Below are 448,143 nucleotides of genomic sequence, written 5' to 3' on the forward strand. Positions count from 1 at the left end.
ATGTCGAGGCCGGCGGCGCGACGCGGTTCAAGGTGCCGAAGAAGAACTTCCAGCCGGAAACCGGGAAGCTGCTGTGCTGGAACAATCGCCGGCTCGATTTGACTGGCGACAAGGTCGGCAACGTCAACACCATGCATCACGGCATGAAGGTGCGCAAAGGCGTGAAATATGTGATAACCAAGTGGTATCGCGAAAAGCCGTGGGGATGGTGATGACCGATTTTGCCGAGTTCGAAACCCAGCTGAAAGCCCGCCTTGCCGACCTGCTCGAACGGGCCAATGTGATCGAGGACGATCTGCGCCACCCGCTCGACGCCGATTCGAACGAACAGGCGCAGGATCTGGCCGATGATGAAGCGCTCATGGGGGTCGATGCCGTGCTGCGTGACGAGATCCAGCAGATCCGCTTCGCCCTCGCCCGCATCACCAACGGCACCTATGGCACCTGCGCCAATTGCGGTGAGCCCATTGGCGAAGCGCGGCTGAAAGCGCGGCCGATCGCGACACGTTGCATCAACTGCGCGTGACTCCACGCATCGTCGCGGTTTGTCGTTCCGGCAAGCACCGCTTTTCGAAGCAGCCGTGTAGCGACATCCACGTGATTGCGGGCCTTGGCGTCGAGGGAGATGCCCACGCCGGGGCGCACGTGCAGCATCTGTCCCGCGTACGCGCCGATCCAACACAGCCAAACTTGCGACAGGTTCACCTGATCCACCAGGAATTGTTCGCGGAACTGGCCACGAAGGGGTTTGATCTGCGCCCTGGCGATCTCGGCGAGAACATCACCACACTCGGCATCGACCTGCTCGGACTATCGCGCGATAGCATGCTGCATCTCGGTGGCGAGGTTGTCCTGCGTGTCACGGGACTGCGCAACCCTTGCGCTCAGATCGATGCCTTTGCGCCGGGGCTGCTCCGTGAAGTAGCGTTCAAGACCTCCCAAGGCATCATCCGGAAAGCTGGCATCATGGCAATTGTCGAGCGGGGTGGTCTGTTGAAGCCCGGCGACCTCATAACCGTTGAACAACCGGCTGGTCCGCACATCGCGCTTGAACGCGTGTGAAACGAAAAAGGCGGCCCCGTCGGACCGCCCTTCCCTCGCAGCTTTCGCTGCAAACTGGTGAAGCGCTTACTTCTTCAGGCTGAGCCCGCCGAAACGCTTGTTGAACTGGGCCACGCGGCCGCCTTCCTGGATCTGCTGCTTGCCGCCGGTCCATGCCGGGTGGCTGGTCGGATCGATTTCAAGCGCAAGCGTGTCGCCTTCCTTGCCCCAGGTCGAACGGGTCTGGAATTCGGTGCCATCGGTCATCTTGACCGTGATGGTGTGATAGTCGGGGTGCCCTTCGGCCTTCATGATCTTGGTCCTTCGTAGCTTGTGCCCGGTACCGACCGGGCGCGCTGTGTTCGGAAAGGCGCGCCCTTAGCGGCCTCTCCAATGAATTGCAACAACGGTCAGCGACTAGCTGACCGCAAGGCCGGAAGCGAAGTCGAAGACGCAGCTGTCCAAAGGACACCTGCAAGGCCACCCGCAGCGATTGGGCCGACAGGCCCCTTGAGCGAGGATTTCGCGCGCCGGATGGCGTGCGGAAAAACAAATTACGCAGGCGGGTCGGCGATCATGGCGGTGAATTCCGCCTCGCTTGTCGTCACCCCTTCGACGCTTGCCGTGCCCCTGAACTTGTACACCCGGCTGCGCTTCTGCGTGAACTCGACTTCGAGATCGAGCAGGCAACCAGGCGTCACCGGCTTGCGGAACTTGGCGTTCTCGATGCCCATGAAGAATACCAGCTTGCCGGTGCCGGCCAGCTCGAGCGTTTCGATGCCGAGGATTGCCGCAGCCTGTGCCATAGCCTCGATCTGCAGCACGCCGGGCATGATCGGCGCGCCGGGGAAATGGCCCTGGAAGAACTCCTCGTTCATGGTCACGGCTTTCACCGCATGGATGCGCTCGCCCTTGGTCATCGACTTGACCCGGTCGACCAGGAGCAGCGGATAGCGGTGCGGCAATGCCTTCAGCACCCGCTGGATGTCGTAAGCGCCGGAATCGCTCATGTCCGCTGCCCCTGTCGCCTTATCGCTTAGCGGCCGCTCGGCTGCTCGGCCGGTTGGGCCGGTTGGGCCGGCTGACCCTGCGCCTGTGCAGCGCGGGCAGCCTGCTGTGCAGCAGCGATGATCATCTGCTGGATCGTCTGGTGAATTTCCACCACGTCGCGGCGCGGCTGGTAGTTCGACGGCGGCGTGGTCGTCACGGCCGGCACCAGCGTGTTGAGCGCGGTGAGGATGTCGCCCGTCACATCGACCCCTTCCGAGGCATACTGGAACGCCTCGGGCGTCAGCATGATCTGGATGTTCTTGGCCTGGATGACCTGCGACTGCGCGGCGCCATAACGTTCCAGCAGCTGTTCGAGCACATAGTACTGGGCGAGGACGATCGGCAGCGAAAGCTGGTCGATCTGGTTTTCCTTGGCTTCGTACTGCTGCCACAGAGCCGGTTGGGCGTCAGCCTCGGCCTGCGTAACATTGCGGTCGCCATTGGTGTCGAGCCCCTGCGACAGGGTGTTGAGTTCACCGCGCAGCGTGCTGATCTGCTGGATCTGCGTCGCGAAAGCGGTATTGATCGCACTGTAGGCGCTGATACGCGCCTGCGACTGCAGCAGCACGGCCTCTGGGGCACTGGTGGCAATCCCGGCGACCTGCGCCTGCGCCGGCACTGCCATGGCGCCAGCGGTGGCGACGGCAAGGGCAACTGCGGCGAGCGAGTTCTTGAGTACGGATTTCATTAGAATTGCGTTCCTACATTGAAGCTGAAGAGTTTGGTGTCATCGCCCGGCTGCTTCCTGAGGGCGTAGGCGAAGTCGATCCGGAACGGACCGAACGGCGAATTCCAGTCGACCCCGATCCCGACCGAAATACGCGGCGCAGGACTATCGCCCAGAAAAACTTCCTGGAAAGGCGCGATATTGCTGACCAGCGGATCGTTGTTGGCGCTGGCGAGGCAAGCTGGCGGATTGGGGTTGATCGGGTTCGTGACGGTTGTGATCGAGCCTGGTGCGGTGCCCGGCGTACACACCGGCGTACCGCCGCCTGGCGGGGTCACCAGCGTGGCGTTGTTGATCTGGGTATAGAGTGCCTGCCCATCGGCATTGCGGATCGGGATATCGATGCCGTCGGGGAACGGGCTGCTGTTGAGCAATGGCGTGGTGACATTGAACAGCGCGCCTACATCCATAAAGATTGACGGACGCAAACCAAGGTCGGCCGCCCCGCTGCCCAAAGGAATCTGCAATTCCGCCCGGGCAAGGTAGTAGGCATTTCCACCCAGCGCATCGTCCGAGATACGTTGACGGTCGGTCACCGCAATGAACTTGGTCGGATCGGTGCTGTCGGGATCATCGATCAGCGGCTGGCGCAGCACGCGCGGGCCAATGCCGCGAATGTCGAACCCGCGGATCTGCGGCTCACCGAGGAAGAACCGGTCGTTGAGGCGAACATCGTCAACCCCTGCCCCGCCACGGTCGGACAGCCCCTTGATGTAGCCGCCTTCGGCCGAAAGCGAGAACACGAAATTGCCCAGAACCTGCCAGAACTTCTTGGCGCTGGCGCGGGCCTTGACGTATTTCACGTCGCCTCCCAGCCCGGCAAAGTCCACTCCGAAGGTCACTTGCTCGCCGCGGCTCGGACGATAACGGCTATTGAGCGTGTCGTAGATGAAGTTCGCACCCAGGATAGAGCTGGTGCGCTTGCCGATCACGTCGCACAGATAGCGGCCCGCGAGCAGCGGTTCGCAGGTCCGCACACCGTCGCCATCGAAGTCGGCAAAATAGGTGTTCTGGTCGAGCGAGATATCGTCGAAGTTCAGCGTATAGCTGCCCACCAGCGAGAGATACTCGCTGAGCGGCACGCCGACCCGGAGGGAGCCACCAGTCGTGGTCTGCTCGAAAGTGTTGTTGCGGCTCGACCCGATATAGTTGAAGCTGTTGAGGTCGCGGCGATAGATATCGGCCCCGAGCGAAATATTGCGGTCGAATACATAGGGCTCGACGAAACTGAGGTTGGCCGAACGCGAATAGCGCGACCATTGCACTCCGGCGCCAACCGTCTGGCCGCGACCGCGAAAGTTCTTCTGCTGGATCGACGCAGCCAGCAGGAAGCTCTCGATCGACGAAAAACCGGCCGACAGCTGCAGCTGCCCGGTTGGCTGTTCCTCGACATTCGCCTCGAGTATGATGCGGTCGGGATCGTTCGTTTCCTTCTGCTCGATCTCGAACTGTTCCTGGAAATAGCCCAGCGAATTGATGCGGTTGGTCGAACGCTTGACCGCAAGGCTGTTGAACGCGTCGCCTTCGGCAATACGCATTTCGCGGCGGATGACCTTGTCCTGCGTCAGCGTGTTGCCGTTGACGTCGACCCGCTCGACATAGACGCGCGGCGCTTCGCTCAACACCAGCGTCACGTCCATCGTGCGTTTGTCCTGGTTGCGGGTGAACTGGGGACGGACGTCGGCGAAGGCATAGCCGAAAGTACCGGCCAGCTCGGTCAGCTGTTCGGAAATGTCCTCGATCGTCTTGGCGTTGTACCAGGCGTCCTGCTCGATCTTGAGCTGCGAAGTCATGGTATCGCTGTCGAAGTCGCGCAGGTTGGACTGCACCTTCACGTCACCGAACTTGTAGCGCTCGCCCTCCTCGACGACGTAAGTGATGATGAAGTCCTGCTTGTCCGGGGTAAGCTCGGCCACGGCCGAGACAACGCGGAAATCGACATAACCTTCGGTGAGGTAGAATTCGCGCAGCTTCTGCTGGTCGAAGGCCAGCCGGTCCGGGTCATAGGAGGTATTGCCGCTGAGGAAGTTCTTCAGCCGCGCTTCCTTCGTGACCATCTCGCCCTTGAGCTTGCCGTCGGAGAACACATCGTTGCCGATGATGTTGATCTGGCGGACCTTGGACTTGGGGCCTTCGTTGATCTCGAACACCAGGTCGACGCGGTTCTGGCTCAGCTGCACGGTCTTGGGCTCGACCGTAGCGGCAAAGCGGCCCTGGCGCTTGTAGAGCTCGATAATGCGGGCGACGTCGGCGCGAACCTTGGAACGGGTGAATATCTGGCGCGGGGCGAGCTTGATCTCGGGCGCGATCTTGTCTTCCTTGAGGCGCTTGTTGCCTTCGAGGATGATGCGGTTGATAACCGGGTTTTCGGTTACCTCGATGATCACATTGCCATTGTCGTTGCGGATTGTCGCGTTGGCGAACAATTCGGTGGCGTAAAGATCCTTGAGCGCCTGGTCGGCGTCGATCTGGGTGTAGACCTGGCCAGGACGCAGGCGGATGTAGGTCAGGATGGTATCAGGCTCGAGCCGCTGGGCGCCCTGCACCGAAATGGTCTGGATGACTTCGCCGGGTGCCACTTGCGGTGCGGGCTGGGCCATGCTGGTTGCCGCCCCGCCGTCTTGCGCCATTGCCGAAACCGGCACACCGGCAAGAATGGTCCCTGAAAGAAGGGCGAAGGCCCACTGCGGCTTGCCGCGCGAGAGAGTGCGCGAAACAGGGGTAGAACCCATATCGGTGCCGTTCATTGCGGAAATTGTCCCGTCCAGTTTCTGTCCCGGCCCGGATCCTCACCTGCGAGATAACGCATCGGATGCCGGATCACTTGATCCGCCGCCCTGTGCCCGATGCGTCGCCCCCAATCAAGCAGGAGAGTGCCCATTGGACCCTCTGATGCCGCCCTGTCCCCCACTATCACCCGAACGGTGACAGCGAAACCAGGTCGTTGAAAGTGACGAACAGCATCAGCATGAGCACGAGAGCCATGCCGGTGCGATACGCCCATTCCATCCCACGTGCGCCAACCGGCTTCCTGCGGACAGCCTCTGCCGCGTAGAAAGCCAGGTGCCCGCCGTCGAGGCCCGGGATTGGCAGCAGGTTGATGAATGCCAAGTTAAGCGAAATCAGCGCGGCGAAATTGACGAAGGAGAGCCAGCCCAGACTGAGCTGTTCGCCGGAATACTTGGCAATCTTGATCGGCCCGCCGAGCTCCTTGACCGAGCGCTGGCCAGTCACGATCTGCTTGATCCCGGTGACCATCATAACGGTCATGCGGCCGGTTTCCTCGACCGCAAGCCCGACCGAGCTGAACAGGCCCTGCGGCACGAATTCGGTCTCGGCCTCCGCGGCCTGAATGCCGATCAGCCCGATGCGCGAAGGATTGCCGAAGCGGTCGGTCACTTCCATGCTCATGGTGCGGACGGAAAAATCGAGTGGCTTGCCATCGCGCTCGACCCGCACGCCCAGCACCTCATCGGGATAGGCCATGACGGCTTGCTGCACGTCCATCAGCTTGTCGACGCGCTTGCCTTCGATGGCCACGATCCGGTCGCCAAGCTCGATCCCTGCCTTCCGGGCGGGCGAACCTTCAGGGAATGCAGCAATGGTCAGCTGCTGTTCGGCATCCTTTGCCACGGGATAACCGATCGCCATGAAGAAGCCTGCGAAGATCGCCAGCGTCACGAGAATATTCGCCACCGGCCCGGCGGCAACGATCAGCGCCCGCTTGCCGAGCGAAGCGTGGTGGAAACTACCCTCGCGCTCCGCTTCGCCAGCGGCGGCGATCGCATCGCTGTCGGGCACGCTCGCAGGGTTCATGTCGCCCTTGAACTGGACATAGCCGCCCAGCGGCAGGACGGAGAGCCGCCAGCGGGTGCCGTGTCTGTCGGTAAAGCCCGCGATTTCCTTGCCGAAGCCGATGGAGAAGATATCGGCCTTCACCCCCGACCAGCGGCCGACCAGGTAGTGACCCAGCTCGTGCAGCGTGATCAGCGGCCCCAGCAGCAGCAGGAAGCCGAGGATATACATCCAGAAAGGCGGCGATTCGAACATCTCAGGCAGTCTCCAGCAGTGCGGCGGTGCGCACCCGCGTCTCGCTGTCTAGCGCAAGGACCTCGTCGAGCGAAGCCGGGGCAGAGGATACGGCGGTTTGATTGAGGATCTGTTCCACCGATAGGGCAATGCGGGTGAACGGTATCTGACCGGCAAGGAAGGCGGCAACGGCCACTTCATTGGCGGCATTGAGCATGGCCGGGGCCGCCCCGCCCGCCTGCGCCGCCTCGCGCGCCAGCCTTGTGGCAGGGAACCGCACTTCGTCCGGGGCAAAGAAGGTCAGTTCGCCCAAGGCCACAAGGTCGAGCGGCTTGCACGGCGTTTGCATCCGCCGCGGCCAGGCGAGACAAGAGGCAATCGGCACCTTCATGTCCGACGGGCCCAGCTGGGCCAGTGTCGAGCCATCGCGATATTCGACCATCGAATGGATCACGCTCTGCGGGTGGACCACGATCCTGATCCTGTCGAGCCCGACCGGGAACAGGTGCCACGCCTCGATCAGCTCCAGCCCCTTGTTGAACATGGTGGCGCTGTCGACGCTGATCTTGGCGCCCATCGACCAGTTGGGATGCGCCACCGCCTGCGCCGGGGACACATGGTGGAGTTCCTCCGCCGAAAGCGTGCGCAGTGGCCCGCCGCTGGCGGTCAGCGTGATCCAGCGCACATCCTCGATGGCATTGCCGGCAAGGCACTGGAAAATTGCGTTATGCTCGCTGTCGACCGGCAGCAGTGTCGCGCCATGCTTGGCGACCGCGGCAGTCATCACGTCGCCCGCCGAGACCAGCGCTTCCTTGTTGGCGAGGGCAATGGTGCCGCCCTGCTCGATGGCCGCCATCACCGGGCCGAGCCCGGCACAGCCGACAATGGCAGCGACAGTGATGTCGACAGGGCGCGAGGCGACTTCGCACAGCGCCGCCCTGCCCCCGGCTGCCTCGATCCCGCTGCCCGCAAGCGCCTCGCGCAAGTCCGGCAGGCAAGCCTCGTCGGCCACTACCGCCACCTTGGCGGAGAACTCGCGGGCGAGCGCCGCCAGCTCGGCCACGTTGCCATTGGCCGTCAGGGCCTCGACCTGCCACGCGGCGCGATCCTGCCGGATCAGGTCAAGCGTCGAGGTACCGACTGAGCCGGTAGCACCAAGGAGAGTGATCGAACGCATCGTCTCAGCCGCCGAAATAGCCGAACAGCACGCCGATGACGATGCTTACAGGCAGCAAGCCGTCGACCCGGTCGAACACGCCGCCGTGCCCTGGAATCAGCTTCGAGGAGTCCTTCACCCCCGCCTTGCGCTTGAGCCAGCTCTCGAAGAAGTCGCCGCATTGCGCGACAACCGCAAGGCCCGCGCCGAGGGAGGCGATGGTGAGGAACTCGACGCGGTTCTCCGACAGGATTTCGGACACCGTGCCGAAACCGCCGATGAAGTAGTAGACCGTGCCCAGGATGACGAGGAAAATTGCTGCGCCCGCCATGCCGCCCAGCAGCCCGGCCCATGTCTTGGACGGGCTGATCGCGGGTGCAATCTTCGGCCCACCGATGCTGCGGCCGGCGAAATAGGCAAAAACGTCAGTGAACACGACCGTCCCCACCGCTGCGCCGAAGAACAGCAAGGGCAATTGCAGCATCATCCAGACAGCCAGCCCGATATAGGCCGCACCGGCGATGATGCCCGCGATCCGGAACGAAGGGTTGGCGGTCGCCTTCATCGCCAGCAGGACGAATTCGGCGAAGCACAACGCGCCGACCACCAGCACCAGCCATTGCAGGTAGGGGTCGTTGTTCCAGATCGCCGCGCCAAGGATGGCGAGCATTAACACGGCGGACACCAACCGCACCGGCAGGTCGGACTTGGGCTTTGCCGTCACAACACTAGCGTCCGCCAAAGCGTCTCTCCCGATTGGCAAATTCTCCCAGTGCCTGCGCCAGGTGCGCGGGCGTGAAGTCGGGCCACAGCGTATCGACAAACATCATCTCGGCATAGGCCGCCTGCCACAGCAGGAAATTCGACAGCCTAACCTCGCCGCTGGTGCGGATCAGCAGGTCGAGCGGCGGCAATCCGGCGGAGAACAGGTTGGCCTCGATGCTTTCCTGCGTGATCTCGCCGCTGGCCGCCGCAGCTTTGGCAGCATGGACGATTTCCGCCTGCCCGCCATAGTTGAGCGCGACGGCCAGCGTGCGCGAGCCCTTGGCGGTCTGCTCCAGCGCGTCTTCCAGCATCGCGACGATATCGGGCGCCAGCGCGCGCCAGTCACCGAGGATATGCAGCTTTACATCGTTGGCGATGAATTCGGCTAGGTCGGATTTTATGAACTTGCGCATCAGGTCCATCAGGTCGTCGACCTCTTCCTCCGGCCGCTTCCAGTTTTCCGAGCTGAAGGCATAGAGCGTCAGGCACTCGACTGACGTATCCTTGAGGCCGCGCACCAGTTCGCGCACCGCTTCCACGCCCTTGCGATGCCCCATCGCGCGGGGCAGGTGCTTTCGCTTGGCCCAGCGGCCATTGCCATCCATTATGATGGCGACATGGCGGGCCTGTTGAGCGCCCTCGGTCACAATCTTCCCCCGAATATCACGACGCTCACTGCGTCATGATTTCCTTTTCCTTGGCCTCGGCGGCGCTGTCGGTTTCGGCGACATATTTGTCGGTCAGCTTCTGGACCTCGTCCTCGGCGCGCTTGCGCTCGTCCTCCGAGATTTCCTTCTTCTTCTCGTCTTCCTTGAGCGCTTCGTTGGCGTCGCGGCGGACGTTGCGGATCGCGACCTTGGCCTTCTCGGCATATTGTCCGGCGAGCTTGGCCAGTTCCTTGCGGCGTTCCTCGGTCAGGTCGGGCAGCGGCAGGCGGATGGTCTGGCCATCGATCATCGGGTTGAGGCCAAGATTGGCCTTGGCGATGCCCTTCTCCACCGCGGTCAGGTTCGACTTGTCCCACACCTGCACGCTCAGCATGCGCGGCTCGGGCGCGGAAACGGTCGCCACCTGGTTAAGCGGCATCATCGCGCCATAGACTTCGCACACCACCGGATCGAGCAGGCTGGTGTTGGCGCGTCCGGTGCGCAGGCCGCCAAGGTCGCTCTTGAGGGCTTCCACTGCGCCCTTCATGCGGCGTTCCACGTCCGCCTTGTCATACTTGGCCATTGTCAGTCTTCCTTCTTCACGCCCTTATTTCTTAACAATGGTCTGGGCGCCCTCGCCCGCCAGCACCCGCGCGAGATTGCCCTTTTCGCGGATCGAGAAGACCACGATCGGGATATCGTTGTCGCGGCAGAGCGCCACGGCAGAGGCGTCCATCACCTTGAGATTATCAGCCAGCACCTTGTCGTAACTGACTGTGTCATAACGTTTTGCATCGGGGTTCTTCTTGGGGTCGCTGTCATAGACCCCGTCGACGCTGGTCCCCTTGAGCAGCGCATCGCAACGCATTTCCGCCGCGCGGAGCGCCGCGCCGCTGTCGGTGGTGAAATAGGGCGCGCCAACCCCGGCGGCAAAAATCACCACGCGGCCCTTCTCGAGATGCCGCTCGGCGCGGCGGCGGATCACCGGTTCGCACACCTGGTCCATCTGCACCGCACTCTGCACCCGGGTCTGCACGCCCAGTTGTTCGAGCGCGTTCTGCATCGCCAGCGCGTTCATCACCGTCGCCAGCATCCCCATGTAGTCGGCCTGCGCCCGGTCCATGCCCTGGGCCGCGCCCGCCATGCCGCGGAAAATGTTGCCCCCGCCGATAACCAGGCAGATCTGCAAACCGCGATCCTTGGCCGCCTTCACTTCCTTGGCCAGTTCCATGACAAAGGAGGGATCGATGCCAAACTGCTGGTCCCCCATCAGGACTTCGCCCGAGAGTTTCAGGAGAATGCGTTTGGCGGAGGTGAGCGGCATGGGCGGCGAGAATCCGTGCTGATAAAGGGATGGCGGTTCCCTTAGCGAGCAAGCTACAACCGCGCAAAGGGAAAGGGGCTGCAGGTCCTGTGCAGGAACGGGGGAGGTTCGAGCGATGAAACGTAAGCTGCTGTTCGGGGTCTTGCTGCTGATCGTGGCTGCGGCCGGGCTAACGGTGCTGTTCCAGAAGCAGATTGGCGAGCGGCTGTTCGCGCAAGGTGCCGCCAGCCGGATCGACAATGCTGGCCTGGATCTTGGCGATGGCCTGCATTTGATCCTGTGCGGAACCGGTTCGCCCCTGCCCAACCCCGACCGCGCCGGGCCGTGCAATGTGGTGGTGGCCGACGACCAGGCCTTCGTCGTCGACATCGGCGAAGGCGGCGCGCGCAATCTCAACCTGATCGGCTTCGATATCGCCTCGCTCGACGGGCTGCTGCTGACCCATTTCCATTCCGACCATATCGACGGCATGGGACCGCTGGCGCTGTTCTACTGGACGCAAGGATCGGCCACGGCACCGCTGCCGCTCATCGGGCCGCAAGGGGTGGAGCGTGTTGCCGATGGGTTCAACGCCGCCTACGCGCTCGACCACGGTTACCGGGTGGCGCACCATGGTACCGACATCGTCCCCGAGACCGGCGGCGGGCTGCGCGCCATGCCCTTTGCAATTGGCGAGCAGCCGGTGGTGGTGCTGGAGCGCGGGGGCCTCAGGATCACCGCCTTCCGCGTCGATCACGATCCGGTGCGGCCAAGCGTCGGTTATCGCTTCGACTACAAGGGCAGATCGATCGTGATCAGCGGCGATGCCGCGCGCTCGCCAATGCTGGATCGGGCCGCCAAGGGCGCCGATATCCTCGTCCACGATGCACTCCAACCCGGGCTGGTCGGTGCCATGACCAGTGCGCTGGAAGCCGACGGTCAGGCCAACACCGCCAAGATCACCCGCGACATCCTCGATTACCATGCCTCACCCGAAGATGCGGCCAGAAGCGCACAGGTGGCCGGGGTCGGGCGGCTGGTGCTTTCGCACCTTGTCCCTCCGATCCCCAATGCGTTCTTCTATCCGGCCTTCATCGGCGATGCGGCGACATATTTCGAGGGCGAGATCACCGTGGGTGAGGACGGAATGGTGTTTTCGCTGATGCCAGACACATCTGCAATCAAGCTGGGGAAGCGATTGTGAACCTCACTCGCTGGCTGGGTCTGGCCGCGCTTCTCGCTGGCCTGGTGGGCGGCAAGGCGCTGTTCGATACATTAAGCGATCCCGTGGTAATGCAAACCTCGCTCGGCACACGCGCGCTGCCTGTCGGTGCGCAGCCCGTCACCATAGCACTGATCAGTGACATCCATGTTGCGGGCCCCGATATGCCGCCGTCACGACTGAAACGCATCGTCAGGCAGATCAACCGGTTGCAGCCCGATCTTGTGATGATTGCTGGCGACCTGATCAGCGAGAAGCGTCTCTCCACGCACGTTTACTCAGCCGAAGAGGTTGTCGAGCCGCTAGGCCGTTTGCGAGCTCCGCTGGGCACTGTTCTGGTGCCCGGAAATCACGACCACTGGTTCGACCTGCCTGCCCTCGAAGTCGAACTCATGCAGCGCAACATTCGCGTACTCCGCAACGACGCGCTGCAAATAGGCCCGCTAGCCGTCGGAGGGCTCGACGACGATTTCACCCGCCACGGCGATGTCCGCAAGACTCTGGCGGCGATGGACGGACTCAGGGGGCCGCGCGTGATGCTGAGCCACAGCCCCGATCCCTTTCCCGATATGCCGTCCGATGTCGTGCTGTTTCTCGCCGGACACACCCACTGCGGCCAGATCGCTTATCCGTGGGGCGGCGCGCCAGCCACCATGTCGGATTACGGAAATCGCTATGCCTGCGGCCGGATCGACGAGCGTGGCAAGGTGCTGGTCACCAGCGCTGGGCTCGGAACGAGCCTTGTCCCTGTACGGCTTTTCACCCGGCCGGAAATCTGGCTGATTACCTTGAAGCCTGGATTGCTGGCAGAAGGCGCAACAGCCCGCGAGTGAAGCCACGCGGCGCCACCGACATGTGATCTTCGCCATCGAGGACTTCGGAGTTCAGTTCGAGGCCGGGATAATTCCTGGCTTCGAGCATGCCGGCGAAGGTCGCGTTGTCGGCCACCATGTCGACTTCCTGCATGTAGCGCCGGTCGCCGACGCGTAGTGCCTCGAACTCGCCGACATACATGTAAACGTCGGCATTGATGTTCTGGCGCACACCCAGCAGTGCAGGAGCTGCCTTGATCAGGTGCTTCTTGTCGAACCAGAACGATGGGCTGCCAAGCAGATAGCCGCTGAACATCCCGGGTTGTGTGAGCAGGATCTGCGCCCCGAGCAGTCCGCCATAGGAATGGCCGACGTAGATCCGCCGGTCGGGCAGCGTGCGCCATTTGCCCTCGACGTAAGGCAAGACCGCATCGCGCAGGTAATCGCGATAGGCCAGGCCTTGGCCGTGGACAGCTCCGGCAGGAGCGTCGCTCGCCCCCCGCTCCGATGGCGTGTAGTCGCGGCGGCGGCTCGCCATGGTGTCTTCGCCGACAGCGTAGGACAGGCCGACCAGGATGAATTCCTCGACCTTCGGCCCCGCCCCGTTCATGCGGCGGCCGATGAGGCGCAGCATGGGAAAGCCGTAATCGGCATCGGTGACATAGACGACGGGATAACGCTTATCCGGGTTGGCGTCGTAGCTCGGCGGGAGACTCACGTAGATCTGGTATTCGATCCCGCGCTTGGCATCGTCGATCTGGTGAACTTCGCTGCCGAGCAATTCGTAAGGCGCGCCGCCAGCGCGCTGTGAAGGCGCTTCGTTCGTTCCAGAGATGGCTTTCATGCCGCCGCACGCCAGAAGGCTGGCGGCCAACAGGCCGGCCAAAGCGATTTTTCCCATTTTGCCCCGTCCAGTGATGTTCAACGTTCCGGGCCCGGTTAAAGGCAGGCGCGAAAACGACAACGGGGCGGGTGTGCTGCTACACCCGCCCCGTTCTGTTTTTCGGACGAACCGAGCGGCTTAGCCGGCGACAGCGGCCGCCACTTCCGCAGCAAAGTCGCTTTCTTCCTTCTCGATGCCTTCGCCGAGCTGGAAGCGGACGTAGTCCTTCAGCACGATGGCCGAACCGGCGTCCTTGGCGGCCTGGGCCACGACGTCGGCAATGGTAGTCTTGCCGTCGATCACGAAGATCTGGCTGAGGAGCGCGTTCTCCTTGGCGAACTTCTTGATCGCGCCGTCGACCATCTTTTCCTGCACGTCGGCGGGCTTGCCGCTTTCGGCAGCCTTCTCGGCCGCGATCTTGCGTTCGCGGGCGATCAGGTCGGCGTCGAGGCCGTCGGCGTCGAGCGCCAGCGGGAAGGCGGCGGCGATGTGCATCGCCAGCTGCTTGCCGAGGCCGGTGAGGACTTCGGGATTGGCTTCGCTTTCGAGCGCGACCAGCACGCCGATCTTGCCGAGGTTCGGCGCGGCAGCGTTGTGCATGTAAGGCACGACCACGCCCTGCGAGACCGAAACGGTCTTCATGCGGCGAACCTGCTGGTTCTCGCCGATGGTGGCGACGTTGTTGGTCAGCTTGTCCATCACAGTGCCGCCATCAGGATAGGCAGCGGCCTTGAGCGCCTCGATATCGTCGCCGCCCAGGCCCAGCGCGACTGCGGTGGTCTTGCGGACGAAATCCTGGAACTGCTCGTTCTTGGCGACGAAGTCGGTTTCCGAGTTCACTTCGACGGCGACGGCCTTGGTGCCTTCAACGGCGACGCCGACGAGGCCTTCCGCAGCGGTGCGGCTCGACTTCTTCTGGACGGCTGCGAGGCCCTTGGCGCGCAGGGCATCGATCGCGGCTTCGATGTCGCCATTGGTCTCTTCGAGAGCCTTCTTGGCGTCCATCATGCCCGCGCCCGAAAGCTCGCGCAGTTTCTTCACATCAGCGGCGGTGAAAGCCATGATACAATTCCTTCGTGATCCCCGGGGGGATTATCTGGGGGGGGTAAGCGCCCGGACCGAGCTTCGATCCGGGCCGCTAGAGCGGGTTTGTGTCGCTGCGGCGACGCTCAGGCGTCGACAGCTTCCTCAACCGGCGGGTTTTCCATGTCGCCGACGTCGGCACCGCGACCGCCGTGACGCTTCGCCGCCTGGGCGAAGGCGTCGCAATAGAGGCGCACGGCACGGGCTGCGTCATCATTGCCCGGAACCGGGAAGGCGATGCCGCTCGGATCGACATTGCTGTCGAGGATGCCGACCACGGGAATACCGAGCACATTGGCTTCCTTGATGGCGAGATCTTCCTTGTTGGCGTCGATCAAGATCATCACGTCGGGCACACCGCCCATGTCACGGATGCCGCCGAGCGAAAGGTTCAGCTTGTCACGCTCACGGGTGAGGTTGAGCACTTCCTTCTTGGTCAGGCCGCTGGTGTCGCCTGAAAGCTGCTCTTCCAGCGTCTTGAGGCGCTTGATCGAGCCCGAGATGGTCTTCCAGTTGGTGAGCATCCCGCCCAGCCAGCGGTGGTTGACGAAGTGCTGGCCCGAGGCGCGGGCGGCCTCGGCGATCGGCTCCTGCGCCTGGCGCTTGGTGCCGACGAACAGGACCTTGCCGCCAGCGGCAGCGGTCGAAGCGACGAAGTCGAGCGCACGCGCCATCAGCGGCACGGTCTGCGACAGGTCGATGATGTGGACACCGTTGCGCGCGCCGAAGATGTACGGCTTCATGCGCGGGTTCCAGCGGTGGGTCTGGTGGCCGAAGTGTGCGCCGGCCTCGATCAGTTGCTGCATCGTGACGGTAGGAGCCGCCATAGTCATATTCCTTTCCGGTTGTGCCTCTGGAAAGCTGGAACCGTGCGGGTCTCCCGCTGCGGCACCGGTATGTGTGCTTTCCATGTGGATTTCCGCTGCTGGAAAGTGCGGGATGCACTCGCCGAACTGCGGATGCGCGCGCCCTTAGAGGGCAATGAGGGAAAAATCCAGCACCAATTTGCCGCAGGAAAAACGCGATTCACCTTGTTCCGCGCTTGACAGAGCGGAACAAATCAGGAACAAGGGGATCATTCAGGACCCCGACAGCGTTTCGCTCGTTATCCCTGAGATATCCACAACCTGTCAACAGGCTTGTGGGCAGACCGGAAAGACTGACCATGCTGACTGTTTCGCTCGTGACGCTGTTTGTTCTCGCTGCCGCCGCATCCGTGCTGGTGCTGGCGGATTCTTGGCTCCGCGGGACCTCTGCCTATCGCTCGCTCACGCTCGAGCGCTCGCGCATCGCGGCGCAGGAATGCGCTGCGCGGGTGGTCACCTTTTCGGTGTGGACGGGGGAACACGCCCCCAATCGGGCGGCTATGCGTCCCGCTGCGACGCTTCACGTTGCCGCTTGACCCGGCCATAGCGCACTAGCGCCAGCGGCATGAGGGCAAGGTAACCGATACAGATTACGGCCAGCGTCCACCACGGTTCGACCAGCAGAGCCGCAAATGTGAGGCCTGCAACGAAGATAACTTCCAGCCTGATCGAGCGGCGCGGACGAAGCGAATTCCAGCTGAAGGTCGCCATGTTGGAGATCATCAGCATCGCGATGAGCGCCATCCACGGACCTACCAGCAGCGGCTCGCGGAACGCCTCTTCGCCCGTTGCCAGCCAGAGAAACACCGGCGTAAAGGCCAAACCTGCCCCGGCGGGTGCTGGCACCCCGGTCAGGAAACCGGCCGACTTGTGCGGCTGTTCATCGACGTCGATCTGCGCGTTGAATCGCGCCAAGCGCAAGGCGCATGCGATGGCATAGGCCAGCGCCGCGAACCATCCCAGCCGGGGTATCTCCTGCAGCGACCAGAGATAAAGCATGATCGCAGGCGCCATGCCGAACGAAAGCGAATCCGCCAGACTGTCAAGCTCCGCCCCGAAGCGGCTTTGTGCCTTGAGCAGCCGCGCGATGCGCCCGTCCATGCCGTCGAGCACGCCTGCAATAACGATGGCCATCACGGCCGAGGCCCATTCGCCGGCAATGGCAAAACGGATGCCGGTCAATCCCGCGCACAAAGCGGCGACGGTGATTGCATTGGGTAGAACAGCCCGTAGCGTCAGCCCTCTGCCCCGCCCGCGTACCGGCAGCTCGTCCTCGGCCGACTTGGGTCCGAGACGGTCGCCATCATTGCTCACTGGGCGCAACCCTCGAGCAATCGTTCCTCGCCTACGCGGGCAAGAATCGTCTCGCCGGCGATGACCTTCTGGCCCAGAATAACTTCCGGCCCGGTCCCGGCCGGAAGATAGACATCGACCCGGCTGCCGAACCGGATCAGCCCGATCCGCTGGCCCACGGCAACAATGTCACCCGCTTTGACGAACGGCACGATCCGGCGCGCGACCAGTCCGGCAATCTGGGTGAAGCCGATCCGGAGTCCGTCGGAGCGGGTAACGAGCAGGTGCTGCCGCTCGTTTTCTTCGCTTGCCTTGTCGAGATCGGCGTTGAGGAACTTGCCCGGCACATAAACCAGCCGGCTGACCTGCCCGGCAATCGGCGAGCGGTTGATGTGGACGTCGAACACGCTCATGAAAATCGAGATCCGGGTCAAAGGCTCTGTGCCGAGCCCGGGATTGCCTGCAGCATCCTCGCCCGCCAGTTCGGGCGGTGGCGGTACCACGCTGATCAGCGAGACCAGCCCGTCGGCAGGCGAAACAATCGCTCTCTCGTCCTGCGGCACGACCCGTTCGGGATCACGGAAGAAGGCGAGTACCCCCAGTGTAAGGAAGCCAAGCGGCCAGGCAATCGTCTCCCAGGCGAACAGCGCGGTGATGACCGCGACAATCGCTACGACGATGCCGAATTTGCGCCCTTCGGGGTGGATTGCGGGCCAGCTCCAGCCAGCCTCGCCGCGACCTTTGTTGTCGAGCAGATCTTTTGCCATGGACGTCACCTAGGGTGGTGGAATGTAACCAGCAACCCCTAGCCTGCCTTGCGCACAAACACCGTCCCCGCTGAATAGCCAGCGCCGAAGGAGCAGATCAGCCCGATGTCGCCGACCGCAAGGTCCTGCGAATGCTGGTGAAAAGCGATGATCGAGCCTGCGCTGGAGGTGTTGGCAAAAGTGTCCAGCACCGTGGGGCTTTCGTCCTCGTTTGCCTCGTGCCCCAGCACCCTTTGGGCGATCAGACGGTTCATCCCGGCATTGGCCTGGTGCAGCCAAAGCCGCCGCAGCGAACTCGGCTCGATCCCGAGTCGGCCCGATTCCTCGACGATCATCTGCGCCACCATCGGCACCACTTCCTTGAACACCTTGCGCCCTTCCTGGACGAACAGCTTGTCAGGCGTACCGATCGTTTCAGGTGCTGCGCGGTTGAGAAAGCCGAAGTTGTTTCGGATATTGTTGGAGAAGACCGTCTTCAGCTTGGTGCCGAGGATGTCCCAATGGTCCGCCGGGGCGATCGAGGCGTCTTCGACCAGCACCGCCGTGGCCACGTCGCCAAAGATAAAGTGGCTGTCACGGTCGCGCCAGTTGAGGTGCCCGGAGGTAATCTCGGGGCTGACCACCAGCACGCTCTTCGCATTGCCTGCCCGGATGTAGTCTGCAGCGGTTTGAATGCCGAAGGTGGCCGAGGAGCAAGCGACGTTCATATCGAAGCCGAAGCCGTCGATGCCGAGCGCCTGCTGGATCTCGATCGCCATGGCGGGATAGGCGCGCTGCATATTCGATGCGGCGCAGAGCACGGCGTCGACATCCTTGGCGTCGCGCCCGGCGCGCTCGAGCGCCTGTTGGCACGCCGCGACGCCGATCTCCGCCATGACAGACAGCTCGTCATTGCTCCGTTCGGGCAGACGCGGCTCCATGACATCGGGATCGATGATCGGCGCCTTGCTCATGACATAGCGCGACTTGATCCCGCTCGCCTTCTCGATGAATTCGACCGAGCTTTGGGTCAGGGGCTCAATCTCGCCGGCTTCAATCGCTTCGGCATGAGCGGCGTTGTGCTTGTCGACGAAGGCGTTGAACGCAGCGACCAGCTCTTCATTTGTGATCGATTCCGCCGGGGTAAAAAGGCCCGTGGCGGATATCACGGGTCGGCCTGTGGTTTCCATGCGGGCCTGACTAGTTGCGCGATTTGCCGCCGACAAGCGATTCTGTTGCATCAAACGAAACCGCCATTCACAGAGCGGTGCTGCAACCGGGAAGGATGATCGATGAAGCTCGGCGCTTGCTATTACCCTGAGCATTGGCCGGAGGAACGCTGGCCGACCGATGCCCGCATGATGCGCGAGGCGGGGCTGATCCGCGTCCGTATCGGCGAGTTCGCCTGGAGCAGGATCGAGCCGGAACCCGGCCGGTTCGACTGGGACTGGCTTGATCGTGCTATCGACGTGCTGGCGAATGCCGGGCTTGAAATCATCCTTGGCACCCCCACCGCCACACCGCCCAAGTGGCTGGTCGACCTTACGCCGGACATGGTGGCGCTCGACCGCAATGGTCGCCCGCGCGGCTTCGGCTCGCGGCGGCACTATTGCTTCAGCCACACAGGTTATCGTGAGGAAGCAAAGCGCATCACCCGGGCTGTGGCCGACCGCTATGGCCAGCATCCCGCAGTCGTCGGCTGGCAGACCGACAATGAGTATGGCTGCCACGATACCGTGCAGAGCTTTTCCCCGGCCGCGCGCGATGCCTTCCGGCAATGGCTGGCAGATCGCTATGACGCCATCGATACGCTCAACTGCGCATGGGGCAATGTCTTCTGGAGCATGGAGTACCGCTCCTTCGACGAGATCGAGCTGCCCAACCTGACCGTGACCGAGGCCAATCCCTCACACTGGCTGGCGTTCCGCCGCTTCTCCTCGGACCAGGTGATGGCTTTCAATGCCGCACAGGTGGAGATCCTGCGCGAGCTATCACCCGGGCGCGACATTACCCACAACGCCATGGGGTTCTACACCGGCTACGATCACTTTGCCCTCGGGGCGCAGCTCGATGTGCTCGGGTGGGACAGCTACCCGCTCGGTTTTCTGGAACAATTCCGTTTCAGCGAGGAGGACAAGGTCACCTACGCCCGCACCGGCCACCCGGATATCGCCGCGTTTCACCACGATCTTTACCGCGGCTGCGCGAAAGGCGGGCGCTGGAGCGTGCTCGAGCAGCAACCCGGCCCCGTCAACTGGGCGCGCAACAATCCGGCTCCGCTGCCCGGCATGGTTCATCTGTGGACCATGGAAGCGGCGGCGCATGGGGCCGAGATGCTGTGTTACTTCCGCTGGCGGCAGGCGCCGTTTGCGCAGGAGCAGATGCATGCGGGCCTGCTGCGACCCGATGCCGAGCCTGCCCCGGCCTTCGCCGAAGCACGCCGGTCGTTCGAGGCGCTCGCAGCGCTGGGCAATCATGGCAAGCCGGTGAAGCAGGTGGCCATAGTCTTCTCCTATGATGCCGAATGGATCACCCAGATCCAGCCGCAGGGGCAGGATCTCTCGGCCTTGTGGGCTGCGTTCGAATGCTACTCTGCCTTGCGCGAACGCGGTCTGAATGTGGACTTTGTTGCCCCTGCTGCACCGCTTGATGGTTACAAGCTGGTCGTCGTCCCTTGCTTGCCACATGCTCCTGACGCGATTGTCGCAGCGCTTGAGACGAGCAACGCACAAATCGTCATCGGCCCGCGTTCTGGCAGCAAGACAGCCGAACTGACCATCCCCGAAGGCCTCGCCCCGGGGCCCTTGCGCAAACTCGCCGGGGTCACGGTAAGCCGTAGCGAGAGTCTGCGTCCAGGTCTCGTCCATCGTGGTGATGGTTGGCAACTGACCCGCTGGCTCGACCATGTCGAAGGGTCTGCCGAGGCAGAGCTGGTGTGCGAGGATGGCACCGTAGCCTGTTGGAAGAACGGCAGAATGCGCACCCTCGCAGGCTGGCCCGAGGATTCACTGATCCGGAAGGTGATTGGACTTACCCTTGCCGACGCTGGCATTGACGCTCCGGCCCTTCCCATGGGCCTGCGCCGGGTCACCACGCAGGCCGGGTCATTCTGGTTCAACTACGGACCGCTAACAGTTGAAATCGAAGGAGCAGCTCTCGCCCGGGCGGAGTGGTGCTTCGTGCGAAACTGAGGGATGCGGTGGTGGACAGGGACGGATTCGAACCATCGTACGCTTGCGCGGGCAGATTTACAGTCTGCTGCCTTTAACCACTCGGCCACCTGTCCACATCGCATCATATTCGCGAGGAAATCGGGGCTCCGCGAGGGGCCCCGTTTGCCGAGAGGCGCCCCTTTGGCGAAGCGGCGCTTGCCTGTCAATGGGGCGACTGGCAGGGCGGCACAAAGAATCGCAAGGCAGGAAAGTTTGAATGGCAAAGGGTGAACGCAAGAAGGCCATACGCGGGCGCGCCGGGCGGATGCAGGGCGGACGCGGCAGCGGGCGGCATTCGCCCAACACCGTGCGCCTGTGGGGTCGCCACGCGGTGGAAGCCGCGCTGATGAACCCTGCCCGCTCGCACCGCAAGCTGTGGGCAACCCGCGAAGGGATCGAGTCGCTCGATGGCGAACTGCCAGCCGATTTCCCGGTCGAGTATGCCGATGTGGCCGACCTTGCCCGCCTCGTCGCACGCGACGCGCCGCACCAGGGGCTGGTCCTAGAATGCGAACCGCTCGATGATGTCCACCTCGAGGACGTAATCGATGACGGTCGCCCGGTGGTGATCCTCGACCAGGTGACGGACCCTCACAATGTCGGTGCCATCCTCCGCTCGGCCGCCGCATTCGATGCTGCTGCCATTGTCACGCAGGATCGCCATGCCCCGCCGGAATCCGGCGTCGTCGCTAAGTCAGCCTCTGGTGCGCTGGAACGCGTGCCATGGGTCCGCGTCGTCAACCTCGCCCGCACGCTGGAGGCGCTGGCCGAGCGCGGCTACTGGCGGATCGGCCTCACCGGCCATGCCGAGGCCACCTTGGCAGAAGCCCTTCCCGCAGGACGGGTCGCACTCGTGCTGGGTGCCGAGGGCGAGGGCATGCGTCACAACATCGAAGCGCATTGCGACGCCCTCGCCCGCCTGCCGATCAGTAACGCAATCGAAAGCCTCAACGTGTCCAATGCTGCCGCGATTGCACTTTACGCAGTCTCGACGCGCGATTAGCCTCACGCGGCATCAGGGGAGCACATGATGATTTCGAAGAAAATGAGCGCTGTCGCCATGCTTGGAGCGGCGGCGCTGATACTGACAGGGTGCATGCTCGCTCCTGGCAAGTTCACCTCCGAACTGGAACTGCAACGCGACGGGCGTTTCACCTATCGCTACGATGGCGAAATCTATCTCCTGGCCATGAGCCAGCTGGCAAAAGCAAGTCAGCGTTTTGGCGATGAGGAGAACGAGTTCATTGCCCAGCCCTGCTACGATGAGAGCTGGGAAGGCGAAGATAAGGTGGAACCGCCCGCCGATGAAGCTCCAGCTGCCGAACTTTTCGCCGTGCCGATGGCCGCCTATATCCCCGCCGAACCGGTCATCATTGCGCCCGATGTCGCTGAAGAAGCGGTCGAAGACTACGAGGATGGCTACACCTTCACCGAGCGCGAATGCACCGAGGAAGAGCTGGCCGAGCAGCGCGCCGACTATGACGAGCGGATGGAGCTCAGGAAGAAGCAGGCCGAGCAGCAGGCACAGATGATGAATCTGTTCTTCGGCGGTCTGGACCCGTCCGACCCTGAATCCGCCGACGAGCTGGTCAAGCGGCTGAAGCGCCAGCGCGGCTGGAAGAGCGTCGAGCACCTCGGCAATGGGAAGTTCCAGGTCAGCTTCGAACTGACTGGCACCATGGGCCACGACTTTGTCTTCCCGACCTTCGAACGCTTCCCGATGAACAACTTCCTGCTCACGGCTGCCGTGCGCGAACCGGGCACCATCCGGATCGACGCTCCCGGGTTCGCTGTCCAGGGCGCCGAAGGTCCGATGGGCGGCATGATGTCGGGTATGCTCGGCGTAATGCAGATCTTCGGGGACGAGAAGGACAAGGCCGGGCTGGAGGATCTGCCCGAGCTCGATGGCACCTTTGCCATCATTACCAATGGCCGCATCATGGCCAACAACACCGACGAGGGCCCGGCGGACGTCGATGGGATGCAGCGGCTCGAATGGACCATCAACCCGCGCACACGCACCGCGCCGATGGCCCTGATCGCCCTCGACTGATCCGGTCGGGCAACCACCTAGGAAAAACCCCGCCAACCGTGATGGTTGGCGGGGTTTTTGCTACCCGGCAAACTGCCCGGCAAGACGGTTGGTCTAGTTCACGGAATCCTTGAGCACCTTGCCAGCCTTGAACTTGGGCTGGTTGGAAGCCTTGATCGGCATCGGTTCGCCGGTGCGCGGGTTGCGGCCCATCGAAGCCTTCCGCTTGGCAACCGAGAAAGTGCCGAAACCGACCAGCCGCACTTCGTCACCGTTCGACAGGGCCTTGGTGATGGAATCAAACACGCCCTCTACGGCGCTCGAGGCATCGCTCTTGGAAAGGCCGCTGGCGTCAGCGACGGCGCTGATCAGGTCATTCTTGTTCATGGATGGAAACCCCCTCGGTCGAATTTCGTCACGGGCGTGAATCGCCTCGTTCAAGACTTTCTATTTCACAAGTTTTTGCGTGGGCTGTCTAGGGACTTCTCAGCCAAAATTACCCCGTTCGCCGCAAATCGGCGAACGGGGCTTGGTATCGCCACCGGGATCAGTGTGCCGTAGGGGAAGACGTGCCCCCGACTTCACTCGCCGCCGGCTGGCTGGCGAGATCGTCGGCTTCGCTCCATTCGATCGCTTCCGGCGGCTGCACCAGCGCCAGCTCCAGCACCTGGTCGACATGCGCAACAGGCACAATCTCCAACCCTTCCTTGATGTTGGCTGGAAGCTCGGCGAGGTCCTTCACATTCTCTTCCGGGATCAGCACGGTCTTGATCCCGCCGCGCAAGGCGGCAAGCAGCTTCTCCTTGAGGCCACCAATCGCCAACACGCGGCCGCGCAACGTGACTTCGCCGGTCATCGCCACATCGGGCCGCACCGCGATCCCCGTCAGCGTCGAGACGATCGAAGTGACCATGCCGATCCCCGCACTCGGCCCATCCTTGGGCACCGCACCTTCAGGCAGGTGAATGTGGACGTTCTTGCGCTGGAACAGGTTCGGCTTGATGCCATATGCAGGCGCGCGCGCCTTGACGAAGCTGAAGGCCGCCGCGACGCTTTCGTTCATCACCTGACCGAGCTTGCCGGTGGTTTTGATTTCGCCCTTGCCCGGCGTTGTCACGCTTTCGATGGTAAGCAGTTCGCCCCCGACCGAGGTCCAGGCGAGGCCTGTCACCGCGCCGACCTGCGCCTCAAGCTCGCTGACGCCATGCTTGAACTTTCGCACCCCGGCAAATTCGGCGAGGTTTTCGGGCGTGATGGTGACGCTCTCAACCTGCTTCTCCAGGATCTTGCGCAAGCTCTTGCGCGCCAGCCGGGCGATTTCGCGCTCCAGCGTGCGGACGCCTGCCTCACGGGTGTAGTAACGGATCAGGTCACGCAGACCGTCCTCGGTCAGCTCGAACTCGCCTTCCTTCAGCCCATGCGCCTTGACCTGCTTGTCGATCAGGTGACGCTGGGCGATCTCGACCTTTTCGTCCTCGGTGTAGCCTTCCAGCCGGATGATCTCCATCCGGTCGAGCAACGGCTGCGGCAGGTTGAGACTGTTGGCGGTGCAGACGAACATCACGTCCGACAGGTCGATGTCGAGCTCGAGATAGTGGTCCTGGAACTTGGCGTTCTGTTCCGGGTCGAGCACTTCGAGCAATGCCGATGCCGGATCGCCGCGGAAGTCCTGGCCGAGCTTGTCGATCTCGTCGAGCAGGAACAGCGGGTTGCTGGTCCCGGCCTTCTTGAGGTTGGTGACGATCTTGCCCGGCAGCGAGCCGATGTAGGTCCGCCGGTGTCCGCGAATCTCGGCCTCGTCACGCACGCCACCGAGCGACTGGCGGATGAACTCGCGCCCGGTCGCCTTGGCGATCGACTTGCCGAGCGAGGTCTTGCCCACGCCCGGAGGGCCGACGAGGCACAGGATCGGACCCTTGAGCTTGTTGGTCCGCGCCTGCACCGCGAGATACTCGACGATGCGGTCCTTGACCTTCTCCAGCGCATAGTGATCGGCGTCGAGCACTTCCTGCGCCCTGGCGATATCTTTCTTGAGGCGGCTCTTCTTGCCCCACGGCAGGCCGAGCAGCACGTCGAGATAGTTGCGGATCACGGTCGCCTCGGCGCTCATCGGCTGCATGCTGCGCAGCTTCTTGAGTTCGCTGGCGGCCTTGACCCGGGCTTCCTTGGAAAGCTTGGTCTTCTCGATCTTCTCGGCCAGTTCGGCGAGCTCGTCGCCGTCTTCACCGTCAGCACCACCCAGCTCGGACTGGATCGCCTTGAGCTGTTCGTTGAGGTAATATTCGCGCTGGGTCTTCTCCATCTGCCGCTTCACGCGGCCACGGATCTTCTTTTCGACCTGTAGCACCGACAGTTCGCCATCCATGTAGGACAAGACCATTTCCAGCCGCTTGCGAGGGTCTGTCTCGGCCAGCAGCGCCTGCTTTTCGGTCACCTTGACGCTGATCGCCGCGGCGATGGCATCGGCCAACTGGCCGGCATCGTCGATTTCCTGAAGATCGTCGGTCGCGCCTTCGCCCAGCCGCTTGTTGAGCTTGGCATAATCGGCAAACTGGTCGAGCACCGAGCGCATCAGGGCAGTGATCTCGTTGCCGGAAACGCTTTCCGGGGCCAGCGGCTCGACCTCGGCGATCACAAGCTCGCCTTCGGCACGCAATTTCTCCAGCCGTGCGCGGCGCGCACCCTCGACCAGCACGCGCACGGTACCGTCGGGCAATTTGAGCATCTGCAGGACCTGCGCAATCACGCCGACATCATGCAGGTCGGCGCGCTCCGGATCGTCCGTGCCGGGATCGAGCTGGGCCAGCAGGAAGATGTCCTTGTTGCCTTCCATGGCCGCTTCCAGCGCCGCAACCGATTTGTCGCGTCCGACGAACAGCGGCACCACCATGCCGGGGAACACGACAATGTCGCGCAGGGGAAGGAGAGGAAAAAGCTGGGTCATAATCTATCCGTTCTCGGCCAAAGCCGTCTTGGAACGAATATGGGGACCGGCTCACGCTCCCGCAATGGCCCCGCCGTGCAGAGCTGTGAACATGCAGGTCAAGGAATTACGCCACTGGGCGCAGCGTTCGGCCTCTCCGTCGCAATGTTCGGGCCAATGTCTTTTTTGTGCAATTGCGAGATGTAAATTGGTCACGGCAGGACATGGGCGCCGGCAATTTGGTGCCGCTGTCGATGGCGACTGCATGGAGTCAGGTCATGCTCGAAAGTTTGCGTTGCGGCCTTTCCGGCCACAAGGTCAACAGGCGCCGCGTCTGGAACGACGGCACCCATTTCCGCACCAATTGCGACCGCTGCGCGACCCCGCTGATCCGCGACCTTAAGGGCTGGCGCCCGGTCGAGGCATCGGACCACGCGGTGGAAGAAACGACCATCGCCTAGCCCATGCCGGGCAGGTTGAAGCCCGGCGGCAAGCCGATCCCGCTCTGGATTTTCTGCATTTCCTCGGCCGAAGCGCGGTCGGCCTTGCCTCGCGCATCGTTGAAGGCAGCAGCGACGAGGTCTTCCACCATCTGCTTCTCTTCCGGTTTCATCAGGCTTTCGTCGATAGTCACACCGAGGATGCGGCCCTTCGCGGTGCACCGGACTGTGACCAGCCCGCCACCGGCCACGCCTTCGACTTCAATTGCGTCGAGCCTGACCTGGGCATCGTTCATCTGGGTCTGGATCGTCTCGGCGGCCTTCTGGGCGGCGGCGATCATTTCTTCCATCGACTTCATGCGCTCTTGCTCCATTGCGGACGGGGGTTGCCCGCTTCGTCTTCATTGATGATTTCGGCACCGGGGAACGCGCCGCGCACCGCCTGCACCATGGGATGGCCTTCCAACCGCGCCTGCATTTCAGCGGCCTGCGCCTCGGCCCGCTCGACCAGGCTTGGCGCCGCATCGGGATCGTTGCGCTGTTCGAGCTGCCAGCGCCGCCCGGTCGCTGCAAGGAGGGCATCGCGCAGCTGCGGGACGATATCCTCGCGGAACTGCTGGTCGCGGGCATAGACCAGCCTGCCCGGCGCACATTCGATGACGCGCAACTGCAGCCGCATGATGCTGGCGACGAGGGCATGACCGGCACTCTCGACCTGCGCCACCAGCGCTCCGAATTCGAGATTGCCAGTGGCAATGGGCTCTTCAGCAGGCGGAGCGGCTGACGTTGCCGCCTGAGCCGCGCCGGGCGGATTGGCGGCCAGGCCTTCGAGCTTCTTCGCCAGCCTACCAGGATCAGGCAGCTCGGCCGCATGCAACAACCTCAGCAGCCCCATTTGCGCCGACACCAGCGGATCGGGCGCAGACTTCACCTCGTCATAGGCCTTGAGCAGCAATTGCCACAGGCGGTGCAACTGCCCGGCAGAAAGCCGCCCGGCCCAATCGGTCAGCGCATTGCGCTCTTCCTCGCTCACGGCACCCGGCAGGTCTGCACCCAGCTGGGCGAGCGTGATGCGGTGGACGATTTCCATCTGCGACCGCAACAATGCCAGCGGTTCGACCCCGAGCGAGTACTGGTCCGCGATCGCCGCCAGCAAGGCCTTGGCATCGCCATCGAGGATCGTACCGAGAAGTCGGCGCTGCGCCCCCTTGTCGGCGAGGCCGAGCATGTCGCGCACACGCTCGGCGGTAACCTTGCCCTCTGCATCGAGATCGGCGTGGGCAATGGCCTGGTCGAGGATGGACAGCCCGTCGCGGACAGAACCTTCGGCCGCGGATGCCACCATCGCCAGCGCCTCTGGTTCTGCCTCGACCCCTTCCTCGCTGCATACCCAGCCGAAGTGCTGCTGCAGCAACTCCGCCGGGATGCGCCGCAGGTCGAACCGCTGGGTGCGGCTGAGCACCGTCACCGGCAGCTTGTCGACTTCGGTGGTGGCGAAGAGGAACTTCACATGCGCCGGTGGCTCCTCAAGTGTCTTGAGCAAGGCATTGAAAGCATTGCGCGACAGCATGTGGACTTCGTCGATGATGTAAATCTTGTACCGCGCCGAAACGGCGGCATAGCGCACCGCTTCGATGATCTCGCGCACGTCGTCGACGCCGGTGTGGCTGGCGGCGTCCATCTCGATAACGTCGATATGCCGCCCCTCGGCAATCGCCGTGCACGGCTCGCACTGCCCGCACGGATCGATGGTCGGGCCGCCCAGCCCGTCCGGACCGATGCAGTTAAGCGCTTTGGCGATCAGCCGCGCGGTCGAAGTCTTGCCGACCCCGCGCACCCCCGTCATCAGGAAGGCATGGGCCAGCCGGTCCCGCGCAATCGCATTGGCGAGCGTGCGGACCATCGGCTCCTGCCCGATCAATTGGCTGAATGTCTGCGGACGATATTTGCGGGCGAGGACGCGGTAAGGCTGGTTGACGATGGATGCTGCCGATGGAGGCGGTGGAGCCGCTACCGGGGCCGGATCGCCGAACATGGAATTCTGCCCGGCAGCCTCAAGCTCGGCCGCGCTCGGGGCCAGGGCTTCCTCATCCTCTTCCCACGGCGGAGTGTCAGTGCTGTCCGGTGAATCACCCATGCAAGGCTAGGTAGGCGCTCAAGCGCGCAATGTCATGCCGATGGATGTGGGAAATTGAGGGTTGCGAAGAAGGATCGGGCTGCCACCGCCCAAAACATAGGAGCCGGCCGACCCGTCGCAATCCACCTGGGCTGCTTCCTTCCGGACCTGACCCGGTGAGCGAACGCAAACGTCCGACCGACTCCCGGCGCGCGATATGGCGACGACCGGGAGAAAAATCAATCAGCGAAAATTGTCGGCGTAAGCCTGGAACTTCATTGCTTTGGGCGGCGTCATATGGACGCGGGCGGGAATGCCGTATTTCCCGGCATAGGCCTTGGCCGCATCCTTGGTCGGGAAAGTCAGCACCACCTGCGCCTGCGTATCGCCGCTGCCGGTCCAGCCCATCAGCGGATCGGGCTTGCGCGCCTCGCTCTGCTCGAACTCGAGCACCCATTCATCGGTCCGGGCCTTGCCCGATTGCATCGCGCTCTTCGGGCGCTGGTAGATACGTGCAGCCATGGCGGTGCCCTAATTCACGAATCGCCGCGTGAAAAGGCGTTCTTGGTCTTGAGGCTGGGCTTTTCCGCCCATGGCTGGTCGGGCCAGCGGTGCTTGGGATAGCGGCCCTTGCCAGCCTTCTGCACATCACGCCAAGAACCGCGCCAGAAGCCGGGCAGGTCGCGGGTGGCCTGCATCGGCTTGCCGCCGGGATCGGTCAGCTTGAGGAGCAAGGGCGTGGTGCCGATCATCGGCTGCCGGTCGAGCCCGAACAGAGCCTGCACGCGAACCTCGACGCTCGGTGCATCGTCCCCGGCATAGTCGATGGTGTGGGTTGTCCCGGCAGGCGAGGTGAAATGGCGCGGGGCGACACTGTCGAGCCGCTGGCGCTCGTTCCAGTCGAGCTGGCCAAGGATCGCTTCGACCACCCTGCCCCGGTCGAGATCGAGCGAGCGCTTGCCCTCGAGCAAGGGGGCGAGCCAGAGTGCTGCGGTCTCCTTCAGACCATCGACTGACAGCCCGGGAATACCCGCGAAACGCCCGCGCGCCAGCAGGTCGGCAGGAACATGTTCCCCCAACCTCTCGACACATTTATCCACAAGCAAGTCCACAACTGCCTGCGGGTTGGGCGACGGGTCTGGCCCGCTGCTCAGGACGATTTGCCCGAGCCGCCGCTCGCGGCGGGCCTCGACGCGCTTTTCTGCGGTATTCCAGCGCAGTATCGTCGATTGCTCGATCTTGTCGGCGAGGCCTGTCTCGATTTCGACGGGCGACAATTCCGCAGCCGCGGTGATCCGTGCTCCTTTGGCCTGCCCCTGCGCGTCCGCAATCACCAGCCATTCGGCCCGCGCCAACGAAGATGCCGGGTCGAGCTTGTAACCCCTCCCCCCCGCGGAAAGCCAATCCTCGCCCGAGGCATCGCGCCGCTTCGCCACCATGTCGGGCATGGCGAGAGCGAGGTGGAGGGCCGGTTCGCCCTGCGGCAAGGCAAGAGTCCCAACCAACTGCTCGGCCTTGCGCGCCCAGCGCTCTGCAAGCTTGCGGCTGGCCTCGGCCCGCGGCGAGCGGTCGGCGTTCCACCGATTCAACCGCGCCAGCAGATCCTCGCTCCGGCCACCCAACCCGCGCTCCTGGACCAGCAGCGCCAGCCGCGCGACTGGTTCGGCCTGACCTGCCTCCGCCCCCGAAAGCACCGCAGCCGCGAGGCCGGGGTCGAGCGGGAGGGCGGCAATCTTCCGTCCAAGCTCGGTAATCCGGCCTTCGGCATCCACCGCCGCCATAGACTGCAAGCGCGCCTTCGCGGCTGCCAGCGAAGCCTCCCGCGGCGTATCGAGCCACGCCAGCGAGCGCGGGTCCTGCGTACCCCATTGCGCCAGCGCCAGCAGCAGCGGCGCGAGATCCGAGGTGACGATTTCCGGCGGATCGAACTCGGCCCTCCCCGCGTGGCCGCCTTCTTCCCACAAGCGATAGGCGACACCGGGTCCCTGCCGAGCCGCGCGGCCAGCGCGCTGGGTGGCGGAGGCCTGGCTGGCGCGGCGGGTGACAAGATGGGTGGTGCCTGCCGCCCGGTCATACTCGGCGCGGCGCGTCAGGCCGCTATCCACCACCACCGATACGCCGTCGAGCGTTAGCGAGGTCTCCGCAATCGCGGTCGCGAGCACGATGCGCCGCCGCCCTTCACAGTCGCGGCGGATTGCGAGGCGCTGACCCTGTGGCTCGACCTGCCCGTGAAGCGGCAGGATCGGCACCTGCGGCAAGCGTGCCTCCAGCCGCTCGCGCACGCGCTCGATCTCGCGCACGCCGGGGAGGAATGCGAGGATATCGCCCTTCTCGCCTCGCCATGCCGCCAACACCGCCTCGGCGACATGATCCTCGACCGGCACCGCAGGATTGCTGCCGAACCATTCGATCCGCAGCGGATAGCTCTTGCCCTCACTCTCGATGACCGGGGTGCCATCGCCCAGCAGCCGGGCGAAACGCGTCCCGTCGATGGTGGCAGACATCACCACCAGCCGCAGGTCTTCGCGCAGCACCTGCTGGCTCTCGATGGCGAGCGCCAAGCCCAGGTCACTGTCGAGATGCCGCTCATGCGCCTCGTCGAACAGCACGGCGGAGATCCCCGCCAACTCCGGGTCCTCGACGATACGATTGACGAAGATCGCCTCGGTCATGACGAGAACGCGGGTCCGCGCCGAGGCCTTGCTGTCGAGCCGTGTGAGATAACCCACGGTCTCGCCCGATTTCTCGCCCAGCATTTCCGCCATCCGCTCGGCAGCGGCACGGGCGGCAACACGGCGCGGGCTGAGCAGGATGATCTGCCCTTCGCACCACGCCTCTTCCAGCAGGGCCGGAGCCACCGCCGTGGTCTTGCCCGCACCGGGAGGCGCGATCAGGACAGCGCCGCACGCATCGCGCAGCGCTTCCCGCAATTCGGGCAGGACGGCCAAGACGGGCAGATCGGTCACGCCGCGTCCAATAGCGGTTTCACCCCATCGGGTAAGGGATTTCCTTGGTGACCTTGTGGATCGCCTTCATCGTATCGGGACCGAGCTCCAGATCGGCCGCTGCGAGGATCGGGGCAAGCTGGTCGAAGCTCGACACTCCGACGATGGTCGAAGCGACGAAATCGTGCTGTTTCGACCAGGCAACTGCCATGGTCACCGGATCGAGGCCGGCCTCCGCCGCGATGGCCATGAAGCGCTCGGTCGACGCCAGCGAGCGTTCGTTGACGAAGCGCTGCCCCATCGCCGCCTGGCGCCCTTCCATCCCGAGATAGCGGCTGAAACGCGCGCCCTCGGGTCGCGCGCCGCCCTGGTATTTGCCCGACAGCACCCCGCCCGCAATCGGCGAATAGGGGATCAGGCTGACCCCTTCCTTGCGGCAGACCTGCGCCAGCTCGTCCTCGAACCGGCGGTTGTTCATGCTGAAATTGTTCTGGATCGTCTGGTAGCGCGCGACGCCCAGCCGCTCCGACGCGGCGAGGGACTTCATCAGGCCCCAGCTGGTCTCGTTCGAGCAGCCGGAGATGCGGATCTTGCCCTCGCGCACCAGCTCGTCGAGCACTTCCATCGTCTCTTCATAGGGGGTGTCGTGGTCGGGCCAGTGGGTCTGGTAGAGGTCGATATAATCGGTCTGCAGCCGCGTGAGGCTTTCCTCGATCGCGGTGCGGATGTTGCGTCGGTCGAGCGCGGTCATGCCCGAACGCTTGGGGCTGCGGAACCAGACATGGCTGGGTCCGCTGACCTTGGTCGCAAGGATGATGGCATCGCGCGGCTTGGTCTTGAGCCAGCGTCCGACAATGTCTTCGGTCCGGCCAACCCATTTCGCGTCAGGCGGCACGGGATAGCCCTCCGCGGTGTCGTAGAAATCGATCCCGGCATCGAAGCAGGCGTCAAGGACGCGGAAGGCCTCGGCTTCGTCGGTCTGACTGCCGAAGGTCATAGTCCCCATGCAGATATCGGACACGACGATGGCCGACCGACCCAGACGCTTGTGCTGCACGTGCTTCTCCAGATTTGGGTTGTGTCAGTAGCCCCGCGCGACCGCGAACATGGCGGCTTCGGCCATGGCCTGACGCGCCTTGCCGTCCGGGAAGATCGATATCGCATCGATCGCCCGCTGCGCGAAATGGCGCGCACGGGCCCGCGTATCCTCGACCGCATTGTGCCGCCCGATCAGGGCGATGGCATGTGCCAGGTCCTGGTCCGACGAGCGATGCCCCATGATCGCAGCCTTCCAGAAGCTGCGCTCTTCCTCGCTGCCCCGCGCATAGGCGAGGATCACCGGCAGGGTCATCTTGCCTTCACGGAAGTCGTCGCCCTGGTCCTTGCCCATCTGCGCCGCATCGGAATCGTAGTCGATGGCGTCATCGACCAGTTGGAAGGCCACGCCGAGATTGCGGCCATAGTCGTCAAGCGCCCGCTCCTGCCGGTCGTCACATTCGGCAACCACAGCCGCGATCCGGCTGGCGGCAGCAAACAATGCCGCAGTCTTGGCCCCGATGATTTCGAGATAGCGATCCTCGCTGGTCTCGATCTTGCGCTGGGCACTGAGCTGCGCGACCTCGCCTTCGGCAATCACGGCGCTGGCGTTGGAGAGGATCTTCAGGACCTTGAGGCTGCCGTCCTCGGTCATCAGTTCGAACGCGCGGCTGAACAGGAAATCGCCCACCAGCACGGTTGCCGGATTGCCATAGATGATATTGGCCGCTGCCTTGCCCCGGCGCATTTCGGAGCCGTCGACAACATCATCATGCAACAGTGTCGCGGTGTGAATGAACTCGACCGCGGCGGCGAGCTTGTGATGCCGCGTGCCCTGATAGCCGACCAGCTCCGCGCCGGCGAGCGTCAGCATCGGCCGCAACCGCTTGCCGCCGCCAGAGATGAGGTGACCCGCCAGTGCCGGGATCAGCGGGATTTCGCTTTGCATGCGGTCGAGGATGACGCTGTTGACCGAGTTCATCCCCGATGCCGTCAATTGCAGCATCGGTTCGAGGGTTGGTGCAGGCTCTTCGTCCCGCCGCTTCAAAGGGATAATATCGGCGCTCATAGCAGCTATCCCTTGGCCCCCGCCCAACCGCTTGGCAAGACGGCATTTGGTGCTAGCCTTTGCGTTCTTTGCGAGCGGGACAGAAACTGACGTGACCGACAATTCGAATGAAGACCCGGTACTGGCGGGCTATCGCCGCTCGATCGACAATATCGACGCGGCGCTGATCCATATGCTGGCAGAACGGTTCCGTATTACCCAGGCCGTGGGGGCCTACAAGGCGACCGCAGCCCTGCCTCCGGCCGATCCCGACCGGGAGAAGCGCCAGGTTGCACGCCTTCGCAAACTTGCCGAAGAGGCGCATCTCGATCCCGAATTCTCGGAGAAGTTCCTGCGCTTCATCATTGACGAGGTGATCCGCCACCACGAGCGGGCGCGCAACGGAAGCTAGCGCCGAGCCGGGTGTCGATAAACCATTTTCCTACACCGGTCGCGGACTGTAAAGTTCGCGGTGGTTTGTTGAAATCGTTAGTCGCAAATTCCCGTACCCGTCCCATTGCACTGTTGGGTTTTGGTGTGGACTTTGAGTGAACTTTCGGGTTGCCTATTGCACCCCATAACGCGGCAGGATCAGGCGCACGAGCAATCCGCCAAGGTCTTCGCTTTCGTCGAGTTCGACTGTGCCGCCATAGATTTCCGCTACATCGCGCACGATGGCGAGCCCTAATCCCGTTCCGGGCTTGCCCGTATCGAGCCGCGCCCCGCGATCGAAGATGCGCTCGCGCTCCTTCTCGGGAATGCCCATCCCGTCATCCTCGATCCAGATGACGCATTGGGGCGCCTCCGGCTTGGTATCGATCGTTACGAACACACTTCCACCGCCATATTTGGCAGCGTTCTCGATCAGATTGCCGAGAATTTCGTCGAGGTCTTGCCGTTCGATACCCACGACGGCATCCTTGTTGCCGTCAAGGTCGAAGCGGGTATCGCCATATATCCGCGTGACCGCGCGCAGCACCGATTCCGCGCTTGGCCAGACCTCCGCCCGGGCGAGACCGGTCGAACGACGACCCACAGCCCGGGCCCGGGCCAGGTGGTGCTCGACATGGCGCTGCATCGTCTTGGTCTCGCGGAACACCAGTTCAGCCAGCTTGGGATCCTTGGCGGTCGCGGCATTGGTCAGCACCGTCAGCGGTGTCTTTAGCGCATGGGCAAGGTTGCCGGCATGGGTGCGGGCCTCTTCTGCCTGGCGCTCCGAATGTTCCAGCAAGGAGTTGAGTTCCTCGACCAGCGGCTGGACTTCCAGCGGAAGGGGATCGGTTACACGGTTCCTGCCAGTCGTCCGGATGCGCTGGATCGCCAGCCGGACCCGCCGCAGCGGACGCAGGCCATAGTAGCTCTGCAGCGCGGCCAGCATCAGCAGGCCCAGCGCCAGCACTACGAAGCTCCAGAACAGAATCGACTGGATGCGCCTGATCTGGGCGTCGAGCTCGCCGCGCGCCGATGCAACCGTGAAAGTCCAGCGGACATCGCTGCCGGGCAGGATCACGGTCCGCTCGACCACCCGCAGCGGTTCATCGGCGAACTGGTTGCTGTTGTAGAAATGCGGCTCGTCGTCGATATGGTCGCCCTGCACCGCCAGGCTGCGGTCCCACAGGCTCCGACTGGGGAACGACTCCCTCCCTTCGCCGCTGATCTGCCAATAGACGCCACTGTTCGGTTCAAGAAAGCGCTGGTCGCCCAACGGGCGATAAAGCTGCACGTCGCCCCAGTTGTCGATCTCTGCCGAGGAAAGCAGCGCGGTCTGCACATACTCCAGCTGTTCGTCGAAATTCCGCTCGACGAGGTTGGTCAGCGTCCGGTTTAGCGCGATGCCGCCACCCAGCAGCAGGACGAAGATCCACGCCGCCGAAATCAGCATCATGCGGCGCGAAAGGCTTCCCGTATGGGGTACCTGTTGCTCCTCGGCACCCGGCCGCGCAGGTTCCTCGGCCTGCGCCGAAGGACCTCCCGCCGGTCCTGCCTGATCAGGCGCGGGGGACGTCGGCGGGGTCGTCGAGGCTGTAACCGAGGCCACGGATCGTCGTTATCACATCGGCACCCAGCTTCTTGCGGATGCGCGTTACAAAGACCTCGATCGTGTTCGAATCGCGGTCGAAATCCTGATCGTAGATATGCTCGATCAGTTCGGTCCGGCTGACCACCTTGCCCTTGTGGTGCATGAGATAGCTCAGCAGCTTGTATTCCTGTGCCGTCAGCTTGACCGGCTCGCCGCCCAGCGAAACGCGGCCCGAACGGGTGTCCAGCCGGACATCGCCGGCGGTCAGCTCGCTGGAGGTATTGCCCGAGGCGCGACGGATGAGGGCGCGCAGGCGGGCGATCAGCTCTTCGGTCTGGAACGGCTTGGCAAGGTAGTCATCCGCACCAGCGTCGAGACCGGCGACCTTGTCGCTCCAGCTGTCGCGCGCGGTCAGGACCAGCACCGGGAAAGTCCGGCCTTCCTTGCGCCACATGCCCAAGACGGTCAGGCCATCGATCTCCGGCAGGCCGAGATCGAGAATTACCGCGTCATAGTCCTCGGTCGAGCCCATGAAATGGCCGTCTTCGCCATCGGTCGACAGATCGACCGCATAGCCATTCTGTTCCAGCGTGTTCTTGAGCTGCTGGCCGAGGGTCGGTTCGTCCTCGACAATCAGGATGCGCATGGTGTTCAGGTCCCCTGAAGTTCTTAGGCGAAGCGTATTGGCGGCAAAGGCGTTCCCGCGTCAACATGAACAGGAACGCTACACCCGGTTACCGCTAGCCCGTTCGGCGCAGGACCCTGCCGGTGCGGGCATCGACATCGACGAACATCACCCGCCCGTTCTTGATGAACTTGAGACGATAGGCCATCGCCGCCGAGTCATAGGCAGGGCCGAGATATTCGGCATCGCCCATGGTCGGCAGCACGCGCCGCTCGATCTCGCGCAGCGACAACACATTGCCGGCGCGCATCTCCTTGCGCGCCGCACCTTGCGGATTGTCTTGCGCCTGCGCTGCGGCAGGAACGGCAAGGCCGGTACTTGCCACGGCAATTGCGATAAGGACCTGCTTCATCATGCCACCATGCCTAACCCCGATGCATTGAACAACCGGTGAATATGAACGGCGCGCGGTGTTCAGGCGGTGCTGGCGCCTAGCGCACCATCTCGTAGGTCAGCTGGATGCTCACCCCGGTTTCGACCATACCCGGCTCGATCGGAGCAACATCGGCGGCCGCCTCGGCAACGGCCTTGTAGGCCGTCCCGCGATCCATCGGCGCGGCCTCGACCATGATGTTCTCGCTCACCTGTAGCAGGCGGACATCGGCATAGCCCGCCGCCCGGGCGTACTCCTTCGCCTGTGCGAGACCGCGGGCCATCGCGCGCTTGCGGGCTTCGGCCTTGGCCGCAGTATCGTCGGAGATCGAGAAGTTCGGCCCGTAGACATTGGTCGCTCCGGCCGAAACCAGTGCATCGAGCACTTCGCCGGTCCGCTTGATGTCGCGCAGATTGATGCTGATCTGGTTGCTGGCCTGGTAGCCGCGGAACACCGCCCGACCGCTTTGTCCGTCGTAGTCGTACTGCGGGTTGAGGCTGATCCGTGCGGTCTGGATGTCGCGCGGCTCGATGCCCAGTTTCTTCACCAGATCGACAACGCGCTGCATCTCGGCCGAGTTCTGGCGCAGCGCCTCCGAAGCTGTCGGCGCGGTGGTTTCTACCCCGGCCGAGATCGTCGCGACGTCGGGCTCGACCTTGACCTGCTCGTAGACGCCAAGCTCGATCACGGGATTTGTCGCAGCGATGTTGACCTGCGCCGCCTGCGCAGGGGCCAGCGGCAAGGTAGCGGCACCAAGGGCCAGAACTGCGGGAGCAAGAGTGCGAATGGTCATGACAATATCTCCTTTGCGTTGGCGCTTTCCGCTTGTCACGGTGAAGCGCGGATGAACTGCAGCATCGCGCTTCCACTTGCCATTCCAGCGGGCTAGGCCATGTGGATCTAAAAGGGGAGTTGGCATGCGTTTGTTCCGAACCGTTTTGATGGCGCTCGCTGCACTGTGGGCCGCGCCGCTGCTTGCGCAAGGAATGGAACGGGTGCCGGATCGCCCCGGCGGCGAAGGCGAAGGGCCGTACGCGACGCTGCTGATCAAGGGCGCGAACCTGATCGACGGTACGGGCGCGCCACCGGAGGGGCCGGTCGACATCCTCGTCCAGGGTAATACCATCGCCCGCATTGCCCGCGGCGGGAGCAATATGACGGCGGATCGGGTCATAGACGCCAGCGGAATGTGGGTGCTGCCCGGCTTCGTCGACGTACATGGCCACAATGGCGATCCGGACAAGGCCCCGCAGCCTTCCTACGGCTTCAAGCTGTGGCTGGCCCATGGGGTGACGACCGTCCGCGGTGTCGGCTTCGGCTGGGGCTCGAACGATCCCTCGATCGACCTCAAGCGCCGTAGCGAGGCCAACACCATCACCGCCCCGCGCCTGTTCGCTTATGCCGTTCCGGGCGATGTCTGGCCCAATGGCAATGTCACGACGCCCGAACAGGGCCGCGCCTGGGCGCGCTGGGCCAAGGCCAATGGCTACGACGGGATCAAGTTCTTCAACAGCGAGGACGCGGCCACGCTCGCAGCCATCCTCGACGAAGCGGAGAAGATCGGCCTCGGCAGCGTGGCTCACCTCGGCCAGCGCGGTTCGGGACAGATCAACGCGCGCAAGGCGATCGAACTGGGCCTCGACGGCGTGACCCACTTCTACGGCCATTTCGAAAGCCTGCTCGATGGCCGACAGGTCCCCGACTACCCGCCCGACTACAACTACCTCGACGAGCAATCGCGCTTCGCCACTGTCGCGCGGCTTGAGGCTCAGGCCGTGGAGCCGGGCAGCACGAAATGGAACGAATATGTCGATTTCCTGGTGAAAAGCGGCGTGACGCTGAATCCCACGTTCAACATCTACTCTGCCAGCCGCGACGTGATGCGGGCGCGTACGCTTGAGTGGCACGACAGGTACACGCTGCCTTCGCTGATGGCCTTCTACGAGCCCAGCCTGACCAACCACGGCAGCTACTATCACGACTGGTCGAGTGAGGACGAGGCGGCGTGGAAGCGGTTCTACGCCAAGTGGTTCGCCCTGATGCGCGACTTCAAGGACAAGGGCGGCGTCATCACCGCGGGGTCCGATCCCGGCTACATCTACCAGACCTGGGGCTTCGCCTACATCGCAGAGCTGGAAATGCTGCGCGAGGCGGGTCTCACACCGATGGAAGTGATCCAGGCCGCGACCCTCAACGGCGCGCGCGAGATCTATCGCTCCAAGGGCACCGAGCCGCCGTTCGGCAGCATTCGCGAAGGCAAGCTGGCCGACATGGTGATTGTGCCTGGCAATCCGCTGGAGAACCTCAAGGTGCTCTACGGCACCGGGCACAAGCGGCTCGACCGCGAGAGCAATACGATCGAAGTGGTCGGTGGGGTGCGCTGGACGATCAAGGACGGCATCGTCTACGACGCGCCCAAGCTGCTCGAGGATGTCGCCCGCATGGTCGAGGAGCAGAAAGCGGCAAAAGCTGAGCAGCCATAACACCCTCTCCCCTTGCGGAGAGAAGCCCCCTCCCCTAGCTGACGCCGCCTATGGCACAGCCACCGATCTTGAGCTGGGAGGGACTCGGCCTGCAACAGGGCGGGCGCTGGCTGCTGGGCGGGCCGGAGCGCGAGGATATCGACCTCCACATCGGGCCGCGGGACCGGCTGGCGCTGATCGGCCGCAACGGCGCGGGCAAGACCACGTTGTTCCGGCTGATCGACAACCGCATCGAGGCCGACCGCGGCCTGCGCAAAGTCAAGCCGGGCCTACGAATCGTGGTGCTGGAGCAGGACCCGCAAGTCACCGGCCATGCCACGCTGATGGACTGGGCGCTCGACGGCGAGAACGCTCCCGAGCGGCACGAAGTCGAAGCCATCGCCGGTCAGCTCGGGATCGACATGACCACCGCCGCCAAGGGTGCCAGCGGGGGCGAGCGCCGCCGCGCCGCCATCGCCCGGGCGCTGGCGCAGGACCCTGACCTGTTGCTGATGGACGAGCCGACCAACCATCTGGACCTCAGCGCCATCGAATGGCTCGAAGGCTGGCTCGATCGCTATAAGGGGGCATTCGTGGTCATCAGCCACGACCGCACCTTCCTCAAGCGGCTGACGCGGGCGACGCTGTGGCTCGACCGCGGCATTATCCGGCGCAAGGAGGTCGGCTTCGGCGGCTATGAGGCCTGGGAAGAGCAGGTCTATGCCGAGGAAGCCCGCGCGGCCGAAAAGATGGACGCCAAGCTGAAGCTGGAAGCCCACTGGCTCGAACGCGGCGTGACCGCCCGGCGCAAGCGCAACCAGGGGCGGCTCGAAGCGCTGTGGAAGATGCGGGCGCAGCGCGCGGCGATGATCGACACTTCGGGCACCGCCAAGCTCAAGCTGGAGGTCGAGCAGGACTTCAAGTCGAAGTCGGTCATCGTCGCCGAGGGCATCTCCAAGGCCTACGGCGACCGTACCGTGATCAAGCCGTTCAGCCTGCGTATCCAGCGGGGTGACCGGATCGGCATCGTCGGTTCCAACGGTGCGGGCAAGACCACGCTGCTCAAGATGCTGACTGGCGAACTCGCTCCCGATACCGGCAAGGTCGATATCGCCAGGACACTCAGCGGAGTGATGATCGACCAGCAGCGTAGCCTGATGGAGCCTGACCGCACCGTCCGCCAGGTGCTGGCCGAAGGCGGCGACTGGATCGATGTGCGCGGCATTCGCAAGCATGTGCAGGGCTATCTCAAAGAGTTCCTGTTCGATCCCAAGATCGTCGACACCAAGGTCGGGATCCTGTCGGGCGGCGAGCGCAGCCGCCTGCTGCTGGCGCGCGAATTTGCCCGCAAATCCAACCTGCTGGTGCTGGACGAGCCGACCAACGATCTTGACCTCGAAACGCTCGACCTGCTGCAGGAGGTGATCGCCGACTATGATGGCACGGTGTTGATCGTCAGCCACGACCGCGACTTCCTCGACCGGACAGTGACGCTGACGCTTGGCCTCGACGGCAGCGGCAAGGTCGACATAGTGGCGGGCGGCTACGAGGACTGGGAAGCCAAGCGCACCAAGCGCGTCGTCAAAAAGGACCCACCCCCAGCCCCTCCCGCAAGCGGGAGGGGAGCGAGACTTGCCGAGCTGCAAGGCGAGGCTAGTCGTAGCGGGGTGGGCAAGCCCAAACTCTCCTACAAAGACCAGCGCGACTACGAGATCCTGCCGGCGAGGATCGAGGAACTGGAAGCCGCCATCGCCAAAGGCGAAGCGATCCTGTCCGATCCCGATCTCTACACCGCCGATCCGCAGAAGTTCGCCAATATCTCCAAGGGCATAGAGAACGCCCGCGCCGAAAAGGAAGCGGCCGAGGAGCGTTGGCTCGAACTTGCCGAACTGGTCGAAGGGTGACCCTGCACGAGGAGATTGCCGCCTGTCGCACATGCGCCGCAGTGCTGACGCACGCACTGCGGCCGGTGGTACAGTTCTCGCCTTCCGCCAGCGTGCTGATCATCGGGCAGGCCCCCGGGTCGGCGGTCCACAACAGCGGCATCCCGTGGGACGATCCGAGCGGCGACCGGCTGCGCGAATGGACCGGCCTGACCAAGGTCGAGATGTACGATCCGGGCCGGGTGGCCTTGGTGCCGATGGGGTTCTGCTACCCCGGCAAGGGCAAGAGCGGCGATCTCCCGCCGCGCCCTGAATGCGCCCGCCAATGGCACGACCGGGTGCTCGCTGTGCTGCCGTCCGACCGGCTGACCCTGCTGGTCGGGAGCTATGCCCAGGCCCATTACCTGCCGAACCATCGCAAGCTGGGGCTGGCCGAGCGGGTCCGGCGCTTCGCGGAGTTCCTGCCGCACTGCTTCCCGCTTCCGCATCCCTCGTGGCGCAGCACCCTGTTCATGCGCGCGAACCCTTGGTTCGAGGAACAGGTCATCCCGGCCCTTCGCCGCGAAGTGCAGCGGCGGCTGGGTGCTTGAAGAACAGGGCATGTCACACGTGTCACACTGTCCTGAGGCAAGAACCGGGCCTCATCCGATCCGGTAGAATTCCGCCACCCGGTCGAGCGCGATCCGCAGTACCAGCTTGCCGGAGCGCGCGGGCCATTGCAGGCCTTTCTCCGCATCGGGCAGGCTCTCGCCCGCACAGACCACGCGCCAGAGGATTTCCGACAAGCCACGCCCCGCCTCGGCGATGGCGCCGTGGAAGCGGTCCTTGGCCGCAATCTGGCGTTCGGTGGGATTGAGGCCGGCATCCGCCCCGCCCTTGATCCGAACCGGGTCCCACCGCATCGTCACGCTGGGAGCCAGTTGGGCCCGCTCGTAGTCGGCGCGCAGTCGCTCGCCTGCGTCAAATAGCCGGTCATCCAGATGGCCGCGAGCATGCAGCCATGCGATAGGGCTCTCGGCGAGGTTGACCGTAACCGTGCGCCGCCTGCCTTTGGCGCCGCTACCCCGCAGCGGACCTTCTTCGGTCAGTTCGCGTTCGACGAGTTGGCGCTGCATGGCGGATCTCCTGTGCTGGATTGGGCCACAGGGCTTGCCAAGAAGCGGTTATTGTAGGAAAGTATTTTTACCAATTCGGTTACAGGACGCGTCCCATGATCAACCGCATCCGCGATATCCGCCGCGACAAGGGCATGACCCTTGCCGACCTGGCCGAGGCCTGCAATCCGCCGACGACCGCCCAGACCATCGGCCGGCTCGAAACGGGCATGCGCAACCTCTCGCTAAAGTGGATGGACCGAATTGCTGCCGCGCTGGGGGTCGATCCGGAAATGCTGGTCCGTTCCGAAGCCAATGAGCAGGCGCAGGTTGTCGCGACCCTCGGCGCGGACGGGCCTGAAGCCATCGCCAAGCCGCGCGACGCCCTGCTCCCGACAGAGCTCGGCGGCGCCATTGAAAGCGGGGGCCCTCTGCTGGTTCTCACGGTCGAGGCCGCAACCGGCCCCTACGTGCCCGGCGACCAACTCTGGCTGCGACAGATCGCGCCAGAAGATGCGGCCCGAGCCATCAACCGCGATGTGCTGGTGCCGCGCAAGGGTGGTCGCTTCGCCTTCGGCAGGCTGATCGACCGGCAGGGCAAGCTCGTCGGCCTGCTTCCGCCCGGCACCGGTCAGAAGCAGCAGGTGGTGGATGATCCGGCCTGGATCGGCGTTGCGGAAATGCTGGTGCGCAGCTTGTGAAACGCGTCCTCTGCATCTCCACCCTCTACCCCAACCCGGCCAAACCGCGTCTCGGGACCTTTGTCGCGCGTTCGCTCGAGGCGCTGGCGGCGATGGGGGATTGGGATGTCACCGTGATCAACCCCATTGGCGTGCCGCCCATTGTCTTCGGGCCTTACCGCGAAGCTGCCGCCTCGGCGGTGGATGGCGAGGAGCACGGGGTGCATGTCCATCGCCCGACATTTACGTTGATTCCGAAGGTCGGAGGACGGCTCAATCCCGGGGCGATTGTCCGCGCGGTTTTGCCGCTCGCGAGGCGGCTCCACGCTCACAAGCCCTTTGACGTGCTCGATGCGCAATTCTTCTATCCCGACGGCCCTGCGCTGGCGAAGATCGCCCGCGAGCTGGGCTTGCCGTTCTCGATCAAGGCACGCGGGGCGGATATCCATCATTGGGGACACCAGCCTTATGCCGGCAAAATGATGCGCGACGCGGCCGCGAAGGCCGCAGGCTTGCTGAGTGTCTGCGAGGCGCTGGCCGAGGACATGGTCGAGATCGGCCTGCCGCGGGAAAAGATCACCATTCACTACACCGGGCTGGACCGCGACAGGTTCCGTCCGCTGCAAAGCCCAAACCTGCGCCCGCGACTGGCGCAGGAACTTGGCATCCCGCTGCGCCATGATGACAAGCTGCTGGTGACGGTCGGCGCACTGATTCCGCGCAAGGGGCAGGAATTGGTCCTTCGCGCGCTCCCGCAGCTGCCCGACACGCGGCTGTTGCTGGTCGGCAAGGGCGAGGACGAGGCTCGGCTGGAGGCGCTGGCCGGCGAGTTGGGCATCGCAGAGCGGGTCCACTTTCTCGGCCTGCTCGATCACGACCTCTTGCCTCTCGTGTTGTCCGCCGCCGACGCGATGGTGCTGCCATCCGCCAGCGAAGGTCTTGCCAATGCCTGGGTCGAGGCTCTGGCTTGCGGCACGCCGCTGGTCATCACCGACGCCGGCGGCGCGCGCGAGGTGGTAACAGACCGCGCGGCAGGCCTGATTGTCGAGCGGACGGCGCAGGCAATCACGCACGGGATCGAGAGCCTGCTGAACGATTCCCCCGCGCGTGCAGAAACCGCCGCCATGGCCGAGCGATTCGACTGGAAACTCAACGGCGCGCGACTGGCAAGGTATTACGCCCGCATCGCGCAGCGTTGACTACCCCTCGCCGCGGGCAAGCTTTTCCTGCTTCTCGACTTCGTCCTCGCGGGGCACGAAGCTGTCGCTGGTCACGCCCAGCCAGATCAGGATCGGCGCGGCCATATAGACCGAGCTGTAGGTCCCCACGAACAGCCCCAGCGTGATCGCCGCCGTGAAGCCGAACAGGCTATCTGGCCCGAAGATCAGCAGCGGCACCAGTGCAATCAGCAAGGTAAGTGACGTCATCACCGTGCGCGCCAGCGTTTCGTTGACCGACAGGTCGAGCAATTCGGGCACCGGCATCTTGCGGTACTTCTTCAGGTTTTCGCGGATACGGTCATAAATGACGATGGTGTCGTTGAGCGAGTAGCCGATAATCGCCAGGATCGACGCCACGATGGTCAGGTTGAATTCGAGCTGGAACAGCGCCAGCATCCCCATCGTCAGCGACACGTCATGGACCAGCGCGAACATGGCGCCGACCCCGAATTGCCATTCGAACCGGACCCAGATGTAGATCGAGATTGCGATCATCGCGAACAGCAACGCCTGGAACGCGGTCTGCCGGAATTCGCCCGATACCTTGCCGGAAACCGAATCCACCCCGTCGATGCGCACATTGGGATGATCGGCCTTGAGCGCAGTGGTGATCGCGGTGGTCACCCGATCGGTATAGGCCTTGTCGCCCTCTGCCTCGGGCGGCAGCTTCACCCGGATCGAAACCTCGTTGGGCGCGCCAAAGCGCTGGATCACCGGATCGCCGATCTCCTCGATGCCTCCCACTGTCTCGCGCAGTCCAGCGACATTGGCCTGTGCTTCCCCGACGAAAGTGGCGCGGATTTCCTGACCCCCGGCGAAATCGACGCCGTAGTTGAGCCCCTTGGTCATGACCAGACCCCAGCTCGCCGCCACCAGGATCAGGCTGACGACATAGAACGGGATGCGCCACCGCAGGAAACGGATGTTGGTGTTGTCGGGGACGAGTTTGAGCAGTTTCATCGTCCGCTTCCTTACAAATTGATCTCGGTCGGCCGGGCGCGGCGCAACCAGTTGGCGACCCACAGCCTGGTCATGGTGACGCCGGTGAAGACGCTGGTGAACAGGCCGATGATCAGCACCACGGCGAAGCCGCGCACCGGTCCGGAGCCGAACAGGAACAGCAGCACGCCGGCAATGAAATTGGTTATATTGGCATCATAGATCGCGCGGCTCGCTTCCTTGTAGCCATTTTCGATCGCGGCGATCACCCGCCGCCCGCGTTTGCGTTCCTCGCGGATGCGTTCGTAGATCAGCACATTGGCGTCCACGGCGGCACCGATGGTGAGCACGAAACCAGCGATACCGGGAAGCGTCAGCGTGGTGTTCATGACCGCCATAATGCCCAGGATCATCAGCACGTTGAAGATCAGCGCGGCCGTGGCATAGATGCCGAAGCGGCCATAGGTAATGACCATCAGCACGATCACCAGCAGCGAGCCCACCGCCATCGCGATCATGCCCTTGCGGATCGAGTCCGCCCCCAGGTCCGGCCCCACGGTCCGCTCCTCGACAATGGTGAGGTCCACCGGCAGCGCCCCCGAACGGAGCGAGATCGCCAGCTGGTTGGCGCTTTCGGTGGTGAAGCTGCCGGAGATCTGTGCCTGTCCGCCCAGGATCGGCTCGCGGAAATAGGGTGTGGAGATGACCTGACCGTCAAGGATGATCGCGAACAGCTTGCCCACGTTCTGGGTCGAAAGCTGGGCGAAGCGCTGGCCGCCCTGGGCATCGAACTGGATGCTGACGACCGGCTCGTTGGTCTGCTGGTCGACCGTAGCCTGCGCCCCGATCAGATTGTCACCCTTGATCCCACCCAGGCGGCGGACCGCTACATTGGCTCCCTGGCCATCGGCAAATGGGTAGATTTGGCTGCCCGGCGGAGCGATGCCCTGCTCGACGTCGCTTGGCAGAGCGTTTTCGTCAACCAGTTTGAATTCGAGCTTTGCGGTCTTGCCGATCAGCTCCTTGAGAGCCTCGGGATCTTCCAGACCGGGAACCTGCACCACGATACGGGTGTCACCCTGGCGGATGATGGTCGGCTCGCGCGTTCCCAGCTCGTCGATACGCTTGCGCACGACCTCGGTGGCACTGTCCATGGCATCGGTGACCGCGGTATCGATGGCACCCGCCGAAGGGGTGATGACCATGCGATTGGTGTCGATGACGCTGAGGTCCCACTCGCGCGTCATGCCGGTGCCGTTGAGAATTGGGGTGATCGCTTCACGCGCGCGGTCGATGTCCGCTGGATTGTCGAGCAGGAAGCTTAGCCGCCCCCCGGCAGTCGATACGTCGCCGATACGGATGCGCGGCTCTGCCTGGCGCATCGCGTTGCGGACAGCCTCTTCCATGTTTTCCAGTCGCTGTGCCGCAACCTGGTTCGTTTCGGCTTCGAGCAGGATGTGGCTCCCGCCGGCAAGGTCGAGACCGAGATTGACGGTCGGATTCGGCAGGCTATCGGGCCAGCGGATCGATGTGCCGGACAGGATGGATGGCAGCGCCAGCGCGGACAAGACCAGCGTAAGGCCCCAAAGCCAAACCTGCTTCCAGCGGGGAAATTCGAGCATCTCGGGTTCGCCTTATCAGTCGTTTGCTGCGTCGCCGCCCGGCGGGATCACTTCGCCGATGGTCGCCTTGACCGCCTTGACCCGGACATTCTGGCCCAGTTCGAGATCGACGTAATGTTCGTCCACCTTGACGATCTTCCCGACAAGCCCGCCCGCAGTGACAACCCGGTCGCCCTTCTTGAGGCCGGCGACTTTTTCCTGATGCTCCTTCTGCCGTTTCATCTGCGGTCGGATGATGAGGAACCAGAAGATCAGTGCCATGCCGACGAACGGCAGGATCTGGATCCAGAACGGCGGTGCTGCAGCAGTGGCGGCGGCGGAAAGAAGATCGATCATCGGTGTTGAAACCCTGTCGGAAATTGCGAAGCCCTCGCAGGTTTGAAAACGGCAGGTGGTGTCTCACCCAGCCCTCGCCAAGCCTTCTGGCTCATGATGGCGCGCCGCCTAGCAAGTGTGGTGCATTTGGGCAACGCGAATACGCGAGAATTCAGGGCATGTGAGTGCTTGCCTATACAAACGCGCTTGCCTATAGGGCGCGCCTCCACTGATCGGGAAGTAGCGCAGCCTGGTAGCGCATCACACTGGGGGTGTGGGGGTCGCAGGTTCGAATCCTGTCTTCCCGACCAGTGGAATTCTCCCCCATTGCCGTAACCGCCCCTTCCCATAGCTTGCGATGCAGCTATCCTGCGCATTCTCCTTGCGGGCTGGAAGGTTGATCCGAATTTGAACCACTATCAGGCCTGCGGTTTCGCCATCAGCGCCGACCTGCCCCTGCCGATGATGGCGGTCGGGCAGGCCGAAGGCACACCCCTGGCAATGGTCGCCGGAACGGTGCCGGACAGAGGGGGCGAAGTGATTGGACCATTCACGCGGGCCGGCACCGACTGGATAGCCTATGCTGTTCCCGGCGTTGCACAGTTCCACGTCACGCCCGATACAATTCGTTGGCAGGCAAGCCCCGGCGTCGATGAAGCGAGCATCGCGACTTTCCTTCTGAATAGCGCCCTGCCCTGCGCTGCCATGCTCGCAGGGGTTTTGCCGGTTCGAGGGAGCTGCGTCGACCTGGGCGAAAGCGCGATCCTGCTTACCGGTGCCCCGGCCGCCGGCAAAAGTGCCGTCGCCGCAGAACTGGTCCGGCGAAAACATTCGCTGATGTCAGACGGTTTCGCTGGTGTCGAAAGCGATGGCACTGCCGTGGCCGGCGTGCCGAGCCTTACCCTTTCCCGGGATACGGCCGACGCACTGGCGATAGATCTGGCCGACCTTCAACCGACGCGCCCAGGTCTCGAACGCTATCATTGGCCGCAAGCCCTTCCCGCCCTCCGGAAACCCGTTGGCGGGGTCTACCAGCTCATCGTCCATACCAGCCCCGAGGTACGTTTCGCCGACATCCGCGGGGCCGATCGGCTGGCGATGCTGCGCGCCAACTCGTTCCGGCCGCTGGAGCACCAGCGTTTCGGGCTCAACCCCGCCATGCTGCAAATGGTGGCGGCTCTTTCGGCCAAGGCCCGCTTCCGCCGCGTCTGGCGTCCGGTCAAGGACCTGCCGATTGCAGTGCTCGCCGACCACATCCTTGCAGATCTCGATCTGGCGGAAGCGCCATGAGTTCGAAGATCCACTGGCTCGCGTCCTACCCAAAATCGGGCAACACCTGGCTGCGGCTTGTCCTTTCGCACCTGATGCGCGAGCCGGCGCAGGAGACCTCGCTCAATGATATCGCCGGCGGGACCATTGCGACCGACCGGATGTGGATCGATCGCGCTTTGGGCTTTCCCACCTCTGAACTTCTGCCTGACGAGATCCTCGATCTGCGGCCGGCCGTGTATCGGTGGACCGCCGACAAGGCCGAACGGGCCCAGTTCCACAAGATCCATGATGCCTGCTTGTCGGCTGGTGGTGGCGGCTGGCTCCCATCGGTCGAAGCCAGTGGCCCCGGCGTTTACCTCGTGCGCAATCCGCTAGACGTCGCTGTTTCCTTTGCCAGCCACCTGGGACGGACCATTGACAAGACCATAACGGCGATGGAACCTCCGGGCATGGAGATGGGGCGCAGTCCCCAAGGCGGGATCACCGTTCACCTTCCCCACGTCTTGCCGGGCTGGTCCGATCATGTCGTAAGCTGGATCGACAACCCGCACTTCGACATGCTGCTGGTCCGCTACGAGGACATGCTGGCACAACCAGCGGAATGGTTCGGCCGGATCGCCCGCCACCTGATGCTCGATGCCGCGGAATCCGATGTGGCACAGGCCATCGAGCAGACCAGGTTCGAGCGCTTGCAGGAGCAGGAGGCTCAGGAACCGTTCAAGGAGAAGCCGCTGGCGGCCGAACGGTTTTTCCGCAAGGGGATCGCCGGTGACTGGCAGCAAAGCCTCAGCCCGGCGCAGGTCGAACGAATTGTCGCGACCCATCGCCCGATGATGGAGCGGCTTGGCTATTGCGATGGCAATGGCAAGCCGCAGGTGATGTGATGGGCAACGCAGCGCCGCTCCTGTCTCGCAACCCGAAGCTCTCGCCGGTCGAAATGGATGGGCGGCTCGTGATGATGGACAGTGAACGGGGAGTGTACTTCGCGCTCGATGCTGTCGGCAGTGCCGTTTGGGAGATACTGGAAGAACCCTCGACATTGGAAACGGTCACCAGGCATGTGGCGCGTAGTTTCGATGCGCCCTGCCGCGAGGAATTACGTCGGGATCTGGAGGAATTCATCGCCGCCTTGATCGACCAAGGGCTGCTGTTGCAAGGGGGGACGGCATGAGCGCCCTTCTCCCAACGTTGCGCCGCAAGCTGGCGGGGTTGCGCGGTTATAGCGCATCAGAGATCACCATGGTCGCGCCATCACTCGTTCTGCTCGGATTGGCACGCCTGGCGATTCTGTTCCTGCCGTTCCGCTTTTACGCGCGGGTGCTTGGGACGGTAGCGAGTCAGGGGTTGCCGGCTCCGCCGCTTACCGCCGGACTCGACAACAGGGCCCGCTCCATCGGTCGCAGTGTTCGCGCGACGGCGCGGATAACGCCGTGGAAGTCTGTTTGCCTGCCGCAAGCCATGGTGGCGAGCCTATTGCTGCGAGTCGGGGGCGTCCCGCATGTCGTGCATTTCGGTCTCGCTCCCGGCGATGCCAAACCGGACGCTGCCCCGATGCAGGCCCACGCGTGGATCGTCGCCGGAAAGCGGATCGTCACCGGTGCGCCGGTGCTACCCGAATACCGGATCGTTTCCTCCTTCGCCTCGCCTCCGCCTGCCACATGATGTTCGGCGGGATAGTCGTACGCCAAGCCGGGCATGATCCGCGTGAGTGGATTGCGCCGGAGCGGCTGGAAGCGACGCTCGATCCCTATCGCGTCGCCGACCGGACCGGGCACTGGTGCAGCAACACCGCCTTGCTGGCACAGGCTGCCCGGTGGAACACGCCCGGGAGCTGCCACGCCCAGACACCGGAGCGCTGCGTCGAAACAGGACGGGTTTTGCTTGGCTGGATCCGGCTCGATAATCGCAGCGAACTTTGCCGCTCGCTGGGACTCGAAGAACGCGAAACATTGACAGATGGGCTACTGGTCCTCGCCGCGCACCGCCAATGGGGACGAGATGCAGCCCCGCAACTGCAGGGCGAATTTGGCTTCGCCATTCATGACCCCGCCAGCCAGTCCACCTGGTGCGTGCGCGACATCATGGGCACGCGGCCGTTCTTCTACTACGCCACGCCTCGCCTGTTTGCTTTTGCCAGCACGGCTGCGGTGTTTCCGGTTCTCAAATGCGAGGACATCGGTCCGTCCGACGGATGGATGGCCCGCTTCCTGCTCGGCTATTCGCATGATCACATCCGCACTGCCTTCGACGGTGTCTTGCGTCTGCCGCCAGCGCATGACCTGCTTGTCGAACGCGGCAGTCTGCCTGAACCGCGCCGATACTTCGCCTTCGAAGATCCGGAACCGGGTATCGGCGAGCCCGATCCGGACCGGGTCGAAGCCTATCGCGCGGCGCTCGACAGCGCGGTCGCAGGTGCACTGCGCAGCACCTATCCGATCGCCGCCGAATTGTCCGGCGGCCTCGACTCCTCCGCGATCGTCGCCAGCGCCCGCCTGCTACTGGCCGAAGAGGTGCCGCTGCATACAATCGGACTCGAGATGTACGAGGAGGACAAGGCAGCACAGGCAGCGGTCGTCGCCCACTGCGGCCTGAAGCACCATCGCGGGATAACGCCCGTGGCCAATGAATGGCACCGCGCTACGCAGGAGCGTGCCAATGCCGCGCTAGGCTTCCCGCTCGAACATCCCAACGCTGGATACCATTTCCAGATCTATGAGCATTGCCAGCAGCTCGGCGTGCGCACCCTCCTGTCAGGATTTGGCGGGGACGAGATCGTCACCTCGGGCGGGCGCGAAGTTTGTGACGAGCTGTTCGCAGCCGGTCGCCTGTCCGACTGGTGGCGGTCGCTGGCCGGTTCCCCGGCATCCCGGGCCAGGCGCGCCGTGCGCTTCCTGCGCCAAAAGGTCGTTCCTCTTCCCGCTCTCTTGCCGGCCCAGGCCGTGTTTCTTTCCCAGCTCAACGCGACCCCGCTGCGCGACGAGGTCATTGCGGAGCATGGGTTGGTCGACCTACAGCTGCAGCGGGGTAACATCTTCGTTGGCCAAACGCCGAACGAGACAATCCTGCGCCGGGCCTTCCGCGCCTACGTATCGGGTCGGTTCGAATCCTGTTCCGCCGTCGCCGCAACCTATGGCATCGAGTACCGTTGGCCTTTGGTGCAGCGGCAACTGGCCGAGGCGTTTCTGACCGTCCCTTCGATTGAAAGGCACCGGGTCGGAATCGGTCGCTATCTTCATCGACAGGCCAGCGTCGGTCGCTTGCCGGACAATATCGCCTGGCATGCCAAATCGATGGGAGCGGTGAGGCCGGAGGTACATCCGTCGGCAAAATGTCACATCTTGCAAAATATGAGCTTGCTGTCTCCAGCGCTCGCCTATATCCTCGATCCTGTAAAATATCTCAAACTGGGCGAATCTATTAGTCTGAGGTCGCAACCTGGGGCCCATTTTGGAAGAGTAGGCGCCTATAATTTGGGCCTGGTCCGCAGGATTGACTTGTTATCGGACTGGCTCATGTATTTGCGCCCATAGGCCTTGGGGGATTTATGACCGATAATACCAGCAAAGATGTACCACCGGACGGGGGCAAGCGGCCCTACAGCAAGCCAGTCCTCCAGCGCATGGACGCCAGCGAGACTGAAACGGGGACCGCTGTCTTCACACAAGAGGTGCTGGTCTACTACACCCCGCCATCCTGAACACATCGACGGTGCAATGGCGCCAACTGCCAAAATCGCAAGGGCCCGCAGCCGGATCGGCGCGGGCCCTTTCTTTTGGCTGAGGTGATTTAGCTACGGCTCGGATATATGCCGTAGAGCGCGATAATGTAGTTGACCCCGAGATAGGGGTTCACGGCATAGAACGACTGGTTGCCGCCGGCAGGTGTCATGTCCTGCGACAGGGTGACCGTATTGGCATGCATCAGTATGTCCTGACGCGTGTCGTCCACATCGTGGTAGATGTTGGTCCCTGGAGGCGTGAGCGCAAAGACATTATCCCCCGGCGCGTTCTCGTCCCCTAGCCGAGGTTCGGCATGGACGGACGCAAGGTGGCTATGGGGATGGCTGTGTGTCGGCAAGTTGATCGGGCCGACAGCCTCGTATTCCAGCCCACCCTGTTCCCCCAGCCTGACATTGCCGAGGCCTGGTCCCTGCCCGGCATGACGCGGCACGCGGCTGCGGAGATCTGGCAGGCCGAAGGTGGTCCTGCCATCGCCGCCGAATGTTGTCCCGAGAATCGAGAAAAGCGCCGAATTTTGCGAAATCGGCAACAGCTGGCCCTGACACAGGGCAAAGTTGCGTGGAGCAAAATCGCCAGCGAACATCTGGATTTCGCCGATGGTTGGTTCTGCGAAGGACATGGTCGCGCCTCCTTAGTTGCGGCTCGGGAACATGCCTTCAAGCGCGATGATGTAATTCACGCCAAGCCACGGATTAAGCACGGTGACGGGCTGGTTACCGCCCGCCACGGTCGAATCTTGCGAGAGGGTGACCGTGTTGGCATGCATCAGGATGTCTTGCCGCGTATCGTCAATATCATGATAGATATTGGTTCCTGCAGGAGCCAGGGCAAAGACGTTGTCTCCAGGCGCATTCTCGTTCCCCAGCCGCGGTTCCGCATGGACGGAGGCGGTATGCGTATGGGGGTGAGAATGGCTCGGCATGTTGGCCACCGTCAAAGTGACCTGTTCAATCCCGCCTGCTTGACCAAGCGCGACGGGGCTCAGGCCCGGACCGGTGCCAGTTCCGCGCGGGGTACGGCTCTGCAGGTCGGGAAGAGCAAAGGTGGTCCGCCCGTCGCCGCCATAGGTGGTGCCGAGGATGGAAAAGAGAGCGGTGTACTGGCTGATGGAAAGGAGCTGGCCATTGCAAAACGCCCAGCTACGCGGAGCGAAGTTGCCACCGAACATGGTGATTTCGCCAATTGTAGGATCACTGATCGACATATTTGCCCTCCCCGAGAATGCCGGAGAATTCCGGCCTGAGGTGACAATTATGAACAGTATGACGTGCCAGAAATAGGACATAAGCGCCACGCGGGAAAACAATTCCCGCATGGCGCTGCTGTTTCTTCGGTCAACTTACTGGGTTTGACCGCTGGCGCGGGGAGATCTCGCTACGCCATTCGCAGCCCGACCCGCCGACAGCGCGAAAATCGCCAGCAGCAGATAACAGACAGCCGGCACGATAAACGCAAACGCATAACTGGTGGCGTCGGAGACCGCCCCCACCAGCAAGGGCACGAAGGCCCCGCCGATGATGCCCGTGCACAGCAGCCCCGAAGTGGCTTCCTCGCTGGCGCTCGACCGTTCGAGTGTCAGAGTGAATATTACCGGGAACATGATCGAGTTGAACAGCCCGATCGCCAGGGCGACGTAACCCGAGGTGACGCCGCCGACCGCAAAGACATAAAGGCACATGGCGCAGGCAATGCCCGTAAATATGGCCAGCAATCGCGAAGCGTTGAAGAAATACAACAGGACCGTCCCCGCAATCCGGCCGACGAACGCCCCGCCCCAATAGAACGAGACAAGCGCAGCGGCATCCTGCAGCGGCATTCCCCATGTAGCATCGCTGTTGAGGAACAATGCCATCTGCGTGCCGATCGCGACTTCGGCGCCGACGTAGAGAAAAATCGCCGCCGCGCCGAGTACTGCCCAGCGCGAGCCGAAGGCGTCACGGATCAGTTCGGCCATCCCCTTGCCCGACCCGATCGGTGGCGCCGCCGCCGCCACTGTGCGCCGCGCCAGATAGAAGAATGCCAGCAAGGCGATGAGCAAGCCGCAAATCCAGAAGTATGCCCGGTCGATGCCTCCCAGCGCATTCGCCCGCACTTCGTCGGTCAAGGCAACGCCATCGGCAACTTCGACCCCTGCCAGGAACAGGCTGGCGCCCAATGCCGGACCGATGATCGTGCCGAAGCTGTTGAAGGTCTGCGACAATGTCAGGCGGAAGTGGCTCTTCTCAGGAGAGCCGAGTGCTGCCGCCAGCGGGTTGGCCGCAACCTGGAGAATGGTAATCCCGCTCGCGAGCACGAACAGGCCAAACAGAACGAGGTTGTAGTTGGCGATATTGGCCGCGCCCAGCATGATCAGGCAGGCGACGACCATCATCGTGAGCGCGGCCAGGATCGAGGGTACCGCCCTCCATTTGGCGATCAGTGCCGCTGCCGGGAAGCTCACCACACCATAGGCAATGAAGAAGGCGAAAGCGGAAAGCTGCGCCTGCGTGTCGCTGAGTACGAAAATGCCCTTAACCGCCGCCACCAGCGGGTCGATCAGCGAAGTGATGAAGCCCCAGGCGAAAAACAGCAGGGTAACCGCGAGAAACGCGGCCATGATCGTACCCTTGTTACCCGTGGGTGCCGCGCTTGCGTGAGGCGCGGTGTTCGGTGCCATTGCCATGAAATCCTCCCAGTTCCGCCTTTTCGGCGGCTATTGCCCAGGCCTAACGCAAAGCTGCGCTCGGTCCATGCGAATTCGAATGCACGAGCCCCTTACGACCGTGCGTCAGAACGAACACTCGGCCCCTTCAGGCAATGCCTGGCGCTCGATCCTGGCGACCTGCAGCACCAGCGGCGCATCGCTGCGAAGCGTGATGCTGTCGCCCAGCCCCGGCACACAGGCGCCGGTGATGATCATCTCGCGCCAGCCTTTGCCTGCGCTCAGTTCCAGCTGGCGGGTGATATCGATCTGCGTATCTCCGACCGTGACTGTCACCTTGCCCGATGGCGCGGTGGCGAGGTTGTAGAGAATGCGATAGTCGCCGCTCCCCCCGCCGCTCTGGGCCAGCGACAGCGAAGCACCAGGTCCGAAAGTGATCTCGCGCGCATCTTCCTGACGGTCCTTGTCGACCCCGCGGGCAACGATTCCGCCGCCTTCGCCGCGAAGGTTCGGCAGGTTCGCGGTTCCCGCACGCGCCACGATCCCGTCAGAGAGGCGACCCATATCATACCAGGCAGCAGCGGCGGGCTGGTCGAGGTATCCGCATGTTTCATCGAGCTCGGCTGTCGGCGTCGTGTCGCGGAGTGAACGCCCATATCCGCGATCGAACAACGCTCCTTCCGGACCGTTGACCGGCGCTCCGCCGCAATCGGCAGGCCAGCTGAACGAAAGGCGGCCGGTCGCCTCGACCTTGCCGAACAGGACGTCTGCCACACCGCCACCCTCGCTCCCGGGTAGCCAGCTGGCGACAAATGCGTCAGCCGCGTTGATCTCGCGGTTCATCCACATCGGACGGCCCGAGAGGAATACTGCCACAGTCGGAATGCCTTGGGCCTTGAACTTGCGTAGCAGTGCGAGCCCTTCTTCGTCGCTGAAGACCATCGTCTTGCGGTCTCCGGCGAACTCTGCATAGGGCTGTTCGCCAAAGACGACGACGGCGGCATCAACCGGGCTTGCCGGGACCGAGCCATCTTTCGACAGGACGGCTGTAGCATTGATCTCGCGCGCAGCCTCGGCAATGCCCTGGTAGATCGAAGTCGCCCCCGGGAAATAGTCGTTGGTCAATTCGCGACCGCCCTGCCAGGTCAGCGTCCACCCACCTGAAGCCTGGGCGATGCTGTCGGCAGCAACCCCCGCCACAAGGATCGTCGCGCCTTCCTTCTGCAATGGCAACACGCCGTCGTTCTTGAGAATGACCTGCGACTTGGCGACCGCTTCGCGCGCAATCGCGCGGTGCTCGGGCGAACCGAGCAGAGCCATATTGCCGGCATTGGGTCGCTCGGATGGCTTGACCGCATCCTCGTCGAGCAAGCCCGCACGCAGCTTGACACGCAGCACCCGTCCGACAGCCTCGTCGAGCCGCGCCAGCGGGATCGTGCCGTCCTTCACTTGCGCGACGAGGTTTTCCAGTAGCGGTTTCCACTCGTCCGGCACCATGTAGATATCGAGCCCGGCCAGCAACGCCTGCGGACAATCGGTCACCGTGCAGCCCCGGACCTGGCCGTGACCGTTCCAGTCGCCGACCACCAGCCCATCGAATCCCAATTCACCGCGCAGGTAGTCGGTCAGCATCGGCTTGTTGCCGTGCATTTTTTCGCCGTTGATCGAGTTGAAGCTGGCCATCACGGCCTGGACCCCGGCATCGACCGCCACCGGATACGGCACGGCATGGATTTTCTTGAGCTCTTCGATGTCCCCATTGACGTCGCCGGTATCGATACCCTGCTCGGTACCTCCATCGCCGAAGAAGTGCTTGGCCGTGGCGATAACCCGCCCGGCGCCCAGGAAATCCTTGCTGCCGGGCGTACCCTGCAGGCCTTCGACCAGCGCCTTGCCAAGCTTGGCGACCAATAGCGGATCTTCCGAGTAGCTCTCGTAGGTCCGGCCCCAGCGGTCATCCTGTGCGATGGCGACGGTAGGCGAGAAGTTCCAGTCGATCCCCGTGACTTCAATCTCGGTCGCGGTGGCCGCGCCGATCCGCCGGACCAGGTCGGCATCGCCTGTCGCCCCCAACCCGATGTTGTGCGGGAAGATGGTGGCGCGCACGACATTGGTGTGGCCATGGACCGCGTCGGTGCCCCACATGGTCGGGATCACCGGCTCACCGCCGGGCAGAGGCCGGACCGATGCCTCGTACATCTCATCGGCAAGTCGCAGCCATTCGCCTGCCTCGGCGAATTCGTCGCCATAAGGGCCGCCGTTGCCACCGTTGAGATAGCTGCCGAAGCGATACCGCTCCATATCCGCAGCGGTGAAACTATTGATCTGTGGCTGGATCAGCTGTCCGACCTTGCGCTCCACGCTCATGCGCGAAAGGATATCGGCAATCCGCTCGTCTTCCGTTTGCGGTACAGCAACTGCGGTTTCCACAGGCGGCGCACCGGCGCACCCGGCCAGCCCCGGTGCCAGCGCCAGCGACGCACATGCTGCAACAAGCCAATGACGGCGAACCATTCCACTCCCCTTTACATCCCTGTTGGGAACGTTCTCAACGTTAGCGGGGTGAAACCGGATTGCAAGCCGGAAATTACCCCGCCCTTGGAAAACGGGCGAGACTTACCAGGAGGATGGCCGCGATCAGAGCAAGCATCGCCAGCAGCCAGAAAAGGCCGCCAAAGCCGAACAACGGCACCATCTTGAGTGCGAGCCAAGGCATGATCAGCGACGGCACCGTATTGGTCAGGTTGAACAGGCCAAGGTCCCTGCCCCGGCGCCGTGCTCGCGGCAGCACCCGTAGCGTCTGCGCGGAATGGAGCGAGAGGAACACGGAGGCGGCGAGGCCGAACAGCACATAGCCTGCAATGGCAATCTCCAATCCCTGCGAGACTGCCATCACCACCAGGCCGACTGCCGTGAGAACCGCACAGCACGCCAGCGGCAGGATCGGCCGCGCCCGCCGGTCCGACCAGCGACCGACAACGATCGCCAGCGGGACCGCCAGGCCCAGCACCACCGCAAAGATCCGTGCGGTGTCGCTATCGCGAATGCTGTCGTCGATCCCGGTGAACCAGAACAGCAAATACGCGAACAATGCCGCTTCCGCGATCTGCACCAGCAGTCGAGCGAGCCACATCCGGACAACGGCCGAGCGCGACTTGAGCGCCACGGGGCGTTCCTCTTCGAAGCCCGGAGCCAAATCTGCCATCAGTTGTGGCATGGGTTCCGGCCTGCCGACCAGAACAGCGGGCAGAACCATCAAGGCGACCAGGAACGCTACGATCCACAGCCGCATTTCCGGCCCGGCAAGATCGGGAATTGTCACGAGCGCCCCGGACAATGCTCCGAGCGCCGGAGCGAGGGCCAACAAGCCGCCCAGCGTTCCCTTCTGGCTGTCAGGTACGCAATCGCCCGCCCACGCCGCGAGCGGTGCCAGCATCATGTTGAGTCCGATTTGCCACAGCACGATCATTGCGGCGAGCATCGGAAAGCTCTGCGCCAGCGGCATCGAGACAAGCAGCGCGCAAGACAGCAGCAATCCGGCTATGACCCAGCCTCGACGATGCCCGGTGAGGTCGCTCAGCCAACCGAACAGGATATTCGCGGTGCTCGCCGCCAAGGCTCCGCCAAGGGTTATGTAGGCGAGAGCGCCAACGTCGGCCTCGCCGCCGGACATGGCGGTGATCCGAACCGGCAACAGCACTGTCAGGAATGGAACGTAGGCGACCGCACCGCCCGCCGCAGCAAGCGCATAGAGCAACAGGAACCGCGTCGACTGGCGCTTGCTCGCGTCAGCCATGGTGCGGGTCAGTCATTGGCGTGCTGGCGCGGTGGTGCGGTCGAGCCCCGCTCGATCAGGGTGCCGCGAACCCGGACAGGCTCGTCCGGCCAATTGCCCTCGCGGGCCGCATCAATCAGCAGTTCGACGGCGCGCGAGGTGGTTTGTGCGATGGGCTGGTCCACTGCCGTCAGCGCTGGCTGGGTGAAATTGACGATCGGGGTGTTGTCGAAGCTGATCAGCGACAGGTCGGCCGGGACATTAATGCCCATGGCGCGCGCGGTGTCGAGGGTTGCCAGCGCCATCTGATCGCTGCTGGCGATGATCGCCGTCGGTCTTTCGGGCAGTTCGAGCAGCTTGCGGGCAGCGGCCAGGCCAGAGTCATACCCGAAGTCGCCCTTCTCCAACAAGCCGTCAACCTTGAAGCCGGCCCGGGTCATCGCTCGGGTCCAGCCATCGACACGCCATCCGCTGAGCGAATACTCCGACGGTCCGGCGATGAATCCGATCCGCTCATGGCCAAGCCCGATCAGATAATCCGTCGCCATTGCGGCGTTATGCTCGTCCCCCATGGTCATGGCGATGCCCGGTCCCCCGGCGACTGAACCGATCCGGGCGAAGGGGATAGCTTTCTCGGCAAGGAACCGGGTGATGTTCCGGTTTTCCGAGTGCGGCGGGGTCAGAATTACCCCGTCCGGCTGCAGCGAAGCAATCGTGCCGGCCAGTTCCCGCTCGACATGGTCCACATGGGTATCGACCAGTTCCACCATCATACGGTAGCCATATTTCCCGGCCGTCAGCATGCCGCCGAGGAGCATCTGGTTGACCCAGTCGCTGCCCTGCCGCGCTTCCCATTCGGCAATGGTACGCTCGCGATCATTAAGCGCGAGGATGAGATAGGAATGCGACCCGCTCATCCGCTGGGCAGCGATCGAGGGGACATAGCCCAGCTTGTCGATCGAGGCCTGCACCCGCTCCTTCATCTCGGGGCGAACGTTGGGACCGTCGTTGATGACACGGCTGACGGTCTGCAGGGACACCCCTGCATCTGCTGCCACGTGCTTGATCGTGACCGCCTGACGCCGTCTTGCCATGTTAATCATCCCTCCCGAGGATGCAGGACCTGCCGGTAGCGGTGTCGTCGGCGCATTGCCAGACCCGGACCCAGTCGACCAACATCCGCTTGGGGAAACCGCTCTCATCCACGCCGCCCAGGGCCCGTTCTTCCGGCAGCCCGCCGCCAATGGCTAGGTTGAGCAGCAGGTGGAAACGCTGGTCGAACGGCGCATCGGGATCGTCTGTGGAGGTTGTGTACCAGTCCTCCGCCCGCTTGGTGGCATAAACCTGCCCATCCACGCTCCAGGTGATAATGCCCTCGCCCCATTCGATGCCGAAGGTGTGATACCCGCCGTCGAGCACTGGGGGATAGGGAATTTCCGTGCTGGTCAGCGCATTATCGGGCCAACCGCCACCGAAATGGAGCGTGCCAAGGATGGTGTTCTCGCCGCCTTCCTCACAGCCCTTGTCCGCCGGGCATTCAACGCCGAGATTGACGGCCTCGAGGATGTCGATTTCGCCCGACCGGGCCCAGCCGCCATAGACATTGTCTTCAGGCAGCATCCAGATGGCGGGCCAGGTGCCCTGCCCTTGCGGCAAGGCCGCGCGGACTTCGATCTTGCCATACTTCCACGACGCTTTCCCTCGCGTCACCAGGCGCGCGCTGGAGAAAGGCTTCGTCGCCTTGGCATCGGGGTCTGCCTGCCCGGCAGCGATGCTTGGCGGAAACGCCGGCCCGGTGCTCTTCTCCTTGCGCGCGGTGATCACCAGCGCGCCGTCCTCGACCGAGGCGTTGCGCTCGCTGTCGGTATAGCACTGCCGCTCGTTGTTGCCGCCGCCCCAGCAGTTGATGTCGAAGTCCCACTTGCTGCGATCAATAGCATCGCCGTCGAACTCGTCCGACCAGACCAGCGTCCACCAAGAATCTTCGCTGGCCGGAGCCGGCCCACTAGCAGTCGCACAGCCCGCAAATGCGAAAGCCGCCGACCCTGCCAACATCGTCCTCAGTGCACTCGAGATCATTGCCCAATCCCCTTACAACGCCTTGCCCGCAAAGGAAAAGGCGGGTTCCTGCCGAAACAGGAACCCGCCCTCATCCCAATACCCTAACGCATCGATCAGAAGTCGAAGCGCGCCAGGAAGGTGAAGCGACGGTCGTTGCGGAAGGCCGAGCGGGTGATCCGCGTGCCGTCGAAATCGACCACCTGGGTCGTCCGGGTAACCGAGTCGAGCAGGTTGACCCCCTGGACGCCGAGCTTGATCTGGTCGGTCACCGCATAGAAGATCGACGCATCGAGCTGGCCCGAAGCTTCCTGCCAGATCGGCGAGAACGGGAAGATGTCGTCGCGCGGCGTGATCAGGAAGTCCGAGCGCCAGTTGTAGGCGGCACGGGCCGCGAACGGTCCCTTCTCGTAGAAGATTGTCGCGTTTATTGTGTGGTCGGAAATCCCCGCCAGCGGCTGGGCGGAAGCAAACGGACTGCGCTGGGCGCCGCCAACCTGCGTGTTGATGAAGTCGCCACCGTCGACATAGGTGTAGGTCAGCTGGGTCCCGAACCCGCTCAGCAGACCCGGCAGGAAGTCGAAGGTCTGCTGGTAAGCCAGTTCGACTCCCTTCAGCGTGCCGCCTTGCGAGTTGATCGGGCCGTTCACTTCGACCGGGATCGTCGTTCCGCCCGGGCTGGTGTATTCGACGACATCGGCACCGCCGCTGACGATACCCTTGATATCCTTGAGGAAGAACGAGGCGGTCAGCGAGCCGACATCGTCGAAGTACCACTCGGCCGACAGGTCGTAGTTCCACGATTCGACCGGGCGGACGTTGCGATTGCCGGTAAACAGCTGGAACAGCGGTCCGGTTTCAAGCGTGCCTTCCGCGCGCAGGTCGTTGGTATTGTCGCCGATGGCCCCGCCAGCAGTGAACAACTGCAGATCGGGCCGGGAAATGCCCTTTGACACCGCAGCGCGGAAAAGAAGGCCATTGCCGATGTCCAGTTTGACATTGAACGCCGGCAACCAGTGATCGAAGGTGATGTCGCGATCGTCGATCAGGAATTCGCCGGTGAACGCATTGGCGAACTCCTGCTGGCGAGCGGCCGACAGGCTGCAGTAGCCCGGCAGGGTCTGCCCCGGCGGGGTCTGGTTACATTGTCCCACGATTTCCACGACTTGTACGATGCCGTCGCCGTTACCGGCCGGGCCGTTGTCGAAGAAGAAGCCGTTGGGGAAACCGATCAGGCCCGCAGTACGCACCTTGGTCTGGACATAGCGCAAGCCGAAGTTGCCATCGATGTTCCAGCCATTGTCCAGATCCTTGCCGAAATCGACCCGGGCATAGGCGGCCTTGGTCGTTTCGCCGACCGTCGAGACTTCGGGCGGACAGAACGGATCGCAGGGGACGACGGTGCCGTCGATCTGAGTGAATGAACGGTCCTGCACCCCGAAGAACGGGTTCGGCGTCTGCGAGAAGGTATTGATTTCCCGTGCCTGGCGGGCCGATTCTCCCGAAAGGTATTCGCCAAGGAAGTCGTCACCACCGAAGAACCAGGCCGCGCCGTTCTCGATCGGCGTCGGCGCATTGCCGCGCTGGAAGCCGTCGCCGAAGGGGTTGCGGACCTGCGAATAGTTCGGGAAATCGTCGGTGTAGGCGCCGCCTGCGATGGCGAATTCCTGGCCGGGTAGGCCGGTGTAGAACCGGCCGGGCTGGAACGGGCAATTCGGACCCGATCCCCACGGAGCGCAGCCCGCCCGGCCCGCCCACGGAGCCGACAGGTTGCCCCAGGTGCTGAAATTGGTGTTGCGGTTGGTCCGCTCGCGATCGCTCCACCGAACCCCGAAGCGGGCCTTCTTGAAGAAGCCATCGTCGCTGATGTCGTATTCGCCATCGAAGCGGAGCGTGTCGAGGTCGCCTTCGTTCCGCTCGAGACTGTCGAGCAGGAACCAGTAATAGGTATAGAACCCGCTGGAGAAGTAGTCCGCCGGCGAACCGGCCGGGGCGAGGAATTCCACCAGGGGCGTATCGCCGCTGGCATCGATCGAGACATCGGCCCAGGTGTTCATCGCCCCGATGATCGAGTCCCGCGACAGTTCGGACTCGACGCGCTGCGCCTCGAAACTCAGCCGCAGCCGGTCGGTCACCGACCACTTGAGATCGAACGAGAAATCCTGCGTGATCGACGTGGTGTCGCGCTGGAAGCGCAGCGATTCCATCGGGATACCGCCACGGCCGAAGGGCGTCGCATAGGCGTCGCCGGGCCTCTGCGTCAGTATGCCCCGCTGGAATACGCCGTTATCGTCGAACTCCCACGTGCTGCCCGCGCGCGGGACCGGGAACAGGGCATCGTCGTTGACCTGTGCCAGGATCGCATACTCGTCGGTGTAAAAGGAGGTTTCGGACCGCAGCCATTCGAAGGTGACGACGAAGTCGCCGGTCGGATCCTCGTACTGGACCGTTCCCGACCATGCTTCGCGATCGCGCTCGAGTTCCGTGGTGCGGACACCGGCGCCCTTGGGAGAGATGACAGTTCCCGGCGGCGGGAAGTTCGATTCATCGAAGTTCGGCGTGCCGCCGATCCCGCCCGACCCGACCGGCAGGACGCGCAGACAGGGACCGTCGAGCGTCGCCGCACGGTAGCAAGGGTCGGTCAATTGCGATGCATCGGTGCGGCTGATCAGCTCCGAATTGGCATAGCCCAGCTGGACACCGAGCCGGCCGGCATCGTTTTCCCAGACATTGGAAGCCAGAACGGAGAATTCGGGCGACCATTCCTCTGCCATGTCGCCGAAGTTGTAACCGACCGTGCCGGCGATCTTGAAACCATTCGTGTCGAGCGGCTTGCGCGTGACGAGATTGACGATGCCGGAAATACCGCCCTCGACCATGTCGGCGGTGACGTTCTTGAACACCTCGACACGACCGAGAAGCTCAGGCGAAACGTCGTTGAAGCTCAGCACCGTGCCGCCATTGGCGGAGAAGATGTCGCGCCCGTTGAGTTCCGAACGGACGAACGGAAGACCGCGCACGATGACGCCGGTGCCTTCGACCGAGAAGCGATCCGGGTCGCTGGTTTTCTCGAACCGGCCGATGTTCACCCCGGGAACGCGCTGCAGCGCTTCGGCAACCGAACGGTCGGGCAGAGCGCCTATGTCTTCCGCGGTGATGACATCGACGAAGGTGTCGGCGTCACGCTTGATGCCCTGCGCACTCTCCAGAGAAGCGCGGAAGCCGGTCACCGTAATGATGTTCTCGGCCTCGGCAGCAGGCTCCTCGGCGTCCGGCTCCTCCTCCGCATCCTGCGCAAAGGCAGGCTGCGCCATCATCGCGCACAAGGCGATGCTGGATGCGGTACCGAGCGCCAGAACGCGGCGCGAGATGGAATTCGTATCAGTGGTGCGGCGTGACGACATAAAGCGTGACAAGGCCCATCCTCCCTAAGCATCCTTCCTGCGCCAGTGGCGGCACCAGGAACCCCACGGACCACATTCGTATGCGTTTCCGTAATTGTCGGCTAGCTGAAATTGAGAGCGTTCACAAGTCCGAAAATGAACGTTCACAATTCTCCTGTTGCATGCTAGCAACAATGGCGCATCCGGCAGGGCGGTGATGGTGGGCAAGCTGGCCTTTGGGCTCATGTTGCTTCCCTCCTCCACCGGCGATAGCCTGACATGACAAGGGACGGGACCGAAAGACATGGCAATCAGGCAGATCGTTATCGTGGGTGGCGGCACCGCAGGCTGGATGGCGGCGGCAGCGCTCTCGCGCCTTAAGACCAACAACCTGGTCGACATCACCCTTGTCGAGTCGGAAGCCATCGGCACTGTCGGCGTCGGCGAGGCGACCATCCCGCCCTTCGTCAATTTCAACGAGCTGCTGGAAGTGGACGAGAGCGAAATGTTGTCCGCCGTCCAGGGCAGCTTCAAACTGGGCATCCAGTTCGTCAACTGGGGCGAGATCGGCGACAGCTACATCCACCCGTTCGGCGCCTACGGCTACACCATGGGCGGCATATCTTTCCAGCACGTCTGGCACCGCCAGCGCCAACACGGCGACAAGCGACCACTCCAGGTCTTCAATGTCGAGACCATGGCCGCATATTTCGGGCGCTTCAGCCGGACGCAGGATTACACCAAGAATTTCGAGCGCGAGGACCTGCCCCCGGTCAACTACGCCTATCACATCAACGCTACCGCCTATGCCGCCTTCCTGCGCAAATATGCCGAGCAGCGCGGCGTCGTCCGGCAGGAAGGCAAGATCGTCGATGTGACGCTCGACGGCGAAAGCGGCGATGTCACATCGGTTCAGCTCGACAGCGGCAAGGAGATCGCGGGTGACCTGTTCGTCGATTGCTCCGGTTTCCGCGGCCTGCTGATCGAACAGGCGCTGCAGACCTGCTACACCGAATGGACCCACTGGCTGCCATGCGACCGCGCGGTTGCCCTGCCCTGCAATCGCGACGACGGCAGCCCGCCCCCGCCCTTCACCCGCGCCACCGCGCACAGTGCCGGGTGGCAATGGCAGGTCCCGTTGCAACACCGCAACGGCAACGGCCATGTCTATTGCAGCAGCTTCATGGAGGCCGACGAAGCGCACGATATCCTGGTGAACAACATCGCCGGCAAGCCCACGGCAGACCCGAACCACCTGCGGTTCGTGACCGGCCATCGCAACAAGTTCTGGAACCGCAATGTCGTCGCGGTCGGCCTCGCCGCAGGCTTCATGGAACCGCTGGAATCGACCTCGATCCACCTGATCAACACGGCGGTCGACAAGCTGATATCGATGCTCTCGCTGGACGGCATCACCGATGCCCAGCGCGACACTTTCAACCGCCTCACCGCGCGCGAATATGCCCGCATCCGCGACTTCCTGATCCTGCACTACAAGGCGACCGAGCGGACCGATTCCGAGTTCTGGAATTACTGCCGGACCATGTCGGTGCCGGATACGCTCACCCAAAAGATCGAGTTGTTCAAGGCGACCGGCCAGATCTTCCGCGAGGAGGACGAGCTGTTCACCGAGACCAGCTGGGCGGCGGTAATGATGGGCCAGCGTATTCCGATGATCGGGCACAACCCCGTCGCCGACACGATGGACCTCGTCAAAACCCGCAAGGAACTCGACGAGATGGAGCAGTCGATCCGCTACGTCGTCCAGAATATGCCCAGCCACGAACAGTTCCTGGCGCAATATTGCCCTGCCAGGGAAGCAGCTTGAAAGACACAAGTTCGCCCTTCCGGGCCGGGAAACCGGCCCCTTCCGGCGAAACAACAGACAGGTCGGGAAATGGCGGAGAGGGAGGGATTCGAACCCTCGATACGGTTGCCCGTATACCGCATTTCGAGTGCGGCGCATTCGACCACTCTGCCACCTCTCCGCGAAGCTGTGCGAGCGCGCCGTTCTGGCGCTGGTCGTTCAGGAAGCGGCGCTACTAGCGTTCGCCCCCGCCCTTGCCAAGCCCGAATTGCGCGAATTCGGGGGACCGGGTCTTTGGTCCCATTGTGCGGCGCAGCAGACGCCCTATATTTGCCCGATGGACCGCGCCCTCTTCTTCTCACCCCAGGCCGGCCGCGAGGTCGAAGCGCCCCGTCGCGTCAGCGCCCGCTTCGCGATCGGCGACGTGGTGCGCCACCGCATGTTCGATTTCCGCGGAGTCATTTTCGACATCGATCCGGTCTTCGCCAATAGCGAAGAATGGTACGAATCGATCCCTGAGCATATCCGGCCGCATCGTGACCAGCCCTATTATCACCTGTTCGCGGAGAACGAGGAATCATCCTACGTCGCCTATGTCAGCCAGCAGAACTTGCTGCTCGACGGCGATCGCGGCCCCGTCGACCATCCGCAGGTGACCGAGCTATTCGAGGATTTTGCGCGCGGTCGCTACCGAATGCGGCGCAAGCTGACGCACTGATAAGTCTTGGGGCTTCCGGTCAGTCCTTGATCTTCCAGCCGGACCTCAGCACGCGGTAAACCACCAGCGCCAAGAGCAGGTTGAACACGCCCAACCCGATCGCAGCGAAAGCGATCTGGCCGCTGCCCCCGGCAATATCGCTTTCCGCCAGGAAGCCATACCGGAACCCCGAAATCACGTAGAAGAAGGGGTTGAAGTGGCTGATCGTCTGGAAAACACCGTGCAGATTGTCGATCACGTAGAACGTGCCCGACAACAGGCTGAGCGGTGCGATCACGAAGTTGGTGATGGCCGCGTTATGGTCGAATTTCTCCGACCAGATCGAGGTCATCAAGCCCATCAGCGACAGCAGCACTGCGCCCATCAGCCCGAACCAGACGATCGCCCAGGGATGCGCTGCCGTCAGCGTGACGCCCGGCCACAGCAGCATCGCCAATGCCACTGTCAGGCCCACCAGCACGGCCCTGGTCACAGCCGCACCGACGATCCCCGCCATCAGTTCGCCTTCGGATAGCGGCGGCATCAACAGGTCGATGATCGTCCCCTGGATCTTGCCCGAAAGCAGCGAGAAGCTGGAATTGGCGAAAGCATTCTGCATCATGCCCATCACGATCAAACCGGGAGCCACAAAGGTGGCGAACGGCACACCCAGCACCATCCGCCCCTCCCGCCCCAGCGCGACAGTGAAGATCACAAGAAACAGCAAGGTCGTCACCGCCGGTGCCCAGATCGTCTGCGTCTGGACCTTCATGAAGCGGCGCACTTCCTTCAGGTAGAGGCTCCACAGGCCCAGCCAGTTGACGCCGGTGAAGATCGGCTCGCCGCGCGGGTGGAAGGAGACGGGATTTGCGCCAGTGTTTGCTTGATCGCTCATCCCTGCGCGGGTAGGCGCTCGGCTCGGCACTGGCAAGATCGCCCCGCGATCCCTATATGGCCGCTGAACACCCATTTCCGCACGAATTACGGACACCGAGCATCCTATGAGTTGGACCGAAGAACGCACCGCGACCCTCAAGAAGATGTGGGAAGGCGGTGCGACCGCGAGCCAGATCGCCGACGAGCTGGGCGGGGTCAGCCGCAACGCGGTCATCGGCAAGGCCCACCGCCTCGGCCTCAAGTCGCGGCCCTCGCCGGTCAAGGCCAACGAGAAGAAGCCTGCGCCCAAGCCCGCACCGAAGCCGGTGGCGAAGAAGCCTGTGGCCAAACCTGCCGCACCGGCACCGCGGCCGGTTGCTGCCAAGCCTGTGGCCCCGTCCGGTCCCGCTCCTGCCGCGTCCAGCGGTGCGAACGCGCCGATCCCTTCGCAACCGCTGCCCAATGCCGGCCAGAACGACTTGCCCAAGATCGTCTCGGTCGGCCCCGGCGGCTTCCTGCGCCAGGGTCCGGGCGACCAGCAGGCACCGATCCCGCCGGCCCCGCCGCGCCGCCTGGTGCCCGCCAAGCCGAGCCCGGAAATTGCCGACAAGACCAGCCTGCTCGACCTCAACGACAGGGTCTGCCGCTGGCCGATGGGCCATCCGGGCGAACCAGATTTCCACTTCTGCGGCGAGCAGGTGAACCCGGGTTTTCCCTATTGCGTCGAACATTGCGGGCGGGCCTACCAGGCCCAGCTGCCGCGCGGCGCACGCCGTCCCCCGCCTCCGCTACCCTTCGGCGGCCCGCGGGTGCGCTGATATCGACAAACGTGCGGCCCGGTTGCTCCCCAGCGACCGGGCCGTTCTCTTTGAGGAGAGGAATCCCCATGGCCCTGACACTCTACGATGCATTCGTCCCCAGCTGCCGCCAGATCCTTGGCGGAATGCATGGCGTGATCGCCAAAGCCGAGGCGCATTGCACCGAGCATGGCATCGACCCGGCCGAACTGGTCGAGGCCAAGCTGGCCGACACCATGTGGAACCTGCCGTGGCATGTCCGCAGCACCTGGGTGCATTCGGCCTATGTCATAAGCCTGCTGCCGACCGGCGAGTTTTCGCCCGATTTCACCGAGCTGCCGGGCGATTTCTCCGCCATGAAGACCAAGATCCAGCGCACGCTCGACGAGCTGGCGCAGGTGACGCCCGAACAGCTCGAAGAGGTGCAGGACAAGACCGTCGGCTTCGTCCTTGGCGGGCAGCGGCTGATGGAGTTCAGCGGCCAGAACTTCCTGCTCGGCTTCAGTCAGCCCAACTTCTATTTCCACGCCACCACCTTCTACGACATTCTGCGGATGAAGGGCGTCCCGCTGGGCAAGCGCGACTTTATGGGCAACCCGATGGCGCGCTAGCGCTTGAACTTGTCCGCCAGGAGGAACACGACATAGCCCTTGAAGTTCGGGTCGCTCGACAGGTCGGGCGGGGCCTCCCATGCCCCGCCTTCGACCAGAGCCACGCGGTAGGGCATCGGCAGGCGGCGAACTGCGGCGATATAGTCGGCATATTCAGGGATAGTCGTGCTGCCCTGGTAGGTCTGGATCACGATTTCATCGAGCGCGCCTGCCAGCGCGGCCAGGTCGGCCTTGCTGGCATTGGCAGGCCAGTCGAGCAGCCCGGTGGCCGATAGCTTGAGGCCGTCCGGCATGCGCTGGCGCAGCCGTGCGAGGAACGCCGCATAGCCGCGCAGTTCGCCGGTGCTGGAATCGAAATCGATCTGGATACCCGTCAGCCGCCCGTCGCGGTTCCACCGACCGGCCGCCGCGAGAAGCTGGCTGTAGGCTCCATCGCCCCAGTCGGTCCGTTCGGCCCGGACGACAAGCCAGAGCTCGCTTGCCCGACCTTGCGGGACCCCTTGGAACAACACTTCGCTGCGGTCGGGATCGGCCTTCCGCAGCTCGCCCCACAGAACATAAACCGCGTCAGCCCCTTGCATTTGCGGCACCGGTTCGACCCCGGGCCACAGAAAGAAGGCACGATAATCCGCCGCATCGACCGTGCCTGAAGGCGATGCTTGCTCCTGCGCTCCGCATCCCGCCAGCAGCAGGGCCAGCAACGCGGCGAGCCATCGCCTACCAATAATATCTGAGCTCCTTGGCCCATTTGGTGCCAGCATAGCGCGCCTTGAGCCGCTTGAACCAGGCAATGCGGGTTTCGATTTCCACCCCTTCACCGCCGCAGCTGTTGTTACCGCTGGGGGCGTAGCAGCGGATCGCCCGGTAATGGGCATAGGCTTGCTGATCCCGGGTTGCCGCGGGATCGGACATGATCGCCGTGTAATAGTCGTGCCGGGGCACCGCCTTGCCGGGATAGTGGTTTATGGTGCCGATCTCTCCCGTCAGATCCTGTTCCGGCCAGCGTGACATGAAGGCCAGGTCGTCGAAGCCATTGAGACGGAAGAAATCGCCCAGGCACAGCAGTGCCCCGGCATCCTCAGGCTTCGCCGCAAGGGTTCGGACGGTCTGTTCCAGCGCAGGGCAAGCGAATTCGTCCTTTGTCTGGCCCGTCGCAAAGACATTGGCAGGCGCTATCGGCTCGTCGAGCAGGCCCCACATGCCGTAGTAATCCTCCCCGGGCTGGTACTGCGCCGCGAGCGGCAGGTCGTCGAGGAAACCCTTGTACTCCTGATGCTGGAGCTGCCGCCACAGCACGGTGAAGGTGGCAAAGCTGTTTTCGCCGGCAGGCGCATCCTTGGCCCGTGCCTGTGCCTTGAGAATACCCGGCCCGGCCGACATGCCGAGCAGGATGCGGCGAATGCGCGCATCGCGTATCGGGGAACCGGCGGCAAAGGCCTTGGCGAGTTCGCCCTTCTGTTCGAGCACACGGGCCAGCGCGAGCTCGACCGCCGGACGCTGCCAGATGCCGTCCGCACCGCCGATCAGCTCGCGCCAGAAGCCTTCCTCGTTGCGATCGTCCAGCGCATGCAGCGCCAGCCCGCGCAAATACTGGCGGCTGAAAGTAAGCGGCGTGTAGCTTTCCTGCCGCGCATCGTCGGGCAGCAGATCGCGGACCCGATTGTAGTCCTTCTCGACATAGAAGGCGTGGCTGGCCTGGAGGAAGACCCATAATTCGGGCTGGTCGGCGAAGACCGATGCCTTTGCCTCCAGCTGCTCGCGCGTCAGCTGCGGCGAGTTATAGTCGAAACCTTCCGGGCGCATTCGCAGCAGCAGGTTGGCGGCGGTCAGCAACGCATCGCTGGTTGTGCCGGCCGGATCGCGCACCAGCAGCTTGTCGTCCACTTCCTCGATCAGTCGGCCGGTCTCTTCGGCGTCGGGATCGGCCTTGGCCAGAGCTGCGGCATAGGCCTCACCCAGCCGCGCATAATCGCGCTGGAGCCACAGTGACTTGCGGATCAGCCCGCGCGCCGAATTGGCATAAAGGCCGTCAGGGTAAGCGCCCAGATAGCCTCTGAATGCCACTTCCGCCTGCTTGGCCACCGCCTTGTTGGCCCGCTCGAGCTCGAACCAGCCCCACTCGTCCTCGGTCTGCTCCTGCGCTTCGTTGAGGAGCGTCCGGGCGGTCATGTATTTCGCCGTCTCGGTCAGCCAGTCGTCAAGCCTGGCGTTCTCCAACATGGCGTAATACTGCTTCGCCCGGCCCCATTCGCCGCCATAGAAGCTGGCCGAGGCCTCGAGATAGGCCATGAACCCCATCGGCGTATCGCCGATGCGGTTGACGCCGATATTGACGAAATAGCCGTTTTCGCTGGGCAGCTTGACCGAGCCGGGTCCGTCTTCGCACAACTCGCCAAACCGCTCGCGCGAAGTGACGAGCAATTCGCGATCGTCATCCTTTATCCCGGCAACCGACTTCAGCGCATCGAGAAAGCTGCGTTTGCCGCTGCCGACGGTCTGGCAGCGACCGTAACCGCCGTTCCAATCGTCCGCCGTATCTTCTTCCGGGGCTGGCGGCTGCGGGTACCAGGCTGCGGAAATCTCGTTCCAGCGCAGGAAGTTGCGGCCGTAATAGGCCCGCCAGCCGAGATCAGGATAGGCCTTGCCCGCGCCATTGTGGCCGGCGCGGTCCTGCAGCAGCAGGAACAGGTTGATGCGGGAGTCATTGCCCGGCGCAATCGGAATCGAACTGACGCAATCGAGGTCGGGGTTCTCGGGCTTCCATTGTGGCTGGCAATAGTCGCCACTCGCCATCGCCGGACCGGCACAGCCGGCACCCACCAGCAACGCAGCAGCAAACACAGATTTCCGCACTGGATTTCCCCCGTTCAAACGAATCCCGATGCGACCTTTTGCGCAGGTCTCACACAATCCGGATGAATTGCGCAAGAACGGGACCGAACAACCCGGTGAGCGAGATCAACGAGCCTTGATGGCGAACCAGATGGTGTGATGCGGACCCTTGTTGCCCGGCCTGGCGCGGACGGTCTGGACGTCGACATGGAAGCCCGCGTCCTTGAGCCGGCCGGTGAACTTGTGGTCGGGCGCGGCGGACCAAACCGCCAGCACGCCGCCCGGGTTCAGGGCATCGCGCGCCCGGCCCAAGCCGGTGCGGGTGTACAGCCGCTCGTTGCCCTCGCGCACGATCCCGTCGGGGCCGTTGTCGACATCGAGCAGGATCGCGTCATAACGGTCGGTGGTGCCGTCCACCGCATCGTCGATCAGCGCTGCCACATCCGCCAGCACGATCTCGCCGCGCGGATCCTCCAGGCAATCGCCGGTGAGAGCGGCAAGCGGGCCTTCAGCCCATTCAAGGATTTCGGGGACCACCTCGGCCACCACCACCTGTGCCCGCTCAGGCGCGGCGGCGAGCGCGGCGCGGTAGGTGAAGCCCATGCCATAGCCGCCGATCAGCACACGCGGAGCCTTGGCCGAAAGCCGCGCCAGCGTCAGCTGCGCGAGCTGCTCCTCGCTGAACTGCATCCGCGTGCCCATCAGCTCGTCACGGCCGAGCATGATGATGAAATCGCGCCCGTGGGAAACGAGCGTCAGCGTATCGCCACCGGGGATCTGTGCCGTGGCCAGGGTTTCGCGGGGAAGCATAGGTGTGTCCTAGATACGAAAAGGGCCGCCCTGTCGAGCGGCCCTTCCCTGTTTCTGCCGTCATCCCAGCGGAAGCTGGGATCGCTCACCACGAAGGCCGAGCTTGCGGCACGAGACCCCAGCTTGCGCTGGGGTAACGCGCTGCGTCAGTCCTTCAGGAAGTCAGGCACGTGGCCTTCACCACCGCCGTCACGGTCACGGCGCGGGCCGCGATCACGGTCGCCGCCACCACGCGGGCCACGGCCGCCGCGGCGGTCACCGCCACCGCCGTCACGACGCGGGCCACGGTCGCCGCCCCGATCACCTCTGGGTTCGCGCGGTTCGCGGGGCGGACGGGTGTCTTCCAGCTCTTCGCCGGTTTCCTGGTCGACGACGCGCATGGACAGGCGGACCTTGCCGCGCTGGTCGATTTCGAGAACCTTGACCTTCACGTCCTGGCCTTCGCTGACGACGTCGGTCGGCTTCTCGACGCGCTCGTTCTTCATTTCGCTGACGTGGACGAGACCGTCCTTGCCGCCCATGAAATTCACGAAGGCACCGAAGTCGACGATGTTGACGACCTTGCCGTTGTAGATCTTGCCGATTTCCGGCTCCTCGACGATGCCGAGGATCCAGGCCTTGGCGGCTTCGATCTGGTCGAGGTCGCTCGAGCTGATCTTGATCGTGCCTTCGTCGTCGATGTCGACCTTGGCGCCGGTTTCGGCGACGATCTCGCGGATCACCTTGCCGCCCGTGCCGATAACGTCACGGATCTTCGACTTGTCGATCTGGATCGTCTCGATGCGCGGGGCATGCTTGCTGACTTCGGTACGCGCGGTGCCGAGAGCCTTCTGCATTTCACCCAGGATATGCGTCCGGCCGGCCTTCGCCTGCTCGAGCGCCTTGGCCATGATTTCCTGCGTGATGCCGGCGACCTTGATGTCCATCTGCATGGTGGTGATGCCGGCTTCGGTGCCCGCAACCTTGAAGTCCATGTCGCCCAGGTGATCTTCGTCACCCAGGATGTCAGACAGGACCGCAAAGTCCTTGCCTTCGAGGATCAGGCCCATGGCGATGCCGGAAACCGGGCGTTCGATCGGAACGCCGGCATCCATCATCGACAGACAGCCACCGCACACCGTCGCCATCGAGCTGGAGCCGTTGGACTCGGTGATGTCGCTCAGGACGCGGATCGTGTAGGGGAAGTCCTCATGGCTCGGCAGCACATTGTGCAGCGCGCGCCAGGCCAGCTTGCCGTGGCCGGTGTCACGGCGCGACGGCGCGCCGAAGCGGCCCACTTCACCGACCGAATAGGGCGGGAAGTTGTAGTGCAGCATGAAGCGTTCGTAGCTAAGGCCTTCGAGACCATCGATCATCTGCTCGGCGTCCTTGGTGCCGAGGGTGGTCGAGCACAGCGCCTGCGTTTCGCCGCGGGTGAACAGCGACGAACCGTGGGCGCGCGGCAGCACGCCGACCATCGCTTCGATCGGGCGAACCTGGTCGAGCTTGCGGCCGTCGATGCGGGTGCCGTCCTTGAGGATCGCGCCGCGCACGATGTCGGCTTCGATCTTCTTGGTCAGCTTGATCGCGGTCATGCGCTGCTGGCCGTCGAACTCGTCCGAGGCGTAGTGCGCCTTGACCTTGTCGCGGGCGGCATTGAGCGCGTCCGAACGAGCCGACTTGTCGGTCAGCTTGTAGGCGGCGGCGATATCGTCACCGATCATCGCCTTGATGGCCGACTTCATGTCGTCATTGCCGTCCTGCGAAGCGACGTCCCACGGATCCTTGGCAGCCTGTTCGGCAAGATCGATGATCGCCTTGACGACCGGACGGATGCTGTCGTGGGCGAATGCCACCGCGCCGAGCATTTCCTGCTCGGTCAGTTCCTTGGCTTCCGATTCCACCATCATCACGGCGTCATGCGTTGCGGCGACGACGAGATCGAGGCGGCCATCGTCGGCCAGCGCAGTCGCCTGCTTCGGGTTGAGGATGTATTCGCCATCCTTGAAGCCGACGCGGCAGGCGCCGATCGGGCCCATGAAAGGCACGCCCGAAATGGTCAGCGCGGCCGATGCGGCGATCATCGCCAGCACATCGGGCTCGCACTCGCCATCATAGCTGAAGACCTGTGCGATGACGTTGATTTCGTTGTAGAAACCTTCGGGGAACAGCGGACGGACCGGACGGTCGATCAGGCGGCTGGTCAGCGTTTCCTTTTCGGTCGCGCCACGTTCACGCTTGAAGAAGCCACCCGGGATACGGCCGGCCGAGGAGAATTTTTCCTGGTAGTGGACGGTCAGCGGGAAGAAATCCTGACCTTCCTTGACGCTCTTGGCGGCCGTGACCGCGCAGAGCACAACAGTTTCGCCGTAAGTGGCGAGGACCGCGCCGTCAGCCTGACGGGCAATGCGGCCGGTTTCCAGAGTGAGGGTCTTTCCGCCCCACTCCAGCGATACGGTTTTCGTGTCGAACATTGATTTTCCTTTTCGAACCCGCGGGGCCACATTGCCGCGCGGGGCCTACAGTGCCGGGTAGTCCGTCCCGGTCCGGTGTGGGGCTATTCGCGCCCCGTGTTGCCGCCCCTGCACCGGATTGTGCGGGAGCCGGATAAACGAAGCGGCCCGAGTTGGGCCGCTCCGAGAAACTCTTACTTGCGAAGACCCAGCTTCGCGATCAGCGCGTTGTAGCGAGCCACATCCTTCTTCTTGAGATAGGCGAGCAGGCTACGACGCTTGTTGACCATCGCGAGGAGACCACGACGCGAGTGGTTGTCCTTGTGGTTGCTCTTGAAGTGCTCGGTCAGGTTGCGAATGCGCTCGGTCAGGATCGCGACCTGGACTTCCGGCGAACCGGTGTCGCCATTGGCCTGTGCGTTGTCCTTGATGATTTCCTGCTTACGCTCTGCAGTCACTGTCATAGTCTTTACTCCGCGACATCGGGAAGGTTGAAACCGCGCACGACTTTCATCGTGCCGCCGCTGAGATCCACAAGCGCGACCGGAACACTTTCCAGCTTCGCAAGATAGAGCCCGTCGGCCAAAATCCCATGGGATCGCGGCAGTTCCGATATGACCCGGCCCTGGCGGACCGCCTGCGCGCTATCGGGATCGAGTTGCAGAGCCGGGATGTCGTCCAGCCCCGCCTCGAGCGGCAGGAGGAGGTCTTGAAGTGGCGCGCCCTTACCGATTTCGTTCAGATTGTCCAGCGAAATCGCCTGTTCCTCACGGAACGGGCCGGCCTTGATGCGCCTGAGATAGGTAACGTGGCCCAAGGTTCCAAGGGCATGGGCAATATCGCGGGCGAGACTGCGGATGTAGGTCCCTTTGGAGACATGGGCGACCAGTGTGACACTGTCGGCCAGTTCGAGCGGAGCCGCTGGATCGAACGGATCCGGACGGCCGGTAGTGGTCTGGAAAGTGGAGCGCAAACCAGCGTCTTCTCGCTCACCTGCGAAGGCGAGGGAGTAGATCGTCACCGCGCGGGTCTTGAGTTCGACCTGTTCCCCGGCCCTCGCCAGGTCATAAGCCCGCTGGCCGTCGACCTTGAGCGCGGAATAGGCGGGCGGGACCTGCTCGATGTCGCCGGTGAAATGCTCCAGCACGGCAGCGATGGCAGCCATGGGTGGACGGTGATCCGACGTCGCCACCACTTGGCCTTCGGCATCGAGCGTGTCGGTCTCTTCTCCGAACTGGATCGTGAACGCGTAAATCTTGCTCGCATCGAGCATCCGCCCGGCGAGCTTGGTCGCCTCGCCCAGCGCGATGGGCAGGACCCCCTCCGCCTCGGGATCGAGCGTGCCCCCATGGCCGACCTTGACCTTTCCGTAGCCCGCCTCGCGCAGGTTACGCTTCACCGCCCCCACCGCCTGGGTCGAGCCCATGCCGCGCGGTTTGTCGAGGATCAGCCAGCCCGAAACAGGGGGAAGCGGGTGGGGTTTGGTGTCGGTCATGCCCCGTCAGGCTGGGGGCTACCGCTGCCGAATGCAAGCGTGGCGCGATTGCCGAACACCACGCGGTTGGTCAGCAGCGCCACCGCGACCGAAGTCACCAGCACGAACAGCATCACGTCGATGTAATGCACCCAAGGCAGGCCGATGGTCGCGTACCAGCTCACCCCGCCGAAATTCTTGGGCACATAGAGATAGAAGGTGTGGCAGGCATAGAGGCCGAAGCCCCACACCAGCCCCGCCACCGCCGCCCGGGCGTCCATGTTGCGGAACATCAGCGCGGCGATGAAGGCCGAAAGGATCGGCATGGAGAGCAGCCCGTTCAGTTCCTGCAGCAGGTTGATGATGCTCGTCGCACTGGCATAGAGCGGCACCAGCGCGACCGAGCCGACCATGGCGATCAGGCCGACAATGCGGTTGAGCCGGGTAACATCCACATCAGGATTGATGAAACGGCGGTGGAAATCGACCGACCACAAGGTGATCGTGGCGTTCATCACCGCCGCATAGGTCGTCAGCACCGCCGCCGCGATCATCGCCGCGAACATGCCGCTGGTCCAGCCCGGCAGCACCTCGCCCACCACCATGGCATAGGCCCGGTCGTCGACATCGCCGAACAGCTTGTAGGCGACGATGCCGGGAATGACCACAATCGGTGGCACGATCAGCAGGCGGATCACCGCCGCCGCGATCACGCCCTTCTGCGCTTCCTTCACGTCGGGCGCGGCAAGTGCCTTCTGGGTGATGTTCTGGTTGGTCGACCAGTAGAAGATCTGGATGAAGATCATGCCGGTGAAGAGGGTGTGGAAAGGGATCGGACTGTCGGTCGCCCCGATCATCGTCAGTCGCTCTGCCGGCACACCGCTGGTAATGTCCCAGCCGACCGCCTGCATGGCGAGAAAGACAACGACCAGCGCCAGCCCCAGCACGCCGACACCGCCATAGGTATCGAGCACCGCCACAGCCCGCAGCCCGCCCAGGATGGCATAGGCCGCACCGACGATGGCGAACAGAGCAGCGATCGTCACGATCGACGCCTCAACCCCGAACAGGGTCTGCATGAACAGCGCGCCGGAATAGATCACGGCGGGCAGGTAGATCACCAGATTGCCGAGCAGGAACAGGCCCGAAATAACCGTTCGGATGCTGACCCCGTCATAGCGCTGTTCAAGCAATTGCGTGATCGTTGTGCAGTTGTTGCGGTAGTAGATCGGGACGAACACGAAGGCGAGCAGCAGCAGGCCGATAAAGCCCGCCAGTTCCCACCACGCGAGCAGCAACATCTGGTTGCCGTTCATGCCCACCAGCTGGTCGGTGGAAAGATTCGTAAGGGTGATCGCCCCGGCGATGAAGAACCAGCTCAGCCCACCCCCGGCGAGGAAGATCTCGCGATCGGCCGAAGCATGGCTAGCGGCCCGGGCCGAGGCGACCTTGCGCCAGGTCAGGAAGGCGAGAAGCGCCATCAGGCCGGCGAACACGCCCAGCTGGACAAAATCGATCATCGGCAACCCTTTCCCCGCGCGAATACGTATCCTGCTAGCCTGCTTTCCCGCCGCATACCAATGGGCAAGCACGGGAATCCCCGATAGGGAGAGGGCATGAGCGACAACCTGCAATCGATTGGTCACGACGCTTCGGGCCGCCCGATCCACCGCCGCGACTTTGCCAAGGCCGACGGGCGGATATTGCGGCTCTATGGCCACTCGCCACACGACCTGCCCCCACAGCAGCAAGAGGCCGACGACATCGCGCTGGGCGGCGAACTGCGCTTCCACCCGCTGCGGCGCGAGTGGAACATCTATGCCGCGCACCGCCAGAACCGGACCTTCAAGCCGGCCGCCAGCGCCGACCCGCTCGCCCCGACCCTCCCCGGCGGCCCGGCGACCGAGATCCCCTTCGAGGATTTCGAAGTGGCGATTTTCGACAACAAGTTTTCCGGCCTGCATCCGCAAGCCCCACAGCCGCCTGCGCTGGATGGAATCGACACCGCCCGCGCGCTCGGGGCCTGCGAAGTTGTGGTCTACTCGCCCGAGGCCGAAGGCAGCCTCCAAACCATCGGGCAGGCGCGGCGCGAAGTCCTGCTGGCGGCCTGGCAAGACCGGATGTCCGCGCTGTTCGAGGCGGGCTGCGAATATGTCCTGCCATTCGAGAACCGGGGCGACGAGGTCGGCGTAACCCTGCCCCACCCGCATGGCCAGATCTACGGCTTCACCAAGGTACCGCAGGTGCAGCAACATGCCATCGATGCCTTTGCCGCCGGATACGATCTCGCTGCCGAGATCGATCGAAGCTTGCCCGATTACGGCGTGGCCGAAGCAGGTGGGGTTGCCGCCTTCTGCCCACGCTTCGCCCGTTTTCCCTACGAGGTCTGGATCGCCCCGCGCGTGGCGAGGCAGGGCCTGCACGACATGACCGACGAGGAGAAAAGCGGGTTCGCAAACCTGCTGGGCGACATCACCCGCCGCTATGACGCGCTGTTCCAGCGGCCTGCCGCGACCATGCTGGCGCTCCATGCTGCGCCGCGTGGAGGATCGGAGGGTTATCATCTGACGGCGCAATTCTATCCGCTGCTGCGCGCGCCCGGGCGCGTGAAATATCTTGCCTCGGTAGAGCAGCACACCGGGGTGATGACAGTCGATGTCATGCCCGAATCGGCGGCCGCTGCCCTGCGGGAGCTATGAGCATGGAAACCGTTACCGCGACCGTTCCCGGCCGGGTCAACCTGATTGGCGAGCATACCGATTACAACGGAGGAATGGTGCTGCCAGCGGCCCTATCCGTCGCGCTCACCGTCGACTTGAGGCCGCGTGAAGACCGCAAGGTCATCGTTACCGCAGAGGGCTTTTCCGGCTCCGCCGAGCGCACACTCGACGGTCTCGCAACCGAGCACTGGTCCGATCCCGCAGTTGGTGCCTTGCGCGAGGCAGTGAAGCTGGGATTGCTCAAGGGTGGTGCCGACTTGTTGATTCGCTCGACCATCCCCGCAGGCTCGGGCCTGTCGTCCTCCGCCGCGCTGATCGTCGCCATCCTCAAGGCCGCGCGCATTTCGGCAGCCAGCGGTATCAGCGATATCGACCTCGCGCTCGCCGCGCGCCGGGTAGAGAACGAATATCTCGGCGTGCCCTGCGGCATCATGGACCAGGTGGCAGTGGCCGTGCCCCAGCCGGGCCAGGCGATCGCGCTCGATACGGCGACGCTGGACTACGCGCTTGTCCCCTTGCCCGCCAGCTATGCCATGGTCGTCATCCATTCGGGCCACTCGCGCAAGCTGAGCGACGGGCGTTACAAGGAACGCAAGGAAGAATGCGATGCGGCGCGCATAGCCTTCGGGCGCGACGATATCTGCCTGCTCGATCCAGCCGACATCGAAGCGGTCGCTGAAGTGGACGAAACGGTCCGCAAACGTGCCCGCCATTGTGCCAGCGAGCATCGCCGCGTCCTCGCCGCGCGCGAAGCGCTGGCGATTGGCGATATCCCCGCACTCGGCACCCTGATGAACGTGAGCCACGCATCGATGCGGGACGATTTCGAAGTATCGATCCCGCCGATCGATGCGCTGGTCGCAGATGCGGTGGAACTGGGCGCAGCAGGTGCGCGGCTGACCGGCGGCGGCTTTGGCGGCTGCATCGTCGCTTGTGTCGCCAGAGACCGCCGCAACGCGTGGCTAGCCGCCCTGCTCGAACGACACCCGCAAGCCCGTTACATCGACGAAGTCAGCGGCTAGCCGCCAAACAGCCGAGCCACCGCGTAAAGCCGCTCCATCGCCCAATCCACCGGGGGACCAACCAGCTTCTCGATCAGCCCCAGCTGCGGCGCGAACCAGGTCAGGGCAATCAGACCGATGAACAGCAGCATCCCGAACGGGCGCAGCTTCTCATACCCCTTGGCCAGCGATGGCGACAGCAGCCCTTCGACGATATGCGAACCATCGAACGGCGGGATCGGCAGCAGGTTGAAGAAGGCGAGGAAGACGTTGATCAGCAGGAAATAAAACAGGCCATTCGCCAGCAAACTGCCTGTTTCCACATTGCCGAGCCCGACCATGCCCAACACGATGGCACCCAGCAAGGCCAGGACGAGATTGGTAGCAGGCCCGGCCGCAGCCACTGCCATCATTCCGAAACGCGGATTGCGCAATCGCTCCTTGACCACCGGAACAGGCTTGGCCCAGCCGAATACAGGCCCGCTCACGGCCAGCATGAATCCCGGAAGCAGCAAGGTCCCGACGGGATCGACATGCCGGATCGGATTTAGGCTCAGCCGCCGCTGCTCATGTGCCGTCGGATCGCCCAGCATCCGCGCGGTCCATCCATGGGCGACCTCGTGGAATACAATCGAGACGATCAGCGCCGGGATCAGGACCACGGCGAGTGTTACGGTGTCACTCATGACGGATAGATAAGCAGCGTGCCGGTGCTACGCCAGCGCCTGCATGAAATGTTTGCGGCACAAAGCGGTGTAGCGGTCATCGCCTCCGATCTCGGTCTGCGCGCCCTGCTTCACTGCCTTGCCATCGGCGTCGACGCGCAGGTTCATCGTTGCCTTGCGCCCGCAGTGGCAGATTGCCTTGAGCTCGACCAAGGCATCGGCAATGCCCAGCAATGCGGCTGAGCCGGGGAACAGCTTGCCCTGGAAGTCTGTCCGCAGGCCATAGCAGAGCACCGGCGTGCCGGTTTCATCCGCCAGCCGGGCGCATTGCCACACCTGCTCCTCCGTCAGGAACTGTGCCTCGTCCACCAGCACGCAATCGACCCGACCTTCAGCGTGTTCGCCCAGCACGAATTCGAGGATATCGGTGTGTTCGTTGAATCGGTGTGCATCGCTGGCGAGTCCAATGCGGCTGCTGATGGCACCAAAGCCCGGTCGATCGTCGAGCGCAGCGGTCCACAGCGACACTTTCATCCCTCGCTCGCCATAGTTGAAGGCGGTCTGCAGCAGGGTCGAGCTCTTTCCCGCATTCATGCTGGCGTAGTAGAAATAGAGCTTGGCCATGGGGCGCGACGCTATCGCGTAACAGCTGTGGAGGCCAGCCGTTCACCGGGGCGACAGGCGGCATTGGCAATGCTAGTCCACAACAATTGCACAATCACGGGGGCGAGTTCCAGATATGGCTGATGGCATCGCGAAGGCGGAGCAGAAGGGTATTCTCGGCTGGATCGAACGGAGCGGCAACAGGCTGCCCGATCCGGTGTTCCTGTTCTTCGGGCTGATCGCGGCGCTGGTGGTGATTTCCATGATCGCCAGCGCGACGGGGCTGTCTGCAGCGCACCCGACGGAAATCGATCCCGATACCGGCGCCGCCAGGATCATCACCGCCACCAGCCTGTTGAGCGCAGAAAACCTCCAGAAGCTGTGGGTCGAGATGCCCAAGACCTTCACCCATTTCCACCCGCTGGGATATGTGCTGGTGGTGATGCTGGGGGCCGGGGTGGCCGAGCGTGCAGGCCTGTTCGGCACCGCCATGCGCGCAGGCGTGAGCAATGCGCCCAAGAGCCTGCTGACCCCGATCGTGGTGGCGGTGGGCATGATGGGCAACCTTGCCGCCGATGCCGCCTATGTCGTGCTGATCCCGCTCGCCGGGATCATCTTCCACGCTGCCGGGCGCCATCCGGTTGCAGGCATCGCTGCCGCCTTTGCCGGGGTTTCGGGCGGCTTTTCCGCCAACCTGCTACCCGGCCAGCTCGACGCGCTGTTGTTCGGTATCACCGAAGCTTCGGTCGAGACGGTGTTCGGCGACTTTACCGCCAACATCGCCGGCAACTGGTACTTTATCGCGGCGATGTTCGTCATCTTCCTGCCGGTGATCTGGTACGTCACCGACCGCATCATCGAACCGCGCCTTGGCACCTGGATCGCCGCCAATGCGGGCCGCGACGAGAGCGAGGAACAGACCGACCGACCGTTGAGTGACGGGGAACGCAAGGGCCTGCGCTGGGCCGGGCTCGCCGTTCTGTTCGTCGTCGGACTGTGGCTGGCCATGACCCTTGGCCCGGGCACTCCGCTGATCGACGAGACGGCCACCCCCGAGGCGCAGCTGACGCCATTCTACCAAAGCCTTGTCGGCGGCTTCTTCCTGCTCTTCCTGCTGGCCGCGTGGGCCTATGGCAAGGCGGCCGGGACCATCGGCAACCACCGCGACCTGGTGAAAATGATGGCCGGTTCGATGGAAGACCTCGCCTATTACCTCGTGCTGGCCTTCGCAGCGGCACATTTCGTCGCGATGTTCGCGTGGTCCAACCTCGGCCTGATCCTGGCGGTCGACGGGGCGGATTTCCTCGGCAATTCGGGCCTTCCGGCCTGGGCGCTGTTGGCGGCGATCATCCTGGTTTCGGCAGCGCTCAACATCTTCATCGGTTCAGCCAGCGCGAAATGGGCTCTCCTGTCACCAGTACTGGTGCCGATGTTGATGCTGCTGGGCGTTTCACCGGAGATGGCTACCGCTGCCTATCGCGTGGGCGACGGGGCGACCAATATCATCACCCCGCTAATGGTCTATTTCCCGCTGATCCTGATCTTCTGCCAGCGCTGGGACAAGGAATTCGGGCTTGGGAGCCTCGCGGCAACCATGCTGCCGTATTCCATTGGCCTGCTTTTGAGCGGCCTGGCGCTGACGATCGGCTGGGTCGTGCTCGACCTGCCGCTCGGCCCAGGGGCGGAAGTGTTCATGGAGGTGCCGGCAACGGCACCTGCCAACTAGGGGCGCTGCCGCCATGGCCAGCCGCATGATCGAGAGACTTCCCAAACCGTTGTTGCTGGCTTCTGCTGCCTTGTCCCTGACAGCCGCAGCGGCCGGCACCGCATACACCGTCGACAGCGCAGGCAGCAATGTCTCGGCCAAGGTCGCTTTCCTCGGGCTCGGCAGCAAGACCGCGGATTTCCCCGAACTTTCCGGGACAGCCCGCCTGTCACCCACCGATCCGCAACAGATCGACCTCGATGTGAAGATCGATGCGCGCGCCCTCACCGCCCCTGACAAGACCACGCGTGAAAGGCTCAAGGGCGAGAAGTTCTTCTGGGTCGAGAAATACCCCACCGTCCGGTTCCAGGGCAGTCGCATGGTGCTCAAGGACGGCATGACCGGCACGGTTCAGGGCACTCTGACCGCACGCGGAGTGGCAAAGCCGGTGACGCTGGCGATCGCCTTCGATAGCCCGCCGGCCAAGGCGAAACCGGGCGAGGTGATTACGCTGACCGGCACGACCAGGATCAACCGCTACGATTTCGGCATGAAGTCCTATTCGCTGATCGTCGGCAAGACCGTGAACATTACCCTCAAGGCGCGGCTGCGTCCGGCGGGTTAATCCTCGCCGTCGAGATCACGCGCGACCTTCGGATCGCTCAGCAGGCGTTCGATGCGTTCTGCCTCGTCGAAGCTTTCGTCGGCGCGGAATTGCAGCTTGGGCGCGAATTTGAGGCCCAGCCGCTTGGCGACTTCCTTTTGCAGGAAGGCCGTGTTCTGGCGCAGCGCCTTGACGATGGTGTCCTCGTCCTTGCCGAGCAGGGGCTTCACATAGACGCTGGCGTTGCGCAGGTCGGGCGACATGCGCACTTCGGTCACAGCGATGTTGGCGGCGCTGACGGTATCGTCATGCACCTCCTGCCGTGCGAGCAGCTCGCTGAGGATATGTCGCACCCGCTCGCCCACCTTGAGGACGCGGACCGAGTGCTGCTCGGGGGTGAATTGCTGTCGGGCCATCAGCTTTTCCCTGTGGGTCGCGGCGTAGGAATGGCAGTGCTGGTCGCGCGGGCAAGCAGCGTGCCGTCAGGACCGAACAATTCGCCTTCGAGGAAGATCGCCCTCCGCCCGCGCCGCAGCACCCGTCCCTTGCCGAGCAGCGGACCGGCGGGAACCGGCTTGAGGATCGTCATCGTCAGGTCGAGGTTGAGCGGAGCCTCGGCATGATCAGTGGCCCAGACATGTGCCCAGCCCATGACCTCGTCGAGGAACCCGGCAATCAGCCCGCCCTGCACGCTGCCGCGCGGAGTGATGAAGCTGTCAGGCGCGCGGAAGCGCAAGGTGATTTCCTCGCGCTCCCGGTCAAAGCCGTCGAACTCGACGCCCATCAGCTCTGCATGCGCGGCGCCGAGGGCGTGCTTTTCTTTCCTCATACCCACAAGATCCAAGGCAATGCCGCAATCAATAAAATTGACGGCAGGCATCCAGCTGTAAGACCACTATCGACAAAGCGCCGGTTGCGCGCCCACCACCCCTTCTTGACAGGTGGCAGGGAACTCCGTTGCTCGTTTCGACCGCGGCTTACCGGCATCGTGTCCTTTCCCTAGCTCGTCGAGCTTCGATGAAACTTTAGAGAGTCCGCTCACGCTCCTCGACTTCGAAGACTTCGAGCTGGTCGCCCGGCTTGATGTCGTTCGTGTCGGCCAGCACCACGCCGCATTCGAGGCCGGTGCGGACTTCGTCCACGTCGTCCTTGAAGCGCCTGAGCGACGAAATGGTCGTCGCCGAGACAATGACATCGTCGCGGGTGAGACGCGCGTGGAGGCCCTTGCGGATAACGCCTTCCTCGACCAGCAGGCCGGCCGCCTTGTCCTTCTTGCCGGACTTGAAGACTTCCTTGACCAGTGCGCGGCCGACGACGTGCTCGATCCGCTCCGGACCCAGCTCGCCCGCCATCTCCTTGGCGATTTCCTCGGTCAGGTGATAGATGACGTCGTAATACATCATCCGCACGTTATCGCGCTTCACCAGGTCGCGCGCCTTGGGGTTCGGACGGACGTTGAAACCGAGGATCGGCGCGCCCGACGAAGCCGCCAGCGTCACATCGCTTTCGGTGATGGCGCCCACGCCCGCATGCAGCACGCGGACCTTGATGTCGTCGTTCGAAAGGTTGTGCAGCGCAGTCACGATCGCTTCGACCGAGCCCTGCACGTCGGCCTTCACCACCACCGGGAATTCGATCACGTTCGAGGCCAAGCCCGCGAACATGGTGTCGAAATTGGTCGGGGCAAGCGCGGTGCGCTTCTCGGTTGCCTTCTGCTGGCGGAAGGAGGCGACCTCGCGGGCTCGCTGTTCGTTCTCGACCACGGTCAGCTGGTCACCGGCACGCGGCACGCCGCCGAGGCCGAGGACCTCGACCGGCATGGACGGACCGGCTTCCTTGATCTGCTTGCCCTGGTCGTCGATGATCGCGCGAACCTTGCCGCTTTCGGTGCCGACGACGAAGGTGTCGCCACGCTTCAGCGTACCGCGGTTGATCAGCACCGTCGCGACCGGGCCCCGGCCCTTGTCGAGCTGGGCTTCGATCACGGTTGCTTCCGCATCGCGGTCCGGATTGGCCCTGAGCTCCAGCAGTTCGGCCTGCAGTTCGATGGCTTCGAGCAGCTTGTCGAGCCCGGTCTTTTCCTTGGCCGAGATTTCGACATCCTGCACATCGCCCGACATCGCCTCGACGATGACTTCATGTTCGAGCAGGCGGGTGCGGATGTTGTTCGGATCCGCCTCCGGCTTGTCGATCTTGTTGATCGCCACGATCATCGGCACGCCGGCCGCCTTGGTGTGCTTGATGGCTTCGATCGTCTGCGGCATCACACCGTCATCGGCCGCGACCACCAGCACCACGATGTCGGTCACATTGGCCCCGCGCTGGCGCATTTCGGTAAAGGCGGCGTGGCCCGGCGTGTCGAGGAAGGTGATCTTCCCGCCGGACTTGGTTTTCACCTGGTAGCTGCCGATATGCTGGGTGATCCCGCCGGCTTCGCCCTTCACGACATTGGCACCGCGCAGCGCGTCGAGCAGGCTGGTCTTGCCGTGGTCGACATGGCCCATGATCGTCACCACCGGCGGCCGCGGCTTTAGCGTCTCTTCCGGATCGGTGTCGGTCGAGGTGTCGATATCGACATCGCTTTCCGAAACGCGGGTGATGTTGTGGCCGAATTCCTCGACCAGCAGCTCGGCCGTGTCCTGGTCGATCGTCTGGTTGACGGTGACCATCATGCCCATGTTGAACAGCGCCTTCACCAGGTCGGCGCCCTTTTCGGCCATGCGGTTGGCGAGTTCCTGCACGGTGATCGCTTCCGGCACCACGACATCGCGCACCTGCTTCTCGCGCGGCGCAGCGGGACCGCCGTGCAGGCGGCGTTCCTTCTCGCGCGCACGCTTGAGGGCGGCGAGCGAGCGGGCGCGGCGGCCTTCGTCCTCGTTGAGCGCCTTGGTGACGGTCAACTTGCCGGAGCGGCGCTTGTCCTTGCTTTCCTCGGCCGGAGCAGCGCGGCGCTCTTCCTTCTTCTTCTTTTCCGGGCGCTTGGGCTCAGGCCGTTCAACGGGCGTGAACTTGCGGGCAACGCTCGGGGTCGTTTCGGCTTCGGCAGGAGCTTCAGCAGCAGCCGCTTCCTCCACAGGAGCCGGGGCAGGCTCTTCCGCCTTGCGCTTCTCGGCCTCTTCCTCGGCCTTGCGGTTTTCTTCGGCGCGCTTCTTCTCTTCCTCGGCGGCCTTGCGGGCTTCCTCGGCTTCGCGGGCGGTCTGCTCGGCCAGCGTGGCGAGACGTGCTTCTTCCGCTTCGCGCTGCAGGCGGGCGACGCGTTCCTGCGGGGTTTCCCCGGCGGGCGCGGCCTTCTTGGGCGCGGGCTTCTCGGCGGCAGGCGGCGGCGGAGGGGGCGGCGGAGGCGAGGGCGGCGGCGGCGGCGCGACCTCACCCGGCTTGCCGACCAGGCGACGACGCTGCTTCACCTCGACCACCACCTTGTTGGTGCGGCCGTGGCTGAAGGTCTGCTTGACCTCGCCGGCATCCACGCTCCGCTTCAGGCCAAGCGGTTTGCGGGTGCGGGGGGTTTCGTTTTCGTCGCTCATAAAACTCGTTTCTTCCTTCGATCTCAAATCGTCTCGCCGACGGGGCGATCGCTCGTTCCGCCGGTATCGGGCGCATCCGCGGATGCTCCTGCAAAGTGCAACAGGCGTGACAGGGCCTGTTCGACCCGTTCGGCTGCCTTGAAGCTGCCAACGCCCAGGTGGACGACATTGTCGCGGCCCAATGCCACAGACAAAGCGTTGCGGTCCAGAGGCAAGCGGATGCCCCGCTCGCCCGATCCTTCCATCTCCCGACCCACGCGCCAGGCCTGGTCGAGCTTCTTCGACCCGTCCTCGCTGGCATCGGCGGCATGGAGCAGCAGTTCGAGCGCCCCGCCCCGGGCATGCTCGGCAATCCGGTCAGACCCCAAGATAAGGTGCCCGGCGCGCATTTCGAGGCCCAGCCGGTCCAGCAAAGCCTTGCGCAGCGCATCCTCGATCCGCTGCGGCAGATCCTCGGGCACGGTCAGCGGCGCGCCCCCATGAGAACGCGCGTAGGCCCGCGCCAGCGCGCCCTTGAGCTTGCCTTTTGCCATGGCGGCTTCGAGCTCGGCACGGTTGACGCCGAGCCAGGCGCCCCGACCCGGCGCGCGGGCGAAGACATCGGGCAGCACCAGACCGTCAGGCGAGATCGCCAGCCGGATCAGCGCATCGCGCGAGCCATGCTCCCCGGAGAGGATACAGCGGCGCTCCGGCTCCGAACGCGGGGTCCGGGCCGAAGTGCCGTCAGAGATGTCGGACGCTACGCGCTCATTGGGTGGAGTCCGCATCGGCGGCCTCCTGGGTTGCTGGTTCCCCGTCCGCGGAGGCGGACATATCGTCGTCGTCTTCGAACCAGTGCGCGCGGGCGGCCATGATGATCTCGTTGCCCTGCTCTTCGGTCAGGCCGTACTCGCCCAGTACGCCGCCCTTGTCCTCGGCGCGCTGGTTGCGGCGCAGCGGCGGTCCGTCGGCATTGTTGCGGCGACGCGGCGCTTCGCGCTTCTTGGCGATGAGTTCGTCGGTGGCGAGATCGGCCAAATCGTCGAGCGTCTTGATGCCGCCCTTGCCCAGCGTGACGAGCATCTGCTCGTTGAGATGCGGGATGTCGGCCAGCGCGTCCTCGACGCCGAGCGCACGGCGCTCTTCGCGGTAGGCGGCTTCCTGCCGGTCCAGCGCTTCCTTGGCGCGGTTCTGCAGTTCCTCGGCCAGTTCCTCGTCGAAGCCCTCGATGCCGGCGAGTTCGTCGAGCGCCACATAGGCGACTTCCTCGAGCTCCGCGAAGCCTTCGGCCACGAGCAGCTGCGACAGTGTTTCGTCGACGTCGAGCTCTTCCTCGAACATCTTGGAACGGGTCGAGAATTCCTTGCTCTGCTTCTCGCTCGCCTCTTCCTCGGTCATGATGTCGATCTGGTGACCGGTGAGCTGGCTGGCGAGGCGTACGTTCTGTCCGCGGCGGCCGATCGCGAGCGAAAGCTGGTCGTCCGGAACGACGACTTCGATGCGGCCTTCGTCCTCGTCGAGCACGACGCGGCTGACGGTGGCGGGCTGGAGCGCGTTGACGATGAAGGTCGCCTGGTCTTCCGACCACGGGATGATGTCGATCTTCTCGCCCTGGAGTTCCTGCACCACGGCCTGGACGCGGCTGCCCTTCATGCCGACGCAGGCACCGACCGGGTCGATGCTGCTGTCATGGCTGATGACGCCGATCTTGGCGCGGCTACCCGGGTCGCGGGCGGCGGCCTTGATCTCGATGATGCCGTCGTAGATTTCCGGCACTTCCTGCGCGAACAGCTTCTTCATGAATTCGGGATGCGCGCGGCTGAGGAAGATCTGCGGACCGCGGTTGTTGCGTTCGACCTTGGTGATGATCGCGCGGACCCGCTCGCCGGTACGGGCGGCTTCGCGCGGGATCTGCTGGTCGCGGCGGATCACGCCTTCGGCGCGGCCGAGGTTGACGATGACATGGCCGAATTCGACCGACTTGATGACGCCGGTGATGATTTCCCCCGCGCGGTCCTTGAATTCCTCGTACTGGCGCTCGCGCTCGGCATCGCGGACCTTCTGGAAGATCACCTGCTTGGCGCTCTGCGCGTCGATACGGCCCAGATCGACCGGCGGCAGCGGATCGACGATGAAGTCGCCAACCTTGGCGCCCGGCTGCAGCTTTTCTGCCTGCTTGAGATCGACCTGCTTGAAATAGTCCTCGACCTCCTCGACCACTTCGACAACGCGCCACAGGCGCAGGTCGCCGGTCAGCGGATCGAGCTTGGCGCGAATGTCGTTTTCCGCGCCATAGCGGTTGCGCGCGCTCTTCTGGATCGCTTCTTCCATCGCCTCGATGACGATCGCCTTGTCGATCATCTTTTCCGAAGCAACCGAGTTCGCAATCGCGAGCAGCTCGGCCTTGTTGGCGGAAATTGCACTGGCCATCAGTCGTCAGCCTTCTCTTCTTCGTCTTCGACAATGTCCTCGACACCTCCAAGGTATTCCTCAACCCCGGAGTCGTCGATGGGTCTGGTGGCAGCGATCAGCTCGTCCGTCAGGACCAGCTTGGCGCTGTGAATCTGTTCGAGCGGGACGGCAATCGTCCCCGCCTTGCGGTCTTCGATGGTCACCACGTCGCCCGCGATGCCATGCAATATACCACGAAGGTTGCGGTGACCCTCAGCCTTTTCGCTCAAGGCAAACTTGGCCTCATGCCCCGCCCAGTTGGCGAAATCCTTGGGCCGGGTCAGCGGGCGGTCGATGCCGGGGCTGCTGACTTCGAGGTGATAGGCGCCCTCGATCAGCACTTCGGCTTCCTCGGCCGCATCGATCACGTCCGACACGCGGCGGCTGAGCGCAGCACACTGGTCGATCACCAGCTGGCCCGTGGCCGGGTCCTCCGCCATGATCTGCAGCGCCATGCCGCCATCACCGGCCTCCGAAGGCATCATCTTGACACGCACGAGCTCGAAACCGAGCGCGGTCGCTTCGGGTTCGATCAGTGCGGTCAGGCGTACCAAATCGGCCATCGGGTCTCCATCAGGTGCGATATCATCGGGCGAAGGCGTCTGGTGCCGGCCCCTTGCGGCGCCAGCCCCTCCAAAGTCTCGACGATATCGGGATGGCGGCCAGATAGGCCTGCCTCAGCCGGAATGCAAGCGCTAAGGCGCGCTATCCCCCGCGCCGCTTGAACCAGGGTTCATCGGTGCGATCGAGAGCAAGCTTGCCCTGGTAGGGGATACACAGATCATAAGCCTCGGACGGCGTGCCTCCTAGCCACCGGTCCCAGCTCTCGCGCGCCAGAATAACCGGCATCCGGTTGTGAACAGGTGCAACTTGCGCGTTCGCGTCAGTCATCAACATCGAGCAGACTGCGCCCCATTCGTCGCTCTCGCGCCAGATCCCGGCGGTGGCGAACAGCGGCGCATCGGGCAGCGAGAACCATGTGCGGGTCATACGGCCCCTCTCCCCCTCTGCTTCGGCGAAGGTCGAAACCGGGATCAGGCAACGCCGGTTCTCGAAGGAATCACGCCAGAAGAAGCTCTTCACTTTGTCGGTGCGGGTATTGTTGACCGGCCTGGGCTTGAGCGGCTGCCCCTTGGCCCCGGTCTGGGCGAGCGGAAAGCCCCAGACCATCGAATGCAGCCTGCCGTCCGCCACCACTATGGTAGGATATCCCGGGTAGATTTCTTCCGGCGTGTTGGTTCCGAAATCCTCGGCAACGGCATCGAAGAAGTCGGCGACCTCGGTGTGCGAACTCTTCACCTTGTAGAGATTGCACATGGCGTGCCTCAGCTCTCTGCCTCTTCCATCAGGCCGTGCTTCTTGATGCAGTGGCGCAGCTGATCATAGGTAAGGCCCAGCGCCTTGGCGGTCTGGCGCTGGTTCCAGCGGTGCCTGCCGAGCGCGTGCTCGACGATCTTGCGTTCGTGTTCGTCAACTGCGGCGCGAAGGTCGTCGATGCTCTCGAGATCCAGCGTCGGGCGCGCGGTCGACCGGACAGCGTCGCGAAAATCAGTGCCCTGGGTCCGCTTGGGCCCCTCGCCCACCAGCGGCTTCCACGGGCTCTCGAATGGATCGAACTGGACATGGGCGATCGGTTCGTCCCAGGCGTCCCAGCGATAGACCGCCCGTTCGATGACGTTGCGCAATTCGCGGACGTTGCCGGGCCAGGGATGGTCCTCCAGCTGTTGCTGGACATGGGTGGCAAAACCCGGCCACCCTTCCCATCCCAGCTCGGCCGCCATGCGCCGGCCGAAGTATTCGGCGAGCACCCCGATATCGCCCTCGCGCACCCGCAGCGGGGGCAAGGTTATGACTTCGAAACTGAGTCGGTCGAGCAGGTCGGCCCGGAACTTCCCTTCCTCCGCCATGCGCGGAAGATCTTCGTTGGTCGCGCCAACGATCCGGACATCGACCCGGATCGGGCGCGAGGAGCCGATGCGGGTGACTTCGCCATATTCGACCGCACGCAGCAGCCGTTCCTGTGCCGCCATCGACAAAGTGCCCAGTTCGTCGAGAAAAAGCGTCCCCTTGTCGGCTTCCTCGAACCTTCCCTCGCGTGCTCTGGTAGCACCGGTGAAGGCACCCGCTTCGTGTCCGAACAACTCGGCCTCGATGAGGGTTTCCGGGAGCGCCGCGCAGTTCATGATGACGAGCGGCTCGTCCCAGCGTGACGAGAGACGATGGAGACGTTCGGCGATCAGTTCCTTGCCCGTCCCGCGCTCGCCGATGATCAGGATCGGGCGCTGCATCGGGGCCGCGCGACTGGCCCGTTCAACCGCATCGAGGAAGGCTGTCGATTGGCCGACGAACTGGCTGTTGCGCTCCATGCCCGATATATAGTGAAAATTCCCAAGGCTTGGCAATCATTACCATATGTCGTTCGTCGAGAACTTCGCAAACCCGCAGAAATCCGCCAGTTTTGCAGTTTGGCACACCCCTTGCTGATAGATGAACATACCCGCCGGGACGACCAGCGGAGAGAGTTTTCAGGAAGGAACCAGACCATGTACAACCGCGCATTCTTCCGGACGAAGCTGGGACAGGCCGCTCTTGCCAGCATCGCTGCGATGACCGCTTTTGTCGCGCTGAGCACACAGATGCAGGTTTCGCCCGCTTACGCCGCAACCCCTGCATACCAGCAGGTCGAGATCGCGTGAGCAAGCCCGGCAACCCCCTCGGACCGGAGCCATCCAGCCCCCAATCGCCGCGCGACTCTAGCGCCGGCGCGGCTCCGGTCCGTCCCCAGGGCATCGCCCGTGGCCTCTCGCGCCTTGAAGCCGAGGTCGAGAAGCTGCGCCGCAGCCCGACGCCGATCATTGACCAGCCTTCTTCGCCTAAGGACACTTTCAACCTCGGAGCACCCTTCATGGGCATTTTCAGCCGGACCCGCGATATCATCGCCGCCAATTTCAACGACATGCTCGACCAGGCGGACGATCCGCAAAAGATGATCCGCATGATCATCCTCGAAATGGAAGAAACGCTGGTCGAAGTCCGCGCCAGCGCTGCGCGCACGATTGCCGACCAGAAGGAAATGCACCGACACACTGTCAAGCTCGATCGGCTCCAGGCCGACTGGTCCGACAAGGCCCAGCTGGCGCTGAGCAAGGACCGCGAAGACCTCGCCCGCGCAGCCCTGGTGGAGAAGAAGAAGGCCGCTGACATGAGCGAGCAGCTCAAGCAGGAAATCGCTGTGCTCGACGATGCGCTGCGCGCCTATGAACAGGACATCCAGAAGCTGCAGGGCCGCCTGCGTGAGGCTCGCAGCCGCCAGACCGCCATCGCCGCCCGCCTCGAAAGCGCGGAGAACCGCGTCAAGCTGCGCAGCCTGATGACCAACGAGCGGGTCGACGATGCGCTCGCCCGGTTCGACCAGCTCGAACGCCGGGTCGACTATGCCGAAGGCCGCGCCGATGCGCTGCAGATTGCCGATGGCACGGGCAAGCCGAGCCTGGCCGACGAAATCAACGCCCTCGCCGGCGCCGACAAGGTCGACGAGGAACTCGAAGAAATGAAGCGTGCGCTCGGCATGGGCGGCGACAAGAAGGAGGGCTGAGCCATGGAAGAGGTACTTGCAATCGTTGCGATCTTCATCGCACTTCCGTGGATCGTACTCCACTATATCACGAGGTGGAAGACCGCTGCCACCATCACCAGCGACGACGAGGCCCTGCTTGAAGAGATGTACAATCTCGCCAAGCGGCTCGACGAACGGATGGACACGGTGGAACGCCTGGTCGCGCATGACCATGCCGACTTCAAGCCCGCCCGCCTGGTGCAGAATTCCGACGAAGACAATGCGCAGCTGGCCGAGCTCGAAAAGCTCGTCGCCGAGAAGAAAGGAGCACGCTCGTGAACACCCCCCGCACGACTCTTTACCGCGACAAGCAGAATGCCAAGCTGATGGGTGTCTGCTCCGGAATTGCCGACTACACCGGCGTCAACGCGCTGTGGGTCCGGCTCGGCTTCCTGGTGCTGCTGTTCGCCGGGATGGGCATGATCCTGCCGGTCTATTTCATCGCCGGGCTGCTGCTTAACAAGAAGCCGGCACACCTTTACGTCGACAAGCAGGAGGAGAAGTACTGGCAGCAGGTCCGCCAGAACCCCAAGCGCACGGTGCGCGAAGTACGCGGCAAGTTCCGCGATATCGACCGCCGCCTGGCCGAAGTCGAGACCTTCTACGTCTCTTCCAACCCGCGCCTCAACGCCGAGATCGAGCGGCTGCGCTGAGCCACTGAACCAGAGGAGGGAGTCGCAAGATGGAACCGACCGTTGTCGCAATGATGATCTTGTTCATGTCGATGAGCCTCTGGGGGATCATCCACACCGTGCTCGAACACAAGCGCAAGATGGCCGAGATCAAGTATGGCCGCAGCGACCGCGAGACCGCGCTGGTCCACGACAAGGCGGAGCTGAAGGAAACCGTCGCCATGCTGCAGGACCGCCTGGCGGTGCTGGAAACCATCGCGACCGATCCGGCCCGCCGAACGGCCGACGAGATCGAAAAGCTGCGCTGAGGGCGCGGAAGGGAGGACTGACATGGACGCTGGAACTCTGGGAGTAATGATACCGATCATCGCATTGATGATTCCGATCGTCGCGATCTGGACCAAGCACCAGCAGAAGCTGGCCGAGATGCAGATCGGCGCCACAGCCGAACATACCGCCGAAAAGGCCGCGCAATACGCCAGCCAGATCCAGCGGCTGGAAGACCGGGTGCAGGTGCTCGAGCGCATCGTCACCGATGGCGGTTACGACGTCGCGACCCAGATCGAGGCCCTGCGCGATACGCGCCGGGTCGAGGACGCCGGCGTGCCGCTCAACATCAAGAACGAGGAGCGCGCCTGATGGACTGGGGTGGACCAAGCTTCGTCGTCGCCATCATTGCGCTGAGCATGGGCGGCTGGCTGATCAACAACTGGATCCGCGCCAAGCACGGCTATGCCCTGGAAGACGAATGGGGCGGGAAGACCGAACGAACCGACAGCGCCGAGACCAAGCGGCTGCGTCAGGAGAACCGGCAACTGCATGAGAAGCTCGATGCCATGCAGGACCGCATGATCGTGCTGGAAAAGATCGTTACCGACCGCGGGTATTCGCTCAGCGAAGAAATCGAAGCTCTGCGCGACACCGGCAACGGCGTCCCGCTCGATATCGGCAAGAAGGAACAAGTGTAATGGACCCCGCAGTTGCCCAGTTTCTCCCCCACCTGCCATGGATCATCGGCGGTGCGCTCGGCATCGGTCTGATCAGCACCTTCGGCTGGATCCACACCACCAAGCTCAAGATCAAGCACGGTTACCCGCTGGAAGGCATGTGGGGCCAGTCGCTGAAGCCTTCGACCGACGGCCAGACCGCAGAGCGGGTCAAGTTGTTGACGCAGGAAAACGCAGAATTGCGCGCCGAACTGGGCGCAATGAAGGATCGGCTCGCCAATGTGGAGCGGATCGTGACCGATAGCGGCTATCACCTGGGAAGCGAGATCGAGGCGCTGCGCGAGCGGGCCCTGGCCGCATCAAAGCCTGAAGGAAACGCCTGATGGACGGCGATCTCGTGCTGATCTTCGGCTTCATCCTGACCGTGGTGGTCATCACCGCCTTCACGATCAGCCGGATCGTATCGCGGGTGTACGATCACGCCGAATGGAAGGAGCTGCACAAGAGCGGCAAGAACTCGGTTGCGAGCGACGAGAAATATGCCCTGCTGGAAGAGCGAGTCCGCGTGCTGGAACGCATCGCCACCGACGGCAATCCCACGCTGGCTCATCAGATCGATCAGCTGCGGGACTTGCAGGACAATGACCGCATTCTCGCCAACCGGGAGAGTGCGCGATGAATTGGCCGACCGCAGTCGTCATCATCGTCATGGTGGTCTGTGCCGCCAAGGTGCTGAACGCCCGCTACCGTGCGCGGCATGGCATCATCGAGGATATGAACGGCAACCAGAGCTACATCTCGCGGGGGAGCCAGGAGAAAGACCGCGAGCTGGAGGAATTGCGCGAGCGGGTGAAGGTGCTGGAGGCAATTGCCACCGATCCGGCACGCCGCACTGCCGAGGAAATCGAGAGACTGCGCGACGAGCGCTGAGCAGGAAAGGACCGGGTGCGCCGGAGGCGGCCCTTGAGGAGGAATGTTCGAGATGAGTGACCCCACATTCGTCATCGCAGTGACCGCACTGGTCGGGCTGACCGTGGTCGTGGCCGCCTTGCTGCGGGCCTGGCACGAATGGCTTGCGCTCAAGCGGCAGGAGCTCGACAAGGGCCAGCCACGCTTTGCGGTGGAAATCGAAGGCGGTGCCGGCGAAGGCGCGGCGCGGATCGAGATCGCCGACCTCAAGGAACGCATCCGCAAGCTCGAAGCCATCGCCAGCGGGGTTGACCTCTAGGCACCATTGCCCGTCCCCCGAATGCGAAGGGACCGGAGGGCGACGCGGCAAGCCAAAGCTGAACTGGTCGAGTTGCTGTGACGCCTGACCACGGATTGCTTGCCTGCGGCTCGCAAAGAGGAGGCTCTTTCGTTTTGTCCTCCACCTCCCTAACTGCACGTCATGCGCACACTGTATGACATCCAGGAAGAGTACGAATTTCTCGAAGGCGATGAACGCTATCGGTTGCTGATCGAGCTGGGGCGCGAGCTTGACCCTATGCCCGATGCGCTCAAGACCGATGCCACGCTGGTGCGCGGCTGTTCGGCCAGCGTCTGGGTCTATCCCACAGGTGACGACGAAAAACTCCACTTCCTGGCTGACAGCAACGCGGCGATCACCAAGGGCATCGTCGCCTTGGTGATTGCCGCGGTGCAGGACCAACCGGCCGAAACGATCGCGCGAATGGACATCGCCGAAGCGCTTGCCCCGTTCGATCTCAAGAACCAGCTGTCCTCAAACCGTACGCAGGGTGTGCCCAACATGATCGCGCTGGTGCGCGAGCACGCCGCACGGATCGCGGCCAGCGCCTGACGCCATGCGCCCACTTTACCTTGCGGGAGGGATTCTCAGCGTCGGCCTGGGCGCCGTCGGCGCGGTATTGCCGATCATGCCCACAGTGCCCTTCCTGCTGCTGGCGGTGTTCTGCTTTGCCCGCAGCAATCCCGAATGGGAGCAGAAGATCCTTGCCCATCCGCAATGGGGCCCGCAGATCCGCGATTGGCTGGAGCGGCGGGTGATCCGCCGTCCCGCCAAGATTGCCGCAGTCACCGCCATGAGTGCGGGGGTAATTTTCACTGGCCTGACACTAGGGGTTCCGTGGGTCTATTTGTCGCTCGCAATCCTGATCCTCGTCGGCGGCTGGATCATCACGCGCAACGAGTAGCATCCCGACTCGCTTTTCCTGCGTCCGGCAGGCATTATCCCAGCCGGACCCGGGGGGAATACCGAATGCGCGAGCACGAATTACGACGGCAAGTGGTCGGCGAGATGCACTTGCGCCGCTGGCCCAGCGTGCCGGTGCCGGGGGTCATCCTGCAGTGGGTCACAGAAGTCGAAGCCAATGAGCGCGACGAAGAGCTTGCGGTGCTCGACCGGCACAGCAATCTCACCGGTGACGATGCCCACCCCCGCCACCGCGAAGGCACTTTGCCCAAGGGGGTGCGCTTCGCCTGGGAACGGCACAGCGAAGGCAGCAGCCTGACGCTGTTCATCGCTTGCACCGAATGCGACGCCTTCCGCGCCCCGCGCGAGCAGGCCGACCTCCAAGGTCCGCTGGCCTGGGTCGACAGCCTGCCCGGCAAGATTATCCGTGCCACTGCCATCCATCTGGTCGAAAGCGAAGCAGAGGCCGAAGCGATCGTGCCGACCTTGGCCTTTTCGCCTTCCGAAACCGTTTCGTGCCGCCTGCAGGGCACCGCGCGGATGTGGTCCGATTTCAAGCTGTGGCCGGATGGCTTCGGGCGGCTGCTGGTGTCGGCAGGCGAGACCGACCGGCGCGATTTTACCCGCTTGCTGCAGCGCCTTCAGGAGCTCGGCAATTATCGCAACAAGGCCCTGCTCGGTCTGCCAGAGGCGCAGGCTGTCTGGCCCCGGCTCGATGCGGCGGAAGAACGGCTCGCCACCCTCTCGCAGCGCGTCACCAACGCGCAGGAAACCGACGATGCGCTGCTGCAGGAATTGTCCAACCTGTCGCTTGAACTGATGGCCGTCGCCGCATCGATCAACTACCGCATGAGCGCCACCGCAGCCTATGCCCGATTGGTCGAGGACCGGCTGGAGCAATTGCAGATCACACCGATCAACGGGTTTGCTTCGCTTGAGGATTTCACCGAGCGTCGCTTCCTTCCGGCGATGCGCACCTGTAGCGCAGTGGTCGAACGCGAACGCCAGCTGGCCCTGCGCGCCAGCCAGCTCTCGTCACTGCTGCGTGCGCGGATCGACACGCGGATCGAGAACCAGAACGCCGAGCTGCTGCGTTCGATGGAGCAATCGAGCAGCCGGCAGCTGCGCCTGCAGCAACTGGTCGAAGGCTTCTCGGTGGTGGCGATCACCTACTACCTGCTCAGCCTCGTCGCTTATGGGCTCAAGGGGGCAGGACATGCCTGGCCCGGCATCGATCCGGAACTGGCGGTCGCTATCCTGGTGCTGCCGACGATGCTGACGATCTGGCTGGTGCTGCGGCTTGTGAAACGGCGGGTTCTGGGGGGTTAAATCTCAATCGTTTCTGCGATCCGTGCGCCCTGCTCTTCACTGAACTCGATCTCGCGGAACATCTCAAAGACTCCGCTCATGGACTGCAGACTCCATACCCCGGTTAGGGTCTGACCATCGGATGAAAGCTGGCCGACGTAGTCGACCGGCTCCTCATATCCCACTGTGTGACCGAGGTAGACTTTGGTAAAATCGACCGCGCGACCCGAGCGATGCCCGATGACGGTCGCCTCAAGTGCGTCTGACAGGCCATAGACCATGTCCGGTTCCAAGATTGCGCCGCGAAAAGCTCCACCCGTTTCGGACAGAACCGCAACAAAGGGCGTCGCCGGACCTGCTGTTCCCGGGTAAGCATAGGTACCATGCCATTGCCCGGTCAGGTCGAACGAACCTGCCTGGGTCACGCCCCGGCGCTCTCCCGCACCACGGCAATCCCGGCTTCGCGCTGGGTCTTCAGCTCCTGCTTCAGCTTGGCCGGATCGCGTGCGATCACGAAGCCGAAGCTGACCCCGCCTTCCTTGCCGATCGTCGCATGGTGCAGCTTGTGCGCCTGCACCAGCCGTTTGGCATAACCGCTCTTGGGCACCCAGCGGAAATAGCGCTGGTGGACCAGCCCGTCGTGCACCAGCGTATAGACGATCCCGTAGAGCAGGATGCCGGCGCCGATCCAGGTCGCGGGAGGCCACGCCGCCTCCCCCGCCACCAGCGGGCTGCCAAGCATGAACATCGAGATGCTCATCGCCGCGCCGACCACCCCGTAAAGATCGTTCTTCTCGAACATGTTGTCATGCGGTTCGTGGTGGTCGCGGTGCCAGGCCCAGCCCCAGCCGTGCATGATGTATTTGTGGCTGCTCCAGGCGACGAACTCCATCGCGAAGAAGGTCACTACGATGATGGCGAGAGGGACGAACCGGTCAGTCATGCCGGTGGCTATAGGTTAGTTGGCGTCGGGAAAAAAGAACTCGCGCAAGTGGTCCCCGATACGGGCCGGACGCAGCGTGGTCGCATCGATGCAGCACCAGCTCGACTTGACTTCGGCCAGCACTTCCTCGCCGCGGCTGATGACCGTGTGATAGAAAGCCCGCGCACCCTGGAAGTGTTCCAGCACGGTGCGGGCCACCACGTCGTCTTCGAGGAAGGCCGGCTTGCGATAAGTGATCTCGTGCTTGAGCGCGACCCAGGCCTTGCTCGCGACTTCCTCGGCCGGGGCCAACTTGTTCCAGTGCGCCAGCACCGCATCCTGCACCCAATTGAGGTAACGTGCGTTGTTCACATGCCCCATGAAGTCGATATCGGCGGGCAGGACGCGGATCGGAAAGGTGAAGGGCTTTGCTGACATGGGTGTAAGTTAGGGACGAAAAGCTTTCTTTTCCATGACACCGCAATTGCTTTTCGCACATCGCCTTGCCTGTGTTGCGCAAAGGCCGCAAAGCTCCGCGCCATGCCAGCCCCTGCCCGAACCCTCTACGAGAAAATCTGGGATGCGCATGTCGTCGACCAGCGGCCCGACGGCACTGCGCTGATCTATATCGACCGCCATCTGGTCCACGAAGTGACGAGCCCGCAGGCGTTCGAGGCCCTGCGGGCGAACGGGCGGAAGGTCCGTCGCCCGGACCTGACTCTGGCGGTCCCGGACCACAATCTGCCGACCACTGCGCGGCTGGACGCCTCCGGCAACCGCCTGCCCATCGCCGACCGCGAGAGTGCGCAGCAGCTCGCCGCGCTCGAACGCAACGCGCCTGCCTTCGGCATCCGCTACATCGATGCGACTGCGCGCGAGCAAGGCATCGTCCATGTCGTCGGTCCGGAACAGGGCTTCTCGCTGCCCGGCACCACCATCGTCTGCGGCGATTCCCATACGGCCGCGCATGGCGGAATCGGGGCCCTTGCCTTCGGCATCGGCACCAGCGAGGTCGAGCATGTGCTGGCGACCCAGACGCTCCAGCTCAAGCGCTCCAAGACCATGGAGGTGCGGGTCGATGGCGCGCTGGGTGCCGGTGTCACCCCTAAAGACCTGATTCTGCACATCATCGGCGTGATCGGCACCGCAGGCGGTACCGGCCATGTCATCGAATATCGCGGCAAGGTGTTCGAAGAGATGAGCATCGAAGGCCGCCTGACGGTGTGCAACATGAGCATCGAAGGCGGAGCGCGGGCCGGGCTGATCGCGCCCGACGATGTCACCTTCGCCTATCTCAAGGGCCGCCCCTATGCCCCCAAGGGCGAGGAATGGGAGCATGCCGTCGCCTGGTGGCGCTCGCTCGCCACCGACGATGGGGCACAATTTGACACCTCGGTCCGCATCGATGCCTCCGCGATCGAGCCGACCGTGACTTGGGGCACCAGCCCGGAGGATGTCGTGCCGATCAGCGGCATAGTTCCCGCGCCCGACAGCTTTGCCGATCCCTCGAAGCAGGTCGCCGCCGCGAAAAGCCTCGATTACATGGGCCTCACGCCCGGCCAGCGGATGCAGGACGTCGCCATCGAGAACGTCTTCATCGGCAGCTGCACCAACAGCCGGATCGAGGATCTGCGCGCCGCCGCCGCAGTGCTGAAGGGCCGCCGCAAGGCCGCGGGCGTCAAATGGGCCATCGTCGTCCCCGGCTCCGGCCTCGTGAAGGCCCAGGCCGAGGTGGAAGGTCTCGACCGCATCTTCACCGAGGCCGGGTTCGAATGGCGCGAGCCGGGCTGTTCGGCATGCCTGGCCATGAATCCTGACAAGGTCCCCCCCGGCGAACGCTGTGCCTCGACCAGCAACCGCAATTTCGTCGGCCGCCAGGGCCCGGGCGCGCGCACCCACCTGATGAGCCCCGCCATGGCCGCCGCCGCCGCCGTCACGGGGCGATTGACCGATGTTCGTGAATTGGCTGGCTGATCCCCCTTGCGGGAACCCGTTGTCGATACCAAAGCAGATAACATGACGAAGAAGATCCCCACCAAGACCATCGCCGGAGCCATCGGTTCCGCTGCCATCGCCGCCGCCCTGCTCTATGCCGGCAAGCGCAAAAAGAAGAACGAGCCCAAGCAGCCCGGCCCCATCCCCTCGGGCGAAAAGCCGGAGACGGATTGATGCAGCCAGTGAGCCAGGTCCAAGGGCGCGCCATTCCCTATGGCGCCAAGAACGTCGATACCGACGTCATCATCCCTGCGCACTGGCTCAAGACCGTGACCCGCGAAGGGCTCGGCAGGGGCGCGTTCGAGACGGTCCGGGCGGACCCGGACAATCTGTTCGACAGCGACGAATTCAAAGGCGCGCCGATCCTGATTGCAGGCGACAACTTCGGCTGCGGATCTAGCCGCGAGCATGCCGCCTGGGCGCTGCTCGACCTGGGTATCACCGTGGTGATCGCGCCCAGTTTCTCCGACATCTTCAGCGGCAATGCGTTCAAGAACGGCATACTCACCGTCGCCTTGCCGCAAGACCAGATCGACCGATTGTTGGCGGTTGCGCAGACCGACCCGATCACGGTCGATCTCGAGACCCAGACTGTCACTACCCCCTATCAGGATCGCTTCACTTTCGAAGTCGATCCGTTCCGCAAGCATTGCCTTGTCGAGGGGCTGGACGAGATCGGCCTGACGCTCCAGCAGGCAGATGCTATCGAAACATATGAGAAGCAGCAGGCATCGGTGATGCCATGGCTGACACGAGGAACGGAGATTGCCGCATGAAAGCCCTTAGATCACACGCCGTTGGCGGGCCTGAAACACTGACACTCGACGAGATCGACGCACCGGTGCCCGGCAAGGGCGAGGTGCTGGTGGCGGTCAAGGCCTGCGCCATCAACTTCCCCGACACACTGATCATTCGCGACATGTACCAGTTCAAGCCGCCGCGACCCTTCGCGCCCGGCGGCGAGATCTCCGGTGTGGTCGAAGCGGTCGGCGAAGGAGTCGAAGGTTTCAAGGTCGGGGACAAAGTACTGGGCGGTACCGGCAACGGCGGGCTGGCCGAGAAGGTCATCATGCCGGCTGCGCGCCTGTTTCCGGTACCCGAAGGCGTGCCGTTCGAGAAGGCGGCTTCGCTGCTGATGACCTATGGCACCACCATCCATGGCCTGAAGGACCGCGGCCATATCAAGACTGGCGATACCGTGCTGGTGCTGGGCGCTGCGGGCGGCGTTGGTCTGTCGGCGGTCGAGCTCGCCAAGGCTTTCGGCGCGCGTGTCGTTGCCGCCGTGTCGAGCGAAGCCAAGGGCGAAGTGGCCCGCAAGGCCGGGGCCGACGAGGTCGTGATCTACCCGCGCGAGGCGATGGACAAGGACGCCTCCAAAGCGCTCGCCAATGCGTTCAAGGAAGCCTGCGGCCCCGAGGGTGCCAATATCGTCTATGACATCGTCGGCGGGCAGTATTCCGAACCGGCGCTGCGTGCGATCGCGTGGGAGGGACGCTTTCTGGTGGTCGGCTTCCCCGCCGGGATCGCCAAGATGCCGCTCAACCTGACGCTTCTCAAAAGCTGTGACATCGCCGGCGTGTTCTGGGGTGCCTTCACCGCGCGCGAGCCGGTCAAGTACCGTGAACAGGTGCAGGAACTGTTCGACCTGATGCGGGCCGGCAAGATCGATCCGCTGGTGAGCGAGACCTTCCCGCTCGAACGCGGAGCCGATGCCATCGCCAAGCTGGAAAACCGCGAGGCCGTGGGCAAGCTCGTCGTGACCATGGGAGACTGACCGATGCGGAACTTCGTCTTCCTTGCCGCTTTGGGTACCTTCGCGCTCGGCGTCGCGGCGCAAGCGCATGAGGACCACCAGCACTCGACAAACCCGCTGGTCGATGCCCGGCAGGGCGGGATGACCATGCTGGTCGCCAATATGGGCGCGCTGAGCCGCGCCGAGAGCGCGCCCGAGGCCGACGCGATCACCCGCGCCGCCTTCCCGGCCAGCGGCATCGCCGCCTTTGCCCGCTCGCTCCCCGCGCTATTCGCGGCGGAGACGAAGGACGTTCCCGGCACCCGCAGCCTTCCTGCTGTCTGGGAGGACAGCGAGGGTTTTGGATCGCAAATCGCGGAATTCCAGGCCGCCACCGCCGGGCTTGAAGCTGCCGCCCGGACGAACGACAAGGCTGCGTTTTCCGAATCCCTTGCGAGAACCAAGGCCGCGTGCCAATCGTGCCATACGGCCTTCCGGGCCGAGGGCTGACACCGCCCTCCCCCGCAACAACGATCCAGGACTGAACCAATGACCGATTTCAAGGACCGCGAACGCGCCGAGGAAGCCAAGTTCGCGATGGACGAAGACACCGCCTTCAAGGTCGCGGCTCGCCGCAATCGCCTGCTCGGGCAGTGGGCTGCCGCGAAGATGGGGCTCAACGAAGAAGAGACCACATCCTACGCCACTTCCGTCGTCCAGGCCGATTTCGAGGAAGCGGGCGACGAGGACGTGATCCGCAAGGTGCTGGGCGACCTGACCACTGCCGGGGTCGAGATCGACGAAGCCGGTGTCCGCGCCGCGCTCGAGGAAATGGCCGTCGAGGCCCGCCGTCAGTTCATGGCCGGAAGCTGAGGCTCATCCCATGCCCATGAGTGGTGCAGAAATCGAAGGCATGATCACTGCCGCGTTGCCCGGTGCGGTGGTGGAGATGAGCGACCTTGCCGGTGACAACAATCACTGGGCGGCAAAGGTCACTGCCCCGCAGTTCGCCGGCAAGACCCGCGTGCAGCAGCACAAGCTGGTCTACGACGCCCTTGGCGGGCGCATGGGCGGCGTGCTCCACGCCTTGCAACTGACCACCGCCGTGCCCAAGTGAGGGGCTGACACTTTTTCATCAGGGAACGGGACCATGTCCGATACCAACACCCGCATCGCCGATATCGTCGGCAGCAACGACGTCGTGCTGTTCATGAAGGGCACCCCGCTGTTCCCGCAATGCGGTTTCTCCAGCCGCGCGGTGGCGATCCTCGACCATTGCGGCGTCGCCTACGAAAGCATCGATGTGTTGCAGGACATGGAAATCCGCCAGGGGATCAAGGAATACTCCGACTGGCCGACCATCCCGCAGCTCTATGTGAAGGGCGAATTCGTTGGCGGCAGCGACATCATGATGGAAATGTTCGAAGCCGGCGAACTGCAGCAGATGCTGGACGAGAAAGCCGTCGCCCGCGCCAGCTGAACTTCTCTCTTGTCGCCGGAAACGAAAAGGCCCGCTCGATTGGCGGGCCTTTTTCGTGCGGGTCTTCGGGGAGGCGGGGTCGGGAGACCAGTGACCCCGCCTCGTTTCGAAGACTTTCGTCGGGGTACGTGGGTAACTTTGCATACCGCGTGCCAGTTTGCGAAAGCCGCGAATTTCCGAGAATCAGGATGGTAAACGCACCTTTCACAATTCCGATTGTGTAAAGTGGCCCGACACCCTCGGCAGCAGCGGCAAATGGCACCTTGGCAAGTGAGCCCGCCCACGCCAGAACAGTTGCATGAGCGAACCGAACGAGACTCCGCAATCAGAGGGCATCCCTGCCGCCACCGTCGTTATCTTCCGCAATGGTCCGGCAGGTTCCCCGCCCGAAATCCTGATGACGGTGCGCTCGCGCAACATGGTCTTTGCCGGGGGGATGGCGGTATTTCCCGGCGGTCGGGTCGATCCGGCCGATTTCGCGCTGGCCAAGGCGGTCGACACGACGCTCGACCTGGACGAGGCCGCGCACCAGATCGCGGTTGTCCGCGAAACGCTGGAGGAAACCGGGCTGGCGGTCGGTCTGGTGGGCGAGCTGACCGCCGAAAGCGCCGCTGCGGCCCGCGCGCTGCTGCTGGAACTGGGCGAGCTCGCACCCGTACTCGATGAATTCGGCTGGTCGCTCGATCTCGCCCAACTGACGCCATTTGCCCGGTGGTTCCCCAAGAACGAACGCATCCCTCGCGTTTATGACACCCGTTTCTATCTCGCCGACCTTGGCACCGGCGCGGTCGATATCGCGGTCGACAATTCGGAAAACACCCACCTGTTCTGGACAAGCGCCCAAGGCGCACTCGACATGGCCGAGACAGGCGAGATCAAGCTGATCTTCCCGACCCGCCGCAACCTGGAGCGGCTGGCGCTGTTCGGTTCATTCGCCGAGGCCAAGACGCAGGCCGAGGCGATCCCGGTTCGCACCATCACCCCGTACATGGGCGAACGCGGCGGCAAAGGCTGGCTCGAAATCGGGGCAGAACATGGATACCCGGTGACTGGGGAGCCGCTTGATGAGGTGATGCGGGGCTAAGCTCGAGGCCGGAAAATTGGCGCGCCCGGCAGGACTCGAACCTGCAACTCCAAGCTTAGAAGGCTCGTGCTCTATCCAGTTGAACTACGGGCGCGCGCTGGGGGCCTGTTAGCGCGCTTTTCGGTGCGGCAAAACAGCGATAAGGCGCTGGGCCATGGAAAACAGCGCTCCAGCCGATCCCGCCGCCGCGTTTGACCGCGATTCGACCGACGGCATCGTCGCCACCAGCCGTGCGCCGGTGACCTTCCGCCATTACGATCTCGTGATGGCGGCCTTCGTTGCGATCCTGCTGCTGTCGAACATCATCGGCGCGGCCAAGCTGACTTATGTGGATGTGCCGTTCTGGCCAGAAGGCTGGTGGCCTGCACCCGATGGAATCTTCATCTACGGCGCGGGCATCCTGTTCTTCCCGTTGGGCTATGTTATCGGTGACGTGCTGACCGAGATCTACGGCTTCGCCAAGGCGCGTCGCGTGATCTGGGTGGGGACAGCGGCAATGCTGTTCCTCGCCTTCATGTCATATGTCGTCACCGCCCTGCCTGCCTTCGACGGGTGGGAGTGCAGCGCGAGCGGCTTCGGCGGCCCTCGCCCGCTCACCTCCAGTGCCGATCCGGCGATAACCGGTGGCGCAATTTGCCAGCAGACCTATGAAAGCGTGTTCGGCAGCACATGGCGGATCGTCGTCGCATCGATCACCGCCTTCTGGGCTGGCGAGTTCGTCAATTCCTTCGTGATGGCAAAGATGAAGGTCTGGACCAAGGGCCGCGCGCTATGGACCCGCACCATCGGCTCGACCTTTGTCGGCCAGGGCGTCGACAGCCTGATCTTCTACCCGGTCGCCTTCTATGGCATCTGGACTACCGAAGCGGTCCTGACCGTGATGGTCACCAACTGGGCACTGAAGGTGGTATGGGAAGCGGTGCTGACCCCGGTGACCTATTTGGTTGTGAACCGCCTCAAGGCGGCGGAAGGTGTCGATCTCTACGACATCGACACCGATTTCTCGCCCTTCTCGACCACCAAGGTGCGCTGACTTGGCAACGAAAAAGGGCCGACCCGAAGGCCGGCCCTTCTCCTCTCCCTGACGTCTATCGCGTCAGAATTCGATGCCTGCCGCGATGCCGTAGCGACGCGGATCGAGCGTGAAGATGTTGGTGAACAGACCCGACGATGCATCGGTGACATAAAGGCCGGTGACCGAGTCGCTGTCGAAGATGTTCTGGACGAATGCGCGGACATACCACTTGTTGTCCGGGCCATTTAGCTGGATCTGGGCGTTCGCCTGGACGAACGGTTCGATCCGGTTGACCCGGCCGTTGAAGATGTTGCCGTACTGCTCGCCGGTGTATGCCAAGTCGAAGCGCGGAACCAGCGACATGCCATTGTCGAAGTCGGCGGTGTACTGGACACCGACCGAAGCCTTCATCTCCGGAGCCTGGGGCAGCTTGTTACCCTTCAGGTTCACTTCGACACCCGGGCTCAGCACCTGGATGCCACCAAAGGCGGCACCGATCGCCGCCGCCTGTGCGGTCAGCACGTTACAGATGCTGAAAGCGCCGGAGGACGCGATGTTGCCGTCGGCCGGGAACTCGGTCGTGCCCTGCAGGCCCAGTCCCGGATTGATCGCATTGACGAAGGCATCAGGGCCGCCCGGGGCAGCCCCCGTGACCGCGCACAGCGCACCGTTGGTGATGTCCTTGATGATGACCGCGTTGGCATCGCCACCGCCCGGATCACGCGGGTTGGAGAAGAACTGATCCCCGGCAACCTCGGCATTGAGGTAGCTGAAGTTCATATTGATCAACCAGTTCGGGTTGGGAGCGATGAGACTTTCGAGCTCCACGCCCCAGACCTTGGCATCGATGGTATCGTTGACCGAGGTCCGGGCGATAATACGGCTCAGCTGCAGGCCCTTGTAATCATAGTAGAATGCCGTCGCGTTCAGCTGCAGCGCGCCATTGGCGAAGGTGTTCTTGCTACCGATTTCGAAGGCATTGATCGTTTCCGGTCCGAAGCTTTCCGGCACGGCGAAGATCGGCTGCAACGGCGGGTTGATACCACCCGACTTGTAGCCACGCGAGAACGAAGCATACAGGATGTTGTCCGGCGTGATCTGGTAGTCGAGCACTGCGCGACCGGTAATCTCGTTGAACGCCACCGCGCGTTCCTGCCACAACTGGTTGCCTGGCGTGCCAGGATCGGCATCGAAGCTGCCGACGAAGGGCGACGCGAAAGGATCACCATTGTTGCTGTAAGGATTGAGGAAGCTCGCAAGTGTCGAACGCGCCCGCACGGTCTTCTTGTCATCATTGTAGCGCAGGCCGAGAGTAAGCTTCAGCTGGTCCGAAATGTCCCAGTACGCTTCCCCGAAGATACCGTAGCTCTTGAGCGTGAAATCGTCGGTGTTGTTGCGGAAGAACGAAGTCGCAAGATAGCTCGGCGGAAGTCCTGCACCCAGCGAAGTGAACGAGCCCAGAACGCTGACGACATAGTCGATCGCAAAAGCGTTCACGTAATAGCTGTTCTCGCTCAGATGCGCATCGGCATAGGTCGCGCCCAGCAGGAAGTTGAACGGTCCGTCAAAATCCGAGCTGACGATCGCTTCGACCGACCACGCATCATTGTCGGAATTGGAGCGGTCGAACTGGGTGCCGTCAGGTGTACACAGGCGCGACCCTTCGAAAGCGCCGGTGTTGTCCAGATTGGTTTCCGACACGCACAATTCGTTGCCGTTGAACAGGGCTTGCACGATCGGCTGGAAGTAGGAAGCTACGGCAGGCCCGACAGCGAGCGGATTGGCGAAGGTGTTCAGTGTCGCGAACGCCACTGCCTCGTTTGGAATCTGCCCCACACCGTTGTTGTAGTCCTGCCGGGAATCGACCCGCGCCTTCTGGTAGATCCCCGAAAGCGAAAGGTTGATCGCCCCGAAGTTGTGATCGATCAGTGCCTGCAACTGGAGTTCGTCCGAGAAGTACTCGGGCGTGAACTGCGTGCTGACCTTGCGTACATCGGGAGATTCGACGAAGTTTGCGTAGGCGTCAGGACCGTACAGACTGTTGAGACCGAAGGTCGCCGGAATACCGTTCAGCGCCAGGAACTCACGCGATCCCAGCGTGCCGGTGAAGGTCGAATTCGCGTTGGTCTTCGCAAAATCGCGGCGATTGTTCAGACAGCCGAGAACACCGGTCGGGTCGCGCTGGCACTGCTGCTTCTGGATACGCATGCGATTGTCTTCTTCACGGAAGTAATATCCCATGAGATCGATCGTGGTATCCGGACCCGGCTCGAACCGGAGCGAACCACGAATGGCATACATCTCGCGGTCGTCGATATCCTGGCCGTTGAATGTGTTGGTCGTATAGCCATCACGCTTGAGATAGAAGCCGGCGATACGGGCGCCGATGCTCTCGCCAATGGGCAGGTTGACCATGCCCTTGGCGGTGATGCTGTTGTAGTTGCCGTACTGGAATTCCGCCTTGGCGCCGAAGCCGGAGAGATCCGGCTTGGCCGTCACGACGTTGACCACGCCCGAGGTCGCGTTGCGGCCGAACAGGGTACCCTGCGGGCCGCGCAACACTTCGATGCGCTCAAGGTCGAAGTATTCGGTTTCGAACAGGCGGGTACCGAACAGTGGCGATCCGTTGGTGTGGATCGCGGTCGCGCTGTCGCAGGACACGCCGACGCAGAGGTCGCCGATGCCGCGGATGGTAAAGCTCGAACCGGTGAAATTGCCCTTGGTAAAGGAGACGTTCGGGAGCGTCAGCTGCAGGTCGCTGGCATTTTCGATCTGCTGCGCTTCGAGCGCTTCGGCCGAAAAGGCGCTGACCGCGATAGGCACTTCCTGCAGGCTTTGCGCCTGGCGCTGTGCGGTCACGACGATGACCGGCGTCGCGCCTTGCTGCGGCACTTGCGGTTCATCGGTGTCCTGAGCGTAGGCGGGTACAGCGATCGCACCGGCACAGATGCCGGCCATCAGGGAAGCCCTGATCCTCATAGATTTTCTCCTCTCCCTAGTGCCGCTTTTCCGCAGCATCTGGGTAAGGAAACTAAACCGGAATACGTATGCCTTGCAACAGGATTGCGCGTTTGTCCGCATTTTGTGGGTTTTCGGTTACTGCCGCTCAAAGCCAGGAGCTGTGGGTCGATGCCGTTTACGTTACGTCATCCTGCAATTCGGCAATCCGCACGCAAGGTTCTAGCCCCAGCCAATCGGCCAGCAGCTTCAGGTCCTTTTCGTTGGGAAGCCCGTATAATGCCGCATGGCTCGCTCCTAGCGTGAGGACCAGCGACTTGCCTTCTCGCACAAGTTTCGTGCGCTGGAGCGACTGGCGCGACTGTGCGCCCAGCCGCCGGCACAGCCGGATGGCCAAACCCCAACCGACCGCGCGGTCGAGGTCAGCCTTGCTGGCCAGAGCCGTCACTTCGCCCGGCAGGTCGAGATGGTTGCCATTGGCGCAGATGGCTGCAGCGAGCATCGCCCGTCCTCCCGGGGCAAGGGCGATCCAGCGCTTGTGCAGCGCCCACTCTACGCCCACCCGCATGCGCAGGTTCGGCTCGACCTGCATGGTTGCCAGCGCGAGCATGGTCGCCGCCAAGCGCCGCCGTTCGGAATTGCTCCCGCCTTCGGGCAAGGCATCGACTGTCCAGCTGGCAATGCGCGTCGCCATGGTCGGGCTTGCCCCGCGCGAAGCAGCGAAAGTCGACACCCCGGCGATGAGCGGATCCTGCGCCCGGGCGTGCGGCGCCAGACCGGAAAAAAGGATGCCTTCTCGCAGGCCCCAGGCCGAGACGACGACATTGCGCGGCTCGAGCCGCTTGACCAGCACCTGCAGCAGAACCGCAGCATCGGGCATGCTGGCCGACCGCATGGTGGAAATCCGGGGAGAGGCGCGCAGTTCTTCGGGGTCTCGCCTGGCGAGGTCCTTGGCCAGAGCCAAGGCGTCTTCGCGCGGCAGGCTCATGCCATGGGGGTCGGTCAGCGGGTAGCCGCGCTGCTCCATCGCATGGACTGCGATAGCACGCCATGTCCCGCCGACAAGGAACAGGTCACCCCCTTCGGCAGGCGATGTGCCCGTCTCTTTCAACGCGGATTGCAGCGCCTTGCGAAGCTTGTCAGGATCGCCTTTCTTCAGTTCCGGTAGACGCAAGGTTCCTATGGGCAGGCTGATCCCCTTGCCTGGTTCGCTCCGCCCTTCCGCTTCGCCGATACGAACCAGTTCGAGACTGCCGCCGCCGAGATCGGCTACTGTCCCCTTTCCCTTGGGAAAGGCACCGATCACGCCCCAGGCGCTGAGGTTGGCTTCTTCTTCCCCCGACAGGAGTCTTGGCGCAAAGCCGATGGTCCGCAGACGGTCGAGGAACTCAGGGCCGTTGCTCGCCTCGCGCACCGCGGCTGTCGCGACGACATCGACCGCTTCGATCCCCAGGTCGCTCAGCAACAGCGCATAGCGTTCGAGGCCGCGCATCGCGAGAGCGACGGATTCTTCTCCCAACCTTCCGGTGGTCGTGAGTTCGCTTCCGAGCCGGGCCGCGACTTTCTCGTTGAGCAGTACGGTCGGCGCGCGCGGCGAGCCACCATAGACGACCAGGCGGACCGTGTTGGAGCCAATGTCGATGATCGCGCGATGCGGCGTAGTGCCGGAGAACAGCCCCTCGCGATCCCTGTTCCGCCCCCTCAGCGCCATTCAGACCGCGCCCCGCCGCAGCGCCAGCTTGGGCACCGCCCCTGCCTCCAGCGCCCCACCCCGCCCGGAAAGCGAAGGGTTGGTCATGAAGTAGCGGTGGCAGTTGAACGGTTTGTCGCCCGTGGGCACGCGGGTGTAGCCGCCGTCCGGCTGGAGCTCCCAACTTTGCTCGTTGTCGAGCAAATTGGCGAGCAGCACCTGCTGCAACACCTGGTCATGCACCGTGGCATTCTCGATCGGCACCAGCTGTTCGACGCGCCGATCCAAATTGCGGTTCATCAGGTCCGCAGAGGCGATGAAGACCTTGGTAAACTTGCCCGGGATTGCATGGCCGTCTGCGAAAGCGAAGATCCGGCTGTGCTCAAGGAAGCGACCGATGATCGACTTGACGCGGATGTTTTCCGACAGGCCCGGTACGCCCGGCCGCAGTTCGCAAATGCCGCGTACGATCAGCTGGATCTCGACCCCGGCCTGGCTGGCGGCATAGAGCCGGTCGATCATGTTGACATCGGCGAGCTGATTCATCTTCATCCAGATCGCGGCAGGCTTGCCCGCCTGGGCATTGACCATCTCGTTATCGATCAGCGCGTAGATCGTCTCGCGCAGATTGACCGGCGAGATTGCCAGCGCCTCCAGCTCACGCGGCTCGACATAGCCGGTGACGAAGTTGAACAGCTTGGCGGCATCGCGCCCCATTCGCGGGTCGGCAGTGAAATAGCTGAGGTCGGTGTAGATCTTGGCCGTCACCGGGTGGTAATTGCCTGTCCCGAAATGACAGTAAGTGCGGAAGCCCTCTTCCTCGCGCCGCACGACCATCGAAACCTTGGCATGGGTCTTCCAGTCTACGAAACCGTAGATGACCTGCACGCCTGCCCGTTCGAGCTTGTTGGCCCAGTAGAGGTTCTGCTCTTCGTCGAAACGGGCCTTGAGTTCGACCACGGCGGTGACGGACTTCCCGTTCTCCGCCGCCTCGACCAGCGCATCGACCACTTCCGACTGGTTGCCCGCGCGGTAGAGCGACTGCTTGATCGCCACCACGTCCCGGTCGCTCGCCGCTTGGCGGACGAAATCGACCACCACGTCGAAGCTTTCGTAAGGGTGGTGAATGATGATGTCTTTCTCGCGAATGGCGGCGAAGAGGTCACCATCATGCTCGAGCACACGTTCGGGATAGCGCGGGGAATAGCTGTCGAACTTCAGGTCCGGCCGGTCCTCGCTGACGATGACGCCCAGTCCCTCGATCCCCAACATCCCGTCGGTCTTGACAATGGTAGCACCGGCCGTGTCGAGCTTTTCCCGTAGCAGCGCCTCGGCGGTAGGATCGAAGTCGCCTTCGATCTCGAGCTGGATGACTTGGCCGCGTCTCCGCCGCTGGATGGCGCTGCGGAAAGTCCGGACCAGGTCCTCGGCTTCTTCCTGGATTTCGATGTCACTGTCACGCAGCACCCGAAACGCGCCGTCGCCGATCAGTTCGAAGCCGGGAAAGATATGCCCGGCAAACCGCGTGATAAGGCTTTCGATACTGATGTAGAGCGCGTCCTCGCCCGGGACGCGGATGAAGCGCGGCAGGGCCGAGGGAATGAGGATCATCTCGACCAGTTCTTCGCCATTGCGGCGCAGGGTGAACAACAGCCCCAGCCCCTCGTTGGCGACAAAGGGAAACGGGTGCGCCGGATCGAGCGCCTGCGGCGTCAGCAGCGGCATGATCTCGGTATGGAAGTGCTCACGCAGCCAGGCATAAGCCTCGGCATTGACCCGCTCTTCCGCCGCGACATGGATGCCCGCATCACCCAGCAGCGGGCGCAATTCGCGCCAGATATCCTGCTGCCGCTCGTTGAGCTGCTTCAGCCGGGCGGTGATGGCCGAGAGCTGCTCCTTGGGTGTCCGGCCATCGTCGGAAGGTTTCTCGATACCGCGCTGCATCTGGCCGACCAGGCCCGACACGCGAATCATGATGAACTCGTCGAGATTGCTGCCCGAGATCGACAGGAAACGCAGCCGCTCGAGCAGCGGATAGGCATCGTTGCACGCCTCGGCCAGCACGCGGTCGTTGAACTCCAGCCAGCTCAGCTCGCGATTGAAATAGCGCGCCTGCGGCTCCACCGGTGTCTCGACATCATTGTCCTGCGTGATCGGCTGGCTGCCCATGCATGCCTCTATAAAGGTGCGAAGCTAACAATTGCTAGCGGGTCAGACGAGATCCTTGGCCAGCGCAATCTCGCTGATGCCGCGCTTGCCTTCACCCGAGCGGCCCAGCTGGACGATGACATCGATGACATTGGCGGCATACGCCTTGGTATCGCTGCGCGTGAGGCCGATGCCGGTCTGCATCACCATCAGCGACAGTTGCTCGAGCGCGCCGGCAATCGAATTGGCGTGGATGGTCGAAAAGCTGCCCGGGTGGCCGGTGTTGATGGCGCGCAGGAAACTGACGGACTCCGCCCCGCGCAATTCGCCCAGCACGATCCGGTCGGGGCGCAGGCGCAGCGCAGCCTGCAGCAATTCGTTGGCGGTAACCTTGGCTTCGCCCAACTCGCCCTTCACGGCGACCAGCCCGACGCCATTCTCGCCCGGCAGGCGCAGTTCGGGCGTATCCTCGACCAGCACCACGCGCTGGTCGCGCGGGATTTCGCCGAGCATGGCGTTGAGAAATGTCGTCTTGCCGGTGCTGGTGCCGCCGGAGATCAGGATCGTGCGCCGCTGGCGTATCGCCTCGCGCAGGAAGGCGATCGGCTGCGCCTGTGCATCGGGCATGGGCTGCTCGTCGGGCGGGCTGAGCGGGCCGGAATCATAGGCATCGAGCGGGAGGTCGAGCCTGCGATGGCGGCGGATTGCCATGACCCAGTGCTTGCGACTGGCGGGAGGCCCGCAGAACTGCACACGCGCACCGTCAGGCAGCGTCGCACCCAGCAGGGGGTGCTCGCGATTGATGCCCTGGTGGCTGACCCGGGCGACCTGCTCGGCCAGCCGCTGGACCAGCCGGTCGTCGATCTCAGGCGTGTCGATCCGCTGCATGCCCGGGTTGCTGGCATCCTCGATCCACACCTCGCCAGGCCGGTTGACCATGATCTCTGTCACCGTATCGCGGTCGAGCCAGCGCCGGAACGGTTCGAGATAGGCGTCGAGATAAACGCTGCGATCCGCCGTGCTGGCTTCCTGTTTGGCGAAGGGGTGGACGTCGGCGGCCATCGCTCTCGCCTACATCACCGGTCCGAAATCGAGATCGCGCGCGGTGAATACACGGATAGGCTCCCCTTGCCGCACGCGAATGCGGGGGGCGACCTGGCCGCCCTGCTCAACCGCCGCGGCGGCAGCCGATTGGCCCGCCCCTCCAACGATGACCGAAGCACCGCCGCTGGCAAGCGCGCCGATGCCGCCGACCAGCGAGAGCAGCAGGCCCGAGCCGAAGCGCTGGAAGAAGCGGCTGTCGACATCGCCTTTGAGGCCGGTCGTCCCGTCGAAACCGATGGCGGGAGACTGGAGGTTGACCGAGGTCCCGTCAGGCCGGATCAGCCTGGTCCAGATCACATAGGCGCGCTTCTGCCCGCCCTGCACGCCTGACTGGTACTGCCCGATCAGACGGCTGGAGCGCGGGACCAGCACGTTCTTGCCGTCGAAGCTGCGCACGTCCTGGCTTACCACGGCACGGACATAGCCGGGCACATCGGTATCGATGGCGGTTTCGAGGATCGCCGGAATCAGCGTCCCCTGCGTCACGGTTGTCGCGGGATTGAGCGAACGCGTGGCCGCGGCCGTCCCTCCCCCAACTCCGCCGATGCTCGCGGCAAAATCACCCGCAGCTCCCGCAGCGGAGGTACCGCCGCCCATCGCCGATGCGCTCCCCGGCGCTCCTGCCAGTTCAGGCACTGTGACCCGGGCACTCTGATCAAAAACCAGCGACGGCGCGCCATAGGGATTGAGAACCGCCGGCCCGGCAAGAATGCCCGGGTCATTGGCAAGCACCGGCGCCGGGGCCGGATCAGGTTGTGTAGCCACCACAGGTGCAGGAGCGGCGGCCTCCGCCGGTGCGGGAGCTTCGGCACCCACCGGCGGCGTGGCCTGGGCAGGGATCGCCGGATTGCCAACCCCTTCTGGCGGTGCAAGCCGGGCCGAGTTCATGCTCCACAAGGTCACTGCACCCAGTGCCGCAACGACCGCGATCCCCGCCACCATCCCGATCGCATCGGACTTGCCGTTCTTGGCCGCGACGGTCGGATAGGCGGTGCGCGACGCGAGGTCGGTCACATCGCTGTCGAGCCTCTCGCGCGGGTCGGTATCGTTGGCAGGGCCGCTGGCCCCACCCTTTTCCGGAAGTCGCATGGCAAGACGCATGGCTCGGTTCCTTCAGTCTCTCTACCGCCTCAGCGGCCCTGCTTCGCCAGCGCGGGCGATGTCTGGTTGATCAAGGTCGCAACTTCCTCGCCCGACCGCAGCACGATTTCCGCCGGCACTCCGTCGACGACGATGGTGTTGCCGCGAACGGTGAAATTGACCGGACCTTCGGTGCCCTCGAAATCCTTCACCAATATGGCAGGGATCGGAATGCCCTCTTCCCATTCGAGAAAGGTCGCCTCGCCGTCATCGAAGGCGGCCTTGGGGAACAGCTTGGCGGATCCCTGTTTGGTCCAGGCGAAATTGAGCGCCGTGGGATCGACCACGGCGTAAGGATCGGTCGCTGCCGCCACTTCCACGGCATTGGCACGCATCGGCGGAGCCGCGGCCATTTCCTGTTCCATCGCCTCTTCTTCGGGATAGGTGAAGCTGAGGAAATAGAGCGTCTTGGCCTTGGGACTTGCGACGAGGTCGAACAGGTAGGTGTACTTGTTCGTCACCACCGTCATGTTGGTCTGCGCCAGCGGAGCCAGCGGCTTCACGAACAGCAGGTTGGCCCGCTTGTTGGGGGTGATCTGCCATTCTGCGGAATCGCCCACTACGACATTCTCGATCGATTCGTCCTCGCCGAACTGGATCGTCGTCGCAACCTTGGCGCGGCCTTCGATCACGACCACCCGGCCGGCATCGTATTCCACCTCTACCAGGCGCGAATCCTGTGCGGCAGCGGGAAACGCCGAAAGCAGGAGGGCAAGCGCGGGGATCAGGCCTGCGCGGTTCATTTCACATTCTCCGTAGAACGAGCCAAAGAGCGGGCCAAGGAGGGAGGTGGCGCCGCCTTGAAACGGTTGCCGATGCCGCGCGTGCGCGAAGTTGCGGCGTTAGCGGTGACCGGCTGTCCGTTGGCTGAAGCGGTCCCCACGATCCGCGTCTCCCGCGTGGACGACGCACCCCCGCCGGTATCGTTGGCGGCGATGTAGGGCATGGCCGCCGCGACTGCCGTGCGTCGGGCGCTGGTGCCACTCGCGGCGGCAGGAGCCTGTGCTGCCACACCCTGCTCGCTTCGCACTGTGGCGGCAGGCGGAGAAGCGGTGACAGGAACCTCGTCCCTGTCGGCCTGCTCGTTGGCGAGGCCAAACACCTTCCAGCCGGCTACCATGGTGCCAGCGACCTTGAGCACCATCACCATCAGCGCGACATGGACCGCGCCCACCATCAGGAATGCCATCGCCGGGCGTGCCGGAATCTCGCCCGAGGTCTGCGTCAGCGCGGACAGGATCGGCACCGAAAGTTCCAGCATGATCCCGCCTGCCAGCACCGCGAACAGCGGCGTCAGCGCCAGCATAACGACGCCCTTGAGCCAGCCGGTGAACATTCCGCGCGTGCCGTTGAACAGCACCATCACGATGAACACCGGGCCGAGCGCGATCAGCACCGCCAGGGCGATCCGGGCGGTCACCAGCACGCCGACAGTGCCGAGCATGAACAGCAAAGCGCCCAGCCGCAGCATGCCGGGGGGCGAGAAAGCCTCGATATCGGTCTGCCCGGCCGACGCCTGCTCGACCGCCTGGAACACGATGTCCACCTTGGCAGCAAAGGTCATGGTGGCCGAGCCGCGATCTCCGGTCAGTATGCCCGCCAGCCAGTCCGGCGCGCCGAGCGCGAGGTTCCACACGATGCTTTGGTATGCCGCCCAGCTGGTCGAGAAGGTCAGCACCAGCCCGACGAGGATGATGCGCGGCAGCATCGCCCGGACGCTGAGATTCGAGCGGCCGGTCATCAGCGCCATGGCGAAGAAGATGACGTAGAGCGTCAGCAGGATGGTCAGCACCGTCGCCATTTGCCCGCCCGGGGCGAACAGCTTGCCGAAGGCGCTACCGGTCATTTCGGCAGAGACGCAGTCGACAGCCTTCAGCGCGGTGGCAATGCCCCCGGCGGCCTCGGACATCGCGGCGTCGCACTGCGCGCTCATTCGGCGGCCTGCTTGAACGAGACGATCTCTGCCACATCGGGTTCGCGCGCGGTTTCCACCGGCCAGGCATGGCCGGTGAGCGCGGGGAACCAGTCGGCCGGATTGTCGCCCACCGCATCGCGCAGCATATCGAGGCGGCGCACGGTCCCTTCGCGGCCCGACAGCACTGTCAGCACTTCGGGCGCATTCGACAGGTCGAGCCGGACCACGACGCTGGCGTCGGGCTGGCGAACGAGGAAGCAGCGGCTGTGCGCCGGGAGCGATCGGATCAGCGCCAACTCGTGGCTGGTGAGGCCGAAACCGTCGCAATAATCCTCCGCCCGGGCGCGGCTGTTGGGCATGAAGACCATGGTTGCGGTCTGCTCGACCAGCGCAGTCGAAATACGACTTTCGAGCGCGTCGGCGGCGCTCTGCGTGGCGAAGCCGACCAGAGCATTGCGTTTGCGCAGCGTCTTGAGCCAGTCGCGGATGCGCGCTGCGAAGACCTCGTCGTCGAGCGCCTTCCAGCCTTCGTCGATCAGGATCATCGTCGGCTTACCATCCAGCCGCTCGTCAATGCGGTGGAACAGATACATCATCGTCGGCGTGCGCAGCTTGGGGTTTTCCAGCAGCGCGGTCATGTCGAAGCCGAGCACGCGGTTGTCGAGATCGAGCTTGTCGCGCTCGTTGTCGAACAGCCAGGCATTCTCGCCCTTGTTGATCCAGGCCGAGAGCCGGTCTGCCAGATCGCCCGCCTCGGGCCGACGCGAGCCCGACAGCAGCTCGCGGAAATGGCGCAGGCGGCGCAGCGAAGCGTCATTCTCGTAAGCGGCATCCACCGCATGGGCGATCATCTGCAGCTCTTCCGGGCCGTCAGCCTTGAGCAGCACACCGAGCCAGTCGCGCAGGAAAGCGCGGTTGGCGGCGGTATCGGGCAGCGCGAGCGGGTTGAAGCCGGTCGGCTCCCCGGCATAGATCCGGTCATAGCGACCGCCGATGCCGCGAATAAACAGCTCGGCCCCGCGATCCTTGTCGAACAGGATGGTGCGCGGGGCGAACTTCTGCGCCTGTGCGGCGAGGAAGTTCATCACCACCGTCTTGCCCGAACCGGACGGGCCGATGACGGAGAAATTGCCTAGGTCGCCCCCACCTGCAGCGTGGAAGTTGAAGAAGAACGGCGTCGCGCTGGTGGTTTCCAGCAGCGTCACCGCATCGCCCCAGTGGTTGCCCTCGGCTTGACCCAAGGCGAAGCCGTGGAGCGAGCCGAAGCTGGCCATATTGGCGCTCGAGATCATCGCCCGGCGCACGGCATAGGCTTCGTTGCCGGGGAACTGCGCCCAGAAGGCAGGCTCGAGATTGGTGTCCTCGCGCACCACGACAGCGCCCGTGTCGGCCAGCGCAGCGGCACAAGCGGCGCTGGCATCGTCGAGCTTGGGCAGGTTCACTTCGCGCACCAGCACGGAGAGGTGATGATCGCCGAAGCCGACGCCGCCATTGCCCAGCGCGTCGCGCGCGGCCAGCATATCGGCCCGTTCGGCGGTCGCTTCCTCGTCGACCGAACGCAGACGGCGCAGCGACAGGTCGATCCGCTCGCGGGCGGTGGTCCGTTCCTGCGGGGCGTAGGTCTCGGTGACAACCATCTCGTAGGGCAGCCGCAGCAGGCCATCGAGCAGGCCGGGCGACGTCGCCTCGGGATAATCCTTGAGGCTGAGGATGCTGGCAAAGTCCGGGTCCCCTGCCCCGCGCTGCTCCATTGCGTCGAGCCCGAAGGAGGTGCGGCGATAGGGCAGCATGAAACCCACATCCGTATCGTCCGCCGGGCGGCGCACCGGGCGCATCTCGCCATTGTAGAGCGCCGAAAGCAGTTCGAGCAGCTCGCTGTTGGTGCTGCCCGACGGCCCCTGGTATTCGCCGAGTACGCTGGCGCCATAGGCCTGAAGCGAGGCCAACAGGCCGTTCACCGCTGCCTTGAGCGAGCGCAGGTCGCGCGGGTCGGCCTCCACTTCCTTCTGCCCACGGCGGCTCCACATCTTGCCGAGCCGTTCGGCCAGCCCCGCCTTGCCGCGCGCCGGACGGCGGATCAGCGTCACGAACTGGTCGTTGATGAACAGCGAGCCCGAACCCAGCCGTTCCTTCCACCGCGCATCGATATGGCGGCTCAGCGGATCAGGAAAATCGGCATCGAGCGACACCGCCACCCGGCGGCGGATGACATGGTGATAGAGCACGAAACGCGAATCCAGCGTCGAACGCAGCACCACTTCGCGGGTCGCAGCATGGGCGTTGAGCGCTTCGCTGTCCTCGGTCTCGAACAGCAGGCCGGGGACCTGCAGCGCCATCATCAGTGAGCCGTCGCGCAGCAGCAGCGTGTTCTCGTCTTCCAGCCGGGCATAGGGCAGCCGGTCGCCGGCACGGGCTTCCTTCTCGCTCCAGGCCGCAGGGCCGATCCACTTGCTCATCGCATCAATCTTTCTGCGTCAGGGCGCATAGCTGTTGCAGCCCCAGCGATTGTAGTTCTTCACCCGCGGACACATCGAAACCTTGGTGATCCACAGGTCGAACACGCGCGGTTCGCGCAGCGATACGAAATAGCCGATCGCGTGGGTGAATATGGGCACCGGGATAATCCAGAAGCTCTTCAGAATCAGGAAGGCGATCGTCGTCACCATCAAATTGATGATGAAGAAATTCATCGTCACGCCGGCAAACATCTGCGGCCTGGTCAGCGCGCGATGGACGGGATGGCGGACGAGATCGGTCACTCCGCTTACCCTGCCGCGCCCTGGATACCGGCGACAATGGTGGTCGCACCGAACAGGATAAACACGCCAATGATCACCGTCGCGCCGAAGCGCCAGTTGATCCGGCCCGTCAGCATCATGAAACCAACCGCGGCAACCGCCATCACTGCCACTGCGGTCGCGACCGAGCCGAGCAACGTGCCCTGCAACCAGGCCAGCGCATTGACGACCGGGCCCGAGCCCTGCGGATCGGCGGCCTGGCTTTGCGCCAGCGCGGCGGTGGGAGAAAACATCGCTGCAATGGCAGCAAGACGTGCAAGCGAACCCATATTGTTAGATTACCTTCCTGGAATGATCCGACAAGCGGCCCATGATTGCCGCCACATATATCCTGGTCTCGCGGATATTGGGAATGCCGCCGGCATCGATCACCCGGCCGGGCCCGGCGTTGTAGGCCGCCAGAGCCTTTTCAAGGTTGCCATCGAAGCGGTCGAGCTGTTCGCGCAGGTAGCGCGCCCCGCCTTCGAGGTTCTGGAACGGATCATCCGGGTTGACCCCCAGATAGCGCGCCGTGCCCGGCATCAGCTGCGCCAGCCCGCGCGCCCCGGCGGAGGAAACCGCGCCTTGCCGCCAGCGGCTTTCCTGCCACACCAGCGCTTCGATCAGGCTGGGGCTGAGGTCGAACCGGCGCGACAATTCGAGCACCGCCGCCTGATAGGCAGGCGGAATGCCCATGGCATTGAGCGTGGGATCGGAGATGATGTGGGTGGGCAGGTCGCCGCTGTAGGGACTGCCATAGGCAATCTCGAGCCCGCCCGCAGTGTAGTTTGCCGACAGCTCGTTTGCCGCAGGTACAGCTTGCGGCCCGCCGGACACCCAGCGCGCACCGTCCTCACCAATTTCGAGCACATCCGCCCGCGCAGGAGCAGATGCCGAGGCCAGCAAAGCAAAAAAGGCAAGCCGGCCCGATCTAGCTAGAATCACCGAGCCCTCCATATACGTCCCATTGCCACTCTAAATGACACAGCGGTGACAGCAAGATGAATAGAGGCGAGCAGAGGGAACAAAGAAAAACGGCCTGCCCCGAAAGGCAAGCCGCTCCTCTCCCGTCATTGCGACAGTCTATATCGGCGCCCGCAGCGCGTTACTGGCTCGAAGCAATCAGCGTCTGCTGGTCGCGGCGCTCGATGGCAAGCAAGCCGCGACGGGCGATTTCTGCCGGATAGGCCCAGGTCCCCTGGTTGGTTTCCAGTTTGAAGTCCGCCGGTGCGGCAATGACTTGCCGATACAGCGCCCGTGCTGCGGCATAGTCGCCCTGCTCCGCCAAGGCGGCCGCGCGGTTGAGCATAGCAGCCGGATCTTCGCCCTTTGCCGCAGCCGGAACTGCCACCGCGCCAAGGGCAATGGCGAAAAGGAATGCTGCTTTCATCGAACTCTCCCTGCGGCGCGAGCCAGCGCGTTATGTGACTCAAATATTACAATCTACGTCATCCTGCAATATTTTTGTAACGTAAGAGGAAGTCCCCGGATCCATTCGGATATTTTCGCCAATGCCTGTGGACAGTCACAAAACAGCAAAACACTGACACAAACCGTCACCGGCCACCCCTAGCGGCCCGACTCGCGACAGCGTTTCGCGCTTTTTTCCAACCGATTCTTTCGGCCAATTCAGGGGACCGTTTGCTGTGAAAACCTTCCACCGCTCGCTCATCATCGGCTGCAGCGCACTGGCACTTGCCGGCTGTGGTGCCGACGAAGTCGTCACGCCTGGCACCGGCGGCAACATCATCATCAACAACCCGACCCCTTCGCCGACTCCGACGCCTACGCCGACAAGCACGCTTGTGACTCCGGCTGCCGGCTGCCCGACCATTGCCAACCCGGCCCAGCTCGTCGACGCCGGCACTATCAGCGGCCCGACCGGCGAATGGCGCGTCTGCCGACTGCCGACGAGTTTCACCGCCTCGACCACCCTCACTCAGATCGCCGGCCTGCTCTACCAGATCGATGGCCAGGTGAATGTCGGCGCCGACGGCGGCCCCGCCCCTGATGCCTCGGACGGCGCCAGCGACACCAATGTCGTGCTCACCATCCAACCGGGCGTGATCCTGTTCGCCTCGGGTTCGAGCTTCCTCAACATCAACCGCGGCAACGACATCCAGGCCAACGGCACGTCCACCCGCCCGATCATCTTCACCAGCCGTGATAACGTCCAAGGCCTCAACAACTCGAACTCGTCGGGTCAGTGGGGCGGCGTGATCATCAACGGCCGCGCGCCTGTCACCGACTGTTCGGCAGCAGGGGCAACCCCCGGCACTGTCGCTTGCGAACGCCTCGTCGAAGGGGCCACCACGCCCCCTCGCTACGGCGGTGCGACGACCAATGATAACTCGGGCTCGATGAAGTTCGTCCAGCTCCGCTATTCGGGCTTCATCTTGTCGAACGGTGACGAACTGCAGTCGCTGACCACCGGCGGCGTTGGCAGCGGGACCACCTTTGAAAACATCATGAGCTATAACAGCTCGGACGACGGCGTTGAGTTTTTCGGCGGCGTCGTCAACCTGCGCCGCTACATCGTGGTCGGCTCGGAAGATGACTCGCTCGATACGGACACGGGGGTCAAGGCCAGCATCGACCAGATGATCGCCGTCCAGCGTGCCACTGCCGGTGACACGATCATCGAAGCTGACTCTTCGAACACCCTCGAAGAAGACACTCCGCGCCAGAACACGCGCATCACCAATGCCACCTTCATCGGCAACAGCGCCACCGGCGACCAGTTGATCCGCATTCGCGGCAAGGCCGATTTCGCCATCGTCAACTCGATCCTGTTCGACCAGAAGGCCTCGACGCCTTGCCTGCGCATCGACGGTACCGACACGCTGGACCGCGCGGCCAACGCCGGCCTCGATGAAGCTGGACCGGTGCGGTTCGAATCTTTCGTACTCGATTGCGCGACCGATTTCCGCAACAGTTCGGGCGGTGTCACCGCTGCGGCCATCGAGGCGCGCTACAACGCGGGTTCGAACAACAATGCGGCCTTCACCAATACGCTGAGCGCGCTCGGCGGGGCTCCGTTCATCAACGGCACCAACGAGAACGGCCGCGCGGTCTTCAACCCGACTGCCCTGTCGACCTACTTCACTGTCGCACCGACCTTTATCGGCGCGGTGCAGAACACAGCGGGCAACTGGGCAGAAAGCTGGACCTGCAACTCGCCGACCATAACGCTCGGCACCGCCAACACCGGCGATTGCGCGAGCCTGCCGGTCTTCTGATCGGTCCAAGCGGGAGGGCGGCACCCTTGATCCGCCGTCCTCCCCGCTTCCCCGATCGCAGCACCCGGTCCGGCATTCGGACCGCTCGCAAGGGTGCACACGGAAATACTCTCATGACGGGACCACGTACCATGTCCATTGGCAAGCAGCTGGCAGGATGGCTGCTCATCACGACCGCGCTCACCACCCCGGGCGCGGCTTTTGCGCAAGATCAGGGCCAGTCCGAAGCAGAAGCCGCTGCCGAAGAGGCAATGGAGGGGGCTGGGCCTGACGAGACCACGCCGCCTGACGAGCTTGTCACCGACGATGAGGGACCCGACGTTTCCATCCCTGGCGGAGGCAATCTGATCACCGTAACCGGCCGCCGCGGGCCGCGGGATATCACGCGCAGTTCGACTCAGGTCGTCTCGGTACTTTCGACCGAGGACATCGCCCGCACCGGGGACGGCGACATTGCCAGCGCGATCAGTCGGGTCACCGGTCTGTCGGACAATGGCGACGGGCGCGTCTTCGTCCGCGGCCTCGGCGATCGCTATTCGCTCGCCCTGCTCAACGGCCTGCCGCTGCCTTCGCCCAACCCGCTCAGCCGCGTGGTTCCGCTGGACATCTTCCCGACCGACATCGTCGCCTCGAGCCTGGTCCAGAAGACCTACTCGGCCAACTTTCCGGGTGAATTCGGCGGCGGCGTAATCAACCTCACCACCAAGGCCGTGCCTGACGAAGGCTTCGTCAAGATCGGCGTCGGCATCAGTGGCGACACCATCACCACTTTCAGCAACTCGATCCAGTATTACGGATCGAGCCTCGACAAGTTCGGCTTCAGCACCGCACGGCGCGATGCCCCGCCCGCGCTGCAGGCATTCTTCAACGGCGATACCCAGCTGTCCGACCTGCCGCTGGCCGAGCAGCAGGCCATTGCCAAGCAGCTAAACCAGCCGAACCTCCTGCTGGTGCAGAATGTGCCAGAGACGCAGCCCAACCTGTCGGGCGGTATCACTGCCGGCACCGCGATCGACATCGGCACCGCACGGCTCGGGGTGATTGCCACGGCCAATCTCAGCAACAGCTTCACCACCCGTATTGTCACATCGCAGACGCCCGACGATCTCGACCTGAACCTGCGGACCGACTTCACCGATTTTGTCTCAAACAACCGCATTACCGCCAATGCCCTGCTGGGCTTCGGCCTGGAACTCGACGAGCATCGGTTCCGGTGGACCAACCTCTACATCCGCGACACGCTTAAGCAGGCGGTGATCTCGCAGGGGCAGAACCTCCAGGACGGCGACGACGAAATCCAGCAATCGACCGGCTGGTTCGAACGCCAGCTGATCGACAGCCAGTTCATTGCCGAACTCGAGTTCGGTGACCTCGGCGTCGATTTCCGTGGCGGCTATGCCCAGACCGACCGCGAAAGCCCTTACGAATATGACTTCGAATATGTCCGCACCAACAATGTGGGTGACCAGACCGGCGACATCTTCGTCAATCCGCTCAACCGTATCCGTGGCGACCTGGCGCAGGTGGCCTTCTCCGACCTGACCGAGAAGCTGTGGTACGGCGGGCTCGACATCAGCTACCCGGTCATTCCGGACCTGCTGAGCGTGACGGTCGGCGGCGCCTATTCGGACACCAGCCGTATCTCGTCGTTCCGCCAGTTCCTGTGGGATTCGGACTCGGACTTCCCCTCGGGCGTCGGCGGGCTGCGGCCCGACCTGCTGCTCGGCGATGCGATCATCGAGTATTTCGGTGTCGGCCTGTTCGAAACCTCGCAAACCTTCCCGGTCTTTGCCGCCGACCTCGAAATCAAGGCAGGTTACATCAAGGGCAATCTGACCCCTGTCGATGGCGTCTCGCTTGACGTCGGTGTGCGGTACGAAGACGCGACCCAGACGGTTTCGCCGGTGCAGGTCTTTGCCAACCAGCAAAACCTCGACTCGGTCACCAGCCTCGCCAACGACTACTTCCTGCCCGGTGCAACGATTACCTGGGAAGTGGCTGACGGCTTTCAGCTGCGTGCCAGCGGGTCCAAGACTATCGCCCGTCCGCAGTTCCGCGAGCTGATTTTCCAGCCCTACACCGACCCGGAATCGAACCGCACCTTCGTCGGTAATCCGGCGCTGCAGGATTCAACCCTGATCAACGCCGAACTGCGCGGCGAATACTACTTCGGTTCCGGCAGCCGCTTTGCGGTGGCCGGTTTCTGGAAGAAGATCGACAACCCCATCGAACCCTTCAGCGGCTTCACCGACAACAGCCAGACCACCCAGTTCGCCAATGCTCCTGAAGCCACACTATGGGGCGGAGAGGCCGAACTGCAATGGAACTACGATCTGCTCGACTGGGGCGGCTGGTTCGAAAGCAAGCGCGCGGTCGTCATCGCCAACTACACCTACACCCAGTCGAAGCTGAAGGTTGGCCCGGACGATGAAACCTTCATCTTCACCCCGGGTGTCGGTTCGGTCCCCCGGCCGGCGTCGAGCTTCTTCTTCGACGGGCGTCCGCTGACCGGCCAGTCCGACCATATCGCCAATCTCCAGCTGGGGATCGAGGATATGGACAGGCTGCAGCAGGCCACCTTCATCATGTCCTATGCCAGCGAACGGGTTACCAGCCGCGGCGCAGGCGGCCTGCCCGACATCCAGGAAGATCCGGGTTTCCGCCTCGATTTCGTGGTCCGGCAGGGGATTTCGATCGCCAAGGTTCCGCTCGAACTGAAGTTCGAAGCCCGCAACCTGACCGGACGCGACAACTTCGAATATCTTTCGACCGGAACAAACCGGATCGAAATCAATTCCTTTGAGGTCGGGCGGAGCTTCTCGTTCTCGATCTCGGCCGAATTCTAGAGCTTAAAACAGAACATAACCGCTTGCGGCCGCTCCTTCGGGGGCGGCCGTTTTTCTGTGCAGAGGCGGATCAGCGCGCGGCGCGGGCGCTGGCGCGTTCGACCAGGGTGACAGAGACCCGGCGGTCGCGGTCGTCATTCGCCCCGCCGAGCGCAGCCTCGACAAGGTTCAGGCCGGCTTCGGCAAAATCGGGCTCGATCGTAGTCAGCGGCGGCGAGGAATGCGCCCCGACGCCGAGCCCGTCGAAGCCGATCACCCCGACTTCGTCCGGGACCGATACCCTAGCCTCGCGCAATGCAGCCAGCGCGCCCAGTGCCATCGCATCGCAGGCGGAGAAGAGTGCGTCGAACCCTGTCTCATCCTTCCGAAGCGATGCAATGGCCCCTGCGCCTTGCTCCTCGCGGGTACCGCCGGGCGCCGTGACGGGCTCGAAAACCGGCAGCCCGGCCGCTTCAAGCGCAGCCTTGTATCCCTCGTAACGCTCGCGGAACTGACGCTGCGCTCCGTCCGTCTCGCCGATGAAGGCGATCCGCTGATACCCGCCCGCGACCAGCCTTTCGACCGCCAGCCGTGCACCCTCATGGTTGTCGGAGCGAACGTAACCTTGCCCGTCGAACGGTGCGCCCCAGAAGGCGAGATTGTCCTGCTGCTCGCGGTAATCGCTGAAATAGCGCCACGCTTCGCGGTTGGTCGCTGTCCCCAGCACCACTACCGCATCGGCCTGCCCACGCTCGATGAACTGGCCGAAGAATTGCTCCGGCTCCGACTGGATCGAGACCAGCGACTGGTAGCCGAGCGTCGCCGCTGCGGTGCAGACGCTGCCGAGCAGTGAGTAGTAGAACGGATTGACCGCCGCGGCGCCCTGCCCCGGCCGACCGATGACGACCACCGCCACAGTCTTGCTGATTCCGCTGCGCAGGCGTGCGGCGCGTTCATCGACGACGTAGCCAAGCTCGCGCGCGGCCTCCATGACGCGGAGCCGCGTCGCCTCGGTTATGGTGGGCGAGCCTGACAGGGCGCGCGACACGGTCGATTGCGACACGCCGGCGCGCGCTGCCACGTCGAAGGAGGTCAATCGCCTCTCGTCCCTGCTCACTGGTGGTTCCTCGCCCCAATTTCTGGTGCCTGATTGGCCGAAATGGGCAGGTCAGGTCAATTGGCTAGCGTCGCCATTGCCGGATTGTACGGCGCAAAGTTGCGCGCGCAGGCATCGAGCATGCCCTCGACCCCTGTCAGATCCGCCACCCGCGCCTGTGGCGGGGCGGGGCGGAGCTTCTCCTGCGGCGGGAAGGTGCCGTAACCGGCAAACAGGCAATGCCAGCTGGCGTTGGCGTAATAACGCTTGCCGCCATAGGCTTCGTCATTGGCGGCGCTCAGGTCCTGCTGCCGGAACCATGCGGTCATCATCGCCTTCAGGCCCTTGGACAGATTCTGGTTGGCGGCGTTGTCGCGCCAGTATTGTGTATCGGTCCGCTGGTTGAGCCGGTAATGCGCGACGATGTAGTCGCGAATGCCCTCGTAGCGCGCACCGATCGACGCATTGAAAGCATCGCGGTGCAGCGCCCCGAAGCCGCCTGCCTCATAGGCCTGCGCGAACTCCAGCGCGGTGACGATGACGATATGCAGCGCCGTCGCCTCGAGCGGTTCGAGGAAGCCCTGCGACAGCCCTACCGCGAGGCAGTTGCGGTGCCAGCTTTCCGCCACCCGCCCGACCTTCATCTTGAGGAAGCGCGCTTGCGGCCCGTCCTCGCCAACTCCCAGCGCTGCGCGCAGTTCGCTCTCGGCGTCCTCGTCGGAGATATACTTCGAGGAATAGACATAGCCATTGCCGACGCGGTTCGTCAGCGGGATGGTCCAGCGCCAACCGGCCTTCATGGCGGTGGCATCGGTCTGTGGTTTGAACGGTGCAACGTGGCCGGTCGGCATGACGACCGCACTGTCGTTGAACAGATTATCTGCGAAGGGCAGGAATTCGACACCCAATTCCTGCTGCGCCAGCATCGAGCGGAAGCCCGAGCAATCGACGAAAAGCGTGCCTTCGACCCGCTCGCCCCCTTCGCACAGCAGCGCGGCAATATCGCCCTCTGCCGTGCGTTCGACTGACTCGACCTTGAGCGGAAGGTGCCTGACGCCGCGAGCCACCGCCCAAGCGCGCAGGAACGCGCCGATCGCATAGGCGTCGAAGTGATAGCCATAGCTCGGTGCGAAAGGGAAGTTCTCGCCCGCCTGCGGCCCCAGGCCGCGTTCGCTCAGCAGCGTGGCGAGGAAGTACGGATCGGGATGCGCCGGTACGTCGAGACCGTGCCGCGCCAGCGTGCAATTCTGGATGAAATGCGGCTCGCTATGCAGGTCCACCGGGCCGGGGAACGGGTGGTAATAGCTCTCGAAGCCGGCTCGCTCGCTCCAGCCGTTGAAGCGGATGCCGAGCTTGTAGGTGGCGTTGCAGGCCGCCATCCACTCGGCCTCGTCCACCCCCAGCATGTCGAAGAAAGCCTTGAGTTGCGGGGTCGAACCCTCGCCCACGCCAATGATGCCGATCTCGGGGCTCTCGACGACGATGATCGACCCGCCCTTGCCCGCCCATTCATGGTGCAACAGGCAGGCGGTGATCCACCCCGCGCTGCCGCCGCCGAGGATCACGACATCGGGTGCTTTAAGCTCGCTCATCGCTCCGACAGTAGCCAGCCGAAAATTTCCGGCAAGCGGGCGGCCCAGGCGTTTTCCTCATGCTCCTTGCCTTCATAGACCTCGGAGCGGAAATCCTTGCCTTCGGTCCATCCGGCTTCGCGGAAGCTCCGGTCGATAACCTGCTGGTAGGGCGCGTAATAGCTGTCGAGCGTTGCAGTGCCGTGATCCATCCAGATGCGGCGGCCGGCCGGTCGGCCCAGCTTCTCGCCCAGCCAGTCCTGCCAGATTCCGAACACCTGCGCCCGGTCGGCCTCGGCTTCCTCGGGCAAGGCGATCGGCCAGTGCGAGCTGACGCAGGCCGCTCGGCCGAATACATCGGGCCGCTCGACGATGGCATAGCAGCTCATGATCCCGCCCATGCTCGACCCGGCAATGGCCGTATGCTCGGGACCAGTCAGCGTGCGATAGTCGCAGTCGATCTGCGGCTTGAGCTCGTCGGTGATCCACGCGAGGTATCGGGCAGATACAACGGGCCCGCCATTGCTGTTGTCGCGGATGCTGGCGGCGATCCCGCCAGTCGCACGCTCGGCAGTAAACTGCGGCAAATATTGCCGATAGCGATCCGGCCCCGGCGGCCACATGCCCACGATGATATGCGGTTCGACCTTGCCGGTCGCCATTGCCGCCCGCATAGCCTTGTCCGCCGCCCACACCTTGTTGAAGTTGGACTTGGCCGGATCGAACAGATTGTGCCCGTCGTGCATGTAGAGCACCGGATAGCGCCGGGTGCCGCTGTCATAGCCCGGCGGCAACCAGATGCTCAACCGCTGGTCGGGTAGCCCCTCGACCACGATCTTCTCGACTTCGACGAAGCGGCCCGTATCGGTCACGTCAGGTGCCTCGGCTTGCGGGGTCATGCAGCCCGCAAGCAGTAGCCCGAGCAAGGCCGCCAGCCACCTCACTTGTCGGCTTTGAGCTGCATTGCGAGGCCACCACCGGGTGCGAGGCGGACGGTGTAGGTATCGCCCTTCTTCACAGTCAGAGTATCATAAGCGATGTCGTGGCGCTTCTCGGTCAGATAGGTCGCTTCCGGGCCATCCTTCCACACCTTGACCTTGTAGGTCTTGCCTTCGTCGAGGAAGTCGAAGGTCAGCGTGACAGTGCGCTCGGTCGCGTCGTTGACGCCCCCGGCGTACCAGTCTTCGCTGTTGCGATCCTTGCGCGCGAAGATCGCATAGTCGCCCACCGCACCGTCGATCAGGTGGCTTTCCGACCAGTCGGCCGGGACTGCCTTGATGAACTCCAGCTCCTTCGGATGGGCTTCGAGGCTTTCGACGAAGTCCGCCGCCATCTGGATCGGCGAATAGATCGCGAGATACAGCCCGAGCTGCTTCGCCAGTGTCGAGGCCATGGGATAGTTGTTGTCGCCCACCAGCCCCAGCACACCCGGCGTGTAGTCCATCGGGCCCGAGAGCATCCGGGTATAGACCAGCGTCGGCTCGTGATCCGGCCCGTTGGCAAAGGCGCCCCAGGCATTGTATTCCATACCGCGCGCACCCTCGCGGGCGACCCAGTTGGGATAGGTCCGCCTGAGGCCGGTGTCCTTGACCGGCTCGTGCGGGTTGATGGAAATCCCGCGCTCGGCCGCTTCCTTCACCACCTTGAGGTGGTGCTGGACCATGCGCTGGCCATCGTGCCATTCGAAAATCTCGTCGCCGCAAGGGTCGGAGATATCGGCGTTGCAGGAAATGATCCCGCCCGCGTCGGCGACATAGCCGGTCTTGACCACATCGACACCATTGGCGGCATAAAGATCGAGCGCATCTTCGAGCTGTGCCTCGTAAACCTCGATATTCCCGCCGGTTTCGTGGTGGCCGATAATGTGAACGCCCTTCTGTTTGGCGTAGGCCGTCACTGCCTCGAAGTCGAAATCGGGATAGGCCTCGGTGAAGCTGTAGTCGCGGCCGTTACCGAACCAGTTGCCGTCCCAGCCGACGTTCCAGCCTTCGATCAGGATACCGCGGAAGCCGTGCTTGGCGGCAAAATCGATGTATTGCTTGGCTCGCTCGGTCGTCGCTCCGTGACGGTCGCCCTGCGCCCAGGTCCAGCGGTTGGAGATCATCCCCCACCAGATGCCGATATACTTGGCGGGTTTGAAAAAGCTGACGTCGCCCAGTGCGTTTGGCTCGTTGAGGTTGAGTTCGAGATCGCTCTCGACCAGCCCGGCGGCATCATCGCTGATGCGGACGCTGCGCCAGGGCGTGGTGAAGCTGCCCTTGCGCACCACCTTGGGGCCACGGCTCGATGGCGAAAGGGTCGCACGGAAGCGCTGTCCGTCGAACCGCTTGAGCCACATGGCCGAATAGTCGACCAGCGCCGCCTCGTGGAACGACAAGTGCTGGCCATCCTCCAGCCGCACCGTCATCGGAGTGTGCGCGGTAGAGACGGCCTCGATCGGAGTCTGGTTATAGAGATATTCGTAGCGGTTGAAGGCCCCGGCGTTGATCCACCACGCCGTGCCCCTGGGCGCGATGACGAACTCCGTCAGCTCATCGGCAATGTTGGTGACCCGGTCGGCCGGACGGTCGAACTCGTAGCGGAAGCCGAAGCCGTCATCGAACACCCGCATCCGCACCGTCAGCGCCCGCGTGGCGGTTTCGCGGTTCTCGCGGAAGGTGATAAGCAGTTCGTTGTGATTGTCGCGGACGAAGCGACGCTCGCCCCACGGCTGTTCCCAGGTGGAATCCGCGCTGCGCTTGCTTTCGCTCTCGACCACGAAATTGCGCCGCATCGGCTCTTCGTCGGTGAACAGGAAGCCGAGGTCGCTCTCGGCGATGATCTCCTTGCCGTCACGCTCGACACGGTAGAACGGCACCCCGTCGCCATCGACGTCCAGCTCGACAGTGATACGGCCATCGGGCGAGGAAACTTCGGCCGCTGCCAGGGGGGTGGCAAAGGCCAACGACGAAACGGCGGCGAGCAGCAAGCGCATGGGTCAGTTCTCCAGAATCAGCGCGCCAAAGGGCGGCAGTTGGTCGGGGGTGGCGTTGTTGGCGGCGAGCAGGACCTTGCCCTGGACCCCGGCAAGCGGGCGCGGGTCGGCGCCGATGTTGAACAGACAGCGCACGGCTTGGCCGTCAGCCTCCCGCTGCAGGTCGAGCAGCGGGCCGTTGGCGTGGCATGCCGTCACCGCCCCATGGCGCAGGGCCGGATTGGCCGCGCGCAGGGCAATGGCCTTGCGGTTAAAGGCCAGCAGCGATGCAGCGTCGCCATCCTGCACGTCGACCGCGCGGGTGAAGTTCTCCGCCCCGACCGGGAGCCATGGATCGGTCGAGCCGAACCCGGCGCAGGTGGCTTGCGACTGCCACGGCATCGGGGTGCGAGCCCCGTCGCGCGACAGGGTCAGCGGCCAGTTGGCGATGGCTTCGGGGTCGTGCAGCTGGTCGAACGGGATATCGACCTGCGTCAGTCCCAGTTCCTCACCGTAATAGATGATCGCATTGCCGCGCAGGCTCATCAGGAGCAGCGCCTTGAGGCGGGCGAAAGCGTCGCGATGCTCGGGTGCGCACCACCGCGACAGCGCGCGCGGCGCGTCATGGTTCTCGAACGCCCAGCTCGGCCAGCCGACGCCCTGTTCGTCGGGCCATTGCGCGAGCGCGCTGCACACCAGACCGGGTGTCAGTTGGTCGGCGTAGAGGAAATTGAAACCATAGGCCGAATTGAGATGCGTCTCGCCCTCGGTGAAGGCCTTCATCTCCGCTTCGGCTTCGTTGCCGCCGACTTCCGCGACGGTGAAAATCGCCTGATATTCGTCCGTCACCTGCCGGATGCGGGCGAGGAAAGCGGGAATGTCGGGGTGCGACATGTTGTGCTTCTGCAGCTGGAAATCGAACGGCCTGGTGCGCTGCTTGTCACTCGGCGGCGCCGGTGGATTGTCGCGCAGTTCCGGATCGAACATCAGGAAATTGAGCGCATCGATGCGATAGCCGTCGACCCCGCGATCGAGCCAGAAGCGCGTCACCGCCAGCAGCGCGTCCTGCACTGCCGGGTTGTGGCCATTGAGCTGCGGCTGGCTGCTGAGGAAATTGTGCATGTAGTACTGGCCGCGGCGGGCATCCCATGTCCACGCCGGGCCACCGAACACGCTTTGCCAGTTGGACGGAGGCGACCCGTCGGGCTTGGCATCGGCCCACACGTACCAGTCCGCCTTGTCGTTATGTTTGCTGGAGCGGCTCTCCGCGAACCATGGGTGTTCGTCGGAGGTGTGGGAATAGACCTGGTCGATCAGGACGCGCAGGCCCAGCGCATGGGCGCGGGCGACCAGCACATCGAAATCCGCGAGCGTGCCGAACAGCGGATCGACGTCGCAATAATCGCTGACGTCGTAACCGAAGTCCTTCATCGGCGACTTGAAGAAGGGCGAGATCCAGATCGCATCGACGCCGAGCGAGGCGACATGCTCCAACCGTGCGGTGATGCCGGGCAAGTCCCCCACCCCGTCGCCGTTCGAATCCATGAAACTGCGCGGATAGATCTGGTAGATCACCGCGCCCTTCCACCAAGGTCGTGACGGGGCCGGATCGGCCGCAGGCTGGGTCATTGTAGCCATTGCGATCAGTCTTCCTTCCCGAAGGTCAGCTCGCAGGCTGCATAGCCGAAGGCCGGGATCGTCAGTTTGACCGCGCCGGGAGCGGCGATGCCAGCGGGACAATCGCCCAGCAAACCGGAGATGCCGGTGGCGCCAAAATCGACCTCGACATTGCGGGTGATGGCCTCTCCCGAGGTGTTGAAGGCGACCAGCACGCGGCGGCCGCTTTCGGGATCGTAGCGTTCGACGGCGAGCAGGCCCGGTCCCTCGTGGTCGAAATTGCGCAGCTTGGTGAGCCCGCGCATCAGCGCCGGATTGCCCAGCCGTACCTTCGACAGGTCGCCCATCAGCCGGTAGAGCGGATGTGCGGTGTTGAAATTGTCGTCCGCCGTGGTCTGGTCGGTGCCGAGCAGGTCGTTGTCGTTGTAGAGCGCGACCTTGCTCGGGAACATGTCCTCGCGCGCCAGCTGGTCGTTGCCGTCGGACACGAAGCCCTGCTCGTCGCCATAGTAGATCGTCGGCACCCCACGCAGCAGGAACATCATCGCATGGCCCAGCTTGACCCGCGCCAGCAGTTCCTCGGGCGTGGCGCCCTCCGCACCCTGCTTCACGAACATCGAGAAGCGCCCGAAATCGTGGTTGCCGAGGAAGGTCGGCAGCCCCGTCGCCGTTCTGGGACCACCGGGGTAGATCGAGTCCTGCTCGAGGAATTCGGCCATGGTCCGGGGCCCGGCCTTGCCGCTTACCACCAGCTGCGCCGCCGCAGCGAAGCCCATATCGAGGCCATAGGGCAGGCCGCTGTCTGCCATGACCCGCGCATTGGTGACCGCATCGGGACTCTGGTAGGCGATCTCGCCGAAGATATGGAAATTGGGAATGCCCTTGGCCTCGGCACGCTCCAGCATGGCCGGGACGAAGGCTTGCCAGAACTCCGGATTGACGTGCTTGGCGGTATCGATGCGGAAACCGTCGATGCCGAAGCGGTCGATCCAGCTGCCGAAGATCTCGATCATACCGGCGACCACGCGCGGGTGCTCGGTCGCGAGATCGTCGAGCCCGACGAAATCGCCATAGACACTGCTCTCGCCGATCCAGAAGCTGTCGCCACGGTTGTGGTAATAGAGCGGATCGTTGAGCCAGGCCGGGACCTTGATGTCCTTCTCTGCCTCGGGAACCACCGGTGTATAGGCGAAGGCGGGATCGGTCAGCCTGGCCCAGTTGGCCTCGCTCGGATCGTCGTCTCCGGCAAAGCCTTCGTTGATCCGTTTGCCGTCCGGCCCGCCCCTGGTCGAGAACGGATAATCCGCCTTGCTGCGATACTGGTACTCGTCCTCGGCATAGCGGATGACGTCGGCGGTGTGGTTGGTGATGATGTCCATATAGACCTTCATCCCGCGCGCATGGGCCGCATCGACGAAGGCCTTGAAATCTTCATTGGTGCCGAAGTGGGGATCGACCTGGGTGAAATCGGTCACCCAGTATCCGTGATAGCCGGCGCTTTCGTCACCCGCCGGGCCCTGCACCGGCTTGTTCTTGAAGATCGGCGCAAACCATATCGCGGTCACGCCCATGCCCTGGATATAGTCGAGCTTCTCGGTCAGACCCTTGAGGTCGCCGCCATGGTAGAAGCCCTTGGCTTCCGGATCGAAGCCCGAGACCAGCCGGTCATCCTGGTAGCCGCCTAGATCGTTGGCGGTGTCGCCATTGGCGAAGCGGTCGGGCAGCACGAAATAGATCACCTCGTCGGTCACGGGCCGCGCCCGCAGATCGGCCCCGGCGACCGATGCGGTCTCCTGCGCGATCGTCGGCGTCGTGGCACAGGCGGACAGCGCCAGGGCGACGCCGGTCAGGGCGGACAGGTGGGTGCGCATCAGGCGGATTTCCTCTCTCTCGCGGGATCGATGTAAGCGCGCAGGAACGGCGCATGGGCGGGCATGGCTGCGACCAGCCGCCGGTTGGTTTCGGAAATTTGGGCCAGCATGGCCTCGAGCTCGGCGTCGGGCATCGCGTCCGCGATCGGGTTCCAGCTTTCGGGCATAACCCCTTGGCCGACAAGGACCTGCAGCCAGCCCTGCTCGGTGAAGAGCTCTTCGTGTTCGCGGTGGATATAGCCGGCGGCGCGGAACGCCTCGATCTTTGCGGTCAGGGTTTCGGGCAAGTCCATTGCCCGGCAGCGGTCCCAGAACGGCTCGCCTGCACGGCCGTTGGCCCAATAGTGCAGGATCAGGAAATCGCGGATGCGACTCCACTCGAAGGCGGCCTGCCGGTTGAATTCGTCGCGGATTGCCGGAGCCACCGCGTTTCCGGGAAGCATCTGCAGCAGTCGTGCAATCGAACTCTGGACCAGGTGAATGCTGGTCGATTCGAGCGGCTCCATGAAGCCGGCGGCGAGCCCCAGCGCGAGGCAGTTATGCGACCATTGCTGCCGCCGCATCCCGGTCGTGAACTTGAGCACGCGCGGATCGGCGGTAGGCTCGCCATCGAGGTTCGCCAGCAGGATCGCCGTGGCCTCGTCCTCGCCCATGAAGTCCGAGCAGAACACATGACCATTGCCGATCCGATGCTGCAGCGGGATGCGCCACTGCCACCCGGCCTGGCGCGCGGTTGAGCGGGTGTAGGGGGTGAACTCGCCCTTTGCCTCGCACGGCACCGCCACGGCACGGTCGCAGGGCAGCCAGTGGCTCCAGTCGTCGAATTCCTCGCCAAGTGTCTCGCCCAGCAGCAGCGAACGGAAACCCGTGCAGTCGATGAAGAAGCTGCCTTCGATCCTGCGATCCCCGTCGAGCAACAGCGCGGTGATATCGCCGTTCCTGCCATCGCGCTCGACGCTGGCGATGATGCCTTCGACCCGCTCTACCCCATGTGCCTCCGCATGGCGGCGCAGATAGGCGGCGTAGAGCGACGCATCGAAGTGATAGGCCCACGGCATGTCGGGCACCGGCTGGCCCGGTTGCGCCTGCCAAATCTGCATCTTGCCCGCGCGCGCCGCGCCATCGTTGAGGCAATAGTCGGACAGCGGCTTGGCATGGCCGACGGCTTTTGCTCGCAGCCAGTAATGGTGGAACGGCAATAGTCCGGCCCCGTGGCCGACATTGCCGAAGGCGTGGAGATAGCTATCGCCCTCGCCGCTCCAGCCGGCGAACTCGATCGCGAGTTTGAAGGTTCCCCGCGTCTCGCGCAGGAATTCGGCCTCGTCGATCCCGAGCGCGGCATTGAACAGGCGGATCTGCGGAATCGTCGCCTCGCCCACCCCGACCGTGCCGATGGTGTCGGACTCGACCAGCACCACCTTGCGGCCGGAGAAACGCCCCAGCGTGGCTGCCGCCATCCAGCCGGCGGTTCCGCCGCCGGCGATGACTATGGGGGAAGAGGCCTGTTTCATAAGCAACAACCGTCGATAGCTGCCGGGATCGGTCCCGGCGAGCCTATCGTATCAGTATGCGCAGGAGGGCGGGAGCAATCCGGCATGCCGTCTGCTCCCGCCCATACGCCCCTTAGAAGCGGAACGTGAAGCCCGCGAGGAAGCGGCGACCGTAGATCTGGTAGTCGATCACCTGGTTGCCATTACCGCCAACCGAAGCGAAGCGCTCGTCGGTCAGGTTCTGGCCCTGCAGGTAGAGCGACAGGCCATCGAGCGCGCTGCCGTCCGGGAAGTCGTAACCGATCTGCGCGTCGACGATGGTCTCAGCGAGCGCCGTCCGGCGGGTTGGCGAGCCGCCGAAGCCGGTGAAGTCGCCGAGGAAGGTCGAACGATAGCGGACGCTGGTGCGAGCGTTGAAGCCCCACTTTTCGAAGTATGCGGTGCCGTTGACGACCCACTTCGAATAGCCCGGGATTGTGGTCTCGTTGCCATTGGCATCCTGCACCTTCGATTCGGTCAGGCTGGCACCACCGGTGATGCCGAAACCTTCCAGCGCCGGGATCAAGTTGCCGAGCGGCATGGTGACCGCGAGTTCGGCACCATAGAGATCGCCGCCGCCGGTATTGATCGGCGCGTCAAGCGTACCGACGCTCGGCAGGTTCGGGAACGCCGCCGCACCGGTTGGGTCCGGGAAGCCCGAATAGTCGAAGTCGAAGCGCCCGTTGAAGACGAAGCTCTTGATGTCCTTGTAGAACAGCTGGAGCGCAACCACCCCGCCCTGGCCGAAGTACTGCTCGATGTTGAAATCGACAGCGTTGGCGCGATAGGGCCGCAGGAAGGGGTTGCCGCCGCCACCACGGATCAGGCCGCCGGGGACCGAGGCATCAATCCCGTAACCGATCGAGAGGCGCATGTCGTCAAGACGCGCACGCATAATCTCGCGCGCGGCGGCCACACGGATGACGGTGTCGCTGTCGAGACGGAGCGAGAGGTTACCGCTCGGCAGGATGTCCCAGTAGTCGTCGCCAATGGTCAGCTGGACGGGACCGCCCGGTGCGAAGACGAAGCCGGTCGACTTCTGGTTGGTATTGATGGCCTGCACACCGATGTTGCCGGTGATCGTGCCGCCACCGATTTCCTGGAAGATGTTCGCCTGGAAATAGGCAGTCAGCAGGTCTTCGTTGACGGTGTAGCTCTTGCCCAGCACGTCGTTCGCAGCACCCGGCCCCGAGGTCACACGCGGCTCAAGCACCAGCACGCCGGCGTCGATCAGGGCGCGGGCATCATAGCTGATGATCGGGCCAAGGCCGAGATAGGTCAGGTCGGTCGAGCGAAGCTGGAACTGCGAGGGGAGCACAGCCGTGGTGGCGGTGCCCGGCAGGCGGACGAAGGCTTCGTCCGGGGTCAGGCCCTTTTCACGGGTGGTGTAGTTTGCGCCGACCTGGATGCTTTCGATGAAGCCCCCATCGAATTCCTTGCCGACTTCGACGCGGAACTGCTTCAGCTCGTCCTGGATGATGCGGTTGTTGTAGTAACCGGCCTGCGGCACGGTGCCGCCACCCCAGCCGAGCGGGTCGGTGAGGAAGATGCGGCTCGGATCCGAATAGTTGAGCGACGGATTGAACACAGTCCCGGTCGGGCCCGACACGAAGCCGATCGTCGCGGCTGCGCCATTGCCCGTATCGTCACCGTTGAAGCCGGTGCCGGCATAGCTTTCGAGGCTGAGTTCGTTGCGGTCGGTCTTCGACCAGCCGAAGTCGAACATCGCGCTCCAGCCATCGTCGCCTTCATGCTTGACGTTGAGGCCGAGCGAGTACTGGTCGGCCTTGCGCTGGAAGATGTCGTTGCGGACAACGCCGCGAACATTGTTGAAGGTACCCGAGGTTGCGAAACCATCCTCGACCGTACCGATGGTGGTGGTGGTACCGAAGGCGCCGAAGCCGAGCGGCAGCTCGATACCGCGCTTCGACTGGTCGTCGTTGAAGTTCGAATAGAAGCCGTCGACGGTCACCATCACCGTGTCGGTGGCCCGGGCCTGCAGCGTGCCGTTGAGGCCGAGACGCTTGAGCCGGGTCGAGGTCACGAAGCTCTTCGAACCGCCGATGACCGACGGTGAAGCCGCAGTGCCGGCACCGGCATAACCCCAGGCGTTGAATTCCTGCAGCTGGTAGGGCTCGTCCACGTAAGCGGCGGCGAGCGAGATGCCGAAGGTGTCGTCGGCGAACTGATCGACGAAAGCGGCGTTGACGCGGAAGCCAAGGTCACGCGAACCGGCATTCAGCTTTCCCAGGTCGGCGTATGAGCCGCGCGCACCGATGGCGAGCACGCTGTCGCTGGTTTCGAGCGGACGGACGGTGCGGATATCGACGGTGCCGACCAGGCCCTGGCCGACCAGCGAAGCGGTCGGCGACTTGTAGACGACAACCTGGTTGACGATTTCCGACGGATACTGGTCGAGCTCGACGCCGCGGTTGTCGCTGGTGGTTGTCTGCTCGCGCCCGTTCAGGAGGGTCTGCGAGAAGTCCGGGCCGAGGCCGCGGATCGAGATGACGTTGGCGCGGCCGTTGAGGCGCTGGGAGGTCAGGCCCGGCAAGCGGGCGATCGATTCACCGATCGAGGCATCGGGCAGGCGGCCGATATCTTCGGCGGTCACCGATTCGACGATCTGGTCGCTGTTGCGCTTTTCGGCGACGGCGCTTTCGAGCGATTCACGGAATCCCGAGACGATGATGATGTTGCCCTCGCCCTCTTCGCCCGCGCCTTCCTCCTGCGCAGCAGCATCTTCGTCGGCGTCCTGTGCCATAACGGCTTGCGGGGCCAGGACAAACGTCATGGCCAGGCCACTGATACCAGCGGTCAAAAACTTGCGGTCAATCACGATGTGCTCTCCCATTTCCGCCCCGCCCTGGTGTCGGCAGGTGTGCGGCAGTCCACTAAACAATTAGGGTTGCCTCTCCCGGCGCACGACCCCCGCACGCCTCTGAAGCCTTGCTTACGCCGCGATGAACGGCAGCGCATAGTCGGTATACGTATGTTTGTGCGCTGCAGCATTCAGTGCGGGAGCCGGTGTGTCGCACAAGTGCAACAATGCCGCGAAAGCGTGCGGGGCGGGTGATTACCGCCCTTTGCCCTAGTTACTTTGCCGCCCTTCCCGCCTAATCTCGCGCCCGGAGAGTATGCATGGGGCGCGCACCGACAGGGAAGCCGACCAGCTTCGACATTGCCTATCTGGCGGGGGTTTCGCAGCCCACCGTCAGCCGTGCGCTGCGCGGGGATCGCTCGGTCAGCGCCGCCACGCGCGAGAAGATCGAGCGGATCGCCCGCGAACTCAATTACACGGTCGACAAGAACGCGTCCTCGCTGCGGACCCAGCGCTCGAACACCATCGCGCTGCTGTTCTTCGAGGACCCCACGCCCGATGACAGCATGATCAACCCGTTCTTCCTCGCCATGCTCGGTTCGATCACGCGGGCGGCGGGCGCGCGAGGCCTGGACCTGCTGATCTCGTTCCAGCGGATGGAAGACGACTGGCACACCCGCTATCAGGACAGCCACCGCGCCGACGGGCTGATCCTGCTCGGCTATGGCGACTACACGCTCTATGAACAGCGACTGGAGGAGCTGGCGCGGCAAGGCACCCATTTCGTGCGCTGGGGCAGCGTGCGCGAGGATAATATCGGCGCCACCATCGGCTCGGACAACCTTGGCGCGGGTCGGACGGCTGGGGAGCACCTCCTCGCCCTCGGCCGCAAGCGGGTGGCCTTCCTCGGCCAGGCGGACGAGCATTACCCTGAATTTGCCGGACGCTATCTGGGCCTCTGTGCAGCGCTGGAAGCGGCGGGTATCGCGCCCGATGCGACGTTGCAGGTCGACGCGCTGACCGGCGAGGAAGAAGGCTATGCCGCCATGCGCCGGTTGCTGGATGCGGGCGCTGAGTTCGATGCGGTGTTCGCCGCGAGCGACCTGATCGCGATCGGCGCGATGCGGGCTCTGGCCGAGGCCGGGCGCTCCGTGCCGGGCGATGTCGCGGTGATCGGCTTCGACAATATCCCCGCCGCCGCGCTCACCGCCCCTCCCCTGACCACAGTGATGCAGGACATGCGCGGCGCGGGCGAAGCGCTGCTAGAAGCGCTGTGCGAGCAGATCGAGGGCGGCGCAGCGAGGTCGCGTACCCTGCCCGCCACGCTGGTCACCCGCGCTTCCACCGGGACCTAGCGTCCGCACAACATTCGTATGCGGCTTGCAGGCCACGCCCAGCCGTGCCAGCCGTGCTCCATAACGAGCGCGACGGCCCGCAAGAGGCTTTGCCGCGCCGGGGAGAGACAATGACCAGCATCACCGCCAAGCCGCGCCAGTCGTTCTGGGGCCTGTGGAACATCAGCTTCGGTTTCTTCGGCATCCAGATCGGCTTCGCGCTACAGAATTCGAACATGAGCCGGGTGTTCCAGACGCTGGGCGCGAGCATCGACGATCTGCCTGCGCTGTGGGTCGCCGCACCGCTGACCGGGCTGATCGTGCAGCCGATCATCGGGCATCTGTCGGACAAGACCTGGAACCGGCTGGGGCGGCGGCGGCCCTATTTCCTGGTGGGGGCGATTTTCTCCGCGCTGGCGCTGTTCGCCATGCCGCTAGCGCCGACGGTGGCGGCCCCGCTGTTCTTTGCTGCGGCGATGCTGTGGCTGCTCGACGCCTCGCTCAACATCTCCATGGAGCCCTTCCGCGCATTCGTGGGGGACATGCTCGATACCGACCAGCACAGCGCCGGTTACGCCGTGCAAACCGCCTTCATCGGCGCGGGCGCGGTGGTGGGATCGATCTTCCCGTGGTTCCTCGAGCATCTCGGCGTCAGCAATGTCGCCCCCGGCGGCGGCCTGCCCGACACGGTCAAGTGGAGCTTCTGGGCCGGCGGCCTCGCGCTGTTCGGGGCGGTGCTGTGGACGATCCTGACGACCCGCGAATACTCGCCAGCGGAGATGGCCGCTTTCGGCGAGGAAGCCGAAGTGGACGACGGCGTGACCTTGCGCGCGCTGGCGGCGAAGTCCTATCTCTCCAGCGCGGCCTGGGTCGCTGCGGGTGTCGCGGTCGTATTTTCGGTCGATGCGCTCGGCCTGCAGAAGGAAGTGCTGCTGCTCGGCGCACTGCTTGGCGCCTACGGTTTCCTCAGCGCCATCGCCATTTCCATGGCCAAGCAGGGCCGCGCGGCCAACATGCTGTCCAGCATCGTCGGCGATTTCTCCGGCATGCCAGAGGTGATGAAGCGGCTTGCGCTGGTGCAGTTCTTCAGCTGGTCTGCGCTGTTCATCATGTGGATCAACACCACCCCGGTGGTGACGCAATATGTCTTCGGCTCGAGCGACACCGCCACCGAGGCCTACAACCAGGGCGCGAACTGGGTGAACGTGCTCTTCACCGTCTACAACGGCGTGGCCGCGGTCGCCGCCCTCGCCCTGCTGCCGTGGCTCAGCCGCACCTTCGGGCAAGTGAAGACGCATTCGATCTGCCTGACGCTGGGCGCAGCGGGCTTCCTGATGTTCTTCTTCGTCCGCGACGCACAGACCCTGCTGCTGGCCGAGGTCGGCATCGGCATCGCCTGGGCCAGTATCCTTGCCATGCCCTACGCCATCCTCGCCAGTAATTTGCCGCAGGCCAAGCTCGGCATCTACATGGGGCTGTTCAACATCTTCATCGTCGTGCCGCAGCTGCTGGTGGCGACGGTGATGGGCAGCATCATGCAGGCCTTCTTCCCCGGCGAGCCGGTGTGGACGATGCTGTTCGCGGCGGCGAGCTGGCTGGTCGCGGCGGCGGCGATGCTGCGCGTGCAGGCGGCCCTACCCAAGGCGTGAAACCCGCGCTAACGCTGCGCACATGACAGAGCCCACAACTGCCCGCTCATGGCTGTTCGCCCCCGGCGACAGCGAGAAGAAAATGGACAAGGCCGCCGCGAGCGCGGCCGATATCGCGATCTTCGACCTCGAGGATGCGGTCGCGCCGGAGCACAAACCACTCGCCCGGCAGATGGTGCATGACCGGATCGCCCGCGAGGACGACGCCACCAGGGCGAGGCTGTGGGTGCGGATCAATCCGCTCGATAGCGGCATGGCGGTGCAGGACCTTGCCGCGGTGATCCCGGCGCAGCCCGGCGGCCTGCTGCTGCCCAAGTCGCGCGGGCGCGGCGATGTCGAGACGCTCGACAACTACCTCACCGCGCTGGAGGTTGCTCACGGCATCGAGCCGGGCAGCACCCGCGTGCTGGTGCTGGCGACGGAAACGGCGGGCGCGATGTTCCACTGCGGCGACTATGCCGGCGCGCCGCGCGTCTGCGGCCTGACCTGGGGGGCGGAGGACCTGTCCGACGCGCTCGGCGCCAGCGACAACCGCGCGCCTGATGGGCGCTATGACCCACCTTACGAACTCGCCCGCACGCTCTGCCTGCTCGGAGCGGCCCACGCCGGGGTGCAGCCGGTCGAAACCATCCATGCCGACTTCCGCGACCTCGACGGCCTCGAAGCCCGTGCCCGCGATGTGAAGCGGCAAGGCTATCGCGGGATGCTGGCGATCCACCCGGCGCAGGTACAAGTGATCAACCGCGTCTTCACGCCGTCTGAAGAGGAACTGGCCGAGGCGCAGGCGGTGGTGGATCTGTTCGCCGCCAATCCGGGTGCCGGGACGATCGGGCACGAGGGGAAGATGCTCGACCGGCCGCATCTGGACCGGGCGAAGGGGTTGCTGCGGGCGGCGGGGAAGCTTGCTTCTTAAGTACCAAGCGATCCCAGCTTTCGCTGGGATGACGAATGGAGAAATACGCCAAAACATAAAAGAACGTCATCCCAGCGAAAGCTGGGATCTCTATCCTCCCGCCGAGCACCCGCGCATTCAAACCAACTGCTCGAACAGATCATCCCACGCCGGATTGAGGCTCTCTATCAACTCAACCTTCCATGCCCGCTTCCACGCCTTCATCGCCTTCTCGCGTGTGATCGCTTCATAGATGTTTTCGTGTGGCTCGGCATAGACCAGCAGGTTCAAGCCATATCTGCGGCAGAAAGATGAACCATGACCAGTCCTGTGCTGCAGGATCCGCGCTGGCAGATCGGAGGTCACGCCGATGTAGAGCACACCGTCGCGTTTGTTGGTCATGATGTAGACCCAGCCACCCATCCACGATGGGGTAGCACCAGGAGGCGCGAGATCCCAGCTTTCGCTGGGATGACGAACCGATAACGAAATCCGGTCATCCCAGCGAAAGCTGGGATCTCCGTCGTCAATAGAGCTACCCCTCCACCGGCCGCTTCAACTGCAAGCCCGACCGCTTGCAACTCCCCACCAGATCGCCGTGCTGGTTGTAGGCCCGGTGCTCGAACGTCACGATTCCCGCATTCGGCCGCGACTTGCTTTCGCGCAGGTCGACGATCTCGGTCTCGATCCGGATGGTGTCGCCGTGGAACAGCGGCTTGGGGAAGCGGACCTCGTCCCAGCCGAGGTTAGCGACCGCCGTGCCCAGCGTCGTGTCATTCACTGAAATCCCCACCATCAGCGACAGGGTCAGGCAGGAATTGACGATCCGCGTGCCGTAATCGGTGCCCTTCATATATTCTTCGTCGAGGTGCAGCTGCGCCGGATTGTGCGTCATGCAGGTGAAGAACACATTGTCCGCCTCGGTGATGGTGCGGCGGATGGGGTGCTGGATCACCTGACCCACTTGCATGTCGTCGAACCAGATCCCGGCCATGGCGCTCTCCTGAAAATGCCTTTGACCGGGCGATAGCCGAGCGCGCGGCGGTGGCACAAATGTTTTCCTACACGAACCGATATGGTTATGTGCGGAAGTCCCGCTAACCGCAAAGGACTCATCCCATGGCCATTCTCGAAACCCTCATCGGCCCCATCGCCTCGATCATCGACAAGATCATCCCCGACAAGGAGGCGCAGGCCAGGGCGAAACTCGAACTGCTGCAGATGGAAGGCACGCAAGAGCTGAAGGCGATCGAGGCCCGTCTCGCCGCCATCGTCGCCGAGGCGCAATCGCCCGATCCCTGGACCAGCCGCGCCCGCCCCAGCTTCCTCTATGTGATGTATGTCATCCTGCTGTTCGCCCTGCCGATGGGCGTGATCGCGGCCTTCTCGCCGCATTCGGCCATTGCCATCGCCGGCGGCATCAACGCCTATCTCAATGGCTTGCCCGAACCGCTCTATGCGCTCTTCGGCACCGGCTATCTCGGCTACACCGCCGCGCGCCAGTGGGGCAAGGTCAAGGGGGTGGAGAAATAGGCCTGCATTTCTCCCTCAGGACAGTGTGACATGTGTGACATGGCCCGGCTCTTTCCGCCCGCAAGCGAAGCGGCTAGAGCCGGGGCATGGACACGGTTTTCATCCTCAACGGCCCCAATCTCAACCTGCTCGGCACGCGTGAGCCGGAGATTTACGGGCACCAGAGCCTCGCCGATATTGAATCGATGTGCGAAATCCGCGCCGCCGCGCTCGGGCTCGCCATCGACTTTCGCCAGAGCAATCACGAAGGCGTGCTGGTGGACTGGCTGCACGAAGCCAGGGCATCGGGGGCGAAGGCCGTGCTGCTCAACGCGGCGGCCTATACCCACACCTCGATTGCGCTGCTCGATGCGATCAAGGCCACCCAACTGCCGGTGATCGAGGTCCACCTGTCCAACCCGTACGAGCGCGAGAAATTCCGCCACCTGTCCTATGTCGGCATGGCCGCTGCCGCTACGGTACAGGGGCTCGGCGCGCAGTCCTATATCGTCGCGCTGGAGCGGGCGGCGGAATTGTAAAGCGGTTGGTGACTGTCACAAAACTGCCCCAATTGATGCCTTGCCTTGCCGCGCGCCCCCGCGCATAGGCGAGGGTCTTCGGGAAAACCAACAGGGACATTATGCCTGAGAGCAAAAGCAATTCGCCTCGCAACGGCGGGATGAATGTGGATACGAAGCTGGTTCGCGAACTCGCCGAACTGCTGGCTGAAACCGGCCTCACGGAAATCGAAGTCGAAGACGGCGATCGCAAGGTCCGCGTCTCGCGCGGTGGCGGCGTGGCTGTTGCAGCCGCACCGATGATGGCCGCGCCTGCCGCGCCGACACCTGCCGCTGCTGCCCCCGCTCCGGCGGAACCGGCTGCGCCAACCCATGCCGATGCGCTCAAGTCGCCGATGGTCGGCACCTGTTATCTCGCCGCCGAGCCCGGCGCGCCCAACTTCGTCAGCGTCGGCAGCTCGGTCAAGGAAGGCGACACGCTGCTCATCATCGAAGCGATGAAGGTGATGAACCCGATCACCGCCAACAAGGCCGGCACGGTCAAGGCGATCCTGGTCGAAAACGCGCAGCCGGTCGAATTCGACCAGCCGCTCGTCGTAATCGGGTAAGCAATGGCTATCAAACGCATCCTGATCGCCAACCGCGGCGAAATCGCGCTGCGTATCCACCGCGCCGCGCATGAGATGGGGATCGAGACCGTGGCGGTGCACTCCACGGCCGATGCCGATGCCATGCATGTGCGGCTGGCCGACCATGCCGTGTGCATCGGTCCGCCGTCTGCGACCGACAGCTATCTCAATGTCGCGGCGATCATCTCGGCAGCCGAAGTGAGCCACGCCGACGCGATCCACCCGGGCTATGGCTTCCTGTCCGAGAATGCCAAATTCGCCGAGATCGTCGAAGCGCATGACATCGCCTGGATCGGCCCCAAGCCCGACCATATCGTCACCATGGGCGACAAGGTCATGGCCAAGAAGACCGCCGGCGCGCTCGGCCTGCCGCTGGTGCCGGGTAGCGACGGTGCGGTGTCCGATCCGGCAGAAGGCCGCAGGATCGCCGCCGAGATCGGCTATCCGGTCATCATCAAGGCTGCATCGGGCGGCGGCGGACGCGGCATGAAGGTGTGCGAGAGCGAAGACCAGCTCGAAACGCTGATGCAGCAGGCCGGGAGCGAGGCCAAGGCGGCGTTCGGCGATGCCACGGTCTATATCGAGAAATATCTCGGCAACCCGCGCCACATCGAATTCCAGGTGTTCGGCGACGGCCAGGGCAACGCCATTCATCTCGGCGAGCGCGACTGTTCGCTCCAGCGGCGGCACCAGAAGGTGCTCGAAGAAGCACCCTCCCCGATCCTGTCGCCCGAAGAACGCCACCGCATGGGCGAAGTCTGCGCCGATGCGATGCGCAAGATGGGCTATCGCGGCGCAGGGACGATCGAGTTCCTGTGGGAGAATGGCGAGTTCTACTTCATCGAGATGAACACCCGCCTGCAGGTGGAACATCCGGTTACCGAAGCGATTACCGGCGTCGACCTGGTGCGCGAACAGATCCGTATCGCAGAGGGCAAGCCGCTGTCGGTCACGCAGGACGAGATCGAGTTCAAGGGCCATGCCATCGAGTGCCGCATCAACGCGGAAGACCCCTTCACCTTCGCCCCATCGCCGGGGCAGGTGACCTATTACCACGCGGCCGGCGGCATGCATGTCCGGGTCGATAGCGGGCTCTACGCCGGCTACCGCATCCCGCCCTATTACGACAGCATGATCGCCAAGCTGATCGTCTATGGCCGTACCCGCGAAGGCTGCATCATGCGCCTGCGCCGGGCGCTGGAGGAGATGGTCGTCGAGGGCGTCAAGACCAGCATCCCGCTGCACCAGGAACTGCTGCGCCAGGACGATGTCCTCAACGGCGATTACAGCATCAAATGGCTGGAGGAGTGGCTGAAGCAGCGCGAGGGGTAGGCTTTACCCCAGCGGCACCCCGGGCTCGTGCTTGGCCGTGCGGATTGTCAGGCTCGTCTTCACGCTCGCCACATTCGGTGCCGGGGTCAGCTTGCTGGTCAGGAACTCCTGGAAGCTCTGCAGGTCGCGGCTGACGATCTTGAGGATGAAGTCGATCTCGCCGTTGAGCATATGGACCTCGCGCACCTCGGGCAGGGCGCGCATATGATCCTCGAACTCGCGCAATGCATCCTCGGCCTGGCTCTTCAGGCTGACCATGGCGAAGACGGTGATGGCAAAGCCGAGCTTCGATGGCTCCAGCTCGGCATGATAGCCGCGGATCACGCCCTCGTCCTCCAGCGCGCGGACGCGGCGCAGGCACGGCGGGGCGGTCAGGCCGACGCGCTGGGCCAACTCGACATTGGTGATGCGGCCTTCGTTCTGCAATTCGGCCAGCAACCGCCGGTCGATATCGTCGAGATTGGCCATATGCCCTGCCCCTCTTGTCACTTCTCGCAAGGATGCGAAACTCTCGGCGCAACGAATGGCCTGTCTCGCTAATATTATTGTTCATGACAGCAATTGTCCCGCTTTGCAACGCGTCACGCAGCTGTGGTTCTTAACCTTTCGGAAACTGTTAGAACGGGCGGAGATGCCGCATTTTACGGTCATCCCCGATTCAGCCGGAGCAGCGCACCGCGCACCATGCATTTCGACGACCGCCTTGCGACAGTATTGCGCCACCGCGCCGGTGGCGGGCGGGCAGCGCGTACCCAGTATCGCCAATTGCTCGACCTGCTTGGCCAGCGGCGCCACGGGCGCGACGAGAGCCTGCTGGCGGCGGCATGGCTGCGGCTCGGCGCGCTGGGCGAGAAGATACCGGCGCAGGATCGTGCCGCAATCGTGCGCGAGCCCAGCTCGCGGTTCGAGAACCCGGAACTTGCCGCGCATCTGGCCGAAGACGAACCGGCGGTCGCCGCCGCTGCGCTGGCAGCCGCCCGTCTGAGCGAAGACGACTGGGAAGCGCTCATTCCCCGCCTGCCTATCCGCGCCCGCGGATTCCTGCGGCTGCGTCGCGACCTGCCGGACGGCGCCAACCGCATCCTCGACCGACTCGGTGTGAGCGACCGCGCCCTGCCCTTGCCCGTCGCCGAGGAACCGCTGGTCCTGTCGCAAGAAGCGCCGGACACGCCGCCGGAGATGTCGGCAGAACGGTCCGAAGCGGTCATCATGCCCTTCCCCGCCAGTCCGGTCCCGGCCAACGATGCCGAAGATGGGCCGGAACCCGCACAGCCGCTGGCTGAACAACCCGATGCCCGCCCCACTGCGATTGCCGCGCTGGTCGAGCGGATCGAAGCGTTCCAGCGCAACCGCAGCGAGGCGAAGGAGCTTCCGGCCGGTGAGGACGACGGTCATCCGCCCCTGCCTTTCATCGAGTTGCAGGAAGCAAGGGGTTCGGCCGAACAAGGCGGCGTGGTCTTCACCACCGATATCGAAGGCCGGATCGACTGGGCCGACGAGGCTCTCGCCCCGATGTTGCGCTACCTCGTCCTGCAGGATGCGATGGAGCGGGAAGCGCAGCAGGTTATGCAGCGCCGCTTGCCGCTCGCCGCGGCCAAAGTCACGCTCGAAGGGGCACCGCGCATCGCCGGCGAATGGTACTGCGATGCAGCACCACGCTTCGATCCGCTGGGTGGTCGCTTCATCGGCTATGCCGGCCGCCTGCGTCGCGCCAGCGACCCGGCCACTCGCCGCGAGGAAGGCGATGAAAGCGACCGCATTCGCCAGTTGCTGCACGAATTGCGCACCCCGGTGAATGCGATCCAGGGCTTTGCCGAAGTCATCCAGCAGCAATTGTTCGGCCCGGTCCCGCATGAATACCGGGCGCTGGCAGCCAATATCGCCGGCGATGCGGCGCGGATCCTGGCCGGCTTCGACGAGCTCGACCGCCTGGCCAAGCTCGAGAGCGGTGCGCGGGAAATGGAGACGGGAGAAAGTGATTTCTCAGCCGTCGTTACCGGCCAGTTGCGCCAGCTCGAGGCGATCCTTGCCCCTCGCGAAGCCGCTTTTGTGGCGCGGATCGACGATGGTTCCACCATTGCGCTGGCACAAGCCGAAGCGGAATCGCTCAGCTGGCGCATCCTCGCTGCGCTGGGCGCCGCCCTTGCCCCGGGCGAGCACAGCGCGATCAGCCTGGTACAGACAGCCACAGCCTTGACCCTCGACGTCCATCTTCCCGTCAGCCTGCAAGCACGCGAGGACATCTTCGCCGCGGAGACCCAGAAGCCCGGCGGTGCGGGCATGCTGACCCCCGGCTCCTTCGGTAGCGGCTTTGCCCTGCGGCTGGCCCGGGCCGAGGCCCGCTCTGCAGGGGGCGACCTTGCAAGGGTGGATGACCGGCTGGTGCTGACTCTCCCGCTCTTGACCGCACAGGAGGTCGATTCTAGCCCGGAAGGAGGACTGCAGGAGGCCGCGCGACCGGGATTAACCTGAATGCGGTAAACGGGAGTTACACCGCTTTGCATGCTTGATCTGCCGCTGCCGGGCCAATTCGCCAGATTCGCCGATGGTTTCGCGCCGCGGGTGCTGCTGACTGTCGATACCGAAGAGGAATTCGATTGGGACAGCGAATTCAGCAAGACCGAACACGGGCTCGACCATGTCCGCCAGCTCGGCAGGTTCCAGGAGTTCTGCGAGAATCTCGGCATCTCGCCGGTCTATCTGGTTGATTGGCCGATCACGCAGTCGGCGATGGCACAGGATGTGCTGGGTGACGCCTGTGCGCGTGGCAAGGCCGAGATCGGGATCCAGCTCCACCCCTGGGTCAATCCGCCGTTCGAGGAAGAGATCAACGCGCACAATTCCTACGCCGGCAATCTGCCGACGGACCTGGAACGCGAGAAGCTGCTGCGGCTGCGGGATGCGATTACAGAGAACTTCAAATGCGCACCGCAGATCTACCGGGCCGGGCGCTATGGCCTGGGTCCGTCGAGCGCGAAGCTGCTCAAGCAGGCAGGTGTGGCGGTCGATACTTCGGTCCGGTCGGGCTTCGACTATTCGCCCGGCCATGGGCCCGACTATTCGCGCCATCCGCTCCGCCCGTGGTGGGTCGGCGAAGAGCAACGGCTGCTCGAACTCCCGGTCACAACGGTGTTCTGGGGTATGCTGCGCCAGCAGGCTAAGTCGATCTATCCCATGGTCGCACGCAGCCGCCTCGGCCCCGCCCTGCTGGCGAAACTAGGCCTGCTCGAACGCATCGCCATGACCCCCGAAGGCGTTTCCATCGAAGAGGCGCTGCGGGGGGTCGATATCGCGGTGGACGATGGTTTGCCGGTGATAGTGCTTTCGTTTCACAGCCCCTCGCTGGCCCCCGGCTATACGCCTTATGTCAAGAGCGAGGGCGATGTGGACGGTCTCTACGAATGGTTCCGGCAGGTGATCGGCTATCTCGGCCAGCGCGGCGTGAAGCCAACCACCGTGGCAGAGATCATGGCCAATGCGGTCATCTGATTGCGATGCCGCTTGCCCTTTGCCGTCTGCCAAGCTAGCGGCGCTGGCGCGGGATGCCCATCGGGCGGGCCTGTAGCTCAGTTGGTTAGAGCTGGCCGCTCATAACGGCTAGGTCGCGGGTTCGAGTCCTGCCGGGCCCACCAGGGGCACCGCATGAAATCGGTCGGGGAGTGGCGCAGCCTGGTAGCGCACCTGTTTTGGGTACAGGGGGTCGCAGGTTCGAATCCTGTCTCCCCGACCAGTTTTCCAGTTCTCGGGAACATCCGGGGGATGGTCCCGGCCGAAAACCTCCAAAGCGACGCGCGAGTACCGGCATTTGCCAGCACAAACCTGTCATGACCGTTTGCGCCGCGTTCAGCTACGCTCCGTTACCCACCCTGACCTGACAAGACGCAGCAAAAAGGTGCACAACGGCGGCATGAGCGCGATTGCGACAGCCCTCAACCGGTTCGGACTCGGCGGCAAAGGCGGTGAACAACCGCCGGCCGACGCGCGGCGGTGGCTGCTCGACCAGCTTCGGCGGTTCGATCCTGCACCATCGGTGATCCGCGCGCGACCAACCGGTGTGCAAACGGTGAAGCGGCTGGTCCAATACCGCGCCGATCTCGATCGGGCGCGCAAGCTGGCAGGCGCGGCATTCAGCCCCGGCGAACCGACCGAGCGGACCCGTGCGATCCTGCTCGAATACAACGAGAGCGGACGTGCCAGTTACATCGACGACGTCCTCGCCCGCGGCCAGGTGGCAGTGGCGAGCGAGACGCCTTTCGTGGAGCGGCTGGTCCATTTCTGGGCCAATCATTTCACCACATCCATGGCAAAGCTGCAGGCGATCGCCTTTGTCGGCCCGCATGAGTTCGAAGCGATCCGCCCGCATGTTCTGGGCGACTTTCGCGGGCTCCTGCGTGCCGCAGTGTTGCATCCGGCTATGCTGACCTATCTCGACCAGCCGCAATCGGTCGGCCCGACGAGCTTTGCTGCGACATCGCGCAAAAAGCGCGAAGGCGTGCAATCCGGCCTCAACGAAAACCTCGCGCGCGAAATCATGGAACTGCATACGCTCGGCTCCGATGGCGGCTACAATCAGGCCGATGTCACAGAATTCGCCCGCGCGCTGACCGGGATCACCTATTCGGGACTGGCGACGATCCGCAACGCCAGCGATCTTGGCAATGGTAGCGCCTTTGCCCCGGACCTGCACGAGCCGGGAGTGCGCGTGGTGATGGGTCGGCGCTACCCGCAACAAGGCAAGGATCAGGCGCTGGCGATGCTCGACGAATTCGCTCGCCATCCGGCAACCGCGCGGCATATCGCCACCAAACTCGCGCGCCATTTCGCCGCCGACGACCCTCCCGCAGCCCTTGTCGCTCGGCTGGAGAAGGCGTTCCTTGCCAGCGATGGCGACTTGCCGACCGTCTATCGCGCACTGGTCGACGCACCCGAAAGCTGGTCGCTCGGCCAGCGCAAGTTCCGCACCCCGTGGGAGTGGACCATCGGCGCCATGCGCGCCATCGGTACGCCGCCAACGGAGGCACGGCGGTTCCAGGTCCTGCTCGACCAGCTCGGCCAACCTGTGTGGGCGGCGCCGTCGCCGCTGGGCTATGCCGACAGGGCCAGCAACTGGGCCGCGCCCGATGCGCTTGTTCGCCGGATCGAGGTTGCCGACAAGATGGCGCAAAGCATCGTCCCGCCCAAGGCGATCGACCTCGCGCGGGACCTTTTCCCCGATGCGCTGAATGACAGCACGACGACCGCTCTGACCGGTGCCGCCAGCCCGACGCAAGCGCTTGCGCTGCTGCTCGCCTCGCCCGAAATGATGCGGAGATGATGCGATGACCATTAGGCTAAACCGTCGCGCTTTCTCGCTGGGTTCCTTTGCCATCGGCGGCATGGTCCTGGCATCGCCCGGCAGCCTTTTGGCCGCTGCGACCGGCAACAAGCGGCTGCTGTTCGTGATCCAGCGCGGCGCAGCCGATGGCCTTGCCACCCTCGCCCCGACCGGAGATCCCGATTGTGCCCGGCTGCGTGCAACGCTGCTGGAGGACTACACCGATGCGCCGCAAGTCGGCGACTTCTTCCAGCTGCATCCAGCCTATGCGCAGGTGGCGGCAATGGCGGTGGCCAGACAGGCGCTGTTCGTTCACGCGGCCGCCACAACCTATCGCGAACGGTCGCATTTCGATGGCCAGAACCTCCTAGAAAGCGGCGGGGCGAAGGCCTACCAGTTGCGCGACGGCTGGCTCAATCGGCTCGTCACTCTTCTTTCCGGAGAGAAGCCGAGGGCCTTGGCGCTGTCGCCCTCTGTGCCACTGGCGCTTCAGGGGCCGGCCCATGTTTCGAGCTACGCCCCATCAGCCTTGCCCGGTGCCCGCGAGAGCCTGCTCCAGCGCGTCGCAACGCTTTACGAAAGCGATCCGCAACTCTCGCAGCTTCTGGCCGACGCAGTCAGCACCCGGGCGATGGCGGGCGAGACCGGCCTTCGCAACCTGCGCAACGCCGAGGATACCGGCACCCTCGCCGCCTCGCTCATGAAGGGCCCGAAGGGCGCGCGGATCATGATGGTCGAATCCGGCGACTGGGACACGCATTTCGGGCAAAGCGGCCAGTTCTCGATTGCTGCCAAGCGGCTCGACGCGATGCTGGGCGCGTTCCGTACCGGCATGGGTGCCGACTGGAACGACACTCTGGTGCTGGTGGTGACCGAATTCGGCCGCACCGCTGGACTCAACGGCAGCGGCGGGACCGATCATGGCACCGCCTCGGCCATAATGCTGCTCGGTGGCACGGTCGCTGGCGGCAGGGTGATCGCCGACTGGCCCGGCCTGCGCCAAACCGACCTCTTCGAAGCGCGCGACCTGCGCCCGACCATCGCCACCGAGTCTGTCATTACCGGCGCCATTGCCGGCCATTTCGGACTCGATCCGGATGAGGCAATGCAGACCCTGTTCCCTGGCCGCGGCAGACGCGCGACCGAGGGCTTGCTGCGCACCTGAAACTTACTTCCCGGTCTGGATATCCTTGGGCTCGTTGGCGAGAATGCCAACAACCTGGGTCCACACAGCGACGTTCTGGCGCAGCTGCACCGGATCGATCTTGTCGAGCGTATCATCGGGCGTGTGATGCAGGTCGAAATAGCGGGTGCCGTCCTGCGCCAGGTCGATGATCGCGCCCTTCTGGTCGCGCGAGATGTTGATGTCTGCTCCGCCGGTGGCAACATCCATGCCCGCCGAAACGCCGAACCGCGCGACCGCGCGGGCGATGCGTTTGTGCAAGTCGGGGTTGCTCTCGCGGAAGTTGCTTTCGAATTTCCAGATCCGGTCGGCCCCGAAATCGCTTTCGAGACCCACGGCGATCCTCTCGTCGAGATGGGCTTCGCTATAGGCCTTGCTGCCCCACAGCCCAGTCTCCTCCGCCCCTGCCATCAGCACGCGGATGGTCCGCAGCGGCTGGCCGACATGGCGCACATGCAGCGCGGCGGCGGCGACGATGCCGCAGCCCGCGCCGTCGTCGAAGGCGCCCGTGCCGTTCCACCAGCTGTCGATGTGACAGGCGATCAGCACTGGCGGCAGCGAGGGGTCGCGGCCGACGATCTCGCCCACCACATTGCCGCTCATGGTGGTGCCGAGGTCCTGCGGGGTCAGGGTCAGCTTCATGGTGATGGGTCGACCATTCGCGCGCTCGAACATGCGCTCGAGATTGGCTGCGTCGGGCAGGCTGAGCGCACCGGCCGGAATCGGGTTGGCATCATCCGCGAAATCGGTACCGCCGGTATGCGGGTTGCGGTGATAATCCGTGCCGACCGACTTGATTACGGTCGCCACGGCACCCCTCTGGGATGCCAGCCGCGCACCGACCCAGCGCGCCGGCCCGGCAAAACCATATTGGCTGCCGTCCTGCGTGCGCGTCATGGCGTGGCTGACATAGGCGATCTTGCCCGCAAGGCTGCCCGCCGGCGCGGCGCGCAGATCGTCGACCGTGCGGAAGAACACCACCTCCGCCGTAATCCCCTCCGGCCCGGTCGAGGCGCTGCCGCCGAGCGGCTGGACCACCAGCGGCTGCGGGAAAGGGCTGACAATCTCGGCCTTGTGCACCTCGCCCGGCACCCAGGTCTGCATCTCGAACGGCTCGTCCTCGACGTTCTCGAATCCCTGCGCCTCAAGCCAGCGTACCGCCCATTCGCGACCCCGCGCCTCGGCCTCGGTCCCCGCCTGACGCGGACCGACCTCGGTGGTGATGCCTTCGACGAAATCCCAGGCGAAGGTGTCCTGCGACAGGGTCGCATCGGCCATGGCCTCCAGCGTCATCGGCTGGTCCTCGGCGGACAGGGTTGCAAGGGGGAGCGACAGCGCGATCAGCGCGAGCATGGACTTGTTCATGGCGCTGCCTGCTATCGTTCCCGAGTGGCCAAGTCCAGCTTGCCCAGCGCCGCCCTAGCCCCTATCTGCGCGCCAACACTTCCCACTCCTCGATTTACGCCTTGCGAAGGATCCGCGATGTCCGCCCAGTATGCCTATGTCATGAAGAACATGACCAAGAGCTTCCCCGGTGCCCAGAAGCCGGTGCTCAACAACATCAATCTCCAATTCTACCAGGGCGCGAAGATCGGCATCGTCGGCCCCAACGGTGCCGGCAAATCGACTCTGATCAAGATCATGGCCGGGGTCGATACCGACTTCACCGGCGAGGCCTGGGCCGGCGAAGGCATCACCGTCGGCTATCTCGAGCAGGAGCCCGAGCTCGACCCGACCAAGACCGTGCTGGAAAACGTCAAGGACGGCGCGCGCGAAACCGCCGACATGGTCGAGCGCTTCAACGCCATCGGCATGGAAATGGCCGAGCCCGACGCGGATTTCGACAAGCTTGGCGCCGAAATGGCCGAGCTGCAGGACAAGATCGACGCGGTCGACGGCTGGACGCTCGACAACCAGCTCGAAGTGGCGATGGAGGCCCTGCGGTGCCCGCCGGGCGACATGGGCGTCGAAAGCCTTTCGGGCGGTGAAAAGCGCCGCGTCGCGCTCACCCGCCTGCTGATCCAGAAGCCCAGCATCCTGCTGCTCGACGAACCGACCAACCACTTGGATGCCGAAAGCGTCCAGTGGCTCGAAAACCATCTCAAGGAATATGCCGGTGCGGTGCTGATGATCACCCACGACCGCTACTTCCTCGACAACGTCGTCGGCTGGATCCTCGAACTCGATCGCGGGTCCTACTACCCCTACGAAGGCAACTACTCGACCTATCTCGAGAAGAAGGCCAAGCGTATGGAGCAGGAAAGCCGCGAGGAAAGCGGCAAACAGAAGGCGCTCCAGCGCGAGCTCGAATGGATCCGGCAGACCCCGGCCGCGCGCCAGACCAAGTCCAAGGCGCGTATCCGCAAGTTCGAGGAGCTGCAGAACAGCCAGGACAGCCGCCAGGTCGGCAAGGCCCAGATCGTCATCCAGGTGCCCGAACGTCTGGGCGGCAAGGTGATCGAGGCCAAGAACCTGACCAAGGCCTATGGCGACAAGCTGCTGTTCGAGAACCTCAGCTTCATGCTGCCCCCCGGCGGCATCGTCGGTGTGATCGGGCCGAACGGCGCGGGCAAGTCCACCCTGTTCAAGATCCTGACCGGCAAGGAAACGCCTGACAGCGGCACGGTGGAAATCGGCCAGACCGTGCACCTCGGCTATGTCGACCAGAGCCGCGACCATCTCGATGGCAGCAAGAACGTGTGGGAGGAAATCTCCGACGGGCTCGATTACATGAAGATCAACGGCCAGGACATGAGCACGCGGGCTTACGTGGGCGCGTTCAACTTCAAGGGTGCGGACCAGCAGAAGAACGTCGGCAAGCTGTCAGGCGGCGAACGCAACCGCGTGCACATGGCCAAGATGCTGAAGGCTGGCGGCAATGTGCTGCTGCTGGACGAACCGACCAACGATCTCGACGTCGAAACGCTGGCGGCGCTGGAAGACGCGATCGAGAACTTCGCCGGCTGCGCCGTGGTCATCAGCCACGACCGTTTTCTTCCTCGACCGCCTGGCAACGCATATCCTCGCCTTCGAAGGCAACAGCCATGTCGAATGGTTCGAAGGGAACTTCGAGGCTTACGAGGAAGACAAGCGCCGTCGCCTGGGCGATGCCGCGGATCGTCCGACGCGGTTGGCTTACAAGAAGCTGACGCGTTGATTTAGAACACCCGGAATCCTTCGCGCCGTTGTCGCTGCTCCCGTCATCCCCGCATCTACCGGGATGAGGGGCAAGCGATCTTAGCCCTCTACCACCCGCACCGACTCCCGTTCGACAATCTCGAACGGCACCACCACCTGCTCGTTCGGCAGGCGCGGGTTGCGCAGGCGCGCGGCGATGAGTGTCGCGGCCGCCTCACCCATCGCTTCGCACGGCTGGCGGACCGTCGTCAGCTGCGGACGCACCTGGGTCGCCACGGCGTTGTCGTCGTAGCCGACCAGCGAGATGTCACCCGGGATGGCGATGTTCTGGCGCGCAGCCGCATCGATGATCCCGGCGGCCATGTCGTCGTTGCTGGCAAAGATCGCGGTTGCCCCGGCGGCGAACAACTTGCCCGCTTGAGCCCGGCCCGATTCGCGGGTGAAGTCACCCTGCACCACCAGCGCCTGGTCCACCCGCATCCCCTTGGCGCCGAGCGCGTTGGCATAACCGTTGTAGCGCCGCATGCTGACGAGGTGGCTGCTTGGTCCGCGGACTATCCCGATCCGGCGATGTCCGGCGGCTGTGAGAACCGCAGTGACGGCAGACGCGGCCTCGAACTCGTCCATGCCCACTACACACCCACGCTCCGGATCGAGCAGCGCGGCAATGCGGACAAAGGGAATGCCGCTCGCTTCGACGTGCGAGAGGAAATGGCGATCATCGGACACCGGCGGCGTCACGATGAGACCGCCATAGTGCGTAGGATCGAACACCTCCTTGGTAGTTTTCCCCTGGCCATGGATATTGATCGAAACGAGTTCCGCGTTCTCGCGCCCAAGCATCTTCGCCGCCCCTGTGCGAATCCGCCCGACATAGTCCCAGCCCGGATTGTCCGATAGCAGCAGCACCCTCTTCGAGGCCGACATCTCCTATTCTCCCCAATGAAGCGCCTTTATGGTAGCGCTATCAGACCTCGGATAATAGAATTTGACAACTAAGAACAGGTCAACGAGGCCGTGCATCCACGGGGATGAATGTTAGGGCGTTACCCAATTGCCCCGCCATGCCCCGGCGGTGCGGACGAATTGAGCCCGGCGGTGGCCGGTGTGGGCGAGAGTGAACCAATCGAGTTCATCGATGGTCACCAGCAAGATCGCGAAGTTCTCGCGCGCAGGGAGCAGTTGCGCATCGTCCGGTTCGACGCCTTCGAACTGGGGCGGCAATCCCGAGCTTGGTCCATCGGCGACGCTGCCCGGCCCCTCGCCCAAATAGCAGCGGCGGGCGAAGTTGGTGCTCTCCGCCCAGGCGGCGTCGACCAGTGCCCCGGCCCGCTCGATTCGCCCGCTGCCGCGGGTGCGGATCTGCAACTTGGCCTCGCGGTCATAGAACAGCACGCCGACCGGGGCTCTAGCGCCTATCACGCCGGCCTTGGGGGCGCGGGAATCGGTGTGGAAGCGCAATGTCATGGTATCGGGATTGAAGGCCCGCAACACCATGACCCGCGTATCGGCATCGGCGGTGGCGACGACCGGCGTGTGCATCGCGCTGCGCCGGTCATTCGCCGCTTGCGCTAGGCGGCTGTCGATATCCTCGCGGATGGCTTCGAGCGTCGCAATCATGGACGTCCCTTCACCGCGGGGTAGCATTTCGTCAAGCTCCGGTTCATTCAGCAAATCCTATTCAAACATTAACAGAGGGCGATCATGGCGGTTCAGAAACGGCTCAGTTCGCCTCTCATATTCTGCAACTTACCGTCAGGGCCGATGTGGTGGGCAACGCGGCAACAGGAAGGAACCAGGTACCCATGACGATCAAGCAACTCCTCAATGCCAGCGGCATTGGCGCCTTGGCCGCTGTGCTCGCATTGAGCGCTGTCCCGGCACAAGCTTCTGCCAATGATGACATGCAGCGCGCCGAGGGTGGCGAACGTGGAGGCAGCCGCGATGGCGTGAGGGCACCGCGCTCGCAGCCGGCTTCCGAGCCGCGCGAGGTTCCTCGCCCGCAGGTCCAGCGCCCGCAGGGGCAGCCGCGGGCCCAGGAACGCCGCGAATCTGCGCCGCCGCCGCCGCGCCGGACCGAGCGCCCTGCCTATACGCCGCCTGCACCGCGTGCCGGTGTCGAGCGTCCCACTCGCGTCGAACCCCGCTTCGAGCCGCGTCGTGCCGAAGCGCCGGCCCCGCGTGCCGACCGCGAGGCTCGCGGTGACTGGCGCCGTGAAGTCGCCCGTGCCGGCGAGCGCCGCGAAGAGCGTCGTGGCGGTCCGGTCGGCCGGATCGAAACGCCGCGCGCTGCTCCCCCGGTAACCTCGGGCCGTGATGACCGCCGCACCGAACGGCGCGGGGAATGGCGCGCTGACGACCGCCGCACCGATCGCCGCGAAGATCGCCGTGATGAATGGCGCGATGGACGTCGGGGCGAATGGCGCGATGGCCGCCGTGCAGAGCGGCGCGAAGATCGCCGCGAGTGGCGGGATGATCGCCGTGCAGAGCGTCGCGAAGATCGCCGCGAGTGGCGGGATGATCGGCGTGACCAGCGTCGGGACTGGCGCCGCGACCAACGCCGCGACCGTTACTATGATGGCCGTCGTTGGCACGACTATGACCGCTGGGACAGACGCCACTGGCGCAGCGACCGTCGCTATGACTGGTACGGCTATCGCGCGGGCAACCGCAGCCTGTACCGGATCGGACGCTACTACTCGCCCTATCGCTCGCATCGCTACAGCCGGCTCAGTATCGGGTTCTATCTCGACAGCCTGTTCTTCGGCAGCCGCTACTGGATCTCCGATCCGTGGCAGTACCGCTTGCCGGAGGTCTACGGCCCCTACCGCTGGGTCCGCTATTACGACGACGTGCTGCTGGTGAACATCTACACCGGCGAAGTGGTCGACGTGATCTACGACTTCTTCTGGTAAGGCGTTACATCGCTGATCCGCCGGGCCGATGGGGGTCTGCCCGGCACCGTGAAACCCCCGCCCCGGTTCCTGCCCGGGCGGGGGTTTCCATTTGTGGTTACGCTTTCCCCCACGGCAGCATGCGGGCAAGCCCGCCGCTCTTGTCGTAAAAAGTGTGCTTCAGCGCGCCGAGGATGTGGAGGCCGATCAGGTAGATCATGATCTCGCCGCCGGTCTTGTGGAAGCCGATGATGGTCTTCGCCATGTCGAGGTTCTGTCCAACCGGTAGCGCGGGAACAGCGAAGGCGCCGAAAAACGAGATGTCCTTGCCCGCGAACGACCCTGCCAGCCAACCACCAAGCGGCAGGCCGACCAGCATGACATAGAACATGGCATGGACAGTGCGCGACAGCACCCGTTCCCATTTCGCCATCGTATCGGGCAGCGGCGGGACCTTGTGGCTGAGGCGCCAGGCCAGCCGGGCAATGGTCAGGGCCAGAATGGCAATGCCGATTGCCTTGTGGTTGCCGAGCAGTGCGGCTTCGTCGACTTCGCTGGCATGCTCCGCCGCCTCGACAATGCGCCAGTTGACGATCACCAGTACGGCGATCAGCCAGTGGAAGACCATTGCCCCGGTCGAATACTTGCTGCGTCCCGTATCAGTCATACAAAGCCTCTTCAGAAAGACCCGCTGGCAAAGCTAGCACCGCGCCTCAGCTGCTGCTAGCATTCCCGTCATGGCTACGACTACACTGGTTCCCGACAAGGATGCCCTGGCCCGTGTGGGTCGCATGGTGCGCAAGAAGCTCGACAGTGATCCGCGGGTCAACAAGCTCGTCACCGACAAAGCGGAAATCTACGCGATCCAGGAATTCGTCACCGGCGAAGAGTGCAAGAAGCTGATGATGATGATCGATGTTGTCGCCCAGCCCAGCCAGCTTTACGAAGGCACCGAACGCGAGGGATTCCGCACCTCTTACTCAGGCAATTTCAATCCGCATGATCCGCTGGTGAAGGACATTTCCGACCGGATCGACATGGCACTCGGTCTGCCGGCCCAGCTTGGCGAAACTATCCAGGGGCAGCGTTACGCAGCGGGCCAGCAGTTCAAGCCGCACCATGATTTCTTTCACACCACCGAAGCCTATTGGCCACCGGAGAAAAAGCGCGGCGGGCAGCGCAGCTGGACCGCGATGCTCTACCTCAACCAGGTCGAGGCGGGCGGGGCGACCGCCTTCGTCAATGTGGGGCTCAAGATTCCGCCGAAGCCGGGGGTTCTGCTGATCTGGAACAATGCCTCGCCCGACGGGGTCCCCAACTTCGACACACTCCACGCCGGGACACCGGTCGAGCGCGGGGTGAAATACGTCATCACCAAGTGGTATCGCACCCGCAAGTGGAAATGACGTCAGGCGGGCAGTTGCAGCGCGATTGTCACCCCGAGCCCGGTCGCGGCGAAGCTGCGGGTCACCTTGCCACCGAAACTGGCCAGCATTCCGTCGACCAGCAGGGTGCCCGTCCCCTTGCCGACGTCGGCTGAGGGTTCGAGCGACGGCCCGCCAAGTTCCCGCCACTGTAGCCGAAGGTCCCTGCCTTGGCACTGCCAGCGGATCGAAACCCGGCCCGCTGCGACGCTGAGGGCACCGTACTTGATGGCGTTGGTGGCCAGTTCGTGCAACGCAAGGCCCAATGCGGTGACCATGCGCGATTCGAGTGCGACTTCTGGCCCTTCCATCGTCACACGGTCGGGGAAGCGGTTGCGATATGGCTTCATGACCGCGTCGACCAGGGCGCCCAGTTCAGCGCCTTCATTCCCGTCTGCTTCCGGGAGTGTCACCTTGTGCGCCGCAGCCAGTGCGGCAAGCCGTTCGCTGAGCTTCTCGGCATAGGCCCGCACGTCGTTCTCGCGCCGTGCGGTCAGGCCGACGATGGCGTTGATGACCGAGAAGATGTTGTCCGTCCGATGCTTGAGCTCGCGTGCCACCAGCGCCTGCATCGCCGTGTTCTGGCGTTCACCCATCAGCTCGGTGATGTCCCACTGCGAACCGTAGTAATAGGCCAGCGCGCCTTGCTGGTCATAGATCGGCCCCACATGGACCGCGTTCCAGAACGGTGTGCCGTCCTTCTTGTAGTTGAGCAGATCGACAACCGTGTAGCGGCCGGCCGCAATGCCATCCCTAAGCTTTACGACACTGGCGCGGTCGGTGGCAGGCCCCTGCAGGAACCGGCAATTGCGCCCCAACACTTCCTCGCGGGCATAGCCGGTCAGGTCGAGGAAGGCCTGGTTGACGTAGACAATCGGGCAATCGGACTCATGCGGGTCCGATATGGCGATAGCCATCCGCGTCTGCTGGGTGGTCTCGATGAACAGATGTGCCGGATCGATCCGCAAATCGCGCGGATCGAGCACACCGCGCAGGTCCATTTGCGCTGTATCGAATTCCCTGGCGGCTTGTGGGCTTATCTCGCCGCGGGGCGGAATGTCCGACGTAGTCGGCTTGTCACTGCTGTCGTTCACTCGAATCCATTCCGTTGGCAGCGAGAGCCCCACCCTCGTCCCAGCAGTTTCCCAATCAGGCCTTTTCGAGTGCCTGAGCGATGAGCTTACGCGTGTTATCAATACCATACAAGCGAATGAAACTGCCCATGCGCGGCCCCTGGTCGCTGCCGAGCAGGGTCTGGTAGAGCGCCTTGAACCAGTCGCGCAGGTTCTCGAAGCCATATTCCTCGCGCTTGCCGATCTCATAGACTTCGGTCTGCAGATGTTCCGCACTCATCGACGGATCGGCGCTAGCCAGTACCGTATCGAGCGCCTTCAGCGCCGCGGCCTCGTTCGCGGTCGGGGCACGCTTGCTCAGCGTCGGGGCGATGAAATCGCGGGTATAGGCCACCGCCGCTGCGATCATCCGGTCGAGCACCGGCCCGCGCGGGACCCCGCCCAGATAGGTGTCGAGATAATCCGCCAGATTGGCCTCGGTCGCCTCGGTCCCCAGCACGCTGGCTAGGTTGAGCAGAAGGCCGAAGCTGACGGGCAGCGCATCGCCCTCGCCCGGCGCTTCTTCGGCGTCCCAGCCGCCATTGGCGCGCAGCAGGTTCCACACCGGATTGCCCAGCTTCTTGTCGAGTTCCTGCGTCGGGATGGCAGCGCGGAACTGCCAGTAATCGTCGACCGCACGCGGGATCACGCCGACATGCAGCTGCTTCGCGCTCTTGGGATTGGGGAAGATGTAGAAACCCAGGCTCTCTTCGGTGCCATAGGTCAGCCATTCCTCGATCGTCAGCCCGTTGCCCTTGGACTTGGAGATCTTCTCGCCCTTCTCGTCGAGGAACAGCTCGTAGATCAACCCTTCCGGCTTACGACCACCGAGAGCCTGGACGATTTTGCCGGACTGAATGCCGCTGTCGGTCAAATCCTTGCCGTACATCTCGTAATCGACTCCGAGCGCATACCAGCGCATCGCCCAGTCGACCTTCCATTGCAGCTTGGCCATGCCGCCCAGCGCGCTCTGCTCGACGATCGTGCCGTCCTCGTCGGTGAAGCGCACCGTGCCCGCTTCGGCATCGACCACTTCGACCGGCACCTGCAGCACCTTGCCCGTCACCGGACTGATCGGCAGCACCGGCGAATAGCTCGCCGCGCGTTCCGCCCTAAGGGTCGGCAGCATGATGTCGAGGATCGCCTGATTCTTGCGCAACACCTGCTTCAATGCCTCGTCGAAATGACCCGAATTGTACATGTCGGACGAAGCGACGAATTCGTAATCGAAGCCGAAACGATCAAGGAAGTCGCGCAGCATGGCATTGTTGTGATGCGCGAAGCTGGCGTGCCCGGCCTCGAACGGGTCAGGAATGCGGCTGAGCGGCTTGTGCAAATTGGCCTCGAGCACTTCGCGGTTCGGAACATTGTCCGGCACCTTGCGCAATCCGTCCATGTCGTCGCTGAAGGCGACCAGCCGGGTCTTGCCGTCTTCAGGCCGTGCCCCGATCATCGCTTCGAAGGCGCGCCGCACCAGCGTAGTGCGGAGAACTTCCTGGAAGGTGCCGATATGCGGCAGGCCGCTGGGGCCATAACCGGTTTCGAACAGCACAGGGGACCCGTCAGGCTTTGTCCCGTCGGGATAGCGCTTGAGCAGCCGCTGCGCCTCCTGGAACGGCCAGGACTTGGAGACACGGGCGGCGGCGATCAGGTCTTGCATGCTCATGGCACTGGCCCTTTGCGCATGGCCCGCGATGTTGCAAGCGCGAAGGAACGCTCACGGCGCTGATGAGAGTGTGGCAGCCGCTGGCAAAAGCGGTGTGCAGACAAACCCGGATAACGGGACATCCGGTGGATGTTGCCAGCCCCATTTTCGCACTCGAGAGGGATCCGCGGTCCTGTTGGTGGTACCGACCGCATGCTCGCGGTGACCGGTTCGAATTCCACGCCGCCTGATCGGTTGTTGCGGATGAACAAGGGAAAGACCGGACACACCGTTTCCACGGCATGCCCGGTCTCCCGTGCGAGGACCATGCGACCCTGGGTGGGGTGCGGGTGGAGAGTCCGGCCCGCAGGTGGGGTTGGCCCCCGCCGGGCCTGTTATCAGCCGTAAGCCGGGGTCATCGCGCCGAACCCACTTTCGCGCGAAGCCAAGAGCAGGCGGGCGCGCCGACGACGGGCCTTTCGCGTGCGGAACGGGTTGGCATCGTCCGGTTCGGCATCGACCATCCGTTCGATCATCCGGCTTCGCGCCGAGGTGTTCTCCGGGGCGGGGTTCTGCACATCGTCAGATGGCACTTCCGGCTCATCATAGCGCGGTTCGGTCCGGGCCTGGCTGGTTGCACGCTCGACCAACGCCACGCCGCCACCGAGTGCCATTGACGGCCGCGGATCGATAGCAGGCGACATCACCGGACGCGGTGCGTTGTCCCGGGTGAAGAGCGGCGCGCGAGCCGGCTCGGGCTCGATGGCCGGCTTCGACGGTTGGCTCCTGCTTACTACGGTCGGCTGAGGGGCAGCTGCAACCGGGCGTGAGCGGCGGCGCCACCACACGACTGCGGCAACAGCCAGCCCGATCGGGATCAGGTCTGCCAGCGCAGCGGCGAGCAGGCCGACAAAGCCGCTTTCGCCGGCATTTTCCAATTCGTTCGTCTGTACTGCGGTATTGTCTGTCGGCAGCGGCAGGGTCGGATCATATTCCGCAATTGGCGGACTGGTTTCCCTGCCGAGCGACTCTTCAATCGGATTGGATTCTTCGGTCGGGACAACGGGAGTGCTGGCCACGGGCGAAGCGGGGGTGCGGGTCGGCACCACAGCGCTGCGAGCGGCGACGGGCGTAGTGTTCGCTGCAGCAGTTGTTGTCGGCTGTGCCGCCGGTGCGTCAACCTCGGCCGTTGCCGCCGGCGAAGGTTCGGGTGTGTCCTGCACCTGCGGGTTCGACACGTACCGGCGCGCCGTATCCGGGCTGTTGGTCGTGACCGGCGCAGGGGCCGGAGCGACCGGGCTCTGCATGATCGGCGGCGACGGGAAGGTCGGGCTCGGGGCCGGAACCGAAGTCGTCGTCGGCATCGGCGCAGGCATGCTCTGGGCATCCTGTGCAAAGCCAGGGGTGGGTCCAAGCGCCAGGATCGCGGCTATCGCAACCGGGGCGCAACGAGCGGTGAGTCGAGTGTTGGTCATAACACGCTAAAAACCCGCCGCTCTCCGAGCCGGTTCCTGTAATCCGGCGTTCAGAAAGCAATAAGAGTTTGATTTATTTGCTTTTCAGAGACACGAGTTGCGGCAAGAGCCGCAGGGCTTGCGACGAAACGAAGCTGCGTTCGGGGCGATTTCGGGTCAAACTTTCCGGTTCTGGGGATCGGCAAGGTGGCTCGCGCGGCACGATCTCATTCATAGCTGACTACCTCGAATTCGATGCCATCCCAGTCGAAGAAATAGAACCGCCGCCCCGGCTCGTAATCGCCGTGGCTGAAGGGGGTAAGTCCGTGTTCGATGACCACGCCCTCGGCCGCATCGAGATCGTCCACCAGCACTCCGACATGGTTGAGAGGGACACCCTTCTGGTAGCCACCCCGGGCGGCCTCATTGGTATAGATCGCCAGATAGGTCGTCTCGTCCCCGACATGGATGGTCCACCCGCCCATGGCCGATGGCCCGCGCCAGCGTTCGTGCCAGCCAAGCAGTTGCTGGAACAGCGCGGAGCTGCGTTCGGGATCGGTGACGGTGATATTGGCGTGTTCGAGTTGGCCCTTCGGCATGGTGCATCTCCTGTTGCGATGCACAGCTTTTGCAATCTCAAGCTAACTTGAGGTCAAGTATTATTTTCGCTACCAGCATGGCCGATGAAAGCAGACGATCTCTTGCCCATCGGCGAACTCGCCCGCCGCACCGGTCTCTCGGTCTCGGCCATCCGCTATTACGAAGATCAGGGGCTCGTCACCGCTCTGCGAACCGGCGGCAATCAGCGGCGCTTCCTGCGCGGGGACATCCGCCGGCTTAGCTTCATCCTCATCGCCCAGAAGCTCGGCCTGTCGCTGGGCGAGATCGAGGCACAGCTCGCCCGCCTGCCCCAGGGCCGCAACCCTACGGCTGCCGACTGGAAGAAGATCAGCGGTTCCATCCGCACGCGCATCGACGCCCAGATCGCCCGGCTGGAGAAGGTGCGCGAGGATCTCGACGGCTGCATCGGCTGCGGCTGCCTGTCCTTGAAGAAATGCGCCCTCTACAACGCCGGTGACACTTGGGGCGAAAGCGGCAGCGGCCCGCGCGTGCTGCGCTAGCTGCCGTCGGGCCCCAGCGCCGGGTCGAGATCGCGCGGGCGGGTGAAGTGGACCAGCGTGCCGTTCTCGCCGCCAAGCTGGTCCCAGCTATCGATGGCGAGCTCGATCACCGCGAAGGCGGCAGTCGGGAACTTGGTGCTCGCTTCGTCGAACAGGGCGTTCTCGTTGGCGGGGGCAATCAGCCGCAACAGCATTTCCTGCAGGCCCGGGTTGTGGGCGCAGATCAACACGGAGTCCGCATCCCCGGCCTTTTCCTGGATAACGTCGATCATGGTGTCGGCGCTGGATAGATAGAGGCGCTGGTCGAAACGCGGCGAGAGGCCCAACTCGGCAGACTCCAACGTTTTCTTGACCCGCTCCGCCGGGCTGGCGAGCAGCATGTCGAAGGAATAGTCGCTGCCCCGGATATGCGCGCCCATCAGCGCCCCGCCGCGGCGGCCACGGTTGTTGAGCCCGCGGTCGAAATCGCGTGTCGACATATCGTCCCAGTCGGATTTCGCATGCCGCAGCAGGCCCAGGGTTTTCATCGGTCGTGCGATTCCTCTCGCGGTGCCGTAGCGGCATCGTCGCTGTCCCTATTCACCTTCGGCGGCCCGGCTGCAACCCGCTTCAAAGCCTCATCCAGCGTCAGCCGTATGACAGGCGTTCCCGGCGGAAAGGCGCTGAGGAGCCGCGTGGGAAAGGCGGACGACAGCACGACAAAATGTCCGGCATCCTCGCGGCTGCGGATCAAGCGCCCGAAGGCCTGCGCCAGCCGCGCACGGATGAGGCGGTCGTCATAGGCACCGCCCCCGTTCGCAGCCCGACGTGCCCGGTGCAGGATCGTCGGTCGAGGCCAAGGCACTGCCTCCATCACCACGCAGCGCAGGCTTTCGCCCGGCACATCGACTCCGTCGCGCAAGGCATCGGTGCCGAGCAGGCTGGCCTTGCGGTCATCGCGGAAAATATCGGTCAGCGTGCCGGTGTCGATCGGGTCGACATGCTGGGCGTAGAGCGGCAGCCCGGCCCGCGCCAGCCGGTCGGCAATGCGGCCATAGACCGCGCGCAACCGCTTGATCGCGGTGAACAGGCCCAGCGCGCCGCCTCCCGCTGCCTCGATCAAGCGGCCGTAAGCCCCCGCCAGCGCCGCCAGGTCGCCGCGCTTGATATCGGTCACGATCAGGACCTCTGCCCGGCCGGCATAATCGAACGGACTCTGCGCGCTGGATGTCAGCGGTTGCAGTTCCAGATGCGGCGCGCCGCTCGCTTCGATCGCGGCCTGCCAGTCCTCGCCGGTTTCGCCCCGGTCTGTCAGCGTCGCGCTGGTCAGCATCACGCCGTGCGCGGGTTCCAGCACGACATGGGCGAAGGGCTTCATCGGGTCGAGCCAGTGGCGGTGGATGCCGATGTCGAATTCGCGCATGTCGCCCCGTTCCACCGCAAACCAGTCGACGAAATCGGGATCGGCCGGTCCGCCGAGCCGCGCCAGCAGCGATTCCCATGCAGCAAGCAGGTCGATCCGCCAGCGCAGCGAGTGCCGCGCGCCCTCGATCCGCGCCCGGCCCTGCCCGTCGAGCCAGTCGGGCGCATCCTCCAGCACCGCCTCCAGCCGCCCGGCGAGCTTCATCAGCGGCGCACGGATCGCCGCCAGCGCCACCCCAGCATCCTGCGCCGCCTCGATCAGCGCACCCGGCAGCGAGGCCACCTCGGTCTCGATTCCGTAGCCCGCATCCTGCGCCCCGCTTTCGTCGCGGGCATAGGCGAGCGCGCGGACGTGGCCGAGCAGGGCCTCGACCGGGCCGAAGGGTTGCCCCTCCGCGATCCGCCCCAGCCAGCCATCCGAGGGCAAGCGTCCTGCCGCCTCGACGGCCGCCTCCACCGCTTCGCCGCCAGCATCATCATAGCTCGCAACATCTGCCAGCCGCGCCGCCAGCCCGCGCCGCCGCCCACGATTGCCCTTTTCCGGCCCCACGATCCAGCGGCGCAGCTCGATCGCCTCCGCCCCGGTCAGCGCAGCGGCAAAGGTGCTGTCGGCGGCGTCGAAGACGTGATGGCCTTCGTCGAAGATCACCCGGGTCGGCGGCTGCCCCTGGTGCCGACCGCGCGCGGCATTGACCATCACCAGCGCATGGTTGGCGATGACCAGGTCGGCCTGAGCACTCGCTCGCGCGGCGCGTTCGATGAAGCACTTCCGATAGTGCGGGCAGCCGGCATAGATACACTCGCCGCGCTGGTCGGTCAGCGCCGCAACCCCGCGCTTGCGAAACAGCGTGCCGAGCCAGCCGGGCAGATCGCCACCGATCATGTCGCCATCGGCGCTATAGGCGGCCCAGCGGGCCACCAGTTGCGCCAGGATCGCCGGGCGACCGGCAAAGCCGCCTTGCAGCGCATCCTCCAGATTGAGCAGGCAGAGGTAGTTCTCGCGCCCCTTGCGCACCACCACCGGCTGCGAACCGTCGGCGCGCTGCGCGGGCCATGCCCGGCGGCTCTCACGCCGCAGCTGGCGCTGGAGGTTCTTGGTGTAGGTGCTGACCCAGACTGTGCCTTGCGACTTCTCCGCCCACAACGAAGCCGGGGCGAGATAGCCCAGCGTCTTGCCGATCCCGGTGCCCGCTTGCGCCAGCAGTACATGCGGCAGGGCGCGCTTGTCCCGCGGCGCAAAGACCTTGGCGACGTCCTGCGCATAGGCTCGCTGGCCCTCGCGCTGCTCGGCTCCCTCACCCGTCAGACGCTCGAGCTGCGCCGCGACCTCGGCTTGGCCCAGCATCACCTGTGCCGGTTGCGGGCGCTCGGGTGCTTCCTCCCACTCGGGCAGGCGCGCAAAGAGCCATTTCTCGGCCTTATCGGGTTTGGCTACGTGGGGTGCCAGCACTCCCGCCCAAGGCCAGCGCAGCCGGGCCAGCGATTGCAGCACGCTCCATGCACCTTCGCGCTCGGCCCATTCCGCACTTTCGCATCTTTCCAGCAGTTTGCCTGCGGCTCTTTGCAGCAGTTCGGGCACTGCCGCGTCATCACGTGGCTCGTCCAGGTCGAGCGCATGCGCCAGGCCCTTGGGCGTCGGCACACAGAACTTGGCCGGATGGACGAAGGCAAACAGCTCCAGCAGATCGAGCCCGGAAAGATCCGGATATCCCAGCCGCGTCGCCACCAGCGGGGCGTTGAGCAACAGCACCGGCGTATCCGCCGCCGCGTTGATTGCCTCGCCTTTCGAGCACCCGCGCGTATCCCGGTTGCCGTCCTTCAGCCAAGTCCCGGCGTGGCTCGCGTGCAGCGCTGGAAGGGGGATCGCGGGCATCGGTTATGGTGTTGGGGAAACCGGAACGAAAAGTAAACACTGCAGGGGTCGTCATCCCAGCGAAAGCTGGGATCTCTGACGGCCAGGCGCCACTTTGTCGAAACCGATCCCAGCTTTCGCTGGGATGACGGATGAGGTTATGCGTTCCCCACCACGAAGCACGCCGCTGCCATCAGCGCCCCGGCCCAGCGGTTCGAGCGGAACCGCTCCAGCGGGTTGGCAGGATCGGCCGGGTCGAGCGTCACCACCTGCCATGCCAGATGTCCGGCCACCGGCAGCAAGGCCAACAGCGCGATCCAGTCCGCTCGCAACAGCCAGATGCCGAGCGCCCACAGCGCCACTGCCCCGGCGTAGAACAGCGCCACGCCTGCCGTGACGCTCTCACCCAGACGCAAGGCGCTCGACTTGATGCCGACCATCGCGTCGTCCTCCCGGTCCTGCAGCGCGTAGATCGTGTCGTAGCCGATCACCCACAGCGCCGAACCGCCATAGACTGCCGCCAGCGCGGGCAGCTGGTCCAGCCGGAACTGCGCCCAGCCGACCAGCAGCCCCCAGGTAAAGACCATCCCCAGCCACGCCTGCGGCCACCAGGTGATGCGCTTCATAAAGGGATAGGCTGCGACCAGCGCGAGGCTCGCCAGCGCCACCAGCTGCGCCTCGAACCGCAATTGCAGCAGGACGAGGAGCCCGATCAGACAGAGCGCGAGCAACCACCCCCACGCCGTCTTGCGCGACACCCGCCCGCTCGCCACCGGGCGGCTGGCGGTGCGCGCCACCTGACGGTCGAGATCGGCGTCAACGATATCGTTATAGACGCACCCCGCCCCGCGCATGGCGATACTGCCGAGCAGGAGCCAGCCGAGCATGGCCAGCTGCCATCCTGCCCCCGCCAGCCATACGCCCCAGACGCAGGGCCAGAACAGCAGCCACCAGCCAATCGGACGATCGAACCGGGCGAGCATTGCTAGATCCCTGGGTACCTGGGGCAGGCGCGCGACCAAGCCCCGATGCTCGGAATCTGGGACGACATCGGTCGGGGCAGCGTCGGACATGGCTTGCTCCTACCTAACTCGTCATCCCAGCGAAAGCTGGGATCGTGGGCCTCCGGACCCCTGGTTGCCGATAGCGATCCCAGCTTTCGCTGGGATGACGGATGTGGTTTAGGAACTCCCATGCCCGCAACGCCCGCCTGGCCGCCCCGCTCCGCCCCGCGCCTGTTCGTGCCGCAGCCGGTGACGGCTGGCGCCCCGGTAACCGTCGACGGGAACGCCGCACATTACCTGGGCAAGGTGATGCGGATTGCGCCGGGTGACGCGGTGATCCTGTGCGACAACGAAACAGGCGAATGGGCCTGCAAGGTGCTCGACGCCGGCAAGCGGCAAGTGATGCTGGAGCCGGTCGAGATGCTGCGCCCACGCGAAGAGGTGCCAGATTTCTGGCTCGTGCCTGCCTTGCTCAAGAAAGACCGCTTCGACCTGGTGCTGGAGAAAGCGACCGAGCTGGGCGTGCGTGCAGTCCGGCCCGTCGTTACCCGCCGCTGCGTCGCCGATAAGCTCAATGCTGATCGGGCGCGGATGATCGTCACTGAAGCCGCCGAGCAATGCGCCCGCACCGCCCTGCCCGACCTCGCCGAGCCGGTGAAGCTCGATAGCTTGCTGCGCGCCTGGCCGACGGACCGCGCGCTGTTTTTCGCCGACGAACTCGGCGGCGAACCGGCAGACCAAGCCTTCCGCGCCAACACCGGCCCTGCCGCGCTGCTGACCGGCCCCGAAGGCGGCTTCGACGAGGCCGAGCGCGCAGCCATCCGCGCCTTGCCCCAGGCCCGTGCCATCACCCTTGGCCCGCGCATCCTGCGCGGCGAGACTGCTGCCATTGCCGCCACCGCGCTGTGGATGGGCACGGTCGGCGACTGGCGGGCTTAGGTTACAGACATCGCCCACAAGATTTGCGGTTTCATCTGGAAACCGAAATTTCTTTCCCTTGCCATTTTCGCGGCCTAACGGCGACTTCATGAGCACTCGGGAGGAGAGCGGGGCCGAGGACCCCATCATCGAATCGCGCAACCAGCTGGTCGCGCCGATGCAGCGTGGCGAAAAACCCAAGAGCGACTGGCGCATCGGGACCGAGCACGAGAAGCTCGTCTACAAGCGCGAGGACCACCGCGCCCCGTCCTATGACGAGCCTTGCGGCATCCGCGACATGCTCAAGAATCTCGAGCGCTTCGGCTGGTCTCCGGTCGAGGAAGGCGGCAACGTGATCGCGCTAAAGGGCGAGGACGGCGCGGTCAGCCTCGAACCTGCCGGGCAGCTCGAACTGAGCGGGGCGCCACTCGAGAACCTGCACCAGACCTGCAACGAGACCGGCCGCCACCTCAGTCAGGTGAAGGAAGTGGGCGAGAAGTGCGGGATCGGCTTCCTCGGGCTCGGCATGTGGCCGGACAAGACCCGTGAGGAACTGCCGATCATGCCCAAGGGCCGCTATGACATCATGCTGCGGCACATGCCGCGCGTCGGCACCATGGGTCTCGACATGATGCTGCGGACCTGCACCATCCAGGTCAATCTCGACTATTCATCCGAAGCCGACATGGTGAAGAAGTTCCGCACCAGTCTCGCTCTGCAACCGCTGGCGACCGCCCTGTTCGCCAATTCGCCTTTCACCGAGGGCAAGCCCAACGGTTTCCTCAGCTACCGCTCGCACATCTGGTCGGACACCGATCCGCATCGCACCGGCATGCTGCCCTTCGTGTTCGAGGACGGCTTCGGCTACGAACGCTGGACCGACTACATGCTCGATGTGCCGATGTACTTCGTTTACCGCGAAGGCAGATACATCGATGCGGCGGGCCTCAGCTTCCGCGATTTCCTCGACGGCAAGCTGTCGGTCCTGCCGTGCGAGAAGCCGACGCAGAGCGATTGGTGGGACCATCTCAGCACCGCCTTCCCTGAAGTGCGATTGAAGAGCTTCCTCGAAATGCGCGGAGCGGACGGCGGCCCCTGGAACCGCATCTGCGCCCTGCCCGCCTTCTGGGTCGGCCTGCTGTACGACGAGGCCGCGCTCGACGCGGCATGGGAACTGGTCAAGGACTGGACGATGGAAGAGCGCGAGGCGCTGCGCAACGCGGTGCCCAAACTCGCGCTCGATGCCCCGATCCCCGGCGGCCACAGGCTGCGCGATCTGGCGAAGGATGTTCTGAAGATCTCGCGCCAGGGCCTCGCTGCCCGCGCCCGGATCAACACCGGCGGCGACAACGAGACCGGCTTCCTCGAACCGCTCGACGAGATCGTCGCCAGCGGCAAGGTGCCGGCCCAGCGCCTGCTCGACCTCTTCCACGGCGAGTGGGGCGGAGACATCGCGCGGGTTTACGAACACAGTTTCTGAGCGTTTGCAGTTTTGGGGGGAAGAGAACAGATGATCCAGATCAACGGCACCATCCGGCTGGCCCCGGGCACGGTTGCGAACAACCCGGAGACGGTCGAAGCGATCAAGGCCATGGTTGCCGCCAGCCGCGCCGAGGACGGGTGCTACACCTACACCTTCGCGCAGGACCTGTCGGACCCCGACGTGCTGATCATCTACGAGCGCTGGCGCGACCGCGAAGCGCTGGCCGCGCATGGCGCGTCTGCGCATATGGCCGAGTTCCAGAAGGTTATGGCCGCCAACCCGCCGGTCGGGCGCGACCTGCGCATTTACGAGACCGACGACGGGGCGCCGCTCTAGCGCTTACTCGGCGGGTTCTGCCAGCACCGGGCGGCTTCTGCGAACCCATTTGCCGAGCCGCACCAGCGGCGCGGTGATAAGCCCGTGCTGCTCCATCCAGTCGGAATAGGCGCGGTACTTCGGATCTTCTGCCAGCAGGTGCGCTTCCTCGGTCTTGGCGCGCCAGTAGTAGATGCCGCTAACGACCGCGAGGAAGAAGCTGTTGCGGATTACGTCGACCAAGCTGCCATCGGGCCCGACCATGAAAGGCAGGACGGAAAGCCACCAGAACAGGTTCTTGGAGACATAGGCCGGGTGCCGGGTGAAACGATACGGCCCGTTCGTCAGCACCCCGCGATAGGTCAGGTTGGAGAAGCGGATGCCGAAAGCAACCGTGGCCCAGGCATAAATCGCCGTCAGGAACACCAGCACTGCGCCCCACAGGCTCAGCAGGACCGGATTGGCTTCGAACCAGTGCACCCAGCCGGGCGTGTGGACCTCGTACGCCAGCAGCCCGTCGCCGCCCATGAAGCCGAATACGAAGGGCGGATAGCATAGCAGCGCCGCGACCCAGCCGCCGAGGAAGGGATTGCCGCTGCGGATATGCGCATCGAGCGGGCGGAACGTGACGAGATAACCCACCGTGCCGATCTGCACATCGACCAGGAACAGCAGGGTGATGAGGAACCAGGCAAACTGCGCCGGGTTCTGCCCGAACGCGACAAGGTCTGCCTCGACCACTTGCTGGAACCCGCCCGGCAGAATCGAGATCATGAAGGCACCGAAGAAGCCCTTGATGATCCATGCCCGCCAGTGCTTCTTGACCTCGTCAATCTCATACGGCTCGCGACCCAGCAGCATGGCGCCGAAATGCCAGCAATGGTCGCGCGGCTCCACCATCCGTCGATCGAGCCACAGCATGTAGGGAACCGACAGCACGAGCATCGGTACGAGCGCCACGCCCAGCACCTTCATCGCGAACAGGTACTGCCCGTCCCAATACCATCGCCCTAGGCAATAGAGGCCGGCGATGATCGCCCAGGTCGCCCACAGACCGGTGATCTTCGTGGTGGAAATTGCGCCGGTCTCAATGGCCGGGCGCGGATTGCTCCAGTCGATCCCGGTCGAAGGGCGCATGTGGACCTTGTCCACCAGCAGCGACCAGACGATCATCGGTCCGGCGGTGAACAGCATTGCTGCCAGCGAAGCAAAGGGTCCGGACAGTGGAGCACGCGGGCCGCCGATATCGAGCGCATCGGCGATCGGCGCATAGTTGCGGCAAAACAGGATCCACGCGGCCAGACCCAGCAGGCCGGCAAAGCCGACACCGGAAGAAACATCACTCCGGGGTAGCTGCGGGGAATCCACGGCAGGGCGAGACGTTGCGCGCATGGTATTGCCTTACCCGCAAAGGGTTAAGGCCGTCCCAAAAGCATTCGCCCCGGTACCGCTTTGGAGCGGCCCGGTGCGAAAAGGTTAATTCGTTCCTTCGGCTTAGCGGAACGCGTGCAGTTCGCCACTGTCGTCGAGCACATAGAGCGTGTTGTTCGCAACGATCGGCGGCACGCTGACCGGCTGCTTGAGGTCGGTAAACAGCTGCGCGCTGCCTTCGCCCACGCTCAGGCGCCAGATCTCACCTTCGCTGCTGGCGACATAGAGCGAATTGCCGGCCAGCACGGGGCCGGTCCAGAAGATCGGGCCCTGCTTGTCCTTCACGTCGCGCCATCGCGGCAATTCGGTCATCCATCGGACCTTGCCGCTCGATCGTGCAATGGCGAGCATCTTGGCATCGTCGGTCAGGGTGAATATCCACTCGCCGGCAATGGCGGGGGTGGAAATGCCGGCCAGGCTCAGTTCCCAGATGCGCTGGCCGGTGACCAGTTCATAGGCCGCCATGCGCCCGCCCTGGCCCAGCGCATAAACGCGGCCTGAATCGATGATCGGGTCGGCATCGATGTCGGTCAAAGAGCCGACCGCCGTGCTGATCGAAGTTCGCGCCAAAGCATCGGACCACAGGGTGATCCCGTTCTCGTAGCGATAGGCCACCAGCTCGCCCGAGCTGTAGCCTGCGACAATCGAGCCCTGCCCGGCCGCGGGCGAAGCGACGCCGAACACGCCGGCTTTGCCCGATGCACCCGATTCCTGCCACGCCACGCTGCCATCACTGGCTCGCAAGGCGATAATCTGGTTATCCTGCGTCATCACGATGACCAGGTTGAAAGCGAGCGTCGGCGCATCGCGCAGCGGCCCGGCGGGCTTGACCTTCCAGATCTCGGCCCCGGTATCGGCATCGAGAGCGACCACCTCGCCGACGCCATTGGTGGCGAAAACCCGGCCGCCCGAGTAACTAACCCCGCCGCCGAAGGCCGAACTGCGCGAACCCTTGTCGACTTCGATCTGGTGGCTCCAGACCTTGGCACCGCTGGCCGCGTCGAGAGCATTCACAGTGCCTTCGGTGTCGACCACGAACAGCTTGCCGCTGCCCACCACAGGTGCGGCGCCAAAGCGCGCCCGTTTGCTGGCGCCGGCAATGCGGGCCGACCAGGCTTTCGAAGGGTTGTCAGCCAGCGCGAGGTGGCCATAGCTCTTGCTCGGCGTCCCGCTGGCCATCGCCCAGTCGGCATTGACCTGCTGCGGCGGCAGCACGACGGCGATCCCGGCCAGTGCGGGATCGATCGACGCACCGGTCTCGATCTTCGACAACACCGGCTCGCGAATGCCCAGCGTCGGGGTCTTCTTGGGACCGTCGCCACCGCCGAACAGACCGCCGGAGCAACCGGCCACGCTGGTGGCCAGCACGGCTGCGGTCGCTGCCTTGAAAGCCCAACCGTTTCGCGAGAAATGCATCAATCCCATCCGTTCTGTGTCCTCTGTCCGCAGAGTCCGTCCAATGACCTATTCGGCCTTGGTCGAGGTCGCGTTCTTGTCGGCGTTCACTTCGTCGAGCACCTTGTCGACGTCTTCGATTGCATCGATGCCGAGCAGACCGGCCATCTGTCGTGCGCGCGACCGCAGGGTTTCCGGCACATCTTCATCCTTTGAAATCTGGCTGAAGAGTGTGCCGGCCTCGTTCTTCTTGTTCTGGTCCAGATAGGCCATGGCCACCAGTTCACCGGCCCGGCCGAAGAAGGCATTGTCGGGAACCGCAAGGGCCTTCAGTCGGCTCACCACTTCCTCGGGCTGCATCGTATCGTATTGCGCCTCTACCTGGCGGATCAGCGCAAGGTCGCGATAGGCCTGCGGGGCTTCGCTGTCGGTCGCCAGCTGGCCGAACATCTTGGCCGCGCCCGGCTTGTCGCCCTGCTGCATCAACACCGCGCCTTGCAGCATCAGCGCCGAAGCGCGGGTGCCGACATTGTCGCCCTTGGCCAGCTCGGCAAGCGTCTCGCCGCCGGACCCGAGATTGCCGGCTGCGATCTGGTCCATGGCCGAAACGAGCTTCTCCGACGAAGCCTCCATCGCAGCTTCCTGGCGGCCATCCCACCACAGGTAGCCGCCAAAGGCAGCCAACCCGCCGATCACCAGGCCGAGCAGCGGGCGACCGTATTTCTGGCCGAACTCGGCCATTTCGTCCTGCCGCACGGCCTCGTCGACTTCGCGCAGCAGCGCTTCGTCCTGGGCAGCGGCGATCTTGGCCTTCTTGTCGTCTTTGTCGGAGGAATTGCTGGGTGTCAGGGCCACGGAGGCGCATCTTTCTTGTCGTGGATACTCGGGTGTGCGGGTCTTTAGGGTTGGCTGGATGCCAAATCAACACAAGCTGGCGTGAACGGGAGGTGAAGTTGTGGACCCTTAGCCGGGGAGAGCTCTGCCGATGGCACCGCCATAGAGCCGCCGATAGGCCGCGATCATGGCGCTTTCGTCGTAACGCGCGCGGGCCAGCAACCGGTTCGCCGCGCCGATGGCGACACGGCGGTCGGGATCAGCGGCAAGCGAAAGCAGCGCCTGCTCCAATGCGGCCTCGTCACCAGGCTGGCTGACAAGCGCGGTGTTTTCCTCTGCCACCATGTTGGCAATGTCCCCGACGGCTGGGGCCACCACGGGGAGGCCCGCCGCCATCGCTTCAACCACGGATATGGGAAACTGCTCCGAATTGCTCGACAGCGCAAAGATGTCGAACAGGCCGACATAGCGCGACGGGTTGGGCGCAAAACCGGGCAGCAACACGCGAGCGGCGATGCCCAATCGCCCAGCCTCTGCCCTGATCGTCGCTTCCTCCGGACCTTCGCCGACGATCACCAGTTTCCACGGCTCCGGCATGGCAGCAAAAGCTCGGACCAGCCGGGGCAGGTTCTTGACCGGGCGCAGTCCTGCCAGCGTGCCGACCCACAGCTCGCCATCGCCCTTTTTCAGTCCCGGCAAGGCGTTGCGCGCCGGAGTCTTGGCGAAAGCCATGGTGTCGATGCCGTTGGGGATATTTGCGACCCGTCCAAAGGGCTGCTCCCACACCTCCAGAGCAATCGCCTCCAGCGTCTGCGACGGCACCACCAGCCGGTGGGTCTTGCCCAGCGCCAGCTTGTGATAGAGGTTGCGGCTGGGCTTTAGCCCAAACTGTTCGTCCTCGTTGAAGCCGTCGGAATGGTGTACCAGCGGCGGCAAGTCCAGCGGCCCGCTGAACAGCGTATGCGCCATCACGGCATCCATCGCGCCCCAGTTGTAGGTCAGGACGAGGTCATAACCCTTCATCGCCTGGGCAAGGCGATGGAGCCGCCACGGCCATGGCTTGCCCTGAAGCGAGGGGAAACCGTCCGGAAAGCGAACCCGCGCGCTCTTGGCAATGTGCTGGGCCGCACCGGTCGCGCCGGGAACGCCGGAAACGATGCTGTGCTCCACTCCCGGGCCGAAAGCGTTGATCAGCTGCACGCAGCGCAGCTCCTTGCCGCCTGCGGAAAAGGTCGAATGCAGATGCAGGAAGCGGACCGGGTCCGCCTTTGTCTGCTTCATGGCACATGGCCCAGCAACCGGTCGATGGCGACCAGCACATCGGGCTCACTCAGGAGCGGCGCATGGCCGGTGTCGGCTACGGTAACCAGCACGAGCTGCTTGTTCCGCGCCTGCATTTGCATGGCGGTAGCGGGCGAGAGAATGTTCGACTGCGCCCCCCTCACCAACACCACCGGCGCAGTCGCCAGCGCTTCGAAGGCGAGCCACATGTCGGGTGGCGCAGCATTGCTGGGCGCAGCGCTGAAGGGCTCGGCAATGGCCATGTCGTAGTCGAACACGATGCGCCCGCCCTGCCCCAGCACCATCACCCGCTTGGCCATGGCCAGCCAATCCTCGATCCCGAAAGTCGGGTGAGCGCTGCCATGTACATCCTTGAGCGCGCGGGCAGCATGCATCCAGGTCTGGAAACTGCGCCCCTGCCCGACATAGCCACGGATCGCTTCCAAACCATCCTCGTCGATCACCGGACCGATATCGTTGAGCACCGCGCCAACGATCCGTCCGGGCCTGGTCGCGGCAAGCAACATGGTCATCAAACCGCCCAGCGAAGTGCCGATCGCGACGAACTGCTCGATCCCTTGCTCGGCCAGCAACAGCTCGACATCCGCAGCATATTGCACCGGGTTGTACGTGCTGCTGTCCTTGGCATAGTCGCTGCGGCCCCGCCCGCGCATTTCCGGCACGATTACCCTGCGCGACGGTGCAATCCGCTCGGCCAGTTCGGCAAAATCGCGCGCATTGCGGGTGAGGCCGTGCAGGCACAACACCGGTGCCTTGTTCGCATCGCCGGGGTAATCGCGATAATGCAGCTTGAGCCCGTCGGCGCTCTGCCAGTGGCGATGGGCCCAGGCGCGTTCGGTGTCGGTCGGGTCGGTCAACGGCGGTGGCTCTCGCAAGGTTCGGCAGGTTCCGCTTGTGAAGCGGTGCGCTTGGCCCCACTTACGCTTTATGCGCTCCGAACCGCAAGCCGCGAGCTATCGCCCTGACCCAGCGATAGAAGATATTGCACCCTGGCTCGCCGATCCGGTCAAACCGGCAGATTTCCCGCAGGCAACCCTGCGCTTCCGCAACGACCGACATGCTGCGACCGTCGGGCTCGACAAGCTCTCTGACGAGGAGTGGACCAGCCACTTCGCCCGCTTCGATCCCCTGCCCGGCAACTTGCCCCAGCCGCTGGCGCTGCGGTATCACGGACACCAGTTCCGCGTGTACAATCCCGACATCGGCGACGGGCGCGGGTTCCTTTTCGCGCAGCTGCGCGACAGCGCGGATCGCTTGCTCGATCTCGGCACCAAGGGGTCGGGCACCACACCCTACAGCCGCACCGCCGACGGGCGGCTGACGCTCAAAGGTGCGGTGCGCGAAATCCTCGCCACCGAATTCCTCGAAGCACTGGGCGTGAACACTTCCAAGACATTCTCCGTCATCGAGACCGGCGAGGAACTGGAGCGCGGAGACGAGCCCTCGCCTACCCGCTCGGCCGTGATGGTCCGTCTTAGCCATTCGCACATCCGCATCGGCAGCTTCCAGCGGCTGCTGGTGCTGGAGGAGCCGGGGCACATGGCCGCGCTGGTGGATTATTGCCTCGCCCGTTACCCCGGCCCGCCCCCGCCTGACGATGCGCCCGGTCGCGATGAGCCGGCCGTGAAATTGCTCCACCAGGTGGTCGAGCGGATGGCCGACCTTGCCGCCAGCTACATGGTCAGCGGCTTCGTCCACGGGGTGCTCAACACCGACAACATGAATGTGACCGGGGAAAGCTTCGACTACGGCCCATGGCGCTGGCTGCCCAGGTGGGAGCCGGGCTTCACCGCGGCCTATTTCGATCACTCCGGCCTCTATGCTTTCGGTCGCCAACCCGAAGCGCTGCATTGGAACTGCGGCCAGCTGGCTATCGCGCTAAGAGCGCTGGCCGAGGCCGAGCCGCTGATCGCGGCCATGAACCGTTTCGGACCGCTCTACGCCCAGGCCATTGCGCGCCGCTGGTGCTGGCGACTGGGTGTGGAATCGCGGGGCCTTGAGGCTGACAGCGCGCTTGTTGCGGCGTGCGAACGCGAATTGCGCGATGGCGCATGGCAGCCCGATGCGTTCTTCCATGCCCATCGTGGAGGGCGCGGCGAATTGGCTGCCCTGGCAAATTACACCCCCGTCGAAGGCGCGCTCGACCACCCCTATTGGCATGAAGGCGCGCCCGAAAGCATGCTGATCGACGAGGTCGAAGCGCTGTGGTCGGCCATTGCCGATGGCGACGATTGGCAACCCCTTGAAGACAAGGTCGCCTGCCTCCGCCGCGCCGGCAAGGCACATGGCGAGCTGCTGCCACCGCCGGGTCATGTAAAATACGCTTACACTTCGTCTCCCCCGAATTGACGCATAGTCCTATTCCGCTAGATACCCCGCCAGGCCGCACGGAGGGGTCGCACCTTCCCGTCCAGAGATCGAACGCAAAACCTTGAGCCAGAACCAAATCATCTCTTACGATCCGTCGACTGGCGAAGAGCTGTGGCGCGGCAAGACCGGTGACGTCGATGCCACGGTGGAGCGCGCACGCCGAGCCTGGCCCGAATGGGCGGCCAAGCCGCTGGCGTTCCGGATCGAGACCTGTCGCCGCTTCGTCAACGAAGTGCGCGCGGTCAGCGACAAATTTGCCGAGCTGATCGCCAAGGAAACGGGCAAGCCGCTGTGGGAATCTAGAACCGAAGTCGAATCGGTGATGGCGAAGGTCGATATCTCCGTTTCGGCCTATGCCGAGCGGACCGGGCAGAAGAAGCTCGAGAGCGGTCTCGGCGGCACCGCTGCCGTTCGCCACAAGCCGCACGGCGTGATGGCGGTGCTCGGTCCCTACAACTTTCCGGCGCACCTGCCCAACGGCCACATCGTCCCCGCGCTCATCGCAGGCAATGCGGTGATCTTCAAGCCAAGTGAAAAGACTCCGGCGGTCGGCGAACTGCTGGTCAAGTGCTTCCACAAGGCCGGCGTCCCGGCAGCAATCATCCAGCTGCTGGTGGGCGGCCCGACCGAAGGCCAGGCACTGGTCGCCCATCGCGGTATCGACGGCGTGCTGTTCACCGGCTCGGCCCAGGCGGGGATCGCCATCAACAAGAAGCTGGCGACCAATCCGGGCAAGATCCTGGCGCTTGAAATGGGTGGCAACAACCCGATCGTCGTCGCCGACACACCTCTGATCACCGATGCCGCGATTCTGATTGTCCGCTCCGCCTTCACCAGTGCCGGCCAGCGCTGCACCGCCGCGCGGCGCCTGATCGTGGTCGAAAGCATGTACGACGCGATCGTCGCCGAGGTAAAGAAACTCGCCGACCGGCTGATCGTGGGTGAACCCTTCGCGGATCCGCAACCTTTCATGGGCTGCGTGATCGACAACAACGCCGCCGACCAGCTGGTCGAAAGCTTCCTCTATTTCCTTTCCCACGGGGGCAAAGCGATCAAGCACATGACCCGGCCGGACGACAATCTGCCGTTCCTGAGCCCGGCGATCATCGACACCACGAAGATCGAGAACCGCCCCGATGTCGAGCTGTTCGGGCCGTTGCTGCAAGTCATCAAGGTGCCGGATCTGGCGGCGGGCATTGCCGAAGCCAACAACACCCGTTTCGGGCTCAGTGCCTCGCTGATCGGCGGAACCCCCCAAGACTACAACAGGTTTTGGGCCAGCGTGCGCGCCGGTATCGTCAACTGGAACCAGCCGACCAGCGGCGCTTCGTCAAAAGCACCCTTTGGCGGGCTTGGCCTGTCGGGCAACCATCGCCCGGCGGCCTATTACGCGGCCGACTATTGCGCCTATCCGGTGGCAAGTGCGGAGATGGACCAGCCGCGCGCCACAGTGGGCGTCGGTTTCAGGGACGGCTAGAAGCCACTTGTCACCAGCCCCACTTCGCTGATGCCCGACTGCCGGCGACGGACATAGATCGCATAGCGGCTGGCGCCCTTGCCCCCCTCCACCACCTCGATTTCCCCTGCCCGCGAGTAACTGGCATTCAGCCCCGCCTTGCGCGCACTGGCTGCATAGAAAGCCAGCACATCGGCGCGGGCGACCGGAGTCAGGAAACGCACCGCGCGCAGCTTGCAGCCACCGCTGTCGCTACCCGCCGCCTCGATGGTGTTCCCGCGAGGATAGATCGGCAAGGCAGCAGGCATCCTTGCGGCCCATCTGGCGGTGAAACTGGCCTTTTCGGCACACACTTCGGCACCCGTGGTCAGCTTTGCCAGTTCCGTGACGGAATAGAGCGCTGCTTCGGGCAGTGGCTCCGCCGCTTTTGGCTCGCTCAGCTGTCGCAAGTTGGCCGTTCCGCCGACCAGGTCGGCCGCTTCCAGCTTGGCTCCCTCGATCGCCTCGCGCGTCGCAACGACCGGCGGCAGCGAATGGTCGCCATTTCCACTCAATGCAGCGTTGGCTTCGTTCTGCTGCGAGAGGTCCGGGTCGACCATGATCTGGTCGTTGAGCGCCTGGGTCGCCATCGGGTCGCGCTCAGGCACGATGCCCGGCTCGTCCGCTTCGCCAGAGCAAGCGGCAAGCAGCACCGGCAAGAGGAAAACGGCAAGGCGCATGGGGCCTTGTAGCGCCGCGCTTGTGAAAAGCGCATCGATTCTCCGGCTGGTTCCACAATTAAGGATGCCCTGCCCCGAATGAACGGGAGCAGGGCATCCTCCGCGGCTTGGTGGGGTGCCGCGCCCTGGCTTCGCATGCGAAGCCAAAGGTCGTGATCTGATTAGCGGCAGCGGCTCCCGCCGCGATCGACTTCGCGGCCGAGCAGGGCACCGGCGACACCGCCAAGCAGCGCCCCGAGCGTGCGGTCACCGCGGCCGGCAACTTCACGGCCGATCAGCGCACCCGCAGCGCCGCCGATCAGGAGGCCGGTGGTGCCGTCGCTCTTGCGGCAGTAATAACGGCCATCGTCACCGCGCCAGACGCGGGTTTCGCGATAGACGGGCTCGTCATAACGATCGTAGCCACGGTCGTAGCGTGCATCGTAGCGACCACGGTCGTAGTAGCGGTCACGATACTTGCGCTTCTTGCCGTGCTCGGCAACGTCGGCCTGCCACGCAGGCACGCCGTAGGTCGCTTCAGCCGCAGGGGAATGCTGCGAGAAGGGAGCTGCGGCGATCGGCGTGGTCACCATTACGGCGGAAGCGGCGACGGCAAGGGCGGTAGTCTTGAACGGGTTGGGCATGGCGACTTCCTCTGATTTCCTGACTGGTTGACCGGGCGTTCCCACCAGTGATTGCGTCCGATGTGTTCATAAATAACCAACCCATTCTGAACGGACTGCAACGCCGCTGTCAGAATCGCGTTAATCGACGAGCCGACAGGATTCAGGCGACGAATGGTTGCTTGCAGGCGCATTGGGGCCAGCCTAGGGGCCGCTGATGAACGCCGAACCCGATCACAAGCCGTCCGGCCTGCCGCCAGCGCTGGGCGCCTATCTGATCTGGGGTTTCCTGCCGCTCTACCTGCTGCTGGTGAAGGTCGTCCCGCCGTTCGAATTCGTCGCCTGGCGGATCATCTGGACGCTGCCGGTCTGCCTGCTGATCGTGTGGTTCCGCCGGCAATGGCCCGAATTGCGGGATGCCTTGGGCAATCCCAAGGTGATGCGGGTGCTGCTCGCCAGCGCCATCCTGGTGGCGATCAACTGGTTCGTCTATGTCTGGGCGATCCAGAACGGCGAGGTCTATGCCGCCAGCCTCGGCTATTACATCAACCCGCTGGTCAATGTGCTGCTGGGCACAGTGCTGCTGTCGGAGAAGCTTTCGCGCCTGCAATGGATCGCCGTCGCCATCGCCAGCGCCGGGGTGGCGGTGCTGGCGACCGGCGCGCTGACTACACTGTGGATCAGCCTGACGCTGGCGATCAGTTTCGGCACCTACGGCCTGCTGCGCAAGCAGGTGCCGGTCGGGTCGCTCCCCGGCCTGACCATCGAGAGCGCGATCCTGCTGCTGCCATCAGCCGGGATCGCCACATGGTACGCGGCGAGCCCTGCCGGTTCGAGCTTCGACGATTCGCTGGGTCTCAGCCTGGCAATTGTACTTGGCGGGGTGCTGACGGCGGTGCCGCTGCTGCTGTTCGCCATTGCTGCGCGGCGGATGGATTACTCGACGCTCGGTTTCACTCAGTTCCTCGCCCCCAGCATCGTCTTCGTGCTGGGGCTGACGGTGTTCGAAAAGCCGCTCCACCAGGCCGAAATCATCAGCTTCGCCCTGATCTGGACGGCATTGGCGATCTTTGTCTGGGACTTGCTGGCGAAACGCCGGGCCGGGGTCTTCTCCACTCACGTGGAAGCGGCACCGGCCCGCTCCCCCACCCGGCCACCCACAGAGTAACCTTGGTTGAGGGGCCGGGTGGGGGAGCGGGCCGGTGCCGCGTCGTTTCAGTGCAGCTGAAACAAACTTCGGCTATCCCAGTCGCCAGTTGAGCGTCTGGCCCGCGTGCCAGGGCACGACCGGGCCGCCCGCTGTCTCGATCACCTCGGGCACTTGCTGCGACTCGCGTACCAGAGTGATGCTCTCTTCATTCACCGGCAGGCGGTAGAAGGCCGGACCGTGGAGCGAGGCGAAGCCTTCGAACTGCGCCAGTGCCCCCTCATCCTCGAACACCGCGAGATAGCTTTCGAGCGCATGCGGCGCGTTGAAGATGCCGGCACAGCCGCAGGCGCTTTCCTTGGTGTGCTTCTCATGCGGGGCGCTATCGGTGCCGAGGAAGAACTTCGCCGAGCCCGAGGTCGCCGCCGCACGCAGAGCCAACCGGTGCGTCTCGCGCTTGGCCACAGGCAGGCAGTAATTGTGCGGCTGGATCCCGCCGACCAGCATGGCATTGCGGTTGATATGCAGATGCTGCGGGGTGATCGTCGCCGCGACATTCTCGCCAGCGACTGTCACGAAATCGACGGCATCGCTGGTGGTGATGTGCTCGAACACAATCCGCAATTCGGGCAGCCGCGCATGGAGCGGCGCGAGGGTCCGGTCGATGAATTCCTTCTCGCGGTCGAACACGTCGATATCGGCGTCGGTCACCTCACCATGGACGCAAAGCACCATGCCGGCCTCGGCCATCCGTTCGAACACCGGCATCAGCCGCGCCACGTCGGTCACGCCGTGGGCGGAATTGGTCGTGGCATTGGCGGGATAGAGCTTGGCAGCGGTAAAGATACCTTCGGCATGGCCACGGACCAGATCGTCGGCATCGGTCTGGTCGGTGAGGTAGGCTGTCATCAACGGCGTGAAATTCATCCCCGCAGGCACCGTAGCGAGGATCCGCTCGCGATAGGCTGCGCCGAGCGCGCTGGCGGTCACCGGCGGCGAGAGATTGGGCATCACGATGGCCCGGGCGAACTGGCGCGCGGTGAAGCCGACCACCCCAGCCAGCATCGCCTCGTCGCGCAGGTGCACATGCCAGTCATCGGGGCGGCGGATCGTCAGTGTCTCGGTCATCGCGCGCATCCCTAGAGCGCTCGGCGCGCTCTTTCCAGTAGCGTTTGCGGCGCGTAGAGGCGGGCGCCATGAACGTCGCTTTCCTGACCTGTCCGGGCACCCACCCCGGCTCCCCCACCCGCCGCGCCGATGCTTTCGAGCATGATCTGATGGTCGCAGCGATCCGGCCCGAGCTGGCGACGCGCGGTCACGGGCTGGTCGAGATCGACTGGCGCAGCCCGCTCGAAGCATTTGCGAACATGCCGCTGGTGCTGGTCGGGACGCCGTGGGACTATCAGGACAGCGAAGAGCAGTTTCTCGCCAAGCTGGAGGCGTTGGAGGCGGCGGGCCATATCCTATGCAACAGCGCCGCGACGGTGCGCTGGAACGTGCGCAAAACCTATCTGCGCGATCTCGCGGCGAGCGGCGCGGCGACGATCCCCACGCTGTGGATCGAGGCCCCGACCGCCACTGATATCGCCGCCGCGATGGAGCACTTCGGCACCGGCAGCGTTGTCGCCAAGCGCCAGGTCGGCGCGGGTGCCGAGGGCCAGTCGATCCACCACCACGCTTCGCTCGATACCGATTGGCGCATGGCGCATCCGGCCATGTTGCAACCCTTTCTCCCGCAAATCCAGCGAGATGGGGAATACTCCTTCCTGTTCGTCGATGGCCGGTTCTCGCACGCGCTGCGCAAGCGGGCGGCGGCGGGCGATTACCGCGTGCAGTCTATCTACGGCGGGACCGAGGAAACGCTCGAGCCTTCCCCGGATGATATCGCGACCGCCCAAGCGGTTGTCGATGCCGTGCCGCAGGGCATGCCGCTTTACTGCCGGATCGACATGGTCCGGGGAAGCGACGGCACCCTGCTGCTGATGGAGGCCGAGATGATCGAGCCCTTTCTCTATCCCGAACAGGGCCCGCAATTGGGCGTACTGATGGCCGAAGCGATCACGCGCCGCCTTGAAGCCCTGACGCCGGTCACCACTTAGCTCGGATGGCCACGCTCCTTTCCAATCGCGCCGTGATCCGGCTCTCGCCGCTTGATGGGAGCGAGGATGTCGCCGACTTCCTCCAGGGCCTCGTTACCAACGATGTGAAGCGCACCCTGCCCGCCTACGCTGCGCTGCTGAGCGCGCAGGGCAAGGCGATGTTCGACTTTATCGTTTGGTCGGACGGGGCGGACGTACTGCTCGACTGCGAAGCGGTCTATGCCGACGAGCTCGCCAAGCGGCTCAGCCTCTATCGCCTGCGCCGCAAGATCGCGATTGCGCGGGACGATACGCTGGCAGTGCACTGGAGTCGGGAAGGCGACCTGGGAACCGCCGACCCTCGCCTCGCTGCCCTTGGCCACCGCTGGCTCGCACCGGCGGAGAACGAGGATGCGGCGGACGCCGAATGGCTTTCCCACCGCCTGTCGCTGGGTGTGCCGGAGGGACGCAAGGAACTGGGCGATATCCTGTGGCTGGAGACCAATGCGGTCGAGCTGAACGGCGTCAGCTTCACCAAGGGCTGCTATGTCGGGCAGGAGAACACCGCGCGGATGAACTGGCGGCAGAAAGTCAACCGGCGGCTGGTGGTGGTCCCGCTAGCCCAGGCCGACGAGAAGCGGACCAAGGCGCGGTACCAGGCAATGGGCCTGGCGGTGGTGCATCAGCGGACCGAGGATATCGATCCGGCCGATGTGCCGGAATGGATGCGGCTGGAGAGCGAGGAAAGCTAGCGCGCTAACACCAAGCCCGTTCGGGCTGAGCTTGTCGAAGCCCAGGCACAAGGATCTCGGGAAGGGAGCGGCTGCCCTTCCACAAGCTCAGGGCGAACGGAGGTTGAGTAAGGCGGCTGGCCTTGACCCTAAACCTCTTCCGCGTGGCGCCCGACCAGGTCCTCGACGATCATCCGCTCGGCGATATCGCGGGCGACCGATTCGGGGAGCGCCAGCGACTTGGCCAGTGGCCCGCCGATCAGCGACTGGCCCAGCGCCAGCAGCACCACTGTATGCGTCACCCGGTGTGCGGCCATGGCGTCGATATGGCCTTGCTCTTCCGGATTCAGATCGTCGACCATCGAATGGATGGTTTCGACAAAAGGTTCGATTGCGTCTTCGTGTCCCGTCGCCAGCATCCAGCTGACCAGCGCGCCGCCGCCCTCTCGCTCGAACGCGTCGAAAGCGATATCGACTATCTCGCGCGGACTGCCCAGCCCCGCCCGAGTCGCGCGCACCGCTTCGGCCACGCTTTCGCACACCGTCTGCGCCAGATGGGCGGCGAGATCGCGCTGCAGGCCCGCTGCCGAGCCGAAATGGTGGAGCAGATTGGCATGGGTGCGCCCGACCTTGGCCCCGACCGCTTTCAGTGTCACTGCCTGCGGCCCGGCCTCGATCAGCAACTGGCGCGCCGCTGCGAGCGCGGTGGCGCGCGATTCCTCAGGCGAACGGCGTTTGCGATTGGGCATGGCAGTGCCTTGCGAAGTCCCTGTTTTTGCGATCCGTCAGCCGGACGCTAGCCCCCCCGGCTCCCTGCGGCAAGCAGTAACGCGAAGCTTATTGACACCAATGTCAGTAAGCGATACTTACATCAATGTCAGTAACGAATCAGGGCCTCAAGCAATGAACGCTCCGACCACTTTCCCCGTCGATGCCGCCGCGAAGACCCCCACCCCGGCCGACCTCGCGATCACCGTCCGTGATCGCCGCTTCGGCCGTGGGCTCAAGTCCCGCCGCTGGTGGCTCAATGGCGATCCGGTTGCCAGCGCCTGGATGAACGCGCTCAGCGCGACCTTTCCGCGCGGCGAAGCCTACTTCATCGAATCGGTGAAGGCCTTCCGCGAGGGTGCCGATGCCAAGCTCACGGCTGAAATCCGCGCTTTCGTGAAGCAGGAGATCAACCACACCCGCGAACACGTCGCCTTCAACCGTCTCGCCGAAGACCACGGCTATGACATCAAGGCGATCGACCTGCGGGTGAAGGAACTGCTGGCCCAGCTCGAAGGTCGCCCGCAGATCCTCAACCTCGCCGCGACCATGGCGCTGGAACACTTCACCGCCATGCTCGGCCACGAACTGCTCAAGAACCCGGCGCACCTCGAGGGCGCTGATGGCGACCTGGGCGACCTGTGGCGCTGGCATTCGGCCGAGGAAGTCGAGCACAAGGGCGTGGCATACGACACCTGGCTCCACGCCACGCGCGACTGGAGCCGGTTCCGCCGCTGGCGCGTCAAGAGCCTGATGATGCTGCTCGTGACCGTGCGCTTCATCAAGCACCGCTGCGAAGACACCATGGAATTGCTCGAACAGGACGGTCTGACCGGCTGGAAGTGGCGCCTCAAGCTGGCGCACTACCTGCTCGTCAAGCCCGGCTTCCTGCGCCGTATCATCCCCGGCTGGCTGGCCTACTTCATGCCCGGCTTCCACCCGTGGAACGAAGACGATCGCGCCCTGATCAACCTTTACGAAGGCGACTTCGAAGACGCGCTGCTGCCCGCGGAATAGCTCTCCAGCCCCCCGCTGCGCACGCGCAAAAGAAAGGCCCCGCAATCACTTGCGGGGCCTTTTTGTGTTGTGATCGAGGATCATGCTGCTTGTGGCAGCTCCATCGCGGTCTCGCCGAGGTCGAGTTCGAACTCGACCGATGCGACCTCGCCGCCGCGCGCCAAGCTGTGACGCTGGCGGGTCTGACCCGTAGGCCGGAAACCGATCTTGCGCAGCACCTTGCCCGATGCAGGATTGTCCACGAAATGCCCCGCCGTCAGCCGGCGGTGACCCAGCGAGCGGGCTATCTCGACAATGGCGCGGCCGGCTTCGGTGGCAAAGCCACGGCCCCAATAGTCCCGCCCGATCCAATATCCGATCTCGGGCTGGCCATCATGCTCGCCCAGCCCGGCGCTGCCGATCACGCCGACCCCCGGCAAGGTGACGAGGAAGTGCGGCAGGCGCGGGTCCTGTTTCATCGAGGCGAAGCTGCGGGCATCGGCTTCCCCATAGGGCCACGGGGCGCGACCGAGATTGCGCGCCACGCCCTCGTCGTTCAGGCGAAGCAAGATCGCCTGCCAATCCTCGGGAAAGGGCGGCCTCAGGAACAATCGTTCGCTGCGATGGAACATGGGTCTTCTCCTCTTCGCCCCGCGCCGGGCTCCTAGTCCGGCCGCGTGACAATTGCGTGGCGGCGCAACGAAGTTACGCCAAACGGAGAGGGAGAAACGACAAGAGGGAGACGGGTCGGCCCCATCTCCCTCTACGTCTGCCGGTGGTTATCCCGGCTGGGACCGTCCCGTCTGGACGACCCCGTTATCGGATCGTCCGGTTATTCGGCGGCTTCCGCCAGCGCATCAACCGAAACGTATTTGCGGCCGAGCTTGCCCGAGTGGAATCGCACAACGCCATCTTCGAGCGCGAAGAGGGTGTGGTCACGCCCCATCCCGACATTGCTGCCCGGATAGAACTTGGTGCCGCGCTGGCGCACGATAATGTTGCCCGCAACCACGCCCTGGCTGCCGAACTTCTTCACGCCAAGACGACGACCGGCCGAATCACGACCGTTACGCGACGAACCGCCTGCTTTCTTATGTGCCATGGTCCGTGCTCCTTACTTCTTGTCAGCTGCCTTGGGGGCAGCCTTCTTTGCCGGGGCCTTCTTGGCAGCCGGCTTCTTCTCGGCGTCAGCCTTGGGCGCGTCGGCCTTGGTGGCAGCCTTCTTGGCCGGAGCCTTGGCTTCCTTGGCCGGTGCTTCTTCCTTCGCCTCGGCGGCCTTCTTCGGCGCAGCCTTCTTGGCTTCACCGATGTCGGTGATGCGCAGCAGGGTCAGCTGCTGGCGGTGGCCGTTCTTGCGGCGATAATTGTGGCGGCGACGCTTCTTGAAGACGATCACCTTCTCGCTCTTCGCCTGGGCAATCACCTCGGCCGAAACGACGACCTTGCTGGCGTCGGCAATCGAATCGCCTTCGCCGGCCAGGAGGACGTCACCCAGCGTGATGGTCTCGCCGGCTTCACCCGCCAGCTTTTCGACCGCGATCTTGTCTCCGGCGGCAACTCGGTACTGCTTGCCACCCGTGCGCACTACTGCGAACATCGGTTCAACTTCCATTCGTGTTGCTGTGCCGCTCTCTCATGACAACGGCGCGACCGGCTGCCCGCCATGGCGGGGCCGGAAAGAAGCGTGCCGTTAAGGGAACCTCTGCGGAAAGTCAACGCGCATCGGGGGCTTTTTATGGCTTCCCGCCCACTCGCCGGGCCAAGGGGTGTGGCACCAGCCGCTGTCCGTGATATGGGCACGCCATGGCTCATACAATGCCCCTGCGTCTTGCCTCCCTGCTTTTGCCGCTGCCGATCGCAGCCTGCGCGGCGCCGGATGGGGGCTACCCTTCGCTCCAGATCCGCGCTGCCGAGCGATTCGATCCCGCTGCGGGGCAAGCCGAACCGCTCCCTCCCGCACCGATTCCGCCGGAGCTGCTCGCCCAAGTCGCGCGCCTGAAAGCGGAAGCTGCAGCAGCCGACGCCGCGTTCCAGCGCCTCTTGCCAGCGGCGACCGCAGCTGCGCAGGCTGCCCGCGGCGCGGCGGTGGCGAGCGATCGCTGGGCCGACGCGCAAGTGGCGATCGCCGGTCTCGACATGCAGCGCAGCGAAACCGCCAGCGCGCTGGCCGATCTCGAAATTCTCTATGCCGCCAGGGCGCTGGCCCTGGAAACGCGCGACGAGATCGACGACGCGCGACAAGCCGTGGCGAGCATTGTCGCGGGGCAGGACGCAACGCTTGTCCGGCTCAAGGGGATCATCGAATGACAGCGCTCGCCTGTGCCCAATGTGCCGTCCGTGACAGCGCCGCCTGCTCGGTCCTGACCGAGGAGGAGCGCGCCGCGCTTGCCCGTGCCGGCCGGTCGGTGGTGCTCAGGAAGGGCGAGATGCTGTTCGCCGCCGGCGATGAAAGCCACGCCTGCGCCACGCTTGTTACCGGTGCACTCAAGGTCACATCGCTCGACCGCGACGGCGAGGAGCGCATCCTCGCCCTGATCCACCCCGCCGGTTTCGTCGGCGAGATGTTCCAGCCCTTCGCCCAGCACGATGTCGTCGCCCTGACCGATTGCCAGCTGTGCGTCTTTGCCCGCAGCGAGATGGAGCAGGCGCTCGACAAGCACCCCGCCCTCTCGCGCGCGCTGCTACGCCGCTCGCAGGACGATCTCCATGCCGCGCGCGAATTGCTGGAACTGACGGGCAAGCAGGATGCGGCGACGCGGATTGCCGGGCTGATCATGTCGCTGGCCCGGGCGGCGAGCGATTCGCCGTGCCACCCGGCGCGCGATTTCGACCTGCCGCTGTCGCGCGGGGAAATGGCGCAGATGCTGGGCTTGACCATCGAGACCGTCAGCCGCCGCATGACGCAGTTCGAGAAGAGCGGCATGATTGCCAAAAAAGGTGCGCGCGGGATCGAACTGGTCGATCCCGCGCGGCTTGCTTCCCTGGTGGGAGTGGGCCTCTAAACCAGGGCAGCAATTACAACACAGGCGAGCCCCCACAGAACGATCAGCACCGGCAGGACCAGCACCTGGGCCAGCGCTTCACCGGCGGGCAGGTGCCCGGTCAGCGTCATGATCCCGCGGCTCTTGAACTGACCCCAGGTCAGCGCCTTGTTGGTGCCTTCCGGCGATTCTTTCACGAACAGCACCGGAATGCCGTAGAAGCCGGCCAGGAAAACGCCGCAGATCGCCATCGGAATGCCGAGCGCGGGATTGCCGAAGCCGACCGCCATGGTAGCGAGGAAGGTGACGAAGCAGCCCAGGCTGGCGGCATAGACCCCGGCAGGCAGTTCGAAGGTGTGATTGGAAAATGCCCGCGGCGCAGCGGAGCCGCTCGCCACCGGGTGGGCTTTGTGGACAATCGCCTTTTCGGCAACCAGTTCGTGATTGAGCATCTGGGACATGAGGCCACTCCTTGTTTGTGAGAGCCTTGTGCCCGCCGCGATGGCTAGCAGCCTTGATGCAGATCAAACCCGGGAAATTATTCGTCCCAGCGGGCGCGGTCGGCGTAGTCATCGGCGCGCGGCTCGATCCAGCGCCAACCATCGGCACGCTTTTCGCGCTTCCAGAACCAACTCGCGCTCTTGAGATGGTCCATGCAGAAATCGACCGCGTCGATCGCGTCGCGGCGGTGCTTGGCGGCAGCCGAGACGCAGACGATCGGCTCGCCCGGCATCAGCATGCCGATCCGGTGGACCATCAGCAGGCCCATCAGGTCGAACCGGCCGAAAGCGCGGTCGGCCAAGTCGTGCATTCCGGGCAAGGTCAGCGGTTCGTAGTGCTGCAGTTCCAGCGCTTGAGTGCCACCGTCGCCGCGCACTTCGCCGACGAAAGTGCAGACGCCGCCAAGGCCGGGATTGGCCCGGGTGAATGGCCCGATCAGCGTGCCGGGAATAAACATGGTTTCAAGCAGGCGGATATCACGCATCGCCCTACCCCCCGCTAACGGGCGGCAGCAGCGCGACTTCGTCGCCATCCTGCGCGGCGAGTGTGGTCTTGTCGGCCAACACGCGCCCGGCACAGGCGACGTTGACGCGGTCCTGCTGCAACTGCTCGGCAACTTCAGGTCCGACCGCAAGGAGCAGCCCGGCCCAGTCGAGCGGTGCCGGAACCGCGCGCTCGCCCTCCCCCGCGAGGTCGCGCAAGGGGCCTAGGAAGATGATTGTCACTGGCATAGGCCAAAGTCCACTCCGTCATTGCGAACGCAGCGAAGCAATCCATGGACAGTACCCTGGATTGCCGCGTCGCCCGCGGATCCTCGCAATGACGTGATCAAGGACCTAGCCCCCCGTCATCGACATATGCCGCGCAACGGCGGGAGCTTCGCCCTCACCAATCCGGAAATGGTGCCGTTCCGGCTTGATCCGAAGCGCGGTATCGAACGCGGCCGACAAATTCGCTTCGGGATGGTCCGAGCGCAGCGCCGCGCGCAGATCGACCTGCTCCCCGCCGCCGAGGCAGGGATAGAGCTGGCCCGTCGCGGTGACGCGTATACGGTTGCATCCGGCGCAGAAATTGTTGGTCAGCGGGGTGATGAAGCCGAGCCTGCCGCCGGTCTCCCTCACTTCGACGTAGCGCGACGGGCCGCCGGTGCGGTGGTCGCTCTCGGTCAGCGTCCAGCGTGCTTCCAGCGCCTCGCGCACGGCCACCAGCGGCAGGAACTGGCCGGTGCGGTCCTCGTCGATCGCCCCCAGCGGCATGGTCTCGATCAGGGTCACATCGTGCCCCTCGCCATGCGCCCATTCGATCAGCGCGGGGATTTCATGTTCGTTGACGCCCTTCATGGCGACAGTGTTGAGCTTGATCTTGAGCCCTGCCGCCTTGGCCGCCGCGATCCCGCCCAGAACGCTCGCCAGCGCATCGCGGCGCGACAGGCGGATGAAGGTTTCGCGGTCCAGCGTATCGAGCGAGATGTTGATCCGCCGCACGCCTGCATCGGCAATTTGCTGGGCGTGTTGCGCCAACTGCGTGCCGTTGGTGGTGAGGGTCAGCTCGTCGAGTCCGCTCCCGACATGTCGGCCCAGAGCCCGGATCAGGTCCACGACATCGCGCCGCACCAGCGGCTCGCCCCCGGTCAGGCGGATCTTGCTGATCCCGCGCGCCATGAAGCCAAGCGAGAGATCGCGCAGTTCCTCGAGGCTGAGCACATCCTTGCGCGGCAGGAACTCCATCCGCTCGGGCATGCAATAGGTACAGCGCAAATCGCAGCGGTCGGTAACCGACAGGCGCAGGTAGGAAATGCGCCGCCCGAAGCTGTCGATGAGGCCTGTGTCGCTCATGTCCCTAGCCTAGCGCATCCCCGGCGCCGGTGCCATCCAGCGCGAGATACTGTCCGGTTAAGCCGGGCGCCCTGGCGAGATATTCGAGCGTCGCCGCAGCATCGTTACCGCCCACGACATTGACCCGCCTGGGCGCATGCGCCCGCGCCAGATCCCGCGCGACAGCACGGCGCCAGTCGGCATGGTCATAGGGGGCGGGCGGCATCACGATGACGAGGCTCTCTGCCCCGTCAAGCAAGCCGGCAAGCTGTGGCAGATAGTCGGCATGGAACCGCGCCGCCGCCTCCAGCGCATTGCCCGGCAGCGCGCAGCAATCGAGCACGACTTGCGCCATTCAGCGCCGCTCGCGCCGAAGGGTGATGCCGATCTGCTCCTTGCCCGTGGCGATCGCCAGCTTCACGATCTTGACCGTGACGGCAAGCACCTTCGCATCCTGCACGAACAGCGTTTCGCAGATGTGCTCGGCCACCGACTCGATCAGCTTGAAATGCACCCCCTCGGGCAGCGCCTCGGTCGCTGCGAACTTCAGGTCCATGTAGTTCTTGCTCTCGGAGAGCGGTGTGTCAGGATCGTAACGGTCGGCGACCTTGTATTCGACCGCAATCGAAATCCGCAGCGGCTGCGGCCGCCCGGTCTCCTCGGAATAGATCCCGGTCAGGACGTCGTGTTCGATATCGACGAATTGCAGGGTCAACGAATCGGCCATGGCGCCCTCTAGCGCGGATTCGACCAGCGCGCGAAGATCGCGGTAGGCAACAAACGCCCGCTGCCCTGCTCCTGCACCGCCAGGTCGCCATATTCGACCTTGCCGGGAAGCCCGGCGAAAATCTCGTCGAGCAGCCCGGCGAGCGACAGGCTGCTCATCCGCACGGCATAGACGGTGAGGAACAGGAAGCGGCTGTCGCCATCGAGCAGCGCGCGGCAATCGTGCACCAGCGGGGCGAGCCCCTCCTCGATGCGCCAGATCTCGTTCCCCGGCCCGCGTCCGAACTTGGGCGGGTCGAGGATGATGCCGTCATAGCGCTTGCCGCGGCGGACCTCGCGCGCAGCGAACTTTGCGGCATCATCGACCAGCCAGCGGATCGGGCGGTCGGCCATCCCGGCAAGCTCGGCATTCTCGCGCGCCTGTGCGACCGATTTCTTGCTCGCATCGACATGGGTCACGGGGCCGCAAGCGCTCAGCGCCTGCGACCCAACACCCGTGTAGCCGAACAAGTTAAGCGTCTGCGCCTCGGCCTTCCCCTCCAGTTGCGCGCGCATCCAGTCCCACACCGGGGCCATGTCCGGGAAGAAGCCAAGATGCCGGAACGGCGTGCAGCTGGCGGTGAAGCGGGCGTCACGCCACTCCAGCGGCCAACCGTCGGGCACTTCGCCCGACAGGTGCCAGCGCCCGCCGCCGTCCTCGTCCGCGCCGGGGATGAACTCGCCGTCGGCCTGCCAATCGGCGCTCTGCGGGGTCCACATCGCTTGCGGTTCGGGGCGGATGAAGCGGTAGGGGCCGAAGCGCTCGAGCTTGCGCCCGTCACCGCTGTCGAGGAGGGCGTAGTCGTCCCACCCCTCGCCCACCATCAGCTGCGGTTCGCGGACCAGCCCGGCCATCAGTCGCCCTGGGCCGCGTGCTCGAGGATGAAGCGGGTTAGCTCGTCGTAATCGCCCGAGAGATCGGTGCAGCGTTCCGCGCGTGCGAACAGGTCGCCGACGCGGGTCGGCAGCGGAGGCCGAATGCCGGTCGCCCGCTCCACCGCATCGCGGAACTTGGCCGGATGCGCCGTCGCCAGCGTCACCACCGGCACATCGGCAGGCAGGTCCACCGCATAGGCGGCGTAGAGCCCGATGGCAGTGTGCGGGTCGATCACTTGGTGCGAATTCTCGAAGGCGCGGCGCATGGAGTGCGCCATCGCGTCCTGGTCCACCCGCACGCTGGTGAACAGCTCGGCCGCGCCATCCCGCTGGGCGTTGGTCAGTCGCATGGCCTTGGTCGCTTCGAACCCGCGCATCTGCTCGGCCATGGCGGCACCGTCACGTCCACCGACATCGAACAATAGCCGCTCGAAATTGGAGCTGACCTGGATATCCATGCTCGGCGCCGCAGTAGGCGTGACCGTGCCCGCCGAATAATCGCCTTCGCTCAGCGCCCGGTGGAGGATGTCGTTGACGTTGGTGGCGACGATCAGCTTCGCCACCGGCAGGCCCATCTTCGCCGCGACATAGCCGGCGAAGACATCGCCGAAATTGCCGGTCGGCACGCTGAAGGCAATGGCGCGGTCGGGTGCACCCAATTGCACTGCGGTTGTGAAGTAATAGACCACCTGCGCCATCAACCGCGCCCAGTTGATCGAATTGACCGCGCCGAGCCGCAGCTTGCCGGCAATGGCCGGGTCGGTGAACATGCGCTTCACCGCCGCCTGCCCGTCGTCGAAGCTGCCCGAGATGGCGATATTGTGGACATTGGGCGAGAGCACCGTGGTCATCTGGCGGCGCTGGACGTCGCTGATCCTGCCCTTGGGGTGCAGCATGAAGATTTCCACGCCCTCGCGCCCCGCCACCGCGTCGATTGCCGCGCTGCCGGTGTCGCCGCTGGTCGCGCCCACCAGCGTCAACTGCTCGCCGCGCCGGGCGAGGAAGGTCTCGAACAGCTGGCCGAGCATCTGCAGCGCAACGTCCTTGAACGCCAGCGTGGGGCCGTGGAACAGCTCCATCAGCCAGCGCCGCTCGTCCACCTGCACCAGCGGCACAACAGCCGCGTGTGAAAAGCGGCCATAGGCACGCGCGGTCAGTTCGCGCAGTTCCTCAGGCGACAGGCAATCGCCGACAAAGGGCGTCATCACCCGCGCCGCGACCTCGGCATAGGGCAGCCCGCAAAAGGCGCGGATCTCGTCGGCGCAGAGCGTGGGCCACTCTTCCGGCACATAAAGCCCGCCATCGCTGGCGAGCCCCGTCAGCGTGACCTCCTCGAAGGAGAGCGTGGGCGCAGAGCCGCGGGTCGAGATATAGCGCATCGTGGCGCGCGGGTTAGCGGCGCGGGTGGACGGGGGCAAGCAAGACAGCTTTGGCGCGGCTAAACCCCCTCCTCTTTCGAGGAGGGGCAGCGAGACTTAGCGAGCCAACGGCGAGCCTAGTCGCAGCGGGGTGGTGCCCGACGCCGAGCGCGACGCTATGCGTCGCGCCACCACCCCCAACCCCCTCCTCTGAAGAGGAGGGGGCTATTCCCCACGCTGTTTGCGCTTCAATGCCAGGACATAGATGACCAGCGCCGTGGCCGCGAAGATGAACCACTGCACGGCATAAGCCAGGTGGTTGTTGGGCAGGTCGGTGGGATCGGGCTTGGCCAAAGCCGCGAGACCCGCTTGTGGCGGATCAGCGATCAACCGCGGACCGGGTGCAATGACGCCCGTGACCTCGCCGCCGTCCCAAACCGGGAGCTTGACGTCGCGGCTGAAACCGAGGTCCACGACCAGCGGCATGCCAAAAGCACCCTCGCTGCATTGCGCACGCACGGTCAAACCCTTTTCCCCCTTCGCCGACGTTCCTGCGACGGTGCTGAGTTCGAGTACCCGCCCGCAAGTCAAACGACTGCGGCGAAACCAGTTGTGGTCGGATTTGTCCTCGGTCGGGAAGGCGACCTCATCTGAGCTGTTGGCAGCCGCCTGATAGCGACCGATCAGCGCCTCCTTTTCCTCCAGCCTCCCGAGCTGCCAGAAGCCCAGCGCGATCATCGTCGCGACGGCGGCCAGCACCACTATGGTGGGAATCAGGGGAAACCTCGGCATAATTACAAATCCTCGAGACCCGCCTCGCGGGCGCGGTTCCGGTATTCGCTGGCGAGCAGTGCGGCCTTGGCCAGCCGCAATCCGCCGAGCGTGAGCCCGATGGTCAGCGGCAACCACAGCGCCACATGCAGCCACCATGGCGGATCGGCGCTGACTTGCAGCCAGACCGCCAGCCCTGTCACCAGCGCGCCAATCAGCAGGATCAGAAACGCCGCCGGGCCATCACCGACGTTAAACTGGTCGAAATCCAGCCCGCAGGCAGGACAGCGCGGGGCCAGCTTGATCCAGCCGGCAAACAGCGTGCGCTCGCCGCACTGCGGGCACAAACCGAAAAGGGCGGCCTCGCTGAGTGCGGGCCGCCCCTTCGTGTTCTCCGGCGAACCCGGCTCCATCAATGAACCGGTGCGCCCCAGCCGCCCCAGATGTAGACGGCGACGAACAGGAACAGCCACACCACGTCGACGAAGTGCCAGTACCACGCAGCCGCTTCGAAGCCGAAGTGCTGGCGCGGGGTGAAGTGGCCCTTGTAGGTGCGGACGAGGCAGACGATCAGGAAGATCGTGCCGACCAGCACGTGGAAGCCGTGGAAGCCGGTCGCCATGTAGAAGGCCGAGCTGTAGGTGTTGCCACCGAAGGCGAACGGCGCGACGGCATACTCATAGGCCTGGATGCAGCTGAACAGCACGCCCAAAGCAATCGTGGCCCACAAACCCTTCTTCAGGCCGTCGCGGTCGCCATGGATCAGCGCATGGTGCGCCCAGGTGACCGTCGTGCCCGAGCACAGCAGGATCAGCGTGTTGAGCAGCGGCAGGCTGAACGGATCGAGCACCTCGATGCCCTGCGCCGGGAAGGTTGCGAGCGCAGCGGAACCGTCCTGGCCGATGAGGTTTTCCCACAGGTTGTCGCTTACTTCACGGATCGGTGCCGGGAACAGCGCGAAATCGAAGAAGGCCCAGAACCAGCCGACAAAGAACATCACTTCCGAGGCGATGAACAGGATCATGCCGTAGCGCATGTGGAGCTGCACCACCGGGGTATGATCGCCCCGCTGCGCTTCCTTCACGACATTCGACCACCACGAAAAAAACGTAGCGATCAGGCCGGCGATGCCGAGGCCAAGGACAATCTGCCAAGGCATGTCCCAATCGGCGCGGTGCATGAACATGACCATGCCGGTGGTGAAGATCAGCGCCGACAGCGAGCCGATCAGCGGCCAGATGTCGGGTTCGAGAATGTGATAATCGTGGTTCTTGGCACCAGCCATGATCATTACCCTGTAACGCGTGTTTCGTGCTGCCCTTAATGCCCCCGTGGCAGCGGGTCTAGGGGGCTTGAGCCGCTATTCGCCGCTCTCGATCTTCTTGTGAAAGGTGTAGCTGAGGGTGATCTGTTCGACCCCCTTCATGTTCGGATCCTCCAGCGCCGCCGGATCGACGAAATAGAGCACCGGCATGCGCACTTCCTCGCCCGGCTGCAGCGTCTGCTCGCTGAAGCAGAAACACTGGATCTTGTTGAAATAGACCCCGGCCTGCTCCGGCTCGACATTGAAACTGGCGACACCGGTAACGGGCACGTCGGAATTGTTCTTCGCCGTGTAGAATGCAAGCGCGCGCTGGCCGATCTTGACGGTTTCCGTGGTCTTCTCCGGCGCGAATGTCCACGGCAGGTTGCGGTCAATGGACCCGTCGAAGCGGATGGAGATCGGCGGAGCATTCGCGGCGGCAAGCGCGGCGGCCTCGGCCTCGGCTTCGGTCGCGACCTGGGTCGTCCCGCCGAAACCCGTCACCCGGCAGAACAGGTCGTAGAGCGGCACCGCCGCATAGCCGAGCCCGAGCATGAACAGCGCGCCGAGGATGGCATAGAGCCCGACCCGGGCGTTCCTGCGGTCAACATCTAGAGGGGCGCTTGCCATGGCTCAATCCCCCATCCGGACGATGGTGATGGCATAGAACAGCACGACGAAGAACAGCAACACCGCACCCACAACAAGGTTGCGGCTCTTCTGGCGGCGGCGATATTCGGCTTCTTCTTCGGGGGTCATAGCCATATTCAGACACTCATCAGGGGGGTGAGGAATCGGTCGGCAACCAGCGCCGCGAACAGCGCGAAGAGGTAGAACACACTGAAACCGAACAGGCGCTTTTCCGGCAGCATCTTGTCGCCTTCGACCGCCCGGCGGGTGGCGACCGGGACGGAGAACAGCGCAAAGGCGATGGTCAACGCCGCCGCCGCAATACCATAGATCGCACCCGTTCCGCCAATCCACCACGGGGCGACCGCGACCGGCACCAGCAGGATCGAATAGGCAAGAATCTGCCAGCGGGTGCTCGCTTCACCCTTCACCACCGGCATCATCGGGATGCCGACATTGGCGTAATCGGTCTTCACGAACAGCGCGAGCGCCCAGAAATGCGGCGGCGTCCACATGAAGATGATGGCGAACAGCAGCACCGGCATCAGCGTGATGTCGCCCGTGACCGCAACCCAGCCGATCATCGGCGGGAAAGCCCCGGCCCCGCCGCCAATGACGATGTTCTGCGGCGTGCGCGGCTTGAGCCAGATGGTGTAGATCACGGCGTAATAGAAGATCGCCACCGCCAGGATGATCGCCGCGAGCCAATGGATGGCGATCCCCATGATCCCGACCGACGCGAATGACAGCAGCAGGCCGAAATCGCGCGCGTCGTTGGCCCGCATCCGGCCCTGTGGCAGGGGCCGCTTGCTGGTCCGCTTCATTCCTGCATCGAGATCGGCTTCCCACCACTGGTTGAGCGCAGCCGAGCCGCCCGCGCCCATCGCAATGCACAGGATGGCGGTGAAGCCCAGAATGGGATGGATGCTGCCCGGCGCTGCGAGCAACCCGCAGATGCCGGTGAAGATTACCAGCGTCATCACCCGCGGTTTGGTCAGCGCATAGAAATCGCGCCAATCGGCGGGGAACACAACCTGTTGGGCGGCAACGCTCATGGTGTCAGTCTTGGTCTTTCTTGGCGAGAGGGGCGCACCATCGCTGGTACGCCCCCCGCTTTGTCTGTTTCCAGCAGGCCGGCAATCCGGCCCCGGGCAGGCCTAGGCCTTCACAGGCAGCTGGTTGTGGTAATCGTGGTGGTCCTCGATCACCGGCAGGGTTTCGTACTGGTGGAACGGCGGCGGGCTCGACAGGCTCCATTCCAGCGTCGTCGCACCCGGACCCCAGTAGTTCGCTTCCGCCTTGCGCCCGGCCATGAAGGCGTAGGCCAGGTTGGCGAAGAACACGAGCATCGAAGCGGCCATGATGATGTAGCCATACGACGAGATCTGGTTCCAGTACGCGAACGCCTCGGCATAGTCGGGATAACGGCGCGGCATCCCGTTCATCCCCAGGAAGTGCTGCGGGAAGAAGATTACGTTCACCCCGATGAAGAACATCCAGAAGTGGACGTGGCTGAGGAACTCGCTGTGCCAGCGGCCGCTCATCTTCGGGAACCAGTAGTAGAACCCGGCGAACATCGAGAACACCGCGCCCATCGACAGCACGTAGTGGAAATGCGCCACCACGTAATAGGTATCATGCAAATTGTCGTCGATACCGCCGTTGGCGAGCACGACGCCGGTCACGCCGCCCACAGTGAAGAGGAAGATGAAGCCCATCGCCCACACCATCGGGCTCTTGAACTCGATCGACCCGCCCCACATCGTGGCGATCCAGCTGAAGATTTTCACACCGGTCGGCACGGCGATGACCATGGTCGCAGCGGTGAAGTACATCTTCGTGTTCACGTCGAGGCCGACGGTATACATGTGGTGCGCCCACACGATGAAGCCGACGACACCGATCGCGACCATGGCGTAGGCCATGCCGAGGTAACCGAACACCGGCTTGCGGCTGAAGGTCGCAACGATCTGGCTGATCATGCCGAAGCCCGGCAGGATCATGATGTAGACTTCCGGGTGGCCGAAGAACCAGAACAGGTGCTGGTAGAGGACCGGGTCGCCACCGCCCGCAGGGGTGAAGAAGGTCGTACCGAAATTACGGTCGGTGATCAGCATGGTGATCGCAGCGGCCAGCACCGGCAGCGCCAGCAGCAGCAGGAATGCGGTAACCAGGATCGACCACACGAACAGCGGCATCTTGTGCAGGGTCATCCCCGGTGCACGCATGTTGAAGATGGTGGTGATGAAGTTCGTCGCCCCGAGGATCGAGCCGGCGCCTGCAAGGTGCAGCGAGAAGATCGCGAAGTCGACCGCGGGACCGACCGATCCGGTCGTCGACAGCGGAGCGTAGACAGTCCAGCCCACGCCCGCCCCCATGCCGGTGCCGCCCGGCACGAACATCGAGAACAGCAGCGAGCAGAAACCCGCCACGGTCAACCAGAACGAGATGTTGTTCATGCGCGGGAAGGCCATGTCCGGCGCGCCGATCATCAGCGGCACGAACCAGTTGCCGAAGCCGCCGATCATCGCCGGCATGACCATGAAGAACACCATGATCAGGCCGTGCGCCGTGATCAGCACATTCCACATGTGGGCCTGCTGGTCGAAGGACGAACCGTCGCCGCCCAGCATGTTGACGATGTCACCGAGGTACTGCAGCCCCGGCGCCGCCAGTTCGGCGCGCATGGCGCCCGAAATGACCCCGCCGATGATCCCCGCGATGATCGCGAAGATCAGGTACAGCGTGCCGATGTCCTTGTGGTTGGTGGACATGAACCAGCGGGCGAAGAAGCCCGGCTTGTGATCGGCGTCATGGGCGTGACCGTCGTGGTGAACGTCGAAGCCTTCAGCGGTGGTAGCCATGTTCTCTGGTCTCTACTTTCGCGAAAATATCTGTTTATTCGGCGGGCGTGGCAGCTGCGGCCGGTGCGGCGGCGGCCGGTGCAGCAGGCTCGGCAGCTGCGGGGGCGGCTGCCGGCGCGTCTTCAGGGAACGAACCGCCCTGCGAGCGGACCCAGGCCTTCCACTGTTCCAGAGGCACCGCCTCGACAGCGATCGGCATGTAGCCGTGACGCGCACCGCACAGTTCCGAGCACTGGCCGTAATAGATGCCGGGCTCGTCGATCTGGAGCATCTTCTCGTTGATGCGACCGGGAACGGCGTCGAGCTTGAACCACAGCGACGGCACAGCGAACGAGTGGATCACGTCGGCAGCCGTGGTCTGCAGGCGGATCGGGACGCCGACCGGCACGACCATGCGGTTGTCGACCGCCAGCTGGTGCGGCTCGCCGCTGGCCTTGGCCTGCTCCTCGGTCAGCATGTTGGAGACAAACTCGCCCACGCCCTGGTCGGGATAGGTATAGCCCCAGTACCACTGGTAGCCGGTCAACTTGACGGTCACGGCATCGGCGGGCGGGCTTTCATACTGGCGCGCCAGCAGCGTGATCGAGGGAACAGCGATGACCAGCAGGATGATGATCGGGATCACCGTCCACACCACTTCGATCAGCGTGTTGTGGGTGGTCTTCGAAGGCTCCGGATTGGCGCCCCTGCGGAAGCGCGCGATCACGAACAGCAGCAGGCCGAGCACGAACAGGCTGATAACGGTAATGACCGGCAGCAGGATCGCGTCGTGCATCCACAACGCATATTCACCGAGCTCGTTGTGCTGCTCCTGGAAGGTCATGCTGGCCAGAGCATCGTCCTCGAACGCGGTCGGCTGCCCCTTGATCATGTCCGGCCCAAGCGGGGTGTAGCCCGAAGCATCGGCAGGGGCGGGAGCGTCGACCGGGGCCGCTTCAGTCGCCGCAGCGGGCGCTTCGGCTGCAGGGGCTTCGACAACCGGCGCAGCGGCAGGCGCGGCGATCGCCGCCTGCACGCCGAACGCGAGGACGAGCGCGGCGAACAGCAGCGCGATGGAACGGGCATTTTCACGGAGCCAGGTGGCAGACATCATCTTGTCGACGCTTCCCTATTGCAGTCTTTTGCCACCACTACGGCAGCCGGATTCAGCCCCCGAGGGGCCCATTTGCGGCGCGCTATACGCGCGCTTGCCGCAGGTCACAAGCGCCCCTAGGGAGAAAAATGCACAAGCTTGGTTGACCTCGACGCAACCATGCATAACTCGCCTCGGGCCAACAGGGAAATACCGCTTTTCAGCCATGACCGACGAAGAAGTCCTGTCCGAATTCCGCAATAGCGAAGCCTTGCTGGAGGGTCATTTCAAGCTCTCCTCGGGCCGCCACAGCGGTTATTACCTGCAATGCGCCCGCGTCCTGATGAACGCCGAGCGCGCCGGGCGACTCGCGCTGGCTCTGGCACAGAAGCTGCCGCGCGAACTGCGCGGCCAGATCGACGTGGTGGTCTCGCCCGCAATGGGCGGGCTCATCATCGGCCATGAGATGGGCCGCGCACTGGGCAGGGACGCGATGTTCCTCGAGCGGCCCGATGGCGTGTTCCAGCTGCGCCGCGGCTTCCGCCTTGAACCGGGGGCCAGGGTACTGATGGTTGAAGACGTCGTGACCACCGGCCTTTCCAGCCGTGAAGCGATCGAGGCGGTCAAGGCCGAGGGCGGCGACGTGCTGGCCGAAGTGGCGCTGGTCGATCGTTCGGCGGGCGAGGCGGACCTGGGTGTGCCGTTCTACCCGCTCGTGGCGATCAACTTCCCGACCTATGCCGAGAACGAGATCCCTGCCGAACTCGCAGCGATCCCTGTGACCAAGCCCGGCAGCCGCTCCAAGTGACGGCCCCCCTGCGCCTCGGCGTCAATATCGATCACGTCGCCACCATCCGCAACGCGCGCGGCGGCGACCATCCCGATCCTGTCCGCGCGGCAGAGATCGTCGCGGCGGTCGGCGGCGACGGCATCACCGCCCATTTGCGCGAGGACCGGCGGCATATCCGCGACGAAGACCTCGCCCGCATCCAGGCGGCGACCAACCTGCCGCTCAATTTGGAAATGGCCGCGACCGAGGAAATGCTGGCGATCGCCCTGCGCCACAAACCCCACGCCGCCTGTATCGTCCCCGAGAAGCGCGAGGAGCGCACCACCGAAGGCGGGCTCGACGCGGCGGGGCTGCACAACACGCTGGTGCCGATCGTCGACCGGCTCAAGGATGCGGGCATCCGTGTCAGCCTGTTCATCGAGGCGAGCGAGCGCCAGCTCGACGCCGCGCTGCGGCTCGGCGCTCCGGTGGTCGAATTCCACACCGGCGAATATGCCCATGCGCATCTCGACAGCGACCGCGAACGGGTGGCGAGCGAGCTCAAGCGCATCGCCGACATGGCCGCGCTCGCCGCCAAGAACGGCATCGAGCCGCACGCCGGGCACGGGCTGACCTACGAGAATGTCCAGCCCATCGCCGCCATCCCCCAGATCGCCGAGCTCAACATCGGTCACTATCTGATCGGCGAAGCGGTGTTCGTCGGGCTCGAGAACGCCGTGCGCAGGATGCGCGAGCTGATGGATGAAGCGCGGTGAAACGTTCGCTGGCGACACGATACCCAACCCCGTCACCCCGGCCCCCGAGCCGGGGTCCCGCTTTCTTGACTGTCGCGGGACGGAAAAGCGTCACCCCGGATCACGTCCGGGGTGACGGTCTGGGGGAACCGTCATGATCATCGGTCTCGGCTCCGACCTTTGCAATATCGAGCGGATCGCCAATTCGCTCGAGCGGTTCGGCGAGCGGTTCGAGAGCCGTGTGTTTACCGAGATCGAGATCGCCAAGGCCCGGCGGCGGCCGTTCACCATTGCCGGGACCTATGCCAAGCGGTTTGCCGCCAAGGAGGCCTTCAGCAAGGCTGTCGGCACCGGTTTCCGGCGCGGCGTGTTCATGAAGGATATCGGCGTGGTCAACGCCCGCTCGGGCGCACCGACGCTGGCGCTGACCGGCGGGGCGGCGTTAAGGCTTGCGGAACTGACGCCGGATGGCCATGAGGCCACCATTCATCTTACCCTCACCGACGATCATCCATGGGCGCAAGCCTTCGTGATCATCGAGGCGCACCGGATATGACCCCCAATCCACCCGAATCCCTGCAGGCCAGCGTGACCGACAACCAGACCCCCGAAAAAGCAGCCGTGAAGACCGACGAGAAGATCAACTGGATCGCCGAACTGCGCGGCCTCGCGCTGATGCTGCTGGCGGTGCTCGCTTTCCACAGCTTCATCGCCAAGCCGTTCTACATCCCCTCGCAGTCGATGATGCCCAACCTGCTGGTGGGCGACCGGCTGGTGGTGAGCAAGTATCCCTACGGCTACAACTGGTCCTCGGTCAGCTTCCACCTGCTGCCGCGCGGCGACTGGCGCATCTTCGGCAGCACGCCCGAATATGGCGATATCGTCATCCCGGTGCATCCCGAACGCAGCGAGGACTATATCAAGCGCGTCGTAGGCTTGCCGGGCGACACGATCGAAGTGCGCGGCGGCCAGATCGTCCTCAATGGCAAGCCGGTGCCGCAGGAAATGGCCCCGTCGCTCGACATTCCGATCGATCTCAACAACCCCTGTGATGAAGCCGATTTCCTGCAGGTGATCGGGCCGGACGGGCAGAAGATCTGCCGGGTCCCGGCCTACCGCGAGACGCTGCCCAACGGCGCGACCTATCTGATCATCGATTCCTCGCCCGACCAGATGCTCGACAACTATGGGCCTTACAAGATCCCGGCCGATGCGGTCTTCGTGATGGGCGACAACCGCGACCATTCGGCCGACAGCCGCGCCCCGGTGACCCCCATCGGCGGTGGGCTGGGCGATGCGGTGCCGCTGGCCAATATCGGCGGGCGGGCCGAATTCATCACCTTCTCGCTCGACGGCACAGCCAACTGGAACCCGTTCAGCTGGTGGGGCGCGCTGCGCGAAGGTCGCGCCTGGAACTCGCTGCGCCCGGCCAAGACCGACAAGCCACTTGCCCGGCCGGAACCGGCGCCCGCCCCCGCAGTTGCAACTGAATGAGCGAACGGGACGCGCCGCCTCCTCCAGCACATGACGAGGACCCCGATCTCGGGGCCAGCCCGTCCTATATCGACAGCCCCGTCCTGCGGCTGGAAGCCTACAAGGCGATGATCTGGGTCGGCGTCGTCGGTATTGCGGTCCTCGCAGTCTATATCTCGCAGTCGCTGCTGGTGATTTTCGGCGGGCTGGTGTTCGCAGCGATGATCGATGGCGGTTCGCGGTTGATCGGTCGCTACCTTCCCCTGCCCCGCACCGTACGTATCCTGATGGTGTTGCTGGCCACAGTCATGTTCTTCGTCTGGCTGACCGGGTTCGCGGGCGACCAGATCGCCCGCCAGGCCGCCGAACTGCCGACGATCGTGCAGGGCCAGGCGGAAATCCTGTTCAACTGGGCCCGCGCTAACGGACTGGGCATCGAGGTCGCCGGCCTGCAGTCGATCCTCGGCCAGGTGCTGAGCGGCGTCGGTACGCTGACGCGCGTGCTCTCGGGCATCGCCGGATGGGCGACCTCGATTTTGCTGATCACCATCATCGGCCTCTATGTCGCGCTGGAGCCCAATCTTTACGAACGGGGCGTCGAGTGGATGGCCCCACGCCACCAGCGCAAGAATCTGCGCATTACCCTTACCCGCATGGCATCGACCCTGCGCCGGCTGATGGCCGGGCGGCTGGTAGGCATGCTGTTCGAGGGGGTTTTCACCTATCTCCTGCTGACGGTGGGCGGGCAACTGATCGGGGTGGGCGTCGTGCCGATGGCGGCGCTGCTGTCGATCCTGACCGGACTGCTCGCCTTCGTGCCCAACATCGGGGCCATCATATCCGGCGTGCTGATGATCACGGTCGGTTTCTCGGGCGGCACGGAGATGGGTCTCTACACCGTATTCGTCTATTTGTTCGTCCAGAATTTCGACGGCTATGTCGTGGTGCCGATGATCGCCAAGAAGACGGTCGACCTTGCCCCGGCGCTGGTGCTTGGGGCGCAGCTGATCATGGGGCTGCTGTTCGGGATCCTCGGCCTGTTCCTGGCCGACCCGTTGCTGGCGATGATCAAGGTTGCGCTGGAACGACGTTCCGAACGCAATGCCGAACTCCAAGAAGCCGCCGCGCAGCGCAAGCTGGCCAAACTGATGCAAGGGAATTGAACCAACAATGGCGCGCAAGTTCCTCTATGTGATCGCTTTTTTCGCAGTTATCGTGATTGCGGGCGGTTTCGCCCTGAGCATCTGGGGCCGCCAGCTGACATCCCTCGCGCTGGTGCCGAGCGCCGAGTTCGTCGAGCAGGACCCGCTCGCCGCCAATGCCTACCAGGATCCCAAGATGTGGATCTCGCGCCCGGGCATGGGGACCAAGGACCCGGCCCGCTGGCAACCCGCGATGCAGAGCGACCGTGGACTGGTGCCGACCCCGGCAGAACCGAAACCCGAACCGTTTGCCGTATTCTTCGTCCATCCGACCAGCTACATGAACCGCGCCAGCTGGAATGCCCCGCTGGAGGACAGCGAGGCCAATAATCGTGCCCGCCTGTTCGTGCGCGGCCTTGCCAGCCCGTTCAACCAGGCGAGCGAGATCTGGGCCCCGCGCTATCGCCAGGCGACCGTCGGCGCGTTCCTGACCGACGCGCCCGAAGCGCAGCGAGCGCTCGATGCCGCCTATGAGGATGTCGCACAGGCATTCGCCTTCTTCCTCGACAGTGTCGGCGATGACGTGCCGATCGTGCTGGCCGGGCACAGCCAGGGGTCGCTGCACCTGCTGCGGCTTCTTCGCGAGCGGGTTGCCGGGCAGCCGGTCGAGCAGCGGGTCGCCGTGGTCTATGCGATCGGCTGGCCGATCTCGCTCGAGCATGATCTGCAGGAGCTGCCTTTCCCCGCCTGCGCCACGGCTGATCAGGCCGGTTGCATCATGAGCTGGTCGACCTACGCCGAACCGGCCGACCCGAGTGCGCTCTTCGAAACCTATGCCAAGTCCGTCGGTTTCGACGGCAAGCCGCGCGGGCAGAGCAAGATTCTCTGCACCAATCCGCTGACCGGCGGCATCGGCGGTGAGGCGCTGATCGAGCGCAATCTGGGTACGCTGGTACCCGAGGCCGACCTTGACGGCGGCGCGCTCGTTCCCGGCGCGGTGCCTGCCCGCTGCGACCGGCGCGGGCTGCTGCTGATCGGCGAGCCGCCGGAAATGGGCTCCTACGTGCTGCCGGGCAACAATTACCATGTGTACGACATCCCGCTGTTCTGGCGGAACCTGCAAGCGGACGTCGCCCGCCGGGTCGAGGCATGGCAGAAGCCAGCCTGATCACCGAGAGCGCGCTGGAGTTCGGCGACGCGCTACCCGAAGGCGGCGCATTGCTGGCGCTTGACCTCGGCACCAAGACCATCGGCACCGCCACGGCCGATGCCGGATGGCGCTTTGCCACGGCGGGCAAGACCATCCCGCGCGGGCGTTTCGGCAAGGACCGGGCCAAGCTGGAAGAGATCGTCCGCGAACGGGCGATCCGGGGCCTTGTCCTCGGATTGCCGCGCAATATGGACGGCAGCGAGGGGCCGCGCGCGCAGGCCAGCCGCGCCTATGCCCGCAACCTCGCCGGCGCCTTCGCCCTGCCCGTGCTGCTGTGGGACGAGCGCTGGTCGACCCAGAGCGCCGAGGCGGCGATGATCGGGCAGGACATGAGCCGCGCCAAGCGCGCGGAGCGGATCGACAGCCATGCCGCCGCAGTGTTCCTGCAAGGCGCGATCGACGCGCTGGCGGGTGGCGGCCTCAGCACTGCCTTGTAACTCCGCGCAAGTTTGGCCAAGGCCGAACCATGAGTTTCGTCTTCGATCCCGCGCGCGCTGCCAAATTCGTGCTCGGCCACGGCCATTCCGGTTGGCTGGGGCTGCAGTTTCGCGGTCATGGCGATGACTGGGCCGAGCTGGAGCTGCCGTGGCGAGAGGATCTGATCGGCGAGAGCGACCGTCCCGTTCTCGCCTCAGGCCCGATCATCAGCCTGCTCGACATGGCCAGCGGGCTTGCCATCTGGACCCGGATTAAGAACTTCCAGGCCGTCGCCACGCTGGACCTCAGGGTCGACTACCAGCGCCCGGCGCGCGAGCGGCACAATGTCATCGGCCGCGTCGAATGCTATCGCCTGACAAGGTCCGCAGCCTTCGTACGCGGCGTGGCGCATGATGGCGATCCGGACGATCCGGTGGCGCATATGGCCGGCGTGTTCATGTCGATCCCGGGGGTCTCGCGCGATGGCAAGTGAGGCGCTGCAACTAACCCCCTATGCCCGTTCGCTCGGCATCGCCGTTGACGGGATGGAGGACGGCGCGCCCGTCTTGCGCGCCGGCGGCGAGGAATTCACCGAGGGGCGTCCAGGCGTCTATCACGGCGGGGCCATCAGCGGGCTGCTGGAGACCGCCGGCTATGCCGCGCTGCGGCTGGCGCTGGACGAGGCGGGGCGCACGGCGCGGCTCAAGCCGATCAACATCACCGTCCAGTTTCTCGCCCCCGCCAAGGCCGCGCGGCTCTATGCCAAGGCGCGCATCCTCAAGCTGGGCCGCCGCAATGCCAATATCGAGGTCGAGTGCTGGCAGGACGACCGCGACCGGCCCCGGGCCACAGCGGTGATGAACGTGCTGCTGGCGGAGCCAGAGGCCTAGCGCTGCGGCTCCGGCTCCGGCTCTTCCTCGCGGCGACCGGGCTGCACATTGACGCCTTCCGGCCCGATCCGCACATCGATCGGCACGCCCCCGATGTCGGTGTCCACCCTCACGCCATCTTCCTCGATCCGCAGACCTTCGGGCAGTTCGAATTCCTCCGGCGGCGGTATATCGAGCGGCTCCACCGGGCCAGACGGGTCAGCCTTGGGCCGCGTAGCCGCAGGCGCCTTGCCGGTCGCCTGGAGCATGAAGTCCCGCCACATCCGCGCAGGCATGCCGCCGCCGTAAATGCCGTTCAGCGGGGTGTTGTCGTCATTGCCGATCCACACGCCCACCACCAGATCGCCCGCCCAACCGACGAACAGCGCATCGCGGTTGTCCTGGCTGGTGCCGGTCTTGCCGAAGTTGGCAATCGGCAGCATTGCCGCACGCCCGGTCCCGGCATTGACCGCGCGGCGGAGCATTTGCGCCATGTCCTCGCTGACCCGGCCGGGGTAGCTTTCCGGCCCGTTCCACATCCAGTCCCACCAGCCCTGTTGCGCCACCGGCAGCGGCGTCGGCTTGACCGGGAAGGCATTTCCCGCAATCCCGGCATAGGCGGAAGTCAGTTCGAGCAGCGTCATGCTGGCCGTGCCCAGCGCTACGCTGGGATCTCCGGGGGTGAGCGTGCTGGTGATGCCGAGTTCACGCGCGGTGGCGATCACCGCTTCGTCCCCGACGGACTGGTAGAGCCGCACCGCCGCGACATTGCTGGAACGGGCAAAAGCCTCCTCCAGCGTCAGCGTATCGGAGTAGCGGCCGGCGGCGTTCTTGGGCCGATAGCCACCTTCCGTGATCTCGCTGTTGTCGATCGGATCGCTCGGCTCGGCCCCGGCCTTGAGTGCGGCGAGATAGACGAAGGTCTTGAAGGTCGAACCCGGCTGGCGCTGTGCCTGGGTCGCGCGGTTGAACGGGCTCTTGCGATAATCCTTGCCACCGACCATCGCCACGACCTCGCCGTTGGGCCGCATCGCCACCAGCGCCGCCTGCGCTCCGCCCAACCCTGCACGCTGCACGATCCGCGTCGCGATCCCCTGCAGCCGCGCGTCGAGCGTGGTGGTGATCGTCTGCGCTTCGTAGCTGCGTTCCGACCCCTGCCGCAGGATCGGCAGCGCCCAGTCGGCGAAATAGGTGCCCGTCGGCAGCTCGTTCCTGGTCCGCACATCGAGCCTGGGCGATGGCAGGTCCGCCTCCTGCTCGGTCAGGTAACCCGCCGCAACCATGGAACCGAGCACCAGCCGCATCCGCTTTTCCGCGCGTTCGTAATGCTTTGTCGGTCGAAGTGCAGACGGTGCCTGAACCAGGCCTGCCAGCATCGCCGCCTGTGCGGTCGTCAGCTTCTCCGGCTGGCGGTAGAAATAATGCAGGCTCGCCGCGCGCAGGCCGTACACATTGTCACCGAAATAGGTGTTGGACAGATAGCGTTCGAGGATCTGGTCCTTGCTCAGCCAGGCCTCGAGCCAGAAGGCGATCAGCATCTCGCGCGCCTTGCGCGTCAGGCTGCGTTCCGGCGTCAGGAATGTGAACTTGGCGAGTTGCTGGGTAATCGTGCTGCCGCCGCCGACCCCGGTCCAGGCGGCACGCGCGATGCCGCGCGGATCGACGCCCCAGTGGCTGTAGAAGCGCCGGTCCTCGATCGAGATGAACGCCTCGACCACATGCGGCGGCAGCTTGGCCACCTCGACCGGGGCATCGGTAATGGCCCCGTTGCGGGCAATCGGCGTGCCGTCGGCGGCGAGGATCGTCAGTTGCGGCGGCACCACGGGTTCGAGCGATTTGCTCAGCGGCGTGGTGACCGCGAGGAAGCCGACCGTCAGGAAGAACAGCAGTAGCATGGCCGAGACCGCGCGGACCGCCCACCAGCGCTTGCGCCGCCCGAGCCAGAAGGCCCGCTGCCACCACTTCTGCCGCTTGCGCTCTTCCAGCGCGACCGCATCTTCGATGCGGCTGATGCGGTCTTCCCACTCCTCCTCGTCGGGAAGCACCGCGCCTGCAGGCTCGCCTTGCGCGAAATAGCCCGCATAGGCACCCTCCGGCTTCCCCGAAGCGCCCCGCATTCGTGCTAGACTGTCAAACCACCGGAATCCCATCGCGCGGCTGTGTTATCCAATTAATACAGCGAAGGCGAGCGATAATGTGCGGTTCACGTCAGGGTCAATCGACTTCAAAAACGGACATCGACTTGGGCAGCAAGCAGCATCTCTTCAAGCTTCCGAATTGCCTGTTTCGCATCGGCTAACTCTGCGTCAATCTTGCTTGCCTTTTGATCGCGAACAGCAATCTGTGTACTTGACCTAGACAGCTTTGATCGCAGGGCTTTTGATTCAGCCCGACATCGATCAATTTCATTCTCAAGAAGCTGATTTCTCTGGTTCAATGAGGCATTGCTCTCAGCAAGCTTTGCATTCTTCTCGTTGAGGATTTTCAGGTCAAATTCAAGGTTGGTCACGCGGGAGCTGACATTCATCAGGCGCATTGCAATCGGTTGAGACGGATCGGTCAAAAGCTCGCTTAGCTTTTGCACCAAGTTTCTAAACTCGGGGATCGCGCCGTACTGTTGCTGCTCAGGCAGTTGCCCTGCCTCAAGCTTGCGCATGAGCTCGTGAACATCTGACTGGTGTCGTTCAAGGATATCCTCAGAATACGAAACATATCCCATCACCAGTTCTCCAATCTGCCCCTACCCCTTGCCGACAACACTTTCAGGCAAGTCCACCCCGAACACGCGCTGGTAGTATTCGGCCACCAGCATCCGCTCGGCCTCGTCGCATTTGTTGAGGAAGCTCAGGCGGAAGGCGAAGCCGACGTCCTTGAAGATCGCCGCGTTCTGCGCCCAGGTGATGACGGTGCGCGGGCTCATCACGGTCGAGATATCGCCGTTGATGAAGCCCTGGCGGGTCAGGTCGGCGACCTTGACCATATCGGCCACGGTCTTGGGGTCGGTGCCCGGATTCTTGGCCGAGATGATCGCCTGCTCGGTTTCGGCGGGCAGATAGTTGAGCCCGACGACGATGTTCCAGCGGTCCATCTGGCCCTGGTTGATCTGCTGCGTGCCGTGATAGAGGCCCGAGGTATCGCCGAGGCCGACCGTGTTGGCGGTGGCGAACAGGCGGAAGTTCGGATCGGGCCGGATCACCCGGTTCTGGTCGAGCAGGGTCAGCTTGCCCTCGGTTTCCAGCACGCGCTGGATCACGAACATCACGTCCGGGCGGCCGGCGTCATATTCGTCGAACACCAGCGCCACCGGATGCTGCAGCGCCCAGGGCAGCAGACCTTCGCGGAATTCGGTCACCTGGAGCCCGTCACGCAGCACGATGGCATCACGGCCGATCAGGTCGATACGGCTGATATGCGCGTCGAGATTGATGCGGATGCAAGGCCAGTTGAGGCGGGCCGCGACCTGTTCGATATGGGTCGACTTGCCGGTGCCGTGATAGCCCTGCACCATGACGCGGCGGTTGTGGGCGAAGCCGGCCAGGATCGCCAGCGTGGTGTCCGGGTCGAACACGTAGTTCGCGTCGAGATCGGGCACGCGTTCGTCCGCCTTGCTGAAGGCGGGGACCTGCCAGTCGATATCGATGCCGAAGGTCTCGCGCACATCGATCGTGGTGTCGGGCGCGGCAAGCGTGGTCTTGGCGGAAGGCTCGAAGCTCTTGTCGGTCATATCGTTCATCTCGGGCGGTGGCCTAGACGCGCGTGCGGCGACTCGCAAGCGCGACGAAAGACGACATTTCCTTTCCCCGGCCCACGCCCTAGTTAGGACGAATGCCGCCTCCGTCACCCAGCGAATTCCTGCGACAGCAGCTCGTCGGGCGGGTGCGCGCGGTGTTCAACGATGTGTCTGCCGGACAGGAACCCGTGCCGGTCAGCGACGAGGCGCTGTTCGAGAGAGATTCGCCGATCCGGCTGGTCCACGCCGATGTCGTCGGCATGATGGTGGGCGGCATCCGCAGCCTGCTGTTGCAAATGCTCCATCCGCAAGCGCTGCAGGGCGTGCTCGACCACTCGAACTTCCGCGAGGATATGCACGGTCGCTTGCGGCGGACGGCGCGGTTCATCGCCATCACCACCTTCGGCCACCGCGACGAGGCGATGAAAGCGATCGAACGGGTCAACCGGATCCACGCCCGGGTAACTGGCACGCTGCCGGACGGCAGGCCCTATGTCGCGACCGATCCGCGCACGCTCGCCTGGGTTCATGTGGCCGAGGCGCAGAGCTTCCTCGCCGCCTATCTGCGCCATGTCCGCCCCGATATGCCGGGCCATGAGCAGGACGAATACTACCGCCAGTTCGCGGTCATCGCGCGGGCGCTGGGGGCCGATCCGGTCCCGCTCGATCGCAACGAGGCGGAGCTGCTTTTCCGCGAGCTGCGGCAGCATTTGCAGGCGCGGCCGGAAGCCCGCGAGATCGCCCGGCTCGTGCTCAGCCAGAAGCCGCAGGGCGCACCGGTAGCGGTGCAAGCCGTCATGGGAGCGGAAGCGGTCACGCTGCTGCCGTCCTTCGCCCGCTCGATGCTGGGGCTGGAGCGGCCCGGCATCGGCGCGCTTCCCGCGCGCGCGGCGACCTGGGGCATGGGCAAGACGCTGCGCTGGGCTTTCCGGCAGAACTAGGCCGGCAGAACCAGGCCTTCCGCACTGGGCCTTCCGAACTGCGCCGTCAGGGCTAGGCGAGCGGTTCCGGCAGGCTGAAAAGCGTGACATATCGCAGCGCCAGATCGCGGTCGCCATCGATCCGCAGACCGGCCTCGCGCTCGAGCTCGTCCCACGGCACGCCCGCGTAGATCCCGCCCGCGAGTACGGCTGCGACAGGGGCATGGAAAACCGCGTCGGCACCGGCGATTTCTGCACGCCTGATCGGCAACCGGCCTTCGCCCGGCTCCGCCACGAAACTGTCCTCCCCGATGACGAAGCCGATCCGCTGGCCGGCGAATTCGTCGATCCGAGCATGATCGACCATGGTGCGCATCGACAGCATCAGCGACACCGGCGACAGCGGCAAGGTCGGATCGTGCGCGCTCGACTGCGCCGCCCAGCGTCCGGCCTCCTGGATCAGCGCTTCAGCGGCGTAGCCCCATTGGGTGAGTTCATAGACCTGCACTTTCGCCGGCGGCGGCAACTGCTTGCGGGCAAGCACCCCGGCTTCCTCCAGCGATCCGAGCCGTTCGGTCAGCACCTTGGCCGAAATTCCGGGCAGGCTGGCGCGCAGGTCGGAAAAACGGCGCGGCCCGAGCATCAGTTCGCGAACGACGAGGAGCGACCACCGCTCGCCCACCATTTCCATGGCGAACGCCGTTCCGCAGGCATCGCCATACCATTTACCGTGGGTGATAGTTTCTTTTGGTAACTTCATCGTTGACTTATGTAACTTGCGAGCGCAACCTTCGCAAGTGTCGAGTCGGCATCGAGAATACAATCGAGAGAGGAGCAAGCCATGTACATCCAGGGATTTCTCGTCCCCGTTCCCGCAGACAAGAAAGACGCATACCGCGAGGTTGCGGAAAAGTTCTGGCCGATCGCCCGGGACTATGGCTGCACCGCCCATGTCGAGGCGTGGGAAGCCGACATCAAGGACGGCCAGCACACCGACTTCCGCCGCGCAGTCGACCTGCAGGAGGGCGAAAGGGTCGTCTTCAGCTGGATGATATGGCCCGACAAGGCGACCGCCGATGCCTCGCACGACAAGATGATGGCCGACGAACGGATGAAGGAATGGGGCGACGGCAGCGACATGCCCTTCGACGGCAAGCGCATGGTGTTCGGCGGGTTCGATGTGCTGATGCACAAGGAGGCATGAGCCATGGCCAATTCCCCCGGCGATTTCATCTGGTACGAGCTGATGTGCCGCGACGCGGATGCCTCGGCGCGGTTCTACGAAGGTCTGCTCGGCTGGTCGGTGGAGGGCCAGGCCGACTACCGCGAGATCAAGGCCCCGGATGGCGAATACGTAGGGGGAATCTTGCCGCTCTCTCACGAGATGCTGGCAGGTGGTGCGATGCCGGCCTGGCTCGGCTACATCCTCGTTGCCGATGTCGACCAGACCGTCACGGCGCTGCTCGACGCCGGGGGCAGCGTGTTGATGCCCGCACGTGACATGGAGTCCGTCGGCCGCATGGCCATGGTCGCCGACCCGCAAGGCGCACCGTTTTACGTCATGACGCCCGCCCCGCCTGCCGACCGGCCCGACGCCGAAAGCACCGCCTTCGCGAAATACGCGCCGCAGATCGGCCATTGCGCATGGAACGAGCTGCTGACCGCCGACCCCGCCGCCGCCGACGAATTCTATCGCGGACTGTTCGGCTGGACCAAGGGCGAAGCGCTGGAGATGGGACCGATGGGCACCTACCAGATGTACAACCATGGCGATTACGGGCTCGGCGCGATGATGCGGAAACCGGCCGAAGTGCCGGTGTCGTCGTGGGCGTATTATTTCCGCGTGCCTGAAATCGACGCGGCGGTTGCATATGTGAGCGCCAATGGCGGGCAGATCGCGGTCGGCCCGATGGCAATTCCGGGTGGCGATCACGTGCTCCAGGGCTTCGACCCGCAAGGCGCGCTTTTCTCGCTCATCGGCAGCAAGGAAGCATAGCACATGACCCGAACCGGCATAGCAACCTGCCTGTGGTTCGATGGCGGCGCAAAGGACGCGGCTGACCTTTATTGCGGACTGTTTCCCGACAGCGCCATCACCCGTATCGACACTGCTCCCAGCGACTATCCCGGTGGCAAGGCGGGCGACGTGTTGACGGTCAGTTTCACCCTGCTCGGCCAGCCGTTCATGGGCCTCAATGGTCGTCCCAAGCTGGACAACGCGAACGGCTTTACCGATGCCGTCAGCTTCCAGGTCTTCACCGATACGCAGGAGGAGACCGACCGCTATTGGTCTGCGCTGACCGGCGATGGCGGCGGCGAGATGGCGTGCAGCTGGTGCTACGACAGGTTCGGAGTACGCTGGCAGATCGTCCCGCGCGTGCTGATGGACGCACTCGGCCATGACGATCCGATGGTCCGTGCCCGGGTGTTCGGGACGATGCAGCAAATGATCAAGATCGACCATGCCGCAATCGATGCGGCGATTGCCGGATAGCGAGACGGGTGATGCTTGAACTGCATGGACACCTGTTCTCATCCTACACCTGGAAAGCGCTGATTGCGCTTTACGCCAACGGGACGGAGTTCGTTTTTCGCGAGATCGACCAAACCGTGACGAAGTTCGAAAGCTTTACCGGCAAGGCCCGCCCTTACCGACCCTATTTCCCCTACGGCGCGCCCGACCGGGACTGAAGAGGACCAGCCAACATGCACGAACTCAGCATCACCCGCTTCATCGCCGCCCCGACCGACAAGGTGTGGGACGTGATGTCCAACCGCATCGAAGAGTGGTTCTGTCCCAAGCCCTGGCGTGCCGAATTCGCCAATCTCGAGCGCCGTGCGGGCGGGACGTCGGATTGCACCATGTATGGGCCCGATGGCGAAGTGCAGCCCAACCCCGGCACAGTTATCGCATGGGACGAAGGCCGGCGGTTCGCATTCACCGATGCGCTGGTGGGCGATCTGGAACCCAGTGGCCCCTTCATGGTCGGCATCTGGGAAGTCGAACCCGCCACCGAAGAGGGTGTCGCCGGCACACGCTATACGGCGCGCGCACGGCACTGGACGGAGGAAGCGTGCCAGCAGCACGAGGAAATGGGCTTCACCGAAGGCTGGGGTGCCTGTGCCGACCAGCTCAAGGCATTGGCGGAGGCTGACTGATCCGGTCTACTCGAACCCGTCGTCCAGCGCCACGACCTTGAAGACCTTGCCGCTGCCCTGCGTGTTGCAGACCGACACCGTGTTGCTGCAGACTTCGTCGCCGAGCAGTTCCTCCCGGCACAGTCGCAGGCTTTCCTGCCGGGCGCCTTCCAGCGTGTCGGCAATCGCCCAGCCAAAGGCTGCTTCGGGTCCGGCGCTGTGAAAGGAACCGCAACCCTTTCCGCCGAAGATCAGGACCACCTCGCAGCTGTCCCTGTCGCATTGCTTCAATGCGTCATAGCTGGCTGACCGGGGGGTAGCCTTGTCCGAACTGGTGAAAGCGCGATAGCCTCCGGCATTGTCCTCGACCAGCGCGCCGTAGCGCTCGACGCCTTGGGTGTAGGCCTGCGTGCTCCAACCCGCCGCACCCATTGCCAGCACTGCCACAACAGCCAACCGCTTCTTCATCCGTCGCCCCCAAGCCATGCACGCCAGAACCTGTTCTCCGACCATATCAGCGCAGCATTGCGGCGCAACCGACTGCTGGCACCGATCAAGCGAATACGCGCGATTTCCTGAGCAACTGATACGCTTCGACCACACGGTTGAGCCGGTTCTCGTACTTGCGATCCCCGCCGTTGCGGTCGGGGTGGTAGCGGCGGACAAGCTCCGAATAGCGCTGGCGCAAGCGGCGGCGGTCGGTATCGAGGCCGAGGCCCATGGTCTCGAGCGCCTGCGCTTCGTCGCGGCTGAAACGGCCGTCCATGGCCATCTCCGCCTCGCGCCTTGCGCGGCTCTTGATGCCGCTGGCGCGCGCCGCAATGGCGTCGAGCGGATCGGCGAAATCGGCCCAGCGCGGCAGGCCGTCGATCCCGGCAGTGGGGCGGAAGGTGCGGCTTTCGGTCTGCCAGCCGGCGGCGGGCGACTGCGCGGCGAGGATTTCGTCGGCGCTCATGCCGTCGAACCAGTCGTATCCGCTGTTGAACTCGCGCACGTGGTCGAGGCAGAACCAGCGCCACTGGCCAGGGCCGTCGAAGTTGTTACCCCCAAAACCATTGGCGCCTCCAGGCGCGCGGAATTCGCCCGGTTCGACACATGCCGGGTGTTCGCAGACTCGCCCTTGGGCTTCGTATCGTCCATGGAAGCGGTCTGCGGGCATAGCGCTTAATGATGGTAAGCCATGCCGGAGATTGAAAGGGCGAATTTGTGGGAACTGTCCAGGCAGAGATGGAAAAATTGCTGACGGAGGCTTTCGCCCCGGTGCGGCTGGAGGTCTTCAACGACAGCGGCAAGCACCACGGCCACGCGGGCGACGACGGATCGGGCGAATCGCACTTCACCGTGGTGATCGAAAGCGCGGCCTTTACCGGCGTTTCGCGCCTGCAACGCCAGCGGCAGGTGATCGCGGCGCTGGGCGATATCGTCGGCCAGCGGGTTCATGCGGTCGCGATCAAGGCGAGCGTGCCCGAAGAAAGCAGGTGCGAATGAGCGAAGCAGCCGTCGCCAAACGGATCAGGCGCGCCGCCCGTCTGATCGTGCTCGATCCGCTGGGGCGGGTGCTGCTGTTCCGCTACGACGTGCCGGGACGGCCGCCGTTCTGGGTCACCGTCGGCGGCGAATGCGACCCCGGCGAAAGCTTCGAGGATGCGGCGCGCCGCGAACTCCGGGAGGAAACCGGCTTCGAGGCCGAACCCGGACCGCAGATCTGCCGGATGACCCCCGAATTCGTGACCGTCGAGGGAGAGCCCGTGCAAGCCGACGAGCGCTTCTTCCGGGTCCATGTGCGCCATACCGATGTCGATATTTCGGGCCATACCGAGCTGGAGCAGCGATTGATGAAGGAGCACCGCTGGTTCACTCGCGCAGAGCTGTCCGGCTGGCACGAGTATATCTACCCCCGCGACCTCGCAGAATTGATCGAGAAGGACCCCCAACCATGATCGAGCAGACCATCACCCCCGTCACCCACGATCTCGGCCAGTTCCAGGTTCGCCGCGCCATCCCCAGCCGCGAGCGGACCATGGTGGGGCCCTTCATCTTCGTCGACCAGTTCGGCCCGGCGCAGCTCGACATCGGGGCCGGAATGGACGTGCGGCCGCATCCGCACATCAACCTCGCTACGGTCACCTGGCTGTTCGAAGGGGCGATCGACCACCGTGACAGCATCGGCAGTTTCGCCACCATCCGCCCGGGGCAGGTGAACCTGATGACCGCCGGGCGCGGGATCGTCCATTCGGAGCGCAGCCCGCAGGACGAACGCGCCGAAGGCCCCAGGCTCTATGGCATGCAGACATGGCTCGCCCTGCCTGACGGGCAGGAAGAGATCGATCCCGCCTTCGAAGCGGTGAAGGACCTGCCCGTGATCGAGGACCAGTGCGCCAAGGCTTATGTCATCATGGGCCAGCTCTGGGGCCAGCGCGCCGCGACCACCACCCATGCCGACACGATCTATGCCGAGATCCTGCTCGCCCCCACAGGTGCCCTGCCGATCGAGGCCGGGGCCGACGAGCGCGCGGTGATGCTGGTCGGCGGCGAGGCGACGATCGACGGCCAGCCGCTCGGGCTTTACGAATTGACGGTACTGGCACCGGGCAAGGTCATGACCCTCTCCTCGGAACGCGGCGGGCGGATCATGTTGCTGGGCGGCGAGGCCTTTGCGACGCGGCGCCATGTGTGGTGGAACTTCGTCAGCAGCAGCAAGGACCGGATCGAGCAGGCCAAGGACGACTGGAACAACGACCGGTTCGCCAAGGTGCCCGGGGACGAGGAGGAGTTCATCCCGATTCCCGGCGGCGAACCCAAGACGGTCAGCTATCCGTAAAACACGAGGAGAGGACATGAGCTACGAGGGACAATGCTGGTGGATTACCGGCGCATCGAGCGGCATCGGCGCGGCGCTGGCCAGGGAACTGGGCGTGCGCGGGGCGCGGGTCATCCTGTCGGGCCGGGACGAGGCGCGGCTCGCCGAAGTGGCCGAGGGGATTGCGACCGAGACGCTGACCCTGCCCTTCGACGTGCGTGACGAGTCGGCGATGCTGGCGGCAACCGACAAGGCGATTGAATGGTCCGGAGGCATTGACGGTTTCGTTGCCAATGCCGGGGTCTCGCAGCGCAGTCGGGCAACCAAAACCGCGATGGAGGTCTATCGCGAGATCATCGAGATCGACCTCGTCGCCCAGATCGCCGCCACGCAGGCGCTGCTGCCGCATATGACGGCACGGCAGAGCGGACGGCTGCTCTTCATCAGTTCCATCGCCGGCAAGGTCGGAGTGCCGATGCGCACGGCCTATTGTGCCGCCAAGTTCGGGTTGGCCGGCTATGCCGATGCGCTGCGGGCCGAACTGTCGATCGACGGGATCGGTGTGCATGTGATCTACCCCGGTTCGATCGCGACCAATGTCAGCCGCAATGCGCTCAATGCCGACGGGAGCAAGCGCGGACGCAGCGATCATGTGATCGACAACGGCATTGCGCCCGATGAGGCGGCGAAGACCATGCTCGACGCGGTCACCCTCAACCAGCGGGAAATTATCGTCGCACAGGGAATGGAGGAAGCCATGGGCGAAATGCGCCGCACCCCCGACCAGTTGCTGGACCAGGTCGCGGCGATGGTCGCCAATGGCTATATGGACAAGATGGAAGCGGACGGCTGACGCGCACGGAGCAGGTGCGGGTGATCCTCGCCAACGGGATCGAGCTGGATGTTGTGGACACCGGCCCGCTTCGGGGCCCACGCGACGCGCCGGTGCTGGTCTTCCTCCATGGCTTCCCCGAAAGCCACCGCACCTGGCGGCACCAGATCGCGCATTTCCGTGATCGCTTCCGCTGCATTGCGCCCGACCAGCGCGGCTATCGCGGTTCGTCCAAGCCTCACGGTGTCGAGAGCTACAAGCCAGCCGAGCTGGTGGGCGATGTGTTCCTGCTGGCCGATGCACTGGGGGTGGAGCGTTTCACTATCGTCGGCCACGACTGGGGCGGCGCGCTGGCGTGGGCCGTCGCGATGAGAGGGCAAGGGAGCCGGGTCGAGCGGGCGATCCTGTGCAACGCCGCGCATCCGGTGATCTACGCCCGCCTGCTGTGGACCGATGCCGCCCAGCGCGCCGCAGGGCAATATATGCGGGTCTATCGCGACACCTCGCGCGACGAGGAAATCCGCCAGGAAGGCTTGCTGGCGCTGGTCGGCGGGACCGGCAATGGCACCGGCGCCCTGCCCGAGGACGATCCGGAGGAGCGCGAGCGCATCCTCGCCGACTGGTCCGACGGCGAAGCGGCGCTGGCGATGGTAAGCTGGTACCGCGCGACCCCCATGGCGGTCCCGCCCGCCGATGCTCCGCTCGAAATCCCGCCCGACGCGAAGCTGCCCAGGGTGCCGGTGCTGACGATCCCGACGCTGGTGGTGTGGGCGCTGGACGATCATGCCCTCTCCCCCGGCAATATCGAGGGGCTGGACGAGTTCGTCGAGGACCTGACGCTGGTGACCATCCCGGACTGCGGCCATTTCCTGACCTGGCAGGCGCCCGACAAGGTCAACGCGGCGATGGAGGGGTTCTTGGCGCGGACGGCCTAGCCCGCGATCCACTCCACATCGGCCCCATGCGGGTGCGACCAGGCCAGTTGCACATCCTCTACCCCGCCCGGCCAGTACCGGACCCTGAGCATGTGCCGGTGCACCGTCCGGTCGGCCTCGACCGAAACCCACGCCAGCGGCCTATCCGCCGTCGCCTTCGCGCCCGCAGCCTCCATCGCGGCGCGGACGCGGTCCTGCTGGTCTTTGGGGACATATTGCCAGACGATCGAGTGCATCAGCATGCGGGTGGTACCGCTGGCCTGCGGTTGAACCAATTGTGCCTCGACGAAATCGGCCGCGTTCATCTTCACGAGGTCCGGTTTGCGCTCGCCCGCCGCCTCGATCGCCGCTTCCATCCGCTCGAACCGCACGGTGTGCTCGGGCCAGATATAGGCCTTGAGCCGCAAGGCCTGCGCCGGATCGGTCAGGTCGACCGGTGCGACATCGCAGCCCTTGGTGCTCACAATCTCGATTGCGTGAGCAGGCGGCGGTGTGCCCTTCCACACGGGCGCAAAGTGCATCGCGGCATCCTCCGGCCCCACCATCACCCCGCCCAGATCGTAGCGATAGCGATCGAGCATCAGGTTGATCCCCGCGCTCGAACCGATCTCGAGGCATTCGAAACGCGGCGGCAGGCCCTTCTCCGCCAGCCACAGCATGGCGGCAATGAAATTGGCCGAGCGCCCCGCCTCGTTGGTCTGCGGCGGTCCGTCGAGCCAGGGCAGCAGCGGCGCCTCATGCGCCCGCATCACCGCGCCGAGTATCCCCACATCATCCGCCGGGATGCCGCGATAGATCGGGGACAGCTCGGGCGCGGTGCCCGCCAGATGCAGCGAATGCACCCCGCCCGCCACCCGCAAGGGCAGCGCGTCAGCCAGCGGCGCGCCCTGCCAATGGCGAATCCTCTCGATCAGCGCGTTGCTCGCATCCGAACGGAGGACCTCGGCAATCGCGCCCACCACCCTGGCCGTGATATGCGCCCCGGCATTCTCGCAATAGGCGACCTGGTTGGCGAAGGCGGTCTCGACCGCGCCCTCACCTTTCGTGTTCATGTCGACGAATTCATAGGCCGGTCGCTGTTTGTCTTCGCCCATTATCGTTGCCCTTTCGCCGTCCAGTGCCTAAGTGCCGCGCCGCTATGGCAAGCCAACTGACCTTCGCAGTACCCAAGGGCCGCATCCTCGACGAGGCGCTGCCGGTGATGGCGCGTGCCGGCGTCGTGCCCGAGGACGCCTTCCACGACAAGAGCAACCGCGCGCTCAGCTTCGCTTGCCAGAGCGACGACATGCGGCTGATCCGCGTGCGCGCCTTCGACGTCGCCACCTTCGTCGCCCATGGCGCGGCGCAGCTGGGCATTGTCGGCTCCGACGTGATCGAGGAATTCGACTATTCGGACCTATATGCTCCGGTCGATCTCGACATCGGGCATTGCCGACTGTCCGTAGCCGAGCCTGCGAGCGGAACGGTCGAGAGCGCCAGCGCCAGCCATTTGCGGGTCGCGACCAAATACCCCAACCTGACCCGCCGCCATTTCGAGCGGCTGGGCATCCAGGCCGAATGCGTCAAGCTCAACGGCGCGATGGAACTCGCGCCTTCGCTCGGCCTCGCGGGACGGATCGTCGATCTCGTATCGACCGGGCAGACGCTCAAGGACAACGGCCTTGTCGAGACTTCGCGCATCCTCGACATTTCCGCGCGGCTGATCGTCAACCGCGCGGCACTGAAGACCGATCCCCGCGTTGCGGCCCTGGTCGAGGCGTTTCGCCAAGACGCGGAAGCGCGCTCAAGCAGCGCCAGCGGTAGCGCGGACAAGGACGCAGCGTAGTGAAACGCTACAATATCACCGACGCCGATTTCGAAGATCGCTTCACCCGCCTGGTCGAGGCGCGCCGCGAAAGCGCCGCCGATGTCGGGCGCGATGTCGCCGAGATCCTCGCCCGCGTCCGCGCGCTGGGTGACGACGCGCTGGTCGATTATACCATGCGCTTCGACAAGCATGCGCTGGGCGAGAATAGCGACGGCTGGCAGATCGCGCCGGAGGACTGCAAGGCCGCCTATGACGCGCTCGACGCCGATCTGCGCGACGCGCTGGAACTCGCGGCAGAGCGCATCCGCGCCTATCACCAGGCACAGCTGCCCAATGATCGCGACTACACCGATGCCGTCGGCGTGCGGCTGGGCGCCAAGTGGTACCCGGTCGAGGCAGCGGGGCTCTATGTCCCCGGCGGCCGCGCGGCCTATCCTTCCTCGCTGCTGATGAATGCCATTCCGGCAAAGGTCGCGGGCGTCGAGCGGCTCGCCATCGTCACGCCTACTCCGAACGGCGAGACCAACCCGCTGGTGCTGGCTGCGGCGCATATCGCCGGGGTGGACGAGATCTGGCGCGTCGGCGGGGCGCAGGCCGTCGCCGCGCTCGCCTATGGCACCGAGCGGATTGCCCGCGTCGACGTCATCACCGGCCCCGGCAATGCCTGGGTGGCGGAGGCCAAGCGCCAGCTCTACGGCGTGGTCGGCATCGACATGGTTGCCGGGCCGAGCGAGATCCTCGTCATCGCCGATGGCAAGAACGACCCCGACTGGATCGCCGCCGACCTGCTGAGCCAGGCCGAGCATGACCCGACCAGCCAGTCGATCCTGATCACCGACGATGCCGCTTTCGCCGGGCAGGTCGAGGATCGGGTCGATGTCCAGTGCTCGATGCTGGCGACGCAGAAGGTCGCCCGCGCCAGCTGGGACGCGCATGGGGCGATCATCATCGTCGAAAACCTCGAACAGGCCATCCCGCTCGCCAATCGCCTCGCCGCCGAGCATGTCGAACTGGCGGTGGACGATCCCGAAGCGCTGATGGCCGGCCTGCGCCATGCCGGCAGCGTGTTCCTCGGCCGGATGGTGCCCGAGGCGGTCGGCGATTATGTCGCCGGACCCAACCACGTGCTCCCGACCGGGCGCCGCGCGCGCTTTGCCAGCGGGCTGTCGGTGCTCGATTTCATGAAGCGGACCAGCTTCATTTCCATGGACAAGGCCGGGCTCGACGCGATCGGGCCTGCCGCGGTCAAGCTGGCGCATGCCGAAGGCCTGCCCGCCCACGCCGCCTCGATAGAATTGCGACTGAAGTAATGACCCAACGCTCCCAATCCCGCTCCGCCGCCCGCCTCGCTGCGGTGCAGGCGCTGTACCAGAAGGACATGGAAGGCACCGCCCTGGCGCGGCTGCTCGACGAGTTCCACCAGCACCGCCTCGGCCGCGAGATCGAGGAAGGCGAGCAATACGCCGAGGCCGAGGTCGCCTTCTTCGACGATGTCGTGCGCGGGGTCGATGCCCGGCGCGAGGAGATCGATGCGCTGATCACCGGCCGGCTGGCCGAAGGGTGGAGCATCCGGCGGCTCGACAAGACCATGGTCCAGGTCCTGCGCGCCGGCACCTACGAACTCCTCGCCCGCGCCGATGTGCCGGTGGGCAGCGTGATCAGCGAATATGTCGACGTAGCCAAAGCCTTCTTCGACGACCGCGAGGCGAAATTCGCCAACGGCGTGCTGGACGCGATCGCGAAGGACGTGCGTCAGTAAAAAATTAGTATTGCCACTGTTGATTCTAGATCAAAGTGACAATAGAATCGCCTAGTCGCCAAAATGGCGATTTTGGGGGGCAATATGTCTGATTCAGAAAATAGCGGCGCTGACAAGGGCGGCGTGTGGGAAGGAGAGGCAACGCCAACCGATGCAGAAGCATCGTCTGGCGGTCTGAAGCAACGATTCAGTTCTGCGTGGCAGAAGATGGAAGGTCCCGCTCAGAAAGTCGAGGCACGTTATCTCTCTGCGCTCCGATACTGCATGCTCGCCGGTGCGACCCTTCTCCTCGTTGGGGCGACTATCTATCTTGCCATCGGCCTCTTCAAACAGATAGGCTCTTCCGAGATCACTCCCGAACCGGTCACGATCGCCGTCTCGGACATTGCGCCTTCGCCTAGCGAGGAACAACCAGCAGCCGAAGCAGCAGCTGATGGTGAGTACAAGGGGCCAGACAAGGATCTGCGCGCGAGAACCTTGGCGGTTTACAGGGCAAGCTTCGCCAAGTTCGAGCGCAAGGGTGAAGCTGCGAAGGACGAAGCCGTAATCGATGCCGTTTGGCCCGAGGAACGGTATGCTGCGTTCGAGCAGTTGCCCGCGTCAGACATTGTCGACAGCCTTGGAACGCCCTTCGAAGGCGCCGCAGACTTGCGAGAACACTCGATCACCCTGGCGGGCAAAAGCGTAGCGGAAGCCGGTATGTCCAAGGCCCTCCAGTCCTACCGGGATGCCAAAAAGGTCAGGGTTTGCCGCGATGTCACGCGGCAGCGCAAACGCGAAGTCAGCTACTGGAACTCCAATTCTACGTCCTGCTACATGTGGTATACTTACCCGTATGGCTGCTCGGATACTCGCACCGTATCAGAACCTTACACCGATACGGTCTGCGAGATGCGTTTTCCCGACGACCTCGAGAGCCCGGCTGAGGCGATGGGAACAGCAGTCGAGAATTACCTCATGGTCGCCGCTCGCAAGATCGATACCGCGGGTTACGATGCAGAGGAAAAGCGGAGCGAGATATTGGCCAGCAAAGTCGAAGGGCGAGCGCAGATTTCCGATGCGGGCAAACTCTTCTTGGCCTTTCTGGGTGTAATGTTCCTTTACCTCCTGGTGGTCATGGAGAGGCACCATCGGGCGCTCAATCGTTTGATCAAGGAGCCTCCGAGCGACTAAAGGCGAAGGCATGGTTTCTGCCTCGTCCGAGTTCGACCTCCTCGCCCGGCTGCGTGCGCTGGCCACCGATCCGGCGGCGCGGGGGCTTAATGATGATGCGGCGGTGCTCACCATCGGCGGGCAGGAGCTGGTCGTCACCCACGACATGATGGTCGAGGGGATGCACTGGCTGACGGGTGCGGACATGGCCGATGTCGCGTGGAAGCTGGTGGCGGTGAACCTGTCGGACCTTGCGGCCAAAGGCGCGCAGCCGATCGGCGTGATCCTGGGCCAGATGATGGGCGCGGACGACGACCGTTTCCTCGAGGGGCTGGCCGAGGCGCTCAAGGCCTTCGCCGTGCCCCTGCTCGGCGGCGACACGGTGGGAGCCACCACCGGCCCGCGCGCGCTCGGCCTGACCGCGTTGGGCAAGGCGAGCCATTCGCCGGTGCCCGGGCGCGACGGGGCGCAGCCGGGGGATTTGCTCTACATCACCGGCCCGGTCGGCGGGGCGATGATGGGGTTCGAGGCGCTGCAAACGGGTTCTGACGCAGACAGCCTCGCTTTCCGCCGCCCGCAGCCGCTGCTCGCCGCAGGCACCGCGCTCGCCCCGCATGTCACCGCGATGATGGATATCTCGGACGGGGTGCTGCTCGACGCCTGGCGCCTCGCCACCGCGAGCGGGGTGACCCTTTGCATCGCCAGCGAGGACATCCCCCTCGCCGCCCCCGAAGCCCGCCGCGCCGAAGCCCTGCGCTGGGGCGACGACTACCAGTTGTTATTTACGGCCTCGCCCTCAGCCGAGCTACCGGTCAAGGCCACGCCCATCGGCACGGTCGAGGAAGGCGAGCCGCCGCTGTTGCTGGACGGGCTGGCGGTGTGGGATGCCGAGGGGTTGGGGTATCGGCATTGAGGGGGTGGGAGGTCACCAACTAGTAGTGCGCCTCGCTAGGTCGAAACTGATGAACTGAGTTTGGGATATGCAAATGGGCTACGTTCCATTTCGCCAAGTGCAGTCAAACCTAGAGGTAAGTGCTCGTTTCCTTCGGGCAGTCGATTCCGCGTGTCGGAGTAGGCACCAAGATACGCACCGATAGCCGAACGAACTTTTTCATCGACTGCTCGGAATAGCTGTCGGTCATTGCAAAACCAGTAGTGTTTACCCCAACCATCTATCATTCCGTCGATGCGCTTTAGCGTAGCGATAAGAGCCAATTTCGGATCGAGCTTATGACCATGACGAAGACCCGTGATTGCGGTCTTGCTTGCATTGAGTTGGGTGTCGATTGACGCGAGAAATTTGATGCGTGCCCTCTTCGCGGGGCGAACAAAACCTGGCGATATCTCGATTCCTAGAAACTCAAAGCTCTTACTGACTTCATGCGCCTCTCGCGACGATTTCTCAGGAGCGAGTTCCATGTCGAACTCCTCCAGCAGCCCCTTGGCCTTCTTGAGACGAGCATTAGCCGCTTTCTTTGTTGGGGCCAGAATGATGAAATCATCGATGTATCTTATGCAGCGGCAATCACCCTCGTTCATTGCCTTATCAAATGCCGCAAGGAGGATGTTGCCGAGCAAGGGGGACAACGAATTGCCTTGCGCAACTCCAATGTCTTCGATTGGAAACTGATCCCTGAATTTTTGCAACTCACTCAAATTTGCCAGTTCAACGCTTATGGCATCCTCCAGCAGCGCCATCAAATCATCATCTTTAATGGCATCTCGAATAATCCCTGCCACCGTTGATTTGGGAATTTTGGTAAAGAATCCAGTGATATCTGCAGCTGCGATCCACCTTGCTCCTCGCCCGATCTCATCCAGCACTGCTTTGATTGCAGCGGGTACTGCCGAGAGGTCGTCGCCCGTAGTTTCATCACGGTTGCGAACTCTACGGAGTCCGCCAAAACTAAAGGGCGTGTTGGCGAATGGCTTGAGTGCCGGAATTTCGACCAATACATTGAGAATTGCCCTTTGCACAATTCGGGCCTCAAGTGATGCAATCACAATCGGGCGGATTTTTCCCGTTGGCTTGCCCTTTCCATCACGCTTTAGGATCGGCGCGCCTCTTGCCTTCCCGAAATCAAAGGTCCCACGCGAAAGGCGGCTCTGTATTGATCGCAGATTACCCGCCGGATCTTCAGAGAAGCGCTCGATTGCTTGCCGAACATCCTCAGAGTTCGAAGACTTGCCGTTACGGTAGATAACGCGCCAAGCGTCTTCAAGGTTTGACGACTTGTGAACGGCTTTACGGAGCTTTGAAAACACGTCTTAGGGGTCCTGTCGGTAAGCCAGACCCATCTGACGGAGCGCTAAACCTCGCAGCGGTTCCAAATGGCCCGTGCCGCGCATACTTGGCGTCAACCTGAGTCGTCGCCTCGCCGTGGCAATGAGTCATGGTCACAACGGACGCGCCGCCTGTCCCGATCACCGCCAAAGTCAGTCCGACAAGAAGGCGGCGAAGATTCCGCGCCCTCTTGGCGATCCGTGCCGACAAGTTGGCACGTTTTTGCATGTCCTTCGCATGTTCTCACCTTTCACCTGATGCTACCCTTTTTGGGGGCGCTGGCAAGCGATGAGATCGCGCAACCGGCTTCCGCCCGCCCTCCAAATTAATGCTACTAACTGCCCGACAGATACCCGATGTGGTAAAGGTTACAGTTAGCTCAAATTCGTCAGACGGATCGGCGCTAAACCTCGCAGCGGTTCCAAATGGCCCGTGCCGCGCATACTTGGCGTCAACCTGAGTCTTCGCCTCGCCGTGGCAATGAGTCATGGTCACAACGGACGCGCCGCCTGTCCCGATCACCGCCAAAGTCAGCACCAAGAATATGATGGCCCGATTGCAAGAGTTCAAGACTGCGCTGTGTATAATGCGTTGGCGCGCGAATGCAGTTCCAATGCGGCTGCAAACAATCCATTTTCCTACACGCTAACGCCCCGCTAGTCTCGCCTCGGCCCCTCATCATGCGCAGGGCAGGCTTCCATTGTCAGACTCCGGGCAGGCTCTTTCCAATCGTCGATCAGCGTCCGCCGCACACAGGCAATCGAGAACTTCACTCTGCCATCCGCAAATGGGCGAATTTAGTGAACTTCCCCGCCACCGCGCGCTGTTGGATTTTGGTGTCACCTTAGTGTCACCTTCCAGCCCGCTCCGCGCCTCTCTAAAGCGCCGAACAGTCCACTCCGCGCTTCTCCAGGATCGGCTTGAGCGCAAAATAGGCCTGCCGCGTTCGGTGGTTGGGAATGCCCGGATAGAGGTGGTGGATCAGGTGGGTTTCCATGCACATCGACCAGAAATGGCCGACCTTGCTTTTGAAGATATAGGCCTGGTCATAGCGGCCCGTATGCCCTTCGCGCGGGTGGTGCGGGGCCCAGCTGAGGAAGAAGCGGATCCAGCTGAGGCCCAGCTGGCGCGGCAGCCACCAGCACACGGCCGCGGCGATGGCATAGCCGTTCCATGCCATGGTGAAGAGCGTGGCGAGATAGACCAGCTGCACCATCAGCGTCTGTTTCAGCGCGGTGCGCGATTCCTCGGTATCGAGCTGCTCGCACACGGTCTTGTAACGGTTGATCGTCCCGTCGACGCGCGGCTGGCGGTTCCACCAGGTCTTGTACCAGGCGGCCAGCATATTGGGCGCCTCGTCGGTGTAGTCCGGATCCTTCTCCGGATGGTTGCAGTGCTTGTGATGCTCCAGATGCGTCACCCGGCCCATGCTGAAGGGCACCGCGATGGGGAGCAGCGACACCTCGCCGACCCACTGGTTCATCCAGCGGTGCTTGCTGCCGCGCGGGGCGATATTGTCATGCATCGCCTCGTGGCAGGTGACATAGCCCGCCACCGTCAGGAAGGTCGAGACCGCCAGCGTCACCAGCGGGTGGACCACGCCGAACATGGTCAGCGGGAACAGCGCCAGCCACAGCGCGAAGCCGCCGAAGGCCGCCGCGACATAGCCCCACATCGGCCCGCCATGGAACCGCGCGGCAATCTCGCGCTCTTCCTTCAGCAGTTCGACCCGGGCGTATCTGTCGAGCCCGTCGCCCGGGCCCAGCGGGAGGGCACGGGCGTCTGTTTCGACCGCCTCATCCGCCGGGCCGAGGTCGAAACCGTACTGCCGTTCGTCGAGGTCGGGGCGGTCGGTCATATCCAGCGCCCCCGGATGGTTGCGTAGAGCCCCCAAACCCCGCCGACGATCAGCCCGAGCGTCAGCGTGGTCAGCCCCCATGGCGCTTCCCAGCCCCACAGCCGCATCGTCTGGTCAATCAAGGGTGCAATAAAGCCGATGCCGAACAACAGCGGCATGATGAGAAACAGCTTCTTTATGGCGATCTGCATGGCCGTTTACTTATCGCTAACCATGGAATCCGGCAAGAGTCCGCGGTTTGGCCCTCTGCCCCGCCCCATTTCGGCACGCGCTGGACTCCGCTGGGGAGAGGGAGGTCGACAGCGGCGGAAAGGCTTGCCTTACGCGCCCCTGCCCTCTAGCGGTTCGCCCCACATGGGTCCCGTCTCGGCGGGGCCCACGGGTCTGAAACGCAAGAAACAAACAATCGTGGGGGAATTTCAGGTCATGGACCTCGTACTCATAGCTATTGTCCTGGGGCTGCTGGCCGTCGTTTACGGCGTCTTCACCAGCCGCCAGGTTCTCGGCGCCGATGCCGGGAACGCCAAGATGCAGGAAATCGCCGGCGCCATCCAGGAAGGCGCGCAGGCCTATCTCAACCGCCAGTACACCACCATCGGCATCGTCGGCGTGATCGTCGCCGTGCTGGTCGGGGTGTTCCTCGGCACCGTGCCGGCAATCGGCTTCGTGGTCGGGGCCGTGCTCTCGGGGGTCGCGGGCTACATCGGGATGAACATCTCGGTCCGCTCCAACGTCCGCACCGCGCAGGCGGCCAGCAAGGGCTTGCAAGAGGGTCTGACGCTGGCCTTCCGCGCCGGGGCCATCACCGGGCTGCTCGTGGCTGGCCTCGCCCTGCTGGCGATTGCAGTGTTCTACTGGTACCTGACCGGCCCGGGCGGTTACACCGTTGGCGGTGAAGACCGCACGGTGATCGACGGCCTCGTCGGCCTCGCCTTCGGCGCATCGCTGATCTCGATCTTCGCCCGTCTCGGCGGCGGCATCTTCACCAAGGCCGCCGACGTCGGCGCCGACCTCGTCGGCAAGGTCGAAGCCGGGATCCCGGAAGACGATCCCCGCAACCCGGCCGTGATCGCGGACAATGTGGGCGACAACGTTGGCGACTGCGCCGGCATGGCGGCCGACCTGTTCGAAACCTATGTCGTGACCGTCGGCGCCACCATGGTGCTGACCGCGCTGCTGATGAAGGGCCTCGGCGATCTGCTGCCCAACATGATGGCGCTGCCGCTGCTGATCGGCGGGGTCTGCATCGTGACCTCGATCATCGGGACCTACTTCGTCCGCCTCGGTGGCGGCACGAATGTCATGGGCGCGATGTACAAGGGCTTCCTCGTCAGCGCCGTGCTGGCCGTTCCCGCCATCTGGTTCGCTACCAGCTATGCGCTGGGCGGCATGGAAGCGACCTTGCCGGGCACCGAGTTCAACGGCCGCGAGCTGTTCTACTGCTCGCTGCTGGGCCTGGTCATCACCGGCCTGATCATCTGGATCACCGAGTACTACACCGGCACGGCCTACCGTCCGGTCCGCTCGATCGCCAAGGCTTCGGAAACGGGCCACGGCACCAATGTGATCCAGGGCCTCGCCATCAGCCTTGAATCGACCGCGTTGCCGACCATCGTCATCGTCGGCGGCATCATCATCGCTTTCCAGATCGCCGGGCTGATCGGGATCGCCTATGCGGCGACCGCGATGCTGGCGCTGGCCGGCATGGTTGTGGCGCTCGACGCTTACGGCCCGGTGACCGACAACGCCGGTGGCATCGCCGAAATGGCTGGTCTCGACGACAGCGTGCGCGAGAAGACCGACCTGCTCGACGCTGTCGGCAACACAACCAAGGCCGTGACCAAGGGTTACGCGATCGGTTCGGCCGGTCTCGCCGCGCTGGTGCTGTTCGCTGCCTACACCACCGACCTCAGGGAGTTCTTCCCCGATCTGACGGTGAACTTCAGTCTCGAAAATCCCTATGTCATCGTCGGCCTGCTGCTGGGCGCGCTGCTCCCGTACCTGTTCGGTGCGATGGGCATGACCGCGGTCGGCCGCGCTGCCGGTGACGTGGTGATCGACGTGCGCGACCAGTTCGCCAACGATCCGGGCATCATGGCCGGCACCAGCCGTCCGAACTATGCCCGCACGGTGGACCTCGTCACCAAGGCTGCGATCAAGGAAATGATCATCCCGTCGCTGCTGCCGGTACTCGCGCCGGTGGTGGTGTACTTCGTTATCACCGCGATCGCGGGCCAGGAAAACGGCTTTGCCGCGCTCGGTGCGCTGCTCCTCGGCGTGATCGTCGGCGGGCTGTTCGTGGCGCTTTCCATGACCGCCGGCGGCGGCGCATGGGACAATGCCAAGAAGTACATCGAAGACGGCAACCACGGCGGCAAGGGCTCGGAAGCCCACAAGGCTGCCGTGACCGGCGACACCGTGGGTGACCCGTACAAGGACACCGCCGGCCCGGCCGTGAACCCGATGATCAAGATCACCAACATCGTCGCGCTGCTGTTGCTCGCGGCATTGGCGACCCACTGATCGTCTGATACCAGACACCTGGAAGGGGCGCGGGAACTTCGGTTCTCGCGCCCTTTTTGCTGCGTTAACCGCTCCTAAGCGCTTGGCCGCTAGGATCTCTGCCGTCGGGACGGACCGAGGGTTAACGAATGACGCAGCACGACGGGGCATTGCTGGCGCAAGCGGCGCAGAAGCAACTGCGCCTGCTGGTACAGCACTGGCGCGCGGCGCATGTGCTCGACAACGCATGGGACTGGGATGCACTCGCCCGCCGCGCTTCCACCCCCAACCCGTTCTTCGAGCGCTGGGCCCTGCTGCCCGCGCTGGAGAACTTCGCCGCCGAGCATCCCGTCCGCCTCGTCACTTTCTATGATCAAGAAACACTGGTCGGGCTGATGCCGCTGGCGCTCAGCCGCGACTACTACGGCAAAGCCATCCCGCATGTGTCGTGCTGGCTGCACCACAATGCCTTCTGCGGCGCGCCGCTGGTGGCGCAGGGATACGAGATCGCTTTCTGGTCAGCGCTGCTCGACTGGGCCGACGATTGCGGCAAGGGAGCGCCCTTCCTGCACCTGGCCAAGATGCCGGCCGACAGCGCGCTGCACACCGCGCTCCGCAATGTACTGGCGCTGCAACAGCGGCCCGCAACGGTGGTACAATCGGTTGAACGCGCCCTGCTTGCCTCCGACCTCGCTCCCGAGCCCTATTTCGAACAGTCGATGAGCAGCAAGAAGCGCAAGGAACTGCGCCGCCAGCAAAACCGCCTGTCCGAAGAGGGCGCACTGCGCTTCCACCGCAGCGAAGGCAGCGAAGGGATCGAGTCCTGGATCGATGCCTATCTCTTCCTCGAGAAATCGGGCTGGAAGGGCGAACGGGGCACCTCCCTCGCCGACCGTAGCGATACCAGCGAGTTCTTCCGCGCTGCCATCGCCGGGGCTGCCGAGGCAGGGCGGCTCGAACGGCTGACGCTGACCCTCGACGGACGTCCCATCGCCATGCTGGCGAACTTCCTCACCCCGCCCGGTGCCTACAGTTTCAAGACCACTTTCGACGAAAGTTACGCCCGCTTCTCCCCCGGGGTCCTGCTCCAGCGCGAGAACCTCGCGCTCCTCGCCCGCGACGGTATCGAATGGGCAGACTCTTGTGCCGCAGCGGATCACCCCATGATCGAGCGAATCTGGCGCGAAAAGCGTGCGGTAGCGAGCTGCAACATCGCGCTCGGCGGCGCGATCCGGCGCGGCACCATGCGGGTGCTGGCGCGGCTCGAGACCGGTTCCTTCCCGAAAGGCATCTGACGAATGGATTTTGTACAGTCCCCGACGAGCCATGACGCTGACCGCGCGGCGGATGTCCCGCAGGATGTTTTCCCCGACGCCTCGCGTAACCTCTTCGCGGCCAATTATCCCGAAGTGCCGCATATTCTGCGCCACTCCCTGGAACACCACGATCTCCTGACGCTCGCTGCGCTGGCTGACCTTGCCGGCAAGCTCCCCGCCACTTCTATCGAATACAATCGCGGCGACATGCCCATCGGCGTCGACGGCAAACCGGGCAGCACCGGCATGACCATCGAGGAGACCATCCTCCACATCGCCACCAGCAACAGCTGGGCCGTGCTCAAGAACATCGAGCAGATCCCGGCCTACAACGCATTATTGCTGCGCCTGCTGGGCGAGCTGCGCGCTGAGATCGAGAACAAGACCGGTGCCATGCTGCGCCCGCAGGGCTTCATCTTCATTTCCAGCCCCAACGCGGTGACGCCCTATCACTTCGACCCCGAACACAACATCCTGCTGCAACTCAAGGGCAGCAAGGTGATGACCCAGTTCCCGGCCGGCGATCCGACGTATGCCCCGGACGAGATCCATGAAGGCTATCACTCCGGCGGGGCGCGCGAGCTGACCTGGCGCAACGAACTGGCTGCGGGCGGAACCGAGTTCCCGCTGCAGCCGGGCGACGCGCTGTTCGTGCCCGTCATGGCCCCGCACTTCGTCCGCAACGGACCGGACAGCTCGATCTCGCTCTCCATCACCTGGCGCAGCGACTGGAGCTTCGAGGAAGCCGATGCGCGCGGGCTCAACCGCCTGCTGCGCAAGGCCGGTCTCACCCCCACCGCTCCGGGCCGCTGGCCCGCCAGCAACAAGGGCAAGGCCTACGCCTATCGCGCGCTGCGCAAGGCCGGTCTCGTCGGTTGACGAAATCTCCCTGCCGCCGCAGAGGCGGTGCATGAGCGATACCATACCTCCAGAAAAAGTTGTCGGCAGCCTCGTCAAGCTGCTGACAGTCCAGAAGCGCGCCACCGATGTCTACCAGGGACCGCCGCAAAAGGACGGCATCGGCCGCGTGTTCGGCGGGCAAGTGATCGCCCAGGCGCTGCAGGCGGCGCAGGCCTCCGTAACCGACGGCAAGCAGGCCCACTCGCTCCACGCCTATTTCCTGCGCGGCGGCAAGGAAGGTCCGCCGATCGAATACCGCATCGAGCGCGACTTCGACGGGCGCAGCTTCGCCAACCGCCGGGTGGTCGCGAGCCAGGAGAACGAGGACGGCACCAGCACCCCGATCCTCAACCTCACCGCCAGCTTCCAGGCGCCCGAGCCGGGCCTCGAGCATGACGACGCGAGCATGCCCGACGTGCCCGACCCCGAGAGCCTGCGCAGCGACATGGAGGTCCGCCGCGAGATCGCCGACAAGCTCGGCGAGAGGATGAGCGAGACCCAGCGCGCCATGATGCTGCGCCCGCGCCCGATCGAGATGCGCACCTGCGGCCGGCTCCACTGGATGAACCGCGAGCCGAGCGAGCCCGCTGCGCAAAGCTGGTTCCGCACCGTCGCCCCGCTGCCCGACGATCCCGCGCTGCACCGCGCCGTGATCGCCTATGCCAGCGACTACACGCTGCTGGGCACCAGCGCCCTGCCCCACGGCCTCAGCTGGTTCCGCGGCGAGCTGGTCGGTGCCAGCCTCGATCATGCGATCTGGTTCCACCGCCCCGCGCGGGCCGACGAATGGCTGCTCTATGCGACACAAAGCCCGTGGAGCGGCGGCGGCCGCGGCATGAACCTGGGCCGCATCTTCAACCGCCAGGGCGAACTGGTGGCGAGCGTGGCGCAGGAAGGGATGATGCGGAAACGGGTTAAAAAGCCAGCCTAAGGGCTAATCCCCCAGCGCCTCTTCGATCGCGCCTAGCGGCACCAGCTTGAAGTTCTGAGCGCTGGTCCCGTTCCAGCCGTCCTGTGCGATGAAGATCCCGCCCGGATAATCCGGTCCGAAATCGCCGCGCTTGGCCTCGATCCCGTCGGTTTCCTCGGCCGCGCCGACAGTGCCTGCAGCGATGCGGAACCGCCCTGCGGGGGTCATATCCGGCAGCGCGAAACGCATGTAGGTGTTGTCGCCTTGGCTCGAGGCATAGAGCCAGCCGCCGCTCGCCCCCTCGGGCACCAGCGCCAGCCCCTCGACATCGGCCACCAGCAGCCTGTTGTCGATCGGCGCGACCATCTCGCCGGCCGTCCGGCCTGCCCTGAAGCGCCAGATGCCGGCGTCTTCCTCTGCGATATAGAGCGTGCCGTCACGGGTATCGATGGCGCAGCCTTCGGGCTGGGTCGGCACCCGCATAGTGCGCAGCAGCTCGGCGGCGGGGGCCGCGCCAAGCGTGATGCGGTATTCGCCAATCACACCCTCTTTGGGCACGGCATAGGCAATCAGGTCCCCGCCCCGCTGCCACACGCAGACTCCGTAAGCCTCGCCCGCACCCGAGGCGACGCGGCCCAGCGGGACGAGCTGCGCGGCGGCGGTATCGAGCCGGAACAGCGCGAAGTGCGCATTGGCAAGATCGCTGCGGTCGCTGGCAACGACGATGATGCCGTCTGTCCCCATATCGACGAGGTCGACATTGTTGAGCCCCGCGGCGGCGACGAAATGCTTGGTCGCCCCCTTCAAGTCATAGACATAGAGCCCGCCCTTCTTGTCGGTGGCGACGATCAGGCTGGCGGCAGGGTCTGCCGCATTGCGCCAGACCGCCGGATCGTCCGCCGCATCCTCGTTGTTGGTCCCGACGGGCACTGTTTCGGCCACGGCAAATACGGGTACGGCTGGGTCGCCGGTGATCGGAACGCTGGCACAGCCAGCGGCCGCCACCAGCAATGCGAACATGGCAGAAGTGGAGAGCAACCGCATCAGAACGCATACCTCGCCACCAGCTGGAACACCGGACCGGCGCGCTCGCTTTCGAGCTCGTACTCGTCGAAATTGCGGTCGAGCTGGTCGTCTAGATTGTCGAACTTGTTGAACACCTCGTCTTTGGTACCGTCGAGCAGGTTGGAGCCGACGGCACGGATGGTGAAGTTGTCGCCGAAGCGCTTTTCGACGAAGACTTCGAGGTCGGCACCATAGGTGGTCGTCACTTCCTCGGCGACCACCCGTCCAAAGGCCTTGCCCTGTTTGCGGTAGGTCGCGCCGAAAGCCGCGCCGAATTCGGGCAGGTTTTGGATCGCGCCGAAATTGTAGACATATTTCGACTGGTCGTTGAACCGCCGTTCGCCGGCGAAATCGGTAATATTGCTGTCCAGCAAGGCAAGATTGCCGAACACGCCGGTGTTGCGCAAACCGATGAAGGCGAGGCTGAAGGAGGCATCGAACTCGATCCCGTAGACCTCGCCATTGCCGGTGTTCTGCGGCTGGAAGACGAAAGTGCCGGGGCCTTCGGATCCTTCCACCGGGTCGCCGGTAACCGGGTCGAGCACGGTGTTTATCTCGGTCAGATTGCTGACGTCGCGATAGAACACGTTGACCCCGATCACCCCGTCGCGGCCGATGCGGTGCTCATAGCCGAGGTCGCCGCCCCAGGCGGTTTCCGGCAGCAGGCCAGGATTGCCGAGGAAGTCGCTGTCGCCGACTTCTTCCTCCAGCAGCACCGGCGAAAGATAGTCCAGTCGCGGACGGCGCAGCGTGCGCGCGACCGAGGCGGTGATACGCCCACGCCCGATCTCGTATTTGAGCGAAGCCGAGGGCAGGAACTCGTCATATTCGCTGCTCGAGCGGGCGAGTGCCGGATCGACCGTGAAGTCCTCGATATCGACCGAAGTATTCTCCCAGCGGATGCCGACTTCGAAGCTGAGGTCGCCGGCTTCGCCTTCGATCAGGGCGAACAGATCGGTCCGGTCCTCGCTGATGTTGTTGACCCCACCGGGCACAGGTTCGAACGGGTCGAACGGCCCCACCAGGTCCAGCGGATTGTCGCTGAACTGGTCCCAACCGTGGAAGGAGGCATCGAGATCGGCCTCTTGCTCGGCCACCGCCAGATTGGTCTTGCGGTCCTTGAACTGGAGGAAGCCGCCGACCACGAAATCGATGCCGGGTGCGAGCGGGAACTCATGGTCGAGCTGGAACGACAATTCCTCGTCGGCAATGTCGGTCAGCAGGTTCTCGCCCTCGAATTCCGGCTCGTCATTGTCGAAATCGATCTCGTACTCGACTTCATCCTGTTCGTCGCTGAACCGGGCGAAGGTGGCGCGCAAGGTCGTCTCGCCCAATGCCCATTCCTGCTCGAGCCGGGCCGAGACCGCGTAACTTTCCTGCTCGATCTCGTTGATGTTTGCATTGTCGGTCAACAGATTGCCGCCGGTGAAGACCGAACCGCTGATAGCGGTGGGGTCGTCATATTCGAACGAACGTTCGGTCTCGCTGCGGTCGGTCCGGACGTAGTTGCCCGAAATCTCGAACTCGGTCATGCCTGTCTCGATGCCCCAGCTGGCATTGAAGGCATAGTCGGTGCCGTCACGGGTATCGGTCTGGTCCTCGCGGTTGTCGAACTCGTTGGCAAAGAAGTCGGGATCGTTCTCGGGCGAATCGCCGAAGCGCAGGCTGGACTTTATCTTGGGGTTGTAGCGACCCTGGATATTGGCCCCGATCAGCACCCGCCCGCCGGCCAGTTCGCCGCCGTAGTAGAAGCCTCCCGATGGCTTGAGCTCGCCGTCGTCGAACAACAGCGCCCCGCCGCGTACGTATCCGCCATCGAGCGAATATCCGTCGCGCAGCACGATGTTGAGCGAACCCGCCACCGCATCGCCGGTGCGGCGCGCGGATGAGGAACGCACGATCTCCACCTGCTGGATCAGCTCGGCGGGAATGCGGTCGAGGAAGAACGACCGATCGGCGTTGGATCCGGGCACCTTTTCGCCGTTGACGAGGATCTGGGTATAACCGGGGTCGAGCCCGCGCAGGCGGGCCCCGTCGCTTTCGATCACATCCGAAAGGAAGGTGACGCCCGGAACGCGCTTGAGCGCATCGCCCGCGGTCAGCGGTTCGAAGCGCTGGAAGTATTCCTCGTCATAGACCAGCACCGGCTCGGCTTCGTCGCTGCGGTTGCGGAAGCCGATCGAACCCTGCACGACAATCTGGCGTGCGGTCTGGACATCCTCGCTGTCCTCGCCCGCTTCGGCTCCTTCAGGCTGGTCCTGCGCCATGGCAGGCGCAGCGAGCACCGTGGACAATGCCCCAAAGGCACAGGCAAGAAGAAGACGCGATCGGATCATGACATGGGCCCCTGTTGACCGGTTGGATTGAGGGGCGGTTAGGCGCGGTTGATTGCAGCGTGGCGTCCTTGGCGCGGCTGCTGAATGACGATTGTTACGCTTTGCGGAACACTTGCCCGCTTGCGCCGGGACGTCATGCGCCTAGACTGTTCGAAGGAGAGCCAGATCCGATGCACATCACCCGCCAGCCGCCGCTGCGCTATACGCTCGAACCTTCCAACCACCCCTATCTCTCGGGCGCGTGGACACCGCTCCACGAGGAAGTCGACGTTGCCGAGCTGGAGGTGCTCGAAGGCGCGATTCCCGCCGACATCGACGGCATCTATCTGCGCAATACCGAGAATCAGGTGCATCAGCCATTGGGCCGGCATCATCCGTTCGATGGCGATGCGATGATCCACCAGCTCAGCATCAGCGGTGGGAAGGCGAGCTATCGCAACCGCTTCGTGCGCACCCATTGCTTCGAGGAGGAGCAGATCGCCGGGCGCAGCCTGTGGGGCGGGTTGATGGACCCGGTTGGCACTTCGCTGCGCCCCGGCTTCGGCGCGCATGGGGGGCTGAAGGATACCGGCAGCACCGACATCATCGTCCACGCCGGGGTAGCCTATGCCACGCTCTACCAGTGCGGCGAGGCGTGGATGCTCGATCCCGAAACGCTGGAGACCCTCGGCAAGGCGCCGTGGGGGCCGCTGGACGGCATCTCCGCCCATCCCAAGGTGGACGAGGGCACGGGCGAGCTGATGTTCTTCAACTATTCCAAGCACGCGCCCTACATGCATTACGGCGTGGTCGACCGCGCGGGCAAGCTGGTGCACTATGTCCCCGTGCCGCTCCCCGGCCCGCGCTTGCCGCATGACATGGCGGTGACGCCGAACTGGTCGATCCTCAATGACATGCCGCTGTTCTGGGACGAGGACCTGCTGGAGCGGAGCATCCACGCTGCGCGGCTGCACGAGGGGCTGCCGACCCGCTTCGCGCTGATCCCGCGGCATGGCCTGCCGGACGAGATCCGCTGGTTCGAGGCCGAGCCCACCTTCGTGCTGCACTGGACCAATGCGTGGGAAGAGGGCGACGACGTGGTGCTGGAGGGCTATCACCAGTCCAACCCCATGCCCCAGCCGCTGGAGGAGTTCGGTCACTACGCCCATATGATGGCCTATGTCGACGAGCACAGCTTCGGCTGCCGCCTGCACCGCTGGCGCTTCAACCTCAGGACCGGTGAGACCCGCGAGGAGCGCCTGACCGACCGCATCGTCGAATTCGGCACGATCAACCAGCGCTATGCCATGCTGCCGAGCCGCTATGTCTGGTCGACGACCAGCAAGCCGGGCTGGTTCCTGTTCAACGGCTATGTCCGCCACGACACGCTGACGGGCGAGGAGCAGGTCTATCGGTTGCCCGAGGGCGTATATGCCAGCGAAAGCCCGATGGTGCCGAGACACGGGGGTACTGATGAGGATGACGGCTGGTTGGTGACCTTTCTGATCGACGAGAACACCGGCACTTCGCAGGCCGCGATCCTCGACGCTTCGGACATCACCAAGGGTCCGATCTGCCGCCTCGCCCTGCCCCACAAGCTGTGCAGCGGCACCCATTCGACCTGGGTCGAGCGCAGCCAGCTGGAGGCGGAAAAGGCCTGGCGGCGCGCGCGGATGGCGGCCTGACGCCACATCAGACACCGGCCCGGCGGGGCCCTCTCATTCCCGCCAGGCCGATGCCTTACTCCCCCGGAATCGTGGTCTAATGCGCCATGAACAGCGGCACCTTGACCTCGGTCAACATATCGCGGGTGGCACCGCCGAAGATGCGTTCGGCGAGGCGCATGTGGCCGTATGCACCCATCACGATCGTGCCGGCATGGCGCCGGGCGGCGGCATCGCGCAGCACCTCGGCCACGCGCCGTCCTTCGCGTGGAAGCTCCACCAGCTCGCTTTCGATGCCATGGCGCGAGAGGTATTCCGCGCCCTTCAGCGGCGGCAGGTCATAGTCATCCTCGCCGTCAACGCGCTCCTTGACGCAGGCGAGCGTGACCTTGGCGGCGCGCGCCAGCAACGGCACCGCCAGCCGCAGCGCGCGCGATGCCTCCGGCGAACCGTCCCACGCGACCAGCACGGGCGCATCCGGATCGATGCCCTCCTGCCCTTCCGGCACCACCAGCACGGGGCAGCGCGCGTGCAGCGCAAGGTCGCCGACGGCCTCCGACGGTCTGCGCGCGGCAAACTGCGGCTCGCTCGCGCCGACCACGATCAGGTCGCTGAGCGCCGAATGCCGCAGCAGCACGCTGGATGTCATCCCCGCCCCTTCGATCCAGTTCCAGGGCACGTCCTCGTTGGCGAGATCGGCCTCGGTCTTTCCTCGCAGCCGCTCTGCCGCCTCGCGCCACACCGGGCCCATCGAGGCAAAGGTCGCGCCGTAGAAATCGGCCGGCATCCCGGCATCGATCGGCATCGGATAGACAAACGTGACATGCCCCCCGAACGCCCGCGCCAGGTCGAGCGCGACCTGCAGGCGGGAGTCGAAACCGGCGTCATCGTGAGCGTGAACAGTAATGCTTTTCATGGCCCGTCTCCTTGCGAAAGCGGCGATGGTAGGGGAAACCACCGCCCTTGGGCAGCATGTGACATGGCGTGGACGCGGCTGCGTTGATGTGGATCAATTCCAGCAATGTCCGTGCAACCACCTCCATTTTGTCACAGCAATGCGGGGAGAGAAAGGTATGAGTCTTTCGGGCTCGTGGGATGCCCTCCGACGGGGCAAGAGGCGAACACTGCAACGGCTGCATTCCTAGCCATGCAGAATACCTCCGAACCTACCCGCCCGGAGGCAGCAGCAATAAAAATCCCGTAGATGCGTATGGCAATCGACTTGGCTATGCGAACGGCTTCCTGAACGGGAGAGCCTGCATAGTGACCAATAAGAGCATTGCCGGACTAGCTTTCGATGTCGGGGTATTCCTGGCAGCAACTTCCGCAACATGGCTGGCGCAACACCTCGAACGTCCCATTACGGCCGTGCTGGCTTATCTCACCGGCGTGATCATGATCGCCGTCTATTCTGGTCTCGCACGAGCTATGGTCGCTGCAGTTTGCGCCTCAATAGTCTATAATTTCTTCCTCAGTGAGCCAGTTTTCCAGTTCGGCATCACCACTGCTGACGAGACTGTCCCCCTCATTGCCTTCAACGTCAGCGCGCTCGTCGCTGGCTTTCTTGTCGGTCGGTTGCGCGACTTTGCCAATGACGCCCTCGCCGCTCGTCAGGAAACCCAATTCCTTCTCGCAGTCAGCGACCACCTTCAAAAAGCCATAAGGGTCGAGGAAGTCGAAGATGCCATCCGGAAAATCCTGCCCGCACAGGGCCTCGAAGACGTGAAGGTGTTCATCGCGCACCAAAATGCCTTTGTCAGGCCGGCGAATGGCGAAGTCGAGCTCAACCCCCTACAGCCTCTGCTGGAGGATACGGCCCGGATAATCGGCAGCCGTCGCTGGAGGATATGCGAGTTGCAGGGAGCGAGAGGTTCGCTGGGTATGGCCAAATTCCAGTTGGCCGACTTCGATCCGGTCGTGGCTAAGCCCGAACGCCTGCAATCGCTCGCTGCGTTGATCGGTGTCGCAGTTGAACGCTGCTTGTTGCTGGATGAAGTTGCCGAGGCCAGGACTGCTGCGCGCAGCGAGGAACTGAAGGATGCAATCCTGTCATCTGTCTCGCATGACCTGCGAACGCCGATAACCGTGATCGAAACTGCAGCAGGCGCGCTGGCCTCGCGGGATGTAGTACTGAAACCGGTAGAACGCGATGCGATGTTCGCATCCATTCTTGAACAATGCCGCCGGCTCGATCGCTATACCAGTCAGTTGTTGGATGTCGGCCGGATCCAGGCCGGAATTTCCAAGCTCAGGACCGAGACGGTCGATGTAGCCGAAATTGCCCAGCTGGCCATTCGCCATGCCAAAACCGCCCGACCCGATTTGGCCGTCGAGCGTGAATTCCCCGACGAACGCCAGTTCGTTCTCGCCAATGCCGGTATGCTGGAACATGCTTTGTTCAACTTGCTCGACAATGCAGCCAAGTTCGGTGCGCGCGATTCAGCCGTCAAAGTGGTGATCAAGCGCGAAGGTGAGCAAGTAGCCATCGCTGTTGTGGATCGGGGGCCGGGCATTCCCGAGGTCGAGCAAGACAAGATTTTCGACCGTTTCCACATGGGCCAGCGTGACGGGAAAGGGGCCAGCGTGGGGCTTGGCCTGTTCATCGCCAAGGGTTTTGTCGAGGCTGCGAACGGACGGATCACCGTCACCTCGCCGGTCCACGAGGGACGCGGCACCTGTATCGCAGTGCGATTGCCGGTATTTGAGTCGCCAGAAGAGAAGGCCGTGCCACAATGAAGATACTCATTGTCGACGACGAGCCTTCGATTATCGAGGCGTTGCGGCCGATCCTGGGGGCCAAGGGTCACGATGTGTTTGCCGCCCACGATGGCAAGTCAGCCCTTGAGTGCGTGGCATCTCATGCGATCGACCTAGTCCTGCTTGATCTCGGGCTGCCCGATGTCGACGGCGGTGACCTGATTGCTCCGATCAAGTCGACCGCGGATGCGAGCATCCTTGTCCTCTCGGCTCGGCACCTTGAAAGCGACAAGGTCCGCGCGCTCGACGAAGGAGCGGACGATTACGTCGACAAGCCGTTCGGGACAGACGAGCTACTGGCCAGGATCCGAGTCATCGAAAGACGCCGCGCGGCAGAAAGGGGAGCGGCCCCAAGACGTTTGGTTTCAGACCTGCTGACCTTCGATGTCGAACGGCGCGAACTGGTCCTGATGGGAGAGCCCGTGCATCTTTCGCCCAAGGAGTTTGCTTTGTTCGAAGTACTGGCTCGCAACGCCGGGCAAGTCGTCACCCAGCGGCGACTAATGATCGCGGGTTGGGACAGCACCACCGTCGATAGCCAGTATCTGCGAAGTTATATCGCGTTGTTACGGGACAAGCTTGAGGCCGACCCTTCCGATCCCGAACTGCTGTTGACCGAACCCGGTGTCGGCTACCGGCTAGCACTAAGCCTTTCTGCTGAGGTATGAGCCGGCGGGCGCCTGACGCAACGGGGGGAAGTGCGCGCCCGCCGGCTGCGGGTTGTCATCGGAAGGGACTGTTTGCTCTCATCCGACGTGACCGTTTACCATGAACCCGCACATACCGTTCCAACGGCATTTTTACGGCCCAGATTTGCCATAGGTGCGTGAAAATCGCGTGGGAACGGTCGAAAGACAGAGCGGCTATCCGGACTGCATATTCCTGACTGTGCCAAATATCCGGAGCATAAATCATGCCACGCCTCCTGACCCTCGCGCTTGTTATCCCCATCAGCCTGTCCATGGCTGCGTGCGGCAAGAAGAAGATAGACCAGCTACCGCCGCCTCCCGGCGGAACTGCGGCCGAGACAACCACTGGGGCGCCGTCCACAATCCCCGGAAGCCAGGCCGATTTTCTCCAGCAGATGGCCGGCAAGGATGTGATCTACTTCGACACCGACCGCTACAACATCGACTCGGCCGATGCCGAGGCCTTGCAGCGTCAGGCGCAGTGGTTGCTGCGCTATCCGGGCAAGCGAGCCACCATTGAAGGGCACTGCGACGAGCGGGGCACGCGCGAATACAATCTTGCCTTGGGTGAACGCCGTGCCAACGCAGCCAAGAACTACCTTGTCTCGCTGGGCGTAGATCCCTCGCGGTTATCGGTCGTCAGCTACGGGAAGGAGCGCCCGGTCGCGCTCGGCAGCACCGAATCAGCATGGGCCCAGAACCGCCGCGCGGTGACTATCACAATCGAATAAGGCCTCGCAAAGAGCGCCCTTCGGGAGAGAGGCAGCCAGCGCGCTGTCTCTCACCCCCCCGCATGGTAGAAATCATACACCTTGCGGGCCACCGCATCGCTCACGCCGGGCGCACGTTGCAAATCCTCCAGCGCCGCTGCCCGCACCTTGCTCGCCGTGCCGAAGTGCAGCAGCAGCGCGCGCTTGCGGGCCGGGCCGATGCCGGGGATCTCGTCCAGCGGTGAGGCGGTGATGGCGCGGCTGCGTTTGTCGCGGTGGGCGCCGATGGCATAGCGGTGGACCTCGTCGCGCAGGCGCTGCAAGTGGAACAGCAGCGGCGAATTGACCGGCAGCGTCTTCTCGCGCCCGTCGGGAAAATGGAACACTTCGCGCCCCTCGCGGCCGTGGTCGGGACCCTTGGCGATTGCGATTAGCGGGACATTCTCGATCCCCATTTCCTCCAGCGTGTCGCGCACCGCACTCATCTGGCCCTTGCCGCCGTCGATCAGGACGAGGTCGGGCCAGGTGTCATGGTGGGTGCCCTTGCCCACCCCGCTGCGACTAGCCTCGCCTTGCGGCTCGGCAAGTCTCGCTCCCCTCCCGCTTGCGGGAGGGGCTGGGGGTGGGTCTCCATCCTCACCCTCCTCGGCCAGCTTGCGGAAGCGGCGCTGCATCACCTCGCGCATCATGGCGAAATCGTCGTTCGACTGGGCCTCGCGGATGTTGAACTTGCGGTACTGGTTCTTGAGGAAACCCTCCGGCCCCGCGACCACCATCGCGCCGACCGCCTTGGCACCCTGGATATGGCTGTTGTCGTAGATCTCGATCCGTTCGGGCGGTTCGCCCAGTTCGAGGAATTCGGCCAGTTCGCGGTTGAGCCTGGCCTTGGTGCCGGTCTCCGCCAGCCGCCGCTCCAGCGCCTCCACCGCATTGCGCTGGGCCTGCTGCATCAGTCGCCGCCGGTCGCCGCGCTCGGGGATCGAGAGGCGCACCTTGCGCCCTGCCAGCTCGCTCAGCGCCGCCTCGATCAGCTCGCTTTCTGGCAGCGCGCGGTCGACCAGCACGGTCGGCGGAGGGGGCACTTCCTCGTAGAACTGCAGGATCACGTCGGCGAGCACCTCGTCGTCCTCGATCTCGCGCGTGTGGCTCGGGAAGAAGGCGCGGTGGCCCCAGTTCTGCCCGCCGCGGATGAAGAAGCTCTGGATGCCGATCACCCCGTTCTTGTTGGCGAGTGCGAAGACGTCGGCATCGCCCACCCCTTGCGCGTTGATCGCCTGGCTGCCCTGGATGAAGGTCGCGGCGCGCAGCCGGTCGCGCAGGATGGCGGCAGTCTCGAAGTCGAGCTCCGCCGCCGCCCTGGCCATCTGCTTCTCGAGGCCCTGCTGCACCTGGCTCGACTTGCCGCCGAGAAAGTCCTTCGCCTCCTGCACCAGCGCGGCATAGCCGTCCTTGTCGATCCGCCCGACGCAGGGTGCGCTGCAACGCTTGATCTGGTAGAGCAGGCACGGCCGGTCGCGGTTGGAGAAGAAGCTGTCCGTGCAGGACCTTAGCAGGAACAGCTTCTGCAGCGCGTTGATGGTGGTGTTGACGCTGCCCGCACTCGCAAACGGCCCGTAGTAGTTGCCCTTCGCCCGCCGCGCGCCGCGATGCTTCATGATGCGCGGGAAGTCATGCTCCGCCCGCAACAGGATGAAAGGGAAGCTCTTGTCGTCGCGCAGCAGCACGTTGAACGGCGGGCGGAACCGCTTGATCAGCTGCGCTTCGAGCAGCAGCGCCTCGGCCTCCGAATTGGTGACGACGATTTCCATGCTGCGGCACTGGCTGACCATGCGCTGGAGCCGGCCGGAGAGCTGCTGCACCTGCGTGTAGTTCGCCACCCGTGCCTTCAGGCTGCGGGCCTTGCCGACATAGAGCACGTCTCCTCTGGCATCGATCATGCGATAGACGCCGGGGCGCGGCTTCAGCGTCTTCACCGTCTCGCGGATCGCCTCGACGCCCGCCTTCAGGTCCGGCTGCGCAGACGCGACGGTATAGGCCGCACGCTCCTCGTTGAAGCGCTCGGCACCGCGTGGGTCGTGGGGAGTGCCAGCAGGTGTTCGGGCCATGGTCGGGCCGATTTAGGGTGCCGTGTCGCTGTGGGAAACCCCTCCGTAGGGGAAGCTGTTGACGGGGACGGCAGCTTGACGCCGCGCCGTCACCTGTTACCCCATGCTGCAACAGACCTGCAAAAGCAGGCTCCGCCGCGCAATTTTCGTTCGGAAAAGAGGGTGGCCGGCACAACAGGAGGATGCCTTTGCGCCAATTGCAGGGGATGGACGCGTCGTTCGTGGCGTTGGAAAGCCCGACCTCGCCGATGCATATCGGCTCGATCCTGATCTACAATCCGGAAACGGCGCCGGGCGGGTTCGTCCGTTTCAAGGATATCCTGAGCTTCTTCGCCAGCCGCATGCAACTTAGCCGGACGATCCGCCAGCGCATGGTGCGCGTACCGTTCGACCTCGACTACCCCTACTGGATCGAGGACCCCGACTTCGACCTCGAGTACCACGTCCGCCATATCGCCCTGCCCAAGCCGGGCGACTGGCGGCAGCTCTGCATCCAGGCGGCACGCATCTTCGCCCGCCCGCTCGACCTCCACAAGCCGCCGTGGGAATTCACCGTGGTCGAGGGGCTGGACAATATTCCCGGCGTGATGCCCGGCAGCTTTGCCATGGTGACCAAGGTCCACCATGCCGCCATCGACGGGATGAGCGGGATCGACCTGATGGAGGCGATGCACACGCTCGACCCCCATGCCCCGCCGCCCAACGCGCCCGACGAGTGGAAGCCCGAGCGCATCCCGAGCGCCGCCGAGTTGCTCGGCAAGGCCTATATCGGCGCCATCGCCAATCCGGTGAAGCAGATCGAGGTCGCTGCCAAGGCTGCGCCGGGTCTGGCCAAGGCGATCAAGGGTCTGCTGGCGCAGGACTTCAAGCTGTCGAGCGACATGGTCGCCCCGCGCACCCGCTTCAACCGCAAGGTTTCCGCCCACCGCGTGGTCGAGGGGCGCAGCGTGCCGCTGGCCGACATCAAGGCGATCCGCGCGCTCGATCCGGGCTGCAAGGTCAACGACGTGTTCCTCGCCATCATCGGCGGGGCGCTGCGCAAGTATCTGCTGGCAAAGGACGATCTGCCCAAGGCGACGCTGACGGCGATGGCCCCAATCTCGGTCCGCGGCAAGGACGAGAAAGGCGACATGGGCAACCAGGTGGCGGCCATGATCGCCCCGCTCGGCACCCATATCGAAGACCCGGTCGAACGCCTCCGTTACGTCCATTCCAAGACCACCAATTCCAAGGCCATGACCGACGCGATGGGCGCGCGGAACATGACCGAGATCAGCAAGGTCTCACCCGCGCTCTACATGTCGCTGGGCGCGCAGCTCTATACCCGCCTCGGCCTCGCCAACCGCGGTGTAGGGCCGCCCTTCTCGACCGTGGTCACCAATGTCCCCGGCCCCCCGGTGCCGATCTACTCCACCGGGGCGCGGCTCGAGAGCATGATGGGGCTGCTGTGCCTCAACGACGGGCTCGGTCTCGGCCATGTGGTGCAGAGCTATTGCGCCGAAGCGACCATCAGTTTCACGGCCTGCCGGGAACTCCTGCCCGATCCGGAGTTCTATGTTCAGTGCATCGAGGACAGCTTCAACGAATTGCTGGCTGCGGCCAAGGCATTGGACGCAGCGTCAGCGCCCAAGGCGGCCGCACCCAAGGCGGCGGTCAAGCCCGTGGCCAAGGCGGCCCCGAAACCGCCCCCGAAGCCTGCTGTAAAGAAACCTCCGACGCGCAAGGCCAGGGCGGCCAAGGTGCCGGCCTCCAAAGCGCTGACCAAGCTCAAGACCACCACAAAACCGGCGACCGCCAAGAAGGCGGCGTCGCCTCGCAGGAAGCCCTCGGGTAGCAAAGGGAACACCAAGCCATGACCGCAGCCACCATGACTCTGGACGGAGACGCCTCTATGGCTCGCCCCCCGCACAAGCTCCTGACCCTGGCCGAACCCGGCCGGGCGCTGAGCGAACTCGCAGCCTTCTACGCACTGCGCCCGCTGCTCGGCCAATTGCCCAAGGGCGACGGCCACGGGGTGCTGGTGCTGCCCGGCTTCATGGCCTCGGACGGGTCGACCGCGCCGCTGCGCTCGCTCCTCGACGATCTCGGCTATCGGACAGCCGGATGGGGCCTCGGCCGTAATGTGCGGGTCGATAACGCCCGCATCGACGCCATGGCCAACTGCGTCGAGGAACTGCACGATGCGTCTGGCGGCAAGGTCTCGATCGTCGGCTGGTCGCTGGGCGGCGTATTCGCGCGCGAACTGGCCAAGCTCATGCCCGAGAAGGTCCGCTTCGTGATCAGTCTCGGCAGCCCGATTTCAGACGATCGCAACCACACCAACGCCCGCCGCCTGTTCGAATTTCTCAACGGCAAGGAGCCCGAGCCGATGCAGGGAGGGAGGTTCCTGGACCTGGGCAAGGCTCCACCGGTACCGACCACCTCGATCCTGACCAAGACCGACGGCGTGGTTCACTGGCGCGGCTCGGTGCAGGCCGACGACCACCCGCACTGCGAGAACATCGAGGTGCACGCCAGCCATTGCGGTATGGGGGTCAATCCCCTGGTCGCTTACGCCGTGGCCGACCGACTGGCGCAGGCCGATGGCGCTTGGAAACCCTTCGCGCCGCGCGGACTGGCCTCCCTCGCCTTCCCGAAGGGCAAACTGAACTAGGCGGGCATCGCCTCAGAAAAGCTTGCGGAATTCGATCTCCACGAAGCGGCCGACCGGATCGATCAGCGCCGGCTGGTAGGCCAGCGGCACCGTACCGGTGTCGTCGGTCACGCGCTGGCGCGAATCGAAGATGTTGTCGACCCGCAGCGACAAGCGCGCGCCCTTGAAGAACCCTGGTTCATCGCCCACCAGCCATTTCTGCTGGTCGAGCGCCATGAACGCGCGCAGGTCGAAGGTGGCAAGATCGCCGAAGCGAAGATCGCTGCTGCCCGGCAGGCCGCTGCCGTTCACGGTCGTTGCCGTGCGGTAGTTGCCCGACAGGCGAAACCCGATCCCGCCGAGGAACATGCCGCCCTGCAATTCGAAAGCGTTGCGCGAGACGCCACCGCCCGAACCGGTGGCATCGCCATCAAGCAAGTCGAGGAAGGGCCCGCCCGGGGCGATCAGCACCGAATTGGTCAGATTGATGGTGTGAAAGAGCGACAGGCTCCAGCGGCCTTGCCCATCGCCGCCAAATCCGCCGGGGCCGCCGCGCGGTGCGCCACCGCGCGAAGCGCCAGAGGGCGCGCTTGCTGCGGCTGCCGGGGGAGGCGCCTCTCCCGACGGCCGTGGCGTTGCGGCCGCAACCTGGGCTTCGCCGCCCTCGCCATCGCCGTTCGAATCGCCCGGAGAACCACCGCCTGAACCCGCCGCGGCACCGCCAGGCAGCAAGTCGCTCGGTTTGATCGCGCAGACGCGCTCGCGGAATTCCTTCAGGCGGGCCGGATCGATTTGCCCGTTCGGGCCCTTGAGCTGTTCAAGCACTTCGGGCGGGACCAGCGACAGGTCCGGCGTCCCGCCCGGATCGTCGCAATGCAGACCCTTCTGCATGTCGAGGAACACCTGCAAGTCCATCGGACCGACGCCACCCGGCGCCGGTGGAGTGCCGGGTGCACTTGCAGCGACGTCGACACTGCACATCCGCTGGCGCGCCATGGCGATCTTGGCGGGATCGGGCTGGCCATCGGCGCCATTGAGCCGCTGTGCCATCTGCGGCGGCAATTGCGACAGGTCGGGCATCTGGCCTTCAGGCGTGGTGCAGAACTGCTGCTGGATTTGCTGGAAACGCTGCGGATCGAACCCGCCACCGCCCGGCCCGCGAGCTGGCGCGGGCGGACCGGCCGCACCATCTGCCGGTGGCTGGGGGGTCGGTGACGGAGCACCGCCGCCACCGCGTACCATGGCGCCGAAGGGACCACTTGCTGCGGCTTCCGGATTGGGCTTGCCGACGCGGCCGAACATGTTGAAGCCATAGCGGACGCGGCTGCTGCGGGTTTCGGCATAAGTCACCGGTCGCACATCGATGGCTGTCAGGACCCCATTGCCATCACGGGTCACGCGCGACGAGAACGCAGCTTCGGTCGCCGCAGTCAGTTGCGGGAAACTCGACGAGACATCGCTGGAGCGGTTGGTGTAATATTCGACAACGAGATTGGTCCGGTCGAAGAACGGCAGGTCGAGATTGGCCGACAGCTTCCAGTCGCGCTGCGTTTCCGCCAGCAGCGCCGGATTGCCGCCACTGGTCTGGGTTACCAGCACGGTCGTGCCGGTGGCGAAATCGAAATAGGGCACGTTGAAGCTGTCGATGATCGGCGCGCCAAGCTGGGTCAGGCTGGGCGCCTCCTCGCGATTGACATAACTGGCCTGGAGCGTGAGCGGCTCCAGCGGCTTCCACGTCAGTCCCGCGTTCCAGTTCGACAGCGCTCCGAAGTCCGAGATATCCTCGATCCCGCCGCCCAGACTGAGGGTAATGTCGCCGATCGCCGCGCCAGAACCTTCGCGGCGACTGGTAACGGGTATGCCGAGCGCGACATTGCCACGCCAGCGCCTGCGGTCGAGCGAGAAGGCGGGCGTGGCGCTGCGCGTGTCGGAACTGTCGATGCCGTTGAGCCGGTAGCCGGTGCTGAGAGTCAGGCTGACGTCGCCGCCGGGCAGGCGGACGAGATCGCCCTTCAACGTGGCAAGGCTATCGACCGTGTAGGTCTTGTTGTCGGCGATATCGATGCCGGCTGCTGCTAAATCCGGCAAAGCTCCGTCGATGGCCAGCGTCCCCGCCGCAGCCGCCTGGACGAGCACGCTGGTGTCCCGCCGGCGGTCGATCCGCGTGCGCGAGATGCCGCGTGCAGCGTCGACCGTCAGTTGCAGGTCGAATGCGCCAAGCCCGGTCGAGAGCCCGCCACCGAACGAATAGGTGTCGCTCTTGGTCCGCCGCGCCAGCGGATCGGCATCGAGCGTTCGCAGCGCGGTCGCACCGCCGGGAGCCGTAAGGACAACAGTTTCGAGCCCCGACAGACTGCGGCTGATGCTGTGGACCCATTCGCCATTGATCGTGAGCTGCGTGCTCGAACCCGCCCCGCCCAGCGTCCTGGTGGTCGTACCGTTGGCCCTCAGGGTCTCGTTCCTGGCCACCAGCGTCCGGTATTGCGCGGGATCGGGATCGGTTGCGACGGTCGGCACGCTGCCGGGCGTCTGGATCACTCCGCGCTCGGCCTCGGTCAGCGGCGTGGTGTTGTTCCACTCGACACTGAGATTGGTGCGCTGCGGCCCGCTGATGGTCAGCAGCGAGGCGCCCACTTCCGTCGTGCCATAACCGCCGGCGGTGGGCTGGCCGTATTCCAGCTCCAGCTCCTCACTGCTGAAATTGTTCTTGAGGACGAAGTTGATAACCCGCTGATCCGGCTGTGCGCCGTATTTCAGGGCGACCTCTTCCGGCAGGACCTCGACCATCCGGATCGCTTCGGGCGGATAGCGGCGGATTTCGCGGAAATTGGTGATGCGCTGGCCGTTGACGAGGAACAGCGGGAAGCCGCCACGGCCGCGCCCGGCACCGATCTGCGGCGCGAGCTGAGACACCAGGTCCTCGATCGAGCGAGCGCCGTAGGATGCGACCTGCTGCTCGTCGAGCTTCACGATCGGGGCCGCATCGGTTTCGACCTGACCGGGAAGACGATCGGCGGATACAACGATCACCGGCGGCTCGGCCTGCGTCGGCTCGGGTGCCGGCTGCGGCTCGGCAGGCGGCCGGGCCTCCTGCGCCACTGCGGGGGCAGCAATGACCAAGGCAACGAGCGGAAGGAGGGCAAAACGACGCAAGCTCTTCAAACCTTTTGCAATGTTCCCCGCCCGCGGGCCGCCTTGGCGGAGATGTACAACACTGGCAACACAGACCTTGGTATCGGATTGTCGCACATCGTCAGGGATGGACCGCTGGTCGAACAAGGCGCTGCACGCCTTGGGGTTCCCTTTTGCCTCGCACGCGGGTAAAGGGCGCGCCTCTCTGCAACACCACTTACGGAAATCCTGACTTTATGGCGAAAGAAGAACTCCTCGAAATGCGCGGCAAGGTGGTCGAACTGCTGCCTAACGCGATGTTCCGGGTCGAGCTCGAGAATGGCCATGAAGTGTTGGGCCATACCGCCGGCAAGATGCGCAAGAACCGCATCCGCGTGCTCGTGGGTGATGAAGTGCTGTGCGAGCTGACCCCGTACGACCTGACCAAGGCGCGCATCACCTACCGCTTCATGCCGGGCCGTGGCGGCCCCGGCCAGAACGCGGCGCAGGGCCCCGGCCCGCAGTAATCGCCGGTGGCGACACCGAACCTCGTTCCGCAGCTCGTTCTGGCCAGCTCCAGCCCGCGTCGGCGCGACCTGCTCGCGCAGATCGGCGTGGTTCCCGCGCGCGTGCAATCGCCCGATATCGACGAGACCCCGCACAAGCGCGAACAGCCGCGCCTCTATGCCGAGCGCATGGCGATCGAAAAGGCGCAGGCCATCCCCCGCGCCGAGGGCGAGATCGTGCTCGCAGGCGACACCACCGTGGCTGCGGGGCGGCGCATTCTGGGGCAGGCGCAGTCGCCGGAGGAAGTGACGCGATTCCTTGAACTGCTGTCGGGGCGGCGGCACCGGGTCATTTCGGCGATCGCGCTGGTCGATAATGCCGGCTCGCTACGCAGCCGCGTGGTGACCTCGCAGGTCCGCTTCAAGCGCCTCAGTCCGCTGGAAATCGCCGACTATGCCGCATGTGGCGAAGGCATTGGCAAGGCCGCCGGTTACGCCATCCAGGGGCAGGCGGCCGGGCTGATCGACTGGATACAGGGCAGCTATACCGGCGTCGTCGGACTGCCACTGTTCGAAACGCGAGCCCTGCTCAAGGCGGCGGGGATGCAGATTGCCTGAGTGGCTGGTCGAGCGCGGGATCGGGGAGGCGCGCGCAGTCCTGCTGGAGCGCGGTGCCATCGTCGCCGCGAGGCTGCGCTGGAGCGGGCGGCTGGCGTATGGTGCCGTTGTAGAAGGGGTCGTCGCCGACCGATTCCCCGGCACGACAAGCGGCATTCTCCGCTTTTCTGACGGCACAGAAGCCTTCACCCGTCGCCTGACCGCATCCGACAGCGTCGGTCGTCCGGTCCGGGTGGCCATCGAACGCGAGGCCATTGCCGAACGGGGTCGGCTCAAGCGGGCACAGGCAGTCGTAACGGCAGCGCCGCTCGCGCCCACCCCCTCGCTCGCCGACAGCCTGCGCGCAGAAGGCCACAGCGTCAGCGAAGTCCACCGCTTCCCCGCCGAAGCCGATTGGGAAGAACTTTTCGCCGAGGCCTGGGCCGGCGTGACGGAATTCTCCGGTGGCAGTCTGCTGTTCGCCGATACCCCGGCGATGACGGTGATCGACGTCGATGGCGGCCCGCCCGAGGCGATCTTTCACAACGCCGTGCCTGCCCTCGCCATGGCGCTCCAGCGATTCGACATCGGCGGCAATATCGGGATCGATTTCCCCACGCTGGCCGACAAGGGCGATCGCCGTGCGGTGGACCAACGCCTCAGCGAGGCGCTGGCCGACTGGCCGCACGAACGCACGGCCATGAACGGCTTCGGCTTCGTCCAGATCGTCGCCCGGCTGCGCCGTCCCTCGCTGCTGCGGCTGATCGGCCAGCACCGCGTCTCGGCAGCAGCGCGCATATTGCTGCGGCGAGCGGAGCTGGTCAGTGAGCCGGGCGCGCTCCTGCTGACATTCCACCCAGCGATTCAGGCCCGGCTCAAACCCGAGTGGCTGGAGGAACTCGCCCGCCGCACGGGCCGCGAAGTGCGGATTGCGACCGATCCGGGGCTTGCCTTGAACGGTGCCTTCGCGCAGGCGGTGCCGCTATGACCCGCAAATGCCCGATCTGCCGCAAGCCTCGCAGCGAGGAGCATAGCCCGTTCTGCTCGCAGCGTTGCAAGGACCGCGACCTCGCCCAATGGCTGGGCGATGGCTATGCCGTCCCCGGCCCTCCAGCGGCACCAGAGGATATTGTCCCGGAAGACTGATTCCCCCCTTGCCAAGCGCCGCCCCCTTCGCCATAGGCGCGCACTCATTCGCTCGCCGGGCCGTTTCGGCCTTGCTCGCAGAGGGAATGCCTCGGTAGCTCAGTTGGTAGAGCATGCGACTGAAAATCGCAGTGTCGGTGGTTCGAATCCGCCCCGAGGCACCACTCTTTTCCTAGTCCTGTTCGAGATGCCCGATCAGCTGCGCGCCGACATCGGATAGCTGCGCCAGGTCCGCCGGACGCGTCAGCCGCCATACCGGCACACTCGCCGCGATACGCGCGGCATGGACCGCCTGCTCGGCCAGCCGGCCCATCGCTTCGAGGAACAGCGGGCGATAAATCGTCTCGCGCAGCACCGACGTCGCCGCTTCCGCGCCGGTGAGGCGCTCGATCCTGAACGAATCGCCGAAATCCAGCGCATAGATGCCGACCAGCGGCACCGGCAATTCGACCGGCACACTGGTGCTGCTTTCAAGGTGGAACTTGTCGGCGCGGAAATAGTCCTGCACCCGCTCGCGGTCTGACAGCCCCAACCTGTCGATCGCCTCGTCCCACAGCTTGTGGCGCGTGCTCGAGGGCCATAGCCGCGTCGGCTTGTCCGCCCGCCCCGGCTCGACGCGGCTGAGGTCATCACTGACCAGCGGCAGGCCTTGCTGCGCCAGCGCGGCCGCCATGGTCGACTTGCCAGCACCTTGCGGCCCGCAGAACAGCACCGCGCCCTTCGGTCCCAGCACCGCGCTGCCGTGCAGCATGGCCCAGCCGCGCTGATAGCCGAGCGTGCCCCATGCGCTGCCGAGTGTGAACAGCCGAACCTCGATCGAGGCCGGATCGCCAAAGGGCTCGATCTCGATCAGCCGACCACCGCTGATGCGCCATGTCCCGACGTCGGGCACGGAAAAGCGCAGCGCTTCGCCCTCCATCACCGGCGTGTGGTTGGGCGGTGCAGCCTTGCCCAGCGTAGGGGCGAAGCGGATGGTGACGTCAGCTTCGCCGCCGTCAGCAGCCACGAAAGCATGCCATTCGGGCAATTCGAGCGCGGATTCGACCAGCAGGCCGGAATGGCGATAACGGAAAGGCCCCATGGCCCCGGCGATTACCATCCCAGCGGACAATTGCTATCCCCGGCGTTCCCCTGTAAGCAGAGCAGGCAGCCCCGGCGCGGCGAAGCTTCACGCTTTGCAGGCCGGGGCCAAGTGTTTCAGCCTGAGGAATTCCCGCCATGTCGCGTCGCCGCCAGATCTACGAAGGCAAGGCCAAAATCCTTTATGAAGGTCCGGAGCCGGGCACCATCATCCAGTATTTCAAGGACGATGCCACCGCCTTCAATGCCGAGAAGAAGGGCACCATCAGCGGCAAGGGCGTGATCAACAACCGCATCAGCGAGCATGTCTTCACGCGGCTGTCGCATATCGGCATCCCGACCCACTTCATCCGCCGCCTCAACATGCGCGAGCAGCTGGTGCGGCAGGTCGAGATCATCCCGATCGAAGTGGTGGTGCGCAATGTCGCCGCCGGTTCGATCAGCAAGCGGCTGGGCATCCCCGAGGGCGAGCCGCTGCCGCACACGCTGATCGAATATTACTACAAGGACGATGCGCTGGGCGATCCGCTGATCGCCGAGGAACACATCGCCTGCTTCAACTGGGCGGGCCCCGAAGAGATGCAGGACATCGCCAGCATGGCGATCCGCATCAACGACTTCATGGCCGGGATGTTCGCCGCCATCGACATCCGCCTGATCGATTTCAAGCTGGAATTCGGCCGCATCTGGGACGGCGACTACAGCCGCGTGATCCTGGCCGACGAGATCAGCCCCGACGGCTGCCGCCTGTGGGACATGGCCACTGGCGAGAAGCTCGACAAGGACCGCTTCCGCCGCGACCTCGGCGGCGAGAGCGAAGCCTATCAGGAAGTCGCCCGCCGCCTCGGATTGCTGCAGGAAGACGACGGCAACAGCCCCGGCGAAGTGTTCGACATGAGCGTCCACCGCAGCCGCCTGCGAGGCGCGCCCAAGCCCAAGAAGTAACTCCTGCGCCTCAGGCGAGATAAGTCAGCACCGTCCCGCTTGGCGCGATGGCGTAGGCGCATTCCGGCATGTGGTCGCCGTCAACTTGCACCGGGCTGACACAGCGGTCGAAGGTCACGCGGCGAGCGCTGCGGATCGTGGCGAAGCCGAAGCGGTCGACCGGCAAGCGCAGCATGGCAGCGATCACGAAGGCGAGCATCCCGGCGCGGCTGGCGCGCTGCAGGGTGATGATCTCGATGGCGTCGGTCGCCAGCCCCGCACGCGGGCTGAGCTGGAACGGTCCGGCATAGAGCGCGGCGTGGGAAGCGATCACGGCTTCGACTTCGTCCTCGAACGTCGAACCGTCGGCCATTTCGCCCTTCACCGTCATCGGGCTGCGCGGCCATTCGCGCAGCAGGCTCAGCATCGCCACGGCATAGGCGAGCCGTCCGATGCGTTTCTTGAGTGGCCCTGAAACCCGCGCCACCGCGGCGCTGTCGGGTCCGATGCTGAGGCAGGAAACAATCGGCATTTCGCCCAGCATGAACAGCGGTGAGCGCACCCAGCGCTCGGGGCCTCTTTTCCACGCCGCCGCGACTTGCGCGGCGAAAGTCTGAGGCTTGCCGGGATAGCCCAGCTCGCGCGCGACAAGGTTTATCGTGCCTGACCGTGCGATGCAGATCGGCACCCTTCCGGCATCCGCACCCATAGCGCGCACGACATCACGCAAGGTCCCATCGCCGCCATGGACGCAAACGATATCGGCCCTGCCGGAAAGCTCCACGCCATCGATCCGGGTCGGCACCATGGACACGTCGAATCCCTCGCCTTCCAGCGCGCGGACCAATTGCGCCAGCGTAGCTTCGCGGAAGCTGCCTGCGGCAGGATTATAGACGAGGTCGATCACGGCCATGATCGCACTCTAATCCCACAATCCTTGCCAAACCATACGCTTGCGGTTGCCATGCCCCACCAAACTTGCCACGTTGATGGGCATGAAGGGTCTCGCATTTACCGCGCCGTTGGCGCTGGTCCTCGCCGTGCCGCTGGCGGCACAATCTACTCCACCGGCTGAACAGGTCGAAGCTGCCGAGCCGGTCTGGGCGTTCGAACAGAGCGACCTCGAGCCGGAAAAAGGCTATATCTTCGGCGTGCTCGACAACGGCATGCGCTACGTCATCCGCGCCAACGCCACGCCCGCAGGGACGGCGCTGGTGCGCATGGAAATCGGTGCCGGGCGGCTCGACGAAGGGGACAGCGAACGCGGTGCCGCGCATTTTGTCGAGCACATGGTCTTCAACGGCAGCACCAATGTGCCCGAAGGTGAGATGGTCAAGTTGCTCGAGCGACTGGGTCTGCGATTCGGGGCGGACACCAATGCCGAGACCAACATGGGTTACACCCAGTACAAGCTCGACCTGCCCAACACCTCGCCCGAGCTGCTCGACACCGCGCTGTTCTTGATGCGCGAAGTCGCCAGCGAAGCAGTGTTCGATCCCGCAGCAGTGGATCGCGAGCGCGGCATCCTGCTCGCCGAGCAGCGCGACCGGACCAATTACAGCTTCCTCAATGTCTACGACCTGTTCTCGTTCGCGGCCCCGGATTCGCGGCTGGTGGCGCGTTTCCCCGGGGCCGGTCGCGAAGATCTCGAAGCGCTCGACGCAGCGACCCTACGCAGCTTCTGGGAGCGGAATTATGTGCCCGCCAAGACGACCCTGGTCGTGGTCGGCGATTTCGATGCGGCAGAAGTCGAAGCCAAGATCAAGGCGCGCTTCGCCGACTGGAGCCCACGCCCCTCCGCCCCCCAGCCATCGGCTGGTCCGGTTGATCCCGCACGCGCTGGCGAGACCGACATTTATCTTGATCCCGCGCTCAGCGAGCAGGTTTCGATCAGCCGAACAATGCCCTGGAGCAGGACCCCCGATACCCTCGCCGCGCGCGAGGACGAGTTGATGCGGGCGATCGGGTATGACATCCTCGCCCGGAGATTCCGCCGCGCAACGCAAGGTGAGAATCCACCGTTCCGCGGTGTCAGCTTCAGCACGGGAGAAGCGTTTGACGCTCTGCGCGAGACCTCGCTCGGCATCGCCGCCATCGACGGTCGCTGGGCCGAGGGGCTGGCGGCTGCAGTGAAGATCTACCGCCAGTTCCTCGAGTTCGGTGTCAGCGAGACCGAGATAGCCGAGCAACTGGCCAACCGCCGCACGGCGCTCGAGAACGCCCTGGCCGGGCAGGATACCCGCAGTCATTCAACCTTCGCAGAACGTGCCATCGGCCTCATTCGCAACGGCTCCGTACCCACATCCCCGGCGGACAATCTCGCCATGCTCGAAGCCGTCGCCGACAAGGCAACGCCGGAGGCGGTTATTGCGGCGCTCAAGGCGGATATGATCCCTCTCGACAATCCACTGATCCGTTTCAGCGGCCGAACCGCGCCGGAAGGCGGTGCCGATGCCCTGCGTGCAGCATGGGATGCCGCCCTCGCCGCTCCGGTCGTAGCGCCGGATCGGGCCGAGGCGGCGCAGTGGGCCTACACCGATTTCGGCCCGGCGGGCAAAGTCGTGTCGGATACCATGAGCGCGCAGCTGGATATCCGCCAGGTGGTTTTTGCCAACGGCGTGATGCTCAACCTCAAGCAAACCGACCTCGCCAAGGACCAAATCAGCGTGTCACTGGGCATCGATGGCGGAAACTACCTCGATACTCGAGAAGCGCCGCTAAATACCCACCTGACCGCCCTGCTCGCGGGCGGCGGACTCGGCCAGCATTCGCTTGACGAACTGCAGACTATCCTCGCGGGTCGCAGCGCGAACTTCTCGCTGAGCGCCGCCACCGACCGCTTCACCATGGGCGCGACAACCACGCCGCGCGATCTCGAGCTGCAGTTACAGCTGATTGCGGCCTATCTCACCGATCCGGGCTACCGGCCGGAGCCGGTCACGCGGTTCCGCAACGGGCTGGACGATTATTTTGCCCGCCTCACGGCCACGCCGGGCGGAACCCTGGGCGCATTCGCGGGCAAGATCCTGTCAGACAGCGACCCGCGATTCACCACACCCGAAGCGGACGCCCTGCGCGCGCTGGACTTCGACGGATTGCGTGCGGTCATCGCCGACCGTTTGCAGAACGGCGCGATGGAAATTGCGCTCGTGGGCGACTTCGACGAGGAACGGGCTATCGCGCTGGTCGCCCGGACACTGGGCGCCCTTCCCCAGCGGGAGCAGGCCTTCAGGGATTATCCGGAAAGCCGCCAGCGAGGCTTCACCAGCCAACGCGGCAGCTACACCCTGTTCCATGACGGTGAGGCCAACCAGGCGCTGGTCAACTTCACCTGGCCGACCCGCGACTATGACGATCCGCAAGCGACGATAGAACTCAACCTGCTGCGTGCGGTGGTCGAACTGGAAATGACCGACGCGCTGCGCGAACAACTGGGCAAGGCCTATTCGCCCGGTGTGAGCAACAGTCAGTCACGCTTCTACGATGGCTACGGCGTGTTCAGCCTGGGCGCCACGGTCGACACCGGCGAGGTTGCTGCGACCCGTGACGTGATCGACTCGCTGATCGAACGCCTGCGGACGACGGCCCTTCCCGACGATACACTTGAACGGGCGCGCCAGCCGATCCTGCAGGACTTCGACAACGCGCTGAAGACCAATGCCAGCTGGATGGCCTACACCGCGCGGGCGCAATCCGATCCGGAACAGATCGAACGCTTTCTTGCCGCTCGCCAGCGATACCTTGAAGTTACGCCGGAGCGTCTGCGCGAAGTGGCAGCGCAATATCTGACCACCGACGGCGCGGTTACCTTCCTTGTTCTGCCTCGGCCTGCCGCGCCGGAAGTGGCCGCGGACTAACGCTGCACGCAGAAGGGGCGCCCCTCACGGGACGCCCCTCCACTATCCGCTCGAAGAAGCGATCAGTAGTTGAACGTCGCCGAGACGCCGATGATGCGCGGCTCGTTGACGAAGGCGGTGTTGTTGTTGAAATCGATACCGCCGCGGACATTGTCCTCGTCGGTGATGTTGCGCGCGAACAGCGCCACTGCCCAGCGATCGTCGACCGGACCGTAACCGATGCGCAGGCCGCCTTCGATCTGGTTGTTCGAATTGAACTCGCGGCTTTCGTAGAGGAAGAAGTTGGTCTTCCCCTGGTACTGCCAGTCGGTGAAGACGAATATCTTGTGATCGTCGCCCATCGGGATGTTGAGTTCAGCGGTGATGTCGGCAGTGAATTCCGGGGCGTTGGGGAACGGGTTGCCATCCACCAGCGCGCGGGTGGTGCCCGCTATCACAGTCGTCGGATCGGTAACGGTGCACTGGGCGCAGATGCCCACCGCCAGCGCGTTGTCCTGGATCTCGGTCTTGTTCCAGGCGAGGCCGGCGGTCACGGTGAAGAACTCGCTCAGCTGGAAAGCGCTGTCGAGTTCGAAACCATAGCCGACGCCCTTGTTGGCATTGACCAGCTGAACCAGGTTGCCGGCGCCGCCGACTGCGGAGAATTGCGGATCATCGACCGTGTAATAATACACCGCGCCGTTGAGCCGCACAGTGCGGTCGGCCAGCTCCGACTTGAAGCCGGCTTCGTAGGACATGATCTTCTCGCTCGTCGCGATCGACGGCGGCGAGAAGAAGGCCACGTCGCGGCCCTGGATGGTCGGAGCACGGAAGCCGCTGGCGACGCGGGCGTAGACGCTGGCATCATCCGAAACATCGGCAAATGCGCTCAGGTCCCAGGTCACCCGCGAGTCCTCGACCGAGCGGAACTGCGGGCCGAACGAACCCGAAACGACGCGGAAATTCTTGTCGTCTTCCGTGTAGCGCAGACCGCCGGTCAGGCGCACGGCCTCACCCAGCTGGCTCGTCACCTGGCCAAACACCGCCCAGGCATCGTTGCCGTGGCGAACAGTAACCGGGGGCGGGAAGGGGAAACCGACCGTCGTCACATCGAACTGGCTCCAGAAGCCGTATCCGCCGACCTGCCAGGTCAATGGGCCTTCGCCATTGGAAGCCAGCCGCACTTCGTGGGTCGCCTGCTCAAGCTCGATCGAGTCCTGCGTGTCGGACGGGAAAGGAATGAAGCCGGGGCCCATCACCGGCAGGAACGAGGCGCCAAAGCCGCCGTCGATGTCGCCGCGGCTCGAACCGTCGCTGTTGTAGTAAGACGTGATCGAGGTCAGCGTGACGGCATCGGTCGCCCACTCCAGCTTGCCGCTGAGGCCGAAGGTTTTGTATCGCGCCTGGTTGTCCGCCCCGGCATCGTAAAACACGGTGTCGCGGTCATAATTGGCATTGAGGTTGTTGTTGCCCGGACCAAGGATGTTGGCCCGGAACAGGGTCGAGGTGCCGTCGAGGTCGCGATACTGGGCATTGACCAGGAACGAGGCGTCCTCGGAAAACTGGAACAGCAATTGGCCGCGCACGGCGATATCGTCGAACCCGCCCAGTGCATTTTCTTCACCGGTAAAGCCGTTGTCGACCCAGTTGCCTCGATGCTGCCAGAGACCCGACAGGCGCACGGCAATCTTTTCCGGCTCGAGCACGATGTTGGCCCCGAAATCGAGTGCGACCGAGCCGAGCGTGCCGACGCTGAGCGAAGCGCTGCCATCGGTGTCGAAGCCCGGCTTGCGGGTGTCGATCTTGACGATACCGGCCGGGGTGTTGCGCCCGAACAGCGTACCTTGCGGGCCGCGCAGGACCTCGATCCGTTCGACGTCGAAGATCGGGAAGCTCTTCAGCGTCACGTTTTCCAGCACCACGTCGTCCATGATGACGGAAACCGGCTGCGAGGCGGCGAGATCGAAGTCGGTGTTGCCGAGGCCGCGGATATAGAAACGCGGCGCGGCGCGGCCATTGGAGCTTTCCACGAACAGGCCCGGGACCTGCCCCGACAGGGCGGTGTTGTCCGTCCCGCCGGCGAACAGAGTCTGGACCCTACTATCGTCGAGCGTTGCGGCAGAGATCGCCACATCCTGCAGGTTTTCCTCGCGGCGGTTGGCGGTCACGACGATGACATCGAGCCCGCCGCCCGAGGTTTCTGCGCCGGCCTCATCCTGATCCTGTGCAACGGCAGGGGCGGCCATGGCCAACGCGGCAATGCTGGATGATGCCAGCGTGGTACGGAGAATGTTCTGGAAGGTGCTCATCGGTTCCTCGCGGCAAGAGTTGCTGGACTCAGCGAATTATTGGGCACGTGGGAATACTGAGGCGCTACATGCCCCGAATTGCCTAACAGGGCGAGAACGCGGAGAGGTTCGCCCCCCAATTCATTGCATTTCGCCACCGTTTGACGAGCGAGTGTAGCAGGAATGTAACGGTAACATCCGTCCGGGGCGGGAGATGAAGCGGGAAATGCCGCTAGCCCGGGATTGCGGCGCGGCAAGGTATCGCTATAGGGACCGGGCTCCAGCCAAGCCGCCACTTATCGCTCCGGAGCTCCTGCCATGAAAATCCGCGTCCACGTCAGCCTCAAGCCCGGGGTGCTCGACCCGCAAGGTCGCGCGGTTCATCACGCGCTCGAGGGTCTTGGTTTCGAGGGCGTGGACGACGTCCGCATCGGCCGCCTGATCGAACTCGACGTGGCAGACGGCACCAGCGACGCGGACCTTACCGAAATGTGCGAGAAGCTGCTCGCCAACACAGTGATCGAAAACTACCGTATCGAGAAGGCCTGACCCCATGAAGACCGCGGTCATCACCTTTCCCGGATCGAACTGCGACCGCGACATGGCGGTGGCGCTGGAACAGGCCAGCGGAAGCCCTCCGCTGCGAGTATGGCACGGCGACAGCGACCTGCCAGAGGGGCTCGACTTCATCGCCCTGCCCGGCGGTTTCTCTTATGGCGACTACCTGCGTTCCGGCGCGATGGCGGCCAGAAGCCCGATCATGCGTGCCGTGATCCGCGAAGCTGGTCGCGGCGTGCCCCTGCTGGGCGTGTGTAACGGCTTCCAGGTGCTGACCGAAGCCAATTTGCTGCCCGGCGCGCTGATGCGCAATGCAGGCCAGAACTTCGTTTGCCGCACGGTCGAACTCAAGGTCGAGAACAGCCAGTCGCTGTTTACCGGCGGCTATGACGCGGGTCAGACCATCGCGATTCCGATTGCCCACCATGACGGCAATTACTTTGCCGACGGGGAGACGCTCGACCGGCTCGAAGGCGAAGGCCGGGTGGCCTTCCGCTATCTCGACAATCCCAATGGTTCGCAGCGCGATATCGCCGGGATCCTCAACGCAGCGGGCAATGTGCTGGGGATGATGCCGCACCCGGAGCGTGCGATCGAACCCGCGCATGGCGGAACTGACGGGCTGCCGCTTTTCAAGGCCGCGCTGGAACGGCTCGCGACGGCCTGAGCCGACCCCTGATAGGTCAGGCGATCATCCGGTCCTGACGGTCGAACAGGGCGCGTGCTTCGCGGCTCGGCATCGGCCTGCCGAAGTAGTAACCCTGGATCTTGGTGCAGCCCATCTCGCGGATCATCTTCGCTTCTTCGGCGTTCTCGACGCCTTCGGCGGTGGTGGTCATCTCGAGACTGTCCGCCATCGCCACCACCGCACGGATAATCGCGACGCTTTCATTGCTGCCCTGCGCCGCGCCCTGGACGAAGCTGCGGTCGACCTTGATAGTCGAGAAGCGCAGCTTGCGCAGGTAGCCGAGCGAGGAATAGCCGGTCCCGAAGTCGTCGAGTGCGACCTGGCAGCCCAGCGCCATGACCTCCTCCAGCGCCCCGCGCGCGACATTGGCATCGCGCAGGAAAATGCTTTCGGTGACTTCCAGCTCGAGCCGGCTGGGCTCCAGCCCGCTGACGGACAGGGCACGCACCACCGTGGCGGCGAAATCCGGTTCGACCAGCTGTTCCGGCGAGACATTGACGTTGACCTTGATCGGCGCGGGCCAGCCGGCGGCCTCGATACAGGCCTGTTCCAGCACCCATGCGCCGATCGGAACGATCAAACGGGTTTCTTCTGCCAGCGGGATGAACTTCACTGGGCTGACAAAGCCATGTTCCTTGCTGTCCCAGCGCAGCAGCGCTTCGAAGCTGACGATGGTCTCGGTGTTGGCATCGACCACCGGCTGGAAGTGCAGCAGCATCTCGTTGTTATCGAGCGCCTGGCGGAGCGAGAATTCGAGCTGGCGGCGCTCTTCGGCTGATTTGTGGAGCGAAGGTTCGTAGCTGCAATGTTCGGTCCCGCCGAGGTCCTTGGCGCGGTAGAGCGCAAGGTCGGCATTGCGCATCAGTTCCTCGACGCTCTTTCCATCGCGCGGCGCGACAGCCGAGCCGACGCTGGCACCGACATAGAGTGTATGGTGATCCACTTCATAGGGCTGCGACAGGCGGTGGATGATCCTGCGTGCGACCTGTTCGACGTGGCCGCGGTCCGATGCATCGCGGATCACGATGGCGAATTCGTCTCCACCGAGCCTGCCGCACATCTCGTTCTCGGTCATCAATTCCTTGAGCCGCGCCGAGACCTGCGCCAGCAGCCGGTCCCCAACCAGGTGGCCGAGTGAATCGTTGACCGATTTGAACCGATCGAGGTCGATCATCAGGAATGCACAGCGCGACCGCCACTGGCGGGCATAACGCATGGCTTCACCCAAGGCTTCGTTGAGCATCAGGCGGTTGGGCATTTCGGTGAGCGTATCGTACCGTGCGAGATAGGCGATCTTCTCCGAGGACTCGCGTTGTTCGGTCACATCGGAACCGACACCGCGGAAGCCGACATGCTGGCCCTTCTCGTCGAGGATCGGCGTGCCGGAAAGCTCCCACCACCGGTTTTCGGAACCAATGGTCACCTTGACCAGCAAGTTGGAGAAACTCTCGCGGCGTTTCAGGCGCTCGGCGAGATCGTGCAGGCTGGTGGGGAACTGCCCGGTGTCCCAGGCTTTGCCGGCGATGAGCTGGAGGAAAGGTTTGCCCTCTGCTTCCTCGGGCTCAAGGCCAAGCGCGAAAGCAAATCGCGGGCTGGCCGAGCGGACCTTGCGGGTCGTGTCGACTTGCCACAGCCAGTCGGCCTCGTTCTCTTCGAATTCGCGCAGCAGCAGCGAGACGACCTCGTTGCGCTCGGCCATGCCGGCCTCGGCAACGGCACCGCGCAGGAAGGATTGTGCCCGTGTTATGAGCCCGAACCCGATCAAGCCGCCGATCCAGATGGCACTGGCTGCCACCGCGTATTGACCGGCGATGGTCAAAGTGACCAGGCCCGTCAGGCATATGACGATGAGACAGGCGAAAGCTCCCAGCGGAGCGGTGCCGATCGTGATCGCCGCCACCAGTGGGACGATCATGACAATCGCCCATACCCTGACGATATCGGCAGGAGTTCCCGCCATGGTCGCAAGCAAAAGCGGTACTGCCCAGACAGCCGCCACAATCGAGGCGCCCTTGGCATGTTTGATGGCATCGGCCCGCTCGAGCGTACGACCGTCGAGACGGGTCAGTTCCACGTCTCGCATGGTCAGGTGAACGACCGCGAGCGCCAACCCGCCCGCCCATCCGGCCAGCCACAACCAGGGAATAAACATCCAGGTAGCGCCCACGAGCAGCAAGGCAGTGACGATGTGCGAAACGACGCGCAGCTTGGTAATCTCGCCGAGACGCGCATATTGCATTGCCCGCAGACGCGGCCAGTCGACGCCTTCGGAATCCTTGAGGCCCACGAGCGCAAGCAAGGGCAATTTCGCTGGCAAAGACAGCGTTTCGGTTCGGTTCTCGCTCACGATGGCGAGCGTTAGGTGTAAAAGGTTATTTCCCCGTAAAGCAGGGCGGCCATTTGGAAGCCGCCTTGCTCATTCACCGGAATCTATTCCACCGTGACCGACTTCGCGAGGTTGCGCGGCTGGTCGACATCGGTGCCCTTGACCACGGCAACGTGATAGGCCAGCAGTTGCACCGGCACGGCATAGACCAGTGGCGCGATCAGCGGGTGGACCTTGGGCATCTCGATAGTCCCAAGACAGCCCTCGCCTGCTTCCTCCAATCCCTCGGCATCCGAAATCAGCACGATCTTGCCTCCCCGCGCACGTACCTCCTGCATGTTGGAGACCGTCTTCTCGAAAAGGGGGCCTGACGGAGCGAGCACGATCACCGGCACCGCCTCGTCGATCAGCGCAATCGGGCCGTGCTTCATTTCGCCCGCGGCATAACCTTCGGCGTGGATGTAGCTGATTTCCTTGAGCTTGAGCGCACCCTCCATTGCCAGTGGATAGTCCGGTCCGCGCCCGAGGTAGAGCACATCGCGCGCCGGTGCGATCAGCGGCGCCATGGCGGCGATATCGTCATCATGGTCGAGCGCAGCGTTGAGCGCGGCGGGCGCCTCGATGAGGTGGCGCACAACCTCCTGCTCTTCTTCGCGAGTCATGCGCCCCTTCTTGACTGCAAGATGCGCCGCAAGTGCGGCCAGCACGGCCAGCTGGCAAGTGAAGGCCTTGGTCGAAGCGACGCCGATTTCCGGACCGGCGTGGGTCGGCAGCAGCAGGTCGGCCTCGCGCGCCATGGTGCTGGTCGGCACGTTGACGACGGCAGCGATGGTCTGGCCGTTTTCCTTGCAATGTCGCAGCGCCGCCAGCGTATCGGCAGTCTCACCACTTTGCGAGATGAAGATGGCGAGGCCTCCGTCTTCCAGCACCGGATCGCGGTAGCGGAACTCGCTGGCAACATCGATATCGACCGGGACGCGGGCGAAGGTCTCGATCCAGTATTTCGCCACCATCCCGGCATAGAACGAGGTTCCACAGGCAACGATGGTGATACGCTTGATCGCGGACAGGTCGAAGTCGATCTGCGGCAGCGCCACGCTCTCGTCTGCCTGGCGGACGTAGGAGTTGAGCGTTTGCGCGACCACGGTGGGTTGCTCGAAGATCTCCTTCTGCATGAAGTGGCGGTAATTGCCCTTCTCGACCGCGGCAGCGGAGGCACCCGATGTGACGATCTCGCGCATCACCGGATTGTTCTCGAGGTCGAAGATTTGCGCCCCGGCGCGGGTGATTACGACCCAGTCGCCCTCGTCCAGATAGGCGATCTTCTGGGTCAGCGGGGCGAGCGCCAGCGCATCCGAACCCAAATAGGTCTCGCCGTCACCATAGCCGACCACCAGCGGCGAGCCGAGGCGAGCGCCAATCAACAGGTCGGGATACTGGCGGAAAGCGATGGCCAGGGCAAAGGCTCCGCGCAGGCGCGGCAGAACGGCCTTTACCGCCTGTTCGGGCGATGCGCCCTTCTCCACTTCGGCCGAGACCAGGTGCGCGACCACTTCGCTGTCGGTGTCGCTTTCGAGCCTGCGCCCGGCCGCTTCCAGTTCGGCCCGCAGCGGCTTGAAGTTCTCGATAATGCCGTTGTGAACCAGCGCGACCTCATCTGTCGCATGCGGGTGGGCGTTGTTCTCGGTTGGCGCACCGTGGGTGGCCCAGCGGGTGTGGGCTATGCCTATGGTGCCGGGTGCAGGGCTGCGGGCGAGTTCGCCGGCCAGGTTCGCCAGCTTGCCGCTCGCCCGGCGGCGCACCAGCACGCCGCCGTTGACGGTGCAGACGCCGGCACTGTCATAGCCGCGATATTCCATTCGCCGCAGGCCATCGACCAGCCGGTCCGCAACCGGTTCCTTGCCCACAATTCCGATAATGCCGCACATGGATTTTCGCTTTCGTTACAAGATGTAGGGGACACGGATGCCAGGCATCTCTGCCGGGAAATCCTTGGTATTTCGTGTAATGAGCACCCGGCCGCGCGTTTGCGCCGTCGCCAGTATGATCGCATCCATCGCATTGAGGCGAGTTCGCTCGCGCCGCAAGGCGGCTGCGCGCTGACCTATCTCGGCGTCGATCTCGTCCACGCCGAAGCCCGACAACAGGATCTCGGCGCGCCTGAGGCCCTCACCCTCGCCCTTCGACATGACTTCGATCCAGACTGCCCGGCTGATCCATGCGCGGGCGCCGAAGTCGGTCGCACGGTCGATCTCGGTGTGGGCCAGGTCCAACCCGGCCAGCGCATCGATGATTATGTTGGAATCGAAGGCAAAGCCGCTCATTTGCGAGAGGGCTTTTTCGGCGTGGGATATTTGCCCGCCAGCATGTCCAGGTGAATCTGGCGCTGGCGATCATCCTCCTCGTCGAAAAGGTCGGGGAATTCAGCCCTGACCTCTTCGTAGTCATCATCCCACGGGCGCGTTGAAGCAGCACGTTCTCGCCGCTGCCATTCGACCGCATCACCCAGATCTGTGCGCTCTTTCCACGCGCCAAAGCCGACGGAAAGCCATTCCTTGGCCGCCGCCGGGGTCGTTTCCGCGCGGTACTCCGCCACCGCTTCCCGTAGAACCTGCGCGCGCGACTTGCCCTGCTCGGCAGCGAGCTGGTCAAGCCACTTGATGTCGTCATCGGGCAGGTCGGCGAGGATTCGGGTCATTGTTGATATACTGATATCATATCATGATATCATGTCAAGTAGGTGCTTCGGTGACTTCCATCTTTCGCGTGTTGTCGCGCCACAGGTAGAGCCCGGCACCGATGATCACTGTTGCTCCCAACATGGTTACCCCGTCCGGCCGGTCGCCGAACCACCACCACCCCAGCGATACCGCAACGATCAGCTGGACGTATGTCATCGGTGCGACAATGGCGGCACCTGCCCGCGTCGTGCCGTGGAAGATCAGCCAATGCGCCGTACTGGCGGTGACCGCCACAATGCCGCACCGGAGCACGACATCGATGGAAGGCGCGCCCAAGGCAAACATCGGCGACCCTGATGTCCCGCCGGCAAGTGCTGCCAGCCAAAGGACGGGTGCCGCAACAAGGGCCATGTATACCTGCATCGACAGCGGGCTGCCCTGCCCGGCAGAAGCGCGGTTCGCGAGCATCAGCAGGGCCATGCAGCAGGCTGCCCCTAGCGGCAGCAAGGCCGCCAGTCCGACTTCGGCCAGGTTGGGCCGCAGCACCACTATCACCCCGACGAAAGCAATCGCCGATGCCACGAAGGTCGCCGGACGGACCTTTTCGCCCAACACCGGCCCGCTCAGCAGAGCGGTCAGGATCGGAGCCAGAAACACCAGCGATGTCGCCTCCGCCAATGGCATCACGAAAATGGCGCTGAAGAAGGTAAGGGTCGCACCGCACAGGCACAGTCCGCGGCCCAGCTGCAGCAAGGGGTTCTTGGGGCGGAATCCTGCCCTGCCTTCGCGCATCGCCAGCAAGGTCGACAGGCCCGCCGCGCCGATCGTGAAGCGCAACGCCGCCACCGCGATGGGTGACCACATCCCGGCCATGGACTTGATAACGGCATCACCGAACGCCAGCACCGCAAAGCCGGCCAGCGCAAGCAGGATGCCGCTGCGTTCGCTTTGCTCCATCGAGTGAACCTGTATGTTGCTGTGAGGCTGCTACGTTTGCGAGGCGCGGTAGGGGGCATCCCTCACGCTGTCAAAGGCCATTGGGACGCGACCGGCAGATGGTTTACGCCCGCTTAACGCGTTTCTGTTAGCGATCGACTGACAGCGGGTCGCCGGGACAGGACAGGCCATGCCGCGCAAGGACAGAACAATGGACGACAATCGACGAGCGCAGCGCCCATCGGCTGCACCCGGTGCCTTGGTGCGGCATCTCGCATCCATGAACCGGATGGATCGCTTGTTCGTGCTGGCTCTGCTGCTGATGGCGCCTGTTTTCGGCCTCGTGACGATGGAGACGGTCTATGCCAAGGCGGCGCTCCGGACCTTCTCGGTCCCGATCCTGGTGGCCGAAGTCACTATGCTGGTTGTCGCGGCAAAGGCCCTCGCGAGCCGGAATTGGGCCGGTTTCGAACTGTCCTCGACCGCCAAGATCCTCGGCGCGCTGTGGGCCACATCAATTACCATAAGCCTGCTGGGAGCAGAGTTCCGACCGGGTGAAGCCCAGCTTCGCTTCACCATGACAATCCTGCATTTCTGTTTTGGCGTCATCGTTTGGGGCTATCTGACTCAGAACCCTGGCATGAGGCGTGATTGCCTGGTGGCCGCAGCCGCAGGGCTAGGACTGCTTTTCGTACTCGCCTACTGCTTCGGGCTCTGGAATTCGGGCAACAGTGAATTCAGATGGACCCTCTTCGGCGTCGGCGTGTCCAATATCCGTCATTACGGCTACCTGTCGCTTGTATTGACCGGCATTGCCGGTGGCCTCTGGTTGAACGCACCTGATCGTACGGACGAAGCGTGGCCTGCGTTGCTGTTCTTCCTCGGTGTCTTCATGATCATGTGGACCGGCGGGCGCGGGGCTTTCATCGCGCTGCTCGTCCAGTTGAGCGTCTTGCTGGCGATCGGCCCGTCGGGCCGACGCCTGGCCTTTGCTGGCCGTGCCCTTGCGGCGCTGGCAGTCGCCACTCTGCTGGCCGCCGCCTGGGTGCCGGCCCAGCATTTTGGTCCCCTCAACATTTTCCTGCGGCTCGATACCGGCACCTTGCCGGGAGAAGAATACACGACGGGTCGGGCAGAGATGTGGCGCCAGACCGCTGCGGCCATACCGGAGCATCCGTGGTTCGGATATGGCGAGGCGCAGTTCCGCAAGGCAATACCCGCCGCTCGCGGGTTCTCCAACCATCCGCACAATCTGATCCTGCAGCTGCTGCTGCAATGGGGCGTGATCGGTACCGGCTTGCTCGCCGCCATCCTCGCCCGCCTTGCCTGGAAAGCCCGGTCCCTGCTCAAGTCGCCGACGGAACTGACCTACCCATGCGTGGCTCTCATCACCGGGCTGTTGGCCGTTTCGATGGTCGACGGGCCGTTCTTCTATGCCCTGCCGACCGTGCTGTTCCTTCTCGCGCTTGCGATACTCTTGGCAGAGGCTGGCAACGGCGGGACCTTCAGAAAATGATAAGGTTTCCGCATTATTCACCAAATTTCAGAAGGTGGCCTTGGGCAATCGATACCAATGGCCGTGAACGGTTTGAGACAGTTTCCTCGGAGGACGCGGGATGAGTGCATTCGGACGCAAGAACGGGCCAGGGGGAATGGCACCCGGTGCACGTCCGGCATTCGGTGTTGCGCGGCCGATGAGGGGCGGCGCAGCGACGCCTCGCGACCAGGCCCCGCCCCCGGGCGGCGACCAATTCCCGCCTCTGCCCGGTGAAGAAACGGCACCTGCAGCTCCTGCTTCGTCGGCTCCGAACAAGGACGACGCGCTTACCCGCCTCACCGACCGCGCCAATGCGGTCCACGAGCAGCAGGAAGTTGGCGGCTTCGAAGCCAGCGTCCACAAGATCAAGGAGCAGGTGCTGCCGCGTCTGCTCGAACGAGTCGATCCCGAAGCGGCCGCCACGCTCTCCAAGGAAGAGCTGTCGGAAGAATTCCGCCCGATCATCATGGAAGTGCTGGCCGAGCTCAAGGTCACCCTCAACCGTCGCGAACAGTTCGCGCTGGAAAAGGTGCTGATCGACGAACTGCTCGGCTTCGGTCCGCTCGAAGAGCTGCTCAATGACCCGGACGTGTCCGACATCATGGTCAACGGGCCGGACCAGACCTACATCGAAAAGAAAGGCAAGTTGCAGCTCGCCGGGATCCGTTTCCGCGACGAACAGCACCTGTTCCAGATTGCCCAGCGCATCGTCAACCAGGTCGGCCGCCGCGTCGACCAGACCACGCCGCTGGCCGACGCCCGCCTCAAGGACGGCAGCCGCGTCAACGTGATCGTGCCGCCGCTGTCGCTGCGCGGCACGGCGATCTCGATCCGCAAGTTCTCCGAAAAGCCGATCACCATCGACATGCTCAAGGACTTCGGTTCGATGAGCGAGAAGATGGCGACCTGCCTCAAGGTCGCCGGCGCCTGCCGCATGAACATCGTCATCTCGGGCGGTACCGGTTCGGGTAAAACGACCATGCTCAACGCCCTGTCGAAGATGATCGACCCAGGCGAGCGCGTGCTGACGATCGAAGACGCGGCCGAACTGCGTCTGCAGCAGCCCCACTGGCTGCCGCTCGAAACCCGACCGCCGAACCTCGAGGGCCAGGGCGCGATCACCATCGGTGACCTGGTCAAGAACGCTCTGCGTATGCGTCCTGACCGCATCATCCTGGGCGAAATTCGCGGCGCGGAATGTTTCGACCTGCTCGCGGCGATGAACACCGGCCATGACGGATCGATGTGTACGCTCCACGCCAACAGCCCGCGCGAGTGCCTGGGCCGTATGGAGAACATGATCCTGATGGGCGATATCAAGATCCCCAAGGAAGCCATCAGCCGCCAGATCGCCGAATCGGTCGACCTGATCGTGCAGGTGAAGCGCCTGCGTGACGGTTCGCGCCGCACCACCGAGATCACCGAGGTGATCGGGATGGAAGGCGACGTGATCGTGACCCAGACCCTGTTCAAGTTCGAGTATCTCGACGAAACCGACGACGGCAAGATCATTGGCGAGTTCCGCTCGAGCGGCCTGCGTCCCTACACGCTGGAAAAGGCCCGCCAGTTCGGCTTCGACCAGGCTTATTTGGAGGCCTGCCTGTAGGGCAGGCGACTTCAACCGCCGGGCGCGGCGCGGTCGCGCTTGCGGCGCTACGCGCGGTGCTCAGCAGCCACACAGATGCTGTTCCTAGCCGCGCAGGATCGACGGCACCGCGATCATCAGCAAGCCGCCGCCAATGAGCGTTGAGGCCATGAACAGGCTCAGCCACGGGACCCAACCGACCTGGTCGATCCGGGCGCGGCGTACGCGGCGGCGTTCCATGTAGTTGGCGAGCAGGCCAAGCAGCACCAGCCCCGCCCCGATCATGGCGAGCAGTTCGGCATCGCCGGCAAAGATCAGGCGGTGAAGAAATTCCATCGCGCCGCCATATGGGCACTCGGCTGCGGTTGGACTAGGGGCAAGGCATGGATGGCTCCGTCGCCCGCCCCCGCCCGATGCTCGCGCTGCTGCTGCGGCTCGTCACCGCACTCTGTCTTTCGACCATGGCGATGCTGGTCAAGGTGGCCGGGACGCGCGGGGTCGAATTGCCCGAACTGATTTTCTGGCGCCAGTTCATCACCATGCTGGTGATAGGCGGGTTGATGGCGGTGCTGGGCAAGCTTGGCGAGTTGAGGACACAAAGGTTCGGTGCGCATGCCCGGCGGGCAATCTACGGCATTAGCGGCATGTTCTTTGTCTATGGCGCGGTGATGTTGCTGCCGCTGGCCGAGGCGACGACGCTCAGCTTCACCACCCCCATGTTCGCCGTGCTGCTGGCGCTGGTGCTGTTTCGCGAGAAGATCGGCATCTATCGCTGGAGCGCGGTCTTCCTGGGCTTTGCCGGGGTGCTGATCGTGATGCAGCCGGGCAGCAGCGGCGAGGTCGACCTGTGGGGCGTGCTGGTCGGGCTGGTTGCCGCTTTCATGGTGGCGCTGATCTCGTTCCAGATCCAGGACCTCAACAAAACCGAGACACCCTATGCCATCGTTTTCTGGTTCACGGCCCTTACCGTCCCGCTGATGGCGCTGGCCCTGCCCTTCTTCGTCAAGGCGCATGACCCGCAAACCTGGCTCGTCATCCTGGCGATGGCGCTGAGCGGTGCCGTCGCGCAGATAGCGCTGACCAACTCGCTCCGCTTCGGCTCGGCCGCGACCATCATCGTCATCGACTACACCGCGCTGATCTGGGCAGTGACATACGGCTGGGCGATCTTCGACCGCGTCCCGCCCCCGACATTGTGGCTCGGCGCTCCGCTCATCATGTGCGCGGGTCTACTCGTCGCATGGCGGGAGCACCGGCTGGGCCGGGCGATTTCGGTACAGGAACGGGAAACCTCTCCGCTCGTATAAAAGTCGATCATCCAGGATCAGGAGAGTTGAAATGACCAAGAAGATCGCTCTTGCCTTCGGCATCGTCGCGATGTCGCTGGCGACGACGGCCTGCAACACAGTCAAGGGCCTCGGAAACGATATTGAATCGGTCGGCGAAGCCGGCGACCGGGTGATTTAACGTCTGAACTGCCGCAATGGCGATTCGCTGGTGCGCGGGCCACGCCAGCGCTCGCGTGCCAGCAGCCATACCAGCAGGCCGACCGGCCCGGCGATGAAGGTCGCGAGCAGGACTGGTGCCTGCCATAGGCGCCCCACGCCTTTCTGGTCCGCGTCGCGCGCGATCCATAGCCCCACGAACAGGTCGAAAGCGAGGTAGTGGGTCCAGCCCACCGTAGTTCCGCCTTGCGAGGCGAAAATCGACTGCACGCCTTCCAGCGTGGTGAAGTCGACCCCCGCATCAGCCGGCCCGACCGGGTCGAGCCACCCTGTCAAGATTCCGACCAGCCCGACAGCATAGACCAGGCACAACATCCCGATGCCCAAATAGAGCACCACTGTCAGCAGCAGTTCCTTGCGCGGCAACAGGATCAGGATCACCCAGGCCACAATTGCGGCGATGTTCACAAACGAAAACAGCGAAACCCACATGGTGGCTCTCCTCAGTCCGCGCTATCGAGCTGGGGCAGCATGCCCCCGGCGCGGGCGATGGCATCATTGTCGTGCGTGTAGCGCCCGCGGGTTTTGCGCAAGGCCAGCGCCAGCGTGGCCGTGGCGACGGTATCGGCCTTGATCGCGCGATACTGGCGGTACCTGCCGTGGAGCAGCAGGTTCATGACCGGGCTGGCGACAATACCGAGCCGCTCGGCGGGGCGACGATCTCCGGGGCGCTGGCCGACCAGCAGGCCCGGGCGCAGGATGTCGAGCCGGTTGAAACCCGCCTTGGCCAGTTCCGCTTCGGTTTCGCCTTTCACGCTGAGATAGAAGTTCTTCGAATGCCGGTCCGCACCCACGGAACTGACCGCGACCATCCGCCGGATGCCAGCGGCGAGAGCTGCGCGGGCGGTGGCGATGACCAGCCTGTGGTCCACCGCACGAAACGCATCCTTGTCGCCGTTGACCTTGGCAATCGTGGTGCCGAGCGCGCAGATCAGCGCATCGGGCTTTACCGCTTCGAACACCTCGCCCCACCGGTCGGGCTCGGCGACGAAGACCTCCATCCGCGCGCCCGGCGGCAATGGCACTTCGCGGCGGGCAATCCCGATCAGCCTCAGGTCCTCGCGCCCGACCGCCTGGCGCAGGATCGACTGGCCGATCATGCCGGTGACTCCGACAAGGGCAATACGGGCGGCTTTGGGCATCAGGCGGGTTTCGTTAGTTGGTGTTATGCCCGGCCCTTAGGCGGCATGGCGGCAAGAATCCATGGCCCTCACCGCAAGCGCCTCACCGCCCGCCGCCGCTGCGGCTCCACAGCCCGGCAAGGAGCGAACCGATCACTACGTGATAGACCGAGGAGATTGCGCTCGGCACCGGGGCCAGCGCTGCCTGCAACGGATTGGCGAACTGCGCGGCAAAGCTCGGCTGCGCTGCAAGACTGGCACCCAGGCCGCTGTTCTGCATGCCGACCTCGATGCTGATCGTGCGCTCCTCTGCCCGCCCGAAACCCAGCAGGCGCGGCGCCAGCCACCCCAGCGCGAAGCCCGTGGCATGAAGCACAAACACCGCCAGCAACAGCACGCCGGCATGCTCGATAATCAGAGTTTTCGAATTGCCGACAATCGCGCCGACGATCAACACGATCGCCAGGATCGAGACCAGCGGCGACCAGAGCGCCACCTGCCGCGTGGCGTGCGGGAACAGCGTGTTGAGCAGCACGCCCGCCACCACCGGGATCAGCACGATGGCGACCATGTTGCGGAACAGGCTCCACTGGTCGATCTCGACATAGACCCCGCCCAGCCATCCGGTCAGTAAGGGCGTCGCGACGATGGCAACCAGCGTCGAACACAGCGTCATCGCCACCGACAGCGCGACATTGGCGCGGGCAAGATAAGCCACGACATTGGACGCGGTGCCGCCAGGGCAGCAGGCGACGAGGATGATCCCCACCGCCAGCCCTTGCTCCAGTCCGAACGCCCATGCCGCCAATACGCCCGCGAGCGGCATAACGGTGAATTGCAGCGCCACCCCTGCCGCAACGCAGCGGGGCATCGCCAGCACCTTGCGGAAATCCTCCAGCGTCAGCGTCAGTCCCATACCCAGCATGATCACGCCCAGCATGACCGATATCAGCGGCTGCCCGGCAATTTGCGACCCGGTGATCCATGCAAAATGCCCCGGAACCAACCACGCCCAGGCCACGCCCAGCACGGTCCAGACCGCAAACAGATTGGTCGCCAGCGCAATCCAGCGTGGCTGGCCAACTGGTTCAGACATTGCTGAGGTCGCCCGGCACCAAGCCGTAGATCTCCTGGCATTGCTTCAACGCGAAGCGGTCTGTCATTCCGGCGATATAGTCGACGATATGGCGCGTCCGATCCGGCTCTGCCGCAGGTGTCGCTTTCGCCCACCCCTCGCCCATCAGCGCAGGTTCCTGCTCGTAGGCGGCATAGAGCCGGGCCACCACTTCCCGCGCTTTGTCGGCAGCGGCGACCTGTTCGGGGTGATAGTACAGCCGGTCGTACATGAAGGCCTTCAGCTGTCGCTCCTGCTCGTGCATCGCTGGCGAGAAGCCCGCCAGCATCCGGCCAGCCGCCCGAACCTCGTCCGCCGAGGCAAGATCGCGGGTCATGGCGCGGGTATGTTCGATCACGTCATTGACCATCAGCCCGATCTGATTGCGGACGAGTTCGCGCAGCAAGCGACTCCGCTCGACCCGGGGATACTGCTGCTCGACCGCACGCCAGCCATCGGCGACCCAGTCGACCGCCAGCAAATCATCGAGGTGCAGGAAACCGGCGCGCAGGCCGTCATCGATGTCGTGATTGTCGTAGGCGATGTCGTCCGCCACCGCCGCCACTTGCGCTTCGAGCGAGGACCATTGCGGCAAGTCGAGCGCATAGGCGGAATCGAGCTCGGCCAGCGCCGGATGGGCATGGGTCACGGGGCCATTGTGCTTGGCCAGCCCCTCCAGCACCTCCCAGCTGAGGTTGAGGCCGTCATGCGCGGGATAGGGGCTTTCGAGCCGCATCAGCGTGCGCAGGGTCTGCGCATTGTGGTCAAACCCACCCTGCCGGGCGCTCGCCTCGTCGAGCGCCTTCTCGCCCGCGTGGCCGAACGGCGGGTGGCCGATGTCGTGCGCGAGGCACAGCGCCTCGGTCAGGTCTTCGTCGAGGCCCAGCGTCCGCGCCAGCACCCGGCCGATCTGCGCCACTTCGAGGCTGTGGGTGAGGCGGGTACGATAGTGGTCGCCGTAAGGGGCGACAAAGACCTGTGTCTTGGACTTGAGGCGGCGGAAGGCGATCGAGTGGATGATCCGGTCGCGGTCACGCTGGAATGCGCTGCGCGGTCCGCGCGTCTCGCTGGCATTGTGGGCAAATTCGCGCCCACGGCTGAGGGCTGGATCGGAAGCGAGCAGCGAGCGGACCATCTCGCTGCCTTATTGGGAGCCTTGCGGGCCGACAACGGGAACAATCGGGCAACACGGACTGCCGAAAGCGAAAGGCCGCGCTTCCCGAAGGAAACGCGGCCTTGCCTAGCGGCTCTAGCCGCTCAGGCGATCAACGAATGCCGATGGTATCCGCATTGCCGTCGGGATCGCCCGATACGGTCCCGCCGCTGCGGATCGAGCCGAGCAGCAGCAAGCCGGCTGCATGCGGCGCGGCCATCGAAGTGCCTGAAAGCGTGGCATAGCCGCCGCCCTTGTAGGTCGAGTAGATCGAGGACCCGGGCTCCGCGAAGTCGACCGGCGGATTACCGAAGTTCGAGAAGCTCGACCAGACGTCGCCATTGGCGAAGGACGAGATGGTGTAGATGTTCGGACCATTGGCCGAGGCCGGCGACTTGGTCGTGGCGCTGGTGCTTTCGTTACCGGCGGCCAGGGTGAACTTGAGCCCGGTCGAGGCCGCTGCAACCACCGCATCGTTGAGCGCCTGGCTGAATCCGCCACCGAGCGACATGTTGGCGACGTCGCCGTTCTGAGCGATCGAAGCAGCATAGTCGACCCCGGCGATCACGCCCGAAATCGTGCCCGAGCCGCGGCGGTTGAGCACCTTCACCGCAACGATTTCCGTCCCCGGAGCGACACCGACGACACCGATGGAGTTGTTTATCGCAGCGATCGTCCCGGCGACATGCGTGCCGTGGCCACTGAAATCGTCGCTGCTGGAATCGCTGCTGAAATTCGCCCCGAGGGCCGCGTTGACATTGAGATCGGGATGATCGGCCTGGACACCCGAGTCGATCACGATGGCCCGGCCCGCAGCCGTGGTGGTGCCACCGCCAACACGGGTAATGCCCCATGGGGTCACTTGCGCCGGAGCCGTTCCGCCGCCACCGCCGGGTTTGCCCTTCTGGACCGTGGTCACCACCTGGTCTTGCTCGCAGAATGCGATGTTGGGATTGTTGGCAGCAATGCGCGCGGCGCCTTGGGCTGAAATGGTGGCCGAGAATCCGCGAATGGTATCATTGTAGGTCAGCTTGACCTGACCGCCGTTGCCCCGGGCCAGTTCGCTGGCCTTGCGGCTGACAGCGCTCTTGGCGACAGCGTCCTTCTTGAACACGCAGATATAGCTGTTCTCGATTTTCTGCGCAGCGGCGGGAGTCGATATGAGCGCTGCCCCAAACACGGCAGCGGAGATGGCCACTAGGCGGCCGGCGACTTTGATTTTCATTGGACTTTATCCCCCTCGGATGAAGTGAGGCGAGCAGAGTGACACCAATCCGGTGCAATGCAAGCGTCGATTTTTACTTAATCTACACCTTAACCATCAGGAGCAACGGAACAGCGCGATTGTAAAATTCATTTGGCGCAGATCCAATCCACCGCGGCTTCGCAATGAATGCGGCTGCTATCGAAAATGGGCAGCACGTTGGCGCTGGTGTCGACGACCAGGTTGAGTTCGGTGCAGGCCAGCGCAACCGCACCGACCCCATCCTGCTCCATCCGGGTGATCATGGTCTTGAAGTAGCGTTCGGCATTGCGGGTTACCTGCCCGGCCATCAATTCCTCGTAGATGATCCGGTCGGTCTCATCGACCTCGGCCATGTCGGGAGGGACAAGATCGACGCCCTTGGCCACCAGTCGGCGGCGATAGAAGCTTTCGGTCATGACATTGCGCGTACCGATCAGCGCAGCCGACTTGACGCTTGCGGCTGCCATCCGGTCGCCCATGCAATCGGCGATATGGAGGATCGGCACGTCGACGGCTGCGGCAACCCCGTCATAGACGCGGTGCATCGAATTGGCGGCGATCACCAGGGCATCCGCCCCGGCATCGGCGAGCCGTTTGGCAGATACCGTCAACACCTCTTCCGCCCGGCTCCAGTCGCTTGCCTCAACCAAGCCATAGAGCTGGGAGAAGTCGAGGCTCTCGATCAGCAGGGGCGCGCTGGCCATCGGGCCGACGCGCTTCTGCACCTGCCGGTTGATCGTCTCGTAATACATCCGGGTCGAAACCCAGCTCATGCCGCCGATGATGCCAAGCTTGCGCAAGGTGAAAAGCCCCCGAATTTCTGCCGGTCAAAGTGGATTGGTAACGTGGCATCGGGCCTTGGCAAGCCCGCGCGCGATCATTCCACTGCTCGGGCTTCGGGCTGCGGGGCCAGGATAGCGGCAAGCCACTTGCGCAGGTCAGCCGCGCTGCGCTCGGCGGCCTCCTCCTGCGGCAAGTGCCCGACCCCGCGATAATTTGCGAGCGTCCCCTGGGGGAGATACTGCATGTACCAGTTGGCCGCCTCATAGGGGATCAGCGCATCCTCCTCGCCCCACATCACCAGCGTCGGCACCTGCACCTTGGCCACATCCTCGGCCGTGAAGGTGCGATAGGGCATGCTGAACCGCGCCCGGGTCGCAGCGCGATTGCCGGGATAGCGGGCCATATCATAGTAGCGATCGACCATTTGCGGCGTCACAATTGATTGAACCGAGACGCTCTGCTTCAGGCTCTTCTCGATTATCGAGCGGGGCAGCATCTGGCTCAGCACCGGCCCGAGCACGGGATTGCGCGCCAGGGTAAAGGCCAAGTTGCCGCCACCCTCGCGCCGGATCGGAGCGCCGCCGGCGTCGACCAGCACCAATCCGCTCAGCCGCTCGGGATGTTTCATGGCATAGGCCATGGCGATTGCGCCGCCCATCGAATTGCCCGCCAGAACGAATTGCTCGAGGCCCAGCTTGTCCGCCACCTGATCGACGCTTTCGACGAAGCTGTCGGGGCTATAGTCCTTGTCCTTCGCCGCGCCGGTCAGGCCGTGGCCGATCTGGTCGAAACGGATCACGCGATAGTCGCCGCGCAAAGTCTCGGTCCATGGCTGCCAGGTCGACAGGTCGGCGTTGGAGCCATGGAGCAGCACGATGGCGGGCGCATCCTTCGGCCCCTCGTCGCGCAGATGCACCTCCTGCCCATTGGCCAAGGTCACGAATTGCGACGGCGCAGTGGCATATTTGGCGCGCATCTCCGCCGGATCGGTATCGGGTACGCGCAGGAACAGGAACGCGATCGCCAGCAGGGCAGCTATCACGCCGAGAATCTTGACCAGTTTCTTCATTCTCGTTCCATCTCCCTGATCCAGCGCTCAATCAGCGCCAGCCCTCCGGCATCGACAGTCGACTTGCCAAGCTCGGGCATGGCGATGCCTGGCTCGTTGCTCCCCATGCGAAAGGTCAGGATCGAACGCTCAGGGTGGCCCGGCAGGATATCGAACGCGAACCCGCCCGAGCCGCGCCCGGCAGCGACGGGCCGCTTGCGCACGCCCAGCTTGACAGGATCGTCCTGCTCCCACCGCAGGTCGAGCCCGGAGTTCGATGCTGCCGCGCCGGGGCGGTGGCAATGGGCGCAATTGACGTCGAGATAGGCCCGCGCAGCCATGGCGACATCGGCACCGCCCCGCTCTTCCCACAGCGGCATGACATCCGCCCCGGCCGGATGCAGTCCCAGCATCGCCAGCCATTCGCGGTCGAGATTGCGCGCCTTGGGACCGATCGGCACCACCGCACCCTCCAGCCTGTGGCATTCCTTGCACTGGTTCTTGTTGGGGATGCGATAGGAGATCGCCTCGCCCGCCGGTGTGGTCAGCTCCACCCGCCCGCCTGCCAGTACCAGCGTGGCATCGGTCTGCTCCTCGTTCCAGCGATAGGGCAAGGCGACCCAGCCCTCGGCACGGTGGAGCAAGACGCGCGTCTCGATCAGGCGGCGCGCCGCCCCCTCGCCAAAGGCGAAGGTCTTGATCAGCGCGCTGCCGACCGGGAATTGCAGCAGTCCCGCCCCGTCGGCGAGCGGCTCCGACCCCTTGGGCAGATAGACGAAGCGCAGCTTGTCCGCCCCGTCCGAATAGAGCGGCATATTGAGGCGGTATGGCCACACGCGCGGGATCGGCTGCTGCGAATCCATGTCGGCGAAGAAGCGATAGTCCGACAGCTGCCGCGGCAAATCTTCGCCCATGATCGCCGCATCGTTGACCGTGATGACAGGCAGGCCGCTGGCGCGCACCATCACTGTCCCCGCCAGCGCCAGCAAGGCCGCAACCAGCAGGGAAAGGCTCCGTGTCATCCGGCAATCCGGGCGAACAATTCATCCGGTGCCCCGATCTCGCAGAAGTCCCACGGCTGGCCATAGGCTGGCACATCGAGCGGAGCTGGCTGCGCTTCGGACAGGGGCTGGCCCTGCCGGGTCAGGCCCAGCGTCCAGCCGCGAATCTCGGGCGTGGCCAGCAGCGCGGGCGTGTCCTCGTCCTGGTTCAGCCCGTCCCACATGATCGGCGGCAAGGCCCCGCCGAAGGCCGCGAGCAGCATCTCCTTGCCCTCGATCTGCGGGTCCTTGCCGCCCTCGTCGACATTGTTGCCCGCGATCACCACCTCCCTCGGGTAGGGGTTATAGCGCGTATCGGTGAAGGGGAGGACATAGGCGACCACCATGAAAGGAGCGGTCGGATTGTCGCGAACGATATTGTCCTCGATCCATACCTTCTCGTTCGCCATGACCATGATGCCGGTGCCGCGCCGCACCCCGGCGACGATATTGCCGGGCGGGGCGAAATTGGGCGTGGTGTTGCCGATCACCAGGTTGTTCTTGATGATCACATTGCCGCCGCCCATCACCGGCAGATCGGGCAGGTCGAATACCAGGATGCCCCCGGTGTTGCGGGTGACGTAGTTCCCCTCGACGATGGCATCGCGGCTGTTCTCGATCTCGATCCCGGCGACATTGTCGGTCGCGACCGAATTGCGCACGGTGATCTTGCTCGACTGGCCGACATAGATGCCAGCGTCCGACGCGCCGGAGACTTCGCTATCGGTCACCAGCACGCCGGTGCTTTCGACCGGATAGATGCCGTAGGCCCCGTTGGTAGGTTTCGGCCCGCCGGTCCAGGTCACGCGGATTTTGGCATAGACGATATTGTCCGCGCCCTTGGACTTGATCCCGTCGCCCTTGGGGTTCTCGAGCGCGAAATCGCGCAGCGTGACGCCATCGGAGGTCACCAACAGTCCCTCGCCCGCGCCCTGCTGTCCGGTAAAGTCGAGCACGCTCGCTTCCATCCCCGCCCCGCGCACAGTGACGCCATCGACGTCGAGGCTGAGCCCGTCGGTCAGCACGAAGCGCCCCGGCCCAAGCACGATCTCGTCGCCCGGCTCGGCCAGGATCAGCGCTTCCTGCAGCCGCTCCTGCGCGCCCTCGCCCGGTTCGACGGTGATGGTTCCGGCCCAGGCCGGGCCCGCCAGCGCCAAAGCCGCTACGCCGAGCAGATATCGTGTCATGATCTCTCTCCCTCTCGCCGCACATAGTGCCGAGGTGCGCGCGCTTTGCAAGCGTGGAGCGTCATCAGGTCAGCAGCTCAAGCGACGTAGCCGCCATAAAATGCTCGCACTAAGAAACTAAGCCACAAAGGGAAGTGCGCTGTGATCTATCCGGACCAAAATCTTAGTGGCTTGGTGTCTTAGTGCGAGATAACTGCGGCGTTGCCGCAAGGCTGATCGCTACCCGCCCGCCTCATCCGCCAGCCCGGTCGCGCACAGCGCCGCCGAACTGGCGGTCACGGCGAGCACTTCGCTGTCCCCCACCGCCCGGACGCGCTCGACGAACTGTTTCAGCGTGCGCGGCTTCATCGGTTCGCCCTTCTTGCCGCGCAGCTTCTCCAGCTTGCGCAATTGCGCGATGGTCAGCCGGTCGACCATCCGCTCGGCCATGCAGTCGGCATTGCGCTGGCTGAGGCCGGCCTTGAGCAGCGCGCTTTCCACCCGGCTCTCCGCGATGACCGAGACACAGCCGGACAGCAGCAGCGCGGCACAGGCCGCCGCCGCAACGCGGAGCATCAATCCAGCGCCTTCACGATTTCCTCGACCATCTTCTTGGCGTCGGCCAGCAGCATCACGGTCTGGTTCATGTAAAACACGTCGTTATCGACCCCGGCATAGCCAACGCCGCCCATGCTGCGCTTGATGAAGAACACCTGCTTGGCCTTGTCGACGTCGAACACCGGCATGCCGTAGATCGGCGAGGACTTGTCGGTCTTGGCGGCCGGATTGACCACGTCGTTGGCGCCGATGATGAAGGCGACATCGGCCTGGGCGAACTCGCTGTTAATGTCTTCCAGCTCGAAAACCTCGTCATAGGGGACATTGGCTTCGGCCAGCAGCACGTTCATGTGGCCGGGCATGCGACCGGCGACGGGATGGATGGCGTATTTCACCTCCACGCCCTTTTCCTTGAGCACATCGGCCATTTCGCGCAGCGCGTGCTGCGCCTGCGCCACCGCCATGCCGTAGCCGGGGATAATGATGACCTTCTCGGCCTGCTCGAGCATATAGGCCGCGTCTTCGGCGCTGCCCGACTTGTAGGGCCGCTGTTCGCGTGCCTCGCCGCCGCCGCCGGAGCCGCCGTCCGCGCCGAAACCGCCCGCGATCACGCTGATGAAGCTGCGGTTCATGGCGCGGCACATGATGTAACTGAGGATCGCGCCGGAAGAGCCAACGAGCGCCCCGGTGATGATCATCGCCGTGTTGCCGAGCGTGAAGCCCATCGCCGCCGCCGCCCAGCCGGAATAGCTGTTGAGCATCGACACCACCACCGGCATGTCCGCCCCGCCGATGGGGATGATCAGCAGGAAGCCGATGAGGAAGGCGAGCACGGTCAGCGCGATGATGAGCGGCATGGTCTCGGCCGGGGCCGCCATGGCGAACAGCGCGGTCAGCACGATGATCGCCGCCAGCGTGCCGAGGTTGATCAGGTGTCGCGCGGGCAGCAGGATCGGCGATCCGCTCATCCGGCCGGAGAGTTTGAGGAACGCGATGACCGAGCCGGAGAATGTGATCGCACCGATGGCGATGCCGAGGCCCATCTCGATCCTGCTGACTGGCTCGATGACCAGCAGTGTACCGAAGCCGAATTCAGGAGAAGGCGCTGCAATACCGAAGGCACTTGGGTTCAAGTAGGCCGCCCACCCCACCAGCACGGCGGCGAGGCCGACGAGCGAATGGAACGCCGCCACCAGTTCCGGCATCGCGGTCATGGCGATGCGGCGCGCGACCACGAGGCCGAACGCGCCGCCGATCAGGATCGCAACGCCAATCTCGGCGATATTGGCGATATCATGCGTGACGAGCGTCGTTGCCACCGCGATCAGCATCCCGGCCATGCCGAAACGGTTCCCGGTCCGGCTGGTGGCGGGGCTGGAAAGCCCGCGCAGCGCGAGGATGAAGAATACGCCCGAAACGAGATAGGCGAGCGCGACCCACGGGTTCACTGCCTCACCGGTGGAGGCAGAGGCGGGGGTGGCCGCAAAAGCCGCCAAAAGAGCAGCCGTCACCCCGGACTTGATCCGGGGTCCCGCTGCCTTGAGTGCGGTGCCAGAAGTAAGCGGGACCCCGGCGCGGGGGCCGGGGTGACGGAGAAGAGGAGCAGTGCCCGTCATCACTTCTTCTCCTTCTTCTTGTACATCGCCAGCATCCGCTCGGTCACGGCAAAGCCGCCGAAGATATTGACGCTCGCCAGCACCACGCCGAGCAGCCCGAGCCACTTGGCTACCGCGCTCCCCGCCTCAGCCGAGGCAATCAGCGCGCCGACGATGATTACGGACGAAATCGCATTGGTCACCGCCATCAGCGGCGTGTGTAGCGCCGGGGTCACCGACCACACCACGTAATAGCCGACGAAACACGCCAGCACGAAAATCGAAAGTATGCTGATGAAATCCATCGGTGGCCCCTAGCTCCCTGTCCGCATGAAAACGGCCTTGCGCAATCTCACTTCGCCCAGTTCGCGCACAGCGAGGACAATCTCGCCCTCCATCGCGCCGACCAGCGTTTCGACTTCGGTCACCGACCTGTCCGTCAGTGCCTGCCCATTGGCGTGGGTGATAAGCATCCCGACCTTGAGGCCGGCCTTTTCGGCGGGCGAGCCGCTCGCCACGTCATTGACCTCGATCCCGCCCTCGACAATCCAGAAGCCCAGCCCGAGCGACGGGCGCGCCTCGGTCGCCCCAACACTTCCCTCGCTCGCCTGCGCCATGACCGCGACCTGCATGGTCGCCATCATCAGCGCTGCGGCGAGCAGGCGCTTCACCCACTCAGCCTCTCGTTGACGACCTTGCCGCCCTGCGTCAGCCGGATCGCATTGCCGATCTCCTCGTCGAGCACCGGCCGGCCTGCTTCCTTGTCCCAGAAGGCGGAGAGGAAATTGTAGTGGTTGCGCGCAAACAGGGCAGAGGCATCGGGCGCGAGCGCGGCGGGAGTGTTGGCATAGCCCATGATGGTCACTCCGTGCTTGACCACCAATTCGTCGGCCTTGCTGCCCTCGACATTGCCGCCCTGGGCCACCGCGAGATCGAAGATCACGCTGCCGGGCTTCATCGTGGCAATCTGCGCGTCGGTGATAAGCCGGGGAGCAGCGCGCCCAGGAATCAAAGCAGTCGTGATGACGATATCCTGCTTGGCGATATGGCTGGAAACCAGCTCGGCCTGGGCTTTCTGGTATTCCTCGCTCATTTCCGTGGCATAGCCGCCGCTGCCTTCGCCTTCGATCCCGGCGACATTCTCGACGAAGATGGGCTTGGCCCCGAGCGACTGGATCTGCTCCCTGGTGGCCGAACGCACGTCGGTGGCCGAAACCTGCGCGCCGAGCCGCTTGGCGGTGGCGATCGCCTGCAAGCCCGCTACGCCGACGCCCATGATGAACACCCGCGCGGCCTGCACCGTGCCGGCGGCGGTCATCATCATCGGGAAGGCGCGGCCATACTGGTCGGCGGCGGCGATGACGGCCTTGTAGCCGGCAAGGTTCGACTGGCTGGACAGCACGTCCATGCTCTGCGCCCGGGTGATGCGTGGCATGAACTCCATGCTGAGCGCCTCGAAGCCCGCCTTGGCATAGGCCTCGACCCGGTCCTTCTGAGCGAAGGGATCGAAGGTAGCGGCGACCCATGCGCCCGGCTTTGCGCCCTTCAGCAGCGCCAAATCGGGCGCCTGCACGCCGAGCACGATGTCGGCATTCTTGACCACCGCGTCGGCGGTGCCGACTTGGGCCCCGGCCTCGGCATAGGCGGCATCGGAAATAGAGGCGTGTTCGCCCGCTCCCGATTCGACCGCGACAGTGGCACCAAGGGCAGCGAATTTCTTCGCCGTCTCGGGCGTCAGCGCAACCCGGGTTTCCCCGGCCGCGCGCTCCTTTAGGGCCGCTATGCGCAACGGATCATTCGGCAATCAGGACGACGACGACCAGCGTGATCAGCGCGATGGTCGGGAGCGAGATCTTCACCATGGAAATGAAGCTCGCGTAGGTCTTTTCTGCCGACTTCATGTCATTGGCGGCCATGGTACGATTTCCCCGTTTGGTGTTTGTCTCTGCCGCAAATCCCTATCGAGCAGGGGCGCGCTTGCCAAGGGGATTGAGTCCCCTTCCCCGCACCCGTCCAACAGCCTTAATCTGACCTTTACTCCTCGCCCTTATTCCAAACCGCTGTGCCGCGACGGGCCGGTATCGGGGAATTATGGCAGAAGACGACACACGCCTGCTGATGCTGATCGACGACGAACCGGCCCAGAGCCGGTTGATCAGCGCACTCGCCGCACGCGAGGGCTGGCGCACGCTCGTCGTCCGCGATTCGGATACCGCCATTGCCACCCTTGGCACACGCCAGGGGATGCAGCTTTCGGCCATCATCCTCGACCAGTGGGTGCCCGGCGACGACGCCTGCCAGTTGATCGAGGAACTCAAGGCTCGCCGCCCGGCGATGCCGATCCTGATGCTCACGCAAAGTGCCAGCCCGCTGCTGGCGGTCGAGGCGATGCGTGCCGGGGCGACCGATTACCTCATCAAGCCGGTCGCACCCGAACGGCTGATGCGCGCGCTGCGCAGCGCGACCAAGCACGAAGCCCCCAAGGCCGAGCTCCAGCCGCTGACCGAGAAAATGCCGGCAGTGCTCGATTTCGACGCCATGATCGGCACCGCGCCGGCCTTTCGCACCGCTCTCGCCCGCGCCGCCAAGGCGGCACGCGGCCACGGCCATGTCGTGATCGAGGGCGAAAGCGGCACCGGCAAGGAAATGCTGCTGCGCGCGATGCACGCCGCCAGTCCGCGCGCCAAGACTCCGTTCCGGCTCATCAACATCGGCGGTATTCCCGCCAACTCGGTCGAATCGGCGCTGTTCGGGCATGAACAGGGAGCCTTTCCCGGCGCGTTCGACCGCCAGATCGGGGCACTCCAGTTCTGCGATTCCGGCACGCTGGTGATCGACGAGATCGACCGGCTCGTCCCCGATCAGCAGGAACGGCTGGCCCAAACCCTGTCCGAAGGAATTGTCCGCCCCATCGGGGCCCGTCACGGTTTCAAGATCGATGTGCGCCTGCTCACTGCCAGCAACCTGCCGCTCGCAGACCTGGTCGAGGCGGGTCATTTCAACGCCGAATTGCTCAAGCAAATCGGCGCGACCCACATCGCTCTCCCGCCACTACGTGACCGTGCCGGCGACATCCCCGCCCTCGCCCGCCACTTCCTTGGCCGCATCGGCGACCAACCGGGCCTGAGGCACCTGTCGCTGGCCGATAGTGCACTTTCGATCCTCACCGCTTTCGACTGGCCGGGCAACGTCCGCCAACTGCAGGCAGTCCTGTTCCGTGCCGCCGTCTTCTGCGAAGGCGAAGCGCTGACCGCGCGCGACTTCCCGCAATTGTCCGAAATCGTCGGCGACCTGGGCGAAACCGGCGCTTCGCTGCAGGAAGCGGTCGGCGTCATGCTCTACACCGAGGATGGCAATCTGCGTCCGCTCGACGAAATCGAGGCCGACGTGATCCGCCTCGCCATCGGCCATTATCGCGGGCGCATGACCGAAGTCGCCCGCCGTCTCGGCATCGGGCGCTCGACGCTCTACCGCAAGCTGTCCGATCTCGGGATTGAAAGCGCGGCCTAGAGGCTGGTAAGCTGCCGCGATGCAGCAACCTCCGAGACTTGCCGGCAAGCTCTGCGTCGTCACCGGCGGCGCGCGCGGGATCGGGCGCGCGGTATGCGAGGCTTTCGTACGCGAAGGCGCCGAAGTGATCCTGACCGATATCGACGTGGAAACAGGGCAGGCTGCGGCGCGCGCAATCGGCTGCCGCTTCCACAAGCTCGACGTCACCGAGGAAGTCGACTGGGAATCGCTCGCCCGCGTCGCGCCGGCCATCGACGTGATGGTCAACAATGCCGGGATCACCGGGTTCGAGGATGGCGCGGCGGGGCCACACGATCCCGAACATGCCAGCCTTGCGGAATGGCGACGGGTCAATGCGGTCAACATGGAAGGGACCTTCCTCGGCTGCCGCTATGCCATCGGTGCCATGAAGGCGGCGGGCACAGGCTCGATCATCAACATGGCCTCGCGCTCGGGCGTGGTCGGCATCCCCGGCGCGGCGGCCTATGCCGCGAGCAAGGCGGCGATCCGCAACCACTCCAAGTCCGTCGCGCTCTATTGCGCGCAGCAGGGCTGGCAAATCCGCTGCAATTCGGTCCAGCCCGCCGCGATCCTCACGCCCATGTGGGAGGCCTTGCTCGGCGATGGCCCCGATCTGGAGGAACGCAAGGCGGCGATGGTGGCCGATACCCCGCTCAAACGCTTCGGCACCGTCGAGGAAGTCGCGGCGCTATGTGTCTATCTCGCCAGCGACGAGAGCGGCTACATGACCGGGAGTGAACTGACGCTCGACGGCGGGCTGCTCGCAGGCAGCGCCGCGTCGCCGGGCGACTGAACCTTATTCGACAGGTTCCGTCACCGGCTCTTCCATGATCAGCGGCGCGTCGCTGATCGGCGGGTCCCAACTGAAGCTTTCGCTCGCGCGCTCCTCGCCTTCGCTGCCGAGCAGCTTCATCGTCACCTGTTTGGCCTGCCAGTCGATCTCGACCAGGCCGAAGTTCTCTTCCGAGATAAAGTCGGTCAGGCGGCGCGGATCGGGTTCGCGGGCGGTGTTGCTGGCGGTGTCGGCAAAGGCGCGGTTGAGCGAGGAGCTGGTGAGCTCCCACAGCTGTTCGCCTGCAGCGATCGGCGTATCGGTATAGATGCCCCCGGCGTGGCGATCCCCCGACAGGATCACCAGTCCGCTTTCCTCGCGCGCCCCCAGCACTTCGTAGAGCTTTCGCCGTTCGGAGAGCATGGTCTCCCACGCCTCATAGTCGTGCGCGTCGGTCAGCACCTGGATCGAGCTGACGAGGATGCGCAGGTCGGCAGGCTTGGCCAGTTCCTGCTCCAGCCAGGCCCATTGCGCTGCGCCCAGCATCGTCTGGCCCTCAACCTCGCTCGCCGGGTAATTGCCGAGCGGGCGGCGCTCGTCCGCATAGGGATAGCGCTCGAGGTCGGACCGGAAGAACCGGGTGTCGAGCATGATCACCTGCACGCTGCGCCCGGCATTGCCGAACATGCGGCTCTCATAGACCCCCGGCCGCGCGCGCACTGCGGGCGATGCATCCCAATAGGTCTCGTAAATGTCCTCGGCCCAGCCCTTGAAGGCGAAGCTGGCCCCGCCGTCGTTGAAGCCGAAGTCGTGATCGTCCCAGGTCGTCAGCATCGGAACGGTGGCGCGGAAGTCGGCGAATTCGGGATGGCTCGATTGTAGCGCATAGGCGTTGCGCAAGGTCGTCAGCGCGGCATCGCCGGTCCACATCTGGTCGCCATAGACGTTGTCCCCGATCAGCAGGAACAGGTCCGGGCCGGTTGCCGCGATCTTCTCCCACATGTGCTGGCTGCCGTTCTGGTGGTTGCAGCTGCCGAAGGCGATGCGGCTGATCGTAGCGACGGTCGAGGGCATCGGCGCGGCGGGCGGCGCGACAGGCAGCGTCACCTGATCGCGCAGCTGGTCGTAGTAGCCTTCGAGGAAGTCGGATGGGCCGGCCTCGACGGTGGCATCCTGCGCGGCGAGCGGTGTCGCGAGCAGCAGGGGGATGGCGGCAATGAGCGAGCGCATGGTTGGTCCTCTAGCTTTGGTCCCAGTGTCAATAACCGTTCGGGCTGAGCTTGTCGAAGCCCCGCGTCGGCCTTCGCGGCAAGCTTGCGGCTGCCCTTCGGAAGCGAAGCTGTTGCGCAGCAACACCGGCTCAGGGCGAACGGGGTCGGGTGCGAAGGTGAACAGGCCCATTCACCCCGGCAAATCGCTGAAGTCCGTCAGCGCCGCATCCCTGAGGCCCCGCCACACATTGCGCGCCTGCACTGTCTCGGCCACGTCATGCACCCGCAGCAATTGCACCCCCGCGTCCATTCCCGCCATGGCCAGCGCGATACTGCCGCCGAGGCGCTGCTCCACCGGGGCCTCGTTGCTGAGCGCGCCGATCATCCGCTTGCGGCTGGCGCCGAGCAGGAGCGGATGGCCGAGCGCGTGGAACAACGGCAGCGCGTTCACCAGCGCGGTGTTGTCGGCCAGTTTCTTGCCGAAGCCGAGGCCGGGATCGAGCAGAATCCTGTCGGGCGAAATCCCTGCCGACACCGCCGCATCGCGCCGCGCGCGCAGCGCATCGAAGACGTCGAACACCACGCTCTCGTAATCGCCGTTCTCGTGCAGATCCTGCCCCTTGCCCGGCGCATGCATCAGCACCACCGGGCAGCCGCGCCGCGCCACCAGCTCGGCGCTGCGCGGATCGTACTGCAGGCCGGAGACATCGTTGACCAGTGTCGCGCCTGCATCGAGCGCGGCCTCCATCACGCCTGCCCTTCGGCTGTCGATACTGACCGCCGCGCCCATGGCGGCGCAATATTGCACGGCGGGCAGGATGCGCTTGATCTCTTCTTCTTCCCAAACCGCCGCCGCGCCGGGCCGGGTGCTCTCGCCGCCGATATCGATGATCGCCGCGCCGGCCTCGAGCATCTTCGCCGCCTGCGCCTTGCCGACCTCCGGGTTGTCCAGAAACTCGCCGCCGTCGCTGAAGCTGTCGGGCGTGACGTTGAGTATGCCCATCACTTGCGGCTGGTCGAGCCGGACAGTCCGCTCCCCCAGGCTCAGCGGCGGGTGGACGATCTTGAGATTGGCCCACTGCGTCTCAGCCTCCTCGCCCAGCGTGCCGGGCAGTTCGCCGATCACTTGCGCGATATGCTGCGGCGAACAGGTCCAGCGTTCGGCCACCTGGCCATCACGGCGCAGCACCACCGCGAACCGGTGGGCATAGACCATGGACCCCGCGAGCCCGATCGCATCGCCCTCCTCGGCCTGCGGACCCGGCACGAAGCCGATGGGGCGGATATAAACGGTCTCGGTCATGGGCGGCGTCGGCTCCGGCTGGCACGAGGCAATGTCACACTTGTCACACTGTCCTGGGCAAGAAGTTCAGGGGCCGACAATCGCGGTTTCGGGCGGGGTTGGGAAGGGAGCGAAGGGTGCATTTGCACGGGTATAGGCGGGGGGCGGGGTGTAGGACAGGGGCTGATACGATGGGTCCTAAATTGCCAGACGGCGAATAAGCTCTACCAGAATTGGCACTTGGCCGTGAAACGCATCGACCAGCATGCGCTCGTCAAGTCCGTGGCTCCCAGTAGGCTTGCCAACGATGCCCCAGTCCCCACTGATGCCGTATACGGGAATACCGGCGTTCCTGACGAATGCTCCGTCCGTTGCGTAGGATGACATGAACGGGGTCACTACAGCGTCGGGAAATCGGGTTCGCAGTGCTTCCATGTAAGCTTGCATCAGATCACCACGTAACGGACTGGGATCCGAATCCGGGGTAGCCGATCCTTCGACAAGGCTGACATTGACGTCCGGCCCTGCAAGCGCTTGCAATTGCAGGCGGACCTCTTCTGTCTTCATCCCCGGGAAAATGCGGCAGTTTACGTTCGCTTCCGCCTTCTGCGCTAGCGCGTTTGGAGCGTGACCGCCTGAAATCATCGTCGCAACGCAACGGGTGCGGGTATATCCAATAAGATTGGCCTCGACGAGATCGGCACGCTCCCGATTTGTCGGATCGTTGAGCCACGCCTTGATCAGCTCTCCCAGCCGTCCCTTGTCCCGATCTGCAAAGAGCTGGAACTGTGCGCGGGTGGCGTCATTGAGCATAGGCGTAAAGCGATGCGCTTCGATCGCCTTCAACGCGCCGGCAAGTGCATAAATGGCGTTGTCGGGGCGCGGCGAGGAACTGTGACCGCCACGATTGAGCGCCGTCAGCCGGAAATCGGCAACGGTCTTTTCCGCCAATTGCATTATGAAGGCCTCGACTGTGCCGTCGCTCAGCACCGATCCGCCACCTGCATCGAAGTTGATGGCATATTCCGCATCGACGAGATCGCGCCATTCTGTGGTAGCGCGCCTAGCACCATTGCCGGTGGTTTCCTCGTCACCGGTAATAAGCAGGATGATATCGCGGCTCGGTTGGAAACCCTGCCGGTGCAGCTCCTGCAGCGCAAGGACCAGCCCAATCAACTGTCCCTTGTTGTCGGCCGTTCCCCGGCCAAGGTAGTATCCATCTTCTTCACGGAGTTCGAAGGGTGGGTGTTTCCAGTCTGCAGCATCTGCCTCGACAACGTCCATGTGGGCCATGAACAAGATCGGCTTCTTCCCGCTTGGGCGCGGTGCGCTCCACCGGGCGATTAGCGTCTGCGTCCCGTCGTGGTCCTTGATGGTGATCTGGCTGATCCCTGCTTTTCTCAGCTCTTCACTCAACAGCTTGGTCAGCTTGCGGAAGTCTTCCGTGCGCCCTGCAACCGTTGGAAGCTCGATCGCTCGCTCGAGTAGCGCCCGCTCGGCAGAACGAAGATCTTCTGCTTCGGTCTGGCCGGCAACCGGACTGGCAAAGCAGGCTAGCGCAAGGAGGATGAGGAAACGCAATGTAGAACTCCCGTCATATAGACGAGTTATCGACACCAATTAAACGCTTCGTCAATCCTCCGTCGCCAGCAGATAGAACTGCCGCGCAGCATCCAGCGCCCTGACCTCGCCATCCACCTCGTAGTGCCAGAAGGTCCAGCCGTTGCAGCTGGGTGCGCCCTGCAGGTCCTTGCCGAGGCCGTGAATCGAGCCTGACTGCTTGCCATAGGCCAGCGAGCCGTCCGCGCGCACCGTCGCCACCCAGCGGCGCTGTTTGTCGAACACTTCGGTGCCGGGCTTGAGCAGCCCGGCCTCGACCAGTGCGCCGAAGGCGACCTTGGGCGCGGCGCGGCCGGCCTGCATGGTGGTGAGCGCGCTTTCGTCGAGCGGGAGTTCCTTTTCGATCCGCTTCATGGCGACGCCGCGATAGAAATCCTCCCGCTCGCAGCCGATCCAGTGGCGGCCCAGACGCTTGGCGACCGCGCCGGTGGTGCCGGTGCCGAAGAACGGGTCGAGCACCACGTCGCCCTTCTCCGTCGTCGCCAGCAGCACGCGGTAGAGCAGCGCCTCGGGCTTCTGCGTCGGGTGCGCCTTGTGGCCGTTTTCCTTGAGCCGCTCCCCGCCGTTGCAGATCGGGATGACCCAGTCGCTGCGCATCTGGAGCTCGTCGTTGAGCGTCTTCATCGCGCGATAATTGAAGTGGTACTTGGCCTTCTCCCCCTGGCTCGCCCACAGCAGCGTCTCATGCGCATTGGTGAAGCGGGTGCCGCGGAAATTGGGCATGGGGTTGGTCTTGCGCCAGACGATATCGTTGAGCAGCCAGAAGCCGAGATCCTGCAGGATCGCGCCGACGCGGTAGATATTGTGATAGCTCCCGATCACCCACAGCGCGCCGTCGGGCTTCAGAACGCGTTTCGCTTCCGTCAGCCATGCCTTTGTAAAGTCGTCATAAGCCTTGAAGCTGGAGAACTGGTCCCAATGGTCGGTCACCGCATCGACATGGCTGCCGTCGGGCCGGTTGAGATCGCCGCCGAGCTGAAGGTTGTAAGGCGGATCGGCGAAGACGAGATCGACCGAGGCATCCGGCAGTTGCCGCATCGCCTCGACGCAATCGCCCGGCAGGATCTTCCCCAGAGGCAGGGCATCCTTCGGCACCTGGACCGGCTTCGGCGCGCGCATCACGCGCTGTTTCGTGGTCTCCAGGACCCCCATCATCTTCCCCTATGTTCCAGACTTATCCACAGGGTGAGTCCAACCGGACTCCGCGTCAAGCAAGAAGTATCGGGGAATATGGTTAACGGGCCGTCAACCATGAGAGAACATAAAGAGTCCCCCACAAGATGTTGAGTCCGCGGAGTCTTTCGGGACTCGATATGCTGCGGTGTGACGGGAAAGACTCTATCGCTCCCGAAAGGCGGTCATTCGCAGCAGGCCGACCAATTCGGAACAAGACCTCGGGGCGACCCGTTGGTGAAGTGAAGCCCGCCGTGCAGGCCAGCCCTGTCGGGGCGCGGCTTCTCATCCCCCCGAACACGCAAAGACAGAGGAGATCATGAAACAGACATTCCGCAAAACTATCGCACTTGGCGCCGCAACCCTCGCCATGGCGGCAAGCCCGGCTCTGCCCCAGACGCCTGCGCAGACCGATGACGGCGAGTGGTTGACACTCAGCGGCACGGTCGAAAGCGTGTCGGGCGACGTGTTCATGCTCGACTACGGCAGCAATTCGCTCCCGGTCGAAATGGACGATTTCGACTGGTTCAACGAAAACGTCGTGATGCCGGGCGACGAAGTCACCGTCACCGGACTGATGGACAACGATTTCCTCCAGACCCGCCGCATCGAAGCCAGCACGGTCTATATCGACAAGCTGCGCACCCGTTACTTCGCCAACTCAGCCGATGAGGAAGGCGGGCTGGATCCGATGATGTATGTCGGCCCGGTCGATACCGAAGGCCTGGATATTACCGGCTACGTTACCGCCATCACCGGCGACGAGATGATCGTGGATGCGGGCGTGCTGGAATACAAGGTGGATGCCGGCGAGCTCCTGTACGATCCGTTCGACGACGATGGACTGACGCGCATCGATGTGGGCGACCGTGTGTCGGTGTCGGGACGTTTCGATGACTCCGACTTCTTCGATACACCCGAAATCGACGCGGTCAGCATTATCGAACTCTCCGCCTGACTTAGCCTGCTTCCGGGAGGTTCGGCTCAAACCACTCCCGGCAGGCAGAGTTGCGCCAGCGGCGCGAAGCTCCGCCAATGCAGCGAGCCCGTGCCGTGCTGGCGTGGCGATTCCCTGGCCTGTTTGCTGCTAAAGCCCTTGTTGCGGGCCTGGCCGTAGCGCAGATGTACGCGCGGCGGCAGCCTCCGCCTCGGCCTTGAGTGCCGGTGTCAGCTGGGTCGACCGTGCCGGTATCGGCTTGCCATCGCCCAATTCACCATTGGCTTCGATATCGGCGATAAGCAGCTTCATTTCCTCGATTTCCTTTACCTGCGCCTCGATGATTGCGTCCGCCAGCTGGCGCACGCGCGGGTCGGAAATGTTGGCCCTGGCGCTGGTGAGCACGGCAATCGAATGGTGCGGGATCATCGCCTTCATCCACGCCGTGTCGTCGACCGTGTCCTGGCTCCGAACGAGGGTGAGAAACACGCCGCCCATGGCGAAGGCCCCGACCACGACCAGCAACTTGGTGGTGCGCGACCGGTACATGCCCCACATGAAGCCGAGCATGACCACGATCATTGCGCAGCCCATTATCAGCGCCATCCACATGCGCGTCTGGCTGAAGAAATTGTGGTCGATCTGCCAGCTGTTGAAGTAGGTCAGGACGAACATGGTCACGACCGAAGTCGCGATCATGGCGAAGAAGGTCGCCCACTTGCCGTGCATTGCTGCGTTGTTGCCTGAATGGTCCATCGGAAATCTCCTGTTGGGAGATTAACCGAGGGCGGCGCGCTCAGGTTCCGATCGGGAAGAGTTCGGCCTGCGCCACCGGCGCGAAACTCCGCCGGTGCAGCGGGGTCGGGCCGTGCTGGCGCAGCGCTTCCATGTGCTCGGCGCTGCCATAGCCCTTGTTGCGTTCCCAGCCGTAGTGGGGATGCGCCTGCGCAGCGGCGATCATCATCCGGTCGCGCCATTCCTTGGCGACGATGCTGGCGGCGCTGATCGCCGGTTCGGTACCGTCCCCGCCGACGATGGCGCGGGCAGGCCAGCGCCACTGGTCGCAGCGGCCATGCGGGGTGAGATTGCCGTCGATCAGCACTTCGGCGGGTCCCTGCCCCAGCACCTCGGCCAGCCGCGTCACCGCCAGCGTCATGGCCAGCATGGTCGCGCCGAGGATGTTGAGCCGGTCGATCTCCTCGACCTCGACCACGCCCACGCCCCAGGCGCAGTTCGCGCGGATCGCTTCGTCGAGCGATGCCCGGCGCTTGGCCGTCAGCTTCTTGGAATCATCGAGCCCTTGCGGACACCCGCTGCCCAGCATTACAGCAGCGGCCACCACCGGCCCCGCCAGCGGGCCGCGCCCGGCCTCGTCCACGCCGAAAATGCGCGGACCTCGGGATACGGAAAAGTCATCGGGAGTTGCAGCAAGCATGAACCAGACACGCACCAATCTTCTCGCCCTCTTGTCTCTCCCCGCCATTGCCCTCGCAAGCTGCGGTTCGACCAATTCGGGGGATAGCGGGGTCCAGTCCGTTTCCTACCAGACCAGCGAAATGGGCACGTTCGAGCGGCCCTGGGCCATGGCTTTTGCGCCCGGCACGCCAGTGCTGTTCATAACCGAAAAGGCCGGGTCGATGAAGTTCGTCGATACCTCCAACGGGGTGACCGGCGACGTGACCGGGGTCCCGGCGGTCGATTACGGTGGCCAGGGCGGATTCGGCGATGTCGCCTTCCTGCCGTCGGAAGCCTCCGACGTGCTCGACCGGCGGACGATCTATCTCAGCTGGGCCGAGGCGGGCGAAGGCGATACCCGCGGCGCGGTGGTCGGCAAGGGCACACTCGTCTGCGGCGAAGTGGCTGACGATTGCCGCATCGAAGGGCTTACCGTGATCTGGCGCCAGACACCCAAGGTCACCGGGCGCGGGCACTACTCGCACAAGATCGCAATCTCGCCGGACGGCCGGTATCTCTACATTTCGAGCGGTGACCGGCAGAAGTTGGAGCCGGCGCAGGACCTGTCGAACACGTTGGGCACAATCGTGCGGCTCAACCTCGACGGGACGCCGGCAGAGGGCAATCCCTATGCCGAGCGGGGCAGCCCGTCGGACCAGATCTGGTCCTATGGCCACCGCAACGTCCTCGGCCTGCAGTTCGCGCCCGACGGTAGCCTGTGGGACCTCGAGCATGGCCCTGCGGGCGGCGACGAGCTGAATGTGGTCGAGCGTGCCGCAAACTATGGCTGGCCGGTCGTTTCCGATGGCGACCATTACAATGGCGACAAGATCCCCGATCACGCGACCCGTCCGGAATTCAAGCCCGCCGCGATCGGCTGGACCCCGGTGATCGCGCCCGGCGATTTCATCTTCTACACCGGCGATGCCTTTCCCGGCTGGAAGGGCGATGCGCTGATTGCCGGACTTTCCATCGAGGCTCTCGTCGAAGTCGCGATTGACGGCGACAAAGCCACGGAAACCGCGCGCTACAGCTTCGACAACCGCCTGCGCGACATCGCCCAGGGGCCGGATGGCAGCGTGTGGCTGATCGAGGACGGCGAAGGCGGGCGTTTGCTCAAGCTGAGCCCCGCTAGGTAAGCCCCAAGCGAAACTGTATCGACAGCGGGGCGCACCGGCCCTAACCGCCGCGCCCCATGGCGACGCTTGTCCCCCTTTCCGCGGTCGATCCGGCACTGGTCGAGGCGCTGCTCGACGAGGCCTTCGGCGCTGACCGGCACGCCCGCACCGCCTATCGTATCCGCGAGGGCGCGCACTGGCTGGAAGGGTTGAGCTTCGCCGCGCTGGACGAGGATGACTATCTCGCCGGGTCCATCCAGCTGTGGCCCTGCGCGCTTGCCACGCCCGATGGCAAAGGCCACCCGCTGATCATGGTCGGCCCGGTCGCGGTCATGCCCGCACTGCAGGGCGAAGGCTATGGCAAGGCGCTGATGGGCGCGGCGCTCGGCGCGATCGATGCCATGGCGCAGGGCGATAGACCGCCGCTGCCACAGGTGATGATAGGCGATCAGGAGTATTATGGCCGCTGGGGCTTCACTGCCGAACACACCGGCGGTTGGCACTGCCCTGGCCCCTATGATCCTGCCCGCCTGCTGCTGCGGTGCGAGAATCCCGGTATCTTGCCAGCTCAAGGCATGCTGGGACCCTGGGCCGGCTGACAGGTTCTTGTGAGCTGCGGGCATATCTGCCAACGCTCGCCCCATGCCGTACCAGCCGCCGCCAGACCTAGCCGGACTGAACCTCACCGAGATCGCTCAACAGGTCATGGCGCGCAACCTGCCGCCGGTCGAGCATTGGTCACCCGAGCGAACCGGTGACAGCCGTATGCGGATCGCCGCAGATGGCACCTGGTTCCATGACGGCAGCCCGATCACCCGGCCGGCGATGGTGCGTGCTTTCTCAGGGCTGCTGGTGCGCGACGAAGGAGGGCAGCACTGGCTCTATTCGCCATTCGAGAAGCTGAGCATCGAAGTCGAGGACGCCGCCTTCGTCGCGGTCGATATGGCGGAACGCGAGGGCGCGCTGGCCTTCCGGCTCAACACCGACGAATTGATCGTCGCCGGCCCTGACCATCCGCTCGTCGCGCGCGGGAATGCGGAGACCCCGGCGCTGTACCTCGGCGTCAGGCGCGGCACCGAAGCGCGGCTCAATCGCAGCACCTATGAACAGATCGCCGAACATGCGCTGGCGCAAGGCGAGGACTGGACCGTCACCAGCCAGGGCGAGATGTTCTCGCTGCTTCCTGCATGAGCACGCTGTTCGATCGGCTCAAACGCGTCTTTGATGACGGGCACGGCGAACCGGCCGCCGGCCTCATCAGCGACGAACGCTTCGCCCGGGGCACGCCCCGTCCCGCCGCCGTGCTGATACCGGTGACTGACCGCCCGCAGCCCGGAGTCATCCTGACCAAGCGGCCCGACGACCTGCGCAGCCACCCCGGGCAGGTCGCCTTTCCGGGCGGCAAGATCGATCTGGGCGAAACACCGGTGGAGGCGGCACTGCGCGAGGCCGAGGAAGAGCTCGCCATGCCGCGCCACCATGTGCGGATCATCGGCGCGACCGACAATTACGTCACCGGCACCGGCTTCGATATCACCCCGGTGCTGGGCGTCGTCCCGCCGGACCTGCCGCTGGTGCCCAACCCCGGCGAGGTCGAAAGCTGGTTCGAAGTGCCATTGGCCCACCTGTTCGATCCCGCCAACTACGACGAGCAGAGCGTGTGGTGGGGCGGGGCCGAGCGGCGCTATTTCGAGATGCATTACGAGGGGTACCGGATCTGGGGCGTCACTGCCGGGATCATCGCCAACCTGTCGCAACGGTTGCGGCTGACCGAACTGTTCGATTGAGTTTGCGAATTCCCCATCTCCGTTCGGGCTGAACTTGTCGAAGCCCTTCGCTTTCATCTAGCGATGCAGGAATTGGACGAACTGCCCTTCGACAAGCTCAGGGCGAACGGATGTTGGTGTGACACAAACCCTGCCCATGGACCTGTGGACCCAGCGCGCCGACCTGGCGCAGTTGGTCGCGGTGCTTGGCGCAGACAATGTCCGCTGGGTCGGCGGGGCGGTACGCGATACTCTCTTGAACGACGAGGTGCGCGATATCGACGCGGCCACGCCGTTATTGCCCGATGAAGTGATGGAACGGCTCATGGCGGCCGGCATTCGTGTGGTTCCGACAGGCATCGACCACGGCACGATCACGGCGCTCCTGGATGATGGTCCGGTCGAGATCACCACGCTGCGGCATGATGTATCGACGGACGGGCGCCGCGCCACAGTCGCCTTCGCCCGGGACTGGCGAGACGATGCGGCGCGGCGGGACTTCACCATCAACGCGCTCTATGCACATCCGGAGACGCTGGAGATCAGCGATTATTTCGGCGGGCTGGGGGATCTGGCTGCCCGCCGTATCCGCTTCATAGGCGATGCACGTGAACGGATCCGCGAGGACCACCTGCGTATTCTCCGCTATTACCGCTTCCAGGCGCGGTTCGGGTCCGAACTGGATGACGAGGCCGAGCAAGCCTGCGCCGATCTTGCCCACACGCTCAAGGGCCTCAGCCGCGAGCGGGTGGCGACGGAACTGTTGTCGCTGCTCGGCCTGCCCGACCCCTATGCCACCGTGCTGCGCATGCGCGAACGTGGCGTGCTGCCCGTAATCTTGCCCGAGGCTGGCAGGGCCGAGTTGGCGCGACTCGAGCTTCTGGTGGGAATCGAGGCGCAATACGGGGCGGAAACCGACCCGCTACGCCGCCTCGCGGCCCTGTTGCCCGCAGTACCGGCCATTGCCGAGAATGTCGCCGCCCGGCTGCGACTGTCCCGTGCCCAACGTGACCGGCTGACAAGCCTCGCCGCACGCAGCCCCGCCGATGGCGAAGCACCGCTGGCGCTGGCCTATCGCGAAGGCACGGAAAACGCACGCGACCGGTTGCTGCTGACCAACCAGGACCCGCGCCCCGTGATCGAATGGCCGATCCCGCAGTTCCCCTTGAAGGGCGGGGAGATCGTTGCGCGCGGCGTTGGCGCGGGGCCGGAGGTCGCACGATTGCTGCGGCAAGTGGAATCGCGCTGGATTGACGAAGGATTTCCCGGTCGCGAGAGAGTAGAGGAGCTGCTGGCCGAGCAACTGCGCGGCGCGCCCACTCCACCGAACTAGCTTCATCGGGCTGCCAGAGTCCCTGAGCCGTGCATCCGGCAGGACGAAGGGCGGGTGAAGCGGTTGCCACCGCGAAACGCTGGTGGGTAACCTCAGGGTGGTTTCACAACCGCCCATTCAGGGTTCGCGCGCTTGGCAGATCGCCAATGCTGCCATCATCGAGGTCTCGACCGTTCCGTCTGCGCTTTGCGCATGGGGAAGTGCGTCTCACAGGCCGCAATAACGGAGAAAAATACATGAAGATCCTGACCGCCCTCGTTTGTGCCGCTGGAGCTTTGGCACTCGTTCCTGCCGCGCAGGCGCAAACGGCTGCAACCGGGCAGTCTGCCGAACCGGAGAAGGAAGCGGTCGCTCCAGAGGAGCTCGAGAGCATGCTCGTCAGCGGCGCGACGGTAGTGACGGCAGACAACCAGCCGCTCGGCACCATCACCTCGGTGGATGGCGAAACCGTCGTGATGGATCTGAGCGAGTACACCGAGCGCCCGATCTCATTCCAGAAAGAGCATTTCACCCTGAATGCAGAAGGCAAGCTCGCTTCGGTCTTTACCTCGAAGCAGATCACCGAGGGAGTTGGCTGAGCTGACGGCTTTTCCGTTTCCACGCTGCAGATAGCGTGGGTACCAGGGCCGGGTCGCCGCATCGCAACCCGGCCCTGTTCTTCGTCTGTCGAGCCGATCAGCAGTCAGGAAAAGCGATTGTCGCGCGGGAAACCCTGCGGCGGCATCCTACCCGCGGCACCACGCGCGACCTTCCACTGCCAGATATCGCTCTCGGTCCGGGTGCGGTCGCCCTTGCCGCCCATCTGCCAGCTGAGGCCATTGGCCAGCACGAAGGTCGTCGCATCGGCCAGCCCGCCGTCACGATAGCGCTGCAAGGTCACCCCCTGCCCGCGCGCCATCACCGGCACTTCTTCCATGTTGAAGACCACCAGCTTGCGGTTGTCGCCGACCACCGCGACATGGTCGTGCCCCTCGCCGATCGGTCGCACCACAGCGAGCCTGGCCTTGTCCTTGAGATTGACCACCTGTCTGCCCTTGCGGGTTTCGGCCAGCAGTTCCGCCGTCTCGGCGATGAAGCCCTTGCCGGTATCGGCCGCCAGCAGCAGCCGCGTGCCGTCCCTGTGCACGCTCAGCGCCACGATCTGCGCTTCCGCCTCGATATCGAGCGTGTTGCGGACCGGTTCGCCGAAGCCGCGCGCTCCGGGCAACTTGTCGGCCCCGACAGTGAAAAAGCGGCCGTTATCGGCAGCCAGCAGCAGCTTGTCCGTGGTCTGGCAATGGACCGCAAAGGCCGGGCCGTCGCCTTCCTTGTACTTGAAGTCGCCGCAACCATCCTCGCCCATGTCGACATGGCCCTTGGCCGCACGGATCCAGCCTTTCTGGCTGAGCACCACAGTGACCGGTTCCTTCTCGATCATCGCGTCCATGCTGAATTCGACCGTCGTGGCGGCCTCGGCAATGGTCGTGCGCCGCGCGCCGAGCGCCGTGTCGAGTGCGTATTCCTTCTGCAGCGCGGCGAGATCGCGCTTCAATCGGGTGCGCTGGCGGGCCGGACTGTCGAGCAGCTTCTGCAGCTCGTCCTGCTCCTTCAGCAGATCGTCCTTTTCTTGCCGCAGCTGCATTTCCTCGAGCTTGCGCAAGCTGCGCAGCCGCATGTTGAGGATCGCTTCGGCCTGGCGGTCGGTCAGGCTGAATTCCGCCATCATCACCGCCTTGGGATCGTCCTCGTAGCGGATGATCTCGATCACCCGGTCGAGGTTGAGGAAGGCTATAATATACCCTTCGACCAGTTCCAGCCGCCGGGCGATCTGGTCGAGCCGGTGCTGCGCGCGGCGCTGGAGGATGTCGATCTGGCTGCGGACCCAGTTCTCCAGCAGTTCCTTGAGCCCCATCACCATCGGCGTGCGGGTAGCGTCGAGCACGTTGAGGTTGAGCCCGAAGCGGGTCTCCAGGTCGGTCAGCTTGTAGATCGATTCCTTGAGCAGTTCCGGGTCGACATTGCGGCTGCGCGGCACCAGCACGATGCGGATCTGCTCGTCGCTCTCGTCGCGCACGTCCTCAAGGATCGGCACTTTCTTGTCGGCGATCGCCTGCGCGATCTGCTCGATCAGCTTGCCCTTCTGCACCTGGTAGGGGATTTCGCTGATGACCAGCTGCCATTGACCCCCACCGAGCCGTTCGATCCCGGCTTCGCGGTCGGCCTCGTCCTTTGCTTCAGCCGCATGGAAGCGCCCGCGCACGCGGAAACTGCCACGCCCGGTTTCATAGGCGGCTGAGATGACCTCTGGACTGTCAACGATGAGGCCGCCAGTCGCAAAGTCCGGGCCATGGAACAGCTCCATCAGCCGCGCGTGCTCGACATGCGGGTTGTCGATCAGCTCCAGCGTCGCATCGACAATCTCGGACACATTGTGGCTGGGGATGTTGGTCGCCATCCCGACCGCGATCCCGCTGGCGCCATTGGCCAGCAGATTTGGGAAGAGGCCGGGGAAGATCTCCGGCTCCTGCTCCTCGCCATTGTACGTCGGGATGAAATCGACGGTGCCTTCGTCGAGCCCCTCCATCAGCCGCAGCGCGGTCCTGGTCAGGCGGGCTTCGGTGTAGCGATAGGCGGCGGCATTATCGCCGTCGATATTGCCGAAATTGCCCTGCCCGTCGACTAGCGGATAGCGCAACGCGAAATCCTGCGCGAGGCGGACCATCGCGTCATAAACCGACTGGTCGCCATGCGGGTGGTACTTGCCGATGACGTCGCCGACGACGCGGGCGGATTTCTTGTAGGCGTCGTTCGGATTGAGCTTCAACTGCCGCATCGCCCACAGCAGGCGGCGATGAACCGGCTTCAATCCGTCACGCAAATCGGGCAGCGAGCGCGCGGTAATCGTGCTCAGCGCATAGACGAGATAGCGTTCCTCCAGCGCGGAATCGAACGGGGCATCGACGACCGAGTCATAGGGGGCGTCGAAAGGATCGGGCTCGGCAATCGGGGTATCGGCGGCGGACATGGCGCTCGCCCTAACAGAGCCACGGCTTGCCTGTCAGTACGGAACGCAGACCTGTCCCCATGCATTCAAAGGGCATACCGAAACAAGGAGAACCCCCATGATGAAGCGCGTATTGATTATCGCCACCGACGGTTTCGAGCAGTCCGAACTGATGGGGCCGAAGGATCGGCTCGAGGACGCCGGCATCGCCACCACGGTCGCCAGCCTCGAGGAAGGCGAAATTCGCGGCTGGAAGGACAAGGATTGGGGCGATAGCGTCCAGGTCGACCTGACCGTGGGCGAGGTTTCCACGGAAGACTATGGCGCGCTGCTCCTCCCCGGCGGCCAGATGAACCCCGACATCCTGCGTATGGACGAGACGGTGATCGGGCTGGTCAAGGAATTCGACGCGGCGGGCAAGCCGATTGCGGCGATTTGCCACGCCCCGTGGCTACTGGCCGAAGCCGATATCGTCCGCGGCAAGACCGTGACCGGTTGGCCCTCGATCCGCACCGATTTGAGGAATGCCGGTGCCATGGTGGTCGACTCGGAGGTCGAAAAATGCGGCAATCTGATCACGAGCCGCAACCCGGACGACATTCCTGCCTTCTCCGATGCTCTGATTGCGGCGGTCGAACAGGGCGCGATGGAAAACGCCTAAACGACTGTAATCAAGTCTAAATGCAAGGCCTCGCTACCAACGGTGGCGGGGCCTTTTTGCATTTGACGCTTGCGCTCCTATCCAAATATGGCACAATTATGGCCACAATGTGTCTCAAATGAGGCGGCATTGTGATCATAAGGTGCGATTATGAGGAGAGTGAGGATGCGCAGGATTGCGTCATTGGCGGCCGCGGCATCGCTGCTTGCATTGGGGGCTTGCCAGGAGGCTCAACAGGACGACGCGGCAACCGCCGACGTAGCCGAATCTGCCGAAGCCATGACGAAAAGCGCCGGCGAGGCGGACGCGGCCATGGAGGAGGCGCCTGGAACTCGCTCGGCCTTCCCGGAACTTGCCGAGATTCCCGTTACCCTGCCGCAATTGGCCTATGTTTATGACTACCGCTGGCGCATGCCCGCTGCCGAGATCGGCGCGCTGCAACGCCGACACGCGAGCCTGTGCGAGCAGCAAGGTGCGGCCATTTGCCAGATACTCGGCATGAGCAAGAGCGGTGAAGAGGAAAGCGAGGTCACCGGCGTTCTGGAGATGGCCGTCGCCAGCAAGCAGGCCCGTGCCTTCGGCGCCCTTCTGGAGGACGAAGCCGAGGACGCCGGGGCCGAGCAGGTCTCCGCCGAAATCGCTTCCGAAGAGCTGTCCAAGAACATCGTCGATACCGAAGCCCGTCTCGCCGCCCGCACCGATTTGCGCGACCGGCTGCTGCAAGTGCTCAGGACCCACAAGGGCACGGTCGAGGAACTGGTCGAGGCCGAACGCAGTGTGGCGCAGGTTAACGAGGAGATCGACCAGGCCAGGAGCTGGCTCAAGGAAATGCAAGGCCGCGTCGCCTACAGCAAGGTGACGGTCAATTACGAAACCGGCACCCCGGTGACGAGCGATTTCCTCGCTCCCGTAACGGGGGCTCTGGGATCGCTCGGGACGATCTTCGGCTATATGCTGGCAATCCTGATCATCGTCGGCGCAGTGGCGCTGCCGATCGGCGGTATGGTCTGGGCCTCACGCGCACTCGGGCGGCGCATGGCACCTCCAGCCGCCAGCGAAGCCTAGATCCCGCTCATGTCCCGCGCTTCGGGGGGGATGCGAACGGTCAGGCCGTCCATCTCCTCCGTCAGCTCGATCTGGCACGACAGGCGGCTGGTTGCCGTCACGCCATAGGCGAGGTCGAGCATGTCTTCCTCTTCCTCGCTCGCTTCGGGCAGCTGCGCGAACCACTCCTTCGCCACCACGACATGGCAGGTGGAGCATGCCATCTGGCCCTCGCAGGTGCCCTCCAGCGGCATGCCGGCGCCCTGGGCCAGCTTGAGCAGATTGTCGCCCGGCTGCGCCTCGACGGTGACAGTCTCGCCGCGGGCGGTTTCGAAGTGGACTTTCACTGCTGCGCCTCCGCTGCCGCATTGATCGACGCTGCGGCCTGTTCGATTTCGTCCAGCGTGGTGTAGCGCCCGAAGCCGAGCCGGATAGAGCTTTTTGCTTCAGCCTGCGAAAGCCCGATTGCGCTGAGGACATGACTGGTCCGGCCCGAGCCACTGGCGCAGGCGCTGCCCGCGCTGAACATCACATCGCGGCAATCGCTCATCAGGCGGGCGACATCCAACCCATCGCGGCGGAGATTGAGGTTGCCGTGCCAGCGCGCCTCGGCGCTGCCGTTGAGCGTCCAGCCAGCGAACAGTTCCCGCGCCCGCCTCCACAACGCTTCGACATGCGCCGCATCCTCCTCCATCCGCTCGACCGCCAGCTGTGCTGCCGCCCCGAACCCGGCACACAGCGCGGGGCTGAGCGTGCCCGAACGGATGCCCGCTTCCTGCCCGCCCCCGCCCGAGGTCGAGACGAGCCCGACCCCCTCGCGCAGCCACAACGCGCCGATACCCTTGGGCCCGTGCAGCTTGTGTGCGGAAACGGCAATCATGTCGGCTTCGAACAGCGCCATGCGCCCGGCCGCCTGCACCCCGTCGACCAGCACCTTTGCGCCCTCGGCCTTGGCCTTGCGCGCGAGATCCTCGAGCGGCTGGATCGTCCCGATCTCGTTGTTGACCTGCATCACTGCCATCAGGCCGATGCGGGCCGGGAATTCCTGCGACAGGTCGACCAAACCTTCGGACGTAACCGGCAGTTCGGCCCAGTTGCCGATGTCCTTGCAAGTTTCCATGACGGCGGCGTGCTCGATGGCGCTGAAGGCGATGCGCTCGCCCGCGCGCACGGCGTGGCACCCGCGAATGGCGAGGTTGAGCGCCTCGGTTGCCCCGCTGGTGAAGATCACCCGTCCGCCCGCCGGGAACAGCGCCGCGACCTTTTCCCGCGCCGCCTCGACCGCCGCGGCGGCCATGCGGCCCATCCGGTGCGGACTATGCGGGTTGCCGAATGTGTCGCTGCCCGGCCCGCCCAGCCACCGTAGCATCGCCTCGCGCGCTTCCGGCGCGAGCGGCGTGGTGGCCTGGTAGTCGAGGTAAATCATGTCAGCGAATCCCACGCCTCGGCAAAGCGCTCCAGCTCCGCAGGAGAGGTGTTCCATCCGATGCTGATCCGAATTGCGCGAGCAGCCGTATCATCATCCACCCCGAACGCGTCGAGCACCCTGCTTTTCTTCAGCGTGCCCGAGGAGCAGGCGCTTCCTGCCGAAACCGCAAAACCCATCGCATCGAGCCTGATCAGCAGCGCTTGCGCACTTATGCTCGGATGCGTGAGGGCAAAGATGTAGTCCACCTGCTCGCCGAACGTGAGGCTCGAGGCGGAAAGTTGCCCGGCGAATCCAGCCCGCTCCCTGGAGGTTGTGGCCCACGGTCCAGCCTCCAGCGCCGCCGCCATGCCGAGGGCGCCCGGCATGTTCTCTGTCCCCTGGCGATAGCCGCGCTCGTGGCCGCCGATCGGTTCGAGCAGCGCAAAGTCGCGCACCAGCAGGGCGCCGATGCCGATCGGGCCGCCGAACTTATGGGCCGAGATGACCAGCATGTCGGCGTCGGGCAAGGCCAGCTTGCCCGCCGATTGCGAACAGTCGGACAAGATCAACGCGCCCGTCTGCTTCACCGTTGCCCCCATATCGGAAACCGGGTTTATCACCCCGGTTTCGGAATTGACGTGCTGGATGGCGAGAATCGATCGACCGTCGAGAGGCACATCGTCGGAGAACATCTCCGCATCTGGCGCCGCACGGAACACCGCGTCATGCTCCACCGCGCTGACAATCCTCCGCTCGACCTTCGCCCGATTGAGTGCGATCCACAGCGCCTCGCTCGCACCGCTGGTGAAGATCACCTCACCATCCCAGCCCAGCGCCCGCTTCATCCGTTCGCGCGCATCCTCCAGCGCGGCGCGCGCCTTGCGGCCCTCGGCGTGCGGGCTCGAGGGATTGGCCCAGATGCGGAAGCCTTCCTCCATCGCTGCCTTCGCTTCCGGGCGCAGCGGGCTGGTGGCGGCGTGGTCGAGATAGATACGGTCAGGAATGGCGGGCCCCAAGGGTTCAGGATGATTGCGAATTTACGATGGCACACTATATAGCGCGCACTTCCGGCGCGTCACCCGTGCCGCGCCCCGCAAAGCAGGTATCCGCCAAATGCCCACCGTGATTTTCCCCGGCCCCGAAGGCCGCCTCGAAGGCCGTTTCTCCCCGCCGCCTCGCCCGCGCGCGCCGGTGGCGATGATCCTCCACCCGCATCCGCAGGGCGGCGGGACCATGAACGAGCAGATCACGCAGAAGCTCTACAAGACCTTCGTCGATCGCGGCTTCGCCACGCTGCGCTTCAACATGCGCGGCGTCGGTCGCAGCCAGGGCAGCTTCGACAACGGCATCGGCGAGCTGAGCGATGCCGCAGCCGCGCTCGACTGGGTCCAGTCGATCCACGAAGAGGCGCAGGTGACCTGGGTCGCCGGGGTCAGCTTCGGCTCGCTCATCGCCATGCAGCTGCTCATGCGGCGCCCGGAAATCCGCGGCTGGATCAGCGTGTCTGCCCCGGCCAGCATGTACGATTTCTCGTTCCTCGCCCCCTGCCCCGCCAGCGGCATCTTCATCCACGGCGCGCAGGACACGGTGGTGCAGCCCAATTCGGTCACCAAGCTGGTCGAAAAGCTGCGCACGCAGAAGCATATCACCGTGCACCACGAGGAAATCCCGCGGGCCAACCACTTCTTCCAGGACGAACAGGAAGAGCTGATGGCCTCGGTCAACAACTACCTGGATTTCCGCCTGGACCCGGCCTGCCCGATCACCTGATCGGGAGGGCATTTCTGCACCATCGCTGACCCTGTCCGACCCGCCCCGGCGGGATCGGTGGCACTTCGCCACGTGAATTTGCTTGCCAATCTATGGTATGTTGTAACATTCTCTTCCGGAGGGTCGAGAGAGGAGTACCAACATGGCCTATGTCGATGCAGCAGGAACCAACCGCGCTCCCGCGATGATCGGGGTCGCCGCGATCCACGCCGCGCTGGCGGTGGTAGTAGTGACCGGACTTGCGGGTGGTGTGGCGAAGATCGTCGACGATGACGGAATCATGGGCTTCCCGATCGAACGGCCCAAGCCGACGCCGTCGCCGCCCCCGCCCGACCGCCCGATCGAGGACGAGAGCAAGAGCATCACCAAGATCGTCATTCCCGAAAAGCCGTTCAACCTTGACCAGTCTTCAACCGAAGTCGACGCGACCGATCAGCAGCAGGCATATTCCGAGCCCGACACCACCGCTTCGGGCAATGAAGGCATCGGCGATGGCATGGCCGACAAGGGCGGATCCAAAGCGAAAGAGCAGCCCAAGTTCAAGCCGGTCCCGCCCGTTGCCCGCAACGGCAATTGGGTGACCGACGACGACTATCGCAGCAGTTGGGTCACCCGCCGCTGGGAAGGCACTGTCGGTTTCCGCCTCACGGTCGGCACCGATGGCAAGGTCAAGGATTGCACCGTCACCCAGTCCAGCGGCTACGAAGCGCTCGATGATGCGACCTGCTCGCTCGTGCGCAAGCGGGCCAGGTTCGATCCGGGCAAGAACGATCGGGGCGAAACCGCGAGCGGTAATTTCTCCAGCGCCGTTCGCTGGCACATCCCCGATTGAGCAGCAGGCGGGCGGGCCCTCGCCTCAGTCTCGAGCTTCGTCCGCCTGCTCCAGACGGTCCACCGGCGCCCGGCCTCCGGCGTCGGGGACGGTCCAGATCATCACATTGACGACAGCGATCAGCGCCAGCAAGACCATCAGCGCGGCCTGTTTCTTCACCCCGCGCCGCCACAGCACGACAGCACCGATCAACAGCGCGCCGGCAGCCAGCATGAGCACGGAGAGGACGAGGTTCATCATGACGCGCCGCGCTTAGCAAAGCGCGTTTGACTTGCCCACTCCCCCGCGCCAGACTTCGCGCATGACCGTACAATCATTCGAACTCACCCGCCGTCAGGCCCTCGCAGGCCTCGGCGCGACGACCGCACTTACCCTGACCGGATGCGCGACCGGCGGAGTCAACGAAGCCGGCGTATTGCAGGCGCGCAAGATCGGCGCCGATCGCCTTCTCGAAGTCGTCGCCTATAATCTGCTTGAGCATGAGCCCGAACGGGCCACGAGCCTGGGCGTCGATACGGGCCAGTTCGCCTATTTGCGCAGCAAGCTGGAGGATCAGTCGCCAGCCGGACAGCAGGCATTCGCTGCAACGCTGAAGCAGGATCTCGAGCGGGTGAAGGCTTACCCGCGCGACGGGCTGGATGCGGAGACAGTGACCAATCTCGATGTGGTGCAGAGCGGCTATGAAGTCGCACTCCAAGGCTTCGCCCTGCCCTATGGCGATGTGCCGGTCGGCAGCTGGCGCACTGCGCCTTACGTCGTGATCCAGAATGTCGGCAGCTATCTCGACCTGCCGCGCTTCTTCGATTCGACCCAGCCGCTGAGGAACGGCGACGACCTCGATGCCTATGTCGACAGGCTCGAGGCCGTTCCAGCCGTGCTCGCGGGCGAATTGCAGCGGATGAAGGCCGCCCGCGCCATGGGCGTGGTGCCGCCCGATTTCCTGCTGGTCAAAGCCATAAATGCGATGAAATCGACCCTCCTCGATGCGATGGATGGCGGATCGCTGGTCGAACCGCTCAAGCGATCCGAGATGCCAGCGGCGCAATCCGCCGCTGCGGCCGCCGACCGGATCGTGAAGGAAAGGATCGCCCCCGCGCTCGAAGCGCAGTTGGCCGAACTGTTCGAAGAGCAGAAGATCGCCACCTCCGATCCCGGCATGTACGCCCGCCCGCATGGCGAGGAATTCTATGCCTGGGCGCTGCGTTCCAGCACCACCACCACCATGACCCCGGACGAGGTTCACCGGCAGGGGCTGGAAGAACTGGAATCGCTCCACGCGCGGATGGACCCGATCCTGCGCGAAATCGGCTACACCAGCGGCACTGTCGGCGAGCGGATGCAGGCGCTGAGCCAGGACCCGCGCTACAAGTTTGCGGAGGGTGATCCGGGGCGGGCCGAGATCATGGCCTTCATCGAAGAGCGGGTGGCGTGGATCAAGGCGCAGATGCCTCGCGCCTTCAACACGCTGGTCGATCCCAATCTGGAGATCCGCCGCCTGCCGCCCGCCGAAGAGCCCGGCGCGCCGGGAGCCTATGGCGGCGCGGGCAGCAAGGACGGGACCATTCCGGGACGGATGTGGATCAATCTGCGCACCACCGACCTGCACCGCAAGTACGATCTGGCCGACCTGACTTACCACGAGACCATTCCGGGACATGTGTGGGAAGGCGAGTTTTCCAACCGCCTGCCGCTGATCCGCTCGATCCTCGCCTTCAACCCCTTCAGCGAAGGCTGGGCGCTCTATGCCGAACAGCTGGCAGACGAATTGGGTGCCTATGACGACTTCACCGTCGGGCGGCTCGGCTACCTCCAGAGCCTCGCCTTCCGCGCCTGCCGGATGGTGGTCGACACCGGCCTTCACGCCAAGGGCTGGAGCCGGCAACAAGCCGTCGATTTCTTCGTCCAGCGCAACGGTTCCAAGGCCGAAGAAGTCGCCAGCGAGGTCGACCGCTATTGCAGCTGGCCGGGCCAGGCGACCGGCTACAAGCTCGGCCACAGCCGCATCGTCGGGCTACGCGCCGAGGCGCAGCGCCAGCTCGGCAGCCGCTATGACCTCAAGGCATTCAACGACGCGGTAATCCTCGGCGGAAATGCCCCGATGGACGTGCTGGCGAAGAATGTGGAGCGTTATATCGCCGCGACGCGGGGCTAACGCCCGGCGAGGCCGCCGATAATCGTCCCGAGGATGCCGCCCAGCGGACCGCCGCCGCTGCCCCGCCGGCTGCTGCTCTGAGCGAGGGAACCTGCCACTGCCATCGCCAGCAGCGGCAGCATCTTCTGCTGCCGATTGCACCTGTCTCGTTGAGTATTTGTCCGAGCTTCATGGCCTGACCTTTCCTCGGATGGTTTGATTTCACCCAATGTTACATCACAGGCCCGCGGGGCCTGCCCGGAACAAGCAACCTCCCGCAACATTGAGCTACCACGACCCCCAAAAACCCGCAGGAGCAAGGACATGGGCATTTTTTCCAGCATCAGGAACGCAATTTTCGGCGAGAAGGACAGGAAGCCCGAGGTGAAAGCTGAACCCGCTCCCAGCCCTGTAACCGCCGTTCCCGAAAGGCCCGCCGCTCCTGCCGCGATTAGCGAAGTAGACGTGGAAGCCCGCCTCGCGGCCATGGAAGGTGCCGACCAGCTCAACTGGCGCAGCTCGATCGTCGACCTGTTCAAGCTGATCGGCCTCGACCCCAGCTACGCCAACCGCCAGGAACTGGCCGAGGAATTGGGCCGGACCGATTATGAAGGCAGCGCCGAAGACAACATCTGGCTGCACAGGGCGACGATGCAGGAACTGGCCAGGAACGGCGGCAAGGTTCCAGCCGAAATGATGAACTGATCCGGCCCGGCCAATGAAGCGAAAGGGGTGCTGATTCCGCGCCCCTTTTCTGTCGGTGTCTTGGCAGGCGGGTGCAGACTTTGCCTGGTGGATAATTTCATACCAATTCATATGGTTACTTTCCCGATAGGTATCTTTCTCGTTTGACGGGAAGTTGCATCGCTGGCAGGCGGCCCTTGCTTCCGGAACCCGCAGCGGGTCGCGCCGCGTTTGCAAAGGACAATTGCAAGATCATGGGTGTTCTCGCGACCATCGCAAACAAGATTATCGGCGGCCAGGACGATGGCACCGTCGACGTCGAGCATCGCCTCGATACGATCGCGGGTTCCCGCCACGGTGGCTGGCGCACATCGCTGATCGACCTGTTCCGTGCGCTCGATATCGACCCTAGTTATGCCAACCGGCGCGAGCTGGCGAGCGAGCTGGGCCTGGCCTGCTACCAGGGCACCCAGAACGAGAACCTGTGGATGCTGAAGGCCATCATGCGCGAACTCGACCGCCTGGGCGCGAGGGTGCCGGCAACCCTGCTCGACTGAACCTGTCCTGCATCCAGAGCTTTTCCCGGGTTGCGGGCGAGGCAGAACTTGTTAGCCTGACGAGGCTTGCAACCAACGGGAATGCAGTTTCGATGAAGACCCTTTTCGGTCGCCTTGTCGCCGCCTGCCTCGTATTCTGTCTTGCGCTGCCCCTGCCTGCCTACGCCAAATGGCATGTCGCCGAGAGCGACAATTTCGTCATCTATGCCGAGGAGGATGCAGAACGTCTTGGCCGTTTCGTCGAAGTGCTCGAACGCTATCATGCCGCTCTGGGCGCCATCACCGGCCGCGCTGCCGCGACACCAAGCCCCTCCAATCGCCTCACCATCTTCTCCTCCGGCAGCCGCGAGGACATTCGCAAGCTTTACGGTGGCAGCAACCGCTTCATCTCCGCATTCTACCTTCCGCGAGCCGGGGATGCGGTTGCTTTCATTCCCGCCCTGCAGGGTTCCAGGGACGAAATGATCGAAGCGCAGACCGCCTTGCTGCACGAATATGCGCATCATTACCTTGCGATCACGTCGCGCTATCCGATGCCGCTGTGGTTCAGCGAAGGGGCCGCCGAGTACTTCGCTTCCGCCGGTTTCCATCCGGATGGCAGGGTCGAGATCGGACTACCGGCAGGCCACCGGATCAAAGAAGTGTTCGTGGACGAGCCGCTCCCGGTCCGCGAGCTGCTCGACCCTGACCGCTACGGCACAGAGATCGGCAAACGGTACGAGTCCTATTACGGCAAGGCCTGGCTGCTCTACCATCTGCTGATGACCGATCCCGAGCGCGAGGGGCAACTGGACCGCTATGCCGAAGCGATCCGTTCGGGCGCACGTTCGATCGACGCAGCGGCAGAGAGTTTCGGCGATCTGGCGGTGCTCGAGCGGGCGCTCCATTTGCACTCGCGAACCGCTGCGTGGGAGGCAATCCCTATCGTGTTCGAGCCGGGTGAACTCGAGGTCCGCGAGTATCGCGTCACGGAACTAAGCGATGGGGCCGCTGCGATCCTCCCGCTGGTAATCCAGTCGAAGCGCGGCGTCGCGGGCGAGGATGCACAGCGGGTAGCGGCCGATGCGCGGGCGATTGCATCGGCCTATCCCGACGATGCCTTTGTGCTGGCTGCATTGGCGGAAGCGGAGCTGGACGCGGGGAATGGTGACGCTGCGATCGCAGCCGCCGACCGGGCAACCGCCATCGATCCGCTGATGCGCAACGCCTATGTCCAGAAGGGCATCGCGATGTTCCGCCTCGCCGCTGCCGCCGAGGACAAAGACAGCGCCACCGTCGCGGCCATGGCGCCGCTCGAAGCTCTCAATGCGCTTGAGCCCGATCACCCGACACCGCTGGTCTATTTCTACCTCAGCTTCGCCCAGCGCGGCTATGTCGCACCTGTCGAGGCCCGACAGGCATTGGAACAGGCCGCAGAGCTGGCGCTGTTCGACAGGACCCTGTGGCTGAGCGTTGGCATTGCGCAGGCCCGTGAAGGCAAGATCGCCCTGGCGCGCCAGAGCCTGCGGCCCGTTGCGCTCGACCCGCATGGTGGGGAGAACGCGGCAACCGCGATGGCGATGCTGGAACTGCTAGAGACAGCAGTGGAAGGGCAGCCGTTCCGACCGTGAAACCAAGCGCAACCTAGCTGTTGATCCCAAGCGCGAAACGGCCGCAATTGTTCACTTCTTCCCGAACAGGCCCTTGGCCATGCCGGCGAGATCGTTGAGCGGGTTGCCGTCGCCATCCTTGTCGAGAATGCCCATAATCGACTTGGGGTCGTTCTTGATCGCATTGGCGAACTCGGTCAGCGAACCTTCACCACCGATCTGTTCGACTATCTTGCCCAGCACGCCGGTGTCGAGGCCGGTCTTTTCCGCCGCCAGTTCCACCGTGTCGCCTTCCATCTGATGCGTCTGGCCGAGCGTCGCTACGGCCTTCTCGACCAGCTTGGGATCGAGCCCGACCTTGGCCGCAAGGTTGGCAATATCGTCGGGCGCACCGCCGATGTTCTTCAGGATTCCGTCAAGCAGGCTCATCGCGCTTCTCCAGATTGTGCGAGTCGTCGCGGCGAGACTACGCCTGCTTCGTGGCAGCGCCAAGTAACGCCAAGAAAAAGCCCCGCCCTGCGTCTTCGCGCGGGCGGGGCTTCCCTCTCCAACCGGTGAGCGGCGTCAGGCGGCTTGCGGCGCGGCCTGGCGCACGCCTTCGTCGACATGCTGTTCGAACTGGGCGAAGTTGTCGATGAACAGCTGCACCAGCTTCTGCGCGGTGCGGTCGTATTCGGCCTTGTCGGCCCAGGTCGCGCGCGGATCGAGCAGGGTCTGGTCGATCCCGGCCTCTGCGAGCGCGGGAACGTGGACCGGCACGTCGAAGCCGAAGTTCGGATCCTGGCGGAACTCGACATCGTCGATCTTGCCGTCGAGCACGGCGTTGAGCAGGCCGCGGGTGGCCTTGATCGGCATGCGGCTGCCGACGCCATACTTGCCGCCGGTCCAGCCGGTGTTGAACAGCCAGCACTGGACCGAGCCCTTGGCGATGCGCTCCTTGAGCAAATTGCCATAGACGCTGGGGTGACGCGGCATGAAGGCAGCGCCGAAGCAGGTGCTGAAGGTCGCTTCCGGTTCGGTCACGCCGATCTCGGTACCGGCAACCTTGGCGGTGTAGCCGCTGAGGAAGTAATACATCGCCTGGTCCGGGGTCAGCCGGGCGATCGGGGGCAGCACGCCGAAGGCATCGGCGGTCAACATGATCACATTGGCAGGTGCCGGGCCGAGGTTCTTCTCCGAAGTGTTCGGAATGTACTCGATAGGATAGGCGCCGCGGGTATTCTCGGTCTTGCTGCCATCGGTGAAGTCGAGTTCGCGCGTCGCCGGATCCATCGTCACATTCTCGAGGATCGTGCCGAACATCTTGGTCGTGGCGTAGATTTCCGGTTCACCTTCGGCGGAGAGATTGATCATCTTGGCGTAGCAGCCGCCTTCGAAGTTGAACACGGCCTGGTCCGACCAGCCATGTTCGTCATCGCCGATCAGCGTGCGGCTGGCGTCGGCGCTGAGCGTGGTCTTGCCGGTGCCCGAGAGGCCGAAGAAGATCGCGCTCTTGCCGTCGGCGCCGATGTTGGCCGAGCAGTGCATCGGCATCACGCCCTGCGCCGGCAGCAGGTAGTTGAGCAGGCCGAAGACGCCCTTCTTCATCTCGCCCGAATATTCGGTGTTGCCGATCAGGATCAGCTTGTCGGTGAAGTTGACCGCGATCACCGTATCGCTGCGGCAGCCATGACGTTCGGGGTCGGCCTTGAAACTGGGCAGGTTTATGATGGTGTATTCGGGCACGAATCTGCCCAGTTCTTCCGCGGTCGGGCGCACCAGCAGCGTGCGAATGAACAGGTTGTGCCAGGCCATCTCGTTGATGACGCGGACATTGACGCGGTATTCGGGCTGTGAACCGCCGAACAGGTCGGCAACGTAGAGCTCGTCATGTGCCTCGACAGCGGCGAGGAAGTCGGCCTTGAGGGTATTCCAATGCTCCTGACCCATCGGCTGGTTGATCGTGCCCCAGTTGATCGTGTCTTCGGTCATGGCATCGCGGACGATGTACTTGTCCTTGACGCTGCGGCCGGTGAACTTGCCGGTGTCGACCAGCAGCGCGCCATCCTTGGTCAGTTGCCCCTCGCCCCGTTTGAGCGCATGTTCGACCAGCGCTGCGGTGCCGAGATTGGGGTGGATCACGGCATTGGTGGCAATACCCTGGGCGGAAAGGCTGGTCGTCAGCGGGAAGGTCACGCTGGTGTCTCCTGAAGCATGGTGTGGCCGGGGGCCAAGAGCGACGGGGCGGGAGCAATGCATAGGTATGCACAGCTTTTCCCGGCCCGATAGTGCGGTGCGGCGATTCCGTCAAACCTTGTGCGCCCTCTCATACACCATCCGTTAGCAATGCGCGACCAATCGAAGTCCATTCGCCGCAATACGATGCGTTGTTTCACGGCGCGCGAGGCGCTAGGAAACTTGGCGTTGGCATAGATTTGATGTGAGCGGGATGACGCAACAGGCTGAAGCGACGACAGCAACCACCAGGCAACGGCGCGTTATCGCGCTGGTCGATGATGATCGCAACATCCTTACAACCGTCTCCATAGCGCTGCAGGCAGAAGGCTTCGACACGCGGGTCTATTCTGAAGGCGAGACCGCGCTGAAGGCCCTGCTGGAAAACCCGCCCGACCTTGCCGTGTTCGACATCAAGATGCCGCGCATGGACGGAATGGAACTGTTGAGTCGCTTGCGCGAGCATTCTCCGCTCCCGGTCATCTTCCTCACGAGCAAGGATGACGAAGCCGATGAGGAAGCCGGGCTGGAGATGGGCGCGGATGATTACATCTCCAAACCCTTCAGCCTGCGCCTGCTGCTCGCCCGCATCCGCGCCATCCTGCGCCGCGGCGGGCTTGACGAGGCAGCTGCGGAGGAAACGACGCCCGAGGAGCAGGAAGCCCGCGCTACCTACTCCCGCGGTCGCCTGACAATCGACCCCGCCCGGCACCGGGTGCTGTGGGATGGCAAACAGGTGTCGCTGACGGTGACCGAGTTCCTTATCCTCGAAGCGCTAGCGGCGCGGCCCGGCGTCATCAAGAGCCGCAATCAGCTGATGGACGCGGCTTATCCGGACGAAATCTACGTCGACGATCGCACAGTCGACAGTCACATAAAGCGCATGCGGCGCAAGTTCCGCAGCGTCGACAACCAGTTCTCCGCCATCGAAACGCTATATGGGGCGGGTTACAGCTTCTCCGATGGCTAACCCGGCACCGCCGCCCCCCACCTCTGACCGTCGCGAGATCGCCCGCCGGATTGTGCGCCCGTTCGAGCGGATGAGCCTGCTCGACCGGCTTTCGCTCTCGGCCCGCATCCTGCTGGTCAACATGCTGCCGCTGGCGGGCCTCGGCGGCGGGATTTTCTATCTCGACAGCTATCGCGCGCAATTGCTCGACGAACGCTACAAACTCGCCCGGATCGAAGCGCAGATTACGGCCGAGGCGCTCGCGGGGGCGAGCAAGGAACGGCAGGAAGCGCTGCTGGTCCAGATCGGCAAGGAACAGGGCATGCGGCTGCGGATGTTCGATGCCGAAGGGCGGCTGTGGGCCGACAGTTTCGCCCTCGACGAACCCGGGTTCACGCTGGACGATCCGACCGATGACAGTTTCGGCCCGCGCTTCGCCCGGTTTCTCGACCAGACGGTCGATACGCTGGTCAGTGCGCAGCCGGTGCCCAAGTACGACGAGCCCGAAGCCAACGAAGCCAGGGCCTGGCCGGAACTCGTGCGCGCGCGCCAGCAGGGCCTGACCCAGATCGAATTGCGGCAGGCGGCCGATCGTACGCCGGTCATCACGGCTGCCGCACCGGTTGGCCTCAAGGGCGTGACCCTGCTGACCACCCGCAATGCCAGAGACATCACCGAGGCGGTGCGCGCGGCGCGCTCGCAGCTGGGTGTCGGCGTGGGCTTTGCGCTGGCGTTGTCGATCCTGCTGTCGCTCTATCTTGCGCGCACCATCGTGCGGCCGCTGCAAACCCTGTCACGCGCGGCGCAGCGGGTGCGGCTTGGCCGCGAACGTGAAGTCGAAGTTCCGCGCCTGCCGGAGCGACGCGACGAGATCGGCGTGCTCGCCCGGGCGGTATCGGACATGACCGAGGCGCTGCGCCAGCGGATCGACGCGGTCGAGCACTTCGCCGCCGATGTCGCGCATGAGATCAAGAACCCGCTCGCCTCGCTACGCAGCGCGGTGGAATCGCTGAGCAAGGTCGACGACCCGGAATTGCGGCAGCAATTGCTGGACATTGCCACCCACGATGTGCGGCGGATCGACCGGCTGGTGACCGAGATTTCCGACGCCAGTCGAGTCGATGCCGAGATATCGCGGGCAACCTTCGAACGGATCGACCTGGGCGAACTGGTTGCCAACATCCTCGCCACCCGCGCCAATCGCAAGCTCGATGGCGAGCGCACCATTATCTTCGAGCAACCGACCTCGCGCACGCCGGTAATGGGGGTCCCGGTGCGGATCGAACGGGTGGTCGAAAACCTGCTCGACAACGCCGTCTCGTTCTCGCCGCCCCAGGGAACCATCAGCCTCGCCATCGAGCGAGGCAATGACCATTACAGCCTGTCGGTCAGCGACGAGGGGCCCGGCATCCCGGCGGAAGACCGCCGCAAGATCTTCAACCGCTTCCATTCGGACCGGCCAGAGGGCGAGGACTTCGGCGATCACAGCGGCCTCGGCCTTGCGATCGCGCGGACCATCGCCGAGGCGCATGGCGGCTCGCTGGTGGCGATGGACCGCAGCGACGGCGCGCAGGGGGCCTGCCTCGTCCTGTCCCTTCCCGTGGCCCGCAGCGCCACCACAGGCGCACCGTGATGCTCTACCAGGCCAGCTGCGTCGCGGTGGATGGCCGCGCGATCATGATCGAGGGGCCGCCGGGCGCAGGCAAGACTTCGCTGGCTCTGGCCCTGATCGACCGCGGTGCGCGGTTGGTGGGCGATGATGGCGTGGCCCTGGAGCTGCGCGGCGAAGGCGGGCTGTGGGCCTCCCCGCCGCCGCGCATCACCGGCAAGATCGAGATCCGCAACGTCGGCATTGCCGAGTTGGAGCCGGTCGAAGCCCCGGTGGCCTTGATGCTGGCGCTTGATCCCTCTGCCCCGCGTTTCGTCGAAGAGGCCCCGCAGTGCCAGATCCTGGGGGTGCGCGTTCCCATGCTCAGATTCGCCCCGCAAGGCCCGGTATCGGCCATCCGCGCCGAATATGCGTTGCGGATGCATGGGCTTGTCTATAGCCCGAGCGGAATATGACAGGGCGCCTCGAAATCCTGCTGGTCACCGGAGTCTCCGGCGCGGGCAAGACCACTGCATTGCGCGTGCTGGAAGACCTGGGCTGGGAAATGATCGACAATTTCCCGATCCGCCTGCTGCCGCCGTTGCTGCACGACATCAGCGGCTCGGCCAATCCAACGCCGCTCGCCATCGGTTTCGATTCGCGCACCCGCGGCTTTGTGCCGCAGCATATCATCGACCTGGTCAAGCAGCTGGCCGACCGGCCCGACCTCAATGTCAGCACGCTGTTCCTCGATTGCGGGAGCACCGAGCTGGAACGGCGCTTCAACGAGACGCGGCGGCACCACCCGATGGCGCGAGGCCGCTCGGCCATCGAAGGCATCAGAGCCGAGCGCGAGCTGATGGAACCGCTGCGACGCTGGTCGGAAGCGGTGATCGATACAAGCGCGCTTGCCTCGAACGAGCTGCAGCAGCTGATCCGCGAAAGGTTCGGGCATGACGAACCGGCTATGCAGGCAATCACTGTCAGCAGCTTCGGTTTCGCTCGCGGCATGCCGCCGCTGGCCGACCTGGTGTTCGACATGCGTTTCCTCGACAATCCGCACTGGGTACCGAACCTGCGCGAACAGACCGGGCTCGATCCTGCCGTGGGCGAGTACATCACCGGTCGGGGCGACTTCGACGAAGTGTTCCATCGCATCCGCGATCTCGTGCTGTCGCTGCTGCCCCGCTACAAGGCGCAGGGCAAGGCCTATGTCCACATCGCCTTCGGCTGCACCGGCGGGCGCCACCGCTCGGTCTATACCGCCGAGACCATGGCCGGTGTGCTGCGCGATGCCGGCTATGCGCCGACGGTCATCCACCGCAATCTTACTTCCCGCGCGGCCGACCAGTTCGAAGGGCCGCAAACCTGATGTCAGGACCTGTTAACCGGCAGTTGCCATGGTGGGTAACCACGATTAAGTCGGCGACTTTCCGACTCCGGACAGCACACCAGGCGCAAGACCTGTCAGAGCGAATTCAGCATACATGATCGGACTCATTCTCGTCACCCATGGCCGCTTGGCCGACCAGTTCGTGGAGGCGATGGAACACGTCGTCGGCCACCAGGAAGCGATCGAGACCGTGTGCATCGGTCCCAGTGACGATGTCGAACAACGCCGCGCCGAAATCGCCGAGAAGATTGCCAAGGTCGACAGCGGCGAAGGGGCGATCGTCCTGACCGACCTGTTTGGCGGGACTCCGTCGAACCTTGCCATCTCGTTGCTCGACGCCGGCCGCATCGAAGTGATCGCCGGAATCAACCTGCCGATGCTGATCCGCCTATCGGGCGCGCGCAAGACGATGGACGTCGTTTCCGCCGTCAATGCCGGGCAGGAAGCTGGACGCAACTATATCACCGTCGCCTCCGAATTCCTCGGCCACGCCGAGGCGCCGCCGAAGAAAAAGGCCTCATGAGCGCGGCGCGGCGGACGGTCACTATCGTCAACCAACGCGGCCTGCACGCGCGCGCCAGTGCCAAGTTCGTCGGCGCGGTGGCGACGCTGCCGGAAGGCGTGGCGGTGACTGTGGCCAAGGACGGCAACGAGGCGGCCGGCGGTTCGATCCTCGGTCTGATGATGCTGGGTGCGGCCAGGGGCGACTGTATCGAGATCGTCGTCGCCGGCGAAGGTGAGAACGAGGTGCTGGAGCAGCTCTGCGCCATGGTCGAAGACGGTTTCGGCGAAGAGTAGCCAACCGATGCCGCGTCGGCAGATCACCGGATTCTCCAACCCCACGGTCAAATATCTCCGCTCGTTGCGGGAGAAGAAACACCGCAAGGCGGCGGGCAAGTTCCTGGCCGAAGGGCTGCGCCTGCTGACCGATGCGCGCGAATGCGGGCGAGTGCCCGAAATTCTTGTGATGGCGGAAGATCGCGACCCGCATCCGCTGCTCGATGCGCTGGAGGCGGCCGTCGAGGCGGAAGGCGGCGAAGTTATCGAGACTTCAGACGATATCCTTGCCAAGATCACTGGCAAATCCAACCCGCAGACAGTCGCCGGGGTGTTTGGCGAGTGGGATACCTCGCTGAAGGCGCTGGACCGCAATTCCGCGAAGATCTGGCTGGTGGCACAGGCGCTCCGCGATCCCGGCAATCTCGGCACCATGCTGCGCACCGGCGACGCAGTGGGCGCGGGCGGGCTGATCCTGATCGACGACTGCGCCGATCCCTTCAGCGTCGAGGCCGTGCGCGCCAGCATGGGCGCGGTGTTCACCCAGCAGTTGGCGATGGCGCGGTGGGAGGTTTTTCTGCCGTGGCTGCGGTCCGGGCCTGGTTCAGAGCATGGGGGCCAGCTGGTCGCCGCGAGCCTGCGCGACGCGGTGCCTTATCGCAGCGCCCCCTATGTCGGCCCCTGCTTCATCCTGGTCGGCAATGAGTCACAAGGATTGCCCGAGGATTACGAGCTGGCTTGCGACCTGCGGGTGACCATGCCGATGATGGGGCGTGCAGACAGTCTCAATGCGGCGGTCGCGGGCGCGGTACTCGCATATGAGGTGCTGGCTTCACTTGGATGATCGCGGCGCTTTGCCGCTTGGCGATCGACCGGTTCTGGAGTAATTCGGGCAGTATTGGGGGCCGGGTACGGAACGGGGCGTGATGCGGGATTTGCTGGCAAAATACGGCAGGATCGCGCCGCTCCGTGCCGACGAGGAGCGGGCGCTGATCGGTCTCGCCACGACCAGGCGCAGCTATTCGCCGGGCACCGCGCTGATAGTGGGCGAGCTGGACGAACCCGATCAGCTGTTCATCGTCGATGAAGGGCGGCTGTTCGCCTCGATCGACCTGCCGGGCGGCGAGCGGGCGATTACCCGGCTGTATTTTCCCGGCGACATTATCGGCACGGCCAATATCCCGTTCGACAAGGCGACGCACAGCATCACCGTCTGCTCGGATGCGGCGCTCTACCTCTTTCCCCGCGGGCATCTGGCCGAAGCGTTCAGCTCGCTGCCACGCATCGCCGCCATCTTCTACACCTTCGCGGCAATGGAAAACGCCATCCTGCATGACCGGTTGGTATCGATCGGCCGTACCCGCGGCGTGTCGCGGCTGGCTGCACTGATTCTCGAGATCGCCGCCCGCCAGAGTCTGTTGCACGAACCGGCCGGCGACTGCTTCCGGCTCGGGCTGACCCAGGCCGAGATCGGCGATGCGATCGGACTGACCCAGGTGCAGGTCAACCGGCTGTTCAGGGAACTTGACAAGGCCGGCGTCATTGCCCGGAGCGATGGATGGATTTCCATCGTCGACAAGCCGGCGCTGATCGAGATCGGTCAATTCACCGATCGCTACGAGCACCTCGACCTGTCGTGGTTCAGCGAGAACGACTGATCGCGTTGCAGTCGTGCGCAGGTCACGCGGCCGGCTTGATCCCGCTGACCCGCCAGACGCCGCTGCTGTCGAGCAACTGCATCCGGCACACCGGTACGCCGTCTTCCTGCAATTCAGCCCATTCGCCGCTGGCAGATTTCTTTGCCACTTCCAGCGCGCAATCGAGCGAAAGCGCCGAAAAGTTCATGGTCTTGTCTTCGGCGGAGCCGGCAACGTCGTAAGTCAGGGTGTATTGGCGCATGGCGGCCCTCCAGTCGCGGGCGGCTATAGGGCAAGCAGCAGAAGTCGCCTTATCATATGATGGCGAGCGGCGATGAGACGACTACGATCTCGCCGCTGCCAGCCTATTCGGCAGCTTCCTTGTCGTCGTCGAGCAGGTCGGAAGCAGTATAGCGGGGCGCGCTTTCGACCAGCGGCACATCTTCGATCTCGCTGGCGATCTCGATACCTTTTTCCGCCAGCCGCTTGCCGGAAGAAAGCACGTTGCGTTCGAACGAGCCGACGAACTTGTTGTAATTGTTGACTGCCGTCTCGAGCCCGCCCCCGACCCGCTTCAAGTGATCCGCCGCGGTCTTGAGCCGACCGTAAAGCTCCGCCCCCATGCGGCCGATCTCCTGCGCCTCGCGCGCGAGGCCATCCTGCCGCCAGACCTGCGCCACGGTCCGCGCAATCGCCACCAGATTCGTAGGAGTCGCCAGCAACACCCGCTTGTCGAAGGCAAAATTCCACAGGTCGGGATCGTGTTCGAGCGCCGCGGCAACGAAATGTTCGCCCGGCACGAACATCACGACATAGTCTGGCGCTTCTTCGAACTGGCTCTGGTAGCTTTTGGCCCCAAGCGTCTGGACGTGATTGCGCATGGAGCGGACATGCTCGCCCATCGCCCGCGCGCGCGTGTCCTCGTCAATCGCCTCGAAAGCCTCTTGGTAGGCGTTGAGCGAGACCTTGGAATCGATCACCAGCATCTTGCCGCCGGGTATGCGCACGATCGCATCGGGGCGCAGCCGCCCGTCCTCGGTGTCGATCGAATGTTCCATCATGAAGTCGGTGTGCTCGGCGAGACCGCATTGTTCGAGCAAGTTCTGCAGCGCACGCTCGCCCCAGCGCCCGCGCGCCTTGGGGGCGTTGGTCAGCGAATTGCCAAGCCGCTGCGCCTCGCGCTTCACCTCGTCCTGACCCTTGCGCATTTCCTCGATCACGCCCGCCAGCTGGCCGAAGGCATCGACGCGCTTTTCCTCCAGCGCCTTGACCTGCTCCTCGTAGCTCTTGAGCCGGTCGCCGACAGGGGCGAGCAACGCGCGCAGCTTCTCCTCGCTGGCTTTTTCGGCATGGCCGAAACGTTCGGCCGCGCGGGCGAGGAAAGCTTCCTGCGCCTTGCCGAGGACGGCATTGCCGGTGTTCTGGAACTCTTTCAGCATTTCCTCGCGCGCTTCGACCAGCAGCCGCTGCTGCTTCTCGAAATTGGCCGCGTCCCGCTCCAGCCCTGCCTTCTCGACCGCGAGCACCTGGGCCCGCTCCTCGGCGGCCTTGACCGCCAGCCGGGCTTCATCCCGCTCGGCTGTCACGCCATCCAGTTGCAGCCGCAGGGATTCGGCCGTGTGCCGCCCCGCCGCCGCTTCGCGCGAAGCCCAAAGCCAGCCCAAGAGCGCACCGAGGGCGAGACCGATAATGCCGATCACGAGATAGATTTCCATGGTGGGAACATAGCTGGAACGGCCGTCCTCGCCAAGCGCGGTGTGCGCAGTTTCAACGGTTACCCGGTGCGAAGTTCATTTGCCTGCGGGTTCCTTCTTCTGCCATGGCCAGCGACCGTTGATCTCGACTTCGAGACTGAAGCTGAGGAACGTCCGGATCAGCACGATCAGCCCCAGTACCAGTACGCTTTGCATGCTGGGATCGACGGCGACAGTGCGGATGATGTCGGCTGCAACCAGCAGTTCCAGCCCGACCAGGATCGAGCGCCCGAGGTTGCGGCGGAATCCGGTTACCGGATCCGGCCCATGCCCCTCTCTGGCCTCGCGCTGAGGAACACTCAGGGCGAACATGCCGATGGCTATCAGCGTGCCGATCACGATCACCGCGATACCGGTGATCTCGAACAGCTGGGAGACGGTTCCGGACAGAGCGCGAAGGAAGTCGTCTTCGAACATGACCGTTCAACGGAGGCCAGCGCGCTGCGTTCCCCGGAACCTTGCGCCGGATTGCGCGCTCCTAAGAAGGAAAGGAGACAGACATGTCGATCAAGGAAATGATCAAGGAACACCCGCAGGTGGGGGCCGATTGGAACGATCACCTCGGTGAGGCGGTCAAGCATGCGATGTACTGCGCCGCGATCTGCAACAGTTGTGCAGATGCCTGCAGCGCGGAGGAAATGGACATGCGGCAATGCATCCGCCTGTGCATGGATTGCGCCGACATTTGCGCTGCAACCTATCGCGTCGCTTCGCGCCGGACCGGCGGCAATGTGGGCGTGATCGAGAGCATGCTGCGGACCTGCGTTACCGCTTGCGAAGTCTGTGCGGACGAGTGCGAAAAGCACGACAACGACCATTGCCGTCGCTGCGCCCGCATGTGCCGCGAATGCGCGGACGATTGCCTGAAGGCGCTCAACGAGATGGCGCAGCACGCCTGAGCCGCGATGCAGATGTGGAAAGAAAAGCCCCGCTGGCGCGGGGCTTTTCATGTGCCGGAATGTTTCAGGCGGCGCGCAGTTTCTGCAGCTTCTTGAGCGCCATGCTGCGCTTCAACCGGCTCAGGTGATCGATGAACAATATGCCCTCGAGGTGGTCCATCTCGTGCTGGATGCAGGTCGCCATCAGGCCTTCCATCGCCTCGGTATGCACCTTGCCGTCGAGGTCCTGGTAACGGACCGTGCAGGTCGCCGGGCGATCGACATCGGCATAGATCTCGGGGACCGAGAGGCAGCCTTCCTGATAGGTCGCCAGTTCCTCCGCCGGATCGAGGATCTCGGGGTTCACGAACACCCGCGGCTCGCGCTTGGTCGGCTGGTGGTAATGCTTGTGCCCGTCATGGTGGCACTCTTCCGGCTCGGCATCGGGATCATCGGGCTGGAGATCGATCACCAGCACCCGCTTGGGCACGCCGACCTGGATCGCCGCCAGGCCGATACCGGGGGCGTCATACATCGTTTCGAACATGTCCTCGACCAGCGTGCGCAGCTCGTCATCGAACTCCGTCACGGGTTCGGACACAACTTTGAGCCGGGGATCCGGCACTTCCAGGATTTCGCGAATAGCCATGGAGATGATTTAGGCGCTGCCTGCGCCCGCTGCAAGCGATGGGTTGCGATCAGAGTGAACGATCAGCCGACCGGCCGCCGCGCCCGCAAGGCCTGGGCCAAAGTCCCTTCATCGAGATAGTCGAGCTCGCCCCCCACCGGCAGCCCATGCGCCAGCTGGGTGATCCGCACCGGGAAGGCCTCCAGCCGCTCGGCGAGGTAGTGGCTGGTCGTCTGGCCCTCCAGCGTGGCGTTCATGGCGAGGACGACCTCGTCGATCCCGCCCGCCTCGACCCGGCCCAGCAGGCTGGCGATGTTGAGGTCTTCCGGCCGCACGCCGTCGAGGGCGGAGAGCTTGCCGCCGAGCACGTGGTAGCGCCCGGTGTAGAGCCTGGCCCGGTCGAGCGCCCACAGGTCCGCCACGTCCTCGACCACGCAGAGCGATTTGGCATCGCGGCGCGGGTCGGCGCAAATGCCGCACGGGTCCTGCGTATCGACATTGCCGCAGGTGGCGCATTCGACCAGCCGGTCGCGCACCGCCTCCAGCGCTTCGAGCAGGCCGGGCAGCGCGCTGTCGCGGCGCTTGACCAGCCACAGCACCGCCCGCCGCGCCGAGCGCGGGCCGAGGCCGGGAAGCCGCGCGAGGGCGGAGGCCAGCTGCTCGATCTCTTGCGATGCCATGGGCGGAGAGATAGGGGCAGCGCCAATCGAACGAAAGGCTGCCGCGCCCCTTATGCGTATCATTTTCATGGGAACCCCGGAATTCGCCGTGCCGACCCTGCGCGCGCTAGTGGCGGCGTGGCACGAGGTCGCCGCCGCCTATACCCAGCCGCCGCGCCCGGCAGGCCGTGGCAAGAAGCTCCAGCCCTCGCCCGTGCAGAAGGCCGCCGAGGAGCTGGGGATCGAGGTCCGCTCACCCAAGTCGCTCAAGTCGGCGGAGGAGCAGGCGGCGTTCGCCGCGCTCGGGGCCGACGTTGCGGTGGTGGCAGCCTATGGCCTGATCCTGCCGCAGGCGGTGCTCGATGCCCCCATGCATGGCTGCCTCAACGTCCACGCCTCGATCCTGCCGCGCTGGCGCGGGGCGGCGCCGATCCACCGGGCCATCATGGCGGGTGATCCGGTGACCGGCGTCACCATCATGCAGATGGAGGCGGGGCTCGACACCGGCCCGATGCTGGCGACGATCCGCACGCCGATCGAGGACAAAACTACCGGCGAACTGACCGAGGAACTGGCCGAGCTGGGCGCCAAGCTGATGGTCCAGACCCTGCGCGAGCTCGACAAGCATGTCGCGGTGACACAGGACGACGAATACGCGACCTACGCCCCCAAGATCGACAAGGCCGAAGCGCGGATCGACTGGTCGCTGCCAGCCCAGCAGGTGGTGCGCCTCATCCACGGTCTCGCCCCCAGCCCCGGCGCGTGGTCCGAAGTGAATGGCGAACGGGTGAAACTGCTGCGGGCGGTTGCGGTTGAAGGGAACGACACCCCCGGCCAGGTGCTCGACAACCAGCTTACCATCGCCTGCGGCACGGGCGCGATCCGGCCCGAGCGGCTCCAGCGCGCTGGCAAACCGCCGATGGGGCGCGAGGAGTTCCTGCGCGGAAATCCGGTGGCGGCGGGGACGATTGTCCTATGACGACTCATTCGTCATCCCAGCGAAAGCTGGAATCTCTAACCGCCAGTCCAACCCTTGCCGAAACAGATCCCAGCTTTCGCTGGGATGACGATGGGGCAACTAGGTGTGAACCCAGCTTTCGCTGGGATGACGGACTGTCGTCTTGACCCGCTTCGCCCTCACCCTCGAATTCGACGGCACGCCGTTCCAGGGCCTGCAGCGGCAGGCGCATGGGCCGAGTGTGCAGCAGGCGGTCGAGGAAGCCGCGCACGGGGTGACCGGAGAGGAAGTGACGCTGCACAGCGCCGGACGGACCGACACCGGCGTCCACGCCCTCGCCATGCGCAGCCATTTCGATGTCGAGACCTCGCTCACCCCGTTCCGCATGATGGAGGCGCTCAACGCCCATCTGCGGCCGAACCCCATCGCTGTCACCCATTGCGAGGTCGTTCCGGATGACTGGCATGCCCGCTTCAGCTGCATCGGGCGCAGCTATGTCTATCGCATCGCCAACCGCCGCGCGCCGCTGACGCTGGAGCGTGACCGGGCATGGCAAGTGCCGCAAGAGCTCGACCACGAGGCGATGCACCGCGCCGCGCGGGCGCTGGTCGGGCGGCATGACTTCACCACTTTCCGCTCCGCCCATTGCCAGGCACAAAGCCCGGTCAAGACGCTCGACCGGCTCGATGTCGAGCGGGAAGGCGAGCATGTGCTGATCCACGCCGCTGCCCGCAGCTTCCTGCATCACCAGGTCCGCAGCATGGTCGGCTGTCTCGCCCTCGTTGGCATGGGCCGCTGGCGCGAGGAGCAGGTGGCCGAAGCGCTGGCGGCGCGCGAGCGGCAGGCGCTCGGCCTCAATGCCCCGCCGCATGGGCTGTACTTCGTCGAGGCGGTCTACCCGGACGAGACCTGACGTAACGTCACCCTAGCCAAGCCTGCCGAGCGGGCGTAGCGATGGCGCCAACCCGAACGGGACTCGACAATGGGAGACATGACATGACCACCGGCAAACAACTCTTCACCACGCTCGAAGCGGACGGCACCCTCACCGTCGCTATCGAGGAAGTGACCGTGCCCGAGCCGACCGGCAACCAGGTCTTGGTCAAGATGGAAGCGGCCCCGATCAACCCGTCCGACCTTGCGATCCTGACCGGCGCAGCCGACCTCGGGAACGCCAGCTACTCGCCCGGCAAGTATGTCGCCACCATGCCCGAACCCTTCAACACCGGTTCCAAGGCGCGCCACGGGGCCAAGCTGCCCGCCGGCAACGAAGGCGCCGGCACTGTCGTCGCTACCGGTGACAGCGACATGGCCAAGGCGCTGATGGGCCAGCGTGTCGCCTGCGTGCCGGGCAATGCCTACAGCCAGTACTGCATCGCCGATGCGATGATGTGCCTGCCGCTGGGCGATGTCAGCTGCGAGGATGGCGCGTCGGCCTTCGTCAACCCGATGACTGCGCTGGGCTTCGTCGAGAACGCCCGGATGGACGGGCAGAAGGCCATCCTCCACACCGCCGCCGCCTCCAACCTCGGCCAGATGCTGATCAAGATCTGTCAGGAAGACGGCATCGAACTGGTCAACATTGTCCGCAAGGCCGAGCATGTCGATATGCTCAAGGGCCTCGGCGCGAAGTGGGTGGTCAATTCATCCGACCCCGATTTCATGAAGCAGTTGCGCGAAGCCATCGACGCGACCGATGCCTTCTACGGCTTCGATCCGATCGGCGGCGGGCAGGCGACCGACACTGCCTTCAAGGCGATGGAGCAGGTGGCCGTCAGCAAGATGACCGAATATTCGCGCTATGGCTCGAACCAGCCGAAGCGGATGTTCATCTATGGCCGGCTCGACATGGGGCCGACCATCCTGACCCCCAGCTACGGCTTCGGCTGGACCTTGTCGGGCTGGCTGCTGACCCCGTTCCTGCAGCAGGCGGGGATGGAAACCATGATGCGGATGCGCCAGCGGGTGCTGAGCAACATCACCACCACCTTTGCCAGCAGCTACAAGCGCAAGGTCAACCTTGAGGAAATGCTGACCAAGGATGCGGTGCTGGATTATCGGGCGATGAAGACCGGCGAGAAGTATCTCGTTACGCCTTGGGGCTAGCGCCGGTCGAACTCTGCCTGCACTGCGGCAGGCTCGGTGATCCCGTGCGCAACCAGCAGGGCGAGCAGGATCCGCGCCTTGGCCGGGCCGAGTGCGCGTGCTGCCACCAGGCCGCGCGCGTCGTCATCGACCTCGACATTGCGGTCGACCATGCCTTCATCGACCCGGCTTGAGCGCACCACGGGCACGCCTGCTGCTACCGCCGACTGAAGCGCGTCGAGCACCACACGCGGGGCATTGCCTTGCCCCATGCCTGCCAGCACCACCCCTTCGCAGCCGATGCCAAGCAGCGCCTCGACCGGCTTGGCATCCATCCCCGCCCCGGCGGTCAGGATGGCGATGCGCGGCAGCCGCGCCGGCCAGCCAAAGCGTGCCTTCTCGCCCGCCCGCGCCGCAGGGCCGAACCAGTCGAGGCTGGTCGGCGTGACCCGCGCCAGCGGCCCGCGCGGAAAGCCCCTGAAGGCATCGATATTGCTCGTCGCGGCCTTGCGCACGTCGCTGGCGGCGAAGACCGTGTCGCCCATTACCACCATCACGCCGCGCCCAGCCGAGGCCGGATCGCTCGCCACGCGCACGCCATTGGCGAAATTGCGCATCCCGTCGCTGCCCACCGCATCGGCGGGTCGCATCGCGCCGACCAGCACCACGGGCTTTCCGGCATCGAGCGTCAGGTCGAGCAGGAAGGCGGTTTCCTCGGCCGTGTCGGTACCGTGGGTGACGATCACGCCGCAGATGCTGTCATCGGCCTGCGCCTGCAGCACTTCGGCGTGGAGGCGGTCCCATTCGGTCCACCCGATATCCTGCGAGCCGATGCTGGCTATTTCGACCGGGTCGAGCGCTGCGTCGATCCCCAGCGCCTTGATCTCGGCGACCATATGTCCGACCGAATTCTGCCCGGGAGTATAGCCGCTGCCGAAGGCAGAGCCGCCACTGCCGGCGATCGTCCCCCCCGTGGCGAGGATGCGGATGCGGGGCCGGAGAAGGGGCTGGTTCATGCGATGCCCCTATCGCACCATCCGCAGGGGCGACAAGCCAATTGCCTCGCCGCGCGCTTTCGCGCATGTCCAGCGTCATGAGCGAACGCGCCGAAGACTATGGCTGGACCGCGCACGATCCCGGTTCGAGCAGCTACATCGCGCCTGAAATCCTGCGTCAGTTGCGCGCGCTAGGGGCGAAAAGAGTGCTCGATGCCGGATGCGGCAATGGCTCGATCACCGGACTGCTGGCGCGCGAGGGCTTTGCCGTCAGCGGGATCGATGGCGATGCGGGCGGGATCGCTATCGCGCAGGCGATGTATCCGCAAGTGCCCTTCGCAGTCGCCGATTTCGGCAACGACGGCTCGGCGCTGACAGGAACTCCCTTCGACGCCGTGGTCAGCACCGAAGTGGTCGAACATCTCTATGCCCCGCACGAGCTGGCCCGGTTCGCCTGGGAAGCGTTGAAGCCCGGCGGGCACTTCATCGTCACCACACCCTATCACGGCTATCTCAAGAACCTCGCGCTCGCCGCGCTGGACAAATGGGACCACCACCACACCGCGTTGTGGCACGGCGGCCATATCAAGTTCTGGAGCCGCGCAACGCTGGGGCAATTGCTTGGCGCGCAGGGGTTCGAGCCGGTCAGCTTCGGCGGCGTCGGGCGATTGCCCTATGTGTGGAAGAGCATGGTCATGACCGTGCGCAAGCCGGGCTGATGCGCATCGGGTGTTGAAATTAACCGCTGCGGCGCTATGTGGCGCGCACCGGCCATTCGGCCCGGGCGCTTAGCTCAGTTGGTAGAGCATCTCGTTTACACCGAGAGGGTCGGCGGTTCGAGCCCGTCAGCGCCCACCAGTTTTCGCTGACGCGAAAACTCCCAGGCGAAGCGCGGGAGGAGGCATAGCCCGACCTGATGTCCCACCTCTCCATCGCCATCGCCGGATGCGGACCCGCGGGTCTCGCGGCCGCCTTGCTGCTCCACCGCCATGGCCATGACGTCACCCTGTTCGAGCGCTTCGACGAGCCGCGTCCGATCGGCTCGGGCCTGATGCTCCAGCCGAGCGGGCTGGCGGTGCTCGATGCGCTGGACCTCGCGCCGCAAATCATCGCGCATTCCGCCCCGATCCGCGCGCTCCATGGCCTCAGCCAACACGGCGATATCGCGCTCGATGCCCGCTATGCCGATCTGGGAGTGGGAGGTGCCTGCGGCCTCGGCATCCATCGCGGCAGCCTGTTCGCGATCCTCTATTGCGCGGTGCAAGCGGCGGGGATCGCCATCGAGACCGGTTTCCCCATCGCGCGATCGGATCTGACCGATAATGGGCGAACGCTGGTCTCTACCGCCGGAGCGACCACAGGGCCGTTCGACCTCGTTGTCGACGCGCTCGGCACATCATCGCCGCTCGCCCCGCCCTGCGGCGACTGGCTCGCCTTCGGTGCGCTCTGGGCAACGCTGCGCTGGCCCGATGATGCACCGTTCGATCCGGGCCTCCTGACCCAGCGTTATCGCCATGCGCACGAGATGGCGGGGGTGCTACCGACCGGCCGCAGAGTCGATGGCGAACATCGCGAGCTGGCGTTCTTCTGGTCACTCAAGGCGGACGACTATCCGGCGTGGCAAGCGGCGGGGCTTGGCGCATGGAAGGAGCAGGTGCTGGCATTGTGGCCCGAATGTGCCTGCCTGCTCGAGCAGATCACCGATCCCGCTCAGCTCACCTTCGCCCGCTACGCCCACCGGCAGGTGCCTGCGCCCGTCCAGCCCCGCCTCATTCATATCGGCGATGCCTGGCATTCCGCCAGCCCGCAACTGGGCCAAGGGGCCAATATGGCCCTGCTCGACGCCTATGGCCTGGCCAAGGGGCTGGACAGCGATGGCCCGCTGCAAGGCCGGCTGGAGCACTCCGCAAACCTTCGTTCAGGCCATGTGAAGCTCTATCAGGCGCTGACCTGGGCCGCGACGCCGCTCTACCAGTCGGAGCGCGTGTGGCACGCGCTGCTGCGCGATCTCATCCTCACCCCCGCAGGCCGCATTCCCCCTGCCCCGCGCATTCAGGCGCGGCTGGTGTGCGGGCTGGTCGGCGATCCGCTCGGGCGGTTGGGACTGGCCATGGCGGACTATGCCGCGCTGCTAGCGCCCACCCAGCGGTAAGCTTGCACCTCGCGCAGCGCCGCCCTATCGCAGCCCGCAGGCAGGAACAGGACCTCGGCAAGCGTGAACGACAAGCGGGACAGCACAGGCTCCAACCAGATGTGGGGCGGCAGGTTCGCCGAAGGGCCGAGCGCCATCATGCGCGAGATCAACGCCTCGATCCCGTTCGACAAGGCGCTGTGGCGGCAGGACATCGCCGGATCGCGCGCGCATATCGCCATGCTGGCGCAGCAGGGCATTGTCACTGCAGGGGACGCGGCACAGATTGATGCTGGCCTCGCCAGGATCGCCGCCGAGTACGAGGCAGATGGCGTGCCCGAGGATTGGGACCTCGAAGACATCCACATGACGGTCGAGGCACGGCTGACCGAGCTGGTCGGGCCGGTCGCAGGTCGCCTGCACACCGCGCGCAGCCGCAATGACCAGGTCGCGACCGACTTCAAGCTGTGGGTGCGCGAGGCCATGACGCGCGCATTGGCCGGAATCGACGCGCTGCAACGCGCGCTGGTGACGCGGGCGGGCGAGCATGCCGCCAGCGTCATGCCCGGATTTACCCATCTGCAGACCGCGCAGCCGGTGACGCTGGGGCACCACTTGCTAGCCTATTACGAGATGCTGCGGCGCGATGCCTCGCGATTCTCCGATGCAATGGCGCGGGCCGACGAATGCCCGCTGGGTGCCGCGGCTCTTGCAGGGACCGGCTTTCCGCTCGATCGCGAGATGACGGCCAAGGCGCTCGGCTTCGCCCGGCCAACCGCCAACAGCTTGGATACCGTGTCCGACCGCGACTTCGCGCTCGATTACCTGATGGCGGCGAGCCAGTGCGCGCTGCACCTCAGTCGCTTGGCCGAGGAGCTGATCCTGTGGGCCAGCCAGCCGTTCGGCTTCGTCCGGCTGCCCGATAACCTTTCCACCGGCAGTTCGATCATGCCGCAGAAGAAGAATCCCGATGCAGCCGAGCTGGTGCGGGGCCATGCCGGGCGGATCATCGGCAGCGCCACCGCACTGATGGTGACGATGAAGGGTCTTCCCCTCGCCTATTCCAAGGACATGCAGGACGACAAGCCGCCGGTGTTCGAAGCGGCCGGCCTGCTCGAACTGTGCCTCGCCGCCATGGAAGGAATGATCGCAGGAGCGGAATTCCGCACCGAGCGGATGCGGCAGGCGGCAGGTCTCGGCCATGCCACTGCGACCGATCTCGCCGACTGGCTGGTGCGCGCCGCCGATATTCCCTTTCGCGAGGCGCACCATATCACCGGCGCGGCGGTGAAGCTGGCAGACAGCAAGGGCTGTTCGCTGGAAGAGCTTTCACTCGCCGAACTCCAGTCCATCGACGGACGCATAACGAAGGCCGCACTGGACGTGTTGACGCTCGATGCCTCGGTCGCCGCGCGCGCATCCTATGGCGGGACCGCGCCCGATCGGGTAATGGAGCAAGTCACCGCAGCGCGCCGGGCGCTGGGAATGGAGAATTGATGCGACCCTTGCTTGCCCTCGTCACCTGTTTGGTGCTCGTCGCCTGTGGCCAGCAGGCCGATCTCAAGCCGCTGCAGGGTGCCAGCATGCCCCCCGTCCCTTATGGCGCAACGCAGCAGCCGACCACCGAGCAATTGCTCGAACCCGACACGCTCGCCGCGCCCGAGCGCAGCGTCGAACTGCGCCGCCGGTCGGAAGAGCGCGAGGACGACCCCTTCGACCTGCCACCTGAGTAGGGCGCTTCTGGGTAGCCGAGTTACCCGCATTCCAAGCTAAGCTGTCTCGACTCGCCACGCCTTGAACGGCAAGGGGCCCACATGGACCATTTCGAGCTTCGTAGCGGCGTTCTCCACGCCGAGGACGTGCCGCTGCCCGCGATTGCGGATGCGGTCGGCACGCCTGTCTATGTCTATTCGCGCGCGACGCTGGAGCGGCATGCACAGGTCTTCACCGACGCATTGGCCGAAGTGCCGAACAAGCTCGTCGCGTTTGCCGTCAAATCCAACCCCAATCTCGCCGTGCTCAGGGTGCTGCAGCGCGCCGGGTTCGGGGCTGACGTCGTTTCGGGCGGAGAGCTGCGCCGCGCGCTGGCCGCCGGGATGAGCCCCGACAAGATTGTGTTCTCCGGCGTTGGCAAGACCCGTGCCGAGCTGGAACTGGGCCTCGCCGAGGGAATCGGCCAGTTCAACATCGAATCGCGTGAGGAAGGCTACGAGCTGGCCGAACTCGCCGCAGCGCTTGGCCAGCGCGCCCCTGCCTGCCTCCGGGTCAATCCCGATGTCGACGCCAGGACCCACGCCAAAATCTCGACCGGCAAGGCGGAGAACAAGTTCGGCGTGCCCTTGATGCGGGCGCAAGAGACCTTTGCCGAATTGGCTTCGCTGGAGGGGCTCAACCTGCGCGGCGTTGCAGTCCACATCGGTAGTCAGCTGGCGGACCTCGCACCGCTGGAAACCGCTTTCGGCAAGGTCGGCCAACTGGTGGCGGACCTGCGGGCGGCCGGGCACGAAATCACCCATGTCGACCTGGGCGGCGGACTGGGCGTGCCCTACAAGGCCGGCGATGTCCTGCCCTCGCCTGCCGACTACGGCGCAATGGTGGCGCGCGTAACGCGCGATTGGGGCGTCCACCTGACCTTCGAACCTGGCCGCGTGATTGCGGGCAACGCGGGCGTGTTGATGACCCGCGTGGTGCGGATAAAGCGCGGCGGCAATGGTCCGCCTTTCGTGATCGTCGATGCGGCCATGAACGACCTCGCGCGACCGGCGCTTTATGGCGCATGGCACGATTTCGACGCTGTCGCGCCAACCGGCGAGCGCATGCTCGCCAATATCGTCGGGCCCATCTGCGAGACGGGTGATACCTTTGCCACTGACCGTGAATGCGACGCATTGGCTTCGGGCGAACTGGCGGTGTTCCGCACGGCCGGAGCCTATGGCGCGACCATGGCCTCGAGCTACAACTCGCGTGGTTTTGTCGCCGAAGTGCTGGTGGATGGCGACAAGTTCGCAGTCGTCGCCGACCGGATCGACGCCGGGGCCATCATGGACGCGGAGCGCGTGCCGGAATGGCTGGCATAGGTTCTCTCCCGCTGTTCCACCGGGTGCGCGGCACGCGCGTGGTGGTGGTGGGTGCGGGCGACATGGCCGAAGCCAAGCGGCGGCTGGTCGAGCGAGCAGGCGGCATTCCCTGCTCCGAGGCAGAAGCACATCATTCGCGGCTGGCCTTTGTGGCGCTTGACGATGAGCGGGAGGCAAAGGCGGCGGCGCTGCGGCTTAAAGGCAAGGGTCTGCTGGTCAATGTCGCCGACATGCCCGAACTGTGCGACTTCACCTTGCCCAGCATCCTCGACCGCGAGCCGGTGCTGGTGGCTTTTTCGACCAGCGGAGCCTCGGCCGGCCTTGCAAAGCACCTGCGGCTGCGGTTTGAGCGGATGCTGCCCCAATCGCTCGGCGCGTTGGCCGCTAAGCTGGCGGCTTCCCGCGACCTGATGCGTGCCCGCTGGCGGGACGGGGCGGAGCGACGTCGGGCCCTGGATCAGGCGCTGGGTGAAGGCGGTGCGCTCGATCCTTTCGCCCACGGCGGCGCAGAACGGGTCGACGCCTGGCTGGCAGATGCCGACAATGGCGTCCGAGGCGAAGTGACCACCGTCATACTGGGCAGCGACGATCCGGAAGAACTGACCTTGAGACAGGCGCGCTTGTTGGGCATGGCCGATGCTGTCCTGCATGATCCTGACGTCGCCGCAGCGATTCTCGACCGTTCGCGAGCAGACGCCCTGCGCCGGCCCCTGCCACAGGATCCCGCACAGTTCGAAGGGCTCGTCGTGGTGCTGAAACGCGCCTGAGCTACACTCCCCGCGCGGCTTCCTTGCCCAATTCCGCGAAGTAGCGTGCCATGGCATCGGCCGCACGATCGGACAGGGCGATGAAGGCCCGGCGCCGGTCCTGTTCGTCCTCGACCCGTTCAAGCAGGCCCAACGCCACCATCTGGCTGATCCAGCGCAACGCGGTGGTCGGCGGAACCCCGCTGGCGATGCACAGCGAGGTGACCGAAACCCGCTCATGCTCGGCCCTGGCCGCTGTCAGGTCGAGCAGGATATCCCAAGCCGGATCGGCGAACAGGTCTCCGTCAAAGAACTTCTGGCGAAGCTGACGCTGGCGGATGATCTGGCGGACAAGGCGAGGGTCGGGCAGCGGCGGCCGCGCGGCGCGGGTGAGACGATCGCTGGCATCACCGCCATCGGGTCCGGAGAAACCGGGCGAAGGGCTTTCGAATCCGAACGCGCTTCCCCGTCCATCATCGTTGGACGGGGCCAGCGCATCGATTTTGCGCGCAATTTCGGAAACCTGCTCGGCCAGGCGAAGGAGGGAAACCTGATCCCGGTCTGGATGTTCACGAACGCGCACGCGGGCAATCTTGGTCAACTCTTCGCCCAGGGCAACTACGCGCTCACCCCTAGTTGGTTCCACCAAGATGCGCGGGCAAGACTGATCGAGGCAGGCGAACACATCCTCCAACGCCTCGATCGTGGTCGAAACCACAAGTCGCGCGCCGCTGCATGCGATACGCGTGTCGAGGCGCGAAAGCGCCGCCAGGATCGCGCCATCGACGCGCGGGCAATCAAGCAACACAATCTCGCCCAGTGCCATGGGCGTGCCTTCGAGCACCTCTGACAGTGCCGCCTCCCGCAGCACGCGGAATCCTGCCCCGGCAACATCCTCGGCGATCAGCGCGCGAGCATGCCCGCGATCGGCAAATATGGATACCGCCACGGGCATCCCCGCGCCGTCGCTGGCAGGAGTGTAGTCAAGCTGGGCAGCATGCATGGCGATTCTCCTTGAATTGAGAACAGGGATAGAACAAAACGCGAATTCGTCAAGAACTACTGTCTGATCTCGATCACCGTCCCGTCGGGTACCAGCCGCCACAGCTCGTCCATCTCGGCATTGGAGAAAGCGATGCAGCCGTCGGTCCAGTCGCCCACCATGCGTCCGACCGGCAAACCGTTGGGCTGTCCGTGAAGGAAGATATCGCCGCCTGGAGAGCGGCCCATGCGCTCGGCATAAGCGCGGTCCTGTGCATTGGGATAGGACACCCGCAGGCTGAGGTAATAGGCACTGTTCGGATTGCGAGTGTCGATGGTGTAGCGCCCCTCCGGCGTCCGCTCGTCACCTTCGAACCGCTTGTGGCCGAACCGCTCCGCGCCGAACTGCAACCCGGTGTAGCGCCGCACTTCCTCCCCGTCGCGATAAAGCACCAGCGTCCGGTCGGACTTGTCGACCAGCAGGAAATCGGCCGGCGGTTCGTTCGCACCAAGCGGCCGCTGCGCCGGGACGCAGGCGGCCAGCAGCAAGGCAGCAGCGAGGGCTAATGAATGGCGGATCACGCCACACAGACTAAGCCACGCAGAGGGGATGACAAGTCCACACATCGCGGACATAGTAGGTGGCCGAAAGGGTCGCGCCGAGGGAGAGACGGTCATGATCTGGCATTTCGCATCGCTGTTCGAAACAGTCGCTTCGCTGGTGCCAGACATGCCTGCCCTGATCGAAGGCAGCATGCGCCGCAGCTGGCGGGATTATGAGCACCGTGCCGCCCGGCTCGCCTCGCTGCTGGTCGAGCACGGCATCGCGCCGGACGCCAAGGTTGCCCTCTATGCCCACAACTCGCCCGAATTCCTCGAAGCGCAATTCGCCGTGTTCAAGGCCCGCGCGGTGCCGATCAACGTCAACTACCGCTATGTCGAGAAAGAACTCGCCTATCTGTTCGACAATGCCGATGTCGAGGCGGTGTTCTTCGATGCTCGCTTCGCTCCGCGTCTGGTAGCGATTCGCGACCGGCTGCCGAAGCTGAAGCTGTTCGTCCAGATCGAGGACGGCACGGGCGAGACCCTGCCCGGCGCGCTGGACTACGAAGCCGCCATCGCCTGCCACGCGCCCCTCCCCCGGCTCGCCTACAGCGAAGACGACATCTACATGGTCTATACCGGCGGGACGACCGGCATGCCCAAGGGCGTGATGTACCGCCACGGCGACTTCGTGAAGGGCGTTGCCGGTTTCCTGCTTGGCCCCGAGATCGAACCGACGCCGGAGATCATGGTGGGCTCAATCCGCATGCTCGAAGCGGGCGGCGAGCTGCCCGTCGCCTTCCCGGCCTGCCCGCTGATGCACGGCACCGGCATGTGGCTCGGCGGCTTTGCCGCGCACAGCTTCGGCGGGGCGGTGGCCCTGCTGCGCGACGAGCGGTTCGATCCGGACCGGGTGTGGCGCTATGCCGCCGAGGTCGGTGCCAACGCAGTGGTGATCGTCGGCGATGCCTTCGCCAAGCCGATGCTGGCGGCGTTGCGGGCCGCGTCGGTCCAAGGGAACGCGCCCGATCTGAGCGCGCTGAAAGCGATCATCTCTTCCGGTGCTATGTTCTCGGCCGAGACCAAGCAAGGGCTCCTCGAACATCTCGACATCGAGATCCGCGACGCCATGGGTTCGACCGAGGGCAGCATGGGCTCCTCGATCGTCAGCCGTGCCGAACCGCCGGGACCGACCGCGCGCTTCATGATCGGAGCGCACACCAAGGTGTTCGACGAGAACGACGAGGAGATCGCGCCAGGCTCGGACAAGGCGGGCATGATCGCCAATGGGGGGTTCACGCCCGTGGGCTATTACAAGGACCCGGAGAAGAGCGCCAAGACCTTCCGCACCGTGAACGGTCACCGCTACTCCTTCCCCGGCGATTTCGCCAAGGTCGCGGCCGACGGTTCGCTGATCCTGCTCGGGCGCGGGTCGGTCTGCATCAACACCGGCGGTGAGAAGGTCTTCCCCGAAGAGGTCGAGGAGGCGCTCAAGGCGCACGACAGCGTGTGGGATGCGCTGGTGGTGGGGGTGCCCGACGAACGCTTCGGCGAGCGGATCGTCGGCGTCATCTCGGCCGCGCCGGGCCATGCGATCGACGAGCCTGCGCTGATCGAATTCGCCCGCACGCGGCTGGCCGGCTACAAGATGCCGCGGCAATTGTTGGTCGTCGATACAGTTGCCCGCGCTGCCAATGGCAAGGCCGACTACAAATGGGCCAAGGAGACCGCGCTGGCGGCCGTGGCCTAGCGCTCAACCGCGCCGCTCGCCGATCAGCGTACCCTTGGCACCCTGGGCAAACCGCCAGTCGAAATCCGGCCAATCGCGCCGCCAGCGGCTGGCCACAACCCGCTCGCCCGGCCGCGCGCCATCGTCGAGCAGCACCATTCCGCCCGGGCGGATGCGGCTGAACAGACGTTCGGCATTGCCGCGCCCGAACGGGCCCAGCGCCCACGGTGGCCCGTCGATCACCAGCAGGTCGATCTCCGCCGGAACCCCGCTCAGATCGTACCAGCTGTAGGACCAGCGATTGGGTCCCGGCACAATCGGCGCATGCCGCATGGTCGCGCCCAGACCGTGGCTGGCGAGCCATTCCCCGGTCTGGACCACGAAATCGGCGTGCTGGTCATAGCTGGTCAGCTCGCCCCCGCCAGAGCGCTGCAAGGCACGCGCGAGCACCAGCGATGACGCCCCGCAGCCCAGCTCCACCACATGCTCCGGACGCAGCCGCTCGACCGCTTCGACAATCTGCCACAGGAACCAGGTGTCGGCTTTCCAGCTGCCGAGGTTGGGCAGCGCATCATAGGGCAGCTCGAGGTGGTCCAGCAGCGCTTGCTTGTCGGCGAGCCGCCCTCCCCACAAGCTGCGGGCGAGCCAGGGCCACTGGATCGCGCCCCAGGCGATGGTAAACAGCCGATCGCCCAAGGGGCGGTCGGCGTCTTCGGCCATACGCGGCAGGAAGCCGGTCTTTTCGCGCGATGTCATCAGCGTGGCCTTTGCGGGGGCAATAAGGCAGTTTGAGGACTAGTCCATGAACGGATCGCGTACCAGGATCGTGTCGTCGCGCTGTGGGCTCGTGCTGACGAGCGCGACCGGGGTTTCGATCAGTTCCTGCACCCGCTGGATATACTTGATCGCATTGGCCGGCAGGTCCGCCCAGCTGCGCGCGCCGACGGTGCTTTCGGCCCAGCCGTCCATTTCCTCATAGATCGGCTCGACCGCGGCCTGGCTGGCGGCGTGGCTGGGGAAGTAGTCGAGCACCTTTCCGTTCAGGCGATAACCAGTGCAGATCTTCACCTTGGGCAGGCCGTCGAGCACGTCGATCTTGGTCAGCGCGATGCCCGTCACGCCGCTGATGGCGCAGCTCTGGCGCACGATCACCGCATCGAACCAGCCGACCCGGCGCTTGCGGCCCGTCACTGTCCCGAACTCGTGGCCGCGCTCGCCGATGCCTTGCCCGACCTCGTCCTCGAGCTCGGTCGGGAACGGCCCGCTGCCGACGCGGGTGGTGTAGGCCTTGACGATCCCCAGCACGAAGCCGGTGGCATTGGGGCCAAGGCCGCTGCCGCTCGCCGCCGTGCCGCTGACGGTGTTGGAACTGGTGACGAAGGGATAGGTGCCGTGATCGACATCCAGCAGCACGCCCTGCGCGCCTTCAAACAGGATGCGGGCACCGGCCTTGCGGACCTTCTTCAGCCGCTTCCACACCGGCTGGGCATATTGCAGCACCGAAGGGGCGATCTCGCGCAGCTCTGCCAGCAGCTTCTCGCGGTCGACCGGCGGTTCGCCGAAGCCGGCGCGCAGCGCGTCATGGTGCGCACACAGTCGGTCGAGCTGCGGCTCCAGATCATCAAGATGCGCCAGATCGCACACGCGAATGGCGCGGCGGCCGACCTTGTCCTCGTAAGCCGGGCCAATCCCGCGCCCGGTGGTGCCGATCTTGCCCGCGCCCGCCGCCGTCTCGCGCAAGCCGTCGAGGTCGCGGTGGATCGGCAGGATCAGCGGGCAATTGTCGGCAATAGCGAAGTTCTCGGTGGTGATCTCGACGCCCTGGCCTTCAAGCTTGGCGATCTCGGCCTTGAGATGCCACGGGTCCAGCACCACGCCGTTGCCGATAATGGAGAGTGTTCCGGTGACGATCCCGCTCGGCAGCAGGCTGAGCTTGTAGGTCGTATCGCCCACCACCAGCGTATGCCCGGCGTTGTGCCCGCCCTGAAAACGGACCACGGCATCGGCGCGGTCGGCCAACCAGTCGACGATCTTGCCCTTGCCCTCATCGCCCCACTGGGCGCCGATCACGGTTACATTAGCCATGGATATGCCTTGTCCCCTGCCAGGGGGATCCGCAAGGTCCTTCGACAGGACTCGACCAGGGGACGGGATGGAGGGGCGCGAAGTGCCCCGAATGCGACGCGCGCCCTAGTGCGGCCTGACGCGAGGAGTCAAGCCGGTGGGGGTGCGTGTCACACACAACCCCGCGCTCTGTAAAACTTCCTTCGGCGGATTTCGTCTGCGTTTGCGGAGACCTGCGTGGGAGCGAGGGGGTTGGGTGTGTCATCTTTGCGAATCCTTCACCTCGGCAGACTTTGGAAGGAATAGATAGGGATCTGTGGACGTGTCGGAAAAACGAGCCGCACCCTTGCATCGCGCCCCTCGCCACGCCACTGCCACTGCGATGCGCATTGCCCTCTATCAGCCCGAAATCGCCGGCAATGTCGGTGCCATTCTGCGCCTCGGCGCATGCATGGGCACGGCGGTGGAACTGATCGAGCCGCTCGGCTTCGTGTGGGATGACAAGCGGGTGCGGCGGGCGGCGATGGATTATATCGATCATGTCGCGGTCACCCGCCATGCCGGGTTCGAGGCCTTTCGCGCCACGCTGGGGCCGGAGTCGCGGCTGGTGCTGTTCACCACCAGGGCGGTGCAATCGCCTTACGATTTCGTCTTCCGCCCTGGCGACGTGCTGCTGTTCGGCCAGGAAAGCGCCGGGGTGCCCCTTGAGGTGGCCGAAGCCTGCGACGCGCGGCTGCGCATCCCGATGCGGCCCGAAGTCCGCTCGATGAACCTCGCCACCTCCGCCGCGCTCGCTTTGGGCGAAGCGCTGCGCCAGACCGGGCAATTGCCGCAATAGCCCGACAAATTGCGACAATCCGCGACTGGCCTTCGGCGATTCGGCGTGTTTCAAGCGCACCAGCGGGTCGCACCGATGGAGTATCTCGCGATGAAGCGCCTGTTCTTCCTGCTTGCCGTTTTTGCCCTCGTCGCCGGGGCAATCGTTCCCGCCATGGCCCAACGCGGGCGCGACCGGGCGGGCGGCAGCGAACTCGCCTATGGCTCCGCCCCGCTGCAACGACTCGACTATTGGGCCGGCAAGGACCGCAACGCACCGCTGGTGGTGTTCGTCCATGGCGGCGGGTGGAAGCGCGGCGACAAGAAAATGATGCAGGGCTCGGCCAAGCTCGAGCATTGGCAGGCGCAGGGCTATGCCGTCGCCTCGGTCAATTACCGCCTCGTCCCCGATGCCACGGTGGAGCAGCAGGCCGCTGATGTGGCTTCGGCGGTTGCTTACCTGAGAGACAATGCCGCAAGGCTCGGCTTTGATAGCGAGCGGATCGTGCTCATCGGCCATAGCGCGGGCGCGCATCTTGTGGCGCTGGTCGGCACCGATCCGCAATGGCTGCGCGGCGTGGGAATGAAGCTGAGCGATATCGCAGGCGTGGTGCCGCTCGATGGCGCGGCCTATGACGTTCCCGCCCAGATGGGCGAGAATGCCCCTCTGTTGGGCGATACCTACAAGCAAGCCTTCGGAACCGACCCGGTGCGCCAGCGGGCCTTGTCACCGACATTCCAGGCGGCCGCACCCAATGCGCCCGCGTTCCTGATTCTCCACGTCGAGCGCAAGGACGGCACCGCGCAAAGCAAGGCGCTGGGTGAAGCGCTGCGCAAGGCCGGAACCGACGCGACAGTCCAAGGCTTCAAGGGGCGCGGGCTGAGGGGTCATGCCGAAATCAACCGCAAACTGGGCGAGCCGGACTATCCGGCAACGGCTGTGGTTGATGCCTTCCTGAAGAAGGCGTTCGGCTAGCGCGGCTTCGGTTCGCTGCCGTCGAGGCGGTGTGTGCAGCCTAGTGCACCGGCATCATCGGCATCCGACAGCGCCGCTACGGTGCGCCAGCCGATGGCGCGCAAGCGAGCGGCGACGTTCTCGTCATGGCCCAAAGGCAGGTACAATGTGTCTTGCGGTGCCGGGTCGGCTAGCGTCGGCAGAAGCGCGTCGAGATAGAGCGAGAAGCCGGTCGCGGCCTCTTCGCTGCCCTTGATCCAGTAGGTCCCGCCCCGCCCCAGTGCGCCCCGCACGCCTTCGGCATAGAGGGTGAAGCCGAACCAGCTCTGGTATTCGAAGCCGTGGCGCTCGGTCGGGTCGAGCGTGATGCGGGCGCGGTTGCCAAGCCGTGCTGCGATCGTCTCCAGTCCTTCGATACGGCTGGCGAGCGCACCGCCCGCATCGATCGCCCGCAGCTTTTCGAGCGCTTCGGGCAACGGCCCTGCGGCATGAATGAGAGGCAGGTATGCTTCGCCACCGGCAGCAACGAGCCCACCGGCGTCCTTGGTATCGAGTTCGCGCCGAACCTTGTCGATCTGATCAGGTTCGAGCGGGAATGCCTTGGCCGCCAGCACGTCGACGAGATCAGGCAGCGTAAAGTCCACCGAAATCCCGCCTGCGCCGGTCGCTTCGACAGCCTCGACCGCCAGCATCACGATTTCGCTCGCAGCGCCGGCGGTGTCGACCCCGATCAGTTCCGCGCCCATTTGCAGGCGCTGGCGCGCGGGATCGAGCTGGTCGGCGGTGATGGTGGCGACTTCGCCCGCGTAGCAGAGCCGGAGTGGGCGCGGCGCATCTGCCAACGCGGTCGAGGCAATCCGTCCCAGCTGCGGTGTCATGTCGCTGCGCAGCGCCAGAGTGCGCAGGCTCTGCGGATCGACGAAGCGGAACAGGCGGCGCGTGCTGACCCCGTCCATCCGGCCCGCGAGCGAGCGTTCGAACTCGATCAGCGGCGGGCGCACACGATCGTAACCATGGCCATCCATCGCCTGCAGCGCAGCGCGCATGGCATGGCTGACCTTGCGCGCCTCGGCGGGCAGGCGGTCTTCAAGGCCGATGGGGAGCAGGTCGTCGGTGTCGGTCATAGGGCGCCCCATACATAGCTCGTCATCCCAGCGGAAGCTGGGATCGCTCTCCTCCCGGCCGGACTTGGCCGAAAGTGGCCCCAGCTTTCGCTGGGGCGACGCACATCATCAAAATGCCAGAGGCATCACGGTCTTGACGCCTTCCAGCTGACACGCGGCCTTGACCACTTCGGCCGGGATCGGCTGGTCGACGCTCAGCAGCAGGATCGCCTCACCACCCGCTTCGCGGCGGCCGAGGTTGAAGGTGCCAATGTTGATACCGTGCTCGCCCAGCAGCGTACCGATGCGGCCAATGAAGCCGGGCGCGTCCTGGTTAACGATGTAGAGCATGTGCCCGTCGAGCTCGGCCTCGATCCGCACGCCGAAGATTTCGACCAGGCGCGGAGCCTCGCTGCCGAACAGCGTCCCGGCCACCGAACGGTCACCCTGCTCGGTGCCAACGGTCACCCGGACAAGCGTATTGTACGCGCCTTCCTTCTCGTGCCGGATCGAACGCACGTCGAGCCCGCGTTCCTTGGCGAGATAGGGCGCGTTGACCATGTTCACCGTGTCGGAATAGCGGCGCATGAAGCCCGCCAGCACCGCCCCTTCGATCGGCTTGCCGTTGAGGTCGGCTGCTGCGCCTTCGCGCTCGATGCTGATCTGGGTCAGATTGCCATGGGCCAGCTGGCCGACCAGGCTGCCGAGCTTTTCGGCGAGGCCCATATAGGGCTTGAGCTTGGGCGCTTCCTCGGCGCTGAGCGAGGGCATGTTGAGCGCATTGGTGACGCCGCCGTTGACGAGATAGTCTGCCAGCTGCTCGGCCACCTGCAGCGCGACATTGACCTGCGCTTCGGTGGTGCTCGCGCCAAGGTGCGGGGTGCAGATGAAGTTCTTCGTCCCGAACAGCGGATGGTCGGCCGCGGGCGGCTCGGTCTCGAACACGTCGAGCGCGGCCCCGGCGACATGGCCGCTGTCGAGCGCATCCTTCAAGGCCAGCTCGTCGATCAGGCCCCCGCGGGCGCAGTTGACGATCCTTACGCCCTTCTTGGTCTTGGCGAGATTCTCGCGGCTGAGGATGTTGCGGGTCTGATCCGTCAACGGAGTGTGCAGCGTGATGAAGTCGGCCTTTTCGAGCAGCGTGTCGAGATCGGCCTTCTCCACGCCCATGGCCACGGCCCGATCCTCGGTCAGGAACGGATCGTAGGCGACGACCTTCATCCTCAGGCCCAGCGCGCGGGCGGCGACGATCGAGCCGATATTGCCCGCGCCGATCAGACCGAGCGTCTTGCCGGTCAGTTCGACGCCCATGAAGTCGTTCTTGGGCCAGGTGCCAGCCTGCGTGCCGGCGTCGGCCGCCGGGATCTGGCGAGCAACGGCGAAGATCAGGGCGATGGCATGCTCGGCCGTGGTTATCGAATTGCCGAACGGGGTGTTCATCACCACCACGCCCTTGCCGCTGGCATAGGGAATGTCGACATTGTCCACCCCGATCCCGGCGCGACCGACGACCTTGAGGTTGGTTGCCGCGTCAAGGATGTCCTTGGTCACTTTCGTGGCCGAACGGATGGCGAGGCCGTCGTATTCGCCAATCACGGCCTTCAATTCATCGGGCGTCATGCCCGGCTTCACATCGACATCGCAGCCGCGCTCTTCGAAGATCTTGGCGGCATTGGGGTCCATCTTGTCGCTGATGAGGACTTTGGGCTTGGTCATGGAATTTCTCCGTCATCCCAGCGCAAGCTGGGATCGCTATCAGTAAAGTTGGAGCGTGCGGATCGAGGTCCCAGCTTTCGCTGGGACGACGCGGTTATCCCTTCCTGAGGCTCTCGTAAGCCCACTCGATCCACGGCAGCAGGCGCTTCAAATCCTCCTGCTCGACCGTGCCGCCGCACCAGATGCGCAAGCTCGGCGGGGCGTCGCGATAGCCGTTGAAGTCGTAGCCGACATCGCGGGCTTCGAGCATCGAGGCGATCTTCTTGGGCACCGCAGCCTGATCTTCGGGCGAGAGACTGTCGTACCAGTCGCCCTGGAAGCGGAAGCACACGCCGGTGTTGGTGCGCTTGGCCGGATCGGCGACCATGTTGCGCAGCCACGGGGTCGCTTCGATCCAGTCGGTCACGATCTTGGCATTGGCATCGGCGCGTTCGAACATCGCCTTGCGCCCGCCCATCGCCTGCGCCCATTCGAGCGCGAGGATGTAGTCCTCGGTCGCCAGCATCGAGGGCGTGTTGATCGTCTCGCCCTTGAAGATGCCTTCGTTGATCTTGCCGCCCTTCTTCATGCGGAAGAGCTTGGGCAGCGGCCAGGACGGATCGTACTCCTCGATCCGGGCAACGGCCTTGGGGCTGAGGATCAGCATGCCGTGTTGCGCCTCACTGCCCATGACCTTCTGCCAGCTGTAGGTCGTGGCATCGAGCTTGGGCCAGTCCATCTCCATTGCGAAGACAGCGCTGGTGGCATCGTTGATGGTCACGCCCTCACGGCCCGGCTCGAGCCAGTCGGTGTCGGGGATCTTTGCCCCCGAGGTGGTGCCGTTCCAGGTGAAGACGACGTCGTTATCCTGCGGGATCGAGGCGAGGTCGGGGATCTCGCCGTAATCGGCATCGAGCGTGGTCAGCCGGGGCAGCTTGAGCTGCTTGACCGCATCCTGGATCCAGACATTGCCGAAGCTTTCCCAGGCCGCGACCGTGACCGGACGGGCGGGATCGAGCATAGTCCACATGGCGGCTTCGATGGCGCCGGTGTCCGATGCCGGCATGATGCCGACAAGGTAATCCTCGGGCACGCCGAGCATCTCCTTCGACAGGTCGATGGCATACTTCAGCCGCGACTTGCCGAGCGCGCTGCGATGCGAGCGTCCGAGCGATTCGGTTTTGAGATTGGCGGCAGACCAGCCCTTGAACTTGGCGGTCGGCCCCGACGAGAAGAAGGGGCGCTCAGGCTTGAGCGTCGGTTCAGTCATGTATTCTCTCCTTGCAGAGAGCTCGCGCGGCGTTGGGACCGCGTGGCCCGCTGGCCGCACTAGAGTTGCGCGCCTCCAAGTCAATCGGAAACTTTCTGTTATCGATGGATAGCTTCGCGTATCGGACCAACAGCCTCTCGCCATTCGCCATCGGCTTGCCTATGGCCAATGCGATGGAGACGAGCGATTTGCGGATCGCGCTGTTCAGCGGGAACTACAACTACACCCGCGATGGCGCGAACCAGGCCCTCAACAGACTTGTCGGCTACCTGCTGCGGCACGGGGCGGCGGTGCGTGTCTTCTCGCCCAAGGTGGCAGAACCCGATTTCGAACCGACCGGCGAACTATACGACGTGCCCAATATCCGCATGCCGGTGAAGGGGCGCGGAGAGTATCGCATGCCGCTGGGTCTCAATGCGCAGGCGAAAAACGCGCTGGAGGCGTTCAAGCCCAACATGGTGCACGTCTCTTCGCCCGATCCGACGGGCCACGCCGCCGTCAGTTGGGCGCGCGAGCGGGGCATCCCGGTCCTTGCCTCGGTCCACACGCGGTTCGAAACTTATCCGCGCTACTACAACCTCGCCTTCATCGAGCCCGGCATCGAATGGATCCTGCGCCGGTTCTACAATCGCTGCGATGCGCTGGTCGCGCCATCACAGAGCATGATCGACGAGTACAAGGCGATGGGGATGCATTCCGATATCGGCCTGTGGACCCGCGGGGTCGACCGCGAGATTTTCGATCCCGGCAAGCGCAACTGGGCATGGCGCCGCTCCATCGGTCTGGCGGATGACGACGTCGCCATCGCCTTCCTCGGCCGGCTGGTGATGGAAAAGGGTCTCGACGTCTTCGCCGACTCAATCGCCGAGCTGCGCAAGCTCGGCTCGCCGCACAAGGTGCTGGTCATCGGCGATGGCCCGGCCCGCGAATGGTTCGAGAAAGCCCTACCCGGCGGCATTTTTGCCGGTTTCCAGACCGGCAAGGATCTCGGCCGCGCGCTCGCCAGTGCCGATGTGTTCTTCAACCCTTCGATCACCGAGACCTTCGGCAATGTCACGCTCGAGGCCATGGCCAGCGGACTGCCGGTCGTGGCGGCATCGGCCACCGGCGCTTCCAGCCTGGTCCACGATGGCGAGACCGGGCGGCTGGTCCCGCCGGGCAATGCCAGACTGTTTGCCGAAGTACTGGCACCCTATTGCACCGACGATGCCCTGCGCCGCGGCCACGGTGCGGCAGGCGAGCTACGCAGCCGAGAATACAGCTGGGACGCGATCAACCAGGCGGTGGTCGATACCTACCTGCGCATCGCTGAAGCGCGCAGTAGCTAGATCAGCGAAGCACGCCCTCGCGGCGCATCTTGAGCGCGTACCAGAGCATGAACAGCGTGGTCGCCCAGATGGTCAGGTCGAGCGCCAAGTTGCGCAAATCCGACGGAACTTCGGTCACGAAGTTCTGATAGACCGTCGTGCCGGCGAGACCGACCAGCGCGATCAGCACGGCTGTCACCGCCCAGCGCGACCGCACGAGGAGCAGGACGGACCCGAGGAACGCGCCCCACACCCCCAGCGCCCACACCGCAGTGGCCCAGGCCGGGAAGCTGTCGAACCAGGCGATCTGTTCGGGCGTCATCCCGAGATCGCCGAGCTTGCCCAACTCGGTCATCATATAGCTGAAGATGCCGACGCTGTTCCACAACAGTGTCAGCCCGCCGACCACCCAAAGGTGCCATGGCGTGGCGGTTTCTCCCAATTTGTTCATAGCTAACCCCTCCAGCTGCCGCCGCTTTCCCGACGGACAATGGAGGGGTGCTATCACGCGCTGAGCGGGGGACAAAGCGCGTTAAGCTTTATTGCCGTAGCGTCAAAGGCGTTCGATCCGCTTGGCCAGGTCGTCGATCATGTCGACGATTTCCTGCCGCACGCTGTCATCGATGCCGCCTGACTTGTACTTGTGCTTGAGCACGCTGGCGAGGTTGCCCGCGGCGCGGAACAGGTCGTGCGGAGCGCCGGCGGTACTGGCCTTTTCGCCGTGGGCGGTGAGCCGCTCCATCAGCCCATCGACCTCATCCGCGCGCTCCGCGAGCTCGGCCTTGCCGGCGTCGGTCGCTTCGTACGCTTTGCGCGCTTCGTCGCTCGCGGCGTCAGCGATCGCGCCTTCGTCCTGCAGCAACGAGAGCGTGGGATAGATCGTGCCCGGGCTGGGCGAATAGTCGCCGCCGGTCATTTCCTCGATCGCCTTGATCAGCTCGTAGCCGTGGCGCGGCTCGTCGGCGATCAGCTTGAGCAGCACCAGCCGCAATTCACCGGGGCCGAACATGCGCCCGCGGCGCCTGCGGCCGCCCTCGCCGAATGGACCGCCGGGTCCGAAAGGTCCGGAAGGGCCGAAGGGCCCGGAAGGACCAAAGGGGCCGTTCGGGCCGAAGCTGTCCCAGCCGCGGCTTGCGCCCATCATGGCGATAAAGGGCCAGGCGCCCTTGCCGAATTTCCTGCGATACCGATGTCCGTACATGGACTCTCTCCTTGGGGGTCTTACGATAGCTCTAAGATATATCTTGGATGCATCTTGGCAAGCGTCTCCAACTGTGATGATGCGTTTTTCCGACGAGCGGTCTAGGACGACCGACCAATGGCCGATCTGTTCAACGATGACCCTCCCCCGTCCGCGCCCGACGAGCCGCGCGATGATGCGCCGCTGGCCGACCGGCTGCGCCCGCGCAATCTGGCCGAGGTCATCGGGCAGGAGCATCTGACCGGGCCGGAAGGCGCCATCGGCCGGATGGTCGCCGCAGGCCGCCTCTCCAGCATGATCCTGTGGGGCCCGCCCGGCACCGGCAAGACCAGCACGGCCCGCCTGCTGGCCGATGCCGTGGGTATGCGCTTCGTCCCCATCAGCGCGGTGTTCAGCGGCGTTGCCGACCTCAAGAAGGCCTTTGCCGAAGCGGACAAGTTTGCTGGGGCAGGACAGCGCACGCTGCTGTTCGTGGACGAGATCCACCGCTTCAACCGCGCGCAGCAGGATGGTTTCCTCCCCTTTGTCGAACGGGGCACGGTGACGCTAGTCGGGGCAACGACCGAGAACCCCAGCTTCGAACTTAACGCCGCACTGCTCAGCCGCGCGCAGGTGCTGATCCTGCACAGACTGGATGCCGAGGCACTGGGCAAGCTGCTCGCCCGGGCCGAGGAACTGGAGGGTCCCCTCCCCCTTACACCGGAAGCGCGCGAGGCGCTGATCGCCAGCGCCGATGGCGACGGTCGCTTCCTGCTCAACCAGGCCGAGACGCTGTACCACGCACGGATCACGGAGCCGCTCGATCCGGCCGCGCTCGGCGCATTCCTGCAGCGCCGCGTCGCGGTCTACGACAAGGACCGTGAGGGCCACTACAACCTCATAAGCGCGCTGCATAAAAGCGTGCGCGGGTCCGATCCGCAGGCGGCGCTCTATTACCTGGCGCGGATGCTGGTGGCGGGCGAGGAGCCGCTTTACCTGCTGCGGCGGTTGGTGCGCATGGCGGTGGAGGATATCGGCCTCGCCGATCCGCAGGCGCTGGTGCAATGCCTCGCCGCCAAGGACGCCTACGACTTTCTCGGCAGCCCCGAGGGTGAACTGGCGATCGTCCAGGCCTGCCTCTACCTCGCCACTGCACCGAAGTCGAACGCAGCCTACAAGGCGCAGAAGGCGGCGTGGAAGAGCGCCCGCGAGACCGGTAGCCTGATGCCGCCGCAGAATATCCTCAACGCCCCGACCAAGCTGATGAAGGACATCGGCTACGGTTCAGGCTACGCCTATGATCACGACGCCGAGGACGGATTCTCGGGCGACAATTACTGGCCCGAGGCGATGATGCCGCAACGCTATTACGAACCGGTCGAACGCGGGTTCGAGCGCGAGGTGCGCAAACGGCTGGAGTATTGGGACAAGCTGCGGGAGGAGCGGGGGTGACTTCCGAGCAGAACTCCGTTCGCCCTGAGCCTGTCGAATTGCAGGCGCGTGCCCTTCGACAGGCTCAGGGCGAACGGAGGTTTTTCCAGCAATGAGGCGCTTTACCCACTTCCTCGCCATCGACTGGTCGGGTGCGAAAGGCGAGCGGCAGAAGGGCATTGCCCTTTCGCTAGCCGATGCGGAGGGCGGGCCGCCGGTGCTGGTCGAGCGCGGACGGGCGTGGAGCCGCGCGGACGTGCTCCACATCCTGCGAGACGGGCTGCCGCCCGATACGCTAGTGGGGATGGACCTCGGCATCGCCCTGCCCTTCGCCGATACTGGCGCGTACTTTCCCGACTGGAACGAGAGCCCGCCCGACGCCAGGGCGCTGTGGGCGCTGATCGACAGGATCTGCGCCGAAGACCCGCATCTCGAGGTGGGTAGCTTCGTCACCCATCCGGAAGCCTCGCGCTATTTTCGCCACTCCAAGGACCATGTCGGCGACCGCTTCCACCTGCCCAGCGCGCCGACCCGCGAAGGCCGCTTCCGAATCGCCGAACATGCCCAGCGCCAGCAAGGCGTGCGCCCGGTCAGCAATTTCAACCTCGTCGGCGCGGCGCAGGTCGGCAAGTCGAGCCTCACCGGCATGCGCATGCTGCACCGGCTGTGCGGCCAGGTCAGCGTCTGGCCGATCGATCCCTTACCCGAAAGCGGCCCGGTGGTGGTGGAGATGTACACCAGCATCGCCGCGCGGGGCGGCGGGGTGAGCGGCGCTAAGACCAAGCTGCGGACCTATGAAGACGTTAACATCGCCCTCGCGCAATTGGGATCGGCCCCAGTTGCAGGCTCGGGCCCGATCGACGACCATTCCTCCGACGCGCTGGTCACCGCCGCGTGGCTCCGCGCGATTGGGGATAGGGCAGAATACTGGAACCCGGCGGGACTGACGCCGGAAATCGCAAGAACCGAAGGCTGGACGTTCGGCGCGCTCTAGCCCCCCGCGTGACACCAATCCTGCGACGTGGGGTCGGAATAGCGCGACGGGGAGAACTCCGTGCTAGGCAGAGCTTCGGTGATCGAAACGCTGAGCGGTTGCGGGATCATGCCGGGCCGGAGCAGGCACCGTCCGACGCAGTCGTATTCGGGCTCGAGCACCCACTTGCCGGCCATGTCGACGGCACCCCATTTGCCGCCCTTCTGCGCCGGGGCCCAATCGTTGGGACCGAACTCGAGCACATCGTCGAAGCCGTTGCCGATAATCTCGCGGCCTGACCAGTCGACGATCATCGGCTGGCCATCACGCACTGTGCGGCCGGTGCCGCTCTGGTCAAAGCGGACGAAATTGGCGCTATCGAAAGGTGCCGGGCCCAGGTCATCGCCCGTGCCGGAGTAACGCCGACGCTCGCCGTCGAGATGGCCGATGAAGGAGCCGTCGATATATTCGGTCATTCCCTCCAGCACCGGTTGGATGACCCATTCGCCCCGGCGATTGATCAAGCCTGATTTGCCCCCCTGCTCAAACACGGTAACGCCTGACGAATTGAAGGCTTCGGGTCGGAACTCGGCTTCCGACATTGGCGGGATCATCCAATCGCCATCGGCGTCGATGAAACCCCATTTTCCGCCCGATTGGGCCGGAGCCCACCCGTCCGGTGCGAAGTAGCCGAGGCGTTCGAACCGGCCAGGCTCGATCACCCAGGTGCCGTCCCGGTCGATGTAGCCGTATTTGCCCTCTGCGGTCTGGGCCAATGCCAGGCCATTGTCTGCCGCGGGACTGATCGATTTCAGAGAAGGGAGAACGATCCATTCGCAATCGAGCGACAGAATGCCGTCGAACCCTTCATCTTCGACCACGAAACGGTCCTTGCCGTCGAATGGCATCAGCGGGTTGAGCCCCGGTCCCAGCAACGGTTCTCCTCCGATCCCGACGATCCAGCGGTCCCTGCCCCCGGAATTCTGCGCCCAGAACCATGAGTTGTCGTCCGACCCGCCGGCCATGGCATCATTGCCATAGAGGTACTGGTATCGAAGCGGGACCAGCAGCGTGCCATCTGGCGAAAACAGCGCGGAAAGACCGTCCCGGCGGGCTTCGATCAAGCCGTCGCTCCAGATGTCGATGCTCTGATATTCGAGCGGTACGATGACGTCGCCGTCGGAACTGACCACGCCCCAATTGCCGTCGCGCATGACAGGGAACGATTCCTCTCGCTCTCCGGATCGGTCGGACCCGGCCAGAGCAGCCGACATCGTGAGCAAGAGCGCCGCCATACCGAGGGAAAGGTGATGTTTCCGCATAGAGCAATCATTGCCAGCCAGCCGCGGCACTGTCCATCGCTTGCAAGTCCCTATGCAATGCAACTGGACTTTTGCCGCACTTTGACGCAGTGGCGCGCCGTCCAGCCCTCATGCAGCGCAGCGGCAGGGCAAACCAATATGCCGGCTTAGCTCAGTTGGTAGAGCACCTGATTTGTAATCAGGGGGCCGCGGGTTCGAATCCTGCAGCCGGCACCATCTTCGTCTCCCGCTAGTCCACAGCGCCTCCATAGAAACCTCGCGCAGCGACTATTGCAATCGATTGCATAATAGCATAGCCGTGCTCCCGGAGAGAGGGAAATTCATGGACGACGCACGCAAGCCGCATGTCACCCTGGGCCAGATCCTGAGCATGAACCTGGGGTTCCTGGGCCTTCAGTTCAGCTTCGGGTTGCAGCAGGGCAACATGGGGCCGATCTATTCGTTCCTGGGGGCCGAAGAAAGCCAGCTGCCGCTGTTGCAACTGGCCGGGCCGCTGACCGGGCTGATCGTCCAGCCGATCGTCGGCGCGCTGAGCGACCGGACATTGTCGAAGCTTGGGCGCCGCACGCCCTATTTCCTCGTCGGCGCGATCATGTGCGCGGTCGGGCTGTTCTTCATGCCGCTGTCGGTTTCGATCATGTCGGCGGTGGCGTGGCTGTGGATCCTCGATGCCGGCAACAATATCACCATGGAGCCCTATCGCGCCTATGTTGCCGACCGGCTCAATCCGGAGCAGCGGCAGGCCGGTTTCCTGACGCAGAGCGCTTTTACCGGGCTTGCGCAGATGCTCGCCTTTCTCACCCCATCGGTGCTGGTGCTGATGGGCATGGACCGCGACTGGGTGGACCAGCACAACATCCCCTACACTGTCCGTACAGTGTTCTGGGTCGGCGCTGTGCTATCGCTCGCCACCATCGTCTGGTCAGTCACCCGCGTTCCCGAACTCCCCCTGACAGCCAGGGAACGCGAGTGGATAGAGAGTCAGCCAAAAGGCTTCGCCGCGACCTTCGTCGAGATCGGTTCTGCCCTTCGCGTTATGCCCACCCCGATGCGCAAGCTGGGGGTGATGATGCTGTTCCAGTGGTTCGCCATGTCGGGATACTGGGGCTATGTCATCTACACCATCGGGCGGAGCGTCTATGATACTGCCGACCCGGCCAGCGACGGATTCCGCCAGGCGGTGCTGACCAATGGCGAGATGGCCGCGTTCTACAACGGCATCGCGTTCCTCGGGGCTTTTGCCATGGTGCCGATTGCCAGGCGGATCGGGGCCGGGCCCTTGCATGCGCTGATGCTGGCGGCGGGCGGCGTCTCCATGCTGCTGCTGCCCGGCGTGACCGACAAGGCGATGCTGTTCGCGGTCATCATCGGCGTCGGCCTCGCCTGGGGCAGCATCATGGGCAATCCCTATATCATCCTGTCCAATTCCATCCCGCCCGAGCGGGTCGGGGTCTACATGGGCATCTTCAACATGATGATCGTGATCCCGATGCTGCTGTTCGCCTTTGTCATGTCATCGGTGAACCTCGGCTTCGGGCAGATCGGGCTTGGCCTTTACGACGGGCTTCTCGGCGGCGATCCGCGCAATGTGCTGCGAGTGTCGGGCGTGTGCATGTTTATCGCCGCGCTGGCGGTGCTGTGGGTGCGCGAGGGCTGGAAGAAGCCGGTCGAGGGTGTACCAGCGGGGACATGACCACACTTCACGCACTTCACACGGCCCAGGCCAGCATCGTGCTCGAGCATGACCCCAAGCGGGGGGTGCTGTGGCGACACTGCGGGCTGCGGGTCGAACCTGATTTCGAGGGGGGCGATCTGCCCAAGGCGAGCGAAGGGCGCGGGCTGGCTTCGTTTGCGCTCAACCGGGATATCGGCATGCCGTTGGTCCCGTCTTCCGGGCTGGGATGGTTCGGGCCTGCTGCGGTGCAAGTGCGCGATGCGGATGGGACGCTGGTCGTGTTCGCCCCTGACACCTGCGCCGTCGAGGCGAGCGAGGATGCGCTGTCGATCACCCTGTCCGACACGGTTTCGGGGCTGGAGTGGACCGGCAGCTTTGCTGCCCTCCCGGGTGGAGCCATCCGGGCCTCGGCTGCAATTCGCAACAAGGGTGACGCGCCGGTAATGCTGGCCGGGCTGGCGAGCTTGCAGCTACCACTCGCCGCCAGCTTCGCGCAGCTCATCTCGTGGCGCGGGCGGCACAATGCCGAGCTCAACGCGTATGTCGAGGCCATGCCGCAGCAGCGCTGGGAGAAGGTAGGCCGGCGCGGGCTGTCGGGCCATGGCGGGCCGCCGGGGCTCTATGTGCTGGGGCAGGACGCCGGGTGGCACAGCGGGCTCGCAATGGCGGTTCAACTCGAATGGTCGGGCGACCACAGCCTCGCGATCGAGCGCGATTACGAAGGCTATTGGACATTGTCCGCCGCTGCCACGCTTGCTCCGGGCGAGATCGTGCTCGCACAGGGTGAAAGCTTCACCACACCTGCCGCTCTGCTCGCGATCTCGGACCAGGGCCGTAATGGTGCGATGGCTCAGATGCACGCGGCGGTGCGAGCAATGGTGCGCTGGCCCGGCGGCACCATGTCTCCTCGTCCGGTCCATCTCAACAGCTGGGAAGCCTGCTATTTCGATCACGACGCGGCGCGGATCGAAGCGCTGGCGCAGGCCGGGGCCGAAGTCGGAATCGAGCGCTTCGTGCTCGATGACGGCTGGTTCAAGGGGCGGCGCGACGATACCGCAGGCTTGGGCGACTGGTTCCCCGATCCGCAGACCTATCCCCATGGCCTCGCCCCGCTCGCCGCGAAGATCGAGGCCATGGGCATGCAGTTCGGCTTGTGGGTCGAGCCCGAGATGATCAATCCCGATAGCGACCTCTACCGCGCCCATCCCGACTGGGCGCTGGCACTGCCGGGGCGCGAGCGGCCGACCGCGCGCAACCAGCTGGTGCTCGACATGCGACGCGAAGATGTGCGCGACTACCTGTTCGAACGGCTCGACGCGGTGCTCAGAGCCGCGCCGATCGGCTATCTCAAGTGGGACCACAACCGCGATCATGCCCCCTCGGGCGGTGCAGCGCAGGTGCGCGGGACCTATGCACTGCTCGACCGGCTGCGGGCCGCGCATCCGGACGTCGAGATCGAAGGCTGCGCCGGGGGCGGCGGTCGCAGCGACGCAGGGCTCGTGCCCTATGTTCACCGCTTCTGGACCAGTGATAACATCGACGCCGTCGCGCGGGTCGGGATGCAGCGCGGCTTCAACGCCTTCCTGCCGCCGGAGCTGATGGGATCGCATATCGGCGCTAGCCCTTCGCATGCCACCGGGCGCACCCAGTCGATGGCCTTTCGCGGTGCCATTGCCAGCATGGGGCACCTGGGCGTGGAGCTTGACCCCGCCACGCTGGCCGAGGCCTACCGCGCCGAGCTGGCGCGATGGATCGCCTTCGCCAAGGAATGGCGCCACCTGCTCCACGGGACCGATGTTGCGCTGGGCGAAGGCACCGACAGCCTGCGCTGGCAGGCCGCGGGCACGCCGGGCCACAAGCTGCTCTATTGCATCCGCACAACCCCGCCGCTGGACCGCCGTCCGCAGCCGCTCCCGCTGCCCTTTGCCGCTTCGTGCATGGCGTGGGACGTGCGGCTGCTCGCGGTGGCCGAAGAGCCCGGTCATGGCATCCCCCGCTCGCACCTCCACGACCGGATGGAGCGCGAGTCGGTCCGCTACACCGGCAGCTGGCTCGCCAACGCGGGACTGCCGCTCCCTCTGCAGAAGGCACAAAGCGTCGCCATTTTCGAGATGAAGGAAGTTCCCTGATGGCGAGTATGCCAATTGCCACCGCTTCCACGTTTGAACCATCCGAGATCAGTCATTGGCGGCCGCAGCGGTTTGACACGCTCCCGCCCCTACGCCTTGTCACGGCAGCGGACGCACAGCCGATCACGCCCGATCTCGACCTGTGGGACAGTTGGCCCTTGCAGCACGAGGACGGCTCGACCGTTACGGTAGAGGGCGCGCAATATTGGTTCTTCCTCTCGTCGCAAAAGTTCGACGATCCCGGCCAGCGCCACTTCCACGCCCGGATCCGCCTGATGCGGCTCAAACACAGCGTATGGACCGACCTGGGCAATGCCATGCCCGACGGCTTCTCGCCCGGCGAAGCGGAATGGGCAGGGTCCTGCGTTTTGCATGACGACGGGCAGTCGGTCACCCTGTTCTTCACCGCCGCTGGGCGGCGCGGCGAAGGTTGCAGCTTCGAACAACGGATTTTCGGGACCCGCGGCGTGCTGGGCCCCGATGGACCTGGCCACTGGCAGACGCCCGAGGAACTGTTCGCCGCCGATGGCACGGTCTTCATGCCCGCCAACCAGCCGGGTGGTGCTCCGGGTGCGATCAAGGCCTTCCGCGACCCCGCCTGGTTCCGCGACCCGGCCCGCGGGCAGGCCTACCTGTTGTTTACAGGCAGCGCAGGATGGGACGACGATCCGCACAACGGCCTCGTCGGCTATGCCATGCTGGTCGACGGACGCTGGGAACTGGGCCAGCCGCTGATCCACGCGGTGGGCGTCAACAACGAGATGGAGCGGCCGCATATCCTGGTTCGCGACGGGCGCTACTACCTGTTCTGGTCGACCCAGCGCCACACCTTCTCGCCATCCGCCAATGCCGGGCCCAACGGGCTCTACGGCGCGGTGGCAAACAGCTTCACCGGGCCGTGGTTTCCGGTGAACGGCAATGGCTTGATCGCGACCAACCCGCCGGAGGAGCCGACCCAGGCCTATAGCTGGTGGACCACCGGCGAAGGCGTGGTGTGGAGCTTTATCGACCATTGGGGAATGCAGGGCCGGACATTCGCCACCCATCCCGAAACGCTGCGCACGCAGTTCGGCGGGACACCTGCCCCCCGCTTTCGACTTGTCATTGACGGCGATGAAGTGCGGATCGCCTAGGCGCTGGCGCGGATCACCAGTTCCGGCGGCATCACCAACGCTTCCGCATCCTCGCCGCTGATCCGGGCCATCAGCCGGCGGACCATCTGCGCTGCGCCGCCGGTGATGTTCTGGCGGATCGTGGTCAGCTGCGGCACGGAATGGCGGGCCAGTGGCAGGTCGTCGAAGCCGATGACTTGGATATCGGCCGGGACCTGAATGCCCAGTTCGTGCAACTGGCGAATGGCCGCCATGGCAATCGCGTCCGAAGCGCACACCGCGCCTTCAATATCCCCGTCAAGCGCCGTCATGGCTATGCCGATCTCGTCGGTCATCTCGTCGATCGAGAGGTGCACCGGGACATGCTGCAAGCGCGCACCCCGACCGAAATCACCCACCGCCGCCTGGACTCCATGATATCGTTCTTCGATCTCGATACCGGTCGTGTCGCCGAGAAATACCAGCGAGCGCAGTCCCTTCTCAAGCAGGTACTCCGCCGCCATTCGCCCGCCGGCGAAGTTGTCCGTGCCGACCGAGCAATGCGCCTGGCCTTCGCGGTAACTGCCCCAAACCACCAATGGGGCATAGTCGCGCGCGACGGCTTCGATGGCGTCGTACTGGTCCGACTGGCCGATCATCAGCACGCCGTCGACCATCCCCGAATTGACCACCCGGTCGAGCCAGTCGGGATGTTCCTGCGGGATCGCGCGGCTCAGCATCACGTCAAAGCCGCTTTCGGTCAACTCGTCGGCCAAGGCGCCGAGCAGAGTCATGAAGAACGGGTCTGAAATATGCTGGCGCCGGTCGTGGCCCAGCGGGATCACTACGGCGATAACGCCGGTCTTCTGGCGGCGCAGCTTGCTCGCCATCTGGTTGACCTGAAAGCCGTGCTTGCGCGCCAGTGCCTGGATTTTCTCGCGGGTGCGGGCATTGACCATCGGCTTGTCCGCCAGCGCACGCGAAACCGTGCCGGCCGAAACACCCGCAATGCTCGCCAGTTCGGCGATATTGCGCACCCGCTTGACCGGGCCTTCCGCCGCAATGGTGCTGTCGTCCTCTGCCATGAGCGCTTGCCTAACCTAACTTGCCCAAAAAGACACCTCTTATGTTGCAATCGATTGTAAGGAGGTTATCGCCCCCATCGTACCAAGTGAATCACGCTGCCAGGAGATCAGGGTGCGCCCCCATTACCACTACACCCCGCAGGCCAACTGGCTGAGCGACCCCAATGGCCTCGTCCATGATGGCGATTGCTGGCACATGTTCTACCAGTACAACCCGCAAGGCGAGGACTGGGGTCATATGTCATGGGGCCACGCGGTGAGCCGCGACCTGGCACATTGGGACGAGCTCGCCCCTGCCCTACTCGATGACGAGCGCCGGATGGTATTTTCAGGCAGCGCCGTGATGGACCGGGCTGGCACCGCCGGCTTTGGACGCGACGTGATGGTGGCGCTCTACACTGCTGCCGCGACGGGCGAGCCACAGCATCAGGCGCAGGCGCTGGCATGGAGCAACGATCGCGGCACGAGCTGGACCGACTATCCGCGCAACCCGGTGCTCGACCTCGGCATGGCCGACTTCCGCGATCCCTATGTCTTCCGCCACGAGCCGAGCGCGAGCTGGGTGATGGTGGTGGTCAAGTCCAACGAGCAGCGGGCGCAGATCTATCGCTCGGCCGACTTGCTGCGATGGACGCTGGCTTCGGAAATCCCGGCACGCGACGCGCCGGGCCTAGTGTGGGAATGCCCGACATTGGTCGAACTGCCGATCTGCGGCTCCGGGCAGTCGCGCTGGCTGTTCAAAGTCGATGCGCTGAACGGAGCGCCGGGCGCGGGCGCGCTTTACCTCACGGGCGATTTCGACGGTCATACCTTCACCCCTGACGGGCCATGGCAGGTCGTGGATCATGGCCGCGATTTCTATGCTGCCATCGCCTGGAACGGCCCACGCGATGCAGCAGGCCGCCCGGCCTGGATCGGCTGGATGGGCAACCATGCCTACCAGAAGCATTTCCGCAGGAAAGGTTGGCGCGGAGTGATGAGCACGCCGCGGCGAATGGGCTTGCTCGAAGCACCGGACGGGCTGCGCCTGGCGCAGCAGGTCGAGCCGAGCGTGGCGGGCCTGTTCGGGGACTTCGGGGCGCTGGCGACGGACGGGATGGCCGAGATGGCCAGCCGGATCGAACTCTCCGCCGCGTTTTCCGGTGCCCTGAGCCTTGCCGACAGCGGCACCAGCCGCTTTACCATCCGTGCCGAAGGTGACCGCTGGCTGCTGCAGCGCCGCGACACCGCCCTGCCCTTCCTCGATCAGGACGCAGAACTCCGGCGCCGCGATGGCGAAGGCCTGTCGCTCTGGCTCGATAGCGAGACCATTGAAGTGCTGAGCCCTGATGGCACGGGCGCGGCCGGTTTCCAGCACCGTCCGGCTGACCCGCACCTATCGCTGGAAACCGACCAACCCCAGTTTGTTTCAACCGCCGCGCTGGCCTGAGGCGCGCCGCGCCAGCTCCAGCGCACCGGTGATCCCGGCATCGTCGCCCAAGCCCGGCGCGACAATGTAGCTTGCCAAGCCCGGATCGAGCCGCGCATGCTGCACATAGCCCGCCAGCTTGACCTCGGCCTGTTGGCGCAGACTCTCGATCAGGCCCGGGGCCTTCATCACTCCGCCGCCGAAAATCAGCCGGTCGGGCATATGCATCAGCACCAGCGTGACGGCGAAATCGGCGAGGTAGGAGGCGATGAGCGGGACTGCATCAGGTTGGCGCGCGGCCATCTCGTCGAGCGAGGCCCCCCAGCGGTCGATGATCGCGGGTCCGCTGGCGAGACCTTCGAGGCAATCGCCGTGGAACGGGCAGCGCCCGGCAAAGGGATCACGCGCCGCATCGCGCGGCGGGCGCACATGCCCCGCCTCAAGATGGCTGATCCCGCCGCGTGAAGCCCCCTTGTGCAACACGCCGGTGCCGATCCCGGTGCCGACGGTGGTATAGGCAAGCGTCTCGCAGCCTCGCCCTGCCCCCGCCAGCCATTCGCCCAGCGCCGCGCCGTTGACATCGGTATCGACCACAATCGGCGCGCCGAGGCTCGCCAGCGCATCGTGGAATCGTGCCCCGCTCCAGCCCGGCTTGGGGGTGGTGGTGAAGGTGCCGTAGTCGGGAGAGGTCGGGTCGATATCAATCGGCCCGAAGCTGGCGATGCCGATCCCCGCCAGCGGTCCATGCTGCGCAAAGAACGCGGACATTTCAGGGAAAGTCTCCGCCGGAGTGCGTGTGTCCATCCGCGCTCGCGCCACGATGGTCCCGTCCATGCGCGCGACGGCGAGGACGAACTTGGTCCCCCCGGCTTCGACCGCACCGATCAATGGCTCGCTCACCTGGTACTCCTTGTTGTTGCCGGCGCCACATCAAAGGCGACTGTAAGCCGCTCCTCGCCTTCGAAGGGCACAGTGCCGTGCCATGTCGTCGAGGGAAACAGCACCAGATGCCCAGGTCTCGGCGTGATGTATTGCGTCGGTTCAAGGCCCAGCCCCAGCTCGGGGGGCGGCATGCCCAGCGCCAGTTCACCCGCATGGTCGCGCCCGGTCTCGGGCGGCACAACAATGTAGAGCGCGGAGCTCGCCCAGCCGTGCGGATGGGTGTGCGCGCTGTGATGCCCGCCACCCGCCAGCCGCACAGACCAGCTGCCGCTGAAACGGATGGCATCAGGCTTGCGCGAAAGGAGAGGATGAACGGGATCGTCGGGCAGGCCGTCACGCCAGCCGCGAACCGCCTCGGTTATCTTGCTGCGCAGCTGCCCGATCAGCGGATCGTGATGCAGCAACAGGTTGCGTTCGGTCTGCGTGCCGCCGCGCACCGATTGTTCGGGATAGGGGGCCGCCATGCGGTGCAGGCCGCGCAGGAATACTGCCAGATCGGCCAGCATGGCTTGCGGCAGGTCGAGATCGATGGCGCGGGCAAAGTCCCGTTCGAGCCAATCGGCGCGTTCGTCACCCGTCAGCCGCCAGCACAGGTTCACATAGGGCCAGAACTGTCCGGCGTGGGGCGTGCCAAGCTGCCCCTCAGCCAGCAAAAGCGCCCGTGCAGGATCGCCATGGCGCAAGGCGTGCCGCACTTGCAGCAGCACCAGCCCCGGATCGTTCGAGCGCTGGTAGTCCGCGAAGATCGCCGGATCGCTGCCTGCCGCACCGCTTTCGCAATCGAGCCACAGGCCGAGCAAGGGCATCTCGCCCAGCGCGAGCACCTTGCGCGCACCCTCCCAATCCTTTGCCGCCGCGAGTTTGTGGAACCAGGCCTGCTTCAATGCGGCATTGCCTGGCTCACGCGTGACCGCCTCGGCAAAGCTGCGCAGCGGGTCGTCCCCGCCCGCCGTGGTGCGCAGGGTGGCGAGGGTATCGTGCCCTTCGATCCACGCAGGATTGCGCGCGAGGATCCCGTCGAGCAGCCGCATCGCCCGCTCACCCTGCCCTTCGGACGCCAGCGCCAATGCGGCGTTGCGCACCACGTCCCTCCGGCCCGGATTGAGCAGCGCAGCGCGCTCGAACAGGGGCGTGGCCTCGAACCAGCCCTCCCAATGGAACTGCGCCTGCATGAAGGCGAGTGCGGGACTGTCCGGCATCTGCGCGATGGCGGCGTCAACGGCGGCGCAGGCGGTGGCCATATCCTGCGCGGCGTAAGCCGCCTGCGCCTTGGCGACGAGTTCCGGAACAGTTTCCTGCGCCACGGCAGCGATCACACCGCCGGGGCCTTGCCCGGAGCCTTACAATGCCGGTCAATGAATTGCTGGTGCGTGGTCTGTTTGGCCGCCTCGGCGACCATCGCAGCCTTGAGCCGGCCAAGCCATTCGCCCGGAGCCTGCTCGCGATAGCCCGCCACCGGGTCGCAAGCCTCCGGGATATTGCCCTGCCCGATATGCACCGCATGCCAGCTCGGCGGGCCGAACAGGTCCATGTCGCGGGCTATGTGGCGACCATAGCGGCGGAAATGCTCGATCTTGAACGCCAGCGTCTCCGGGATGTCCATGTCGCGGCAGTACCGCCACAGTTCGGAATCGTCCCGCGCAGTGAGCTTGTAGTGCAGCACCAGGAAGTCGCGGATGCGTTCGTATTCGGTGCGGGCGATATGGTTGTACTCGTCACGCACCATCGGATCGAAGTTGCGGTCCGGGAACAGCGCCAGCAGCTTGGAAATCCCGGCCTGGATCAGATGCAGGCTGGTCGATTCCAGCGGCTCCATGAAGCCACTCGACAGGCCGATGGCGACGACATTCTTGTCCCAGAACTTGCGCCGCATGCCGGTGACGAAGCGCAGCCGGTTGGGCTGCGCCAGCGGCTCGCCATCAAGGTTGGCTAGCAGCGTCTGCTCCGCATCCTCGTCGCTGATGAACTTGCTGCAATAGACATAGCCATTGCCGATCCGGTGCTGCAGCGGGATGCGCCATTGCCAGCCCGCCTCGCGCGCGGTCGAGCGGGTATAGGGCGTGAATTCGCCGGTGCCGTGACTGCACGGAATAGCCACCGCGCGGTCGCACGGCAGCCAGTGGGTCCAGTCCTCGTATCCGGCCCCGAGCGCGCCTTCGATCAGCAACCCGCGAAAGCCCGAGCAGTCGATGAACAGCTCGGCTTCCAGCACCTGCCCGTCCTCGAGCGTGACCGAGCGGACAAACCCGCTTTCCCCATCGAGCGCGACATCGGCGATCTTGCCCTCGACCCGGGTGACGCCGCGCTTTTCCGAGTATGCGCGCAGATAGCGGGCATAGCGCCCGGCATCGAAGTGGAAGGCATAGTCGAAGGTCGATAGGACATTGCGCCCGTCGGGGCTCGGAATGGTGAAGCGGCCAGCCTTGGCCAGTTGCCACGCCATCGACAGCTCGTCGAAATCGCCCGCGTTCTCCCCTGCCAGCCGCGCTTGCAGCCACAGCTGGTGAACGTCGCGGATGTCCATCGGCTTGCCGTGCGGGCCGAAGGGATGGAAATAGCGTGTGCCCAGTGCCCCCCAGTCGACGAATTCGATCCCGAGCTTGAACGAGCCCTGCGTCTCGCGGATGAACTCGCGCTCGTCGATGCCCAGCATGGCGTTGAAGGTGCGGATCGGCGGGATGGTCGCTTCGCCCACGCCGACGGTGCCGATGGCTTCGGATTCGATCAGAGTGATCGCACACCCCTTGGGCAGCGCATTGGCCAGTGCCGCCGCCGTCATCCAGCCGGCGGAGCCGCCGCCGACCACCAGGATCGACCGGATCGCCCGGTCCTGTGCTGTATCCGTCATGCCCAAACCTTAGCGACGAAAAAAAGGGACCGGTAGACTGAACCACCGGCCCCCTTGGTGGCGGTGGGGACCGCCGGGAGGATGTGCGGCGCGACTCCCATCGCCGCGCACAATCGCGTCAGTCGTTCAACTTCAGAACGTCAGGCGGATCGATGCGCTGACGTTGCGACCGGGGACCGGCGTGCCGCTGACAATAGCCGGAGTTACCCCGCCGTTGACCAGGGTCGCGCCATTGCCGCGCAGGTCATAGGTGTTGAACAAATTGTAGACGTTGAGGCCGACCTGGAGGTTGTCCAGCGGGTTCACACGCAGCGAGGCATTGAAAGTGGTCTTGCCTTCATAAGAACGCAGCGCATCGTCCACGACACTCGTCTGCCCGGTGGCCGAGAGGCCGAAGGTCGCCAGGTCACCGAAGTCGTACGAAGCCGAGAGCGAGTAGCTCAGGTCCGGAATGAACGGTGCCTGGGTGTAGTTGGCCGCACCCGACAGCTTGCGCTGGGCGTCCGAGTAGGTGGCGTTGGCCACGAACAGCAGGCCGCCATTGCGATAGGTGCCGAAGAATTCGAAGCCCTTCGACTTGTAGTTGCTGTCGATGATGCAGCCACCGGCACCGCCGGGGCAGCGGGTGGCCGACAGTTCGAAGGTGCTCTGGCTGAAGTCACCCTTGAGCAAGGTCAGTTCGGCGGTCCAGTCCCCACCGGCGAGACCGCCGCGGGCCTTTACGCCCAGTTCGTACTGGTTGACGAAGTCGACCGACGGCGTGACCCCGTCAGCGCCGCAACCGTTCGCTCCCGCGAGGGCCTGCGCCCCGGTGCATAGCGAACCGTCGTTGGCGATCTTGCCGCCCACGGTCTGGCGGTCGGCATTGAAACGGCCGCCGCGCGATGCGCGGGCGAAGACGGAGACATCGCTCGACGCCTTGAACAGGCCGCCGACCGACCAGCTGGTGTAGCTGCGGCTGTAGTCGAGCTGTTCGCGCGTCCCGTTGGCCGTGATCGCTTCGATCCGCAGGTTCGGGCGGCTGGGATCGGGCGATACCAGGAAGGTGTTGCCCCCGGCGATGGTGTAACCGCTGGCTGCAACACGCTCGAACCGGACCGAAGCATCGAAGTTGAACAGGTCGCCATCGAGCACCAGCTGCGCGTAAGGCGCGGTGTTGGTGTAGCCCAGGTCATAGTCGCGGGCGCAGCAGCTGCCCCAGTTGTTGTTGTAGCCCGAGATACCCTGATAGGTGAGCTGGTTGCCCGCCGCATCGAAAAGGTCGAGCTGCGAGGGATTGTCGCCGCTCAGTTCGCGGGTCGACTTGTTGACATGCCAGTCCATCGCAATGGTCTGGTCCATGTAGAAGAAGCCGCCGCGTGCGGTCAGCACCATCGAACCGACATCGAATTCGCCGGTCAGGACAAGGTCGTTCACGAAGGCGCCCAGATCACGGATGTTCGTGGTGACGTTGACGTTGTTGTCGAGCAGTGCCCCGGTGAAGACCTGACCGGCGCGCGGGCCGTCGGCGTAGCGGATCTGTGCCACGGTCGCGCCGTTGACGGTCGATCCGATCACGCTGCCACGGGTGGCGATGTTCAGGAACGGTGAGGAGAAGCTGCCCGAGACGTCCGAATAGCGCGCCCGGTTGTCGAGCGTGATGTTGTCACCGAATTCCCAGTGCAACTGCGCCCCGATGTACTTCTGGTCGGTCGAGATGCCGTCGATGCCGACACGCTCGAACACACCCTGGCGGTTCAGGATCAGCTGGTTCTGGTTGTAGATCGAGTAATTGGTCTGGCTGCGACCGTCGAAACCCGGATAGGCGCGGATGTCGGTGACCTTGCCGCCCGAGAAGTTCGCCAGCGCCGGGGCCCCGGTGTAGTTGATGCCCTGGGTATCGGCGACCTTGAAAAACAGGCGCAGGAACGAGGCACCGTCGCCGAATTCCTTGGTCAGGTTGCCCTTTACCTGGATGCTGTCGTTGATGGTATAATCGACACCCAGCGGGTCCTTGCCGCGCTGGAAATAGCCGCCGACGTGGAAATAGAGGTCTTCACCCAGCCCGCCGCCATAGCGGAAGTCGAGCTTGGTATCGTTGAAGTCGACACCCTTGGTCAGCTGGACCAGGCCGCCTTCCTTCTCGCCGGTGTGGCTGATGTAGTTGATGACTGCGCCCGGTGCCTGGCTGGCGAGGGTGGTCGCCGAACCGCCGCGAACCGCCTCGACCGTCGCGGTGGTGGTGTCGAACTTGGTCCAGTAGTCGTTGTTTCCGAACTGGATGTCGCCAAAGAGAACAAGCGGCAGGCCGTCTTCCTGCAGCTGCACGAAAGGCGCGCCGCCGGTGGCGACGGGAAGGCCGCGCACAGCGATGTTGGCGTTACCACCGGGACCGGAAGTACCCGGCGTCTGGATGCCCGGCAGCAGGCGGAAGATTTCCGCTTCTGACTGCGGCTGGAAATTCTGGATGATCGCATCATCGATCGCGGTGACCGAGATGGAGCTTTCAAGCTGGGTTTGGTTACCCGCCGCAGCGGTAACGACGATTACGTTAAGGCCGGTCGCATCGACGCTGGCATCGGCGTCGGCATCCTGAGCCGAAGCAGCAACGGAAAAAGGCAGCGCAACGCCGAGCGCGAGCGCCGACACACAAGTGCGGTAGGTGGCTTTCATCTGCAATCCCTCTCCTGAAACACCGGGTATCCCGCGCCTGGCGCAGCCCCCGAGTCGAGGGTCTTGTAACAATTACGCAATCGATTGCAATCGTAAATTACAATCGATTGCTTAAGTGCTCCATAAGGCAACTTTCTTACGACGAACCGATCTGTATTCGATTGGAGAGAAGAAGCGTCAGCCGCGCCCGCGGTAGCCGGAGACCCCCTGGTCGGGCACCCACAGCCCTTCGGGCGCGGGGCCGGTCTGCCAGAACACGTCAATCGGGATGCCGCCCCGCGGATACCAGTATCCGCCGATGCGCAGCCACTTCGGCTTCATCTCTGCCACCAGCCGCTCGCCGATTCCCACGGTGACGTCTTCGTGGAAACCGTTGTGGTTGCGGAACGATCCGAGGAACAGCTTGAGGCTCTTGGATTCAACGATTGTCTCGCCCGGGGCATAGTCGATCACCAGATGCGCAAAATCCGGCGCCCCGGTGACCGGGCACAGCGAGGTGAACTCGGGCGCGGCAAAGCGCACCAGGTAGAGCGCCCCCGGGCGCGGATTGGGGACATAGTCCAGCACCGCCGCTTCGGGAGATGCGGGCAGCGGGGTCTGCTGGCCGAGGAACTGAGGTCTTGGTGTGTCGCTCATGCCGCGCATCTGCCGTTATCTCGCGCAAAGCACAAGCTGGCCGTTGGACTGGCGCGATTCAGAGCCTATTCAGCGCCGCCTACCTTTGGCACTGGCCAATTGGACAGCCCTTTCCCCTTTCGATCGAATGATGCGCAAAAGTTTCACACTGCCTCTGCTGGCCCTTGGCCTGACCACGCTGGTTGCAGCGCCCGCTGCGGCGCAATCGGTCAATGATTTTCGGCTGCCGCCCAATCCGTCACCCTCGCCGACCCCGCGCGCGCAAGGCCCGGTCGACGATAGCGGCGTAGTCCCTATCCCACCCCGCCCGATCCCGACCGCGACGCCGGCCCGGACGCCGACGCCAACGCCCGCACCTGCGGAGACAGCGACGCAGAACCCCGTCGTACGCCCGACCACCGCTCCCCCAACGAGACCGACGCCTCGCCCGGAACCATCCGTGGCAGCCGGACAGCCACGGCCCTCGCCGCAAGATTCTGCCGACGCCGGGGCAGCACAGGAAGTCACTCCGATACCGGAAAGCACCTCGGCTCCCGGCTTTCCGGCATCGCCGACCATGGCGTCACCGGTCCCCTCGTCCGGCGCCGCGACCGATGCGGGCAGCCCGGTATTACCCGCCTGGTGGTGGATCGCCGCGATCGGTGCCGCGCTGGCTGCTCTTGCTGGAGGCCTGCTGTTCTGGCGGCGACGCAATGCGACCGAGGCACCGCCGGAGATCGTTCGCCCGGTTGTCGGCGGGAACAGCCAGAGTGTCGCACCGGATGATCTGCTGCGCTACCTCAAGGTCGAGGTCGATGCGGTCCGACTTGCCCGCAGCATGATGGCGGCAACGCTGACCTATCGCGTGACGCTCAGCAACCGCGCCTCCGATGCAATCCGCAACATCAAGCTCGAAGGCGACCTCGCCAGCGCCCACGGTCAGGCTCCGATCAGCGAGCAACTGGCCGATGCGTTGACTGCTCTCCCGGCACTGCACGAACTCGATCACCTCGGAGCCGGCCAGCGCAAGAGCTTTACCGGCGAGATGCGGCTCGAGCTACGGAACATTCGCCCGATCCGGCAGGGCAATATCCCCATCTACATCCCGCTGGTCCGCCTCAAGGCATCGGCCGCTGGTGCCGCGGCCAAGGCCTTCACCTTCGTGGTCGGCAAGTCCGCCAATGTGGCAGGCGCGAGATTGCAGCCGTTCCGGCTCGACACACCGCCGCAGACCTTCAACGAGATCGACGCCCGGCCGCTCGGCTAGCTGGACGCGCGCGCCGCGCCTCGCTACGCCGGGGGCGATGGAGATGCTTGTATCGACCGACTGGCTGGCAGGCGAACTGGGCGCTGACGATCTCGTTGTGCTTGATGCCTCGCTGCATCTGCCCGGCACCGGCAGGAACGCGGGTGCCGAGTTCGAGGCGGCCCACCTGCCGGGCGCGCGCTTCCTCGATCTGGCTGCACTGCATGACCCACAGTCCTCGATGCCGGGCAAGGTCCCTGACGCCGCGCGGCTGGAAACGCGGCTCACTGCGCTGGGCGTAACCAATTCCAGCCGCCTCATCCTTTATGACGATTCCGCGCTGCGGAGCGCGTGCCGGGCATGGTTCCTGCTCAAGGTCTTCGGCTTCGAGCAGGTGGCAGTGCTCGACGGGGGCCTCGGCAAATGGCGCAATGAAGGCCGTCCGCTGGAAAATGATGTGCCGGTCGAAGGTGCCGAGCCCGGACTATCGATCACCCTCGTCGCTGACCGCGCGATCCTTCGTGACAAGAACCAGGTGCTTGCCAATTGCGCGGTCTGCACCGAGCAGGTCGTCGATGCCCGCGATGAGGGCCGCTTTACCGGCGCGACAGTCGATACGGTCCACAACCTGCCGGGCGGACACATCCCCCGCGCGCGCAACGTGCCTTTCACCAGCCTGCTCAACCCCAACGGCACATTCCGCAGCCTCGCCGAGCTGCGCGCGACGTTCGAAGCGGCAGGGCTCGACCTTTCGCAATCGGTGGTCACCAGTTGCGGCAGCGGAGTGACTGCATCGGTACTGGTCTTTGCCCTGCACCTGATCGGCAAGACCGACGTCGCGCTGTATGACGGCAGCTGGTCGGAATGGGGCGCAGACCCGGCCACGCCCAAGGAAACAGGAGAAGCGCACTGAGCGGCAAGATTCCAGAGAACAGCGGCACCGGCACCCGGCTGGTGAACGCCGGGCGGCGCGAGGAATGGACCGGGCCGGTCGTCAATCCGCCGATATGGCGCGCCAGCACCCATCTCTATGCCAACGAGGCCGATCGCAAGGCAGCACAGGGCAACAATGCCGACGGGCAGTTCTATTACGGTCGTCGTGGCGCGCCGACGCAGTGGGCGCTGTGCGAGGCCCTGACCCAGATCGAGCCCGGCGCCTTCGGCACGGTAATCTACCCCAGTGGCACGGCGGCTATCGTGCAGGCGCTGATGGCGGTGCTGCGCCCGGGTGATGTGCTGCTGGTGACCGACAACGCCTATGAGCCGACCCGCAATATCGCCAGCGGCATCCTCAAGCGCTTCGGGGTCGAGCCGCGCTATTTCGATCCGCTCGATGTCGAGGGGTTTGCGGGCAAGTTCTGCGAGCGGACCAAGGCGGTCATGCTGGAAAGTCCCGGCAGCCTGACCATGGAAGTGCAGGATGTCCCCGCCCTCGCCGCCATCGCGCGTGACAAGGGCGCAGTGACATTGCTCGACAACACCTGGGCGTCCCCCCTCGGCTTCCCCGCGCTCGAGCGGGGTTGCGACATCTCGCTGATGTCGCTGACCAAGCATGTTTCCGGCCATTCCGACGTGATGATGGGCTCGGCCAGCGCACGCGACGAGCGGCTCTACAGGCGCTTGCGCCGGACAGCCCAGCAGATGGGCAATGTCGTTTCACCCGACGATGCCGCGCTGATGCTGCGGGGCCTGCGCACGATGCAGGTCAGGCTGGATCGGGAGGCGGAGACGGCGGGTGAAATTGCCACCTGGCTGGAGAGCCGGCAGGAGGTCGCACATGTGCTGTGCCCCATACTGCCCGGTTTTCCTGGGCACGCCTTGTGGAAGCGCGATTTCACCGGTGGCTGCGGCTTGCTCTCCTTCGTCCTGAAGGGGGGCACCGAGGCCGGGCGTGCGGCCTTCGTCGATGCTCTCGAGCTGTTCGGGATCGGTTACAGCTGGGGCGGGTTCGAAAGCCTGGTCATCCCGTTCGACCCGGCGGACATCCGTTCGGCCACCCCATGGCCGCCAGCTTCGTGGAACAATGAAGACCGGCTCGGCGTTCGACTTTCGATAGGGCTGGAAGACCCGGCTGACCTGATCGCCGACCTTTCCCGCGCCTTTGCCGCCATGGAGTCTGTATGACCGCCGCCTCGCCCGTGCCCGCCACAGACGCCGCGACAGCCACGCCCGGCCCCGTGCCCACGCCGGAAGCGGTCCCGCTGGTCAATCCGGCCACAGGCCAGCCGCTGCTCGATCCTGAAACCGGCGAGCAGATGATGGGCGTGCCGGTGCAGCAGCCGACGACCTTCCTCGATCCTGCCACAGGCAAGCCGCTTGTCGACCCTGAGACCGGCGACCCCGTGGCAGCGATAGCCGCAGTCCCGCCCACCCCAACACCTACGCCGGTCCAAACCAGCGATCCGATTGCGGCCGCCGACGGCGTCAGGGATGCCGTGTCGGAAAAGAGCCAGACCGTCGGCAGCATGGTCGACACACTCGACAGTATGGCGATTCAGATGGGGCACATGCGCATTTCGCTTTGGGATGTGCTGTTTGCGTCGGCCATCGTCCTGGTGATCGTGGTGGGGGCATGGTTCGCCACCAAGGCGATTAAGGTCCTCGTGGCCCGTGCCACACGACTCGATGAGACCCAAAGGCTGCTCTCGGAAAAGATCATCACGATCATCGTCTGGGTCGCGGCATTCTTCCTCGGCATCGACCTTCTTGGCATCGACCTCACTGCTTTCGCAGTGTTCTCCGGCGCCTTCGGCCTCGCCATCGGTTTCGGCCTGCAGAAGACCTTCGGCAACCTCATCGCGGGAATCATCCTGCTGATGGACAAGTCGATCAAGCCCGGCGACGTGATCGCAATTGCAGACCAGGCCGGGCAATCGACCTTCGGGCAAATCCGCCGGATTGGTATAAGGGCGGTTTCGATCACCACCCGCGACCAGCGGGAATATCTGATCCCGAACGAAAACCTGATGGTCAACCAGGTCGAGAACTGGTCCTACTCCAGCAAGAACGTGCGGATCCAGGTGCCGGTCGGTATCAGCTACAATTGCGATATCAAGCGTGCCGAGGAGTTGATGCTGCAGGCGGCGAGGGACGCCAAACGCGTCAAGCAGACCCCGCCGCCGGTGGTATGGCTCGACAAATATGGCGAAAGCTCGGTCGATTTCGTCATCCATTGCTGGATTTCCGATCCCGAAGAAGGGGTGGGCAACGTCCGCTCCGACGTGCTCAAGCGCCTGTGGGACTTGTTCCAGCAGGAAGGGATCGAGATTCCGTTCCCGCAGCGCGACATCAACCTGCGCGGCAACGAGGAGTTCGAACAGTTGGTCGCCGCGATCGCCCAGCGTGTCGACACCGACCGCAAAGACTAGCTTCGCGATCGGGTAGCGTCGGTTTCAAAATGATCCCTACCTGTATGACAAGTCCCGATTTCAAAATCGAAACTACCCAGCCTGCCAGTCATTCTGGTTAGCCGTTTCGGGCCACAGTGCCGAATATGGCGGCTATGACACAGGCTGGAACTATTTATCTCGTCGGCGCGGGTCCCGGTGACGCGGACCTGCTGACGCTTCGGGCGGCACGATTGCTCCAACAGGCCGATCTTGTTGTCCATGACGGGCTGGTCGACACCTCGATCCTCGCCATGGCCCGTCCTGATGCGACACTGATCTCGGTCGCCAAGAGCCGGTCGAAGCACACCATGCCGCAGGAAGCGATCAACGCGCTGCTGGTGCGCGAAGCACTGGGTGGCCGCGATGTGGTGCGGCTCAAGGGCGGCGATCCCTTCATTTTCGGACGCGGTGGCGAGGAAGCCGAAGCCGCCCATGCCGCCGGCGTTCCGGTCGAGGTCGTCCCCGGTATCAGCGCCGCCAACGGTGCTGCCGCCGCCGCGCAGATCGCGCTGACCCACCGCGAGGCCTCCAGCGTCGTCAGCTTCGTCGCCGGCCAGTGCAAGGGGCTTTCCGAGCAAGACTGGTCGGGCCTTGCCGGCAAGGACCGCACGCTGGTGATCTATATGGGTCTCAAGACCGCTCCGCAGATTGCCGAGAAGCTGATGGGTGACGGGCTCGCCCCCGACATGCCGGTGGCGGTGATCGAGAATGCCGCGCGTCCGCGTATGCGGGTGTTACGCGGCGTGCTCGCGGCGCTGCCCGATATGGTTTCGCGAGATGGGGTCACTACCCCGGCCCTGATCGTGATCGGCGAGGTCGTCGCACGCCCCCGATCTGGCGACGACCTTGCCACCCCTGACCAAGAGCTGGCGGCGCTGGCCGTGGAGGCGATGCAATGAAGATCCTGACCGGAAACGATCTGAAATCGGGCGCGGTGACCTGGTGGGACGGCACCGGCTGGTCGCTGCATGTCGACCACGCCGTCGATGTGGGTGACCGCGCCGACGAGATCATCGCGCGCGAGGAATCGGCCCGCCGCGTCAACATGCCTTACGCGATCGAGGCAGAGCGGACCGACAAGGGCGTCCGCCCGGCGCATATCAAGGACCGGGTCCGCGCGCTCGGACCGACCGTCCGCCCCGACCTGACCCTCAAACCCGCCGATCCCGATGCCGGCAACTGGGTGATCTGACATGTATCAGTACGATAGTTATGACCAGGCGATGGTCGACGCGCGGGTGGAGGAATTCCGCGACCAGACCCGCCGCCGCCTCGAAGGCAAGCTGCCCGAAGACGCGTTCCGCCCGCTACGGCTGATGAACGGGCTCTATCTCCAGCTGCACGCCTATATGCTGCGCGTCGCCATCCCCTATGGCACGCTCGACAGCCGGCAGATGCATGCGCTGGCCGATATCGCCGACAAGTATGATCGGGGCTATGGCCATTTCACAACGCGGCAGAACATCCAGTACAATTGGATCAAGCTGGAAGAAGCGCCCGACCTGCTGGCCGATCTGGCCAAGGTCGAGATGCATGCGATCCAGACCAGCGGCAATTGCATCCGCAACATCAGTTCGGATCACTTTGCCGGAGCAGCCGCGGACGAGCTGGTCGATCCGCGCCCCTATGCCGAGCTGCTGCGCCAGTGGTCGAGCTTCCACCCCGAATTCAGCTTCCTGCCGCGCAAGTTCAAGATCGCGGTCATCGCCAGCGATACCGACCGGGCGGCGATGCGGCTGCACGATATCGGTATCCAGATCGTCGCCAACGAAGCGGGCGAGTTGGGCGCGGCCTATTACGTCGGCGGCGGCATGGGCCGAACCCCGATGGTCGCACCTTGCATCAATCCCTTCGTCCCGCTCGACCAGTTCGTGACCTATGCCGAGGCGTGCCTCAGGGTCTACAACCGCCACGGCCGGCGCGACAACAAGTACAAGGCCCGGATCAAGATCCTCGTCCATGAAATGGGCGCGGAGGAATACACCCGCCAGGTCGAGGAAGAATTTGCCCACCTGCTCAGCCAAGGCATCGAGCCGCCGCTGGCGGAACTCGAGCGGATCAAGCCGTATTTCGCTTCACCAGATTTCCGTCATCCCAGCGAAAGCTGGGATCTGGCGCAACTGGAGCGCAAGGCCGGGAACGATCCCAGCTTTCGCTGGGATGACGGCTTTGGGAAGTGGGTGAGGAACAACACCCATCCGCACAAGGCGCCAGGTTACGTTTCGGCCGTCATCAGCCTCAAGCCGGTCGGCGGGATCCCCGGCGATGCCAGCGCGGCGCAGATGCACCTGATGGCGGAGCTGGCGAAGAAATACTCCTTCGACGAGCTGCGGGTGATGCACACCCAGAACATCGTCCTGCCGCATGTGAAGATCGCCGATCTCCACGCGCTGTGGACCGAACTGGAGGCGGCAGGCCTCGGCAGCCCCAACCTCGACACGATCGAGGACATCATCGCCTGCCCGGGGCTCGACTATTGCAGCCTCGCCAACGCCCGCTCGATCCCGGTGGCACAGAAGATCTCCCAGCGCTTCGCCGCAACCGGAAAAACCGCCGCGCTGGGCGAGCTCAAGCTCAAGATCTCGGGCTGCATCAACGCCTGCGGGCATCACCATGCGGGCCACATCGGCATCCTCGGCGTCGACAAGAAAGGCACCGAGAACTACCAGCTGTTGCTCGGTGGAAGCGAGGCGGCGGACACGTCGCTGGCCAAGATCACCGGCCCCGGCTTCGACGAAAACGGCATCGTCGATGCGGTCGAGACCGCTGCCGACGTCTATCTCGCCAACCGGCAGGAGGGGGAACGTTTCCTCGACACCTACCGCCGCATCGGCATGGATCCGTTCAAGGAGGCGCTATATGGTTGAGCAGCCCACTTCGGCTCTGGGCACCAGTCCGGACGACGTGCAGTTCCGTTTCCGCGACGACGAGGTGGCGGACCATGCGCAGGTAACGGTCGATGCCTTCCTCGAGCAATCCAATGCCGCCGCGGTGCGGATCGAGCCGGGCGACGATGCCCGCGCGCTGATCCCGCATCTGGAGCGGCTGCGGCTGGTCGAAGTCAACTTCCCGGTGTTCGGCGACGGGCGCGGCTATTCCTCGGCCCGCATCCTGCGTGAAGCAGGATACAAGGGGGAGCTGCGCGCGGTGGGCGAAGTGCTGGTCGACCAGATCGGCTATATGCGCCGCTGCGGCTTCGACAGCTTTGCGCCCGATACGCCGATCGACGAGGACGACGCCGAGGCCGCCTTCGCGCGCTGGCCGTACGAGTACCAGCGCGCCGCCGATGGCCGCCGGATGATCGCCGAGTTGCGCCATGAATGAAGTGCGCGCAATCGACCGCATCGACACCGGCCCGCGTTTCAGCGAGCATGACGCGGTGCGGCTCAACCGCATGTTCCGCGGGTCGAGTACGCAGGAGATGCTGGAATCGGTCATCCGCGACAATCTTGCGGGCGAACTGGCGGTGGTCTCAAGCTTCGGCGCAGAGAGTGCGGTGTTGCTGCACCTGATCGCGCAGGTCGATCCGGGCGTGCCGGTGCTGTTCCTGGAGACCGGCAAGCATTTCCCCGAAACGCTGGCCTATCGTGACGAGCTGGTCGAGGCGATCGGGCTCAAGAACCTCGTCAATCTCTACCCTTGCCTCGGCGAGCTGGAGACGCGCGACGAGAGCGGGCTGCGGTGGTCCTATGACCCGGACGGCTGCTGCGAGATCCGCAAGGTCAAACCGCTGGCCCGCGCGCTGGTGAACTATGACGCGACCTTCACCGGCCGTAAGGCGTTCCAGTCCAGCACCCGCGCCAACTTGCCCCGGTTCGAAGTCGATACCTCCGACAAGCAGGGCCGGCTCAAGATCAACCCGCTGATCGACTGGAACGCCAGCCAGATCGAAGGCTACATGATCCAGCACGACCTGCCCCGCCACCCGCTGGTGGCACAAGGCTACCCCTCGATCGGCTGCTCGCCCTGCACGCGGCCCGTTGCCATCGGCGAAGACCCGCGCGCAGGACGCTGGGCCGGCTGGGACAAGACCGAATGCGGCATCCACAAGCCGGGCGAGGAGCCGTTCCTTTAACTCGCCGCGTCATTGCGAGGAGCGCAGCAGCGCGGCAATCCAGAGTCCTCGTACGAACCGCGCTGGATTGCTTCGCTTCGCTCGCAATGACGGGGCGGGAGAGACCCCGCAGTCAATCCTCGGCTCAAAGCCAGCCGTTGTCGCGATACCAGCGCGCTGTCGCCTTGAGGCCTTCGCGGGTTGGGACTTTTGCTTTCCACAGCGATTTCGGCGGCTTCGCCTCGTCGCTCGAGACCCAGTCGGGGTGGCACATGTAGCCCACCCGGTCGGGCGTCAGCTTCGCTCTATCCCCTCGGAGCACGCCGTCCATTTTCGCCGCGAGATCGAGCATGCCGCGTGACAGACGTGGGACCATCGGGCGTTTGCCGACCGCCCAGCCGATGGCGCGGGCGAGTTCGCGGTGTTCCCAGCCGCCTTCCTTGCCGTCGTCGGGCTCGAAGATGCGCCCTGTTGTCTCTTCGCCCGATGGCAGCACCGCCAGCAGGAACCGCGCCAGATCGCCGACATGGATCATCGAGGCATGGCCTTCGCTCGGCATCGGCACGATCCCGCGATTGGCCATCTTGAACAGATCGAGCATCTCGCCGTCGCGCGGGCCATAGACGGCGGGCGGTCGCACGATGCTCCAGTCGAGCGGGCTCGCCATTACCAGCTTCTCGGCCCGCGCCTTCGACGCGCCATAGGCGGAGAGTTCGGGCTCACGCGCGGCGAGCGAGGAAACGAAGACAAAACGGGGCACACGCGCTGCCAGGGTCGCTTCGATCACATTCAGCGTCCCGGTAACATTGGCCGCTTCGAACTCGGACACATCGCGCGCCTGGACCTGGCCGGCGATATGGATGACGGCCTCGGCGCCCCTCGCCAGTCTCGCCAGGGCATCGGTGTCCTGGAGATCGCCCGGCTCCCACTCGACCCCGCGGGGGTCCGCCGGGATCTTGCGTGCGAGCGAGCGCAGCTTGACGCCGCGCTGCCCGGCAAGGTCGACCAGCGCCTGACCAACGAAACCCGTGCCGCCCGTTATCGCTACGATCACAGCAGCACCATATGGTCGCGGTGGATCACCGCCGCACGCGGTGCGTAGCCGAGCTGCGCCGCCTGATCCTCGGCGCGCTTGCCGGCGATCGCCTGCACTTCGTGCACCGCATATTCGCTGAGCCCTTGCGCCAGCGCCTTGCCCTTGAGATCGCAGATCCTGACCAGGTCGCCGCGGCGGAAATTGCCCGATACGCCGACGATCCCCGCCGCAAGCAGGCTCGCGCCCTTCCCCAGCGCCGCCGCGCACCCGGCATCGACCCGGAGCGTGCCCATCGGGGCCATCCGGCCGCCGAGCCAACCCTTGCGCGCGCCTGCGCCGGACTGCGCGCGAAACAGCGTGCCGATACCTTGGCCCAACGCGCGCCCGATGGGCTGTTCCACTGTGCCATTGGCGATGGCGAGCGCGACCCCGGCGCGGGTGGCGATATCGGCGGCCTGCAGCTTGGATACCATGCCCCCCGAACCGAGCCCCGACGAGGTATCGGCGGTGGCCATGGCGCGGATCGTGTCATCCATGGCCGCGACGACAGGCACCAGCTGCGCCCCCTCCTCGCGCGGGTGCCGATCATAAAGCCCATCGACGTCGCTCAGTAGCAGGACGGCGTCGGCACCCGCAGCCTGCCCCACGCGGGCCGCCAGACGGTCATTGTCGCCGAAGCGGATTTCCTCGGTCGCGACGCTGTCGTTCTCATTGATGACCGGCACTGCACCCGCCTCCAGCAAGCGCTCGAGCGTCGCCGAAGCATTGAGATAGCGGCTGCGGTCTTCGAGATCATCGAGTGTCAGCAGCATCTGCGCGGCAATAAGGCCGTGCTGCGCCAGACCCTCCGACCACAGCCGGGCCAGCGCGATCTGACCGACCGAAGCCGCCGCCTGCGCATCGGCGAGGCTGCGCCGGCCGCGCTCGGGCAAGGCCAGCTTGGCCGCCCCCAGCGCAATCGCGCCCGAGCTGACAATGACAATCTTCTGCCCCGCCGCATGCATCGCGGCGAGTTCACCAATCAGCCCCGTCAGCCATTCCCGGCGCGGCTCGCCGTCCGATCCGACCAGCAAGGCCGAGCCGAGCTTGACCACCAGCAGGGGGCAGGTCTCGGGATCGCGCAGGTCCGGCATGCCGCCGATCAGATGGGCGACCATTCGTCGCTGCTCTCGATATCGTCTTCGGGCGCGGCCTTGGTCTCCGTCGCGGTGCGATCGGGCAGGTACCCCAGCACCGCATCGAGCAACTGCTCGATCCCTGCCCCGGTTGCGCCGGACACGGCAAACACTTCCTCCGCGCCCGCCTCGATCAGCTGCTCGGCATAGGCGGCGACCAGTTCCTCGTCCGCGAGGTCAAGCTTGTTGAGCACCACCAGTTGCGGTTTGTCGATCAGGTCCGCGCCGTAAGCCTCCAGCTCGCCATTGACGACCTCGTACGCTTCGAGCGGGTCGGTGCCGGCAATGTCAACCAGGTGGATCAGCACCCGGCAGCGTTCGATATGGCCAAGGAAACGGTCACCGATCCCCGCGCCATCTGCCGCACCTTCGATCAGGCCGGGGATGTCCGCCAGCACGAATTCGCGGCCCTTGTGGCGCACCACCCCCAGCTTGGGCACCAGCGTGGTGAATGCGTAGTCACCGACCTTGGCCTGGGCATTGGACACGGCATTGATGAAGGTGCTCTTGCCCGCATTGGGGAGGCCGAGCAGGCCAACATCGGCGAGCAGCTTCAAGCGCAGCCAGACCCACATCTCCTCGCCCGGAATGCCCGGCTGGTGCTGGCGCGGGGCGCGGTTGGTGCTGGTCTTGTAGCTGGCGTTGCCGCGCCCGCCCATGCCGCCTTCGAGCAAGACGACGCGCTGGCCGACTTCGGTGAAATCGGCGAGCACCTCTTCCTTGTCGTCGGACAGGATCTGCGTGCCGACAGGCACCTTGATGACGAGATCGTCCGCGCCCTTGCCCGTCCGGTCGCGGCCCATGCCGTGCCCGCCGCGCGCGGCCTTGAAGTGCTGCGAATAGCGGAAATCGATCAGCGTGTTGAGGCCGGACACGGCCTCGAACACAATGTCGCCGCCCTTGCCGCCGTTGCCGCCGTCGGGGCCGCCATACTGGAGGTACTTCTCGCGCCGGAACGAGACCGCTCCGGGGCCGCCGGCACCCGCTTTGACGTAAATCTTGGCCTGATCCAGAAAATGCATGGTCGCTCAACTAAGGATGAAAATCAGAATGCGCCAGCCCGTTGGCCGAGCGCAGAGAACGGCGCAAAGCGCCGCAAGCCCGACCGGGCGCCCGCAGCGACCGCAAGGGAGCGAGGATATCGCGCGCCGGCTGGCGTGCGGAAAACAAAAAACCAGTTTCCCGCCAAGGCGGGAAACTGGTGGAGCCGAGCGGGATCGAACCGCTGACCTCGTCATTGCGAACGACGCGCTCTCCCAACTGAGCTACGGCCCCGTCCAGTATTCGTGCCGCCGCAAGCGGCAGCAAGGAGCGGGCATCTAGCGAAAAGCACCGCGCATGCAAAGCCCCATGATCGGTGGCCGCTATTCGTCCTTTTCGGGCGGAGCCTGCACTACCGGCTCGGAGGTGAAGACAACCCCGCCGCTCGACACGGGAGGCGCTTCGGCAGGTGCCGGATCGGCCGCAACTTCACTCGCCCCGGGATCGACCACCGGTAGCTCGGCAATGATCACCGGTTCGGGCGCCGGAGCAGGCGTGTATGCGGGCGCGGTTTCAAGCGGCATGGTTTCCGCCGGCATGGCCATGACTTCGACCGTGCCGATCGAGGGCGGATAAGCCTCGCCCTGCGGAGTCTCGCGAAAGAGAACCTGCTCACCCGGGGTTGGGCCGAGCGAACCTTTGCGCACCCACTCCGGCACCGGCGTCCCGGGCACGGCATCCGCACCATAGGTCGCCGTCCAGTTGGCGAGGTTGCGCTCGTAATTCTCGTAGGAGCGGAAGAAATCCTGGAACACCACCTCAATCTGCGGCAGCGCACGCGCAGCGAAACTGTCGAGATCGGCAGAAGCGACGACGGTCGAATCCGTGCTGACCGTCAGCGCTGCGTCGCAGAACTGGTTCAGCGAAGGCGGCAGGGCGAAATAGTTGTAGACCTGCGTCATGTAGCCGTCGAACTGGCTCTGACCCTGGCTGCGCCCGTATCTGGAACGGAATTCCTCGAGGATCTTGCTGCTGGTGTTGCGGAGCGGCCGCTCGAACTTGGTCAGGAACACCTTGTAATTGTCGAGGATACCGGCGTGGCGCGGTTCGTCGCAATTGAGCGCAGCGACATTGAGCGCCGAACGCAGGTTCCACGTCGTCTGCGCCTCGGTCAGGCCGGTGTTGATGGTCAGCCGGTTGCCGTCGAGACCCATCGCCGGGAGCGCCATCATTGGTGCCGCGCCACCGGGAGGCATTGGCCGCGCCGGGATCAGCTGGACCGGCGGCGGCGGCGGCGGCGGCGGCGCAACGACGACTGGCGGCGGCGGCGGAGTGGCGCAGCCGGCCAGAACGGCGAGGCCAGCCACCAGCGCTGCAAGGCGCAACTTCGAGCAAACGGAATGCGGAATACTGCCAATCATGCTGTGCGAACCCTCCAGTGGCACGATCCCCTGTTGCAGCCCCAAGCTGAGCAGGGGCTGAAGCGAATTCCCTAATCCGACTGCCGCGATAAGAAAATGCCCGAGGTGCGAATTGCACCCCGGGCACGTTCAAGTGAGTCTTTCCTGCGACAGTTCGCAGCCGGGATGCGCTTACTCGCGCGAACCCATGAAGCGGAGCAGGAACAGGAACATGTTGATGAAGTCGAGGTAGAGGTTCAGCGCCCCCATGATCACGACCTTGTCCATGAACGGCGTCCCGCGCACTTCGGTGTACATATGCTTGAGCTTCTGCGTGTCGTAGGCCGTGAGGCCTGCGAACACGAGCACGCCGATCGCGCTGATGGCCCACATCAGGGCCGGCGACTGCAGCCACAGATTGAGGAGGCTGGCGACGATCAGGCCAACCACACCCATGATCAGGAAGCTGCCCCAGCCGCTGAGGTCCTTCTGCGTGGTGTAGCCGAACAGGCTCAGCCCCGCGAAGGCGGCGGCGGTAGCGAAGAAGGTCACCGCGATCGAGCCGCCAGTGTAGACGAGGAAGATCGTCGACAGCGACAGGCCCATCAGGACCGCAAAGCCCCAGTACATCGCCTGCAACGTCGTCTTGCTGAAGCGGTTCATGCCGAAGCTCATCGCGAACACGATGGCGAGCGGTGCCAGCGCCACGAGCCACATCATCGGGCCACTGGCAAAGGTCATCGCCAGTCCGCTCTGCGCGGTCATCAGCGCGACGATCCCGGTCAGCAGGATGCCGGAGGTCATGTAGTTGTAAATCGACAGCATGTACTTGCGCAGGCCCGCGTCGAAGGTCGTGCGCGATGCAACGTCGCCTCCTGCGCGCGGCACCGAGCCAAAGCCCGCTTGCGCCTGCCGAGGTTCGTTCCAGTCAGCCATTTCGATCCATACTCCTTTTGCCGGCTGCACTATAGCGCCGGTGCAACGGTAATATCGGGGCAAGGCGGGTTGATTTCAAGCGAAACCGGACACTGTTCGATAGAATGCAACTGAACGGGTGTTAACCTTTTTTTGGTGCTTCTTCAGCCATTTCCATGCCACGGTCGCGTGCTGCAGTGAGCGTGTCGACCATCAGGCGGACCAGTGCTTCGCCATCGTCGAGCACATCGAGCCCCTTCTGGGTCATTCCGCCCGGGCTCGCCACCCTTCGCGCCAGCTCTCCCGGCGAGTGCCCCGACGCTGCCGCAAGGGCCGAAGCGCCCTCGACCATCTGGATCGCCAAGCGCGCAGACTGCTCTTCAGGCAGGCCGAGGCGGGTTGCCGCAATGCCCAGCGCGTCGATAAAGCGATAGACGAAGCCCGGGCCGGATCCAGCCAGCGCGGTGACGAGGTCGAACTGGCTCTCTTCGGCAAGCCACTCGGCACTACCGAGCATTTCGGCAAGGTGTGTCACGATGGCGCGCGCCGTGTCGTCGAGGCCTTCTCCCACCAGCCCATTGGGCGACTTGCCAAGTGCGCAGGCGAGGTTCGGCATCAGGCGCACCACGGCACCGGCTTGCGGGAAGCGCGCTCTCAGGCTTGCGAGTTCGACACCGGCGAGGACCGAAATTACAATGGTTTTGGCACCCACTGCGTCCGCCAGGCCCGGTGCAACATCGTCAAGCATGTATGGCTTCACGCCCAGCAATACGGCATCGAAAGCATCGCCCGGCCAATCGGTGACGAGCGACACACCCTCGGGCACTTCCTTGCCGCGCGGGTGGTAGACGGTGAAACCGGCAGGCGGCATGCCGGCGCGCAGCCAGCCTTGCACCATGGCCCCGGTCATGTTGCCGAAGCCGACGATGAGCATGTTCGAAATGGTCATGCTGCAGCCCCTAGCAGGCCCGAGCGGAGATTGTCAGGCCTCTCCGACCGCATCCACCAACGCAGCATCGAGCGCATCGGCGGGAGACTTGTCGCCCCACAGCACGAACTGGAACGCCGGATAGAACCGATCGCAATCCTCGACCGCCGATTCGACCAGCGCCTGCGCCTGGTTGAGGCTCAGCGTACCCTCGTCGCCCAGCAACGCGGCGTGGCGATAGACGATCACATTCCCGTTGGACCACAAGTCGAAATGCCCCAGCCACATCTGTTCGTTGACCAGCGCCAGTAGCTCGAACGCGGCGGCGCGCTTGTCCTTCGCGACGCGGATATCGGGCACGCAGATCAGCTGGAGCACATTGTCGACTGCGCGCCAGATCCCGCGCAGCTGGTACTTGGCCCAGCTGCCTTGGATCTCGCCCGAAATCTCGTCGTCGCCAAGCGATTCGACCGGCCAGCCGTGCGCTTCGAACAGCGCCGCAAGCATATCGACCGGGGCCGCATCGTCCGATTCGACGTAACGATCTAGTGCGGAGGTCATCGGCGGGTGATCCCGGCGGGGGGTGCCATCAAGTGCATGAAAGCGACATGCCCCGATGCCTTGCTGCGGCGCAATGACGTCAACAGCCAAGCTTGGGGAGAACCCAATCGGCTTGTTCAAACCATGTGCAAAACTACCGCTTGCGCGCCACAGGGTTACCGCAGCTCGGCGATCTCCTGCCCTTCCGGGCTCGTGAAGGTGAAGGCGTCGAAGCCCTTCTCCTGTAAATCTTTCAGTGCCTTACGCGCCTCGTCCCGTGTCTTGTAGGGGCCCGCAAGCAGGCGATTGGTCTGGCCCCAAGCGGTCACAAAGGGGCCCTTTCCGTCGAGCAGTCCATCGGCCTGCTTGCTGAGGCGACGCCAGTCGAACTTGAGCGCGCTCTTGTCTTGCCCGGTCGCAACCTGGACCCAGAAGCGGCTCGGGGCGGCGGGCTTTGGCGGCTCCGGCTTGGGGGCAGGCTTGGCCTCCTCGCGCTTCTCAACCTCGCGCGGCGCCTTGATCGCAGCAATATCGACTGCGCCCGCCGCTGGGGTCCTGGCAGCCCTGATCGGCGGTGCGGACAGGTCGGCAAAGGCATCGGCGACCGACGCCGGCTCCGGTGCGGGATCCGGCTTCGGAGCTGGAGGGGCCGCCAGAGACGGGCCTGTGCCCGATCCGCTGACCCTGCCCAGGTCGAAGCCCGGCGCGGCGCTGCTCGGCTCCATCCGCGCGACAACGACCGGCTGGGCCGGTGTTGCAACGGGCGGCTGGGTCGATGCCGGTGCCAGCTCGGCTCCCGACGTGGCCTCAGGCAAGCGCATGGTGCCGGAAGAAACCGCCGGTTGCACAGCCGGACGCGCCGTAGCGGTCGTTTCCGCAGCCGCGACGACGGGCGGCGGACCTGGTGGGGGCTGTTTGGCTGGCTCGTCTTCGCGGCGCCGCTCGACGATGCGGGGGCGATCCGAAGTGCGCGACAACGGATCCGTCGCAGCTTCGCGCCGCGCGACCCTCACCGTTCGTTCGGCTTCGTCGCGCGATCCGACAATCACACCTACGACCTCTTTCTGTGGTGCCGGAGCAGGCTCCGCCGCGGCGACGGTGACCGGAGCGGACCCAAGCGGCGTACCCGCCGGCGCAAGCCCGCTATCGGAGGCACGCGCAGCGCGGCCGGTAGCCGGTCCGTCGCTCAAGGCGGCGATGCGGGGATCGTCGCGGCCGATGCGCGAAGCTGTAGGATAGAGCCCCAGATTGGCAGCTGCCGCCTGCTGCGCCTTGGTCAGTTGCGGCATGAACCGCAGGTAGGGTTCCAGCTTGGTGGCCATCGGCCGGTCCATAACTGCTTCGGTGATCGCGACGGCGTCATCCGGTTTGTCGAGGATCGCCAAGCCGAAAGCCCGGGTGCGATAGGCAGCAAAGTCGCGCTTCTCGAGCAGGGGCCGCAAGGTCGCTTCGAAGGCCTGCTCCTGGCCATCGATAGCATAGCTCAGTGCCAGACGCCGGCTCACCTCCTCATTGCCGGGCGCAGCCGCGAGTGCCCGCTGGTAGCGCAGCTGCGCTTCCTTGTTGTTACCGACCAGGTCCCACGCCAGGCCATAGTCTCCGGCGAGCTTGACGATCTCGACACCGGAAGCCTCTGCCTCCTGGAACAGTCTCAGGGCTTCGTCAGGTCGCCTGGTTCGGACATAGGCGGCGGCCTTGCCCGCCTTGATCCGCGGATCGTCCGGTGAAAGCTCTGCGGCGCGGCCAAAGAAGCCGACCGCGGCATCGACATCATCCAGCTCCAGCGAAGCGGTCCCCGCAGCGATCAGAGCATCAAGATTGCGCGGATCGCGCGCGAGGCGTCCGAGGGCCTCCTTCAGCTCCTGCGCGGCCGGGGGAGGCAGCGGCTGAACGACCTCGCGTCCGCCAAAGCCATCCTGCGCCGCAACCGAGACGGGCGAGAGCGGCAGAGCAACGCAGGCGAGGAGGAAAAAGCGCGGTTTCATTGGTTAACGACGGGCCAGACTATAGGGGCACGATAGCAGCCATGGCAATCGCCCGGCGACTATCGAGCAGGAATTCGGGATGGGCGGAGCCGGAACCCCGCCCGATCAATCCGATTACTGGTTGTTCTGGCGCCCGAGGAACCGGGGGATGTTGAGCGAACCGCCATCGTCATCGTCCTCGTCGTCTTCGCCCTTCTTGGACGAGGCGGTGCCGCGCGAGAGATTGGCCATGCGCTCGAACAGCGTGCTCCCGCCCGAGGAATCACCACCCCCAACGCCCGAACCGTCACCGCCACCGGCAACCAGGCCACGACGCCGTCCGGGAACGGCCTGCTGGGCAGGCTCCTCGACCGGCTCGTCCTGCTGTGCCAGACGATCGGCGTTGAGCAGCAGTTCGTCCGACTGGCCCGCATCGTTTCCTGCGTCACCTTCACCGGCAGCGTCATTTTCGACCGCCTCGGCAGCTTCCCCGAGGTCGAGGGCGTCGCCCCAGTCCTCGTCTCCTTCGCCCCCTGCCTCTTCCTCGTCCGAGGCCGCTGGAGGCGGGTTGTAGTAGCTGTCGTCGCTGTCATTGCGCATGCCGGCGAGCGGATCGACGATCTCGTCGACGTCATCATATTCGTCGTCCTCGTCGTATTCTTCGTCATCGCTGGCGGAGAAATTCGACAGGCCGGCAATTCCGGCGGGAAGCTCAGGCTCCGGCGCGGCTTCTTCCTCGAGCTCCATTTCGGCTTCAGGCTCGAATTCCTCTGCATCGAGTTCGAGCGGCGCCACTTCCTCATGGACCTCTTCTTCGGCCTCGGGCAGCTCCAGCACCGGCCGCTTGGGCGGACGCGCGCCGCCGAGCGTGGTCGCCTGGCGCGACGGCATGGAACCGCTTTCGCCCTGCTCGATCCCGGTTGCTACGACAGAGACGCGAATCTTGCCGTTGAGGTCGGGATTGAACGCCGAACCCCAGATGATGTTGGCGTCTTCGTCGACCAGCTCGCGGATGTGGTTCGCGGCCTCGTCCACTTCGAGCAGCTTCATGTCGTCGCCGCCGATGATAGAGATGATGACGCCCTTGGCACCCGCCATGCTGACGCCGTCCAGCAGCGGATTGGCAATAGCACGCTCGGCAGCTTCGAGCGCACGGTTCTCGCCCTCGCCTTCGCCGGTGCCCATCATCGCCTTGCCCATTTCCTCCATCACCGACTTCACGTCGGCGAAGTCGAGGTTGATCAGGCCGGGCATGACCATCAGGTCGGTGATCGAACGCACGCCCTGCTGGAGAACCTCGTCCGCCATCTGGAAGGCTTCCTTGAAAGTCGTTTCCGCTTTGGCGACCAGAAACAGGTTCTGGTTGGGAATGACGATCAGCGTATCGACATGCTTCTGCAGCTCTTCGATGCCCGTTTCAGCCGCGCGCATGCGGCGGGTACCTTCGAACAGGAACGGCTTGGTCACGACACCGACGGTCAGCACACCCTTGCGGCGCGCAGCCTCGGCGATGACCGGCGCTGCGCCAGTGCCGGTACCGCCGCCCATGCCGGCAGCGATGAAGAGCATGTTGACGCCCTCGAGCATGTCCTCGAGCTCGGCTACGGTTTCTTCTGCCGCTGCCTTGCCGACTTCGGGCCGGGCGCCGGCACCCAGGCCGCCGGTGATGTCCGGCCCGAGCTGGATGCGGGTTTCCGCTGACGAAGTGTTGAGAGCCTGCGCATCGGTGTTGGCAACGATGAATTCGACGCCTTCGATCTGGGCATCGATCATGTTGGCGATCGCGTTACCGCCTGCGCCGCCGACACCGATCACGGTGATGCGGGGCCGCAACTCGTCAGTCGTCGCGGGGCCGATATTGATGCTCATGACGGTTCACTCCTATGGCCCGCGGGCCGAAACTTATTATTGCGAGTGTGACACAAAGAGAATCGCGCTTTAATCACACTCCACTCCTTATCCACAGTGGTTTCCACGAGGTGTTCCACAGGCCGGAACGCAATGTTGCCCCCTCAGCTTCGACCACTCGTCAAAAATACTCCCGCGCAGCATGCCAGATGCGGCTGATCAACCCTATCCCGCCCGGCTTGATCACTTCCTGATACTTGCTGCTGACAGAGCGGATATCGACCGGATCCTCTGCCGCATAGAGGCACAGCCCGACGAGCGAGGCAAAGGCCGGATTTCGAACCAGATCGCCCAGCCCGCGCAGATCGGGCGGAGTCCCGATCCGCACCGGACGACCGAGCGCGCCCTGCATATATTCGGCAATGCCGGCCAGCTGGCCGCCCCCGCCGGTCAGGACAACCTGCCCGCGAGCACCCGAATAGTCGAGCTGCTTCAGCGCCTTGCCGATATGCTCGGCGTGCTTGCCGAGCTGTTCGGTGATGACCGAGATTAGTTCGGCGCGGTTGACCTTGTGGTTCTCGCCGCCTTCATCTCCTGGCGCGTTGACCGGCACCATTTCACGGTGATCGGTCGGGCTGGCGATGGCCGAACCCGACAGGCACTTGAGCCTCTCGGCCTGGAACCGGCGCACACCGAAGGCGCTGGCGATGGCATCGGTAATGTCGTTGCCGCCCAGCGGGATCGAGATGAGGCCTGCCAGCATGCCGCCCTTGAACACGCTGACATTGGTGACCTCACCGCCGAGTTCGATCAGAGCCGTGCCCAGTTCCCGCTCTTCCGGGCTGAGGCAGGCCATCCCGGCGGCGATCGGCGTAGCGACCACCGATTCGACCGAGAAATGCGCGCGCTCGACTGCATCCTTGAGATTGCGCACCGGCGCCCCGTCAGCCAGCATGACATGGACATCGACGCCCAGCTGCTCGGCATGAAGACCCTTGGGATTGGCAACACCATGCGCACCGTCGAGGGTGTAATGGGCAGGTTGCGCGTGCAGTACCATGCGACCGTCCGGCTCGATATTGTCGCGCGCGGCGAGCAGCAGGTGTTCGATATCCTCTTCCTCGATCTGGCGACCGCCGATCGGCACTTCGACCCGCGCGATGCGGCTGGTCAGCCCTGCCCCGGCGCAGCCGACCCACAGGCTCTGGACCCGCGCGCCGGCATTCTCCTCGGCCCGCTCCATCACCTGGCGAATGGCATAGGTCGCTGCTGCCATGTCGGTAATATAGCCGCGCCGGATCCCCTGCGACTGGCGCAGGCCCGAGCCGAGCACCACCAGTTCGCCCGTTTCCGACAGACCCATGATCATGGCCGAAATGCTGACGCTGCCGAGATTGACGGCACCGAAGATGCGGGAGATGCGGGGCAGGCCCATCAGTTTGCCTCCCCGGCGGGCAGCGCTTGCTGGTCCTGCCCCGGAACGCGCATATAGACCCGTTCGGGCACGCGCATGTCGAAGGTCGCGACCTTCCCGCCGAGCAGGCGGTTCTGGCCGTCGAGGCGGGCAAAGTTGATGAGCGCAGTGGCCGCCTCGGTCTCGCCGCGCGGCAGGGCCAGCACCTGGTCGGTCTTGAAGGTCAGGTTCCAGCGCCGGTTACCGATCCACTCGGCGCCCACCACCTGCGGCTTGAGCGCCGGTGCGGCATCGAGCAGCTTGCCCAATGCGGCCACCTGCTTGGCCGCACCCGGCCCGGACACGCGCAGCATACCCCTGGCATTGGCTTCGCTGACCGGCTCCAGTTCGGCCCCGGTGGCATCGATCAGCACCAGCCGCCCAGGCTTGACCAGCACCGCATGCGGGGTGCGCTCGACGATATCGATCACCAGAGTATCGGGCAGCTGGCGCGAAACGCGCGCGTCGCGGACCCAATCCATTGCTACCAATTGCTGCCGTAGCGCTTCGAGATCGACTAGCGGCATCGGCGTGTCACGCTGGGCATAGGCGGCCTCGTAGACCTTGAGCTCGTTCATCCGCTCCACGCCGCTGACGCGGACGCGGCGGACTTCGAAACCGGCATCGGAAGCGACCGCGGCGATTTGCGCCTGAGCCAGTGCAGGCACGCCAGCCAGACTGGCGACAAACCACGCCAGCGCTACCCCGCCGCCGATGATCACGGCGAGGAAGAACCGGTGCAACTGCTCCTCGGTAAAAGGCAGCACGGCCATGGCGCTGTCGAGCGCGCCCTTGCCGTGCTTCTGCACCTGCCGCGCCTTGGCCGCGCGGTTCTGCGCTGCGGCGGTGCGGCGAACGCCCTGCCCGTTACGCCTGACCCTGGTTGCCATGGCTACCCCCCTTTTCCTTGGGCCGTCACTTGGCTTGCAGGCTTGCCGAAATGATCGAGCGCATCGGCGATGATCGCTTCGACCAGTTCTTCATAGCTCATCCCGACATAGGCCGCTTGCTCGGGCACGAGGCTGAGCGGGGTCATGCCGGGCTGGGTGTTGGTTTCGAGGACGAACAGCCCGTCCTCGCCTTGTTCGTCGTCCCAGCGGAAATCGGTGCGGCTGGTACCACGGCAGCCAAGCACGCGGTGTGCCTCGAGCGCGTATCTCTTGCACAGCGCCTCGATCTCGGCGGGGATTTCAGCGGGGCAGACGTGTTCGGTCATGCCGTCGGTATACTTCGCATCGAAATCGTAGAAGCCGCTCTTGGGCTTGAGCTCGGTCACTGCCAGCGCCTTTCCGCCGACCACGGCGGTGGTCAATTCGCGCCCGCGAATGAAGGGTTCGGCCAGCAGGCTCCTGAATTCCTGCCACGGGCCCGCCGCATCGCGGCGGATGGGATTGCCGTAATTGCTCTCCTCCGTGACGATGGCGACCCCGACCGAGGAACCTTCATTGACCGGCTTGAGCACATAGGGCCGTGCCAGCGGGTCTTTCTCGTAAAGCTCCTCGCTCGCAACGATCCGTCCGCCGGGCATGGGGATGCCGTGCGGCACCAGCGCCTGCTTGGTCAGTTCCTTGTCGATGGCGATCACCGAGGTGGCGAGGCCCGAGTGGGTATAGGGCACACCCATCAGGTCGAGCATACCCTGCACCGTCCCGTCTTCGCCAGGAACGCCATGCAGCGCGTTGAACACCACATCGGGCGCAGCCTCCGCGATGCGGGCTGCAACCTGGCGGTCCATATCGATCCGGGTCACCCGGTGCCCGCGCGCCTCCAGCGCCTTGGCCACGCCCTCGCCGCTCATCAGCGAGACGGGTCGTTCGCTGGCCCAGCCGCCCATCAGCACGGCGACATGGTATTTGCGGTCAAGACTCATTTGGGTTCACCTGCGGGATAGAGCTGGACCTGCCAGCCCCGGATATCTGAGCCACAACCGTCCTGCCAGGGAAAGGCGCGGGTCTTGGGGTCTGGCCAAACGATCTGGACCGCGCGGTTGAGGCCATCGCCCTTGCTGCGCTGCTGGAACCAGATGGCATAGCCGAAGTGCGCCGCGCGCCCGCGCGGATCGTCGATCGGCCGCACCATGCAGTCATAGCCTTCGATCAGATTGCCGATCGCCTGACCGTCAACCAGTTCAAGCCCCTCTTCCTTGCACTGGCGGAAGACCTCGTTGATCATCGATTGGGCAAGGTTGCGGTCGAGGCCGTAAACCAGCACCTCCGGCTGGGCCAGAGAGTGCTCGAAACCGACCGAGAAGCTGTAGGATGGCGCGCGCGGGTCTTCCGCCGCAACGTGCATGACGGACAGGCCGAACTGCTCGATATTCTCGAGGATCGCCTTGTGCTGCGTCGTCAGCTCCGTTGTTTCTGTCATGGTCGGCCCACCCGCTGGATTTCCCACTCGAGTTCGACGCCGGAGTGCTGGTAGACGCGGCGGCGGACCTCTTCCCCCAATCCCTCTATATCGGCACTGGTCGCGCCATCGACATTGATCAGGAAGTTGGTGTGCTTCTCGCTCACCTGCGCCCCGCCCATGCTGAGGCCGCGGCAGCCGGCCTCGTCGACCAGTTGCCAAGCCTTTTTGCCCTCGGGATTCTTGAAGGTCGAGCCACCGGTCTTGGTCCGCACGGGCTGCGAATTCTCACGCGCTTCGGCGATACGCTCCATCTCGGCACCGATCACCTTGGGGTCGCCCGGCCCGCCCTGCAGCCGCGCACTGACCACTACCGCGCCTTCCGGCAGGGCTGAATGACGATAGGTATACTGCAGGTCGGCCACGGGCAGGTTGACCAGTTCGCCGCCCGGCAAGACGACGTCGCAGTCGATCAGGACATCGGCGGTCTCGCGGCCATAGGCCCCGGCGTTCATTCGCACGAAGCCGCCAATGGTACCGGGAATGCCGCGCATGAATTCGAGCCCCGCTATTCCCGCGTCGCGCGCGGCCGAAGCGACCAGCACGCCATGCGCGCCGGCGCCGCAGGTCACGGTATGATCGGCATGGGTTTCGACCTTGGCAAAGGCCTTGCCCAGCTTGATAACGACGCCGGGCACGCCGCCGTCGCGGATGATAAGGTTGGAACCGAGCCCCAGCGCCATCACCGGCAGCTCGCCATCGAGCCGAGAGAGGAAGGTGCGCAGGTCGGCCATGTCGGCTGGCTCGAACAGCCAGTCGGCCTTGCCGCCGGCCTTGAACCAGACCAGTTTCGCCAGCGGCGCATCGGCGGTCAAAGTGCCGCGCAAGCCGTCGGTCGAGACCGGGGCACTGACCGCGCCTTCGACCTCTGCGGTCGGCGCAGCGCCATGGTCGTGCATGGCCCAGTCGTCGGGCTGGTGCGACGTCATACAGCCCGCTCCTGCCGGATCGCATCGGCGAGGCCCGCGGCCCATTTGGTGATGTCGCCCGCGCCGAGGCAAACCACCAGGTCGCCTGGCTCGACCTTGCCGGCGAGAACTTTCGCCAGATCGGCCTGATCGGCGACAGTCGCCGCATGACGGTGCCCGCGCCGCTTGATCCCTTCGACCAGCGTTTCGGCGCTAACGCCCTCAATCGGCTCCTCGCCCGCCGGATAGACCGGGGTGACATAGACCGCGTCGGCTTCGTTGAAGCAGGACTGGAACTCGTCCATCAGGTCGCGCAAGCGGGTGTAGCGGTGTGGCTGGGCCACGGCATGGACCTTGCCCCCGGTGGCTTCGCGCGCGGCGGCGAGGACCGAGGCGATCTCGACCGGGTGATGGCCGTAATCGTCGATGATGGTCACGCCGTCGACCTCGCCCGCACGGGTGAAGCGCCGCCGGACCCCGCCGAAGCTGGCGAAGCCGCTCTGGATCGTCTCGTCGCTACAGCCCATCTCGATGGCGACCGCAATGGCGGCGAGCGCGTTCTGGACATTGTGCCGGCCGGGCATCGGCAGGCGGACGTCGGCGATGCGGCGGTCCTCTTCACCGCGCTGGCGCACGATCACATCGAACAGATTGCCGCCGCCTTCGGGCCGGATGTTGACCCCGCAGATATCGGCCTGGAGCGAGAAGCCGTATGTCACCACGCGGCGGTCACGCACCTGCGCGATCACCGCCTGCACTTCAGGGTGGTCGATGCACAGGATCGCCGCGCCGTAAAATGGCACGTTGTGGATGAACTCCACGAACGCGCGTTTGACCCCGTCGAAATCGCCGTAGTGGTCGAGATGCTCGGGATCGATGTTGGTGACAACCGCGATGGTCCCGTCGAGCCGCAGGAAGCTGCCGTCGCTCTCGTCGGCCTCGACCACCATCCAGTCGCTGTCACCGAGCCGGGCGTTGGAGCCATACTGTTCGATGATCCCGCCATTGATGACCGTGGGGTCGATCCCGCCCGCATCGAGCAAAGCAGCGATCATGCTGGTGGTGGTGGTCTTGCCGTGGGTCCCCGCAATGGCGACGGTGCTCTTGAGCCGCATCAGCTCTGCCAGCATCTCCGCGCGGCGGACCACGGGGATGCGGTTCTCGAGCGCATAGGCGACTTCGGGATTGGTCCGGCGCACGGCGGTGGAAGTCACGATGACGGCGGCATCATGGACGTTTTCAGCCGTATGGCCGATCATGACCTTGATCCCGCGTCCGCGCAGCCGCTCGACGCTGGCGCTTTCGGCAATGTCGCTGCCTTGCACGGTGTAGCCGAGATTGTGCATCACCTCGGCAATGCCGGACATGCCGATCCCCCCGATACCAACGAAGTGGATGGTACCGATGTCTGTGCCTACGCCCTTCACTTCGCGCTCTCCCGCGCGGCGTTCCGGGTCGCGGTGGCGGCCTGCGATGAGGGGCGCGGGGCATCGCCCGAAAGCTTGATCACATCCATCATTTCCGCCCCGCCGAAGCTTTCGACGAGGTCCGCCAGATCCTGCACCGCCTTGGGCCGGCCGCAGTTCCACGCCGCATGGGCGGCAGTCGCGAGCGTGTCCGGGCGCTGGGCCATGGCCTGGATCTGCTTGGCCAGTTCCTTGGCCTGGAACGCCTCCTGCCGGATCATCCGTGCACCACCGGCCTTGACCATTTCCTTGGTGTTGAAAGCCTGGTGATCGTCGGTCGCAATCGGCAGCGGCACGAGGATGGCCGGGCGACCGACAGCGGTCAGCTCGGCGATGGTCGAGGCACCCGCACGGCCAATGAAGAGATGCGCCTGCGCCAAGCGCGATGCCATATCCTCGAAATAGGTCCCCAGTTCGGCCGGGATATCGTGGTTGCGATAACGTTCGCGCACCCGCTCGAGGTCCTCGGCACGGCACTGCTGGGTCACTTGCAGCCGCTGGCGGATCGCAGGCGGAAGCATGGCAAGGCCGTCGGGCACCACTTCGGAGAGCACGCTCGCCCCTTGGCTGCCACCCGTGACTAGCACCTTGAGCAGCCCGTCCTCGGTGAACGGCGGGAACGGCTCGTCGCGCAGGGTCAGGACCTCGGCCCGGACCGGATTGCCGACCAGATGGACCTTGGCAATATGCTTGGCGTCGAGCCGCTTGATCTCCGGGTAAGCGGTCGCAATCGCGTTGACCCGCCCGGCAAAGAAGCGGTTGACCCGGCCCAGCACGGCGTTCTGCTCGTGGATGACGGTCGGAATCCCCGCGCCAGTCGCCGCGAGCATGGTCGGGAAGGCAGGGTAGCCGCCGAAGCCGACCACGGCGCTGGGCTGGAAGGTTTCGAACAGCCGCCTGGCCATGTCGCGTCCGGCCAGCACGGCCTTCACGCCGCCCCACCAGTGGAGCGGGTTCTTGCCGAAACGGCCTGCGGGCAGGACATGCGCGGGGAGGAAGTCCGGCTTGCCGGGAATTCTCGCGCCGCGCTCGTCGGTCATCAGGGCGACGTGATGCCCGCGCCGCTCCAGCTCGGTCGCCAGCGCGAAGGCGGGCAGCAGATGCCCGCCGGTGCCGCCTGCGGCGAGAACATAGTGACGGTTGGCGCCGGTCATGCGCCTTTCTCCTTGTCCGTGATCCCGCGTTCCATCAGGATCGCGCGCAGGCCGGGGGTTTCGCGCGTCAGGAACGGGTTGCGGCGGGTCAACGCCAGCAGCAGGCCCACGCCCAGACATATGGCAATCGTCGACGAGCCGCCATAGCTGACCAGCGGCAGCGTCATCCCTTTCGACGGGAAAAGCTGCAGGTTGACGAGGATATTGATGAAGGCCTGCCCGCCTATCTGGGTGACGAGCCCCGCCGAAGCGAGCAGCGCGAACAGGTTCTCCTCATCCGCCAGCCGCACCAGCACGCGCACGATGATGGCGAGATAGAGCATCACCACCAAAGCGCACACCAGCAGCCCGAATTCCTCACCGATGACGGAGAAGACATAGTCGGTATGCGCTTCGGGCAGGCTCATCTTCCTGAGCCCAAGCCAAAAGCCGGTCCCGGTCCAGCCCCCACCAAGCAGGGTCTTCTCCGCCAGGCCGACCTGGTCGAACTCGCTGCCGCCGCCGAGGAAGGCGTCGATGCGGTGACGGGCGTTGTCATAGAGGAAATAGGCGGCGGTCAGCGCCACGACCCCGGCCCCGATCATCCCGCCAATCTTCTTCATCGAAACGCCCGAAAGCATCACCATCACGAACCATACCCCGCCGAACAGCACTGCCGAGCCAAGGTCGGGCTGGAGCATCAGCAGCACACCGACCAGCCCCATGATGGCGGTGACGATGGCCATCACCGGCAAGTGCGGATCGCGCAGCCGCCACGACAGGATCCAGGCGAGGCAGATGGCGAAACCGGGCTTGAGGAATTCGGACGGTTGGAAGCCGAGGCCGAAACGGATCCAGCGTTTGGCGCCGTTCACCTCGTAACCGATCAACGGTACCAGCATCAGCGCGGCGAGCATCGCGCCCGCCAGCACCACGCCCACGCGGCGGGCATTGTCGCGGCTGAGCGCGGAGGCACCAAACATCACCAGCAGACCGGCGAACTGCCAACGCAGGTGGATCCAGTAGAAATAGAGATCGGGCAGCTTCTCCGACGCGGTCGAGAGCCGCCGCGCGCTGGCTGGCGAACCGGCAGCGACGGCGGCGGTGCCGATCACCATCAGAGCGAGGATCAGGCCGAGCAGGACCCGGTCCACCTCGCGCCACCAGATCTTCAGTTCGGACCATTTAGAGCCGCGCCGCAGCTGGCTTTGCGCCAGCGCCGCGCCAAAACCGGGAACATAGGGCTGTGTCGAACTCATGCCGCCTTGTCTCCGTTCTGGCCCGTCAGCGCAGCGACAATCTGGCGGAAATGCTCGCCGCGCCGCTCGAAATCCTTGAACTGGTCGAAGCTGGCGCAGGCGGGCGAAAGCAGCACCACATCGCCCGGAACTGCATTGCGGATCGCGCGGCGCACGGCGGCATCGACCAGCTCGCTGCGGTCAACCGGTACGCGGCCCTCCAGCAGCTCGGCAAAGCGCGGTCCGGCTTCGCCGATGGTATAGGCGCATTTGACATTGGCGAGATGCGCCTCGGTCGCGCCCAGCCCGTCTTCCTTGGGCAGCCCGCCGACGATCCAATGGATGCGCGGGCCGTTGCCCTGGGGCGGAAACGCCGCGAGCGCCGGGGCGGCGCTGTCGGTGTTGGTCGCCTTGCTGTCGTTGACGAACAGCACGCCGTTGTGTGTGGCGACCCTCTCCATGCGGTGCGGGAGGCCGGCGAAAGTGCGGAGCCCCCCTTCGATCTGCTCGACCGCCAGCCCCAGCCACGCGCAAGCAGCGATGGCAGCACCTGCATTCTGGGCATTGTGAGGACCTTGCAGGGACGGCCAGTTCGCCTGTCCGTCCGCATCGGCTTCGACGATTGCGTTGAACCCAGCATTGCCGCGCCGGATCAGCCCGGCTTCATAGGCGGACCAGTTTGCCAGCGCATAGTGACCCTCGCTCTGCATCTCCAGCAGGCGGTTCTTGGAGGCAGCATAAGCCTCGAAGCTGTCATACCGATCCAGATGATCCGGCGTGATGTTTAGCAGCACCGCCACATCGCAGTCGAGGCTCTGCGTCAGGTCGATCTGGTAGCTCGACAGCTCCAGCACATAGACCCCGCCTTCGGGGAGCGGGTCCTGCCCCAGGATCGGCAGGCCGATATTGCCGCCCACGGTGGTCGGCACGCCCGCGGTCTTGAGGATGTGGTGGACCAGCGCGGTCGTGGTGCTCTTGCCATTGGTGCCGGTGATGCCGACGACCTTGTGCGGCGGCAGCTCGCCGCGGGCCTGCGCGAACAGTTCGATATCGCCGATGATCGGCACACCGAAGCTCTTGGCGCGCGGCACGATCGGGTGGGTGTTGAGCGGCACGCCGGGAGAGACCACCAGCCCGTCGAGCCCCGTCAGATCCTCCACCATCGGATCGCCGATGCGGGCGCGGCCCTCGAACGCTGCGCGCGGTTCTTCCTGCCGGTCCCACACCATCACGTCCGCGCCGCTCACCAGCAGGGCTTCCGCCGCAGCCTGCCCCGAGCGGGCGAGGCCGAGCACGGCGAAGCGCTTGCCGGACCAGGCGGCGCAGGTGATCATCGGACCTTGAGCGTCGCCAGCCCCATCAGGGCCAGCACGATGGAGACGATCCAGAACCGGATCACCACGGTCGATTCCGCCCAGCCCTTCTGCTCGAAGTGGTGGTGGATCGGGGCCATGCGGAACACGCGTTTGCCTGTACGCTTGAACCAGAACACCTGGATGATCACACTGAGCGCCTCGAACACGAACAGTCCGCCGACGATGGCAAGGACGATCTCGTGGTGGCTGGCGACCGCAATCGCCCCCAGCGCGCCGCCGAGCGCAAGGCTGCCGGTATCACCCATGAACACGGCCGCAGGCGGCGCATTGAACCACAGGAAGGCGAGCCCCGCCCCCATGATTCCCCCGCAGAAAATCGCCAGCTCGCCCGCACCGGGCACATGCGGGATACCGAGATAGGCGGAAAAATCGGCGCGACCGGCCAGATAGGCGATGATGGCAAAGGTGCCCGCGGCGACGATCACCGGCATGATCGCCAGCCCGTCGAGCCCGTCGGTCAGGTTCACGGCATTGCCCGCGCCCACGATCACCACAGCGGCAAAGACATAGTAGAACGGCCCCAGCGGGATCGCCCGGTCGGAAACGAACGGCACATAGAGCCAGGTGTTGATCTGGCTGACGATGATATAGGCAGCGATGCCCGCGACGATGAATTCGAGCAACAGGCGGACCTTGCTTGAAAGACCTGCGTGGTGGCGCTTGGTCACCTTGTCGTAATCGTCGAGGAAACCGATCACGCCGAAGCCGATGGTCACTGCGATACAGGCCCATACGAAGGGATTGCGCAGGTCCATCCACAGCGACAGCGACAGCACCAGCGAGGTGAGGATCATCAATCCGCCCATGGTCGGCGTGCCGCGCTTGGCGAGGTGGCTCTGCGGCCCGTCCTCGCGGATCGGCTGGCCCTTGCCCTGCCGCACGCGCAGCATGTTGATGAAGCGCGGCCCGATGAACAGGCCGATGACGAGCGCCGTCATCAGCGTCGCCCCGGTTCGGAAGGTCTGGTAGCGGACGAGGTTGAAAATCCCCTCGAAATCCATCCACTCGGCTAGAAGATAGAGCATTCGGCCTTCCCGGCTCCCGATTGTTCAGACCCGACTGGTGAAGTGTTCCACCAGCTTGCCGAGCCCGATCGAATTGGAACCCTTGACCAGGATCGCGTCACCGGCTGCAATCCCGTATTCCTGCAGCGCCGCGATCGCCTCGGCAGGCCCATGGCAATGAGCGAAGGAAAGCCCCTTGCCAAGCACGGCGTCGCCCGCTTTCCCCAAGTGCCGCGCCAGCGCCAGCATCTCGTCGCCGACCAGCACCGCATAGTCGACCTGCGCCTCGAGAATCGGCTCGGCCAGCTGCTCATGGAATCCGGGGGCAAAATCGCCCAGTTCCTTCATGCTGCCGAGCACCGCGATCCGGCGGGTGGCCGGGGTATGGCCGAGCTGTCGCAAGGTCGCGCGCATCGAAGCCGGGTTGGCGTTGTAGCTTTCGTCGATCAGCAAGGCCTTGCCGCCTGCTGCCGAAACCTGGTGGCGCGCACCGCGTCCCTTGAGGCCGCCGAGTTCCGCCAGCGCAAGGCCGGCCGCGCCAAGGTCGCCGCCGGCGGCATAGACCGCGCCCAGCACGGCCAGCGAATTGCTGATCCAGTGCTCGCCCGGCTCCGCCACGGTGTAGCACAGCCGCCGGTCGGCAATCTGCGCCGTTACCAGCGAGCCGCCATTGGCGGCCGGGATGGCATCGAGCAAGCGGACGTTGGCCTTCGCATCGCGACCGAAGGACAGGACCTTCGCTCCGACTTTCCCGGCAGCGGCGAGCAAGCGCGGATACTCGGGCACATCAGCCGGGATCACGGCCGTCCCCCCCGGCTCCAGCGCGTCGAAGATTTCCGCCTTGGCGTCGGCAATCGCCTCGATCGAACCGAGATTCTCGATATGTGCCGGGGCAATGGTGGTGATGACGGCGACATGCGGGCGGACATGGTGTGTCAGCACGCTGATCTCGCCGGCATTGTTCATGCCCATTTCGAACACGCCATAGGTGCTGCGCGCGGGCATGCGGGCCAGCGTCAGCGGCACACCGACATGGTTGTTGTAGCTGCGCACGCTGCGGTGGGCCTGCCCGCGGCTCGAACGCTCCAGCGCGGCGAAAATGGCTTCCTTGACCCCGGTCTTGCCGACCGATCCCGTAACGCCAACGCGGATGGCAGCGGCGCGGTCGCGTGCGACATGGGCCAGCGCGTGGAGCGCCTCGGTGGTGTCCTTGACCAGCACATGCGGGGCATCGACCGGACGGTCGACCAGCACGGCGGCGGCACCTGCGGCAAAGGCCTTCTCGACGAACTTGTGCCCGTCCATCGCCTCGCCCTTGAGCGCGACGAACAGGTCACCCGGGCGGACATCGCGGCTGTCCATTTCGACACCGGAGACCTGGAAATCGCCGCTCGCCACACCGCCGGTCGCCTCGGCAATGGCCTGCGCCGTCCACAGCGCCAGCGGCAGGCTGTCGCGCCGTGTGCGCGGCCAGGAGAGAATGGCATTCTGGGCAAACCGGGGGGCGATCATGCCGCGCCTCCCTGCCCGCCGGCACATTCGCGCGCAACCGTCACATCGTCGAATGGCAACAGTTTCATGTTCTCTCCCGAACCGATGATCTGGCCCTGTTCGTGGCCCTTGCCCGCGATGAGCACGATGTCGTCGCCCTGCGCCTCGGCGATGGCGGCACAGATGGCCTCGCGCCGGTCGCCGATCTCGCGCAAGCGACCGTCGCCCCCGGCGAGCACTGCCGCGCGGATGGCGGCAGGGTCTTCCCCGCGCGGATTGTCGTCGGTGACGATGGCGATGTCAGAAGCACGTGCAGCAACTGCGCCCATCGGACCGCGCTTGCCCTGGTCGCGGTCACCGCCGGCGCCGAAGACCGTGATCAGACGGCCTGTCACATGCGGGCGCAAGGCAGCGATGGCCGCCTCCAGCGCATCGGGCGTATGCGCATAATCGACATAGACCGGCGCGCCCGCCATGTTGAGCGCGGCGCGTTCCAGGCGACCACGGACCGGCTGCAGGCGAGCCACGCCGTCCCAGACCAGCGAAGCTGCGGTTCCAGTCGCCAGTGCCAGTCCGGCAGCGGTCAGCGCATTGGCGACCTGGTATTCGCCGATGAGCGGCAAGCGCAGCTTCCGTGTCGCGCCGCCATGTTCGATTTCGAGTTCCTGCCCCAACTGGGTCGGCATGCGCGAGAGCAGACGGATGTCCTCGCCCTCCTGCCCAACGGTGAAAACCTTGAGGCCGCGCGCCTTGGCCCGTCCAATCGCCTTGGCGGTCCATTCGTCGCCACTGGTCCAGATCACCGCCGTGCCGCCGTCCATCACGACTTCATCGAACAGCCGCATCTTGGCGTCGAAATAGTCCTCCATCGTCGGGTGGTAATCGAGATGGTCGCGGCTGAGATTGGTGAAGGCGGCAGCGGCCACCGGCAGCCCTTCGTTGCGATATTGCGAGAGCCCGTGGCTGGAGGCTTCGTAGGCGACATGGGTCACCCCTTCGCGCGCGAGGCCGCTCATATTGGCGAGGAAAGTGACGATATCCGGCGTAGTCAGCCCGGTCGAAACGCTCTCGTCGGGCGTGGTCACACCCAGCGTGCCGATGCTTGCCGCGCGTTCGCCCGCCATGCGCCACAGCTGGCGGGTCATCTCGACGGTCGAGGTCTTGCCGTTGGTGCCCGTCACCGCGACGATGGTCTGCGGGACCGGAGTGAAGAACTGCGCCGCCAGCAGCGCGAAGGCACGGCGCGGATTGGCCTCGGCGATGTGCAATGCGCCTTCGACCTTGGCTTCGGGCCGGGCAACAACGGCGATGGCTCCGGCGGCGACGGCCTGCGGGATGAAATCCTCGCCGTTGAACTTCGCGCCCGTAAACGCGCCGAACACCGTGCCGGGGGCGATCTTGCGATGATCGATGGCAAAGCCCGTGACCGTGCAATCGCCGTCACCGGCGATTTGCAGTCCCGCGGCCTGCGCCAGCTTGCCGAGCTTCACTCGTCACCTCCGGGAATCAAACGGCGCAAGTCGGAGATATCGACGTCGCGATGCATGTCCGGGCGAATCCCCAGGATCGGCCCGATGCGAGGGACCAGCCTGCCGACGATCGGGGCAGCGTTCCATGCCGCCGTGCGCTGGAACGAGCTCGCCGTGGTGCCCTTGGGCTCGTCGAGCATGATGATGACGACGAAGCGCGGGCGATCCATCGGGAAAGCCGCCGCAAAGGTCGAAACGAGGCTGGACTTGCGGTATCCCCCGACTCCCGGCTTTTCGGCTGACCCGGTCTTGCCGCCAACGCGATAGCCTGGCGCATCCGCATTGCGCCCGGTCCCGTAGAGAGTGATCATCCGCATCAACTGGTTCATCCGCGAAGAGGTAGCGGCTTTGAAGACGCGGCGACCCTTTGGAACCTGCGACGGCTCCAGCTTGTGCAGCGTAGCCGGGCGCCAAATGCCTCCGTTTACCATCGCCGCATAGGCGCTGGCGAGGTGCAGCGGGGTGACAGCGATGCCGTGACCGAATCCGACCGTCATGGTCGTCAGGCGCGCCCACTTCTTGCCGGGCCACAGCGGAAAACCGCGCGCTGGAAGTTCGATATGGGGGCGCTCGTTCATGCCCAGATCGATCATCGTTTGGCGCATTCGCTCCGAACCCAGTTCGTCCGAGACACGCGCAGTCACCGTGTTCGAAGAATGGATCAGCATTTCGGGGATATTGAGGCTGGCCCCCAAGTCGTGGCCGTCCTTGATGGTGAAGCGCCCGACGGTAACCGGCGACGCGTCATATCGCTTGCCAAAATCGCGAACCACCCCCGCATCGATGGCGGCAGCGACGGTCAGCGGCTTGAAAGTCGAACCGAGTTCGTAGACCTGGTTGGTCACCCGGTTGAACATGTATTGCTCGCCCTCGCGGTCGATCTTGTTCGGGTTGAATTCGGGCAACGAGGCCAGCGCCATCACCTCGCCGGAGTCGACATCGAGCACGATCCCGGCCGCGCCCATGGCATTGGTTGCCAGCATCCCGCGACGCAGCTCGTCCTCGAGCGCGCCCTGCACCCGCATGTCGATGCTCAGTTCGACCGGCGTGCCGCGCAGCGAAGGATCGGACAACCGCTTGTCGAGTACCTGCTCCATCCCGACCCGGCCCTTGCCGTCGGCTGCGACAAAGCCGAGGATATGCGCCGCCATCGTCCCTTGCGGATAGTGGCGGTCCATTTCGAACGGCAGTTCGAGCCCGATTTCGCCGATATCCTGCACCTTGTTCGCATCATCGGGCACGACGCGGCGACGGAGGTAGCCCGGCTTGCCCGAGGCCAGCATGCGCTCGACCCGTTTCTGGTCGAGATCAGGGAAGATCGCCTTGAGCTCGGCGGCAACCGCCGCGGGCGACTTGATCAGCGGAGTGCCATCTTCGCCCAACGCCTCGGGATTGAACCACAGTGCGCGGGCCGGATAGTTGCGAGCGAGCGCAATGCCGTTGCGGTCCGAAATCTCGCCACGCGGCGGCAACAACGCTTCGGCCAGCGACGCGGGATTGTTGCTTCCGCCGCCGATCCCGAGAATAACGATCCGCAGCAGCGCCACCAGGGCCAGCACCGCGAAACCTGCCGCCACCAGCAACACCCGGATCCGCGCCGTCAGCAACGCTTCCTGCCGGTTGGAGACCAGCCGGACGCGCCCCGATGAGATTGCCGTGCTGACAGTGAGAGAGGTCATTCCCCGATCCTGGCCCCGCCGGTGAAGTCAGGAGAGGTTGCTTCGATTTCGGCGGTCATGCCGAGACGTTCGGCCAGCGAAGCGCGCGGCGCATCGGCCCGGGCCGTCTTTACCACCCGTGCAGGTGCCTTCTGCTCCTTGACGGCCGGCTCCGCATCCATTGGCTTGCCGGTCAGGGGCGAGACCATGGCGGGCATCTCGGCCGGTACGTCCGCCCGCGCCACCCGGATCGGTGACGGCGCATCTGGCATGACCGGCTGGCTCAGGCTCGCCAGCTGGCGTTCGTTCTCCAAATACTGGTCGGCGCGCGGTGCGATGTAGCCGAAATCGACCGCGTTCCAGTTGGCCAGCTGTTGCTGGTTGGCGCGGGTCTCGAACTCGGTTTCCAGCCGCATGTTTTCCTGCGTCAGGGCGATGATCTGCCGCTCGGCGCGGATGACATCGCTCTTCACCGCGCTGACGCGGAAACTGAGCGCAGCGAACAGGACAAAGACGAGGCCGAGCGCCATGGCCCAGCCGATCTGCCTCAGGCGACTTCCCCCCACCATCACGCGGCCTCCTTTCGTGCCGGAACACTGGTGCGAACGGCGTGGCGCAGTGTCGAGGAACGCGCACGCGGGTTGCGGGCGATTTCGGCCTCTGTCGGGCGGATCGCCTTGGAAATGTGCGAAAAAACGGCCGGCGGCCCCAGGTCTTGGGGAAGATGGCGGGATGTGCCGCCGGCCTTTCCGGAAGCGCGCTGGAGATAGCGCTTCACGATACGATCTTCCAGCGAGTGGAAGCTGACCACGGCCAGCCGTCCGCCGCTCCGGAGCAGGCGTTCGGCGGCGAGGAGACCCTCTTCGAGCTCGTCGAGCTCGCCGTTCACATGGATGCGAATGGCCTGGAAGCTGCGGGTCGCCGGATCCTTCTTGTCGTGCGGCTTGTGGCCCAGCGCCTTGCGCACCACACGCGCAAGATCGCCGGTGGTCGCCAGCGGGCGGGCAGCCACGATGGCACGGGCAACGCGGCGCGACTGCCGTTCCTCGCCATATTGATAGAGCACATCGGCAATCTCGGCCTCGTCGGCCTCGTTGACGAAGTCGGCGGCAGACATGCCATGCTGGCTCATCCGCATGTCGAGCGGGCCATCGGCGGAAAAGGCAAAGCCGCGTTCCGCCTGGTCGAGCTGCATGGAGGAGACGCCGATATCCATCGCCACCCCGTCGACCTGCTCGACCCCGGCTTCGGCGAGCGCCGCGACCATTTCCGAAAAGCGGCGCGGGTGAAGCACCAGGCGCGGCGGTTGTTCGCGGGTTTCGGGCCACTCCTGCCCGGCAGCAATCGCATCGGGGTCGCGGTCGAAGGCGTGGACGGTCGCGCCGCGTTCAAGCAGCGCACGGGTATAACCGCCGGCACCAAAGGTGGCATCAACGATCACGGCGCCGGGCTGCGGGGCGAGCGCAGCGATCACTTCATCGAGCAGGACGGGGATGTGCGGGGCGGTATCGCTCATTTGCGCTTCGCCTCGGCCTCGGCGACCAGCGCCTTGCAGGCAGCCTTGGCCGCAGCCCATTCGTCGCCCATCTTGTACAGTTCGGAAGGGGTCCACATGGTGAAGAAGCGGCCGCCGCCGAGGAAGAACAGGCCGTCCTCGACATTGGCCAGTTCGCGCAGATAGGCGGGCATGACGAAGCGCCCGCTGTCGTCGAAGGGGATTTCCTCGAACGCATTGAGCTGGAAGCCGCGCGTTTCACGGTCGAATTCGCGGCCGAACTTGAACGCCATTTCCTCTTCGCGGTCGAGCTGCCGCTCCAGCTCTTCCTTGCGCGAGAGACCGAAGCCCGAGAGACAGGTCCAGCGATCATGCTTGTTGATGCACAGGATGCGGCTGCCGGAGCTTTCCTTGACCGCCTTGCGGAACAGGGGCGGCAGGACGAAGCGACCTTTGTCGCCCGCGGGCGAATACGCCTGCCCGCTATATCCTGTGAATGCCTGTTCCACTCCCCGCCAATCCCCGTTCGAGCACCCCTCGAGTGAGCGCCATCACCTGTGGACACAACTTTCCTGCCTTCGGAAGCGCATGCGCCACCGGCTCGCTCCCCGCCTCCGGAAGCGCGCGACAAATCAGCTTGTCCAATGAGAAGCCGTCATAACGCGGCATTCAGCGGGATTAAAGGGGAAAACGCGGAAAAATAAGGGATTATGTGGTAACTAAATGATTAATTTCATTTTTTACACCCGACAGACTGTCGATACTTGTTCGCAATCCCTGAGAAAACCCGCCGAATCCCCTGAATGGAGGGCTGGTTCCCGTAGATTCCCGACGTCAGCGATCCGTTCCCGCGGTTTCCCGAGTCGACTCCGGTCCGTTTTCCCGCGTCATCCCCAAAAGAGCCCTGAGTGCGGCGGGCGAACCCTCCCCGCCAACCGGATCCTCCAGCAAGGTCGCGTCGGCCAGCAGCACGACGTGCCCACTTCCGACAGCGCAGCTTGCAGCGAGGGCATCCAGCATCAACCGGCATGTCGCACCATCGGCTGGCGTCAGGCGAAAGCTTCCGCCGTCGGCCACCGCCATCTCTGCCTCGCCCAGCGAAACGGTGCGCAGCCTGGCCGCTGCGGGATCATGCAGCAATTCCAGTCCCCAGCGAGCGAGGATCGGGCTGAGCATGGCAGTGTCCATCGGTCGCCGCGGATCCCCCAGCGGGAAGTCGTAGTCGCCGACCAGCTTGGGATCGGCCAGCAGCAGCACCCGCCCGCCGGCTCTCACCCACTCGTCGAGCGCGACATTCTCTGCCGGTGCCAGCACCCGCGGCTGGGCCAGCAGCAGGACATCGGTACGCTGCAATGCTTCAGGCGACAGCGCATCGAGCGGATCGATCCGGTACGCCCGGTCCAGCGTCGCCACGGCCCAATGCGGCTGGACCTCTTCGCCGTCGGCCAGGGCCGCAAAGGCATCATTGCCCGACCAAAGGATGGGCAGGCTGGTCATCAGCCCCAGATTTTCCTTCGTGGCCGACTCGACCGGCGAGACCGGGGTGGAAGCGCTGCAAGCGGCCAGCAGCATGGCGGCCAGCACCGCTCCGGCAATACGCATGGCTATTGCCCGGCTGGCCGGGATGCGTCGCCCTGCGCCGGAAGGACCGGACCATCGGGCACGGGCTCGTCCACGGCGTCCTTGGGCAGGTCCGGCACGACCCCGGCAGCTTCCAGCGCATCGTTGTTCTGGTCGGGCGTTGGCGCCGGTTCGACCGTTGCCGCCGCTTCAGGCACGGCGGCCTGCTCGGTCTGCTGGGCACGCGTCATGATCATGTCGGCAACACCCACTAGCAGGATCATCGCACCAAGGCCGATCAGGCCGACCTGCAACCGGTGCGCGACCTCGCCTCCCTTGGCAAGATCGGGCACGGGATGGACCTCTTCCGCCGCAGGGCGGAGCAGCTGGGGCAGCGGGTTCATGCGCCGCATCTTAGCCACCTTGGCCTGAACGTCAAACGAACCGGCCACGGCCCTGCGCCCTAGGCCTCGACGAGCCAGTCGAAGACCGGCAGGCTCTTCGAGCGCAGCCACTCGGCATTGTAGAGCGTCGAGAGATAACGGAAGCCGGTGTCGCACAGGATTGTCGCCACCTGCGGGTTCTCGCGCCCCTCGGCGACCAGCTGCTTGCCGAGCGCGATAGCCCCGGCGACATTGATCCCGCTCGACAGGCCAAGGCACAGCCCCTCTTCCCGCAAGAGCCGCGCGACCCAATCCAGCCCTTCCTCGTCGGAAATGCGGAACTGGGTGTCGATCGGCGCGCCTTCGAGATTGCCGGTGATGCGGCCCTGGCCGATGCCTTCAGCCACCGAGGAGCCTTCGCTCTTGAGTTCGCCATGGGCATAGTAATTGTAGAGCGCGGCCCCGTGCGGATCGGTCAGGGCGATGACGATGTTCTCGTCCAGCTCCTTGAGCCCCATGCCGACCCCGGCAATGGTCCCGCCCGTTCCGGCAGCGCAGGTGAAGCCGTCGATCCGGCCGCCCAGCTGATCCCACAACTCCTTCGCGGTGCTTTCGATATGCGCCTTGCGGTTGGCGGTGTTGTCGAACTGCCCGGCCCAGATCGCGCCTTCGATCTCTCCTGCCATCCGGCGGGAGACATGCTGGAAGTGGTTGCAGTCGGCATATTTGGTCGGCGGTACCAACACCAGCTCAGCGCCCAGCGCGCGAAGGGTAGCCATCTTTTCCTGGCTCTGGTTGTCCGGCATGACGATGATGGTCTTGTAGCCGAGCGCATTGGCGACCAGCGCAATGCCGATCCCGGTGTTGCCCGCCGTGCCCTCGACCACCGTTCCGCCCGGCTTCAGCTCGCCCTTCGCTTCCGCATCGCGGATGATCCACAGCGCCGCCCGGTCTTTCACCGAAGCGCCGGGATTGGCGAACTCGCACTTGCCGTAGATGTCGCAACCGGCCGCAGCGCTGGGTCCGGCGAGGCGGACCAGCGGAGTATTGCCGATAAGGGAGATTGTGTCCTTGAAAGGCGCAGCTGTCGTCATGGGCGGGGAGGTAGGCGCTCCCCTGCCCAGCGCCAACAAAGTTCAATCTTCAGGGGCGATAGTAACCTTCAGACCGTCGAGATCGGCAGTGAAGGGAATCTGGCAGCCGAGCCGCGAAGTGGCCTCGCGGTGGTCGGACGATTCGAGCAGATCGTCTTCGTCTTCCGACATCCTGGGCAGCCGGTCGGCGAAGGCCGGATCGACATGGACATGGCAGGTGGCGCAGGAGCAGCAACCGCCGCACAGCGCCAGCAGTTCGTCGAAACCATTGTCGCGGATCGCTTCCATCACCGTCAGGCCGTCAGCGACCTCGACTGTCGTTTCCTCGCCCGCACGATTGACCACCACCAGCTTCGGCATTGCTTGCTCCGTATGAGTTGTCCGGCCTATCGGCCTGTTGCCCGCGCTGCTAAGCGGTGCGCGCGCGCAAGGCAAGAGAGGGGTTGCAGATTGGGACTGACCGCAGAACAAATCCGCGAGGGCCTGGACGAAGTGGCGGTACGCGAACCGCGCATCGCGGCGGTGCTGGAGCGGGCGGGCTATCCCGAGCCGCGCATCCGCCCGACCGGATACATGACGCTGCTGCGCACCATCGTCGGCCAGCAGGTCTCGGTCGCGGCGGCTGCGTCGATGTGGCGCAAGCTGGAGGCAGAGCTGGGCGAAGGCTTCAGCCCGTCCCGCCTGCTCGAACGGGATTTCGATACGCTCCGCGCCTGCGGCCTCTCCCGCCAGAAGCAGGGCTATGCCCGCTCGCTGTGCGAACTGGTCGAAAGCGGCGAACTCGACTTCGGCAGCCTGCCTGCCGATGACGAGGAAGCCATCGCCCAACTGACCCGGATCAAGGGCATCGGCCGGTGGTCTGCCGAAATCTATCTGCTGTTCGCAGAAGGGCGACAGGACATCTGGCCGGCAGGCGATCTGGCGGTGCAGAAGGCGGTCGGACGCATACTGGGGCACGACGAAATGCCCAAGGAAAAGGTCGTGCGAGAGCTTGCCGAGGCCTGGCGCCCGCATCGCGGCGCGGTCGCAATCTTCGCCTGGCATACCTACAATATGGAAGCGATCTGATCGCTTTCCCCTGTTTGCCATTCGACGGACACTGCATGACCACCAGCATCGACGCTTTCCCGCTCATCCCCCGCGATCACCTGTTCGGCAACCCGACCCGCGCCGCCGGACAGATCAGCCCTGACGGCAAATGGCTCAGCTGGCTCGCGCCCAGAGATGGCGTGCTCAATATCTGGCTGGCGCCGAGCGATGATCCCGAGGCGGCGCGGGCCATGTCGGCCTCGACCGACCGACCGATCCGTGAGTATTTCTGGGCGCCCGACAGCCGCAGCCTGCTCTACATCCAGGACAAGGGCGGCGACGAGAATTTCCTGCTCTACGGGATCGATGTCGAAACGGGCAAGGAAACCACCCTCACCCCGTTCGAGAACACGCGGGTGCAGCTGGTCGGCGGGTCCGACACCCATAAGGACAAGCTGCTGATCGGCCTCAACAACCGCGATGCGCGCTTCTTCGATGTCCATCTGCTCGATCTCAACACCGGCGCGCTGTCGCTGGTGCTGGAGAACAATGCCTTTGCCGGCTTCATGGCCGACGACGACCTGCAACTGCGGCTCGCCGTCCTGCCCAATGCCGACGGCGGCACCGACTATTTCCGTGTCGTCGATAACGTCGTCGAGGAGGAACCCTTCAAGTCCACCGCACTCGACGATGCGCTGACCACGGCGCCTGCCGGTTTCACCCGCGATGGCAGGACCATGTACTGGCTCGACAGTGACGGGCGCGACACTGCTGCGCTGCTGGCGATGGACTGGGAAAGCGGCACAACCACGCTCGTCGCCGAGGACCCGCGCGCCGATATCGGCGGCACATTGCGCGACCAGCAGACCGGCGAAGTGCTGGCCTGGAGCGCGACCTATCTCAAGCGCGAATGGACCGCGCTCGATCCGGAGATCGGCCAGGCCTTCGCTTTCCTGCGATCCGAGCTGGAAGGCGAATTCGGCATTGCCAGCCGCACGGACGACGACCGCAAGTGGATCGTCGCCAACGACCCGGTGGTGAAGCCCGCCGCCAGCTATCTCTATGACCGCGACGCGGGCACGCTGACGCAGCTCTATGTCACCCGCCCCGAACTGGCCGAGGTCCCGCTCCGTCCGATGCACTTGCTCGAACTCAAAAGCCGCGACGGGCTGACGCTGCCGTCCTACCTCACCCTGCCGCCGGGTACCGACAGCACCGGTGACGGAGTGCCCGACGCGCCGGTGCCGATGGTGCTGCTGGTCCATGGCGGGCCGTGGGCGCGCGACGGCTATGGCTTCAACGGATACCACCAGTGGCTCGCCAATCGCGGCTATGCCGTGCTTTCCGTGAACTATCGTGGCTCGACCGGCTTCGGGAAGGGCTTCGTCAATGCGGCGAACCTGCAATGGGGCCGCAAGATGCATGACGATTTGATCGACGCGGTCGAATGGGCGGTCGAATCAGGCATCACCCCGCGCGACAAGATCGCGATCATGGGCGGTTCCTACGGCGGCTATGCCACGCTGGCGGGGCTGACCTTCACGCCGGAAGCGTTCGCCTGCGGGGTCGACATCGTCGGCCCGTCGAATCTCGAGACCCTGCTCGAATCGATCCCGCCCTATTGGGAGCCGATCGTGGCACAGTTCCACACCCGCATGGGCAATCCGAACACGCCGGAGGGCCTCGCCCTGCTCAAGGAGCGCAGCCCGCTTCACAAGGCCGGCGAGATCGTGCGCCCCCTGCTGATCGCGCAGGGTGCCAATGACCCGCGCGTCAAGCAGGCCGAAAGCGACCAGATCGTCGGCGCGATGAAGGACGCGGGCGTGCCGGTGACCTACCTGCTCTACCCCGACGAGGGCCACGGCTTCGCCAAGCCCGCCAACAACATCGCCTTCAGCGCGGTGACGGAGAATTTCCTCGCCACCAACCTCGGCGGCCGGGCCGAACCGCTCGGCGAAACGCTGGCACAATCGACCGCGCAGATCGTCGAGGGCGCAGAATTCGTCGAGGGATTGGCAGGAGCACCGCGGTAGGCTTAAAGCGCGGTCAAAGTCGGGAGAGGACACATGACACGCAAGAGCATTTTCATCACCGGTGGCGGCAGCGGCATCGGCCGGGCCATCGCGCAGAAGTTTGCCAAAGAGGGTTGGTTCGTCGGCCTCGGCGACATCAGCGACAGCGGCATGGCCGAGACGGCGAGGCTGATCGGCGAGGCCAACTGCTGGAGCGTCAACTTCGATGTCCGCGACCGGGCCGCCTGGGATTCCGCGCTGGAGGGGTTTTCCAGTGCCGCCGGGGGCCGCATCGATGTGCTGGCCAACAACGCCGGCATTCCCATCGGCGGGTCGCTGATCCTCAACAGCGAGGACGAGATCACCCGCTGCCTCGACATCAATCTCAAGGGCGTGCTGTTCGGCGCACAGGCGGCCTATCCGCACCTCAAGAAGACCGCACCGGGATCATGCCTGCTCAACACTGCCAGCGCGGCGGGGATCTATGGCAGCGCGGGCGGATCGGTCTATTGCGCGACCAAATTCGGGGTGCGCGGGATTACCGAGAGCCTCGACGGCGAATGGGCCGGGGTCGGGATCAATGTCCGCTCGCTGATGCCCAGCTTCATCGACACGCCGCTGCTCGACATGGTGCCCAATGCCGGGACCAACGAACACATCCGCGCCCGTGTCCATGCCTCGGGGCTGGAGATCACGCCGGTCGAAGAAGTGGCGGAAGCCGCCTGGCGCGCAGTGCATGAGGACCAGATGCACTGGCCGGTCGGCAAGACGGCCAAGCGGATTGCCTTCGGCGCGCGCTGGATGCCGGGCCGCGTGCGCAAGCAATCGCGCGAGCGCGGGGCGATGCAGTTGCTGGGCGACTAGATCAAGTCGTCGATGGCCTTGGCCAGCTCCATATCGCGCATGGACAGCCCGTCGGCATCATGCGTGGTCAGCGTGATCTCGACCCGGTTGTAGACGTTGAACCATTCTGGATGGTGATCGGCCTTCTCGGCCAGCAGTGCGACCCGGTTCATGAACCCCCAGGCCTCGTTGAAGTCGGCGAAGCGGAACTCGCGGATGATCGCGTCCTTGCCCTCGGCCATCTGCCACCCCTTGAGGGCTTCCAGCCAGGTGGCGCGTTCTGGGTCAGTCAGCTTGACGATGGACATGGTTCTCTCCGTTCGGGCACAGCTTGTGAACAAGCGCTTTTGCGCTTAGTGCCCGCTCCATGCCCGCAGCCCTCGCCGCACGCAACCTTGCCTGTCGTCGCGGCGACCGCCTGCTGTTCGCCGGCCTGGACTTTGCGCTGGAGGCGGGAAGCGCGCTCCACGTCACCGGCCCCAACGGGACCGGCAAGTCGAGCCTTATCCGCATCCTGGCGGGCCTTCTGCGGCCCTTCGAAGGCGCGGTCGAGAGCCAGGGCAGCATGGGCCTGATCGACGAGCGGCTGGCGCTTGATCCCGATTGGCCGCTGGCCCGGGCACTGCAATTCTGGGAGCGGCTCGACGGGTGCAGCGATCCATCCGGCCCGATCACGGTAATGGAGCTGGAGCCGCTGCTCGACGTGCCGGTGCGCTATCTCTCGACCGGCCAGAAGAAGCGCGCCGCTTTCGCCCGGCTGATGTGCAAGGCGCGTGAGATCTGGCTGCTGGACGAGCCGTTCAACGGGCTCGATGCCAGCGCCTGCGCCAAGGTCGAGGCGCTGGTGGCGCTGCATTGCGGCGGCGGCGGGATCTGCGTCATCGCTTCGCACCAGCCGACCGCGATTGCTGCGCAAACCTTAGCTATCACGGATTACGAGCGGTGAGCGGTTTCGGTGCCCTGATCCGGCGCGACCTTGCGCTGCTGCTGCCCGGCGGCGCGCGCGGCGGGGCGGTGCTGCCTCTCGTGTTCTTCCTCGCCGTGGCGATGCTCTATCCCTTCGCGGTCGGGCCCGATGCGCCCCTGCTGGCGCGGACCGGCGGCGGGGTGCTGTGGGTCGCGGCACTGCTCGCTGCGATCCTGCCGCTCGACCGGCTGGTGGCAGACGACCTCCACGGCGGCGTGTTTGACCAGCTGGCGCTGCGCGGCATCGCCGAGGAAGTGACCATGGCCAGCCGCCTCCTGGCGCACTGGCTCGCCTTCGCGCCGCTGCTGCTCCTTGCGTGCTTTCCGGCAGCGGCGTTGCTCGGCCTCGACGGGAAGACGCTTGGTCTTCTGCTGCTGGGTCTGATCGCAGGCACCCCCGGCCTCGCCGCCATCGGCCTGATCGTCGCCAGCCTGATGGCAAGCCTCCGCGCCGGAGCCGCACTCGGCGGGCTGATGCTGCTGCCGCTGGCTGTGCCGATCCTGATCTTCGGCGCCGGGAGCCTGGCACAGGGCGACACGACCGGCGTGGCGCTGGCAGGGGCGATCAGCCTGGGATTATGCGCGATTGCGCCGTTTGCGGCGGGGGCCGCTATCCGGGCGGCGCGCGAGTCCTGACCCATTCCGTCACCCCGGGCTTGACCCGGGGTCCCGATTTTCTTCTGGCTTAGTGCAATCCCGCAAGAACAGCGGGACCCCGGCTCAGGGCCGTGGTGACGGGGTCTTGTTGGTGCTCAATTATACGGCGGCTTGTGCCGGCCCGTCTGGCTCTCGGTGAAAATCTCGATGCCGTTCTCCGTGATTCCGAGCGAGTGTTCGAACTGCGCGCTCAGGCTCTTGTCGCGGGTCACCGCAGTCCAGCCGTCGCCCAGCACCTTGGCCCAGGGTTTGCCGAGGTTGATCATCGGCTCGATGGTGAAGAACATGCCCGGCTTGAGCAGCGGGCCGGTGCCCGCCCGCGCGGCATGGACCACTTCGGGCGCGTCGTGGAACAGGCGGCCGAGGCCGTGGCCGCAGAATTCGCGGACCACGCCATAACGGTACTGCCGCGCATGTTCCTCGATCGCCGCGCCGATATCGCCCAGCCGCGCGCCGGGCTTCGCGGCCGCTTCGATCCCCAGCATCAGGCATTCGTAGGTCACATCGACCAGCTTCTTCGCCTTCAGCGACGGCTCGCCGGCGAAATACATCCGGCTGGTGTCGCCGTGCCAACCGTCGAGCAGCGGGGTCACATCGACATTGATGATGTCGCCATCCTTCAGCACCTTGTCGCCCGGGATGCCGTGGCAGATGACGTGGTTGATCGAAGTGCAGCAGCTGTGCGCATAGCCGCGATAGCCCATGGTCGCTGGCACGGCCCCACCGTCCAGCGTCATGGTGCGGACGAGATCGTCGATCTGTCCGGTGGTAACGCCGGGCTTCACGAAGTCGGCCACTTCGTCGAGGATCTGCGCCGCCAGCCGCCCGGCCTTGCGCATCCCTTCGAACCCGTCGGGGCCGTGCAGCTTGATGGTGCCGTCGCGCTGGACGTCGTCGTCGCTGGTAATAACCTGGTATTCGCTCATGCCGGGCTATGTAGCGACTGGCGCGCCAGAATCCTAGCGTGGCATCCTACCGCAGCGTGAAAGCGTCCTTGTACGCCGGGCGAACCGCCTCGAGCACTTCGGCGGTGACGGGCACGGTGATGTCGTAATCTCCCTCCGCATAAGGCCCTGCGACATAGGGATCGGCGACCAGCCCGATGCGGTTGAACTTCCTGCCATTCGAGGAGCCAAGCAGCACGGTCAGGTCAGCAAGCGGCGGGCATTCGCCGAACTCGCCCTCGACCTTTTCGCCTTCCGGCCCGCGGCGCTGGCCGCGCTCCTTTTGCAACGCGGAGCAGAACCGTTCGCGCACGGCTTCTTCGAGCGCTTCGGCCGAAGCGAAGAAATCGACCGGTGCCAGCGCCCGTTTGGCCTCCCGGTCCCAGACCAGCGTTTTCGTCCCGCTGTTGGGATGCGCCCCGCCGGTGTAGCTGTAGACCGCCGCTGACAGGCTCAGGAAGCGCGGAGTGTTGGCTACGACCTGCCAGTTGGTCCCCTCGGCATAGGCGTTGTAGGGAAAACCCTCGTCGCGGGCACTGGCTTCGGCTGACTTGGCCTGCGCGATCAGCTTGTCCTTGGCCTTGGCCATCTCGCTGTCGAGCCGTTCCTTGAGTTCGGGAATCGCGGCGACCTCGACCGGATAGGCGAAGTCGAAACTGTAGAGCTGAGTATCCTCGCTGACCTTGAGCGCTTCCGGTTTGGTGTCTGCCGGGCTCGGTGCCGGTGTCGCGGCGACCGGCGGCTTGCCATCATCCGCACCTTTGCCGCCCCACGGGTTGCAGGCCGCGAGGGCCAGAGCAGGCAACAACAGGCAGGCGACACGCATCATCCGGTTTGACTCCATTCCAAGCGCTTCCCATTAACACCCTTAAGCGCTTCGCCAAACGGACATTACATGACCAAAGCTGAACTTATCCAGCCCGATCGCGGGCAAGACGCCCTTGCCATCCACCTTGTCAGCGAAAATAGCTTCGCCGAATGGAGCAAGTCGCTTGGCGCCGGGCAGCGCGCCGCACTGGCCGCGCAGAAATTCGATGGTGGCGGCTATCAGGTCGGGATCGTGCCCGATGGCGACGGCTGGTTCGCGGTCGGCGGCGTGGCCAATCCGCAGGCGCTTTCGAGCTGGTGCCTTGCCAAGCTGGCCGAAGTACTACCGGGCGGGACCTACCGTCTCGCCAACGCCGCGACCGGGCCCGCGTTGCTCGGCTGGCAGACCGCGCAGTACCGCTTCACCAAATACCGCAAGGAAGACGACAAGGCGCAGGGGCCGCGCATCCTGCTGACGGAGGACGTCAAGGCGATCGCCCCCTCCATCGCCGAGGCCGAAGCCGTCGCGCTGGTGCGGCGCATGGTCGACACCCCGGCCGAGGACATGGGACCTGCCGCTATCGAAGCCGAATGCGAAGCACTCGCCAAGAAGTACCACGCCAAGCTCACCGTCACCAAGGGCGAAACGCTGGAGCGCGAATATCCGATGGTCCACGCCGTCGGCCGCGCCGCGGACCGCAAGCATGCGCCGCGTATCATGCATTTGACCTGGGGCAAGGAGAAGGACCCGGTTCTCGCCATCGTCGGCAAGGGCGTCGCATTCGACAGCGGCGGCCTCGATATCAAGCCTGCCAGCGGCATGCTGCTCATGAAGAAGGACATGGGCGGCGCGGCACATGCCATCGCGCTGGCGGGCCTTGTCATGGGCGCCGGACTGAAGGTGCGGCTGCACCTGCTGGTGCCGGCCGTCGAGAATGCCATTTCCGGCAATGCCTTCCGCCCCGGCGATGTGCTCCAGACCCGCAAGGGGCTGACCGTGGAGATCGGCAACACCGATGCCGAAGGAAGGCTTATTCTTGGCGACGCGCTGGCCCGGGCGAGCGAGGAGAAGCCCGAACTGATCATCGACTTCGCTACCCTCACAGGCGCAGCCCGCGTCGCGCTCGGCCCCGACCTGCCCGGTCTGATGGCGCGGCGCGACGAGACGGCCGAGGCGCTGATCGCGGCGGGCAAGGCCTGCGACGACGAGGTCTGGCGTCTGCCCCTGCCCAAGGCCTATGCCGAATGGCTCAAGTCGGACATTGCGGACATCAACAACAGCCATGCCAATGCTTTCGCCGGGGCCAGCGTCGCAGGTCTGTTCCTGGACCGGTTCGTGGGCGAGGACATCGACTGGGCCCATTTCGACACCTTCGCCTGGCGGCCCTTCGCCAAACCGGGCCGCCCCAAGGGTGGCGAGGCCTACGGCCTGCGCGCCAGTTGGCGAATGTTGCAGGAACGTTTCACTGCTGGGTAATCTGTGCGGCGCTATGCTTGCTAGCGGGAATGGCGCAGTCTAAGCGCGGAATTCTGGACGCTAACAGGGGTTGAAGGCAGCAGTGAGCGAGGGTGCGCAATATCCGATTCCGCAGGGCCAGCTGGCACTGATCGGCCCGGTTGCGCGCCCGGAACCGGGCACCCTGCCGATCCGTGGAGATGTCGCGCATATCGCCCTCGCAAGCCGCTACCTCGTGCCGCACTATGTCGTGCCGCAAGTGATCGAGGTCGCGCGCGGACCGGCACCGATCCTGCTGGCGATGGACGAGGCCAGCGAAGCCGTCGCCGAGCTGGGAACGGGCGAGGCATTCGAAGCGCTCGATATCACCCGCAACTGGGTGTGGGGCACTTGCGGCTCTGAAGGTCCGAGCGGCTACGTCGCGCGTTCCGCCTTCGATATCTGATGGCCTTCACTGTCTTCATTGACGGGGCGGTGGGCACCACTGGCCTCGAAATCCGCGAACGCCTGACCGGGCGCACCGAATTCGACCTCGTGGTGCTGGGCGAGGCGCAGCGCAAGGACCCGGCGGCGCGGCGCGCAGCGCTCAACGACAGCGATTTTGCCATTCTGTGCCTGCCCGACGACGCAGCCATCGAAGCGGTGGCGATGATCGACCCGGCAAGCAAGACCCGCGTCATCGATGCTTCCAGCGCGCATCGCGTGGCGGATGGCTGGACCTATGGTTTCCCGGAACTGACCGGGCGGGACCAGGTTGCCAATGCCCGGCTGGTCAGCAATCCCGGCTGCTATCCCACAGGCTTCCTCGGCCTGGTCGCGCCGCTGGTTCGCGCAGGCCTGCTTCCCGCAGATTGGCCTTTCACTATCAATGCGGTGTCGGGTTTTTCCGGCGGCGGCAAGGCCCTGATCGAGCGGTTCGAAGCCGATCCCGAGCTTGCGTTCCGAACCTATGCGCTCGGCTTCGGGCACAAGCATATCCCCGAGATGCAGCGCCATGCAGGGCTCGCTCATGCCCCGCTGTTCGCGCCTTCGGTGGTGCCCGCCTATCGCGGCATGCTGGTCGAAGTGCCGCTGCCGCTTGCAGCAATTCCCGGGGCGGCATCACCCGCAGACATAAGCGCTTGCCTCGCCGCTTTTTTCGCTGGCAGCCCGGTGGTGTGGATCGAGCCGGCCGACACTCAAGAGCTGTTGCTGCGCACGCAAGATGCGCCGCATGACGACATGCTCTTGTCGGTCTATGCGGACGCACACGGAACGCAGGCCCGCCTCATCGCCCGGCTCGACAATCTGGGCAAAGGTGCGAGCGGCGCAGCGGTGCAGAACCTCAATCTCATGGCTGGCTTGCCCGAGACGGCGGGCCTCGCTCTGCCTAATAATTAGGCACGCAACGCTCACCACTTGGGCAACATTCGCCAGCCCGCCTTTTGCACCCTTCCCCGACTCTGCCGATTGCCTTAGGCAAATGGCATCGCTGGGCCTGCAATCGATTCTGGCACGATTCTTGGATCGCACGCGGGTGATTATTGAGGACACAGCCGGCCGCCGCGCAGCATTCGTGTTGCCAGAGCCCCGCCGGCCCGATGCGCAGGGGGATTTCAAGCGGTGAAAAAGATCGAAGCGATCATCAAGCCGTTCAAGCTCGACGAAGTGAAGGAAGCGCTGCACGAAGTCGGCGTATCCGGCATCACCGTGACCGAAGCGAAGGGCTTCGGCCGCCAGAAGGGCCATACCGAGCTCTATCGCGGGGCCGAATATGTCGTCGACTTCCTGCCCAAGGTGAAGCTAGAGGTCGTCGTGCCCGATACCATCGCGCAAAACGTCATCGAGGCCATCGCCAATGCTGCGCAAACGGGCCGCATCGGTGACGGCAAGATCTTCGTCTCGCCGATCGAAAGCGCGCTGCGCATCCGCACCGGCGAACGCGACGACGACGCGATCTGATCGTTACAGTTCTCCACCCGATCCAAAGACCATCAATACAGGAAGCACCCAATGTCCAAGGCCAAAGACGTCATCAAGCAGATCAAGGAAAACGAGGTCGAATGGGTCGACCTGCGCTTCACCGACCCCAAGGGCAAGTGGCAGCACCTTACGATGGTCGCCGGCATCATGGGCGAGGACGAGCTCGAGGACGGCCTGATGTTCGACGGTTCCTCGATCGAGGGCTGGAAGGTCATCAACGAAAGCGACATGATCCTCAAACCGGACCTCGACCGGGTCTACATGGACCCGTTCAGCGCCACCCCGATGATGATCATCTTCTGCGACATCGTCGAGCCTTCGACCGGTGACTGGTACAGCCGCGACCCGCGCACCACCGCCAAGCGCGCAGAGGCCTATCTCAAGACCACCGGCATCGGCGACACCGTCTATGTCGGTCCGGAAGCCGAATTCTTCATGTTCGACGACGTCCGCTTCGAAGACGGCTATGCCGGTTCGGGCTTCGCCATCGACGACATCGAACTGCCGACCAATTCGGGCAAGGAATATGACGGCGGCAACATGGCTCACCGCCCGCGCGCCAAGGGAGGCTATTTCCCCGTCGCCCCGGTCGACAGCGCTGTCGACATCCGCGGCGAAATGGTCGCCACCATGCTCGAGATGGGTCTCAATTGCGACAAGCACCACCACGAAGTGGCCGCGGCGCAGCACGAGCTCGGCCTGACCTTCGACACGCTGGTCAAGACCGCCGACAACATGCAGATCTACAAGTATGTCGTGCACCAGGTGGCCCACGCCTATGGCAAGAGCGCGACCTTCATGCCCAAGCCGATTAAGATGGACAACGGCAGCGGCATGCACACCCATATGTCGATCTGGGAAGGCGGCAAACCGACCTTCGCCGGCAACGAATATGCCGGCCTGTCGACCAACTGCCTCTATTACATTGGCGGCGTCATCAAGCACGCCAAGGCGCTCAACGCCTTCACCAACCCGACCACCAACAGCTACAAGCGGCTGGTGCCGGGCTTCGAGGCGCCGGTGCTGCTGGCCTATTCGGCCCGCAACCGCTCGGCCTCGTGCCGCATCCCCTATGGTGCGGGCGAGAAGGCCAAGCGCGTCGAGTTCCGCTTCCCCGACGCGATGGCCAACCCCTACCTCGCCTATGCCGCGCTGCTGATGGCCGGTCTCGACGGGATCCAGAACAAGATCCACCCGGGCGATGCGATGGACAAGAACCTTTACGACCTGCCGCCGGCCGAGCTCGCCGAAGTGCCGACCGTGTGTGGCAGCTTGCGCGAGGCGCTGGAATCACTCGCCGCCGACCATGAGTTCCTGCTGAAAGGCGACGTCTTCACCAAGGACCAGATCGACGCCTATATCGAGCTCAAGTGGGACGATGTGGTGCGCTGGGAAACCACCCCCAGCCCGGTCGAATTCGACATGTACTACAGCTACTGATCGCTTCGATCCATCAGCATGCAAGGGGCGTCCGGAGCGATCCGGGCGCCCTTTGCGCATGCGCACACCCTTGAAATCACACCCGAGGATTGCCATTGGCTGCCCACCACCGGGCCCCTCTGGCGAATGCGGCCGGCGCATTCGTGATGTCGGCGGGATTGCCTGCAATTCTCCGGGACGGACTTCCGAATGACCCTTACATTGCTTCTTGTTGGCGGTCTCGTCCTGCTCGCGGCTGGCGGCGAACTGCTGGTGCGCGGTGCCGTTGGGTTGTCGCAATTGCTGAAGATCTCGCCGCTCCTCGCAGGATTGACGATCGTCGGCTTCGGCACCTCGACACCGGAACTCGCCACGAGCGTCCAGGCGGCAATGGCAGGTTCGCCTGGTATTGCTGTGGGCAATGTGATCGGATCGAACATTGCCAACATTTTGCTGATACTGGGCATCTCGGCCCTGTTAATGCCTCTGGTGGTGCGGCCGGAGGCTTTCAAGCGTGATGCACTGGCCTTGGGGGCCTCTACCGTGCTGTGCGTCGGCGCGGTCTTGCTGGGAACGATTACAGCACTGGTCGGGGTCGTGCTGGTCGCCGCGCTGGTGGGCAATCTCTATTGGGCCTACCAGTCGGAAAGGATCAGCCACGACGCCGAGGCCGAACGGCACGAAGCCGAGCTGGCCGACACGATGCCCAGGTCTCACAACCCGTGGGTACTGGGCCTGATGGTCGTCGCCGGGCTCGCCGCGGCCATCTACGGTGCGCGTCTGCTGGTTGACGGCGCAGTGCAGCTGGCAACTGCTGCTGGCATGTCCGAATCGGTCATCGGCCTGACCATCGTCGCGTTCGGCACCTCGCTGCCCGAACTGATCGCCTGCCTCGTCGCCGTATGGAAGAAGCACCCCGAGGTGGCGCTGGGCAATGTCGTCGGGTCCAACATTTACAACGTGCTGGGCATTCTCGGCCTGACCGCCATCGTTCACCCGCTGGAGGTGCCCGCCGAGATCGCCCGGTTCGACATCTGGGTGCTGGCGGCGGTGACCACCCTCATGCTGGTCCAGTTGCGCAGCGGCTGGCGCATTACGCGAGCCGAGGGTGGGGTGCTGGTAGCAATGGCCATGGGCTACACAGCATTCCTGCTGATGCGTTAGCCGCGGCGGTTCAGCGCGGGAGCAGCATTCCGCGTTTGCCGATAACCCAGAACGATGCCGCGAGGGGGACAGCAAAAACGAGCGTCACGACCTCGAGCGCCGTCGGCATCCGCACCAGCGCGAGCTGCGCTGCCGCTGCCCATCCGCCGACAACGGCAGAAAGTAGGTAAAAGGACGTGGAGCCGGCTTCTTTGTAGACCGCTCGCATCAGCTCATCGGAACGCCGTGTTGCAGCCAGGGAGACAATGGTTGCCAAGACGAGAGATAGCAGAGCCATGACGCCGGCCGTCCCGGCAGATAGCAATCCATTCTCTCCACCAAGGGCAAGAGCGCCAAGGGCAATGCCCATCAGAACACACCCTATCGCGCTCGGCAAGAAGACCGTCGATTGTTCGCGCACCTCGTCGGCGTCTTCAACGTTGAGGATCGCTGCACCGACTTTGGGCGAAAGGGATCCAACGAACACGAACAGCCCCATTACAACATACATTGCAGCGACCAGCAGGCTGATCTCGGAATTTGCGACCGCCGATAGCGCGCCTCCGTCCTTGAATTCCTGCCCAATGGTGCGGGCCATGAAAAAGCCGAATATGCCGCCTGCCAAGGCCAGCCCTGCCACCTTGACCCAGCCCGACCAGAGCGGCTTCGGTGCCTTCTCAACCATCGTCATTCTCCGGCTCCCAATCGTCAATAAACAGGTCCGGCACACTAACGCCGAACAGCTTTGCCATGCGCAGCGCCAGAGGCAGCGAAGGATCGTACTTGTCCGTTTCAACCGCATTGATGGTCTGGCGCGAAACACCCAGGCGCCGGGCCAGCTCTCCCTGGCTCCAACTGCGTTCCTCGCGAAATTCCTTCAACCGGTTGAGCACCGATTCACCTCACTGCCGCTACGGCCTGACAAGAGTTCTTTACTGTAAAGAGCTCTTGTCAGTCAAGAGTTCTTTACAGGGACAGTCAGTCTCTTCTCGGTCTTGGGCGGAACCGCTGTCCGGCGATGGCGTTGGAACGGCGAAGGAGAAAGCCGTGCGTATCCTCACTCTCTCGATCGCCGCCATAGCGCTGGCCGCAACCGGGGCCTATGCGAATCCCGGAAACGGCAAGGGCCAAGGCAATGGAAAAGATCGTGGCGGCCCGCCTGCCAAGGTCGAAGGCAACAAGGGCGGCGGCAAGCCCGACGTTCGCCCGATGCGGATGGAGGACGACCGGGGCAAGCCCCAGACAAGCCCGAAAATGAAGGGGCCCGAGCGTGCTGATCGAAGCACCGACGCGCGGATCGGCTTGGGTCCGAACGGCAAGGCTAATGAAGGCAAGCGGCGTGATGACAGAGGTCGCGGCGACCGCGATCGGGATGACCGCGGCCGCGACGACGTGCGCGTTACCTATGTCGACCGAGGCGACAATTTCTCCATCTTCCGCGACTTCGACCGCCGCAGCAGCAGTTACGACGGATGCCCGCCGGGCCTCGCCAAAAAGTACAATGGCTGCTTGCCGCCCGGCCTCGCCAAAAAGCGTGCGTTCTACCGTCCGGCTTATTTCGGCTATGGCGGCTTTGGCGACGCTCGCTTCTATTACGATGACGGTTTCCTGATCCGGCTTGGCGGCGATGGTCGGATCTCGGCTTCGATCCCGCTGCTCGGCGGTGCACTGGCCATCGGAAATCCGTGGCCGAGCTATTACGAGCCGGTCGAACTGAGGCCGTACTATCGCGAGTATTACGGGCTACAGCCTGCGGGCTATCGCTATGCCAACAATGTCATTTACCGCGTCGATCCCGAGACCGCCGCCATCACCTCGGTTGCGGCCCTGCTGACCGGGGATGATTTCGTGATCGGCCAGCCAGTCCCGGAAGGCTACCCGGTTTACAATGTGCCTTACCGCTATCGTGACAGATATGTGGACGGACCGGACGGCTATTACCGTTACTCCGATGGCTATGTTTATCGTATCGATCCGGAAACCCGGCTGGTAGCCGCCGCCATCGAATTGCTGGTCGACTGATCGGGGAACGCACATGAAAAAGACCTATCTGCTGCCGGCACTGCTGGCCTTCGTCCCTCTCGCCGCCTGTGGATCGGAGGAGTCGTCCGATGCGGCGGTCAAGTCCCCTGCAGAAATCACCCTGGCAGAGGCTATGGAATCCTCGTCCGACGTCAGCGGGCTCGTCGCCGCCATCAGGGAGGCAGGTCTCGGAGACATCTTCTCTGCCCCCGGCGGTTACACCATCATTGCGCCGCCCAACGCCGTCTTCGCGCAGTTGACCCAGGACGGGAACGAGGCTGTGCCTCCAGCTGTCCTCGCTGCCATGCTGCGAGAGCATATGCTGCCCGGCCAGCTCGATCTCGCTTCGATCCGCAAGGCCATCGCAGAGAATGACGGCAAGGTATCGGTCAATACCATGGGCAGCGGGATGATCGATTTCACGCTCGACGGAGAAGATGTGATCGCCGCCCACCAGGACAGTGGCCTGAAGGCCAAGCTCACCGGGTCGATCGTCGAAGCCAACAACGGCGCGTTGCTCCTCGCCGATGCCGCGCTGGCGGCACCGCCGAAAAAAGCCGAATAATCGGAAGGGCGTTTGTTCAGCCCGCGGTACTGAAGTGGCGGGCCTGTTCCATCTTGGAGGGCGCGCCATCTTCCCGCTTGGCGGCGGCCTGGTGGACCAGGCGGTCGTGCTCTTCCGGCGAGATGCGCTGCCAGCCATGCGGGCCCAGCTTTTCCATCGGGCGATAGCGGATCTTGTAATTCATCCGCCCAGAGCCTTCCACCCAATAGCCGAGATAGACATAGGGCAGGCCCATCTCGCCGGCGAGGCGGATGTGGTCGAGGATGATATAATTGCCCAGGCCCACCCGATCTGCATGATCTGGATCATAAAAGCTGTAGATCATCGACAGCCCGTCACCCTGCCGGTCCGTCAGGCAGGCGCCAACCAGCCGTCCCGGCTCGCCGGTCTCGGTCGGTTCACGATATTCGATAACCATGGTCGAAACCGGTGTGTGTTCTACCATGTCGGCGAAGTCCATTTCCTCCATCGCCGACATCCCTCCTTCGGGGTGGCGCGACGCGAGGTAGCTGCGCAGCAGGTCGAACTGTTCCGAGGTCGCCCAGGGACGACATTCAATACGGATGAGGTCGCTGTTGCGCTTTAGCGCCCGCTTCTGCGACGAGGATGGCGCAAACTGGTTCGCCACGACCCGCACCGACACACAGGCCCGGCAGTCGAGGCAGCTGGGGCGATAGGCCACGGTCTGGCTGCGGCGAAAACCGATCCGGCCCAGTGCTTCGTTGAGCTGGTCGGCGTGCGGACCCTTGAGTTCGGTAAACACCTTCCGCTCGGTCTTGCCCGGCAGGTACGGACACGGCGCAGGGCTCGTCACGAAAAACCGGGGGAAGCGAACGGGGGCCGTCACGGGTCTGCCAAAGCTCCTGTCAGGCGGTGGAATCTGTGCCTTGCGACACGCGATCTATGCCCGACAGGTGGCCACGGTAAAACCCCCTTAACCATAAAAGACGGTTAAGCGTTGATTACTTTGCACAATTGCAGAAACCTTACCGTGCAGGCCTGACCCTTACTTGGCCAGCTCCACCGGAGTGACTGAATAACCCTTCTCGCGCAGCCCCGCGATCAGCCCGTCGAGCTGCGCCGAATCGCGTGCTTCGCACTCGATATCGGTGATCAACCCCTTGGCCGGGAGGTGGGTGAAGATGCGCTGGTGGTAGATCTCGATGATGTTGACATTGTGCGCGTCGAACTCGCGCATCACCTTGAACAGGGCGCCGGGGCGATCCTGCAGCGTGATCCTGAGGCGCGCCAGACGCCCTGACCGCGCGAGGTCGCGCAGCAGGACATTGGCGAGCAGGCGCGTATCGATATTGCCGCCGCACAGCACCAGCCCGATCGACTTTCCGGCAAAGCGTTCCGGATGTGCCAGCACCGCCGCGAGGCCCGCAGCCCCTGCGCCCTCGACCACGGTTTTCTCGATCTGCAGCAGCAAGCTGACCGCTTCTTCCAGATGCGGTTCGTCGACCAGCACGATGTCGTCGACCAGCCGATCGATGACGGTCTGCGTGAACTTGCCCGGCTCTTTGACCGCGATGCCTTCGGCCAATGTGTCTCCGCCGCAGGGCAAGTCAGTGCTGTTATAAGCGTTATAGGACGAGGGATAGAGCTTCGCCTCGACGCCGATGACCTCGATCGGCTTATCCTGCACCTTGGCCACTGTCGCCATGCCCGAGATCAGGCCGCCGCCGCCGATCGGCACGACGATGCAATCGAGTTGCGGCGCATCTGCGAAGAGTTCCAGCGCAACCGAGCCCTGTCCCGCCGCGACATGCGGATCGTCGAACGGGTGGACGAAGGTCAGGGCCAATTCGTGCTCCAGCTTGCGGGCGTGGGCGTTGGCCTCGTCGAAAGTCTCGCCATGGAGCACAACCTTGCCGCCGACCGCTTCGGTCTGCATTACTTTCACCGTGGGAGTGGTGCGCGGCATGACGATATGGACCGGCACGCCCAGCCGAGTTCCGTGATAGCTGAGGCCCTGCGAGTGGTTGCCAGCGCTCGCCGCGATCACGCCGCGCTGGCGCTGCTCCTCGGTCAGTTGCAACAGCGCGTTGAGGGCGCCGCGTTCCTTGTAGGCGGCCGTGAACTGCTGGTTCTCGAACTTGAGCCAGATGTCGGCCCCGGTAATCTTCGACAGGGTGATCGAATGCATCGTCGGCGTGCGCACCACAGCGCCGCCAATGCGGGCGGCGGCATCCTGCACATCGGCAAGCGTCAGGGGCCGCGGGTCGCTGCCAGTCTCAAGGGGATCGGTCCTGCTCATGATGGTGCGGGGTAGGAGTGGCGAGGCAGTGGCGCAATTCGAAAGAATGTTGGCATGCCCCAACATTACCATTACCCGCTGGCCCCATGAACGAGATCAGGACAGTCGCCTTTATCGGCCTTGGCGTAATGGGCGGGCCGATGGCGGGGCACCTTGCCCGCGCTGGATATGAGGTCACGGGATACAACCGCACCGCATCGCGGGCGCAAGCCTGGGCCGAGAAGCTGGCAGGCGAAGGCCTGACCGTCGCGACGGCCGCAAGCCCGGCTGCGGCTGCCGCCGGCAAGGACATGGTGCTGACCTGCGTCGGCAATGACGAAGACCTCGAGCAGGTCCTGCTCGGTCCCGATGGTGCCCTTCCCGCAATGGCGGCGGGTAGCCTGCTGGTCGATCACACCACGGTTTCCGCCGCGATGGCTCGCCGGATCGATGCCGAGGCAATTGCGCACGGCATCGCTGCGGTGGATGCCCCCGTCTCTGGCGGGCAGGCCGGCGCTGAGAACGGCAAGCTTGCCGTGATGTGCGGCGGCAGCGTGGAGGCGGTAGCACGTGCGCGCCCGGTGATGGAGGCATTCTCCGCACGTATCGTCCATGTCGGCGGCGCCGGTGCGGGACAGACTACCAAGATGGCCAACCAGATGTGCATCGCCGGAACTCTGGCCGGCCTGTCCGAAGCGGTTCGCCTGTCCCAGGCTTCCGGGCTCGAAATGGACAAGGTCTACGAAGCCATTTCCGGCGGCGCGGCGCAGAGCTGGCAGATGGACAACCGCTGGGCCACCATGGCCCGCGGCGAGTTCGACTTCGGTTTCGCCATCGACTGGATGCGCAAGGATCTGGGTTATGCGCTTGAAGAAGCGCGAAAGCTCGGGCTTGGTTCACCCGTTACCGCGCTGGTCGACCAGTTTTATGCCGAAGTGCAGGCCATTGGCGGGGCACGACAGGATACCAGTGCCTTGATCCGGCGGCTGCCACAGGCAAAGAAGGGCCAATGATGTTCCGCAAGCTTCTCGCCGCGCTGGTTGCGCTGGCTCTCCCCGCGCCGGCGCTGGCCGATACGCTGATCTACAACGTCGACGGCATCCGAATCGACGAAGAAGGCAAGGTCGATCGCTTTGCTGCCCTGTTGGTGAGCGACGACGGGCGGATCCTCCAGGTGCTCGACCGCGGAGCGAAGCTGCCCCAGGGCACCGGCGCTTATGACGGGCAAGGCAGGGTCGTGATTCCCGGCCTGATCGACGCGCATCTGCACATCATGGGGCTCGGCATCGGCGCACTGACGCTGGACCTGTCACAGACCCGTTCGCTGGAAGAAGCGCAGAAGGCGATCAAGGACTTCGCCGAAGCCAATCCCGGCCGCCAATGGATCATCGGGCGTGGCTGGAACCAGGAAATCTGGGGCCTTGGCCGCTTCCCGACCGCCGCCGAGCTCGACGCCGTGGTCGGTGACCGGCCGGTGGCCATGGAGCGGGTCGATGGCCACGCGACCTGGGTCAATTCGCTGGCGATGCAGCTGGCGGGAGTGACGGCGCAGACCGCGGACCCCGTCGGCGGGCGGATCGAACGCCTGGCCGGATCGAGGGCGCCAGCGGGCGTGTTCGTCGACGCGGCCAGCAACCTTATCTACAACGTGGTGCCGGAACCGCGTCCGCGCGAACGCGACCTCGCCCTGCAGAAGGCGCAGCAGATCCTGCTGTCGATGGGCATCACTGCAGCGGCCGACATGGGCACCACGATGGAAGACTGGCAGGCCTTCCGCCGCGCAGGCGATGCCGGGACGCTCGACATGCGGATCATGTCCTATGCCGCCGGGACCGATGCGATGGAGCTGATCGGCGGCCCCGGCCCCTCTCCTTGGCTCTATGACGACAAGCTGCGGCTGAACGGCGTGAAGCTGTACCTGGACGGGGCGCTCGGCTCGCGCGGGGCGTGGCTGAAGCGGCCCTATCATGACGATCCCGGCAACATCGGCCTGCCGCTGCTAACGTCCGACCAGTTGCGCAACCTGATGAGCCGGGCGGCGATGGACAACTTCCAGATCGCCGTCCACGCCATCGGCGATGCCGCCAATGGAGAGCTGCTGGCCGCAATCGGCGAGCTGGCAGAGACCTACAAGGGCGATCGCCGTTGGCGGATCGAACATGCACAGATCGTCGATCCCGCAGAAATCGCCGAATTCGGCAAGTATGGTATCATCGCGTCGATGCAACCGGTTCACCAGACGTCCGACCGCCAGATGGCCGAGGCGCGACTCGGGCCGGACCGACTCGGCGGCGCCTATGCCTGGCGCAGCATCGAGAAAACGGGCGGCAAGCTCGCCTTCGGTTCCGATGCGCCGGTCGAATCACCCGATCCCTTTGCCGGTTGGGCCACGGCCTTCACCCGCGAGGATGCGCAGGGCCAGCCTTTTGGCGGCTGGCTGCCGCAGGAACGGGTCAGCCGCGAAGAAGCCCTGAAGGCTTTCACGGCCGACGCTGCCTATGCCGGATTCGCCGAAGATCGCTTCGGCAAGCTGGTGGTGGGCGAGCGGGCCGACTTTGTCCTCATCGACCGCGATCCTTTGCTCGCCAGCGCCGGTGAGTTGCGTGCCACAAAGGTGCTGGAGACTTGGGTCGGCGGAGAGCGGGTGTACGTTGCACCGGGCCAGTGATTCGCTTGGCACGATCGCTTCTTGAGTTTTAACTCAAATTTCACATTAATTTATCAAAGCCCCCTGACCTTTACGCCCCGATCTTACGTGGAGACGACAGAATGAAAATGCGTACCCTGGCCTTTGCCACCGCCGCCCTTGGCCTTGCTGCCGCCCCTGTCGCCGCCGAAGCGGTTCGCTCCGCAGCGCCCGTTGAAGTTGCAAGCGAGAATGGCGGGAATAGCGACGTTTTCTACGTACTGGGCGCCGCTGCCATCATCGCCATCGTGATCATCGCAGCAAGTGGTGGCGACGATCAGCCCATCAGCGGCTGATTCCAGCCTTCGGCCTTTCCGGCGGCGGAGTCTGCGGCCTGACTTTCAAACGGTTTGTCGCAACCACGGAACGCTTTGTGTTTATGGCCGTTTCAGGGTTGCACTTGCCGGAATGCTGGCCTAATACGCCCCGGCAAGTTCAAACAGAAAATCTTCCCCAAGGAGGGCATAAAATGAAGTTCCGTGGTGTATTGGCTGCTGCTGCTGCCGCTTCGCTTATTGCTGCACCGGCTGTTGCCGAAGCCAGCTTTGCTCGTGTTTCGGCTCCGGTCGAAGGCGAAAACGCTAACGGCGGCGGCGGTATGGTCCTCGGTGTTGCTGCTGCGGTCGCCATCATCGGTGGCATCATCATCGCTGCCGGCAGTGACAACAACCCGATCAGCGGCTAAGCCAAGCTGACAACAGGTTTTTGAGGAGCGGGGCCTTTCGGCCCCGCTTTTTTATTGCCCGGTCGATTCGCCACAGGACCAGCCCGAGGTGCGATCTACTTCGCCGAGTTTTCCTCGGCACCGGCCGCACTTTCAAGATCGTCAGCCTGTCCGGCTTGCCTGCGCTCGCCGATCCACATCAACAGCAACGCGCCCTCGAACAACAGGTATAGCGGTACCGCCAGGATCAGCTGGGATCCCGGATCCGGCGGTGTCACGATAGCCGCCACGGTCACCACACCCACGATGACATAGCGCCGCGATTTGGCGAACTGTTCCCGCGTGACGATGCCCGCCCGGTTGAGTAGCAAAAGCAATACCGGCAACAGGAAGCTGACGCCAAATGCGAGGATGAACTGCATCGCCAGTCCCAGATAGGCTCCCGCACTGGGCAAAGCCTCGACATCCAGCCCGCCGACTTCGCCCTGGAACCCGAGGAACCAGCGGAAGGCGATCGGCATGACCACGAAGTAGGCCAGCGCCCCGCCACCGGTGAACAGGATCGGCGTGGCAAAGAGGAACGGCAGAAACGCCTTCTTCTCTTTCGCATAGAGCCCCGGTGCGATGAAGGCCCACAGCTGGTTGGCGATGATCGGGAAACTGACGAAAAACGCCGCAAACAGCGCCACCTTCAATTCGACGAAGAACACCTCGTAGAGCTGGGTGAAGATCAGCTTGCCCTGCCCTTCCGGAAAAGCCTCGGTCAATGGCCGGACCAGGAAGCCGAGGATGTCACCTGCGAAGTAAAAGCAAACCCCGAACGCCAATGCCAGGGCGAAGACCGACTTGAGCAGGCGACTGCGCAGCTCGATCAGATGGTCGAGCAGCGGGGCCTGTGTCTCGTCGATGTCCTTGATCTTCAGCGCCATACCAGCAGCCTAGTCCTTCTTGTCGTCGGGCGAGGCGGGAGCATCAGGCTCGGCCCCAGGCTGCTCAGGAGTAGGTGGCTCGGCAGGAGCAGCGTCGGCCCGGTAAGCCGCCCTCGCCTCCGCCGCCGACAGGCTTGCATCAGGTGCCGGGAGCGGCTGCATCTGCTCTTCGGGATGAAATTCCTCGTTCGGATGCTTGGCCATGATCGCCTCGTTCCGTTCGCGCCACTTGCGATTCATCTCTTCCATCTCGGCTTCGCGGATCATGGCGTCGAGCCCGCTGCGGAAATGGCCCGATACGCGCCGGATCTTGGCGATCCAGCGGCCAGCCGTGCGCAACGCCATCGGCAGATCCTTGGGCCCGATCACCAGGATCGCGACGATGGCGATCACCAGCAGCTCGGACGCGCCGATATCAAACATGGGGTGCTACTCCCGCAGGCGATCAGCCCTGCTGGTCGGTGGTCTTCGACTCGGGGGAAGCGGTAGTCTCGCTCTGCGGCGGTTCGATCTTGGCGGCGGGCTTGATCGGCTCTTCACCGTCATTGAGGCCCTTCTTGAAGCTGTTCACGCCCTTGCCGAAGTCACCCATCATTTCGGAGATGCGGCCACGGCCAAAGAGCACGAGAACCACCAGCGCGATGATGAGAAGCTGCCAAACGCCGACTTGCATGTGAAATTCCTTAGTGGGGTTACCGCGCCGATATAGGGGTTGCGCGGCGCGAACGCCAGTCAGGCCGTTGCCTCGTCGTCATCGACCAGGTCGATTTCCTCGTCAGCCTCTTCGTCGGGCGCATCGACCTCGTCCGCTTCGTCCCCACCGGTCATGGCCTCATAGGCATCGTCGACCGGGTCGAGCAGGCCGGCGGCCTTGAGTTCATCGATACCGGGCAGGTCGCGGCGGCTTTCGAGGCCGAAATGCTGCAGGAATTCGGGTGTGGTGGCATAGATCACCGGGCGACCCGGCACTTCGCGGCGCCCGGCAACCCGGACCCAGCCGGCCTCCATCAGTACGTCGAGCGTGCCCTTGGCAGTCTGGACGCCGCGAATCGATTCGATCTCCGCCCGACTCACCGGCTCGTGATAGGCGACGATGGCCAGTACTTCCGTCGCCGCACGGCTGAGGCGGCGAACCTGTTCCTTCTCGCGCCGCAGGAGATGGGCCAGCTCGGGCGCTGTCTGGAAGTGCCAGCGCTTGGCCCGTTCCACCAGTTGCACTCCGCGCCCGGCGTAGGATTCGGCCAATGCCCGCAATGCCTCGCGCACGTCACCAGCCTCGGCGTTGCCAAGATGCGCGCAAAGCGATTCGACGCTCATCGGCTCTGCCGAAGCGAACAGCGTCGCTTCAAGGGCACGCTGGAGGGGATCGGGCTGGCTCATGCGGTCACCCTGCGCAGCCGCAGTTCGCCGAATATCTCGTCCTGCTCAATCTCTGCCTTGCCCAGCCGCGCCAGCTCGAGCGCCGCTACGAAGCTCGAAGCCTTGGCGCTACGGCGGAGTTGCGGATCGGCGAAGGGCGGCAGGAACTCCTCCAGCGTCATCCAGTCCAGCGTCACGCCGAGCATGGCCGACACCCGGTCGAGCGCGCTGTCGAGCGTCATCACCGGGCGTTCGGCGATCATATGGACCACCGGCGCGGTGCGCGCCTTGACCTGGCCATAGGCCTGGACAAGGTCGAACCAGTCGGCCTGCCACTGGGTCTTGCGGTCGATCCGCAGACCTTCGGGGGCACCGCGCAGGAACACATCGCGCCCGATCCGGTCGCGCGCCATCAGCCGCGCCGCAGCCTCGCGCATCGCGCCCAGCCGCTGGAGCCGCAGTTGCAGCCGCAGTGCCAGCTCCTCGGGGCTCGGATCCTCCTGCTCGTCCCTGGGCAGCAGCAAAGAGGATTTGAGATAGGCCAGCCACGCCGCCATCACGAGGTAATCGGCGGCGACTTCAAGCTTCAGCGCCTCGGCCCGCTCGATATAGTCGAGATACTGGTCCACCAGCGCCAGGATCGAAATCTGCCGCAGGTCGACCTTCTGCCGCCGGGCAAGGTCAAGCAGCAGGTCGAGCGGTCCCTCCCACCCGTCGATGGCAAGGTAGAGTGCGCCTTCGTCCTTGGTTCCGGGAGCGGCGATGCCCTCCCACGGCTCGCTGTCGAGTGTCACGTCGTCAGCCGGGACGATGAGCGATTCGTCGGTCATGCGGCTGCCCCTTCGATCCCCAACAGCGCATCGCGCTTGGCCAGCAGCGCCGCCTTGTCCGCCTTTTCGCCTGGGCAACGCGAGGCCAGCGCACGCTCGAGGCGCGCGACACTCTCAGCCCGCATCGTGCCGCAGCGCTCGGCGATGCCCTGCATATCGTCCATCTTGGCCCAGCAATTGAGCACCACGTCGCATCCAGCCGCGATCGCCCGCTCGGCCCGTTCGGGGATCGTGCCGGAAAGCGCTTCCATGTCGATATCATCGGTCAGCAACAGCCCGTCAAAACCGATCCGGCCGCGGATGATCTCCTCGATAATGGTGCGGGACAGGGTCGAGGGATTCTCCGCATCCCACACCTGGAACAGCAGGTGTCCGGTCATCCCGACCGGTGTGTCCCTGAGCGCACGGAAGGGCGCACGGTCGATTTCAAGCTCTTCCTCGCTGGCGTGGACTGTGGGCATTTCCTTGTGGCTGTCACACTGGGCGCGGCCATGGCCAGGCATATGCTTGATGCAACCGAGCACTCCGCCTCGTGCCAGCCCGTCAAGGATGGCCCGGCCGAGTGCCGCGACCTGCTTCGGTTCACTGCCCAAAGCCCGGTCGCCGATCACATCATGCGAGCCCGGCTGGCGGACATCGAGAGGCGGGTGGCAATCGACGGTGATGCCGACCTCGGCCAGTTCGATCGCCAGAGCATGGGCGTTGACCCTCGCGGCTTCGATCGCGCTGGCGGGTGCTACCCGGTATAGCCGGTCAAACGCCTCGCCTGCCGGAAAACGGGTCCACACCGGCGGCTTCAGCCGTGCGACGCGCCCGCCTTCCTGATCGACACAGATGAACAGATCGTCGCGGCCATGGATCGATCGCAAATCATCGGTCAACGCGCGCAGTTGCTCGCGGCTTTCGATATTGCGCAGGAAAACGATGTAGCCTGCCGGATCGGCCTCGGCAAAGAAGGCGCGCTCCTCCGCTGTCAGCGTGAGACCGGACATGCCGAAGATTGCGGGCGTCATAAGGGGGAGAGAGTCGCAAGAAAGCCCGCCAGCCGCAAGGGCCGGCGGGCGTCACGATGTGGAAAGTAACCGCTCGCAGCGGCCTATTTGACGATACACTCGATCCCGTCGGCCTTGAGCGCGTCGCACAGCCGGGTCGCTGCTGCCTTGTCGCCCGCAACCGCCTGCAGGCGATAGACCGTGCCATTGTCGATACGGGCTTCCTCGACGCGGTACTTGAAGCCGTTGAGGGCATCCGTGCGGCCGGTGATTTCGCGCCAGCGCTGGTCGGCACCCGCCTTGGTCGACACCGCAGCGACCTGGACGTAGGCGCCACCCGGCGCTGCCCCTGCGCTCGCATCGTCCGTGTTGGGCGCGGCAACGCCGGGACGCGGTGCAGCAGTGCTTTCCGTACCGTCCGCCAGTCGCCCTTCGCGGGTCTGGCCTTCTCCAACCGCCGGCGCGACATCGCCGGTGCCTTCGAATTCCTTGCCGCCCGGATCGGTCGGCCGTTGCTTGATCGCGCCTGCGGGTGCCGGGATGGTACTGCCATCGGCAACCAGATCCGGATCGGTGCCCTTGTTGGTCAGGTAGGCAAAACCGCCCACCAATACGCCGAGCACCACAAGCGCCAGCAACCCGAAACCAAGGATACGGGCCATGCTGACCCCTTCCTCTTCCTCATAGTCCGAGGATTCCAGCCACGGCAGCGGTTCGTCTTCGTCGAGATCGAACTCGGCCGCTTCGGCCTCGGTCTCGGCCCAGGCCTCGTCGCCGTCCACTTCCGGACCGTCGAACCGGTCGTCCCTGTCGCCCCCAAGAGCTGTCATCTCACATCTCCTCCACTGCCTCGACCCCGAGCAGGGTTAACCCGTTGCGGATAACTTGCCCGATTGCGGCGATAAGGAAAAGCCTTGCGGCCGAAAGCTCCGCATCCTGTGCCAGGATGACGCGCTTCGAGGTATCGTCATTCCCCAGGTTGTAGAACGAGTGGAACGCACTGGCGAGATCGTAGAGATAAAAGGCGATCCGGTGCGGCTCGCGCGCCGTCGCCGCCGCTTCGACGATGCGGGGAAATTGCGCGGCTTGCTTGACCAGGCCGAGCTCGGCCTCGCCCATGCGGGAAATGGCTGCGTCGGAGGGTACGATGCCTTCGACCGCTGCCCGCCGCAGGGTCGAGTGAATCCGGGCATGGGCGTACTGGACATAGAACACCGGATTGTCCTTCGACGCTTCGACCACCTTGGCGAAGTCGAAGTCCATCTGCGCTTCGGGCTTGCGGGTCAGCATGGTGAAGCGAACCACATCCTTGCCCACCTCCTCGACCATGTCGGCGATGGTGATGAAGTTGCCCGAGCGCTTGGACATCTTCACCGGTTCGCCCGCACGCATCAGTTGCACCATTTGTACGAGCTTTACGTCGAACGGAATCGCCTTGCCCTGCCCTTCGGATAGCGCGGCGACGGCAGCCTTGATCCGCTTCACGGTGCCGGCATGGTCCGCGCCCCAGATGTCGATCATCTCGTCGGCAGCCTCGGCCTTCTGCAGGTGATAGGCGAGGTCGGCCCCGAAATAGGTCCAGCGCCCGTCGCTCTTCTTGATCGGGCGATCCTGATCGTCGCCGAATTTGGTCGAGCGGAACAGCGGCAGTTCGACCGGTTCCCAGTCTTCCACCGTCTTTCCCTTGGGCTGTTCGAGCACACCGTCATAGACGAGATCGTGCTGGCGCAGCCACGCCTCGGCCGCCTCGGGCTTGCCCGCTGCCTGCAGCGCGGCTTCCGAGGAAAACAGGTCGTGGTGGATGCCCAGCAGGGCGAGGTCGGAGCGGATCATGTCCATCATCCGCTCGACGGCGAAGGCTTTGAATATGTCCAGCCATTCACCTTCCGGCGCACCTTGATAGCGCTCGCCGAATTCCTCGGCGGCGGCCTGCCCGACAGGCACCAGGTAATCACCGGGATAGAACCCCTCGGGGATGTCGCCGATGTCCTCGCCCAGCGCCTCGCGGTAGCGCAAGTGGGCCGAGCGGGCGAGCGTATCGACCTGCCCGCCGGCATCGTTGACGTAGTATTCGCGTGTGACGGCATACCCGGCGAATTCGAGCAGGCTCGCCAGCGCATCGCCCACCACGGCGCCGCGGCAGTGGCCCATGTGCATCGGGCCCGTCGGATTGGCGGAGACATACTCGACATTGACCCGGCGGCCTGCGCCCATGCCCGAGCGACCGTATTCGCGCGCCAGTGACGCAATCGCCAGCAACTCGGCCAGCCAGGCGTCATCGCTGAGGCGCAGGTTGATGAATCCCGGCCCGGCGATCTCCGCGCCGGTAATGTGGGGATCGCGCAGCAGGTGCTCGACGATCTTTTCCGCCAGCGCGCGCGGGTTGGTGGCGGCCGGCTTGGCCAGCACCATAGCGGCGTTGGTGGCAAGATCACCATGCGAAGGGTCACGTGGTGGCTCGACCGTCACATTCCGGCGATCGATCCCGGCAGGCAGGTCGCCCTCGGCCTCGATAGCGGACAGGACGGCATCGACCTTCGCGGCGAAGGCGGCATGAATCGTGGTCAGTGTGGACATGCGCGGGCGGTTAGACGGAATCGGCCCCCATCGCAAAGGCGATGTACGGTACGCCTTAGCGGGTGGCGTTGTAGGCCAGCTGGCTCTCGGTCAACTGGAAGCCGACGAGCAGCTCGAAAGTGGCGCGTTGCAACGCGGCGCGGACCTGCGGATCGGCCATCGGATCAAGCGCGGCGTCGACATCGCCGGGCCTGCGCTTGCGGGTAATGCGCTCGCGGATATCGGCCGGCAGGGTCGCTTCGGCGCGATCGATAAAGGCCCCGGCCTGCGCGCTACCCTGCGCACGGGATTGCCCGTCGGCAAAGGTGATAGTTACCGTGCCGACGCGCTTGCTGACCACCGCCGATCCGCCGCGCAGCACGGTTGTGAAGTAGGGCAATTGCACCGTGCGCGAACCACGCGTGTCGGCGCGGCTGGCGAGCACATCGAAGGTTACATTGCTGTATACCTTCTCGCCTGTCTCGTCGCAGGTCGAACGGACATTGGTGATCGCCGCCGTGATGTCGAGATCGGCGGTCGTCCGCGAGGTTGGCGAGGTGAACGTAGTGATATCGCCAGTGTAGTCGGGCACGCCCACCGCCGGGCAGGCCGAACGGATTGCAGTCACCCCTACGCCATCGGCCAGGACAAGGTCACCTTCGCTCGCGCAACCGGCAAGCCCAGCCAGCGCGGCAATGGGGAAGAGCAGGCGAAAATGCGGAGTCATGGGGTGTCCTTCGTACATACGATCACGCGTGCCCTAGCGGGCGAGTTGCGAAAGCGCTAGAGGGCGCTCCATGAACGCGCCCTTTCCATCCCCCGACCAGAACTCGACAAAACCGCCCCTGCAGCTGCTGATCGCCGCCCCACGCGGCTTCTGCGCCGGGGTCGACCGGGCGATCGAGATCGTCGAGCGGGCGATCGAGAAATACGGTGCACCGGTCTATGTCCGGCACGAGATCGTGCACAACAAATATGTGGTCGATTCGCTCAAGGCGAAGGGTGCCGTGTTCGTCGAGGAACTGGACGAAGTACCCGACGGCGTGCCGGTGGTGTTCAGCGCTCACGGGGTGCCCAAATCGGTCCCGGCCGAAGCGCAGAAGCGCGAGCTGCTTTATGTCGATGCCACCTGCCCGCTGGTAAGCAAGGTCCACCGCCAGGCCGAACGCCAGATCGAGAAAGGGCGGCACATCATCTTTGTCGGCCATGCCGACCATCCCGAAGTGATCGGTACCATGGGCCAGGTCGAGCCGGGCCAGATGACCCTGGTCGAAACGGTGGAGGATGTCGCCGCGCTGGAGTTCGGCCCAGAGGAACAGCTCGCCTATCTGACGCAGACCACGCTCTCGGTCGACGATACCGCTGACATTATTGCCGCACTGGAACAACGCTTTCCGGAGGTGCGCGGTCCCAAGGCAGAGGATATTTGCTACGCAACGTCGAACCGCCAAGCCGCGGTCAAGCAGATTGCTCCCAGTGCAGACCTTGTCCTGGTCATCGGTGCGCCCAATTCTTCCAACTCGCTCCGGCTGGTCGAAGTGGCCGAGCGACTTGGAACCAATGCTCGCCTGATCCAGCGCGCCTCCGAAATCGAAGCGGAATGGCTGGAAGGAGTCGGCACGCTGGGCCTTACAGCCGGTGCTTCCGCGCCGGAAAAGCTGGTGCGCGAAGTGGTTGAACGCCTGGGCGAATGGCGCACGGTGGAAGAAACCACCATCGCCGCGGCCGAAGAAAACATGGTGTTCAAGCTGCCTCGCCAACTGCTGGACTGATCCGGCGCGGATGGCGGTCTATACCCACCTTCCCGCCGAGGCATTGGCCGGACTGATCGCCGAATACGATGTCGGGGCGTTGGTCTCTGCCAAGGGCATTGCCGAAGGCGTATCCAATTCGAACTGGGTTGTCGAAACCTCAGGCGGCGACGGGACCGGCGCACGCTTCATCCTGACAATGTACGAGCGGCGAATCGACCTGGAAGACCTGCCATTTTTTCTCGACCTGCTCGATCACCTATCGGCTGCGGGCGCTCCGGTGCCGCGCACCATCCATGATCGGAGCGGGAAATCATTCCGGTCCATTCACGGGAAGGCGGTGGCGCTGATCGAATTCCTGCCCGGCGTGTCAATCGATCACCCGACTCCCGGTCAGGCCCACGCCGTAGGTGCGGCACTGGCGCAGATGCATCGCGCCGCGCTCGATTTCCCGCAATCGCGTGCCAATGCGCTGGATCTCGTGACAAATTTGTCGACGTTGGCGGCGTGCGGGGAAGCGGCGTTGGCAGCAATCGATCCTGCTCTTGCAGGCTGCATAGCGCGTTCTGAAGCGATCGCAGCGGCATGGCCCGAGGACCTGCCGCAGTCGGTGATTCACAGCGACCTGTTCCCCGACAACGTCCTCATGCTGGGGGATCGGGTTTCCGGCATGATCGATTTCTATTTCGCCTGTACCGACGCCATGGCGTATGATCTGGCCGTCACCCATGCGGCCTGGAGCTTCGAGCGGGGCGGCAGCAAATATCGACCGGATATCGGCTCGGCGCTGATCCAGGGATACGAATCGGTTCGCCCACTGGAAGCGGCCGAACGGGCGGCCCTGACACTGTTGGCCCAGGGCGCATGCCTGCGTTTCGTTGCCAGCCGGACAGAAGACTGGTTCGAAACGCCGACCGATGCCCATGTCACCCGCAAGGATCCGATGGATTTCGCCCGACGCTGGGACTTCTACGCCAAACAGGGACATAGGGTCTTCGCATAGCTCCCAACGCGGTTTACATGCCCCGGCGATGAAAAAGGTCGAAATCTTCACCGACGGTGCCTGCAAGGGCAACCCCGGCCCGGGCGGCTGGGGCGTGCTGTTGCGCAAGGGCAAGCACGAGAAAGAGATGTCGGGCGGCGAACCCGCCACCACCAACAACCGGATGGAAATGCGCGCGGTCATCGAAGGGCTCAACGCCCTCATCGAACCGTGCGAGGTCAATCTCTACACCGACAGCAAATATGTCGTCGACGGGATTACCCGGTGGGTCCACGGCTGGAAAAAGCGCGGCTGGGTCAATGCGAGCAAGAAGCCGGTCCGCAACGAGGATCTGTGGCACGATTTGATCGAGGCGGAATTGCGCCACAAGGTAACCTGGCACTGGGTGCGCGGGCACAACGGCCATGTCGAGAACGAGCGCGTCGACAAGCTCGCCAGCGACGCGGCGGAGCAGTGGGCGACGGGCGGCTCATGAGCCGCCCGTGCCTTCGCGCCAGGACTATTCCTTCGTCGTATCGACCACTTCCGCGCCGGGGCCGTTCTTGAGGATCGATTCGATGGCGTTCTTGGCGCTGGCCTTGCTGGCGTAGCCTTCGGTCCAGAAAATCGTTTCCGAGTTGTAGCAGAAATAGGAAACGAACTCGCCTTTCTTGTTCTTGCGGATTTCGAAACGGTGCGCCATCGCGGGTCCTCTCTGGATTGGTAAACAGCCGGGCGGAACTACCCGAACCGGGCCGGACTATAGAGGCTTGCGTCGAGCCCTGATGTAAAATCATCACGGTCGAGGCCCAGCAGTAATTGCGCCGCCAACTTGGCGGCCGCTGGGGCCGTCTGGATGCCGTAGCCCCCTTGCCCGGCGAACCAGAACAAGCCCTCGCAATGGGGATCGGCCCCATAGACCGGTAGCCGATCCGGCGCGAAGCTCCGCAGGCCCGCCCATTTGCGCTCGACCCGCCGGACCTGCCAGTCAACGACATGTTCGAACCGGTCGATCGCTTCGGCCACAGCCAGTTCCTCGGGAGCGGCATCGCAGGGCGGGCTCAGCTCCTCGTCATGCGGGCTGAGCCAGACCCGCCCGGCCTCGGGCTTGAAGTAGAACTGCCCGGCAATGTCGAGCACCAGCGGCTGGTCGGCCAACGGCTGCGGATCGGTTTCAAGCTGGCAGATTGTCCGCCGCAGCGGTTGTATGCCGAGCGGACGAGCTCCGGCGAGCTGCGCCAGTTCGTCGGCCCAGGCACCAGCGGCATTGACCAGGGTCGTCGCAGTCCAGCCTCGCCCGTCTTCGCTGGCGATCTGCCATGCTCCATCGCGGCGCTCGGCTCTCGAGATTCTGGCACGGCAATGGAGATCGACCCCCAGCCGCTTCGCCAGCGTCAGATAATGCTGGTGCAGCCCGGCCACATCGATGTCGCTGCACAGCGGCTCCCACACCGCGTCGATCCAGCTTTCGCGCAGGCCGGGCACCTTCTCCAACATGGCCGCACGCCCGATCCGATGAATCGTTGCCCCCGTGTCGCCGAACTTCTCCATGAAGGTATCCAGGGCCGCGATCCCGTCCTCACGCGCGATGTAAAGCGCGCCACGCGGGCTGAGGAAGCCGTGATCGCGCAGGTAGGGGCCGGAGGCCAGTGTGAGTGGGACGATCTCCGGCCCGCCGTAACATTCCTCCCAGAACGCCGCCGAGCGCCCCGTTGTGTGATAGCCCGGAATATCCTCCGCCTCGAGCAGCAACACCCGCGCATGACCGCCGCACTCGGCAGCAAGGCTGGCTCCGGCAATCCCGGCACCGATGATGGCAATATCGAACTCGGCCATAGTGGGAGTCTTCAGCTCCTCGACGGCGCTACGCGGTCGAGAAAGTCGGCAATCGCCGCCATGGCCCGGTCGCGCACCGGATCGACCTCGCGCAGGATCTCATGCGAGGCTTCCTTGCCGAAGGCGACCAGTTCGCCCTGCGGCAGGCGCTTCGACGCCTCGACGATCGGCGGATAGGCCACGAGCTTGTCGTTCGACGTGCCGAGCAGCAGCACCGGGGTCCCCACCGCCTCCAACTTGCCGGGATCGAACAGGCCGCGCATCGAGGCATAGGCGCGCTCGACCCAGCCCCAGCTGCCCGGCCCCATGACGATCTCGGGGCGGTTATCGCGCCACCATTGCTCGTCCTGGTACCGGTCACGGTCGTGGGTCAACAATTGCTCGCGGTGCGCCGGGGTTTCGCCCGGCTTCTCGCTCCACTTCCAGGCCGGGCGGCGACGGTCGCCGAGCGAGGCCATCAGCTTCGCCACGCCGTGCATCAGCGGCACCGGCAGGACCTGGCCGACAAAGCCCAGCATCGGGGCCGAGAGCACCAATGCATCAGGATCGACCCGCCCTTCGGCCACAGCCCGCAAGGACAGGTGCCCGCCCATCGAATGGCCGATCAGCACATGCGGCCCCGGCGTTTCGGCCCGCCACACCTGCCATAGCGCCGCGAGGTCATCGATCCAGCTTGCGAAGTCATCGATGTGCCCGGTCACGGCGTCCTTTCCGAGCCGGCCAGAAGCGCCCTGCCCGCGCCAGTCGGCCGCCGTGACCCGCCAACCTGCACGATGCCATTCATTGAGGCACTCGAGATATTTTTCGTAGTTGTCGCCCCGGCCCGGCATGAACAGGATCGATCCGCGCGCGGCTCCCTTCGTGCCCGGCCAGTCGATCCGGCGGATGCCGTGACCGTCCGGCAGGAGGAAGCGGCTCTCGCTTGCTGCCGGCGGGATGGCGCGTCGATCAAAGACGGTAGCGAGAGGGTTAGCGGCGGCTGATTGCGGATGGCTAATGGCGCACCTCTGGCGTTGGTTACTTTTTGGTAAGTGATGTTGTGTAGCACCGGCCTCCTGAAGGGGGACCCACAGGGGCTATCATGCTGGACACACTCCACTACGTGTTGCTCGGAGCGTTGGCAATCGCGCTGCTGATTGCCGCGTTTACCGATCTCAAGCGGCGCCAGATCGACAACTGGCTCAACGCCGGCATCGCGCTGGCCGCACCGCTGTTCTGGTGGACCAGCGGCCTGGCCCTGTGGCCGGACGTCGCCTGGCAGCTCGGCATCGCCGCTATCACCTTCTTCGTCTGCGCGGGATTGTTCGCGCTGCGCTGGATGGGCGGCGGCGACGTTAAGCTTCTCACTGCACTGGCCCTGTGGATCGCACCTAGTGCTTTCCTGAAGCTCGTCATCATCATGGCGCTGGTCGGCGGGGTGCTGACCCTGCTCTTCGGGATGTGGCACATCGCCCGCCGCCAGAAAGACCGGCTGGCCATCCCTTACGGGGTGGCTATCTCGGCTGCAGGCCTCTGGATCCTCTCTACCGAATACCTCCCGCACACCGCTGTCGCGCTCAGCCAGACGGCTGCGACGGGGTGAACCTGATTTTAACCACTTGGGCCGTAGTCACGGCAACCATACCTGCCCGCGGTTTTTGCGGGTCTGTTTGAAGGGGGCTTTGTAGCCATGGACAGGAAGAAGCTGGTTCTGCTGCTTGCGGCGCTGATTATTGCAGTGGGCACCGCCCTTGCAGCCCGCAGCATGTTTGCAGGAGCCGCCGCACCGCAGGCCGAGGCCGCTGTTAAGGAACCGCAGGGACCCAAGGTTCTTGTTTCCCAGCGCGCGCTGCCGGCCGGCACGATCATTACGGCTGAAGCCCTTGGCTTCCAGAAGTGGCCGAAGGAACTGGTCAAGGACGCTTACTTCATCGAAGGCGAATCCGATATCACCCAGTTGCTCGGCACTGTCGTGCGCCTGCCGATTACCGCTGGCGAACCTGTGACCCAGGGCTCGCTGGTCAAGCCGGGCGACCGTGGCTTCCTGGCTGCGGCACTCGGGCCGGGCATGCGCGCCATCACCGTGCCAGTTTCGGCCAACACAGGGGTGGCCGGCTTCGTCTTCCCGGGCGACCGCGTCGACCTGATGTTGACCCAGTCGGTCAAGGGCGAGGAAGGCGGCCTCAAGGCTACCGAGACCATCCTGCGCAATCTGCGTGTGCTCGCCACCGACCAGCGCACTGAAAAGTCGACCAGCAAGAACGGCAAGACGATTGTTCGGGCTTTCCGTTCGGTCACTCTCGAAGTGACGCCGCGGATCGCCGAGAAAGTCGCAGTCGCACAGACGCTCGGCACTCTCAGCCTGGCCCTGCGCTCGATCGCCGACAACCAGGCCGAGCTCGAGCGCGCCATTGCCTCGGGCGACGTGAAGATCCCCGACGGTGCTACGCCGGAGGAAGAGGAACGCATCCTGCAGGCAGCGCTCAATGCCCCCAACGATGGACCGACGTCCTTCGTGACCGGCGGCGACGTCTCGCGCTTCCAGAGCTCGGCCCTGCCGAAGAGCAAGGAAGAAAAAGCCAGGGAAGCCGCAGTGGCCTTCATCGAAACCGCCAAGAAGTCCGGCGTGATCGAGCCTGGCACCGAGGCAGTCGTTCGCAAGCTGCCGACCGTGCGCGTCAGCCGCGGCAAGAGCACCTCCGAGGAAGCTGTCGGCGCCACCGGCAGGGTCCTCACCGGCGAGGAAAGGTAAGACCATGACCGTTCAACACAATCCTCGCCGTCAAGCCGATAACTCAAGGGGCAAGACCATGAAACGTCGCCTGATTGCCAAAGCGCTGATGCTGAGCCTGGTTGCGCTTCCTGTCGCTGCCGGCCCTGCCAGCCTCGCCAATGCCCAATCGATCACGCGTCCTTCCGACGAAGTGGTGATCTCGATCGGTCGCGGTGAGCTGGTCACCATCCCGGGCACCATGACCGATGTGTTCATCGCCAACGATGCGGTGGCCGATGTCCAGATCAAGTCGCAAAAGCAGCTCTACATCTTCGGCAAGTCCGGCGGCCAGACGACCATCTACGCCAGCAATGCCAATGGGGACATTATCTGGGCGGCCGATGTCCGGGTCGGCTCGAATATCGACAGCCTCGACCAGATGCTGGCGCTGGCGATGCCCGAAGCCAAGATCTCGACCGCAACCATGGGTTCCAACGCCGTGCTGTTGACCGGCACTGTCTCTTCGCCCGAGGACGTTGCTGAGGCCGAACGCCTCGTCGCAGCCTTTCTTGGTGAGGGGGTGAACGTCATCAGCCGCCTGAAGATGGCGACCCCCTTGCAGGTCAACCTGCAAGTCCGCTTTGCCGAGGTAAACCGGAATTTCGCCCGCGTGATCGGGGCGAACCTGCTGACCGTCGATGGAACCAGCGGTTTCAAGGGCGGCGTCGGCACTGCCACCCGGACGGCCATCAAGGACTTCACTCCAGGCGGCGATGTCGGAGTAGGCGTAACAAGCGGGCCGGCCGGATCGACCGTCGTCACGACGCTCCCCGGAATGGCCACTGTGGCCGGCTTCGGCAAGTTCCTCGGTCTTGAAATCGGGGCGGCGATCGACCTTGCTGAAAACACCGGCCTGCTGACCACGCTGTCGCAGCCCAACCTGACGGCGCTTTCGGGCGAAACCGCAGAGTTTCTGGCAGGCGGCGAATACCCCTACGAGCAGTCGGCAGGTCTCGGCACCACTTCGATCCAGTTCAAGCCTTATGGCATCAGCCTCGCCTATGCCCCGGTTGTGCTCGACAATGGCCGGATATCGATCCGCCTGCGCTCGGAAGTATCGGAGCTGGATTTCAGCGCCAATCCGACTGTGCCGGCGATATCGACCCGCAGGGCGGAAACGACCGTCGAGTTGGGTTCTGGCCAGAGCTTCATGATCGCTGGCCTGATGAGCAACCGGGCCCAGAACTCGATCGAAAAGGCTCCTGGTCTCGGCGATGTTCCGATCCTCGGAAATTTGTTC

At 64.5% G+C, this 448,143-nt stretch carries 451 protein-coding genes, 10 tRNA genes, 1 other RNA gene and 1 pseudogene (2 of these 463 cut by a window edge); 213 read left to right on the forward strand and 250 right to left on the reverse strand.

All coding sequences use genetic code 11. The features are described from left to right. The 3 genes in view from LY632_RS10420 to LY632_RS10430 are tightly spaced (each overlapping or abutting the next) and all read left to right on the forward strand, a layout consistent with a single transcriptional unit that may run on beyond the window. Positions 1-212, forward strand: the 3' end of a protein-coding gene (locus tag LY632_RS10420; protein WP_234091069.1) for a 2OG-Fe(II) oxygenase. 436 nt of this gene lie to the left of the window's left edge; the window shows 212 of its 648 coding nt (coding positions 437-648); the start codon falls outside the window, past its left edge; the stop codon is at positions 210-212. Next, positions 212-526, forward strand: coding sequence for a TraR/DksA family transcriptional regulator (locus LY632_RS10425; protein WP_234091070.1), 315 nt, complete (start codon positions 212-214; stop codon positions 524-526). The genes LY632_RS10420 and LY632_RS10425 overlap by 1 nt, the downstream gene beginning before the upstream one ends. Continuing rightward, positions 523-1,062 carry an MOSC domain-containing protein gene (locus tag LY632_RS10430; RefSeq protein WP_234091071.1) on the forward strand — a complete coding sequence of 180 codons (540 nt, stop codon included), beginning with the start codon at positions 523-525 and terminating at the stop codon, positions 1,060-1,062. Before LY632_RS10425 ends, LY632_RS10430 begins: the two co-directional genes overlap by 4 nt. A 66-nt stretch (positions 1,063-1,128) precedes the next feature. Here LY632_RS10430 and rpmE read toward each other — a convergent pair whose 3' ends face one another. The 10 genes from rpmE to pyrH form a co-directional block, all read right to left on the reverse strand. After that, the gene (rpmE, locus tag LY632_RS10435; RefSeq protein ID WP_234091072.1) at positions 1,129-1,353 is read right to left on the reverse strand and encodes a 50S ribosomal protein L31; all 225 of its coding nucleotides are present in this window, start codon (positions 1,351-1,353) and stop codon (positions 1,129-1,131) included. A gap of 242 nt (positions 1,354-1,595) precedes the next feature. Next, a complete protein-coding gene (gene fabZ / locus LY632_RS10440; RefSeq protein WP_234091073.1) occupies positions 1,596-2,051 on the reverse strand; it encodes a 3-hydroxyacyl-ACP dehydratase FabZ in 456 nt (151 codons plus the stop codon). 26 nt (positions 2,052-2,077) lie between these two features. Continuing rightward, the gene (locus LY632_RS10445; RefSeq protein WP_234091074.1) at positions 2,078-2,779 is read right to left on the reverse strand and encodes an OmpH family outer membrane protein; all 702 of its coding nucleotides are present in this window, start codon (positions 2,777-2,779) and stop codon (positions 2,078-2,080) included. Beyond that, the gene (bamA, locus tag LY632_RS10450) at positions 2,779-5,550 is read right to left on the reverse strand and encodes an outer membrane protein assembly factor BamA (protein WP_234091075.1); all 2,772 of its coding nucleotides are present in this window, start codon (positions 5,548-5,550) and stop codon (positions 2,779-2,781) included. The genes LY632_RS10445 and bamA overlap by 1 nt, the downstream gene beginning before the upstream one ends. 181 nt (positions 5,551-5,731) lie before the next feature. Beyond that, positions 5,732-6,868: an RIP metalloprotease RseP gene (gene rseP / locus LY632_RS10455; RefSeq protein WP_234091076.1), complete on the reverse strand. Its 1,137-nt coding sequence runs from the start codon at positions 6,866-6,868 to the stop codon at positions 5,732-5,734. 1 nt (position 6,869) lies between these two features. Then, a complete protein-coding gene (gene dxr / locus LY632_RS10460) occupies positions 6,870-8,024 on the reverse strand; it encodes a 1-deoxy-D-xylulose-5-phosphate reductoisomerase (RefSeq protein ID WP_234091077.1) in 1,155 nt (384 codons plus the stop codon). 4 nt (positions 8,025-8,028) lie between these two features. Next, positions 8,029-8,745, reverse strand: coding sequence for a phosphatidate cytidylyltransferase (locus LY632_RS10465; RefSeq protein WP_234091078.1), 717 nt, complete (start codon positions 8,743-8,745; stop codon positions 8,029-8,031). Further along, positions 8,732-9,373, reverse strand: coding sequence for a polyprenyl diphosphate synthase (uppS, locus tag LY632_RS10470; RefSeq protein WP_234093222.1), 642 nt, complete (start codon positions 9,371-9,373; stop codon positions 8,732-8,734). The genes LY632_RS10465 and uppS overlap by 14 nt, the downstream gene beginning before the upstream one ends. 67 nt (positions 9,374-9,440) lie before the next feature. Beyond that, entirely contained in the window at positions 9,441-9,998 is a 558-nt protein-coding gene (gene frr / locus LY632_RS10475) for a ribosome recycling factor (protein WP_234091079.1), read from the reverse strand. Between the two features lie 24 nt (positions 9,999-10,022). After that, positions 10,023-10,739 carry a UMP kinase gene (pyrH, locus tag LY632_RS10480; RefSeq protein WP_234091080.1) on the reverse strand — a complete coding sequence of 239 codons (717 nt, stop codon included), beginning with the start codon at positions 10,737-10,739 and terminating at the stop codon, positions 10,023-10,025. A gap of 115 nt (positions 10,740-10,854) precedes the next feature. Here pyrH and LY632_RS10485 point away from each other — a divergent pair, with 115 nt between their 5' ends. Together LY632_RS10485 and LY632_RS10490 are read left to right on the forward strand one after the other, a co-directional pair. Beyond that, on the forward strand, positions 10,855-11,922 hold the full coding sequence (locus LY632_RS10485; RefSeq protein ID WP_234091081.1) for an MBL fold metallo-hydrolase: 1,068 nt from the start codon (positions 10,855-10,857) through the stop codon (positions 11,920-11,922). After that, complete coding sequence (locus LY632_RS10490) at positions 11,919-12,773, forward strand: metallophosphoesterase (protein WP_234091082.1); 855 nt, start codon at positions 11,919-11,921, stop codon at positions 12,771-12,773. Before LY632_RS10485 ends, LY632_RS10490 begins: the two co-directional genes overlap by 4 nt. Here the strand turns inward: LY632_RS10490 and LY632_RS10495 are convergent. From LY632_RS10495 to rpsB, 3 genes are all read right to left on the reverse strand, one after another. Next, a complete protein-coding gene (locus tag LY632_RS10495; protein ID WP_234091083.1) occupies positions 12,724-13,653 on the reverse strand; it encodes an alpha/beta hydrolase in 930 nt (309 codons plus the stop codon). The genes LY632_RS10490 and LY632_RS10495 overlap by 50 nt on opposite strands. A 120-nt stretch (positions 13,654-13,773) precedes the next feature. Continuing rightward, positions 13,774-14,697: a translation elongation factor Ts gene (gene tsf / locus LY632_RS10500; RefSeq protein WP_234091084.1), complete on the reverse strand. Its 924-nt coding sequence runs from the start codon at positions 14,695-14,697 to the stop codon at positions 13,774-13,776. A 107-nt stretch (positions 14,698-14,804) separates the two neighbouring features. Beyond that, on the reverse strand, positions 14,805-15,545 hold the full coding sequence (gene rpsB / locus LY632_RS10505; RefSeq protein WP_234091085.1) for a 30S ribosomal protein S2: 741 nt from the start codon (positions 15,543-15,545) through the stop codon (positions 14,805-14,807). Positions 15,546-15,883: 338 nt separating this feature from the next. Between rpsB and LY632_RS10510 the strand changes: the two genes are divergently transcribed. After that, complete coding sequence (locus tag LY632_RS10510; protein WP_234091086.1) at positions 15,884-16,120, forward strand: hypothetical protein; 237 nt, start codon at positions 15,884-15,886, stop codon at positions 16,118-16,120. Here the strand turns inward: LY632_RS10510 and LY632_RS10515 are convergent. Genes LY632_RS10515 through LY632_RS10525 form a run of 3 tightly spaced genes read right to left on the reverse strand, consistent with a single transcriptional unit; the run spans position 16,083 to position 18,813 of the window. Then, the gene (locus LY632_RS10515; protein WP_234091087.1) at positions 16,083-16,898 is read right to left on the reverse strand and encodes a phosphatidylcholine/phosphatidylserine synthase; all 816 of its coding nucleotides are present in this window, start codon (positions 16,896-16,898) and stop codon (positions 16,083-16,085) included. The two genes, LY632_RS10510 and LY632_RS10515, sit on opposite strands and share 38 nt — an antisense overlap. Next, complete coding sequence (locus LY632_RS10520) at positions 16,895-17,644, reverse strand: phosphatidylserine decarboxylase (RefSeq protein ID WP_234091088.1); 750 nt, start codon at positions 17,642-17,644, stop codon at positions 16,895-16,897. The genes LY632_RS10515 and LY632_RS10520 overlap by 4 nt, the downstream gene beginning before the upstream one ends. A 38-nt stretch (positions 17,645-17,682) precedes the next feature. Further along, a complete protein-coding gene (locus tag LY632_RS10525) occupies positions 17,683-18,813 on the reverse strand; it encodes a beta-ketoacyl-ACP synthase III (RefSeq protein WP_234091089.1) in 1,131 nt (376 codons plus the stop codon). A gap of 102 nt (positions 18,814-18,915) precedes the next feature. Between LY632_RS10525 and LY632_RS10530 the strand changes: the two genes are divergently transcribed. Beyond that, on the forward strand, positions 18,916-20,814 hold the full coding sequence (locus LY632_RS10530; RefSeq protein ID WP_234091090.1) for a beta-galactosidase: 1,899 nt from the start codon (positions 18,916-18,918) through the stop codon (positions 20,812-20,814). Between the two features lie 9 nt (positions 20,815-20,823). Here the strand turns inward: LY632_RS10530 and LY632_RS10535 are convergent. Beyond that, a tRNA-Tyr gene (locus LY632_RS10535) sits at positions 20,824-20,909 on the reverse strand. A gap of 143 nt (positions 20,910-21,052) precedes the next feature. Here LY632_RS10535 and rlmB point away from each other — a divergent pair. Together rlmB and LY632_RS10545 are read left to right on the forward strand one after the other, a co-directional pair. Next, positions 21,053-21,838, forward strand: coding sequence for a 23S rRNA (guanosine(2251)-2'-O)-methyltransferase RlmB (gene rlmB, locus LY632_RS10540; RefSeq protein WP_234091091.1), 786 nt, complete (start codon positions 21,053-21,055; stop codon positions 21,836-21,838). 24 nt (positions 21,839-21,862) lie between these two features. Beyond that, positions 21,863-22,888 carry a hypothetical protein gene (locus LY632_RS10545; protein ID WP_234091092.1) on the forward strand — a complete coding sequence of 342 codons (1,026 nt, stop codon included), beginning with the start codon at positions 21,863-21,865 and terminating at the stop codon, positions 22,886-22,888. A 93-nt stretch (positions 22,889-22,981) separates the two neighbouring features. Here LY632_RS10545 and LY632_RS10550 read toward each other — a convergent pair whose 3' ends face one another. After that, the gene (locus tag LY632_RS10550) at positions 22,982-23,254 is read right to left on the reverse strand and encodes an HU family DNA-binding protein (protein ID WP_234091093.1); all 273 of its coding nucleotides are present in this window, start codon (positions 23,252-23,254) and stop codon (positions 22,982-22,984) included. Positions 23,255-23,414: 160 nt separating this feature from the next. After that, positions 23,415-25,811: an endopeptidase La gene (lon, locus tag LY632_RS10555; protein ID WP_234091094.1), complete on the reverse strand. Its 2,397-nt coding sequence runs from the start codon at positions 25,809-25,811 to the stop codon at positions 23,415-23,417. Positions 25,812-26,014: 203 nt separating this feature from the next. Here lon and LY632_RS10560 point away from each other — a divergent pair, with 203 nt between their 5' ends. Further along, positions 26,015-26,251 carry a hypothetical protein gene (locus LY632_RS10560; RefSeq protein WP_234091095.1) on the forward strand — a complete coding sequence of 79 codons (237 nt, stop codon included), beginning with the start codon at positions 26,015-26,017 and terminating at the stop codon, positions 26,249-26,251. Here LY632_RS10560 and LY632_RS10565 read toward each other — a convergent pair. From LY632_RS10565 to LY632_RS10595, 7 genes are all read right to left on the reverse strand, one after another. After that, a complete protein-coding gene (locus LY632_RS10565) occupies positions 26,248-26,589 on the reverse strand; it encodes a YbaB/EbfC family nucleoid-associated protein (RefSeq protein WP_234091096.1) in 342 nt (113 codons plus the stop codon). The two genes, LY632_RS10560 and LY632_RS10565, sit on opposite strands and share 4 nt — an antisense overlap. Continuing rightward, the gene (locus LY632_RS10570) at positions 26,586-28,367 is read right to left on the reverse strand and encodes a DNA polymerase III subunit gamma/tau (protein ID WP_234091097.1); all 1,782 of its coding nucleotides are present in this window, start codon (positions 28,365-28,367) and stop codon (positions 26,586-26,588) included. Before LY632_RS10570 ends, LY632_RS10565 begins: the two co-directional genes overlap by 4 nt. 93 nt (positions 28,368-28,460) lie before the next feature. Beyond that, an RNA gene (gene ffs / locus LY632_RS10575) (signal recognition particle sRNA small type) lies at positions 28,461-28,555 on the reverse strand. A 34-nt stretch (positions 28,556-28,589) separates the two neighbouring features. Beyond that, on the reverse strand, positions 28,590-28,868 hold the full coding sequence (locus tag LY632_RS10580; RefSeq protein WP_234091098.1) for an ETC complex I subunit: 279 nt from the start codon (positions 28,866-28,868) through the stop codon (positions 28,590-28,592). Between the two features lie 14 nt (positions 28,869-28,882). Next, positions 28,883-31,312 (reverse strand): ATP-dependent helicase HrpB, encoded by a 2,430-nt coding sequence (hrpB, locus tag LY632_RS10585; protein WP_234091099.1) that lies wholly within the window; start codon positions 31,310-31,312, stop codon positions 28,883-28,885. A 19-nt stretch (positions 31,313-31,331) separates the two neighbouring features. Continuing rightward, positions 31,332-32,348, reverse strand: a complete 1,017-nt coding sequence (locus tag LY632_RS10590) for an aldo/keto reductase (protein WP_234091100.1) — start codon at positions 32,346-32,348, stop codon at positions 31,332-31,334. 24 nt (positions 32,349-32,372) lie between these two features. Next, positions 32,373-33,395, reverse strand: coding sequence for a polyprenyl synthetase family protein (locus tag LY632_RS10595; protein WP_234091101.1), 1,023 nt, complete (start codon positions 33,393-33,395; stop codon positions 32,373-32,375). A 91-nt stretch (positions 33,396-33,486) separates the two neighbouring features. Between LY632_RS10595 and LY632_RS10600 the strand changes: the two genes are divergently transcribed. Continuing rightward, a complete protein-coding gene (locus LY632_RS10600; protein WP_234091102.1) occupies positions 33,487-33,786 on the forward strand; it encodes a chorismate mutase in 300 nt (99 codons plus the stop codon). Between the two features lie 153 nt (positions 33,787-33,939). Here the strand turns inward: LY632_RS10600 and LY632_RS10605 are convergent, their stop codons facing one another. The 4 genes from LY632_RS10605 to LY632_RS10620 all read right to left on the reverse strand — a co-directional run bounded on the left by LY632_RS10605 (position 33,940) and on the right by LY632_RS10620 (position 37,245). Next, positions 33,940-35,259 carry an ATP-binding protein gene (locus LY632_RS10605; RefSeq protein WP_234091103.1) on the reverse strand — a complete coding sequence of 440 codons (1,320 nt, stop codon included), beginning with the start codon at positions 35,257-35,259 and terminating at the stop codon, positions 33,940-33,942. Positions 35,260-35,362: 103 nt separating this feature from the next. Continuing rightward, a complete protein-coding gene (locus LY632_RS10610; RefSeq protein ID WP_234091104.1) occupies positions 35,363-36,040 on the reverse strand; it encodes a response regulator transcription factor in 678 nt (225 codons plus the stop codon). Positions 36,041-36,134: 94 nt separating this feature from the next. Then, the gene (locus tag LY632_RS10615; RefSeq protein WP_234093223.1) at positions 36,135-36,431 is read right to left on the reverse strand and encodes a PepSY domain-containing protein; all 297 of its coding nucleotides are present in this window, start codon (positions 36,429-36,431) and stop codon (positions 36,135-36,137) included. 79 nt (positions 36,432-36,510) lie between these two features. Further along, positions 36,511-37,245, reverse strand: coding sequence for an SIMPL domain-containing protein (locus tag LY632_RS10620; RefSeq protein WP_234091105.1), 735 nt, complete (start codon positions 37,243-37,245; stop codon positions 36,511-36,513). 124 nt (positions 37,246-37,369) lie between these two features. On the opposite strand from LY632_RS10620, the gene LY632_RS10625 reads away from it, so the two are divergent. Genes LY632_RS10625 through LY632_RS10635 form a run of 3 tightly spaced genes read left to right on the forward strand, consistent with a single transcriptional unit; the run spans position 37,370 to position 41,387 of the window. Continuing rightward, positions 37,370-38,935 carry an amidohydrolase family protein gene (locus LY632_RS10625; RefSeq protein ID WP_234091106.1) on the forward strand — a complete coding sequence of 522 codons (1,566 nt, stop codon included), beginning with the start codon at positions 37,370-37,372 and terminating at the stop codon, positions 38,933-38,935. 50 nt (positions 38,936-38,985) lie between these two features. Further along, on the forward strand, positions 38,986-40,818 hold the full coding sequence (locus tag LY632_RS10630) for an ABC-F family ATP-binding cassette domain-containing protein (protein WP_234091107.1): 1,833 nt from the start codon (positions 38,986-38,988) through the stop codon (positions 40,816-40,818). A gap of 44 nt (positions 40,819-40,862) precedes the next feature. Beyond that, on the forward strand, positions 40,863-41,387 hold the full coding sequence (locus LY632_RS10635; protein ID WP_234093224.1) for a uracil-DNA glycosylase family protein: 525 nt from the start codon (positions 40,863-40,865) through the stop codon (positions 41,385-41,387). Positions 41,388-41,438: 51 nt separating this feature from the next. Here LY632_RS10635 and LY632_RS10640 read toward each other — a convergent pair whose 3' ends face one another. Beyond that, complete coding sequence (locus LY632_RS10640) at positions 41,439-41,912, reverse strand: DUF6456 domain-containing protein (RefSeq protein ID WP_234091108.1); 474 nt, start codon at positions 41,910-41,912, stop codon at positions 41,439-41,441. A 95-nt stretch (positions 41,913-42,007) separates the two neighbouring features. Here LY632_RS10640 and LY632_RS10645 point away from each other — a divergent pair, with 95 nt between their 5' ends. After that, positions 42,008-42,592 carry a helix-turn-helix domain-containing protein gene (locus LY632_RS10645; RefSeq protein WP_234091109.1) on the forward strand — a complete coding sequence of 195 codons (585 nt, stop codon included), beginning with the start codon at positions 42,008-42,010 and terminating at the stop codon, positions 42,590-42,592. After that, the gene (locus tag LY632_RS10650; protein ID WP_234091110.1) at positions 42,589-43,770 is read left to right on the forward strand and encodes a glycosyltransferase; all 1,182 of its coding nucleotides are present in this window, start codon (positions 42,589-42,591) and stop codon (positions 43,768-43,770) included. Before LY632_RS10645 ends, LY632_RS10650 begins: the two co-directional genes overlap by 4 nt. Here LY632_RS10650 and secF read toward each other — a convergent pair whose 3' ends face one another. From secF to yajC, 3 genes are read right to left on the reverse strand one after another with little or no spacing between them, the layout of a single operon-like run. Continuing rightward, complete coding sequence (secF, locus tag LY632_RS10655) at positions 43,771-44,751, reverse strand: protein translocase subunit SecF (protein WP_234091111.1); 981 nt, start codon at positions 44,749-44,751, stop codon at positions 43,771-43,773. A gap of 11 nt (positions 44,752-44,762) precedes the next feature. Continuing rightward, complete coding sequence (secD, locus tag LY632_RS10660) at positions 44,763-46,352, reverse strand: protein translocase subunit SecD (RefSeq protein ID WP_234091112.1); 1,590 nt, start codon at positions 46,350-46,352, stop codon at positions 44,763-44,765. 15 nt (positions 46,353-46,367) lie between these two features. Continuing rightward, a complete protein-coding gene (yajC, locus tag LY632_RS10665) occupies positions 46,368-46,688 on the reverse strand; it encodes a preprotein translocase subunit YajC (RefSeq protein WP_234091113.1) in 321 nt (106 codons plus the stop codon). Between the two features lie 213 nt (positions 46,689-46,901). On the opposite strand from yajC, the gene LY632_RS10670 reads away from it, so the two are divergent. From LY632_RS10670 to LY632_RS10700, 7 genes are all read left to right on the forward strand, one after another. After that, positions 46,902-46,978 (forward strand) — tRNA-Pro (locus tag LY632_RS10670). A 97-nt stretch (positions 46,979-47,075) separates the two neighbouring features. Next, positions 47,076-47,957 (forward strand): hypothetical protein, encoded by an 882-nt coding sequence (locus tag LY632_RS10675; protein ID WP_234091114.1) that lies wholly within the window; start codon positions 47,076-47,078, stop codon positions 47,955-47,957. Beyond that, positions 47,954-48,823: a sulfotransferase domain-containing protein gene (locus tag LY632_RS10680; RefSeq protein ID WP_234091115.1), complete on the forward strand. Its 870-nt coding sequence runs from the start codon at positions 47,954-47,956 to the stop codon at positions 48,821-48,823. Before LY632_RS10675 ends, LY632_RS10680 begins: the two co-directional genes overlap by 4 nt. After that, positions 48,823-49,110, forward strand: a complete 288-nt coding sequence (locus LY632_RS10685; protein ID WP_234091116.1) for a PqqD family protein — start codon at positions 48,823-48,825, stop codon at positions 49,108-49,110. The genes LY632_RS10680 and LY632_RS10685 overlap by 1 nt, the downstream gene beginning before the upstream one ends. After that, on the forward strand, positions 49,107-49,601 hold the full coding sequence (locus LY632_RS10690; protein ID WP_234091117.1) for a lasso peptide biosynthesis B2 protein: 495 nt from the start codon (positions 49,107-49,109) through the stop codon (positions 49,599-49,601). Before LY632_RS10685 ends, LY632_RS10690 begins: the two co-directional genes overlap by 4 nt. Further along, positions 49,598-51,469 (forward strand): asparagine synthase-related protein, encoded by a 1,872-nt coding sequence (locus LY632_RS10695; protein WP_234091118.1) that lies wholly within the window; start codon positions 49,598-49,600, stop codon positions 51,467-51,469. Before LY632_RS10690 ends, LY632_RS10695 begins: the two co-directional genes overlap by 4 nt. Positions 51,470-51,483: 14 nt before the next feature. Further along, entirely contained in the window at positions 51,484-51,636 is a 153-nt protein-coding gene (locus LY632_RS10700) for a hypothetical protein (protein ID WP_234091119.1), read from the forward strand. 89 nt (positions 51,637-51,725) lie between these two features. Here the strand turns inward: LY632_RS10700 and LY632_RS10705 are convergent, their stop codons facing one another. The 8 genes from LY632_RS10705 to LY632_RS10740 form a co-directional block, all read right to left on the reverse strand. Continuing rightward, a complete protein-coding gene (locus LY632_RS10705; protein ID WP_234091120.1) occupies positions 51,726-52,298 on the reverse strand; it encodes a phage tail protein in 573 nt (190 codons plus the stop codon). 12 nt (positions 52,299-52,310) lie between these two features. After that, a complete protein-coding gene (locus tag LY632_RS10710) occupies positions 52,311-52,883 on the reverse strand; it encodes a phage tail protein (protein ID WP_234091121.1) in 573 nt (190 codons plus the stop codon). 135 nt (positions 52,884-53,018) lie between these two features. Further along, positions 53,019-54,341, reverse strand: coding sequence for a glucose/galactose MFS transporter (gluP, locus tag LY632_RS10715; protein WP_234091122.1), 1,323 nt, complete (start codon positions 54,339-54,341; stop codon positions 53,019-53,021). Positions 54,342-54,446: 105 nt separating this feature from the next. After that, positions 54,447-56,834, reverse strand: coding sequence for a glycoside hydrolase family 3 protein (locus tag LY632_RS10720; RefSeq protein ID WP_234091123.1), 2,388 nt, complete (start codon positions 56,832-56,834; stop codon positions 54,447-54,449). 73 nt (positions 56,835-56,907) lie between these two features. Further along, positions 56,908-58,116, reverse strand: a complete 1,209-nt coding sequence (locus tag LY632_RS10725; RefSeq protein ID WP_234091124.1) for an MFS transporter — start codon at positions 58,114-58,116, stop codon at positions 56,908-56,910. A gap of 8 nt (positions 58,117-58,124) precedes the next feature. Continuing rightward, complete coding sequence (locus LY632_RS10730) at positions 58,125-59,189, reverse strand: LacI family DNA-binding transcriptional regulator (RefSeq protein WP_234091125.1); 1,065 nt, start codon at positions 59,187-59,189, stop codon at positions 58,125-58,127. Between the two features lies 1 nt (position 59,190). After that, positions 59,191-60,174, reverse strand: coding sequence for a family 16 glycosylhydrolase (locus LY632_RS10735; RefSeq protein WP_234091126.1), 984 nt, complete (start codon positions 60,172-60,174; stop codon positions 59,191-59,193). Positions 60,175-60,269: 95 nt separating this feature from the next. Then, positions 60,270-63,569, reverse strand: coding sequence for a TonB-dependent receptor (locus LY632_RS10740; RefSeq protein ID WP_234091127.1), 3,300 nt, complete (start codon positions 63,567-63,569; stop codon positions 60,270-60,272). Between the two features lie 271 nt (positions 63,570-63,840). Between LY632_RS10740 and LY632_RS10745 the strand changes: the two genes are divergently transcribed. Further along, the gene (locus tag LY632_RS10745) at positions 63,841-65,364 is read left to right on the forward strand and encodes a tryptophan halogenase family protein (protein ID WP_234091128.1); all 1,524 of its coding nucleotides are present in this window, start codon (positions 63,841-63,843) and stop codon (positions 65,362-65,364) included. Between the two features lie 70 nt (positions 65,365-65,434). On the opposite strand, the gene LY632_RS10750 is transcribed toward LY632_RS10745, so the two are convergent. Continuing rightward, positions 65,435-65,524, reverse strand: a tRNA-Ser gene (locus tag LY632_RS10750). A gap of 156 nt (positions 65,525-65,680) precedes the next feature. Between LY632_RS10750 and hspQ the strand changes: the two genes are divergently transcribed. Next, on the forward strand, positions 65,681-66,061 hold the full coding sequence (gene hspQ / locus LY632_RS10755; protein ID WP_234091129.1) for a heat shock protein HspQ: 381 nt from the start codon (positions 65,681-65,683) through the stop codon (positions 66,059-66,061). Between the two features lie 19 nt (positions 66,062-66,080). On the opposite strand, the gene LY632_RS10760 is transcribed toward hspQ, so the two are convergent. After that, positions 66,081-66,935, reverse strand: coding sequence for an ABC transporter permease (locus tag LY632_RS10760; RefSeq protein WP_234091130.1), 855 nt, complete (start codon positions 66,933-66,935; stop codon positions 66,081-66,083). Positions 66,936-67,041: 106 nt separating this feature from the next. Here LY632_RS10760 and LY632_RS10765 point away from each other — a divergent pair, with 106 nt between their 5' ends. Beyond that, complete coding sequence (locus tag LY632_RS10765) at positions 67,042-67,734, forward strand: GcrA family cell cycle regulator (protein ID WP_234091131.1); 693 nt, start codon at positions 67,042-67,044, stop codon at positions 67,732-67,734. Between the two features lie 68 nt (positions 67,735-67,802). After that, positions 67,803-68,324, forward strand: a complete 522-nt coding sequence (locus LY632_RS10770; protein ID WP_234091132.1) for a DUF1993 family protein — start codon at positions 67,803-67,805, stop codon at positions 68,322-68,324. On the opposite strand, the gene LY632_RS10775 is transcribed toward LY632_RS10770, so the two are convergent. The 7 genes from LY632_RS10775 to LY632_RS10805 all read right to left on the reverse strand — a co-directional run bounded on the left by LY632_RS10775 (position 68,321) and on the right by LY632_RS10805 (position 77,392). Then, entirely contained in the window at positions 68,321-69,025 is a 705-nt protein-coding gene (locus LY632_RS10775) for a DUF3142 domain-containing protein (RefSeq protein WP_234091133.1), read from the reverse strand. The two genes, LY632_RS10770 and LY632_RS10775, sit on opposite strands and share 4 nt — an antisense overlap. Before the next feature lie 16 nt (positions 69,026-69,041). Further along, positions 69,042-71,177, reverse strand: coding sequence for a hypothetical protein (locus tag LY632_RS10780; protein ID WP_234091134.1), 2,136 nt, complete (start codon positions 71,175-71,177; stop codon positions 69,042-69,044). A gap of 105 nt (positions 71,178-71,282) precedes the next feature. Next, positions 71,283-71,966: a spermidine synthase gene (locus tag LY632_RS10785; protein ID WP_234091135.1), complete on the reverse strand. Its 684-nt coding sequence runs from the start codon at positions 71,964-71,966 to the stop codon at positions 71,283-71,285. Positions 71,967-72,112: 146 nt separating this feature from the next. After that, positions 72,113-74,419: a polyribonucleotide nucleotidyltransferase gene (pnp, locus tag LY632_RS10790; RefSeq protein WP_234091136.1), complete on the reverse strand. Its 2,307-nt coding sequence runs from the start codon at positions 74,417-74,419 to the stop codon at positions 72,113-72,115. A 173-nt stretch (positions 74,420-74,592) separates the two neighbouring features. Continuing rightward, positions 74,593-74,862 (reverse strand): 30S ribosomal protein S15, encoded by a 270-nt coding sequence (rpsO, locus tag LY632_RS10795; protein WP_234091137.1) that lies wholly within the window; start codon positions 74,860-74,862, stop codon positions 74,593-74,595. A gap of 5 nt (positions 74,863-74,867) precedes the next feature. Then, positions 74,868-75,893 (reverse strand): tRNA pseudouridine(55) synthase TruB, encoded by a 1,026-nt coding sequence (truB, locus tag LY632_RS10800; RefSeq protein ID WP_234091138.1) that lies wholly within the window; start codon positions 75,891-75,893, stop codon positions 74,868-74,870. Then, positions 75,890-77,392: an SLC5 family protein gene (locus LY632_RS10805; RefSeq protein ID WP_234091139.1), complete on the reverse strand. Its 1,503-nt coding sequence runs from the start codon at positions 77,390-77,392 to the stop codon at positions 75,890-75,892. Before LY632_RS10805 ends, truB begins: the two co-directional genes overlap by 4 nt. Positions 77,393-77,488: 96 nt before the next feature. On the opposite strand from LY632_RS10805, the gene LY632_RS10810 reads away from it, so the two are divergent. Beyond that, entirely contained in the window at positions 77,489-78,571 is a 1,083-nt protein-coding gene (locus LY632_RS10810; protein ID WP_234091140.1) for a galactose-1-phosphate uridylyltransferase, read from the forward strand. Between the two features lie 2 nt (positions 78,572-78,573). Further along, entirely contained in the window at positions 78,574-79,614 is a 1,041-nt protein-coding gene (gene galK / locus LY632_RS10815) for a galactokinase (RefSeq protein WP_234091141.1), read from the forward strand. On the opposite strand, the gene LY632_RS10820 is transcribed toward galK, so the two are convergent. Beyond that, entirely contained in the window at positions 79,611-80,279 is a 669-nt protein-coding gene (locus LY632_RS10820; protein ID WP_234091142.1) for a site-2 protease family protein, read from the reverse strand. The two genes, galK and LY632_RS10820, sit on opposite strands and share 4 nt — an antisense overlap. A 27-nt stretch (positions 80,280-80,306) precedes the next feature. Beyond that, positions 80,307-80,882 (reverse strand): thymidine kinase, encoded by a 576-nt coding sequence (locus LY632_RS10825; protein WP_234091143.1) that lies wholly within the window; start codon positions 80,880-80,882, stop codon positions 80,307-80,309. A gap of 115 nt (positions 80,883-80,997) precedes the next feature. Between LY632_RS10825 and LY632_RS10830 the strand changes: the two genes are divergently transcribed. Next, a complete protein-coding gene (locus tag LY632_RS10830; RefSeq protein WP_234091144.1) occupies positions 80,998-82,587 on the forward strand; it encodes an AbgT family transporter in 1,590 nt (529 codons plus the stop codon). A 13-nt stretch (positions 82,588-82,600) separates the two neighbouring features. Beyond that, positions 82,601-83,191 carry a YceI family protein gene (locus LY632_RS10835; protein WP_234091145.1) on the forward strand — a complete coding sequence of 197 codons (591 nt, stop codon included), beginning with the start codon at positions 82,601-82,603 and terminating at the stop codon, positions 83,189-83,191. Here LY632_RS10835 and rbfA read toward each other — a convergent pair. The 8 genes from rbfA to pspF all read right to left on the reverse strand — a co-directional run bounded on the left by rbfA (position 83,188) and on the right by pspF (position 91,490). Beyond that, entirely contained in the window at positions 83,188-83,586 is a 399-nt protein-coding gene (rbfA, locus tag LY632_RS10840; RefSeq protein WP_234091146.1) for a 30S ribosome-binding factor RbfA, read from the reverse strand. The two genes, LY632_RS10835 and rbfA, sit on opposite strands and share 4 nt — an antisense overlap. Continuing rightward, positions 83,586-83,999: a PaaI family thioesterase gene (locus tag LY632_RS10845; protein ID WP_234091147.1), complete on the reverse strand. Its 414-nt coding sequence runs from the start codon at positions 83,997-83,999 to the stop codon at positions 83,586-83,588. Before LY632_RS10845 ends, rbfA begins: the two co-directional genes overlap by 1 nt. Positions 84,000-84,195: 196 nt before the next feature. Next, a complete protein-coding gene (gene infB / locus LY632_RS10850; protein WP_234091148.1) occupies positions 84,196-86,694 on the reverse strand; it encodes a translation initiation factor IF-2 in 2,499 nt (832 codons plus the stop codon). 23 nt (positions 86,695-86,717) lie between these two features. Continuing rightward, the gene (locus tag LY632_RS10855; RefSeq protein ID WP_234091149.1) at positions 86,718-87,461 is read right to left on the reverse strand and encodes a DUF448 domain-containing protein; all 744 of its coding nucleotides are present in this window, start codon (positions 87,459-87,461) and stop codon (positions 86,718-86,720) included. Beyond that, positions 87,442-89,103, reverse strand: a complete 1,662-nt coding sequence (gene nusA, locus LY632_RS10860; RefSeq protein ID WP_234091150.1) for a transcription termination factor NusA — start codon at positions 89,101-89,103, stop codon at positions 87,442-87,444. The genes LY632_RS10855 and nusA overlap by 20 nt, the downstream gene beginning before the upstream one ends. Continuing rightward, a complete protein-coding gene (gene rimP, locus LY632_RS10865) occupies positions 89,103-89,687 on the reverse strand; it encodes a ribosome maturation protein RimP (RefSeq protein WP_234091151.1) in 585 nt (194 codons plus the stop codon). Before rimP ends, nusA begins: the two co-directional genes overlap by 1 nt. A gap of 142 nt (positions 89,688-89,829) precedes the next feature. Then, entirely contained in the window at positions 89,830-90,441 is a 612-nt protein-coding gene (locus LY632_RS10870; RefSeq protein WP_234091152.1) for an SOS response-associated peptidase, read from the reverse strand. Between the two features lie 8 nt (positions 90,442-90,449). Then, a complete protein-coding gene (pspF, locus tag LY632_RS10875; RefSeq protein ID WP_234091153.1) occupies positions 90,450-91,490 on the reverse strand; it encodes a phage shock protein operon transcriptional activator in 1,041 nt (346 codons plus the stop codon). Here pspF and LY632_RS10880 point away from each other — a divergent pair. The 14 genes from LY632_RS10880 to LY632_RS10945 all read left to right on the forward strand — a co-directional run bounded on the left by LY632_RS10880 (position 91,461) and on the right by LY632_RS10945 (position 97,800). Then, the gene (locus tag LY632_RS10880; RefSeq protein ID WP_234091154.1) at positions 91,461-91,820 is read left to right on the forward strand and encodes a hypothetical protein; all 360 of its coding nucleotides are present in this window, start codon (positions 91,461-91,463) and stop codon (positions 91,818-91,820) included. The two genes, pspF and LY632_RS10880, sit on opposite strands and share 30 nt — an antisense overlap. A gap of 155 nt (positions 91,821-91,975) precedes the next feature. Then, positions 91,976-92,719: a phage shock protein PspA gene (gene pspA / locus LY632_RS10885; protein WP_370636576.1), complete on the forward strand. Its 744-nt coding sequence runs from the start codon at positions 91,976-91,978 to the stop codon at positions 92,717-92,719. A gap of 3 nt (positions 92,720-92,722) precedes the next feature. Continuing rightward, on the forward strand, positions 92,723-93,019 hold the full coding sequence (gene pspB / locus LY632_RS10890) for an envelope stress response membrane protein PspB (RefSeq protein WP_234091155.1): 297 nt from the start codon (positions 92,723-92,725) through the stop codon (positions 93,017-93,019). Continuing rightward, on the forward strand, positions 93,016-93,393 hold the full coding sequence (pspC, locus tag LY632_RS10895; RefSeq protein WP_234091156.1) for an envelope stress response membrane protein PspC: 378 nt from the start codon (positions 93,016-93,018) through the stop codon (positions 93,391-93,393). The genes pspB and pspC overlap by 4 nt, the downstream gene beginning before the upstream one ends. A gap of 29 nt (positions 93,394-93,422) precedes the next feature. Beyond that, positions 93,423-93,680 carry a hypothetical protein gene (locus LY632_RS10900; protein WP_234091157.1) on the forward strand — a complete coding sequence of 86 codons (258 nt, stop codon included), beginning with the start codon at positions 93,423-93,425 and terminating at the stop codon, positions 93,678-93,680. A 22-nt stretch (positions 93,681-93,702) separates the two neighbouring features. After that, a complete protein-coding gene (locus tag LY632_RS10905; protein WP_234091158.1) occupies positions 93,703-94,011 on the forward strand; it encodes a hypothetical protein in 309 nt (102 codons plus the stop codon). Further along, the gene (locus LY632_RS10910; protein WP_234091159.1) at positions 94,011-94,340 is read left to right on the forward strand and encodes a hypothetical protein; all 330 of its coding nucleotides are present in this window, start codon (positions 94,011-94,013) and stop codon (positions 94,338-94,340) included. Before LY632_RS10905 ends, LY632_RS10910 begins: the two co-directional genes overlap by 1 nt. Beyond that, complete coding sequence (locus LY632_RS10915; RefSeq protein WP_234091160.1) at positions 94,340-94,702, forward strand: hypothetical protein; 363 nt, start codon at positions 94,340-94,342, stop codon at positions 94,700-94,702. The genes LY632_RS10910 and LY632_RS10915 overlap by 1 nt, the downstream gene beginning before the upstream one ends. Beyond that, positions 94,702-94,998: a hypothetical protein gene (locus tag LY632_RS10920; protein WP_234091161.1), complete on the forward strand. Its 297-nt coding sequence runs from the start codon at positions 94,702-94,704 to the stop codon at positions 94,996-94,998. The genes LY632_RS10915 and LY632_RS10920 overlap by 1 nt, the downstream gene beginning before the upstream one ends. Continuing rightward, complete coding sequence (locus tag LY632_RS10925; RefSeq protein WP_234091162.1) at positions 94,995-95,249, forward strand: ELKS/Rab6-interacting/CAST family protein; 255 nt, start codon at positions 94,995-94,997, stop codon at positions 95,247-95,249. The genes LY632_RS10920 and LY632_RS10925 overlap by 4 nt, the downstream gene beginning before the upstream one ends. 52 nt (positions 95,250-95,301) lie before the next feature. After that, on the forward strand, positions 95,302-95,547 hold the full coding sequence (locus LY632_RS10930) for a hypothetical protein (RefSeq protein ID WP_234091163.1): 246 nt from the start codon (positions 95,302-95,304) through the stop codon (positions 95,545-95,547). A 162-nt stretch (positions 95,548-95,709) separates the two neighbouring features. Continuing rightward, on the forward strand, positions 95,710-96,120 hold the full coding sequence (locus tag LY632_RS10935; RefSeq protein ID WP_234091164.1) for a SufE family protein: 411 nt from the start codon (positions 95,710-95,712) through the stop codon (positions 96,118-96,120). A gap of 4 nt (positions 96,121-96,124) precedes the next feature. Further along, positions 96,125-96,472, forward strand: coding sequence for a YbaN family protein (locus LY632_RS10940; protein ID WP_234091165.1), 348 nt, complete (start codon positions 96,125-96,127; stop codon positions 96,470-96,472). Positions 96,473-96,537: 65 nt separating this feature from the next. Then, a complete protein-coding gene (locus tag LY632_RS10945; protein WP_234091166.1) occupies positions 96,538-97,800 on the forward strand; it encodes a DUF3422 family protein in 1,263 nt (420 codons plus the stop codon). On the opposite strand, the gene LY632_RS10950 is transcribed toward LY632_RS10945, so the two are convergent. The 3 genes from LY632_RS10950 to LY632_RS10960 are packed head-to-tail and all read right to left on the reverse strand — an operon-like array spanning position 97,797 to position 99,139. Further along, positions 97,797-98,204, reverse strand: a complete 408-nt coding sequence (locus tag LY632_RS10950; protein ID WP_234091167.1) for a hypothetical protein — start codon at positions 98,202-98,204, stop codon at positions 97,797-97,799. The two genes, LY632_RS10945 and LY632_RS10950, sit on opposite strands and share 4 nt — an antisense overlap. Then, entirely contained in the window at positions 98,201-98,722 is a 522-nt protein-coding gene (locus tag LY632_RS10955) for a sterol desaturase family protein (protein ID WP_234091168.1), read from the reverse strand. Before LY632_RS10955 ends, LY632_RS10950 begins: the two co-directional genes overlap by 4 nt. A gap of 15 nt (positions 98,723-98,737) precedes the next feature. Next, positions 98,738-99,139: a thioesterase family protein gene (locus LY632_RS10960; RefSeq protein ID WP_234091169.1), complete on the reverse strand. Its 402-nt coding sequence runs from the start codon at positions 99,137-99,139 to the stop codon at positions 98,738-98,740. Positions 99,140-99,241: 102 nt separating this feature from the next. Between LY632_RS10960 and leuC the strand changes: the two genes are divergently transcribed. The 9 genes from leuC (at position 99,242) to LY632_RS11005 (ending at position 104,992) form a co-directional block, all read left to right on the forward strand. Then, positions 99,242-100,675, forward strand: a complete 1,434-nt coding sequence (gene leuC / locus LY632_RS10965) for a 3-isopropylmalate dehydratase large subunit (RefSeq protein ID WP_234091170.1) — start codon at positions 99,242-99,244, stop codon at positions 100,673-100,675. A 42-nt stretch (positions 100,676-100,717) separates the two neighbouring features. Continuing rightward, positions 100,718-100,870 carry an isopropylmalate isomerase gene (locus LY632_RS10970; RefSeq protein ID WP_234091171.1) on the forward strand — a complete coding sequence of 51 codons (153 nt, stop codon included), beginning with the start codon at positions 100,718-100,720 and terminating at the stop codon, positions 100,868-100,870. Beyond that, positions 100,870-101,472, forward strand: a complete 603-nt coding sequence (gene leuD / locus LY632_RS10975; RefSeq protein ID WP_234091172.1) for a 3-isopropylmalate dehydratase small subunit — start codon at positions 100,870-100,872, stop codon at positions 101,470-101,472. Before LY632_RS10970 ends, leuD begins: the two co-directional genes overlap by 1 nt. Continuing rightward, positions 101,469-102,470, forward strand: coding sequence for an NADPH:quinone oxidoreductase family protein (locus LY632_RS10980; RefSeq protein WP_234091173.1), 1,002 nt, complete (start codon positions 101,469-101,471; stop codon positions 102,468-102,470). The genes leuD and LY632_RS10980 overlap by 4 nt, the downstream gene beginning before the upstream one ends. A 3-nt stretch (positions 102,471-102,473) precedes the next feature. Further along, on the forward strand, positions 102,474-102,938 hold the full coding sequence (locus LY632_RS10985) for a cytochrome c (RefSeq protein WP_234091174.1): 465 nt from the start codon (positions 102,474-102,476) through the stop codon (positions 102,936-102,938). Positions 102,939-102,977: 39 nt separating this feature from the next. Further along, the gene (locus LY632_RS10990) at positions 102,978-103,301 is read left to right on the forward strand and encodes a DUF1476 domain-containing protein (RefSeq protein ID WP_234091175.1); all 324 of its coding nucleotides are present in this window, start codon (positions 102,978-102,980) and stop codon (positions 103,299-103,301) included. A gap of 10 nt (positions 103,302-103,311) precedes the next feature. After that, a complete protein-coding gene (locus LY632_RS10995; RefSeq protein WP_234091176.1) occupies positions 103,312-103,545 on the forward strand; it encodes a BolA/IbaG family iron-sulfur metabolism protein in 234 nt (77 codons plus the stop codon). A gap of 33 nt (positions 103,546-103,578) precedes the next feature. Continuing rightward, positions 103,579-103,908 carry a Grx4 family monothiol glutaredoxin gene (gene grxD, locus LY632_RS11000; RefSeq protein ID WP_234091177.1) on the forward strand — a complete coding sequence of 110 codons (330 nt, stop codon included), beginning with the start codon at positions 103,579-103,581 and terminating at the stop codon, positions 103,906-103,908. Between the two features lie 298 nt (positions 103,909-104,206). Next, positions 104,207-104,992, forward strand: a complete 786-nt coding sequence (locus LY632_RS11005) for an NUDIX domain-containing protein (RefSeq protein WP_234091178.1) — start codon at positions 104,207-104,209, stop codon at positions 104,990-104,992. A gap of 17 nt (positions 104,993-105,009) precedes the next feature. Here the strand turns inward: LY632_RS11005 and LY632_RS11010 are convergent. Continuing rightward, positions 105,010-105,086, reverse strand: a tRNA-Arg gene (locus LY632_RS11010). Between the two features lie 60 nt (positions 105,087-105,146). On the opposite strand from LY632_RS11010, the gene LY632_RS11015 reads away from it, so the two are divergent. Then, positions 105,147-106,025 (forward strand): queuosine precursor transporter, encoded by an 879-nt coding sequence (locus LY632_RS11015; protein ID WP_234091179.1) that lies wholly within the window; start codon positions 105,147-105,149, stop codon positions 106,023-106,025. Positions 106,026-106,088: 63 nt separating this feature from the next. Here LY632_RS11015 and LY632_RS11020 read toward each other — a convergent pair whose 3' ends face one another. The 12 genes from LY632_RS11020 to LY632_RS11075 all read right to left on the reverse strand — a co-directional run bounded on the left by LY632_RS11020 (position 106,089) and on the right by LY632_RS11075 (position 121,129). Further along, positions 106,089-108,986: a TonB-dependent receptor gene (locus tag LY632_RS11020; protein ID WP_234091180.1), complete on the reverse strand. Its 2,898-nt coding sequence runs from the start codon at positions 108,984-108,986 to the stop codon at positions 106,089-106,091. Positions 108,987-109,143: 157 nt separating this feature from the next. Further along, complete coding sequence (locus LY632_RS11025; protein ID WP_234091181.1) at positions 109,144-110,676, reverse strand: Ppx/GppA family phosphatase; 1,533 nt, start codon at positions 110,674-110,676, stop codon at positions 109,144-109,146. Next, on the reverse strand, positions 110,677-112,824 hold the full coding sequence (locus LY632_RS11030) for an RNA degradosome polyphosphate kinase (protein WP_234091182.1): 2,148 nt from the start codon (positions 112,822-112,824) through the stop codon (positions 110,677-110,679). 42 nt (positions 112,825-112,866) lie between these two features. Next, a complete protein-coding gene (virB11, locus tag LY632_RS11035; RefSeq protein WP_234091183.1) occupies positions 112,867-113,865 on the reverse strand; it encodes a P-type DNA transfer ATPase VirB11 in 999 nt (332 codons plus the stop codon). A 9-nt stretch (positions 113,866-113,874) separates the two neighbouring features. Beyond that, positions 113,875-115,008 (reverse strand): TrbI/VirB10 family protein, encoded by a 1,134-nt coding sequence (locus tag LY632_RS11040; RefSeq protein ID WP_234091184.1) that lies wholly within the window; start codon positions 115,006-115,008, stop codon positions 113,875-113,877. Positions 115,009-115,037: 29 nt separating this feature from the next. Continuing rightward, positions 115,038-115,790: a TrbG/VirB9 family P-type conjugative transfer protein gene (locus tag LY632_RS11045; protein ID WP_234091185.1), complete on the reverse strand. Its 753-nt coding sequence runs from the start codon at positions 115,788-115,790 to the stop codon at positions 115,038-115,040. Next, positions 115,787-116,980, reverse strand: coding sequence for a type IV secretion system protein (locus LY632_RS11050; protein WP_234091186.1), 1,194 nt, complete (start codon positions 116,978-116,980; stop codon positions 115,787-115,789). The genes LY632_RS11045 and LY632_RS11050 overlap by 4 nt, the downstream gene beginning before the upstream one ends. Then, positions 116,977-119,418 carry a VirB4 family type IV secretion/conjugal transfer ATPase gene (locus LY632_RS11055; protein ID WP_234091187.1) on the reverse strand — a complete coding sequence of 814 codons (2,442 nt, stop codon included), beginning with the start codon at positions 119,416-119,418 and terminating at the stop codon, positions 116,977-116,979. The genes LY632_RS11050 and LY632_RS11055 overlap by 4 nt, the downstream gene beginning before the upstream one ends. Before the next feature lie 18 nt (positions 119,419-119,436). Then, the gene (locus tag LY632_RS11060) at positions 119,437-119,721 is read right to left on the reverse strand and encodes a type IV secretion system protein VirB3 (RefSeq protein ID WP_234091188.1); all 285 of its coding nucleotides are present in this window, start codon (positions 119,719-119,721) and stop codon (positions 119,437-119,439) included. 5 nt (positions 119,722-119,726) lie between these two features. After that, positions 119,727-119,993 (reverse strand): TrbC/VirB2 family protein, encoded by a 267-nt coding sequence (locus tag LY632_RS11065; RefSeq protein ID WP_370636507.1) that lies wholly within the window; start codon positions 119,991-119,993, stop codon positions 119,727-119,729. A 40-nt stretch (positions 119,994-120,033) separates the two neighbouring features. Then, positions 120,034-120,696 (reverse strand): lytic transglycosylase domain-containing protein, encoded by a 663-nt coding sequence (locus LY632_RS11070; protein ID WP_370636508.1) that lies wholly within the window; start codon positions 120,694-120,696, stop codon positions 120,034-120,036. 148 nt (positions 120,697-120,844) lie between these two features. Continuing rightward, positions 120,845-121,129: a hypothetical protein gene (locus tag LY632_RS11075; protein ID WP_234091191.1), complete on the reverse strand. Its 285-nt coding sequence runs from the start codon at positions 121,127-121,129 to the stop codon at positions 120,845-120,847. A 256-nt stretch (positions 121,130-121,385) separates the two neighbouring features. Here LY632_RS11075 and LY632_RS11080 point away from each other — a divergent pair, with 256 nt between their 5' ends. Both LY632_RS11080 and LY632_RS11085 read left to right on the forward strand, forming a co-directional pair. Further along, positions 121,386-122,978, forward strand: a complete 1,593-nt coding sequence (locus LY632_RS11080) for a hypothetical protein (protein WP_234091192.1) — start codon at positions 121,386-121,388, stop codon at positions 122,976-122,978. 131 nt (positions 122,979-123,109) lie between these two features. Next, positions 123,110-125,824: a TonB-dependent receptor domain-containing protein gene (locus tag LY632_RS11085; protein ID WP_234091193.1), complete on the forward strand. Its 2,715-nt coding sequence runs from the start codon at positions 123,110-123,112 to the stop codon at positions 125,822-125,824. A gap of 70 nt (positions 125,825-125,894) precedes the next feature. Here the strand turns inward: LY632_RS11085 and LY632_RS11090 are convergent, their stop codons facing one another. From LY632_RS11090 to LY632_RS11125, 8 genes are all read right to left on the reverse strand, one after another. Further along, the gene (locus LY632_RS11090; protein ID WP_234091194.1) at positions 125,895-126,920 is read right to left on the reverse strand and encodes a LacI family DNA-binding transcriptional regulator; all 1,026 of its coding nucleotides are present in this window, start codon (positions 126,918-126,920) and stop codon (positions 125,895-125,897) included. Between the two features lie 56 nt (positions 126,921-126,976). After that, entirely contained in the window at positions 126,977-128,491 is a 1,515-nt protein-coding gene (locus LY632_RS11095; RefSeq protein ID WP_234091195.1) for a tryptophan halogenase family protein, read from the reverse strand. Beyond that, entirely contained in the window at positions 128,488-129,369 is an 882-nt protein-coding gene (locus LY632_RS11100; protein ID WP_234091196.1) for an alpha/beta hydrolase, read from the reverse strand. Before LY632_RS11100 ends, LY632_RS11095 begins: the two co-directional genes overlap by 4 nt. Positions 129,370-129,410: 41 nt before the next feature. Next, positions 129,411-131,444 carry a glycoside hydrolase family 97 protein gene (locus LY632_RS11105; protein ID WP_234091197.1) on the reverse strand — a complete coding sequence of 678 codons (2,034 nt, stop codon included), beginning with the start codon at positions 131,442-131,444 and terminating at the stop codon, positions 129,411-129,413. A 3-nt stretch (positions 131,445-131,447) separates the two neighbouring features. Next, a complete protein-coding gene (locus tag LY632_RS11110) occupies positions 131,448-133,061 on the reverse strand; it encodes an alpha-amylase family glycosyl hydrolase (RefSeq protein WP_234091198.1) in 1,614 nt (537 codons plus the stop codon). Positions 133,062-133,066: 5 nt separating this feature from the next. Beyond that, positions 133,067-134,911 carry an alpha-amylase family glycosyl hydrolase gene (locus tag LY632_RS11115; RefSeq protein WP_234091199.1) on the reverse strand — a complete coding sequence of 615 codons (1,845 nt, stop codon included), beginning with the start codon at positions 134,909-134,911 and terminating at the stop codon, positions 133,067-133,069. Then, a complete protein-coding gene (locus LY632_RS11120) occupies positions 134,911-136,422 on the reverse strand; it encodes a tryptophan halogenase family protein (RefSeq protein ID WP_234091200.1) in 1,512 nt (503 codons plus the stop codon). The genes LY632_RS11115 and LY632_RS11120 overlap by 1 nt, the downstream gene beginning before the upstream one ends. A gap of 112 nt (positions 136,423-136,534) precedes the next feature. Next, positions 136,535-139,204, reverse strand: a complete 2,670-nt coding sequence (locus LY632_RS11125; protein ID WP_234091201.1) for a TonB-dependent receptor — start codon at positions 139,202-139,204, stop codon at positions 136,535-136,537. Between the two features lie 377 nt (positions 139,205-139,581). Here LY632_RS11125 and LY632_RS11130 point away from each other — a divergent pair, with 377 nt between their 5' ends. From LY632_RS11130 to LY632_RS11140, 3 genes are all read left to right on the forward strand, one after another. After that, positions 139,582-140,616 carry a LacI family DNA-binding transcriptional regulator gene (locus LY632_RS11130; protein ID WP_234091202.1) on the forward strand — a complete coding sequence of 345 codons (1,035 nt, stop codon included), beginning with the start codon at positions 139,582-139,584 and terminating at the stop codon, positions 140,614-140,616. A gap of 110 nt (positions 140,617-140,726) precedes the next feature. Continuing rightward, the gene (locus tag LY632_RS11135) at positions 140,727-142,244 is read left to right on the forward strand and encodes an MFS transporter (protein ID WP_234091203.1); all 1,518 of its coding nucleotides are present in this window, start codon (positions 140,727-140,729) and stop codon (positions 142,242-142,244) included. A 22-nt stretch (positions 142,245-142,266) separates the two neighbouring features. Beyond that, entirely contained in the window at positions 142,267-143,157 is an 891-nt protein-coding gene (locus LY632_RS11140; protein ID WP_234091204.1) for a CoA ester lyase, read from the forward strand. Between the two features lie 117 nt (positions 143,158-143,274). Here LY632_RS11140 and LY632_RS11145 read toward each other — a convergent pair whose 3' ends face one another. Together LY632_RS11145 and LY632_RS11150 are read right to left on the reverse strand one after the other, a co-directional pair. Beyond that, positions 143,275-143,538 (reverse strand): GIY-YIG nuclease family protein, encoded by a 264-nt coding sequence (locus tag LY632_RS11145; RefSeq protein WP_370636510.1) that lies wholly within the window; start codon positions 143,536-143,538, stop codon positions 143,275-143,277. Between the two features lie 133 nt (positions 143,539-143,671). Next, positions 143,672-144,130 (reverse strand): MaoC family dehydratase, encoded by a 459-nt coding sequence (locus tag LY632_RS11150; protein WP_234091206.1) that lies wholly within the window; start codon positions 144,128-144,130, stop codon positions 143,672-143,674. Positions 144,131-144,255: 125 nt separating this feature from the next. On the opposite strand from LY632_RS11150, the gene LY632_RS11155 reads away from it, so the two are divergent. The 4 genes from LY632_RS11155 to accC all read left to right on the forward strand — a co-directional run bounded on the left by LY632_RS11155 (position 144,256) and on the right by accC (position 147,127). After that, positions 144,256-144,669: a holin family protein gene (locus LY632_RS11155; protein ID WP_234091207.1), complete on the forward strand. Its 414-nt coding sequence runs from the start codon at positions 144,256-144,258 to the stop codon at positions 144,667-144,669. 86 nt (positions 144,670-144,755) lie between these two features. Beyond that, complete coding sequence (locus LY632_RS11160; RefSeq protein WP_234091208.1) at positions 144,756-145,187, forward strand: type II 3-dehydroquinate dehydratase; 432 nt, start codon at positions 144,756-144,758, stop codon at positions 145,185-145,187. A 140-nt stretch (positions 145,188-145,327) separates the two neighbouring features. Next, entirely contained in the window at positions 145,328-145,774 is a 447-nt protein-coding gene (gene accB, locus LY632_RS11165) for an acetyl-CoA carboxylase biotin carboxyl carrier protein (protein ID WP_234093226.1), read from the forward strand. 3 nt (positions 145,775-145,777) lie between these two features. Continuing rightward, complete coding sequence (gene accC / locus LY632_RS11170; RefSeq protein ID WP_234091209.1) at positions 145,778-147,127, forward strand: acetyl-CoA carboxylase biotin carboxylase subunit; 1,350 nt, start codon at positions 145,778-145,780, stop codon at positions 147,125-147,127. A gap of 3 nt (positions 147,128-147,130) precedes the next feature. Here the strand turns inward: accC and LY632_RS11175 are convergent, their stop codons facing one another. Then, positions 147,131-147,595: an Lrp/AsnC family transcriptional regulator gene (locus LY632_RS11175; RefSeq protein WP_234091210.1), complete on the reverse strand. Its 465-nt coding sequence runs from the start codon at positions 147,593-147,595 to the stop codon at positions 147,131-147,133. Between the two features lie 216 nt (positions 147,596-147,811). Between LY632_RS11175 and LY632_RS11180 the strand changes: the two genes are divergently transcribed. The 6 genes from LY632_RS11180 to LY632_RS11205 all read left to right on the forward strand — a co-directional run bounded on the left by LY632_RS11180 (position 147,812) and on the right by LY632_RS11205 (position 153,606). Then, positions 147,812-149,599, forward strand: a complete 1,788-nt coding sequence (locus tag LY632_RS11180; protein WP_234091211.1) for a HAMP domain-containing sensor histidine kinase — start codon at positions 147,812-147,814, stop codon at positions 149,597-149,599. A gap of 30 nt (positions 149,600-149,629) precedes the next feature. Continuing rightward, positions 149,630-150,616: a polysaccharide deacetylase family protein gene (locus tag LY632_RS11185; protein ID WP_234091212.1), complete on the forward strand. Its 987-nt coding sequence runs from the start codon at positions 149,630-149,632 to the stop codon at positions 150,614-150,616. 66 nt (positions 150,617-150,682) lie between these two features. After that, positions 150,683-150,759 (forward strand) — tRNA-Ile (locus tag LY632_RS11190). A 21-nt stretch (positions 150,760-150,780) separates the two neighbouring features. Next, positions 150,781-150,857, forward strand: a tRNA-Pro gene (locus tag LY632_RS11195). 177 nt (positions 150,858-151,034) lie between these two features. After that, a complete protein-coding gene (locus LY632_RS11200; RefSeq protein WP_234091213.1) occupies positions 151,035-152,441 on the forward strand; it encodes a DUF1800 family protein in 1,407 nt (468 codons plus the stop codon). Positions 152,442-152,445: 4 nt separating this feature from the next. Continuing rightward, on the forward strand, positions 152,446-153,606 hold the full coding sequence (locus LY632_RS11205) for a DUF1501 domain-containing protein (protein WP_234091214.1): 1,161 nt from the start codon (positions 152,446-152,448) through the stop codon (positions 153,604-153,606). A 3-nt stretch (positions 153,607-153,609) separates the two neighbouring features. Here LY632_RS11205 and LY632_RS11210 read toward each other — a convergent pair whose 3' ends face one another. Next, entirely contained in the window at positions 153,610-154,989 is a 1,380-nt protein-coding gene (locus tag LY632_RS11210) for a M28 family peptidase (RefSeq protein WP_234091215.1), read from the reverse strand. A 117-nt stretch (positions 154,990-155,106) separates the two neighbouring features. Between LY632_RS11210 and ettA the strand changes: the two are divergent. Beyond that, a pseudogene (ettA, locus tag LY632_RS11215) lies at positions 155,107-156,781 on the forward strand (energy-dependent translational throttle protein EttA). 80 nt (positions 156,782-156,861) lie between these two features. On the opposite strand, the gene LY632_RS11220 reads toward ettA, so the two are convergent. Next, on the reverse strand, positions 156,862-157,689 hold the full coding sequence (locus LY632_RS11220) for a substrate-binding domain-containing protein (protein WP_234091216.1): 828 nt from the start codon (positions 157,687-157,689) through the stop codon (positions 156,862-156,864). A 111-nt stretch (positions 157,690-157,800) separates the two neighbouring features. Further along, a complete protein-coding gene (locus LY632_RS11225) occupies positions 157,801-158,382 on the reverse strand; it encodes a pyridoxamine 5'-phosphate oxidase family protein (protein ID WP_234091217.1) in 582 nt (193 codons plus the stop codon). Positions 158,383-158,567: 185 nt separating this feature from the next. On the opposite strand from LY632_RS11225, the gene LY632_RS11230 reads away from it, so the two are divergent. After that, positions 158,568-159,677 (forward strand): RcnB family protein, encoded by a 1,110-nt coding sequence (locus LY632_RS11230; protein WP_234091218.1) that lies wholly within the window; start codon positions 158,568-158,570, stop codon positions 159,675-159,677. 97 nt (positions 159,678-159,774) lie between these two features. On the opposite strand, the gene LY632_RS11235 is transcribed toward LY632_RS11230, so the two are convergent. Beyond that, complete coding sequence (locus LY632_RS11235; RefSeq protein ID WP_234091219.1) at positions 159,775-160,323, reverse strand: cytochrome b; 549 nt, start codon at positions 160,321-160,323, stop codon at positions 159,775-159,777. A gap of 70 nt (positions 160,324-160,393) precedes the next feature. Between LY632_RS11235 and LY632_RS11240 the strand changes: the two genes are divergently transcribed. Beyond that, positions 160,394-161,062, forward strand: coding sequence for a 2OG-Fe(II) oxygenase (locus tag LY632_RS11240; RefSeq protein ID WP_234091220.1), 669 nt, complete (start codon positions 160,394-160,396; stop codon positions 161,060-161,062). Between the two features lie 2 nt (positions 161,063-161,064). Here the strand turns inward: LY632_RS11240 and LY632_RS11245 are convergent, their stop codons facing one another. From LY632_RS11245 to LY632_RS11260, 4 genes are all read right to left on the reverse strand, one after another. Beyond that, positions 161,065-162,174 (reverse strand): PAS domain-containing protein, encoded by a 1,110-nt coding sequence (locus tag LY632_RS11245; RefSeq protein ID WP_234091221.1) that lies wholly within the window; start codon positions 162,172-162,174, stop codon positions 161,065-161,067. A gap of 55 nt (positions 162,175-162,229) precedes the next feature. Next, on the reverse strand, positions 162,230-163,858 hold the full coding sequence (locus LY632_RS11250) for a lysine--tRNA ligase (protein WP_234091222.1): 1,629 nt from the start codon (positions 163,856-163,858) through the stop codon (positions 162,230-162,232). 377 nt (positions 163,859-164,235) lie between these two features. After that, complete coding sequence (locus tag LY632_RS11255) at positions 164,236-165,213, reverse strand: hypothetical protein (protein ID WP_234091223.1); 978 nt, start codon at positions 165,211-165,213, stop codon at positions 164,236-164,238. Between the two features lie 305 nt (positions 165,214-165,518). Continuing rightward, positions 165,519-165,890, reverse strand: coding sequence for a VOC family protein (locus LY632_RS11260; protein ID WP_234091224.1), 372 nt, complete (start codon positions 165,888-165,890; stop codon positions 165,519-165,521). An 84-nt stretch (positions 165,891-165,974) separates the two neighbouring features. On the opposite strand from LY632_RS11260, the gene soxR reads away from it, so the two are divergent. Continuing rightward, positions 165,975-166,412 carry a redox-sensitive transcriptional activator SoxR gene (gene soxR / locus LY632_RS11265; protein ID WP_234091225.1) on the forward strand — a complete coding sequence of 146 codons (438 nt, stop codon included), beginning with the start codon at positions 165,975-165,977 and terminating at the stop codon, positions 166,410-166,412. Here soxR and LY632_RS11270 read toward each other — a convergent pair. From LY632_RS11270 to ubiA, 3 genes are all read right to left on the reverse strand, one after another. Beyond that, positions 166,409-166,939, reverse strand: coding sequence for a histidine phosphatase family protein (locus LY632_RS11270; RefSeq protein WP_234091226.1), 531 nt, complete (start codon positions 166,937-166,939; stop codon positions 166,409-166,411). The genes soxR and LY632_RS11270 overlap by 4 nt on opposite strands. Further along, positions 166,936-169,686 carry an ATP-dependent DNA helicase gene (locus LY632_RS11275; RefSeq protein WP_234091227.1) on the reverse strand — a complete coding sequence of 917 codons (2,751 nt, stop codon included), beginning with the start codon at positions 169,684-169,686 and terminating at the stop codon, positions 166,936-166,938. The genes LY632_RS11270 and LY632_RS11275 overlap by 4 nt, the downstream gene beginning before the upstream one ends. A gap of 137 nt (positions 169,687-169,823) precedes the next feature. Continuing rightward, positions 169,824-170,738 carry a 4-hydroxybenzoate octaprenyltransferase gene (gene ubiA / locus LY632_RS11280; protein ID WP_234091228.1) on the reverse strand — a complete coding sequence of 305 codons (915 nt, stop codon included), beginning with the start codon at positions 170,736-170,738 and terminating at the stop codon, positions 169,824-169,826. Between the two features lie 120 nt (positions 170,739-170,858). Here ubiA and LY632_RS11285 point away from each other — a divergent pair, with 120 nt between their 5' ends. The 3 genes from LY632_RS11285 to LY632_RS11295 all read left to right on the forward strand — a co-directional run bounded on the left by LY632_RS11285 (position 170,859) and on the right by LY632_RS11295 (position 173,406). Beyond that, positions 170,859-171,608, forward strand: coding sequence for a 16S rRNA (uracil(1498)-N(3))-methyltransferase (locus LY632_RS11285; protein ID WP_234091229.1), 750 nt, complete (start codon positions 170,859-170,861; stop codon positions 171,606-171,608). Positions 171,609-171,696: 88 nt separating this feature from the next. Continuing rightward, positions 171,697-173,067: a glutamate--cysteine ligase gene (locus LY632_RS11290; RefSeq protein ID WP_234091230.1), complete on the forward strand. Its 1,371-nt coding sequence runs from the start codon at positions 171,697-171,699 to the stop codon at positions 173,065-173,067. Positions 173,068-173,097: 30 nt separating this feature from the next. Further along, on the forward strand, positions 173,098-173,406 hold the full coding sequence (locus tag LY632_RS11295) for a putative quinol monooxygenase (protein WP_234091231.1): 309 nt from the start codon (positions 173,098-173,100) through the stop codon (positions 173,404-173,406). Between the two features lie 3 nt (positions 173,407-173,409). Here the strand turns inward: LY632_RS11295 and LY632_RS11300 are convergent, their stop codons facing one another. The 5 genes from LY632_RS11300 to LY632_RS11320 all read right to left on the reverse strand — a co-directional run bounded on the left by LY632_RS11300 (position 173,410) and on the right by LY632_RS11320 (position 179,204). After that, positions 173,410-174,777, reverse strand: coding sequence for an isoprenylcysteine carboxylmethyltransferase family protein (locus tag LY632_RS11300; RefSeq protein WP_234091232.1), 1,368 nt, complete (start codon positions 174,775-174,777; stop codon positions 173,410-173,412). Between the two features lie 102 nt (positions 174,778-174,879). Continuing rightward, a complete protein-coding gene (locus LY632_RS11305) occupies positions 174,880-176,232 on the reverse strand; it encodes a PQQ-binding-like beta-propeller repeat protein (RefSeq protein WP_234091233.1) in 1,353 nt (450 codons plus the stop codon). A gap of 48 nt (positions 176,233-176,280) precedes the next feature. After that, the gene (locus LY632_RS11310) at positions 176,281-177,066 is read right to left on the reverse strand and encodes a tetratricopeptide repeat protein (RefSeq protein ID WP_234091234.1); all 786 of its coding nucleotides are present in this window, start codon (positions 177,064-177,066) and stop codon (positions 176,281-176,283) included. Positions 177,067-177,174: 108 nt separating this feature from the next. Beyond that, the gene (locus tag LY632_RS11315) at positions 177,175-178,326 is read right to left on the reverse strand and encodes a glycosyltransferase family 4 protein (RefSeq protein WP_234091235.1); all 1,152 of its coding nucleotides are present in this window, start codon (positions 178,324-178,326) and stop codon (positions 177,175-177,177) included. Further along, on the reverse strand, positions 178,323-179,204 hold the full coding sequence (locus tag LY632_RS11320) for an alpha/beta fold hydrolase (RefSeq protein WP_234091236.1): 882 nt from the start codon (positions 179,202-179,204) through the stop codon (positions 178,323-178,325). The genes LY632_RS11315 and LY632_RS11320 overlap by 4 nt, the downstream gene beginning before the upstream one ends. 70 nt (positions 179,205-179,274) lie before the next feature. Between LY632_RS11320 and LY632_RS11325 the strand changes: the two genes are divergently transcribed. Continuing rightward, positions 179,275-180,696: a protein adenylyltransferase SelO family protein gene (locus tag LY632_RS11325; protein WP_234091237.1), complete on the forward strand. Its 1,422-nt coding sequence runs from the start codon at positions 179,275-179,277 to the stop codon at positions 180,694-180,696. 82 nt (positions 180,697-180,778) lie between these two features. Then, a complete protein-coding gene (astD, locus tag LY632_RS11330) occupies positions 180,779-182,194 on the forward strand; it encodes a succinylglutamate-semialdehyde dehydrogenase (RefSeq protein ID WP_234091238.1) in 1,416 nt (471 codons plus the stop codon). Here astD and LY632_RS11335 read toward each other — a convergent pair. Next, entirely contained in the window at positions 182,191-182,892 is a 702-nt protein-coding gene (locus tag LY632_RS11335; RefSeq protein ID WP_234091239.1) for a hypothetical protein, read from the reverse strand. The two genes, astD and LY632_RS11335, sit on opposite strands and share 4 nt — an antisense overlap. Positions 182,893-183,053: 161 nt before the next feature. Beyond that, positions 183,054-183,515, reverse strand: coding sequence for a glycine zipper 2TM domain-containing protein (locus LY632_RS11340; RefSeq protein WP_234091240.1), 462 nt, complete (start codon positions 183,513-183,515; stop codon positions 183,054-183,056). A 196-nt stretch (positions 183,516-183,711) separates the two neighbouring features. Here LY632_RS11340 and rarD point away from each other — a divergent pair, with 196 nt between their 5' ends. Further along, positions 183,712-184,662: an EamA family transporter RarD gene (gene rarD / locus LY632_RS11345; RefSeq protein ID WP_234091241.1), complete on the forward strand. Its 951-nt coding sequence runs from the start codon at positions 183,712-183,714 to the stop codon at positions 184,660-184,662. Positions 184,663-184,734: 72 nt separating this feature from the next. On the opposite strand, the gene pyrC is transcribed toward rarD, so the two are convergent. Next, a complete protein-coding gene (gene pyrC / locus LY632_RS11350; RefSeq protein ID WP_234091242.1) occupies positions 184,735-185,769 on the reverse strand; it encodes a dihydroorotase in 1,035 nt (344 codons plus the stop codon). 68 nt (positions 185,770-185,837) lie between these two features. On the opposite strand from pyrC, the gene LY632_RS11355 reads away from it, so the two are divergent. Both LY632_RS11355 and LY632_RS11360 read left to right on the forward strand, forming a co-directional pair. Next, positions 185,838-186,740 (forward strand): RimK family alpha-L-glutamate ligase, encoded by a 903-nt coding sequence (locus tag LY632_RS11355; protein ID WP_234091243.1) that lies wholly within the window; start codon positions 185,838-185,840, stop codon positions 186,738-186,740. Positions 186,741-186,745: 5 nt separating this feature from the next. Next, positions 186,746-187,471 (forward strand): folate-binding protein YgfZ, encoded by a 726-nt coding sequence (locus LY632_RS11360; protein ID WP_234091244.1) that lies wholly within the window; start codon positions 186,746-186,748, stop codon positions 187,469-187,471. Between the two features lie 128 nt (positions 187,472-187,599). On the opposite strand, the gene LY632_RS11365 is transcribed toward LY632_RS11360, so the two are convergent. After that, positions 187,600-188,199 carry a TetR/AcrR family transcriptional regulator gene (locus tag LY632_RS11365; protein ID WP_234091245.1) on the reverse strand — a complete coding sequence of 200 codons (600 nt, stop codon included), beginning with the start codon at positions 188,197-188,199 and terminating at the stop codon, positions 187,600-187,602. Between the two features lie 154 nt (positions 188,200-188,353). Here LY632_RS11365 and LY632_RS11370 point away from each other — a divergent pair, with 154 nt between their 5' ends. Next, the gene (locus tag LY632_RS11370) at positions 188,354-189,235 is read left to right on the forward strand and encodes a metal-dependent hydrolase (RefSeq protein WP_234091246.1); all 882 of its coding nucleotides are present in this window, start codon (positions 188,354-188,356) and stop codon (positions 189,233-189,235) included. Positions 189,236-189,315: 80 nt separating this feature from the next. Here LY632_RS11370 and LY632_RS11375 read toward each other — a convergent pair whose 3' ends face one another. The 3 genes from LY632_RS11375 to rplU form a co-directional block, all read right to left on the reverse strand. Beyond that, a complete protein-coding gene (locus tag LY632_RS11375) occupies positions 189,316-189,846 on the reverse strand; it encodes a GNAT family N-acetyltransferase (RefSeq protein WP_234091247.1) in 531 nt (176 codons plus the stop codon). 200 nt (positions 189,847-190,046) lie between these two features. Then, positions 190,047-190,316, reverse strand: coding sequence for a 50S ribosomal protein L27 (gene rpmA / locus LY632_RS11380; RefSeq protein ID WP_234091248.1), 270 nt, complete (start codon positions 190,314-190,316; stop codon positions 190,047-190,049). Between the two features lie 12 nt (positions 190,317-190,328). Then, positions 190,329-190,811, reverse strand: a complete 483-nt coding sequence (gene rplU / locus LY632_RS11385) for a 50S ribosomal protein L21 (RefSeq protein WP_234091249.1) — start codon at positions 190,809-190,811, stop codon at positions 190,329-190,331. Between the two features lie 206 nt (positions 190,812-191,017). On the opposite strand from rplU, the gene LY632_RS11390 reads away from it, so the two are divergent. Together LY632_RS11390 and LY632_RS11395 are read left to right on the forward strand one after the other, a co-directional pair. Next, positions 191,018-191,521, forward strand: a complete 504-nt coding sequence (locus tag LY632_RS11390; protein ID WP_234091250.1) for a hypothetical protein — start codon at positions 191,018-191,020, stop codon at positions 191,519-191,521. Next, entirely contained in the window at positions 191,518-192,216 is a 699-nt protein-coding gene (locus tag LY632_RS11395) for a Crp/Fnr family transcriptional regulator (protein ID WP_234091251.1), read from the forward strand. The genes LY632_RS11390 and LY632_RS11395 overlap by 4 nt, the downstream gene beginning before the upstream one ends. Here LY632_RS11395 and LY632_RS11400 read toward each other — a convergent pair. From LY632_RS11400 to coxB, 16 genes are all read right to left on the reverse strand, one after another. Next, entirely contained in the window at positions 192,213-192,656 is a 444-nt protein-coding gene (locus tag LY632_RS11400) for a hypothetical protein (protein WP_234091252.1), read from the reverse strand. The genes LY632_RS11395 and LY632_RS11400 overlap by 4 nt on opposite strands. 77 nt (positions 192,657-192,733) lie before the next feature. Next, entirely contained in the window at positions 192,734-193,180 is a 447-nt protein-coding gene (locus tag LY632_RS11405) for a molybdenum cofactor biosynthesis protein MoaE (RefSeq protein WP_234091253.1), read from the reverse strand. 4 nt (positions 193,181-193,184) lie between these two features. Next, a complete protein-coding gene (locus tag LY632_RS11410) occupies positions 193,185-193,427 on the reverse strand; it encodes a MoaD/ThiS family protein (protein WP_234091254.1) in 243 nt (80 codons plus the stop codon). A 105-nt stretch (positions 193,428-193,532) separates the two neighbouring features. Beyond that, positions 193,533-194,531, reverse strand: a complete 999-nt coding sequence (gene moaA, locus LY632_RS11415) for a GTP 3',8-cyclase MoaA (protein ID WP_234091255.1) — start codon at positions 194,529-194,531, stop codon at positions 193,533-193,535. Between the two features lie 4 nt (positions 194,532-194,535). After that, complete coding sequence (locus LY632_RS11420) at positions 194,536-194,865, reverse strand: Rossmann fold domain-containing protein (protein ID WP_234091256.1); 330 nt, start codon at positions 194,863-194,865, stop codon at positions 194,536-194,538. Further along, the gene (locus LY632_RS11425; protein ID WP_234091257.1) at positions 194,866-195,237 is read right to left on the reverse strand and encodes a dihydroneopterin aldolase; all 372 of its coding nucleotides are present in this window, start codon (positions 195,235-195,237) and stop codon (positions 194,866-194,868) included. Between the two features lie 8 nt (positions 195,238-195,245). After that, a complete protein-coding gene (locus LY632_RS11430) occupies positions 195,246-196,130 on the reverse strand; it encodes a class I SAM-dependent methyltransferase (protein ID WP_234091258.1) in 885 nt (294 codons plus the stop codon). Continuing rightward, positions 196,130-197,530, reverse strand: coding sequence for a threonine synthase (gene thrC / locus LY632_RS11435; protein ID WP_234093228.1), 1,401 nt, complete (start codon positions 197,528-197,530; stop codon positions 196,130-196,132). Before thrC ends, LY632_RS11430 begins: the two co-directional genes overlap by 1 nt. A gap of 204 nt (positions 197,531-197,734) precedes the next feature. Next, positions 197,735-198,301: an SURF1 family protein gene (locus LY632_RS11440; protein WP_234091259.1), complete on the reverse strand. Its 567-nt coding sequence runs from the start codon at positions 198,299-198,301 to the stop codon at positions 197,735-197,737. 2 nt (positions 198,302-198,303) lie between these two features. Then, the gene (locus LY632_RS11445) at positions 198,304-198,693 is read right to left on the reverse strand and encodes a DUF983 domain-containing protein (RefSeq protein ID WP_234091260.1); all 390 of its coding nucleotides are present in this window, start codon (positions 198,691-198,693) and stop codon (positions 198,304-198,306) included. Continuing rightward, entirely contained in the window at positions 198,693-199,565 is an 873-nt protein-coding gene (locus LY632_RS11450; protein WP_234091261.1) for a cytochrome c oxidase subunit 3, read from the reverse strand. The genes LY632_RS11445 and LY632_RS11450 overlap by 1 nt, the downstream gene beginning before the upstream one ends. A 75-nt stretch (positions 199,566-199,640) precedes the next feature. Beyond that, positions 199,641-200,213 carry a cytochrome c oxidase assembly protein gene (locus LY632_RS11455; RefSeq protein WP_234091262.1) on the reverse strand — a complete coding sequence of 191 codons (573 nt, stop codon included), beginning with the start codon at positions 200,211-200,213 and terminating at the stop codon, positions 199,641-199,643. 3 nt (positions 200,214-200,216) lie between these two features. Further along, on the reverse strand, positions 200,217-200,348 hold the full coding sequence (locus tag LY632_RS14325) for a hypothetical protein (RefSeq protein ID WP_255695726.1): 132 nt from the start codon (positions 200,346-200,348) through the stop codon (positions 200,217-200,219). A 2-nt stretch (positions 200,349-200,350) separates the two neighbouring features. Next, entirely contained in the window at positions 200,351-201,268 is a 918-nt protein-coding gene (locus LY632_RS11460; protein WP_234091263.1) for a heme o synthase, read from the reverse strand. Positions 201,269-201,370: 102 nt separating this feature from the next. After that, on the reverse strand, positions 201,371-203,077 hold the full coding sequence (gene ctaD / locus LY632_RS11465) for a cytochrome c oxidase subunit I (protein ID WP_234091264.1): 1,707 nt from the start codon (positions 203,075-203,077) through the stop codon (positions 201,371-201,373). 34 nt (positions 203,078-203,111) lie between these two features. Beyond that, on the reverse strand, positions 203,112-204,170 hold the full coding sequence (gene coxB, locus LY632_RS11470) for a cytochrome c oxidase subunit II (RefSeq protein ID WP_234091265.1): 1,059 nt from the start codon (positions 204,168-204,170) through the stop codon (positions 203,112-203,114). Between the two features lie 205 nt (positions 204,171-204,375). Here coxB and pyrE point away from each other — a divergent pair, with 205 nt between their 5' ends. The 9 genes from pyrE to LY632_RS11515 all read left to right on the forward strand — a co-directional run bounded on the left by pyrE (position 204,376) and on the right by LY632_RS11515 (position 210,805). Beyond that, the gene (gene pyrE / locus LY632_RS11475) at positions 204,376-204,957 is read left to right on the forward strand and encodes an orotate phosphoribosyltransferase (RefSeq protein ID WP_234091266.1); all 582 of its coding nucleotides are present in this window, start codon (positions 204,376-204,378) and stop codon (positions 204,955-204,957) included. Next, complete coding sequence (locus LY632_RS11480; protein ID WP_234091267.1) at positions 204,954-205,694, forward strand: pyridoxine 5'-phosphate synthase; 741 nt, start codon at positions 204,954-204,956, stop codon at positions 205,692-205,694. The genes pyrE and LY632_RS11480 overlap by 4 nt, the downstream gene beginning before the upstream one ends. Before the next feature lie 133 nt (positions 205,695-205,827). Beyond that, the gene (gene acpS, locus LY632_RS11485) at positions 205,828-206,229 is read left to right on the forward strand and encodes a holo-ACP synthase (protein ID WP_234091268.1); all 402 of its coding nucleotides are present in this window, start codon (positions 205,828-205,830) and stop codon (positions 206,227-206,229) included. After that, a complete protein-coding gene (gene lepB / locus LY632_RS11490) occupies positions 206,226-207,167 on the forward strand; it encodes a signal peptidase I (RefSeq protein ID WP_234091269.1) in 942 nt (313 codons plus the stop codon). Before acpS ends, lepB begins: the two co-directional genes overlap by 4 nt. Continuing rightward, positions 207,164-208,309, forward strand: a complete 1,146-nt coding sequence (locus tag LY632_RS11495; protein WP_234091270.1) for an AI-2E family transporter — start codon at positions 207,164-207,166, stop codon at positions 208,307-208,309. The genes lepB and LY632_RS11495 overlap by 4 nt, the downstream gene beginning before the upstream one ends. A 7-nt stretch (positions 208,310-208,316) precedes the next feature. After that, positions 208,317-209,456, forward strand: coding sequence for a DUF3089 domain-containing protein (locus LY632_RS11500; protein WP_234091271.1), 1,140 nt, complete (start codon positions 208,317-208,319; stop codon positions 209,454-209,456). Continuing rightward, the gene (ruvX, locus tag LY632_RS11505; RefSeq protein WP_234091272.1) at positions 209,438-209,935 is read left to right on the forward strand and encodes a Holliday junction resolvase RuvX; all 498 of its coding nucleotides are present in this window, start codon (positions 209,438-209,440) and stop codon (positions 209,933-209,935) included. Before LY632_RS11500 ends, ruvX begins: the two co-directional genes overlap by 19 nt. A 29-nt stretch (positions 209,936-209,964) precedes the next feature. Further along, positions 209,965-210,408, forward strand: coding sequence for a PaaI family thioesterase (locus tag LY632_RS11510; RefSeq protein WP_234091273.1), 444 nt, complete (start codon positions 209,965-209,967; stop codon positions 210,406-210,408). Further along, the gene (locus tag LY632_RS11515; protein ID WP_234091274.1) at positions 210,398-210,805 is read left to right on the forward strand and encodes a PaaI family thioesterase; all 408 of its coding nucleotides are present in this window, start codon (positions 210,398-210,400) and stop codon (positions 210,803-210,805) included. The genes LY632_RS11510 and LY632_RS11515 overlap by 11 nt, the downstream gene beginning before the upstream one ends. Here LY632_RS11515 and LY632_RS11520 read toward each other — a convergent pair. The 3 genes from LY632_RS11520 to cobS form a co-directional block, all read right to left on the reverse strand. After that, complete coding sequence (locus tag LY632_RS11520; protein ID WP_234091275.1) at positions 210,802-212,901, reverse strand: transglycosylase domain-containing protein; 2,100 nt, start codon at positions 212,899-212,901, stop codon at positions 210,802-210,804. The genes LY632_RS11515 and LY632_RS11520 overlap by 4 nt on opposite strands. Before the next feature lie 107 nt (positions 212,902-213,008). Continuing rightward, positions 213,009-213,506, reverse strand: a complete 498-nt coding sequence (locus LY632_RS11525) for a hypothetical protein (protein WP_234091276.1) — start codon at positions 213,504-213,506, stop codon at positions 213,009-213,011. A gap of 18 nt (positions 213,507-213,524) precedes the next feature. Further along, a complete protein-coding gene (gene cobS, locus LY632_RS11530) occupies positions 213,525-214,517 on the reverse strand; it encodes a cobaltochelatase subunit CobS (protein ID WP_234091277.1) in 993 nt (330 codons plus the stop codon). A gap of 92 nt (positions 214,518-214,609) precedes the next feature. Between cobS and LY632_RS11535 the strand changes: the two genes are divergently transcribed. Next, positions 214,610-215,455, forward strand: coding sequence for an oxygenase MpaB family protein (locus tag LY632_RS11535; protein WP_234091278.1), 846 nt, complete (start codon positions 214,610-214,612; stop codon positions 215,453-215,455). Between the two features lie 52 nt (positions 215,456-215,507). Here the strand turns inward: LY632_RS11535 and LY632_RS11540 are convergent, their stop codons facing one another. Then, positions 215,508-216,194: a helix-turn-helix domain-containing protein gene (locus LY632_RS11540; protein WP_234091279.1), complete on the reverse strand. Its 687-nt coding sequence runs from the start codon at positions 216,192-216,194 to the stop codon at positions 215,508-215,510. An 81-nt stretch (positions 216,195-216,275) separates the two neighbouring features. Between LY632_RS11540 and LY632_RS11545 the strand changes: the two genes are divergently transcribed. The 5 genes from LY632_RS11545 to LY632_RS11565 are packed head-to-tail and all read left to right on the forward strand — an operon-like array spanning position 216,276 to position 218,593. Beyond that, positions 216,276-216,638 carry a DUF1428 domain-containing protein gene (locus tag LY632_RS11545; protein ID WP_234091280.1) on the forward strand — a complete coding sequence of 121 codons (363 nt, stop codon included), beginning with the start codon at positions 216,276-216,278 and terminating at the stop codon, positions 216,636-216,638. Between the two features lie 3 nt (positions 216,639-216,641). Next, the gene (locus LY632_RS11550) at positions 216,642-217,430 is read left to right on the forward strand and encodes a VOC family protein (protein ID WP_234091281.1); all 789 of its coding nucleotides are present in this window, start codon (positions 216,642-216,644) and stop codon (positions 217,428-217,430) included. Positions 217,431-217,433: 3 nt separating this feature from the next. Then, complete coding sequence (locus LY632_RS11555) at positions 217,434-217,928, forward strand: VOC family protein (protein WP_234091282.1); 495 nt, start codon at positions 217,434-217,436, stop codon at positions 217,926-217,928. Positions 217,929-217,939: 11 nt separating this feature from the next. Then, complete coding sequence (locus LY632_RS11560) at positions 217,940-218,125, forward strand: glutathione S-transferase N-terminal domain-containing protein (protein WP_234091283.1); 186 nt, start codon at positions 217,940-217,942, stop codon at positions 218,123-218,125. A 15-nt stretch (positions 218,126-218,140) separates the two neighbouring features. After that, a complete protein-coding gene (locus tag LY632_RS11565; protein WP_234091284.1) occupies positions 218,141-218,593 on the forward strand; it encodes an SRPBCC domain-containing protein in 453 nt (150 codons plus the stop codon). Between the two features lie 6 nt (positions 218,594-218,599). Here the strand turns inward: LY632_RS11565 and LY632_RS11570 are convergent, their stop codons facing one another. Further along, positions 218,600-219,040 (reverse strand): DUF4189 domain-containing protein, encoded by a 441-nt coding sequence (locus LY632_RS11570; protein WP_234091285.1) that lies wholly within the window; start codon positions 219,038-219,040, stop codon positions 218,600-218,602. Between the two features lie 85 nt (positions 219,041-219,125). Then, a complete protein-coding gene (locus tag LY632_RS11575) occupies positions 219,126-219,731 on the reverse strand; it encodes a J domain-containing protein (protein ID WP_234091286.1) in 606 nt (201 codons plus the stop codon). 68 nt (positions 219,732-219,799) lie between these two features. Here LY632_RS11575 and LY632_RS11580 point away from each other — a divergent pair, with 68 nt between their 5' ends. The 5 genes from LY632_RS11580 to LY632_RS11600 are packed head-to-tail and all read left to right on the forward strand — an operon-like array spanning position 219,800 to position 223,139. Beyond that, positions 219,800-220,060 carry a BolA family transcriptional regulator gene (locus tag LY632_RS11580; protein ID WP_234091287.1) on the forward strand — a complete coding sequence of 87 codons (261 nt, stop codon included), beginning with the start codon at positions 219,800-219,802 and terminating at the stop codon, positions 220,058-220,060. Further along, complete coding sequence (locus tag LY632_RS11585; protein WP_234091288.1) at positions 220,057-220,512, forward strand: NUDIX hydrolase; 456 nt, start codon at positions 220,057-220,059, stop codon at positions 220,510-220,512. Before LY632_RS11580 ends, LY632_RS11585 begins: the two co-directional genes overlap by 4 nt. Beyond that, a complete protein-coding gene (locus LY632_RS11590; RefSeq protein ID WP_234091289.1) occupies positions 220,509-221,393 on the forward strand; it encodes a pirin family protein in 885 nt (294 codons plus the stop codon). The genes LY632_RS11585 and LY632_RS11590 overlap by 4 nt, the downstream gene beginning before the upstream one ends. A gap of 16 nt (positions 221,394-221,409) precedes the next feature. Beyond that, entirely contained in the window at positions 221,410-222,225 is an 816-nt protein-coding gene (locus tag LY632_RS11595) for an SDR family NAD(P)-dependent oxidoreductase (protein ID WP_234091290.1), read from the forward strand. A gap of 20 nt (positions 222,226-222,245) precedes the next feature. After that, positions 222,246-223,139, forward strand: coding sequence for an alpha/beta fold hydrolase (locus LY632_RS11600; RefSeq protein WP_234091291.1), 894 nt, complete (start codon positions 222,246-222,248; stop codon positions 223,137-223,139). Here the strand turns inward: LY632_RS11600 and LY632_RS11605 are convergent. Next, positions 223,136-224,233, reverse strand: coding sequence for a DUF2332 domain-containing protein (locus tag LY632_RS11605; RefSeq protein WP_234091292.1), 1,098 nt, complete (start codon positions 224,231-224,233; stop codon positions 223,136-223,138). The genes LY632_RS11600 and LY632_RS11605 overlap by 4 nt on opposite strands. 44 nt (positions 224,234-224,277) lie before the next feature. On the opposite strand from LY632_RS11605, the gene hisG reads away from it, so the two are divergent. The 5 genes from hisG to thiL all read left to right on the forward strand — a co-directional run bounded on the left by hisG (position 224,278) and on the right by thiL (position 228,770). Then, positions 224,278-224,964 (forward strand): ATP phosphoribosyltransferase, encoded by a 687-nt coding sequence (hisG, locus tag LY632_RS11610; RefSeq protein WP_234091293.1) that lies wholly within the window; start codon positions 224,278-224,280, stop codon positions 224,962-224,964. Then, positions 224,964-226,256, forward strand: coding sequence for a histidinol dehydrogenase (gene hisD / locus LY632_RS11615; RefSeq protein WP_234091294.1), 1,293 nt, complete (start codon positions 224,964-224,966; stop codon positions 226,254-226,256). The genes hisG and hisD overlap by 1 nt, the downstream gene beginning before the upstream one ends. Further along, positions 226,256-226,705 carry a transcription antitermination factor NusB gene (nusB, locus tag LY632_RS11620; RefSeq protein WP_234091295.1) on the forward strand — a complete coding sequence of 150 codons (450 nt, stop codon included), beginning with the start codon at positions 226,256-226,258 and terminating at the stop codon, positions 226,703-226,705. Before hisD ends, nusB begins: the two co-directional genes overlap by 1 nt. Before the next feature lie 84 nt (positions 226,706-226,789). Beyond that, positions 226,790-227,878, forward strand: a complete 1,089-nt coding sequence (locus LY632_RS11625; RefSeq protein WP_234091296.1) for a hypothetical protein — start codon at positions 226,790-226,792, stop codon at positions 227,876-227,878. 10 nt (positions 227,879-227,888) lie between these two features. After that, positions 227,889-228,770 (forward strand): thiamine-phosphate kinase, encoded by an 882-nt coding sequence (gene thiL / locus LY632_RS11630; RefSeq protein WP_234091297.1) that lies wholly within the window; start codon positions 227,889-227,891, stop codon positions 228,768-228,770. A gap of 35 nt (positions 228,771-228,805) precedes the next feature. Here thiL and LY632_RS11635 read toward each other — a convergent pair whose 3' ends face one another. The 3 genes from LY632_RS11635 to LY632_RS11645 form a co-directional block, all read right to left on the reverse strand. Further along, a complete protein-coding gene (locus tag LY632_RS11635) occupies positions 228,806-230,122 on the reverse strand; it encodes a reverse transcriptase domain-containing protein (RefSeq protein WP_234091298.1) in 1,317 nt (438 codons plus the stop codon). 896 nt (positions 230,123-231,018) lie between these two features. Further along, positions 231,019-231,999: a fatty acid desaturase gene (locus tag LY632_RS11640; protein ID WP_234091299.1), complete on the reverse strand. Its 981-nt coding sequence runs from the start codon at positions 231,997-231,999 to the stop codon at positions 231,019-231,021. Next, positions 231,996-232,190, reverse strand: a complete 195-nt coding sequence (locus tag LY632_RS11645) for a hypothetical protein (RefSeq protein ID WP_234091300.1) — start codon at positions 232,188-232,190, stop codon at positions 231,996-231,998. The genes LY632_RS11640 and LY632_RS11645 overlap by 4 nt, the downstream gene beginning before the upstream one ends. Before the next feature lie 235 nt (positions 232,191-232,425). On the opposite strand from LY632_RS11645, the gene LY632_RS11650 reads away from it, so the two are divergent. The 4 genes from LY632_RS11650 to LY632_RS11665 all read left to right on the forward strand — a co-directional run bounded on the left by LY632_RS11650 (position 232,426) and on the right by LY632_RS11665 (position 237,648). Continuing rightward, positions 232,426-234,522, forward strand: coding sequence for a sodium-translocating pyrophosphatase (locus LY632_RS11650; protein WP_234091301.1), 2,097 nt, complete (start codon positions 232,426-232,428; stop codon positions 234,520-234,522). Between the two features lie 128 nt (positions 234,523-234,650). Then, positions 234,651-235,796 (forward strand): GNAT family N-acetyltransferase, encoded by a 1,146-nt coding sequence (locus LY632_RS11655; protein ID WP_234091302.1) that lies wholly within the window; start codon positions 234,651-234,653, stop codon positions 235,794-235,796. 3 nt (positions 235,797-235,799) lie between these two features. Further along, complete coding sequence (locus LY632_RS11660; protein WP_234091303.1) at positions 235,800-236,696, forward strand: cupin-like domain-containing protein; 897 nt, start codon at positions 235,800-235,802, stop codon at positions 236,694-236,696. Between the two features lie 31 nt (positions 236,697-236,727). Next, complete coding sequence (locus tag LY632_RS11665; protein ID WP_234091304.1) at positions 236,728-237,648, forward strand: acyl-CoA thioesterase II; 921 nt, start codon at positions 236,728-236,730, stop codon at positions 237,646-237,648. Between the two features lie 3 nt (positions 237,649-237,651). Here the strand turns inward: LY632_RS11665 and LY632_RS11670 are convergent, their stop codons facing one another. Beyond that, positions 237,652-238,647: a phytase gene (locus LY632_RS11670; RefSeq protein WP_234091305.1), complete on the reverse strand. Its 996-nt coding sequence runs from the start codon at positions 238,645-238,647 to the stop codon at positions 237,652-237,654. A gap of 23 nt (positions 238,648-238,670) precedes the next feature. Further along, positions 238,671-241,028, reverse strand: coding sequence for a TonB-dependent siderophore receptor (locus LY632_RS11675; RefSeq protein ID WP_234091306.1), 2,358 nt, complete (start codon positions 241,026-241,028; stop codon positions 238,671-238,673). 170 nt (positions 241,029-241,198) lie between these two features. On the opposite strand from LY632_RS11675, the gene LY632_RS11680 reads away from it, so the two are divergent. Next, positions 241,199-242,692 (forward strand): carotenoid oxygenase family protein, encoded by a 1,494-nt coding sequence (locus tag LY632_RS11680; protein WP_234091307.1) that lies wholly within the window; start codon positions 241,199-241,201, stop codon positions 242,690-242,692. A 76-nt stretch (positions 242,693-242,768) separates the two neighbouring features. Here the strand turns inward: LY632_RS11680 and LY632_RS11685 are convergent, their stop codons facing one another. Then, on the reverse strand, positions 242,769-243,587 hold the full coding sequence (locus LY632_RS11685; protein ID WP_234091308.1) for a universal stress protein: 819 nt from the start codon (positions 243,585-243,587) through the stop codon (positions 242,769-242,771). Positions 243,588-243,934: 347 nt separating this feature from the next. Here LY632_RS11685 and LY632_RS11690 point away from each other — a divergent pair, with 347 nt between their 5' ends. The 3 genes from LY632_RS11690 (at position 243,935) to pal (ending at position 246,848) form a co-directional block, all read left to right on the forward strand. Then, complete coding sequence (locus LY632_RS11690) at positions 243,935-245,407, forward strand: ATP-binding protein (protein WP_234091309.1); 1,473 nt, start codon at positions 243,935-243,937, stop codon at positions 245,405-245,407. Beyond that, positions 245,404-246,096 (forward strand): response regulator transcription factor, encoded by a 693-nt coding sequence (locus tag LY632_RS11695; protein WP_234091310.1) that lies wholly within the window; start codon positions 245,404-245,406, stop codon positions 246,094-246,096. Before LY632_RS11690 ends, LY632_RS11695 begins: the two co-directional genes overlap by 4 nt. A 245-nt stretch (positions 246,097-246,341) precedes the next feature. Continuing rightward, a complete protein-coding gene (gene pal / locus LY632_RS11700) occupies positions 246,342-246,848 on the forward strand; it encodes a peptidoglycan-associated lipoprotein Pal (RefSeq protein ID WP_234091311.1) in 507 nt (168 codons plus the stop codon). A gap of 50 nt (positions 246,849-246,898) precedes the next feature. On the opposite strand, the gene uvrC is transcribed toward pal, so the two are convergent. Next, complete coding sequence (uvrC, locus tag LY632_RS11705; RefSeq protein ID WP_234091312.1) at positions 246,899-248,932, reverse strand: excinuclease ABC subunit UvrC; 2,034 nt, start codon at positions 248,930-248,932, stop codon at positions 246,899-246,901. Between the two features lie 206 nt (positions 248,933-249,138). Here uvrC and LY632_RS11710 point away from each other — a divergent pair, with 206 nt between their 5' ends. Both LY632_RS11710 and LY632_RS11715 read left to right on the forward strand, forming a co-directional pair. Then, the gene (locus tag LY632_RS11710) at positions 249,139-250,788 is read left to right on the forward strand and encodes a wax ester/triacylglycerol synthase family O-acyltransferase (RefSeq protein ID WP_234091313.1); all 1,650 of its coding nucleotides are present in this window, start codon (positions 249,139-249,141) and stop codon (positions 250,786-250,788) included. Beyond that, complete coding sequence (locus LY632_RS11715) at positions 250,785-251,585, forward strand: triacylglycerol lipase (protein ID WP_234091314.1); 801 nt, start codon at positions 250,785-250,787, stop codon at positions 251,583-251,585. The genes LY632_RS11710 and LY632_RS11715 overlap by 4 nt, the downstream gene beginning before the upstream one ends. Before the next feature lie 12 nt (positions 251,586-251,597). Here the strand turns inward: LY632_RS11715 and LY632_RS11720 are convergent, their stop codons facing one another. After that, on the reverse strand, positions 251,598-254,684 hold the full coding sequence (locus LY632_RS11720) for a TonB-dependent receptor (protein ID WP_234091315.1): 3,087 nt from the start codon (positions 254,682-254,684) through the stop codon (positions 251,598-251,600). A gap of 248 nt (positions 254,685-254,932) precedes the next feature. Here LY632_RS11720 and infA point away from each other — a divergent pair, with 248 nt between their 5' ends. From infA to LY632_RS11745, 5 genes are all read left to right on the forward strand, one after another. Continuing rightward, positions 254,933-255,202, forward strand: coding sequence for a translation initiation factor IF-1 (gene infA / locus LY632_RS11725; protein WP_234091316.1), 270 nt, complete (start codon positions 254,933-254,935; stop codon positions 255,200-255,202). 6 nt (positions 255,203-255,208) lie between these two features. After that, positions 255,209-255,799 (forward strand): nucleoside triphosphate pyrophosphatase, encoded by a 591-nt coding sequence (locus LY632_RS11730; RefSeq protein WP_234091317.1) that lies wholly within the window; start codon positions 255,209-255,211, stop codon positions 255,797-255,799. Next, positions 255,792-256,766 carry a ribonuclease E/G gene (locus LY632_RS11735; protein ID WP_234091318.1) on the forward strand — a complete coding sequence of 325 codons (975 nt, stop codon included), beginning with the start codon at positions 255,792-255,794 and terminating at the stop codon, positions 256,764-256,766. Before LY632_RS11730 ends, LY632_RS11735 begins: the two co-directional genes overlap by 8 nt. Further along, entirely contained in the window at positions 256,763-256,924 is a 162-nt protein-coding gene (locus tag LY632_RS11740; RefSeq protein ID WP_234091319.1) for a DNA gyrase inhibitor YacG, read from the forward strand. The genes LY632_RS11735 and LY632_RS11740 overlap by 4 nt, the downstream gene beginning before the upstream one ends. Positions 256,925-257,012: 88 nt before the next feature. Continuing rightward, positions 257,013-257,088 (forward strand) — tRNA-Phe (locus LY632_RS11745). 8 nt (positions 257,089-257,096) lie between these two features. On the opposite strand, the gene LY632_RS11750 is transcribed toward LY632_RS11745, so the two are convergent. Further along, the gene (locus tag LY632_RS11750; protein WP_234091320.1) at positions 257,097-258,005 is read right to left on the reverse strand and encodes a hypothetical protein; all 909 of its coding nucleotides are present in this window, start codon (positions 258,003-258,005) and stop codon (positions 257,097-257,099) included. Between the two features lie 137 nt (positions 258,006-258,142). Between LY632_RS11750 and purC the strand changes: the two genes are divergently transcribed. After that, positions 258,143-258,949: a phosphoribosylaminoimidazolesuccinocarboxamide synthase gene (gene purC, locus LY632_RS11755; RefSeq protein WP_234091321.1), complete on the forward strand. Its 807-nt coding sequence runs from the start codon at positions 258,143-258,145 to the stop codon at positions 258,947-258,949. A gap of 10 nt (positions 258,950-258,959) precedes the next feature. On the opposite strand, the gene LY632_RS11760 is transcribed toward purC, so the two are convergent. Beyond that, positions 258,960-259,841: a diacylglycerol kinase family protein gene (locus tag LY632_RS11760; protein ID WP_234091322.1), complete on the reverse strand. Its 882-nt coding sequence runs from the start codon at positions 259,839-259,841 to the stop codon at positions 258,960-258,962. 82 nt (positions 259,842-259,923) lie between these two features. Between LY632_RS11760 and LY632_RS11765 the strand changes: the two genes are divergently transcribed. Beyond that, a complete protein-coding gene (locus LY632_RS11765) occupies positions 259,924-262,785 on the forward strand; it encodes a pitrilysin family protein (protein WP_234091323.1) in 2,862 nt (953 codons plus the stop codon). A 62-nt stretch (positions 262,786-262,847) separates the two neighbouring features. Here LY632_RS11765 and LY632_RS11770 read toward each other — a convergent pair whose 3' ends face one another. Next, complete coding sequence (locus LY632_RS11770) at positions 262,848-265,073, reverse strand: TonB-dependent receptor (RefSeq protein WP_234091324.1); 2,226 nt, start codon at positions 265,071-265,073, stop codon at positions 262,848-262,850. A gap of 297 nt (positions 265,074-265,370) precedes the next feature. On the opposite strand from LY632_RS11770, the gene purS reads away from it, so the two are divergent. Further along, positions 265,371-265,601: a phosphoribosylformylglycinamidine synthase subunit PurS gene (purS, locus tag LY632_RS11775; protein WP_234091325.1), complete on the forward strand. Its 231-nt coding sequence runs from the start codon at positions 265,371-265,373 to the stop codon at positions 265,599-265,601. Between the two features lie 4 nt (positions 265,602-265,605). Further along, a complete protein-coding gene (gene purQ / locus LY632_RS11780) occupies positions 265,606-266,277 on the forward strand; it encodes a phosphoribosylformylglycinamidine synthase subunit PurQ (protein WP_234091326.1) in 672 nt (223 codons plus the stop codon). Positions 266,278-266,293: 16 nt separating this feature from the next. On the opposite strand, the gene LY632_RS11785 is transcribed toward purQ, so the two are convergent. The 5 genes from LY632_RS11785 to LY632_RS11805 all read right to left on the reverse strand — a co-directional run bounded on the left by LY632_RS11785 (position 266,294) and on the right by LY632_RS11805 (position 272,262). Then, positions 266,294-268,537, reverse strand: coding sequence for a bifunctional diguanylate cyclase/phosphodiesterase (locus LY632_RS11785; protein WP_234093230.1), 2,244 nt, complete (start codon positions 268,535-268,537; stop codon positions 266,294-266,296). A 191-nt stretch (positions 268,538-268,728) separates the two neighbouring features. Continuing rightward, complete coding sequence (gene glmS, locus LY632_RS11790; protein WP_234091327.1) at positions 268,729-270,552, reverse strand: glutamine--fructose-6-phosphate transaminase (isomerizing); 1,824 nt, start codon at positions 270,550-270,552, stop codon at positions 268,729-268,731. Positions 270,553-270,567: 15 nt separating this feature from the next. Then, positions 270,568-270,948, reverse strand: coding sequence for a PIN domain-containing protein (locus LY632_RS11795; RefSeq protein ID WP_234091328.1), 381 nt, complete (start codon positions 270,946-270,948; stop codon positions 270,568-270,570). Next, positions 270,945-271,322 (reverse strand): ribbon-helix-helix domain-containing protein, encoded by a 378-nt coding sequence (locus LY632_RS11800; protein WP_234091329.1) that lies wholly within the window; start codon positions 271,320-271,322, stop codon positions 270,945-270,947. Before LY632_RS11800 ends, LY632_RS11795 begins: the two co-directional genes overlap by 4 nt. A 34-nt stretch (positions 271,323-271,356) precedes the next feature. After that, a complete protein-coding gene (locus LY632_RS11805) occupies positions 271,357-272,262 on the reverse strand; it encodes a DMT family transporter (RefSeq protein WP_234091330.1) in 906 nt (301 codons plus the stop codon). Between the two features lie 169 nt (positions 272,263-272,431). On the opposite strand from LY632_RS11805, the gene LY632_RS11810 reads away from it, so the two are divergent. Together LY632_RS11810 and LY632_RS11815 are read left to right on the forward strand one after the other, a co-directional pair. Next, the gene (locus LY632_RS11810) at positions 272,432-273,757 is read left to right on the forward strand and encodes an O-antigen ligase (protein ID WP_234091331.1); all 1,326 of its coding nucleotides are present in this window, start codon (positions 272,432-272,434) and stop codon (positions 273,755-273,757) included. A 100-nt stretch (positions 273,758-273,857) separates the two neighbouring features. After that, on the forward strand, positions 273,858-275,384 hold the full coding sequence (locus tag LY632_RS11815; protein ID WP_234091332.1) for a CpaF family protein: 1,527 nt from the start codon (positions 273,858-273,860) through the stop codon (positions 275,382-275,384). Positions 275,385-275,468: 84 nt separating this feature from the next. Here the strand turns inward: LY632_RS11815 and LY632_RS11820 are convergent, their stop codons facing one another. Continuing rightward, entirely contained in the window at positions 275,469-275,699 is a 231-nt protein-coding gene (locus tag LY632_RS11820) for a hypothetical protein (protein WP_234091333.1), read from the reverse strand. Between the two features lie 47 nt (positions 275,700-275,746). Between LY632_RS11820 and LY632_RS11825 the strand changes: the two genes are divergently transcribed. After that, positions 275,747-276,670 (forward strand): DMT family transporter, encoded by a 924-nt coding sequence (locus LY632_RS11825; RefSeq protein ID WP_234091334.1) that lies wholly within the window; start codon positions 275,747-275,749, stop codon positions 276,668-276,670. Between the two features lie 31 nt (positions 276,671-276,701). Continuing rightward, complete coding sequence (locus LY632_RS11830) at positions 276,702-276,830, forward strand: Entericidin EcnA/B family protein (protein WP_234091335.1); 129 nt, start codon at positions 276,702-276,704, stop codon at positions 276,828-276,830. On the opposite strand, the gene LY632_RS11835 is transcribed toward LY632_RS11830, so the two are convergent. From LY632_RS11835 to LY632_RS11905, 15 genes are all read right to left on the reverse strand, one after another. Then, positions 276,827-277,300, reverse strand: a complete 474-nt coding sequence (locus LY632_RS11835) for an ABA4-like family protein (protein WP_234091336.1) — start codon at positions 277,298-277,300, stop codon at positions 276,827-276,829. The genes LY632_RS11830 and LY632_RS11835 overlap by 4 nt on opposite strands. A gap of 11 nt (positions 277,301-277,311) precedes the next feature. Further along, positions 277,312-278,010 carry an NAD(P)H-binding protein gene (locus tag LY632_RS11840; protein WP_234091337.1) on the reverse strand — a complete coding sequence of 233 codons (699 nt, stop codon included), beginning with the start codon at positions 278,008-278,010 and terminating at the stop codon, positions 277,312-277,314. An 82-nt stretch (positions 278,011-278,092) separates the two neighbouring features. Next, complete coding sequence (locus tag LY632_RS11845) at positions 278,093-279,085, reverse strand: bile acid:sodium symporter family protein (protein WP_234091338.1); 993 nt, start codon at positions 279,083-279,085, stop codon at positions 278,093-278,095. Continuing rightward, positions 279,078-280,238, reverse strand: coding sequence for a deoxyguanosinetriphosphate triphosphohydrolase (locus LY632_RS11850; protein WP_234091339.1), 1,161 nt, complete (start codon positions 280,236-280,238; stop codon positions 279,078-279,080). Before LY632_RS11850 ends, LY632_RS11845 begins: the two co-directional genes overlap by 8 nt. 130 nt (positions 280,239-280,368) lie before the next feature. Further along, on the reverse strand, positions 280,369-281,481 hold the full coding sequence (locus tag LY632_RS11855; RefSeq protein WP_234091340.1) for a S8 family serine peptidase: 1,113 nt from the start codon (positions 281,479-281,481) through the stop codon (positions 280,369-280,371). 128 nt (positions 281,482-281,609) lie between these two features. After that, positions 281,610-282,275 carry an aspartate/glutamate racemase family protein gene (locus LY632_RS11860; protein WP_234091341.1) on the reverse strand — a complete coding sequence of 222 codons (666 nt, stop codon included), beginning with the start codon at positions 282,273-282,275 and terminating at the stop codon, positions 281,610-281,612. 104 nt (positions 282,276-282,379) lie between these two features. Further along, the gene (locus LY632_RS11865) at positions 282,380-283,354 is read right to left on the reverse strand and encodes an alpha/beta fold hydrolase (protein WP_234091342.1); all 975 of its coding nucleotides are present in this window, start codon (positions 283,352-283,354) and stop codon (positions 282,380-282,382) included. Further along, complete coding sequence (locus LY632_RS11870; RefSeq protein WP_234091343.1) at positions 283,351-284,355, reverse strand: SO2930 family diheme c-type cytochrome; 1,005 nt, start codon at positions 284,353-284,355, stop codon at positions 283,351-283,353. Before LY632_RS11870 ends, LY632_RS11865 begins: the two co-directional genes overlap by 4 nt. Next, positions 284,352-285,560 (reverse strand): parallel beta-helix domain-containing protein, encoded by a 1,209-nt coding sequence (locus tag LY632_RS11875; RefSeq protein ID WP_234091344.1) that lies wholly within the window; start codon positions 285,558-285,560, stop codon positions 284,352-284,354. The genes LY632_RS11870 and LY632_RS11875 overlap by 4 nt, the downstream gene beginning before the upstream one ends. Positions 285,561-285,779: 219 nt before the next feature. Further along, positions 285,780-286,115 (reverse strand): hypothetical protein, encoded by a 336-nt coding sequence (locus LY632_RS11880; RefSeq protein ID WP_234091345.1) that lies wholly within the window; start codon positions 286,113-286,115, stop codon positions 285,780-285,782. Next, entirely contained in the window at positions 286,115-287,545 is a 1,431-nt protein-coding gene (locus LY632_RS11885; RefSeq protein WP_234091346.1) for an NAD(P)(+) transhydrogenase (Re/Si-specific) subunit beta, read from the reverse strand. Before LY632_RS11885 ends, LY632_RS11880 begins: the two co-directional genes overlap by 1 nt. A gap of 167 nt (positions 287,546-287,712) precedes the next feature. Beyond that, complete coding sequence (locus tag LY632_RS11890; protein WP_234091347.1) at positions 287,713-287,997, reverse strand: NAD(P) transhydrogenase subunit alpha; 285 nt, start codon at positions 287,995-287,997, stop codon at positions 287,713-287,715. 9 nt (positions 287,998-288,006) lie between these two features. Next, positions 288,007-288,363, reverse strand: a complete 357-nt coding sequence (locus LY632_RS11895; RefSeq protein ID WP_234091348.1) for a PDZ domain-containing protein — start codon at positions 288,361-288,363, stop codon at positions 288,007-288,009. Further along, entirely contained in the window at positions 288,360-289,481 is a 1,122-nt protein-coding gene (locus LY632_RS11900; RefSeq protein ID WP_234091349.1) for an NAD(P) transhydrogenase subunit alpha, read from the reverse strand. Before LY632_RS11900 ends, LY632_RS11895 begins: the two co-directional genes overlap by 4 nt. A 4-nt stretch (positions 289,482-289,485) precedes the next feature. After that, positions 289,486-289,608, reverse strand: coding sequence for an aa3-type cytochrome c oxidase subunit IV (locus LY632_RS11905; RefSeq protein ID WP_234091350.1), 123 nt, complete (start codon positions 289,606-289,608; stop codon positions 289,486-289,488). Between the two features lie 175 nt (positions 289,609-289,783). On the opposite strand from LY632_RS11905, the gene LY632_RS11910 reads away from it, so the two are divergent. Beyond that, the gene (locus tag LY632_RS11910; RefSeq protein ID WP_234091351.1) at positions 289,784-291,202 is read left to right on the forward strand and encodes a sigma-54 dependent transcriptional regulator; all 1,419 of its coding nucleotides are present in this window, start codon (positions 289,784-289,786) and stop codon (positions 291,200-291,202) included. 19 nt (positions 291,203-291,221) lie between these two features. Further along, positions 291,222-292,016, forward strand: coding sequence for an SDR family oxidoreductase (locus LY632_RS11915; protein ID WP_234091352.1), 795 nt, complete (start codon positions 291,222-291,224; stop codon positions 292,014-292,016). Between the two features lie 3 nt (positions 292,017-292,019). On the opposite strand, the gene LY632_RS11920 is transcribed toward LY632_RS11915, so the two are convergent. From LY632_RS11920 to LY632_RS11935, 4 genes are all read right to left on the reverse strand, one after another. After that, on the reverse strand, positions 292,020-293,225 hold the full coding sequence (locus LY632_RS11920; RefSeq protein WP_234091353.1) for an alkaline phosphatase D family protein: 1,206 nt from the start codon (positions 293,223-293,225) through the stop codon (positions 292,020-292,022). A gap of 171 nt (positions 293,226-293,396) precedes the next feature. Beyond that, the gene (folP, locus tag LY632_RS11925) at positions 293,397-294,509 is read right to left on the reverse strand and encodes a dihydropteroate synthase (protein ID WP_234091354.1); all 1,113 of its coding nucleotides are present in this window, start codon (positions 294,507-294,509) and stop codon (positions 293,397-293,399) included. A 177-nt stretch (positions 294,510-294,686) separates the two neighbouring features. Beyond that, positions 294,687-296,069, reverse strand: coding sequence for a M20/M25/M40 family metallo-hydrolase (locus LY632_RS11930; protein WP_234091355.1), 1,383 nt, complete (start codon positions 296,067-296,069; stop codon positions 294,687-294,689). A 51-nt stretch (positions 296,070-296,120) separates the two neighbouring features. Next, a complete protein-coding gene (locus LY632_RS11935) occupies positions 296,121-297,260 on the reverse strand; it encodes a site-specific DNA-methyltransferase (RefSeq protein WP_305040831.1) in 1,140 nt (379 codons plus the stop codon). Between the two features lie 340 nt (positions 297,261-297,600). Between LY632_RS11935 and LY632_RS11940 the strand changes: the two genes are divergently transcribed. Next, positions 297,601-298,239, forward strand: coding sequence for a DUF5666 domain-containing protein (locus LY632_RS11940; protein ID WP_234091356.1), 639 nt, complete (start codon positions 297,601-297,603; stop codon positions 298,237-298,239). Positions 298,240-298,368: 129 nt separating this feature from the next. Here LY632_RS11940 and LY632_RS11945 read toward each other — a convergent pair whose 3' ends face one another. Further along, positions 298,369-298,974, reverse strand: a complete 606-nt coding sequence (locus LY632_RS11945) for a DUF305 domain-containing protein (protein ID WP_234091357.1) — start codon at positions 298,972-298,974, stop codon at positions 298,369-298,371. Between the two features lie 40 nt (positions 298,975-299,014). Continuing rightward, positions 299,015-299,653, reverse strand: coding sequence for a ribonuclease HII (locus LY632_RS11950; RefSeq protein ID WP_234091358.1), 639 nt, complete (start codon positions 299,651-299,653; stop codon positions 299,015-299,017). Here LY632_RS11950 and LY632_RS11955 point away from each other — a divergent pair. The 6 genes from LY632_RS11955 (at position 299,652) to LY632_RS11980 (ending at position 304,468) form a co-directional block, all read left to right on the forward strand. Continuing rightward, a complete protein-coding gene (locus LY632_RS11955) occupies positions 299,652-300,812 on the forward strand; it encodes a PQQ-dependent sugar dehydrogenase (RefSeq protein ID WP_234091359.1) in 1,161 nt (386 codons plus the stop codon). The genes LY632_RS11950 and LY632_RS11955 overlap by 2 nt on opposite strands. A gap of 56 nt (positions 300,813-300,868) precedes the next feature. Further along, the gene (locus tag LY632_RS11960; protein WP_234091360.1) at positions 300,869-301,390 is read left to right on the forward strand and encodes a GNAT family N-acetyltransferase; all 522 of its coding nucleotides are present in this window, start codon (positions 300,869-300,871) and stop codon (positions 301,388-301,390) included. 43 nt (positions 301,391-301,433) lie between these two features. Beyond that, entirely contained in the window at positions 301,434-301,982 is a 549-nt protein-coding gene (locus LY632_RS11965; protein WP_234091361.1) for a DUF1285 domain-containing protein, read from the forward strand. Continuing rightward, positions 301,979-302,578 (forward strand): CoA pyrophosphatase, encoded by a 600-nt coding sequence (locus LY632_RS11970; RefSeq protein WP_234091362.1) that lies wholly within the window; start codon positions 301,979-301,981, stop codon positions 302,576-302,578. Before LY632_RS11965 ends, LY632_RS11970 begins: the two co-directional genes overlap by 4 nt. Positions 302,579-302,714: 136 nt before the next feature. Next, the gene (locus tag LY632_RS11975; RefSeq protein ID WP_234091363.1) at positions 302,715-303,890 is read left to right on the forward strand and encodes a CCA tRNA nucleotidyltransferase; all 1,176 of its coding nucleotides are present in this window, start codon (positions 302,715-302,717) and stop codon (positions 303,888-303,890) included. A 236-nt stretch (positions 303,891-304,126) separates the two neighbouring features. Continuing rightward, on the forward strand, positions 304,127-304,468 hold the full coding sequence (locus LY632_RS11980; protein WP_234091364.1) for a hypothetical protein: 342 nt from the start codon (positions 304,127-304,129) through the stop codon (positions 304,466-304,468). Positions 304,469-304,572: 104 nt separating this feature from the next. Here LY632_RS11980 and parC read toward each other — a convergent pair whose 3' ends face one another. Continuing rightward, the gene (gene parC, locus LY632_RS11985; RefSeq protein ID WP_234091365.1) at positions 304,573-306,894 is read right to left on the reverse strand and encodes a DNA topoisomerase IV subunit A; all 2,322 of its coding nucleotides are present in this window, start codon (positions 306,892-306,894) and stop codon (positions 304,573-304,575) included. A 97-nt stretch (positions 306,895-306,991) separates the two neighbouring features. Between parC and LY632_RS11990 the strand changes: the two genes are divergently transcribed. Together LY632_RS11990 and LY632_RS11995 are read left to right on the forward strand one after the other, a co-directional pair. Continuing rightward, a complete protein-coding gene (locus tag LY632_RS11990; RefSeq protein WP_234091366.1) occupies positions 306,992-307,534 on the forward strand; it encodes a type 1 glutamine amidotransferase domain-containing protein in 543 nt (180 codons plus the stop codon). A gap of 165 nt (positions 307,535-307,699) precedes the next feature. Further along, positions 307,700-308,599 (forward strand): DUF4349 domain-containing protein, encoded by a 900-nt coding sequence (locus LY632_RS11995; RefSeq protein ID WP_234091367.1) that lies wholly within the window; start codon positions 307,700-307,702, stop codon positions 308,597-308,599. On the opposite strand, the gene LY632_RS12000 is transcribed toward LY632_RS11995, so the two are convergent. Genes LY632_RS12000 through LY632_RS12010 form a run of 3 tightly spaced genes read right to left on the reverse strand, consistent with a single transcriptional unit; the run spans position 308,596 to position 310,924 of the window. Next, entirely contained in the window at positions 308,596-308,925 is a 330-nt protein-coding gene (locus tag LY632_RS12000; RefSeq protein ID WP_234091368.1) for a 2Fe-2S iron-sulfur cluster-binding protein, read from the reverse strand. The genes LY632_RS11995 and LY632_RS12000 overlap by 4 nt on opposite strands. Continuing rightward, positions 308,922-310,004: a cysteine desulfurase family protein gene (locus LY632_RS12005; RefSeq protein ID WP_234091369.1), complete on the reverse strand. Its 1,083-nt coding sequence runs from the start codon at positions 310,002-310,004 to the stop codon at positions 308,922-308,924. The genes LY632_RS12000 and LY632_RS12005 overlap by 4 nt, the downstream gene beginning before the upstream one ends. Further along, positions 310,001-310,924, reverse strand: coding sequence for a cysteine desulfurase family protein (locus LY632_RS12010; RefSeq protein WP_234093233.1), 924 nt, complete (start codon positions 310,922-310,924; stop codon positions 310,001-310,003). Before LY632_RS12010 ends, LY632_RS12005 begins: the two co-directional genes overlap by 4 nt. 175 nt (positions 310,925-311,099) lie before the next feature. Here LY632_RS12010 and LY632_RS12015 point away from each other — a divergent pair, with 175 nt between their 5' ends. Both LY632_RS12015 and LY632_RS12020 read left to right on the forward strand, forming a co-directional pair. Beyond that, a complete protein-coding gene (locus LY632_RS12015; protein WP_234091370.1) occupies positions 311,100-311,756 on the forward strand; it encodes an alpha/beta hydrolase in 657 nt (218 codons plus the stop codon). Positions 311,757-311,898: 142 nt separating this feature from the next. Then, positions 311,899-312,588: an energy transducer TonB gene (locus LY632_RS12020; protein ID WP_234091371.1), complete on the forward strand. Its 690-nt coding sequence runs from the start codon at positions 311,899-311,901 to the stop codon at positions 312,586-312,588. 24 nt (positions 312,589-312,612) lie between these two features. On the opposite strand, the gene LY632_RS12025 is transcribed toward LY632_RS12020, so the two are convergent. Then, positions 312,613-312,828 (reverse strand): hypothetical protein, encoded by a 216-nt coding sequence (locus LY632_RS12025; protein WP_234091372.1) that lies wholly within the window; start codon positions 312,826-312,828, stop codon positions 312,613-312,615. Between the two features lie 61 nt (positions 312,829-312,889). On the opposite strand from LY632_RS12025, the gene LY632_RS12030 reads away from it, so the two are divergent. From LY632_RS12030 to LY632_RS12045, 4 genes are all read left to right on the forward strand, one after another. Further along, on the forward strand, positions 312,890-314,740 hold the full coding sequence (locus LY632_RS12030; RefSeq protein ID WP_234091373.1) for a DUF885 family protein: 1,851 nt from the start codon (positions 312,890-312,892) through the stop codon (positions 314,738-314,740). 303 nt (positions 314,741-315,043) lie between these two features. After that, positions 315,044-315,424 (forward strand): DUF3597 domain-containing protein, encoded by a 381-nt coding sequence (locus LY632_RS12035; RefSeq protein WP_234091374.1) that lies wholly within the window; start codon positions 315,044-315,046, stop codon positions 315,422-315,424. Between the two features lie 233 nt (positions 315,425-315,657). Next, on the forward strand, positions 315,658-315,960 hold the full coding sequence (locus LY632_RS12040) for a DUF3597 family protein (protein ID WP_234091375.1): 303 nt from the start codon (positions 315,658-315,660) through the stop codon (positions 315,958-315,960). 92 nt (positions 315,961-316,052) lie between these two features. Then, positions 316,053-317,570 (forward strand): hypothetical protein, encoded by a 1,518-nt coding sequence (locus LY632_RS12045; protein WP_234091376.1) that lies wholly within the window; start codon positions 316,053-316,055, stop codon positions 317,568-317,570. 51 nt (positions 317,571-317,621) lie between these two features. On the opposite strand, the gene LY632_RS12050 is transcribed toward LY632_RS12045, so the two are convergent. Further along, positions 317,622-317,978, reverse strand: coding sequence for a hypothetical protein (locus LY632_RS12050; protein ID WP_234091377.1), 357 nt, complete (start codon positions 317,976-317,978; stop codon positions 317,622-317,624). A gap of 135 nt (positions 317,979-318,113) precedes the next feature. Further along, positions 318,114-319,724: a phosphoenolpyruvate carboxykinase gene (locus tag LY632_RS12055; protein ID WP_234091378.1), complete on the reverse strand. Its 1,611-nt coding sequence runs from the start codon at positions 319,722-319,724 to the stop codon at positions 318,114-318,116. Positions 319,725-319,977: 253 nt separating this feature from the next. On the opposite strand from LY632_RS12055, the gene LY632_RS12060 reads away from it, so the two are divergent. The 8 genes from LY632_RS12060 (at position 319,978) to LY632_RS12095 (ending at position 326,128) form a co-directional block, all read left to right on the forward strand. Next, positions 319,978-320,733, forward strand: a complete 756-nt coding sequence (locus tag LY632_RS12060; protein WP_234091379.1) for a response regulator transcription factor — start codon at positions 319,978-319,980, stop codon at positions 320,731-320,733. Next, positions 320,726-322,345 carry an ATP-binding protein gene (locus LY632_RS12065; protein ID WP_370636520.1) on the forward strand — a complete coding sequence of 540 codons (1,620 nt, stop codon included), beginning with the start codon at positions 320,726-320,728 and terminating at the stop codon, positions 322,343-322,345. The genes LY632_RS12060 and LY632_RS12065 overlap by 8 nt, the downstream gene beginning before the upstream one ends. Continuing rightward, positions 322,345-322,776, forward strand: coding sequence for an HPr kinase/phosphorylase (locus tag LY632_RS12070; RefSeq protein WP_234091380.1), 432 nt, complete (start codon positions 322,345-322,347; stop codon positions 322,774-322,776). The genes LY632_RS12065 and LY632_RS12070 overlap by 1 nt, the downstream gene beginning before the upstream one ends. Beyond that, complete coding sequence (rapZ, locus tag LY632_RS12075; protein ID WP_234091381.1) at positions 322,773-323,672, forward strand: RNase adapter RapZ; 900 nt, start codon at positions 322,773-322,775, stop codon at positions 323,670-323,672. The genes LY632_RS12070 and rapZ overlap by 4 nt, the downstream gene beginning before the upstream one ends. Before the next feature lie 115 nt (positions 323,673-323,787). Continuing rightward, a complete protein-coding gene (locus LY632_RS12080) occupies positions 323,788-324,216 on the forward strand; it encodes a PTS sugar transporter subunit IIA (RefSeq protein ID WP_234091382.1) in 429 nt (142 codons plus the stop codon). Further along, positions 324,213-324,491 (forward strand): HPr family phosphocarrier protein, encoded by a 279-nt coding sequence (locus tag LY632_RS12085; RefSeq protein ID WP_234091383.1) that lies wholly within the window; start codon positions 324,213-324,215, stop codon positions 324,489-324,491. Before LY632_RS12080 ends, LY632_RS12085 begins: the two co-directional genes overlap by 4 nt. Before the next feature lie 7 nt (positions 324,492-324,498). Further along, positions 324,499-325,314: an RNA methyltransferase gene (locus LY632_RS12090; protein WP_234091384.1), complete on the forward strand. Its 816-nt coding sequence runs from the start codon at positions 324,499-324,501 to the stop codon at positions 325,312-325,314. An 82-nt stretch (positions 325,315-325,396) separates the two neighbouring features. Then, positions 325,397-326,128 (forward strand): Crp/Fnr family transcriptional regulator, encoded by a 732-nt coding sequence (locus tag LY632_RS12095; RefSeq protein WP_234093235.1) that lies wholly within the window; start codon positions 325,397-325,399, stop codon positions 326,126-326,128. A gap of 22 nt (positions 326,129-326,150) precedes the next feature. Here the strand turns inward: LY632_RS12095 and LY632_RS12100 are convergent, their stop codons facing one another. From LY632_RS12100 to LY632_RS12110, 3 genes are all read right to left on the reverse strand, one after another. Further along, positions 326,151-326,369, reverse strand: coding sequence for a hypothetical protein (locus LY632_RS12100; RefSeq protein WP_234091385.1), 219 nt, complete (start codon positions 326,367-326,369; stop codon positions 326,151-326,153). A gap of 103 nt (positions 326,370-326,472) precedes the next feature. Then, entirely contained in the window at positions 326,473-327,822 is a 1,350-nt protein-coding gene (locus tag LY632_RS12105; protein WP_234091386.1) for a DNA recombination protein RmuC, read from the reverse strand. A gap of 75 nt (positions 327,823-327,897) precedes the next feature. After that, the gene (locus tag LY632_RS12110; RefSeq protein WP_234091387.1) at positions 327,898-328,278 is read right to left on the reverse strand and encodes a DUF1622 domain-containing protein; all 381 of its coding nucleotides are present in this window, start codon (positions 328,276-328,278) and stop codon (positions 327,898-327,900) included. 83 nt (positions 328,279-328,361) lie between these two features. Here LY632_RS12110 and LY632_RS12115 point away from each other — a divergent pair, with 83 nt between their 5' ends. Further along, positions 328,362-328,760 (forward strand): four-helix bundle copper-binding protein, encoded by a 399-nt coding sequence (locus LY632_RS12115; protein ID WP_234091388.1) that lies wholly within the window; start codon positions 328,362-328,364, stop codon positions 328,758-328,760. A gap of 64 nt (positions 328,761-328,824) precedes the next feature. Here LY632_RS12115 and def read toward each other — a convergent pair whose 3' ends face one another. Together def and recR are read right to left on the reverse strand one after the other, a co-directional pair. Beyond that, entirely contained in the window at positions 328,825-329,388 is a 564-nt protein-coding gene (def, locus tag LY632_RS12120) for a peptide deformylase (RefSeq protein WP_234091389.1), read from the reverse strand. 62 nt (positions 329,389-329,450) lie between these two features. Continuing rightward, positions 329,451-330,047, reverse strand: coding sequence for a recombination mediator RecR (recR, locus tag LY632_RS12125; protein ID WP_234091390.1), 597 nt, complete (start codon positions 330,045-330,047; stop codon positions 329,451-329,453). 52 nt (positions 330,048-330,099) lie between these two features. On the opposite strand from recR, the gene fmt reads away from it, so the two are divergent. From fmt to LY632_RS12140, 3 genes are all read left to right on the forward strand, one after another. Continuing rightward, a complete protein-coding gene (gene fmt, locus LY632_RS12130) occupies positions 330,100-331,005 on the forward strand; it encodes a methionyl-tRNA formyltransferase (RefSeq protein WP_234091391.1) in 906 nt (301 codons plus the stop codon). Between the two features lie 142 nt (positions 331,006-331,147). Further along, the gene (truA, locus tag LY632_RS12135; protein WP_234091392.1) at positions 331,148-331,897 is read left to right on the forward strand and encodes a tRNA pseudouridine(38-40) synthase TruA; all 750 of its coding nucleotides are present in this window, start codon (positions 331,148-331,150) and stop codon (positions 331,895-331,897) included. Between the two features lie 83 nt (positions 331,898-331,980). After that, positions 331,981-333,090, forward strand: coding sequence for a zinc-binding dehydrogenase (locus LY632_RS12140; RefSeq protein WP_234091393.1), 1,110 nt, complete (start codon positions 331,981-331,983; stop codon positions 333,088-333,090). Here the strand turns inward: LY632_RS12140 and LY632_RS12145 are convergent. Further along, positions 333,087-334,085, reverse strand: a complete 999-nt coding sequence (locus tag LY632_RS12145) for an asparaginase (protein ID WP_234091394.1) — start codon at positions 334,083-334,085, stop codon at positions 333,087-333,089. The genes LY632_RS12140 and LY632_RS12145 overlap by 4 nt on opposite strands. 77 nt (positions 334,086-334,162) lie before the next feature. On the opposite strand from LY632_RS12145, the gene LY632_RS12150 reads away from it, so the two are divergent. From LY632_RS12150 to LY632_RS12180, 7 genes are all read left to right on the forward strand, one after another. Beyond that, positions 334,163-334,783, forward strand: a complete 621-nt coding sequence (locus LY632_RS12150; protein ID WP_234091395.1) for a bifunctional 2-polyprenyl-6-hydroxyphenol methylase/3-demethylubiquinol 3-O-methyltransferase UbiG — start codon at positions 334,163-334,165, stop codon at positions 334,781-334,783. A 63-nt stretch (positions 334,784-334,846) separates the two neighbouring features. Next, positions 334,847-334,922: transfer RNA gene (locus LY632_RS12155), tRNA-Val, on the forward strand. Positions 334,923-334,980: 58 nt separating this feature from the next. Continuing rightward, a complete protein-coding gene (locus LY632_RS12160; protein WP_234091396.1) occupies positions 334,981-336,216 on the forward strand; it encodes an NAD(P)/FAD-dependent oxidoreductase in 1,236 nt (411 codons plus the stop codon). A gap of 99 nt (positions 336,217-336,315) precedes the next feature. Continuing rightward, the gene (argH, locus tag LY632_RS12165) at positions 336,316-337,692 is read left to right on the forward strand and encodes an argininosuccinate lyase (protein WP_370636577.1); all 1,377 of its coding nucleotides are present in this window, start codon (positions 336,316-336,318) and stop codon (positions 337,690-337,692) included. After that, complete coding sequence (locus LY632_RS12170) at positions 337,692-337,928, forward strand: hypothetical protein (RefSeq protein ID WP_234091397.1); 237 nt, start codon at positions 337,692-337,694, stop codon at positions 337,926-337,928. Before argH ends, LY632_RS12170 begins: the two co-directional genes overlap by 1 nt. A gap of 81 nt (positions 337,929-338,009) precedes the next feature. Beyond that, complete coding sequence (lysA, locus tag LY632_RS12175) at positions 338,010-339,272, forward strand: diaminopimelate decarboxylase (RefSeq protein ID WP_234091398.1); 1,263 nt, start codon at positions 338,010-338,012, stop codon at positions 339,270-339,272. Next, positions 339,260-340,039, forward strand: a complete 780-nt coding sequence (locus LY632_RS12180; protein WP_234091399.1) for a bifunctional precorrin-2 dehydrogenase/sirohydrochlorin ferrochelatase — start codon at positions 339,260-339,262, stop codon at positions 340,037-340,039. Before lysA ends, LY632_RS12180 begins: the two co-directional genes overlap by 13 nt. Position 340,040: 1 nt before the next feature. Here LY632_RS12180 and LY632_RS12185 read toward each other — a convergent pair whose 3' ends face one another. Both LY632_RS12185 and LY632_RS12190 read right to left on the reverse strand, forming a co-directional pair. Next, positions 340,041-341,021 (reverse strand): winged helix DNA-binding protein, encoded by a 981-nt coding sequence (locus LY632_RS12185; RefSeq protein WP_234091400.1) that lies wholly within the window; start codon positions 341,019-341,021, stop codon positions 340,041-340,043. Positions 341,022-341,077: 56 nt separating this feature from the next. Then, positions 341,078-341,581 (reverse strand): murein L,D-transpeptidase family protein, encoded by a 504-nt coding sequence (locus tag LY632_RS12190; protein WP_370636524.1) that lies wholly within the window; start codon positions 341,579-341,581, stop codon positions 341,078-341,080. 94 nt (positions 341,582-341,675) lie between these two features. Here LY632_RS12190 and LY632_RS12195 point away from each other — a divergent pair, with 94 nt between their 5' ends. After that, positions 341,676-343,292, forward strand: coding sequence for an acyl-CoA synthetase (locus tag LY632_RS12195; protein WP_234091401.1), 1,617 nt, complete (start codon positions 341,676-341,678; stop codon positions 343,290-343,292). 3 nt (positions 343,293-343,295) lie between these two features. On the opposite strand, the gene LY632_RS12200 is transcribed toward LY632_RS12195, so the two are convergent. Both LY632_RS12200 and LY632_RS12205 read right to left on the reverse strand, forming a co-directional pair. After that, a complete protein-coding gene (locus LY632_RS12200; RefSeq protein WP_234091402.1) occupies positions 343,296-344,027 on the reverse strand; it encodes a class I SAM-dependent methyltransferase in 732 nt (243 codons plus the stop codon). Between the two features lie 39 nt (positions 344,028-344,066). Beyond that, positions 344,067-345,356: an adenylosuccinate synthase gene (locus tag LY632_RS12205; protein WP_234091403.1), complete on the reverse strand. Its 1,290-nt coding sequence runs from the start codon at positions 345,354-345,356 to the stop codon at positions 344,067-344,069. A gap of 361 nt (positions 345,357-345,717) precedes the next feature. On the opposite strand from LY632_RS12205, the gene LY632_RS12210 reads away from it, so the two are divergent. Further along, complete coding sequence (locus tag LY632_RS12210) at positions 345,718-346,173, forward strand: tRNA (cytidine(34)-2'-O)-methyltransferase (RefSeq protein WP_234091404.1); 456 nt, start codon at positions 345,718-345,720, stop codon at positions 346,171-346,173. 90 nt (positions 346,174-346,263) lie between these two features. Next, positions 346,264-347,127, forward strand: coding sequence for an alpha/beta hydrolase (locus LY632_RS12215; protein ID WP_234093238.1), 864 nt, complete (start codon positions 346,264-346,266; stop codon positions 347,125-347,127). Here the strand turns inward: LY632_RS12215 and LY632_RS12220 are convergent. The 3 genes from LY632_RS12220 to LY632_RS12230 all read right to left on the reverse strand — a co-directional run bounded on the left by LY632_RS12220 (position 347,124) and on the right by LY632_RS12230 (position 351,174). Then, positions 347,124-348,230 (reverse strand): ATP phosphoribosyltransferase regulatory subunit, encoded by a 1,107-nt coding sequence (locus LY632_RS12220; protein WP_234091405.1) that lies wholly within the window; start codon positions 348,228-348,230, stop codon positions 347,124-347,126. The genes LY632_RS12215 and LY632_RS12220 overlap by 4 nt on opposite strands. Before the next feature lie 108 nt (positions 348,231-348,338). After that, positions 348,339-349,925: a phosphoglycerate dehydrogenase gene (gene serA, locus LY632_RS12225; RefSeq protein WP_234091406.1), complete on the reverse strand. Its 1,587-nt coding sequence runs from the start codon at positions 349,923-349,925 to the stop codon at positions 348,339-348,341. A gap of 94 nt (positions 349,926-350,019) precedes the next feature. Next, complete coding sequence (locus LY632_RS12230; RefSeq protein ID WP_234091407.1) at positions 350,020-351,174, reverse strand: phosphoserine transaminase; 1,155 nt, start codon at positions 351,172-351,174, stop codon at positions 350,020-350,022. Between the two features lie 173 nt (positions 351,175-351,347). Between LY632_RS12230 and LY632_RS12235 the strand changes: the two genes are divergently transcribed. Beyond that, a complete protein-coding gene (locus LY632_RS12235) occupies positions 351,348-352,502 on the forward strand; it encodes a glycosyltransferase family 1 protein (RefSeq protein ID WP_234093239.1) in 1,155 nt (384 codons plus the stop codon). A gap of 1 nt (position 352,503) precedes the next feature. Here the strand turns inward: LY632_RS12235 and LY632_RS12240 are convergent, their stop codons facing one another. Both LY632_RS12240 and LY632_RS12245 read right to left on the reverse strand, forming a co-directional pair. Continuing rightward, on the reverse strand, positions 352,504-352,932 hold the full coding sequence (locus LY632_RS12240; RefSeq protein WP_234091408.1) for a hypothetical protein: 429 nt from the start codon (positions 352,930-352,932) through the stop codon (positions 352,504-352,506). A 102-nt stretch (positions 352,933-353,034) separates the two neighbouring features. Then, positions 353,035-353,682 (reverse strand): PadR family transcriptional regulator, encoded by a 648-nt coding sequence (locus LY632_RS12245; protein WP_234091409.1) that lies wholly within the window; start codon positions 353,680-353,682, stop codon positions 353,035-353,037. 117 nt (positions 353,683-353,799) lie between these two features. Here LY632_RS12245 and LY632_RS12250 point away from each other — a divergent pair, with 117 nt between their 5' ends. Together LY632_RS12250 and LY632_RS12255 are read left to right on the forward strand one after the other, a co-directional pair. Then, on the forward strand, positions 353,800-355,113 hold the full coding sequence (locus LY632_RS12250) for a replication-associated recombination protein A (protein WP_234091410.1): 1,314 nt from the start codon (positions 353,800-353,802) through the stop codon (positions 355,111-355,113). A 91-nt stretch (positions 355,114-355,204) separates the two neighbouring features. Then, positions 355,205-356,086, forward strand: coding sequence for a hypothetical protein (locus LY632_RS12255; protein ID WP_234091411.1), 882 nt, complete (start codon positions 355,205-355,207; stop codon positions 356,084-356,086). Here LY632_RS12255 and LY632_RS12260 read toward each other — a convergent pair. Then, positions 356,083-357,279: a WG repeat-containing protein gene (locus LY632_RS12260; protein WP_234091412.1), complete on the reverse strand. Its 1,197-nt coding sequence runs from the start codon at positions 357,277-357,279 to the stop codon at positions 356,083-356,085. The genes LY632_RS12255 and LY632_RS12260 overlap by 4 nt on opposite strands. Positions 357,280-357,527: 248 nt before the next feature. On the opposite strand from LY632_RS12260, the gene LY632_RS12265 reads away from it, so the two are divergent. The 4 genes from LY632_RS12265 (at position 357,528) to LY632_RS12280 (ending at position 362,324) form a co-directional block, all read left to right on the forward strand. Further along, positions 357,528-357,603: transfer RNA gene (locus LY632_RS12265), tRNA-Thr, on the forward strand. 106 nt (positions 357,604-357,709) lie between these two features. After that, the gene (locus tag LY632_RS12270; protein WP_234091413.1) at positions 357,710-359,080 is read left to right on the forward strand and encodes an MFS transporter; all 1,371 of its coding nucleotides are present in this window, start codon (positions 357,710-357,712) and stop codon (positions 359,078-359,080) included. Further along, positions 359,077-361,191 carry an alpha-galactosidase gene (locus LY632_RS12275; RefSeq protein ID WP_234091414.1) on the forward strand — a complete coding sequence of 705 codons (2,115 nt, stop codon included), beginning with the start codon at positions 359,077-359,079 and terminating at the stop codon, positions 361,189-361,191. The genes LY632_RS12270 and LY632_RS12275 overlap by 4 nt, the downstream gene beginning before the upstream one ends. Next, positions 361,191-362,324 carry a glycoside hydrolase family 68 protein gene (locus tag LY632_RS12280; RefSeq protein ID WP_234091415.1) on the forward strand — a complete coding sequence of 378 codons (1,134 nt, stop codon included), beginning with the start codon at positions 361,191-361,193 and terminating at the stop codon, positions 362,322-362,324. The genes LY632_RS12275 and LY632_RS12280 overlap by 1 nt, the downstream gene beginning before the upstream one ends. On the opposite strand, the gene LY632_RS12285 is transcribed toward LY632_RS12280, so the two are convergent. Next, positions 362,321-363,367, reverse strand: a complete 1,047-nt coding sequence (locus LY632_RS12285; RefSeq protein ID WP_234091416.1) for a LacI family DNA-binding transcriptional regulator — start codon at positions 363,365-363,367, stop codon at positions 362,321-362,323. The two genes, LY632_RS12280 and LY632_RS12285, sit on opposite strands and share 4 nt — an antisense overlap. Positions 363,368-363,479: 112 nt before the next feature. On the opposite strand from LY632_RS12285, the gene LY632_RS12290 reads away from it, so the two are divergent. Continuing rightward, positions 363,480-364,796, forward strand: coding sequence for a glycoside hydrolase family 32 protein (locus tag LY632_RS12290; RefSeq protein ID WP_234091417.1), 1,317 nt, complete (start codon positions 363,480-363,482; stop codon positions 364,794-364,796). Here the strand turns inward: LY632_RS12290 and LY632_RS12295 are convergent. The 5 genes from LY632_RS12295 to queF all read right to left on the reverse strand — a co-directional run bounded on the left by LY632_RS12295 (position 364,776) and on the right by queF (position 371,853). Continuing rightward, positions 364,776-365,675, reverse strand: coding sequence for an ROK family protein (locus LY632_RS12295; RefSeq protein ID WP_234091418.1), 900 nt, complete (start codon positions 365,673-365,675; stop codon positions 364,776-364,778). The genes LY632_RS12290 and LY632_RS12295 overlap by 21 nt on opposite strands. Continuing rightward, the gene (locus LY632_RS12300; RefSeq protein ID WP_234091419.1) at positions 365,672-367,033 is read right to left on the reverse strand and encodes a putative 2OG-Fe(II) oxygenase; all 1,362 of its coding nucleotides are present in this window, start codon (positions 367,031-367,033) and stop codon (positions 365,672-365,674) included. Before LY632_RS12300 ends, LY632_RS12295 begins: the two co-directional genes overlap by 4 nt. Next, on the reverse strand, positions 367,030-368,565 hold the full coding sequence (locus LY632_RS12305; protein ID WP_234091420.1) for a tryptophan halogenase family protein: 1,536 nt from the start codon (positions 368,563-368,565) through the stop codon (positions 367,030-367,032). Before LY632_RS12305 ends, LY632_RS12300 begins: the two co-directional genes overlap by 4 nt. Positions 368,566-368,697: 132 nt before the next feature. Continuing rightward, positions 368,698-371,217, reverse strand: a complete 2,520-nt coding sequence (locus LY632_RS12310; RefSeq protein WP_234091421.1) for a TonB-dependent receptor — start codon at positions 371,215-371,217, stop codon at positions 368,698-368,700. Positions 371,218-371,394: 177 nt separating this feature from the next. After that, on the reverse strand, positions 371,395-371,853 hold the full coding sequence (queF, locus tag LY632_RS12315) for a preQ(1) synthase (protein ID WP_234091422.1): 459 nt from the start codon (positions 371,851-371,853) through the stop codon (positions 371,395-371,397). Positions 371,854-372,409: 556 nt separating this feature from the next. Between queF and LY632_RS12325 the strand changes: the two genes are divergently transcribed. From LY632_RS12325 to LY632_RS12365, 9 genes are all read left to right on the forward strand, one after another. Then, positions 372,410-373,099 (forward strand): LPXTG cell wall anchor domain-containing protein, encoded by a 690-nt coding sequence (locus LY632_RS12325; protein ID WP_234093330.1) that lies wholly within the window; start codon positions 372,410-372,412, stop codon positions 373,097-373,099. 37 nt (positions 373,100-373,136) lie between these two features. Beyond that, positions 373,137-373,991: a sulfurtransferase gene (locus tag LY632_RS12330; protein ID WP_234091423.1), complete on the forward strand. Its 855-nt coding sequence runs from the start codon at positions 373,137-373,139 to the stop codon at positions 373,989-373,991. Beyond that, entirely contained in the window at positions 373,943-375,202 is a 1,260-nt protein-coding gene (metC, locus tag LY632_RS12335; protein ID WP_234091424.1) for a cystathionine beta-lyase, read from the forward strand. The genes LY632_RS12330 and metC overlap by 49 nt, the downstream gene beginning before the upstream one ends. Then, positions 375,199-376,446 (forward strand): mechanosensitive ion channel family protein, encoded by a 1,248-nt coding sequence (locus LY632_RS12340; protein WP_234091425.1) that lies wholly within the window; start codon positions 375,199-375,201, stop codon positions 376,444-376,446. Before metC ends, LY632_RS12340 begins: the two co-directional genes overlap by 4 nt. A gap of 134 nt (positions 376,447-376,580) precedes the next feature. Next, complete coding sequence (gene cobA / locus LY632_RS12345) at positions 376,581-377,366, forward strand: uroporphyrinogen-III C-methyltransferase (protein WP_234091426.1); 786 nt, start codon at positions 376,581-376,583, stop codon at positions 377,364-377,366. After that, the gene (locus LY632_RS12350) at positions 377,363-377,659 is read left to right on the forward strand and encodes a DUF2849 domain-containing protein (protein ID WP_234091427.1); all 297 of its coding nucleotides are present in this window, start codon (positions 377,363-377,365) and stop codon (positions 377,657-377,659) included. The genes cobA and LY632_RS12350 overlap by 4 nt, the downstream gene beginning before the upstream one ends. 1 nt (position 377,660) lies before the next feature. After that, complete coding sequence (locus LY632_RS12355; RefSeq protein WP_234091428.1) at positions 377,661-379,334, forward strand: nitrite/sulfite reductase; 1,674 nt, start codon at positions 377,661-377,663, stop codon at positions 379,332-379,334. After that, complete coding sequence (locus LY632_RS12360) at positions 379,327-379,791, forward strand: DUF934 domain-containing protein (protein WP_234091429.1); 465 nt, start codon at positions 379,327-379,329, stop codon at positions 379,789-379,791. Before LY632_RS12355 ends, LY632_RS12360 begins: the two co-directional genes overlap by 8 nt. Next, positions 379,784-380,542: a phosphoadenylyl-sulfate reductase gene (locus LY632_RS12365; RefSeq protein ID WP_234091430.1), complete on the forward strand. Its 759-nt coding sequence runs from the start codon at positions 379,784-379,786 to the stop codon at positions 380,540-380,542. The genes LY632_RS12360 and LY632_RS12365 overlap by 8 nt, the downstream gene beginning before the upstream one ends. 124 nt (positions 380,543-380,666) lie before the next feature. Here LY632_RS12365 and LY632_RS12370 read toward each other — a convergent pair whose 3' ends face one another. The 30 genes from LY632_RS12370 to LY632_RS12515 form a co-directional block, all read right to left on the reverse strand. Next, positions 380,667-381,575, reverse strand: a complete 909-nt coding sequence (locus LY632_RS12370; RefSeq protein WP_234091431.1) for an NAD(P)-dependent oxidoreductase — start codon at positions 381,573-381,575, stop codon at positions 380,667-380,669. Beyond that, positions 381,572-382,714, reverse strand: a complete 1,143-nt coding sequence (proB, locus tag LY632_RS12375; protein WP_234091432.1) for a glutamate 5-kinase — start codon at positions 382,712-382,714, stop codon at positions 381,572-381,574. Before proB ends, LY632_RS12370 begins: the two co-directional genes overlap by 4 nt. Next, entirely contained in the window at positions 382,699-383,754 is a 1,056-nt protein-coding gene (gene obgE, locus LY632_RS12380; RefSeq protein WP_234091433.1) for a GTPase ObgE, read from the reverse strand. The genes proB and obgE overlap by 16 nt, the downstream gene beginning before the upstream one ends. Positions 383,755-383,931: 177 nt before the next feature. Next, positions 383,932-384,007, reverse strand: a tRNA-Ala gene (locus LY632_RS12385). A gap of 89 nt (positions 384,008-384,096) precedes the next feature. Further along, positions 384,097-385,134 carry a hypothetical protein gene (locus LY632_RS12390; RefSeq protein ID WP_234091434.1) on the reverse strand — a complete coding sequence of 346 codons (1,038 nt, stop codon included), beginning with the start codon at positions 385,132-385,134 and terminating at the stop codon, positions 384,097-384,099. Positions 385,135-385,305: 171 nt separating this feature from the next. Further along, a complete protein-coding gene (locus LY632_RS12395; protein ID WP_234091435.1) occupies positions 385,306-386,049 on the reverse strand; it encodes a Bax inhibitor-1/YccA family protein in 744 nt (247 codons plus the stop codon). Between the two features lie 121 nt (positions 386,050-386,170). After that, positions 386,171-386,977 carry a pyrroline-5-carboxylate reductase gene (locus LY632_RS12400; RefSeq protein WP_234091436.1) on the reverse strand — a complete coding sequence of 269 codons (807 nt, stop codon included), beginning with the start codon at positions 386,975-386,977 and terminating at the stop codon, positions 386,171-386,173. 33 nt (positions 386,978-387,010) lie between these two features. Next, the gene (locus LY632_RS12405; RefSeq protein ID WP_234091437.1) at positions 387,011-387,517 is read right to left on the reverse strand and encodes a YbjN domain-containing protein; all 507 of its coding nucleotides are present in this window, start codon (positions 387,515-387,517) and stop codon (positions 387,011-387,013) included. A 155-nt stretch (positions 387,518-387,672) separates the two neighbouring features. After that, entirely contained in the window at positions 387,673-389,481 is a 1,809-nt protein-coding gene (locus tag LY632_RS12410; protein ID WP_234091438.1) for an SPOR domain-containing protein, read from the reverse strand. Positions 389,482-389,595: 114 nt separating this feature from the next. Next, a complete protein-coding gene (gene ftsZ, locus LY632_RS12415) occupies positions 389,596-391,329 on the reverse strand; it encodes a cell division protein FtsZ (protein ID WP_234091439.1) in 1,734 nt (577 codons plus the stop codon). Between the two features lie 160 nt (positions 391,330-391,489). Next, on the reverse strand, positions 391,490-392,743 hold the full coding sequence (ftsA, locus tag LY632_RS12420) for a cell division protein FtsA (RefSeq protein WP_234091440.1): 1,254 nt from the start codon (positions 392,741-392,743) through the stop codon (positions 391,490-391,492). Beyond that, positions 392,743-393,651: a cell division protein FtsQ/DivIB gene (locus LY632_RS12425; protein ID WP_234091441.1), complete on the reverse strand. Its 909-nt coding sequence runs from the start codon at positions 393,649-393,651 to the stop codon at positions 392,743-392,745. The genes ftsA and LY632_RS12425 overlap by 1 nt, the downstream gene beginning before the upstream one ends. Positions 393,652-393,653: 2 nt before the next feature. Continuing rightward, positions 393,654-394,631, reverse strand: a complete 978-nt coding sequence (locus LY632_RS12430; protein WP_234091442.1) for a D-alanine--D-alanine ligase — start codon at positions 394,629-394,631, stop codon at positions 393,654-393,656. Further along, positions 394,628-395,128: a DUF4262 domain-containing protein gene (locus LY632_RS12435; RefSeq protein ID WP_234091443.1), complete on the reverse strand. Its 501-nt coding sequence runs from the start codon at positions 395,126-395,128 to the stop codon at positions 394,628-394,630. The genes LY632_RS12430 and LY632_RS12435 overlap by 4 nt, the downstream gene beginning before the upstream one ends. Then, a complete protein-coding gene (gene murB / locus LY632_RS12440; RefSeq protein WP_234091444.1) occupies positions 395,125-396,096 on the reverse strand; it encodes a UDP-N-acetylmuramate dehydrogenase in 972 nt (323 codons plus the stop codon). Before murB ends, LY632_RS12435 begins: the two co-directional genes overlap by 4 nt. Further along, a complete protein-coding gene (gene murC / locus LY632_RS12445) occupies positions 396,093-397,502 on the reverse strand; it encodes a UDP-N-acetylmuramate--L-alanine ligase (RefSeq protein WP_234091445.1) in 1,410 nt (469 codons plus the stop codon). Before murC ends, murB begins: the two co-directional genes overlap by 4 nt. After that, positions 397,499-398,695 (reverse strand): undecaprenyldiphospho-muramoylpentapeptide beta-N-acetylglucosaminyltransferase, encoded by a 1,197-nt coding sequence (murG, locus tag LY632_RS12450; RefSeq protein WP_234091446.1) that lies wholly within the window; start codon positions 398,693-398,695, stop codon positions 397,499-397,501. Before murG ends, murC begins: the two co-directional genes overlap by 4 nt. Further along, a complete protein-coding gene (locus LY632_RS12455; RefSeq protein WP_234091447.1) occupies positions 398,692-399,933 on the reverse strand; it encodes an FtsW/RodA/SpoVE family cell cycle protein in 1,242 nt (413 codons plus the stop codon). The genes murG and LY632_RS12455 overlap by 4 nt, the downstream gene beginning before the upstream one ends. Beyond that, positions 399,930-401,246 carry a UDP-N-acetylmuramoyl-L-alanine--D-glutamate ligase gene (gene murD, locus LY632_RS12460; RefSeq protein ID WP_234091448.1) on the reverse strand — a complete coding sequence of 439 codons (1,317 nt, stop codon included), beginning with the start codon at positions 401,244-401,246 and terminating at the stop codon, positions 399,930-399,932. Before murD ends, LY632_RS12455 begins: the two co-directional genes overlap by 4 nt. Next, positions 401,243-402,313 carry a phospho-N-acetylmuramoyl-pentapeptide-transferase gene (mraY, locus tag LY632_RS12465; protein ID WP_234091449.1) on the reverse strand — a complete coding sequence of 357 codons (1,071 nt, stop codon included), beginning with the start codon at positions 402,311-402,313 and terminating at the stop codon, positions 401,243-401,245. The genes murD and mraY overlap by 4 nt, the downstream gene beginning before the upstream one ends. A 24-nt stretch (positions 402,314-402,337) precedes the next feature. Then, entirely contained in the window at positions 402,338-403,804 is a 1,467-nt protein-coding gene (gene murF / locus LY632_RS12470) for a UDP-N-acetylmuramoyl-tripeptide--D-alanyl-D-alanine ligase (RefSeq protein WP_234091450.1), read from the reverse strand. Next, complete coding sequence (locus tag LY632_RS12475; RefSeq protein ID WP_234091451.1) at positions 403,801-405,273, reverse strand: UDP-N-acetylmuramoyl-L-alanyl-D-glutamate--2,6-diaminopimelate ligase; 1,473 nt, start codon at positions 405,271-405,273, stop codon at positions 403,801-403,803. The genes murF and LY632_RS12475 overlap by 4 nt, the downstream gene beginning before the upstream one ends. Next, positions 405,270-406,991 carry a penicillin-binding protein 2 gene (locus LY632_RS12480; RefSeq protein WP_234091452.1) on the reverse strand — a complete coding sequence of 574 codons (1,722 nt, stop codon included), beginning with the start codon at positions 406,989-406,991 and terminating at the stop codon, positions 405,270-405,272. The genes LY632_RS12475 and LY632_RS12480 overlap by 4 nt, the downstream gene beginning before the upstream one ends. Beyond that, complete coding sequence (locus LY632_RS12485; RefSeq protein ID WP_234091453.1) at positions 406,988-407,539, reverse strand: hypothetical protein; 552 nt, start codon at positions 407,537-407,539, stop codon at positions 406,988-406,990. The genes LY632_RS12480 and LY632_RS12485 overlap by 4 nt, the downstream gene beginning before the upstream one ends. Continuing rightward, positions 407,539-408,486: a 16S rRNA (cytosine(1402)-N(4))-methyltransferase RsmH gene (rsmH, locus tag LY632_RS12490; RefSeq protein WP_234091454.1), complete on the reverse strand. Its 948-nt coding sequence runs from the start codon at positions 408,484-408,486 to the stop codon at positions 407,539-407,541. Before rsmH ends, LY632_RS12485 begins: the two co-directional genes overlap by 1 nt. Next, positions 408,483-408,974: a division/cell wall cluster transcriptional repressor MraZ gene (locus LY632_RS12495; protein ID WP_234091455.1), complete on the reverse strand. Its 492-nt coding sequence runs from the start codon at positions 408,972-408,974 to the stop codon at positions 408,483-408,485. Before LY632_RS12495 ends, rsmH begins: the two co-directional genes overlap by 4 nt. 325 nt (positions 408,975-409,299) lie before the next feature. After that, positions 409,300-410,067, reverse strand: a complete 768-nt coding sequence (locus LY632_RS12500; protein ID WP_234091456.1) for a GldG family protein — start codon at positions 410,065-410,067, stop codon at positions 409,300-409,302. 2 nt (positions 410,068-410,069) lie between these two features. After that, complete coding sequence (locus tag LY632_RS12505; RefSeq protein ID WP_234091457.1) at positions 410,070-410,429, reverse strand: hypothetical protein; 360 nt, start codon at positions 410,427-410,429, stop codon at positions 410,070-410,072. 59 nt (positions 410,430-410,488) lie between these two features. Beyond that, a complete protein-coding gene (locus tag LY632_RS12510; RefSeq protein ID WP_234091458.1) occupies positions 410,489-411,502 on the reverse strand; it encodes a cysteine synthase A in 1,014 nt (337 codons plus the stop codon). 42 nt (positions 411,503-411,544) lie between these two features. Then, complete coding sequence (locus tag LY632_RS12515; RefSeq protein WP_234091459.1) at positions 411,545-411,862, reverse strand: 2Fe-2S iron-sulfur cluster-binding protein; 318 nt, start codon at positions 411,860-411,862, stop codon at positions 411,545-411,547. Between the two features lie 90 nt (positions 411,863-411,952). Between LY632_RS12515 and LY632_RS12520 the strand changes: the two genes are divergently transcribed. From LY632_RS12520 to LY632_RS12530, 3 genes are read left to right on the forward strand one after another with little or no spacing between them, the layout of a single operon-like run. Then, positions 411,953-412,570, forward strand: coding sequence for a DNA-3-methyladenine glycosylase (locus LY632_RS12520; RefSeq protein WP_234091460.1), 618 nt, complete (start codon positions 411,953-411,955; stop codon positions 412,568-412,570). Positions 412,571-412,605: 35 nt separating this feature from the next. Next, positions 412,606-414,564, forward strand: a complete 1,959-nt coding sequence (locus tag LY632_RS12525; RefSeq protein ID WP_234091461.1) for a S9 family peptidase — start codon at positions 412,606-412,608, stop codon at positions 414,562-414,564. A gap of 33 nt (positions 414,565-414,597) precedes the next feature. After that, entirely contained in the window at positions 414,598-415,407 is an 810-nt protein-coding gene (locus LY632_RS12530; RefSeq protein ID WP_234091462.1) for an SDR family oxidoreductase, read from the forward strand. Here the strand turns inward: LY632_RS12530 and LY632_RS12535 are convergent. After that, entirely contained in the window at positions 415,404-415,694 is a 291-nt protein-coding gene (locus LY632_RS12535; RefSeq protein WP_234091463.1) for a 4a-hydroxytetrahydrobiopterin dehydratase, read from the reverse strand. The genes LY632_RS12530 and LY632_RS12535 overlap by 4 nt on opposite strands. Before the next feature lie 59 nt (positions 415,695-415,753). Here LY632_RS12535 and ccmA point away from each other — a divergent pair, with 59 nt between their 5' ends. Continuing rightward, positions 415,754-416,332, forward strand: a complete 579-nt coding sequence (gene ccmA / locus LY632_RS12540) for a heme ABC exporter ATP-binding protein CcmA (protein WP_234091464.1) — start codon at positions 415,754-415,756, stop codon at positions 416,330-416,332. Continuing rightward, the gene (locus LY632_RS12545; RefSeq protein ID WP_234091465.1) at positions 416,329-416,988 is read left to right on the forward strand and encodes a heme exporter protein CcmB; all 660 of its coding nucleotides are present in this window, start codon (positions 416,329-416,331) and stop codon (positions 416,986-416,988) included. Before ccmA ends, LY632_RS12545 begins: the two co-directional genes overlap by 4 nt. 116 nt (positions 416,989-417,104) lie before the next feature. Here the strand turns inward: LY632_RS12545 and map are convergent, their stop codons facing one another. Further along, positions 417,105-417,935 carry a type I methionyl aminopeptidase gene (gene map, locus LY632_RS12550; RefSeq protein WP_234091466.1) on the reverse strand — a complete coding sequence of 277 codons (831 nt, stop codon included), beginning with the start codon at positions 417,933-417,935 and terminating at the stop codon, positions 417,105-417,107. 46 nt (positions 417,936-417,981) lie between these two features. After that, positions 417,982-418,782 (reverse strand): DUF4163 domain-containing protein, encoded by an 801-nt coding sequence (locus LY632_RS12555; protein WP_234091467.1) that lies wholly within the window; start codon positions 418,780-418,782, stop codon positions 417,982-417,984. A gap of 66 nt (positions 418,783-418,848) precedes the next feature. On the opposite strand from LY632_RS12555, the gene LY632_RS12560 reads away from it, so the two are divergent. The 7 genes from LY632_RS12560 (at position 418,849) to LY632_RS12590 (ending at position 424,761) form a co-directional block, all read left to right on the forward strand. Next, on the forward strand, positions 418,849-420,237 hold the full coding sequence (locus LY632_RS12560) for a M17 family metallopeptidase (RefSeq protein WP_234091468.1): 1,389 nt from the start codon (positions 418,849-418,851) through the stop codon (positions 420,235-420,237). An 82-nt stretch (positions 420,238-420,319) separates the two neighbouring features. Then, a complete protein-coding gene (locus tag LY632_RS12565) occupies positions 420,320-420,661 on the forward strand; it encodes a hypothetical protein (RefSeq protein ID WP_234091469.1) in 342 nt (113 codons plus the stop codon). Beyond that, positions 420,661-421,596 carry an N-acetyl-gamma-glutamyl-phosphate reductase gene (gene argC, locus LY632_RS12570; protein WP_234091470.1) on the forward strand — a complete coding sequence of 312 codons (936 nt, stop codon included), beginning with the start codon at positions 420,661-420,663 and terminating at the stop codon, positions 421,594-421,596. The genes LY632_RS12565 and argC overlap by 1 nt, the downstream gene beginning before the upstream one ends. An 82-nt stretch (positions 421,597-421,678) precedes the next feature. Beyond that, positions 421,679-421,822, forward strand: coding sequence for a hypothetical protein (locus LY632_RS12575; protein WP_234091471.1), 144 nt, complete (start codon positions 421,679-421,681; stop codon positions 421,820-421,822). Next, a complete protein-coding gene (locus LY632_RS12580) occupies positions 421,819-422,157 on the forward strand; it encodes a P-II family nitrogen regulator (protein ID WP_234091472.1) in 339 nt (112 codons plus the stop codon). The genes LY632_RS12575 and LY632_RS12580 overlap by 4 nt, the downstream gene beginning before the upstream one ends. 51 nt (positions 422,158-422,208) lie before the next feature. Beyond that, positions 422,209-423,618: a type I glutamate--ammonia ligase gene (gene glnA, locus LY632_RS12585; RefSeq protein ID WP_234091473.1), complete on the forward strand. Its 1,410-nt coding sequence runs from the start codon at positions 422,209-422,211 to the stop codon at positions 423,616-423,618. A gap of 189 nt (positions 423,619-423,807) precedes the next feature. After that, the gene (locus tag LY632_RS12590) at positions 423,808-424,761 is read left to right on the forward strand and encodes a calcium/sodium antiporter (protein ID WP_234091474.1); all 954 of its coding nucleotides are present in this window, start codon (positions 423,808-423,810) and stop codon (positions 424,759-424,761) included. A 10-nt stretch (positions 424,762-424,771) separates the two neighbouring features. On the opposite strand, the gene LY632_RS12595 is transcribed toward LY632_RS12590, so the two are convergent. Together LY632_RS12595 and LY632_RS12600 are read right to left on the reverse strand one after the other, a co-directional pair. Next, positions 424,772-425,431: a hypothetical protein gene (locus LY632_RS12595; protein ID WP_234091475.1), complete on the reverse strand. Its 660-nt coding sequence runs from the start codon at positions 425,429-425,431 to the stop codon at positions 424,772-424,774. Further along, positions 425,418-425,633, reverse strand: coding sequence for a helix-turn-helix transcriptional regulator (locus LY632_RS12600; protein ID WP_234091476.1), 216 nt, complete (start codon positions 425,631-425,633; stop codon positions 425,418-425,420). Before LY632_RS12600 ends, LY632_RS12595 begins: the two co-directional genes overlap by 14 nt. A gap of 154 nt (positions 425,634-425,787) precedes the next feature. Between LY632_RS12600 and LY632_RS12605 the strand changes: the two genes are divergently transcribed. After that, positions 425,788-426,762, forward strand: coding sequence for a hypothetical protein (locus LY632_RS12605; protein ID WP_234091477.1), 975 nt, complete (start codon positions 425,788-425,790; stop codon positions 426,760-426,762). Between the two features lie 13 nt (positions 426,763-426,775). After that, on the forward strand, positions 426,776-427,327 hold the full coding sequence (locus LY632_RS12610; RefSeq protein ID WP_234091478.1) for a fasciclin domain-containing protein: 552 nt from the start codon (positions 426,776-426,778) through the stop codon (positions 427,325-427,327). 16 nt (positions 427,328-427,343) lie between these two features. Here LY632_RS12610 and LY632_RS12615 read toward each other — a convergent pair whose 3' ends face one another. Next, complete coding sequence (locus tag LY632_RS12615) at positions 427,344-428,174, reverse strand: arginyltransferase (protein WP_234091479.1); 831 nt, start codon at positions 428,172-428,174, stop codon at positions 427,344-427,346. 159 nt (positions 428,175-428,333) lie between these two features. After that, on the reverse strand, positions 428,334-429,587 hold the full coding sequence (locus LY632_RS12620) for a threonine ammonia-lyase (protein WP_234091480.1): 1,254 nt from the start codon (positions 429,585-429,587) through the stop codon (positions 428,334-428,336). An 86-nt stretch (positions 429,588-429,673) separates the two neighbouring features. Here LY632_RS12620 and LY632_RS12625 point away from each other — a divergent pair, with 86 nt between their 5' ends. The 4 genes from LY632_RS12625 to LY632_RS12640 all read left to right on the forward strand — a co-directional run bounded on the left by LY632_RS12625 (position 429,674) and on the right by LY632_RS12640 (position 432,937). Continuing rightward, the gene (locus tag LY632_RS12625; RefSeq protein ID WP_234091481.1) at positions 429,674-430,579 is read left to right on the forward strand and encodes an NAD(P)-dependent oxidoreductase; all 906 of its coding nucleotides are present in this window, start codon (positions 429,674-429,676) and stop codon (positions 430,577-430,579) included. After that, positions 430,579-432,234: an amidohydrolase gene (locus LY632_RS12630; RefSeq protein WP_234093240.1), complete on the forward strand. Its 1,656-nt coding sequence runs from the start codon at positions 430,579-430,581 to the stop codon at positions 432,232-432,234. Before LY632_RS12625 ends, LY632_RS12630 begins: the two co-directional genes overlap by 1 nt. 101 nt (positions 432,235-432,335) lie before the next feature. Beyond that, the gene (locus tag LY632_RS12635) at positions 432,336-432,548 is read left to right on the forward strand and encodes a hypothetical protein (protein ID WP_234091482.1); all 213 of its coding nucleotides are present in this window, start codon (positions 432,336-432,338) and stop codon (positions 432,546-432,548) included. Positions 432,549-432,721: 173 nt separating this feature from the next. Next, positions 432,722-432,937: a hypothetical protein gene (locus tag LY632_RS12640; protein ID WP_234091483.1), complete on the forward strand. Its 216-nt coding sequence runs from the start codon at positions 432,722-432,724 to the stop codon at positions 432,935-432,937. A 95-nt stretch (positions 432,938-433,032) separates the two neighbouring features. On the opposite strand, the gene tatC is transcribed toward LY632_RS12640, so the two are convergent. The 9 genes from tatC to LY632_RS12685 all read right to left on the reverse strand — a co-directional run bounded on the left by tatC (position 433,033) and on the right by LY632_RS12685 (position 440,309). Beyond that, entirely contained in the window at positions 433,033-433,845 is an 813-nt protein-coding gene (gene tatC / locus LY632_RS12645; protein WP_234091484.1) for a twin-arginine translocase subunit TatC, read from the reverse strand. Between the two features lie 9 nt (positions 433,846-433,854). Further along, positions 433,855-434,268 carry a Sec-independent protein translocase protein TatB gene (gene tatB, locus LY632_RS12650; protein WP_234091485.1) on the reverse strand — a complete coding sequence of 138 codons (414 nt, stop codon included), beginning with the start codon at positions 434,266-434,268 and terminating at the stop codon, positions 433,855-433,857. 22 nt (positions 434,269-434,290) lie between these two features. Continuing rightward, the gene (gene tatA / locus LY632_RS12655) at positions 434,291-434,518 is read right to left on the reverse strand and encodes a twin-arginine translocase TatA/TatE family subunit (protein ID WP_234091486.1); all 228 of its coding nucleotides are present in this window, start codon (positions 434,516-434,518) and stop codon (positions 434,291-434,293) included. 59 nt (positions 434,519-434,577) lie between these two features. Continuing rightward, positions 434,578-435,225: an SMC-Scp complex subunit ScpB gene (gene scpB / locus LY632_RS12660; protein WP_234091487.1), complete on the reverse strand. Its 648-nt coding sequence runs from the start codon at positions 435,223-435,225 to the stop codon at positions 434,578-434,580. After that, positions 435,222-436,034, reverse strand: coding sequence for a ScpA family protein (locus tag LY632_RS12665; protein WP_234091488.1), 813 nt, complete (start codon positions 436,032-436,034; stop codon positions 435,222-435,224). Before LY632_RS12665 ends, scpB begins: the two co-directional genes overlap by 4 nt. Further along, positions 436,031-437,047 carry a beta-N-acetylhexosaminidase gene (nagZ, locus tag LY632_RS12670; RefSeq protein WP_234091489.1) on the reverse strand — a complete coding sequence of 339 codons (1,017 nt, stop codon included), beginning with the start codon at positions 437,045-437,047 and terminating at the stop codon, positions 436,031-436,033. The genes LY632_RS12665 and nagZ overlap by 4 nt, the downstream gene beginning before the upstream one ends. A gap of 83 nt (positions 437,048-437,130) precedes the next feature. Next, complete coding sequence (locus LY632_RS12675; protein WP_234091490.1) at positions 437,131-437,856, reverse strand: SPOR domain-containing protein; 726 nt, start codon at positions 437,854-437,856, stop codon at positions 437,131-437,133. Between the two features lies 1 nt (position 437,857). Next, positions 437,858-439,603: an arginine--tRNA ligase gene (argS, locus tag LY632_RS12680; protein ID WP_234091491.1), complete on the reverse strand. Its 1,746-nt coding sequence runs from the start codon at positions 439,601-439,603 to the stop codon at positions 437,858-437,860. Between the two features lie 55 nt (positions 439,604-439,658). Then, the gene (locus tag LY632_RS12685) at positions 439,659-440,309 is read right to left on the reverse strand and encodes a hypothetical protein (protein WP_234091492.1); all 651 of its coding nucleotides are present in this window, start codon (positions 440,307-440,309) and stop codon (positions 439,659-439,661) included. A gap of 70 nt (positions 440,310-440,379) precedes the next feature. Between LY632_RS12685 and ispH the strand changes: the two genes are divergently transcribed. Genes ispH through rnhA form a run of 3 tightly spaced genes read left to right on the forward strand, consistent with a single transcriptional unit; the run spans position 440,380 to position 442,811 of the window. After that, complete coding sequence (ispH, locus tag LY632_RS12690) at positions 440,380-441,354, forward strand: 4-hydroxy-3-methylbut-2-enyl diphosphate reductase (protein ID WP_234091493.1); 975 nt, start codon at positions 440,380-440,382, stop codon at positions 441,352-441,354. 10 nt (positions 441,355-441,364) lie between these two features. Next, the gene (thrB, locus tag LY632_RS12695; RefSeq protein WP_234091494.1) at positions 441,365-442,336 is read left to right on the forward strand and encodes a homoserine kinase; all 972 of its coding nucleotides are present in this window, start codon (positions 441,365-441,367) and stop codon (positions 442,334-442,336) included. A gap of 28 nt (positions 442,337-442,364) precedes the next feature. Beyond that, on the forward strand, positions 442,365-442,811 hold the full coding sequence (gene rnhA / locus LY632_RS12700) for a ribonuclease HI (RefSeq protein ID WP_234091495.1): 447 nt from the start codon (positions 442,365-442,367) through the stop codon (positions 442,809-442,811). Between the two features lie 24 nt (positions 442,812-442,835). Here rnhA and LY632_RS12705 read toward each other — a convergent pair whose 3' ends face one another. From LY632_RS12705 to LY632_RS12715, 3 genes are read right to left on the reverse strand one after another with little or no spacing between them, the layout of a single operon-like run. Beyond that, positions 442,836-443,018 (reverse strand): DUF1508 domain-containing protein, encoded by a 183-nt coding sequence (locus tag LY632_RS12705; RefSeq protein ID WP_234091496.1) that lies wholly within the window; start codon positions 443,016-443,018, stop codon positions 442,836-442,838. Positions 443,019-443,056: 38 nt separating this feature from the next. Beyond that, positions 443,057-444,151: an FAD-binding oxidoreductase gene (locus tag LY632_RS12710; protein ID WP_234091497.1), complete on the reverse strand. Its 1,095-nt coding sequence runs from the start codon at positions 444,149-444,151 to the stop codon at positions 443,057-443,059. 11 nt (positions 444,152-444,162) lie between these two features. Beyond that, positions 444,163-444,981: an alpha/beta fold hydrolase gene (locus tag LY632_RS12715; RefSeq protein WP_234091498.1), complete on the reverse strand. Its 819-nt coding sequence runs from the start codon at positions 444,979-444,981 to the stop codon at positions 444,163-444,165. A gap of 251 nt (positions 444,982-445,232) precedes the next feature. Here LY632_RS12715 and LY632_RS12720 point away from each other — a divergent pair, with 251 nt between their 5' ends. From LY632_RS12720 to LY632_RS12730, 3 genes are all read left to right on the forward strand, one after another. Next, positions 445,233-445,733, forward strand: coding sequence for a prepilin peptidase (locus LY632_RS12720; protein ID WP_234091499.1), 501 nt, complete (start codon positions 445,233-445,235; stop codon positions 445,731-445,733). A gap of 87 nt (positions 445,734-445,820) precedes the next feature. Then, on the forward strand, positions 445,821-446,882 hold the full coding sequence (gene cpaB / locus LY632_RS12725; RefSeq protein ID WP_234091500.1) for a Flp pilus assembly protein CpaB: 1,062 nt from the start codon (positions 445,821-445,823) through the stop codon (positions 446,880-446,882). Positions 446,883-446,940: 58 nt separating this feature from the next. Further along, positions 446,941-448,143, forward strand: the 5' portion of a protein-coding gene (locus LY632_RS12730; protein WP_234091501.1) for a type II and III secretion system protein family protein. 342 nt of this gene lie beyond the right edge of the window; only the first 1,203 of its 1,545 coding nucleotides appear in the window; its start codon is at positions 446,941-446,943; its stop codon lies off the right edge, out of view.

It is taken from the genome of Erythrobacter sp. SDW2, from assembly GCF_021431965.1.
Taxonomy (GTDB): Bacteria; Pseudomonadota; Alphaproteobacteria; order Sphingomonadales; family Sphingomonadaceae; genus Parerythrobacter.

Excerpts from the sequence above, each read along its gene's own strand:
- LY632_RS10425 (WP_234091070.1), top strand. The coding sequence starts at position 212 with ATGACCGATTTTGCCGAGTTCGAAACCCAGCTGAAAGCCCGCCTTGCC.
- rpmE (WP_234091072.1), bottom strand. The coding sequence starts at position 1,353 with ATGAAGGCCGAAGGGCACCCCGACTATCACACCATCACGGTCAAGATG.
- fabZ (WP_234091073.1), bottom strand. The coding sequence starts at position 2,051 with ATGAGCGATTCCGGCGCTTACGACATCCAGCGGGTGCTGAAGGCATTG.
- LY632_RS10445 (WP_234091074.1), bottom strand. The coding sequence starts at position 2,779 with ATGAAATCCGTACTCAAGAACTCGCTCGCCGCAGTTGCCCTTGCCGTC.
- bamA (WP_234091075.1), bottom strand. The coding sequence starts at position 5,550 with ATGGGTTCTACCCCTGTTTCGCGCACTCTCTCGCGCGGCAAGCCGCAG.
- rseP (WP_234091076.1), bottom strand. The coding sequence starts at position 6,868 with ATGTTCGAATCGCCGCCTTTCTGGATGTATATCCTCGGCTTCCTGCTG.
- dxr (WP_234091077.1), bottom strand. The coding sequence starts at position 8,024 with ATGCGTTCGATCACTCTCCTTGGTGCTACCGGCTCAGTCGGTACCTCG.
- uppS (WP_234093222.1), bottom strand. The coding sequence starts at position 9,373 with ATGGATGGCAATGGCCGCTGGGCCAAGCGAAAGCACCTGCCCCGCGCG.
- frr (WP_234091079.1), bottom strand. The coding sequence starts at position 9,998 with ATGGCCAAGTATGACAAGGCGGACGTGGAACGCCGCATGAAGGGCGCA.
- pyrH (WP_234091080.1), bottom strand. The coding sequence starts at position 10,739 with ATGCCGCTCACCTCCGCCAAACGCATTCTCCTGAAACTCTCGGGCGAA.
- LY632_RS10485 (WP_234091081.1), top strand. The coding sequence starts at position 10,855 with ATGAAACGTAAGCTGCTGTTCGGGGTCTTGCTGCTGATCGTGGCTGCG.
- LY632_RS10495 (WP_234091083.1), bottom strand. The coding sequence starts at position 13,653 with ATGGGAAAAATCGCTTTGGCCGGCCTGTTGGCCGCCAGCCTTCTGGCG.
- tsf (WP_234091084.1), bottom strand. The coding sequence starts at position 14,697 with ATGGCTTTCACCGCCGCTGATGTGAAGAAACTGCGCGAGCTTTCGGGC.
- rpsB (WP_234091085.1), bottom strand. The coding sequence starts at position 15,545 with ATGGCGGCTCCTACCGTCACGATGCAGCAACTGATCGAGGCCGGCGCA.
- LY632_RS10510 (WP_234091086.1), top strand. The coding sequence starts at position 15,884 with ATGCTGACTGTTTCGCTCGTGACGCTGTTTGTTCTCGCTGCCGCCGCA.
- LY632_RS10520 (WP_234091088.1), bottom strand. The coding sequence starts at position 17,644 with ATGGCAAAAGATCTGCTCGACAACAAAGGTCGCGGCGAGGCTGGCTGG.
- LY632_RS10525 (WP_234091089.1), bottom strand. The coding sequence starts at position 18,813 with ATGGAAACCACAGGCCGACCCGTGATATCCGCCACGGGCCTTTTTACC.
- LY632_RS10530 (WP_234091090.1), top strand. The coding sequence starts at position 18,916 with ATGAAGCTCGGCGCTTGCTATTACCCTGAGCATTGGCCGGAGGAACGC.
- rlmB (WP_234091091.1), top strand. The coding sequence starts at position 21,053 with ATGGCAAAGGGTGAACGCAAGAAGGCCATACGCGGGCGCGCCGGGCGG.
- LY632_RS10545 (WP_234091092.1), top strand. The coding sequence starts at position 21,863 with ATGATGATTTCGAAGAAAATGAGCGCTGTCGCCATGCTTGGAGCGGCG.
- LY632_RS10550 (WP_234091093.1), bottom strand. The coding sequence starts at position 23,254 with ATGAACAAGAATGACCTGATCAGCGCCGTCGCTGACGCCAGCGGCCTT.
- lon (WP_234091094.1), bottom strand. The coding sequence starts at position 25,811 with ATGACCCAGCTTTTTCCTCTCCTTCCCCTGCGCGACATTGTCGTGTTC.
- LY632_RS10560 (WP_234091095.1), top strand. The coding sequence starts at position 26,015 with ATGGGCGCCGGCAATTTGGTGCCGCTGTCGATGGCGACTGCATGGAGT.
- LY632_RS10565 (WP_234091096.1), bottom strand. The coding sequence starts at position 26,589 with ATGAAGTCGATGGAAGAAATGATCGCCGCCGCCCAGAAGGCCGCCGAG.
- LY632_RS10570 (WP_234091097.1), bottom strand. The coding sequence starts at position 28,367 with ATGGGTGATTCACCGGACAGCACTGACACTCCGCCGTGGGAAGAGGAT.
- LY632_RS10580 (WP_234091098.1), bottom strand. The coding sequence starts at position 28,868 with ATGGCTGCACGTATCTACCAGCGCCCGAAGAGCGCGATGCAATCGGGC.
- LY632_RS10595 (WP_234091101.1), bottom strand. The coding sequence starts at position 33,395 with ATGAGCGCCGATATTATCCCTTTGAAGCGGCGGGACGAAGAGCCTGCA.
- LY632_RS10605 (WP_234091103.1), bottom strand. The coding sequence starts at position 35,259 with ATGATGCTGATTTCGGCGGCGTGGATCTTCGTCCTGCTGCTGGGTGGC.
- LY632_RS10610 (WP_234091104.1), bottom strand. The coding sequence starts at position 36,040 with ATGCGCATCCTGATTGTCGAGGACGAACCGACCCTCGGCCAGCAGCTC.
- LY632_RS10615 (WP_234093223.1), bottom strand. The coding sequence starts at position 36,431 with ATGAAGCAGGTCCTTATCGCAATTGCCGTGGCAAGTACCGGCCTTGCC.
- LY632_RS10620 (WP_234091105.1), bottom strand. The coding sequence starts at position 37,245 with ATGACCATTCGCACTCTTGCTCCCGCAGTTCTGGCCCTTGGTGCCGCT.
- LY632_RS10625 (WP_234091106.1), top strand. The coding sequence starts at position 37,370 with ATGCGTTTGTTCCGAACCGTTTTGATGGCGCTCGCTGCACTGTGGGCC.
- LY632_RS10630 (WP_234091107.1), top strand. The coding sequence starts at position 38,986 with ATGGCACAGCCACCGATCTTGAGCTGGGAGGGACTCGGCCTGCAACAG.
- LY632_RS10640 (WP_234091108.1), bottom strand. The coding sequence starts at position 41,912 with ATGCAGCGCCAACTCGTCGAACGCGAACTGACCGAAGAAGGTCCGCTG.
- LY632_RS10645 (WP_234091109.1), top strand. The coding sequence starts at position 42,008 with ATGATCAACCGCATCCGCGATATCCGCCGCGACAAGGGCATGACCCTT.
- secF (WP_234091111.1), bottom strand. The coding sequence starts at position 44,751 with ATGAAACTGCTCAAACTCGTCCCCGACAACACCAACATCCGTTTCCTG.
- secD (WP_234091112.1), bottom strand. The coding sequence starts at position 46,352 with ATGCTCGAATTTCCCCGCTGGAAGCAGGTTTGGCTTTGGGGCCTTACG.
- yajC (WP_234091113.1), bottom strand. The coding sequence starts at position 46,688 with ATGATCGATCTTCTTTCCGCCGCCGCCACTGCTGCAGCACCGCCGTTC.
- LY632_RS10680 (WP_234091115.1), top strand. The coding sequence starts at position 47,954 with ATGAGTTCGAAGATCCACTGGCTCGCGTCCTACCCAAAATCGGGCAAC.
- LY632_RS10685 (WP_234091116.1), top strand. The coding sequence starts at position 48,823 with ATGGGCAACGCAGCGCCGCTCCTGTCTCGCAACCCGAAGCTCTCGCCG.
- LY632_RS10690 (WP_234091117.1), top strand. The coding sequence starts at position 49,107 with ATGAGCGCCCTTCTCCCAACGTTGCGCCGCAAGCTGGCGGGGTTGCGC.
- LY632_RS10695 (WP_234091118.1), top strand. The coding sequence starts at position 49,598 with ATGATGTTCGGCGGGATAGTCGTACGCCAAGCCGGGCATGATCCGCGT.
- LY632_RS10700 (WP_234091119.1), top strand. The coding sequence starts at position 51,484 with ATGACCGATAATACCAGCAAAGATGTACCACCGGACGGGGGCAAGCGG.
- LY632_RS10705 (WP_234091120.1), bottom strand. The coding sequence starts at position 52,298 with ATGTCCTTCGCAGAACCAACCATCGGCGAAATCCAGATGTTCGCTGGC.
- LY632_RS10710 (WP_234091121.1), bottom strand. The coding sequence starts at position 52,883 with ATGTCGATCAGTGATCCTACAATTGGCGAAATCACCATGTTCGGTGGC.
- gluP (WP_234091122.1), bottom strand. The coding sequence starts at position 54,341 with ATGGCAATGGCACCGAACACCGCGCCTCACGCAAGCGCGGCACCCACG.
- LY632_RS10720 (WP_234091123.1), bottom strand. The coding sequence starts at position 56,834 with ATGGTTCGCCGTCATTGGCTTGTTGCAGCATGTGCGTCGCTGGCGCTG.
- LY632_RS10725 (WP_234091124.1), bottom strand. The coding sequence starts at position 58,116 with ATGGCTGACGCGAGCAAGCGCCAGTCGACGCGGTTCCTGTTGCTCTAT.
- LY632_RS10730 (WP_234091125.1), bottom strand. The coding sequence starts at position 59,189 with ATGGCAAGACGGCGTCAGGCGGTCACGATCAAGCACGTGGCAGCAGAT.
- LY632_RS10735 (WP_234091126.1), bottom strand. The coding sequence starts at position 60,174 with ATGATCTCGAGTGCACTGAGGACGATGTTGGCAGGGTCGGCGGCTTTC.
- LY632_RS10745 (WP_234091128.1), top strand. The coding sequence starts at position 63,841 with ATGGCAATCAGGCAGATCGTTATCGTGGGTGGCGGCACCGCAGGCTGG.
- hspQ (WP_234091129.1), top strand. The coding sequence starts at position 65,681 with ATGGACCGCGCCCTCTTCTTCTCACCCCAGGCCGGCCGCGAGGTCGAA.
- LY632_RS10760 (WP_234091130.1), bottom strand. The coding sequence starts at position 66,935 with ATGAGCGATCAAGCAAACACTGGCGCAAATCCCGTCTCCTTCCACCCG.
- LY632_RS10765 (WP_234091131.1), top strand. The coding sequence starts at position 67,042 with ATGAGTTGGACCGAAGAACGCACCGCGACCCTCAAGAAGATGTGGGAA.
- LY632_RS10770 (WP_234091132.1), top strand. The coding sequence starts at position 67,803 with ATGGCCCTGACACTCTACGATGCATTCGTCCCCAGCTGCCGCCAGATC.
- LY632_RS10785 (WP_234091135.1), bottom strand. The coding sequence starts at position 71,966 with ATGCTTCCCCGCGAAACCCTGGCCACGGCACAGATCCCCGGTGGCGAT.
- pnp (WP_234091136.1), bottom strand. The coding sequence starts at position 74,419 with ATGTTCGACACGAAAACCGTATCGCTGGAGTGGGGCGGAAAGACCCTC.
- rpsO (WP_234091137.1), bottom strand. The coding sequence starts at position 74,862 with ATGACAGTGACTGCAGAGCGTAAGCAGGAAATCATCAAGGACAACGCA.
- truB (WP_234091138.1), bottom strand. The coding sequence starts at position 75,893 with ATGACCGACACCAAACCCCACCCGCTTCCCCCTGTTTCGGGCTGGCTG.
- LY632_RS10805 (WP_234091139.1), bottom strand. The coding sequence starts at position 77,392 with ATGATCGATTTTGTCCAGCTGGGCGTGTTCGCCGGCCTGATGGCGCTT.
- LY632_RS10810 (WP_234091140.1), top strand. The coding sequence starts at position 77,489 with ATGAGCGACAACCTGCAATCGATTGGTCACGACGCTTCGGGCCGCCCG.
- galK (WP_234091141.1), top strand. The coding sequence starts at position 78,574 with ATGGAAACCGTTACCGCGACCGTTCCCGGCCGGGTCAACCTGATTGGC.
- LY632_RS10820 (WP_234091142.1), bottom strand. The coding sequence starts at position 80,279 with ATGAGTGACACCGTAACACTCGCCGTGGTCCTGATCCCGGCGCTGATC.
- LY632_RS10825 (WP_234091143.1), bottom strand. The coding sequence starts at position 80,882 with ATGGCCAAGCTCTATTTCTACTACGCCAGCATGAATGCGGGAAAGAGC.
- LY632_RS10830 (WP_234091144.1), top strand. The coding sequence starts at position 80,998 with ATGGCTGATGGCATCGCGAAGGCGGAGCAGAAGGGTATTCTCGGCTGG.
- LY632_RS10835 (WP_234091145.1), top strand. The coding sequence starts at position 82,601 with ATGGCCAGCCGCATGATCGAGAGACTTCCCAAACCGTTGTTGCTGGCT.
- rbfA (WP_234091146.1), bottom strand. The coding sequence starts at position 83,586 with ATGGCCCGACAGCAATTCACCCCCGAGCAGCACTCGGTCCGCGTCCTC.
- LY632_RS10845 (WP_234091147.1), bottom strand. The coding sequence starts at position 83,999 with ATGAGGAAAGAAAAGCACGCCCTCGGCGCCGCGCATGCAGAGCTGATG.
- infB (WP_234091148.1), bottom strand. The coding sequence starts at position 86,694 with ATGAGCGACGAAAACGAAACCCCCCGCACCCGCAAACCGCTTGGCCTG.
- LY632_RS10855 (WP_234091149.1), bottom strand. The coding sequence starts at position 87,461 with ATGCGGACTCCACCCAATGAGCGCGTAGCGTCCGACATCTCTGACGGC.
- nusA (WP_234091150.1), bottom strand. The coding sequence starts at position 89,103 with ATGGCCAGTGCAATTTCCGCCAACAAGGCCGAGCTGCTCGCGATTGCG.
- rimP (WP_234091151.1), bottom strand. The coding sequence starts at position 89,687 with ATGGCCGATTTGGTACGCCTGACCGCACTGATCGAACCCGAAGCGACC.
- LY632_RS10870 (WP_234091152.1), bottom strand. The coding sequence starts at position 90,441 with ATGTGCAATCTCTACAAGGTGAAGAGTTCGCACACCGAGGTCGCCGAC.
- pspF (WP_234091153.1), bottom strand. The coding sequence starts at position 91,490 with ATGGAGCGCAACAGCCAGTTCGTCGGCCAATCGACAGCCTTCCTCGAT.
- pspB (WP_234091155.1), top strand. The coding sequence starts at position 92,723 with ATGGAAGAGGTACTTGCAATCGTTGCGATCTTCATCGCACTTCCGTGG.
- LY632_RS10900 (WP_234091157.1), top strand. The coding sequence starts at position 93,423 with ATGGAACCGACCGTTGTCGCAATGATGATCTTGTTCATGTCGATGAGC.
- LY632_RS10905 (WP_234091158.1), top strand. The coding sequence starts at position 93,703 with ATGGACGCTGGAACTCTGGGAGTAATGATACCGATCATCGCATTGATG.
- LY632_RS10910 (WP_234091159.1), top strand. The coding sequence starts at position 94,011 with ATGGACTGGGGTGGACCAAGCTTCGTCGTCGCCATCATTGCGCTGAGC.
- LY632_RS10915 (WP_234091160.1), top strand. The coding sequence starts at position 94,340 with ATGGACCCCGCAGTTGCCCAGTTTCTCCCCCACCTGCCATGGATCATC.
- LY632_RS10920 (WP_234091161.1), top strand. The coding sequence starts at position 94,702 with ATGGACGGCGATCTCGTGCTGATCTTCGGCTTCATCCTGACCGTGGTG.
- LY632_RS10925 (WP_234091162.1), top strand. The coding sequence starts at position 94,995 with ATGAATTGGCCGACCGCAGTCGTCATCATCGTCATGGTGGTCTGTGCC.
- LY632_RS10930 (WP_234091163.1), top strand. The coding sequence starts at position 95,302 with ATGAGTGACCCCACATTCGTCATCGCAGTGACCGCACTGGTCGGGCTG.
- LY632_RS10935 (WP_234091164.1), top strand. The coding sequence starts at position 95,710 with ATGCGCACACTGTATGACATCCAGGAAGAGTACGAATTTCTCGAAGGC.
- LY632_RS10940 (WP_234091165.1), top strand. The coding sequence starts at position 96,125 with ATGCGCCCACTTTACCTTGCGGGAGGGATTCTCAGCGTCGGCCTGGGC.
- LY632_RS10945 (WP_234091166.1), top strand. The coding sequence starts at position 96,538 with ATGCGCGAGCACGAATTACGACGGCAAGTGGTCGGCGAGATGCACTTG.
- LY632_RS10955 (WP_234091168.1), bottom strand. The coding sequence starts at position 98,722 with ATGACTGACCGGTTCGTCCCTCTCGCCATCATCGTAGTGACCTTCTTC.
- LY632_RS10960 (WP_234091169.1), bottom strand. The coding sequence starts at position 99,139 with ATGTCAGCAAAGCCCTTCACCTTTCCGATCCGCGTCCTGCCCGCCGAT.
- leuC (WP_234091170.1), top strand. The coding sequence starts at position 99,242 with ATGCCAGCCCCTGCCCGAACCCTCTACGAGAAAATCTGGGATGCGCAT.
- LY632_RS10970 (WP_234091171.1), top strand. The coding sequence starts at position 100,718 with ATGACGAAGAAGATCCCCACCAAGACCATCGCCGGAGCCATCGGTTCC.
- leuD (WP_234091172.1), top strand. The coding sequence starts at position 100,870 with ATGCAGCCAGTGAGCCAGGTCCAAGGGCGCGCCATTCCCTATGGCGCC.
- LY632_RS10980 (WP_234091173.1), top strand. The coding sequence starts at position 101,469 with ATGAAAGCCCTTAGATCACACGCCGTTGGCGGGCCTGAAACACTGACA.
- LY632_RS10985 (WP_234091174.1), top strand. The coding sequence starts at position 102,474 with ATGCGGAACTTCGTCTTCCTTGCCGCTTTGGGTACCTTCGCGCTCGGC.
- LY632_RS10990 (WP_234091175.1), top strand. The coding sequence starts at position 102,978 with ATGACCGATTTCAAGGACCGCGAACGCGCCGAGGAAGCCAAGTTCGCG.
- LY632_RS10995 (WP_234091176.1), top strand. The coding sequence starts at position 103,312 with ATGCCCATGAGTGGTGCAGAAATCGAAGGCATGATCACTGCCGCGTTG.
- grxD (WP_234091177.1), top strand. The coding sequence starts at position 103,579 with ATGTCCGATACCAACACCCGCATCGCCGATATCGTCGGCAGCAACGAC.
- LY632_RS11005 (WP_234091178.1), top strand. The coding sequence starts at position 104,207 with ATGAGCGAACCGAACGAGACTCCGCAATCAGAGGGCATCCCTGCCGCC.
- LY632_RS11015 (WP_234091179.1), top strand. The coding sequence starts at position 105,147 with ATGGAAAACAGCGCTCCAGCCGATCCCGCCGCCGCGTTTGACCGCGAT.
- LY632_RS11020 (WP_234091180.1), bottom strand. The coding sequence starts at position 108,986 with ATGAGGATCAGGGCTTCCCTGATGGCCGGCATCTGTGCCGGTGCGATC.
- LY632_RS11025 (WP_234091181.1), bottom strand. The coding sequence starts at position 110,676 with ATGGCGCTGAGGGGGCGGAACAGGGATCGCGAGGGGCTGTTCTCCGGC.
- LY632_RS11030 (WP_234091182.1), bottom strand. The coding sequence starts at position 112,824 with ATGGGCAGCCAGCCGATCACGCAGGACAATGATGTCGAGACACCGGTG.
- virB11 (WP_234091183.1), bottom strand. The coding sequence starts at position 113,865 with ATGGCCGCCGACGTCCACCCCTTCGCCAAACAGGAAGCCAGCACGGCG.
- LY632_RS11040 (WP_234091184.1), bottom strand. The coding sequence starts at position 115,008 with ATGCGTCTTGCCATGCGACTTCCGGAAAAGGGTGGGGCCAGCGGCCCT.
- LY632_RS11045 (WP_234091185.1), bottom strand. The coding sequence starts at position 115,790 with ATGAACCGCGCAGGCCTGATCCCCGCGCTTGCCCTCCTGCTTTCGGCG.
- LY632_RS11050 (WP_234091186.1), bottom strand. The coding sequence starts at position 116,980 with ATGAGCGCGCAGTGCGACGCCGCGATGTCCGAGGCCGCCGGGGGCATT.
- LY632_RS11055 (WP_234091187.1), bottom strand. The coding sequence starts at position 119,418 with ATGAGCAAGTGGATCGGCCCTGCGGCCTGGAGCGAGAAGGAAGCCCGT.
- LY632_RS11065 (WP_370636507.1), bottom strand. The coding sequence starts at position 119,993 with ATGTTTTCTCCCACCGCCGCGCTGGCGCAAAGCCAGGCCGCCGATCCG.
- LY632_RS11070 (WP_370636508.1), bottom strand. The coding sequence starts at position 120,696 with ATGGAGGGCTCGGTGATTCTAGCTAGATCGGGCCGGCTTGCCTTTTTT.
- LY632_RS11075 (WP_234091191.1), bottom strand. The coding sequence starts at position 121,129 with ATGAAAGCAGCATTCCTTTTCGCCATTGCCCTTGGCGCGGTGGCAGTT.
- LY632_RS11085 (WP_234091193.1), top strand. The coding sequence starts at position 123,110 with ATGTCCATTGGCAAGCAGCTGGCAGGATGGCTGCTCATCACGACCGCG.
- LY632_RS11095 (WP_234091195.1), bottom strand. The coding sequence starts at position 128,491 with ATGAGCGAGCTTAAAGCACCCGATGTCGTGATCCTCGGCGGCGGCAGC.
- LY632_RS11100 (WP_234091196.1), bottom strand. The coding sequence starts at position 129,369 with ATGACCCCGCAAGCCGAGGCACCTGACGTGACCGATACGGGCCGCTTC.
- LY632_RS11105 (WP_234091197.1), bottom strand. The coding sequence starts at position 131,444 with ATGCGCTTGCTGCTCGCCGCCGTTTCGTCGTTGGCCTTTGCCACCCCC.
- LY632_RS11110 (WP_234091198.1), bottom strand. The coding sequence starts at position 133,061 with ATGGCTACAATGACCCAGCCTGCGGCCGATCCGGCCCCGTCACGACCT.
- LY632_RS11115 (WP_234091199.1), bottom strand. The coding sequence starts at position 134,911 with ATGCGCACCCACCTGTCCGCCCTGACCGGCGTCGCCCTGGCGCTGTCC.
- LY632_RS11120 (WP_234091200.1), bottom strand. The coding sequence starts at position 136,422 with ATGAAACAGGCCTCTTCCCCCATAGTCATCGCCGGCGGCGGAACCGCC.
- LY632_RS11125 (WP_234091201.1), bottom strand. The coding sequence starts at position 139,204 with ATGGCACAGGACGCCGACGAAGATGCTGCTGCGCAGGAGGAAGGCGCG.
- LY632_RS11130 (WP_234091202.1), top strand. The coding sequence starts at position 139,582 with ATGGGGCGCGCACCGACAGGGAAGCCGACCAGCTTCGACATTGCCTAT.
- LY632_RS11135 (WP_234091203.1), top strand. The coding sequence starts at position 140,727 with ATGACCAGCATCACCGCCAAGCCGCGCCAGTCGTTCTGGGGCCTGTGG.
- LY632_RS11140 (WP_234091204.1), top strand. The coding sequence starts at position 142,267 with ATGACAGAGCCCACAACTGCCCGCTCATGGCTGTTCGCCCCCGGCGAC.
- LY632_RS11145 (WP_370636510.1), bottom strand. The coding sequence starts at position 143,538 with ATGACCAACAAACGCGACGGTGTGCTCTACATCGGCGTGACCTCCGAT.
- LY632_RS11150 (WP_234091206.1), bottom strand. The coding sequence starts at position 144,130 with ATGGCCGGGATCTGGTTCGACGACATGCAAGTGGGTCAGGTGATCCAG.
- LY632_RS11155 (WP_234091207.1), top strand. The coding sequence starts at position 144,256 with ATGGCCATTCTCGAAACCCTCATCGGCCCCATCGCCTCGATCATCGAC.
- LY632_RS11160 (WP_234091208.1), top strand. The coding sequence starts at position 144,756 with ATGGACACGGTTTTCATCCTCAACGGCCCCAATCTCAACCTGCTCGGC.
- accB (WP_234093226.1), top strand. The coding sequence starts at position 145,328 with ATGAATGTGGATACGAAGCTGGTTCGCGAACTCGCCGAACTGCTGGCT.
- accC (WP_234091209.1), top strand. The coding sequence starts at position 145,778 with ATGGCTATCAAACGCATCCTGATCGCCAACCGCGGCGAAATCGCGCTG.
- LY632_RS11175 (WP_234091210.1), bottom strand. The coding sequence starts at position 147,595 with ATGGCCAATCTCGACGATATCGACCGGCGGTTGCTGGCCGAATTGCAG.
- LY632_RS11180 (WP_234091211.1), top strand. The coding sequence starts at position 147,812 with ATGCATTTCGACGACCGCCTTGCGACAGTATTGCGCCACCGCGCCGGT.
- LY632_RS11185 (WP_234091212.1), top strand. The coding sequence starts at position 149,630 with ATGCTTGATCTGCCGCTGCCGGGCCAATTCGCCAGATTCGCCGATGGT.
- LY632_RS11200 (WP_234091213.1), top strand. The coding sequence starts at position 151,035 with ATGAGCGCGATTGCGACAGCCCTCAACCGGTTCGGACTCGGCGGCAAA.
- LY632_RS11205 (WP_234091214.1), top strand. The coding sequence starts at position 152,446 with ATGACCATTAGGCTAAACCGTCGCGCTTTCTCGCTGGGTTCCTTTGCC.
- LY632_RS11210 (WP_234091215.1), bottom strand. The coding sequence starts at position 154,989 with ATGAACAAGTCCATGCTCGCGCTGATCGCGCTGTCGCTCCCCCTTGCA.
- LY632_RS11220 (WP_234091216.1), bottom strand. The coding sequence starts at position 157,689 with ATGTCGGCCTCGAAGAGGGTGCTGCTGCTATCGGACAATCCGGGCTGG.
- LY632_RS11225 (WP_234091217.1), bottom strand. The coding sequence starts at position 158,382 with ATGATTGCGACGCTCGAAGCCATCCGCGAGGATATCGACAGCCGCCTA.
- LY632_RS11230 (WP_234091218.1), top strand. The coding sequence starts at position 158,568 with ATGACGATCAAGCAACTCCTCAATGCCAGCGGCATTGGCGCCTTGGCC.
- LY632_RS11235 (WP_234091219.1), bottom strand. The coding sequence starts at position 160,323 with ATGACTGATACGGGACGCAGCAAGTATTCGACCGGGGCAATGGTCTTC.
- LY632_RS11240 (WP_234091220.1), top strand. The coding sequence starts at position 160,394 with ATGGCTACGACTACACTGGTTCCCGACAAGGATGCCCTGGCCCGTGTG.
- LY632_RS11250 (WP_234091222.1), bottom strand. The coding sequence starts at position 163,858 with ATGAGCATGCAAGACCTGATCGCCGCCGCCCGTGTCTCCAAGTCCTGG.
- LY632_RS11255 (WP_234091223.1), bottom strand. The coding sequence starts at position 165,213 with ATGCCTGCGCCGATGCCGACGACGACTTCGGTTCCGGCCCCGAGCCCG.
- LY632_RS11260 (WP_234091224.1), bottom strand. The coding sequence starts at position 165,890 with ATGCCGAAGGGCCAACTCGAACACGCCAATATCACCGTCACCGATCCC.
- soxR (WP_234091225.1), top strand. The coding sequence starts at position 165,975 with ATGAAAGCAGACGATCTCTTGCCCATCGGCGAACTCGCCCGCCGCACC.
- LY632_RS11270 (WP_234091226.1), bottom strand. The coding sequence starts at position 166,939 with ATGAAAACCCTGGGCCTGCTGCGGCATGCGAAATCCGACTGGGACGAT.
- LY632_RS11275 (WP_234091227.1), bottom strand. The coding sequence starts at position 169,686 with ATGCCCGCGATCCCCCTTCCAGCGCTGCACGCGAGCCACGCCGGGACT.
- ubiA (WP_234091228.1), bottom strand. The coding sequence starts at position 170,738 with ATGTCCGACGCTGCCCCGACCGATGTCGTCCCAGATTCCGAGCATCGG.
- LY632_RS11285 (WP_234091229.1), top strand. The coding sequence starts at position 170,859 with ATGCCCGCAACGCCCGCCTGGCCGCCCCGCTCCGCCCCGCGCCTGTTC.
- LY632_RS11290 (WP_234091230.1), top strand. The coding sequence starts at position 171,697 with ATGAGCACTCGGGAGGAGAGCGGGGCCGAGGACCCCATCATCGAATCG.
- LY632_RS11295 (WP_234091231.1), top strand. The coding sequence starts at position 173,098 with ATGATCCAGATCAACGGCACCATCCGGCTGGCCCCGGGCACGGTTGCG.
- LY632_RS11300 (WP_234091232.1), bottom strand. The coding sequence starts at position 174,777 with ATGCGCGCAACGTCTCGCCCTGCCGTGGATTCCCCGCAGCTACCCCGG.
- LY632_RS11305 (WP_234091233.1), bottom strand. The coding sequence starts at position 176,232 with ATGCATTTCTCGCGAAACGGTTGGGCTTTCAAGGCAGCGACCGCAGCC.
- LY632_RS11315 (WP_234091235.1), bottom strand. The coding sequence starts at position 178,326 with ATGAAGCAGACAAAGGCGGACCCGGTCCGCTTCCTGCATCTGCATTCG.
- LY632_RS11325 (WP_234091237.1), top strand. The coding sequence starts at position 179,275 with ATGCGCTCCGAACCGCAAGCCGCGAGCTATCGCCCTGACCCAGCGATA.
- LY632_RS11335 (WP_234091239.1), bottom strand. The coding sequence starts at position 182,892 with ATGCGCCTTGCCGTTTTCCTCTTGCCGGTGCTGCTTGCCGCTTGCTCT.
- LY632_RS11340 (WP_234091240.1), bottom strand. The coding sequence starts at position 183,515 with ATGCCCAACCCGTTCAAGACTACCGCCCTTGCCGTCGCCGCTTCCGCC.
- rarD (WP_234091241.1), top strand. The coding sequence starts at position 183,712 with ATGAACGCCGAACCCGATCACAAGCCGTCCGGCCTGCCGCCAGCGCTG.
- pyrC (WP_234091242.1), bottom strand. The coding sequence starts at position 185,769 with ATGACCGAGACACTGACGATCCGCCGCCCCGATGACTGGCATGTGCAC.
- LY632_RS11355 (WP_234091243.1), top strand. The coding sequence starts at position 185,838 with ATGAACGTCGCTTTCCTGACCTGTCCGGGCACCCACCCCGGCTCCCCC.
- LY632_RS11360 (WP_234091244.1), top strand. The coding sequence starts at position 186,746 with ATGGCCACGCTCCTTTCCAATCGCGCCGTGATCCGGCTCTCGCCGCTT.
- LY632_RS11365 (WP_234091245.1), bottom strand. The coding sequence starts at position 188,199 with ATGCCCAATCGCAAACGCCGTTCGCCTGAGGAATCGCGCGCCACCGCG.
- LY632_RS11370 (WP_234091246.1), top strand. The coding sequence starts at position 188,354 with ATGAACGCTCCGACCACTTTCCCCGTCGATGCCGCCGCGAAGACCCCC.
- LY632_RS11375 (WP_234091247.1), bottom strand. The coding sequence starts at position 189,846 with ATGTTCCATCGCAGCGAACGATTGTTCCTGAGGCCGCCCTTTCCCGAG.
- rpmA (WP_234091248.1), bottom strand. The coding sequence starts at position 190,316 with ATGGCACATAAGAAAGCAGGCGGTTCGTCGCGTAACGGTCGTGATTCG.
- rplU (WP_234091249.1), bottom strand. The coding sequence starts at position 190,811 with ATGTTCGCAGTAGTGCGCACGGGTGGCAAGCAGTACCGAGTTGCCGCC.
- LY632_RS11390 (WP_234091250.1), top strand. The coding sequence starts at position 191,018 with ATGGCTCATACAATGCCCCTGCGTCTTGCCTCCCTGCTTTTGCCGCTG.
- LY632_RS11395 (WP_234091251.1), top strand. The coding sequence starts at position 191,518 with ATGACAGCGCTCGCCTGTGCCCAATGTGCCGTCCGTGACAGCGCCGCC.
- LY632_RS11400 (WP_234091252.1), bottom strand. The coding sequence starts at position 192,656 with ATGTCCCAGATGCTCAATCACGAACTGGTTGCCGAAAAGGCGATTGTC.
- LY632_RS11405 (WP_234091253.1), bottom strand. The coding sequence starts at position 193,180 with ATGCGTGATATCCGCCTGCTTGAAACCATGTTTATTCCCGGCACGCTG.
- LY632_RS11410 (WP_234091254.1), bottom strand. The coding sequence starts at position 193,427 with ATGCCAGTGACAATCATCTTCCTAGGCCCCTTGCGCGACCTCGCGGGG.
- moaA (WP_234091255.1), bottom strand. The coding sequence starts at position 194,531 with ATGAGCGACACAGGCCTCATCGACAGCTTCGGGCGGCGCATTTCCTAC.
- LY632_RS11420 (WP_234091256.1), bottom strand. The coding sequence starts at position 194,865 with ATGGCGCAAGTCGTGCTCGATTGCTGCGCGCTGCCGGGCAATGCGCTG.
- LY632_RS11425 (WP_234091257.1), bottom strand. The coding sequence starts at position 195,237 with ATGGCCGATTCGTTGACCCTGCAATTCGTCGATATCGAACACGACGTC.
- LY632_RS11430 (WP_234091258.1), bottom strand. The coding sequence starts at position 196,130 with ATGGCCGGGCTGGTCCGCGAACCGCAGCTGATGGTGGGCGAGGGGTGG.
- thrC (WP_234093228.1), bottom strand. The coding sequence starts at position 197,530 with ATGCGCTATATCTCGACCCGCGGCTCTGCGCCCACGCTCTCCTTCGAG.
- LY632_RS11440 (WP_234091259.1), bottom strand. The coding sequence starts at position 198,301 with ATGCCGAGGTTTCCCCTGATTCCCACCATAGTGGTGCTGGCCGCCGTC.
- LY632_RS11445 (WP_234091260.1), bottom strand. The coding sequence starts at position 198,693 with ATGGAGCCGGGTTCGCCGGAGAACACGAAGGGGCGGCCCGCACTCAGC.
- LY632_RS11450 (WP_234091261.1), bottom strand. The coding sequence starts at position 199,565 with ATGGCTGGTGCCAAGAACCACGATTATCACATTCTCGAACCCGACATC.
- LY632_RS11455 (WP_234091262.1), bottom strand. The coding sequence starts at position 200,213 with ATGGCAAGCGCCCCTCTAGATGTTGACCGCAGGAACGCCCGGGTCGGG.
- LY632_RS14325 (WP_255695726.1), bottom strand. The coding sequence starts at position 200,348 with ATGGCTATGACCCCCGAAGAAGAAGCCGAATATCGCCGCCGCCAGAAG.
- LY632_RS11460 (WP_234091263.1), bottom strand. The coding sequence starts at position 201,268 with ATGAGCGTTGCCGCCCAACAGGTTGTGTTCCCCGCCGATTGGCGCGAT.
- ctaD (WP_234091264.1), bottom strand. The coding sequence starts at position 203,077 with ATGGCTACCACCGCTGAAGGCTTCGACGTTCACCACGACGGTCACGCC.
- coxB (WP_234091265.1), bottom strand. The coding sequence starts at position 204,170 with ATGATGTCTGCCACCTGGCTCCGTGAAAATGCCCGTTCCATCGCGCTG.
- pyrE (WP_234091266.1), top strand. The coding sequence starts at position 204,376 with ATGACCGACGAAGAAGTCCTGTCCGAATTCCGCAATAGCGAAGCCTTG.
- acpS (WP_234091268.1), top strand. The coding sequence starts at position 205,828 with ATGATCATCGGTCTCGGCTCCGACCTTTGCAATATCGAGCGGATCGCC.
- lepB (WP_234091269.1), top strand. The coding sequence starts at position 206,226 with ATGACCCCCAATCCACCCGAATCCCTGCAGGCCAGCGTGACCGACAAC.
- LY632_RS11495 (WP_234091270.1), top strand. The coding sequence starts at position 207,164 with ATGAGCGAACGGGACGCGCCGCCTCCTCCAGCACATGACGAGGACCCC.
- LY632_RS11500 (WP_234091271.1), top strand. The coding sequence starts at position 208,317 with ATGGCGCGCAAGTTCCTCTATGTGATCGCTTTTTTCGCAGTTATCGTG.
- ruvX (WP_234091272.1), top strand. The coding sequence starts at position 209,438 with ATGGCAGAAGCCAGCCTGATCACCGAGAGCGCGCTGGAGTTCGGCGAC.
- LY632_RS11510 (WP_234091273.1), top strand. The coding sequence starts at position 209,965 with ATGAGTTTCGTCTTCGATCCCGCGCGCGCTGCCAAATTCGTGCTCGGC.
- LY632_RS11515 (WP_234091274.1), top strand. The coding sequence starts at position 210,398 with ATGGCAAGTGAGGCGCTGCAACTAACCCCCTATGCCCGTTCGCTCGGC.
- LY632_RS11520 (WP_234091275.1), bottom strand. The coding sequence starts at position 212,901 with ATGCGGGGCGCTTCGGGGAAGCCGGAGGGTGCCTATGCGGGCTATTTC.
- cobS (WP_234091277.1), bottom strand. The coding sequence starts at position 214,517 with ATGAACGATATGACCGACAAGAGCTTCGAGCCTTCCGCCAAGACCACG.
- LY632_RS11535 (WP_234091278.1), top strand. The coding sequence starts at position 214,610 with ATGCCGCCTCCGTCACCCAGCGAATTCCTGCGACAGCAGCTCGTCGGG.
- LY632_RS11540 (WP_234091279.1), bottom strand. The coding sequence starts at position 216,194 with ATGAAGTTACCAAAAGAAACTATCACCCACGGTAAATGGTATGGCGAT.
- LY632_RS11545 (WP_234091280.1), top strand. The coding sequence starts at position 216,276 with ATGTACATCCAGGGATTTCTCGTCCCCGTTCCCGCAGACAAGAAAGAC.
- LY632_RS11550 (WP_234091281.1), top strand. The coding sequence starts at position 216,642 with ATGGCCAATTCCCCCGGCGATTTCATCTGGTACGAGCTGATGTGCCGC.
- LY632_RS11555 (WP_234091282.1), top strand. The coding sequence starts at position 217,434 with ATGACCCGAACCGGCATAGCAACCTGCCTGTGGTTCGATGGCGGCGCA.
- LY632_RS11560 (WP_234091283.1), top strand. The coding sequence starts at position 217,940 with ATGCTTGAACTGCATGGACACCTGTTCTCATCCTACACCTGGAAAGCG.
- LY632_RS11565 (WP_234091284.1), top strand. The coding sequence starts at position 218,141 with ATGCACGAACTCAGCATCACCCGCTTCATCGCCGCCCCGACCGACAAG.
- LY632_RS11570 (WP_234091285.1), bottom strand. The coding sequence starts at position 219,040 with ATGAAGAAGCGGTTGGCTGTTGTGGCAGTGCTGGCAATGGGTGCGGCG.
- LY632_RS11575 (WP_234091286.1), bottom strand. The coding sequence starts at position 219,731 with ATGCCCGCAGACCGCTTCCATGGACGATACGAAGCCCAAGGGCGAGTC.
- LY632_RS11580 (WP_234091287.1), top strand. The coding sequence starts at position 219,800 with ATGGAAAAATTGCTGACGGAGGCTTTCGCCCCGGTGCGGCTGGAGGTC.
- LY632_RS11585 (WP_234091288.1), top strand. The coding sequence starts at position 220,057 with ATGAGCGAAGCAGCCGTCGCCAAACGGATCAGGCGCGCCGCCCGTCTG.
- LY632_RS11590 (WP_234091289.1), top strand. The coding sequence starts at position 220,509 with ATGATCGAGCAGACCATCACCCCCGTCACCCACGATCTCGGCCAGTTC.
- LY632_RS11595 (WP_234091290.1), top strand. The coding sequence starts at position 221,410 with ATGAGCTACGAGGGACAATGCTGGTGGATTACCGGCGCATCGAGCGGC.
- LY632_RS11605 (WP_234091292.1), bottom strand. The coding sequence starts at position 224,233 with ATGGGCGAAGACAAACAGCGACCGGCCTATGAATTCGTCGACATGAAC.
- hisG (WP_234091293.1), top strand. The coding sequence starts at position 224,278 with ATGGCAAGCCAACTGACCTTCGCAGTACCCAAGGGCCGCATCCTCGAC.
- nusB (WP_234091295.1), top strand. The coding sequence starts at position 226,256 with ATGACCCAACGCTCCCAATCCCGCTCCGCCGCCCGCCTCGCTGCGGTG.
- LY632_RS11625 (WP_234091296.1), top strand. The coding sequence starts at position 226,790 with ATGTCTGATTCAGAAAATAGCGGCGCTGACAAGGGCGGCGTGTGGGAA.
- thiL (WP_234091297.1), top strand. The coding sequence starts at position 227,889 with ATGGTTTCTGCCTCGTCCGAGTTCGACCTCCTCGCCCGGCTGCGTGCG.
- LY632_RS11640 (WP_234091299.1), bottom strand. The coding sequence starts at position 231,999 with ATGACCGACCGCCCCGACCTCGACGAACGGCAGTACGGTTTCGACCTC.
- LY632_RS11645 (WP_234091300.1), bottom strand. The coding sequence starts at position 232,190 with ATGCAGATCGCCATAAAGAAGCTGTTTCTCATCATGCCGCTGTTGTTC.
- LY632_RS11650 (WP_234091301.1), top strand. The coding sequence starts at position 232,426 with ATGGACCTCGTACTCATAGCTATTGTCCTGGGGCTGCTGGCCGTCGTT.
- LY632_RS11655 (WP_234091302.1), top strand. The coding sequence starts at position 234,651 with ATGACGCAGCACGACGGGGCATTGCTGGCGCAAGCGGCGCAGAAGCAA.
- LY632_RS11660 (WP_234091303.1), top strand. The coding sequence starts at position 235,800 with ATGGATTTTGTACAGTCCCCGACGAGCCATGACGCTGACCGCGCGGCG.
- LY632_RS11665 (WP_234091304.1), top strand. The coding sequence starts at position 236,728 with ATGAGCGATACCATACCTCCAGAAAAAGTTGTCGGCAGCCTCGTCAAG.
- LY632_RS11670 (WP_234091305.1), bottom strand. The coding sequence starts at position 238,647 with ATGTTCGCATTGCTGGTGGCGGCCGCTGGCTGTGCCAGCGTTCCGATC.
- LY632_RS11675 (WP_234091306.1), bottom strand. The coding sequence starts at position 241,028 with ATGATCCGATCGCGTCTTCTTCTTGCCTGTGCCTTTGGGGCATTGTCC.
- LY632_RS11680 (WP_234091307.1), top strand. The coding sequence starts at position 241,199 with ATGCACATCACCCGCCAGCCGCCGCTGCGCTATACGCTCGAACCTTCC.
- LY632_RS11685 (WP_234091308.1), bottom strand. The coding sequence starts at position 243,587 with ATGAAAAGCATTACTGTTCACGCTCACGATGACGCCGGTTTCGACTCC.
- LY632_RS11695 (WP_234091310.1), top strand. The coding sequence starts at position 245,404 with ATGAAGATACTCATTGTCGACGACGAGCCTTCGATTATCGAGGCGTTG.
- pal (WP_234091311.1), top strand. The coding sequence starts at position 246,342 with ATGCCACGCCTCCTGACCCTCGCGCTTGTTATCCCCATCAGCCTGTCC.
- uvrC (WP_234091312.1), bottom strand. The coding sequence starts at position 248,932 with ATGGCCCGAACACCTGCTGGCACTCCCCACGACCCACGCGGTGCCGAG.
- LY632_RS11710 (WP_234091313.1), top strand. The coding sequence starts at position 249,139 with ATGGACGCGTCGTTCGTGGCGTTGGAAAGCCCGACCTCGCCGATGCAT.
- LY632_RS11715 (WP_234091314.1), top strand. The coding sequence starts at position 250,785 with ATGACCGCAGCCACCATGACTCTGGACGGAGACGCCTCTATGGCTCGC.
- infA (WP_234091316.1), top strand. The coding sequence starts at position 254,933 with ATGGCGAAAGAAGAACTCCTCGAAATGCGCGGCAAGGTGGTCGAACTG.
- LY632_RS11740 (WP_234091319.1), top strand. The coding sequence starts at position 256,763 with ATGACCCGCAAATGCCCGATCTGCCGCAAGCCTCGCAGCGAGGAGCAT.
- LY632_RS11750 (WP_234091320.1), bottom strand. The coding sequence starts at position 258,005 with ATGGGGCCTTTCCGTTATCGCCATTCCGGCCTGCTGGTCGAATCCGCG.
- purC (WP_234091321.1), top strand. The coding sequence starts at position 258,143 with ATGTCGCGTCGCCGCCAGATCTACGAAGGCAAGGCCAAAATCCTTTAT.
- LY632_RS11760 (WP_234091322.1), bottom strand. The coding sequence starts at position 259,841 with ATGGCCGTGATCGACCTCGTCTATAATCCTGCCGCAGGCAGCTTCCGC.
- LY632_RS11765 (WP_234091323.1), top strand. The coding sequence starts at position 259,924 with ATGAAGGGTCTCGCATTTACCGCGCCGTTGGCGCTGGTCCTCGCCGTG.
- LY632_RS11770 (WP_234091324.1), bottom strand. The coding sequence starts at position 265,073 with ATGAGCACCTTCCAGAACATTCTCCGTACCACGCTGGCATCATCCAGC.
- purS (WP_234091325.1), top strand. The coding sequence starts at position 265,371 with ATGAAAATCCGCGTCCACGTCAGCCTCAAGCCCGGGGTGCTCGACCCG.
- purQ (WP_234091326.1), top strand. The coding sequence starts at position 265,606 with ATGAAGACCGCGGTCATCACCTTTCCCGGATCGAACTGCGACCGCGAC.
- LY632_RS11785 (WP_234093230.1), bottom strand. The coding sequence starts at position 268,537 with ATGCAATATGCGCGTCTCGGCGAGATTACCAAGCTGCGCGTCGTTTCG.
- glmS (WP_234091327.1), bottom strand. The coding sequence starts at position 270,552 with ATGTGCGGCATTATCGGAATTGTGGGCAAGGAACCGGTTGCGGACCGG.
- LY632_RS11795 (WP_234091328.1), bottom strand. The coding sequence starts at position 270,948 with ATGAGCGGCTTTGCCTTCGATTCCAACATAATCATCGATGCGCTGGCC.
- LY632_RS11800 (WP_234091329.1), bottom strand. The coding sequence starts at position 271,322 with ATGACCCGAATCCTCGCCGACCTGCCCGATGACGACATCAAGTGGCTT.
- LY632_RS11805 (WP_234091330.1), bottom strand. The coding sequence starts at position 272,262 with ATGGAGCAAAGCGAACGCAGCGGCATCCTGCTTGCGCTGGCCGGCTTT.
- LY632_RS11810 (WP_234091331.1), top strand. The coding sequence starts at position 272,432 with ATGCCGCGCAAGGACAGAACAATGGACGACAATCGACGAGCGCAGCGC.
- LY632_RS11815 (WP_234091332.1), top strand. The coding sequence starts at position 273,858 with ATGAGTGCATTCGGACGCAAGAACGGGCCAGGGGGAATGGCACCCGGT.
- LY632_RS11820 (WP_234091333.1), bottom strand. The coding sequence starts at position 275,699 with ATGGAATTTCTTCACCGCCTGATCTTTGCCGGCGATGCCGAACTGCTC.
- LY632_RS11825 (WP_234091334.1), top strand. The coding sequence starts at position 275,747 with ATGGATGGCTCCGTCGCCCGCCCCCGCCCGATGCTCGCGCTGCTGCTG.
- LY632_RS11830 (WP_234091335.1), top strand. The coding sequence starts at position 276,702 with ATGACCAAGAAGATCGCTCTTGCCTTCGGCATCGTCGCGATGTCGCTG.
- LY632_RS11835 (WP_234091336.1), bottom strand. The coding sequence starts at position 277,300 with ATGTGGGTTTCGCTGTTTTCGTTTGTGAACATCGCCGCAATTGTGGCC.
- LY632_RS11840 (WP_234091337.1), bottom strand. The coding sequence starts at position 278,010 with ATGCCCAAAGCCGCCCGTATTGCCCTTGTCGGAGTCACCGGCATGATC.
- LY632_RS11845 (WP_234091338.1), bottom strand. The coding sequence starts at position 279,085 with ATGTCTGAACCAGTTGGCCAGCCACGCTGGATTGCGCTGGCGACCAAT.
- LY632_RS11850 (WP_234091339.1), bottom strand. The coding sequence starts at position 280,238 with ATGGTCCGCTCGCTGCTCGCTTCCGATCCAGCCCTCAGCCGTGGGCGC.
- LY632_RS11855 (WP_234091340.1), bottom strand. The coding sequence starts at position 281,481 with ATGAAAATCAAAGTCGCCGGCCGCCTAGTGGCCATCTCCGCTGCCGTG.
- LY632_RS11860 (WP_234091341.1), bottom strand. The coding sequence starts at position 282,275 with ATGAGCTGGGTTTCGACCCGGATGTATTACGAGACGATCAACCGGCAG.
- LY632_RS11865 (WP_234091342.1), bottom strand. The coding sequence starts at position 283,354 with ATGAAGAAACTGGTCAAGATTCTCGGCGTGATAGCTGCCCTGCTGGCG.
- LY632_RS11870 (WP_234091343.1), bottom strand. The coding sequence starts at position 284,355 with ATGACACGGAGCCTTTCCCTGCTGGTTGCGGCCTTGCTGGCGCTGGCG.
- LY632_RS11875 (WP_234091344.1), bottom strand. The coding sequence starts at position 285,560 with ATGACACGATATCTGCTCGGCGTAGCGGCTTTGGCGCTGGCGGGCCCG.
- LY632_RS11880 (WP_234091345.1), bottom strand. The coding sequence starts at position 286,115 with ATGCTCCGCGTTGCGGCGGCGGCCTGTGCCGCGCTGCTGCTGTCCGGC.
- LY632_RS11890 (WP_234091347.1), bottom strand. The coding sequence starts at position 287,997 with ATGGATTTCATCAGCATACTTTCGATTTTCGTGCTGGCGTGTTTCGTC.
- LY632_RS11905 (WP_234091350.1), bottom strand. The coding sequence starts at position 289,608 with ATGGCCGCCAATGACATGAAGTCGGCAGAAAAGACCTACGCGAGCTTC.
- LY632_RS11910 (WP_234091351.1), top strand. The coding sequence starts at position 289,784 with ATGGCAGAAGACGACACACGCCTGCTGATGCTGATCGACGACGAACCG.
- LY632_RS11915 (WP_234091352.1), top strand. The coding sequence starts at position 291,222 with ATGCAGCAACCTCCGAGACTTGCCGGCAAGCTCTGCGTCGTCACCGGC.
- LY632_RS11920 (WP_234091353.1), bottom strand. The coding sequence starts at position 293,225 with ATGCGCTCGCTCATTGCCGCCATCCCCCTGCTGCTCGCGACACCGCTC.
- folP (WP_234091354.1), bottom strand. The coding sequence starts at position 294,509 with ATGACCGAGACCGTTTATATCCGCCCCATCGGCTTCGTGCCGGGTCCG.
- LY632_RS11935 (WP_305040831.1), bottom strand. The coding sequence starts at position 297,260 with ATGGGGGTCCTGGAGACCACGAAACAGCGCGTGATGCGCGCGCCGAAG.
- LY632_RS11940 (WP_234091356.1), top strand. The coding sequence starts at position 297,601 with ATGAAACAGACATTCCGCAAAACTATCGCACTTGGCGCCGCAACCCTC.
- LY632_RS11945 (WP_234091357.1), bottom strand. The coding sequence starts at position 298,974 with ATGGACCATTCAGGCAACAACGCAGCAATGCACGGCAAGTGGGCGACC.
- LY632_RS11955 (WP_234091359.1), top strand. The coding sequence starts at position 299,652 with ATGAACCAGACACGCACCAATCTTCTCGCCCTCTTGTCTCTCCCCGCC.
- LY632_RS11950 (WP_234091358.1), bottom strand. The coding sequence starts at position 299,653 with ATGCTTGCTGCAACTCCCGATGACTTTTCCGTATCCCGAGGTCCGCGC.
- LY632_RS11960 (WP_234091360.1), top strand. The coding sequence starts at position 300,869 with ATGGCGACGCTTGTCCCCCTTTCCGCGGTCGATCCGGCACTGGTCGAG.
- LY632_RS11965 (WP_234091361.1), top strand. The coding sequence starts at position 301,434 with ATGCCGTACCAGCCGCCGCCAGACCTAGCCGGACTGAACCTCACCGAG.
- LY632_RS11970 (WP_234091362.1), top strand. The coding sequence starts at position 301,979 with ATGAGCACGCTGTTCGATCGGCTCAAACGCGTCTTTGATGACGGGCAC.
- LY632_RS11975 (WP_234091363.1), top strand. The coding sequence starts at position 302,715 with ATGGACCTGTGGACCCAGCGCGCCGACCTGGCGCAGTTGGTCGCGGTG.
- LY632_RS11980 (WP_234091364.1), top strand. The coding sequence starts at position 304,127 with ATGAAGATCCTGACCGCCCTCGTTTGTGCCGCTGGAGCTTTGGCACTC.
- parC (WP_234091365.1), bottom strand. The coding sequence starts at position 306,894 with ATGTCCGCCGCCGATACCCCGATTGCCGAGCCCGATCCTTTCGACGCC.
- LY632_RS11990 (WP_234091366.1), top strand. The coding sequence starts at position 306,992 with ATGATGAAGCGCGTATTGATTATCGCCACCGACGGTTTCGAGCAGTCC.
- LY632_RS11995 (WP_234091367.1), top strand. The coding sequence starts at position 307,700 with ATGCGCAGGATTGCGTCATTGGCGGCCGCGGCATCGCTGCTTGCATTG.
- LY632_RS12005 (WP_234091369.1), bottom strand. The coding sequence starts at position 310,004 with ATGATTTACCTCGACTACCAGGCCACCACGCCGCTCGCGCCGGAAGCG.
- LY632_RS12010 (WP_234093233.1), bottom strand. The coding sequence starts at position 310,924 with ATGGAGGAAGGCTTCCGCATCTGGGCCAATCCCTCGAGCCCGCACGCC.
- LY632_RS12015 (WP_234091370.1), top strand. The coding sequence starts at position 311,100 with ATGCCCACCGTGATTTTCCCCGGCCCCGAAGGCCGCCTCGAAGGCCGT.
- LY632_RS12020 (WP_234091371.1), top strand. The coding sequence starts at position 311,899 with ATGGCCTATGTCGATGCAGCAGGAACCAACCGCGCTCCCGCGATGATC.
- LY632_RS12025 (WP_234091372.1), bottom strand. The coding sequence starts at position 312,828 with ATGATGAACCTCGTCCTCTCCGTGCTCATGCTGGCTGCCGGCGCGCTG.
- LY632_RS12030 (WP_234091373.1), top strand. The coding sequence starts at position 312,890 with ATGACCGTACAATCATTCGAACTCACCCGCCGTCAGGCCCTCGCAGGC.
- LY632_RS12035 (WP_234091374.1), top strand. The coding sequence starts at position 315,044 with ATGGGCATTTTTTCCAGCATCAGGAACGCAATTTTCGGCGAGAAGGAC.
- LY632_RS12040 (WP_234091375.1), top strand. The coding sequence starts at position 315,658 with ATGGGTGTTCTCGCGACCATCGCAAACAAGATTATCGGCGGCCAGGAC.
- LY632_RS12045 (WP_234091376.1), top strand. The coding sequence starts at position 316,053 with ATGAAGACCCTTTTCGGTCGCCTTGTCGCCGCCTGCCTCGTATTCTGT.
- LY632_RS12050 (WP_234091377.1), bottom strand. The coding sequence starts at position 317,978 with ATGAGCCTGCTTGACGGAATCCTGAAGAACATCGGCGGTGCGCCCGAC.
- LY632_RS12060 (WP_234091379.1), top strand. The coding sequence starts at position 319,978 with ATGACGCAACAGGCTGAAGCGACGACAGCAACCACCAGGCAACGGCGC.
- LY632_RS12065 (WP_370636520.1), top strand. The coding sequence starts at position 320,726 with ATGGCTAACCCGGCACCGCCGCCCCCCACCTCTGACCGTCGCGAGATC.
- LY632_RS12070 (WP_234091380.1), top strand. The coding sequence starts at position 322,345 with ATGCTCTACCAGGCCAGCTGCGTCGCGGTGGATGGCCGCGCGATCATG.
- rapZ (WP_234091381.1), top strand. The coding sequence starts at position 322,773 with ATGACAGGGCGCCTCGAAATCCTGCTGGTCACCGGAGTCTCCGGCGCG.
- LY632_RS12080 (WP_234091382.1), top strand. The coding sequence starts at position 323,788 with ATGATCGGACTCATTCTCGTCACCCATGGCCGCTTGGCCGACCAGTTC.
- LY632_RS12085 (WP_234091383.1), top strand. The coding sequence starts at position 324,213 with ATGAGCGCGGCGCGGCGGACGGTCACTATCGTCAACCAACGCGGCCTG.
- LY632_RS12090 (WP_234091384.1), top strand. The coding sequence starts at position 324,499 with ATGCCGCGTCGGCAGATCACCGGATTCTCCAACCCCACGGTCAAATAT.
- LY632_RS12095 (WP_234093235.1), top strand. The coding sequence starts at position 325,397 with ATGCGGGATTTGCTGGCAAAATACGGCAGGATCGCGCCGCTCCGTGCC.
- LY632_RS12100 (WP_234091385.1), bottom strand. The coding sequence starts at position 326,369 with ATGCGCCAATACACCCTGACTTACGACGTTGCCGGCTCCGCCGAAGAC.
- LY632_RS12105 (WP_234091386.1), bottom strand. The coding sequence starts at position 327,822 with ATGGAAATCTATCTCGTGATCGGCATTATCGGTCTCGCCCTCGGTGCG.
- LY632_RS12110 (WP_234091387.1), bottom strand. The coding sequence starts at position 328,278 with ATGTTCGAAGACGACTTCCTTCGCGCTCTGTCCGGAACCGTCTCCCAG.
- LY632_RS12115 (WP_234091388.1), top strand. The coding sequence starts at position 328,362 with ATGTCGATCAAGGAAATGATCAAGGAACACCCGCAGGTGGGGGCCGAT.
- def (WP_234091389.1), bottom strand. The coding sequence starts at position 329,388 with ATGGCTATTCGCGAAATCCTGGAAGTGCCGGATCCCCGGCTCAAAGTT.
- recR (WP_234091390.1), bottom strand. The coding sequence starts at position 330,047 with ATGGCATCGCAAGAGATCGAGCAGCTGGCCTCCGCCCTCGCGCGGCTT.
- fmt (WP_234091391.1), top strand. The coding sequence starts at position 330,100 with ATGCGTATCATTTTCATGGGAACCCCGGAATTCGCCGTGCCGACCCTG.
- LY632_RS12140 (WP_234091393.1), top strand. The coding sequence starts at position 331,981 with ATGACCACCGGCAAACAACTCTTCACCACGCTCGAAGCGGACGGCACC.
- LY632_RS12145 (WP_234091394.1), bottom strand. The coding sequence starts at position 334,085 with ATGAACCAGCCCCTTCTCCGGCCCCGCATCCGCATCCTCGCCACGGGG.
- LY632_RS12150 (WP_234091395.1), top strand. The coding sequence starts at position 334,163 with ATGAGCGAACGCGCCGAAGACTATGGCTGGACCGCGCACGATCCCGGT.
- LY632_RS12160 (WP_234091396.1), top strand. The coding sequence starts at position 334,981 with ATGTCCCACCTCTCCATCGCCATCGCCGGATGCGGACCCGCGGGTCTC.
- argH (WP_370636577.1), top strand. The coding sequence starts at position 336,316 with ATGTGGGGCGGCAGGTTCGCCGAAGGGCCGAGCGCCATCATGCGCGAG.
- LY632_RS12170 (WP_234091397.1), top strand. The coding sequence starts at position 337,692 with ATGCGACCCTTGCTTGCCCTCGTCACCTGTTTGGTGCTCGTCGCCTGT.
- lysA (WP_234091398.1), top strand. The coding sequence starts at position 338,010 with ATGGACCATTTCGAGCTTCGTAGCGGCGTTCTCCACGCCGAGGACGTG.
- LY632_RS12180 (WP_234091399.1), top strand. The coding sequence starts at position 339,260 with ATGGCTGGCATAGGTTCTCTCCCGCTGTTCCACCGGGTGCGCGGCACG.
- LY632_RS12185 (WP_234091400.1), bottom strand. The coding sequence starts at position 341,021 with ATGCATGCTGCCCAGCTTGACTACACTCCTGCCAGCGACGGCGCGGGG.
- LY632_RS12195 (WP_234091401.1), top strand. The coding sequence starts at position 341,676 with ATGATCTGGCATTTCGCATCGCTGTTCGAAACAGTCGCTTCGCTGGTG.
- LY632_RS12200 (WP_234091402.1), bottom strand. The coding sequence starts at position 344,027 with ATGACATCGCGCGAAAAGACCGGCTTCCTGCCGCGTATGGCCGAAGAC.
- LY632_RS12205 (WP_234091403.1), bottom strand. The coding sequence starts at position 345,356 with ATGGCTAATGTAACCGTGATCGGCGCCCAGTGGGGCGATGAGGGCAAG.
- LY632_RS12210 (WP_234091404.1), top strand. The coding sequence starts at position 345,718 with ATGCGCATTGCCCTCTATCAGCCCGAAATCGCCGGCAATGTCGGTGCC.
- LY632_RS12215 (WP_234093238.1), top strand. The coding sequence starts at position 346,264 with ATGAAGCGCCTGTTCTTCCTGCTTGCCGTTTTTGCCCTCGTCGCCGGG.
- LY632_RS12220 (WP_234091405.1), bottom strand. The coding sequence starts at position 348,230 with ATGACCGACACCGACGACCTGCTCCCCATCGGCCTTGAAGACCGCCTG.
- serA (WP_234091406.1), bottom strand. The coding sequence starts at position 349,925 with ATGACCAAGCCCAAAGTCCTCATCAGCGACAAGATGGACCCCAATGCC.
- LY632_RS12230 (WP_234091407.1), bottom strand. The coding sequence starts at position 351,174 with ATGACTGAACCGACGCTCAAGCCTGAGCGCCCCTTCTTCTCGTCGGGG.
- LY632_RS12235 (WP_234093239.1), top strand. The coding sequence starts at position 351,348 with ATGGAGACGAGCGATTTGCGGATCGCGCTGTTCAGCGGGAACTACAAC.
- LY632_RS12240 (WP_234091408.1), bottom strand. The coding sequence starts at position 352,932 with ATGAACAAATTGGGAGAAACCGCCACGCCATGGCACCTTTGGGTGGTC.
- LY632_RS12245 (WP_234091409.1), bottom strand. The coding sequence starts at position 353,682 with ATGTACGGACATCGGTATCGCAGGAAATTCGGCAAGGGCGCCTGGCCC.
- LY632_RS12250 (WP_234091410.1), top strand. The coding sequence starts at position 353,800 with ATGGCCGATCTGTTCAACGATGACCCTCCCCCGTCCGCGCCCGACGAG.
- LY632_RS12255 (WP_234091411.1), top strand. The coding sequence starts at position 355,205 with ATGAGGCGCTTTACCCACTTCCTCGCCATCGACTGGTCGGGTGCGAAA.
- LY632_RS12260 (WP_234091412.1), bottom strand. The coding sequence starts at position 357,279 with ATGCGCGACGGCAATTGGGGCGTGGTCAGTTCCGACGGCGACGTCATC.
- LY632_RS12270 (WP_234091413.1), top strand. The coding sequence starts at position 357,710 with ATGGACGACGCACGCAAGCCGCATGTCACCCTGGGCCAGATCCTGAGC.
- LY632_RS12275 (WP_234091414.1), top strand. The coding sequence starts at position 359,077 with ATGACCACACTTCACGCACTTCACACGGCCCAGGCCAGCATCGTGCTC.
- LY632_RS12280 (WP_234091415.1), top strand. The coding sequence starts at position 361,191 with ATGGCGAGTATGCCAATTGCCACCGCTTCCACGTTTGAACCATCCGAG.
- LY632_RS12285 (WP_234091416.1), bottom strand. The coding sequence starts at position 363,367 with ATGGCAGAGGACGACAGCACCATTGCGGCGGAAGGCCCGGTCAAGCGG.
- LY632_RS12305 (WP_234091420.1), bottom strand. The coding sequence starts at position 368,565 with ATGACGGATACAGCACAGGACCGGGCGATCCGGTCGATCCTGGTGGTC.
- LY632_RS12310 (WP_234091421.1), bottom strand. The coding sequence starts at position 371,217 with ATGAAAGCCACCTACCGCACTTGTGTGTCGGCGCTCGCGCTCGGCGTT.
- queF (WP_234091422.1), bottom strand. The coding sequence starts at position 371,853 with ATGAGCGACACACCAAGACCTCAGTTCCTCGGCCAGCAGACCCCGCTG.
- LY632_RS12325 (WP_234093330.1), top strand. The coding sequence starts at position 372,410 with ATGGCGTCACCGGTCCCCTCGTCCGGCGCCGCGACCGATGCGGGCAGC.
- LY632_RS12330 (WP_234091423.1), top strand. The coding sequence starts at position 373,137 with ATGGAGATGCTTGTATCGACCGACTGGCTGGCAGGCGAACTGGGCGCT.
- metC (WP_234091424.1), top strand. The coding sequence starts at position 373,943 with ATGGGGCGCAGACCCGGCCACGCCCAAGGAAACAGGAGAAGCGCACTG.
- LY632_RS12340 (WP_234091425.1), top strand. The coding sequence starts at position 375,199 with ATGACCGCCGCCTCGCCCGTGCCCGCCACAGACGCCGCGACAGCCACG.
- cobA (WP_234091426.1), top strand. The coding sequence starts at position 376,581 with ATGACACAGGCTGGAACTATTTATCTCGTCGGCGCGGGTCCCGGTGAC.
- LY632_RS12350 (WP_234091427.1), top strand. The coding sequence starts at position 377,363 with ATGAAGATCCTGACCGGAAACGATCTGAAATCGGGCGCGGTGACCTGG.
- LY632_RS12355 (WP_234091428.1), top strand. The coding sequence starts at position 377,661 with ATGTATCAGTACGATAGTTATGACCAGGCGATGGTCGACGCGCGGGTG.
- LY632_RS12360 (WP_234091429.1), top strand. The coding sequence starts at position 379,327 with ATGGTTGAGCAGCCCACTTCGGCTCTGGGCACCAGTCCGGACGACGTG.
- LY632_RS12365 (WP_234091430.1), top strand. The coding sequence starts at position 379,784 with ATGAATGAAGTGCGCGCAATCGACCGCATCGACACCGGCCCGCGTTTC.
- proB (WP_234091432.1), bottom strand. The coding sequence starts at position 382,714 with ATGGTCGCCCATCTGATCGGCGGCATGCCGGACCTGCGCGATCCCGAG.
- obgE (WP_234091433.1), bottom strand. The coding sequence starts at position 383,754 with ATGCATTTTCTGGATCAGGCCAAGATTTACGTCAAAGCGGGTGCCGGC.
- LY632_RS12390 (WP_234091434.1), bottom strand. The coding sequence starts at position 385,134 with ATGATTGGCAGTATTCCGCATTCCGTTTGCTCGAAGTTGCGCCTTGCA.
- LY632_RS12395 (WP_234091435.1), bottom strand. The coding sequence starts at position 386,049 with ATGGCTGACTGGAACGAACCTCGGCAGGCGCAAGCGGGCTTTGGCTCG.
- LY632_RS12400 (WP_234091436.1), bottom strand. The coding sequence starts at position 386,977 with ATGACCATTTCGAACATGCTCATCGTCGGCTTCGGCAACATGACCGGG.
- LY632_RS12405 (WP_234091437.1), bottom strand. The coding sequence starts at position 387,517 with ATGACCTCCGCACTAGATCGTTACGTCGAATCGGACGATGCGGCCCCG.
- LY632_RS12410 (WP_234091438.1), bottom strand. The coding sequence starts at position 389,481 with ATGAAACCGCGCTTTTTCCTCCTCGCCTGCGTTGCTCTGCCGCTCTCG.
- ftsZ (WP_234091439.1), bottom strand. The coding sequence starts at position 391,329 with ATGAGCATCAATATCGGCCCCGCGACGACTGACGAGTTGCGGCCCCGC.
- ftsA (WP_234091440.1), bottom strand. The coding sequence starts at position 392,743 with ATGGGCCTGCCCCGCATCTCCCGCATCTTCGGTGCCGTCAATCTCGGC.
- LY632_RS12425 (WP_234091441.1), bottom strand. The coding sequence starts at position 393,651 with ATGGCAACCAGGGTCAGGCGTAACGGGCAGGGCGTTCGCCGCACCGCC.
- LY632_RS12430 (WP_234091442.1), bottom strand. The coding sequence starts at position 394,631 with ATGAGTCTTGACCGCAAATACCATGTCGCCGTGCTGATGGGCGGCTGG.
- LY632_RS12435 (WP_234091443.1), bottom strand. The coding sequence starts at position 395,128 with ATGACAGAAACAACGGAGCTGACGACGCAGCACAAGGCGATCCTCGAG.
- murB (WP_234091444.1), bottom strand. The coding sequence starts at position 396,096 with ATGACGTCGCACCAGCCCGACGACTGGGCCATGCACGACCATGGCGCT.
- murG (WP_234091446.1), bottom strand. The coding sequence starts at position 398,695 with ATGACCGGCGCCAACCGTCACTATGTTCTCGCCGCAGGCGGCACCGGC.
- LY632_RS12455 (WP_234091447.1), bottom strand. The coding sequence starts at position 399,933 with ATGAGTTCGACACAGCCCTATGTTCCCGGTTTTGGCGCGGCGCTGGCG.
- murD (WP_234091448.1), bottom strand. The coding sequence starts at position 401,246 with ATGATCACCTGCGCCGCCTGGTCCGGCAAGCGCTTCGCCGTGCTCGGC.
- mraY (WP_234091449.1), bottom strand. The coding sequence starts at position 402,313 with ATGCTCTATCTTCTAGCCGAGTGGATGGATTTCGAGGGGATTTTCAAC.
- murF (WP_234091450.1), bottom strand. The coding sequence starts at position 403,804 with ATGATCGCCCCCCGGTTTGCCCAGAATGCCATTCTCTCCTGGCCGCGC.
- LY632_RS12480 (WP_234091452.1), bottom strand. The coding sequence starts at position 406,991 with ATGACCTCTCTCACTGTCAGCACGGCAATCTCATCGGGGCGCGTCCGG.
- LY632_RS12485 (WP_234091453.1), bottom strand. The coding sequence starts at position 407,539 with ATGGTGGGGGGAAGTCGCCTGAGGCAGATCGGCTGGGCCATGGCGCTC.
- rsmH (WP_234091454.1), bottom strand. The coding sequence starts at position 408,486 with ATGAGCGATACCGCCCCGCACATCCCCGTCCTGCTCGATGAAGTGATC.
- LY632_RS12500 (WP_234091456.1), bottom strand. The coding sequence starts at position 410,067 with ATGCGTATTGCCGGAGCGGTGCTGGCCGCCATGCTGCTGGCCGCTTGC.
- LY632_RS12505 (WP_234091457.1), bottom strand. The coding sequence starts at position 410,429 with ATGAACCCGCTGCCCCAGCTGCTCCGCCCTGCGGCGGAAGAGGTCCAT.
- LY632_RS12510 (WP_234091458.1), bottom strand. The coding sequence starts at position 411,502 with ATGACGACAGCTGCGCCTTTCAAGGACACAATCTCCCTTATCGGCAAT.
- LY632_RS12515 (WP_234091459.1), bottom strand. The coding sequence starts at position 411,862 with ATGCCGAAGCTGGTGGTGGTCAATCGTGCGGGCGAGGAAACGACAGTC.
- LY632_RS12525 (WP_234091461.1), top strand. The coding sequence starts at position 412,606 with ATGACCACCAGCATCGACGCTTTCCCGCTCATCCCCCGCGATCACCTG.
- LY632_RS12530 (WP_234091462.1), top strand. The coding sequence starts at position 414,598 with ATGACACGCAAGAGCATTTTCATCACCGGTGGCGGCAGCGGCATCGGC.
- LY632_RS12535 (WP_234091463.1), bottom strand. The coding sequence starts at position 415,694 with ATGTCCATCGTCAAGCTGACTGACCCAGAACGCGCCACCTGGCTGGAA.
- ccmA (WP_234091464.1), top strand. The coding sequence starts at position 415,754 with ATGCCCGCAGCCCTCGCCGCACGCAACCTTGCCTGTCGTCGCGGCGAC.
- map (WP_234091466.1), bottom strand. The coding sequence starts at position 417,935 with ATGAGCGAATACCAGGTTATTACCAGCGACGACGACGTCCAGCGCGAC.
- LY632_RS12555 (WP_234091467.1), bottom strand. The coding sequence starts at position 418,782 with ATGATGCGTGTCGCCTGCCTGTTGTTGCCTGCTCTGGCCCTCGCGGCC.
- LY632_RS12560 (WP_234091468.1), top strand. The coding sequence starts at position 418,849 with ATGACCAAAGCTGAACTTATCCAGCCCGATCGCGGGCAAGACGCCCTT.
- argC (WP_234091470.1), top strand. The coding sequence starts at position 420,661 with ATGGCCTTCACTGTCTTCATTGACGGGGCGGTGGGCACCACTGGCCTC.
- LY632_RS12575 (WP_234091471.1), top strand. The coding sequence starts at position 421,679 with ATGGCATCGCTGGGCCTGCAATCGATTCTGGCACGATTCTTGGATCGC.
- glnA (WP_234091473.1), top strand. The coding sequence starts at position 422,209 with ATGTCCAAGGCCAAAGACGTCATCAAGCAGATCAAGGAAAACGAGGTC.
- LY632_RS12590 (WP_234091474.1), top strand. The coding sequence starts at position 423,808 with ATGACCCTTACATTGCTTCTTGTTGGCGGTCTCGTCCTGCTCGCGGCT.
- LY632_RS12595 (WP_234091475.1), bottom strand. The coding sequence starts at position 425,431 with ATGACGATGGTTGAGAAGGCACCGAAGCCGCTCTGGTCGGGCTGGGTC.
- LY632_RS12610 (WP_234091478.1), top strand. The coding sequence starts at position 426,776 with ATGAAAAAGACCTATCTGCTGCCGGCACTGCTGGCCTTCGTCCCTCTC.
- LY632_RS12620 (WP_234091480.1), bottom strand. The coding sequence starts at position 429,587 with ATGAGCAGGACCGATCCCCTTGAGACTGGCAGCGACCCGCGGCCCCTG.
- LY632_RS12625 (WP_234091481.1), top strand. The coding sequence starts at position 429,674 with ATGAACGAGATCAGGACAGTCGCCTTTATCGGCCTTGGCGTAATGGGC.
- LY632_RS12630 (WP_234093240.1), top strand. The coding sequence starts at position 430,579 with ATGTTCCGCAAGCTTCTCGCCGCGCTGGTTGCGCTGGCTCTCCCCGCG.
- LY632_RS12635 (WP_234091482.1), top strand. The coding sequence starts at position 432,336 with ATGAAAATGCGTACCCTGGCCTTTGCCACCGCCGCCCTTGGCCTTGCT.
- LY632_RS12640 (WP_234091483.1), top strand. The coding sequence starts at position 432,722 with ATGAAGTTCCGTGGTGTATTGGCTGCTGCTGCTGCCGCTTCGCTTATT.
- tatC (WP_234091484.1), bottom strand. The coding sequence starts at position 433,845 with ATGGCGCTGAAGATCAAGGACATCGACGAGACACAGGCCCCGCTGCTC.
- tatB (WP_234091485.1), bottom strand. The coding sequence starts at position 434,268 with ATGTTTGATATCGGCGCGTCCGAGCTGCTGGTGATCGCCATCGTCGCG.
- tatA (WP_234091486.1), bottom strand. The coding sequence starts at position 434,518 with ATGCAAGTCGGCGTTTGGCAGCTTCTCATCATCGCGCTGGTGGTTCTC.
- scpB (WP_234091487.1), bottom strand. The coding sequence starts at position 435,225 with ATGAGCCAGCCCGATCCCCTCCAGCGTGCCCTTGAAGCGACGCTGTTC.
- LY632_RS12665 (WP_234091488.1), bottom strand. The coding sequence starts at position 436,034 with ATGACCGACGAATCGCTCATCGTCCCGGCTGACGACGTGACACTCGAC.
- nagZ (WP_234091489.1), bottom strand. The coding sequence starts at position 437,047 with ATGACGCCCGCAATCTTCGGCATGTCCGGTCTCACGCTGACAGCGGAG.
- LY632_RS12675 (WP_234091490.1), bottom strand. The coding sequence starts at position 437,856 with ATGACAGCTCTTGGGGGCGACAGGGACGACCGGTTCGACGGTCCGGAA.
- argS (WP_234091491.1), bottom strand. The coding sequence starts at position 439,603 with ATGTCCACACTGACCACGATTCATGCCGCCTTCGCCGCGAAGGTCGAT.
- LY632_RS12685 (WP_234091492.1), bottom strand. The coding sequence starts at position 440,309 with ATGACTCCGCATTTTCGCCTGCTCTTCCCCATTGCCGCGCTGGCTGGG.
- ispH (WP_234091493.1), top strand. The coding sequence starts at position 440,380 with ATGAACGCGCCCTTTCCATCCCCCGACCAGAACTCGACAAAACCGCCC.
- thrB (WP_234091494.1), top strand. The coding sequence starts at position 441,365 with ATGGCGGTCTATACCCACCTTCCCGCCGAGGCATTGGCCGGACTGATC.
- rnhA (WP_234091495.1), top strand. The coding sequence starts at position 442,365 with ATGAAAAAGGTCGAAATCTTCACCGACGGTGCCTGCAAGGGCAACCCC.
- LY632_RS12705 (WP_234091496.1), bottom strand. The coding sequence starts at position 443,018 with ATGGCGCACCGTTTCGAAATCCGCAAGAACAAGAAAGGCGAGTTCGTT.
- LY632_RS12710 (WP_234091497.1), bottom strand. The coding sequence starts at position 444,151 with ATGGCCGAGTTCGATATTGCCATCATCGGTGCCGGGATTGCCGGAGCC.
- LY632_RS12715 (WP_234091498.1), bottom strand. The coding sequence starts at position 444,981 with ATGCCGGGCCGGGGCGACAACTACGAAAAATATCTCGAGTGCCTCAAT.
- LY632_RS12720 (WP_234091499.1), top strand. The coding sequence starts at position 445,233 with ATGCTGGACACACTCCACTACGTGTTGCTCGGAGCGTTGGCAATCGCG.
- cpaB (WP_234091500.1), top strand. The coding sequence starts at position 445,821 with ATGGACAGGAAGAAGCTGGTTCTGCTGCTTGCGGCGCTGATTATTGCA.